General features: G+C 73.0%; 419 protein-coding genes and 7 tRNA genes (2 of these 426 running past the window's edge). 199 read left to right on the top strand and 227 right to left on the bottom strand.

What is annotated here, in order from left to right:
• Window positions 1–39, bottom strand: partial view of a zinc-binding alcohol dehydrogenase family protein gene (locus BKA05_RS18570; protein ID WP_281364591.1) — the 5' portion only. 1023 nt of this gene lie to the left of the window's left edge; the window shows 39 of its 1062 coding nt (coding positions 1–39); the start codon lies at window positions 37–39; its stop codon lies off the left edge, out of view.
• 71 nt (window positions 40–110) lie between these two features.
• On the opposite strand from BKA05_RS18570, the gene BKA05_RS18565 reads away from it, so the two are divergent.
• Complete coding sequence (locus BKA05_RS18565) at window positions 111–467, top strand: winged helix-turn-helix transcriptional regulator (RefSeq protein WP_179532748.1); 357 nt, start codon at window positions 111–113, stop codon at window positions 465–467.
• A gap of 41 nt (window positions 468–508) precedes the next feature.
• On the opposite strand, the gene BKA05_RS18560 is transcribed toward BKA05_RS18565, so the two are convergent.
• The gene (locus tag BKA05_RS18560; RefSeq protein ID WP_179532747.1) at window positions 509–970 is read right to left on the bottom strand and encodes a MarR family winged helix-turn-helix transcriptional regulator; all 462 of its coding nucleotides are present in this window, start codon (window positions 968–970) and stop codon (window positions 509–511) included.
• Between the two features lie 97 nt (window positions 971–1067).
• Between BKA05_RS18560 and BKA05_RS18555 the strand changes: the two genes are divergently transcribed.
• Window positions 1068–2018, top strand: coding sequence for an alpha/beta hydrolase (locus tag BKA05_RS18555; protein WP_179532746.1), 951 nt, complete (start codon window positions 1068–1070; stop codon window positions 2016–2018).
• Between the two features lie 122 nt (window positions 2019–2140).
• Here BKA05_RS18555 and BKA05_RS18550 read toward each other — a convergent pair whose 3' ends face one another.
• The 4 genes from BKA05_RS18550 to BKA05_RS18535 form a co-directional block, all read right to left on the bottom strand.
• Window positions 2141–2533 carry a hypothetical protein gene (locus BKA05_RS18550; protein ID WP_179532745.1) on the bottom strand — a complete coding sequence of 131 codons (393 nt, stop codon included), beginning with the start codon at window positions 2531–2533 and terminating at the stop codon, window positions 2141–2143.
• Between the two features lie 114 nt (window positions 2534–2647).
• Window positions 2648–3517: an ATP-binding protein gene (locus tag BKA05_RS18545; RefSeq protein ID WP_218842457.1), complete on the bottom strand. Its 870-nt coding sequence runs from the start codon at window positions 3515–3517 to the stop codon at window positions 2648–2650.
• 217 nt (window positions 3518–3734) lie between these two features.
• Complete coding sequence (locus tag BKA05_RS18540; RefSeq protein WP_179532743.1) at window positions 3735–4319, bottom strand: suppressor of fused domain protein; 585 nt, start codon at window positions 4317–4319, stop codon at window positions 3735–3737.
• Window positions 4320–4614: 295 nt separating this feature from the next.
• Window positions 4615–4687: transfer RNA gene (locus BKA05_RS18535), tRNA-Arg, on the bottom strand.
• A 320-nt stretch (window positions 4688–5007) separates the two neighbouring features.
• Here BKA05_RS18535 and BKA05_RS18530 point away from each other — a divergent pair.
• Window positions 5008–6828 (top strand): phosphoenolpyruvate carboxykinase (GTP), encoded by a 1821-nt coding sequence (locus tag BKA05_RS18530; RefSeq protein ID WP_179532742.1) that lies wholly within the window; start codon window positions 5008–5010, stop codon window positions 6826–6828.
• Window positions 6829–7047: 219 nt separating this feature from the next.
• Complete coding sequence (locus BKA05_RS18525) at window positions 7048–8070, top strand: LuxR family transcriptional regulator (RefSeq protein ID WP_343045757.1); 1023 nt, start codon at window positions 7048–7050, stop codon at window positions 8068–8070.
• Between the two features lie 35 nt (window positions 8071–8105).
• On the opposite strand, the gene BKA05_RS20130 is transcribed toward BKA05_RS18525, so the two are convergent.
• The 3 genes from BKA05_RS20130 to BKA05_RS18515 form a co-directional block, all read right to left on the bottom strand.
• Window positions 8106–8237 (bottom strand): hypothetical protein, encoded by a 132-nt coding sequence (locus BKA05_RS20130; protein ID WP_281364590.1) that lies wholly within the window; start codon window positions 8235–8237, stop codon window positions 8106–8108.
• A 194-nt stretch (window positions 8238–8431) separates the two neighbouring features.
• Window positions 8432–8522, bottom strand: a tRNA-Ser gene (locus tag BKA05_RS18520).
• 81 nt (window positions 8523–8603) lie between these two features.
• Window positions 8604–9071, bottom strand: coding sequence for a hypothetical protein (locus tag BKA05_RS18515; RefSeq protein WP_179532741.1), 468 nt, complete (start codon window positions 9069–9071; stop codon window positions 8604–8606).
• 70 nt (window positions 9072–9141) lie between these two features.
• Here BKA05_RS18515 and BKA05_RS18510 point away from each other — a divergent pair.
• Window positions 9142–9229: transfer RNA gene (locus BKA05_RS18510), tRNA-Ser, on the top strand.
• A gap of 38 nt (window positions 9230–9267) precedes the next feature.
• Here the strand turns inward: BKA05_RS18510 and BKA05_RS18505 are convergent.
• From BKA05_RS18505 to BKA05_RS18495, 3 genes are all read right to left on the bottom strand, one after another.
• Window positions 9268–9498 (bottom strand): biotin/lipoyl-binding carrier protein, encoded by a 231-nt coding sequence (locus tag BKA05_RS18505; protein ID WP_298756963.1) that lies wholly within the window; start codon window positions 9496–9498, stop codon window positions 9268–9270.
• Between the two features lie 65 nt (window positions 9499–9563).
• Window positions 9564–10910 (bottom strand): PT domain-containing protein, encoded by a 1347-nt coding sequence (locus tag BKA05_RS18500; protein WP_179532740.1) that lies wholly within the window; start codon window positions 10908–10910, stop codon window positions 9564–9566.
• 11 nt (window positions 10911–10921) lie between these two features.
• Window positions 10922–11692: a carbon-nitrogen hydrolase family protein gene (locus BKA05_RS18495; protein ID WP_179532739.1), complete on the bottom strand. Its 771-nt coding sequence runs from the start codon at window positions 11690–11692 to the stop codon at window positions 10922–10924.
• A 47-nt stretch (window positions 11693–11739) separates the two neighbouring features.
• Here BKA05_RS18495 and mobA point away from each other — a divergent pair, with 47 nt between their 5' ends.
• The 4 genes from mobA to BKA05_RS18475 all read left to right on the top strand — a co-directional run bounded on the left by mobA (window position 11740) and on the right by BKA05_RS18475 (window position 14428).
• Complete coding sequence (gene mobA, locus BKA05_RS18490; RefSeq protein WP_343045756.1) at window positions 11740–12321, top strand: molybdenum cofactor guanylyltransferase; 582 nt, start codon at window positions 11740–11742, stop codon at window positions 12319–12321.
• Window positions 12322–12373: 52 nt separating this feature from the next.
• Window positions 12374–12712 (top strand): DUF6457 domain-containing protein, encoded by a 339-nt coding sequence (locus BKA05_RS18485; RefSeq protein WP_179532738.1) that lies wholly within the window; start codon window positions 12374–12376, stop codon window positions 12710–12712.
• A gap of 80 nt (window positions 12713–12792) precedes the next feature.
• Window positions 12793–13770: an NAD(P)H-quinone oxidoreductase gene (locus BKA05_RS18480; RefSeq protein ID WP_179532737.1), complete on the top strand. Its 978-nt coding sequence runs from the start codon at window positions 12793–12795 to the stop codon at window positions 13768–13770.
• Window positions 13771–13798: 28 nt separating this feature from the next.
• Window positions 13799–14428 (top strand): bacterial proteasome activator family protein, encoded by a 630-nt coding sequence (locus BKA05_RS18475; protein WP_179532736.1) that lies wholly within the window; start codon window positions 13799–13801, stop codon window positions 14426–14428.
• A 32-nt stretch (window positions 14429–14460) separates the two neighbouring features.
• On the opposite strand, the gene BKA05_RS18470 is transcribed toward BKA05_RS18475, so the two are convergent.
• The 5 genes from BKA05_RS18470 to serS all read right to left on the bottom strand — a co-directional run bounded on the left by BKA05_RS18470 (window position 14461) and on the right by serS (window position 18707).
• A complete protein-coding gene (locus BKA05_RS18470; protein ID WP_179532735.1) occupies window positions 14461–15132 on the bottom strand; it encodes a hypothetical protein in 672 nt (223 codons plus the stop codon).
• A 17-nt stretch (window positions 15133–15149) separates the two neighbouring features.
• Entirely contained in the window at window positions 15150–16106 is a 957-nt protein-coding gene (locus BKA05_RS18465; protein WP_343045755.1) for an HAD family hydrolase, read from the bottom strand.
• On the bottom strand, window positions 16103–16540 hold the full coding sequence (locus BKA05_RS18460; RefSeq protein ID WP_343045754.1) for a GNAT family N-acetyltransferase: 438 nt from the start codon (window positions 16538–16540) through the stop codon (window positions 16103–16105). Before BKA05_RS18460 ends, BKA05_RS18465 begins: the two co-directional genes overlap by 4 nt.
• Before the next feature lie 62 nt (window positions 16541–16602).
• A complete protein-coding gene (locus BKA05_RS18455) occupies window positions 16603–17433 on the bottom strand; it encodes an HAD-IIB family hydrolase (RefSeq protein ID WP_179532734.1) in 831 nt (276 codons plus the stop codon).
• On the bottom strand, window positions 17430–18707 hold the full coding sequence (gene serS / locus BKA05_RS18450; RefSeq protein ID WP_179532733.1) for a serine--tRNA ligase: 1278 nt from the start codon (window positions 18705–18707) through the stop codon (window positions 17430–17432). The genes BKA05_RS18455 and serS overlap by 4 nt, the downstream gene beginning before the upstream one ends.
• A 74-nt stretch (window positions 18708–18781) precedes the next feature.
• On the opposite strand from serS, the gene BKA05_RS18445 reads away from it, so the two are divergent.
• Both BKA05_RS18445 and BKA05_RS18440 read left to right on the top strand, forming a co-directional pair.
• The gene (locus tag BKA05_RS18445; protein WP_343045753.1) at window positions 18782–20359 is read left to right on the top strand and encodes a bifunctional phosphatase PAP2/diacylglycerol kinase family protein; all 1578 of its coding nucleotides are present in this window, start codon (window positions 18782–18784) and stop codon (window positions 20357–20359) included.
• A 79-nt stretch (window positions 20360–20438) separates the two neighbouring features.
• Entirely contained in the window at window positions 20439–21179 is a 741-nt protein-coding gene (locus BKA05_RS18440; RefSeq protein ID WP_179532731.1) for a GIDE domain-containing protein, read from the top strand.
• A 28-nt stretch (window positions 21180–21207) separates the two neighbouring features.
• Here BKA05_RS18440 and BKA05_RS18435 read toward each other — a convergent pair whose 3' ends face one another.
• Window positions 21208–21606, bottom strand: coding sequence for a DUF4446 family protein (locus tag BKA05_RS18435; RefSeq protein ID WP_179532730.1), 399 nt, complete (start codon window positions 21604–21606; stop codon window positions 21208–21210).
• Window positions 21607–21629: 23 nt separating this feature from the next.
• Between BKA05_RS18435 and BKA05_RS18430 the strand changes: the two genes are divergently transcribed.
• A complete protein-coding gene (locus tag BKA05_RS18430) occupies window positions 21630–22472 on the top strand; it encodes a prephenate dehydratase (protein ID WP_179532729.1) in 843 nt (280 codons plus the stop codon).
• A 2-nt stretch (window positions 22473–22474) separates the two neighbouring features.
• Here BKA05_RS18430 and BKA05_RS18425 read toward each other — a convergent pair whose 3' ends face one another.
• Window positions 22475–22813, bottom strand: coding sequence for a hypothetical protein (locus BKA05_RS18425; RefSeq protein ID WP_179532728.1), 339 nt, complete (start codon window positions 22811–22813; stop codon window positions 22475–22477).
• A 173-nt stretch (window positions 22814–22986) separates the two neighbouring features.
• Between BKA05_RS18425 and BKA05_RS18420 the strand changes: the two genes are divergently transcribed.
• The 4 genes from BKA05_RS18420 (at window position 22987) to BKA05_RS18405 (ending at window position 27124) form a co-directional block, all read left to right on the top strand.
• Complete coding sequence (locus BKA05_RS18420; protein ID WP_179532727.1) at window positions 22987–24204, top strand: arginine deiminase; 1218 nt, start codon at window positions 22987–22989, stop codon at window positions 24202–24204.
• Between the two features lie 140 nt (window positions 24205–24344).
• A complete protein-coding gene (locus BKA05_RS18415) occupies window positions 24345–24722 on the top strand; it encodes a Crp/Fnr family transcriptional regulator (RefSeq protein ID WP_179532726.1) in 378 nt (125 codons plus the stop codon).
• Window positions 24723–24784: 62 nt separating this feature from the next.
• Entirely contained in the window at window positions 24785–25768 is a 984-nt protein-coding gene (locus BKA05_RS18410) for an adenylate/guanylate cyclase domain-containing protein (RefSeq protein ID WP_179532725.1), read from the top strand.
• Between the two features lie 60 nt (window positions 25769–25828).
• Window positions 25829–27124, top strand: coding sequence for an MFS transporter (locus BKA05_RS18405; protein ID WP_179532724.1), 1296 nt, complete (start codon window positions 25829–25831; stop codon window positions 27122–27124).
• A 66-nt stretch (window positions 27125–27190) separates the two neighbouring features.
• Here BKA05_RS18405 and BKA05_RS18400 read toward each other — a convergent pair whose 3' ends face one another.
• The 4 genes from BKA05_RS18400 to BKA05_RS18385 form a co-directional block, all read right to left on the bottom strand.
• The gene (locus tag BKA05_RS18400) at window positions 27191–28045 is read right to left on the bottom strand and encodes a DUF5926 family protein (protein WP_179532723.1); all 855 of its coding nucleotides are present in this window, start codon (window positions 28043–28045) and stop codon (window positions 27191–27193) included.
• 10 nt (window positions 28046–28055) lie between these two features.
• On the bottom strand, window positions 28056–28871 hold the full coding sequence (locus BKA05_RS18395) for a glycerophosphodiester phosphodiesterase family protein (protein WP_179532722.1): 816 nt from the start codon (window positions 28869–28871) through the stop codon (window positions 28056–28058).
• Window positions 28872–28911: 40 nt separating this feature from the next.
• Window positions 28912–29136 carry a hypothetical protein gene (locus tag BKA05_RS18390; RefSeq protein WP_179532721.1) on the bottom strand — a complete coding sequence of 75 codons (225 nt, stop codon included), beginning with the start codon at window positions 29134–29136 and terminating at the stop codon, window positions 28912–28914.
• A gap of 72 nt (window positions 29137–29208) precedes the next feature.
• On the bottom strand, window positions 29209–30399 hold the full coding sequence (locus BKA05_RS18385; RefSeq protein WP_179532720.1) for an ATP-binding protein: 1191 nt from the start codon (window positions 30397–30399) through the stop codon (window positions 29209–29211).
• Between the two features lie 89 nt (window positions 30400–30488).
• Here BKA05_RS18385 and BKA05_RS18380 point away from each other — a divergent pair, with 89 nt between their 5' ends.
• Both BKA05_RS18380 and BKA05_RS18375 read left to right on the top strand, forming a co-directional pair.
• Window positions 30489–30704: a hypothetical protein gene (locus tag BKA05_RS18380; RefSeq protein ID WP_179532719.1), complete on the top strand. Its 216-nt coding sequence runs from the start codon at window positions 30489–30491 to the stop codon at window positions 30702–30704.
• 9 nt (window positions 30705–30713) lie between these two features.
• Window positions 30714–31595, top strand: a complete 882-nt coding sequence (locus tag BKA05_RS18375) for an Fpg/Nei family DNA glycosylase (protein WP_179532718.1) — start codon at window positions 30714–30716, stop codon at window positions 31593–31595.
• A gap of 125 nt (window positions 31596–31720) precedes the next feature.
• On the opposite strand, the gene BKA05_RS18370 is transcribed toward BKA05_RS18375, so the two are convergent.
• The gene (locus tag BKA05_RS18370; RefSeq protein WP_246289831.1) at window positions 31721–32395 is read right to left on the bottom strand and encodes a DUF4396 domain-containing protein; all 675 of its coding nucleotides are present in this window, start codon (window positions 32393–32395) and stop codon (window positions 31721–31723) included.
• A gap of 293 nt (window positions 32396–32688) precedes the next feature.
• Between BKA05_RS18370 and BKA05_RS18365 the strand changes: the two genes are divergently transcribed.
• Together BKA05_RS18365 and BKA05_RS18360 are read left to right on the top strand one after the other, a co-directional pair.
• Window positions 32689–33018, top strand: coding sequence for a rhodanese-like domain-containing protein (locus BKA05_RS18365; protein WP_179532717.1), 330 nt, complete (start codon window positions 32689–32691; stop codon window positions 33016–33018).
• 7 nt (window positions 33019–33025) lie between these two features.
• Window positions 33026–33658: a DUF305 domain-containing protein gene (locus tag BKA05_RS18360; protein WP_179532716.1), complete on the top strand. Its 633-nt coding sequence runs from the start codon at window positions 33026–33028 to the stop codon at window positions 33656–33658.
• Window positions 33659–33680: 22 nt separating this feature from the next.
• Here the strand turns inward: BKA05_RS18360 and BKA05_RS18355 are convergent, their stop codons facing one another.
• Window positions 33681–34148: a hypothetical protein gene (locus BKA05_RS18355; protein ID WP_179532715.1), complete on the bottom strand. Its 468-nt coding sequence runs from the start codon at window positions 34146–34148 to the stop codon at window positions 33681–33683.
• A gap of 175 nt (window positions 34149–34323) precedes the next feature.
• On the bottom strand, window positions 34324–35004 hold the full coding sequence (gene aat / locus BKA05_RS18350; protein ID WP_179532714.1) for a leucyl/phenylalanyl-tRNA--protein transferase: 681 nt from the start codon (window positions 35002–35004) through the stop codon (window positions 34324–34326).
• A gap of 137 nt (window positions 35005–35141) precedes the next feature.
• Between aat and BKA05_RS18345 the strand changes: the two genes are divergently transcribed.
• The gene (locus BKA05_RS18345; RefSeq protein WP_343045752.1) at window positions 35142–35834 is read left to right on the top strand and encodes an EcsC family protein; all 693 of its coding nucleotides are present in this window, start codon (window positions 35142–35144) and stop codon (window positions 35832–35834) included.
• On the opposite strand, the gene BKA05_RS18340 is transcribed toward BKA05_RS18345, so the two are convergent.
• The 8 genes from BKA05_RS18340 to BKA05_RS18305 form a co-directional block, all read right to left on the bottom strand.
• On the bottom strand, window positions 35795–37009 hold the full coding sequence (locus BKA05_RS18340) for a hypothetical protein (protein ID WP_179532713.1): 1215 nt from the start codon (window positions 37007–37009) through the stop codon (window positions 35795–35797). The two genes, BKA05_RS18345 and BKA05_RS18340, sit on opposite strands and share 40 nt — an antisense overlap.
• Window positions 37006–38175, bottom strand: a complete 1170-nt coding sequence (locus BKA05_RS18335; RefSeq protein WP_179532712.1) for a hypothetical protein — start codon at window positions 38173–38175, stop codon at window positions 37006–37008. The genes BKA05_RS18340 and BKA05_RS18335 overlap by 4 nt, the downstream gene beginning before the upstream one ends.
• Before the next feature lie 32 nt (window positions 38176–38207).
• Window positions 38208–39305, bottom strand: coding sequence for a hypothetical protein (locus BKA05_RS18330; RefSeq protein WP_179532711.1), 1098 nt, complete (start codon window positions 39303–39305; stop codon window positions 38208–38210).
• Window positions 39302–40246 (bottom strand): hydroxymethylglutaryl-CoA lyase, encoded by a 945-nt coding sequence (locus BKA05_RS18325; protein WP_179532710.1) that lies wholly within the window; start codon window positions 40244–40246, stop codon window positions 39302–39304. Before BKA05_RS18325 ends, BKA05_RS18330 begins: the two co-directional genes overlap by 4 nt.
• A gap of 88 nt (window positions 40247–40334) precedes the next feature.
• Window positions 40335–42182, bottom strand: a complete 1848-nt coding sequence (locus BKA05_RS18320; RefSeq protein ID WP_179532709.1) for an ATP-binding protein — start codon at window positions 42180–42182, stop codon at window positions 40335–40337.
• 59 nt (window positions 42183–42241) lie between these two features.
• A complete protein-coding gene (locus tag BKA05_RS18315; protein WP_179533324.1) occupies window positions 42242–43786 on the bottom strand; it encodes a carboxyl transferase domain-containing protein in 1545 nt (514 codons plus the stop codon).
• Between the two features lie 101 nt (window positions 43787–43887).
• Window positions 43888–45150 carry a glycosyl hydrolase gene (locus tag BKA05_RS18310; protein ID WP_179532708.1) on the bottom strand — a complete coding sequence of 421 codons (1263 nt, stop codon included), beginning with the start codon at window positions 45148–45150 and terminating at the stop codon, window positions 43888–43890.
• Window positions 45151–45218: 68 nt separating this feature from the next.
• Complete coding sequence (locus BKA05_RS18305) at window positions 45219–45860, bottom strand: WHG domain-containing protein (protein WP_179532707.1); 642 nt, start codon at window positions 45858–45860, stop codon at window positions 45219–45221.
• Window positions 45861–45942: 82 nt separating this feature from the next.
• Here BKA05_RS18305 and BKA05_RS18300 point away from each other — a divergent pair, with 82 nt between their 5' ends.
• Window positions 45943–47535 carry an MFS transporter gene (locus BKA05_RS18300; RefSeq protein ID WP_179532706.1) on the top strand — a complete coding sequence of 531 codons (1593 nt, stop codon included), beginning with the start codon at window positions 45943–45945 and terminating at the stop codon, window positions 47533–47535.
• Window positions 47532–48107, top strand: coding sequence for an SACE_7040 family transcriptional regulator (locus BKA05_RS18295; RefSeq protein WP_179532705.1), 576 nt, complete (start codon window positions 47532–47534; stop codon window positions 48105–48107). The genes BKA05_RS18300 and BKA05_RS18295 overlap by 4 nt, the downstream gene beginning before the upstream one ends.
• Window positions 48108–48257: 150 nt before the next feature.
• Here the strand turns inward: BKA05_RS18295 and BKA05_RS18290 are convergent, their stop codons facing one another.
• From BKA05_RS18290 to BKA05_RS18270, 5 genes are all read right to left on the bottom strand, one after another.
• The gene (locus tag BKA05_RS18290; protein WP_179532704.1) at window positions 48258–49745 is read right to left on the bottom strand and encodes a protein adenylyltransferase SelO; all 1488 of its coding nucleotides are present in this window, start codon (window positions 49743–49745) and stop codon (window positions 48258–48260) included.
• A 20-nt stretch (window positions 49746–49765) separates the two neighbouring features.
• Entirely contained in the window at window positions 49766–50446 is a 681-nt protein-coding gene (locus BKA05_RS18285; protein WP_179532703.1) for an SWIM zinc finger family protein, read from the bottom strand.
• Window positions 50446–53286, bottom strand: a complete 2841-nt coding sequence (locus BKA05_RS18280) for an SNF2-related protein (RefSeq protein ID WP_179532702.1) — start codon at window positions 53284–53286, stop codon at window positions 50446–50448. The genes BKA05_RS18285 and BKA05_RS18280 overlap by 1 nt, the downstream gene beginning before the upstream one ends.
• A 176-nt stretch (window positions 53287–53462) precedes the next feature.
• Window positions 53463–54062, bottom strand: a complete 600-nt coding sequence (locus BKA05_RS18275; protein ID WP_179532701.1) for a GNAT family N-acetyltransferase — start codon at window positions 54060–54062, stop codon at window positions 53463–53465.
• A gap of 49 nt (window positions 54063–54111) precedes the next feature.
• On the bottom strand, window positions 54112–55386 hold the full coding sequence (locus BKA05_RS18270; RefSeq protein ID WP_218842456.1) for a nucleoside transporter C-terminal domain-containing protein: 1275 nt from the start codon (window positions 55384–55386) through the stop codon (window positions 54112–54114).
• A gap of 83 nt (window positions 55387–55469) precedes the next feature.
• Here BKA05_RS18270 and BKA05_RS18265 point away from each other — a divergent pair, with 83 nt between their 5' ends.
• Window positions 55470–55958, top strand: coding sequence for a glutathione peroxidase (locus BKA05_RS18265; RefSeq protein ID WP_179532700.1), 489 nt, complete (start codon window positions 55470–55472; stop codon window positions 55956–55958).
• Window positions 55959–55974: 16 nt separating this feature from the next.
• Here BKA05_RS18265 and BKA05_RS18260 read toward each other — a convergent pair whose 3' ends face one another.
• The gene (locus BKA05_RS18260) at window positions 55975–56637 is read right to left on the bottom strand and encodes a hypothetical protein (RefSeq protein ID WP_179532699.1); all 663 of its coding nucleotides are present in this window, start codon (window positions 56635–56637) and stop codon (window positions 55975–55977) included.
• A gap of 156 nt (window positions 56638–56793) precedes the next feature.
• Between BKA05_RS18260 and BKA05_RS18255 the strand changes: the two genes are divergently transcribed.
• Together BKA05_RS18255 and BKA05_RS18250 are read left to right on the top strand one after the other, a co-directional pair.
• Window positions 56794–58719, top strand: coding sequence for a glycosyltransferase family 2 protein (locus BKA05_RS18255; RefSeq protein WP_246290473.1), 1926 nt, complete (start codon window positions 56794–56796; stop codon window positions 58717–58719).
• On the top strand, window positions 58716–59951 hold the full coding sequence (locus tag BKA05_RS18250) for an acyltransferase family protein (protein ID WP_179532698.1): 1236 nt from the start codon (window positions 58716–58718) through the stop codon (window positions 59949–59951). The genes BKA05_RS18255 and BKA05_RS18250 overlap by 4 nt, the downstream gene beginning before the upstream one ends.
• Window positions 59952–60019: 68 nt before the next feature.
• Here the strand turns inward: BKA05_RS18250 and BKA05_RS18245 are convergent, their stop codons facing one another.
• On the bottom strand, window positions 60020–62164 hold the full coding sequence (locus BKA05_RS18245; protein ID WP_179532697.1) for a DEAD/DEAH box helicase: 2145 nt from the start codon (window positions 62162–62164) through the stop codon (window positions 60020–60022).
• Between the two features lie 132 nt (window positions 62165–62296).
• Between BKA05_RS18245 and BKA05_RS18240 the strand changes: the two genes are divergently transcribed.
• Window positions 62297–62707 (top strand): Crp/Fnr family transcriptional regulator, encoded by a 411-nt coding sequence (locus tag BKA05_RS18240; protein ID WP_179532696.1) that lies wholly within the window; start codon window positions 62297–62299, stop codon window positions 62705–62707.
• 82 nt (window positions 62708–62789) lie between these two features.
• Here BKA05_RS18240 and BKA05_RS18235 read toward each other — a convergent pair whose 3' ends face one another.
• From BKA05_RS18235 to BKA05_RS18225, 3 genes are all read right to left on the bottom strand, one after another.
• Window positions 62790–64775, bottom strand: coding sequence for a M13 family metallopeptidase (locus BKA05_RS18235; protein ID WP_343045751.1), 1986 nt, complete (start codon window positions 64773–64775; stop codon window positions 62790–62792).
• Between the two features lie 146 nt (window positions 64776–64921).
• A complete protein-coding gene (locus BKA05_RS18230; RefSeq protein WP_179532695.1) occupies window positions 64922–65278 on the bottom strand; it encodes a hypothetical protein in 357 nt (118 codons plus the stop codon).
• Entirely contained in the window at window positions 65278–66249 is a 972-nt protein-coding gene (locus BKA05_RS18225) for an NADPH:quinone oxidoreductase family protein (protein WP_179532694.1), read from the bottom strand. Before BKA05_RS18225 ends, BKA05_RS18230 begins: the two co-directional genes overlap by 1 nt.
• Window positions 66250–66289: 40 nt before the next feature.
• Here BKA05_RS18225 and BKA05_RS18220 point away from each other — a divergent pair, with 40 nt between their 5' ends.
• The gene (locus tag BKA05_RS18220; RefSeq protein WP_218842454.1) at window positions 66290–67147 is read left to right on the top strand and encodes an alpha/beta hydrolase fold domain-containing protein; all 858 of its coding nucleotides are present in this window, start codon (window positions 66290–66292) and stop codon (window positions 67145–67147) included.
• A 169-nt stretch (window positions 67148–67316) separates the two neighbouring features.
• Here BKA05_RS18220 and BKA05_RS18215 read toward each other — a convergent pair whose 3' ends face one another.
• Complete coding sequence (locus tag BKA05_RS18215) at window positions 67317–68528, bottom strand: M15 family metallopeptidase (RefSeq protein WP_343045750.1); 1212 nt, start codon at window positions 68526–68528, stop codon at window positions 67317–67319.
• A gap of 162 nt (window positions 68529–68690) precedes the next feature.
• Here BKA05_RS18215 and BKA05_RS18210 point away from each other — a divergent pair, with 162 nt between their 5' ends.
• Window positions 68691–69542, top strand: coding sequence for a GTP-binding protein LepA (locus BKA05_RS18210; protein ID WP_179532692.1), 852 nt, complete (start codon window positions 68691–68693; stop codon window positions 69540–69542).
• 129 nt (window positions 69543–69671) lie between these two features.
• Here the strand turns inward: BKA05_RS18210 and BKA05_RS18205 are convergent, their stop codons facing one another.
• The 4 genes from BKA05_RS18205 to BKA05_RS18190 form a co-directional block, all read right to left on the bottom strand.
• Window positions 69672–70241 (bottom strand): TetR/AcrR family transcriptional regulator, encoded by a 570-nt coding sequence (locus BKA05_RS18205; protein ID WP_343045749.1) that lies wholly within the window; start codon window positions 70239–70241, stop codon window positions 69672–69674.
• Window positions 70242–70348: 107 nt separating this feature from the next.
• Window positions 70349–70558, bottom strand: a complete 210-nt coding sequence (locus tag BKA05_RS18200) for a ferredoxin (RefSeq protein WP_179532691.1) — start codon at window positions 70556–70558, stop codon at window positions 70349–70351.
• A gap of 5 nt (window positions 70559–70563) precedes the next feature.
• The gene (locus tag BKA05_RS18195; RefSeq protein ID WP_179532690.1) at window positions 70564–72000 is read right to left on the bottom strand and encodes a fatty acid desaturase; all 1437 of its coding nucleotides are present in this window, start codon (window positions 71998–72000) and stop codon (window positions 70564–70566) included.
• A 94-nt stretch (window positions 72001–72094) separates the two neighbouring features.
• On the bottom strand, window positions 72095–72565 hold the full coding sequence (locus BKA05_RS18190; protein ID WP_179532689.1) for a hypothetical protein: 471 nt from the start codon (window positions 72563–72565) through the stop codon (window positions 72095–72097).
• Between the two features lie 179 nt (window positions 72566–72744).
• On the opposite strand from BKA05_RS18190, the gene ppgK reads away from it, so the two are divergent.
• Entirely contained in the window at window positions 72745–73482 is a 738-nt protein-coding gene (ppgK, locus tag BKA05_RS18185) for a polyphosphate--glucose phosphotransferase (protein ID WP_218842453.1), read from the top strand.
• 4 nt (window positions 73483–73486) lie between these two features.
• Window positions 73487–74185, top strand: a complete 699-nt coding sequence (locus BKA05_RS18180; protein ID WP_179532687.1) for a hypothetical protein — start codon at window positions 73487–73489, stop codon at window positions 74183–74185.
• A gap of 34 nt (window positions 74186–74219) precedes the next feature.
• Here the strand turns inward: BKA05_RS18180 and BKA05_RS18175 are convergent, their stop codons facing one another.
• Entirely contained in the window at window positions 74220–75560 is a 1341-nt protein-coding gene (locus tag BKA05_RS18175; protein WP_179533319.1) for an NAD-dependent malic enzyme, read from the bottom strand.
• A gap of 202 nt (window positions 75561–75762) precedes the next feature.
• On the opposite strand from BKA05_RS18175, the gene BKA05_RS18170 reads away from it, so the two are divergent.
• Window positions 75763–76395, top strand: a complete 633-nt coding sequence (locus tag BKA05_RS18170) for a TetR/AcrR family transcriptional regulator (RefSeq protein WP_179532686.1) — start codon at window positions 75763–75765, stop codon at window positions 76393–76395.
• A 48-nt stretch (window positions 76396–76443) separates the two neighbouring features.
• Window positions 76444–78813: an MMPL family transporter gene (locus tag BKA05_RS18165; protein ID WP_179532685.1), complete on the top strand. Its 2370-nt coding sequence runs from the start codon at window positions 76444–76446 to the stop codon at window positions 78811–78813.
• A gap of 202 nt (window positions 78814–79015) precedes the next feature.
• Here BKA05_RS18165 and BKA05_RS18160 read toward each other — a convergent pair whose 3' ends face one another.
• The 5 genes from BKA05_RS18160 to BKA05_RS18140 are packed head-to-tail and all read right to left on the bottom strand — an operon-like array spanning window position 79016 to window position 82477.
• On the bottom strand, window positions 79016–79489 hold the full coding sequence (locus BKA05_RS18160; RefSeq protein ID WP_179532684.1) for an SRPBCC family protein: 474 nt from the start codon (window positions 79487–79489) through the stop codon (window positions 79016–79018).
• A complete protein-coding gene (locus BKA05_RS18155; RefSeq protein WP_179532683.1) occupies window positions 79486–79968 on the bottom strand; it encodes a glutathione peroxidase in 483 nt (160 codons plus the stop codon). Before BKA05_RS18155 ends, BKA05_RS18160 begins: the two co-directional genes overlap by 4 nt.
• Before the next feature lie 58 nt (window positions 79969–80026).
• Window positions 80027–80671: a hypothetical protein gene (locus tag BKA05_RS18150; protein ID WP_179532682.1), complete on the bottom strand. Its 645-nt coding sequence runs from the start codon at window positions 80669–80671 to the stop codon at window positions 80027–80029.
• Between the two features lie 4 nt (window positions 80672–80675).
• Window positions 80676–81443 (bottom strand): DUF429 domain-containing protein, encoded by a 768-nt coding sequence (locus tag BKA05_RS18145; protein ID WP_179532681.1) that lies wholly within the window; start codon window positions 81441–81443, stop codon window positions 80676–80678.
• Between the two features lie 50 nt (window positions 81444–81493).
• Window positions 81494–82477: an SDR family NAD(P)-dependent oxidoreductase gene (locus BKA05_RS18140; RefSeq protein ID WP_179532680.1), complete on the bottom strand. Its 984-nt coding sequence runs from the start codon at window positions 82475–82477 to the stop codon at window positions 81494–81496.
• Window positions 82478–82656: 179 nt separating this feature from the next.
• Between BKA05_RS18140 and BKA05_RS18135 the strand changes: the two genes are divergently transcribed.
• Window positions 82657–84132, top strand: a complete 1476-nt coding sequence (locus tag BKA05_RS18135) for an MDR family MFS transporter (protein WP_179532679.1) — start codon at window positions 82657–82659, stop codon at window positions 84130–84132.
• A 37-nt stretch (window positions 84133–84169) separates the two neighbouring features.
• On the opposite strand, the gene sigJ is transcribed toward BKA05_RS18135, so the two are convergent.
• Window positions 84170–85051: an RNA polymerase sigma factor SigJ gene (gene sigJ / locus BKA05_RS18130; RefSeq protein ID WP_179532678.1), complete on the bottom strand. Its 882-nt coding sequence runs from the start codon at window positions 85049–85051 to the stop codon at window positions 84170–84172.
• Complete coding sequence (locus BKA05_RS18125; protein WP_179532677.1) at window positions 85035–85793, bottom strand: SDR family oxidoreductase; 759 nt, start codon at window positions 85791–85793, stop codon at window positions 85035–85037. The genes sigJ and BKA05_RS18125 overlap by 17 nt, the downstream gene beginning before the upstream one ends.
• Before the next feature lie 174 nt (window positions 85794–85967).
• Between BKA05_RS18125 and BKA05_RS18120 the strand changes: the two genes are divergently transcribed.
• Entirely contained in the window at window positions 85968–86756 is a 789-nt protein-coding gene (locus BKA05_RS18120; RefSeq protein ID WP_179532676.1) for a potassium channel family protein, read from the top strand.
• A gap of 22 nt (window positions 86757–86778) precedes the next feature.
• Here the strand turns inward: BKA05_RS18120 and BKA05_RS18115 are convergent, their stop codons facing one another.
• Window positions 86779–87615 (bottom strand): DUF3152 domain-containing protein, encoded by an 837-nt coding sequence (locus tag BKA05_RS18115; protein ID WP_218842452.1) that lies wholly within the window; start codon window positions 87613–87615, stop codon window positions 86779–86781.
• Between the two features lie 97 nt (window positions 87616–87712).
• The gene (locus tag BKA05_RS18110) at window positions 87713–88261 is read right to left on the bottom strand and encodes a DUF5994 family protein (RefSeq protein ID WP_179532675.1); all 549 of its coding nucleotides are present in this window, start codon (window positions 88259–88261) and stop codon (window positions 87713–87715) included.
• Window positions 88262–88454: 193 nt separating this feature from the next.
• Between BKA05_RS18110 and BKA05_RS18105 the strand changes: the two genes are divergently transcribed.
• On the top strand, window positions 88455–88841 hold the full coding sequence (locus BKA05_RS18105) for a DUF5994 family protein (RefSeq protein ID WP_179532674.1): 387 nt from the start codon (window positions 88455–88457) through the stop codon (window positions 88839–88841).
• A 98-nt stretch (window positions 88842–88939) separates the two neighbouring features.
• On the opposite strand, the gene BKA05_RS18100 is transcribed toward BKA05_RS18105, so the two are convergent.
• Window positions 88940–89023 (bottom strand) — tRNA-Leu (locus BKA05_RS18100).
• A 242-nt stretch (window positions 89024–89265) separates the two neighbouring features.
• Here BKA05_RS18100 and BKA05_RS18095 point away from each other — a divergent pair.
• From BKA05_RS18095 to pknB, 7 genes are read left to right on the top strand one after another with little or no spacing between them, the layout of a single operon-like run.
• Complete coding sequence (locus tag BKA05_RS18095) at window positions 89266–89973, top strand: FhaA domain-containing protein (protein ID WP_179532673.1); 708 nt, start codon at window positions 89266–89268, stop codon at window positions 89971–89973.
• A complete protein-coding gene (locus BKA05_RS18090; protein ID WP_179532672.1) occupies window positions 89966–90439 on the top strand; it encodes an FHA domain-containing protein FhaB/FipA in 474 nt (157 codons plus the stop codon). Before BKA05_RS18095 ends, BKA05_RS18090 begins: the two co-directional genes overlap by 8 nt.
• Entirely contained in the window at window positions 90436–91803 is a 1368-nt protein-coding gene (locus BKA05_RS18085; RefSeq protein WP_179532671.1) for a protein phosphatase 2C domain-containing protein, read from the top strand. The genes BKA05_RS18090 and BKA05_RS18085 overlap by 4 nt, the downstream gene beginning before the upstream one ends.
• A 5-nt stretch (window positions 91804–91808) precedes the next feature.
• Entirely contained in the window at window positions 91809–93206 is a 1398-nt protein-coding gene (locus tag BKA05_RS18080) for an FtsW/RodA/SpoVE family cell cycle protein (RefSeq protein ID WP_179533317.1), read from the top strand.
• Complete coding sequence (locus BKA05_RS18075; RefSeq protein ID WP_179532670.1) at window positions 93203–94705, top strand: peptidoglycan D,D-transpeptidase FtsI family protein; 1503 nt, start codon at window positions 93203–93205, stop codon at window positions 94703–94705. The genes BKA05_RS18080 and BKA05_RS18075 overlap by 4 nt, the downstream gene beginning before the upstream one ends.
• Complete coding sequence (locus BKA05_RS19885; protein ID WP_179532669.1) at window positions 94702–96270, top strand: protein kinase domain-containing protein; 1569 nt, start codon at window positions 94702–94704, stop codon at window positions 96268–96270. Before BKA05_RS18075 ends, BKA05_RS19885 begins: the two co-directional genes overlap by 4 nt.
• Entirely contained in the window at window positions 96267–98099 is a 1833-nt protein-coding gene (gene pknB / locus BKA05_RS18065; protein ID WP_179532668.1) for a Stk1 family PASTA domain-containing Ser/Thr kinase, read from the top strand. The genes BKA05_RS19885 and pknB overlap by 4 nt, the downstream gene beginning before the upstream one ends.
• Here pknB and BKA05_RS18060 read toward each other — a convergent pair.
• The gene (locus BKA05_RS18060) at window positions 98096–98941 is read right to left on the bottom strand and encodes a DUF881 domain-containing protein (protein WP_343045748.1); all 846 of its coding nucleotides are present in this window, start codon (window positions 98939–98941) and stop codon (window positions 98096–98098) included. The genes pknB and BKA05_RS18060 overlap by 4 nt on opposite strands.
• Window positions 98942–99022: 81 nt before the next feature.
• On the opposite strand from BKA05_RS18060, the gene BKA05_RS18055 reads away from it, so the two are divergent.
• Window positions 99023–99478 (top strand): cell division protein CrgA, encoded by a 456-nt coding sequence (locus BKA05_RS18055; RefSeq protein ID WP_343045747.1) that lies wholly within the window; start codon window positions 99023–99025, stop codon window positions 99476–99478.
• Window positions 99479–99901: 423 nt separating this feature from the next.
• Here the strand turns inward: BKA05_RS18055 and BKA05_RS18050 are convergent, their stop codons facing one another.
• Together BKA05_RS18050 and BKA05_RS18045 are read right to left on the bottom strand one after the other, a co-directional pair.
• Complete coding sequence (locus BKA05_RS18050) at window positions 99902–100813, bottom strand: rhomboid family intramembrane serine protease (RefSeq protein ID WP_179532667.1); 912 nt, start codon at window positions 100811–100813, stop codon at window positions 99902–99904.
• On the bottom strand, window positions 100810–101322 hold the full coding sequence (locus BKA05_RS18045) for a peptidylprolyl isomerase (RefSeq protein WP_179532666.1): 513 nt from the start codon (window positions 101320–101322) through the stop codon (window positions 100810–100812). Before BKA05_RS18045 ends, BKA05_RS18050 begins: the two co-directional genes overlap by 4 nt.
• Window positions 101323–101482: 160 nt before the next feature.
• Here BKA05_RS18045 and BKA05_RS18040 point away from each other — a divergent pair, with 160 nt between their 5' ends.
• Window positions 101483–102223, top strand: a complete 741-nt coding sequence (locus tag BKA05_RS18040; RefSeq protein ID WP_179532665.1) for a hypothetical protein — start codon at window positions 101483–101485, stop codon at window positions 102221–102223.
• Between the two features lie 30 nt (window positions 102224–102253).
• Here BKA05_RS18040 and BKA05_RS18035 read toward each other — a convergent pair whose 3' ends face one another.
• Genes BKA05_RS18035 through BKA05_RS18020 form a run of 4 tightly spaced genes read right to left on the bottom strand, consistent with a single transcriptional unit; the run spans window position 102254 to window position 105380 of the window.
• Window positions 102254–103300 carry a 1-acyl-sn-glycerol-3-phosphate acyltransferase gene (locus BKA05_RS18035; RefSeq protein ID WP_343045746.1) on the bottom strand — a complete coding sequence of 349 codons (1047 nt, stop codon included), beginning with the start codon at window positions 103298–103300 and terminating at the stop codon, window positions 102254–102256.
• 46 nt (window positions 103301–103346) lie between these two features.
• On the bottom strand, window positions 103347–104183 hold the full coding sequence (locus BKA05_RS18030) for a patatin-like phospholipase family protein (RefSeq protein ID WP_343045745.1): 837 nt from the start codon (window positions 104181–104183) through the stop codon (window positions 103347–103349).
• Window positions 104184–104202: 19 nt separating this feature from the next.
• Window positions 104203–104595 (bottom strand): DUF3817 domain-containing protein, encoded by a 393-nt coding sequence (locus BKA05_RS18025; RefSeq protein WP_218842450.1) that lies wholly within the window; start codon window positions 104593–104595, stop codon window positions 104203–104205.
• Complete coding sequence (locus BKA05_RS18020) at window positions 104592–105380, bottom strand: SURF1 family cytochrome oxidase biogenesis protein (RefSeq protein ID WP_179532663.1); 789 nt, start codon at window positions 105378–105380, stop codon at window positions 104592–104594. Before BKA05_RS18020 ends, BKA05_RS18025 begins: the two co-directional genes overlap by 4 nt.
• Window positions 105381–105479: 99 nt before the next feature.
• Between BKA05_RS18020 and BKA05_RS18015 the strand changes: the two genes are divergently transcribed.
• From BKA05_RS18015 to BKA05_RS18005, 3 genes are read left to right on the top strand one after another with little or no spacing between them, the layout of a single operon-like run.
• Window positions 105480–106229, top strand: coding sequence for a FadR/GntR family transcriptional regulator (locus BKA05_RS18015; RefSeq protein WP_179532662.1), 750 nt, complete (start codon window positions 105480–105482; stop codon window positions 106227–106229).
• A 1-nt stretch (window position 106230) separates the two neighbouring features.
• A complete protein-coding gene (locus BKA05_RS18010) occupies window positions 106231–106962 on the top strand; it encodes a sterol desaturase family protein (RefSeq protein WP_179532661.1) in 732 nt (243 codons plus the stop codon).
• Window positions 106963–106975: 13 nt separating this feature from the next.
• Window positions 106976–107782 (top strand): MBL fold metallo-hydrolase, encoded by an 807-nt coding sequence (locus BKA05_RS18005; RefSeq protein WP_179532660.1) that lies wholly within the window; start codon window positions 106976–106978, stop codon window positions 107780–107782.
• A 24-nt stretch (window positions 107783–107806) separates the two neighbouring features.
• Here the strand turns inward: BKA05_RS18005 and BKA05_RS18000 are convergent, their stop codons facing one another.
• The 13 genes from BKA05_RS18000 to dnaA all read right to left on the bottom strand — a co-directional run bounded on the left by BKA05_RS18000 (window position 107807) and on the right by dnaA (window position 122167).
• Window positions 107807–108703, bottom strand: a complete 897-nt coding sequence (locus BKA05_RS18000; protein ID WP_179532659.1) for a hypothetical protein — start codon at window positions 108701–108703, stop codon at window positions 107807–107809.
• 183 nt (window positions 108704–108886) lie between these two features.
• The gene (locus BKA05_RS17995) at window positions 108887–110059 is read right to left on the bottom strand and encodes a hydroxymethylglutaryl-CoA reductase (protein WP_179532658.1); all 1173 of its coding nucleotides are present in this window, start codon (window positions 110057–110059) and stop codon (window positions 108887–108889) included.
• Between the two features lie 137 nt (window positions 110060–110196).
• Window positions 110197–110269: transfer RNA gene (locus BKA05_RS17990), tRNA-Ala, on the bottom strand.
• 31 nt (window positions 110270–110300) lie between these two features.
• A complete protein-coding gene (locus tag BKA05_RS19405; protein ID WP_218842449.1) occupies window positions 110301–110423 on the bottom strand; it encodes a DLW-39 family protein in 123 nt (40 codons plus the stop codon).
• A gap of 57 nt (window positions 110424–110480) precedes the next feature.
• Window positions 110481–110554 (bottom strand) — tRNA-Ile (locus tag BKA05_RS17985).
• A gap of 134 nt (window positions 110555–110688) precedes the next feature.
• Window positions 110689–111213, bottom strand: a complete 525-nt coding sequence (locus tag BKA05_RS17980) for a DUF3566 domain-containing protein (RefSeq protein WP_179532657.1) — start codon at window positions 111211–111213, stop codon at window positions 110689–110691.
• Window positions 111213–113867, bottom strand: a complete 2655-nt coding sequence (gene gyrA, locus BKA05_RS17975) for a DNA gyrase subunit A (RefSeq protein WP_218843098.1) — start codon at window positions 113865–113867, stop codon at window positions 111213–111215. Before gyrA ends, BKA05_RS17980 begins: the two co-directional genes overlap by 1 nt.
• Window positions 113868–114005: 138 nt before the next feature.
• On the bottom strand, window positions 114006–116093 hold the full coding sequence (gene gyrB / locus BKA05_RS17970; RefSeq protein WP_415836699.1) for a DNA topoisomerase (ATP-hydrolyzing) subunit B: 2088 nt from the start codon (window positions 116091–116093) through the stop codon (window positions 114006–114008).
• A 239-nt stretch (window positions 116094–116332) separates the two neighbouring features.
• Window positions 116333–116935, bottom strand: coding sequence for a DciA family protein (locus BKA05_RS17965; protein WP_343045744.1), 603 nt, complete (start codon window positions 116933–116935; stop codon window positions 116333–116335).
• Entirely contained in the window at window positions 116925–118118 is a 1194-nt protein-coding gene (gene recF / locus BKA05_RS17960) for a DNA replication/repair protein RecF (RefSeq protein WP_179532654.1), read from the bottom strand. The genes BKA05_RS17965 and recF overlap by 11 nt, the downstream gene beginning before the upstream one ends.
• Window position 118119: 1 nt before the next feature.
• On the bottom strand, window positions 118120–119031 hold the full coding sequence (gene gnd / locus BKA05_RS17955) for a phosphogluconate dehydrogenase (NAD(+)-dependent, decarboxylating) (RefSeq protein WP_179532653.1): 912 nt from the start codon (window positions 119029–119031) through the stop codon (window positions 118120–118122).
• A 72-nt stretch (window positions 119032–119103) separates the two neighbouring features.
• Window positions 119104–120240: a DNA polymerase III subunit beta gene (gene dnaN, locus BKA05_RS17950; protein WP_179532652.1), complete on the bottom strand. Its 1137-nt coding sequence runs from the start codon at window positions 120238–120240 to the stop codon at window positions 119104–119106.
• 442 nt (window positions 120241–120682) lie between these two features.
• On the bottom strand, window positions 120683–122167 hold the full coding sequence (gene dnaA / locus BKA05_RS17945; RefSeq protein ID WP_179532651.1) for a chromosomal replication initiator protein DnaA: 1485 nt from the start codon (window positions 122165–122167) through the stop codon (window positions 120683–120685).
• A 654-nt stretch (window positions 122168–122821) separates the two neighbouring features.
• Here dnaA and rpmH point away from each other — a divergent pair.
• From rpmH to BKA05_RS17905, 8 genes are all read left to right on the top strand, one after another.
• Entirely contained in the window at window positions 122822–122959 is a 138-nt protein-coding gene (gene rpmH, locus BKA05_RS17940) for a 50S ribosomal protein L34 (RefSeq protein ID WP_179532650.1), read from the top strand.
• A 24-nt stretch (window positions 122960–122983) separates the two neighbouring features.
• On the top strand, window positions 122984–123325 hold the full coding sequence (rnpA, locus tag BKA05_RS17935; RefSeq protein WP_179532649.1) for a ribonuclease P protein component: 342 nt from the start codon (window positions 122984–122986) through the stop codon (window positions 123323–123325).
• The gene (gene yidD, locus BKA05_RS17930) at window positions 123322–123615 is read left to right on the top strand and encodes a membrane protein insertion efficiency factor YidD (RefSeq protein ID WP_179532648.1); all 294 of its coding nucleotides are present in this window, start codon (window positions 123322–123324) and stop codon (window positions 123613–123615) included. The genes rnpA and yidD overlap by 4 nt, the downstream gene beginning before the upstream one ends.
• 3 nt (window positions 123616–123618) lie before the next feature.
• Complete coding sequence (yidC, locus tag BKA05_RS17925; RefSeq protein ID WP_179532647.1) at window positions 123619–124623, top strand: membrane protein insertase YidC; 1005 nt, start codon at window positions 123619–123621, stop codon at window positions 124621–124623.
• Window positions 124620–125153, top strand: coding sequence for a Jag family protein (locus BKA05_RS17920; protein WP_179532646.1), 534 nt, complete (start codon window positions 124620–124622; stop codon window positions 125151–125153). The genes yidC and BKA05_RS17920 overlap by 4 nt, the downstream gene beginning before the upstream one ends.
• Before the next feature lie 61 nt (window positions 125154–125214).
• Entirely contained in the window at window positions 125215–125910 is a 696-nt protein-coding gene (rsmG, locus tag BKA05_RS17915; protein ID WP_343045743.1) for a 16S rRNA (guanine(527)-N(7))-methyltransferase RsmG, read from the top strand.
• Window positions 125911–126080: 170 nt separating this feature from the next.
• Window positions 126081–127019 carry a ParA family protein gene (locus tag BKA05_RS17910; RefSeq protein WP_343045742.1) on the top strand — a complete coding sequence of 313 codons (939 nt, stop codon included), beginning with the start codon at window positions 126081–126083 and terminating at the stop codon, window positions 127017–127019.
• Window positions 127016–128023 carry a ParB/RepB/Spo0J family partition protein gene (locus tag BKA05_RS17905; RefSeq protein WP_179532645.1) on the top strand — a complete coding sequence of 336 codons (1008 nt, stop codon included), beginning with the start codon at window positions 127016–127018 and terminating at the stop codon, window positions 128021–128023. The genes BKA05_RS17910 and BKA05_RS17905 overlap by 4 nt, the downstream gene beginning before the upstream one ends.
• A 67-nt stretch (window positions 128024–128090) precedes the next feature.
• Here the strand turns inward: BKA05_RS17905 and BKA05_RS17900 are convergent, their stop codons facing one another.
• Together BKA05_RS17900 and BKA05_RS17895 are read right to left on the bottom strand one after the other, a co-directional pair.
• A complete protein-coding gene (locus BKA05_RS17900) occupies window positions 128091–128855 on the bottom strand; it encodes a 1-acyl-sn-glycerol-3-phosphate acyltransferase (RefSeq protein WP_179532644.1) in 765 nt (254 codons plus the stop codon).
• Window positions 128856–128907: 52 nt separating this feature from the next.
• A complete protein-coding gene (locus BKA05_RS17895; protein ID WP_179532643.1) occupies window positions 128908–130233 on the bottom strand; it encodes an aminotransferase-like domain-containing protein in 1326 nt (441 codons plus the stop codon).
• A gap of 114 nt (window positions 130234–130347) precedes the next feature.
• On the opposite strand from BKA05_RS17895, the gene BKA05_RS17890 reads away from it, so the two are divergent.
• On the top strand, window positions 130348–131019 hold the full coding sequence (locus BKA05_RS17890) for a GNAT family N-acetyltransferase (RefSeq protein ID WP_179532642.1): 672 nt from the start codon (window positions 130348–130350) through the stop codon (window positions 131017–131019).
• Between the two features lie 108 nt (window positions 131020–131127).
• On the opposite strand, the gene trxA is transcribed toward BKA05_RS17890, so the two are convergent.
• The 7 genes from trxA to BKA05_RS20425 form a co-directional block, all read right to left on the bottom strand.
• The gene (trxA, locus tag BKA05_RS17885; protein ID WP_292605097.1) at window positions 131128–131454 is read right to left on the bottom strand and encodes a thioredoxin; all 327 of its coding nucleotides are present in this window, start codon (window positions 131452–131454) and stop codon (window positions 131128–131130) included.
• A 105-nt stretch (window positions 131455–131559) separates the two neighbouring features.
• Window positions 131560–132549: a thioredoxin-disulfide reductase gene (gene trxB / locus BKA05_RS17880; RefSeq protein WP_179532641.1), complete on the bottom strand. Its 990-nt coding sequence runs from the start codon at window positions 132547–132549 to the stop codon at window positions 131560–131562.
• Between the two features lie 169 nt (window positions 132550–132718).
• Window positions 132719–133540 (bottom strand): hypothetical protein, encoded by an 822-nt coding sequence (locus BKA05_RS17875; protein WP_179532640.1) that lies wholly within the window; start codon window positions 133538–133540, stop codon window positions 132719–132721.
• 41 nt (window positions 133541–133581) lie between these two features.
• Window positions 133582–134298: an RNA polymerase sigma factor SigM gene (gene sigM, locus BKA05_RS17870; RefSeq protein WP_179532639.1), complete on the bottom strand. Its 717-nt coding sequence runs from the start codon at window positions 134296–134298 to the stop codon at window positions 133582–133584.
• Window positions 134295–136166, bottom strand: coding sequence for a protein kinase family protein (locus BKA05_RS17865; RefSeq protein ID WP_179532638.1), 1872 nt, complete (start codon window positions 136164–136166; stop codon window positions 134295–134297). The genes sigM and BKA05_RS17865 overlap by 4 nt, the downstream gene beginning before the upstream one ends.
• A 110-nt stretch (window positions 136167–136276) precedes the next feature.
• Window positions 136277–137935 carry a murein biosynthesis integral membrane protein MurJ gene (gene murJ, locus BKA05_RS17860; RefSeq protein WP_179532637.1) on the bottom strand — a complete coding sequence of 553 codons (1659 nt, stop codon included), beginning with the start codon at window positions 137933–137935 and terminating at the stop codon, window positions 136277–136279.
• Window positions 137932–140223: a DUF6049 family protein gene (locus BKA05_RS20425; protein ID WP_179532636.1), complete on the bottom strand. Its 2292-nt coding sequence runs from the start codon at window positions 140221–140223 to the stop codon at window positions 137932–137934. The genes murJ and BKA05_RS20425 overlap by 4 nt, the downstream gene beginning before the upstream one ends.
• Before the next feature lie 76 nt (window positions 140224–140299).
• Here BKA05_RS20425 and BKA05_RS17850 point away from each other — a divergent pair, with 76 nt between their 5' ends.
• Complete coding sequence (locus BKA05_RS17850; protein ID WP_179532635.1) at window positions 140300–141748, top strand: CCA tRNA nucleotidyltransferase; 1449 nt, start codon at window positions 140300–140302, stop codon at window positions 141746–141748.
• A gap of 55 nt (window positions 141749–141803) precedes the next feature.
• Window positions 141804–142280 carry an SRPBCC family protein gene (locus BKA05_RS17845; protein WP_179532634.1) on the top strand — a complete coding sequence of 159 codons (477 nt, stop codon included), beginning with the start codon at window positions 141804–141806 and terminating at the stop codon, window positions 142278–142280.
• A 52-nt stretch (window positions 142281–142332) separates the two neighbouring features.
• Here BKA05_RS17845 and BKA05_RS17840 read toward each other — a convergent pair whose 3' ends face one another.
• The 4 genes from BKA05_RS17840 to BKA05_RS17825 form a co-directional block, all read right to left on the bottom strand.
• Window positions 142333–144222, bottom strand: a complete 1890-nt coding sequence (locus tag BKA05_RS17840) for an alkaline phosphatase D family protein (protein WP_179532633.1) — start codon at window positions 144220–144222, stop codon at window positions 142333–142335.
• Between the two features lie 107 nt (window positions 144223–144329).
• Entirely contained in the window at window positions 144330–147623 is a 3294-nt protein-coding gene (locus BKA05_RS17835) for an immune inhibitor A domain-containing protein (protein ID WP_179532632.1), read from the bottom strand.
• Window positions 147624–147937: 314 nt separating this feature from the next.
• On the bottom strand, window positions 147938–149023 hold the full coding sequence (locus BKA05_RS17830; RefSeq protein WP_179532631.1) for an inositol-3-phosphate synthase: 1086 nt from the start codon (window positions 149021–149023) through the stop codon (window positions 147938–147940).
• A gap of 89 nt (window positions 149024–149112) precedes the next feature.
• Window positions 149113–149700: a helix-turn-helix transcriptional regulator gene (locus tag BKA05_RS17825; protein WP_179532630.1), complete on the bottom strand. Its 588-nt coding sequence runs from the start codon at window positions 149698–149700 to the stop codon at window positions 149113–149115.
• A gap of 243 nt (window positions 149701–149943) precedes the next feature.
• On the opposite strand from BKA05_RS17825, the gene BKA05_RS17820 reads away from it, so the two are divergent.
• Window positions 149944–152199, top strand: coding sequence for a transglycosylase domain-containing protein (locus tag BKA05_RS17820; RefSeq protein ID WP_343045741.1), 2256 nt, complete (start codon window positions 149944–149946; stop codon window positions 152197–152199).
• Window positions 152196–153611: a glycosyltransferase 87 family protein gene (locus tag BKA05_RS17815; protein WP_179532628.1), complete on the top strand. Its 1416-nt coding sequence runs from the start codon at window positions 152196–152198 to the stop codon at window positions 153609–153611. The genes BKA05_RS17820 and BKA05_RS17815 overlap by 4 nt, the downstream gene beginning before the upstream one ends.
• Before the next feature lie 83 nt (window positions 153612–153694).
• On the opposite strand, the gene BKA05_RS17810 is transcribed toward BKA05_RS17815, so the two are convergent.
• The 4 genes from BKA05_RS17810 to BKA05_RS17795 form a co-directional block, all read right to left on the bottom strand.
• Window positions 153695–154789, bottom strand: a complete 1095-nt coding sequence (locus BKA05_RS17810; RefSeq protein WP_179532627.1) for an alanine racemase — start codon at window positions 154787–154789, stop codon at window positions 153695–153697.
• Between the two features lie 7 nt (window positions 154790–154796).
• Window positions 154797–155975 carry a lipid II:glycine glycyltransferase FemX gene (locus tag BKA05_RS17805; RefSeq protein ID WP_415836704.1) on the bottom strand — a complete coding sequence of 393 codons (1179 nt, stop codon included), beginning with the start codon at window positions 155973–155975 and terminating at the stop codon, window positions 154797–154799.
• 11 nt (window positions 155976–155986) lie between these two features.
• Entirely contained in the window at window positions 155987–156784 is a 798-nt protein-coding gene (locus BKA05_RS17800) for a deoxyribonuclease IV (RefSeq protein ID WP_179532625.1), read from the bottom strand.
• A 74-nt stretch (window positions 156785–156858) separates the two neighbouring features.
• Window positions 156859–157812 (bottom strand): serine/threonine-protein kinase, encoded by a 954-nt coding sequence (locus tag BKA05_RS17795; protein ID WP_179532624.1) that lies wholly within the window; start codon window positions 157810–157812, stop codon window positions 156859–156861.
• A gap of 246 nt (window positions 157813–158058) precedes the next feature.
• On the opposite strand from BKA05_RS17795, the gene rpsF reads away from it, so the two are divergent.
• The 4 genes from rpsF to rplI all read left to right on the top strand — a co-directional run bounded on the left by rpsF (window position 158059) and on the right by rplI (window position 159877).
• Complete coding sequence (rpsF, locus tag BKA05_RS17790) at window positions 158059–158349, top strand: 30S ribosomal protein S6 (RefSeq protein ID WP_179532623.1); 291 nt, start codon at window positions 158059–158061, stop codon at window positions 158347–158349.
• A 160-nt stretch (window positions 158350–158509) separates the two neighbouring features.
• Complete coding sequence (locus BKA05_RS17785) at window positions 158510–159079, top strand: single-stranded DNA-binding protein (RefSeq protein WP_179532622.1); 570 nt, start codon at window positions 158510–158512, stop codon at window positions 159077–159079.
• Between the two features lie 97 nt (window positions 159080–159176).
• Entirely contained in the window at window positions 159177–159413 is a 237-nt protein-coding gene (gene rpsR, locus BKA05_RS17780) for a 30S ribosomal protein S18 (RefSeq protein WP_179532621.1), read from the top strand.
• 17 nt (window positions 159414–159430) lie between these two features.
• Complete coding sequence (rplI, locus tag BKA05_RS17775; RefSeq protein ID WP_179532620.1) at window positions 159431–159877, top strand: 50S ribosomal protein L9; 447 nt, start codon at window positions 159431–159433, stop codon at window positions 159875–159877.
• Between the two features lie 408 nt (window positions 159878–160285).
• On the opposite strand, the gene BKA05_RS17770 is transcribed toward rplI, so the two are convergent.
• The 3 genes from BKA05_RS17770 to BKA05_RS17760 all read right to left on the bottom strand — a co-directional run bounded on the left by BKA05_RS17770 (window position 160286) and on the right by BKA05_RS17760 (window position 163549).
• The gene (locus BKA05_RS17770) at window positions 160286–161485 is read right to left on the bottom strand and encodes a hypothetical protein (RefSeq protein ID WP_179532619.1); all 1200 of its coding nucleotides are present in this window, start codon (window positions 161483–161485) and stop codon (window positions 160286–160288) included.
• A 168-nt stretch (window positions 161486–161653) separates the two neighbouring features.
• On the bottom strand, window positions 161654–162196 hold the full coding sequence (locus BKA05_RS17765; RefSeq protein WP_179532618.1) for a hypothetical protein: 543 nt from the start codon (window positions 162194–162196) through the stop codon (window positions 161654–161656).
• A 9-nt stretch (window positions 162197–162205) separates the two neighbouring features.
• A complete protein-coding gene (locus BKA05_RS17760; RefSeq protein ID WP_343045740.1) occupies window positions 162206–163549 on the bottom strand; it encodes an MATE family efflux transporter in 1344 nt (447 codons plus the stop codon).
• A 544-nt stretch (window positions 163550–164093) separates the two neighbouring features.
• On the opposite strand from BKA05_RS17760, the gene dnaB reads away from it, so the two are divergent.
• Both dnaB and BKA05_RS17750 read left to right on the top strand, forming a co-directional pair.
• On the top strand, window positions 164094–165512 hold the full coding sequence (gene dnaB, locus BKA05_RS17755) for a replicative DNA helicase (protein WP_179532617.1): 1419 nt from the start codon (window positions 164094–164096) through the stop codon (window positions 165510–165512).
• Window positions 165513–165635: 123 nt separating this feature from the next.
• Complete coding sequence (locus tag BKA05_RS17750) at window positions 165636–166040, top strand: hypothetical protein (protein ID WP_179532616.1); 405 nt, start codon at window positions 165636–165638, stop codon at window positions 166038–166040.
• A 127-nt stretch (window positions 166041–166167) separates the two neighbouring features.
• On the opposite strand, the gene BKA05_RS17745 is transcribed toward BKA05_RS17750, so the two are convergent.
• From BKA05_RS17745 to BKA05_RS17735, 3 genes are read right to left on the bottom strand one after another with little or no spacing between them, the layout of a single operon-like run.
• On the bottom strand, window positions 166168–167031 hold the full coding sequence (locus BKA05_RS17745) for a ThuA domain-containing protein (protein WP_179532615.1): 864 nt from the start codon (window positions 167029–167031) through the stop codon (window positions 166168–166170).
• A 10-nt stretch (window positions 167032–167041) separates the two neighbouring features.
• On the bottom strand, window positions 167042–168748 hold the full coding sequence (locus BKA05_RS20420; RefSeq protein WP_179532614.1) for an FAD-dependent oxidoreductase: 1707 nt from the start codon (window positions 168746–168748) through the stop codon (window positions 167042–167044).
• Entirely contained in the window at window positions 168745–169623 is an 879-nt protein-coding gene (locus BKA05_RS17735; protein ID WP_179532613.1) for a gluconate 2-dehydrogenase subunit 3 family protein, read from the bottom strand. Before BKA05_RS17735 ends, BKA05_RS20420 begins: the two co-directional genes overlap by 4 nt.
• 155 nt (window positions 169624–169778) lie before the next feature.
• On the opposite strand from BKA05_RS17735, the gene BKA05_RS17730 reads away from it, so the two are divergent.
• A complete protein-coding gene (locus BKA05_RS17730) occupies window positions 169779–170798 on the top strand; it encodes an LLM class flavin-dependent oxidoreductase (RefSeq protein ID WP_179532612.1) in 1020 nt (339 codons plus the stop codon).
• Between the two features lie 92 nt (window positions 170799–170890).
• Here BKA05_RS17730 and BKA05_RS17725 read toward each other — a convergent pair whose 3' ends face one another.
• Window positions 170891–171910, bottom strand: a complete 1020-nt coding sequence (locus BKA05_RS17725) for a succinylglutamate desuccinylase/aspartoacylase domain-containing protein (protein WP_179532611.1) — start codon at window positions 171908–171910, stop codon at window positions 170891–170893.
• Window positions 171911–171913: 3 nt separating this feature from the next.
• Window positions 171914–172411, bottom strand: coding sequence for a putative ATP-dependent zinc protease (locus BKA05_RS17720; RefSeq protein WP_179532610.1), 498 nt, complete (start codon window positions 172409–172411; stop codon window positions 171914–171916).
• A 78-nt stretch (window positions 172412–172489) separates the two neighbouring features.
• On the opposite strand from BKA05_RS17720, the gene BKA05_RS17715 reads away from it, so the two are divergent.
• A complete protein-coding gene (locus BKA05_RS17715) occupies window positions 172490–173680 on the top strand; it encodes a RimK family alpha-L-glutamate ligase (RefSeq protein ID WP_179532609.1) in 1191 nt (396 codons plus the stop codon).
• Between the two features lie 49 nt (window positions 173681–173729).
• On the opposite strand, the gene BKA05_RS17710 is transcribed toward BKA05_RS17715, so the two are convergent.
• Window positions 173730–174239 carry a pyridoxamine 5'-phosphate oxidase family protein gene (locus tag BKA05_RS17710; RefSeq protein WP_179532608.1) on the bottom strand — a complete coding sequence of 170 codons (510 nt, stop codon included), beginning with the start codon at window positions 174237–174239 and terminating at the stop codon, window positions 173730–173732.
• Between the two features lie 130 nt (window positions 174240–174369).
• On the opposite strand from BKA05_RS17710, the gene BKA05_RS17705 reads away from it, so the two are divergent.
• Window positions 174370–175581, top strand: coding sequence for a patatin-like phospholipase family protein (locus tag BKA05_RS17705; protein ID WP_179532607.1), 1212 nt, complete (start codon window positions 174370–174372; stop codon window positions 175579–175581).
• Window positions 175582–175616: 35 nt separating this feature from the next.
• On the opposite strand, the gene BKA05_RS17700 is transcribed toward BKA05_RS17705, so the two are convergent.
• On the bottom strand, window positions 175617–176459 hold the full coding sequence (locus BKA05_RS17700; RefSeq protein WP_179532606.1) for an ABC transporter permease: 843 nt from the start codon (window positions 176457–176459) through the stop codon (window positions 175617–175619).
• Window positions 176456–177451, bottom strand: coding sequence for an ATP-binding cassette domain-containing protein (locus BKA05_RS17695; protein WP_179532605.1), 996 nt, complete (start codon window positions 177449–177451; stop codon window positions 176456–176458). The genes BKA05_RS17700 and BKA05_RS17695 overlap by 4 nt, the downstream gene beginning before the upstream one ends.
• Window positions 177452–177614: 163 nt before the next feature.
• Between BKA05_RS17695 and BKA05_RS17690 the strand changes: the two genes are divergently transcribed.
• The 3 genes from BKA05_RS17690 to BKA05_RS17680 are packed head-to-tail and all read left to right on the top strand — an operon-like array spanning window position 177615 to window position 180636.
• The gene (locus BKA05_RS17690) at window positions 177615–178823 is read left to right on the top strand and encodes a cytochrome P450 (RefSeq protein WP_179532604.1); all 1209 of its coding nucleotides are present in this window, start codon (window positions 177615–177617) and stop codon (window positions 178821–178823) included.
• Window positions 178820–179716, top strand: coding sequence for a PfkB family carbohydrate kinase (locus BKA05_RS17685; RefSeq protein WP_179532603.1), 897 nt, complete (start codon window positions 178820–178822; stop codon window positions 179714–179716). Before BKA05_RS17690 ends, BKA05_RS17685 begins: the two co-directional genes overlap by 4 nt.
• Window positions 179713–180636 carry a pseudouridine-5'-phosphate glycosidase gene (locus tag BKA05_RS17680; RefSeq protein ID WP_179532602.1) on the top strand — a complete coding sequence of 308 codons (924 nt, stop codon included), beginning with the start codon at window positions 179713–179715 and terminating at the stop codon, window positions 180634–180636. Before BKA05_RS17685 ends, BKA05_RS17680 begins: the two co-directional genes overlap by 4 nt.
• A gap of 144 nt (window positions 180637–180780) precedes the next feature.
• Here the strand turns inward: BKA05_RS17680 and BKA05_RS17675 are convergent, their stop codons facing one another.
• Entirely contained in the window at window positions 180781–182082 is a 1302-nt protein-coding gene (locus BKA05_RS17675; RefSeq protein ID WP_179532601.1) for an MFS transporter, read from the bottom strand.
• Between the two features lie 130 nt (window positions 182083–182212).
• Between BKA05_RS17675 and BKA05_RS17670 the strand changes: the two genes are divergently transcribed.
• The 4 genes from BKA05_RS17670 to BKA05_RS17655 are packed head-to-tail and all read left to right on the top strand — an operon-like array spanning window position 182213 to window position 189385.
• Window positions 182213–183133, top strand: coding sequence for an ABC transporter ATP-binding protein (locus tag BKA05_RS17670; RefSeq protein ID WP_343045739.1), 921 nt, complete (start codon window positions 182213–182215; stop codon window positions 183131–183133).
• Window positions 183130–183978 (top strand): ATP-binding cassette domain-containing protein, encoded by an 849-nt coding sequence (locus BKA05_RS17665; RefSeq protein WP_179532599.1) that lies wholly within the window; start codon window positions 183130–183132, stop codon window positions 183976–183978. The genes BKA05_RS17670 and BKA05_RS17665 overlap by 4 nt, the downstream gene beginning before the upstream one ends.
• A complete protein-coding gene (locus BKA05_RS17660; protein WP_179532598.1) occupies window positions 183975–186293 on the top strand; it encodes an FtsX-like permease family protein in 2319 nt (772 codons plus the stop codon). Before BKA05_RS17665 ends, BKA05_RS17660 begins: the two co-directional genes overlap by 4 nt.
• A complete protein-coding gene (locus BKA05_RS17655) occupies window positions 186290–189385 on the top strand; it encodes an FtsX-like permease family protein (protein ID WP_179532597.1) in 3096 nt (1031 codons plus the stop codon). Before BKA05_RS17660 ends, BKA05_RS17655 begins: the two co-directional genes overlap by 4 nt.
• A gap of 127 nt (window positions 189386–189512) precedes the next feature.
• On the opposite strand, the gene zwf (BKA05_RS17650) is transcribed toward BKA05_RS17655, so the two are convergent.
• Window positions 189513–190931 carry a glucose-6-phosphate dehydrogenase gene (gene zwf / locus BKA05_RS17650; protein WP_343045738.1) on the bottom strand — a complete coding sequence of 473 codons (1419 nt, stop codon included), beginning with the start codon at window positions 190929–190931 and terminating at the stop codon, window positions 189513–189515.
• A gap of 114 nt (window positions 190932–191045) precedes the next feature.
• On the opposite strand from zwf (BKA05_RS17650), the gene BKA05_RS17645 reads away from it, so the two are divergent.
• A complete protein-coding gene (locus BKA05_RS17645) occupies window positions 191046–191237 on the top strand; it encodes a hypothetical protein (protein WP_179532596.1) in 192 nt (63 codons plus the stop codon).
• A gap of 43 nt (window positions 191238–191280) precedes the next feature.
• Here the strand turns inward: BKA05_RS17645 and BKA05_RS17640 are convergent, their stop codons facing one another.
• Window positions 191281–192897 carry a hypothetical protein gene (locus tag BKA05_RS17640; RefSeq protein WP_179532595.1) on the bottom strand — a complete coding sequence of 539 codons (1617 nt, stop codon included), beginning with the start codon at window positions 192895–192897 and terminating at the stop codon, window positions 191281–191283.
• A gap of 97 nt (window positions 192898–192994) precedes the next feature.
• Between BKA05_RS17640 and BKA05_RS17635 the strand changes: the two genes are divergently transcribed.
• Window positions 192995–193492 carry a DUF427 domain-containing protein gene (locus tag BKA05_RS17635; RefSeq protein ID WP_179532594.1) on the top strand — a complete coding sequence of 166 codons (498 nt, stop codon included), beginning with the start codon at window positions 192995–192997 and terminating at the stop codon, window positions 193490–193492.
• Here BKA05_RS17635 and BKA05_RS17630 read toward each other — a convergent pair whose 3' ends face one another.
• Genes BKA05_RS17630 through BKA05_RS17620 form a run of 3 tightly spaced genes read right to left on the bottom strand, consistent with a single transcriptional unit; the run spans window position 193493 to window position 195892 of the window.
• Window positions 193493–194566 carry a glycoside hydrolase family 6 protein gene (locus tag BKA05_RS17630; protein WP_179532593.1) on the bottom strand — a complete coding sequence of 358 codons (1074 nt, stop codon included), beginning with the start codon at window positions 194564–194566 and terminating at the stop codon, window positions 193493–193495. It abuts the gene before it with no gap.
• A 52-nt stretch (window positions 194567–194618) separates the two neighbouring features.
• Entirely contained in the window at window positions 194619–195023 is a 405-nt protein-coding gene (locus BKA05_RS17625) for a VOC family protein (protein WP_179532592.1), read from the bottom strand.
• Window positions 195020–195892 (bottom strand): SDR family oxidoreductase, encoded by an 873-nt coding sequence (locus tag BKA05_RS17620; protein ID WP_343045737.1) that lies wholly within the window; start codon window positions 195890–195892, stop codon window positions 195020–195022. Before BKA05_RS17620 ends, BKA05_RS17625 begins: the two co-directional genes overlap by 4 nt.
• Window positions 195893–195997: 105 nt before the next feature.
• Between BKA05_RS17620 and BKA05_RS17615 the strand changes: the two genes are divergently transcribed.
• The 3 genes from BKA05_RS17615 to BKA05_RS17605 all read left to right on the top strand — a co-directional run bounded on the left by BKA05_RS17615 (window position 195998) and on the right by BKA05_RS17605 (window position 198714).
• Window positions 195998–196627 carry a TetR/AcrR family transcriptional regulator gene (locus tag BKA05_RS17615; RefSeq protein ID WP_179532591.1) on the top strand — a complete coding sequence of 210 codons (630 nt, stop codon included), beginning with the start codon at window positions 195998–196000 and terminating at the stop codon, window positions 196625–196627.
• Between the two features lie 117 nt (window positions 196628–196744).
• The gene (locus tag BKA05_RS17610) at window positions 196745–197971 is read left to right on the top strand and encodes an acyl-CoA dehydrogenase family protein (protein WP_343045736.1); all 1227 of its coding nucleotides are present in this window, start codon (window positions 196745–196747) and stop codon (window positions 197969–197971) included.
• A 134-nt stretch (window positions 197972–198105) separates the two neighbouring features.
• Window positions 198106–198714 (top strand): hypothetical protein, encoded by a 609-nt coding sequence (locus tag BKA05_RS17605; RefSeq protein ID WP_179532590.1) that lies wholly within the window; start codon window positions 198106–198108, stop codon window positions 198712–198714.
• Between the two features lie 9 nt (window positions 198715–198723).
• On the opposite strand, the gene BKA05_RS17600 is transcribed toward BKA05_RS17605, so the two are convergent.
• The 5 genes from BKA05_RS17600 to BKA05_RS17580 form a co-directional block, all read right to left on the bottom strand.
• Window positions 198724–199704: an LLM class flavin-dependent oxidoreductase gene (locus BKA05_RS17600; RefSeq protein WP_179532589.1), complete on the bottom strand. Its 981-nt coding sequence runs from the start codon at window positions 199702–199704 to the stop codon at window positions 198724–198726.
• 20 nt (window positions 199705–199724) lie between these two features.
• Window positions 199725–200942, bottom strand: coding sequence for an MFS transporter (locus BKA05_RS17595; RefSeq protein ID WP_218842444.1), 1218 nt, complete (start codon window positions 200940–200942; stop codon window positions 199725–199727).
• A gap of 119 nt (window positions 200943–201061) precedes the next feature.
• Entirely contained in the window at window positions 201062–201982 is a 921-nt protein-coding gene (locus tag BKA05_RS17590) for a GNAT family N-acetyltransferase (protein WP_179532588.1), read from the bottom strand.
• A gap of 91 nt (window positions 201983–202073) precedes the next feature.
• Window positions 202074–202646: a YceI family protein gene (locus BKA05_RS17585; protein ID WP_179532587.1), complete on the bottom strand. Its 573-nt coding sequence runs from the start codon at window positions 202644–202646 to the stop codon at window positions 202074–202076.
• A gap of 225 nt (window positions 202647–202871) precedes the next feature.
• The gene (locus tag BKA05_RS17580) at window positions 202872–203009 is read right to left on the bottom strand and encodes a hypothetical protein (RefSeq protein WP_179532586.1); all 138 of its coding nucleotides are present in this window, start codon (window positions 203007–203009) and stop codon (window positions 202872–202874) included.
• A gap of 244 nt (window positions 203010–203253) precedes the next feature.
• Between BKA05_RS17580 and BKA05_RS17575 the strand changes: the two genes are divergently transcribed.
• Window positions 203254–205089: a DEAD/DEAH box helicase gene (locus BKA05_RS17575; RefSeq protein WP_179532585.1), complete on the top strand. Its 1836-nt coding sequence runs from the start codon at window positions 203254–203256 to the stop codon at window positions 205087–205089.
• A 169-nt stretch (window positions 205090–205258) separates the two neighbouring features.
• On the opposite strand, the gene BKA05_RS17570 is transcribed toward BKA05_RS17575, so the two are convergent.
• Window positions 205259–206164: an NAD(P)/FAD-dependent oxidoreductase gene (locus BKA05_RS17570; RefSeq protein WP_179532584.1), complete on the bottom strand. Its 906-nt coding sequence runs from the start codon at window positions 206162–206164 to the stop codon at window positions 205259–205261.
• Between the two features lie 61 nt (window positions 206165–206225).
• On the opposite strand from BKA05_RS17570, the gene BKA05_RS17565 reads away from it, so the two are divergent.
• From BKA05_RS17565 to BKA05_RS17550, 4 genes are all read left to right on the top strand, one after another.
• Window positions 206226–206654 carry a MerR family transcriptional regulator gene (locus BKA05_RS17565; RefSeq protein WP_179532583.1) on the top strand — a complete coding sequence of 143 codons (429 nt, stop codon included), beginning with the start codon at window positions 206226–206228 and terminating at the stop codon, window positions 206652–206654.
• A gap of 9 nt (window positions 206655–206663) precedes the next feature.
• A complete protein-coding gene (locus BKA05_RS17560) occupies window positions 206664–208559 on the top strand; it encodes a penicillin-binding transpeptidase domain-containing protein (protein WP_179532582.1) in 1896 nt (631 codons plus the stop codon).
• A 249-nt stretch (window positions 208560–208808) separates the two neighbouring features.
• Window positions 208809–210284, top strand: coding sequence for an NAD-dependent succinate-semialdehyde dehydrogenase (locus tag BKA05_RS17555; protein ID WP_179532581.1), 1476 nt, complete (start codon window positions 208809–208811; stop codon window positions 210282–210284).
• A gap of 10 nt (window positions 210285–210294) precedes the next feature.
• Window positions 210295–211278 carry a DUF2332 domain-containing protein gene (locus tag BKA05_RS17550; protein ID WP_179532580.1) on the top strand — a complete coding sequence of 328 codons (984 nt, stop codon included), beginning with the start codon at window positions 210295–210297 and terminating at the stop codon, window positions 211276–211278.
• A 4-nt stretch (window positions 211279–211282) separates the two neighbouring features.
• On the opposite strand, the gene BKA05_RS17545 is transcribed toward BKA05_RS17550, so the two are convergent.
• The 4 genes from BKA05_RS17545 to BKA05_RS17530 all read right to left on the bottom strand — a co-directional run bounded on the left by BKA05_RS17545 (window position 211283) and on the right by BKA05_RS17530 (window position 215374).
• Window positions 211283–211843, bottom strand: a complete 561-nt coding sequence (locus BKA05_RS17545) for a maleylpyruvate isomerase family mycothiol-dependent enzyme (RefSeq protein WP_179532579.1) — start codon at window positions 211841–211843, stop codon at window positions 211283–211285.
• Between the two features lie 7 nt (window positions 211844–211850).
• Window positions 211851–212879 (bottom strand): sigma-70 family RNA polymerase sigma factor, encoded by a 1029-nt coding sequence (locus BKA05_RS17540; RefSeq protein WP_179532578.1) that lies wholly within the window; start codon window positions 212877–212879, stop codon window positions 211851–211853.
• 195 nt (window positions 212880–213074) lie between these two features.
• Complete coding sequence (locus BKA05_RS20410; RefSeq protein WP_343045735.1) at window positions 213075–214781, bottom strand: glycerol-3-phosphate dehydrogenase/oxidase; 1707 nt, start codon at window positions 214779–214781, stop codon at window positions 213075–213077.
• Window positions 214778–215374: a TetR/AcrR family transcriptional regulator gene (locus BKA05_RS17530; RefSeq protein WP_179532577.1), complete on the bottom strand. Its 597-nt coding sequence runs from the start codon at window positions 215372–215374 to the stop codon at window positions 214778–214780. Before BKA05_RS17530 ends, BKA05_RS20410 begins: the two co-directional genes overlap by 4 nt.
• A 17-nt stretch (window positions 215375–215391) precedes the next feature.
• On the opposite strand from BKA05_RS17530, the gene BKA05_RS17525 reads away from it, so the two are divergent.
• From BKA05_RS17525 to BKA05_RS17515, 3 genes are all read left to right on the top strand, one after another.
• Entirely contained in the window at window positions 215392–216996 is a 1605-nt protein-coding gene (locus BKA05_RS17525; RefSeq protein ID WP_246289828.1) for an FAD-binding oxidoreductase, read from the top strand.
• The gene (locus BKA05_RS17520) at window positions 216993–217898 is read left to right on the top strand and encodes a diacylglycerol kinase family protein (RefSeq protein WP_179532576.1); all 906 of its coding nucleotides are present in this window, start codon (window positions 216993–216995) and stop codon (window positions 217896–217898) included. The genes BKA05_RS17525 and BKA05_RS17520 overlap by 4 nt, the downstream gene beginning before the upstream one ends.
• A gap of 156 nt (window positions 217899–218054) precedes the next feature.
• Window positions 218055–220943 carry a S8 family serine peptidase gene (locus BKA05_RS17515; RefSeq protein ID WP_179532575.1) on the top strand — a complete coding sequence of 963 codons (2889 nt, stop codon included), beginning with the start codon at window positions 218055–218057 and terminating at the stop codon, window positions 220941–220943.
• Between the two features lie 112 nt (window positions 220944–221055).
• Here the strand turns inward: BKA05_RS17515 and BKA05_RS17510 are convergent, their stop codons facing one another.
• Window positions 221056–221730: a pirin family protein gene (locus BKA05_RS17510; RefSeq protein ID WP_179532574.1), complete on the bottom strand. Its 675-nt coding sequence runs from the start codon at window positions 221728–221730 to the stop codon at window positions 221056–221058.
• 191 nt (window positions 221731–221921) lie between these two features.
• Between BKA05_RS17510 and BKA05_RS17505 the strand changes: the two genes are divergently transcribed.
• The 4 genes from BKA05_RS17505 (at window position 221922) to BKA05_RS17490 (ending at window position 226569) form a co-directional block, all read left to right on the top strand.
• On the top strand, window positions 221922–223067 hold the full coding sequence (locus BKA05_RS17505; RefSeq protein WP_179532573.1) for a PKD domain-containing protein: 1146 nt from the start codon (window positions 221922–221924) through the stop codon (window positions 223065–223067).
• 87 nt (window positions 223068–223154) lie between these two features.
• Window positions 223155–224498 (top strand): GH1 family beta-glucosidase, encoded by a 1344-nt coding sequence (locus BKA05_RS17500; RefSeq protein ID WP_179532572.1) that lies wholly within the window; start codon window positions 223155–223157, stop codon window positions 224496–224498.
• 71 nt (window positions 224499–224569) lie between these two features.
• Window positions 224570–225646, top strand: a complete 1077-nt coding sequence (locus BKA05_RS17495) for a sulfotransferase family protein (protein ID WP_179532571.1) — start codon at window positions 224570–224572, stop codon at window positions 225644–225646.
• Complete coding sequence (locus tag BKA05_RS17490) at window positions 225643–226569, top strand: glycosyltransferase family protein (protein ID WP_179532570.1); 927 nt, start codon at window positions 225643–225645, stop codon at window positions 226567–226569. The genes BKA05_RS17495 and BKA05_RS17490 overlap by 4 nt, the downstream gene beginning before the upstream one ends.
• Window positions 226570–226594: 25 nt before the next feature.
• On the opposite strand, the gene BKA05_RS17485 is transcribed toward BKA05_RS17490, so the two are convergent.
• The 5 genes from BKA05_RS17485 to BKA05_RS17465 all read right to left on the bottom strand — a co-directional run bounded on the left by BKA05_RS17485 (window position 226595) and on the right by BKA05_RS17465 (window position 232121).
• Window positions 226595–227728 carry an aminotransferase class I/II-fold pyridoxal phosphate-dependent enzyme gene (locus BKA05_RS17485; protein WP_179532569.1) on the bottom strand — a complete coding sequence of 378 codons (1134 nt, stop codon included), beginning with the start codon at window positions 227726–227728 and terminating at the stop codon, window positions 226595–226597.
• Between the two features lie 59 nt (window positions 227729–227787).
• Complete coding sequence (locus BKA05_RS17480; RefSeq protein WP_246289786.1) at window positions 227788–228984, bottom strand: IS30 family transposase; 1197 nt, start codon at window positions 228982–228984, stop codon at window positions 227788–227790.
• 92 nt (window positions 228985–229076) lie between these two features.
• Window positions 229077–229454, bottom strand: coding sequence for a hypothetical protein (locus BKA05_RS17475; protein WP_179532568.1), 378 nt, complete (start codon window positions 229452–229454; stop codon window positions 229077–229079).
• Window positions 229455–229578: 124 nt separating this feature from the next.
• Complete coding sequence (locus tag BKA05_RS17470; RefSeq protein WP_179532567.1) at window positions 229579–231591, bottom strand: NADPH-dependent 2,4-dienoyl-CoA reductase; 2013 nt, start codon at window positions 231589–231591, stop codon at window positions 229579–229581.
• Window positions 231588–232121 carry a PadR family transcriptional regulator gene (locus BKA05_RS17465; protein WP_179532566.1) on the bottom strand — a complete coding sequence of 178 codons (534 nt, stop codon included), beginning with the start codon at window positions 232119–232121 and terminating at the stop codon, window positions 231588–231590. The genes BKA05_RS17470 and BKA05_RS17465 overlap by 4 nt, the downstream gene beginning before the upstream one ends.
• Before the next feature lie 115 nt (window positions 232122–232236).
• On the opposite strand from BKA05_RS17465, the gene BKA05_RS19400 reads away from it, so the two are divergent.
• From BKA05_RS19400 to BKA05_RS17425, 9 genes are all read left to right on the top strand, one after another.
• Window positions 232237–233118, top strand: a complete 882-nt coding sequence (locus tag BKA05_RS19400; protein WP_218842442.1) for an ABC transporter substrate-binding protein — start codon at window positions 232237–232239, stop codon at window positions 233116–233118.
• Entirely contained in the window at window positions 233118–233975 is an 858-nt protein-coding gene (locus tag BKA05_RS19395) for an amino acid ABC transporter permease (RefSeq protein WP_343045734.1), read from the top strand. The genes BKA05_RS19400 and BKA05_RS19395 overlap by 1 nt, the downstream gene beginning before the upstream one ends.
• Entirely contained in the window at window positions 233972–234709 is a 738-nt protein-coding gene (locus BKA05_RS17455) for an amino acid ABC transporter ATP-binding protein (protein WP_179532565.1), read from the top strand. Before BKA05_RS19395 ends, BKA05_RS17455 begins: the two co-directional genes overlap by 4 nt.
• A 44-nt stretch (window positions 234710–234753) precedes the next feature.
• Window positions 234754–235911 (top strand): CaiB/BaiF CoA transferase family protein, encoded by a 1158-nt coding sequence (locus BKA05_RS17450; protein WP_179532564.1) that lies wholly within the window; start codon window positions 234754–234756, stop codon window positions 235909–235911.
• Window positions 235912–235933: 22 nt separating this feature from the next.
• The gene (locus BKA05_RS17445) at window positions 235934–236677 is read left to right on the top strand and encodes a glutamine amidotransferase (RefSeq protein WP_179532563.1); all 744 of its coding nucleotides are present in this window, start codon (window positions 235934–235936) and stop codon (window positions 236675–236677) included.
• 156 nt (window positions 236678–236833) lie between these two features.
• Entirely contained in the window at window positions 236834–238303 is a 1470-nt protein-coding gene (locus BKA05_RS17440; protein WP_179532562.1) for a flavin-containing monooxygenase, read from the top strand.
• Window positions 238304–238455: 152 nt separating this feature from the next.
• Complete coding sequence (locus tag BKA05_RS17435) at window positions 238456–238647, top strand: CsbD family protein (protein WP_179532561.1); 192 nt, start codon at window positions 238456–238458, stop codon at window positions 238645–238647.
• A 195-nt stretch (window positions 238648–238842) separates the two neighbouring features.
• Window positions 238843–240291 (top strand): DEAD/DEAH box helicase, encoded by a 1449-nt coding sequence (locus tag BKA05_RS17430; protein ID WP_343045733.1) that lies wholly within the window; start codon window positions 238843–238845, stop codon window positions 240289–240291.
• A 54-nt stretch (window positions 240292–240345) separates the two neighbouring features.
• Window positions 240346–241041: a type II CAAX endopeptidase family protein gene (locus BKA05_RS17425; protein WP_179532559.1), complete on the top strand. Its 696-nt coding sequence runs from the start codon at window positions 240346–240348 to the stop codon at window positions 241039–241041.
• Between the two features lie 14 nt (window positions 241042–241055).
• Here the strand turns inward: BKA05_RS17425 and BKA05_RS17420 are convergent, their stop codons facing one another.
• Window positions 241056–241421 (bottom strand): hypothetical protein, encoded by a 366-nt coding sequence (locus tag BKA05_RS17420; RefSeq protein ID WP_179532558.1) that lies wholly within the window; start codon window positions 241419–241421, stop codon window positions 241056–241058.
• Window positions 241422–241664: 243 nt separating this feature from the next.
• Between BKA05_RS17420 and BKA05_RS17415 the strand changes: the two genes are divergently transcribed.
• The gene (locus BKA05_RS17415; RefSeq protein WP_179532557.1) at window positions 241665–242066 is read left to right on the top strand and encodes a response regulator; all 402 of its coding nucleotides are present in this window, start codon (window positions 241665–241667) and stop codon (window positions 242064–242066) included.
• Between the two features lie 107 nt (window positions 242067–242173).
• Window positions 242174–243829, top strand: coding sequence for an ATP-binding protein (locus tag BKA05_RS20405; RefSeq protein WP_179532556.1), 1656 nt, complete (start codon window positions 242174–242176; stop codon window positions 243827–243829).
• Here BKA05_RS20405 and BKA05_RS17405 read toward each other — a convergent pair.
• Genes BKA05_RS17405 through BKA05_RS17385 form a run of 5 tightly spaced genes read right to left on the bottom strand, consistent with a single transcriptional unit; the run spans window position 243781 to window position 248442 of the window.
• Complete coding sequence (locus BKA05_RS17405; protein WP_179532555.1) at window positions 243781–244674, bottom strand: NAD(P)H-binding protein; 894 nt, start codon at window positions 244672–244674, stop codon at window positions 243781–243783. The genes BKA05_RS20405 and BKA05_RS17405 overlap by 49 nt on opposite strands.
• Window positions 244675–244722: 48 nt before the next feature.
• Entirely contained in the window at window positions 244723–245748 is a 1026-nt protein-coding gene (locus tag BKA05_RS17400; protein WP_179532554.1) for a sensor histidine kinase, read from the bottom strand.
• Between the two features lie 54 nt (window positions 245749–245802).
• The gene (kaiC, locus tag BKA05_RS17395) at window positions 245803–247317 is read right to left on the bottom strand and encodes a circadian clock protein KaiC (RefSeq protein WP_218842441.1); all 1515 of its coding nucleotides are present in this window, start codon (window positions 247315–247317) and stop codon (window positions 245803–245805) included.
• A complete protein-coding gene (locus BKA05_RS17390) occupies window positions 247314–247607 on the bottom strand; it encodes a circadian clock KaiB family protein (RefSeq protein ID WP_179532553.1) in 294 nt (97 codons plus the stop codon). The genes kaiC and BKA05_RS17390 overlap by 4 nt, the downstream gene beginning before the upstream one ends.
• A gap of 19 nt (window positions 247608–247626) precedes the next feature.
• A complete protein-coding gene (locus BKA05_RS17385) occupies window positions 247627–248442 on the bottom strand; it encodes a response regulator transcription factor (RefSeq protein ID WP_179532552.1) in 816 nt (271 codons plus the stop codon).
• Window positions 248443–248677: 235 nt separating this feature from the next.
• On the opposite strand from BKA05_RS17385, the gene BKA05_RS17380 reads away from it, so the two are divergent.
• Entirely contained in the window at window positions 248678–249043 is a 366-nt protein-coding gene (locus BKA05_RS17380) for a response regulator transcription factor (RefSeq protein WP_179532551.1), read from the top strand.
• Window positions 249040–250044, top strand: a complete 1005-nt coding sequence (locus BKA05_RS17375; RefSeq protein ID WP_179532550.1) for a response regulator — start codon at window positions 249040–249042, stop codon at window positions 250042–250044. The genes BKA05_RS17380 and BKA05_RS17375 overlap by 4 nt, the downstream gene beginning before the upstream one ends.
• Before the next feature lies 1 nt (window position 250045).
• On the opposite strand, the gene BKA05_RS17370 is transcribed toward BKA05_RS17375, so the two are convergent.
• Window positions 250046–250825, bottom strand: coding sequence for a MerR family transcriptional regulator (locus tag BKA05_RS17370; protein ID WP_179532549.1), 780 nt, complete (start codon window positions 250823–250825; stop codon window positions 250046–250048).
• Window positions 250826–250980: 155 nt separating this feature from the next.
• On the opposite strand from BKA05_RS17370, the gene BKA05_RS17365 reads away from it, so the two are divergent.
• The 9 genes from BKA05_RS17365 (at window position 250981) to BKA05_RS17325 (ending at window position 261978) form a co-directional block, all read left to right on the top strand.
• Window positions 250981–252192 carry an acetyl-CoA C-acetyltransferase gene (locus tag BKA05_RS17365; RefSeq protein ID WP_179532548.1) on the top strand — a complete coding sequence of 404 codons (1212 nt, stop codon included), beginning with the start codon at window positions 250981–250983 and terminating at the stop codon, window positions 252190–252192.
• Between the two features lie 38 nt (window positions 252193–252230).
• A complete protein-coding gene (locus BKA05_RS17360) occupies window positions 252231–254450 on the top strand; it encodes a 3-hydroxyacyl-CoA dehydrogenase NAD-binding domain-containing protein (RefSeq protein WP_179532547.1) in 2220 nt (739 codons plus the stop codon).
• A gap of 149 nt (window positions 254451–254599) precedes the next feature.
• Window positions 254600–255325, top strand: a complete 726-nt coding sequence (locus BKA05_RS17355; RefSeq protein WP_179532546.1) for an ATP-binding cassette domain-containing protein — start codon at window positions 254600–254602, stop codon at window positions 255323–255325.
• Window positions 255300–256835 (top strand): hypothetical protein, encoded by a 1536-nt coding sequence (locus tag BKA05_RS17350; protein WP_179532545.1) that lies wholly within the window; start codon window positions 255300–255302, stop codon window positions 256833–256835. Before BKA05_RS17355 ends, BKA05_RS17350 begins: the two co-directional genes overlap by 26 nt.
• A gap of 189 nt (window positions 256836–257024) precedes the next feature.
• Window positions 257025–258305 carry an acyl-CoA dehydrogenase family protein gene (locus tag BKA05_RS17345; protein WP_179532544.1) on the top strand — a complete coding sequence of 427 codons (1281 nt, stop codon included), beginning with the start codon at window positions 257025–257027 and terminating at the stop codon, window positions 258303–258305.
• Complete coding sequence (locus BKA05_RS17340; protein WP_179532543.1) at window positions 258302–259081, top strand: SDR family NAD(P)-dependent oxidoreductase; 780 nt, start codon at window positions 258302–258304, stop codon at window positions 259079–259081. The genes BKA05_RS17345 and BKA05_RS17340 overlap by 4 nt, the downstream gene beginning before the upstream one ends.
• Complete coding sequence (locus tag BKA05_RS17335; protein ID WP_179532542.1) at window positions 259074–260144, top strand: phosphotransferase family protein; 1071 nt, start codon at window positions 259074–259076, stop codon at window positions 260142–260144. The genes BKA05_RS17340 and BKA05_RS17335 overlap by 8 nt, the downstream gene beginning before the upstream one ends.
• Window positions 260144–260812, top strand: a complete 669-nt coding sequence (locus BKA05_RS17330) for a histidine phosphatase family protein (RefSeq protein ID WP_179532541.1) — start codon at window positions 260144–260146, stop codon at window positions 260810–260812. The genes BKA05_RS17335 and BKA05_RS17330 overlap by 1 nt, the downstream gene beginning before the upstream one ends.
• Before the next feature lie 56 nt (window positions 260813–260868).
• On the top strand, window positions 260869–261978 hold the full coding sequence (locus tag BKA05_RS17325; RefSeq protein ID WP_179532540.1) for a VanZ family protein: 1110 nt from the start codon (window positions 260869–260871) through the stop codon (window positions 261976–261978).
• A gap of 82 nt (window positions 261979–262060) precedes the next feature.
• On the opposite strand, the gene BKA05_RS17320 is transcribed toward BKA05_RS17325, so the two are convergent.
• Window positions 262061–262816: an SDR family oxidoreductase gene (locus BKA05_RS17320; protein ID WP_179532539.1), complete on the bottom strand. Its 756-nt coding sequence runs from the start codon at window positions 262814–262816 to the stop codon at window positions 262061–262063.
• Window positions 262817–262943: 127 nt separating this feature from the next.
• Here BKA05_RS17320 and BKA05_RS17315 point away from each other — a divergent pair, with 127 nt between their 5' ends.
• The 12 genes from BKA05_RS17315 (at window position 262944) to BKA05_RS17260 (ending at window position 276915) form a co-directional block, all read left to right on the top strand.
• Window positions 262944–263507, top strand: coding sequence for a PadR family transcriptional regulator (locus BKA05_RS17315; protein ID WP_179532538.1), 564 nt, complete (start codon window positions 262944–262946; stop codon window positions 263505–263507).
• Window positions 263504–263662: a hypothetical protein gene (locus tag BKA05_RS17310; RefSeq protein WP_179532537.1), complete on the top strand. Its 159-nt coding sequence runs from the start codon at window positions 263504–263506 to the stop codon at window positions 263660–263662. The genes BKA05_RS17315 and BKA05_RS17310 overlap by 4 nt, the downstream gene beginning before the upstream one ends.
• Window positions 263659–264381: an ABC transporter ATP-binding protein gene (locus BKA05_RS17305; RefSeq protein WP_179532536.1), complete on the top strand. Its 723-nt coding sequence runs from the start codon at window positions 263659–263661 to the stop codon at window positions 264379–264381. The genes BKA05_RS17310 and BKA05_RS17305 overlap by 4 nt, the downstream gene beginning before the upstream one ends.
• Window positions 264378–267008, top strand: a complete 2631-nt coding sequence (locus BKA05_RS17300; RefSeq protein WP_179532535.1) for an ABC transporter permease — start codon at window positions 264378–264380, stop codon at window positions 267006–267008. The genes BKA05_RS17305 and BKA05_RS17300 overlap by 4 nt, the downstream gene beginning before the upstream one ends.
• 173 nt (window positions 267009–267181) lie before the next feature.
• Window positions 267182–267814, top strand: coding sequence for a TetR/AcrR family transcriptional regulator (locus BKA05_RS17295; protein WP_343045732.1), 633 nt, complete (start codon window positions 267182–267184; stop codon window positions 267812–267814).
• The gene (locus tag BKA05_RS17290) at window positions 267811–268647 is read left to right on the top strand and encodes a TIGR03084 family metal-binding protein (RefSeq protein WP_179532534.1); all 837 of its coding nucleotides are present in this window, start codon (window positions 267811–267813) and stop codon (window positions 268645–268647) included. Before BKA05_RS17295 ends, BKA05_RS17290 begins: the two co-directional genes overlap by 4 nt.
• Entirely contained in the window at window positions 268644–270404 is a 1761-nt protein-coding gene (locus BKA05_RS17285; protein WP_179532533.1) for an acyclic terpene utilization AtuA family protein, read from the top strand. The genes BKA05_RS17290 and BKA05_RS17285 overlap by 4 nt, the downstream gene beginning before the upstream one ends.
• On the top strand, window positions 270401–271573 hold the full coding sequence (locus BKA05_RS17280; RefSeq protein WP_179532532.1) for an acyl-CoA dehydrogenase family protein: 1173 nt from the start codon (window positions 270401–270403) through the stop codon (window positions 271571–271573). The genes BKA05_RS17285 and BKA05_RS17280 overlap by 4 nt, the downstream gene beginning before the upstream one ends.
• 104 nt (window positions 271574–271677) lie before the next feature.
• Entirely contained in the window at window positions 271678–272163 is a 486-nt protein-coding gene (locus BKA05_RS17275) for an SRPBCC family protein (protein WP_179532531.1), read from the top strand.
• Between the two features lie 59 nt (window positions 272164–272222).
• Window positions 272223–273773, top strand: a complete 1551-nt coding sequence (locus tag BKA05_RS17270) for an acyl-CoA carboxylase subunit beta (RefSeq protein WP_179533298.1) — start codon at window positions 272223–272225, stop codon at window positions 273771–273773.
• Window positions 273770–275758 carry an acetyl/propionyl/methylcrotonyl-CoA carboxylase subunit alpha gene (locus BKA05_RS17265; protein WP_179532530.1) on the top strand — a complete coding sequence of 663 codons (1989 nt, stop codon included), beginning with the start codon at window positions 273770–273772 and terminating at the stop codon, window positions 275756–275758. The genes BKA05_RS17270 and BKA05_RS17265 overlap by 4 nt, the downstream gene beginning before the upstream one ends.
• Complete coding sequence (locus BKA05_RS17260) at window positions 275755–276915, top strand: acyl-CoA dehydrogenase family protein (RefSeq protein ID WP_179532529.1); 1161 nt, start codon at window positions 275755–275757, stop codon at window positions 276913–276915. Before BKA05_RS17265 ends, BKA05_RS17260 begins: the two co-directional genes overlap by 4 nt.
• Before the next feature lie 176 nt (window positions 276916–277091).
• Here the strand turns inward: BKA05_RS17260 and BKA05_RS17255 are convergent, their stop codons facing one another.
• Window positions 277092–278288, bottom strand: coding sequence for an IS30 family transposase (locus tag BKA05_RS17255; protein ID WP_246289786.1), 1197 nt, complete (start codon window positions 278286–278288; stop codon window positions 277092–277094).
• A gap of 322 nt (window positions 278289–278610) precedes the next feature.
• On the opposite strand from BKA05_RS17255, the gene BKA05_RS17250 reads away from it, so the two are divergent.
• From BKA05_RS17250 to BKA05_RS17225, 6 genes are all read left to right on the top strand, one after another.
• Entirely contained in the window at window positions 278611–279741 is a 1131-nt protein-coding gene (locus tag BKA05_RS17250) for an HNH endonuclease signature motif containing protein (protein WP_179532528.1), read from the top strand.
• Between the two features lie 228 nt (window positions 279742–279969).
• Window positions 279970–280473 (top strand): GNAT family N-acetyltransferase, encoded by a 504-nt coding sequence (locus tag BKA05_RS17245; RefSeq protein WP_179532527.1) that lies wholly within the window; start codon window positions 279970–279972, stop codon window positions 280471–280473.
• 10 nt (window positions 280474–280483) lie between these two features.
• Entirely contained in the window at window positions 280484–281089 is a 606-nt protein-coding gene (locus BKA05_RS17240; RefSeq protein WP_179532526.1) for a GyrI-like domain-containing protein, read from the top strand.
• Window positions 281090–281126: 37 nt separating this feature from the next.
• Complete coding sequence (locus BKA05_RS17235; RefSeq protein ID WP_179532525.1) at window positions 281127–282353, top strand: YhjD/YihY/BrkB family envelope integrity protein; 1227 nt, start codon at window positions 281127–281129, stop codon at window positions 282351–282353.
• Window positions 282353–283072 carry an SDR family NAD(P)-dependent oxidoreductase gene (locus BKA05_RS17230; protein ID WP_179532524.1) on the top strand — a complete coding sequence of 240 codons (720 nt, stop codon included), beginning with the start codon at window positions 282353–282355 and terminating at the stop codon, window positions 283070–283072. Before BKA05_RS17235 ends, BKA05_RS17230 begins: the two co-directional genes overlap by 1 nt.
• Window positions 283073–283077: 5 nt before the next feature.
• The gene (locus BKA05_RS17225; protein WP_179532523.1) at window positions 283078–283875 is read left to right on the top strand and encodes a GNAT family N-acetyltransferase; all 798 of its coding nucleotides are present in this window, start codon (window positions 283078–283080) and stop codon (window positions 283873–283875) included.
• Window positions 283876–283976: 101 nt separating this feature from the next.
• Here BKA05_RS17225 and BKA05_RS17220 read toward each other — a convergent pair whose 3' ends face one another.
• On the bottom strand, window positions 283977–284759 hold the full coding sequence (locus BKA05_RS17220) for a tyrosine-protein phosphatase (protein ID WP_179532522.1): 783 nt from the start codon (window positions 284757–284759) through the stop codon (window positions 283977–283979).
• A gap of 245 nt (window positions 284760–285004) precedes the next feature.
• Here BKA05_RS17220 and BKA05_RS17215 point away from each other — a divergent pair, with 245 nt between their 5' ends.
• Both BKA05_RS17215 and BKA05_RS17210 read left to right on the top strand, forming a co-directional pair.
• Window positions 285005–287941, top strand: a complete 2937-nt coding sequence (locus BKA05_RS17215; RefSeq protein ID WP_218842440.1) for a M14 family zinc carboxypeptidase — start codon at window positions 285005–285007, stop codon at window positions 287939–287941.
• Between the two features lie 109 nt (window positions 287942–288050).
• Window positions 288051–288413 (top strand): PLD nuclease N-terminal domain-containing protein, encoded by a 363-nt coding sequence (locus BKA05_RS17210; RefSeq protein WP_343045731.1) that lies wholly within the window; start codon window positions 288051–288053, stop codon window positions 288411–288413.
• A gap of 30 nt (window positions 288414–288443) precedes the next feature.
• On the opposite strand, the gene BKA05_RS17205 is transcribed toward BKA05_RS17210, so the two are convergent.
• Window positions 288444–288797 carry a hypothetical protein gene (locus BKA05_RS17205; protein ID WP_179532520.1) on the bottom strand — a complete coding sequence of 118 codons (354 nt, stop codon included), beginning with the start codon at window positions 288795–288797 and terminating at the stop codon, window positions 288444–288446.
• A 197-nt stretch (window positions 288798–288994) separates the two neighbouring features.
• Here BKA05_RS17205 and BKA05_RS17200 point away from each other — a divergent pair, with 197 nt between their 5' ends.
• Window positions 288995–289405, top strand: a complete 411-nt coding sequence (locus tag BKA05_RS17200; protein ID WP_179532519.1) for a VOC family protein — start codon at window positions 288995–288997, stop codon at window positions 289403–289405.
• A 28-nt stretch (window positions 289406–289433) separates the two neighbouring features.
• Here the strand turns inward: BKA05_RS17200 and BKA05_RS17195 are convergent, their stop codons facing one another.
• The 12 genes from BKA05_RS17195 to BKA05_RS17140 all read right to left on the bottom strand — a co-directional run bounded on the left by BKA05_RS17195 (window position 289434) and on the right by BKA05_RS17140 (window position 303247).
• Complete coding sequence (locus BKA05_RS17195) at window positions 289434–289808, bottom strand: Rieske 2Fe-2S domain-containing protein (RefSeq protein WP_179532518.1); 375 nt, start codon at window positions 289806–289808, stop codon at window positions 289434–289436.
• Window positions 289809–289818: 10 nt separating this feature from the next.
• Window positions 289819–290628, bottom strand: a complete 810-nt coding sequence (locus tag BKA05_RS17190; RefSeq protein ID WP_343045730.1) for a DUF1295 domain-containing protein — start codon at window positions 290626–290628, stop codon at window positions 289819–289821.
• A gap of 69 nt (window positions 290629–290697) precedes the next feature.
• Window positions 290698–292020 carry a hypothetical protein gene (locus tag BKA05_RS17185; protein WP_179532517.1) on the bottom strand — a complete coding sequence of 441 codons (1323 nt, stop codon included), beginning with the start codon at window positions 292018–292020 and terminating at the stop codon, window positions 290698–290700.
• A 64-nt stretch (window positions 292021–292084) separates the two neighbouring features.
• Window positions 292085–293410 carry a class I SAM-dependent methyltransferase gene (locus tag BKA05_RS17180; protein WP_179532516.1) on the bottom strand — a complete coding sequence of 442 codons (1326 nt, stop codon included), beginning with the start codon at window positions 293408–293410 and terminating at the stop codon, window positions 292085–292087.
• Window positions 293407–294744, bottom strand: coding sequence for a class I SAM-dependent methyltransferase (locus tag BKA05_RS17175; RefSeq protein ID WP_179532515.1), 1338 nt, complete (start codon window positions 294742–294744; stop codon window positions 293407–293409). The genes BKA05_RS17180 and BKA05_RS17175 overlap by 4 nt, the downstream gene beginning before the upstream one ends.
• Window positions 294741–296891, bottom strand: coding sequence for an FAD-dependent oxidoreductase (locus BKA05_RS17170; protein WP_179532514.1), 2151 nt, complete (start codon window positions 296889–296891; stop codon window positions 294741–294743). The genes BKA05_RS17175 and BKA05_RS17170 overlap by 4 nt, the downstream gene beginning before the upstream one ends.
• Window positions 296891–297595: an anti-sigma factor gene (locus BKA05_RS17165; protein ID WP_179532513.1), complete on the bottom strand. Its 705-nt coding sequence runs from the start codon at window positions 297593–297595 to the stop codon at window positions 296891–296893. Before BKA05_RS17165 ends, BKA05_RS17170 begins: the two co-directional genes overlap by 1 nt.
• Window positions 297592–298191 (bottom strand): sigma-70 family RNA polymerase sigma factor, encoded by a 600-nt coding sequence (locus tag BKA05_RS17160; RefSeq protein WP_179532512.1) that lies wholly within the window; start codon window positions 298189–298191, stop codon window positions 297592–297594. Before BKA05_RS17160 ends, BKA05_RS17165 begins: the two co-directional genes overlap by 4 nt.
• A gap of 45 nt (window positions 298192–298236) precedes the next feature.
• Window positions 298237–298869, bottom strand: coding sequence for a fasciclin domain-containing protein (locus tag BKA05_RS17155; protein ID WP_179532511.1), 633 nt, complete (start codon window positions 298867–298869; stop codon window positions 298237–298239).
• Between the two features lie 234 nt (window positions 298870–299103).
• Window positions 299104–300681 (bottom strand): molybdopterin-dependent oxidoreductase, encoded by a 1578-nt coding sequence (locus tag BKA05_RS17150; protein WP_179532510.1) that lies wholly within the window; start codon window positions 300679–300681, stop codon window positions 299104–299106.
• 184 nt (window positions 300682–300865) lie between these two features.
• A complete protein-coding gene (locus BKA05_RS17145; RefSeq protein ID WP_179532509.1) occupies window positions 300866–301624 on the bottom strand; it encodes an enoyl-CoA hydratase-related protein in 759 nt (252 codons plus the stop codon).
• Between the two features lie 33 nt (window positions 301625–301657).
• A complete protein-coding gene (locus tag BKA05_RS17140; protein ID WP_179532508.1) occupies window positions 301658–303247 on the bottom strand; it encodes a sulfatase family protein in 1590 nt (529 codons plus the stop codon).
• A 333-nt stretch (window positions 303248–303580) separates the two neighbouring features.
• Here BKA05_RS17140 and BKA05_RS17135 point away from each other — a divergent pair, with 333 nt between their 5' ends.
• Window positions 303581–305794, top strand: coding sequence for a HelD family protein (locus BKA05_RS17135; RefSeq protein WP_415836769.1), 2214 nt, complete (start codon window positions 303581–303583; stop codon window positions 305792–305794).
• On the opposite strand, the gene BKA05_RS17130 is transcribed toward BKA05_RS17135, so the two are convergent.
• From BKA05_RS17130 to BKA05_RS17120, 3 genes are all read right to left on the bottom strand, one after another.
• Complete coding sequence (locus BKA05_RS17130) at window positions 305787–306194, bottom strand: hypothetical protein (RefSeq protein WP_179532507.1); 408 nt, start codon at window positions 306192–306194, stop codon at window positions 305787–305789. The two genes, BKA05_RS17135 and BKA05_RS17130, sit on opposite strands and share 8 nt — an antisense overlap.
• A gap of 45 nt (window positions 306195–306239) precedes the next feature.
• Window positions 306240–308954, bottom strand: a complete 2715-nt coding sequence (locus tag BKA05_RS17125; protein WP_179532506.1) for a LuxR C-terminal-related transcriptional regulator — start codon at window positions 308952–308954, stop codon at window positions 306240–306242.
• Between the two features lie 135 nt (window positions 308955–309089).
• Window positions 309090–310190, bottom strand: a complete 1101-nt coding sequence (locus BKA05_RS17120; RefSeq protein WP_179532505.1) for a hypothetical protein — start codon at window positions 310188–310190, stop codon at window positions 309090–309092.
• Window positions 310191–310398: 208 nt separating this feature from the next.
• On the opposite strand from BKA05_RS17120, the gene BKA05_RS17115 reads away from it, so the two are divergent.
• From BKA05_RS17115 to zwf (BKA05_RS17100), 4 genes are read left to right on the top strand one after another with little or no spacing between them, the layout of a single operon-like run.
• Entirely contained in the window at window positions 310399–312330 is a 1932-nt protein-coding gene (locus BKA05_RS17115) for an anthranilate synthase family protein (RefSeq protein WP_179532504.1), read from the top strand.
• 14 nt (window positions 312331–312344) lie between these two features.
• Complete coding sequence (locus tag BKA05_RS17110) at window positions 312345–312929, top strand: anthranilate synthase component II (RefSeq protein ID WP_343045729.1); 585 nt, start codon at window positions 312345–312347, stop codon at window positions 312927–312929.
• Entirely contained in the window at window positions 312926–314296 is a 1371-nt protein-coding gene (locus BKA05_RS17105; RefSeq protein WP_179532502.1) for a chorismate-binding protein, read from the top strand. The genes BKA05_RS17110 and BKA05_RS17105 overlap by 4 nt, the downstream gene beginning before the upstream one ends.
• A gap of 46 nt (window positions 314297–314342) precedes the next feature.
• Window positions 314343–315806, top strand: coding sequence for a glucose-6-phosphate dehydrogenase (gene zwf / locus BKA05_RS17100; RefSeq protein ID WP_179532501.1), 1464 nt, complete (start codon window positions 314343–314345; stop codon window positions 315804–315806).
• 304 nt (window positions 315807–316110) lie between these two features.
• On the opposite strand, the gene BKA05_RS17090 is transcribed toward zwf (BKA05_RS17100), so the two are convergent.
• The 8 genes from BKA05_RS17090 to BKA05_RS17055 form a co-directional block, all read right to left on the bottom strand.
• The gene (locus tag BKA05_RS17090; RefSeq protein WP_179532500.1) at window positions 316111–316512 is read right to left on the bottom strand and encodes a rhodanese-like domain-containing protein; all 402 of its coding nucleotides are present in this window, start codon (window positions 316510–316512) and stop codon (window positions 316111–316113) included.
• Window positions 316513–316606: 94 nt separating this feature from the next.
• A complete protein-coding gene (locus BKA05_RS17085) occupies window positions 316607–317458 on the bottom strand; it encodes an acyl-CoA thioesterase domain-containing protein (RefSeq protein WP_343045728.1) in 852 nt (283 codons plus the stop codon).
• A 112-nt stretch (window positions 317459–317570) separates the two neighbouring features.
• The gene (locus tag BKA05_RS17080) at window positions 317571–318476 is read right to left on the bottom strand and encodes a sulfotransferase family protein (RefSeq protein ID WP_179532499.1); all 906 of its coding nucleotides are present in this window, start codon (window positions 318474–318476) and stop codon (window positions 317571–317573) included.
• A 21-nt stretch (window positions 318477–318497) separates the two neighbouring features.
• A complete protein-coding gene (locus BKA05_RS17075) occupies window positions 318498–319943 on the bottom strand; it encodes a sensor histidine kinase (RefSeq protein WP_179532498.1) in 1446 nt (481 codons plus the stop codon).
• Window positions 319940–320644 carry a response regulator gene (locus tag BKA05_RS17070; RefSeq protein ID WP_179532497.1) on the bottom strand — a complete coding sequence of 235 codons (705 nt, stop codon included), beginning with the start codon at window positions 320642–320644 and terminating at the stop codon, window positions 319940–319942. The genes BKA05_RS17075 and BKA05_RS17070 overlap by 4 nt, the downstream gene beginning before the upstream one ends.
• 43 nt (window positions 320645–320687) lie before the next feature.
• A complete protein-coding gene (locus BKA05_RS17065; RefSeq protein WP_179532496.1) occupies window positions 320688–321566 on the bottom strand; it encodes a fructosamine kinase family protein in 879 nt (292 codons plus the stop codon).
• Window positions 321563–322096: an arsenate reductase/protein-tyrosine-phosphatase family protein gene (locus BKA05_RS17060; protein ID WP_179532495.1), complete on the bottom strand. Its 534-nt coding sequence runs from the start codon at window positions 322094–322096 to the stop codon at window positions 321563–321565. Before BKA05_RS17060 ends, BKA05_RS17065 begins: the two co-directional genes overlap by 4 nt.
• A 2-nt stretch (window positions 322097–322098) precedes the next feature.
• Complete coding sequence (locus tag BKA05_RS17055) at window positions 322099–322479, bottom strand: phage holin family protein (RefSeq protein ID WP_179532494.1); 381 nt, start codon at window positions 322477–322479, stop codon at window positions 322099–322101.
• An 86-nt stretch (window positions 322480–322565) separates the two neighbouring features.
• Between BKA05_RS17055 and BKA05_RS17050 the strand changes: the two genes are divergently transcribed.
• The 8 genes from BKA05_RS17050 to BKA05_RS17015 all read left to right on the top strand — a co-directional run bounded on the left by BKA05_RS17050 (window position 322566) and on the right by BKA05_RS17015 (window position 334653).
• On the top strand, window positions 322566–323114 hold the full coding sequence (locus BKA05_RS17050) for a VanZ family protein (protein ID WP_179532493.1): 549 nt from the start codon (window positions 322566–322568) through the stop codon (window positions 323112–323114).
• Between the two features lie 61 nt (window positions 323115–323175).
• Window positions 323176–324555 (top strand): hypothetical protein, encoded by a 1380-nt coding sequence (locus tag BKA05_RS17045; protein ID WP_179532492.1) that lies wholly within the window; start codon window positions 323176–323178, stop codon window positions 324553–324555.
• A 22-nt stretch (window positions 324556–324577) separates the two neighbouring features.
• Window positions 324578–325654: a histidinol-phosphate transaminase gene (hisC, locus tag BKA05_RS17040; RefSeq protein ID WP_179532491.1), complete on the top strand. Its 1077-nt coding sequence runs from the start codon at window positions 324578–324580 to the stop codon at window positions 325652–325654.
• 81 nt (window positions 325655–325735) lie between these two features.
• A complete protein-coding gene (locus BKA05_RS17035) occupies window positions 325736–329017 on the top strand; it encodes a transglutaminase family protein (RefSeq protein ID WP_179532490.1) in 3282 nt (1093 codons plus the stop codon).
• Window positions 329018–329039: 22 nt separating this feature from the next.
• Complete coding sequence (locus tag BKA05_RS17030; RefSeq protein ID WP_179532489.1) at window positions 329040–331628, top strand: circularly permuted type 2 ATP-grasp protein; 2589 nt, start codon at window positions 329040–329042, stop codon at window positions 331626–331628.
• Window positions 331625–332512, top strand: coding sequence for a transglutaminase N-terminal domain-containing protein (locus tag BKA05_RS20400; protein ID WP_179532488.1), 888 nt, complete (start codon window positions 331625–331627; stop codon window positions 332510–332512). The genes BKA05_RS17030 and BKA05_RS20400 overlap by 4 nt, the downstream gene beginning before the upstream one ends.
• A gap of 12 nt (window positions 332513–332524) precedes the next feature.
• Entirely contained in the window at window positions 332525–333520 is a 996-nt protein-coding gene (locus BKA05_RS17020; protein WP_179532487.1) for a putative zinc-binding metallopeptidase, read from the top strand.
• 170 nt (window positions 333521–333690) lie between these two features.
• Window positions 333691–334653: a glutathione S-transferase family protein gene (locus tag BKA05_RS17015; RefSeq protein WP_179532486.1), complete on the top strand. Its 963-nt coding sequence runs from the start codon at window positions 333691–333693 to the stop codon at window positions 334651–334653.
• A gap of 56 nt (window positions 334654–334709) precedes the next feature.
• On the opposite strand, the gene BKA05_RS17010 is transcribed toward BKA05_RS17015, so the two are convergent.
• Complete coding sequence (locus tag BKA05_RS17010) at window positions 334710–334922, bottom strand: hypervirulence associated TUDOR domain-containing protein (protein WP_179532485.1); 213 nt, start codon at window positions 334920–334922, stop codon at window positions 334710–334712.
• Between the two features lie 202 nt (window positions 334923–335124).
• Between BKA05_RS17010 and pdhA the strand changes: the two genes are divergently transcribed.
• The 7 genes from pdhA (at window position 335125) to BKA05_RS16975 (ending at window position 341155) form a co-directional block, all read left to right on the top strand.
• On the top strand, window positions 335125–336291 hold the full coding sequence (gene pdhA, locus BKA05_RS17005) for a pyruvate dehydrogenase (acetyl-transferring) E1 component subunit alpha (RefSeq protein ID WP_179532484.1): 1167 nt from the start codon (window positions 335125–335127) through the stop codon (window positions 336289–336291).
• Entirely contained in the window at window positions 336288–337283 is a 996-nt protein-coding gene (locus BKA05_RS17000) for an alpha-ketoacid dehydrogenase subunit beta (protein WP_343045727.1), read from the top strand. The genes pdhA and BKA05_RS17000 overlap by 4 nt, the downstream gene beginning before the upstream one ends.
• A 13-nt stretch (window positions 337284–337296) precedes the next feature.
• Window positions 337297–338721, top strand: coding sequence for a dihydrolipoamide acetyltransferase family protein (locus BKA05_RS16995; protein WP_179532483.1), 1425 nt, complete (start codon window positions 337297–337299; stop codon window positions 338719–338721).
• A 164-nt stretch (window positions 338722–338885) separates the two neighbouring features.
• Complete coding sequence (locus tag BKA05_RS16990) at window positions 338886–339461, top strand: alternate-type signal peptide domain-containing protein (protein ID WP_179532482.1); 576 nt, start codon at window positions 338886–338888, stop codon at window positions 339459–339461.
• Between the two features lies 1 nt (window position 339462).
• Window positions 339463–340119 carry a signal peptidase I gene (locus tag BKA05_RS16985; protein ID WP_179532481.1) on the top strand — a complete coding sequence of 219 codons (657 nt, stop codon included), beginning with the start codon at window positions 339463–339465 and terminating at the stop codon, window positions 340117–340119.
• Window positions 340116–340724, top strand: coding sequence for a TasA family protein (locus BKA05_RS16980; RefSeq protein WP_179532480.1), 609 nt, complete (start codon window positions 340116–340118; stop codon window positions 340722–340724). Before BKA05_RS16985 ends, BKA05_RS16980 begins: the two co-directional genes overlap by 4 nt.
• Window positions 340721–341155 carry a hypothetical protein gene (locus tag BKA05_RS16975; protein WP_179532479.1) on the top strand — a complete coding sequence of 145 codons (435 nt, stop codon included), beginning with the start codon at window positions 340721–340723 and terminating at the stop codon, window positions 341153–341155. Before BKA05_RS16980 ends, BKA05_RS16975 begins: the two co-directional genes overlap by 4 nt.
• Before the next feature lie 7 nt (window positions 341156–341162).
• On the opposite strand, the gene BKA05_RS16970 is transcribed toward BKA05_RS16975, so the two are convergent.
• From BKA05_RS16970 to BKA05_RS16950, 5 genes are all read right to left on the bottom strand, one after another.
• Complete coding sequence (locus BKA05_RS16970) at window positions 341163–341990, bottom strand: SDR family oxidoreductase (RefSeq protein ID WP_179532478.1); 828 nt, start codon at window positions 341988–341990, stop codon at window positions 341163–341165.
• A 262-nt stretch (window positions 341991–342252) separates the two neighbouring features.
• Window positions 342253–343734, bottom strand: coding sequence for a carboxyl transferase domain-containing protein (locus tag BKA05_RS16965; protein ID WP_179532477.1), 1482 nt, complete (start codon window positions 343732–343734; stop codon window positions 342253–342255).
• A gap of 9 nt (window positions 343735–343743) precedes the next feature.
• Complete coding sequence (locus BKA05_RS16960) at window positions 343744–344727, bottom strand: NAD-dependent epimerase/dehydratase family protein (protein WP_179532476.1); 984 nt, start codon at window positions 344725–344727, stop codon at window positions 343744–343746.
• Between the two features lie 111 nt (window positions 344728–344838).
• Window positions 344839–346362 (bottom strand): M1 family metallopeptidase, encoded by a 1524-nt coding sequence (locus BKA05_RS16955; protein WP_179532475.1) that lies wholly within the window; start codon window positions 346360–346362, stop codon window positions 344839–344841.
• Window positions 346359–346937 carry a sigma-70 family RNA polymerase sigma factor gene (locus tag BKA05_RS16950; RefSeq protein ID WP_179532474.1) on the bottom strand — a complete coding sequence of 193 codons (579 nt, stop codon included), beginning with the start codon at window positions 346935–346937 and terminating at the stop codon, window positions 346359–346361. Before BKA05_RS16950 ends, BKA05_RS16955 begins: the two co-directional genes overlap by 4 nt.
• Window positions 346938–346966: 29 nt before the next feature.
• Here BKA05_RS16950 and BKA05_RS19390 point away from each other — a divergent pair, with 29 nt between their 5' ends.
• Window positions 346967–348553, top strand: coding sequence for a serine/threonine-protein kinase (locus BKA05_RS19390; RefSeq protein ID WP_343045726.1), 1587 nt, complete (start codon window positions 346967–346969; stop codon window positions 348551–348553).
• Between the two features lie 28 nt (window positions 348554–348581).
• On the opposite strand, the gene BKA05_RS16940 is transcribed toward BKA05_RS19390, so the two are convergent.
• Window positions 348582–350084 carry an amidohydrolase gene (locus tag BKA05_RS16940; RefSeq protein ID WP_179532473.1) on the bottom strand — a complete coding sequence of 501 codons (1503 nt, stop codon included), beginning with the start codon at window positions 350082–350084 and terminating at the stop codon, window positions 348582–348584.
• 66 nt (window positions 350085–350150) lie between these two features.
• Between BKA05_RS16940 and BKA05_RS16935 the strand changes: the two genes are divergently transcribed.
• Complete coding sequence (locus BKA05_RS16935) at window positions 350151–350804, top strand: hypothetical protein (RefSeq protein WP_179532472.1); 654 nt, start codon at window positions 350151–350153, stop codon at window positions 350802–350804.
• 43 nt (window positions 350805–350847) lie between these two features.
• Here the strand turns inward: BKA05_RS16935 and BKA05_RS16930 are convergent, their stop codons facing one another.
• The 5 genes from BKA05_RS16930 to BKA05_RS16915 all read right to left on the bottom strand — a co-directional run bounded on the left by BKA05_RS16930 (window position 350848) and on the right by BKA05_RS16915 (window position 355756).
• Window positions 350848–351807, bottom strand: a complete 960-nt coding sequence (locus BKA05_RS16930) for an SGNH/GDSL hydrolase family protein (protein ID WP_179532471.1) — start codon at window positions 351805–351807, stop codon at window positions 350848–350850.
• 7 nt (window positions 351808–351814) lie between these two features.
• On the bottom strand, window positions 351815–352162 hold the full coding sequence (locus BKA05_RS20395; RefSeq protein ID WP_343045725.1) for a helix-turn-helix domain-containing protein: 348 nt from the start codon (window positions 352160–352162) through the stop codon (window positions 351815–351817).
• A 6-nt stretch (window positions 352163–352168) separates the two neighbouring features.
• On the bottom strand, window positions 352169–352453 hold the full coding sequence (locus BKA05_RS19835) for a hypothetical protein (protein WP_246289827.1): 285 nt from the start codon (window positions 352451–352453) through the stop codon (window positions 352169–352171).
• Between the two features lie 627 nt (window positions 352454–353080).
• On the bottom strand, window positions 353081–354052 hold the full coding sequence (locus BKA05_RS16920) for a chymotrypsin family serine protease (RefSeq protein ID WP_179532470.1): 972 nt from the start codon (window positions 354050–354052) through the stop codon (window positions 353081–353083).
• Window positions 354053–354574: 522 nt separating this feature from the next.
• On the bottom strand, window positions 354575–355756 hold the full coding sequence (locus tag BKA05_RS16915) for a PucR-like N-terminal domain-containing protein (RefSeq protein ID WP_179532469.1): 1182 nt from the start codon (window positions 355754–355756) through the stop codon (window positions 354575–354577).
• A 99-nt stretch (window positions 355757–355855) separates the two neighbouring features.
• On the opposite strand from BKA05_RS16915, the gene BKA05_RS16910 reads away from it, so the two are divergent.
• Together BKA05_RS16910 and BKA05_RS16905 are read left to right on the top strand one after the other, a co-directional pair.
• Window positions 355856–356974, top strand: a complete 1119-nt coding sequence (locus BKA05_RS16910; protein WP_179532468.1) for a ferredoxin reductase — start codon at window positions 355856–355858, stop codon at window positions 356972–356974.
• 28 nt (window positions 356975–357002) lie between these two features.
• Entirely contained in the window at window positions 357003–358262 is a 1260-nt protein-coding gene (locus BKA05_RS16905; protein ID WP_179532467.1) for a fatty acid desaturase family protein, read from the top strand.
• 16 nt (window positions 358263–358278) lie between these two features.
• Here the strand turns inward: BKA05_RS16905 and BKA05_RS16900 are convergent, their stop codons facing one another.
• A complete protein-coding gene (locus tag BKA05_RS16900; RefSeq protein ID WP_179532466.1) occupies window positions 358279–359934 on the bottom strand; it encodes an AMP-binding protein in 1656 nt (551 codons plus the stop codon).
• 4 nt (window positions 359935–359938) lie between these two features.
• Complete coding sequence (locus BKA05_RS16895) at window positions 359939–360742, bottom strand: PIG-L deacetylase family protein (RefSeq protein ID WP_179532465.1); 804 nt, start codon at window positions 360740–360742, stop codon at window positions 359939–359941.
• A gap of 92 nt (window positions 360743–360834) precedes the next feature.
• Here BKA05_RS16895 and BKA05_RS16890 point away from each other — a divergent pair, with 92 nt between their 5' ends.
• On the top strand, window positions 360835–361464 hold the full coding sequence (locus BKA05_RS16890) for a PadR family transcriptional regulator (RefSeq protein ID WP_179532464.1): 630 nt from the start codon (window positions 360835–360837) through the stop codon (window positions 361462–361464).
• Between the two features lie 55 nt (window positions 361465–361519).
• On the opposite strand, the gene BKA05_RS16885 is transcribed toward BKA05_RS16890, so the two are convergent.
• From BKA05_RS16885 to BKA05_RS16865, 5 genes are read right to left on the bottom strand one after another with little or no spacing between them, the layout of a single operon-like run.
• The gene (locus BKA05_RS16885; protein WP_179532463.1) at window positions 361520–362512 is read right to left on the bottom strand and encodes an oligopeptide/dipeptide ABC transporter ATP-binding protein; all 993 of its coding nucleotides are present in this window, start codon (window positions 362510–362512) and stop codon (window positions 361520–361522) included.
• Entirely contained in the window at window positions 362505–363512 is a 1008-nt protein-coding gene (locus BKA05_RS16880; RefSeq protein ID WP_179532462.1) for an ABC transporter ATP-binding protein, read from the bottom strand. The genes BKA05_RS16885 and BKA05_RS16880 overlap by 8 nt, the downstream gene beginning before the upstream one ends.
• The gene (locus BKA05_RS16875) at window positions 363509–364399 is read right to left on the bottom strand and encodes an ABC transporter permease subunit (protein WP_179532461.1); all 891 of its coding nucleotides are present in this window, start codon (window positions 364397–364399) and stop codon (window positions 363509–363511) included. The genes BKA05_RS16880 and BKA05_RS16875 overlap by 4 nt, the downstream gene beginning before the upstream one ends.
• Entirely contained in the window at window positions 364396–365436 is a 1041-nt protein-coding gene (locus BKA05_RS16870) for an ABC transporter permease (RefSeq protein ID WP_343045724.1), read from the bottom strand. Before BKA05_RS16870 ends, BKA05_RS16875 begins: the two co-directional genes overlap by 4 nt.
• Window positions 365433–367256 carry an ABC transporter substrate-binding protein gene (locus BKA05_RS16865; protein ID WP_179532460.1) on the bottom strand — a complete coding sequence of 608 codons (1824 nt, stop codon included), beginning with the start codon at window positions 367254–367256 and terminating at the stop codon, window positions 365433–365435. The genes BKA05_RS16870 and BKA05_RS16865 overlap by 4 nt, the downstream gene beginning before the upstream one ends.
• Before the next feature lie 36 nt (window positions 367257–367292).
• Between BKA05_RS16865 and BKA05_RS20390 the strand changes: the two genes are divergently transcribed.
• Together BKA05_RS20390 and BKA05_RS16855 are read left to right on the top strand one after the other, a co-directional pair.
• Window positions 367293–369461 carry a prolyl oligopeptidase family serine peptidase gene (locus BKA05_RS20390; protein ID WP_179532459.1) on the top strand — a complete coding sequence of 723 codons (2169 nt, stop codon included), beginning with the start codon at window positions 367293–367295 and terminating at the stop codon, window positions 369459–369461.
• Window positions 369458–370789 carry a M20/M25/M40 family metallo-hydrolase gene (locus tag BKA05_RS16855; RefSeq protein ID WP_179532458.1) on the top strand — a complete coding sequence of 444 codons (1332 nt, stop codon included), beginning with the start codon at window positions 369458–369460 and terminating at the stop codon, window positions 370787–370789. The genes BKA05_RS20390 and BKA05_RS16855 overlap by 4 nt, the downstream gene beginning before the upstream one ends.
• Before the next feature lie 4 nt (window positions 370790–370793).
• On the opposite strand, the gene BKA05_RS16850 is transcribed toward BKA05_RS16855, so the two are convergent.
• The 3 genes from BKA05_RS16850 to pgm all read right to left on the bottom strand — a co-directional run bounded on the left by BKA05_RS16850 (window position 370794) and on the right by pgm (window position 374897).
• Window positions 370794–372026, bottom strand: a complete 1233-nt coding sequence (locus BKA05_RS16850; RefSeq protein ID WP_179532457.1) for an MFS transporter — start codon at window positions 372024–372026, stop codon at window positions 370794–370796.
• A gap of 257 nt (window positions 372027–372283) precedes the next feature.
• Complete coding sequence (locus tag BKA05_RS16845) at window positions 372284–373177, bottom strand: GNAT family N-acetyltransferase (protein ID WP_179532456.1); 894 nt, start codon at window positions 373175–373177, stop codon at window positions 372284–372286.
• 46 nt (window positions 373178–373223) lie between these two features.
• Complete coding sequence (gene pgm / locus BKA05_RS16840) at window positions 373224–374897, bottom strand: phosphoglucomutase (alpha-D-glucose-1,6-bisphosphate-dependent) (RefSeq protein WP_179532455.1); 1674 nt, start codon at window positions 374895–374897, stop codon at window positions 373224–373226.
• Window positions 374898–374949: 52 nt separating this feature from the next.
• Here pgm and BKA05_RS16835 point away from each other — a divergent pair, with 52 nt between their 5' ends.
• Together BKA05_RS16835 and BKA05_RS16830 are read left to right on the top strand one after the other, a co-directional pair.
• Window positions 374950–375771 carry a crotonase/enoyl-CoA hydratase family protein gene (locus BKA05_RS16835; RefSeq protein ID WP_179532454.1) on the top strand — a complete coding sequence of 274 codons (822 nt, stop codon included), beginning with the start codon at window positions 374950–374952 and terminating at the stop codon, window positions 375769–375771.
• Between the two features lie 5 nt (window positions 375772–375776).
• Window positions 375777–377282, top strand: coding sequence for a hypothetical protein (locus BKA05_RS16830; protein WP_179532453.1), 1506 nt, complete (start codon window positions 375777–375779; stop codon window positions 377280–377282).
• Between the two features lie 188 nt (window positions 377283–377470).
• Here the strand turns inward: BKA05_RS16830 and BKA05_RS16825 are convergent, their stop codons facing one another.
• The 4 genes from BKA05_RS16825 to BKA05_RS16810 all read right to left on the bottom strand — a co-directional run bounded on the left by BKA05_RS16825 (window position 377471) and on the right by BKA05_RS16810 (window position 382185).
• Complete coding sequence (locus BKA05_RS16825; RefSeq protein ID WP_179532377.1) at window positions 377471–378484, bottom strand: IS481 family transposase; 1014 nt, start codon at window positions 378482–378484, stop codon at window positions 377471–377473.
• 108 nt (window positions 378485–378592) lie between these two features.
• Complete coding sequence (locus BKA05_RS16820; RefSeq protein WP_179532452.1) at window positions 378593–379519, bottom strand: oxidoreductase; 927 nt, start codon at window positions 379517–379519, stop codon at window positions 378593–378595.
• A 36-nt stretch (window positions 379520–379555) separates the two neighbouring features.
• The gene (locus BKA05_RS16815) at window positions 379556–380374 is read right to left on the bottom strand and encodes a maleylpyruvate isomerase family mycothiol-dependent enzyme (protein WP_179532451.1); all 819 of its coding nucleotides are present in this window, start codon (window positions 380372–380374) and stop codon (window positions 379556–379558) included.
• A gap of 47 nt (window positions 380375–380421) precedes the next feature.
• Entirely contained in the window at window positions 380422–382185 is a 1764-nt protein-coding gene (locus BKA05_RS16810) for a GAF domain-containing SpoIIE family protein phosphatase (protein WP_179532450.1), read from the bottom strand.
• A 104-nt stretch (window positions 382186–382289) separates the two neighbouring features.
• Between BKA05_RS16810 and BKA05_RS16805 the strand changes: the two genes are divergently transcribed.
• Window positions 382290–384107, top strand: coding sequence for an NHL domain-containing thioredoxin family protein (locus tag BKA05_RS16805; RefSeq protein ID WP_343045723.1), 1818 nt, complete (start codon window positions 382290–382292; stop codon window positions 384105–384107).
• 103 nt (window positions 384108–384210) lie between these two features.
• On the opposite strand, the gene BKA05_RS16800 is transcribed toward BKA05_RS16805, so the two are convergent.
• A complete protein-coding gene (locus tag BKA05_RS16800; protein ID WP_179532449.1) occupies window positions 384211–384810 on the bottom strand; it encodes a LysE family transporter in 600 nt (199 codons plus the stop codon).
• A gap of 69 nt (window positions 384811–384879) precedes the next feature.
• Between BKA05_RS16800 and BKA05_RS16795 the strand changes: the two genes are divergently transcribed.
• Window positions 384880–385764: a LysR family transcriptional regulator ArgP gene (locus tag BKA05_RS16795; protein WP_179532448.1), complete on the top strand. Its 885-nt coding sequence runs from the start codon at window positions 384880–384882 to the stop codon at window positions 385762–385764.
• A 34-nt stretch (window positions 385765–385798) separates the two neighbouring features.
• Window positions 385799–387604 (top strand): serine/threonine-protein kinase, encoded by a 1806-nt coding sequence (locus tag BKA05_RS16790; RefSeq protein WP_179532447.1) that lies wholly within the window; start codon window positions 385799–385801, stop codon window positions 387602–387604.
• Between the two features lie 77 nt (window positions 387605–387681).
• Here the strand turns inward: BKA05_RS16790 and BKA05_RS16785 are convergent, their stop codons facing one another.
• Complete coding sequence (locus BKA05_RS16785; protein ID WP_179532446.1) at window positions 387682–389544, bottom strand: acyl-CoA dehydrogenase C-terminal domain-containing protein; 1863 nt, start codon at window positions 389542–389544, stop codon at window positions 387682–387684.
• A 248-nt stretch (window positions 389545–389792) separates the two neighbouring features.
• Between BKA05_RS16785 and BKA05_RS16780 the strand changes: the two genes are divergently transcribed.
• The gene (locus BKA05_RS16780) at window positions 389793–390251 is read left to right on the top strand and encodes an RrF2 family transcriptional regulator (RefSeq protein ID WP_179532445.1); all 459 of its coding nucleotides are present in this window, start codon (window positions 389793–389795) and stop codon (window positions 390249–390251) included.
• A gap of 211 nt (window positions 390252–390462) precedes the next feature.
• On the opposite strand, the gene BKA05_RS16775 is transcribed toward BKA05_RS16780, so the two are convergent.
• The 6 genes from BKA05_RS16775 to BKA05_RS16750 all read right to left on the bottom strand — a co-directional run bounded on the left by BKA05_RS16775 (window position 390463) and on the right by BKA05_RS16750 (window position 396524).
• On the bottom strand, window positions 390463–391575 hold the full coding sequence (locus tag BKA05_RS16775; RefSeq protein ID WP_179532444.1) for a hypothetical protein: 1113 nt from the start codon (window positions 391573–391575) through the stop codon (window positions 390463–390465).
• Between the two features lie 68 nt (window positions 391576–391643).
• A complete protein-coding gene (locus BKA05_RS16770; RefSeq protein ID WP_343045722.1) occupies window positions 391644–392126 on the bottom strand; it encodes a nuclear transport factor 2 family protein in 483 nt (160 codons plus the stop codon).
• Window positions 392127–392159: 33 nt separating this feature from the next.
• Window positions 392160–392810 (bottom strand): TIGR02453 family protein, encoded by a 651-nt coding sequence (locus BKA05_RS16765; protein WP_179532443.1) that lies wholly within the window; start codon window positions 392808–392810, stop codon window positions 392160–392162.
• 78 nt (window positions 392811–392888) lie between these two features.
• A tRNA-Gly gene (locus BKA05_RS16760) sits at window positions 392889–392964 on the bottom strand.
• 36 nt (window positions 392965–393000) lie between these two features.
• Window positions 393001–393777, bottom strand: coding sequence for a GDSL-type esterase/lipase family protein (locus BKA05_RS16755; protein ID WP_179532442.1), 777 nt, complete (start codon window positions 393775–393777; stop codon window positions 393001–393003).
• Window positions 393774–396524 (bottom strand): response regulator, encoded by a 2751-nt coding sequence (locus tag BKA05_RS16750; RefSeq protein ID WP_179532441.1) that lies wholly within the window; start codon window positions 396522–396524, stop codon window positions 393774–393776. Before BKA05_RS16750 ends, BKA05_RS16755 begins: the two co-directional genes overlap by 4 nt.
• A 95-nt stretch (window positions 396525–396619) precedes the next feature.
• On the opposite strand from BKA05_RS16750, the gene dcd reads away from it, so the two are divergent.
• Entirely contained in the window at window positions 396620–397195 is a 576-nt protein-coding gene (gene dcd, locus BKA05_RS16745; protein ID WP_179532440.1) for a dCTP deaminase, read from the top strand.
• Window positions 397196–397249: 54 nt separating this feature from the next.
• On the top strand, window positions 397250–398200 hold the full coding sequence (locus BKA05_RS16740; RefSeq protein ID WP_179532439.1) for a siderophore-interacting protein: 951 nt from the start codon (window positions 397250–397252) through the stop codon (window positions 398198–398200).
• An 85-nt stretch (window positions 398201–398285) separates the two neighbouring features.
• Here BKA05_RS16740 and BKA05_RS16735 read toward each other — a convergent pair whose 3' ends face one another.
• From BKA05_RS16735 to BKA05_RS16725, 3 genes are all read right to left on the bottom strand, one after another.
• Window positions 398286–398438, bottom strand: coding sequence for a hypothetical protein (locus BKA05_RS16735; RefSeq protein ID WP_179532438.1), 153 nt, complete (start codon window positions 398436–398438; stop codon window positions 398286–398288).
• 151 nt (window positions 398439–398589) lie between these two features.
• Window positions 398590–399411 (bottom strand): DUF4097 family beta strand repeat-containing protein, encoded by an 822-nt coding sequence (locus BKA05_RS16730; RefSeq protein WP_179532437.1) that lies wholly within the window; start codon window positions 399409–399411, stop codon window positions 398590–398592.
• A gap of 90 nt (window positions 399412–399501) precedes the next feature.
• Window positions 399502–400032: a toxin-antitoxin system HicB family antitoxin gene (locus BKA05_RS16725; protein WP_179532436.1), complete on the bottom strand. Its 531-nt coding sequence runs from the start codon at window positions 400030–400032 to the stop codon at window positions 399502–399504.
• Window positions 400033–400240: 208 nt separating this feature from the next.
• On the opposite strand from BKA05_RS16725, the gene BKA05_RS16720 reads away from it, so the two are divergent.
• Window positions 400241–401986 (top strand): sodium:solute symporter family protein, encoded by a 1746-nt coding sequence (locus tag BKA05_RS16720; protein WP_179532435.1) that lies wholly within the window; start codon window positions 400241–400243, stop codon window positions 401984–401986.
• A gap of 8 nt (window positions 401987–401994) precedes the next feature.
• Window positions 401995–402267, top strand: coding sequence for a hypothetical protein (locus BKA05_RS16715; RefSeq protein WP_179532434.1), 273 nt, complete (start codon window positions 401995–401997; stop codon window positions 402265–402267).
• On the opposite strand, the gene BKA05_RS16710 is transcribed toward BKA05_RS16715, so the two are convergent.
• Window positions 402248–404227, bottom strand: a complete 1980-nt coding sequence (locus tag BKA05_RS16710; protein ID WP_179532433.1) for a CocE/NonD family hydrolase — start codon at window positions 404225–404227, stop codon at window positions 402248–402250. The genes BKA05_RS16715 and BKA05_RS16710 overlap by 20 nt on opposite strands.
• Before the next feature lie 148 nt (window positions 404228–404375).
• Here BKA05_RS16710 and BKA05_RS16705 point away from each other — a divergent pair, with 148 nt between their 5' ends.
• The gene (locus BKA05_RS16705) at window positions 404376–405335 is read left to right on the top strand and encodes a type IV toxin-antitoxin system AbiEi family antitoxin domain-containing protein (RefSeq protein ID WP_179532432.1); all 960 of its coding nucleotides are present in this window, start codon (window positions 404376–404378) and stop codon (window positions 405333–405335) included.
• A 44-nt stretch (window positions 405336–405379) separates the two neighbouring features.
• Here BKA05_RS16705 and BKA05_RS16700 read toward each other — a convergent pair whose 3' ends face one another.
• Both BKA05_RS16700 and BKA05_RS16695 read right to left on the bottom strand, forming a co-directional pair.
• Window positions 405380–408937: a heterodisulfide reductase-related iron-sulfur binding cluster gene (locus tag BKA05_RS16700; protein ID WP_179532431.1), complete on the bottom strand. Its 3558-nt coding sequence runs from the start codon at window positions 408935–408937 to the stop codon at window positions 405380–405382.
• 184 nt (window positions 408938–409121) lie between these two features.
• Entirely contained in the window at window positions 409122–411614 is a 2493-nt protein-coding gene (locus BKA05_RS16695) for a hypothetical protein (RefSeq protein ID WP_179532430.1), read from the bottom strand.
• A 104-nt stretch (window positions 411615–411718) separates the two neighbouring features.
• Here BKA05_RS16695 and BKA05_RS16690 point away from each other — a divergent pair, with 104 nt between their 5' ends.
• Window positions 411719–413320, top strand: a complete 1602-nt coding sequence (locus BKA05_RS16690; protein ID WP_179532429.1) for a fibronectin type III domain-containing protein — start codon at window positions 411719–411721, stop codon at window positions 413318–413320.
• On the opposite strand, the gene BKA05_RS16685 is transcribed toward BKA05_RS16690, so the two are convergent.
• The 4 genes from BKA05_RS16685 to BKA05_RS16670 form a co-directional block, all read right to left on the bottom strand.
• A complete protein-coding gene (locus tag BKA05_RS16685; protein WP_179532428.1) occupies window positions 413266–414219 on the bottom strand; it encodes a DMT family transporter in 954 nt (317 codons plus the stop codon). The two genes, BKA05_RS16690 and BKA05_RS16685, sit on opposite strands and share 55 nt — an antisense overlap.
• On the bottom strand, window positions 414216–414986 hold the full coding sequence (locus BKA05_RS16680; protein WP_179532427.1) for an IclR family transcriptional regulator: 771 nt from the start codon (window positions 414984–414986) through the stop codon (window positions 414216–414218). The genes BKA05_RS16685 and BKA05_RS16680 overlap by 4 nt, the downstream gene beginning before the upstream one ends.
• Window positions 414987–415077: 91 nt before the next feature.
• Window positions 415078–416280 carry an MFS transporter gene (locus BKA05_RS16675; RefSeq protein WP_343045721.1) on the bottom strand — a complete coding sequence of 401 codons (1203 nt, stop codon included), beginning with the start codon at window positions 416278–416280 and terminating at the stop codon, window positions 415078–415080.
• 153 nt (window positions 416281–416433) lie between these two features.
• Window positions 416434–417747 (bottom strand): choice-of-anchor P family protein, encoded by a 1314-nt coding sequence (locus BKA05_RS16670; RefSeq protein WP_179532426.1) that lies wholly within the window; start codon window positions 417745–417747, stop codon window positions 416434–416436.
• A 254-nt stretch (window positions 417748–418001) separates the two neighbouring features.
• Between BKA05_RS16670 and hutH the strand changes: the two genes are divergently transcribed.
• The 4 genes from hutH (at window position 418002) to BKA05_RS16650 (ending at window position 422633) form a co-directional block, all read left to right on the top strand.
• Window positions 418002–419594 (top strand): histidine ammonia-lyase, encoded by a 1593-nt coding sequence (gene hutH, locus BKA05_RS16665; RefSeq protein WP_179532425.1) that lies wholly within the window; start codon window positions 418002–418004, stop codon window positions 419592–419594.
• Window positions 419591–421318, top strand: coding sequence for a urocanate hydratase (gene hutU, locus BKA05_RS16660; protein WP_179532424.1), 1728 nt, complete (start codon window positions 419591–419593; stop codon window positions 421316–421318). Before hutH ends, hutU begins: the two co-directional genes overlap by 4 nt.
• A 79-nt stretch (window positions 421319–421397) precedes the next feature.
• Window positions 421398–421895, top strand: a complete 498-nt coding sequence (locus BKA05_RS16655; RefSeq protein WP_179532423.1) for a TlpA family protein disulfide reductase — start codon at window positions 421398–421400, stop codon at window positions 421893–421895.
• A 3-nt stretch (window positions 421896–421898) separates the two neighbouring features.
• Window positions 421899–422633 (top strand): cytochrome c biogenesis protein CcdA, encoded by a 735-nt coding sequence (locus BKA05_RS16650; RefSeq protein WP_179532422.1) that lies wholly within the window; start codon window positions 421899–421901, stop codon window positions 422631–422633.
• Between the two features lie 22 nt (window positions 422634–422655).
• On the opposite strand, the gene BKA05_RS16645 is transcribed toward BKA05_RS16650, so the two are convergent.
• The 3 genes from BKA05_RS16645 to BKA05_RS16635 form a co-directional block, all read right to left on the bottom strand.
• On the bottom strand, window positions 422656–424551 hold the full coding sequence (locus tag BKA05_RS16645; protein ID WP_179532421.1) for a hypothetical protein: 1896 nt from the start codon (window positions 424549–424551) through the stop codon (window positions 422656–422658).
• A 72-nt stretch (window positions 424552–424623) separates the two neighbouring features.
• Window positions 424624–425061 carry a D-aminoacyl-tRNA deacylase gene (gene dtd, locus BKA05_RS16640; protein ID WP_179532420.1) on the bottom strand — a complete coding sequence of 146 codons (438 nt, stop codon included), beginning with the start codon at window positions 425059–425061 and terminating at the stop codon, window positions 424624–424626.
• Between the two features lie 49 nt (window positions 425062–425110).
• Window positions 425111–425254: a hypothetical protein gene (locus tag BKA05_RS16635; RefSeq protein WP_179532419.1), complete on the bottom strand. Its 144-nt coding sequence runs from the start codon at window positions 425252–425254 to the stop codon at window positions 425111–425113.
• A 97-nt stretch (window positions 425255–425351) separates the two neighbouring features.
• Here BKA05_RS16635 and BKA05_RS16630 point away from each other — a divergent pair, with 97 nt between their 5' ends.
• Window positions 425352–425762 carry an MmcQ/YjbR family DNA-binding protein gene (locus BKA05_RS16630; protein WP_218842435.1) on the top strand — a complete coding sequence of 137 codons (411 nt, stop codon included), beginning with the start codon at window positions 425352–425354 and terminating at the stop codon, window positions 425760–425762.
• A 68-nt stretch (window positions 425763–425830) separates the two neighbouring features.
• On the opposite strand, the gene BKA05_RS16625 is transcribed toward BKA05_RS16630, so the two are convergent.
• The 6 genes from BKA05_RS16625 to BKA05_RS16600 form a co-directional block, all read right to left on the bottom strand.
• Window positions 425831–426685: an HpcH/HpaI aldolase/citrate lyase family protein gene (locus BKA05_RS16625; RefSeq protein WP_179532418.1), complete on the bottom strand. Its 855-nt coding sequence runs from the start codon at window positions 426683–426685 to the stop codon at window positions 425831–425833.
• On the bottom strand, window positions 426685–427782 hold the full coding sequence (locus tag BKA05_RS16620) for an HpcH/HpaI aldolase/citrate lyase family protein (RefSeq protein ID WP_179532417.1): 1098 nt from the start codon (window positions 427780–427782) through the stop codon (window positions 426685–426687). Before BKA05_RS16620 ends, BKA05_RS16625 begins: the two co-directional genes overlap by 1 nt.
• A 149-nt stretch (window positions 427783–427931) precedes the next feature.
• Window positions 427932–428504 carry a DnaJ family domain-containing protein gene (locus BKA05_RS16615; RefSeq protein WP_179532416.1) on the bottom strand — a complete coding sequence of 191 codons (573 nt, stop codon included), beginning with the start codon at window positions 428502–428504 and terminating at the stop codon, window positions 427932–427934.
• A 46-nt stretch (window positions 428505–428550) separates the two neighbouring features.
• Window positions 428551–430032, bottom strand: a complete 1482-nt coding sequence (locus BKA05_RS16610) for an MFS transporter (protein WP_179532415.1) — start codon at window positions 430030–430032, stop codon at window positions 428551–428553.
• Complete coding sequence (locus BKA05_RS16605) at window positions 430029–431378, bottom strand: M20/M25/M40 family metallo-hydrolase (protein ID WP_343045720.1); 1350 nt, start codon at window positions 431376–431378, stop codon at window positions 430029–430031. Before BKA05_RS16605 ends, BKA05_RS16610 begins: the two co-directional genes overlap by 4 nt.
• Window positions 431379–431506: 128 nt before the next feature.
• Window positions 431507–432163, bottom strand: coding sequence for a nitroreductase family protein (locus BKA05_RS16600; protein ID WP_179532414.1), 657 nt, complete (start codon window positions 432161–432163; stop codon window positions 431507–431509).
• Window positions 432164–432185: 22 nt separating this feature from the next.
• On the opposite strand from BKA05_RS16600, the gene BKA05_RS16595 reads away from it, so the two are divergent.
• From BKA05_RS16595 to hutI, 3 genes are read left to right on the top strand one after another with little or no spacing between them, the layout of a single operon-like run.
• Window positions 432186–433457, top strand: a complete 1272-nt coding sequence (locus BKA05_RS16595) for an allantoate amidohydrolase (RefSeq protein ID WP_179532413.1) — start codon at window positions 432186–432188, stop codon at window positions 433455–433457.
• Entirely contained in the window at window positions 433454–434728 is a 1275-nt protein-coding gene (locus BKA05_RS16590) for a formimidoylglutamate deiminase (protein ID WP_179532412.1), read from the top strand. The genes BKA05_RS16595 and BKA05_RS16590 overlap by 4 nt, the downstream gene beginning before the upstream one ends.
• Window positions 434725–435900 carry an imidazolonepropionase gene (hutI, locus tag BKA05_RS16585; RefSeq protein ID WP_179532411.1) on the top strand — a complete coding sequence of 392 codons (1176 nt, stop codon included), beginning with the start codon at window positions 434725–434727 and terminating at the stop codon, window positions 435898–435900. The genes BKA05_RS16590 and hutI overlap by 4 nt, the downstream gene beginning before the upstream one ends.
• Window positions 435901–435970: 70 nt before the next feature.
• On the opposite strand, the gene BKA05_RS16580 is transcribed toward hutI, so the two are convergent.
• Window positions 435971–437590: a hypothetical protein gene (locus tag BKA05_RS16580; RefSeq protein WP_179532410.1), complete on the bottom strand. Its 1620-nt coding sequence runs from the start codon at window positions 437588–437590 to the stop codon at window positions 435971–435973.
• Between the two features lie 59 nt (window positions 437591–437649).
• Window positions 437650–438432: a class I SAM-dependent methyltransferase gene (locus BKA05_RS16575; RefSeq protein ID WP_179532409.1), complete on the bottom strand. Its 783-nt coding sequence runs from the start codon at window positions 438430–438432 to the stop codon at window positions 437650–437652.
• Window positions 438433–438594: 162 nt separating this feature from the next.
• On the opposite strand from BKA05_RS16575, the gene BKA05_RS16570 reads away from it, so the two are divergent.
• The 3 genes from BKA05_RS16570 (at window position 438595) to BKA05_RS16560 (ending at window position 442088) form a co-directional block, all read left to right on the top strand.
• Window positions 438595–440370 (top strand): leukotriene A4 hydrolase C-terminal domain-containing protein, encoded by a 1776-nt coding sequence (locus tag BKA05_RS16570; protein ID WP_218842434.1) that lies wholly within the window; start codon window positions 438595–438597, stop codon window positions 440368–440370.
• A 31-nt stretch (window positions 440371–440401) separates the two neighbouring features.
• Complete coding sequence (locus BKA05_RS16565) at window positions 440402–440803, top strand: VOC family protein (RefSeq protein WP_179532408.1); 402 nt, start codon at window positions 440402–440404, stop codon at window positions 440801–440803.
• A gap of 88 nt (window positions 440804–440891) precedes the next feature.
• Window positions 440892–442088, top strand: a complete 1197-nt coding sequence (locus tag BKA05_RS16560; protein WP_246289786.1) for an IS30 family transposase — start codon at window positions 440892–440894, stop codon at window positions 442086–442088.
• A 61-nt stretch (window positions 442089–442149) separates the two neighbouring features.
• On the opposite strand, the gene BKA05_RS16555 is transcribed toward BKA05_RS16560, so the two are convergent.
• Window positions 442150–443547: a M1 family aminopeptidase gene (locus BKA05_RS16555; RefSeq protein ID WP_179532407.1), complete on the bottom strand. Its 1398-nt coding sequence runs from the start codon at window positions 443545–443547 to the stop codon at window positions 442150–442152.
• Between the two features lie 71 nt (window positions 443548–443618).
• Between BKA05_RS16555 and BKA05_RS16550 the strand changes: the two genes are divergently transcribed.
• Entirely contained in the window at window positions 443619–445043 is a 1425-nt protein-coding gene (locus BKA05_RS16550; protein ID WP_343045719.1) for a cytochrome P450, read from the top strand.
• Between the two features lie 133 nt (window positions 445044–445176).
• Here the strand turns inward: BKA05_RS16550 and BKA05_RS16545 are convergent, their stop codons facing one another.
• Together BKA05_RS16545 and BKA05_RS16540 are read right to left on the bottom strand one after the other, a co-directional pair.
• Window positions 445177–446295 (bottom strand): glycerate kinase, encoded by a 1119-nt coding sequence (locus BKA05_RS16545; RefSeq protein WP_343045718.1) that lies wholly within the window; start codon window positions 446293–446295, stop codon window positions 445177–445179.
• A gap of 8 nt (window positions 446296–446303) precedes the next feature.
• Entirely contained in the window at window positions 446304–447335 is a 1032-nt protein-coding gene (locus tag BKA05_RS16540; RefSeq protein WP_179532405.1) for a LacI family DNA-binding transcriptional regulator, read from the bottom strand.
• A 122-nt stretch (window positions 447336–447457) separates the two neighbouring features.
• Here BKA05_RS16540 and BKA05_RS16535 point away from each other — a divergent pair, with 122 nt between their 5' ends.
• The 8 genes from BKA05_RS16535 to BKA05_RS16500 are packed head-to-tail and all read left to right on the top strand — an operon-like array spanning window position 447458 to window position 455381.
• Window positions 447458–448693: an amino acid ABC transporter substrate-binding protein gene (locus tag BKA05_RS16535; protein WP_179532404.1), complete on the top strand. Its 1236-nt coding sequence runs from the start codon at window positions 447458–447460 to the stop codon at window positions 448691–448693.
• Window positions 448694–448699: 6 nt separating this feature from the next.
• Window positions 448700–449584 carry an ABC transporter permease subunit gene (locus BKA05_RS16530; protein ID WP_179532403.1) on the top strand — a complete coding sequence of 295 codons (885 nt, stop codon included), beginning with the start codon at window positions 448700–448702 and terminating at the stop codon, window positions 449582–449584.
• Window positions 449568–450683: a branched-chain amino acid ABC transporter permease gene (locus BKA05_RS16525; protein WP_246289826.1), complete on the top strand. Its 1116-nt coding sequence runs from the start codon at window positions 449568–449570 to the stop codon at window positions 450681–450683. Before BKA05_RS16530 ends, BKA05_RS16525 begins: the two co-directional genes overlap by 17 nt.
• On the top strand, window positions 450680–451438 hold the full coding sequence (locus BKA05_RS16520) for an ABC transporter ATP-binding protein (RefSeq protein ID WP_179532402.1): 759 nt from the start codon (window positions 450680–450682) through the stop codon (window positions 451436–451438). The genes BKA05_RS16525 and BKA05_RS16520 overlap by 4 nt, the downstream gene beginning before the upstream one ends.
• Window positions 451428–452189 (top strand): ABC transporter ATP-binding protein, encoded by a 762-nt coding sequence (locus BKA05_RS16515; protein ID WP_179532401.1) that lies wholly within the window; start codon window positions 451428–451430, stop codon window positions 452187–452189. The genes BKA05_RS16520 and BKA05_RS16515 overlap by 11 nt, the downstream gene beginning before the upstream one ends.
• 29 nt (window positions 452190–452218) lie before the next feature.
• Window positions 452219–453367, top strand: a complete 1149-nt coding sequence (locus BKA05_RS16510; protein ID WP_179532400.1) for a Gfo/Idh/MocA family protein — start codon at window positions 452219–452221, stop codon at window positions 453365–453367.
• Complete coding sequence (locus BKA05_RS16505) at window positions 453364–454545, top strand: dihydrodipicolinate synthase family protein (protein WP_343045717.1); 1182 nt, start codon at window positions 453364–453366, stop codon at window positions 454543–454545. The genes BKA05_RS16510 and BKA05_RS16505 overlap by 4 nt, the downstream gene beginning before the upstream one ends.
• Window positions 454542–455381 carry a sugar phosphate isomerase/epimerase family protein gene (locus BKA05_RS16500; RefSeq protein WP_343045716.1) on the top strand — a complete coding sequence of 280 codons (840 nt, stop codon included), beginning with the start codon at window positions 454542–454544 and terminating at the stop codon, window positions 455379–455381. Before BKA05_RS16505 ends, BKA05_RS16500 begins: the two co-directional genes overlap by 4 nt.
• Window positions 455382–455435: 54 nt before the next feature.
• Here the strand turns inward: BKA05_RS16500 and BKA05_RS16495 are convergent, their stop codons facing one another.
• The 5 genes from BKA05_RS16495 to BKA05_RS16475 all read right to left on the bottom strand — a co-directional run bounded on the left by BKA05_RS16495 (window position 455436) and on the right by BKA05_RS16475 (window position 460211).
• Window positions 455436–456593, bottom strand: coding sequence for a sulfotransferase family protein (locus tag BKA05_RS16495; protein ID WP_246289825.1), 1158 nt, complete (start codon window positions 456591–456593; stop codon window positions 455436–455438).
• Window positions 456594–456657: 64 nt separating this feature from the next.
• The gene (locus BKA05_RS16490; RefSeq protein WP_343045715.1) at window positions 456658–457500 is read right to left on the bottom strand and encodes an SDR family oxidoreductase; all 843 of its coding nucleotides are present in this window, start codon (window positions 457498–457500) and stop codon (window positions 456658–456660) included.
• Window positions 457501–457638: 138 nt separating this feature from the next.
• Entirely contained in the window at window positions 457639–457842 is a 204-nt protein-coding gene (locus BKA05_RS16485; protein WP_179532399.1) for a cold-shock protein, read from the bottom strand.
• A gap of 252 nt (window positions 457843–458094) precedes the next feature.
• The gene (locus tag BKA05_RS16480; RefSeq protein WP_246289824.1) at window positions 458095–459315 is read right to left on the bottom strand and encodes a hypothetical protein; all 1221 of its coding nucleotides are present in this window, start codon (window positions 459313–459315) and stop codon (window positions 458095–458097) included.
• A 17-nt stretch (window positions 459316–459332) separates the two neighbouring features.
• The gene (locus BKA05_RS16475; RefSeq protein WP_179532398.1) at window positions 459333–460211 is read right to left on the bottom strand and encodes a TIGR03619 family F420-dependent LLM class oxidoreductase; all 879 of its coding nucleotides are present in this window, start codon (window positions 460209–460211) and stop codon (window positions 459333–459335) included.
• Between the two features lie 45 nt (window positions 460212–460256).
• Between BKA05_RS16475 and BKA05_RS16470 the strand changes: the two genes are divergently transcribed.
• The 3 genes from BKA05_RS16470 to BKA05_RS16460 all read left to right on the top strand — a co-directional run.
• Window positions 460257–460688, top strand: coding sequence for a nuclear transport factor 2 family protein (locus BKA05_RS16470; protein WP_179532397.1), 432 nt, complete (start codon window positions 460257–460259; stop codon window positions 460686–460688).
• Window positions 460688–461185, top strand: a complete 498-nt coding sequence (locus BKA05_RS16465) for a nitroreductase/quinone reductase family protein (RefSeq protein WP_179532396.1) — start codon at window positions 460688–460690, stop codon at window positions 461183–461185. Before BKA05_RS16470 ends, BKA05_RS16465 begins: the two co-directional genes overlap by 1 nt.
• Window positions 461186–461257: 72 nt before the next feature.
• On the top strand, window positions 461258–461373 hold the 5' end (the start) of the coding sequence (locus tag BKA05_RS16460) for a hypothetical protein (RefSeq protein WP_179532395.1). It continues 460 nt past the right edge of the window; the window shows 116 of its 576 coding nt (coding positions 1–116); the start codon lies at window positions 461258–461260; its stop codon lies off the right edge, out of view.

Raw genomic sequence — 461373 nt, 5'->3', positions numbered from 1 at the left:
CGGGTCGGACGGGGCAGTGGCGTGGATGTCAGTGGTCATGCCTCGAGCATGAGAGATGGGTACTAGTTACCGTCAAGGGCATCTGGTTCCCTAGGGGTACTATTGCGCTCATGAGCGCCTCCACCCATCTCCCCGACAGCTGCGGACCGGGCGACGTCTACACGGCGATGTGCCCGTGCCGCGACATGCTCGACCTGCTCGCCAACAAGTGGAGCGCGCTGGCGATCGGGGCGCTCGAGGACGGTCCGCAGCGCTTCGGCGAGCTGCGTCGCCAGCTCCAGGGCATCAGCCCCAAGGTGCTGTCCGCGAGCCTGAAGCGGCTCGAGGAGCACGACCTCGTGATCCGCACGGTCTACGCCGAGGTGCCGCCTCGCGTGGAGTACGCCCTGACCGACCTCGGCCGCAGCGCCGCCGTCCCCCTCGCCGCGCTGCGCGACTGGGTCGAGGACAACGTCACCACCCACTGAATCACTGAGGCACTGGGCCCCGCGGCAAGGAGGGGGGTCGCTCAGTCGGCCGCGCCTCCACGCGCCCTGGCCGTGACCCTGCGCAGCACCCGGTGCAGCTCCTCGGCCTGCCGCGCGGTCAGGCCCAGCGCCTCGGTGATGGCCGCACGGATGCGCGGGGCCTCCGCGCGCAGGCGGTCGCCGTCGTCGGTCAGCGCCACCTCGACCTGACGCTCGTCCTGAGCGCTGCGGACCCGGCGTACCAGGCCGTGGGACTCCAGCCGTTTCACCAGCGGGCTGATCGTGCCGTAGTCCATCTCGAGACGCTCCACGATCGCCCCGATGGGCTGGGGCCCGCGCTCCCAGAGGACCGTCAGCACGAGGTACTGCGGATAGGTGAGGCCCAGGGGCTCCAGCAGCGGTCGGTACACCGCGGTCATCGCCCGCGAGGCGGCGTGCAGGTCGAAGCAGACCATCTCCTCGAGCAGGTCCTGGGACACGGCATCCGACGGCTCCTCACCCATACCGGGAATCTATCGGGTCGACCCTGGGTTCACTATTCCATCGCGCACAATTCAAATGTGCTCGATGCTTCCTCACCCACCTCACCCAGGAGTCCCCATGAACCACGTGCTCGAGCCGGCCGCCCAGGCCTTCGCCGACGCCACCGCCCAGCCCCCGTTCCTCTACGAGATCGGTCCCGAGGCCGCCCGCGCCGTCCTCGACGACGTCCAGGCCCAGCCCATCGACCTGCCCGAGGTACACGAGGCGTGGACCACCGTCCCGGCCGAGGTCGGTGACGTCCGGGTCCGGATCGTCACCCCGCCGGCGGCCACCACCCCGCTGCCGGCGGTCCTCTACGTCCACGGCGGCGGCTGGGTGCTCGGCAACGCCGGCACCCACGACCGCCTCGTCCGCGAGCTCGCCCTCGGCGCCGAGGTCGCGGTCGTCTTCGTGGAGTACGACCGCTCCCCCGAGGCGCGCTACCCCGTCGCCGTCGAGCAGGCGTACGCCGCTGCCCGCTGGATCACCACCGACGGCGCCTCCTTCGGCATCGACCCCACCCGCATCGCCGTGGCCGGCGACTCCGTCGGCGGCAACATGGCCGCCGTCCTGACCCTGCTGGCCAAGGAGCGCGGGGACGTCACGTTCCGCCACCAGTCGCTCTACTACCCCGTCACCGACGCCGGGCAGGACACCGACAGCTATCGCGAGTTCGCCGACGGCCCGTTCCTCACCGCCAAGGCGATGGCGTGGTTCTGGGACTCCTACCTGCCTGAGGCCGACGCGCGGGACGACATCACCGTCTCCCCGCTGCGCGCCACGCTCGAGCAGCTCGCGGGGCTCCCCGAGGCGCTGGTGATCACCGACGAGCAGGACGTGCTGCGCGACGAGGGCGAGGCCTACGCCCGTAAGCTGCTCGCCGCCGGCGTGCCCACCACGAGCATCCGCTACAACGGCATCCTGCACGACTTCGTGATGCTCAACCCGCTACGCGACACCGCCGCCGCCACCGCCGCCATCGGCCAGGCGATCGGCTCCCTGCGGGCGGCCCTGCACTCCGCGGTCTGAACCCGCACCGCACGACGCCGCAGGTCGAGATCGGCCTGCGGCGTCGTCGTTCCGGTGGCAGTCAGCGCGTGGCTCCTCGCCTGAGCCGCCGGGCCCACCCGGACCCTCTCGCCGGACCCCGCTCACGACGACGTCCCCGCGACCCTCCGGCGACTCCACTTGAGCCACGCCAAGCTCAGGTTCAGCCCCACCATGGCGGAGAGCGGCAGCCAGCCGAACACGACGAGCAATTCCTCGGCCCCCGAGTCCCGGACCGCCAGCGGCAGGAGCAGCGCGGCGCCCACTGCCAGCGCCGCGACGGCGGGGGCCGGACGCGATCGCTCGTCCAGCTTCCGCCTGCCCCACAGGACACCGACGCCCACCCCCACGACGTGGAGCGGGACCAGGACGGGCAGCGAGTCGCGAAGGAGCTCGCGCACCGGCGGGTTGGCGAGGATCAGGAGGACGAAGAAGGCGTAGAGGGACAGCACCAGGAACACGCGTAGGACATGCCCTTGCCAGGAGACGTCCTGCACTTCGAACTCCTTCGTTGACGACCGGGGCTGGAAGGCCTGCCCCGCGGGGTGGTGGGCGCTTCCCGTGCGGGGCCACCGGACTGTGCCTATGACGGCGTAGCAGCGCGTGGCCCGTCAGGGGCCGAAGCATCCGATGGGGATCACGTGGACACCGTCGGGTCGGCGGCCGCCGGCACCTGTGGAGGTGATGACTCCGAGGCAGGCGGGTTCGTGGTGCCGGTCGGTGTCGACGTTGCTGGCGAACTTGAGCAGGGATGCGGCTCCCGCGTCCACGTCGCGTGGGTTGAGCTTGATCTCGAAGGCTGCCCACTTGTTGTCGCGAGCGGTCAGCACGGCGTCGACCTCGTTGCCGTTCTCGTCTCGCCAGGAGTCGACACGACCGCGATGGAGCTGTGCGTAGATGCGGAGGTCACGGATGGCGAGGGCCTCGAAGTGGAGACCCAGCGCCTGCGGGTCCGCCTTGAGCTCGGCGCTGCCGATGTTCAGTGCGGCCGGCCCGATCGAGGGATCCACGAAGTACCGCACCGGCGCGGTGCGCAGACGAGCTCGCGAGCGCATGTGGGGCCGCCAGGCCGCGGAGTCGTCGGTGAGCCAGAGGCGGGTGAGTGCACCGAGGTAGCCGGTGAGCGTCTCGTAGGCGATCGGCCTTCCCTCGCCGCCCACGTCCTTGGCCAGATCGTTCAGCTTGACCGGCTGCCCCACGCCGTGGGCGAGGGATTCGAGCAGGCGGCGCAGGTTGCCGGGGTTGCGGCGATGGCCCATCTCCGCGATGTCCACCTCCACGACGTGGCGCAGGTAGTCCGCAAGCCAGTCGCGAGCGAAGTCCTCATCGGCCCCGAGCAGCTCCGGCCAGCCGCCGGCGACGATGCGGCGCAACAGGTCCTCGAAGGTCAGGTGCGTGCCCAGACCCTTCTGTGACTCACCGTCCAACAGACTGGCCAGCGACATCTCCCCGGTCGAGTCGCCGGACTCGAACAGACTCATCGGGCGCATCTGCATGACCGAGAACCGTCCGGTTCCCGAGTGACGAGTCGCAGTTGCAAGTCGAACTTTTGCGGGGCATGAATTCGAAGATTCACGGAGCGAAGTGCCGCCCGGTCCCCGCAGCACGTGTCAGGTTCACCGACGGCGGCGACTCGGGACCCTTCGACCGACGGCGGCAGTGGCGGCCGATAGATCTCCGGCCCCTTTCGCCTCCTCCTCAGACAACTGATGGTCGAAACAGGTCGTAGTGTGCGACGCCACCAGACTCGAGCGCCCTCTCGAGTTCGAAGAACCCCTGGCGCCGAAGCAGGTCCCACTCTGAATCCGTGATCGGCACCCCTTGGAGCGGATGAAGGTCCTGAGCGACTCCTTCGACTGCGAGAGGTGTCAGTCCGTCGTAGTCGAACGGCTCCACCCACATGATGTGCTTGGTGCTCGCTGTCGGCAGGTAGTCGACGACGAGATGGGGAAAGACGACCCCCGGAGCGGCAAGCCATCCGTCCTTGGAGACGTTGAAGGCCGAAGTCGCGACCACGTTCCCTAGTTCGGGCACGTCACGAGGGCCGACGATCATCAACTCGACTCGTATGTCACGCCCGTCCAACCAATTCTCCACGGCGTGCAACGAGGCCGTCATGTAGGTCACCAGATCCGGGTGGGGGCTGCCCTCCGCCTCGACAATGGCGACTACGTTCTGTTCGTTGTCGCCGTAGTAGGCACGAACCTGGCTCTCGCCGCGGAGTCGGGCCTGCAGAGCCGTCGACACTGCACGACGCGTGGGTGGCAAGCTTGGCTTGATCAAGGACCTCTCCTTGATGCGAGCGGTTCGAAAGTGAGAGTTCTGGCCGGTAACGGCTCGGGTGGTTGGGTTCATCGAGGAACCGCCCTCTTCACGGGCCAGCTTCGAGCACCTTCCAGGCCCGATTCGGTACCCCTGGAGGCCGCCTCGGTGGCGCCCTCTTCGGGAGCAACTGTGCCCGTACTGTGCCCGCAACCGGGTCCGGGCACAGAGGTTGCGGATTCAACGGCAGGTTCCGGCGACCTCGGAAACGACAAAACCGCAGGTCGGCGGGCTGACCTGCGGCTTGATCGATCTGCGCGCCTGTAGGGATTCGAACCCCAAACCTTCTGATCCGTAGTCAGATGCTCTATCCGTTGAGCTACAGGCGCCCATCGTCCCGGGGTGGCCGCGACGACTGGTCGATACTAGCGAACGGGGGACGAGGAGCCGAATCGGCGGGTCGCGGGGACCGCTGGGGTGGGTGGTCTCGACGCTCGCTCGTCGCTGGCGCTCCTCGCTGCTCGACCACCGAGAGGTCGCGCGGCGTACGGGGCTGTGACCTGCCCCACGACCCTTGGCTCGATCCAATATGCGGACACCGATGTCCGGATTAGGGTCGCCGCACCGTGTGCGTGGCTGGCAACGACGCCTACTCCCCACGTCGTCCACCTTCTCAGGCAAGCATGCCGGCGAGACCCGAAGAGGCCCCATGACCCTCACGTCCATCGACCTCAGCACTGCCCCCACGACGCACGAGGGGATCCTCGCCTTCGTCCGCGAGGTCGCCGAGCTCACCCAGCCCGACGCCATCCACTGGTGCACCGGCTCCGACGAGGAGTGGACGATGCTGACCGAGGCCCTCGAGGGCACCGGCACGTTCACCCGCCTCGACCCGGCCAAGAAGCCGAACTCCTTCTACGCCGCCAGCGACCCGATCGACGTCGCGCGCGTCGAGGACCGCACCTACATCTGCTCGGTGGACGAGAAGGACTGCGGGCCCACCAACAACTGGATGGACCCCGAGCAGATGAAGGGGATCATGCGGGGCCTCTACGAGGGCTGCATGCGGGGCCGGACGATGTTCGTCATCCCGTTCGTCATGGGCCACCTCGAGGCCGAGCGCCCGATGTTCGGCGTCGAGCTCACCGACTCCGCCTACGTCACCGTCTCCATGCGCGTCATGGCCCGCATGGGCTCCGCGGTCCTGGACAAGATGACCGAGACCGACGCCGACTTCGTCCAGGCGATCCACTCCGTCGGCCACCCGCTGGCCGAGGGCGAGGCCGACGTCGCGTGGCCGTGCAACGACACCAAGTATATCGTGCAGTTCCCCGAGGAGCGGGCCATCTGGTCCTTCGGCTCCGGCTACGGCGGCAACGCCCTGCTCGGCAAGAAGTGCTACGCCCTGCGCATCGCCTCGGTCATGGCCCGCGACGAGGGCTGGCTCGCCGAGCACATGCTCATCCTCAAGCTCACCAGCCCGCAGGGCGTCGTGAAGTACGTCGCCGCCGCGTTCCCCTCCGCGTGCGGCAAGACCAACCTGGCGATGCTCAAGCCGACCATCCCCGGCTGGAAGGTCGAGTCCATCGGCGACGACATCGCCTGGATGCGCATCGGTGAGGACGGCCGCCTGTGGGCGGTCAACCCCGAGTACGGCTTCTTCGGTGTCGCCCCCGGCACCAACGAGCACACCAACCCGCACGCGATGGCCACCATCAACAAGGGCAACTCGGTGTTCACCAACGTCGCCCTCACCGAGGACGGCGACGTGTGGTGGGAGGGCCTGGAGAACCCGCCGGCCAAGGCGACCTCCTGGAAGGGCGAGCCCTGGACGCCGGAGTCCGAGGAGCTCTCCAGCCACCCCAACAGCCGCTACTGCACCCCGATCAAGCAGTGCGACATCCTCGCGCCGGAGTTCGACGACCCGCGCGGCGTCCCGATCGACGCGATCCTCTTCGGCGGCCGCCGCAAGACGACCGTCCCGCTGCTCTTCGAGGCCCGCGACTGGACCCACGGCACCTTCCTCGGCGCCACGCTCTCCTCGGAGACCACCGCCGCCGCGATCGGCGCCACCGGCGTCGTGCGCCGCGACCCGATGGCCATGCTGCCCTTCATCGGCTACAACGCCGGTGACTACTTCGGCCACTGGATCAACATCGGCAAGGACAACGACGAGTCCAAGCTGCCGAAGATCTTCTACGTCAACTGGTTCCGCCGCGACGAGGACGGCGGCTTCCTGTGGCCCGGCTTCGGCGAGAACAGCCGCGTCCTGAAGTGGGTCGTCGAGCGCCTCGACGGCCAGGCCGCCGCGGTCGAGACCCCCATCGGCCACGTGCCGGCCCCGGGCTCGCTGGACGTCGAGGGCCTCGACATGACCGACGAGGCGCTGGCCGCCGCGCTCCACGTGGACGTGGAGGAGTGGAAGGCCGAGATCCCGCAGATCCAGGAGTGGTTCGACAAGTTCGGCGACGACCTGCCCGCCGTCCTCTGGACCGAGCTCGACGGCCTCAAGGCGCGCCTGGGTCTCTGAGTTCCGCCTGATCATCGCGTCGAGCCCGTCCCGGTACGCCGGGGCGGGCTCGCTGCGTCGTACGGGGTGGTGGTCTCGACGCCCGCTCGCTGGCGCTCGCTGCTCGACCACCGACAGAGGCCTTGCTGCTCGACCACCGGAGGGCCAGAGGCGGTGCGACCGATTGCAGGAATGTGCAACGATCGGCCCCACTCGGGGCACGACGGAGGATCGGAGGGCGTGGTGGCGACGTACGGTCCCGACCAGCGCGCGCTGCTGGAGTCTGCCGGGGTGGAGCTGTTCGAGCGGGTGCTCGCCGAGGACGGGATCGCCGTCGACGACGAGCGCATCGCCGAGGACGGCGCCGACCGTGAGGCGTTCGACCTGCTCGTCGAGCTGGGCCTGCTGCTGCTCGACCCCGAGGCCGGCACCTGGCTGCCCGAGGACCCCGCCACCGCCCAGTCGCGCGTCGTCTCACCGCTGACCAGCGAGAGCGTGCGTCTGTTGCAGGAGTCCGGTGACTGGGCGCGCGCCTTCGGCAGCGTCACCGCCACCTGGCGCCGCGCGCCGCGCTCGGATGCTCGCGGCCCCTTCACCTACCTGCGCGACGAGGCGATCGGGAAGTTCCTCGCCGGCGTCGTCGCCGAGGTCGAGACCGAGATCCTCACCGCCCAGCCGCAGGCCGGGCGCGACGCCCAGACACTCGCCGCCGCCGCGCTGCGCGACGTCGCGGCCCTCGAGCGCGGCGTCAAGATCCGCACGCTCTACCAGCACTCGGCGCGACGCTCCTCGGTCACGCACAAGTACGTCGCCGACGTGACCGCGCGCGGTGCCGAGGTCCGCACGCTCGATGAGTTCTTCAACCGGATGATCATCGTCGACCGCCGGGTCGCGCTGATCCCCGGCGCCGAGGACCTCCGCGTCGCGGTGGCGGTGCGCGAGCCGTCGATCATCGCCTACCTCGTCGACGTCTTCGAGCGCGCGTGGGAGCGCGGACGACCGTTCGAGAACCGCGAGAGCTCGATGCTCAAGGACATCGCGGTCGAGCAGCGGGCGATGACGATCCGCATGCTCATCGAGGGGCACGCCGACCCGGTGTCGGCGAAGCGGCTGGGCGTCAGCCCCCGCACGTACGCCGGCTACGTCGCCGACCTCAAGGAGGAGTACGAGGCGGAGACCCGCTTCCAGCTGGGCTACACGATGGGGCGGATGGGCCTCACCGGGAACGAACGCCCCGGCGAGGGACCCACCTCCGCAGAGTGAGCCTGGCTGTGGGTGCCGGGCTCAGGGTGCCGGGCTCAGGGTGCCGGGCGGCAGAAGCCGCCGCAGCCCCAGCTGGTGTCGGCCTGGGCGGGAGCGGCCACCCCGAGGACGCCGACGGACATGATGGCGGAGGCCAGCACGACCGCGGCCCTACGCATGATCTTCATCAGTGAGAGTTCCCCTCATCGAGTGGGGGCCCACGCAATGGCCCCGTGGCTCATTGTGTGTCGCCACCGGGCCCGGCAAACACCGTGGCACTGCCTCACAAATCTGCATTGCAGGAACCTGCAGACCGGCGCGCGACCTCGCGGACCCGGGCAGACGTCTCGGCCCCCGTCCGGGGGACGGGGGCCGAGGCCGGCGGAGGCGGAGGGATTTGAACCCTCGATGGGGTTGTAGCCCCAAACCCGCTTAGCAGGCGGGCGCCATAGACCTGACTAGGCGACGCCTCCATGCAGCCCCGACAGGCTACAAGGAGCGGTGCGCGGGCGCCGAATCGCCCTCGCCCAGCGGGCAGGAGAGCCGCCGGGCGCTCAGGAGAGCGGCTTGAGCTTCTGGCCGGCCGCCAGCCGGCGCTGCATCTCGCGGACGAAGTCCTCGCGGTCCACGGCCAGCGCCTGGACCGGCAGCGTGGTGCGGGTGCCGTCCTTGAGGTGCAGCACGAAGCAGGGGATGCCGTTCGGGCTGGCGGTGGCGGCCTGGGAGACGTCGGTCCAGCGGGCGGCACGGGTGCCGGCGCCGCGGACCAGGCGGACGGCGTACCCGTCCTCGTCGACGCGCAGCACCCAGGCCCGGGCGCGCATCCACCAGCCGAGGGTGAGCACCGCGGCCAGTCCGACGGCGATGCCGAGCACCAGCAGGTCCGGCGGGAGACCGGCCGCGGCGACCAGCGCGGTCAGCCCCAGCACCAGCAGCGCGAGCAGCACCAGCGCCGGGCCCATCAGCCGCGCCGCCATCGTCGGGGCGAGGCGGTAGACGTGCGGGGTGGGGAGGCCGGACATGCCCCCATCCTCTCAACCCGGCCCCGTCGCCTACGATCGCACCCAGCCCTCGGCTGCGGTCGACGGCGATGGAGGGGTGCCGGAGTGGCCGATCGGAACCGCCTTGAAAGCGGTCGTAGCGAGAGCTACCGCGGGTTCGAATCCCGCCCCCTCTGCCAGGAGCCCCGCTGGATCCAGGCTGGACCCGGCATGGGTGTCAGACGGTGAGGGCGAGCAGCACGTCGCCCTCCTGCACCACGTCGCCGGTGGCGACCTTGACCGCGGTGACGGTGCCGGCGCGCTCGGCGATGACGGGGATCTCCATCTTCATCGACTCCAGCAGCGCGACCGTGTCGCCCACGGCCACGTGGTCGCCGGGGGCGACGGAGACGCTCATGACGTTGGCGACCATGTCGGCCACCACCTCGATCACCTGTTCGCGGGGCACGGATCGACCGTAGTCGTTACCGGTGCGTACCCCGAGTCGAGCGGGTCCGTGGGCTCGGGGACCCGCTACAGCAGGGCGGCGGTGCGCCGCGGCTCGGGGCGTACGGCGCTGGCCTGCTCGTCGCGGCGGGCGCGACGCCCACGGGAGCCGGTGAGCGCCAGGTCGACCCGGATCACCACGAGCCCGATCAGCAGCCCGATCAGCAGGCCGTAGCCCACCGACAGGCCGCTCTCGAGCAGCGCCACCGACGGGTCGACCAGCGCGTTGGCGATCGAGACGGTGCCGGCGGCGCCGAACGCGCAGACCCACCAGCCCTGGCGGCGCCGGGCACGCATGTGGCAGCCCCAGGCGAGGGCGGGGACCCCGAGGATCGTCTCGAGGGGGCGCGGGAAGGCGCCGAGGTTCTCCCGCGACCAGCGCACCCCGTCGAGCAGGGTGGTCACGACGTCGCCGGGGCCGTACTCGCGCAGCAGCTCGGCGTACCCGACGAAGACCAGCAGCACGACGCCACCGCCGATGGTGGCGATCAGGCCGCGGCGGCCCAGCCCGTGCAGGCCGGCGCCGAGGCGGTGGACGAGCAGGAACGCCCCGGCGAGCGCGAGGCCGAGGGTGGCGTACTGGAAGCGCACGACGGTCAGCGCCGGCTCGAAGCCCACCGTCGCGAACGCACCCACCGAGGCGATCACGACCGCCACGGCGCACTCGCGTGCCGCCTCCCGGAACCGCTTGGCCGGCACGGTCATCATCACCGCCAGCACCGCCGCGAGCGCGCAGGTCATCACCGCGGCCCCGGTGCGGCCGCGGTCGTCGTCGAGCAGCAGCACCGCCACGCCGACCAGCAGCGTCAGGGCACCGAAGACACCGGGGCGGCCGCCGGTGCGGGCGGCCAGCGCCCAGACGTAGGAGGTCGCCACCGCGACCGACCCGGCGCCGCCGAGCCAGGCGGGGCCGACCGGCACGACCCCGGCGACGAGCAGCCCGAGGCCGAGGCAGAACAGCACCCACCAGGACACGTGCGGCACCCTCGAGCCGCCCAGCGCCACCGCACGGGCGCGCCAGCGCTCGAGGCGGCCGGCGTCGGCCGACGCCCCGCTCGGCTCCTCGGCCGGGGTGGGCACGGCACCGTCGGGCGTGACCGTGACGGGCCGGCTGGCGGGCTGGTTGGCGGGCTGGCTGACGGGCTGGCCGGTGGGCTCCGCGGGGGGCTGCGTCGCGGGTCGGGTCAGGGGCCGCGCGGGGGACGGCGCGGGGATCTCCGCGCGGCCGGTGGCAGGTGCCTCGGTCGGCCCCTCTGTCGGCCTCTCGGTCGGCCCGGCGCCCGGCGTGGTCGCCGGCGTGGTGGTGCGCTCGGACCGCGGGCGACGGGACCGCCGCGGCTTCTCCGCGCGACGTCGGGGGGCGGCTCGGGACACGGCGCTCGAGCCTACAGCCGGCGGTTGGTCAGCGAGGGGTTGGTCCGGCGGGCCTCGAGCAGCCGCTCGCGGCTCACCACGGCCCGCACCGTCCCCGGCCCGTCACCGGCCTCCGCGAGCACGTCACCGAGGGGGTCGACGACCATCGAGTGCCCGCTGTAGCGGGGGCCGGGCTGGGCCGCGGCGGCGACGTGCACGGTGTTCTCGATGGCGCGGGCGCGCAGCAGCGTGCGCCAGTGGTCGACCTTGCGCTCGCCGGCCACCCACGCCGCCGGCACGACCAGCAGCTCGGCGCCGGCGTCGACCAGGGCCCGCGCCATCTCGGGGAAGCGCAGGTCGTAGCAGGTCATCAGTCCCACCGTGACCCCGCCGACGTCGACGGTCACCGGCTCCGGCGCACCCGGGCTGAGCCGGTCGGACTCGCGGTAGCCGAAGGAGTCGTAGAGGTGGATCTTGCGGTACGACGCCCGCGACCGCCCCCGCACCAGCAGCGTGTTGAACGGGCGACCCGGGTCGCCGCTGCGCTCGAAGGACCCGGCCACGACCGTGGTCCCGCGCAGCTCGGCCACCCGCGTCAGCTCGGTGTCGAAGGGCCCACCGACCTCCTCGGCGAACCCGCTGACGTCCTCCCCCGGCGACCCGAAGTCGCGGGCGAAGGCCTCCGGCAGCACCACGAGGTCGGCGTCGTCGGGCACCAGGTCGGCCAGCCGCGAGCGGTTGACGTCGGGGTCGAGGTCGGCGGCCTCCTGGACCAGCGCGAGCCGCAGCGTGACGTCACTCATGCCCTCCACCCTGCCACCTCGGGCCAGGACTCTGTGAGAGTGAGGACGTGGTCGACGCCCCTTCCTGCCCTCCCCTCGACGCGTTCGCCGCCGTGGTCCTCGCGGGTGGCACCGCCGCCCGGATGGGCGGCATCGACAAGGCCTCGGTCGAGCTGCACGGGCGCACCCTGCTGGCCCGCGCCCTGGAGGCCGTCATCGACGCCCGCGAGGTCGTGGTCGTCGGCGAGGAGGTCCCCACGGACCGACCGGTCACGTTCGTCCTGGAAGACCCGCGGCACGGCGGCCCCGTCGCCGGGCTGCTGACCGGCCTGGACTCGCTGCTGCGCCCGCCGCCGCTGCTGGCCGTCCTCGCCGTGGACATGCCCCTGGTCACCGCGGCGACCTTCGACCGGCTCCGTGCCGGCATCGGCGACACCGACGGCGCCCGCCTCGTGGACCCCGACGGCCGGCACCCGCTCGCGCTGGTGCTGCGGACCGACCGGCTCAGCGGCGTACGACCCGACCGGGAGGGGCAGCACGGGATGGCGCTGCGTGCGCTGCTCGCGCCGCTCACGCTGACCGAGGTGCCGACCGCGGGCGACGAGCACCGCGACGTCGACACCTGGGAGGACCTGCGGGACCTGTCCTGAGCCAGCCGCAGCGGGGTTGTCGCGGCGGGCGCACGCGCGGATAGTGGGCCTCGTGAACCTCCACGACTGGATCGACGAGCTCTGCGACGTGCTGGACCTCGACGCCGAGGTCGACGAGGGGCTGGTGCTGGACCTGGCGCGGGTGGCCGCGCACCAGGTGGTCCGCCCGGCCGCTCCCATCTCGACCTTCCTGCTCGGGCTGGCCGCGGGCCGTCAGGGCGCCGGGCCCGAGGAGGTCGAGGAGCTGGCGGCCCGCGCGCGGGCGCTCGCCGAGGCCTGGGACCGTCCGGCCGGCGCGCCGGACCCCGAGGCGGCCGGAGCCGAGGTCGAGGTGCCGGACGACCGGGGGGTCGACCACACCGCCGACCTGCGGGAGTTCGAGGACGCCTGAGTCCCGCGGGACGTCATACGTCCAGCGGCAGCGGACGTCCCCTCCGTATGACGTCCCACGGGCCGGGTAGCGTCGGCGCCATGCGTGCCGTCGTCGCCCAGGGGACCGGTGGTCCCGAGGTCCTGTCCGTCGCCGAGGTGCCCGACCCGCAGGCCGGGCCCGGGGAGGTCGTCGTGCGGGTCGCGGCCGCGGGCCTGAACCGTGCCGACCTGCTGCAGCGGATGGGCTTCTACCCGCCGCCGCCCGGCGCCTCGGACGTCATCGGGATGGAGTGCTCCGGCACCGTCGCCGAGGTCGGCGAGGGCGTGACGCAGTGGGCGGTCGGCGACGAGGTGTGCTGCCTGCTCGCCGGGGGTGGGTACGCCGAGCTCGTGGCCGTGCCCGCGGGGCAGGTCATGCCCGTGCCCGACGGGGTCGACCTGGTCACCGCCGCCGCGCTGCCGGAGGTCGCGGCGACCGTGTGGTCCAACGTCTTCATGGTCGCCGGCCTGCGCCCCGACGAGACCTTCCTGGTCCACGGCGGCGCCGGCGGCATCGGCACCTTCGCCATCCAGCTCGCCCACGCCCTCGGGGCGCGGGTGGCGACGACCGGCGGCACGGCGGAGAAGCTGGAGTTCTGCCGCTCGCTGGGTGCCGACGTCACCATCGACTACCGCGAGCAGGACTTCGTCGAGGTGCTGCGCGAGGCGACCGACGGCCACGGGGCCGACGTGATCCTCGACAACATGGGCGCGAAGTACCTCGCCCGCAACGTCGACGCGCTCGCCACCGAGGGCCGGCTCGTGGTCATCGGCATGCAGGGCGGCACCAAGGCCGAGCTCGACCTCGGGGCGCTGCTGAAGAAGCGCGGTGCGGTCGTCGCGACCTCGCTGCGCGCTCGGCCGGTCGAGGGCAAGTCGGCGATCTGCGCCGGGGTCGTCGAGCACGTGTGGCCGCTGGTCGCCGAGCAGAAGGTGCGCCCGATCGTCCACCAGGTCCTCGCCCTCGACGACGTCGCCGCCGCCCACGAGCTGATGGGCTCGGGTGCGCACACCGGCAAGATCCTGCTCACCCCGTGAGCGGCGTACCCCGTTCTAGGGTGGGCGCATGAGCGAGCAGCACTCCCCCACCGAGCAGCCCGGCCCGCAGGGCGAGCAGCAGGTCGTCGTGGTCGGCCCCGACGGCCGCCCGATCGGCACCATGCCAGCCGCGGCCGCGATGGCGATGGTCAGCCAGGGCGCCCCGTCCCCGGAGGGCACCACTGGCGACTCCGACGACGAGCGGCACCTCACCGAGCTCGTCGAGCAGCCGGCCAAGGTCATGCGCATCGGCGGGATGATCCGCCAGCTGCTCGAGGAGGTGAAGGCCGCTCCGCTCGACGAGGCCAGCCGCAACCGGCTGCGCGACATCCACGCCGCCTCGATCACCGAGCTCGAGGCCGGGCTGGCCCCCGAGCTGATCGAGGAGCTGCACCGGCTCAGCCTGCCCTTCACCGAGGACGTCACCCCCTCCGAGGGCGAGCTGCGCATCGCCCAGGCCCAGCTGGTCGGCTGGCTCGAGGGGCTCTTCCACGGGCTGCAGACGGCGATCTACGCCCAGCAGATGGCGGCGCGGGCGCAGTTCGAGCAGATGCGTCGTGGGCTGCCCGCCGGCCACGGCGGCCAGCCGGGCCAGCCCGGTGCCGGCGGCCAGGAGCCCGGCCCGACGCCCGGGGACTCCGGGGGGATGTACCTCTAGGTCCGCCGCCCGGCACGCTTCAGCGGCCGGGCTCAGCGCCGGCCGAGCCGCCCGACCACGAAGAGCCCCAGCACGCCGAGCACCGCCAGCGCGGCGCCCGGGGCCGCGGCACGACCCAGCGGGGTGGGCGGGTCCACGGGCAGCGCCTCGAACTCCGCGCCCGTCGGGCTCGCGGGCACCGGCGGCACGGGGTTGGGCAGGAGTCGGTCGAGCGCGTCGCGCAGGTCGCTGTCGGCCACGGCCGTGCCCGAGTCACCCGCGGCCAGGAAGACCACCGGGTCCGCGGGCTCGCCGTCGGTGGTCTCGGCCTTCACGAAGAAGACGACGTCCTCGCCCTCGGGCAGCCGCCCGAGGTTGCACTCGCCGCGCACGTTGCGGGTGGTGACCACCTCGAGCTCCGCGGCGACGCTGACCCGGGCGGCCTTGTAGACCTCCTGGACCTCGACCTGGTGGGTGATCCGCACGCCGCGCTGACCGTCGTCCAGCGCCGCTGCCTTCGCACCGACCACGGTGCCGGTGAAGACCGCCTGGGCCTGCCGGGTCTGCATGCTGACGCCCTGGTCGGTGCAGGAGGGGTCCTCCGCGGCGTACGCCGCCGGGCCGGTCGCCCCGAGCACCACCCCGCACGCCGCCACGAGCCCGAGCAGGGCCAGCACGAGGCCGGCCGCGAGCGCGGTCGCGGGGGGTCGGGTCGTCGTCGGCACGGGGAAATGAGAGCAGATCACAGGTCGAACACACCAGCCAGGACGCGCGCCACGCCGTCCTCCTCGTGCCCGGGCGCCACCTCGTGGGCCACCTCGACGACGCTGGGGTGCGCGTCGGCCATCGCCCACGAGCGGCCCGCCCACGCCAGCATCGGGATGTCGTTGGGCATGTCCCCGAAGGCGATCACCTCGTCGGGGCCGATACCGAGGTCGGCGCAGACCATCGCGAGCGTCGAGGCCTTGGTCACCTGCGCCGCGCTGATCTCCAGCAAGGTGGTGCTGGAGGACCAGGTGATCGTGAGCCGGCCACCGGTCGCGGCCTCGGCCCGGTCCCAGAACTCCTGCGGCCCCAGCTCCTCGTGCCGAGCCAGCAGCTTCCACGCCCCGGCGGTGAGCAGCTCGTCGACGTGCGCGCGGCGGGCCGCGTCGGGCACGGGGTAGCGCTCCATGAACTCGGGCTCCAGCTCGATGCCCGCACGGGTCTCGACGGCGTACGACGTCCCGGGCACCGCCTCGCGCAGCAGCCGGGCGAACTCGCGACCGACGCCCACCTCGATCGGCCGCTCGAGCCGGGCGCTGTCGGCGGCGACGTCCCACACGGCCGCGCCGTTCGAGATCACCGCCAGCCCGTGCGAGCCCACGTGGTCGAAGACGTCGCGGGCCCACCGCAGCGGCCGGCCGGTCACGAAGACCACCGGCACCCCCCGCCGCTCGACCTCGAGCAGCACCTCGCGCGTGTAGTCCGACACCGAGCCGTCGCTGCGCACCAGGGTGCCGTCGAGGTCGGTGGCGACCAGGCGGGGTGGTCTCGACGCCCGCTCCTCGCTGGCGCTCGTCGCTGCTCGACCACCCGGCACGGGACCCTCCTCGCTGGCGCTCGTCGCTGCTCGACCACCCGGCACGGGGCCCTCCTGGCTGGCGCTCGTCGCTGCTCGACCACCCGGCACGGGGCCCTCCTCGCTGGCGCTCGTCACGGGAGGGACCGCCCTTCGGGCACGGGCCGCACCATCACGAGGTTGCCGTCGTCGTCGGAGCCGCGCAGGCCGGTGAAGCCGTTCTTGGCCAGCACCTTCAGGCTGGTGGCGTTCTCGGGGCTGACGCTCGCGCGCACCCGGACGCCGTCGGCGTCGGCCGCCTCGAGCATCGCCGTGAGCGCCTCGGTCGCGAAGCCCCAGCCGCGTGCCTCGGGCACCAGCCCGTAGCCCACCTCGGTCTCGAGGACGCCGTCCTGCGCCGGTGCCGGCGGGCCGAAGAAACCGATGGAGCCGAGCACGGTCCGGCCACGGACGATGCTGCGGGGGCCCCAGGGGTCGCCCTCGACCCACAGGGTGGCGGCGTCGACGTCGTCGGTGCGGGGGAAGTCGGGGTGCCACTCGGGTCGTCGGCGGCCGCCGCGCAGGTCGGCCACGACGTCGGCCGACCACAGCGGCAGCTCGAGCCGTGCGGTGGCGAGGAGGGGGGACGGGGTGCTCAGAAGTACCGCCCCAGCTCGAGGGCGGCGCCGTCCTCGTCGACGGGAGCCGTCACGTCGTCGGCGGCGGCGCGGACCTCCTCGATCGCCTGGCCCATCGCCACGGACCGGCCGGCCCAGGCGAACATCTCCAGGTCGTTGCGGCCGTCGCCGATCGCCAGCGCGTCCGCCGCCGAGACGCCCAGGTCGTCGCAGACCTGCTGCAGCCCCGAGGCCTTGGAGACACCCACCGGCGAGAGGTCCATCCAGGCGGTCCAGCCCACGACGTAGTCGGTGCCGTGCAGCCCCAGCCGCCCCGCGAGGTCGACGAAGTCCTCCGCGGTCGCCTGCGGATCGCGGATGATCACGCGGCTCACCGGCTCGGCGACGATGTCCTCGACCGGGGTCTCGATCATGTCGCCGGACAGCTCACCGGCCGGGAACGGCCTGTTGACCCGGTAGCCGCGCCCGCGCTCCTCGACCCCGACCAGGGCGTCGGGGTGCTCCTCGAGCACGGCTATGACCGCGGGCCGGGCGTCGAAGGTGTGCTCGTGGACGATGTCCATCGGCGGGTAGCGGAAGACCACGCCGCCGTTGGAGGCCACCACCCACACCGGGTCCTCGGGGTCGTCGAGGCCGAGCATGTCCGCCACCGGGGTCATGCCGTGCGGGGAGCGGCCGCTGGCCAGCACCACGTGGGCCCCGGCCGCGCGCGCCCGGCGTACGGCGTCGGCGACCGCGTCGGAGACCTCGGCGTGGGTCTGGCCCGATCCCTCGACCCAGCGCAGCAGGGTGCCGTCGATGTCCAGGGCGACCAGCTTCGGCACCCAGCCGGGAGCCGGCACGCTCACGCGCCGACCGGCTTCAGGACCTCGAGCCCGCCCATGTGCGGCTGCAGGGCCTTCGGCACGCGCACCGACCCGTCGGCCTGCTGGTGGGTCTCGAGGATCGCCACGATCGTGCGGGTCATGGCGCACAGGGTGCCGTTGAGCGTGGCCAGGGGCTTGGTGCCGTCCTCGAACCGGCCGCGGATGTCGAGGCGGCGGGACTGGAACTCGGTGCAGTTGGAGGTCGAGGTGAGCTCGCGGTACTTGCCCTGGGTGGGGATCCACGCCTCGCAGTCGAACTTCCGGATCGCCGAGAGGCCCAGGTCGCCGGCCGCGACGTCGATGACGCGGTAGGCCAGCTCGAGCTTGCCGAGGAACTCCTTCTCCCACGCCAGCAACCGCTCGTGCTCGGCGTAGGACTCCTCGACGGTGGTGTAGACGAACATCTCGACCTTGTCGAACCAGTGGACCCGGATGATCCCCTTGGTGTCCTTGCCGTGCGAGCCGGCCTCCTTGCGGAAGCACGGGCTGAAGGCGGCGTAGCGCAGCGGCAGCGTGGCCGGGTCGAGGATCTCGTCGGAGTGGTAGGCGGCCATCGGCACCTCGGAGGTGCCGACGAGGTAGAGGTCCTCGCCCTCGATCCGGTAGACGTCGTCGGCGGCCTGGCCGAGGAAGCCGGTGCCGTCCATGGCCCGCGGGCGCACCAGCGACGGGGCGATGACCTGGGTGAAGCCGGCCTCCCGGGCCTGCTCCATCGCGAGGTTGACCAGCGCCAGCTCGAGCTGGGCGCCGACGCCGGTGAGGAAGTAGAACCGGCTGCCCGACACCTTGGCGCCGCGCTCGATGTCGATCGCGCCCAGGATCCTGCCGAGCTCGATGTGGTCGCGTGGCTCGAAGCCCTCGGCCTCGAAGTCACGGGGCGTGCCGACGTGCTCGAGCACGACGAAGTCGTCCTCGCCGCCCTCGGGCGCCTCGGGAGCCGCGAGGTTGGGGATCTCCTGCAGGGCGCGCTGCCAGGTCTCCTCGGCCTCGCCGCGGGCGGCCTCGGCGGCCTTGACCTCGGCGGCCAGCGCCTTGGTCTGCGCGAGCAGCTGCTGCTTCTCCTCGCCCTGGGCCTTCGGGATGAGGGCCCCGAGCTGCTTCTGCTGGGCGCGCTTCTCCTCGAACGCGGCGATCGCGGCGCGGCGGGAGGTGTCGGCCTCCAGGGAGCGTGAGACGACCTCGTCGGACAGGCCGCGCTTGGCCAGCGCGGCGCGGACGCGGTCGGGCTCGTCCCGCAGGACCTTGGGGTCGATCATGTCGTGAAGGCTATCCCTGGGGTGGGGCTGTCCTCACCCCGGTTGTGGGTGGGGGCTCTGCCATGCTGTGGCGCGTGCTCGACCGCTCCCGCTCCCTGCTGCTCGGCTGGGGTCTCGCCTGCCTCGCGACCCTCGCCCTGCTGGCGTTCGCGGTCACCGAGGGCTGGGGTCCGCTGGCCGACGTCGACGCCCGCGGTGGCGGCCCCGACGTGCCCTACGTCGAGGCCGGGACCCGCGCCTACGACCTGCTGCGCTGGATCGAGCTGACCTTCGGCACGACCGGCATGACGGTCCTCACCATCGCCACCGGGCTGGTGATGCTCCTGCGCGGGCACCGCCGCGCGGCGGTCGTGGCCCTCGTCGTCCCCGGCCTCACCGCGCTGGCCACGACCTGGCTGAAGGTGTGGATCGGCCGTGAGCGCCCGGACTGGCAGAACCCCGAGGCGCTGCTGGAGTCCAACGCCTTCCCCTCGGGCCACGCCTCGTCGGTCGCCGCGCTCGGGGGCGTGGTCTGCGTGCTGGTGCTGATGCTGGTGCGTCGCGCCACCGTGCGCCGCCTCGTGTACGCCGCGGTCGGGCTCGTCGTCGTGGGCGTGTGCCTGGACCGCGTGCTGCTCGGCCGGCACTTCCCCAGCGACGTCGTCGGTGGGGTGCTGCTCGGTGCGGGCATCCTGCTGGTGGTCCTGGCGGCGTACTCGCCGTTGCCGCGCAGCCACGCCCAGAAGGCCGAGCCGCTGCCGCAGGCGGTGCCCTCGACGCGTCGGCTGGCCGTCGTGCTCAACCCGATCAAGGTCGAGGACGTCGACGTCTTCAAGTCGACCGTCACCGGCATGGCCCGCGAGGCCGGGTGGGCCGACCCGACCTGGCACCTCACCACCGTCGAGGACCCCGGCACCGGCATGGCCGAGGAGGCCGCCGTGGCCGGCGCCGACCTCGTGCTCGTCTGCGGCGGCGACGGGACCGTGCGCGAGGTGTGCGCCGAGCTCGCCGGCACCGGCATCCCGGTCGGCATCGTGCCCGCCGGCACCGGCAACCTGCTGGCCCGCAACCTCGACATCCCGCTCTACCTGCGCGCCGCGATCGACGTGGGCCTCACCGGCCAGGACCGCGCCATCGACATGGTCGAGGTCTCCGGCGACGGGATCGAGGACTCGCACTTCATGGTGATGGCCGGCATGGGCTTCGACGCCGCGATCATGGAGGGCGTCAACGAGGACATCAAGAAGCGCGTGGGCTGGCTGGCCTACGTCCTCTCCGGGCTGAAGTCGCTGATGTTCCCCGCGGTGAAGGTGGAGATCTCCGTCGACGGCGGGGAGTTCACCAAGCACCGCGCCCGCACCGTCGTCGTCGGCAACGTCGGCTTCCTCCAGGCGGGCATGCCGCTGCTGCCCGACGCGGCCATCGACGACGGCCTGCTCGACGTGGTGATCCTGCACCCGAAGAACTTCTTCTCCTGGATCCCGCTGGCCTGGCGGGTGCTGCTGAAGCTGCGCCACACCGACGAGCTCGTCGACCGGCGCACCGGCTCCTCCGTCGTCGTCCGGGCCGCCTCGGAGACCCCGCGCCAGCTCGACGGGGACTCCATCGGCCCCGGACGCGAGCTGCGGATGCGCTGCGTCCACGGCCGGGTGCTGGTGCGCGTCCCGCGCTGAGCGGCACCACCCGCTCCCACCGTCGTACCGGTCCTGACCGCCCTTCCCGAGGCAGGCTGGTTCTGGGAGGGTCGGGGCCATGGGCTGGTTCCTCGTCGCTCTGCTCGCCGCCGTCGTCGCCGGCATCGCCTGGTGGACGGGGCGCTCCGCGACCCGGCGCCGTGGCCGGCTGCTCGCCACGGAGACCTCGACGGTCGCCACGCTGACCGAGGTCGCGGCCGCCGCGACCGGTGCGGCCGGGGCGGGCTCCTACCGCGAGGTGGTCGAGCTCAGCGGTGAGGCGCACCCCGGGCCCGGCGGGCGGCTGACCTCCCCCGAGACCGGCACGCCCTGCGTGTGGCACCGGCACACCGTGACCCGCCGCTACACGAAGGTCACCAAGGACTCCGAGGGCGAGAAGTCCACCTCCACCGCCGAGGAGACGGTCACCTCGCAGACCTCGACGACCCCGTTCGTGCTGCGCGACGGCACCGGCGAGGTGCTCGTCGAAGCCTCGGGCGGGGTGGACGGGGCGCGCAAGTCGCTCTCGGAGTTCCGCGAGGGCCGGCGGGGCGGGGGCCGCGACACGATCGGCTTCGAGCACGAGGAGTGGGTCCTCGAGCCCGGCACCCGGCTCTTCGTCGCCGGCGAGGTCAGCGACGACGGGGGCGTCCTCACCCTCCGCAAGCCGGCCAAGGGCGACCTGGTCGTCACCACCCGCTCCGAGGAGCAGCTGCTCGACTCCGCTGCCGGCTCGGCCCGCACCGCAAGCATCGTGGCCAAGGTCGCCGGCGCCGCCGCGGTCGTCCTCGCCCTGGTCGGTCTCGTCTCGCTGCTCTGACGCCGAGCGTGAGCGACGCTTCGGCGGGTCAGGGGCGGGCGGCCTCGATCGCCTCGGTCTCCTCGGGGGAGAGCTGCTGGTCGCAGCGCCAGGCGGACACGGACTTGGCGTAGGTCCGCGCCTCGGAGCGGCCGTGGATCGAGGTGAGCACCACGCCGTTGCCGCCATCGTCGAGCAGCGCGACCGACCAGGACAGGTGACCGCCCATGTCACCGAAGGCGTCGTAGCGCACCGCGGCGAGGTGGCGCAGCGCGTCGCGGCCCTCCGCCCGCAGCGCCGCGACCTCCTGGCGCAGCCCCAGGACGTCCTCGGGCAGCGCGTCCGGCCCCTCGCGGCGTACGCCGGCGCGCACCGTCCGGAGGGCGAGCACCGCGCACCCGAGGGCGGCGAGTGCGACCACGAGCGTGAACACGTCCAGGACCACCACGCAGGAAAACCTAGACTGCGCAGGTGCCGAACCCGCGACGCATCGCCTACCAGGGAGAGCCGGGCGCCAACTCCCACATCGTGTGCCAGGAGCACTACCCCGAGCTCGAGGCGCTGCCGTGCGCCTCGTTCGAGGACGTCTTCGCCGCGGTGACCTCCGGCGAGGCCGAGCTGGCGATGATCCCGATCGACAACTCGATCGCCGGCCGGGTCGCCGACATCCACCACTTCCTGCCCGGCAGCGGGCTGCACATCGTCGCCGAGCACTTCCTGCGGATCCGCTTCCACCTCATGGGTGTGCCGGGCGCGACGCTGGAGACCATCCGCACCGTGCACAGCCACGTGCACGCGCTGGGCCAGTGCCGCAGGATCATCCGCGAGCACGGCCTGACCCCGCTGATCTCCGGCGACACCGCGGGCGCCGCCCGCGAGGTCGCCGAGGCCGCCGACCCGAGCCAGGCCTCCATCAGCCCGCCCCTGGCCGCACAGATCTACGGCCTCGACGTGCTGGCGACCGACGTCGAGGACGAGGACCACAACACCACCCGCTTCGTGGTGCTCTCCCGCGACTTCGTGCAGGCCCCGGCCGGCAACGGCCCGGTCGTCACGACGTTCGTGTTCAACGTGCGCAACCTCCCGGCTGCGCTCTACAAGGCGCTGGGCGGCTTCGCGACCAACGGCGTCAACATGACCAAGCTCGAGAGCTACATGGTCGACGGGCAGTTCACCGCCACCCAGTTCCTCGCCGAGGTCGACGGTCACCCCGACGAGACACCGCTGCGCAACGCACTGGAGGAGCTGGCCTTCTTCACCACCGACGTCACGATCCTCGGCGTCTACCCGGCGGACCGCTTCCGCTGGGTCTGAGGTCAGCCGGCCAGGCTGGGCCGGGCCGTGGAGCTGGCGCGGCGCTCGCGCAGCCCGGTGAACGGGTCCTCGCCGACGCTGGCGTGGTGGCGGCACTTGCCGGCCATCTCGCGGATGGCGCGCTCGTGGGAGGGCTCGCGGGTGGCCGGGGCGAAGCTCGAGAGGAGCAGGATCTGCAGCCAGGTGCGCAGGTCGGCCTCGCTGATGTCGAGGAAGGCGACCACGCCGTCGGAGTCGCGGTAGGTCAGTCGAGCGGACTCGCGGTCCCACGCGAGCGCGCTAGCAGAGTGACGCTCGATCGCTACCTCGATGTCCCAATCCACGCCGAACAAGCCCCCCATGTCGGCCTCAGCCACAACGGCAGGGAGCGCACGAAGGGTTCATGCCCCCCTGACATATATGACCATAAGATCGCGGCCTTCCGTTGACAGCAATACCCCACCAGGTATTGGTCCGCCGGTGTGACGTGCACGTGCACCGCGGGCGGACCGCTTCGACGCCCTAGGGTGACCCCATGACCCAGAGCCCCGCCCACTACGCCGACAGCGAGGTCGGTCGCCTCCGGACGGTGATGCTGCACCGCCCCGGCCACGAGCTCAAGCGCCTCACCCCCAGGAACAACGACCGGCTGCTCTTCGACGGGATCCCGTGGGTGGCACGGGCCCAGGAGGAGCACGACGCGTTCGCGGAGGCCCTGCGCAGCCGCGACGTCGAGGTCCTCTACCTCACCGAGCTGCTGACCGAGACCCTGCAGGACGAGATCGCCCGCAACCACGCGATCACCGCCGCCCTCTCGGGGTTGCACCTCGGCGACACGCTGCGCGCCTACCTCGCGCACTTCCTCCACGACGCCTCCCCCGAGGAGCTCACGGCCTACCTCACCGCCGGCATCCGCAACGACGAGGTGCGTGGCGGGTTCGGCCTGGTGACCTCGCTGCTCTCGCCGTACGACTTCCTCGTCGACCCGCTGCCGAACCTGCTGTTCACCCGCGACTCCAGCGTGTGGGTGCGCGACCGGGTGGCCGTGACCTCGCTGGCGATGCCCGCGCGGGCACGCGAGACCCAGCTGACCGAGCTGATCTACACCGAGCACCCGCGCTTCCGCGGCACCCGCAAGATCCACGGCTGGCACTCCGAGCACGTGGAGGGCGGCGACGTCCTGCACCTCGCGCCCGGCGTCATCGCCGTGGGCGTCGGGGAGCGTACGACGCCCGCCGGTGTCGAGCGCTTCGCCCGCCAGGTCTTCCACGCCGGCCTGGCCCGCACCGTCCTGGCGGTGCCGATCGCCCAGGAGCGGGCGACCATGCACCTCGACACCATCTGCACGCTGGTCGACGTCGACAAGGTCGTGATGTACCCCAACGTCGCCGACCACCTCGTCGCCCACGCCGTGACCCTGGCCGAGGACGGCGACGAGGCGACGCTCAGGCTCGACGTCGCCCCGCCCGAGCCGTTCCTCCTGGCCGCGGCCAAGGCCATGGGCATCGACCAGCTGCACCGCATCGACACCGGCCTGGACCCGGTCACCGCCGAGCGCGAGCAGTGGGACGACGGCAACAACACCCTGGCCCTGGCCCCGCGGGTGGCGGTCGCCTACGAGCGCAACGACCAGACCAACGAGCGGCTCGAGGAGGCCGGGATCGAGGTCGTGCGCATCGCCGGCTCCGAGCTCGGCTCGGGCCGCGGCGGACCGCGCTGCATGAGCTGCCCGATCACCCGGGACCCGCTCTGACGCCGGGGCTGGCACCCGGGCCGACCTGCGGCCGACCCGCCGCTGACCTGCGGTGATCTGCAAGACCTCTGCTTTACACCGCTGACACACCTCGGCGAGGATGCGTCGCGGGAGGACCACCACGCTTCGGAAGGGAACCCATGTCGTTCTTCAGCTCGTTCAGCCCGGAGGAGATCGCCAAGATCAGCTCCGCGGGGACCCGCGTGACCCTGCCCGAGGGGTGGGCCCCGATCTCCGAGCGGACCGGAGCCGACAAGGCCTACATCATCCTCTCCGGCACCGTCTCGGTCCGCCAGCACGGCAAGGAGATCGCCCAGCTGGGCCCGGGCGACATCGTCGGCGAGGCGGCGATCCTCAACCACTCGTTGCGCACCGCGAGCATCGTGGCGCTCTCGCCCCTGGAGCTGATCCACTTCACCCCCGACCAGCTGCAGCGCCTGGCCGTGGAGATGCCGTCCTTCGGGGAGGCGCTGGAGAGCCTGGCCAAGGAGCGCTTCTCGGGCGGGTCCGACTCCTGAGCCGACCCCCCTCACCCGAGCAGACGCCCGACCCGGCCCCCGGCCCGGACGCGGCGCCGGCCGTGGCTCCGGACCAGCCGACCGGTCAGGACGGGGACGGCGTCGAGGCGCTGCTGCTCGGCGGTCGTCCGGGGCTGACCCGCGTCGAGGTCGCGGCGGCTGTCGGCGTACCCGTCGAGGTGGCGCAGGAGCTGTGGCGCCTGCTCGGCTTCCCCGCGACCGCCGACGACGACGTGGCGTTCACCGAGGCCGACGTCGAGGCGCTCCAGCTGGCCGTCGACCTCACCGGTCTCGGCATCCTCGACGACGACTCGCGCTCGGCGCTGGTCCGCACCTGGGGTCGCTCGTTCGCGCGGCTGGCGGAGTGGCAGACCACGTTGATGGCCCGGGTCGCGGCCGCCGATCCCGACGGCGACCCGACGGCTCAGATGGCGATGCTCACCGGCGAGGTGGTCCCGCGGGTCGAGCGGCTGCAGTCCTACGTGTGGCGGCGCCACCTCGCGGGCGCCGCGGGCAGGCTGCTGGCCGGCGCCGAGGCCACCGCCTCCGACACCACCCCGCTGGCCGTCGCGTTCGTCGACATCGTCGGCTTCACCTCGCAGTCGCGGTCCATGGCCGACGAGGAGCTGGTCCGCTGGATCGAGACCTTCGAGTCCCGCTCGACCGAGGTCGTGCTCGACCATGGCGGTCGGGTCATCAAGAACATCGGCGACGAGGTCCTGCTGGTCGCCGACACCCCGGCCGACGCGGCACGCATCGTGCACCTGCTGGTGTCCATGGGCGCCGACGACGAGGACCCGTTCCCCGCGGTCCGCGCGGGTGTCGCGTACGGCGACGTGGTGACGCGGCTGGGCGACGTGCTCGGCCCCACGGTCAACATCGCCGCCCGTCTGACCTCGCTCGCCCGACCGGGCACGGTGCTCGTCGACGACGGGATGCACGAGGCGCTCGAGGACGACCCGGGGCTGGCCTGGCGGCGGCTCCCCCGCGCCTCGGTGAAGGGGTACTCGCGGCTGCAGGCGTGGGCGCTGCGGCACCGCACGTGACGTTTACCTTGATGTAGAGTTTCTCGACGTCAAGAGAGTTTGCGTCCTCGGGAGGTCGGCGTGGGCCGGGTGCTGAGCAGGATCCTGTCCGACGACCCGTTGATCCGGGCGATGTCCTACCAGTCGGTGCTCTCCGCCTTCGGTGAGGGCGCGTTCCTCACCGGGTCGGCGTTCTACTTCACCCAGGTCGTGGGGCTCTCGGCCGCCCAGGTCGGGCTCGGGCTCACCATCGGTGGGCTGGCGGTCTTCGCCGGGTCCGTCCCGCTGGGTCGGCTCGCGGACCGGGTTGGCACCCGGCGTACCTGGATCCTGGGCAGCGCCCTCGAGGCGCTGCTCTTCGCCTCGTGGGTGCTGGTCGACGGGTTCGCCGGCTTCGTGGCCGTGACCATCGCGCTGGACCTGGCGCAGACGTGGGCGCGGGCCGGGCGCAACGCCTACCGGTTCGAGGTGTTCCCCCGCGAGACCCGGGTGCGGTCGCTGGCCTACATGCGGGCCTCGCGCAACGTCGGCTACACGCTGGGGGCGGGCGCCGGCGGCATGGCGCTCGCCGCGCCCGGCAACGGCCCGATCATGGCCATCCCGATCGTCACCGCCGCGATCCTGGCCGCCAACGCCGTCCTGGTGACGCGCCTGCCCCGCCTCTCCCGCGAGGACGAGGCCGCCGCGCCGACCGAGTCGCCGCTCGAGGGTGCGCTGGAGGCGGTCTCGGGCCGTCGCAAGGACCCGAGGGCGGCACTGCGCAACCGCGGCTTCCTGGTGATGTCGACCTTCGACGGCGTGCTCTCGACCCACCAGGTGCTGCTCAACGTCGTCATCCCGCTGTGGCTGGTGCAGGAGACCGACGCGCCGCGTGAGCTGCTGGCGCTGCTCTTCGGGACCAACACCGTGATGGCGGTGGCCCTGCAGGTGGCCGCCGCCCGGGGGGTCGCCGACGTGACCTCGTCCTTGCGCGCCCAGCGCCGCGGTGCGTTCTTCTTCGTGCTGTCCTGCGCGATCGTGCTGGTCACCCACGACACGGTCGGCTGGGTGACGATCCTGCTGGTGTGGCTGGGCCACGTGACGGTCACCGGCTCCGAGCTCTACCAGTCCGCCGGCCAGTGGGGGCTGCAGGCCGAGCTGTCCGACCCCGACCGGCGCGGGGAGTACCAGGGCGTCGCCAACCTCGGTTACACCATGGGCACCGTCTGGGCCCCCGCCGCGTTCACCTTCCTCGCCATGGAGGTCGGCACGATCGGCTGGCTCACGATCGCGGCGATCGTCGTCGTGGCCGTCGTCGGGCTCGCCCCGGCCGCCCGGTCCGCCGAGCGGCACCTGGCGCGGGTCACGGCGGTGGGTGGGGGCGCCGTCGCGGGATAGTTCGAATCAGATCTCACCCTTACTGCGCAGTAAGGGTGAGATGTGATGCGTCGTAACCCGGCTCCCTCAGCGCAGCGTGACCTGCCGGTTCGCCAGCCCGTTGCGGGCCGAGCGCTCCTCGGGGGTCAGGTCGGAGGTGTTGGCGAGGGCGGCCTCGAGGTCCTTCGCGAACGCGGCGGCGGGCTCCTCGAGCGCCTCCGCGCCGGTCCCGACCTCGAGGTCCCACACCGGGGCGAGGACGCCGTGGGTGCGGAACATGCCGACGAAGCGGGCGCCCGGCACCAGCACGTCCTTGCCGGCCACGTGCAGGCGGGCGAGTGCGGCGAGCAGGGCGTCCTCGGGCTGAGGCATCACCCAGCGCAGGTGCTCCTTGGTGCCGATGGAGGTCCAGTACGCCGCCTCGACGCTGCTCAGCCGCGAGGTCGGGATGGCCGCCTCGTTGGCCTGGTCGAGCGCGCCCGCCATGGCGTCGGAGTCCTCCACGTCGGAGAGCCAGAAGTCGAAGCCCTCGTGGACGGTCACGTCCAGCGAGTCACCGGTCACGAGGTCCTGCAGCCGCGCCCCCTCACCCGGAGGGTCGGTGAGGCCCACGATGCCGACCTCGCCGGCCTCGGCCTGGGCGATCGCCTTCTCGAGCACCGCCCCGAGGTCGCGCGCCGGGTCGCCGAAGTGGTGCTGGACCTGCAGGCCCAGCCAGATCGCGCCGGACTCGCGCACCATCGCGGGCGCCGCCATCGGCAGCAGCGAGCACAGCACGACCTCGCGGTCGGACCCGGCGAGGGTCAGCGGCGCCGTACCGGCCGGGACGAGCTCGCGCAGCGCGATCACGTCGCACTCCGAGGGCAGCCCCTCGAAGGGCCGCTTCACGAAGGCGGGGAGCGAGGTGCGGGCCTTGCCCTTGACGCGGTTCTTCTTACCCATGGCCGCGAAACTACCCGTCGGCCCCCGCCTGCTGCTCCAGCAGGTCCAGCAGGTACGCCGGACGGTCGGTGATCACGGCCCGCACACCGAGCTCCTGGCAGACCCGGAGGTCGTCGGGGGTGTTGACGGTCCACACGTGCATGTCGTGCCCCGCGCGGGTGATGCTCTCGCCCAGGCGGCGGCTCTCGTGCAGCAGCTTGACCCCCGGCCCGAGCAGCCAGTCCCTGCCCACGACCCGGCGCAGCACCGGCCAGTAGGGGATGTGCTCGATCAGCTGCACCAGCTGCACGTCCGGCGCGAGCCGCTCCATGCGCTGCAACGCCGTGTAGGAGAACGACATGACCCGGACCGGCCCGCCGGGGCGGTCCCAGCCGAAGTCGCGCAGCAGCTCGGCCACCCGACGCTCGACCAGCCCGCCGTAGCGGGTCGGGTGCTTGGTCTCGACCGCGATCTCGACCCGCCGGTCGAGGTCGGCGACGACCTCGAAGAGCTTGCGCAGCGTCAGCACGCGACCGTGCTCCTCCACCTGGTCGGGGCGTTCGTCGTCGAGCTCGGCCCAGGGGTGCTTCCAGGAGGAGAAGTCGAGCTGGTCGAGGTCGGCGAGGTCCATCGTCGAGACCAGGCCCCGGGTGGAGGCCGTGCGGCGCAGGTTGCGGTCGTGGACGCACACGAGGTGGCCGTCGGCGGTCAGCCTGACGTCGCACTCCAGGCCGTCGGCCCCCGCCTCCAGGGCGGCGAGGTAGGCCGCGAGCGTGTGCTCGGCGTACTCGTCGCTGGCGCCCCGGTGCGCGAGGACGAGCGGGCGATCGGGGGCGCGCGTGCTCACGGGGCCATTGTGGCCGAGCACAGGGGCCGGTGCCGGGCGATCAGCCCCGCGAGCCGTCCTCCCGCCTGCCCTCGGCGATCGCCTCGGCCGCCGCGCGCAGGTTGTGCTCGGGCACGTCGAGGTCGTCGGGCAGCTCGGCGTGCAGCCGCGCCAGCACGTCCTCGACCGATTCCCCGCGCAGCTCGTCCTCGACCAGGCGGATGGTCCGCTCCAGCACCACACGGGGCGCGTCCTGCTCCTCCGGGAGTCCGCTGAGGTGGCTCATGGGCACGACGCTGCCAGGCGCCGCGGCCGGGCGGCACCACCCGCCCGGTGGGTCGGCGCCGCGTGCAGCGCCTCAGGCGTGGTCGCGCAGGTAGCGCCCGAAGTGCGGCACGGTGAAGGCGATCCGGCCGCGCTCGCCGGAGTAGATCAAGCCCTTCTTCAGCAGCGCGTCGCGGGCGGGCGAGAGCGACTGGGGCTTCTTGCCCAGGACGGCCGCGACGTCGGCGGTGGCGACCGCGCCGACGGGGTCCTCGCCGGAGTCGGCGTCGGCCATCGCCCGCAGGTAGTCGCGCTCGGCGGGGGTGGCGCGTTCGTAGCGGGACCCGAAGAAGCCCACCGCCAGCTCGCGCTCGGCCTCGGGGGCCGCGACCGTCACGTCGTCGGCGGTGATCGGGCTGCGCGGGGCGAGGTCCCAGACGGTCTTGCCGTAGGCCTGGATGAAGTAGGGGTAGCCCCCGGTGGCGGCGTACATCGCCTCGAGGCCCTCGGGCGTGAACTCCGCCTCCTCCTCGGCGGCCGGGGCGGCCAGCGCCCGGTCGGCGGCGTCGCGGGAGAGCCGGTCGATGCGCTGGTAGGCGAAGAGGCGCTCGGAGTAGGACTTGCTGGCACTCAGCACCGCCGGCAGGTGCGGCAGCCCGGCGCCCACGACGATGACGGGCAGGCCGGACTGGCTGATCTCGTGGCAGGCGGCGCACAGGGCGGAGACGTCGGCGGGGCCGAGGTCCTGCATCTCGTCGAGGAAGACCGCCACGCCCTTGCCGAGGTCCTGGGCCAGCCCGCCGACCTCGGTGAGCAGCTCGACCAGGTCGATCTCGATGTCACCGGAGTCGGCGCGCCCGCGTGCGGCGGGTACGTCGATGCCGGGGCTCCACCGGTCGCGCAGCTTCGCGTCGCGACCCGCGTCGCGCTCGGCGAAGGCGCGCAGCACGCCGAGCACGTGGTCGCGCTGCTCCTCCTCGGGGTGCCCGAGCTCGCGGACCGCCTGGTGCAGCGCGCTGGAGAGCGGTCGGCGCAGGGGCAGGTCGGGTCGCGCCTCGAGCTTGCCGGTCCCCCAGCCGCGGCGTACGGCGGCCGAGCGCAGCGCGTTGAGCAGGACCGTCTTGCCGACCCCGCGCAGCCCGGTGAGGACCAGGCTGCGCTCGGCGCGGCCGCGGGCGACCCGCTCCAGCACCACGTCGAAGGCGGCCAGCTGCTCGTCGCGACCGGCCAGCTCCGGCGGGCGCTGACCCGCGCCGGGGGCGTAGGGGTTGCGGATCGGATCCATGATCGGACGATATCGGGGTCTCTAGCGGTTTCCCGAGATTGCGCTAGCGACACGCATCAACCGCCCCCGCGGCGGGCACCGTGGGGTGCATGGACACACTCGTCGCTGCCTGGTGGCTCGCCCTGCTCATCACCCTCGCGACCCTGCCGGTGGGGCTGTGGAGGACCGCCGCCTACCGCTCCGGCTCGATCGACCACACGCCGACGATGCGCACGGTCGCGATCGTGGCGATGACCCTCGGGCTCGGTGCGCTGGCGGCGTACGTCGTCCTCACGGGCGTGCTGGTGGTCCGCGCCGCCACCTAGGATGGCGGCGTGCCCGAGCTGCCGGAGGTCGAGGCGCTGGCGCTCGACCTGGGCGGCCGGCTGGACGGTCGCGCGATCGTGAAGGTCCACGTCCCGCAGTTCAGTGCGCTCAAGACCTTCGACCCGCCGATCTCGGCGCTCGAGGGGACGCTGGTCGACCGGGTCGGCCGCGTCGGGAAGTTCCTCGACATCGAGGCCTCCGGCACCCACCTGGTGCTGCACCTGGCCCGCGCCGGCTGGATCCGCTGGCGCGACGAGGTCCCGGCCATCCCGCCGAAGCCGAGCCCCAAGTCGACGCTGGCGCTGCGCGTCGTGCTCGACGACGACGGCACCAGCACCTCCCCGGGCCTCGACGTGACCGAGGCCGGCACCCGCAAGAGCCTGGCGGCCTACGTCGTGCGGGACCCGATGGACGTACCGGGCATCGCCTCGCTGGGGCCCGACCCGCTCACCGACGACTTCACCGAGGAGGTGCTCGGCGAGATCCTCCAGCGCGAGGGGCGCAAGCAGCTCAAGGGCGTGCTGCGCCACCAGGGCACCATCGCCGGCATCGGCAACGCCTACTCCGACGAGATCTTGCACGCCGCGAAGATGTCGCCGTTCAAGCCCGCCGGCACGCTGGAGGCCGAGGAGCTCACGACGTTGTACGCCGCCCTCCGCTCCACCCTCGGCGCGGCCGTCGACCGCTCCCGTGGACTGGCGGCCAGCGAGCTCAAGGGCGAGAAGAAGTCGAACCTCGCCGTGCACGGGCGCACCGGGCAGCCGTGCCCCGTGTGCGGCGACACCGTGCGTGAGGTGTCCTTCGCAGACTCCAGCCTGCAGTACTGCCCCACCTGCCAGACCGGCGGCAAGCCGCTGGCCGACCGGCGGATGTCGCGACTGCTGAAGTAGCGGTCGGTCGGGCAGCCGGAAGGTTCGACTGATGTCGGCTGGACCTTGCATGGTGCGGTCGAAGGTTCGACCGCACACCCGAAGGTCTGACTGACATCAGTCAGACCTTCCCGCTCGCGCAAGGCTCAGCCGGCCGCGGATCCCGTGCCGCCGGGGAGCGTCTCGTGCACGGCGTGGGAGTCGCCGGAGCCCTGTTGCAGGCCGAGCTCGTCGGCGAGCGAGACCACCAGGCCGCCGGCCATGAAGGCGGCGATCGCCGTGACCAGGATCGGCGTGGCCAGGTCGGGGATCCAGGCGCGCTGGGCCGCGGCCCCGTGGAACTCGTGGGTCAGGGCGTGACCCTTGCCGCGGGACAGCAGCCACTTGTTGACCGGGAGCGCCGCGAAGAACGCGACGGTGAGCGAGATCGGCATGCCGATCCAGAACACCGGGTTGACCAGGCCTGCCTCCATCGCGCCGGGGATGAGCGCCATCACGACGTTGTCGACGACCTCCATGGTCAGGATGGAGAGCGTGTCGGCGGCCAGCACGACGCCCAGCGCCGTACCGACCGCCGCTCCGGCGCGCAGCAGCGGCATGGTCGAGAGCGTGTAGCCGAAGAGGAAGGCCAGCGCGAAGGCCAGCGGGATCGTGGCGAGGGTGGACAGGCCCAGGGCCGTGCCGATCATCAGACCGGTGATCTCCCCGATCGCGCAGCCGGTGAGGCAGTGCAGCGTCGCGGAGACCGCCATCCGGTTGCTGGCCATGTCGTGCTCGGAGTGCTCGTCGTGGTGCTGGTGGGTGCTGGTGTCGTGGGCCATGGTGTCGTCAACGGGTACCCCACCGGGGTATATTCCCGCCGTGCTCTCCTCTCCCGTGGCGGCGTTGTGACGTGGTCTCGCTCCTCACCGTGACCCCCGATTCAGGGGCACGACACACCCCTCCGGTCCGCGCCGACACCGGCAGGGTGACCGTCGAGGCACGACCGCCTCGTGCGCCTCCGTCGCGGCGCGTACTCTCGGCGGCGCCGGGAACCCCCCGGAGAACGACCAGCGCGGCCGACCCGCGCGGGCCGGGGCACCCGGCTGCGCCTCGCCCCCGACCCGAGGAACCCATGATCCCCACCACCCGCGTCGACCTGCTGCCGGCCGACCTCCCGGAGGACGTCACCGTCCTCGACGTCCGCGAGCCCGAGGAGTGGGCCGCCGGGCACATCGAGGGCGCGCTGCACGTCCCGCTGGGCCTGCTGCCCCAGCGGGTCCACGAGGTGCCCGAGGGCCGCGTCCTCGTGGTCTGCAAGGTGGGCGGTCGCTCCGCCCAGGCCGCCATGTGGCTGGGTCAGCAGGGCCACGAGACCATCAACCTCGACGGCGGCATGCTCGACTGGGCGGCGGCCGGCCGCCCGATGGTCTCCGAGACCGGCGCCCAGCCGACGGTCCTCTGAGCGCGACGTGCGGGCCCTCCTCGTCGCGACGGTGCTGCCGTTGCTGCTCCTCACGACCCTGACCGCCTGCGGCGACGACGCCACCCCGCAGGTGCTCTCCGACACCGAGCACAGCGCCCAGGACGTGGCCTTCGCCGGCGAGATGCTGCAGCACCACGCCCAGGCGCTCGCCATGGTCGACCTGACCCTCGAGCGCCGGCTCGAGGCGGACGTCGCCGCGCTGGCCGAGCAGATCCGGGACGCGCAGGCGCCCGAGATCGAGCTGATGACCGACTGGCTGGTCGCGTGGGACGAGCCGGTGCCGGCCACGGTGCGCGATCACAGCCTCGCCGGGCACGGCGACCACTCCCCCTCCGAGGCGATGGCCGAGCTCGAGGGGAGGGACGGCCACGAGGGTCACGACACGGGCTCGATGCCCGGCATGCTCACCTCCGCACAGCTGGCCTCGCTGGAGGAGGCGTCGGACCAGGAGTTCACGGCGCTGTGGCTGGAGCTGATGATCGCCCACCACGAGGGCGCCGTGGAGATGGCGCAGGCCCAGCAGGCCACCGGCACGTTCCGCCCGGCCGTGGAGCTGGCCGAGGAGATCGAGCGGTCCCAGACCGTCGAGATCGAGACGATGCGGGGCCTGCTGGGCTGAGGGCGTCGCCAGGGGCGCGGGGCTACTCCTGCGGCGTCTCGCTCTCGGGCGTCTCGGAGTCCTGGCCGGCACCACCGGCACACGTGGTGGTCGCGTAGGCGACCATCGCGTCGACCTCGGCCTTCTCGGCCTTGGACAGGTCGGGGTCCTGCATGGTCTGCAGGTCCTTCGCGGTCGCGTCCTCGTCGACCTGGTCCAGCACGTCGAGGTAGACCTCGAGCCCGGCCTGCGCGTCCTCCCCGGCGCCCTCGGGCAGCCCGGCCTCCTCGAGGCTGTCGCGCAGGGCCGCCACGTCGGCGCCGTCCTGGACGGAGGCGGTGGCCATCAGCGCGGTGCAGAAGTCCTCGGACTTGGCGACCAGGCTGGTGCCCTCGGACTCCTGGGCCGAGGCGTCGCCGGCCTCGGAGGAGTCGTCGGAGCCGCAGGCGCTCAGCGACAGGCCGACGACCAGCGCGAGGGGGGTCAGACGGGCGAGGGGGGAGAGCTTCACGGGCAGCGTCACAGGGGGGCCTTTCGTCGGGACGGCTCACGGCCCCGCCATGCATCCCGGGGCCGGCCGCGACCCTGGCACGCCATCCCAAGAGGCCCCTGAACGCTCCCTCAGCCTCGGCTCAGCCTCGCTCGCCGGCACGCCCGGCCCGGGTCACCTGCCGCTCGCCAACCGGTCAGCAGCCGGCGAAGGCCGCGGGCAGCGGCAGCCCGGTGGCGACGCGCAGCCGCGCGAGGTACGTCGCCCGGTCGATCTCGACCACACCGAGCGTGGCCAGGTGGTCGGTGCGCCACTGCACGTCCAGCACCCGCTTGGCGGCGTGCTCGTCGCGCAGCATCTCCACCAGCGCCACGAGGCACACCTTGGAGGCGTCGGTCGCCCGGTGGAACATCGACTCGCCCGCGAAGAGGCCACCGATCGCCACGCCGTACAGGCCCCCGACCAGGCGGTCGCCCTGCCAGGCCTCGACCGAGTGCGCCCAGCCCAGCCGGTGCAGCTCGGTGTAGGCGGCCCGCACCTCGTCGTCGATCCAGCCCTGCGGCCGGCGCGGGTCGGCGCAGGCGGCCACGACCGCCTCGAACGCGGTGTCGACGCGGATCTCGAACTCGCGCAGCGAGCGGCGCAGCGACCGGGAGACGTGCAGGCCGTCCAGGGGCAGCACGCCGCGGTGGACCGGGCAGAACCAGTACGCCGGGTCACCGCGGTGGCCCGAGGGCATCGGGAACAACCCGCGCCGGTAGGCCGCCAGCAGGGTGCCCGGCCGCAGGTCGGCCCCGACACCGACCAGGTCGTCGAGCTCGTCGTAGCCACGGGGATCCCCGAAGGACCATGCCGTGGGCGGTGGCTCGATGGGCATTGGCGGCACGCTACGCGCCGGGTGTCCCACCCGGCAGACCCCGGTAGGTGGTGCGGTCCTCCGTACGATCAGGAGCGAGGGCCCCGCAGGCCGGAGGCCCTCGAACGACTCGTCAGCACCCCCGTGGAGGAGCACCCGTGAGCAGAAGCCGCAGCGTGGCCACGATGGTCGGCCGCCGACTCGCCCCGAAGGTCGCCGGTGCGGCCCCCGGGGTGACCGAGACCTTCGTCCGCGAGGCGCTGGAGCGGGCGATCCGCGGCGTCGGGCCGCTGCCGGGCGCCGCGGCGGCCGCGGAGGCCCAGCTGCGCGAGCAGGACGGCGACGTCGACCGGGCCGTGCACGAGGTCATCGAGAACCACGTCCGGTACGCCGGGGCGCAGGGGTTCCTCACCAACCTCGGCGGCGTGGTGACCGCCGCGGTGGCGATCCCCGCCAACATCACCGGGCTGGCGCTCGTGCAGTGCCGGATGATCGCCGGGATCGCCCACCTGCGCGGCTACGACCTCGACGACCCGCGGGTGCGCAACGCCGTGCTGGCCTGCCTGCTCGGCGCCGACCAGGTCGACGCGCTGCTGGACCGCGGCACCCTGCCCGCGCCCCCGATGGCGCTGGCCACCGCACCCGTGGCCGACCCGGCGCTGGACCGGCGGCTGGCCACCGAGGTCGGCTCGGACATCATCGCGCGGATGACCGGCAAGCGACTCGCCGTCGTCGTCGGGCGACGGGTGCCGGTCGTGGGCGGCGTCGTGGGCATGGGAGCCGACGGGTACGCCACCTGGCGCATCGGCCGCTACGCCGACCGCGAGCTCCTGCCGCGCGCCACGCGGTAGACCCGGTGCAGCCCGCGGCCCACCGCCGTGCGGCGGAGCCCGCGCAGCGCCTTCTCGCGCAGCTGGTACGACGGGCGAAGGAAGCTGCGGTCCAGGGCGACCCGGGCCTCGTGCAGCTCACGGCGCAGGCGCTCCTCCTCGGCGCGCATCCGGGCGTTCTCGACCAGCAGCGCGCGGATCGCCTCGACGGCCGCACCGGAGACCTGCGACTCGCGGGGTGAGTCGGGGTCGGCCCAGTGCTCCGGCGGCGGACCGGGCTCGAGGTCGGCGAGGTCCCCGACGACGTCGTACCCGCGGCGGCGCACCTCCGCGCTCCACCGCTCCCCCAGGTCGCGGGCCCACTCGTGCAGGTCGGGCGGGAGCGCCAGCCGGGGGGTGCGGGTGCGTCGAGACAGCGTCTGGTGGGCCAGCAGCTCGCGGACCAGCGGTCGGTAGTCGGGCGGGTCGAGGACCGGGTTGACCGCCTTGTTGATGCGGCGCACGAGCGCGGTCTCGGGGACGCCGAGGGAGGGGTTGGCACGCTCGGCCTCGAGTTCGAGGTCGATCCCGTCGAGACCGAGGACGCTGCTGAACCGCTTCCACAGCAGGTCCGGGGCCCCACCGGGCGGCGGCACGGTGACCAGGTGGATGCGCTCGGGCGGGATGTCGTGGCCCCACCGGTCGAGGATGTCGGGGATCTCCTGGACTCCCCAGAACCACGTGGCGATGCGGCCCTTGCGCTCGGGGTCGCGCAGCTGGGCGAGGAACTCCTCGTAGGTGATGGTGCTGCGGTGCTTGACGTTCTCCTGCCACTCCGCGGGGATCTGACGCACCAGGTCGCGCACCGAGAGCACCAGGTGCACCTCGGTCCCGTCGTCGGGGGCCAGCGACTGCATCGCCCGCCCGACCTGGCTGCGCGAGGCGGTGGCCAGGATCTCGTGGCTGATGATCGCGGTGCCGTCGTGGCGGCGTACCTGCTCGGCGAGCGCGTCCCAGCGCCCGATCGCCTCGGCCTGCAGGCCGCCCCAGGGCAGCGCCATGAGGTCCAGCGCGGCCAGGAAGTGCGCGTCGAAGCGGTCGGCCGGGTAGAGCAGGTCGTGCTGGCGCAGCCGGTCGCGGTTGCGGAAGAGCACGTCCTGGAGGTGGGACGTGCCGGTCTTGGGGGTGCCGACGTGCAGCAGGACCCGGGCGCTCACGTGCCTGCCTCCTGCGGTCCGGTGCGGTCCTGCGCACCGTCCGGTGCGAGGAGCAGGTCCACGGCCAGGGCCAGCACCCGCTCGTCCGCCGCCTCGCCGGAGAGGGTCTCCCCGGAGGCGGCCAGGGCGCGCGGGCGGCTCACCAGGCCGTCCACCTCGCCCAGGACAGGGTAGTCACCTGCGCGCACGGCGTCCCGGATCCGGACCGATCGGCGGTGGATCCACCGGTGGTGCTCGGGCGGCACCGCCAACGGGGCCCCCGGGTGGTCCAGCAGGCGCGGCAGCAGCCGCTCGCGCATGATGCGCCGGCCCGCGTCGGGGGTGACGCGCAGCCCGAGCGCCTTCGCGACCAGACGGGCCAGCTCGGCGGCCTCGGCCGGGACGGGCGGACGAGGGGTGAGGGCGGGGACGCCCAGGAGGGCGGGCAGCTGCCCGTCGTCGAGCACCACGCGCACCCGCTCGCGCCCGACCCGCTCGGCCCAGGTGGCGGCCACCAGCGCGGGGTCCGCGCCCCGGGCGATGCGCCGCGCGCCGGCCAGCGAGTCCAGCCACGGACCCCACGCCGGGACCGCGACCCCGGTGGAGAAGCACCGGTCGGTCCAGAGGTCGGCCAGCATCGTGGCCAGGTCGTCGGCCACGACGAGCACCAGGGCGCCGCGCCCACCGGGCGGGCGGCCGCGCTCGGTCAGGTCCCGGCGCAGCGCGTCGGCGCGCCAGGGGTCGCCCACCAGGCGGTACTTCGTGCGCCACGGCCGCAGCCACGGCCCCCGGCCGCTGCGGCGCATCCGCCGCGCGGCGTCACCGACCAGCCGCCCCAGGTCGTCGGGCTCCTGGTCGACGCAGCCCTCGGCGGCGAGGTCCTCGGCCAGCAGCAGGGCCACCACGCGCAGCAGCTCCTCGGCCGGCAGGGCGGCCGGGTCCACCGGGGGCGGCCCGAACTCCGAGGCCGGCCGGGCTCCCACGAGCTCGAGGTCGGGTCGGCCACGGCCGGCGGCGCTGGCGCTCAGCACGCGCTCGACGAGGGCCGGCGGGACGGGCCCGCGCTGGTTGACCCGGCGCAGCAGCTCCAGCTGCTGGGCTCCGGGCAGGAGCGGTGAGGCCGGGCCGTCCACGGTGCCGGTCCACGCGGCCCACGGGGTGGTGCCACCCTCCCGCAGGTGCGTCACCCAGGCGGCCGCTCGGGCCGGCCCCTCGACGGTCACGACTCCCGCAGGCGGCGTACGCCGGTGCGCAGCCGCTGCGCGAGCTGCTGCTCGGGGTCGTCGCGGCGGGCCGCCTCCTGCGTCATGACCGTGAGCGCGTCGAGCGCGGCGGCCAGCTGGGCCTTGGAGGTGACCTTGTCGGGGTTGACGTAGTCCCGGCGGCGGGTGGGCAGCGGGCGGAGGTCCTCGAGGTCGCCGATGACGTCGACGCCGCTCTGCTCGATCCACTCCACCCAGCGCGCGGACTCCGCCTCGGCCCAGTCGTGCATGCCCGGCGGCAGCAGCAGCTTCGCGCTCTCCCGGCCCGCGAGCTCCTGCTCGGCCAGCAGCCCCCGCACGAGGTCGTCGTACGTGGCGTCCCGGCGGACCCGGCGCCCCAGGCGCTTGTTGAGGCGGCGGATCAGCGCCGCCTCGGCCACCCCGAGCGAGGGGTTGGTGCGCCGCGACTCCTCCGGCGCCCAGGCCGGGTCGATGTCGACGGCACGGCAGAAGCGGTGCCACAGCTCGTGGGGGCCGGCGGTGCCGGACTGCGGGACGGTGACGACGTGGACGTTCTCCGGGGGCAGGCCGGCCGACCAGGTGCTGAGCACCGCGGGCACGTCGAAGGCGCGGTAGAACCACGGCTTTCCGCTGCGGGTCTTGCGCAGGAAGTTGCGGTAGGTCCACTTGCGACCCTGCTTGATGCTCTCCTGCCAGGCGGCGGGCAGCTGCCGGGCGAGGTCGCGCACGCCGTAGACGACGTGCAGGTCGTCGCCGGCGCCGAGCTCGGCCTTGGCCCGCGCGACGGCCTGGGCGGGCGCGGGGGCGAGGATCTCGTGGCTGACGATCACGGTGCCGCGGGAGCGGCGCACCCGGCGCACGAGCGCGTCCCAGCTGCCCTCGGCGTGTCCCTGCTCGCCGCCCCAGTCCTGGCCGAGCAGGTCCAGCGCGGCGCGGAAGTGGAACATCCCCGGGCTCACCAGCGGCGCGCGCGAGGGGAAGTGGACGCCGTGCTGGGCCAGGGTCTTGGCGTTGCGGCTGAGTCGGTCCTGCACGTAGGTGGTGCCGGTCTTCGGCGCACCGATGTGCAGGTAGACCCGACGCTGGGATGTCACGAGGTGGATTGTGCCAGCGCGCGCACGACGGCGGAGGGGCTGGGGCGCCCGAGCTGCTGCGCCATCCAGGCGCTGGTCGCCACGAGGGCCTCGAGGTCGACCCCGTGGTCGATGCCCAGGCCGTCGAGCAGCCACACGAGGTCCTCGGTCGCGAGGTTGCCGGTGGCGCTCTGCGCGTACGGGCACCCGCCGAGGCCGCCGGCGCTGGCGTCGTACGTCGTCACGCCGGCGCGCAGCCCGGCCTGGACGTTGGAGAGGGCCTGGCCGTAGGTGTCGTGGAAGTGCAGCGCGAGCCGGTCGACGTCGGTGCCCGCGGCGGTGAACGCCTCCACCAGCGCCGTGACGTGGCCCGCGGTGCCCACGCCGATGGTGTCGCCGAGGCTGAGCTCGGTGGCACCCATCGCCAGCAGCCGCTGCCCCACCTCGACGACCTGCTCGGGCGCGACCGGACCCTCCCACGGGTCGCCGAAGCACATCGAGACGTAGGCGCGGACGTCCATCCCCGCGGCGAGCGCACGCTCGACGGTCGGGGCGAACATCTCGAGCTGGGTCTCCAGCGTGCGGTTGAGGTTCTTGGCCGCGAAGGTCTCGGTCGCGCTGGCGAAGACGGCGACATGGCGCAGGCCGAGCTCGAGCGCCCGGTCGAGGCCGCGCTCGTTGGGGACCAGCACAGGACAGTCGCGGCCGTCGTCGCCCAGACGGCCCATCAGCTCGGCGGCGTCGGCCAGCTGCGGGACCCAGCGGGGGTGGACGAAGGAAGTGGCCTCGACGACGGGCAGCCCGGCGGCGAGCAGCCGCCGCACGAACTCCTCCTTGACCTCCACCGGGATCACGCCCTGCTCGTTCTGCAGGCCGTCGCGCGGGCCGACCTCGTAGATCCGCACCCGTCCGGGCAGCCCCGGCGAGGGCACCGGGGTGGCGCGGGTGATGACGCCGGTCATGCCTCGACCCACCGCGGGACGTCATACGCGCAGCGGTGGGGGACGTCCCGTCCGTATGACGTCCCCGCGGTCCCCGACAGCGATCCGGTCACTCCTGGCCCTCCTGACCCTGTGGTTCCACGTGGAACAGCACGTGCCCCAGGGGCACCTGGCGTCCCACGGTCGCGTCGACGACGGTCACGGTGCCGGCGTACGGCGCCTTGAGCGCGAGCTCCATCTTCATCGCCTCCAGCACGCCGAGCACCTGCCCCTCCTCCACGCTCGTGCCGGCCCCGACGCGGACGTCGAGGACGGTGCCGGGCATGGGGGCGACCAGGTCGCCGGTGTGCTCGTCGGCGTGGTCGGCGGCCAGGTCGCCGCGCTCGAAGCGGAAGCGCTGCCCGCGCAGCACGACCTCGACCGTGGCCGGGGTGACGTGGGCGGCGGGGTCGAGGCGGGGGCGGCGGCCGAGGACGACGTCCTCGTCGAGGGGCACCACGACCGGCGCGGGGGGCGCGCCCAGGCGGAAGCCGTCGGAGGCGAAGGGACCGGTGGGCTCGGACTCGGCGAGGTGGACGGCCCAGGCGGCGAGGTGCCGCGCCTCCTCGGGGCTGGGAGCGGGGACCTCGGCCGCGACGTCGACGCGGTCGAGCCAGGCGGTGTCGAGACCCCCCTCGTGCCCCACGTCGCGGAAGGCGGCGTGGTCGGCGAGCGCGCGCAGGAACCCGGTGTTGGTCGTCAGCCCGAGCACGACGGTCTCGTCGAGGGCGGCGACCAGACGGCGCCGAGCGTCCTCGCGATCGGTGCCGCCGGCGATAACCTTGCCCAGCATCGGGTCGTACGACGTCGAGACCTCCTGGCCGGAGACCAGCGAGTGGTCCACGCGGACCCGGTCGCCGGTCGGCCAGCGCACCTCCCCGGCGCGCCCGGCCTGCGGGAGGAACCCGCCGAAGGAGTCCTCGGCGTAGACCCGCGCCTCGATGGCGTGGCCCTCGAGCGTGACGTCGGCCTGGTCGATGCCCAGCGGCTCACCGGTCGCGACCCGCAGCTGCAGCTCGACGAGGTCGACCCGCTCGCCGCGGACCCGCACGACCTCCTCGGTGACGGGGTGCTCGACCTGGAGGCGGGTGTTCATCTCCAGGAAGTAGAACTCCCCGGTCGCGTTGTCCAGCAGGAACTCCACGGTGCCCGCGCCGGTGTAGCCGCACTGCGCGGCCAGCGCCACGGCCGAGCCGGTGATCGCCGCGCGCTGCTCGTCGGTGATCGCCGGGGCCGGCGCCTCCTCCAGGACCTTCTGGTGCCGGCGCTGGGTCGAGCAGTCGCGCTCGAAGAGGTGCACGACGTGGCCGTGGGTGTCCCCCATGACCTGCACCTCGATGTGGCGGCCGGACTCGACGTACTTCTCCACCAGGATGGTGTCGTCGCCGAACGCCGAGCGCGCCTCGCGCTGGGCGGCGGCGAAGCCCTCGGCGTAGTCGGCGGCGCTGCGCACGACACGCATGCCCTTGCCGCCGCCGCCGGCCGCGGCCTTGACCAGCACGGGGTAGGCGAAGGTCGCGGGGTCGTCGTCGAGGTCGTAGGACGGCACGACCGGCACGCCGGCGGCGACCGCGACCTCGCGGGCGGCGTCCTTGCGGCCCATCGCGTCCATGACCTCGGCGCTGGGGCCGACCAGGGTGATGCCGGCCTCGGCCAGCGCCCGGGCGAAGGGGGCCCGCTCGGAGAGGAAGCCGTAACCGGGGTGGACGAAGCCGGCGCCGGCCTCGCGGGCGGCAGCCACGACTTCGTCGACGTCGAGGTAGGACTCCACCCGCACGGCGTCGTCGGCCTCCCGCACGTGCAGCGCCTCGGCGTCGATGTCGGAGTGGATCGCGACCGTGCGCCAGCCCAGGCGGCGGGCGGTGCGGATCACGCGGCGGGCGATCTCGCCGCGGTTGGCGATGAGGAGGGTGTTCATCGGGGGCCTTCGTGTGGGTCGCTGGGTCTCGTGGCTCGCTTCGCTCGCACCTGGACCACCTACATGCGGAAAATGCCGTAGGAGGGGTCGGCCACCGGCGCGTTGGCCGCGGCCGAGAGCGCCATGCCGAGGACCCGGCGGGTGTCGGCGGGGTCGATGATCCCGTCGTCCCACAGCCGCGCCGAGGCGTAGTAGGGCGAGCCCTGCTCCTCGTACTGCGCGCGGATCGGCTCCTTGAACTCCTCGTCGTCGGGACGCCCGGCGACGGTGGCGAGCACCGAGGCGGCCTGCTCACCGCCCATCACCGAGATCCGGGCGTTGGGCCACATCCACAAGAACCGCGGGTCGTAGGCGCGCCCGCACATGCCGTAGTTGCCGGCGCCGTACGAGCCGCCGATCACGACGGTGAACTTGGGGACCACCGAGCAGGCGACCGCGGTGACCAGCTTGGCGCCGTCGCGGGCGATGCCGTTGTTCTCGTACTCCCGGCCGACCATGAAGCCGGAGATGTTCTGCAGGAAGACCAGCGGGATGCCGCGCTGGTTGCACAGCTCGATGAAGTGCGCGCCCTTGAGGGCGGACTCGCTGAACAGGATGCCGTTGTTGGCGACGATCCCGACCGGGTGGCCCCACACGTGCGCGAACCCGCAGACCAGCGTCTCGCCGTACAGCGCCTTGAACTCCTGCATCCGGGAGCCGTCGACGATGCGGCGGATCACGTCGCGGACGTCGTAGGGCGTGCGCACGTCGGCGGGGACGACGTCGTAGATCGACTCCGGCGACTCCAGCGGCTCCTCGGGCTCGCGAACCTCCCACGGAGCGCCACCGTTGGTCGAGCCCGTCGAGACCGGCCTGCTGAACGTGTCGACGATGCCGCGCACGATCGCCAGCGCATGGGCGTCGTCGTCGGCGAGGTGGTCGACCACGCCCGAGCGGCGTGCGTGCACCTCGCCGCCGCCGAGCTCCTCGGCGGTGACGACCTCGCCGGTCGCGGCCTTCACCAGCGGCGGGCCGCCGAGGAAGATCGTGCCCTGCTCCTTGACGATGACCGTCTCGTCGCTCATCGCCGGGACGTAGGCGCCGCCGGCGGTGCACGAGCCCATCACCGAGGCGATCTGCGGGATGCCGCGGGCCGACATGTTCGCCTGGTTGAAGAAGATCCGGCCGAAGTGCTCACGGTCGGGGAAGACCTCGTCCTGCATCGGCAGGAACGCGCCGCCGGAGTCGACGAGGTAGATGCACGGCAGGTTGTTCTCGGCCGCGATCGTCTGCGCGCGCAGGTGCTTCTTGACCGTCATCGGGTAGTAGGTGCCGCCCTTGACCGTGGCGTCGTTGGCCACGACGACGCACTCGCGGCCGTGGATGCGACCGATGCCGCCGACCACCCCGGCGCTCGGGACGGGGGTCTCCCCCGGCGCGCCGTACATCCCGTACGCCGCCAGCGGGCTCAGCTCCAGGAACGGGCTGCCCGGGTCGAGCAACCGGTCGACCCGGTCGCGCACCAGCAGCTTCCCGCGGTCGGTGTGCTTGGTCCTCGCGGCCTCGCTGCCGCCCTGTCGCACCGTCGCGAGGCGCTGGCGCAGCTCGTCGACGAGGTCGCGCATCTGGGTGCTCACCCGAGCAGGTTAGCGATCGTTAACCTGCGGCGCCACCGCCCGATGGCCCGCTTCCCGCCGAACCGGCGTATTGATACGCCGGCTCGGCTTCAGCCCGCGGCGCCCACCGGGCACAGCGCGTCAGGACACGACTGCAGCCAGGCCTGCCCGCCCTTGAGCGAGGAGACCTGCTTGCGCCCGAACGAGTCGTCGAACCACAGCAGCGCGTAGGCCGCGGGGAGGCCCTGCTCGGCCAGGGTGCGGGTGATGACCGCGGGGTCCCAGGTGCCGTCGGGCGAGTGGGCGGGGCCGACCTCGGTCAGCGCGGCACGAGGCGCGGCGGCGACCAGCTCGGCGTACCCGGTCAGGTCCACCTCGTCGCGCGCGAGCTCGTCGGCGTCGCGCCCGCCGCAGTCGGGGTGCGGGCTCTCGCAGTCGTAGGTGTCGAGGCCGACGAGGTCGACGCGGTCGGGCAGCAGCGAGAGCGGCTCGTCGACGCCCTCCCAGGTGCGCACCGCGGCACCGTAGGACCACAGCAGGTTGTGGACGCCGGCGTCGGCGGCCCGCTGCTGCAGGTGCGCGAAGAGCGCCCGGTAGGTGCTGGGGTCGGGTCGACCCCACCAGAACCAGCTGCCCCCGGCCTCGTGCAGCGGGCGCACCAGCACCGCGGCACCCTGCTCCTGCAGGCGGGCGAGGGCGTCGAGCACCTCCGCCCACTCCTCGTCGAAACGGCGGGCGGGCACGCTGTCCTGCTTCAGCAGGACGTCGAGCCGGTCGGCCCCGCTGCGGTCGAAGGAGTCGCCGCCGCTGAAGGGGTTGGGCGCGTGCCAGGAAGCGGTGAGGACGACCCCGTCGGCGGCCATCAGCGCGAGGTCCTCGGTCCAGTCGGTGCCGCGGCGGGCGGCGGCGACCAGCTCGTCGAGGTCGAAGCCGACGACCGCGGGCCGCTGCGGCTCCAGCCGCCACAGCGGCTCGTCCCAGGAGTCGCTGGAGATGTTGACCTGCTGGCCGACCGCGGTGACGCCGTCGGCCAGCCAGCGGTCGAGCGTCTCGGCCAGGCAGAGCGCCGCCGCATCGGCCTCGGGGTCGACCGGCTCCGTGCGCGGCCGGCAGGTGCGCACGGGCTCGGTGGGGGTCGGGTCGGCAGTGCTGGGCGGCGGGTCCAGCGGCAGCGCACCGGGGGTGGAGGGTGGGGTGGGCTGCGGTGTGGGGCCCGCGTCGGGACTGGCCTCGGCGGTGTCCCGGGTGCCGGCGAAGGCGCCGTCGAGGTCGGTGGTCACCAGCAGCATGTGGAAGGCGCCGGTGGCCACCAGGGCGACGGCCAGGGCGAAGGTCGCGGCCGCCCGCCGCGATCGCCTGCTCTCCCCCGTCATGCCCCCATCATCCGCGACGGCTGGTGAGGGACGCACCGGTTCGGGTCAGACCGGGGGTGCGGTCGGGCTCAGGCGGGTCCGAGGCCGCGCGAGACGTGCGCCAGCGCGAGGGCCAGGCTGTGCTCCCGCTCCTCGGGGGTCGCGTCGCGCAGAGGCCCGTCGAGGTGGAGCGTCGCGAACCCGTGGACCGTCGACCAGCACAGCACCTCGGCACCCGTCCGCCGCACCGGGTCGAGCCAGCCCACGTCGACCAGCTCGTCGAGGGCAGCGTTCAGGACGCCGAACGGATCGGCGGTCGGGTCCGGGGCCGGCTCGCCCTCGGCCCGGGAGTCCCAGGCCAGCGCCACCTCCGGCGGCGCGGCGAAGCAGACGCGGAACAGGCCGGGCTCGGCGAGGGCGAAGTCGACGTACCCCCGCCCGATCGCCTCCAGCCGCGCCACCGCCCGGACCACCGGGTCCGGCTCGGCGACGGCGTCCTGACGGACGACCATGCTGCGGGTGAGCGCGGCCATCGCGCGGGACGCGACCTCGGTGAGCAGTGCCTCGCGGTCGGCGAAGTGCCGGTACGCCGCGTTCGGGGAGACCCCGACCCGGCGGGTGACCGCGCGGAGCACCACCCCCTCGGGTCCCGAGGCGCCCGCGAGCTCGACGGCGGCGTCGACGAGGGCCTCCCGGAGGTTGCCGTGGTGGTAGCCGTCGCGAGGGGTCACGCCCGGAGCCTAACAATTTCCGCTCCGCATGTTGACACCGTCCACATGCGTGGGCCACGCTCCATGTTCACACCGTCCACATATGTCCGCCCACGACCGGGGAGCGCCCGTGCCACCCACCACCACCCGCAAGCCCCTGGTGCTGCTGACCGTCTGCGTCTCGGTGCTCGCGATCAACATCGACACCACGATCGTCAACGTCGCGCTCCCCACCCTGGGTCGCGAGCTCGATGCCACCACCCGCGACCTGCTGTGGATCGTCGACGGCTACAACCTCTCCTTCGCCGCCCTGGTGCTGGCCATGGGCAGCCTGTCGGACCGGTGGGGGCGTCGACCCGCGCTGCTGACCGGGCTCGGGGGGTTCGCCCTGGCCAGCGGGCTCGCGGCGCTGGTCGACTCCAGCGAGGCCCTGATCGCGCTGCGCTTCGTGATGGGCACCTGCGCCGCGCTGATCTTCCCCACCACGCTGTCGATCATCGCCAACGCCTTCCCCGAGCGCCGCGAGCGCGCGGCGGCCCTGGGCCTGTGGGGCGCCGCCGTCGGGGTCGGCGTGGCCGCCGGGCCGGTGTCGGGCGGCCTGCTCCTGGAGCACCTCACCTGGCACGCGGTGTTCTGGGCGATGGTGCCCGTCGCAGCGGTGGCGATGGGGCTCACGGTGGCCTTCGTGCCGGAGTCGCGCGACCCGTCGGTGCCGGCCCTGGACCGCACCGGCCTGGCCGTCTCCGTGGCGGCGCTCGGCCTGCTGACCTACACGATCATCGAGGCTCCCGAGCGGGGCTGGACCGCGACCCCGACGCTGGTCGGCTTCGCGGTCGTGGTGGCCCTGCTCGTGGGTTTCGTCCGGCACGAGCGACGTACCCCGCACCCGATGCTGGACGTGACGCTCTTCCGCGACCGCCGCTTCAGCGCGGCGGCGGTGGCGGTCACGATCAGCTTCTTCGCGCTGTTCGGCTTCATCTTCCTCATCACGCAGTACTTCCAGTTCGTGCGCGACCACTCCGCGCTCGGCACGGGCGTCCGCATCCTGCCGGTCGCCACGAGCATCGCGATCGCCTCGATCGTGGGCGGGCTGCTGGCGCCCCGGGTCGGCACCAAGGCCGTGGTCACGGTCGGCATGACCCTGCTGGGGTCGTCGTTCCTGTGGATCTCCACGGTGGCGGTCGACGCCTCCTACCCCACCGTGATCGTGCCGCAGATGCTGCTGATGGGCACCGGTCTGGGACTGATCAGCACGCCGGCCACGGAGTCGATCCTCCAGGTGCTGCCCCCCGCCCGCGCCGGTGTCGGGTCGGCGGTCAACGACGCGACCCGCGAGCTCGGCGGCACGCTGGGCGTCGCCGTGATCGGTTCGTTGTTCTCCTCGTTGTACGCCGACCGGCTGGTCGAGCGGCTCGGCCAGCTGCCCGGTGGGCCGGACGCGGCGGCGCTCGAGCAGGCATCGGAGGCAGTCGCGGTCGCCGACGCACTGGCCGCGGCGGACCCGCGCCTGGTCGACGGCGTCCACGAGGCCTTCCTCCTCGGCCTGCACACGGGCTGCCAGGTGATCGGCACGTTGTGCCTGCTGGGAGCAGTCTTCTCGCTGGTCGCGCTGCCGGGCCGGCGCTTCGCCCAGCAGGTCCAGGAGCCGGCCGAGGAGGACGCCGAGGAGTTAACGGCCGCTAACCTGCCGGGGTGACCACCCGCCGCGAGCAGATCCTCGGCACCGCCGCCGAGCTGTTCGCGGCCCGTGGCTTCCACGGCGTCTCGGTCGCCGACCTGGGCGCGGCCTGCGGCATCTCCGGCCCGGCGCTCTACAAGCACTTCGCCTCCAAGGACGCCGTGCTTGCCGAGATGCTGGTCTCGATCAGCCGCTGGCTGCTCGACGGCGGTCGTGCCTGCGTCGGCTCGGCCGGCTCGCCCTCGGCGGCGCTGGCTGCGCTGGTGGACCACCACGTCGGCTTCGCGCTCGAGCACCGCCCGCTCATCGTCGTCCAGGACCGCGACTGGTCCTCGCTGCCCGAGCAGGCCCGCGAGGAGGTGCGGGCCACCCAGCGCGCGTACGTCGACGTCTGGGCCGACCAGCTCCGCGCCCTCCACCCCGACCTCACCCTCGACGCCGCCCGCGCGATGGCGCACGCCGCCTTCGGCCTGATCAACTCCACCCCCCACTCCGGCCTGCTCCCCGACACCGAGATGCGCCGGGTGCTCTCCTCGATGGCGCTGGGGGCCCTGGGCGTCGGCGTCGGGGGTGCCGAACCGGCGTATTGATACGCCGGCTCGACCCGCCGTCCCTGCCGACCCGGCGTAGGTTCGCGCCGGGTCGACCCGCGGGGGGCTGGTGGTGCGGGCGGGGTAGTCCGCAGTCGAACGCACGCCGAGCGTGCGGTGAGCATTGATTCGAATGCGGACTATCTCGTGTCAGGTCCCGCAGTAGGTCACGAACGGGCCGCCGGCGGGGTCGGGCAGGGCGTACTCGGCCCATTCCGGGCGCTCGGTGAACGGGTGGGTGACGACCTCGAGCATCCGCTCGAACGGCGCGAGGTCGCCGGCGTCGGCGGCGTCGAGGGCGGCCTGGAGCAGGTGGTTGCGGGGGACGTACGCCGGGTTGACGGCGTCCATGGCGTCGGGGTCGGGCCCGAGGGCGCGCCACCGGGCCGCCCAGTCGTCGTAGGCGGGCAGGTCGAGCACGCGGTCGCGGGCGGGCGTGCCCTGGTCGCCACCGACCGCGCGCAGCTCCCGGGCCAGGTCGCGGAAGAAGCCGGTGTGGTCGGCGCGGGCGCCCTGCAGCAGGGCGAGCAGGTCGCCGACGAGCCCCGTGCGGAGCTGCGGGTCGAGGCCGGGCGGGAGGCCGAGCTTGGCGGCCACCCGGGCGGCGTACGCCTCGCCGTAGAGCGTCGGGAACGTCTCGAGGACGCCCACGCAGCGCTCGACCGCCCCGTCCTGGTCCACCCCGGCCTGCTCGGCGAGGAGGGCCAGCAGGGTCTCGGCCATCCGGGCGAGGTTCCACTGCGTGATCGCGGGCTGCTGACCGAAGGCGTAGCGGCCGCCGGTGTCGATGGAGCTGAAGACCGCGGCCGAGTCGAAGCCGTCGAGGAAGGCGCACGGGCCGTAGTCGATGGTCTCCCCCGAGAGCGTGACGTTGTCGGTGTTCATCACGCCGTGGACGAAGCCGACCGACATCCACGACGCGACCAGCTCGGCCTGGACCCGGGTGACCTCCTCGAGCAGCGCGAGCGCGGGGACGTCGGCCTCGAGCACCTGCGGGTGGTGCCGGGCGGCGGCGTGCTCGACGACCCGGCGCACCAGGTCGGTGCCGGGCTGCTGGTGGTCCAGCGCGGCGGCGTACTGCAGGGTGCCGACGCGCAGGTGGCTCGCGGCGACGCGGGCCAGGACGGCCCCGGGCAGCGGCTGCTCGCGCTGCACCGCGCGGCCGGTGGCGACGACCCCGAGCGACCGGGTCGTCGGGACGCCGAGGGCGTGCATGGCGGCGGAGACGAGGTGCTCGCGCAGCATCGGGCCGACCACGGCCAACCCGTCGCCGCCGCGCGACCACGGGGTGCGACCCGACCCCTTGAGGTGCAGGTCGCGCAGCCGGCCCTCGCGGTCGGTGAGCTCGCCGAGGAGGAGGGCACGGCCGTCGCCGAGGCGCGGGGAGTACCCGCCGAACTGGTGCCCGGCATACCCCTGCGCCACCGGCCGCGACCCGACCGGGGGGTGCTCGCCGGTCAGCAGGCGCAGTCCCTCGCCGCTGCGCAGCCACGCGGGGTCCAGGCCCAGCTCGGTGGCCAGCTGCTCGTCGAGGGCCAGCAGCATCGGGCCGGGGGCGGCCTCGGCCTGCCAGTCGACCGCCAGCTCGGGCAGCGCGTCGGCGAAGCGGTGCTCGAGGTGGAGGGTGGTCGTGCTCATGCCCCCACGCTACGGGCGGCTCACAGCAGGTGGTCGAGGTCGCCCGGCTCCCCGGACTCCAGTCGCTCCAGGAACCGGGCGGCCCGCGCGGCCGCGTCGTGAGCGGCGTCCAGGTCGGGATCGGCGTCGGTCACGTCGGCCACGGGGGCACGCTCGGCGTGCAGCCGGGCCAGCAGCTGCTCGCGCGGCAGGCCGCGCAGGTGCAGCAGCACGAACGGGTCGGCGTCGAGCAGCCAGCCGACCTGGTGCAGCAGCGCGAGGGCGTGCACGCACGGGTCGACCCACGCCGAGCAGGTGCAGGTGCCGGCCAGCTCACCGCCGTACGGGAGGAGCTCGACGCCGGCCTCCTCGGCGTGCTCGACCAGCTCGTGCGGCAGGTCGCCGGCCAGCAGCGCGGAGACCCGGCCGCTCACCGCGCCGACCGCCTCGACCAGCGCGTCGGCCTCCTCGGCGGGCAGCACGGGCACGTCCACGGCCGTCGCCCACAGCCCGTCGGGGTCCTCGACGGCTGCCGTGACGCGGCCCGGCTCGACCCGGATGCCCCCGATGCGCCCCGACCGGGCCAGCCGCCGGGAGGCCGTCAGCTCCTCCTCGGCGTACGCCGCCTCCTCGACGGCGCGGAGCCAGGCCCGGGCCCACCAGCCGCTCGGGCGGGCGGTGCTGCGGCGCTCGGCGAAGGCGGGGTGCGTGGTGCTGGCCATCACGCGGGGCGCAGGCTGACGAGGTCGCGCAGCTCGTCGTCGCTGAGCTCGGTGAGCGCGGCCTCCCCGCGCCCGAGGACGGCGTCGGCCAGGGAGCGCTTGCGCTCCAGCAGCAGGCCCACGCGCTCCTCGATGGTGCCGCGGGTGACCATCCGGTGCACCTGGACCGGCTTGGTCTGCCCGATCCGGTAGGCGCGGTCGGTGGCCTGGTCCTCGACGGCGGGGTTCCACCACCGGTCGAGGTGGATGACGTGGTCGGCGCGGGTGAGGTTGAGCCCGGTGCCGCCGGCCTTGAGGGAGAGCAGGAAGACCGGCACGCGGTCGGCGCCGTCGGACTGGAAGCGGCGCACCATCTCCTCGCGCTCGCGCACGGGGGTGCCGCCGTGGAGCAGCTGGTGCGGGATGCCGGCGGTGGCGAGGTGCCGGGAGACGAGCCGGGCCATCTCGACGTACTGGGTGAAGACCAGCGCCGCGCCGTCCTCGGCCAGCACGGTGCCGAGCAGCTCGTCGAGCAGGTCGATCTTCTCCGAGCGCCCGGCGACCCGGGCGCCGCCCTGCTTGAGGAAGTGGGCGGGGTGGTTGCAGATCTGCTTGCAGCCGGTGAGCAGCGAGAGCACGAGCCCGCGGCGGGTGTGCTCGTCGGCGCGCTCGATGTGCTCCATCGTGTCGCGGACGAACGCCTCGTAGAGCACCACCTGCTCGCGGGTGAGCGTCAGCGGGTGGTCGGTCTCGGTCTTGGGGGGCAGCTCGGGGGCGATGCCGGGGTCGGACTTGCGGCGCCGCAGCAGGAACGGACCGATCAGCTCGGCGAAGCGGGCCGTCACCGCGGGGTCGACGCCGGCCTCGATGGGCGCGGCCCACACGCGACGGAAGGCCTGGCGGCTGCCGAGCAGGCCGGGCGTCGCCCAGTCGAGGATCGACCAGAGCTCGGTGAGGTCGTTCTCGACGGGGGTGCCGGTCAGCGCCACCCGCGCCCCGGAGCCGATGCTGCGCAGGCCGCGGGCGGTGGTGGAGCGGGAGTTCTTGACGTGCTGGGCCTCGTCGGCGACCACCAGCCCCCAGGTCACCTCGCCGAGCTCGCTGGGGCGGTCCTTGGTGGTGGTGTCGACGCGCATCGTGCCGTAGGTCGTGAGCACGAAGCCGGGGTCGCCGTCGGGGGTCGGGTCCAGCAGCGTGGCGCCGGCCTCCTCCCCGGCCCCGGGGAGCCCGGCCAGCGAGCGGGTGCCGCCGTGGAAGCGGCGTACGGGGACGCCGGGCGCGAACCGCTGGATCTCGGCCTCCCAGTTGCCGAGCAGGCTGGTCGGGCAGACCACGAGCGTGGGCGCGAGTGCGCGGCCGACGGCGCGTGCCTGCTCGGCGCGGTGCAGGTGCAGGGAGATGAGGGTCAGCGTCTTGCCCAGGCCCATGTCGTCGGCCAGGCACGCTCCGAGGCCGAGACCGGTGAGCTCGGCCAGCCAGGTGAGGCCGTGGCGCTGGTAGTCGCGCAGGGTCGCCGCCAGCGCCGCCGGCGGCTCGACGGGCTCGCGGGTGGCGGCGGTGCGCAGCTGCTCGCGGACCTTCAGCAGCGAGGCGCCGACGACCACCTCGGCGGGCTGGTCCTCGCCGAGGGTGGCGACCCCGCTGAGCGCGGCGGCGACGGCCTCGGCGGGCTTCACCTCGCGCACCAGCCGCTTGCGGGCCTTGCGCGTGATCGAGGGGTCGACCACGCGCCAGGCGCCGCGCAGCTTGACCACCGGCGCGGCCGAGGCGGCCAGGGTCTCCATCTCCTCCGCGGTGAGCGGGTCGCCCTCGAGCGCGACCTGCCACTGGAAGGCGAACACCGAGTCGGGGGTGAGCAGACCGGTCTGCAGGGGCGCCTCGCGGGTGCCGCTGCGGCGGGGTGCGGTGTCGAGCACCGCCGAGGCGGTCAGGTCGCGCCCGAGGCTGCGCGGCCACAGGACGTCGACGCCGCGCTCGGCCAGCGCCGCGACGCCGTCCTCGAGCAGGCTGACGATCTCCTCGGCCTCCAGGGTGACCTGGTCGGGCACCCGCAGCGCGAGCAGCCGGTCGAGCACCGGCCAGGCCTCCGCCGCGGCGCGGAGCGCGATGGTGGCGTGGGTGCGCGCCCGGTCGCCGAAGCCGTGATCCTCGGGGTCGTCGAGCCACAGCGCCGAGGCGTCGGCCATGTGCAGCGGATCGCGCTCGTCGTGGACCTGCAGGACCAGTCGCACCGAGCCGGCGACCAGCTCCTCCTCGTCGGCCTCGACCCGCAGCGAGATGGTCACCAGGTGCGGGAGGTCGCTGCCGCGGCGGATCTTCGCGATGCGGCGCTGGAGTCGCTCCTGGAAGGCGTCGTCCGGGGCGGTGTTGACGGGTGCTGCTCCCCCCTCCGGCCCGCCCGCCCGCCGCGGGGGTCGCCGCCGCGGGGCGGGTCGCGCGCCTGCCACCGGCGCGCTGCGGGGTACGGCGTCGGCGACCGCGTCCAGCACGGCCCGCACCACCTGCTCGGCGTCGGCGGCGTCCTGCTCGCCCGCGGCGCGCGAGCGCGCGAGCATCCGCACGCGGTCCTCGTCGTCCTCGCTCAGCCCGCCGACCCGCCACGACGGGGGCCGGCCCGGCTCCTCGGGTGCGGGCTCGAACGCACCGGCCGCCACCAGGCGCATCCCCAGCAGCGCGGCGCCGCTGAGCAGCGCGACGCTGGGGTGGAGGTCCTCGCGGGCGTGGGCCTTGGTCAGCACGGGGATCGCCGCCCGCACCGGCAGCGCGACCGTGCGCCGCTCGTCGACGAACTCCACCACCGAGTCGCGCGGCGGCACGGCCGGCCGGAAGGTCGCCGTGCCGGTCACCGGGACGAACCCCACGCCGCACACCCCCTCGCCCACAGGCCTCGACCGGACGCGACGACGGTAGCCCGCCCCGCCGACAACACCGCCGCCCGGTCGGGCCGCCTCGCCGATCACGACGTCCTGCGGGCCGGGGGCGACATCTCCTGCAGAACGTCGTGCTCCGGCGTGACCCGGGGACGGACCGCGACCCGTCAGGCGGGCGCGAGGTCGTAGCGGACGACGCGGCGGCGCAGGGTGGGGGACGCCGCGACCTCGTAGCCGGCCTCGAGGAAGACCTGCAGCAGGCCGACGGAGGCCTCGTCCCAGATGACCGTCTTCCCGGGAGCGGGCTCCATCGGGTAGCCCTCCAGGACGCGAGCACCGACCTGGCGGCCGTACTCCACCGTGGCGCGCGCCAGCTCGTAGGTCAGCCCCTCCCCCCGGAAGCCCTTGCGGACCACGAAGCAGGTCACCGACCACACGCCGGGCAGGTCCGGGTCCATCCGCATCCAGGGCTGCTTGCGCGCCCAGATGCGCGGGTAGTTCTCCCGCGGCTCGACGGCGACCCAGCCGGCGGGCTCGCCGTCGGCGTACCCGATCAGGCCAGAGGTGGGTCCGTCGGTGCCGCAGGCGGTCTGCGCGACCAGGGCGGCCTCGCGCTCCTCCTGGGTGCTGTCGCGCCAGATCCAGCCCTCGACCTTCAGGCCCTGGCAGCGGCACTTCGCCGCGCCACCCGCACCCAGCACCGCCTCGACGTCCGCGTCGGTGGCCCGGTTGGCCGGGAGCCAGGTGAAGGCAGCGGGGTCAGCCATGGGCCGAGGCTAGACCCGCCCACCGACGACGGGCCACGGTCGAGCAGCGTCAGCCGATCAGGATGCCCGCGATGGCGGCGCTCATCAGGTTCGCGAGGGTGGCGGCGAGGATGGCGCGCAGGCCGAGCGAGGCGATGTCGGGTCGTCGCTCGGGGGCGATGCCGCCCAGCCCACCGAGCAGGATGCCCAGGGAGCCGATGTTGGCGAAGCCGGTGAGCGCGAAGGTGACGATCGCTGCGGTCTTGTCGGAGAACTCCCCGGCCACCGGACCGAACTCCGCGAACGCGACGAACTCGTTGAGCACGATCTTCTGCCCCACGAAGCTGCCCGCGTCGACCGCCTCGCCCCACGGGACGCCGATCAGCGACATGACGGGCGCGAAGAGGTAGCCCAGCAGCTGCTGGACGCTGAGGTCCTCGGCGCCGAACCAGCCGCCGACGCCGCCCACCAGCAGGTTGACCAGGGCGATGAGGGAGATGAAGGCCAGCAGCATCGCGCCGATCGTCGCGGCCAGCCGCAGGCCGTCGGCGGCCCCGGTGGCGGCGGCGTCGATGACGTTGCGGGCCCGCTCGGGCTCGGCCGGCGAGTCGTCCTCGCCTTCCTCGCCAGCACCGCCGGCACCGGCAGCACCGGAGCCCCCCTCGGCGGCTCCCTCGGGCTCCCGCGGCTCGGGGAGCATGATCTTGGCCATCAGCAGCGCGCCGGGGGCGGCCATGAAGCTGGCGGCGATGAGGTACTCCAGCCGCGCGCCGAGCAGCGAGTAACCCACCAGCACCGACCCCGCGACGGTCGACAGCCCGCCGACCATGACGGCGAAGAGCTGGGATCGGGTCAGCCCGGCCACGTACGGGCGGATCAGCAGCGGCGCCTCGGTCTGCCCCACGAAGATGTTGGCCGCCGCGTTGACCGACTCCTCGCGACCGGTGCCCAGCGCCCTCCCCAGCGCGCCGCCGACCACCTCGACGACACGCTGGAGCACGCCGAGGTGGTAGAGCACGGCGGTCAGCGAGGCGAAGAAGACGATCACCGGCAGCACCTGGAAGGCCACGACGGTGCCCTGGTCCTCGGCCGGCAGGACCGGCCCGAACAGGAAGCCGATGCCCTCGCGGGAGGAGTCGATGACCGCCTGCACGCCCGAGGATGCCGCCTCCAGCGCCCGGCTCCCGACCGACCACGACAGCACCAGGACGCCGAAGCCCACCTGCAGCGCGAGCGCACCCACGACGGTGCGCGGCCGGACCGCCCGCCGGTCCGACGAGCACAACCACGCGATCCCCATCAGGACCGCCATCCCGCCGGCGCCCCACAGCACGTCGATCAACACCTCGACCACCTCCAGCGGGTGACCCTGCCCCGTGCGGGCCCGGGTCACACCTGCGGGTGCGCGCGGCTGACTAGGCTCGCCCCATGAGCATCCTCGACCTCCCGCTCGCCCGCCTCGACGGCACCGCCGCCACCCTGGGCGAGATCACCGGCGGCCGGCCCGCACTGCTGGTCAACGTGGCCTCCAAGTGCGGCCTCACCCCGCAGTACACCGGTCTCGAGCAGCTGCAGGAGACCTACGGCGACCGGGGCTTCACCGTCGTCGGCCTGCCGTGCAACCAGTTCATGGGCCAGGAGCCCGGCACGGCCGAGGAGATCCAGGAGTTCTGCTCCGCGACCTACGGCGTGAGCTTCCCGATGACCGAGAAGATCGAGGTCAACGGCGAGGGCCGGCACCCGCTGTACGCCGAGCTGACCGGCACCCCCGACGAGAAGGGCGAGGCCGGCGACGTCACCTGGAACTTCGAGAAGTTCCTCGTCGCCGCCGACGGCACCGTCGTCTCCCGCTTCAGCCCCGGCGTCGAGCCGCAGGACCCCCGGCTGGTCACCGCCGTGGAGGAGATCGTCGGCTGACGTGCCCGCGCTGGGGTCAGCACCAGTCGGTGCTGTCCTCCGGCTCGGGTGAGCCGTTGCCCTGGCCGTACCAGTCGAGCCAGGGCCCGTCGCAGATCTCCTGCGCCCCTTCGACGTACGCCGCTGCGCTGGTGAACCCCACGCCCGGGTCGCTCACCACGCCCACCAGCGTCTCCGCGAGCGCGGCGACCTCCTCGCTGCGCTGCGCGGGGTCCTGCTCGATGAACGGTCCGTAGCCGTAGGCCCACACCGTCACGTCGTCGCGCTCCATCCAGGCGTAGGCGATGCCCGGGTCGGACTCGGGCGAGCCGTTCTCGAACACCAGCGTGGCCCCGTCCACCTCCTCGCACGGCCCGAGGGACTCGCACAGGTCGGCGAGCTCGGCGGCGGACACCCCGAACGGCGTGCCCCGCGTGACCGCCAGCAGCACGTGGGCGTTGTCGCCCACCTGGCGGTCCAGGCTGACCTCGACCGTCACGTCACCCTCGACGACGCCCTGGCTCCCCTCCGGCAGCTCGGCCGCCGCGCGGAGCGGGGCGTCGGTGTGGGCGGCGACCGCCGCGGCGAGCATCGGCGGCGTGGTCGTCGCGTCGTCCGCCGAGCCGGAGCAGCCCGAGCCGGCCAGGACCAGGGCCGTCACGGCTGCGGGCAGGGTGGTGCGCTGAGCCCGAGAGGTCACCGGCACACCCTACGTCCGAGCGCCCCGTGACCCGGGCCACGACGAGCGCGATGTTCCAAGACCCGTCTCACGGGCACGGTCACCTCCGTGGCGGCGTACCTCCCCCGGGCCCGCCACCCCGTCCGCACGTCCCGACAGGAGGTCTCCGTGACCGCGATGCTCCCCTCGCGCCCCCCGGGCGAGGACCACGCGTCCCCCGCCGGTGAGGTCGTCGACCCCGACACCGTGCTCACCCGGCCCGCCGTCGGGGCCGAGCCACGGGTCGTCAGCACCCTGCGCCTGCCGCAGCGCCGTCGCGGACGCGAGATCGTCGCCGTGCTCGACCCCGTCCGCGCCCGGCCGGGGACCGAGGCGCTCGTCCACGCGGACCAGCGGGTCGTCGAGGCCGCGGCGGAGCGGCTGACCGCCTACCTCCAGCCCGGCGAGCTCGTCGCCGCCACCAACGACGGACGCCTGCGGCTGCGGCTGCGCCGCGAGGACCGCGACGCCCGCCCGGAGCGGCTGCAGGCGATGGCGTACCACGCCCTGGAGGTGCTGGAGTCCCTGGACCACCGCGCCGACGACGGTCCCGCCGTCCTCGACCTCGGCGTCGGCTGGGCGCCGGTGACCCGCAGCCAGGACGCCCACCAGGCGCTCGCGCACGCGGCCTCGGCCGCGGCGGAGTCCGTGCGACAGCGCGACCTGCAGCCGCGCCAGGAGGGCCACCACCTGCGGGTACGCCGGCCCCGCATCGATCGGTGGTCCACCGGCAACCAGGTGCTGGTCGCCACCGTCGGCGCCGTCGTCGTCCCCTACCTGGCCCTGGTGGCGCTCTCCCTGGTCGGCCTGGACCTCTCGGGCGTCCTGTACTGGGCGATCGTCGGCTCGCTGGCGATGACGGCGGGGATGATCTGGGCCGAGACCTCCCACGCGCTGGACCCGCCCCGGCCCTCGGGCCGCGCCGGCGAGCGGCCCCGGGCGACCGCCGTGATCGCGGCGTACCTGCCCAACGAGGCCGACACGATCCTCGAGACCGTCGAGCACTTCCTCTCCCTGCCCGACCGCGACCGCGACGGGTCCGGCGGCCTGCAGGTGGTGCTGGCCTACAACACCCCGTTCCCGCTGGCCGTCGAGGACGAGCTGGCCCGCCTCGGGGAGCAGCACGAGGACCTCGTGGTGCTCAAGGTGCCCGACTCCACCTCCAAGGCCCAGAACGTCAACGCCGCCCTGCACGTCGCCGACGGCGAGCTGATCGGCATCTTCGACGCCGACCACCACCCGATGCCCGGCGCCTTCGACCGCGCCTGGCAGTGGCTCGGCGACCCCGACGACCCGGCCGACGTCGTCCAGGGGCACTGCGTGATCCGCAACGGCGAGACCGGCTGGCTGGCCCGCCTGGTCGCCGTGGAGTTCGAGCAGATCTACGCCGTAGCCCACCCCGGTCGGGCCGCGCTGTCGGGCTTCGGGATCTTCGGTGGCTCCAACGGCTTCTGGCGTGCCTCGGCGCTGGAGCGCATCCGCCTGCGCGGCTCCTTCCTCACCGAGGACATCGAGGCCTCGATGCGGGTGCTCGGCGCCGGCGGTCGGATCGTCAACGACCCGGGCCTGCTCAGTCGCGAGCTGGCGCCCGAGACCCCCGAGGCGCTGTGGAAGCAGCGGATGCGCTGGGCGCAGGGGTGGTTCCAGGTCTCCCTGCGCCACCTGGGCCCGATCCTGCGCTCCCCCCGGCTCAGCCTCCGGCAGAAGGTCGGCGCGACCTACCTGCTCGGCTGGCGCGAGGTGTACCCGTGGATGTCGATCCTCACCTGGCCGCTGCTCGGCTTCCTGGTGTGGCGCGACGGCGGGCTCGACCTCAGCTCGCCGCTGTTCCTGCTCATCACGCTCCTGGTGACGGTCTCCGGGCCGTTGCAGACGCTGGCGGCGTACCGGCTGGCGACGCCGGAGATCCGCCGGCACCGGCACTGGTTCCTGCGGGCGGCGCTGATGAACCTGCTCTTCTACACCGAGGCCAAGAACCTCGTGAACCGCGTCGCCCAGCTCAAGCAGCTGCGCGGTGAGCACCAGTGGGTGGTCACGCCCCGGACCGCCGGAGGCGACGCATGACCACCACGATGGACACGCCCCCGACCGCGCCCGCCCCGACGAGCACCCCGGTGCGTCGCTACCCGCTCGGGTGGCTGCGCGGGGTCGCCGCGCTCGTCGTGGTGGTCTTCCACGGCTACCAGCACCAGCGCTACGGCGACACCTACCAGTGGCCGCTGACCGGGACGATCCACGAGCTGTTCATGAGTGCCGACCTGTTCGTCGACCTCTTCTTCGTGCTCTCCGGGCTGGTGCTGTGGCTGCCGATCGCCCAGGCGGTGGTCGACGGTGCCACGACGCGTCCGGGCCGGGTGCTGCTCTACCGGCGGATGGCACGGCTGCTCCCGCTCTACCTGACGGTGGTGCTGCTGGTCTGGTCCCTGACCAACCCCTCGGCCCCCGGTCACTGGGTCGACCTGCTGACCCACCTGACCTTCACCCACGTCTACTCCGACACCTACATCTTCTGGACCAACGGCCCGGCCTGGACGCTCGCGATCGAGTTCCACTTCTACGTCCTCGTCGCGCTCTCGGTGCCGCTGCTCAACCGGCTGGTGCAGCGCACCGGCACGCGTGCCGGGCGGGTGGCGGTCGCCTCGGCCCTCCCGGTGGCACTGGTGGTCGTGGGAGCGGCGTACCTCGTCTGGGCGACGCTGCTGTCGGGGGCGGCGGCGGACAACTGGTCGGTGTGGTTCTCCCCGCTGGCCAAGGCCGCCGACTTCGGGGTCGGGATGCTGCTGGCCGTGGTGGCCGCCACCGGGGTGCGCCTCGCGTCGGCGCCGCGGTCGGCGCTGCTGGTCCTCGGGCTGGGCTCGACGGTGGCGCTGATGCTGACCCGTCCGGTCGGCACCCCCATCGCGGAGTGGTGGCACCCGATGTACGCCGTCGGCCTCACCGTCGCCCTCGCCCACGTCGTGCTCCACGACGGCCCGTGGGCGCGGTGGATGTCGTGGGGGCCGCTGGTGTGGCTGGGCGGCCTGGGCTACGGGATCTACCTCATCCACGAGCCGGTGCTGCGCCTCCTCGGCTCGCTGGGCCTCTACCCCGAGCCGGGGCCGGGCTGGGCCTGGCTGGTCGTCTCCGCGATGGTGGCCGTCCCGTCGGTCCTGCTGGCGTGGGTCAGCGCACGCACGGTCGAGGCGGCCGGGCTGCGACTGCTGGCCACGATGCGGCCCGACGGTTCCCCGCGCGACTACTACGACCACCTGGACCCCCGCGACCCCGCCCGCCGGGTGGAGTCGGACGGCTCCTAGCAGGCTCCACGGACGTCATGCGGACGGGACGTCCACTCCTCCCCGCCGGATGACGTCCCGGCGCCTGCTCAGGCGCGGACGGCGAGCACGAGCGGGGAGACCGACGAGGCGCCCGCGCGCAGGACGGCACGGGCGGCGAGCGTCGTGCTCCAGCCGGTGTCGACCAGGTCGTCGACGAGCAGCACCCGGCGCCCCTCGAGAGCACCGGGCTCGGCGTCGAGGCCGCTGCGCCGGGAGACCGCCGCCACCCGCTGGGCGGAGTTGGCAGCACCACGCCCCGGCGGCACGTCGGGGTCGAGGACCGCCCAGCGGCCGAGCAGCGGGACCCGGAGGTAGCGCGAGAGCCCGTCGGCCAGCGAGCCCACGAGCTCGGGCCGGGAGACCGACTCCATCTCGACGATCGCGTCGACCTCGGGGCGCCAGTCGCCGAGCACCTCGATGACCGCCTGCACCAGCGGGACGGGCACCGGACCGTCGGGGGTGCCCTCGCGGAACAGCTCGCGCAGCGCCTGGCCGTAACCGAGGTCGGTGAGCCGGGCGACGGCCCGACCCTCCCGGGCCTGCTCGGAGACCCGTCCGCGCAGGTCGATGCCGAGCCGGTCGAGCCCGGTGGGCCACATCTTGCGCGGCGGCAGGGGCACGCCGGGGCGGGCCAGCCGCTCCTGGGCCGAGGTGACCGCCTCCGCGGAGACCTCGGTGGGCAGGTCGAGCCCGCCGCAGTTGTCGCAGCGGCCGCACTCGGTGGCCTCGGGGTCGTCGAGCTGGTCGCGCAGGAACCACATCCGGCACCGGTCGGTGCGCAGGTAGTCGAGCATCGCCTGCTGCTCGCGCTCGCGCGCCGCGCGGACCCGCTCGTAGCGCTCGGCGTCGTAGCTCCACGGGCGGCCGGTCGACTCCCAACCACCCTTGACCCGGCGTACGGCGCCGTCGACGTCGAGCACCTTCAGCATCGTCTCCAGGCGGGTGCGGCTGAGCTCGACGCGGGTCTCGAGCGCTGCCGTGCTCAGCGGGCGACCCTCCTCGGCGAGCACGGACAGGGTCTCGCGCACCTGCTCCTCGCGCGGGAACCCGAGGGAGGAGAAGTAGGCCCAGATGTCGCGGTCCTCCGGGGCCGGAAGCAGCACCACGGTCGCGGACTCGCTGCGGGCATCGAGGCCACGACCGGCGCGGCCGACCTGCTGGTAGTAGGCCACCGGCGAGCTCGGGGAGCCGAGGTTGACGACGAACCCGAGGCTGGCGTCGAAGCCCATGCCCAGCGCGCTGGTCGCGACCAGCGCCTTGACCCGGCCGGCGGCGAGGTCGGCCTCGAGCGCCTGCCGCTCGGTCGTCTCGGTCTGGCCGGAGTAGGCCGCGACGTCGTGGCCACGGGAGCGCAGGTAGTCGGCGACCTCCTGGGTGGCGGCGACGGTGAGGCAGTAGACGATGCCGGAGCCGGGCTGCTCGGCGAGGTGGTCGGCCAGCCAGGCCAGTCGCTGGTCGGGGGTCTTGAGGTGGACCACGCCCAGGCGCAGCGACTCGCGGTCGAGGGTCCCGCGCAGGGTGAGGACGTCGCCGCGCTCGATCGAGCCGAGCTGCTGCGCGACGTCGTCGGTGACCCGGGCGTTGGCCGTCGCGGTGGTCGCCAGCACCGGGATGCCGTCGGGCAGGTCGTCGAGCAGGGTGCGGATGCGGCGGTAGTCGGGGCGGAAGTCGTGGCCCCAGTCGGAGATGCAGTGCGCCTCGTCGACGACCAGCAGGCCGCAGGTGGCCGCCAGCCGGGGCAGCACCTCGTCGCGGAAGCCGGGGTTGTTGAGACGCTCGGGGCTGACCAGCAGCACGTCGACCTCGCCGGCGGCGATCTGCTCGTGGATCGGCTCCCAGTCCTCGGCGTTGGTGGAGTTGATGGTCACCGCGCGGATGCCCGCGCGCTCGGCGGCGGCGATCTGGTTGCGCATCAGGGCCAGCAACGGGCTGACGATGACCGTGGGGCCGGCGCCCGCTCCGCGCAGCAGCAGCGTGGCGACGAAGTAGACCGCGGACTTGCCCCAGCCGGTGCGCTGGACGACCAGCGCGCGTCGGCGGTCGACCGCCAGCGCCTCGATCGCGCTCCACTGGTCCTCCCGCAGCCGGGCCTCGGCCTGCCCCTCCCCCCGGGGGCCGACCAGGGCCCGCAGGTGGGCCTCGGCGGCCTCGCGGGCGGCGGCACGATCGGTCAGCGCGACGGTGGGACTCATGCAGGGCTGTCTACCAGCCGCTGCCGACCGTCCGGTGATCTCCTCCACAGAGGTGTTGATCTTTCACATACCGGGGGTACGGTTTAGACGTACCGACGGTATGCCTCCCTTCCCCCACCCGAGGAGCCCACCATGGTCCGCACCACCGAGCACCTGCTGCGCAGCGTCCCCGCCCTGGCCGACTGCTCTCCCCGTGAGCTGCGCCGGATGGCCGCGCTGATGGACGTGGTCGCCCTGCGGCCCGGAGCCGCCCTCACCACCGAGGGCGAGTTCGAGAACCAGGCGTTCCTCCTGGTCGAGGGGCAGGTCGGCGTCCGCGTCGGCGACGACCTGGTCGCCGTCCTCGGCCCCGGCGAGCTGGTCGGCGAGCTCGGCGTGATCGACCGTCGCCTGCCGCGCACCGCCACCGTCACCGCGATGACCCCGGTCACCGCCTGCGTGCTGACCCCGCGCGGCTTCGACTCGCTGCGTCGCGGCTTCCCCGCGGTCGCCGCGCTCGTCGACCGCACCGTCGCCGCGCGCGAGGAGTCCCTCGCCGGCTGAGGCCCTGCGGCGTACGCCGGGGACGTCATACGTCGCGCGGAGACGGACCTCCCGTCCGCATGACGTCCCGGCGCGGCCCTCGTCACCAGATCCGGACGCGGTCCTCCGGGTCCAGCCACAGCCCGTCACCGGGGGCGGTCTCGAAGACCTCGTGGAACTCGTCGAGGTTGCGCACGATGTTGGCGCGGAACTCCGCCGGGCTGTGCGGGTCGATGGTGAGGAACTGACGCGCCTGCTCGGCGCGGCGCTTGGTGCGCCACACGTGGGCCCAGTTCAAGAACAGCTGGCGCCGCTCCTCGACGCTCGCCTGCCCGCCGGTGGAGATGACGTAGGCCTTGTGGGCGATGGTCAGCCCGCCGAGGTCGCCGATGTTCTCGCCGACGGTGAGCTGGCCGTTGACCCGCTCACCGGGCAGGTCGCGCGGCTCGAGCGCGTCGTACTGCGCGATGAGCTTCTTCGACTTCTCCTCGAAGGCCGCCTTGTCGTCCGGGGTCCACCAGTCGCGCAGGTTGCCCAGCGGGTCGAACTGCGCGCCCTGGTCGTCGAAGCCGTGACCGACCTCGTGGCCGATCACCGCGCCGATGCCGCCGTAGTTCTCGGCCGGGTGGGCGTCGGGGGAGAAGAACGGCGGCTGCAGGATGCCGGCGGGGAAGCAGATCTCGTTGGTGCCGGGGTTGTAGTAGGCGTTCACCGTCTGCGGGAGCATGTGCCACTCGTCGCGGTCGACCGGCGAGCCGATCTTGCCGAGCTGGCGGTCGGTCTCGAAGGCCGCCGCGGCCGCGACGTTGCCCATCAGGTCGTCGGGGCGCACCTGGAGCCCGGAGTAGTCGCGGAAGGTGTCGGGGTAGCCGATCTTGGGGTTGAAGGTCTCGAGCTTCTCGTAGGCCCGGGACTTGGTCTCCTCGGTCATCCAGTCCAGGGCGCCGATCGACTCGCGGTAGGCGGCCAGCAGGTTGGCGACCAGCTCCTCCATCATCGCCTTGGACTGCGGCGGGAAGTGGCGGGCGACGTACTGCTTGCCGACCGCCTCGCCCAGCGCCCCCTCGACGAGGGCGACGCCGCGCTTCCAGCGGGCGCGCAGCTCGGGGGTGCCGTTGAGGGTGCGGCCGTAGAAGTCGAAGTTGGTCTCGACCAGCTCGTCGGTGAGGTACGGCGCCGCCGACCGCAGCACGCGGACCAGCAGCCAGGGGCGCCACTGCTCCAGCGGCACCTCGGCGAGCACGCCGGCCAGGCCCTCGAAGAACGACGGCTGGCGGACGTTGACCTCGGCCAGCAGCTGCTCGGCGCTCTGGGAGCCGCCGGAGAGGTTGGTGACGTACACGTCGAGGTCGAAGGGGCCCACCAGCGTGCGCAGCTGCTCGAGGGTGTGCAGGTTGTAGGTCTTCTGGACGTCGCGGGTCTCCGCGCGCTCCCAGTGACCGGCCGCGATGCGGGTGTCGATGTCGAGGACCGTGCGGGCGGCCGCGGCGGGGTCGCCGAGCCAGTCGGCGCCGGTGCCGCCCAGCTCGAGGAGGCGGGTGAGGTAGGCGAGGTACTTCTCGCGGGTCTCGGCGTGCTTGTCCTCGCGGTAGTAGGACTCGTCGGGCAGGCCCAGGCCGCCCTGCACGAAGTTCACCAGGTAGCGCTCGGAGTCCTTGTCGTCGTTGTCGACGTAGGAGCCGAAGACGCCGTGGCCGCCGATGCGCTCGGACTCCCCGAGGAACGCCGCCAGGTCGCGCAGGTCGCGGAGCCCGCCGATCGCCTCGACCAGCGGCTGCACCGGGGTCAGGCCCAGCGCCGCGATCCGCTCGGTGTCCATGAAGGAGGTGTAGAGGTCGCCGATCTTGCGCGCCTCGTCCGCGGCGGAGGGGTCGGCGGCGTCGGTGGGGCCGCCGGCGGCCAGCTCCTCGATGATCTCGCGCACGTGCTGCTCGGCGGCGTCGCTCAGCGCGACGAAGGGGCCCCAGCTCGAGCGGTCCGAGGGGATCTCGGTCTCCGCGAGCCAGCGGCCGTTCACGTGGCCGAAGAGGTCGTCCTGCGGCCGGACGGACAGGTCCATGCCCTCGCGGGCGTCGTCGAGGATGCTCACGTCCGCGACCCTAGCCGGGCGGGGGTGGGGCCGGGTGGACCGGGAAGGTCTGACTGATGTCGGTCAGACCTTCGGGGTCGCGGTCGAACCTTCGACCGCGCAGCCGCAGGTTCGACTGATGTCAGTCAGACCTCACACACCCCCCGCTACCCCGCAGCCGCGTCCAGGGCCGCGCGGACCGACATCACGACCGCCTCCTCGTCGACGCCGTCACGGGCCGCGAGCTCGGCGACCAGGCGGCGTACGACGAGCATGACGCCGCCGATGAGCGGGGAGATGTCGAGCTCGAGCTCCTCGGTCTCCTCGTCCAGCAGCAGCTCGATGGCGTCGATCTCGAGCAGGTGCTCGAAGACCAGCTCCATCGCGGCCTGTGCCTTGTCGGGGTCGTCGCCCCCGACGTCGGCGGCGACCACGGCGTCGAGCACGACGTGCCCCGCGCGGCGGACCTTCTCCTCCTCGGGGAGCTCCGCCTCGTGGTCGTGGTGCTCGGCGTGCGGGTCCATCACCGCACCCGCACCACGGACTTGCCCAGGGTGCGCCGCTGGTCCATGTCGACCAGCGCCCTCCCCAGCTCGTCGAGGGAGTACGTCGCGCCGATCGGCGGCTTCACCGCACCTGCCTCGATCATCGGCAGCAGCGCCTCCCACTGCTGGTGGAGGTAGCCCGGGCGCATCATCCCGTAGCCGCCCCAGCCGACGCCGCGGACGTCGACGTTGTTGAGCAGCAGCCGGTTGACCTTGACCTCGGGGATGCCCTCGCCGGCGGCGAAGCCGACCACGAGGAGCCGCCCGAGCGTGGCCAGGCAGCGCAGGGAGTCGGTGAACACCGAGCCGCCGACCACGTCGACCACGACGTCGACGCCGCGACCCTCGGTCAGGGCCATGACGGAGTCCTTGAACCCCTCGAGCAGCACCGCCTCGTCGGCACCGGCGGCCTGGGCGTAGTCGCACTTCTCCTGCGTGGAGCAGACCGCGACGACCCGCGCGCCCATGCCCTTGGCGACCTGGATCGTGGCGGTCCCGACGCCACCGGCGGCGCCGTGGACCAGGACGGTCTCGCCCTCGCGCAGGCCGGCGCGCTCGTGCAGGGCGAACTCCGCGGTGAGGTAGTTCATCGGCAGCGCGGCGCCCTCGTCGAAGGACAGCGCGTCAGGGAGCCGGAACACCGAGTCGGTGCCGAACACCGCGAGCTCCGACGCCCCGCCGTACGGCGCGACCGCCGCGACCCGGTCGCCGGCCGCCAGCCCGGAGGACTCCGGCGCCGAGACGACGACCCCGGCGACGTCGACGCCGAGGCTGAAGGGCGGCTCCGGCTTGAGCTGGTACTCACCCCGGCTCAGCAGCAGGTCGGGGAAGGACACCCCGATGCTGTGCACCTCGACCAGGACCTGGTCGGCACCGGGCTGGGGCTCGGGGACTTCGCGCACCTGGAGGTGCTCGGGTCCGGTGGTCTCGACGACCTGCACGGCTCGCATGCCGCCCAACCTATCCAGGCCCTCGCTCCGAACAGCACAGGTGAGGATCTCCGACCGTGTCGCCGTCTCCCTGATGCACCACACGGCCCGGTGGAGCGTGCGGTACGGCGAGGGGCTGAGGTTCGCGGGGTCCGACCTGCCCCGCCCGACCCGGCTGCGGGTGCCCACCCGGCACGGACCGGTGACCGTGTGGTCCTACGAGCCGACCGGCCGGGACGGCTCCTCGCAGGCGGCCGGTCCCTCGCACGTGCACCTGCACGGCGGCGCGTGGCTCATGCGGCACCCCTTCATGGACGACTGGTGGTGCCGCTACCTGGCCGCCACGGCGGGGGTGCGGGTGCTCAACGTGGACTTCCGCACCGCGCCGTACGCCGTGTTCCCGCGCGCCCAGGAGGAGGCCCACGACGTGACCGCCTGGGCCGCGACGCGGGGGCCGGCGAGCGTGGGCGGCTTCTCCTCCGGCGGGGGCATGGCCGCCGCGGTGTGCCTGATGGCCCGCGACTCCGCCTCCTTCGTGCCGCGCCTGCAGGTGCTCGGGGTCCCGGCCCTGGACCTGGCCACCGACGTGCCGTCAGGGGCGGGCCAGATCTCGCCGTCGCTGCGGGCGCTGGTGCGTCGCGCCTACTTCCCCGACGTGGAGAGCCGCCGCTCGCCCTACGCCTCGCCGCTGCTGGCCCCCTCGCTCGAGGGCCTGCCGAGGGCGTTGGTCATGACCGCGGAGCGGGACACCCTGCGCCGCGACGGCGACGAGTACGCGGAGCGGCTGCGCGAGGCCGGCGTCGAGGTCTGGCACGACGTCACCCCACGCGCCGACCACTACTTCCTCACCGAGGACCCGGTCCGCGCGCGCACGACGATGGGCACCGTGGCCGTCGAGGTGGCCGCCGCGCTCGCCTGAGCGGCCCGTCCGGCGGTCGAACAGCGAGCGCCAGTGAGCGTCGTCGAGACCCCGCCGCCGTGGCTGGGGTCCGCGAGCACCTCACCGGGTCTCGACACGCGGGTCACGGCTTCGCAGGCTCAGCCGTGCCGCTCGCTCGACCACCGATGAGCTGATCCGCTGGCGCGTCTCAGCTCGGCCTGACGATCCGCGCCATCTCGAAGTGCATCGGGTCGGTGTAGCGCCAGTCGCCGCCCCAGGCGAAGCCCCACTTCTTGAAGATGGAGACCACGACGCGATCCATCTCACCGACCGTGCCGCGCAGGTTGCCCGGCACGTTGAGGTCCAGGGCGGTGCCGAAGGAGTGGTTGGACAGGCTCGTGGAACCGGCGATGAAGCGGGGGTAGTAGCAGCCGGCGTACTGCTCGCGCTTGATCTCGTCGGCCAGGCCGGCGGTCACGATCTCCTCCAGCGCGGCACGCAGCTGCGGGAACATGGCGTTGTTGCAGGTGACGTCGCCCAGGATCGGCACCGACTGGGTGCTGATGTGGGTGCGGACCCACGCGGGGTCCGGGGCGATCCGCCCGCCGCCGATGGGGCGGTAGGTGAACACGCCGATCGCGTCGGCCAGCGAACCCACGACCTGTGCGGTCTGCACCGCGTCGGGGTCGAGGCCGTAGCGGGCGACGGCGTCGAGGCGCTCGATCGAGCTGTCCTTCGGCAGCAGCTTCGTCAGCGGCTCGGCGACGACCTCGGGCGCGACGGTGAGCTCGCTCGAGACGAGCAGGGCGTTGCCCGGCGTCGCGCCGAGCGCCTCCCCCCACTTCTCGTTGACGACGGCGTCGACCGCGTTCTCGATCTGCGGCGCCATCACGCCGAGGTGGATGGGCGGGACCTCGCTGGTCAGCTCCAGGAAGTCGTCGTCGTCGAGCGGCAGCCGCTTCGCCACGGCCTTGCCGACCGCCAGCTCGCCGGCGGCGACGCGGTCCCAGATCTCCTGGTTCTGCGGGAGCTGGCCGGGCGCGTAGCGCCGGTAGGTGGCAGGGTCGACGGCCGCCACGTTGAGCACGCGGTTCTCGATCGACACCTGCAGCATGCTGAACTGCTCCACGGCGGCCACGCCGGGGATCTTCTCGATCTCGGCGAGGGTCTCCTCGTCGATCGTGTCCTGGGTCTGCACCAGGACGTCGGCCGTGCGGGGCAGGGCCTTGAAGCGGCCCGGGGGGTCGACGGCGTACGCCGGATCCAGCCCGGCCGGCGCCGTGCTCGACCCGCCGGGGCCCGACGTCCCGGCGGTCGCCTCGCCCGGTGCGCTGCCGGAGGTCACGTCCGGGTCGGGCTCCTCGGCGACCGTGGCGTCGCTGCTGCACCCGGCCAGCGCCGCCAGCACGGTGGCGGTCACGAGGGCAGCACCGATGCCCGCCGCCGGCCTCGGTGCCGTCGCGGCGGTGGATCGCGGTCGCCGCAGTCGCACGTGCCCTCCTCCCATCCAGGGTAGGCGGCGGCGACGAACCTCACAGGTGATCCCAGCACCTGCCCCTCCCCACGCACCTAGGCTGACCCGGTGAGCGCCACGACGACGACCCGCCTGGTCGAGCACGTCCAGCGGCTCGGCGAGGAGCACCCGCCGCTGCGCCTGGACGACGTCGACTTCACCGTGCGCGACCCGCGGACCCTCGAGCAGCGGTACGGCCACGTCCTGGACTACATGGCCCGCGTCGAGCTCGAGGTCGACCGCAACGTGCTCGAGCTGACCACGATGCTGCCCGACCCGCCCGAGGTCGACGTGTTCTTCTACCGCGACGTCTGGCAGCCGCAGGAGATCCAGCACGGCCGGATCCTCGACGAGCTGCAGGTGCGCCTGGGTCGCTCGAACGCCGACGCCGACCTCGACTCGGTGGGCGCCAAGCTCAAGGTCCTCGGCGCGCTGGCCCACCTCGGCGCCTTCCAGGACGTCGTGCGGATGCTCTACTACGTCACCGGCATGGCCACCGAGCGCTCCGCGGTCCTGGCCTACAACCTGCTCCACGACGGGGTGCGCGAGATGGGCGAGACCGCCATCGCCGACACCGTCATCGCCCCCATCAAGCGCCAGGAGCCCGGCCACTACGCCTTCTACCAGCTCTCCGCCCGCGGCCTGTGGGCCGAGCTGGCGCCCTGGCAGAAGTGGCTGGTGCGGCTGCTGCGCCGCATCTCCTTCTCCCCCGTCGGCGCCAACAACCCCGAGCAGCTCGCCGACTTCGGTGACGTCATGCGCACCCTGCACATCGACGAGGACTCCGACTTCGCCGCCCAGATCGCCCGGGTCGAGATGGAGCTGCTCTGGGCCCGCGACAAGGGCCTGCCCGTCCCGACGTACGTCACCGCCGCCTTCCGCGAGGCGCTCGAGCTCGCCCGGGCCCGGTCCGCCGCCTGAGACGGCGCGCGAGCGGTGAGGTTCAGCGGCCCCCGCTGGACCTCACGGCGCGGCGCTGAAGCTGCATCGGTGGACCGTCAGGTTCATCGGCGCCCCGATGAACCTCACCCGGCACCGCCGTCCGACGACCTACCTCAGCACCCTCGCGGCGATCCAGGCGATCGACTCCGCGGTCTCGGCCGGGTCGCCGGAGGGCTGCATGACGTGGGAGAGGACCACGCGGACCACCATGTCGATGGCGGCGTCGAGGTGCGGGCCCTCCAGGGCGACGTCGTACGGCGCGAGCCGCGCGGCGATCACCGCCTTGGCCGCGACGAGCAGCGACTCGGCGTGGGTGGTCAGCAGCGGCAGCAGCTCGGTGTCGGCGCCATGGGTGGCCGAGACGACCGCGTGCAGCAGGTCGTTGCCCTGAGCGTGCTCCAGGACGGTGCGGGCCGAGGCCCGGATCGCGGCGACGAGGTCGTCGGGGTGGGCGTCGAAGGCCCGGTCGACCACGCCGAGGAAGCGGTCGAGCTCGCTGAGGATCATCGCCTCGGCCAGGCCCGGCTTGGTGCCGACCTCGTTGTAGACGGTCTGCCGCGAGACCCCGACCTCCTCGGCCAGCCGCGCCATCGTCACCTGCGACCAGCCGACCTGGGCGGTCAGGCGCACGGCGGCGTCGACGACCCGCTCTCGGGTGCTGGGGACGGCGCTGCTCACGGGCCTGAGTCTAGTGAGCGCACCCCCACCGACCGGGGTGGGTCGCCGGACCGGGCCTCCGGGGGGTCGGCCCGGTCCGGCGGTCTGGGTGGTGCTCAAGGCCGTGGTCAGCCCCGCAGCGAGAGCGCCAGGACGGGACAGGCCTGGGTGGCGGCGTGCACGTGCCCGCGGTCGGCCTCCGGCGGGTGCTGGTCGATGACGTGCACCGACTCCTCCCCGTCGTCGTCCTCACGGACCTCGAAGTAGTCCGAGGCCATCGCCTCGCACATGCCCAGGCCCTCGCACTTGTCGCGGTCGATGACGATCTCGAGTCCCATGCCGATCACGCTGCCTCGGACGTCGCGAGGGGCACGAAGTCCACCTTCTCGCGCACGCCGCAGTCGGGGCAGCACCAGTCGTCGGGGATGTCGGCCCAGGCCGTGCCCGCGGCGAAGCCCTCGAGCTCGTTGCCCACGGCCACCTCGTAGGTGTAGCCGCAGCCGGGGCACCGGGCGGCGAGCACCTCCTCGGTGAAGGTGTGCGCGGCGTCGTCGACGGCCATGGCCGCCTCGTGGACGGGGACCGGGTGCTTGGCGAGGATCCGGTCGCGCTTGCGCGGGTGCAGGTTGGCGCGGCTCAGGTCGCCGTCGAAGTGCGCGATGACCCGCTTGTCCATGACCCGGCGCCAGATCGGCGGGAACAGCGCGAGCACGATCATGCCGGCGTACCCGGTGGGGAGCACGGGGCTCTCCTCGAAGTCGCGCAGCGTCTGGTACCGGCGGGTGGGGTTGGCGTGGTGGTCGCTGTGGCGCTGCAGGTGGTAGAGCAGCACGTTGGTCGCGATGTTGTTGGAGTTCCACGAGTGCGAGGGGTCCACGCGCTCGTAGCGCTGACGCTCCCCGGCGCCGACCTTCTGGCGCAGCATCCCGTAGTGCTCCATGTAGTTGACGACCTCGAGCAGCGAGAAGCCGACGATCGCCTGCACCACGAGGAAGGGCAGGATGCCCACGCCCTGCCAGGCCACGAGACCGCCCCAGAGCACGAGCGTCATCAGCCAGGCGTTGAGCACGTCGTTGCCGAGGTGGAAGGGGTGGGTCTTCTTGCGGGAGTAGCGCTTCTTCTCCAAGTGCCAGGCGCTCTTCAGCGAGCCGGCGACGGTGCGCGGCCAGAACTCGTAGAAGCTCTCGCCGAAGCGGCTGGAGGCAGGGTCCTCGGGAGTGGCGACACGGACGTGGTGGCCACGGTTGTGCTCGATGTAGAAGTGGCCGTAGAAGACCTGCGCCAGCGCGATCTTGGCCAGCCAGCGCTCGTTGGCCTCGCGCTTGTGGCCCAGCTCGTGGGCGGTGTTGATGCCGATGCCACCGATGCACCCGATCGAGATGGCCAGGCCCAGCTTGTCGAACGTGCCGAGCGGGTCGATCCCGAACGGGGTGCCCCCGCCGATGAGGTAGAAGGCACCGACGAAGCCGGCGTACTGGATCGGGAGGAAGAGGTAGGTGATCCAGCGGTAGTACTTGTCGTTCTCCAGGGCCTCGATCGCGTCGTCGGGCGGGTTGGAGCGGTCGAGGCCGGCGATCAGGTCGATGGCCGGCACGACGCCGAGGATGACGACCGGGCCGAGCCAGAGCCAGGCGCCCCAGCCGGTGACGGCGTACCCGCCGAAGGCGATGAACGCCAGGGACGGCACCACCAGGCCGATCAGCCACAGGTAGCGCTTCTTGTCCTTCCAGGCCTCGGTCGACCCGGCGGGGACCGTGCTGTTGGGGATGGTGCTGCTCATGGGGACCTCCTGCGGTGACGGGTGTCACCTCATCTGCTTGACACGACCATAAGGAATGTCAAGCAGATTGACAAGAGGTATCGATCTGTAAACCTCAGGCGGGTCCTGTGATCCGCGGCATGGACGTCGAGCCGGAGCGGGGACCGGCCGCCGGTCCGGAGCGGGTCGACGACCCGGCACGACCGCGCGGGGGGCGCGACGGGGCGTGCCGGGCCGCCTCGGCCAGGGCAGCGACCTGCTCGGCCAGCGCGGGAGCCCCCAGGCACCGCAGACGTCCGACGTGGCCGGGCGTGCGGAGCCCGACCGTGCGCTGCACGACGCCGGACCCGAGCTCGACCCCGGTCAGGTCCCCGAGGTCGAGCTTCAGCATCGCCGAGCCGCGCCCCACACGGTTGGGCATGAAAGTGAGGTGCAGTGCGGTCAGCGTGAGACGACCGGGGACCCAGGTGGCCCCCCACACGGTCTGGAAGCGGTCGAAGGCGGCGTCGCTCGGCGTCCTGCCGGCACCGGTGAGGGTCTCGACCAGGAGGTGGCCCGACTTGGACCCGACGACTCCGTACGACATGGATCCACCATGCTCCCCGGGGGTGGTCGCTTCCAGGGACCTTGGTCCCTTGCGTGTGATGGGGGCCACAGGCCTCCCGGCTTCCCCGCGTCGCTGACGCCCCCCGCCGCCGCCGACACCGCCCATCCTCCCCCCGGGGAGGCTTGTCAGCGCCTGCAGGAGCCGGTGGGATGTCCTCGATGAGTCTCCCCTTCGGCATCGACTTCGGCGGCACCGGCATCAAGGGTGCCCCCGTGGACCTGGACAGCGGCGACTTCGCCGCCGAGCGGGTCCGCGTCCCCACCCCACGACCCTCGACCCCCGAGGCGGTGGCGGAGGTCTTCGTCGAGGTGCTCTCGCACTTCCCCGAGGCCACGGGTCCGGTCGGGGTCACGGTGCCGGGCATCGTGCGGCACGGGGTCGTGCACTCCGCCGCCAACATCGACGACGCCTGGCTCGGGGTGGACGCCGACCGACTCTTCAGCGACGCCACCGGACGGGAGGTCCACGTCGTCAACGACGCCGACGCCGCCGGGCTGGCCGAGGTGAGGTACGGCGCCGCCGCCGGTCGCCGCGGGCTGGTCGTGCTCACGACGCTGGGCACCGGCATCGGGTCGGCGATGGTGCACGACGGGGTGCTGGTCCCGAACTCCGAGCTCGGCCACCTCGAGATCGACGGGGCGGTCGCCGAGCACCGCGCCTCCAACCGAGCACGCGAGTCCGAGGACCTCTCGATGGCCGAGTGGGCTGCCCGGCTGCAGACCTACTACCGACACCTCGAGCGACTCTTCTCCCCCGACCTCCTCGTCGTCGGCGGCGGGGTCAGCAAGCGCTCCGAGGAGTTCCTCCCGCTCCTGGACCTCGACACCGAGATCGTGCCCGCCCTCCTGCGCAACAAGGCCGGCGTCGTCGGCGCCGCGCTGCACGCGAACGGATGACCTGATGAGCACCACCACCGACCAGACCGGCCCGCCGCCCGCCGACGACGGCCCCGATCCCCTCGTGCCCGACGACGCCCCCCGGGCGGCCGACCGACCAGGGGCCCGGCGCACGGCACTGGTCGTGGTCCCCCTGCTGGTCGGCCTCGTGGCCGCCGCGGCGGTGGGCGGGCAGATGCTGTGGGCCGAGATCGAGGACACCGACGACGCCGCCGCGGAGGTCTTCTGCTGGAACGGCGAGGGCGCGGACAGCCGCTCGGAGTGCTCGAAGCCGCGGGGGACCGAGGGGCTGGCCTGGGTGCTGCCGTCCTTCCGTCCGGACCGCCTCGACTGCGTCGACGAGCTCGAGCTGCACCCGGAGTACAACCGTCCGGTGATGTGGACGTGCGAGCAGGCCGTGGACGGCCGCGCGGTCTCGGTCACCTACAGCCAGATCACCGGCCAGCGGGCCGCGCTGCGCTACTTCGACAAGCTGCACGGCGACAGCCGGGTGGTCACCCGCTCCGCCGACGGACGCTCCGAGGTCTTCCGCTGGGCCCCCTCGCAGTCCGCCGACGGCCAGTGGCAGGCGAGCCTGCTGCTGCGCGACGCGCCGTACGCCGTCACGGCCGTGGCGTCCTCGCGCGAGGACGCCGAGCTGGTGCTCGAGCGCCGGGTGCGCATCCGGCCACCCGACGCTCGGCGGGGCGTCCTGGTCTCCTGACCCTCGGCGCGTCCGCTCCCGGACCGGGGGTCGCTCAGCCCTCGCGGATCGCGGTGGCCACCGCGGTGGGCACGTCGGGGTGGAACACGCTCGGGATGATGAAGCTCGGGTTGAGCTGGTCGTCGGTGACCACGCCCGCGATCGCCTCGGCAGCCCGCAGCATCATCTCGACGGTGACGTCGGTGGCACGCGCGTCCAGCAGCCCCCGGAAGACCCCGGGGAAGGCCAGGACGTTGTTGATCTGGTTGGGGTAGTCCGAGCGACCGGACGCGACGACGGCGGCGTGCTTCGCGGCCTCGGCGGGGTCCACCTCCGGGTCGGGGTTGGCCAGGGCGAAGACGACCGGATCCTGCGCCATGTCGGGGATCCACGACGCGTCGAGGACCCCGGGCGCCGAGACCCCGATGAAGACGTCGGCGCCGTCCAGTGCCGCCCTCAGGTCGCCCCGGACGTCGCGCGGGTTGGTCCGCCCGGCCAGCTCGCGCTGCGCCGGAGGCAGGGTCTCGTCGTGGCGGGAGAGGCAGCCGAAGCGGTCGTAGACCACGACGTCCTCGACGCCGGCGGCCAGCATGAGGGTGACGATCGCACTGCCCGCGGCGCCGGCGCCCGAGACGACCGCGCGGATCGAGCCGAGGTCCTTGCCCACCACCCGCAGTGCGTTGGTCAGGGCGGCGAGGACCACGATGGCGGTCCCGTGCTGGTCGTCGTGGAAGACCGGGATGTCGAGGGTCTCGCGCAGCCGGCGCTCGATCTCGAAGCAGCGGGGCGCGGCGATGTCCTCGAGGTTGATCCCGCCGAAGCCGGGGGCGATCAGCTGGACGGCGCGGACGATCTCGTCGGTGTCCTGGGAGTCCAGGCAGATCGGCCAGGCGTCGATGTCGGCGAAGCGCTTGAACAGCGCCGCCTTGCCCTCCATCACCGGCAGGGCGGCGCCCGGACCGATGTTGCCCAGGCCCAGCACTGCCGAGCCGTCGGTGACCACCGCGACGGAGTTGCCCTTCACCGTCAGCCGTCGCACGTCCTCGGGATGCTCGGCCAGTGCCAGGCTGACCCGACCCACGCCGGGGGTGTAGGCCATCGAGAGGTCGTCGCGGTTGCGCAGGGGCACCTTGGAGGAGACCTCGATCTTGCCGCCGATGTGGAGCAGGAAGACACGATCACTGGTCTTGTGGACCGTGACGCCCGGGACCGCGGCGGCCGCCTCCTGGAGCCGCTCGGCGTGCTCGGCGTCCGCGGCCGAGCAGGTGACGTCGACGACGAGACGCTCGTGGGAGGACTCGGCGACGTCGATGCCGGTGACGATGCCGCCGACCTCGGAGATCGCGGTCGCCACGGCACCCACGACCCCGTGGTCGGGCGCCGTGTGCAGGCGCATGGTGATCGAGTACGACGAGGTGGTGGCGGCGCGGCCAGCGGTACGGGTCACCTCGCCACTCTCCGCCTGCCCGACGGCTACCGGCAAGTCACCTGCGCCTGCAGCACCGCGGCCCCACTACGGCCCCGGCACGGCACACCCGGAACGGGGTGACCGTCGTCACAACTTTGCACCCTTGAACGCATAGTGCAGAATGCACTCCATGGGTTTGAGTGCACTTCGCTCCGGTGGGCGGGCCGAGAAGCAGGCGCAGACGCGCGTGCGGATCGTCCGCTGCGCGCAGCGGCTGTGCCTCGACGCCGGCTTCGACGGCTTCACGATGGACGAGCTGGCCGAGGCCGCCGAGGTCTCGCGCCGCACCCTGTTCAACTACTTCCCCAGCAAGGTCGACGCGGTGCTCGGCGGTGCCGAGGCGCCCGACCTGGCCTCCGAGGACCTCGCCGACGTCGCCGGGACCTTCCGGGCCGGTGGTCCGCACGGTCGACTGGGCGACGACCTCGCCGAGCTCGCCCGGCACCTGCTCGCGACCCAGGTCATCGACCGCGAGTCGGCCCGGCTGCGGCGTACGGTCCTCACCTCCTCGCCGCGCCTGCTGACGGTGATCCACGAGCGGTTCGAGACCATCGCCGAGCAGATCGTCGGGCTCGTCCTCGAGCGTGAGGGACCCGACTTCGGCCCCGTGCGCGCCCGCCTCGCCGTCGGGGTGCTGGTGGCCGTCTTCGACTCCGCCATGGAGGCCTTCGCCCAGGGCGAGCCGGACGACCCCGAGCTCGCCGACCTCGTCACCGACCACCTCGGCCTGGTGGCCGAGCTGTTCGGCGACCGCACCACCTGACCAGACCCGCCTGCTGCACACCCCCACGCACCGACCCAGGAGACCTCGATGGCCACCCTGCTGCACCGACTCGGCACCACGGCGTTCCGCCACTGGCCGCGCTTCCTCGCGGGCTGGCTGGTGGTCCTGCTCGCGCTCGGCGCGTTCTCGGCCGCCTTCGCCAAGCCGCTGAGCGAGAACTTCACGATCCCCGGCATCCCGTCGGAGGAGGCCGCGGACCTGCAGGCGGAGCTGTTCCCCGGCTCCGAGAGCGCCTTCGACGCCGCCAACGTCAACGTGGTCGTCCAGGCGCCCGAGGGCGAGAGGCTCACCGACCGCCGGCAGGAGATCTCGGCGCTCGTCGCCGACCTCGCCGCGCTGCCCCAGATGCCCGAGGACCCGCAGATCGTCGGCCCGGTCAAGCAGGCCCAGGCGATCGAGGACCAGCTCGTCGGCGCGGCCGAGGCCGCGGGGGCCGACCGGGCCGCGGTGCGCGAGGCGAAGGCCGACGCCGCTGCCCTGTCCCCGCTCAGCGAGGACGGCCGCACCGGCATCATCACCTTCGAGTGGGACGTCGACTCCCCCACGGACATCGAGGAGACCTCGCTGGAGGCGCTCGAGGACGTGATGGCCGACGCCCGCGACGCCGGGCTCGAGGTCGAGGCCAACGGCCCCGGCGCCACCCTCATCTCCGAGCTGGGGCTCACCTCCGAGGCGATCGGCCTGGGCGTCGCGCTCATCGTGCTCGTGCTGACCTTCGGCTCCCTGGTCGCCGCCGGGATGCCGATCTTCAACGCCATCATCGGCGTCGCCATCGGACTCACCGGCGTCACGGCGATGACCGCCTTCATCGACGTCGACTCATCGGCCACGATCCTGGCCTCGATGATCGGCATCGCGGTCGGCATCGACTACACGCTGTTCATCCTGGCGCGCTACCGCACCGAGCTGCACCACACCGACGACCGCGAGGCCGCGGTGGGCGTGGCGGTCGGTACGGCGGGCTCGGCCGTGGTCTTCGCCGGCCTGACCGTCCTGATCGCGCTGTCGGCCCTGGCCGTGGTGCAGATCCCGTTCCTCACCACCATGGGTCTGGCGGCCGCCGCGACCGTCTTCGTGGCCGTGCTGGTCGCCCTGACCCTGCTGCCCGCGATCCTCGGCCTCTTCAAGTCCAAGACCTTCGCCGGCCGCGTGCGGAAGTACCGCCCGAACCACGACGAGGACGGCAAGGTCCTCAACAACGGCGTGCGCTGGGCCCGCTTCGTCGGCCGCCGACCCGCCGCACTGGTGGCCGTCGTGGTCCTCGGCCTCGGTGCCCTGGCCCTGCCGCTCGGTGGGCTGCAGCTGGCGTTCCCGACCGACTCGACCGCGCCCAGCGACAGCACCCAGCGCCAGGCCTCGGAGCTGGTCGCCGACGCCTTCGGGCCCGGCCGTGAGGCGCCGCTGCTCGTGGTCGTCGACGCCCGCGACGTACGCCCCAAGCAGCGCCAGGCCGCCTTCGGCGACGTGGCCGCCTGGGCCGGTGACCTCGACGGGGTGGTCAACGCCCAGGTCGTGGCCACCAACGCCGAGCGCGCCGAGGACGGCACCGTGACCACCCCGGCGACCGGTGCGTTGATCCAGGTCCTCCCCGAGTTCGGCCCGGCCGACGCCGGCGCGACCGACCTCCTGGAGGCGATGCGGGCCGGCGAGTCCGACGTCGAGGAGGCCACCGGCACCGACACCGGCGTCACCGGCCTCACCGCGATCACCACCGACGTCTCCGACCGCCTGGCCGACGCACTGCCGGTCTACCTCGCGATCGTCATCGGCCTGGCGTTCATCCTGCTGATGATCGTCTTCCGATCGATCCTGGTGCCGCTCACCGCCACCCTGGGCTTCCTGCTCTCGGTGCTGGCCACCCTGGGCGCGACCGTCGCGGTCTTCCAGGAGGGCGCGTTCGGCATCTTCGAGGGCCAGCCGATCGTCAGCTTCATGCCGATCTTCCTCATCGGCCTGGTCTTCGGCCTGGCGATGGACTACCAGGTCTTCCTGGTGACCCGGATGCGCGAGGCGCACGTGCACGGCATGAGCACCTCCGAGGCCGTGGTCGACGGCTTCCGCAACTCCGCCCGCGTCGTCACCGCCGCGGCCACGATCATGATCGCGGTCTTCGCCGCCTTCATGCTCCAGGAGGACGCGATCGTGAAGTCGATGGGCTTCGCGCTGGCCGCCGCCATCGTCTTCGACGCCTTCATCGTGCGCATGGTGCTGATCCCGGCGCTGCTGTTCCTGCTCGGCGAGAAGGCCTGGTGGATGCCGTCGTGGCTGGACCGCGTGCTCCCGCACGTCGACGTGGAGGGCGAGAAGCTCGACCGGCCGCACCTTCCGGCCGGCAAGCACGCGCTGTCCGAGACCGACCTCGACGAGCAGCCGGACGAGAGCGACATGTTCGTCTGAGTCAGCACGCGAGCTCGGCCGCCCCGGGGCGGTGGGTCGTCAACCATCTGCGGACCGCGGAGGGTTGAGGACTCACCGCCGCGCGGCGTACGGGGACGTGGAAGGTCTGACTGATGTCAGTCCGACCTTCGGGTTGGCGGTCGAAGGTTCGACCGCGACGTGCAAGGTCTGACTGACATCAGTCGAACCTTCCGCCGCGCGGTCAGACCTCCCGCGCCCCCAGCCGCTCGAGCAGGTTGGCGGAGAACCGGTCGCCCATCTTGGCGACGACGCCCTTCATCGTGGCGGTGACGGCCTTCGACGAGAGCTTGGGCAGCGGCAGGTCGAGGGTGATCTCGAGGCTGGTGCGCAGCTCGCAGCCCTGCTCGTGCTCGGAGAGGTCGTACCAGCCCTCCACGGCCGAGCGCTCCGTCTCGCCCTCGGGCGGGTCGTGGTGGAACTCGATGCGCTGGGGCTTGTCGAAGGTCATCTTCTCGGTGAACGTCGGCGACACCTTGACCCCGAGCACGTCGAGGCCGCTGAGGTCCCACGTCCAGTGCTCGCCGTCGGCGGTGATGCGGCGCACGAACGGCGTCATGTCCGCGATCGCGTCGGGGTCCTCGAGCAGGGCCCACACGTCCTCGCGGGAGGCCGTGATCACCGCCTGCGCCTGGGTGCCTGCGGTGAAGCGGGTCATGCCGCGAGCGCCTTCTCGATGTCGGCGGCGATCTTCTCCGGCTTGGTGGTCGGGGAGTAGCGGTCGATGACCCGGCCGTCCTTGCCGACCAGGAACTTGGTGAAGTTCCACTTGATCCGGTTGCCCAGCAGCCCGCCCTGCTCCGAGCGCAGCCACTGGAACAGCGGGTGCGCCCCGTCGCCGTTGACCTCGATCTTGGAGAACAGCGGGAACGTCACGCCGAAGTTGCGCTCGCAGAAGCTGTTGATCTCGGCGTCGTCACCGGGCTCCTGACCGCCGAACTGGTCGCACGGGAAGCCGAGCACCGCGAAGCCGCGGTCGGCGTAGGTGTCGTGCAGCTGCTGCAGCCCCTGGTACTGCGGGGTGAAGCCGCACTGCGAGGCGGTGTTGACCACGAGCACGACCTGACCGGCGTACGCCGACAGGTCGGTCTCGCTGCCGTCGATGGCGCGCGCGTTGAAGTCCTGGAGGGAGGTCATGGTCTCCAGCATGTCAGGGGTGCTGAAGCGCTCCCCTCACCCGATCCTCAGCAGAGCCTCACCCGATCATCGTGCCGCGCACCTCGACGCTCTGCTGGTACGACGCCGGGTTGGCGTGCCCGTCGAGCAGGACCCGCACCCGGCGGTCGGCCACCTGCAGCAGCAGCTCGTCGTCGGCGAGCTCCTCGATGTCCCCGCGCACGACGTAGTCGTTGCCCTGGACCCGCTCCAGCAGCGCGCCGGGCGGCACACGACGCACGTCGTCGGTGGCGACCATCCGCAGCTCGGGGCGGGTGCGCCCGCGCACGAGCAGGAAGAGCCCGACCACCAGCAGCAGCGCGGCGTTGGCCAGCAGCACGGTGGCCAGCGCCAGGCCGCCGCTGGCGCCCTCGACGCGGTAGGTGCCGGGGTCGTCGGGCAGGTAGGTGACCTCGACCTCCCCGGACGCGGTCGCGGCGTCGTACGCGTCGGGCTCCAGCACCGCCGGCTGCACCAGCAGCCCGCGGTCGCCGCCGAGCTCCTCGGCGACCGCCGCGGGCAGCGAGACCTGCACGGTCGTGGGGTCGACGCCGTCGGTGCTCGCCGGGACGGTCTCGGTCACACCGTCGCCGTCGAGGCGGTGGTCGCTCCAGGCCGCGTGGGCGGGCGGGAGGTTCACCACCACCAGGAGCAGCAGGACCAGCAGCAGGCGGGAGCGTCGCACCGGGTCAGTATCCCGGCGCCGTGGGGGCCGCGGGCCGTGGGGCGCGCGGGTGGGTCGGCGGCGGCGGTGCGACGACGGCGCCCTCCCCCGGCGTCCCGTAGACGTGCAGGGAGCCGGGGTCGTCGGACCAGCGCCACGCCAGGTGGGCGCAGAGCACGGCGTCGAGGCGGTCCTCGGCGCGCTCGAGGTGCACCGGCCGGGTGGCGGCGCGCACCGCGGCGGCCTGCTCCTCCCAGTCGGGGTGGCCGGGCAGCCCGAGCTCGGCCAACGACTCCAGCAGGGCCAGCAGCTGCGCGAAGGCGGCCTGCCGGGTCGCCAGGTCGCGGCCCGCCTTCGCCTTGTAGGGCAGCACCCGCCCGAGCCCGAACAGGCCGATGAGCGCGGCGTGCGGGTAGACCTCGATGGCGACCGGCCCACCGGCGTACGGGTCCAGCGACCAGCCGTGCCGCCGGGCGAGCGTCTCCCCGCGCGGTGGGTCGAACCACGGTCGCGAGCGGTTGGCGACGTGGCAGCCCAGGCCGTAGCGGCCGTACGCCGACGCGACGGCGCGCTCGCAGGCGCGGGTGCCCGTGGCGTTGCGCACCTCCAGCGGCGCGTCGACCGCCACCACCCCGACCGGGCCGGGCAGGTCGGCGAGCCAGGCGTCGACCTCGTCGTCGGTGACCACGGTGGTGGAGGCCACCAGCCGTCCGGTCGCGTCGACCGCCGCGAGACCGGTGCGCGCGGTGCTGCCCCACGCCAGGTCGATCCCGACGTGCACACGCCCGGTCACCCGCCGCTCACGCAGAGCGCCTCATACAGCGCCCCTCACGACAGCGCCCCTCACGACAGCGCCGCGCCGCCGGTCTGCTCGGCGACGTAGGTGAGCAGGCGGGCCCGCATGGCGGGGTCCTCCTCGCGCTGCCAGCCGACGGTGGTGGGTCGCTGGCGGCGGTCGTGCCAGAAGTGGTGGGGCCCGGAGGCCGGGCGGGTGGCGACCAGCCACACCGCGGTGTCGGCGCCGTCGGCAGGAGTGCGCTGGACGCGGCGGGTCAGCTTGTCGAACCGCGGCAGGCTCGAGGTCACCCCGGGCGTGGTCGCCCAGCCCGGGTGCATCGACTCCACGAGCACCCCGCTGCCGCGCAGCGTCTCGGCCCAGGCGTCGGCGAGCACCACCTGCATCCGCTTGGTGCGGGCGTAGGCCTGCACCCCGTCGTACTCACCGCGGCGGAACTCCAGGTCGTCGGCGTCCGCCGCGTGCAGCGAGGCGCCGTACATCCCGCCCGAGCTCATCCACACCACGCTCGCCGGGCCGGCCACCAGCAGGTCGCGCAGCAGCGAGGTCATCAGGTGCGGGCCGAGGACGTGGCAGGCCAGCGTCGTCTCGTGCCCCTGCGGGCTCTCGCTGCGCTCGGGCGGCATGGCGCCGGCGTTGTGCACCAGGCCGTGGAGCGCCGGGACCCGGCCGGCCAGGTCGGCGCACCAGGCCCGGACGGCGTCGAGGTCGGCGACGTCGCAGACCTCCTCGACGACGTCGGCGTTCGGGACCTGGGTGCGCAGCTCGCGGGCGTAGTCGGCGACCTTGTCGGGGTTGCGGCCCAGCAGGTGCACGGTGGCGCCGAGGTCGAGGAAGGAGCGGGCCATCGCCTCGCCGATGCCGGAGGTCGCGCCGGTGACCACCACCCGCCGGCCCGCCATCGACCCCGGGGCCGGGTCGGCGGGCCAGTGCGGCAGCCGACGTCGTACGCCGGAGCCGATCGAGGTGTAGCCGAGCACGACCGAGCGGTCGAGCGCGGCGTCGAGCAGGCGGGAGAGCGAGTGGGCCACCCCCCGACTCTAGGCAGGCCGCCTCCCACCCCTCCGGCGGCGGACCGGCGGCCACCGGAATATCCCGATGAGTCCGAGGGCTGTCTCAGGTCAGACTGTGCGTGGCCGTCACCGGCCCGACCTCACTCCCGGTGCAGCGCTGCGCCGCAGCACCCCTCGTCCCTGTCGTCTGGAGCCCCATGACCTCGCCCGCCGCCCCTGCACGCGCCGACGCCGCGCCCGCCGACTACGGCGTGCTGCGCTGGCTGGTGCTGGCGACGTTCATCGTGATCCTCAACGAGACGATCATGGTCAACGCGATCCCGCGGCTGATGGTGGAGTTCGACGTGACCGCCCGCTCGGCGCAGTGGCTCTCCACGGCCTTCATGCTCACGATGGCGACCGTCATCCCGATCACCGGCTGGTTCCTCATGCGGGTGACCACCCGGCAGGCGTTCACGCTGGCGATGGTCACCTTCTGCGCCGGCACCCTGATCGCGGGGCTCGCGCCGTTCTTCTGGATGCTGGTGGCCGGTCGCGTCGTCCAGGCTGCGGGCACCGCGGTGATGATGCCGCTGCTGATGACCACGATCATGAAGGTCGTCCCCGACCACGACCGCGGCCGTGTCATGGGCAACGTGACCCTGGCGATCTCGGTCGCCCCGGCGATGGGCCCGGCGGTCTCCGGCGGCATCCTCGCGATCACCAGCTGGCGCGGGCTCTTCTTCGTCGTGCTGCCCATCGCCGCCGCGATCGCCGTGGTCTCCCTGCGTCGGCTGCCGGACGTGGGCGAGCCGAGCGCCGGACGCGTCGACGTGCTCTCGGTCGTGCTCGCCGGCCTGGGCTTCGGCAGCCTGGTCTACGGGCTCAGCGGGCTCGGGGAGAGCTCGGGCGGGTCGGTCCCGGCCGAGCTCCCGGCCGTGCTCGGCCTCGTGGTGGTCGGGCTCTTCGTGTGGCGCCAGCTGCGGCTGCAGCGCACCGCCGAGCCGCTGCTGGACCTCCGCGTCCTGCAGGTGCGGACCTACACCGTCTCCATCGCGCTGATGGCGGTCGCCTTCATGGCGATGCTGGCCGCGATGATCCTGCTGCCGCTCTACCTGCAGGAGGTGCGCGGCCTCTCACCGCTGATGACCGGTCTGGTGGTGGCGCCCGGCGGGATCATGATGGGTCTGCTGGGCCCGCAGGTCGGCAAGGCGTTCGACCGCGTGGGCAGCCGCCCGCTGGTCGTCCCGGGTGCGGTCGGGATGGTCGTCGCGCTCGGTGGGCTGACCATGATCGGCGAGACCACGCCGGTCGCGGCCGTCGTCGGCATCCACGTGCTGCTGATGATCTCGCTGGCCGGCATCTTCACCCCGGTCTTCACCCTGGGCCTCGGCGCGCTGCCGATGCACCTGTACTCCCACGGCTCCTCCCTGCTCGGCACCACCCAGCAGGTCGCCGGCGCGATCGGCACCGCGGTCTCGATCACGATCCTCTCCAGCCGGGCGGCGACCCTGGCCGAGGGCGGCGCGAGCGAGGCCGCCGCGATGGTCGGTGGGCTGCAGTGGGCCTTCGGGCTCGGCGCCGTCATCGCCCTGGCCGTGGTCGGTCTCGCGCTCATGCTGCCCCGGCGCACCCCCGACACCGAGTCCACCGAGCAGGCCACGGACTCCGACGCCCCCGTCCCCGCCCCCTGACCGCCCAGAGGTCACTCACGCACGGCCGAGAGGTCGATCAGCCTCCGAGCTTGTCGGGCGCCAGCACCAGGTCGACCCGGGAGACGAGCCCGCCGTCGACCGTCAGCGACACCACCAGTCGCCGGCGTGCGCCGGAGCCGTCCTCGGCCGGGGCGAGGGCGACCAGTCCCAGCCGGCCGTTGACGAGGGCCGGCAGGAAGGTGTCCCCGCTGCGTCGCGCGGTGACGCCCACCAGGAAGCGCGCCACCCGGTCCGGGCCCAGCACCGGACGCCGGGCGGCGCTCACCACGCCGCCGCCGTCGCTGGTGAGGACCGCGTCGGGGTCCAGGAGCGCCACGAGGCCGGCCACGTCGCCCCCGGCGGCGGCCAGCAGGAACGCCGTGACCACGCTGTCGTGGGTCTGCGTGTCGACCTCCACGCGCGGCGTGCCGGCGGCGACGTGCCGGCGCGCCCGGCTGGCCAGCTGGCGCACCGCGACCGGGGTGCGGCCCACGGCCCGGGCGACCTCGTCGAAGGGCACCTGGAAGAGGTCGTGGAGCACCCAGGCGGTCCGCTCGGCCGGGGTCAGCTGCTCCAGCGCGACCAGCAGGGCGTAGCGGACGGTGTCGTCGAGGGTGACCTGCTCGGCCGGGTCCGGCACGTGCACGTCGGGCTCGGGCAGCCAGGGGCCGACGTACGCCTCCCGCCGCACGCGGGCCGAGCGCAGCACGTCGACCGCCGCGCGGGAGACCGCGACGGTGGCCCAGCCCAGCACGTCCCGGACGGGTTCGCGGCGGTCGGCCTCGACCAACCTGAACCACGTCTCGGCGACCACGTCCTCGGCCTCGCCTCGGCTGCCGAGGATCGCGTAGGCCACCCGGACCAGCCTCGGGCGGTGCTCCTGCAGCGCGGCCGCGAGCTCCTCAGCCCGCGCGTCCACCGGCGGCCAGCCACTCGGCGAACGTGGTGCGGCCCAGCACCGCCGCCGGGTCCCCGGCCGCCGTGAGCGAGCCGTCGCGCATGGCGCGGCCGGCGGCGCCGGGCAGCGGGAGGGGTACGACGCGGCGACCCAGGCCGCGGGCCCGCGAGACCTCCCGGGCCATCCGGTGCACCCGGTGCTGCTCGGGCCCGGCCAGGTCGGCCACCCGCCCCGAGGGGCCGGACTCGGCCAGCGCGACCAGCGCCTCGCCGACCTCGCGCGCGGCCACCGGCTGGGAGTGCATCACCGGCACCAGGGAGAACGGACCGATCCGCACGAAGCCCAACGCCTGCTCGGCGAACTCGTGGAACTGCGCGGCCCGCAGCACGCTCCACGGCTGGTCGCCCTCGGCGAGCAGCCGCTCCTGCAGCCGCTTGCCGCGGTAGTACCCCGACGGCACGTCGTCGATCCCGATGATGGACAGCGCCACGTGGTGGCCGACCCCGGCGACCCGCTCGGCGGCGGTCAACGTGCGGGTGACCGCCCCGAAGAACCCCTCGGCACCCCTCCTGCTCTGGGCACGCGTGCTGGTCACGTCGACCACCACGTCCACGCCCTCGAGCCGGGCGGCCAGCCCCTCCCCGGTCGTCAGGTCCACGCCGGCGGCGCGGGCGAGCGGCACCACCTCGTGCCCCCGCTCCGTGGCCACCGCCACCACGTGCCGGCCGACGGTGCCCGTCGCCCCTGCCACTGCGATCCGCATGCTGCTCATCCTCCCGGACTCTTCGACCGGAGCGGCCGCGCCGCTCCTGCAGGGTGGACGAGACGGGGACCCGTCGTGTGACACGCCCCCGGGACCTCGGCACACCCCGCCCGCTCCGCCGCCCGCTCGGCCGACCGCCCGGACGGGCGAGCGGCGGTGTGCCACGGTGGGGCGATGTCGTACGCCGAGGTCCTGCTGCCCCTGGCCGGGGTGCTCGTGGTCGGCCTGACCCTGCGCGACGTGTTCCACACCCTCTTCCACCCCGGGGGCCACGGAGGGCTGGCCGCGGTGCTGGGCCGCGGCACCTGGTCGGCGCTGCACGGGCTCGGCGGCCGGGCGGAGCAGGTCGCCGGACCCGGCGCGGTGCTGCTGACGATCGCGGTGTGGATGCTGCTGATCATCACCGGCTTCACCCTCGTGCTGCTGCCCCTGGTGCCCGACCAGGTCACCTACGGGTCGGGCTCGCCGCAGGGTCCCGCCCTCCTCGACGCCGCCTACGTCTCGGCGGTGACCGTCTCGACGCTGGGCTTCGGCGACGTGGTCCTGCAGGACCCCGCCCTGCGCTGGCTGGGGCCGCTGGAGGCGGTGCTCGGCTTCGGGGTGCTCACCGCCGCCATCACCTGGATCACCCAGATCTACCCGGTGCTCAGCCGGCGCCGCAGTCTCGCGGTCGACATCTGGTCGCGCACCGGCGGCGACGGGCCGGCCGAGGACGTCGACGCCGCCACCGCGGCCGCCTGGGCCACCCAGCTCGCCGCGGTCGACGTCGACCTGGTGCAGAACACCGAGACCTTCTGGTTCCGGGAGAGCGACCCGCGGCTCGCGCTGCTCCCGGCGCTGCGGCGCCTGGACGCCGTCGCCGAGCAGCACGCCGGCAGCGCCGAGGGGCGGCACCTGGCCCGGACCCTGGCGGCGCTGCGGGAGACGCTGCACGCGCAGTACGGCCGGCGCGGCGCCGGCTGAGCGGCGTACTCCCGGACGGGGCTCAGCGCTCGTCGGCGGGCCAGGGGTTGGGGGCGCAGCCGAGCAGCGTCTTGGTCTGCTGCACCATCACCGGGGCCGGCGCGCCCGGCTCGGGGCACCCCAGGTGGCCGTAGCCCAGCGCGTGGCCCGTCTCGTGGTTGACGAGGTACTCCCGGTAGCCCGTCAGGTCGTCGCCGTAGGTCTCCGCCCCGTGGTGCCAGCGCCACGCGTTGAGCACGACGTTGGCGCCGTTGCGGCACGACAGCCGGCCGCGGGTCAGCAGCGGCGCGCACAGGCGGTCGACGGTCGTGGGCGCGGCGAGGAGGATCCGCAGGTCCGCGGGCCCGTCCTCGCGCACCAGCAGGTGCCCCCGGGTGATCCACCCGCGCTCGTCGGACAGGATCCGCTCCACCTCGGCCGCGACCTCGTCGGCGTCGAAGGGCAGCCCGCCCTCCACCTCCACGCGGTACGACGTCAGGCGCGCCCCCTCGGCAGCGGGCCGACTCGTCGTGGGACCCCTCACCCCGGCCACCGCGAAGGTCCCCGACGCGGACTCGGGGACGGCGACCTCGGGTGCGGGCTCGCGCTCCAGCGTGCGGCCGGGCAGGACGGTCATGGCCGGGGCCTCGACCGCGCCGCCCGCCCCGGGGCCGGTGCCCTGCTGCGGGGCCCGACCGCCACTGGCGACATCGAGGTCCTGGCGCGAGCCGGGGTCGCCCGGCTCACCGAGCACCGGTGCCCCCAGCAGCATGGCGGCGGCCACGCCCGCGGTGAGCCCGGTCAGCAGGAACAGCGGGCGGCGCCCGGAGCGGGTCTGGGCACGGTGGCGCCCTGCCGCCGGCGTACCCCTGGTGACCACGGGTCGATGGTAGGGCTGCCGGCGCGGGCGGTCAGCGCACCGCCCCGGGCGCGACCGGGCGGGCGCGCTCGCCCGGCCCCCGGGTGCCGGCGGCCCGTCAGCGGCCGGACGACCCGGCGGTGCGGCGCTGCGCCCCGCCCTCGTCCTCCCAGTCGTCCTCACCCGTGGTGTCCACGGCGGGGGGCGGCACCTCCGACAGCGCGTCGGCCAGCAGCTCGCTCGCGGTCCGGGTGTTGCGCTCGTCCGCGGCCTCCAGAAGCAGCCGGTGCGCGGTCTCGGCCGGCACGTCGTGGGGGATGACCAGCAGGCGCAGGCGCTCGCGCGAGGACATGACGAGGACCATCTCGTGGGTGTCGTCCCCGGGGAAGGAGCCGACCTTGACCACACCGGAGGCCACGGGGAGGCGACGGGCGGGCGGCTCCCCGCCGTCCTCCCAGTCGGGGCGCGAGAAGAGCAGGCGGGAGGGTCGGCCCACGAGGTGGGGGAAGTGGTCGACCAGGTCGCGGCACTCGGTGGCGAGGTCGCGCGACTGCGGCCACCAGCCGCCGTCGAGCGGCCCGGACCGGTAGCCGTTGTCGAGCTGGATCCTCAGCGGCACCCGGGCACTGGCACGGAACGGCGAGGGATGGGCGGTGGACGTCGTCATGACGTCTCCTTGATCGCTGCCCTGGAGGCCCGACGGGCCAGGCGTTGCAGCGCGCTAGGTCCTCAGCCTACGCCCACCGCCGCCGTACGGCGACGGGTAGAGTCGAGGGGAACGGCGCGACGCGGTCCGGCAGGGTCCGTGGGTGCCCACGAGAGGTGGCCCCCGTGGCGGTCCCGAGCACAGGTGGTCCCCGGTGACGCGCCCCGCCCGCAGGCCCGACCCGGGTGATGGGTGGGACCCGCGCTCCCAGCCCTACCCCCACCGCCGACCCGCCTCGCTGGGTCCGCTGCGGCTCACGCTCTTCGCGCGGGTCAGTCGCACCTGGCACGGCACCTGGCTCCCCTACAGCCGGGACCTCACCCGCGAGGGCGCCGACCTCGTCGACGACTTCCCCACCACGCGCGGGCGCATCGACCGGCTCGCCTGCAGCCCCGAGGAGTGGGAGGGCGACGTCTCCTCGCTGTTCACGACCCACGGGCGCATCGCGGTCGGCAGGCTCGCCGCGCGAGACGGCCAGCGACTGGTCCTCGTGGGCCTGGTCGGCGGCGAGGTCCTGCGCCTGCGGGTCGCCTGGCCCTGAGCGCCCGGCCGCTGCTGCCCCCCCCCCCCCCCAACCCAGGCGATCGGGCGAGAGGACGACGAAGGCCCCGGGTCGATGACCCGGGGCCTTCGCTCACGTGCGCGAGGGGGGAGTTGAACCCCCACGTCCTTTCGGACACACGGACCTGAACCGTGCGCGTCTGCCTATTCCGCCACTCGCGCATGAAGCGTCCGCAGGCTATCCCAGTCCCGGGCCCGCACCCAAACCGGCGTCGTCGGGCGCCCCGCGACCCTCCGCGACCCGCGGGGTGGCGCCCCACCACACCCGCTTCGTTACGATCGGGCGCACCCGGCCGCTGTGCCGGGCGGTCGGCCTGCCTCGTCGGCCCCGACACCCATGCGCAGCACCGCAGACCAGCAGCCCCGCACAGCACCGCACGCACAGGACAGGGAAGGAGGCGGACGTGAGCAGCCTGCAGCGGTTCGAGCGACGACTCGAGCAGATGATCTCCGGCGCGTTCGCGCGCGCCTTCCGCTCCGCGGTGCAGCCGGTGGAGATCGCTGCGGCCCTCCAGCGCGAGTGCGACAACAACGCCCAGATCCTGTCCCGGCAGCGACGCCTGGTGCCCAACGACTTCCACGTGGAGCTCGCGCAGACCGACCTCGAGCGGCTCGCGCCGTACGACACCGCCATGGCGGCGGAGCTGGAGAAGCAGGTCACCGAGCACGCCCAGCAGAACGGCTACTCCTTCCCGGGGCCGGTCAGCATCGACTTCGAGGCCGCCGAGGACCTCACGACCGGTCGCTTCCGGGTGCGCAGCCGGGCGCAGGCCAAGGTCAGCAGCAACAGCACCCACACCCAGGTGGGCCGTGCCCGGGCGGTGCTCGAGGTCAACGGCACCCAGCACCCGTTGGCCCCGCCGGGCGTGGTCGTGGGCCGCGGCACCGACGCGGACGTCCGGATCAACGACCCCGGCGTGAGCCGCCAGCACGTGGAGTTCCGCGTCGAGGCGGCCGCCGACCGGCTGCACATCGACGTCCGCGACCTCGGCTCGACCAACGGGATGCTCGTCGACGGCCAGAAGATGACCCGCTCGGTGGCCGACGACGGCACCCAGGTCACCATCGGCAACACCGTGCTCACGGTCAAGGTGGTCCCCGAGGATGTCTGAGCTGACCCTGCTGCTGATCCGCATCGCCTACCTCGCGGTGCTGTGGATCTTCGTGCTCTCCGCCATCTCGGTGATCCGCTCGGACATGTTCGGCGCCCGCGTGCCCGAGACCGCGCGCACCCCCGAGCCGCGCGGCCGGGAGCCGAAGCAGAAGAAGCCGGCCCGACGCCGTGGCGCCCCCACCCACGTGCTGGTCACCGAGGGCTCCAACGCCGGTGAGCGCGCCGAGCTCGCCGACGCGCCCATCCTCATCGGCCGCGGCTCCGACGCCGCGATCCGTCTCGACGACGACTACGTCTCCACCCGGCACGCGCGCATCGCCGCCGCCGGCGACCAGTGGTTCGTCGAGGACCTCGGCTCCACCAACGGCACCTACATCGGCACCGTGCGGATCACCCAGCCGACCACGATCACGCTCGGCACGCAGGTCCGGATCGGCAAGACGATCCTGGAGCTGCGCAAGTGAGCGACGCCTCCGCGAGCCCCACCTCGGCCCCCGCCCCGACCCTGCGCCTGCACTGGTCGGGGATCTCCGACGTGGGTCGCGTCCGCAAGGACAACCAGGACTCCGGGTACGCCGGCCCCTGGCTGCTCACGGTCTGCGACGGCGTCGGCGGCGCCATGCGCGGCGACATCGCCTCCAGCGTGGCGCTGCAGCAGCTGCGCAAGCTCGACGAGGAGCCCCCCGGGGCGCTGGAGGCCGACGAGCTGCTCGGCCGCGTCGGTGGCGCCCTGCACCGCGCCCACGACCGCATCGGCGAGGTCGTCGACGAGGAGCCGGCGCTCAACGGCACCAGCACCACCGCGACCGTCCTGCACTTCGACGGCCGCCAGGTCGGCGTCGGCCACATCGGCGACAGCCGTGCCTACCTGCTGCGCGAGGGCGAGATCAGCCGCCTCACCAGCGACCACACCTTCGTCCAGAGCCTGATCGACGAGGGCCGCATCAGCGAGGCCGAGTCGCGCGTGCACCCGCACCGCAACCTCATCCTCAAGGCCGTCGACGGCATCCACGAGGCCGAGCCCGACCTGTTCGTCGTCGCGCTCCAGGCCGGCGACCGGCTGCTCGTCTGCTCCGACGGGGCCACGGCCTCCCTCGACGACGAGGACCTGCGCAGCATCCTCGGCGAGGGCACCCCCGACTTCGCCGCCGTCGAGCTGGTGCGTCGCTCGCTGGAGGCCGGCTCCAGCGACAACGTCACCTGCCTGGTCGCCGACGTCCTCGACGAGGCCGGCGCCGCCGAGCGCGCCGAGGCGCTGGCCGACCTCCAGCCGATGGTGGTCGGCGCGGCCACCGACGTACGCCGTCGGCCGCACCGCACCCCGCTCCCCGCCGGTCTGTTCCGCGGTCGGAGCGACACCGGCGAACAGCCGGCGGTCGAGGCTCCGCTCCCCGACGACCTGCCCGCCGACGCGCACGCGATCCCCAGCGACCCGATCGACCCGGAGACCGCGCGCTACGCACCACGGCCCCCGCGCCGCTTCGCCTGGTTGCGCCGGCTGCTGGCCGCCCTGGTGGTGGTCGGCCTGGGCTGGATCGGCGTCGCCGCCGCCTGGTCCTGGACCCAGGACCAGTACTACGTCGGCGAGGTCGACGGCACCGTCCACATCTTCCGGGGCATCGACTTCTCCCTGCCCGGCATGGAGCTCTCCGAGCCCTACGAGGCCACCAACGTGACCCTCGACCGGCTCCCGGGCTACGTCGCCGACGGCGTGCGCTCCGGCGTCGCCGCCGACGACCTCGCCGACGCACGCACCATCGTCGAGAACCTCGCCGAGCAGATGAGCTCGGGCCAGGCCGACGGGCCCTCCGACGGGCAGGGCGGGTGAGCGGGGTGTCCCAGACCAACCCCCTCCTCGGCTTCGTGCACCGTCGGCGCCGCGGCGCCGAGCTGTTCCTGCTCGTGCTGGCCCTCGCGGTCGGCATCGGTGCCTACGCCGCGGTCGGCGTCGGCGTCGAGGGGGCGGTCCCCGCCGACCTCCTCGGGTACGGCGGGTGGCTGGCCGCCCTGGTGGTCGTGGCCCACCTCGTGGTGCGGGCCACCGCCACCTACGCCGACCCGGTCCTGCTGCCGGTGGTGGCGGCTCTCAACGGTCTCGGGCTCGCGGTGATCCACCGCCTCGACCTGGCCAGGGACACCGGCTTCGCCGCCCAGCAGCTGGTGTGGATGACGATCGGCGTCGGCCTGTTCGTGCTGACCCTGCTCTTCCTGCGCGACCACCGCGTCCTGACCCGGTTCACCTACACCTCGGGCCTGGGCGCGATCGTGCTGCTGCTGCTGCCGATGCTGCCGCTCATCGGCAACGAGGTGCGCGGCGCCCGCATCTGGATCCGTCTCGGCCCGCTCGGCTTCCAGCCCGGCGAGGTCGCGAAGGTGCTGCTGGTGGTCGCGTTCGCGGGCTACCTCGTGCTGCACCGCGACGCCCTCGCGCTGGCCGGTCGCCGGCTGCTCTTCGTCGACCTGCCGCGCGGCCGCGACCTCGGGCCGATCCTCGGCATGTGGCTGATCAGCCTCGGCATCCTGGTCTTCCAGCGCGACCTCGGCTCGAGCCTGCTGTTCTTCGGGCTGTTCCTGTTCATGCTCTACGTCGCGACCGAGCGTGCCGGCTGGCTGGTCGTCGGAGGCGGGCTGTTCCTCGGCGGCGCGCTGGTCGCCTGGCAGCTGTTCAGCCACGTCCAGACCCGCGTCAACGTCTGGCTCGACCCGTTCGCCTACTACGGCCCCGGCACCAACGACACCGCCTTCCAGCCGGTCGAGGCGACCTTCGGGATGGCGTGGGGCGGGCTGCTGGGCCGGGGCTTCGGGGGCGGCGACCCGAGCCGGGTTCCGTTCGCGGAGTCCGACTTCATCATGGCCGCCATCGGCGAGGAGCTCGGCCTGACCGGGATGATGGCCGTGCTGCTGCTCTACGGCCTCATCGTGGAGCGCGCCCTGCGCGCGGCGCTGATCTCCCGTGACGGCTTCGGCAAGCTGCTGGCCGCCGGCCTGGCGGGCGTCTTCGCCCTGCAGGTCTTCGTGGTCATCGGTGGGGTCACCGGGCTGATCCCGCTGACCGGCCTCACCACGCCGTTCCTGTCCTACGGCGGCTCGTCGCTGGTGGCCAACTGGGTGATCATCGCCCTGCTGCTGCGGGTCTCCGACCTGGCGCGACGCCCGGTGCCCGAGCTGACCGGCGTCGACGAGGCCGGCGGCGACGACGACAGCACCCAGGTGATCCGGGTGGCGCGATGAACAAGCCGATCCGCACCCTCTCGGTCTTCTGCCTGTTGATGTTCCTGGCGCTGATGGCCAACGTGACCTACCTGCAGTACTGGCGCGCGGACTCCCTCAACGACGACGGCCGCAACCGCCGCGCGGTGGACGCGTCCTTCTCCCAGCCGCGTGGGGCGATCCTGGTGGGGCGGGAGCCGATCGCGTCCTCCGAGCCCTCCGACGACCGCTACGAGTACCAACGCACCTACTCCCAGCCGCTGGCCTACGCCCACGTCACCGGTTGGTACAACTACTTCAACGCCCAGTCCGGCGCCTGCAGCAGCTGCCAGCGGCGCGTCGAGCAGACCCAGGACGACCTGCTCAGCGGCGAGGACGACCGGCTCTTCGTGACCCGCCTGGTCGACCTGCTCTCCAACGAGGAGTCCGCCGGCGGCAACGTCGCCCTGACCCTCGACCCGGACGCCCAGCGCGCCGCCTTCGACGGCCTGCGTGAGGTCCTGGGCGCCGACGGCGAGGGCGCGGTGGTCGCCCTCGAGCCGCGCACGGGCAAGGTGCTGGCGATGGTCTCGCTGCCGACCTTCGACCCCAACCGGCTGGCCAGCCACGACCTCAGCGAGGTGACCGCGGCCGGCGACGAGCTCGAGGACGACCCGGGCCAGCCGCTGCTCAACCGTGCCATCCAGACCACGCTGCCCCCGGGGTCGACGTTCAAGGTCGTCACCGCGGCCGCCGCGATCGAGAACGGCCTGTACGAGGAGGGCGACGACGTCCCCGGCGGGCCGTCCTTCCAGCTCCCCCAGACCACCGGCGACACCGGCCTGATCGACAACGAGGGTCGCGACTGCGGCGCCGACCGCATCCCCTTCGCCCAGGCGATGGAGAACTCCTGCAACACCACCTTCGCCCGGATGGCCATCGAGGTCGGGGCGGACCGGATGCGCGAGCAGGCCGAGGCCTTCGGCTTCAACCAGCAGTACTTCGAGGACCTCCTCCCCCAGGCCAGCGCCCGCTTCCCCGAGGAGATGAACGACCCGCAGACCGGTCAGTCCGGCATCGGGCAGTTCGACGTCGCCGCCACCCCGCTGCAGATGGCGATGGTCGTCGCCGGGATCGCCAACGGCGGCACGGTCATGAAGCCCTACCTCGTCGACGAGGTGCAGAGCCCGGAGTTCGAGCAGATCGACCAGACCGACCCCGAGGCGCTCTCGGAGGCGATCAGCTCCTCGACCGCCTCCCAGCTCACGGACCTGCTGGTCTCCACGGTCGACAACGGCACCGCCAGCCCGGCACAGATCCCCGGGGTCCAGGTCGCCGGCAAGACCGGCACGGCCCAGAGCGGGAACCCCGACCTGCCGCCGTACGCGTGGTTCGTCTCCTTCGCCCCGGCCGACGACCCCGAGGTCGCCGTCGCGGTGATGATCCAGAAGGCCCCCGGCGTCGACCGCGGCGAGATCGCCGGCGGCCTCCTGGGCGGGCCGATCGCGAAGGCCATCATGGAAGCGGTGATCAAGAAGTGACCCCTCCCGAGACCCCCGGCGGCCCCGGCGCCCTGGGTGATGCCGGCGACTTCGCCGACGACGGGCGGCGCTACCGGCTCGAGTCGCGGATCGCCACCGGCGGCATGGGCGAGGTCTGGCGCGCCAGCGACACGACGCTGGGCCGCACGGTCGCGGTGAAGGTGCTCAAGCGCGAGTACGCCGACGACCCGTCCTTCCGCAGCCGTTTCGAGACCGAGGCCCGGCACGCGGCGTCGCTGCACCACCCCGGCATCGCGGCCGTCTTCGACTTCGGCGAGGCCGAGGCGGTCGACGGCTCCGGCGTGCCCCGCCCCTACCTGGTGATGGAGCTCGTCGAGGGCCAGCCGCTCTCCGCCCTGCTGCGCCCCGGCGCTCCGATGGACCCCGACGCCGCGACCGACCTGATGGCCCAGGCCGCCGACGCCATCGCGGCCGCGCACGCCGCCGGCATCGTGCACCGTGACGTGAAGCCGGCCAACCTCATCGTCACCCCGGACCGCAAGGTCAAGGTCACCGACTTCGGCATCGCCCGGGCCGCCGACAGCGTGGGCATCACCCAGACCGGCCAGGTCCTCGGCACCCCGCAGTACCTCTCCCCCGAGCAGGCGCGCGGCACCACCGCGACCGCCGCCTCCGACGTCTACTCGCTCGGGGTCGTGGCCTTCGAGTGCCTCGCCGGCCGCCGGCCCTTCGACGCCGGCTCGCCCGTCGCGACCGCGCTGGCGCACCTCAACCAGCCGGTCCCCGACCTCCCGGGCTCCGTCCCCGCCGACCTGGCCGCCGTCGTGCGACGCGCACTCGCCAAGGACCCCTCCGACCGGTACGCCGGAGCGGCCGAGCTCGCGGCCGCCCTGCGCTCCCCGGGGTCGGCCGCGGCCGCCGCGGGAGCCGTCGCGGGGCCGGTGGGCGCCGCGGACGCGGCCACTGCCGTCGTACCCCCTGTCGGCACGCCTGACGGCCCCCCTGACGCGGCAGGCGAGCCGGCGACCGCCGTCATGGGCGCGGTGCCGGCCGACCCCACCCCGACGCCCACCCCGACGCCTACGCCGGTGCCCCCGCAGGACCGCCCCCGGTCCTTCCCGTGGGCCACGCTCCTGCTCACCGTGGCGCTGGTGGCCGTGGTGGTGCTCGTGGTCGTGCTGCTGCTGACCGGCGACGACGGGGACGAGGAGCCGGCCGACGGGCCCAGCTCGACACCCCCCACCTCGCAGACCAGCGAGCCCACCACGGAGCCGGCGACGCCGACCGAGCCCGCGACGGTGGAGGTCGACGAGGCCGACTACGTGGGCCGTGACTACCGCGAGGTGCGTGAGCGGCTCGACGACCTGGGCCTGAGCCCGGTCCTCAACGAGCTCGACAACGACGGGACCCACGAGGCCGGGACCGTGGACGGGCTCAATCCGACCGGCTCGCTGTCCGAGGGCGACAGCATCACGATCTCCTACTGGGGCGAGGCTCCCGCCACGGAGGAGCCCACGCCCGAACCCACCCCGACCGAGACCCCGACGCCCAGCGAGAGCTCCTCGCCGCTCCTGGGCGCGCCCAGCGAGGAGGCGACACAGTGAGCGGCCCCAGCGGCACCGTCGGCGGACGATACGAGCTCGGCGAGCTCCTCGGTCGTGGAGGCATGGCCGAGGTGCGCAAGGGCACCGACAACCGGCTCGGACGCGTGGTGGCCGTCAAGCGGCTGCGCACCGACCTGGCCAGCGACGCGACGTTCCAGGCCCGCTTCCGCCGCGAGGCGCAGTCCTCCGCCTCGCTCAACCACCCCGCGATCGTCGCGGTCTACGACACCGGCGAGGAGCCGGCCGCCGACGGCAGCGGCGTCGCCCAGCCCTACATCGTCATGGAGTTCGTCGCCGGTCGCACGCTGCGCGACATCCTGCGCGAGGGTCGCAAGATCCTGCCCGAGCGGGCGCTGGAGATCACCAGCGGCGTGCTGTCGGCCCTCGACTACAGCCACCGCGCCGGGATCATCCACCGCGACATCAAGCCCGGCAACGTCATGCTCACCCCGAGCGGCGACGTGAAGGTGATGGACTTCGGCATCGCCCGCGCGATCTCCGACGCCTCCTCCACGATGACCCAGACCGCGGCCGTCGTCGGCACCGCGCAGTACCTCTCCCCCGAGCAGGCCCGCGGCGAGACCGTCGACTCCCGCTCCGACGTCTACTCCGCCGGCTGCCTGCTCTACGAGCTGCTCACCGGTCGGCCGCCCTTCGTCGGCGACTCCCCGGTGGCCGTCGCCTACCAGCACGTCCGCGAGCAGGCCCAGCCGCCCAGCGACCACGACACGGACCTCCCGCCCGAGGTCGACGCGATCGTGATGAAGGCGCTGGCCAAGCGGGTCGAGGACCGCTACCAGTCCGCCGCGGCCATGCGCGGCGACATCGAGCGCTACCTCGCCGGCCGGCCCGTCCAGGCCGCGGCGGTGCCGCCCCCGGTGCCGGGCCCGGCGACCGCCGCGACCGCGGTGGCGGCGCGTCCCGTCCCCGCCGCCGCCCCCGGGCCCGCCACCGGCACCCACACCGCCATCCCGTACGCCGAGGACGAGCGCCGCACCCCCGTCGGCTTCCTCGTGCTGCTCGGCCTGCTGGTGATCGCGCTGGTGGTCGCCGGTGCGCTGCTGTGGCCACGACTCTTCCCCGCCGCCCCCGACGAGGTGCGGGTCCCCGACGTGGTCGGGCGCGCCGAGAAGCAGGCCCGCACCACCCTCGGTGAGGCCGGCTTCGAGGTCGCCCCGACGCAGTTCGAGACCTCCGACCGGCCCGCCGGCAAGGTCATCGAGCAGGACCCGTCGGGCGACTCCTTCGTCGACCCCGGGTCGACGGTGACGATCACCGTGAGCAGCGGACCGCCCGAGGTGACCGTCCCCGACGTGGTCAACCAGCAGCGCGACCAGGCCACCGCCACCTTGGAGGCGGCCGGCTTCGAAGTCGACGTGACCCGTGGGGAGTCCGACGAGCCACGCAACGAGGTCCTCGCCCAGTCGCCCGAGGCCGGGATGGCCGTCGCCGAGGGCAGCACGATCCTGCTGACGCTCTCCGACGGCCCGGAGTCCATCCCCGACGTGGTCGGGCTGGACCAGGAGGAGGCCGAGAAGCGGATCCGCGATGCCGGCTTCAACCCGGTCGTGCGCGAGGACAACTCCTCCACCGAGCCCAAGGGCACCGTGGTCGACCAGAGCCCCAAGGGCGGCCAGAAGGTCCCGCAGCAGACCGACGTCAATCTCTTCGTCTCCACCTACGAGGAGCCGACCGAGGAGCCCTCGCCCACCGACGAGCCCTCGCCCACGGACCCGACCGAGAGCCCCACCGCCACCGACTCGCCCTCGGCGCTGCTCGGCGGCAACGGCCGGACGGTCCCCCGCGGGCGGCGCTCGCCGCGCGCCTAGACGGTCGGCTCGAGCGGCTCGGCGTAGGAGAGGTCCAGCAGGCCGTCGTACGCCGGTGCGTCGACCTCGTCCTCGACCATGTCCCACCCGATCTGGATGTCCTCCTGGATCGCCTGGGAGCGGTAGAACTGCAGGTAGGGGTCGGCGTCGACCGAGGCCGCCAGGGCGGTCGGGTCGCCGACGGCCTCGATCACGTACGGCGCCGGGTAGGGCACTCCCTGCAGCGTCACGGAGTTCGCCTCACACTTGATGCCCGTGGTCGACACGATCCGCTGGCCCTGGACCGTGACCGCGCTGGCGCCGCCACGCCACATCGCGTTGACCACCGCCTGGATGTCCTGCTGGTGGACGATCAGCCACTTGGTGGGCTGGTCGGTGTCGTCGGCCTCCAGCGGGGAGTCCGAGAGCGTGATGCGCAGCCCCTCGCCCTCCCGGGGGGTCAGGCCGGCCGGGTCGCGCAGCTCCTCGATCCGCTGCTGGACGCGCTTGACGTCGCGGCTGCCCACCTGCGCGCTCAGGTCGGTCACCTGGGTGGTCAGCTCGGCCACCCGGGCACGCAGCTCCTCGTAGGAGTCGGCCTCGGCCTGCACCAACGACGCGAGGTCGGTGTATCGGCCCGCACGCAGGTCGGTGCCCTCGCTGTTGACGGCGCTCACGGCGAACAGCGAGCCACTGAGCAGCACGACCACCGGCGTACCCACGCGCCAAGCGCCGCCGGTCGTGCGCCGCCGGGTGCGCACGCGGCGTCGCGCCAGCGCCAGCACCTGCTGGGCCCGGGCGCGACGGGACGGCCGGGGGGCCTCGTGACCCGCCGGTGGCCTCGCGTGGGAACCCGTGCTCACGACCACTAGGGTAGGCGCCTGGACCAGCCCGCACGGGCCGGCCGCACCCGCACCACCCGGACACCTCGAGGAGCACCAGCCGTGAAGGACATCGACCCCTTCGACGACCGACAGAGGGGCCCCGTGCTCTCGGCACGCTTCATCGTGGCCGTGGCGTTGATGGTGCTGGGCATCGCCTGGATCGTCTACTACTACGCCGCCGTGCGCGCCGACCCGACCGTCATCGACTCGGTCGCGGGCAAGCCGGCCTTCATGGCCGACCTGCTGCGCTGGAACTACGTGATCGGCTTCGGTGCGTTCTTCCTCGGCCTGGCGGTCTCCGCCCACCCCAGCACCCCGCTGGGTCGCGGCCGCGGCATCGTGACCGGCATGCTCGGCTGCTTCATCCTCGGCCTGATCTGGATCTGCACCTTCTACGTGCTGGCCAACGACCAGCTCGACTCCGTGCCGGTCATGAACGACCTGCGCCAGTCCAACCTCTTCGTCGGCATCGGCTTCATGGCCGTCGGCTTCACCTTCGCCACGCGCTGGGAGTGACGAGGACGCGCCAGCGGACTCGTCGTTGGTGGTCGAGCGAGCGGCGCGGCTGAGGAACGAAGCCGCGACCCGCGTGTCGAGACCCAGTCAGTCGCGCGGAGGCCTCGGCCGACGACTACCCGGACCGCCCGTCGTCCCCTGTGGACGGCGGGCGGTTCTGCACATCTGGGGACAGTCCTGTGGAGAATCACACGCGTGTAGTTATCCCCAGCCCGATCCACACCCTGTGCATGGATCCCTGCCCCAGCACGCCGAACCGGCGCATTGATACGCCGGCTCGGCGAGGACCGCGGGTCGAGCCGGCGCATTGATACGCCGGCTCGGCGAGGACCGCGGGTCGAGCCGGCGCATTGATACGCCGGCTCGGCGGGAACACGGGTCGAACCGGCGCATTGATACGCCGGCTCGGCGGGGAAGGGCGGGTCAGGCGGCGAGGCGCAGCGCCACGGCGGCCAGCAGGACCACGGCGATGAGCGCCAGGCCCCCCAGCTGGTACGCCGAGCGGCGCGGGCCCCGGGGGGCGTAGACCAGCAACGCGGCGACCGCGAGGCCGCCGGCGAAGCCGCCGAGGTGCCCCTGCCAGGAGATGTTGGGGACCGTGAAGGTGATCAGCAGGTTGACCGCGATCAGCGCCCCCAGCTGCCGCAGGTCACCACCCACCTTGCGCACGCACACGACGAGGGCGGCGAAGAGGCCGTAGATCGCCCCGGAGGCGCCCAGGGTCGCCTGGTACTCCGGGCTGAGCCACAGCACCGCGGCGGAGCCGGCCAGCAGCGAGAGCAGGTAGAGGGAGAGGAAGCGCGCGCGTCCGAAGAGCTGCTCGAGCTGCGGGCCGAGGATCCACAGGGCGAGCATGTTGAAGCCGATGTGCAGCAGGGAGACGTGGGCGAAGCCCGAGGTCAGGACCTGCCACCACGCCCCGTCGGCCACGTTGGGGACCCAGGCGCCCGGACAGGCCTGCTCGACGATGGCGGGCCGGTAGAAGCCGTCGAGGACGCACCCGCCGCGGAACTGCAGCGCCAGCAGGTCGACCAGCCGGCTCGCGGAGCCACCGGTCAGCATGATCGCCAGCCAGACGCCGACGTTGACCGCGATCAGCCCGATCGAGGTGGCCGTGGCGTCGGCACGGGGTGTGCCGCCGTACGTCGTGCGGGCCTGGCGGGTGCTGCGGGCACCCTCGGCCACGCAGTCGGGGCACTGGAAGCCGACCGCCGCGTCACGCATGCAGTCCGGGCAGATCGGCCGGTCGCAGCGCTGGCAGCGGATGTGGGACTCCCGGCCGGGGTGCCGGTAGCAGACCGGCACGCCCGGCTCGGGGGTCGGAGCCTGGCTCACGCCTCGCGGATCTCCACGGTCTCGATGACCACGGGCTCCACCGGGCGGTCGCCGGGGCCGGTCTGGGTGGTGGCGATCGCGTCGACGACGTCGCGCGAGGCCTGGTCGGCGACCTCACCGAAGATGGTGTGCTTGAAGTTCAGCCACGTGGTCGCGCCGACGGTGATGAAGAACTGCGAGCCGTTGGTGCCGGGGCCGGCGTTGGCCATCGCGAGCAGGTAGGGCTTGTCGAAGACCAGCTCGGGGTGGGGCTCGTCCTTGAAGGTGTAGCCCGGGCCACCGGTGCCGGTGCCGAGCGGGCAGCCGCCCTGGATCATGAAGCCGGAGATGACGCGGTGGAAGCCCAGGCCGTCGTAGAACGGGCCGCTGCGGCCGTTGCCGGCGTCGTAGTCCTTCTCACCGGTCGCGAGACCGGTGAAGTTGGCGACCGTCTCGGGCGCGTGGTTGGGGAAGAGGTTGAGGACGATGTCGCCTCGGTTGGTCTTGAGGACGGCCTGCGAGTCAGCCATGACTGCCTTTCACGCGATCGGGGTACACCAAGGACGACGAACAGCCGTCGTCCAGCCACGATCCTCGCACGCGCGACAAGGTGGCCCTCCGCGGGCACCTTCTCGGGTGAGCAGCGGGCGTGGTTCGATGGACGTGAACCGACGAGAGGAAGTGACGCGGATGCGTCTGCGGAAGAAGAAGTCCCTCATCGAGCAGGCCGGCGACTACGTGGAGTCGGTGGTGGAGACGGTGCGCCCGCAGGTCGAGGCCGCGATCTCCGAGGCCCGTGAGAAGGCCGGTCCCGCCATCGCCGATGCGCGCGAGAAGGCCACGCCCTACCTCCTCGAGGCCCGTGACCGGGCCGTCGAGCTCAGCGGCGAGGCGCGCGAGAAGGCCGCTCCGGCGATCGCCGACGCCCGCCGCAAGGCCGCGCCGTACGTCGCCTCCGGTGCCGCCTACGCCTCGGCGAAGGCCGGGGAGCTCGGCGAGCGCGCCAGCACCGGCCTCAGCGAGGCCAACACGGCCCTGGCCGGCACCGCCGCCGGTGGCGCGGTCGCCGCGAAGGTCGCCGAGCTCAAGGGCGAGGAGCCGAAGAAGAAGGGCTCCAAGCTCAAGAAGCTCGTGCTCATCGGCGGCCTGGCCGGTGCGGTCGCCGTCGTGGCGAAGAAGCTGCAGGGCGGCGGTCAGGATTCCGCGTCCTGGCAGTCCTCCTACGTGCCGTCCCCGCCGCCGCCGGCCTCCCCGGCACCGGCCTCCCCGGCGGCTCCGATGTCCGGCGCCGACACCGCCGCCGGCAGCGAGGCCGACGACACCGGCGGCTCCTCGCCCGACGAGGCGCTGGCCGACGGCGCCGAGGGCAAGCACGCCGCGACCACGCCCGACGACCCGGCCGAGGTCGTGGAGATCGACGAGGACAAGTAGGCCCGAGCGGGCGCTCGCAGTGCCCGCGCGTCACGAGCGGCCGGGGGAGTCCGCCCCCGGCCGTTCGTCGTCCCGCGGGCGTCCGTCGGCCACCACCCGGTGCTGCTCGACCCAGTCGTCGATGCGCTCCCACCAGCCGTAGAGCCAGTCGATGCGCGCGTCGCGGTCCGCGGGGATCTCCGCGCGCGGCACCTGCCACCACTTCATGGTGATCTGCTTGTCGATCGGGATCGCCCGCCACAGCTCGCGCAGCGTCACGACGTGGTCCAGCCCCGTGTGCGCCACGAGCACGACGTCGGCCTCCGGGGCGGCGTCCAGGGCGGCCAGCAGACCACCGGGCCGGGGCGCCAGGACGTGCACCATCTCCTCGGCACGCCGGGCCATCCCGTGCAGCCCGAGCCGCTCGAGCCGCTCGATGGCGCCGGAGCGACGGGCCTGGGTGAAGTTGCCGCCCTCGGGGAAGATCACGAAGGCGTCGTTCTCGTCCAGCCCGGTCGCCAGGGCCGCGATCTCGGTCTCCAGGTCCATGCCCCGGCCCGGTGTGATGAAGCGCGCCGGGATGCGGTGCAGCAGCGTGTCGATGACCGGGTCCCAGGCCAGCGTCGCCTTCAGCACGACCCGAGGCTCCCGGGAGTACCACGCCATCAACGTGTGGATCAGGGTGAAGGAGTCCCCGGGCCCTGCGTGCCGGCAGCACACCAGGATCGGCACGCCCGGGTGGGCGTCGGGCACGGAGCCCTGGCTGACCACCTCCAGGTGCAGCACGCGTCGGGCCTCGGCGAAGAGCACCGCCATCACGCCCTGCACCAGGTCGTAGTGGATCCCCTCGAAGTACGACGTGCGCAGCCTGCGCCCGCAGCCCGACGCCAGCCACAGCCCGAGCAGGATCGCGAGGAGGACCGCCTCCATCGTCAGGTAGACGACGACCATCCACAGCAGCCGCGGAGCACGCCACCGCCCCGGCAGGAACGGGGAGGCCGCGGCCGCGACGAGCAGCCACAGCGGCAACGTGGTCCACAGCAGCACGGTCAGCCCGAGCACCAGCGGCACGCTCACCAACCGTCTCAGGACCCGCACGGGGTCCATCACACCACCGCCGACCCGCGGACGCGGAGACGTGGGATCAGGAGAGATGGGCGTCGAGGTAGGCCGCCCCGGCCTCACGGCTGAGCCGGATCCGCTCCGGCACGTCGCTGAAGTCCCGGGTCGCCCACACCGAGTCGTCGCGGTCGGAGGTGCCCCCCGTGGGGAGCACGTGCGCCTCGACGTCGACGGGCAGCTCGTTCATCTCCCGGTGGAACCGGTGCCGACGGGCGATCTCGAAGGAGACCCGCGCGACGTCCCAGGGCCGCCGCGGCGGCGAGAGCGGGCGCTCGACCCGGCCGACCTGGAGCACGAAGATCCGGGTCGCGCCGAGCTGGTGGGCGCGTGCGACGGGCACGGAGTTCACGATCCCGCCGTCGAGGTAGTGCTGGCCGTCGATCCGCTTCGGCGGCAGCAGACCGGGTACGGCGGCGCTCGCGACCACGGCCTCGACCACGTCCCCGCTGTCGAACCAGTGCTCCGCGGCCCTCTCGATGTGGGCCGCGCAGACCTGCATCGGCACCGCGAGGTCGGCGAAGGTCACCTCGCCGAGCTCCTCGCGCAACCGGGTGGCCAGCGGCTTGGCCGACCACACGTGGGTCCCCGTGGCCACGGCCCGGCGCACCGCGCGCAGCGGGCTGTCGCCGTACACCTCGCGCGAGGAGGCCGCGACCCCCTGCCACAGCTCGGTGAGCCGGTCGACGACCCCGAGGGTCGGGTCCTGGGCGACGAAGGCGCCGTTGAGCGCGCCCACGCTGGTGCCGAGGACCAGGTCGGGGGTGATCCCCCGCTCGAGGAGCGCGCCGAGCATGCCGACCTCGACGGCCCCGAGCGCGCCGCCGCCGCCGAGGACGAAGGCGGTGCGGGGCTGGGTCACGGTGGGTCCTGGGGCGTCGTCAGGCGGGGAGCGGCTCGTGGACCTCGGTGCGCACCCGCTCGGTGGCGCGGTGCTCGGCCCAGAAGCTGAGCAGCGGGACGGTGCCGCAGACCAGCGTCACGGCGGTGAAGGGGATGTCCCAGTCGGCGCGACGGGAGAGCCAGAAGGCGCAGAAGAGAAAGATCATGTAGAGCCAGCCGTGCGCCACGCCGAGGTAGGCGGAGATGTCGGAGCCGAGCTGCCAGCCGCTCCCGGACCCCTCGGCCAGCCAGGCGGCGTCGGAGACGAGGTAGCCGTAGTGCAGCGGCAGGCCCACCAGGCACAGCACCACGAGGAGCAGCCCCACGACGGTGGCCATGAAGCGGTAGGCGCGCAGCGGCGTGCGCAGGTCCTCGGGCAGGTCGGTCGTCACGTGCCCGACGGTACCGGGGGTCCGGAGGCCGACTCCTGCTCGGCGGCCTCGCCCCGGCCCGCACGCGTGACGTCGCGCACGTAGCGCCACCACACGAAGGCGGCGAAGCCGCCGAAGACGACCCACTCCAGGGCGTAGAGCAGGTTGCGCAGGCCGGTCCCGCCGGCCGGCGGGGGCAGCTCCTCCAGGTCGGCCGGCACCAGGGTGTCGGCGCCGGGGACCACGGGGGAGCGGTCGTGGTCGAGGACGGCGTAGGCGCCGTACAGGTCCTGCTCGACGTGCTGGATCAGGTCGGCGGTGCGGACCTGGGGGATGACGTCGTCGGTGCGGTCGGTGTCGGTCTCGCCCGTGCCGTCAGTGGGCTGCAGCCAGCCGACGACCGCCCCGTCACCGCGCGGCGGTGCGGGGGCGCGGTCGGGGTCGGCGGTCCAGCCGAGCACCACGGGGAGGGCGGGTGCGTCGGCCCCGCCGACCGCCAGCGGCGTGACGAGCCAGTAGCCGTCGCGCCCCTCGTGGCGGCGGCCGGAGACCAGCACCGTGCCCGAGGGCACCCAGGTGCCCTCGACGGTGACCGGCTGCCCCACGCGGTCGCCGGGGTAGCGGTCGTCGGGACCCATCACGTCGGTGAGCGCGAGCGGGGTGGCCTGCGTCAGGTCGACGGCCTCGGCGGCGCGGCGCGCCTGGTAGGAGTCGTACTGCCACCAGCCCAGGCCGGCGGCCGCCGCGACCAGCACCAGCGCCAGCAGGTGGGCGCCCCAGTACCGGGGGGCGAGGACGGCGAGCACCCTCCCAGGGTACGGAGGCGTTCGACGGCCACCGTGCCCGGTCGAAGACAACTGGTCTGACCACTTGACCTCTGTCCGCAGGCTCTCTACGGTCGCCACATGGCCCTCCAGCGCGTCGCGCGCCGCTCCGTCCCCGACGAGGTCTTCGACCAGGTGCTGGCCGAGGTCGTCGACGGCGGCCTGGCCCCGGGCGAGCAGCTGCCCAGCGAGCGCCGGCTCGCCGAGGTCCTCGGCGTCTCCCGGCCCGCCGTGCGCGAGGCGCTGCAGCGGATGGCCGCCACCCGGCTGGTCGAGGTCCGCCAGGGCGAGGCGACCACGGTGCGTGACTTCAAGCGGTACGCCGGACTCGACCTGCTCCCGCGCCTGCTGGTGCGCGCCGGTGGGCTCGACACCGCCGTGGCGCGCAGCGTGCTGGAGGCGCGGCTCGCGGTGGGCCCCACGGTGGCCGCCCTCGCGGCCCAGCGCGGCGGCCCCACCCTGGCGGCCGCCCTGGGCGACGTGGTCGACGCCCTCGCGGTCACCGACGACGACGTGGAGCGACAGGTGCACGCCCTGGAGCTGTGGGACCAGGTGGTCGACGCCGCCGACTCGCTGGTGTTCCGGTTGATGTTCAACAGCCTGCGTGCCGCCTACGAGCCGGCGCTGGAGGCGCTGGCCCCCGTGATGGCGATCGAGGTCGGCCAGGTGGAGGCCTACCGGCTGCTCGTCTCCGCCATCGCCTCCGGCGACCCCGAGGTCGCCCGGGCGGCGGCCGACCGGGTGCTGCGGCCCGCGACCGACGCCATCCTCGGCGCCCTGAGCGAGCTGGGGGACGCCGCCACGACCGACCACCCGAGCACGGAGGACTGAGATGACCCGCGTCGACCCCCGGATCGAGGCCGCCGCGTCCCGGCGGCTGGCCGCCGACGAGGACCGCATCACCGGTCAGGCCAGGCGTCGCGAGAGCCTGCCGCTGCGCGGCGCCTGGCGGGAGTTCTGGCGGCACCCGAGCCCGCCGATGATCACCGCTGCGCTGGCCGTGGCGCTCACGGGGCGGGTGCTGGTCGAAACCGGGTCGGCGTGGGAGCTGCTCGTCCCGGCGACGCTGCTGGCACTGTTCCCCCTCATCGAGTGGGTCGTGCACGTGGTCGTCCTCCACTGGCGGCCCCGGCGTCTGGGCCCGCTGACCCTCGACTCCCACCTCGCCCGGGAGCACCGCGCCCACCACGCCGACCCGCGCGACCTGCCCCTGGTGTTCATCCCGTGGCGAGCCCTGCTGTGGTTGCTGCCGGCCTTCGCGCTGGCCGGCTTCGTGCTGGCCCCGACCGGGTCGTGGGCGTGGACCTTCCTGGTGTCGTCGTACGCGATCATGCTCGGCTACGAGTGGACCCACTACCTCGTGCACAGCGACTACCGGCCGCGCTCGCGGTGGTACCGCGCGGTCTGGCGCAACCACCGGCTGCACCACTACAAGAACGAGCACTACTGGTTCGCCGTGGTCACCGCCGGCACCGCCGACCGGGTGCTCGGGACCTACCCGGAGCCCGGCAGCGTGTCGTCCAGCCCGACGGTCAAGACGCTGCACGCGACCGAGCGGGCCTGACAGACTCCCCTCCGTGCGAGTCCACCACCTCAACGCGGCCACCATGCGTCCCGCCGGCACCCTCGGCGGCCGGCTCTCCCCGAGCGAGATGGTCGCCCACACCCTCGTGGTCGAGCGCCCCGAGGGCCTGCTCCTGGTCGACACCGGCTTCGGCCGCGACGACGTGGCCGCCCCGAAGCGCCTCGGGCAGCCGTTCCGGGCCATGGTGCGACCGGCGCTGGACCCGGCCGAGACCGTGCACGCCCAGCTGATCGGGTTGGGCCTCGACCCGGCCGACGTCACCGACATCGCGCTGACCCACCTCGACCTCGACCACGCGGGCGGGCTGTCGGACTTCCCCACCGCGCGGGTGCACGTGCACGAGGCGGAGCTGGCCGCCGCGACCGCGCCCACGCTGCGCGAGAAGGCGCGCTACCTGTCGGTCCAGTGGGCGCACGGCCCCCGGTGGGTGACCCACACGACGGCAGGGGAGTCCTGGATGGGGCTGTCCGCCGTTCGCGCCCTCACCGGCGCCGTGGGCTCGGAGGGGGAGGTGCTGCTGGTGCCCCTGCACGGCCACACGCGCGGTCACTGCGGGGTGGCGGTGCGCACGGCGTCCGGCTGGCTGCTGCACGCCGGCGACTCCTACTTCCACACCTCCGAGAAGCAGACGCCGCCCGAGCCGCCGGTCGGGCTGAGGGTCTACCAGCGGATCCTCGCCGCTGACGACCGGCTGCGCCGCGACAACCAGGAGCGGCTGCGCGAGATGTACGCCGCGCACGCCGGCGAGGTCACGGTCTTCTCCGCCCACGACGCCTCGGAGTACGCCGCCCTCACCTGAGCCGTCCGGTGGGGGCCGGGTGCGTCAGTCGGCGCAGGCGGCGAACGGCAGCGCTCGGCGCAGCGTCAGCTCGGCCGCGGCGACGGGGTCGGTGAGGCGGTACCCGATCCGTCCCGACCCGGGGTCGGCCACGCCCCCCTCGAACGCCTTGGTCACCTGCTCGTCCTCGGCCGCCAGCGCGATCCGGGCGAAGAGGTCCTGCCGGTCGGTGCCGAGGCGGACGGTGGCCAGCGTCCCCTCCAGCGCCACGGAGTACGCCGCCAGCGGCTCGAGCCCGCTGGCGCCGGCCGGGGCCGGGACGCACCCGCGCTCGACGTAGGTGCCGACCGCGTTGCCGGTCACGAGCATGCCGGTGGGGTCGTCGTCGCCCCACGGGTCGGTCGCGTCGACCGCGGCGCCCGAGAGCACCAGCCCGGCGTCGACGTCCACGACCGCGTCAGCCAGCGGACCCACCCCGGCGTCGACCGCCTTCTGCACCGCCCGCGGGTCGATGATCGTGTGCAGGCCGAGGATCCAGCCGACCTCCTGGCCCTGGTCGTCGAAGAGGCGGGCCTCCCAGCCGACGTCCTCCTGGGCGAAGGAGTGGTCGCGCAGCAGCTGCGGCCCGACGGGGCGCAGCAGTCCGTCGCTGAGGATCGCCGTCTGGCGTCGGGCGCGGTCCCAGAAGTCGTTGCGCTCGCGCTGCGGCAGGTCGCTGGAGAGCTCCTCCAGCCCCAGCTGCAGGGCGGCCCGGTCGAAGTCGGTGACGGTCACGGCCGTGACGTCGCCCGGGACGTGCGCCAGTGCTCGTTGGGCGGGGGTCGTGTCGTCGGGGCTGACGGTCAGGGTCGCCTGCGGCGCGGCCGGCTCCTGGCCCTGCGGGGCCGGGCTGGAGGAGGTGCACCCGGTCAGCGCGGCCGCTCCGATCAGCAGCCCCGCCACGCCTGCGAGGGTCCGGGACCCGAGGGTCCGCTCAGCTCCGGGTCGTGAGGCGCGCACCCGCAGAGTGTGCCATTCCCGACCGCCCCAGGTGGCCGAGACGGCACTCACGCACGGCCGAGAGGTCGCTCACGCACGGTCGCGGGGTCAGGGCCGGGGGTCAGGGCCGGGGGTCACGGCCGGGGGTCAGGGCCGGTTGCGGCCGAGGTCGTCGTGGGCCTGCACCCACTCCTCCGCCACGACGGCCGACCCCAGGGACAGCTCGCCGGCCAGCACGGTCGCCGCGATGATCTCGGCCAGCTTGAGGACACCCCCGCTCCCGTAGCAGCCGAGCAGCTCCAGGCACTCGCGCTGGGTGGCCAGGCCGGTGCCACCGCCGTACGTCGCGACGATGAGGGAGGGCAGCGTGACCGAGGCGTAGAGGTCACCGTTGGGCAGCAGCTCGGAGAAGCCGTAGAGCGCGGAGGACTCGGCGACGTTGGCGACGTCCTGCCCGGTGGCGATGAAGACCGCGGTGATGCCGTTGGCCGAGTGGTTGCCGTTGTTGTTGGTCACGCTCATGATCGAGCCGAGCTGGCCCTTCATCCGCGCGGCGTAGAGCTTGTCGGTCGAGACGTGCATCTGCTCCTCGACCAGCGCCGCGGGCAGGGTGATCTCGGCGACCACCCGCTTGCCGCGGGTGTGCAGCATGTTGACCACCGAGGTCTTCTTGTCGGTGGCGAACTGGCCCTCGAGCAGGAAGTGCAGCTCGCCGGGGTAGTGCTGCTTGATCCACGCGCACGCGGCGAAGGTCGCCTTGCCTGTGAGGTTCTGGCCGGCTGCGTCTCCGGTGGAGTAGTTGAAGCGCGTGTAGAGGTGCTTGGACGCCGCGAAGGTCTGGATGTCGAGCAGCCGTCCGGTGCTCGTGGTGGTCTGCGCAGCCGCGGCGATCTCGTCGAACCGCCCGTCGAGCCAGACCTTGAAGTCGCGCGCCTCGCGCGCGCTGGCGAAGGAGAAGACCGGGGCGCGCTGCATGCGGTCGTCGAGGACGGTGGTGGTGATGCCGCCGGCGGCGCGGCACAGCTTCATCCCCCGGCTGTAGGACGCGACCAGCGTGCCCTCGGTGGTCGCCATCGGCACCACGAACTCGCCCCGCGCGTGCTCACCGTCGACCAGCAGCGGACCGGCCAACCCGATCGGCACCTGGGCGACGCCGACGAAGTTCTCGATGTTCCCCGGCAGCGTGCCCGGCCCCAGCGAGTACGACGACACGTGCTCGAGCCGCGCGCCGGTCTGCTCCTCGGCGTACTCCCGGCGCGCCGCGATCGCTGCGGCGGAGTAGTCGTCGGCGGGGTCGCGGGGGATCTTCGGGAGAGTCACAGCGCGACCCTAGGGGTTCAGGCGGGTCGATCGGTGGAGCCCAGGGGACTCGAACCCCTCACCCCCTGCTTGCCAAGCCCAGGATGACGCAGCCGCTACCCATTGCGCCGCGCAACAGCGGACCGCGGGTCGATCGGTGGAGCCTAGGGGACTCGAACCCCTAACCCCCTGCTTGCAAAGCAGGTGCGCTACCAATTGCGCCAAGGCCCCGGTGCGCGGAGTCCGCGCGAGACAGGGTGGGTCAGCTGTTGACCGGGTCGGTCGCCTCTGCCCACAGGGCCTGCTCGGCCTTGGACTCCTCGAGCTTGCGCTTCGCGACCAGAGCACTGCCGACGGCGAGCAGGATCAGCACGATCTTCTTCACGAGGGTCTCCTCGGTTGGGTCGGGACCCGACCCGTGAAGGCCGAGGCCGGGGTGGAGTGGGCCTAACAGGACTTGAACCTGTGACCTCTTCCTTATCAGGGAAGCGCTCTAACCGTCTGAGCTATAGGCCCGCCGCCGGCAGTGCCGACAGTGGGTTCCGGCTGCTGCCGGGACCGAGGGGAGACACTACAACAGCGCTGCTCAGGCTCCCAAAACGCGGTGAGCGAGCGACCTCTCGGCCGTGCCCGAGCGACCTCTCGGCCGCTCAGTTGTCCTCGGCCAGGGTGACGTCCACGCCCCCGAGCAGGGCCGCGCTCATGTTGTAGAGGAACGCGGTGAGGGTTGCGACGGCGGTCAGCAGGACCACGTCGATGGCGGCGATGAGCATCGTGAAGCCCAGGACCCGGGAGGTGCCGAGGTAGTTCTCGATGTCGAAGTCCGAGGCCCCCTCCTCGCCGACCACGTCGCTGACGGTGGCGTTGATGGAGTCCCAGACCCCGGCCCCGCCGAGGACCGCCCAGACCATCGCGACGGAGACGACCGTCACGATGGCGAAGGCGATCGAGAGCAGGAACGAGGTCTTCATGACCGACCACGGGTCGACCCGGGTCAGCCGGAGCCGGGCCCGCCGCGGGGGACGCCCCGACGCAGGACGGGCGGCCGAGGAGTCCTCGGTGCGGGCCAGCCGCTGGGAGATCCGCTCGGCGAGCGGAGGTCGGGCGGGGGTCTCCGCCGGCTTGCGGGCGGGACCCGGTCGGGTCGTCCGCTGCTCGGTGGAACGGTCCGTCATCACTCGTCCTCGGTCTCGGCGCTGGTGGCGGGGTCGCTCTCGATTGTTGCACCCTCGGTCGAGGGCACCCCACCGTCGACCTGCTCGGCCGCTGCACCGTCGGCCGGGCCATCGGCCGGGGCCTCGCCCTCGATCGACTCCTCCTCGTCCTCGCGGGCCTCGACGGAGCGGGCGACCACCGCGACGGTGTCGTTCTTCTTCGGGCTGACGAACTTCACGCCCTGCGTGGAGCGACCGGTGGGCCTGAACGCCTCGTCGATGGGGCTGCGCACGACCTGACCGGAGGCGGTGATGGACAGGATCTCGTCACCGTCCTCGACGATGAAGGCGCCCACGAGGCCGCCGCGGTCGGCGTTGGTCAGCGCCATCGCCTTGATGCCCAGGCCACCGCGCGACTGCAGGCGGTACTCCGAGATCCGCGAGCGCTTGGCGAAGCCGCCGTCGGTGATGGTGAAGACGTACTGCGGCTTGACCTCCGCGACCTGCTCGGCGGTCGCCTCGACGTCCGCCGACTCCTCGTCGTGCTCGGCGAGCCCGGCGGCCTCCTCGGCCGCGACCTGGGTCGCCCGGATCACCGACATCGACAGCAGCGAGTCGCCCTCGCGGAACTTCATGCCGGTCACGCCGGAGGTCGCGCGCCCCATCGGCCGCAGCTGGGTGTCGTCGGCGCGGAACCGGATCGCCTGCCCCAGCCTCGAGACCAGCAGGACGTCGTCCTCGCCGTGCACCAGCTCGGCACCGATCAGCTCGTCGTCGTCCTCACGGAAGTTGATCGCGATCACGCCGGCCTGGCGCGGGGAGTTGTAGTCGGCCAGCCGGGTCTTCTTGACCAGGCCGTTGCGGGTCGCCAGCAGGAGGTACGGCGCCTGCTCGTAGTCACGGATCGCCAGCACCTGCGCGATCGACTCGTCGGGCTGGAAGGACAACAGCCCGGCGACGTGCCCGCCCTTGGCGTCCCGCGCGGCCTCGGGAAGGTTGTAGGCCTTGGTGCGGTAGACCCGCCCGGCGGTGGTGAAGAACAGCAGCCAGTGGTGGTTGGTGGTGGCGATGAAGTGCTCGACGACGTCGTCGCCGCGCAGGGTCGCGCCGCGCACGCCCTTCCCGCCGCGCTTCTGGGTGCGGTACTGGTGACGCTGGGTCCGCTTGGCGTAGCCGCCGCGGGTGATGGAGACGACCAGCTCCTCGTCGGGGATGAGGTCCTCCATGGACAGGTCCCCGTCGGCGGCGATGATCTGGGTACGCCGCTCGTTGCCGTACTTCTCCACGATCTCGGCCAGCTCGTCGATGATGATCCGGCGCTGCCGGCTCTCGCTCGCCAGGATGTCGAGGTAGTCGGCGATCTCGGCCTCGATCTTGGCCAGCTCGTCGACGATCTTCTGCCGCTCCAGGGCCGCCAGGCGACGCAGCTGCATGTCGAGGATGGCCGTGGCCTGGACCTCGTCGATGTCGAGCAGGTCCATCAACCCCTGCCGCGCGTCCTCGACGTCGGGGGAGCGGCGGATCAGCGCGATGACCTCGTCGAGGGCGTCGAGCGCCTTGACCAGGCCACGGTAGACGTGGGCCCGCTTCTCGGCCTCGCGCAGCAGGAAGCTGGTGCGCCGCACGATCACGTCGATCTGGTGGGTCACCCAGTTGCTGATGAAGGCGTCGATCGACAGCGTGCGGGGGACCCCGTCGACCAGGGCCAGCATGTTGGCGCTGAAGTTGGTCTGCAGCTCGGTGTGCTTGAGCAGGTTGTTGAGGACCACGCGGGCGACCGCGTCACGCTTGAGCACCACCACGAGCCGCTGACCGGTGCGGTCGGAGGTGTCGTCGCGGACGTCGGCGATGCCCTGCACCTTGCCGCTGTCGGCGAGCTCGGCGATCTTCAGCGCCAGGTTGTCGGGGTTGACCATGTAGGGCAGCTCGGTGATCACCAGGCAGGTGCGCCCCTTGGCGTCCTCGTCGACCTCGATCACCGCGCGCTGGGTGATCGAGCCGCGGCCGGTGCGGTAGGCCTGCTCGGTCCCGGTGTTGCCGACGATCAGCGCACCGTTGGGGAAGTCGGGGCCCTTGATCCGCTCGATGAGGGCGTCCTGCAGCTCCTCCTTGGTGGCGTCGGGGTGCTCCAGCGCCCACGTCGCGCCCGCGGCGACCTCGCGCAGGTTGTGCGGGGGGATGTTGGTGGCCATGCCGACCGCGATGCCCGCCGAGCCGTTGACCAGCAGGTTCGGGATCCGCGAGGGCAGGACCACCGGCTCCTGGGAGCGGCCGTCGTAGTTGGGCTGGAAGTCGACGGTCTCCTTCTCGATGTCGCGGACCATCTCCAGCGCCAGCGGCGCCATCCGGCACTCGGTGTACCGCATGGCCGCGGCGGAGTCGTTGCCCGGCGAGCCGAAGTTCCCCTGGCCCTGCACCAGCGGGGCGCGCATCACCCACGGCTGCGCCAGGCGCACGAGGGTGTCGTAGATCGCGGTGTCGCCGTGCGGGTGGTACTGACCCATGACGTCACCGACGACGCGGCTGCACTTGGAGAACCCGCGGTCGGGGCGGTAGCCGCCGTCGTACATCGCGTAGAGCACGCGGCGGTGCACCGGCTTGAGGCCGTCGCGGACGTCGGGGAGCGCGCGGCCGACGATGACCGCCATCGCGTAGTCGATGTAGGCGCGCTGCATGGAGGTCTGCAGCTCGACGGGCTCGATCCGGCCGCCGGGTCCGGGGGTCGGGGGAGTGGCGCCGCCGGTGGGGGTCTCAGTCACGTGTCTGGAGCTCTCTGATCTGGTCTACGGATGTCTAGGAACGGGGCTAGAGACCTAGATATCGAGGAATCGGACGTCCTTGGCGTTGCGCTGGATGAAGGAGCGGCGCTGGTCGACGTCCTCGCCCATGAGGATCGAGAAGATCTCGTCGGCGTGCGCGGCGTCGTCGAGGGTCACCTGGAGCATGAGCCGGTTGTCGGGGTCCATGGTGGTCTCCCACAGCTCCTTGGCGTTCATCTCACCCAGACCCTTGTAGCGCTGGACCGGGTTCTCCTTGGGCAGCTTCTTGCCCTCGGCCTGACCGTCGCGCAGCAGCGCGTCGCGCTCGGCGTCGGAGTAGACGAACTCGTGCTCGTGCGGCTTGTTCCACCGCAGCCGGTAGAGCGGGGGCTGGGCCATGTAGACGTGACCGTGCTCGATCAGCGGCTTCATGAAGCGGAAGAGCAGCGTCAGCAGCAGGGTGTTGATGTGGTGGCCGTCGACGTCGGCGTCGGCCATCAGCACGACCTTGTGGTAGCGCAGCTTGTCCAGGTCGAACTCGTCGGTGATGCCGGTGCCGAGCGCGGAGATGATCGACTGGACCTCGGTGTTGGCCAGCACCTTGTCGATGCGGGCCTTCTCGACGTTGAGGATCTTCCCGCGGATCGGCAGGATCGCCTGGATGCGCGGGTCGCGGCCCTGGCGGGCCGAGCCGCCGGCGGAGTCACCCTCGACGATGAAGACCTCGCACTCGGCGGGGTTGGTCGACTGGCAGTCCGAGAGCTTGCCGGGCAGTCCGGCGCGACCCAGCAGCCCCTTGCGGTCGCGGGCCAGGTCGCGCGCCTTGCGCGCGGCGTTGCGCGCCTGCGCCGCGGCCTGCGCCTTGCGGATGATCTCGCGGCCCTCGGCGGGGTTCTCCTCGAACCACGCCCCCAGCTTGTCGTTGACGATGCGCTGGGTGAAGCCGCGGGCCTCGGTGTTGCCGAGCTTGCCCTTGGTCTGCCCCTCGAACTGGGGCTCGGCGAGCTTGATCGAGATGATCGCGGTCAGACCCTCGCGGATGTCCTCGCCCTTGACGCGGTCCTCGGGCTTCTTGACCAGGCCCCAGTCCTCGCCCCAGCCGTTGACCAGCGAGGTCAGGGCCGCACGGAAGCCCTCCTCGTGGGTGCCGCCCTCGGCGGTGTTGATGGCGTTGGCGAAGGTGTGCACCGACTCGGTGTAGGTGTCGGTCCACTGCATCGCGATCTCGAGGCTCATGTGGTTCTCGACGTCGTCGGGGGACTCGGCCTCGAACGAGATGATCGTGGGGTTGGCCGCGTGCTTGGTGCGGTTGAGGTGGGTGACGAAGTCGACCAGGCCGTTGTCGTAGCGGAAGACCTGCTCCAGCGCTCCGCCGGAGCGCTGCGGGGCGTCGCTGCCCTCGGCGGAGGTGTCGACGGTGTCGTCCTCGACCGCCTCGGCGACGGCCTCGGCGCCCTCGCGCTCGTCGCGCACGACGATCTCGAGACCCTTGTTGAGGAAGGCCATCTCCCGGATCCGGGAGGTGATGGTCTCCAGGGAGTACGTCGTGGTCTCGAAGATGTCGGGGCTGGCCCACCAGGTGATCGTGGTGCCGGTGCGCTCGCCGTCGGTCATCGGCCGCACCTGCTCCAGCGGCCCGTCGGGCACGCCGAGGGAGAAGGTCTGGCGCCACAGGTGACCGCGGTTCTTGACCTCCGCCACGACGTGGGTCGACAGCGCGTTGACGACCGAGACGCCCACGCCGTGCAGACCGCCGGAGACCTTGTAGCCGCCACCGCCGAACTTGCCGCCCGCGTGCAGCACCGTGAGCGCCAGGGTCAGGGCGGGCAGCTCCTGCCCGGGGGCGGTGTCGGTGGGGATGCCGCGGCCGTTGTCCTCCACGCGCACCGCGCCGTCGGCGCACAGCGTGACGACGATCCGGTCGCAGTAGCCGGCCATCCGCTCGTCGACCGCGTTGTCCACGATCTCCCAGATCAGGTGGTGCAGACCCCGTTCACCGGTCGAGCCGATGTACATGCCGGGACGCTTGCGGACCGCCTCGAGCCCCTCGAGGACCTGGATGGCCGAGGCGTCGTACTCCACTCCGTTGGGAGGCTGGGGAGCGCTCGGCTGGGGGGTCTCGACCGGGTTCTCCTCGGACACACGCACCTCGTCGTCTCGTGGCTCGCGGGGAGCCGTGGCACACCACGGGTCGCCCACGGCGACCCGACGCCCATGATAGCCCCTCAGAGGCCTCCAGGCCGGTAGCCGGCCCTCCGGCTGGGGAGGACGGCACTCCCAGATGGGCCCTCAGCGGCCCGGGAAGGGGTCCAGGAGCCCCTGGCAGGGGGGCGGACAGGGGTCTGTACGGACGAACGCCCCTCAGATCGCCTCCTGCGCCGTCACCCGTAGGTGTCGCGCGGCCCGCGCCCGTCGCGGGTCGACCGCGGACCCTTGCGCCAGGTGGGCAGGTGCGGACCCACGACCTCGATGACGCTCACCGTGCCCGGGCCCAGGTCCTGGTTGAGCCGCGCCACCAGCTGCGGCGCCAGCAGCGTGAGCTGGGTCTTCCAGGCGGTGGAGTCGGTGCGCACGACCAGGCGTCCCTCGGCGAAGGTCTCCGGGGTCGTGTGGCTGGCGATCTCCGCGCCGACGAGCTCGGCCCACCGGGCGAAGACACCACGCACCTTCAGGTCCAGCGCCCAACCGTGGTCGGCGACCAGGCGCGCCAGGGTGTGGTCGAGCAGCTGGGGGTCCCGGTCGTCGGCGGCGGAGGGGCGGTCGGGGTCGCCGGTACGCCGCTTGCGCCGGGGACGCCGGGGGGCCAGCCCGGAGCCGGCGACCGAGCGGGCCATCCGCCGGGCGAGGTCCAGCCCGTCGTCGGCGTGGGGCTGGTCGTCGGGTCCAGCGGCCCCGTCCGCAGCGTCGCCCCCGGCGTCCGCAGGTCTCTCCGGGGAGCCGTCCGGGGGGCCGGGGTCCTCGGGCGGGTGCTGGTCACCGGTCACGGGTGACCTCCCCGCCCGCCACCAGGAACCGGGCACCGGCGAGCGCCTGCGGCACGTCCTCGGGGACGGCCGCCGTCACGAGCACCTGCTCCGCGCCGGCCACCAGGGCGGCGAGCTGGTCGCGCCGCTCGGCGTCGAGCTCGGCGAAGACGTCGTCGAGGACCAGGATGGGGTCGTCGCCCTCGGAGCGCAGCAGGTCGTAGGAGGCCAGCCGCAGCGCGAGCGCGAAGGACCACGACTCCCCGTGCGAGGCGTAGCCCTTCACCGGGAGCCGGGGCGGGACGTGCTGCACCCCCTCCTCCTCGCCGCCCTCCTCGCCGGGCCCGAGCGTGAGCAGGAGGTCGTCGCGGTGGGGGCCGACCAGGGAGATCCCCCGGTCGAGCTCGTCGCGGCGTCGGGCCTCCACCTCCACCAGGATCCGGTCGCCCAGCTCGTGCGCGTCCAGCTCGTGCGCGCGCTCGGGGAGCTCCAGGCTCGGGCGGTACTCCACGTCGGCGGCGTCGCGCCCGGCACCGCGCGCGACGGCGGCGTACGCCGTGGCGATGTGCGGCCGCAGCGCCTCGACGAGCCGGAGCCGCTCGGCGAGCAGCTCGCCACCGGTGCGGGCCAGGTGGGAGTCCCAGACCGACAAGGTGGCCAGGGCGCCCTCGCCCGAGGAGCTCCCCCGGCGTGCGGTGCCGGCGGTCTTGAGCAGCGAGTTGCGCTGGCGCAGGATCCGGTCGTAGTCGGAGCGGACCCCGGCCAGCCGGGGGGCCCGCAGGACCAGCAGGTCGTCGAGGAACCTGCGGCGGTCCGACGGGTCGCCCTTGACCAGGGTGAGGTCGTCGGGGGCGAAGACCACGGTGCGGACCAGGCCGATCAGCTCACGCGCCCGCGGCAGGGGCGAGCGGTTGACCTTCGCCCGGTTGCTCTTCCCGGGATTGATCTCCACCTCGAGCACCGCGGTGCGTCCGTCGCGCACCACCGCCGCCCGCACCACGGCCCGCTCCGCGCCGGCGCGCACGAGCGGCGCGTCGGAGGCGACGCGGTGCGAGCTGAGCCGGGAGAGGTAGTCCACGGCCTCGACGAGGTTGGTCTTCCCCTGGCCGTTGCGCCCCACGAACGCGGTGACACCCGGCTCGAGCGGGACCTCCGCGACCGGGTAGGAGCGGAAGTCGTGCAGGGTCAGGTGCGAGACGTGCACGTCATGCCAGGTCGGGGTCCGGTCCGGGCTCGCCCGCGGAGGCCGCACGGGTGGCGTGACCGCCGAACTGGTTGCGCATCGCGGCCACCGCCTTCATGGCGGGGGAGTCGTCCTGGCGGGAGACGAACCGCGCGTAGAGCGCGGCCGTGATGGCCGGCGTGGCCACCGCGTTCTCGATCCCGGCCTCGACGGTCCACCGTCCCTCGCCCGAGTCGTCGGCGTAGCCCCGGATGGAGGCCAGGTCGGGGTCGTCGTCGAGGGAGGCGACCAGCAGGTCCAGCAGCCAGGAGCGGATGACGGTGCCCTCGCGCCAGGACCGGAAGACCTCGGTGGTGTTGTCGACGACGTCGACGGCCTGCAGCAGCTCCCAGCCCTCGGCGTAGGACTGCATGACGGCGTACTCGATGCCGTTGTGGACCATCTTGGAGAAGTGGCCGGCGCCCACCTTGCCCGCGTGCACCGAGCCGAACTCGCCCGGCGGCTTGAGCGCGTCGAAGGCGGGCTGGACCTTCGCCACGTCCTCGGGGCTGCCGCCGTACATCAGCGCGTAGCCGTTCTCGCGTCCCCAGACCCCGCCGGAGACGCCGCAGTCCACGAAGCCGATGCCCTTCTCGGCGAGCGCCGCGGCATGGGCCTGGTCGTCGGTCCAGCGGGAGTTGCCGCCGTCGACCACCAGGTCGCCCTCGCCCAGCAGCTCGCCGAGGCGGTCGACGGTCTCGTGGGTGGGGGCGCCGGCCGGGACCATCACCCAGACCACCTTGGGGCTGGGCAGGGCGTCGACGAGCTCCTCGAGGGACCCGACGTCGGCCAGCTCGGGGTCCCGGTCGTAGCCCACGACGGTGTGTCCGGCGTCGCGGAGGCGATGGCGCATGTTGCCGCCCATCTTGCCGAGGCCGACGAGTCCGAGGTGCATGGGTGATCGCTCCTAGCGCGGTGTGGGGTCGCGGTGGGTGTGTGGGTCTGCTCCTCGACCGTACCTACCGCGTCAGGAGAGCAGGCGGCGCGGCATCAGCAGGTAGCGGAAGCCCGGGTCGGAGTCGTCGTCGGTGACGCCGGAGATCACCACGGGCTTCGAGGCCTGGGTGAAGGCCAGCTGCACCGTGCTCTGGTCGATGGCGGTCAATCCGTCGAGCAGGAACTGGGGGTTGAAGCCGGTGGTCAGGTCGTCACCGGTGACGACGGCCTCGACCGACTCCGAGGCCTGGGCCTCGTCGCCCGACCCGGCGTCGAGGGTCAGCACCCCGTCGGAGAACGCCAGCTGGACGGCGGTGTTGCGCTCGGCGACGAGCGCCACCCGCTTGACCGACTCCACCAGGGACGCCTTGTCGACGGTGGCCAGGGTGAGGTGCTCGGAGGGGAAGAGGCTGCGGACCTTGGGGAACTCGCCGTCCAGGAGGCGGGTCGTCGTACGTCGCATCCCGCCCGGCCCGGCGCCCTCGAACCCGATGAGTCCGTCGCCGGCGCCGCTGGCACTGAGGGCGATGCTGATCTCGGCGCCGGCGGTCAGGGCCTTCGCGGTGTCCGCCAGGACCTTGGCCGGCACCAGTGCCGCGAGGGTCTCGTCGGGGGTGCGCGGGTCCCAGGTGAGCTCACGCTGGGAGAGGCGGAACCGGTCGGTGGCCAGCAGCGAGATGGTGCTGCCGTCGATCTCGATGCGCACACCGGTGAGGACCGGCAGCATGTCGTCGCGCCCGGCGGCCGTCACGGCCTGCGCCACCGCGTGGCTGAACAGCTCGCTGGGGACGGTGCCGGTCGACTCCGGCATGGCCGGCAGGGTCGGGTACTCCTCGACCGGCATCGTCTGCAGGCTGAAGCGGGCCGAGCCGCAGGTGAGCGAGACCCGCGCGCCCTCCAGCACCATCTCGACGGGCTTGGCGGGCAGGCTGCGGCAGATGTCGGCCAGCAGCCGACCGCTGACCAGGGCGCGTCCCTTGTCGTGCACGTCGGCCTGGAGCGTCGCCCGCGCCGAGGTCTCGTAGTCGAAGCTCGACAGGACCAGGCCCTGGTCGTCGGCCTCGATGAGCAGACCGGCGAGGACGGGGACGCTGGGTCGCACCGGCAGGTTGCGCGCCGCCCAGGCGACGGCATCGGCCAGCACGTCTCGTTCGACGCGGAACTTCACGGTGGTCAGTCCTTCGGCAGGAGGGTCGGAGAGCCGGCGGGTCGGGTCGCGGTGTGCGCACGACAGGAGACCGGGGGAACCGGGAGACGAATCCTGCCACGCGGCGGCTGGCAGTGGGAGGACCGGTGGGTTTTCCCCAGGGTGAGGGTCGGGTGGAGTTCCACGGGGATCTGGGTCGGATAGGGATCCAGAGGAGTCATAGGAGCTGTGGACGCTGTGGACAACTCGGATCGTCGCAGGTCACTGCGCTCGATCGTCGTGCACAGGGGGTGTGGAGGGATGACCGGATCCGGGGCGCCTGGATGTGGACGACGCGACTCGGTGGGGAGTGGCCGGGATCCGCTCCACAGATCCTCCCCGTGTAGTTCGTAGGGATCCGGGTGCTCCTCCACAGGCCGACGACTCGGATCGGGACCACGCGGCAGGAGGCGGCGGGAGGCGGTCAGCCCTGGCGCGCCTGCATCTTCACGCGGTTCGTGAGCTCGCTGACCTGGTTGAAGACCGCCCGCCGCTCCGCGAGCAGCTGGTTGATCTTGCGGTCGGCGTACATCACGGTCGTGTGGTCCCTGTTGCCGAACTGGGCGCCGATCTTGGGCAGCGAGAGGTCGGTGAGCTCACGGCACAGGTACATCGCGATCTGGCGGGCCATGACGAGGTGACGGCCGCGGCTGGGGCCGGTGAGCTCGTCGATGGTCAGCCCGAAGTACGCCGCGGTCTGGCCGATGATGAGTCCGGCGGTGATCTCCGGCTCGCCGCCCTCGGGGATCAGGTCCTTGAGCACGATCTCGGCCAGGGTCATGTCGACCTCCTGGCGGTTGAGGTTGGCGAACGCCGTGACCCGGATGAGGGCACCCTCGAGCTCGCGGATGTTGGTCTGGATCTTGGAGGCGATGAACTCCAGCACGTCCGGCGGCGCGGTGAGCCGGTCCATGGCCGCCTTCTTGCGCAGGATCGCGATGCGCGTCTCGAGGTCCGGCGGCTGGACGTCGGTGATCAGCCCCCACTCGAAGCGGTTGCGGAGCCGGTCCTCGAGTGCCTCGAGCCGCTTGGGGGCGCGGTCGGAGGTGAGCACGATCTGCTTGTTGGCGTTGTGGAGGGTGTTGAAGGTGTGGAAGAACTCCTCCTGGGTCTGGGTCTTGCCCTCCAGGAACTGGATGTCGTCGATCAGCAGCACGTCGACGTCGCGGTAACGCCGCTTGAAGCGGTCCTGCCGGTCGTCGCGGATCGCGTTGATGAACTCGTTGGTGAACTCCTCGCTGGAGACGTAGCGCACCTTCGCGCCGTTGTAGAGCGAGCGGACGTAGTGACCGATGGCGTGCAGCAGGTGGGTCTTGCCGAGGCCGGAGTCGCCGTAGACGAGCAGCGGGTTGTAGGCCTTGCCCGGTGCCTCGGCCACCGCCACCGCGGCCGCGTGCGGGAAGCGGTTGGAGGAGCCGATCACGAAGGTCTCGAAGGTGTACTTCGGGTTCAGACGCGTCTCCAGGGCGCTGGGTCGGGTGCCGTGGTCGGGCAGCGGCGCTGCGTCCGGGGCCGGGGAGGACGGTGCGGCCTGGGGGACGACGGCGGCGGGCAGGGTGGGGCTGACCGGGTCGGGACCGAGGTCCGGGACCGACACGTCTGTCGATGAGTCGCTAGATACATATGTCGACATGTCGTCAGTGGCGATCGGTGCGTCCTCGAGCGCGGGGTTGACCGTGACGGCGATCCGGATCTCCTGGCCGAACCGGACCGACAGGGCGTCCTCGAGCTGCGCGCGCAGGCGCCCCTCCAGCTGGTGGCGGGTGAAGTCGTTGGGGACCGCGATGATCGCGGTGTGCCCGTGCAGCGTGATCGGCTCGCTGGCGCGCAGCCAGGCCCGCTGGTTGGGCTGCAGGTCGGCCACGACGCCGTGCCAGGCGGTCGCGAGGTCCGAGAGGGTGTCGTCCACGGTGAGTGCTCCGCCCTGGACCGGCTCGGGACGGGCCGGTCGTTGTGGTGGTCGTGCTGGTGGTGGTGCCGGTGGTGGTGCAAGTGGTGATGCCGGCTCCCTGCGTACGTGCTGCTGCGTGGTCCACAAGTTAATCCACAGGCTGTGAACCGGGTGCCGCGGTGGTGGCCGGCGGCGGCCGAGACCCACGACCAGGTGGAGCTGTGACACTGTCCTTGCAGGTCAGCCCCGGTATGACGACCGGAGCGGGGCGCGTCGGGGGGGACGGCCGGCTGTCGCTCGTGGGCCCGTGGACGGGAACCTCGGTGCCGAGGAACCTAACCCGGCACCCCGGGGGGCGCAACCGGTTCTCCACAGGGTCTGTGGATGGAGCTGGGGTGGGGGTCGCGAGGGTTTGACCCTCTGCTCCGCGCCCGCGTACCGTTGGCCGGTCATCCGAGGTGATCTGAGTGTCGACGGGTGCCGCATGTCCATGACCGGATCGAGCCCCACCAGGCTCGCCGGCGTGGGTGGGCGGTGCCGGCCGAAGGTCGCGTACCGGTGGTGCCTGACAGGTGCCCCGGTCGGCACAGCCGAACGCCCGGGTGGCCGACTCGCCACCCCGGTGGGTCGGACCCACACGTCCAGCGATTCTCCACTCGAAAGAGAGCCGTCGTGAGCAAGCGCACGTACCAGCCCAACAACCGTCGCCGTCACAAGGTGCACGGCTTCCGTCTCCGGATGCGCACCCGCGCCGGGCGCGCGATCCTCAGCCAGCGGCGCCGCAAGGGCCGCAAGAGCATCGCGGTCTGACACGGCCTCCCTCCGCGCGGTCCGGTGCTCCCCACCGAGCACAGACTCGCCGACGGTGAGCTGTTCCGCCTCGCGTCCCGTCGTGGTGCGCGGTGCGGGTCGTCGACCGTCGTGGCGCACCTGCTGCTCCGTGAGGGGCAGGGTCCCCCGACGGTCGGCTTCGTCGTCAGCCGCGCGGTGGGCAACGCCGTGGTCCGCAACCGCGTGAAGCGCCGTCTCCGTCACCTGGCCCGGGAGCACGTCTCGTCGCTCCCGGGCTCTTGCGTGCTCGTGGTGCGTGCGCTGCCCGCTGCCGGCTCGGCGCCGCAGCGGGTGCTGGCCGAGGACCTGTCCCACTGCCTGGGCCGGTTGACGGTGCGCGGATGAGGGACCCGCTCCGACTGCTGTTGATCGGCCTGCTGCGGGGCTATCGGTTGCTGATCAGCCCGCTGTACGGCCAGGTGTGCCGCTACCACCCGAGCTGTTCTGCCTACGCCCTGGAGGCGGTGACGGTGCACGGCAGCCTGCGCGGCACCTGGTTGGCAGGTCGGCGTGTGACACGGTGCCACCCGTGGGCGGCCGGGGGCTACGACCCGGTGCCCGCCGCGCGCGATGCGCGATCCGCCCGTCCCCGGCCCTCGGGGTCCGCCCGCTCCCATCCGACGCAAGGAGTCTGACCGGTGGGTTTCATCGGAGATATCTTCGGCTTCATCGCCACCCCGCTCTACTACGCCATCTCCGGCGTGCTGATCGCGTGGCACAAGCTCTTCACGGCCCTGGGTCTGGACCCGACGGGCGGTGCCTCCTGGGCGCTGTCGATCATCGGCCTGACGCTGGTGATCCGGGCCGCGCTGATCCCGCTGTTCGTGCGGCAGATCAAGGCCAGCCGGAACATGCAGCTGATCCAGCCGAAGGTCAAGGAGCTGCAGAAGAAGTACGGCCACGACCGGGAGCGTCTCGCGCAGGAGACGATGAAGCTCTACAAGGACTCGGGCACCAACCCGTTCGCGTCGTGCCTGCCGATCCTGCTGCAGATGCCGATCTTCTTCACCCTCTTCCACCTCCTCAACGAGGCGGCGCGCAAGGAGGAGGGCAAGGGATTCCTCACTGACGCCCTGGCCCAGGACTTCGGCGAGTCCAAGATCTTCGGCAAGGTCCCCCTGGCCGAGAGCTTCTGGGGCGCGGGCGTGTGGCGCGAGGGCGGCGGCGACGGCGGGGTCATGGTGCTGGCCCTGATCCTGGTGCTGGCGATGACGGCCACCACCTTCTTCACCCAGCGCCAGCTGATGAGCAAGAACATGCCGGCGGACGCGCTGAGCGGGCCCTACGCCCAGCAGCAGAAGCTCCTGCTCTACGTCCTGCCGGTGGCGTTCGGCCTCGGTGGCGTCGCGTTCCCGATCGGGGTGCTGCTCTACTGGACGACCTCGAACCTGTGGACGATGGGCCAGCAGTTCTACGTCATCCGCAACAACCCGGCGCCGGGTACGCCCGCCTTCAAGGCCAAGCAGGACCGCGACCGCGCCAAGGCCGCCAAGCGCGGCTCCGTGCTGGAGGTCGAGGAGACTCCCGTGCCGGAGGTCGAGCAGCGTCGGCCCGCCACCCGCCAGCAGCCGCAGCGCCAGTCGCGTGCGTCTCGCAAGAAGCCCCAGACCCAGAAGAACCAGAAGAAGGGAGGCGGCTCGTGAGCGAGTCGACCCAGACCCCCGAGGCCGAGGTCTCGGAGACTGACGAGGCACCCGCGGCGACCGCGGGCTCGCGTGTGCAGGCCCTCGAGAACGAGGGTGAGATCGCTGCCGACTACCTCGAGGAGCTCCTCGACATCGCCGACCTCGACGGCGACCTGGACATGGACGTGGAGGGTGACCGGGCGGCGGTCTCGATCGTGGGCGCAGAGCTCTCCCAGCTCGTCGGTCGCGACGGTGAGGTCCTGGAGGCGCTCCAGGAGCTGACGCGGCTGGCCGTCTACCGCGAGACCGGTGAGCGCTCGCGGCTGATGCTCGACATCTCCGGTTTCCGTGCCGACCGGCGCGCGGAGCTGGAGGAGATCGCCGGTACGGCGGTCGCGCAGTGCCGGGAGTCCGGTGAGCGGGTGTCCCTCGAGCCGATGTCGCCGTTCGAGCGCAAGGTGGTCCACGACGCCGTGGCCGCTGCCGGTCTGGTCTCGGAGTCCGAGGGCGTCGAGCCCCGTCGCTTCGTGGTGATCCTCCCTGAGTGACCAGGGCCCCGTTTCACGTGAAACACCCCCCACGCCGTCCGCGGCGCGGGGGGTTTTCCCTGTGGAGCGGGTGGCGCTGGCGGAGCGCTACGTCGCCTGGCTGGCCGATGCGGGCACGGTCCGGGGGCTGATCGGACCTCGGGAGGTGCCGCGTCTGTGGGAGCGGCACGTGCTGAACTCCGCAGTGGTGCAGGAGTGGATCCCCGAGGGGGCCCGCGTGGCCGATGTCGGGAGCGGAGCCGGCCTGCCGGGGATCCCCCTGGCGCTGGCTCGACCGGATCTCGCGGTCACGCTGATCGAGCCCCTGCTGCGGCGGGTGACCTTCCTCGAGGAGGTGGTGGCCGACCTGGGCCTCCCCATCGAGGTGGTGCGGGGGCGTGCCGATGAGCTGCACGGGTCGCGGTCGTTCGACGTCGTGACCTCCCGCGCGGTCGCTCCCCTGGACCGGCTCGCCTCCTGGTGCCTGCCCCTTGTGGGGGCCGGCGGCGCGATGGTCGCGCTCAAGGGTTCCAGCGTGCAGGAGGAGATCGAGGAGCACCAGGCGACCCTCACCCGACACGGTGCTGGTGCAGCGGTGGCCCGGGCGCTGGGCGAGGAGGTGCTGGAACGTCCCACCTGGGCGGTCCGGGTGGCCTGGGCGGACGAGCCGCGGGTATCTTGGCGTCCTGCCCGAGGCTCGCAGAAGCGAAGAGGGCCACGATCTGTCGGGGGACGCGCGGGTTCGCAGCGTTCGGGGCGTAGGAAGGGCACACGATGAGCATGGGTTCCCCAGCTCGGAACACCGAGGGCGGAACGTCCGGTCAGGAGTTTTCCACCGGCGATCCCACGCTCACAACGCCGGTTTCTCCACAGAGTGGGGACAGTTCTCCACAAGCTGCTGTTTCACGTGAAACCGACGCGACGCAGCCGCCGGCTCGCCCGTTCGCGGTGCGAACCGCCGCGGAGATGGCCGAGTTCGAGCCCGAGGTCGCCGACGACATGACGCCCCTGGCTCGGGCCACCGAGTTCAGCCTCTCGATGCGTGAGGGTGCCTCTCGACGCCCGCCGGCCCCCCGCCCGCGTGCCACCAGGGTGTTCGTCGTGGCGAACCAGAAGGGTGGCGTGGGCAAGACGACCTCGACGGTCAACATCGCCGCGGGGCTCTCCTCACTGGGCCAGCGGGTGCTGGTCATCGACCTCGACCCGCAGGGCAATGCGTCGACCGCGTTGAACGTCGAGCACCGACGTGGCGTGCCGTCGACCTACGACGCCCTCGTCGACGGAGTGGTCCTCGATGACGTCATCACCGCGTGCCCGGACCTGAAGAACCTGTGGGTCGTGCCCGCCACCATCGACCTGGCCGGCGCCGAGATCGAGCTGGTCTCCGTGGTGGCGCGAGAGGGACGGCTGCGCAAGGCGATCCACGGCCACCCCTGGGTGGGCGACGCGGAGTCGGCAGGGGAGGAGCGGTTCGACTACGTCCTGATCGACTGCCCGCCCTCGCTGGGTCTGCTGACGTTGAACGCGCTGGTGGCGGGCGAGGAGATGCTGATCCCCATCCAGGCCGAGTACTACGCCCTGGAGGGCCTGGGTCAGCTGCTGGAGACCGTGGACATGGTGCGTGCCCACCTCAATCCGACGCTGGCGGTGTCGACCATCCTGCTGACGATGTACGACGCGCGCACCCGCCTGGCCGCAGGCGTCGCGGAGGAGGTCCGTGAGCACTTCGGGGACCAGGTGCTGCGCACCGCCATCCCGCGCTCGGTCCGGGTCTCCGAGGCGCCGTCCTACGCCCAGACCGTGATGACCTACGACCCCGGATCCCCGGGCGCGCTGTCCTACCTCGAGGCCGCTCGTGAGATCGCCAGCCGAGGAGTGAGCCTGTGAACGCCCGACCCCCTCAGCGTCGAGGTCTCGGCCGTGGCCTCGGGTCCCTGATCCCCACCGCACCGGCTGAGACAGAGGACGCGCCGGCCTCGGCCCAGGGCTCCGCTGCCGGCGGGGAGGACGCCCCGGCGCCGCCCGCCACCCCCGCCCCGGGCACCGCACCCGGCGGCCCCGACCTGACCCCGGTGGACGGCGCCTGGTTCGCCGAGGTCCCGATCGACCAGATCGTGCCGAACGCCGTGCAGCCGCGCCACGTCTTCGACGAGGACGCGATGGCCGAGTTGGTGCACTCGATCCGCGAGGTGGGCCTGCTGCAGCCGGTCGTCGTGCGGCGTACGGGGCCGGAGTCCTACGAGCTGGTCATGGGCGAGCGGCGCTGGCGCGCCTCGCAGCAAGCGGGTCTCACCGAGATCCCCGCGATCGTGCGCCAGACCGAGGACACCGACATGCTCCGGGACGCGCTCCTGGAGAACCTGCACCGCTCCCAGCTCAACCCGCTGGAGGAGGCCTCGGCCTACGCCCAGCTGCTCGAGGACTTCGGCTGCACGCACGAGGAGCTGGCCCAGCGGATCGGTCGATCCCGGCCCCAGATCTCCAACACCCTGCGACTGCTGCGGCTCAGCCCCGCGGTGCAGCGGCGCGTCGCCGCCGGCGTCCTGTCCGCCGGGCACGCCCGGTCCCTGCTGGGGGTCGAGAACCCCGACCTGCAGGACCGGCTCGCGGCCCGCGTGGTCGCCGAGGGGATCAGCGTCCGCGGCCTGGAGGAGATCGTCGCCGTCGGGGACCACGGGGAGGGCGAGGGCCCCCGGGTCCCACGCCGCAAGCCGTCGGCCCCGGGGCTCGCGGAGATCGCGGACCGGCTCTCGGACCGACTGGAGACCAGGGTCAAGGTGGACCTGGGCAAGAGCAAGGGCAAGATCACCGTGGAGTTCGCCTCGCTGGAGGACCTGCGACGGATCATCGACGTGATCGACCCGCGCAACCGGAACGACCGCCCGATATGACCAGCCGACGGAAATAAGTCTGTAGAGCAATAAGTCGACAAAGCGTTAGATCGCTTTATCGCTCAGCTCACCTCTGCTGCCGGGCCCGCTTCGCCTCGGCGCGGCGCACCTTCTCCTCGGCATCGAGTCGCTCTGCCTCCTCGGGCGTGGGTGCCCCGCCTCCGAACCGGGCCGGCAGCCACCAGGAGCCGGGCGGCTGCTCGTCGACCGGGTAGGCGGCGATCGTCTCCTCCAGCAGGCGATCCATGCGCCCGCGCAGCTCGGCGGTCTCGGCCACAGGGTCCTGCGCGGTCGGGTGCATCGCCTCCCCGACCCGGATCGCGATGGTCTTGCCGCGCGAGAAGTCCTTGGGGTGGTCCTTGGTCAGGATCCGCTGGGTCCCCCACAAGATCACGGGCACGAGCGGCACCCCGGCCTCGGCGGCGATGCGCACGGCACCGGTCTTGAGCTCCTTGAGCTCCATGGAGCGCGAGATCGTGGCCTCGGGGAAGATGCCGACCGCCTCACCGCGACGCAGGTAGTCCACCGCGGTGTGGAAGGAGGCCAGTCCCTCGCCACGATCCACCTCGATGTGGTGCATGGATCGCATCACCGGCCCGGAGATCTTGTGGTCGAAGATCTCGCGCTTGGCCATGAACCGCACCTTGCGACCCGACGGGTTGGCGGCCAGCCCCCCGTAGATGAAGTCGAGGTAGCCCACGTGGTTGACCGCGAGGAGCACACCCCCGCGTCGCGGGACGTGCTCGGTGCCCGTCAGGTCGAAGCGTTGCCCCAGCAGCCGGAAGCCGGCCTTGGCGGTGAGGATGATCGGGGGATAGGTCAGGTCCAGCACGGGCCGATCCTGCCACGCCCCGAGGCCGGGGAGCGCTGCCGCCGAGGGTTGGTCAGTTGACGTCGGTGCCGGGGGCGTCGTACCCCGGCGGCAGGCCCCGGTCGACGTCGTCCCGGTCGAGGCTGGCCCCGAAGGTCGCCCGCAGCTCGATCTCGTCCTCGAGCACGCCGGCCAGGCGGCGTACGCCCTCGCGGATACGCTCGGCGGTGGGGTAGCAGAACGAAAGCCGCATGGCCCCGGAGCCGTAGCCGTCGGCGAAGAAGGCGGTGCCGGGGACGTAGGCCACCCGGGCGGTCACCGCACGCGGCAGCATCGCCTTGGCGTCGATGCCGGGCGGCAGGGTCAGCCACACGTAGAAGCCGCCGTCGGGGACGTTCCAGCTGCAGCCGGCGGGCATCAGGTCCTCGAGGGCGCCGACCATCGCGTCGCGACGCTCGCGGTACATCTCCCGGAACTGCTTGATCTGGCCCTGCCAGTCGTGGGTGGCGAGATAGGCCGAGACGGCCATCTGCGAGAACTGCGGCGGGCACAGCGTGGCCGACTCCTGGGCCAGCACCAGCTTCTCGCGCACGGGGTGCGGGGCCAGGGCCCAGCCGACCCGGAAACCGGGCGCGAAGGTCTTGGAGAAGGAGCCGAGGTAGATCACGTTGTCGGCCTCGTCGGCGCGCATCGCCCGCAGCGGCTCCCGGTCGAAGCCCAGCAGGCCGTAGGGGTTGTCCTCCAGGACGAGGACGCCCTCGCGGCGACAGATCTCCAGGACCCGCTGGCGACGCTCCGCCGACATCGTGACGCCGGCGGGGTTGTGGAAGTTGGGGATCGTGTAGAGGAACTTGATCGTGCGCCCGGCGCGCTTGACCGCTGCGATGGCCTGCTCGAGCGCCTCCGGCACCAGGCCGTGGGCGTCCATCTCGGCGTGCACGACCTCGGCCTGGTAGGCACGGAAGACACCCAGCGCCCCGACGTACGACGGCGCCTCGCAGATGACGACGTCGCCGGGGTCGCAGAAGATCCGGGTCACGAGGTCCACGGCCTGCTGGGAGCCGACGGTCACGACCACGTCGTCGGGGTGCGCCTCGATGCCCTCCAGGCGCATCACCTCGGTGATCTGCTCGCGCAGCTCGGGCACGCCCTGGCCGGAGCCGTACTGCATGGCCACCGGTCCGTGCTCGAGGACCAGCTGGTTGATGGCGCCGCCCACCACGTCGAGCGGCAACCCGCTGATGTTGGGCATGCCGCCGGCGAGCGAGACGACCTCGGGACGCGAGGCCACGGCGAACAGCGCTCGGATCTCCGAGGCCGTCATCCCTGCGGTGCGGGCGGCATACCGGTCGACGAAGGAGTCGAGGCTGGCGTGCGTGCGCGCGGGCGTGCTGTCCATGATCCCCCTAGCATGAACGATGAGTTCGTCGTACGCACGCGCGGGTCGAGACGTGGGCGGGTCGATCCACGACCCCGCCCCCGGCGCCCTGGGCGGGCGGGGAGGAGGGACAGCGTGGCCCGGCGCATCCAGCCGCTCACCCTCGACCTGCTCGAGCGCCTCCAGCAGCAGGACTGCCCGTGCCGGGGCTGCCTGACCTGGGCGCTGGACCCGGTGCACCGTGCCCGCGTCGGCGCCACCGCGGAACGGCGCGAGGAGGCCAAGGACGCCTGGGTCTCCGAGCTGCTGCGGGAGTGGGGTTCCTGCGGCCGGGTGCTGGTCGTCGACCAGGTGCCGCTCGCGGCCGTCCTCTACGCCCCTCCGGCGCTGGTGCCCGGCGCCGGCTCCGTGCCGACCGCGCCCGCCTCACCCGACGCGGTCCTGGTCACCGACATCTGGGTGCACCCGCGGCACCGCCGACGGGGCCTGGGACGGGTGCTGGTGCAGGCCACGGCGCGGGACCTGGTGGTCCGGGGCGGCATCCGCGCCGTGGAGGCGTTCGCCGCCGCGGGTCCGGGCGCCCCCGCGTGCACGGCGCCGGTCGACTTCTGGCTGCGCACCGGGTTCCGCACCCATCGTGGGCATCCCGTCGTCCCGAGGGTCCGCATGGACCTGCGCAGCACCGTCAGCTGGGTCGAGGAGGTCGAGGCTGCGCTGGAGCGGCTGGTCGGCGTCGTACGCCCGGGTCCAGTGCCGGCTCCGGAAGCACTGGTCCCCGCCGTCCGGGGGGACGACGGGGACCAGTGACCTGCTGTTGCCATCAGCGACCGGGTCTCGACACGCGGGTCGCGACGTCGTTCCTCAGTCGCGCCGCTCGCTCGACCACCGATCGAGGAGTCCGCTGGCGCGTCCGCCTCAGGCCGTGAAGTCGCTGAGCTCGTTGAGGAGCGTGGCCTTCGGGCGGGCGCCGACGATCGACTTCACGACCTCGCCGCCCTGGTAGACGTTGATCGTGGGGATGCCGGTGACCCGGTAGGAGGCCGGGGTGACGGGGTTCTCGTCGACGTTCATCTTCAAGAACGTGACCTTGTCACCATGGGTGGCGGCGATCTCCTCGAGGATCGGGGCGACCTGGCGGCACGGGCCGCACCACTCGGCCCAGAAGTCCACGAGGACGGGCTTGTCGGACTTGAGCACCTGCGCCTCGAACTCGGCGTCGGTGACCGCGGAGATGTTGCCCACGACAGGGGCTCCCTTCGTCTGGGATCGGTGATTGCTGCTGTGGTCAGTGAACACCGAGGCGCCGGGGGATGTTCCCCGACGCCCGGCGAACGGCGGGCGGACCGCTCAGGCGCCGACCTCGGCCTGGGCGCGCTCGTGCGCCTGCTCCGGGGACGACGTCACGTGCTCGAGCTCGGCCAGGTAGCGCTCGGCGTCCAGGGCCGCGGCACAGCCGGTGCCGGCGGCGGTGATGGCCTGGCGGTAGTGGTGGTCGACCAGGTCGCCGGCCGCGAAGACACCGGGCAGGTTGGTCGCGGTGGAGGGGTGGTTGACCAGCACGTAGCCGTCGTCGTCGAGGTCGACCTGCCCGGCCAACAGCTCCGAGCGCGGGTCGTGGCCGATGGCGATGAACAGGCCGGTGGCCTCCAGGTCGGAGCGCTCGCCGGTGACGGTGTCCTCGAGGACGACCTTCTCCAGACGGTCCTCCCCGACGATCTCGGCCACCTTGGAGTTCCAGATGATCTCGAGCTTGGGGTCGGCGAAGGCGCGCTCCTGCATGATCTTGGAGGCGCGCAGCTCGTCGCGCCGCACGATCATCGAGACCTTCGAGCCGAAGCGGGTGAGGAACGTCGCCTCCTCGACCGCCGAGTCCCCGCCGCCGACCACGGCGATGTGCTGGTCGCGGAAGAAGAAGCCGTCGCAGGTCGCGCACCAGGAGACACCGCGGCCCGAGAGGGCGTCCTCGCGGGGCAGGTCGAGCTTGCGGTAGCCCGAGCCCGTCGCCAGGATCACCGACCGGGCACGGAACTCACCGGTCGCCGTGCGCACGACCTTGACCTCGCCGGAGAGCTCGACCTCGACGACGTCGTCGGAGACCAGCTCGGCGCCGAAGCGCTCGGCCTGGGCGCGCATCTCGTCCATCAGGGCGGGGCCCATGATGCCGTCGCGGAAGCCCGGGAAGTTCTCGACCTCGGTGGTGTTCATCAGCGCCCCACCGGCGGTCACGGACCCCTCGAAGACCAGCGGCTCGAGGCTGGCGCGGGCGGCGTAGACGGCGGCGGTGTACCCGGACGGGCCGGATCCGATGATGATCACGTTGCGGATGCTGTCGGACATGGGTGTCCTGATCTCCTCGCCTCGGTGGCAGACGGTGGGCGACCGGTCGGCCGCACGGGGGTTGAACCGATCGTAGGCGAGGGGCATTCCGCGCCAGCCCGGAGTGCGGGACGGCTCACCCCACGTTCACCGGTCGGCTACCGGGGCGACGGGCCCCGCCGCCGGTGCGTCACCGGCCGGGGAGGGTGACCGAGCGCAGGATCTCGCCGGTGCCGCACTGGACCAGGTCGGCGACCTGGGCGTCGCCGGTGGCGGGTCGGAACACCAGCACGGCCGGGGAGCGCTCGTAGAGGACGGCCACCGGGGTGCCGGGACCCCAGTCGGCCGGCGCGCAGCCCTGCCAGGCCCGCTGGACCTTGGGCGCGGCGCGGCGCAGCGAGGAGGTGAGGCCGTCACGCGCCTTCGCCGAGCCGCCCAGCACCTGGCGCTGGATCCGGGCGGCGGCGCGGGTGAAGCGCTCCTCGCGCACGTCGGCCAGGCGGCCGCGCAGCACCACGAGGTCGGCCAGGCCGGCATCGAACTCCGTGACCGACCCGTCGGTGCTGAGCTCGGCTCCCGCCGCGTAGTCCTGCATCAGCTCGGAGGCGGACTCCTCGCCGCCGGCGGCGTCGAGGTCGTCACCGGAGGCCCGGCCCTCGGTGCGGTCCGCGGTCTCTGGCTCCTCCTCCACGGCGGACGCGTCGCCCCCGGCCGTGAGGGACTCCCCGCCGCCGGGGCTGCCCACGACCTGCTCGATCCCCACGCCCACGACGACGACCGCGGCCGCGGCCGCGAGCAGCGCGGCGGCCGTGCGACGCCGGCGCGCGGCCAGTGCGTAGACCTCGGCCTTGCGGGCCCGGGGGCCGGTGAGCTCGGGGTCCCCGGCCTCCAGCCGGGCCAGGACGTCGTCGAGCCGGGCGGCCACGTCCTCGGGGACCTGCTCGTCGTGGCGCGAGCGCGCGAGCAGCCGACGCAGGCGCGCCTCCTGCTCGGGGCTCAGGTGCTGTGCCACGACGGTTCCTTCCGGTCTGGGTGCTGGTGCGGGGTGCTGCCTCAGGGCTGCGGGGCGGGTGGCCCGCGGGCGTCCGTGGGTCCGACGTCCGGCTCCGGTGAGGGGTTCCGTCGCGCGAGGTGTCCCCGCTCACCCGCCTCCAGGTCGGCCAGCAGCGGGGCCAGCACGGTCGCCAGACGGGCGCGTCCGCGCGAGCACCGCGACTTCACGGTCCCGACGGCGCAGCCCAGGACGGCCGCGGCCTCGGCGACGGGGTAGCCCTCCATGTCGACCAGCACGAGCGCGGCCCGCTGGTCGGCGGGCAGGGTCGCCAGGGCGCCCAGCACCAGCCGCCGCTCGTCGGCACGGACCGCGGCGGCGTCGGGCTGCTCCGGGGAGCGGCCCTCCACCGGGCTGGCCGACCTGGCGCCGTACTCCTCGAGGTCCTCGGGCAGGGGCTGGGCCCGGCGCACGCGAGCGGCACGCAGGCGGTCGAGGCAGGCGTTGACCACGATGCGGTGCAGCCACGTGGTCACCGCGGCGTCGCCGCGGTAGGAGGCGGCACGACGGTACGCCGCGATCATGCCGTCCTGGAGCCCGTCGGCGGCGTCCTCGGGGTTGCCGGTCGTGCGCAGCGCCACCGCCCAGAGCCGGTCGCGGTGGCGACGGAAGAGTTCGGCGAACGCGCCGTCGTGCCCGTCGACGTGCGCGGCGAGGAGGTCCCGGTCCTCCTGCTCGGTCCAGTCCGTGGGGGCCAGCGGCCCGGTCGAGGTGCTCATCCGCGCGGGACCACCTCGGCCACCTCGGCACGGAAGCCGTCCGACACCGCCGGGAGCGAGGTGATCCAGACGACGAGGTAGCGGCCCTCGGCCGGCTCCTCCAGCGAGACCTGCTCCTGGTCGCCGGCCGAGACGGTCGCGGCCGGCGACAGCCCCTCCTCGGCGGGTACGCCGGTGGGCGGCTCGTCGACGACGTAGAGCTCGAGGTCCGTGGGCGAACCGACCAGGCGCAGCGCCACCTCGGCGACCTCGCGGGTCTCACCGAGGTCGAGGACCAGGCCGACCCCGTCCTTGAGGCCACCGGGCCCGAAGTCCTGCTTGTAGGTGGAGGTGCGCCACGTCGTGCTCGGGTCGCCGTCGACGACGAGCCCGGTGAGTTCGGGGTACTCCCCACCGTCGGAGCCCTGGGGGTCCAGGTCGGTGACCGAGGCGACCTCCAGGGGCCCGGTGGTGGCCTGCGCGCTGGCGGTGTCCGAGGGCGACTCGTCCTCGGGGACGGTGCCGAGCGGGGTGCGACCGCGACCGAGGTTGAAGGCGACGGTCACCGCGACCACGACCACGAGCGTCGCGAGCAGGATGGCGGCGACCCGGAAGGAGCTGCGCCCGGGCACCTCCTCCTCGACGACCGGGCCGGTGCCCGTCGGCCACCCCGTGTCGACCCAGCCGGCACCCGCGCCGCCGGTGCGGGCACCGGCCTCGGTGTCCCAGGGCCAGTACTGCTGGGAGTCCCGCCCGGGATGGGGGTGCCGGGCGCGGCGGACGGGCGCGCCCTCGGGTGGGTCGGGCGCGAAGAGCGGCCGGGCGGGCGGCTCCTCGAAGGGCGGGGGCGGCGTCGGGGCGCTGCTCTCGCCCTCGGCCACGAGGAAGCCCGGCAGCTCGGCCTGGGTGACCTCCCCGGTGGTCTCCTCGGCCCGCTCGGGGGCCGGCGAGGCGGCCGGCTCCGGCTGGGCCTCGGCGCCCTGGGGCTCGCTCCCGGCGGCGGCGGGGCCCTCGGCGGGTGCGCCGCGCACCAGGTCCTCGGCCTCGCGCACGGTGAACTCGGGGACCTGCGGCAGCACGACCGTCGCGTGGGCACCGCTGACCAGGCGGGAGGTCATCGACTCCTGCAGGCCGCTGGGGTCGCCGACGAACTCCTCCAGCACCGCGCGGAAGGCCTCGGCGGGCATGGCGCCGCAGCCGGGCTGGGGGTTGAGGACCTCGTCGCAGAGCGTGTCGAGGTCGCGGGGGATGCCGGCGCGGACCTGGCGCGGACGCAGCACCCTCCCGTGGTCGGTCGGGGCGGGAGGCACCGCCGAGCTGGAGGGTCCCGCCCACCGCCCGGTGAGCGCGGCGTACAGCAGCCCGGCGAGGTCGGCGACGTCGTCGGCGACCCGCCCGGTGGGGCGTCCGTGCAGCGCCGCGTCGACGCACCAGCCGATCACGCGGACCGCCCCGGAGGTGTCGATGAGGACGTTCTCGGGGTTGAGCCGCCCGTGCGGCACGTCGGCTGCGTGCGCCCGCGCGCAGGCGGCCGCGACCTCGCCGACGACCCAGGCGGCGCGGCGCGGGCTGAGCTCCCCGCCGGCGGCGAGCATGATGTCCAGCGAGGTCCCCGAGCCCCACTCGTTGACGACGTAGCAGAGCTGACCGCTGCGCTCGGCGTCGAGCACCCGCAGGATGTGCGGGTCCAAGATGGTGGCGGAGCGGCGGGCTGCAGCCAGCAGCCCCTCGGCCCGGTCGTCGTCGGCGGCGATGACGTGCAGCGCGACGTGCCGCTCGAGGATCCGGTCGTGGGCGCGCCAGAACCGGCCGTTACCGCTCTCGCTGAGCAGGTCGACCAGGCGGTAGCGGTCCGCGAGGACGTCTCCGGGCCGGATCGAGGCGGGCACGCGGCTCCTCACAGCTGCAGGTCGTGGGGTTCTGGCTGGCTGGGTGGGCACCCCGGACGGGTGCTCCCCTCATCGTAGGGCGGGCGGGCCGAGGAGCGGGGAGGGACCGCTCAGCCGCGTCGCGTGACCAGCGCCAGGACGGCGGTGACCTCGCGGATCCGCAGCACCCGGGCCAGCAGCAGGAACACGACCACGTCGGTCCCGGCCACCGCGGCGACCACCGCCGCCGACCACAGCCGGCCCGGCAGCGGCGGCCCCTCGCCGGCCCAGAGGTCCAACCCGGCGTGCACGCCCCAGGCGAGCGCGGTGGACACGGCGACGACCAGGCCGATCCGGACGCAGAAGCGCAGCAGCTCCCGGCCCTGCAGCCCGCCGACCCGACCCGAGAGCGTGCGGAAGGACAGCACCGCCCCGACGAGGTACGCGGAGCCGTAGGCCACCACCAGGCCGGGCGAGGTCCACGCGGCGTCGGTCCGCGTCACGACCGCCACCGCGACCGCGACGTTGGTGGCCGCGACGGCGCACTGGTTCCAGAAGACGGTGCGGGTCTGCTCCAGGGCGTAGAACCCGCGCAGCACGAGGTAGTGCGCGGTGAACAGCAGTACCGCGGGGCCGAAGAGCGCCAGGGTGGGGACGTAGTTGTCGACGGTGTCCGCCGCCGCGCCGTACCCCAGCAGCAGTCGCGCCAGCTCGGGGGCCAGCAGCGGCAGCAGCGCCGCGAAGGGCACCATCACCGCGAACGAGGTGCGCATCGTGCGCGCGAGGGTGGCGCCCAGCCGGGCCAGGTCGCCCTCGGCGGCCGCGCGGGAGAGGCGCGGCAGGATCGCGGTGGCCAAGGAGACCGTGATCACCGAGTGCGGCACCATCACGATGAGGAAGGCCGAGGAGTAGACGGTGTAGCCGGTGCCCTCGGGGTCGCCGGTCCCGGTGCCGGTCGAGGCCAGCCGCACGACGACGGTGTAGGCCAGCTGGTTGACGACGACGAACAGGACCGTCCACGTCCCCAGCCGCAGCGTGTGGCCGAGCCCGGTGTCACGGAAGTCGAAGCGGGGGCGGTAGCGGAACCCGGCCGCACGCAGGTAGGGCAGCAGGACCAGCAGCTGGACGGCGATGCCCAGCGTGGAGCCCAGGCCGAGCAGGAGCTCCTGGCCGCCGGTGTAGCCCGCGGTGCGCTCGTCGCCGTCGGCCGCCCCGAAGACGACCAGGTAGACGACCAGCGTCGCCACGGAGATGACGTTGTTGGCGATCGGGGCCCACATCATCGGCCCGAAGCTGCCGCGGCTGTTGAGGATCTGCCCGACCAGCACGAACATGCCGTAGAAGAAGACCTGCGGCAGGCACAGCCGCGCGAAGGCCACCGTGGACTCGATCGCGTCCGGCGGCCAGTCGTCGGAGGTGTAGAGGTCCACCACCCAGGGCGCGCCCAGGACCAGGGCGATCGTGACCACGCCGAGGAACAGCGCGGCGAGCGTGACGACCCGGTTCGTGTAGGCCTCCCCACCGTCGGGGTCGTTGCCCATCGCCCGCACCAGCTGCGGCACCAGCACGGCGTTGAAGACGCCGCCGGCCAGGAGGATGTAGAGCATGTTCGGGATCGTGTTGGCGATCGTGAACACGTCGGCGTGGACGAGGTTGCCCAGCGCCGCGGCCAGCAGCACCGAGCGGATGAAGCCCGAGAGCCGGGAGAAGGTGGTGCCGGCCGCCATCACCGCCGAGCTGCTCAGGACCGAGCGTTCCTCGGCCGCCTCACCCGTCGGCGTACCGCTCATGAGGGCGCCCCGGCACGGCGGGCCTCGCGCACCCGGCGGACCAGGCGCAGGCCGATCATGCCGAAGAGCAGCACCGCACCGCTGCCCATGATCAGCCAGATCACCCTGCTCACCTGGGCCGAGCGGATCGGGAGGTCGGCACGGCCACCGAGCGGCACGCCGTCCACGGAGGTGACCAGCAGGGAGACGTTGTGGATGCCCTGTCGCTGGGTCGTGGCCTCCAGCAGCACCCCGACGCGGCCCCCTGCCGGGACCTGGATGGAGTCGGGGACGCCCAGGGTCATCGGCAGGTCGGAGCGGGCGTCGAGCCGCACGGTCACCGGCTCCTCGAGGTCGTTGACGACGGTCGCGGGGAGCCGTCCGCTGGCGCTGGAGAGGGTGACGCCGGTGGGCGTGGTGACGCCGATGCGTGCGAGCAGGTCGCGCACCGAGCGGGTGCCGGAGGTGAGGCTCTCCCGGGCCCGCCGGCGCACCGGCCGGGTGGTGTACGACGCCGCGGCGAACGCCTCCCCGGCCACCACGTCGCCGACGCGGTCGTTGAGCGTCAGCACGTCCTGGAGGACCTCGCCGGCGGCGACCAGGTCGTCGACCGCGGCGACGGCGCCGGCGTCGAGCTCGGAGGCCTGCTGGGAGGCGGGGTAGCGCAGGTCGGTCGGCGCGACCACGGTGGGCTCCACGCCGGACACGGCGTCCTCGACGGTGTCGAGGTCGACCCAGGAGGTGTCGAGCTCGTCGATGACGGCCCCCGGGTCGTCGGGTGCCCAGCCGGGCGGGAGGACCACGACCAGCGGCTGCGGGTCGGGGTCGAGGGTGCGCAGGGCGGCCTCGCTGAGGATGCGTTGCCGCATGGACACCGCGCTGAGCCGGCGCCCGGGGCCCGGGCCGCCCTGGGCGGCACCGGAGGACGAGACGACGACCTCGCGACCGTCGACGGAGACCACGGTGGGGGCGCGGCCGTCGTCGTCGAGCCCGACCTCGAGGTCGGTCATCAGGATCGTCTCGGCGGGGTCGGCGATGCCGATCGCCTGGGCGTCGAGGTAGCCCAGCGGGGAGGACAGCCCCGGGTCGGTCTCGGAACCGACGCGCGGGAGGGTGCCCCCACTGAGCCGGCGGGCCTGGGCGTAGAGCCGGGGATCCTGCTGCGCGGCGCCGGCGACGTCGAGGTCCCCGAAGGGCAGCGCCAGCACCTGCTGGCTACCGCGCACGGCCTCGGCGAGGGAGTCCAGCCACCCCTGCGCCGCCCGGGCGAGCGAGCGCACGGCGGGGTCGAGGTCGTCGGCGTCGACCGGGTCCGGCGCCAGCGATCCGGTGGGGGACGGCGCGGCCGTGGGCCCCACGGACTCGTCGGGAGCCTCGGAGCCGTCGGCACCGGTGGCGGGGTCGGTCGGGGCGTCCGCGCCCGACGACGTCTCGGGGTCGGGCGTCTCGGCGTCGGGGTCAGGAGCGTCCGGGTCGAGCGTGGGGGCCAGGGACCGGCCCGGGTTGCCGGCGGCCAGGTGGGCGGCCGCGACGGTGAGGGCCGGGTCCACCAGCCAGGTGATCGGGGCCCCGTCGGCCTGGGCGCCCATGCTCACCAGCCGGCCCAGGGTGCCGTTGCTGCCGAGCTCCTCGGACCACACGTCGGTCTCCGACAGCGAGCCGTCGCCCGCGTGCAGGATGCGCCGCCGCAGGGGGACCACCAGCGCCACCGGGACCGGTGAGGTCACGTCGGCGCCGTCGGGGCGCCGACCGGCCGAGGACTGCTCGACCAGCGGCAGGAAGGTCCGCGCGCGGCCGTCGGCGACCGAGTCGCGACCCGCGGTGTCCTGACCCAGCGCGTGCACCCCGAACCAGTAGACGCCGCGCGCGCCGACGTCGAGCCGGGAGCGGGCCACCGTGAAGGAGTACGTCGCGCTCTGGCCCGGCTCCAGCCGGTCGATGACGGCGTACGGGCCCGGGCTGGTGACCCGGTCCCCGACGTAGGAGAGCGGGTCGGTGCGTCGCGCCTCGCGCAGCTGGGCCGGCGTGGTCATCGGCTCCCCGCCGACCAGCGGGTAGAGGTTGATGGTCGTCCAGGTCTCGTCGTCGACGTTGGTGACGGTGCCACCGACCTCGATCGTGCCCGAGGTCGGGATCTCCCCCGGCGTGAGCGTCTCGATCGTCACCTCGAGGGGCTCGACCGGCTCGGGCGGGACCGTCGCGCCCACGGACGGCGCGGCCGGCGCCAGCAGGCCGGAGAGCGTGGCCAGGGTCAGGGCCAGCAGCGTCGCCGACGCCCGGAGGGCAGGCGACGACGACCGGGGGACCACGCGGCGAGGATAGTTGCTGCACCGGTGGCACCCGGTCAGCCGGGCCGGGAGCCGCGGGTCTATAGACTGCTCGCCCGTGTCCCACGCAGAGCCGGCCCCCCTCAGCATCGTCGAGGTGCAGCGCGCGGTGGCCGCCGAGCTCGACCGGCTGGCCCCCGTGATCGACGAGCTCGGTCGTCGCTTCGCCGACGCCGGCCACGAGCTGGCCCTGGTGGGGGGTCCGGTGCGCGACGCGATGCTCGGCCGTGCCCACCACGACCTCGACTTCACCACCTCCGCGCGACCGTCCCAGACCGAGCGACTGCTGGCCGGGTGGGCCGACGCCGTGTGGGACGTCGGCCGCGAGTTCGGGACGATCGGCTGCCGCCGGGGGGAGTGGCAGGTCGAGATCACGACCTACCGCGCCGAGGCCTACGACCCGGCCTCCCGCAAGCCCGAGGTCTCCTACGGCGACGACCTGGGCGGCGACCTCGGGCGACGCGACTTCACCGTCAACGCGATGGCGGTGCGGTTGCCCGGCCGCGAGATCGAGGACCCGTACGGCGGTGTGGTCGACCTCGCCCACCGGGTGATCCGGACCCCGGGCACCCCCGAGGACTCCTTCTCCGACGACCCGCTGCGGATGATGCGGGCCGCGCGCTTCGCCGCGCAGCTCGGCTTCGAGGTCGACGAGGCCGTCGTCGAGGCGATGACGGCCATGGCCGAGCGGATCGACATCATCTCCGCTGAGCGGGTGCGCGACGAGCTGGTGAAGCTGGTCTGCGCCCCCTGGCCGCGGCGCGGGCTGACGCTGCTGGTGCGCACCGGGCTGGCCGAGCGGGTGCTGCCCGAGCTCCCGGCCCTCGCGCTGGAGCGCGACGAGCACCACCGGCACAAGGACGTCTACGAGCACACGCTGACCGTGCTGGAGCAGGCCATCGACCTCGAGCACCGGCTGGGTGGCGAGCCGGACTTCGTGAGCCGCTTCGCCGCGCTGATGCACGACGTCGGCAAGCCGCGGACCCGCCGCTTCCTCGACGACGGGACGGTCACCTTCCACCACCACGACGTCGTCGGCGCCAAGATCACCCGCAAGCGGATGAAGGCGCTGCGCTTCTCCAACGACCAGATCGACGCGGTCTGCACGCTGGTCGAGCTGCACCTGCGCTTCCACGGCTACGGCTCCGGGGAGTGGACCGACTCCGCGGTGCGCCGCTACGTCCGCGACGCGGGCGACCAGCTCGAGCGGCTGCACATCCTCACCCGCGCCGACTGCACGACCCGCAACCGGCGCAAGGCCGAGCGGCTGCGCCGCACCTACGACGACCTCGAGGAGCGGATCGAGCGGCTGGCCGAGCAGGAGGAGCTGGACTCCCTGCGCCCCGACCTGGACGGCAACCAGATCATGACGATCCTCGGCATCGGGCCCGGTCGCGAGGTCGGCGAGGCCTACCGGCACCTGCTCGAGCTGCGGATGGACCACGGCCCGCTCGGGGAGGAGCGCGCCACCGAGGAGCTGCACGCCTGGTGGGCAGCCCGCGGCTGACCGCTGCGCGACCACCGGTGACGACGCCGGCGTACCGGCGGTACGGTCCCGTCTCATGACGACCCCTCAGACCAGTTCCGACGAGCTCACCGCGAGCATCGAGATCGACGCCGCCCCCGCCCAGGTCTGGGCCCTCCTCGCCGACCTGCCGCGCATGAGCGAGTGGAGCGACCAGGTCGTGCGCACGTGGGTCGTCGGCGGCGAGGTCAAGCAGGGCGCCCGGATGATCAACCTCAACCAGCAGGGGTGGAAGCGCTGGCCCACCAACGCCAAGGTCGTGCGCTTCACCCCGCACAGCGACCTGGCCTTCCGGGTCACCGAGAACCGCACCATCTGGTCCTTCCAGCTCGAGCCGCTCGACGGCGGGGCGCGCACCAAGGTGACCCACCGCCGGGAGGCGCCCGACGGCATCTCCGGGCTCTCCAAGGGGCTGACCAAGGTCGCCCTCGGCGGCATGGACGCCTTCGCCCACGAGCTCACCACCGGGATGGGCAGGACCCTCGAGCGGGTGAAGGCCGCCGCGGAGGGCTGAGGAGCGATCGAGCCGGCGCGTCCTTCCGGAAGGATGCGCCGGCCCGGCACGTCTAGGCCCGCCGGGTGCGGGCTCGAGGTGCGCTGCGTCCCCTGCGCGGCCCGGCCACCGGGTCGGGCTGCAGGACCGGGGTCAGGTGGGGTGCCCCCCGGGGCGTGGTGAGCTGGGTCAGCAGCGTCTGCTCCGGGGAGACCGTGCGCTGCGGCGTGCTCCAGCACTCCACCACCGCCCGGTCGGGCTGCACCGAGACGATGGTGTGGCCGTAGTCGGCGCGCCAGTTGAAGTAGCGCAGGTGCGGGTTGGCCACTTGGGCCGCGGCCTCCAGCGCGAGCGTCGCCGCCAGCGCGGCCGGGCGGTAGCGGGCGTCGAACCCCTCGGCGTCGGCGAAGGCCGCTCCGCGGCTGCCGCCGACCACGGCGAAGTAGAGCTCCTCGGCGATGACGTCCTGCCCGCCGGGCCGGCCGGCGGTCGAGCCGACCATCTCGACGCCCACCGCGCCCAGCGTGCCGCCGCCCGTCAGCGGCTCGTACGCCGGGAGCTGGGGGTCCTCGACCAGGTCGTTGCCGAAGAACCCGTGGCTGTCGCCGGAGAGCACGACGTTGTCGAGGATCCCCTGCTCCCGCAGCCAGGCCAGCAGCCGGGTGCGCTCGGCCGGCTGACCGCCCCACGCCGTGGTGTAGATCTCGCCCTCCGGTGCGTTGGGGTCCACCCCGAAGGCCTGGGCGAACGCGGAGGCCGCCGGCAGGTTGAAGGCGCGCAGCTGGCCGAGGTTGACCTGGTTGACCACGACCCGGAAGGCCGCACGGTCGCGCGAGGCGAGCAGCGTCCGCTCCAGCCACGCCCACTGCCGGTCGCCGAGGACCTGGGAGGTCTCCCCGTCCCGACCGGCGAAGCGTCGTACGTCGAGCAGGACGACGTCGGCGAGGTCGCCGAACGGGAGCACCCGGTAGCTGAGCAGCGTGGCGTCGCCGCGTGGCACCGGCACCTGCTTGCGCGGGCCGGGGGAGGCGGGGAAGCGACCGCTGCCGTCGGGCAGCGGCGGACGGACCGGCGTCCACTCGAAGAAGACCCGACCGGCCTGCTCGGTCGACAGGGTCGTGACGCCGTCGGTCGTCGAGGGGTCGTAGTCGTGCTGGTCGGCCATGATCGCCCAGGGCGCGGCGTGGTGGGCGGCCATCAGCTGCGGGTCCGCGTAGTAGAGCGCGTAGCGCCGGCGCAGCTCGGCCGGGGTGCGGACGTCGGCGTTGTCCACGTCGCCGTCCCAGGACCACTGGTCGGCCCAGACCCGGGAGGCCGGGTGCCCGCCGGAGTTGTCGTAGACGTGGTCGCCCGCGTGGGTGATCAGGTCCAGGTCGTCGCGCTCGGCGACGCGGGCGAAGGAGTTGAACACGTCGTGCCACCACGACGTGCACGCGAAGTGCGCGATGGTCAGGCTGCCCACCTCGTCGCCGGGGGCGGGGGCCGTGCGGGTGCGCCCGACCGGCGAGCGCCAGCCCAGCGCCTCGAAGGCGTAGTAGAGCGTCGTGGCGGAGGGCAGCCGGTCGGCGTCGACCTTGACGGTCCAGTCGCGGCGGGCGCTGGTGGTGACCCGGCCCCGGCGCACGACGCGGCGCAGGCCGGGATCGCGGGCGATGACCCAGCGCACCGGCACCCGGCGGAACCCCTGCGGGTCGTGGACGGTGGTCGAGTCCCACCCGCGTGGGTCGGGGATGGTCAACCGGGTCCACAGGATGACCCGGTCGGCCAGGGGGTCACCGGACATCACGCCGTGGCCGAAGGGCAGCAGCTCCTCGGCGACGGGGTAGGTCCAGCCGTCCGGCAGCCTGCGCCGGTAGCGTCGGGCGGCGCGCGCCTCGGCGGCCGACGTCGCCACGACCGGGTTCACTCCCAGTCCCAGCGCGCCCACTGCGGTGCCCGAGCGCAGGAAGCCCCGGCGGTCCATCGGTGTCATCGTGTGTGCACCTCCGGACGTGGAACGACCGGCGCTCCCCGTGGTCACGGGTCGCGCCGGCCGTTCACCGGTTGTTCGGCTCCGGGTGGTGCCGCGGCTCAGTAGCCGTAGTCGTACCTCCCGCAGCCCTTGCCGAGGGTGAACGCGACCGTGCCGGTGAGGTCACCGTTCGACCGGGCGGGCCCGTCGCCGTTGCCGCTCATCTGCAGCACCTTGAACGACAGGCACCCGAAGTCGAAGAGCCAGTCGGTGGTGGCCTCGGCGTCCTTGGTCTGGCGGCTCGGGTCCTCGTAGTTGTCGATCCAGCCGGCCCCGAAGTCGGAGAAGGCGTTGCGACCGGACGCGGCGGTGAAGGCCGCGTCGTTGAGGTCCGGGGTGGCCGAGCCGGGCTCGGGCACCGAGTCCAGCGGGGACTGCGCCGGCGGGTCGTCGGTGCCGGCGTTGCCGTACCCGTGCGCCTCGTCGGTGTAGAGCAGCGAGAGCCCCGCCTCGAAGCCGATCGGCGTGCGGTCGATCTGGCCCTTGCCGTCCAGGTCGAAGCCCGAGCGGTCACGCATCTCCAGGTAGTAGGCGTGGTCGAAGTCGGCCTCGGCGCCGGCCTTGACGTACTGCCAGCCCAGCCCGCACTGACCGGGACCGTCGGCCTTGCAGCCACCGTTGAAGACCTGGGCGTCCTTCGGGCTGCCGGACTTCTCGAAGGTGCTGGAGAACAGCTTCTTGGTCGAGCCGTCGGGCAGGGTGGCGGTGATGACCAGGTCGTCGATGAACCAGCCGGGACGGGCCAGGCCCGGGTCGGTGGAGTAGGAGAACCGGACGACCGGCGCCTTGGTGCCGACCAGGTCGGACACGTCGTAGGCGTCGGAGATGAACACCGGCGCCGGCGTCTCCCCGAGCTTGCGGTCCAGCGCCTCGGTGCCCGCGGCGTAGGAGCCGGAGGTGCCCGTGATGCCGTTGTCGTACGTCGCCTGGCAGCCGTTCTGGTTCGGGTTGCCGGCCGTCGGGTCGAGGTTGCTGGTGGTGATGCCGTTCTCGGAGGCCTGGGAGGTCCAGGTCTTGCCGTCACCGGAGGTCAGCACGAAGCCGTAGTCGTAGTCCCACTCGATGTCGAAGTAGGACTTGAACTCCGCGCTGATGGAGGAGCCGGCGGGGAGCTTGGACGCCGCCGGGATGGCGATGTCGAGGTTGCGACCGCCGCCGGAGGAGGCACAGCCGAAGTCGTTGCCCGACCCGGAGAACCAGGCGTGCGTCGCGCTGGCGCCCTCACCGGTGGAGAAGACCTCCTTGTCGAGCAGCGTGCGCCCGGGGAGCTTGGCGACGTACATCTCGGAGTTGTGCACGATGCCGTCGCGGCCGTGCTTGAGGGTGTACTTCTTGCCCGACTTCGTCCGCCAGTGGATGACCCCGGTGTCCTGCTTGGAGTCCTTCCACTTCTTCACGGTCTTCTTCTTCTTGGGCTTGAGCACCTCGGGCACGACCCAGCCGAGCTCCTGGCGGCTGAAGCCGTCCATGTTCTGGCTCTTGTCGGTGGCCATCAGGTTCCAGTCGCCGTAGGTCTCGCGGCCGCCGGTGGAGTAGAAGTCGGGCAGGCCCAGGGAGTGGCCGTACTCGTGGGAGATCACCGACGCGGCGTCGATCGCGGTCTCGGGGTTCACGTTGTAGGGACCGACCCGGACGAAGACCTTGAAGTCGGTCTTCTTGGTGGTCATCTTCGTGCGCGACGCGTTGGTGTAGTACAGCGGCTTGCCCTCGAGGTCCTTGAGCTGGTCGTCGGTGGTGAAGCCGGCGAGCCCGGTCTCGGGGTCGGTGAAGGAGTACTCCAGCGAGGAGGAGTGCGGCCAGATGTTGTCGTAGGGCGCGAGGTCGCTGGGCGCGTCCGAGCAGGCGGCCAGCTGGCTGGCCCCGTTGCCACCACAGCCGGCGAAGACGGCCATGAAGAAGTCGACGATGCCGTCCTTGTCGGTGTCGTAGTCGGAGTAGTCGATCTCCGGGTCGGCCAGCGCCACCGCGTCGGCGACGAGCTTGCCGGTCGGGCCGCAGCCGCTGTCGATCTGCTGCAGTGCGGCGACACCGGCCAGCGAGCCGATGATGGCCGAGCCGTTGGCGTCGGCGCCGTAGTACTGCGTGGTGCCCGGCAGGTTGTAGACGCCGTTGGTGATCCGCTCGGGGTAGAGCGGGGTGCCCAGCGCGAGGTCGCCCAGGTCGGCGAAGGTGGCGCCGGTGCAGGTGTTCAGCGTGGCCGGGTCGGTCTGGTAGAGCGGGAAGCCCGGCTCGTAGTCGAAGTCAGCGGTGGCGATGCCGGCCGACGGCACGGTGCCGTTGGGGTAGAGCTGGCCCAGCGACATCTCCTGGAACAGGTTGAAGGTCGAGCCGGCGAACTTCGGGTCGTTGATGACCGTCTCGAGCTGCTCGCCGGTGTGGCCCTCGACGTAGGCGCGGTCGGTGTACTGCACCGGCACGACCGGGAACGGGCGGTCGCCGTAGCGCGCGGTGTCGAACCGCTCGGCCGGCGGGATCACCTTCGGGCCGTGGCTGGTCGAGGTGGAGGTGCGGCCGGCGGCCTTGAGCGTGGCCTTGGTGGACAGGTCGCGCCACACGATCGTGGGCAGCCCCTTGACCGAGGCGGCCTTGGACTCCACCACCAGGCGGGCGGTGCGACCGGCCTTGATGCTGGGGACCTTCCAGGTGATGGTCCGGGCGCTCGTGCGGTGCTTGCCGGGCCCGGAGCTCTTCTTGAACGCCGTGCCCTTCGGCGCCTTCACCGTGACCGTGCCGCCCTTGACCGTGCTCCCGGTCGGGTTGGCGACGGTGACGGTCGAGGGGTACCTCTCGCCCGGCTTGACCCAGCCGACCGAGGAGACGAAGGAGTTGTGCACGGTCAGGCCCGTGGCCTTCGAGGCGACCCGCACCGCGGTCGCGCCCGCGTCGGCAGCCGCGAAGCCGGCGTACGACGCGTCGACCGCGCGGACCGCGAGCTGCACCGCGCCGTCGGTGGCGTCGACCTCGGACAGCAGGGACGCGGGGACCGTCGTGGCGAACGAGCCGTCGGGCTCGGCCACGACGTCCTCGGTGGCCAGCACGGTGCCGGTCGCGTCGACCAGCTGCAGCGTGAAGGTGGCGGGGACGACGTCTCCGACCCGGCCGATGCGGGCCTGGGTGACCTTGGCGACCGTGCCGGTCACGGCGAGGTCCTCCCCGGGCACGACCTCGTCGAGCGAGTCGAAGGTGACGGTCAGCAGCTTCTGGTCGACCGTGCTGGCCAGGGAGTCGAGGCCATCGGCGGCGGTGGCCGGCGAGAGCGCGAGCGGTGCGGCGGCACCGGAGAGCACGGCCACGGCGAGGCCCGCCGTGACGACGCCGCGCAGCCGCCGAGATCTGATGGTGGTGGTGGACATGAGGACCTTCGTGTCGGGTGGGCCACCGTGGGTCGGGCGGCCGGCAGGGACCGCGCGGGTCCCGCTCGGTCCACATCGGCCAACGACACGAGCCCGTGAGGCGTTACGCCACCGAGGTCTCGAGACGAGAACATCTGCGTCACACGCACACCGCCCCGCCAGGATCTCTCCTGGCGGGGCGGTGTGGTGGGAGCAGTTGCCGTCGTTGCGGCGGCTTCCGCCTCACGGGGTCTCGACACGCCTGACGCGACTTCGTTCCTCAGCCGCGGGCTCGCTCGACCTGCGGGCGGCAGGAGCGACCTTCGTACCTCAGGTCACTCCTCGCCCTTGATGAAGGCCTCGACGCGACGGCGACCCTCGTCGTCGGGCAGCTGCACCGGCGGGGACTTCATGAGGTACGACGACGCCGAGATGATCGGGCCGCCGATGCCGCGGTCCTTGGCGATCTTGCAGGCGCGCAGGGCGTCGATGATGATGCCGGCGGAGTTCGGGGAGTCCCAGACCTCGAGCTTGTACTCGAGGTTGAGGGGGGCGTCACCGAAGGCGCGACCCTCGAGGCGGACGTAGGCCCACTTGCGGTCGTCGAGCCACTCGACGTGGTCCGAGGGACCGATGTGCACGTTGCGGTCGTGGACCTTGCCGGCCAGCTCGCCCTGCAGGTTGGAGGTGACGGCCTGGGTCTTGGAGACCTTCTTGGACTCCAGGCGCTCGCGCTCGAGCATGTTCTTGAAGTCCATGTTGCCGCCGACGTTGAGCTGGTAGGTGCGGTCCAGCGTCACGCCGCGGTCCTCGAAGAGGCGGGCCATCACGCGGTGGGTGATGGTGGCACCGACCTGCGACTTGATGTCGTCACCGACGATCGGGACGCCGGCGTCCTCGAACTTCTTGGCCCACTCGGGGTCGGAGGCGATGAAGACGGGCAGGGCGTTGACGAAGCCGACGCCGGCCTCGATCGCGCACTGGGCGTAGAACTTGTCGGCCTCCTCCGAACCCACCGGGAGGTAGGAGACCATCACGTCGACCTCGGCGTCCTTGAGCGCCTGGACGACGTCGACCGGCTCGGCGGCCGACTCGTCGATCGTCATCCGGTAGTACTTGCCCAGACCGTCGAGCGTCGGGCCGCGCTGGACCTCGACACCGAGGGTGGGGACGTCGGCGATCTTGATGGTGTTGTTCTGCGAGGCGTTGATGGCCTCGGAGAGGTCCTTGCCGACCTTCAGGTCGTCGACGTCGAACGCGGCGACGAACTCGACGTCGGAGACGTGGTACTCACCGAACGTGACGTGCATGAGACCCGGGACGGTGCCCTGGGGGTCGGCGTCCTTGTAGTACTCGACACCCTGCACGAGGGAGCTGGCGCAGTTGCCCACTCCGACGATTGCTACTCGAACCGAACCCATCGGGTCGTTCCCTTCCGTGTTGGCCTGTGCCCCGCAGGGGGCGGGGCTGTTGCTGGCTGGTTGATCGATCTGTGCTCGTGGGGCAGTCGTCAGGACTGACGGCTGCCGGTCTCGCTGGTGCTGCTCTCGGGAGCGGCGGCGTTGCCGCGCTCGGCGTTGATGAGGTCGGAGAGCCACCGGACCTCACGCTCGACGGACTCCACGCCGTGACGCTGGAGCTCGGCCGCGTAGCGGTCGACCTCCTTCTGCGTCATGGCGAGCTGCTGCTGGACGCGGTCGAGCCGCTCCTGCAGCCGGGTGCGCCGTCCCTCCAGCACCCGCAGCCTGATCTCCATGTCGGTGCGCCCGAAGAACGCGAACCGGATGTCGAAGTTGTCGTCCTCCCACGCGGTCGGGCCCACCTCCGACATCAGCCGCTCGAACTCCACGTGACCGGCCTCGGTCACCTGGTAGACGATGCGCGGCCGCTTGGTGACGGGGGTCGAGGAGACCGTGGCCTCTTCGATGAGGTTGCTGCGCAGCATCTTCTTCAGCGTCGGGTAGAGCGAGCCGTAGGAGAGCACCCGCCCCCAGCCCAGCATCAGGTTCAGGCGCTTGCGCAGCTCGTAGCCGTGCATGGGTCCCTCGTGCAGCAGTCCGAGGACTGCGAGCTCGATGGTCTCTCCGCGACGTGCCACGAGATGCATCGTAGCGATATATCCACGCAATGCGAACCGGCGTGCTATCGAGATGTACGCCACTGTTCACCCCGGCCCGGTGGCGGGCACCCTCCCGCGCAGCGACCGACGCCTCGTACGCCGGTTGCGTACCCTTCAGTGGCGGTCCACCCTTCTCGGGCTGCGACCACCCCCGGTCCCGACCCCCGAGCAGCAGTGGAGCGACGACACGTGACAGGCAAGCGCAGGGCAGCCGGGCCGCCCGTGAAGAAGACCGCGGCCTCCCGCACCAAGCAGCCCCGCACCTGGAAGCAGCGCAGTCTCTGGGCGCTGAAGTGGGCCACGGTCGCCGGCCTGGTGCTGGCCCTGGTCGCGGGCGCGGCCTTCTTCTACCTCTACCGCACCATCGACATCCCGCGGGCCAACGAGGACTTCAAGACCCAGACCTCGCGGATCTTCTACGCCGACGGCGAGACCGAGCTCGGCAGCTTCGCCACCCAGGACCGCACGATCATCTCCTACGACGAGATGCCGGACTCCATCAAGGACGCCGTCGTGGCGGCCGAGAACCAGACCTTCTGGACCGACTCGGGCATCGACGTGAAGGGCATCCTGCGCGCGGTGTTCAACAACGCCTCGGGCGGTGACCGCCAGGGCGCCTCCACGATCACCCAGCAGTACGTCAAGATCTTCTACCTCAGCCAGGAGCAGTCCTACAAGCGCAAGCTCAAGGAGGCGATCCTGGCGCTGAAGCTGCAGCGCCAGATCACCAAGACCGAGCTGCTGGCCAACTACCTCAACACCATCTACTTCGGCCGTGGCGCGTACGGCGTCGAGGCGGCCTCCAGGGCCTTCTTCGACAAGCCGGCCAAGCGGCTGAAGCTGCGCGAGGCCGCCGTGCTGGCCAGCGTGATCAACAACCCGACGCGCTTCGACCCGGCCAACGGCAAGGACGCGCGCAAGGCCCTCAAGGGCCGCTACACCTACGTCCTGAACTCCATGGCGACGCTCGGCTCGATCACCGCCGACGAGCGCGACAAGGCCCTCAAGCACCTGCCGAAGTTCCCCGAGGTGGAGTCGCAGTCGACCTACGGCGGGCAGAAGGGCCACATGCTGGCGCTGGTGCGCAAGGAGCTGAACCGGCTCGGCTACACCGACGACCAGATCGACGGCGGCGGGCTGCAGGTGACCACGACCCTCACCGAGGACGGCATGAGGGCCGCCGAGGAGGGCGTGCGCGAGGCCAAGCCCGAGGGCTTCGGCGACAAGCAGCTGCACGCGGCCTCGGCCAGCGTCGAGGTGGGCACCGGTCGGCTGCTCGGCTTCTACGGTGGCCAGGACTACCTGGACAGCCAGATCAACTGGGCGGTCTCGGGGGGCATGGTCGGCTCGACGATGAAGCCGTTCACCCTCGGCGCGGCCATCGAGGCCGGCTTCTCGCTCAAGGACACCTTCGAGGGCAACTCGCCGTTCGTCTTCCCCGACGGCCTCGAGGTCCGCAACGCCGGTGGCGGCGACGGCCAGGACTTCGGGTCGCGGGTCAACGCGATCTATGCGATGGAGAAGTCGATCAACACCGCGTTCGTCGACATGTCCTCGGCGATCCCCCAGGGGCCGGCGAAGATCCAGAAGCTGGCGATGAAGCTGGGCGTGCCGCCGATGGAGAGCGACCAGCGCTACCCCGGCATCCCGGCCACCAGCCGCGACTTCACCTCCGACGACACCCTCATCACCCTCGGCCGCGCCCGGGTCAGCCCGATCAACATGGCCAACGCCTACGCCTCCATCGCCAACGGTGGGCGCCGCGCCGAGGTGCACGTGATCGAGAAGGTCCAGCTCGCCGACGGCAGCACCGACTACGAGTTCGACGAGCCGACCGAGCGGGCCATGGACGAGGACATCGCCGCCGACGTCAGCTTCTCCCTCCAGGAGACCGTCTCCAACGGCTCCGGCGCGACGGTCCTCCCGCTGGGCCGGCCGGCCGCGGGGAAGACCGGCACGGCGACCAACAGCAAGGACGAGGTCTCCTCGGCGTGGTTCGTCGGCTACACCCCACAGGTCAGCACCGCGGTGATGTACGTCCGCGGCGACGGCGACGACCAGCTCGACGACTGGCTGCCGACGTACTTCGGGTCCGGGTACCCGGCCCAGACGTGGCTGGCGATCATGGAGCGGATGATGGACGGGATGCCGGTCGAGGACTTCCCCGACCCGGTGTACGTCGACGGCGAGGCGCCCAAGGACGGCTACGAGCCGACCACCGCACCTCCCTCGCCGACCAGGAAGCCCTCGCCGACCAAGAGCGAGGAGCCCACGGAGGAGCCCTCCGAGGAGCCCAGCGAGGAGCCGACCCCCACCGAGGAGCCCTCGTCGACCGACGGCCCCTGCGAGGGCCTGCTGTGCCCGTCGGAGAGCAGTGAGCCGAGCGGCTCGCCCTCGCCGTCGCAGAGCCCGAGCGGCAACCCGAGCAGCTCCTCATCGGCCAGCGCGGCGCCCGGACGACGGTCCTCCCGGTCGTGACCCCGGTCGGTGCCACCCGCGACGACGGGGTCCTCCGTGTCCTCAGCGAGGTCGCGGGCGGACCGGAGGGGGCCCACTCGCGGGGGCACCGGTGGTGGACGCCGGTCCGGGTGCTCCTGGCGCTGACCACCGTCGTCCTCGCGCTGGGGATGCTGCAGAAGACCAGCTGCTTCAACGACACCTGGAGCGACGGCGACACCCGCTTCACGCACATGTGCTACTCCGACCTGCCCTACCTCTACACCGGGCGGGGGCTGGCTGAGCTGGCCTGGCCGTACTCCGGCGACGCGGAGGTCCGCGAGCGGTACGACGAGGTGATGGAGTACCCCGTCGGCATCTCCTACTGGGCGTGGGGCACCGCCTGGGCGGCCCACCTGCTGGCCGATGCCCCGGACCTGGCCGAGCGCCGCCTGCAGTCGCCCGACACCTACTTCGGCGACCCCCAGGTCCAGCGCGAGATCCGCTCGTTCGTGGTCATCAACGCCGTCGGCTTCGCGCTGCTGGCCCTGCTGTCGACCTGGCTGCTGGCCGGCGTCGTGCCGCGACGGCCCTGGGACGCCGCTGCCTTCGCGGTGGCCCCGGTGCTGGCGCTGACCGCGCTGGTCAACTGGGACCTCCCGGCCGTGGCGCTCGTCGCGGGTGCGCTGTGGGCGTGGTCCCGGGACCGTCCCCTGCTCACGGGCGTGCTGATCGGGCTGGGCACCGCCACGAAGCTCTACCCGCTCTTCCTGCTGGGCGGGGTCCTGGTGATCGCGTGGCGGCGCCGTGACCTGCGCTCCTTCGCCCTGGCGACGGGCGCGGCCGCCCTCGCCTGGCTCGTGGTGAACCTGCCGGCGATGCTGGGCGGCCTGGCGCAGTGGAAGGTGTTCTGGACCTTCAACTCCGACCGCGGCCCCGACCTGGGCTCGGTGTGGCTGGTCGCCGCCCAGGCCTTCGACGCCACGATCAGTGCGCACACCGTCAACGTCGTGTCCCTGGCCTTCTTCGCAGCCTGGTGCCTCGCGGTCGCCGCCGTCGGGCTGCTCGCCCCTCGCACGCCGTCCCTGGCCCAGCTCGGGTTCCTCGTCGTCACCGGCTTCCTGCTGGTCAACAAGGTCTACTCACCGCAGTACGTCCTGTGGCTGCTGCCGCTGGCCGTGCTGGCGGTCCCCCGGTTCCGCCACCAGCTGGTGTGGCAGGGCACCGAGATCCTGTACTTCGCCAGCGTGTGGTGGTACCTCGGCGGGCAGCTCGCTCCCGGTGGCGGGGACGACGCCGGCTTCTACTGGCTGGCCATCTTGGCCCGGGTCGCCGGCGAGCTGTACCTCGTGGGGATCGTGCTGCGCGACATGTTCCGGCGTACGCCGGAGCCGGTGGTCGAGCCGGTCGACGAGGTGCGAGGCGCGCCGGCGCCGATCCTCCAGACCCGCTAGTCCGACACCCAGCGACCGGCCCCGGTGAGGTTCATCGGGGGCCGATGAACCTCACCGCGCTCGACCCGACCATCCGCCCCGGATCAGTCGACCAGGACCCGGTCGAACGTGGTGATGGTGAAGCGGACGCGGACGTCGATCTCCTCGCCGACCCGCGGCACGCGGGAGCCGCCGGGCAGGAAGAGCATCGAGGCCTGCATGTGGGGCGGCTCGGCGAAGAGCCGCTGCTTGCCGTCGATGGAGAACGGCGAGCGGACGAAGCCCAGCGCGTCGAGCCCGCCGCGCGCCAGGGTGCCGGCCCGGCCGCGCAGCCCCAGGTCGCCGGTGGGTGCCTCCAGGCCGATGCCGTGCGCCGTACCGCCGGAGACGACCAGCAGGTGGCCGGACTTCGGGGCGGTGCGGCCGCGGTAGCCGAACGCGTCGCCGCGCTCGACCGCGTGCACGTCCAAGACGGTCGCGTGGACCCGCAGCGCGTCGCGGTCACCGAGCCACAGGGAGGTGCCGATGCGGGGACGGAAGGTGAAGTCGGGCCAGCGGTGGCGCAGGGTGTCGAGCTCGGCGGCGCTGAGGTGGGAGACCCAGACCGTGCGGGCGCCGGGGCCCTCGGGCAGCCCGGCTCCGACGACGTCGTTGAGGAGGCGGTCGACCTCGGTGACGTGGGTGCCCTGCCCGAGGGGGAGGTGCAGGGCGACGCCCTCGAGGTGCGCGCCGCCACCGCGCAGGGACTCCGCGACCGCCCAGAGCTGGCGGGCGGTCAGGCCGTGGCGCTGCATGGAGGTGGCGCGCTCGAGCACGAAACGGGCCTCGGGTCGCCGCTCGAGGAGATCGGTGAGGTCCTCGGGCCGCGACACGGTGTGCACGAGCCGCCGGGCCAGGTGCGCGTCGGCGGTGGCGTCCAGCGCGGGGCCGAAGGGACGCCAGGGCGTGAGCACCAGCAGGGACCCGGCGTAGCGCTGGGCCACCTCAGGCAGCTCGGTGTAGGTGCCCACCGCCAGGGCGTCGGCGGTGGTGGGGGCCAGCTCCTGGTCGTGCAGCCACTGGGTACGCCGGGCGAGCCGGCCGAGGGTGAAGCCGTAGCCGTTGCCCTTGGCCACCGGGACCAGCCCGGGGAAGCGCTCGGCGGTGCCGCGCAGGTGGGTCCGCCAGCGTTCGCCGTCCACGCTCAGCGTGAGGCTCATCGGGTGCTCACCGCCGCGCCATGTAGAGCTCGAAGGCCTTGTAGAGCGGCCGGTTGAGGGGGAGGTCCCACTCCCCGGCGTACTCGACGGCCTCGCCGCCGGTGCCGACCTTGAACTGGATCAGCCCGACGTGGGAGTCCTCGGAGTCCAAGGTGTCGGTGATGCCGCGCAGGTCGTAGACCGCTGCCCCGGCGGCCAGCGCGTCGCGGATCATCTGCCACTGGACCGCGTTGGAGCCGCGGACCTCGCGCTTGTCGGTGGAGGAGGCGCCGTAGGAGTACCAGGCGTGCTCGCCGACGCGGATCGAGATCGTGGCCGCGACGAGGTCGCCCTCGTGCCGGGCCTCGTAGAGGCGGATCCGGTCGGTCTCCCCGACCGCCTCCCCGTCGGCGGCCAGCGCCTCGACCATGGTGCGGAAGTAGGGAAGCGGGCGCGGGGTGAAGTGGTCGCGCTCGGCGGTGTGGACGTAGAGGGCGTGGAAGTCCTCGAGCCGGGCGAGCGCGGCGTCGCGACCCTCGCTGGCGGTGACCTCGACCCCGAGCTTGGCGGCCTTCTTGATGTTGCGTCGCCACAGCTGGTTCATGCCCTTGAGCACGGCGTCCTCGTCGAGGGCCGTCCCGTCGGCGTCGCGCAGCGGCACCTGGAAGACGAACTGCGGCTGCCCGGCGGCGAACCCGCCCTCGGCGACCTGCGGCCGCCAGCCGAGCTCGCGCAGCTGGGTGACCACGCGGGCGCCGGCGGCGTCGCGCTCGGTGGGAGCGAGGTCGCCCAGACGGCGTACGTCGACGTCGGCGATGCCGTCCTTGACCTGCTGGGCGCTCCACCGCGCCGTCACGACCGGCGGCCCGATGCGGACGCCGAAGGCGCCGCGGGCCTTCACGTGGGCGGCCAGGGCGGGCAGCGCCGAGGCCAGGTCGGTCTCGGCCCAGTCGAGGACGGGGCCCTCGGGCACGTAGGCGAGGAACCGCTTGACCTTGGGCAGCTGGCGGTAGAGGACCAGGGCCACGCCCACCAGCCGGTCGCCGTCGAAGAAGCCGACCGACTCACGGCGCCACTCGGCCTTCACCCGGCCCCAGCCCGGCGTCTGCAGGAAGCTCGCCGAGAGGCGGGCCGCGAGGTGCTCGCGGTGGGTGGCCTCGTCGATCTCGCGGACCTGGAGGGGGACGGGTCGCGGGGAGGTCGGCACGGTCAGAGACGTTACAGCCGCGCGCGCAGCCATTCGAAGTCCGCCACGTGCGACTCCGCGGGACCGGGGGTCTCGCAGACCACCGGCGCGGCGGCGTCGCGGACGACCGCGGCGAGCAGGTCGGGGTCGATCCGGCCCGCGCCGAAGCTGGCGTGCCGGTCGGCGCCGGAGTCGAAGTCGTCACGGCTGTCGTTGGCGTGGACCAGGTCGATGCGCCCGGTGATGGCGCGCACCTTCTCCACCACCGTGGACAGGTCGTTGCCGCCGGCGTGGGCGTGGCAGGTGTCGAGGCAGAAACCGACCTGCTCGAAGCCCTCGGCCGCGGAGATGGCATCCCACACCCGGCCGATGCGGTCGAGGTAGCGGGTCATCGCGTTGTCGCCGCCGGCGGTGTTCTCGATCAGGAGGGGCAGCGTGAGGTCGGTCGCCTCGATCGCCTTGCGCCAGTTGTCGAAGCCCTTGTCGGGGTCGTCGGCCTTGTTGACGTGCCCGCCGTGGACGATCAACCCCTTCGCCCCGATCTCGGTGGCCGCGTCCACGTGCTGCTGGAGCAGCTTGCGGCTGGGGATGCGGATGCGGTTGTTGGTCGTGGCGACGTTGACGATGTAGGGAGCGTGGACGTAGAGGTCGACGCCCGCCGCCTCGGCGTCGGCGCGCAGCTTCTCCGCGCCCCCGGGGTAGCGCACCTCCGGGCCCTTGTAGCCCTGCGGGTCACCGAGGAAGAACTGCACCAGTGGCGCCTGGCGCGCCGCGGCCTCGGCCAGCGGGTCGTCCTGCTCGACGTGGGCTCCGATGCGGATCTCGCTCATGGCTCCCACCCTAGGAGGCGGCGCCGACGTCGCCGGTCGGGTGCCGGGTCGGTTCCGGGTTGGTGCCGGGGCGCTCAGCCGCGGACCAACAGCGCGAGCACGGAGAGGACCGTGGCCAGCGTCAGCACGAGGACTGGGAGCAGCACGGGACCCAGCACCGGACCCGGGAACCGGCTCGCGCGTCGCGATGGCGGGGTGAGCCGGTCCCGGACGTCGGGCACGGCGTGCTCACGGCTCCAGGGCGGCCCGGGCGGCAGGTGCAGGTCCCGCAGGGCGGCGCGAGCGGCCGTGGCGTCGGGCGGACGGGCGGCCGGGTCCGGGTGGCGCAGCGCGGTCAGGAGCGGGGCCATCGGGCCGGGCGGCACGGGCGCGGTCGGCCCGGCGCCGGTGAGCAGCTGGGTGCCCACCACGCCGGCGGCGTACAGGTCCTGGGAGGGGGTGGCAGGGCCACCGGCGGCGAGCTCGGGCGGCACGAAGCCCTCGGTGCCCACCGGGCCGGGCACCCGGGTCAACCGGCTGTCGCCGGCCACCACGGCGATGCCGAAGTCGGCCAGCAGCAGCCGGGGGCGACCCGTGCCGGTGGGTTCCAGCAGCAGGTTGGCCGGCTTGACGTCGCGGTGCACGACCCCGGCCCGGTGCACCGCGGCGAGGGCGTCGAGCAGCTGGTCGAGCAGGGCGGCGGCGTACGTCGTCGGGAGCGGGCCGTGCTCGGCGAGCAGGTCCTCGACCGTGCCTCCCCGGACCAGCCTGGTGGCCAGGGCGACCCGCTCGTCCTCGGCGACCCAGCCGACCGGCGCCAGCACGTGCGGGTGCCGCACGCGCACCGCCTGCTCACGCACGAACCGGACCAGCGCGGAGGAGCCGGGGTCGTGCTGCCCGAGGACCTTCAGCGCCACCTCCTCGCCACTGCGCCGGTCGGTCGCCCGCCACACCGAGCCCATGCCGCCGGTGCCGAGGTGCTCGCCCAGGAGGTAGCGCCCACCGACCAGGCGGTCGCGGGTCGCGCGGGGACGGTGACGGGGGATCATCGGGGCAGGTCCTACCCCGGGGCGGGGCTCCCCACGCGTCGGTCTCCCCGCGGGGTGGGCGCTGCGGGGTGGGGAGCGCTGCGGGTTGGGAGCGGCGGGCGCGGCGCTGGTAGCCTGCCCTGTCCCTCTCCGGCGGTCACCGATGGCCGACGGCGGTGGACACCGCCGGCGTCGTCCGGCGGGACGCAAGCCCTCCTGCCACGGAGAGACCGTGGCCGCTCTAGTCCAGAGGAGGTGGAGACCGCTTTGCGTGCATATGAAGTCATGGTCATCCTCGACCCGAGCCTCGAGGAGCGCACGATCGCTCCTTCGCTCGAGAAGTACCTGAACGTCGTGACCAAGGACGGCGGCTCTGTGGAGTCGGTCGACGTCTGGGGTCGTCGTCGTCTCGCGTACGAGATCAAGAAGAACGCCGAGGCCATCTACGCCGTCATCTCGCTCAACGCGGAGCCGGCCACGGTCAAGGAGCTCGACCGCCAGCTGACCCTCAACGAGGCGATCCTGCGCACCAAGGTCATCCGCCCCGACGCTCGCTGAGGACCCCCGGGCAGACCTCCGGTCGTGCCCGGTCCCTCGGTCGTCTGTGGATGACCCCTGTCCGTTGTCGGTCCCTCGCGAGAGGATCGCTGGGCAACGACATCGGACACACCGCGTCGGTCCCTCCCGGACCGCACACCAACACGTTGGGAGACACCCCATGGCAGGCGAGACCGTCATCACGGTGGTCGGCAACCTCGTTGACGATCCCGAGCTGCGCTTCACCCCCTCCGGGGCGGCTGTGGCCAACTTCCGGATCGCGTCGACGCCGCGGAACTTCAACCGGCAGACCAACGAGTGGGAGGACGGCGAAGCGCTGTTCCTGTCCTGCTCGATCTGGCGGCAGGCCGCGGAGAACGTCGCCGAGTCCCTCCAGAAGGGCATGCGCGTGGTCGTGCAGGGTCGGCTGAAGAGCCGCTCCTACGAGACCCGCGAGGGCGAGAAGCGCACCGTCATGGAGCTCGACGTGGAGGAGGTCGGTCCGTCGCTGAAGTACGCCACCGCCAAGGTCACCCGCACCACCCGCCAGGGTGGCGGGGGTGGCTTCAACGGTGGCGGCGGCGGTGGCGGCGGCTACTCCGGCGGCGGCCAGGCACCGGCCCAGGGCAACGACCCGTGGGCCACGGCTGGTCCCCAGGGAGGCGGCCGTCCCCAGGGCGGCGGCGGTGGCGGCCAGGGCGGACAGGACCCGTGGGGGGCGCCCGGCGTCTCCGACGAGCCGCCGTTCTGATCCCGGGCTCGACCGACGCGACCAACACTCGCAATCCGCTCAACCATTCCGACCCGGTAGCCACTCCGGGACGGGCTTCTAGAAGGGAAGCACCACAATGGCCAAGCCAGTCTTGCGCAAGCCGAAGAAGAAGGTTTGCCAGTTCTGCAAGGAGAAGGCGACCGGTGTCGACTACAAGGACACCACGCTGCTCCGCAAGTTCATCTCCGACCGCGGCAAGATCCGCGCGCGTCGGGTCACCGGCAACTGCGTCCAGCACCAGCGCGACGTGGCGATCGCCGTCAAGAACGCCCGTGAGGTGGCTCTGCTGCCCTACACCTCGACCGGTCGCTGAGAAGGGGGCTTGAGAAGATGAAGCTCATCCTGACCCAGGAGGTCACCGGCCTCGGTGGCCCCGGCGACGTCGTCGAGGTGAAGGACGGCTACGGCCGCAACTACCTCGTGCCCCAGGGCGTGGCGATCCGCTGGACCCGCGGCGGCGAGAAGACCGTCGAGTCCATCAAGACGGCGCGCAGCTCGCGTGCCGTCCGCGACCTCGGCCACGCCGAGGAGGTCAAGGCCAAGATCGAGGGCCAGACCGTCAACGTGTCGGTCAAGGCCGGCGAGACCGGTCGCCTCTTCGGCGCCGTGACCGTCGCCGAGATCGCCGCGGCGATCACCGAGGCCTCCGGCGAGGCCGTCGACAAGCGCACCATCGCCGTCGACCACGCCGTGCGCACCCTCGGTGCCCACCAGGTGACCGTGCGGCTGCACGAGGACGTGCTGGCCACCGTGGCCATCAACGTCGTCAAGGCCTGACGCACACCCAGCACCACCACACAGCCCCCGCCCGGATCTCCGGGCGGGGGCTGTGTCGTTGCTGGGCGGAAGCGGACTGACTCGGTTGTCCGGCTGGGTCTCGTCACGCCGGTCGCGGCTTCGTCCCTCAGCCGCGGCCCTGCTCGACCCGTTGAGCGTCGTGCGTCGGCGGAGCCGATGGCTGGCCTTGCCGCGTCCGACTGGTGTCTCGACACGGGCGTCGCGGCCTCGCAGGCTCGGCCGCGGCCCTCGCTCGACCCGCTGAGCGTCGTGCGTCGGCGGCGCCGATGGCTCGCGAACCGGTATCCGACTGGTGTCTCGTCACGGGCGTCGCGGCTTCGTCCCTCAGCCGCGGCCCTGCTCGACCCGTTGACCCACGGTGCCCGCGGCTGCGCCGCGGGCATCTGGTCAACGCATCATGATCGCGTCGACGGCCACGGGCTTGCCCCGCGACCAGGTCTTGAACTTCATCTTGCCGGTGAAGGACTTGCTGCTGGCGTTGCGCAGGACGACCACGGCTTGGCGCTCGATGGTCTTGCTCTTGAGCTTGGCCTTGGCCCAGTTGGGGTTGCCCGGGGTCTTGTACTTCAAGATGCCCACGTCAGGACGCGTGGTGCAGATGAGGCGCACCTCGCGGACGTTGGTGCCGCGCACCGAGAAGCGCGCGTTGAACTGCGTGGTCTCGATGTAGGAGCCCCCGAAGGCCTTGCGCGAGGTCGACTCCTTCCACTTGCGGCCCTTCGGCAGCTCGATGTCGGCCGGCACGGTGAACTCGGTGGTCGCCGGGTCCGGGTCGACGTTGCCCGCGGGGTCGGTGGTGCCGACGCTGAGCGTCTTGGTGCCGGCGGAGAGGTCGGGGAAGGTCGTGTTCCCGTTGGAGCAGGGGAAGACCTCGTCCTCGATCAGGCAGGTGTAGGACACGTTGCCCTCCGACGCCGCGAGCCGGAAGGTCGGGCTGTCGGTGGTGAGCATCGGCAGCTCAGGGGTCTCGGCGTCGTACGGGGTGTTGAAGATGTAGGACTGCGGGGCCCGGGTGTCGACCTTCACGACCGCGACCTCGGGGGTCTGCTGCACGTCGGGGAGGTCGGTGTCGGCGGGCGACCCGGGGATGAAGGGGTTGGTGCTCGGGTCGTCGGTGGCGTCGATCTGGCGGTCGGCGGCGTCGAAGGCGCGGACCTTGAAGGTGTAGGGCACCGAGGTGGTGTCGGCGAGGTCGTCGTAGGTGACCGGGCTGGTGCAGCTGGTCCACGACGTCGGCTCGGCGGCGGTGGAGTAGAACTGGCACTCGTAGCCGATGACGTCCTCGTCCTCGTCGAGGTGGGTGCCGCTGAAGGTGAACGTCAGCGAGTCGCTGGCGATGTAGCCGGCGGCGTTGGGGGCAGGGGTGATGCTCTCCAGCGTGGCCTCGGGCGGGACCTGGTCGTCGCAGCGTCCACCGGGCTGGAGGAACGGGATGGGTCCGGCTCCGGTCTCGACCTCGGTCAGGCAGCCGTTGGCGGCGACGGCGGCCGGTGCGAAGGTGACGGGCAGCAGGGCACCCAGCAACGCGGCGGCGGACACGGCGGCCGTGACGGTGGCCGGTCGGCGCAGGCGAGGGGTACGAGTCATGGTGGGGGGTCCTCGGGGGTCGGGTGCAGCGGTGCCGGCGGTGCGGGACCGCCTCTCTGCCAGGTCAACGGGGCAGGACCGTCCCAGGCTACGAAGACTGTCGCGATTTCGGGTCGGATTCGGTCGGCGTCCGCAGATCGGTCGCCTGGTGGACGCCCCCGGGGCGCCTCAGGTTCCCGGCAGGGCGCGCGGCCGACCGCCCGCCCAGGGCGCACGCGCCCACGCGAGCGTGAGGACCACGAGCAGGACGAGCGCGAGGGTGGCGCACAGGACGGCGGCGCCGGCGAGCCCCTCGGCTCCCACGCCGAACACCAGGACAGGGAGCACCGCGGCCGCAAGCACCAGCGCCTCCGCAGTGGCGAACCAGGCGGCCCGGGAGCCCTCCTGCGCGGTCCGCGCCGCCCTCCGCAGCCCGTCGGAGAGCAGCAGCAGGTAGGCCAGCTGCGGGAGGCTGAGGGCCCAGGAGAGCGACTCGTCGGTGTCCGCGACGCGTTCGGCGACCCCCGGGGGCCACACCACGGCGGCGACCACGAGCGCCGTTGCGGCGGCGACCACCATCGCGTCGCGGCGGTGGACGTCGCGGGGCAGCGCGAGGGTCCCGGCCAGCACGAGGCCCCAGCCCAGGGGATCGGGGAGGAGGTCCCAGCCGCCACCGTCGACGACGAGGGCGACGACCACCAGCCCGAGCGCGACCGGGTGCAGCGGGATCATGCGCGCACCCTACGGGCGGCCGGCGGGGGCGTCGCCCAGGACCAGCCAGCGATCCCCCCGCGCCCGGAGCACGAGGACCAGGCAGCGGGTACCGATGAAGACCGCCCCGAAGACCGCCCACACGACGACGAGCCCGGTACCGCTCCCGACCATCAGCAGGACGGGTGCGTAGGCGACGAGGACCAGCAGGCCGGCCCAGGCCAGGTAGACCCCGTCCCCGGCGCCGATGAGCACGCCGTCGAGCACGAACACCACGCCGGCGACCGGCTGGAACAGGGCAGCCGTGAGCAGCACCGGCAGCAGCAGGTCGTGGACGGCGGGGTCGGAGGTGAAGACCGGCCCGAGCACCGGTGCCGCGAGGGCCAGCCCGGCTCCGGTGACGACCCCGGACCACAGGCCCCACCACGTCATCCGGGTGGTGAGCCGTCGGGTCGTCGGTGCGTCGCCGGCACCCAGCGCCCGGCCGGTGAGCGCCTGGGCGGCGATCGCGACCGCGTCGAGGACGAAGGCGAGGAAGGTCCACAGCGTCATCGCGAGCTGGTGGGTGGCGATCCGGGTGGCCCCCGCCGGGTCGGCGCCGGCGCCGGTGGCCACGACGTAGGCGGTGAGCACGATGGCCGCGCGCAGCGTCAGCGTGCGGACGACCAGGGGGACCCCGGACCGGGCGGCGCGGGCGACACCGGCCGGCGAGGGGCGGAGCCGTGCGTCGTGGGCGCGGGCCCCGCGGACGAGCACGACGAGGAGACCCGCCGCCATGGCGCACTGGGCCACCACCGACCCGATCGCCGCCCCGGTCACGCCCCAGCCGACGCCGTGGACGAGCAGCACGTTGAGCGCGAGGTTGCCGAGGTTGCCCGCCACGGCCACGACCAGGGGCGTGCGGGTGTCCTGGAGCCCGCGCAGGACGCCGGTGACCGCGAGGACGACCAGCAGCGGGACCGTCCCGGCGAAGGAGACGGCGAGGTAGTCCACGGCGTACTCCTCGACGGGGCCGCGCACGTCGAAGAGGCCGACCAGCCAGGGCGCGAGCAGGACCCCGGCGACCGTGACGAGCGTGCCGATCAGCACAGCCAGCCAGGTGCCGTCGACCCCCAGCGCCAGCGCGCCGCGCTGGTCACCGGCCCCCAGTCGCCGGGCCACCCCGGCCGTCGTGCCGTAGGCCAGGAAGATGCACAGCCCCACCGCGGTCTGCAGCACCACGGAGGCCACCCCGACCCCGGCGAGCTCGGCCGTGCCGAGGTGTCCGACGACCGCGGCGTCGCCCAGCAGGAAGAGGGGCTCGGCGACCAGGGCCAGGAACGCCGGGACCGCCAGACGCAGGATCTCCCGATCGGTCTGGGACCGCAGTGCCACAGGCCCCTCCCGAGCAGCAATAGTCCGAACGGGCCAGCTGTCATGACCCCGGTGGAAAAGTCGCCGAAACTGTGGGAAACCTACCCGGGGGTCGCCCGTGTCGACATACCGACCGGCAACGCCCGGGTGACGAGAATGTGAACCAGGTCACCAGCAGAAAATCTTCTGTGCACAGCTGTGGGAACACGTTTGCCCAGGTCAGAGCACATGTCTCGACCCCATCAGCGTGGATTTCCACAGGCCTGTCCCCATCCTGTGCACATGGATCCACCGGTCCTCCACGGGCCTGGGCGGGTTATCCCCAGGGCCTGTGGACAAGGTGCTTCCCGAGACCCCCTGCCGGCACGTACGTTCGCGCGGTCGCCGGGGCTTCCTCCCCGCGTGCCGACACCCGGTGCGCGGCACGGCCGGAGCCGTTGTCGGTGCCCGGTCCTAGCCTCGACGCACACGGACCGAGACCGTCGACACCGCCGTCGAGACCAGATCGAGAAGTCAGCCGGGCAGCCCCACCACGGGTCGTGCGGCAGCCAGCCAGGGAGTGCGCGTGAGCATCACCGAGGACCAGCCCGGTCACCTCGACGAGCCGCCCTTCGAGGACTGGGGCGACGGGCCGGTCTCCTACGCGCCCGGTGAGCGGCCGACCAAGCCGAACGACCGCACGCCCCCGCAGGACATGGCCGCCGAGCAGTCGGTGCTCGGCTCGATGCTGATCAGCAAGGACGCCTGCGCCGAGGTCTCCGAGGTGCTGCGCGGCACCGACTACTACCGCCCGGCCCACGAGACGATCCACGACGCGATCATCGACCTCTACGGCCGCAGCGAGCCGGTCGACATGATCACCGTCGCCGCCGAGCTGCAGCGACGCGGCGAGCTCGAGCGCATCGGCGGCGCGCCGTACCTCCACACCCTCTCGGCCAACGTGCCGATCGCCGCCAACGCCGGCTACTACGCCGAGATCGTGCGCGAGAAGGCGATCCTGCGCCGCCTGGTCGACGCCGGCACGCGCATCGTGCAGATCGGCTACGCCGGCGAGGGCGAGGTCGACGACATCGTCGACCAGGCGCAGGCCGAGGTCTTCAAGATTGCCGACAAGCGCGGAGGCGAGGACTACGCCCCGCTCTCGGACATCATGGACGGCGTCCTCGACGAGATCGAGGCGATCGGCAACCGCGAGGCCGGCCTCTACGGCGTGCCCACCGGGTTCGCCGACCTCGACGAGCTGACCAACGGGCTGCACTCGGGTCAGATGATCATCGTCGCGGCGCGCCCGGCCATGGGGAAGTCGACGCTGGCCCTGGACTTCTGTCGTGCGGCGTCGATCCACAACAACCTGAGCAGCGTCTTCTTCAGCCTGGAGATGACGCGTTCGGAGATCACCATGCGCCTGCTCTCGGCGGAGGCGAAGGTGCCGCTGAACCACATCCGCAACGGCAACATGGGCGACGAGGACTGGACCAAGCTGGCGCGCAAGATGGGCGAGGTCTCCAGCGCGCCGATGTTCATCGACGACAGCCCGAACATGACGATGATGGAGATCCGGGCCAAGGCGCGCCGCCTCAAGCAGCGCCACGACCTGAAGCTCATCGTCATCGACTACCTCCAGCTGATGACCTCGGGCAAGAAGGTCGAGTCGCGCCAGCTGGAGGTCTCGGAGTTCTCCCGACAGATCAAGCTGCTCGCCAAGGAGCTCGAGGTCCCGATCATCGCGCTCTCCCAGCTCAACCGTGGACCCGAGCAGCGCGGTGACAAGCGGCCGATGATGAGCGACCTTCGCGAATCGGGCTCGATCGAGCAGGACGCCGACATGGTGATCCTGCTGCACCGCGACGACGTCTACGAGAAGGAGTCGACCCGCCCCGGCGAGGCCGACCTGATCGTGGCCAAGCACCGCAACGGCCCGACCCGCGACCTGACCGTGGCCTTCCAGGGCCACTACAGCCGCTTCGTCGACATGGCCCACTGACTGCAGTAACCGCACGGACCGAACGTCTGCTGCGTGGAGGACGGTGGGCGGGGCGGCTCGCCGGCGGGGTCGGTTCGGTCCGTCCGGCTCCGAGCGGGCGGGCCACGGTGCACACTGCGACGTGTGAGCCGTTTCGGACGCCGCGACGAGCCCGGTACGCCGCTGGGCGCGGGTCGCCTGGCCGACATCTCCGACCCCGCCGTACCCGACTCGCTGCGACGCATCGTCCGGCCGGCCGGTGGCCGGGCGCACCCGCACGTGCTGCGGATGGCCGGGGAGCACCCCCGGGTGCTGGTGGCGGCGCGTCCCGAGGCGCTGGTCCACGTCAGCTTCGCGGACCAGGGCGACGTCGAGGCCTCGGCGGCCTGGTCGGTGGCGTTCGTGCCGTGGGGGCAGGTCGAGGAGATCCGGGTGACCGGGGTGTCGATCACCTTCCGCTGGCCCGGGCACAGCGTCTCGGTGGAGATGACCACCCACGAGGAGGCGCTGCAGACGGTGCTGTTCTTCCTCGACGTGCCCCAGGGCTGAGGGCCGCTGGGGGCGTGGTCTCGACGCCCGCTCCTCGCTGGCGCTCGTCGCTGCTCGACCACCGGAGGACGCCCGCTCCTCGCTGGCGCTCGTCGCTGCTCGACCACCGCAGGGTGGCCCGCGGCTCTCAGCGTCGGTGCTTGCGCCCGTGCTTCAGCACGGTGACGAGCCCGCCGAGCAGGTGCTGGGTGAACCGGTCGTCGTAGTACATCGTGACCTCGTGGCCCAGCGCGGTGTACCAGGACCGCCCGCGTCCCACGCGGTGCGTCCAGGCCATCGGGTGGTCGCCCATGACGCCGCTGACCCCGGGGTAGGTCGGGAACGGGTTCTCCGGGCCGGTCGGCAGGTTCGAGGTGTTGGGGTCCTGCAGGTAGCTCGACTCGTCGATCGACAGCAGCACCGTCGAGCGGCCGCGCACGCTGGATGTGAAGGAGTAGAACTCCTCGATCGGGATCAGCCACTGTTCGGGCAGGTGCCGGGTCGAGCGGTGCGTGGCGCTCTCGGTCACCATCAGGCCCGGCTGCTCCAGCGGGTGCGCGAGGAACCGGCCGCCGGCCAGCAGCCGGGTGTAGAAGGGGTTGGAGTACTCCGTGTCCGCGGCTGAGTGCACCCCGGCCCAGCCGCCGCCGCGGCGTACGAACCGCTTCAGGGCGGTGCGCTGGGCGCCCTCGAGCACGTCGCCGGTGGTGTTGACGAACGCGATCGCGTCGTAGGCGTCCAGGCCGCGGTGGGTGAAGACCGTCGGGTCCTCGGTCGCGTCGACGTCGAAGCCGTGGGCGGCGCCGAGGTCGGTGATCGTGGAGACGGCGGTCTCGATGGACATGTGGCGAAAGCCGGTGGTCCGGCTGAACACCAGCAGCCGGGGGCGGTCGACACCGGCCCAGGTCGGTGCGGCCGACCAGACCAGCGGCGCGACCGGGGCGGCCAGGGCGGCGCCCAGCAGGGCTCTGCGTCCCGGGGACGGGGCGGAGCAGGTGGAGTCGGTGCACATGGGGGTCTCCTCAGACGGCCGAGCCGTCGGCGATGCCGCGGGCGATGCGGATCGAGTTGGCCATGATCGTCAGCGTCGGGTTGAAGCCGGGGAAGGTCGGGAACGTCGAGGCATCGGCGACGAACACGTTGTCGACGTCGTGGAGCCGCCCCGAGGACGCGCAGACCGACGTGCGTGGGTCGTCGCCCATGCGAGCGGTGCCGGCCAGGTGCGCGGTGTAGGTGATGCCCTGGTTGATCAGCGGGAAGGGCAGCACGATCGCGCCGATCGACTGCGGCGCCGCCTGGTGGGCGGCGAGCATCTGCGCGCCGAGGTAGGCCGCGGCCGCCTGCTCGTGCCGGTGCGGGGAGTAGGTGATCCGCGCCGCCGGGTTGCCGAGGAAGTCGGTGACGTCCGGGTCGAGGTCGACGCGGTTCTCGGCCTGCGGCAGGTCCTGGTGGACCAGCTGCGAGCCGGCCACCCCCGCGTGCGGGCCGACCCGCATCGCCGCCTTGTGGGCCGCGCCGTAGCCGGCGAAGCCCGCCATCAGCTGTGCCCCGTTGATCGGCGGCCCGCCCGACCCGAGCTGGATGATCCCGCCCACCAGGTAGGGCACCCCGAGCGCGCTCACCTCCGGCCCGGTGAACGGACCGACCAGGTCGTCGATCTGCAGCGTCGTGGACTGCGCCCGCAACGGGTGCACCGTGAAGGGGAAGAACGCGGCCGCGATCGTGAAGTTGTGGAACATCATGTTCCGCCCGACCTGGTCGGAGCGGTTGCCCAGCCCCGTGGGGTGCGCGCGATTGGCCGACATCAGCAGCAGCCGCGCGGTGTTGATCGGGCTGCCGGCCAGCACCACGGTCGAGGCCTGGATGCGGTGCACCTTCCCCCGCACGTCGCGGTAGCGCACCGCCCTCGCCCGCCGACCGTTGCCGGTGGTCTCCACGCGGTCGACGAAGGCCCGCTCGATGACGCGCACCCGACCGGTCCGCAGCGCCGGGTTCAGGAACGAGACGAGGGCGTCGCCGCGGGCGTTGATCGGGCAGCCGAAGCCGGAGCACATGCCGCACGAGTTGCACGCGGGCCGTCCCTTGCGGGGCTCGGAGTTGACCGCCGCCGGGTACGGGTAGGGCTCCATCCCGACCAGGCGCGCCCCCTCGGCGAGCAGCCCGGCGGCGTACCCCGTCGGGTTGGGGGGCATCGGGAAGTCGCGCCGCCGGGGGGACTGCTCCAGCGTGCGCGCGGGCATCGCGGAGCGGTCGCCCTGCACGCCGACCTGGCGCTCGACGAGGTCGTAGTACGGCGCGAGGTCGTCGTAGCCGATCGGCCAGTCGGCCACCTGGGCGCCGTCGATCGGCCCGTGGTCGGAGAGCAGCGAGAAGTCCTGCTTCCAGAAGCGCGGGGTCTTGGCGTTGTAGTGCAGGCTCGTGCCGCCGACCGCCGCGCCGAGCTGTCCGAGCGCACCCTGCGCGGACCGGGCCACGCCCGAGGACGCCTCGGCCTGGGTGCGCGTGGTGTAGGGCTCGAGCTCGGCGTCGGGGAAGCCGAAGCCGCGGTAGCCCTTGACCTCGTCGGAGCCGTACTCGGTGCCGAGACGTCCGCTCGGCCGCTGCCCCAGCCCCGGGCGCAGGTTGCGACCCCGCTCGAGCACCGTGACGTCCCAACCCCGGCGCGCCAGCTCCCAGGCCGCCGCCGACCCGGCCGCGCCGGACCCGACGACCACCGCCTCCCGGCTCACAGCAGGTCCTCCACGTCGGTGAGCAGCCCCCGCAGGCGCCGCGAGAGCACCCGGATGTCGCCCCCGGCCTCGGCGAGCGGCCCCATCGACGCCTCCGAGGTCGCCAGGGCCATTGCGGGCCCGTACGTCGCAAGCGCGCGGGTCACGTCGAGCAGCGGCAGCATCTCGATCTCGGGGTCGGTGACCTCCTCGTCGGTGTAGCCGCGCGGCTGCCGGTCACCGTCGAAGCCGATGCCCTCCCAGCCCACGCCGTCCCGGTTGCCGCCGTACTCCGGGGCTCCCCACGTGCCCTCGAAGGCGTGGGTGACCGCGACGCCCATCATCGCCGTCACGTCGGGGTCCTGCGCGGTCTGCAGGGCCAGGTCGCGCAGCGGGCCGGGCAGGTCGGCGAAGCCGGGGACAGTGGAGGCGAGCGCGTCCAGGCCGCGGGTGTAGACCTTCTGCAGACGTCGGACCCTGCGCCTCCAGGCCTTGCGCTCGTAGGCGTCCAGCGGCAGGAACCGCTCGAAGTCGTTGCGCCGCGCGCCGCCGCGGTCGGAGAACGGCCCGCCCGCGTAGATCCGCGGCGGGTCGGTGCGGAAGGCGCCCAGCAGGGCGTCGATGCTCTCGTGGGCACGGGCGGCCAGGGCCCCGGGCGCCCCGTCGTCGGCCGGCACGACGCGGTCGACCACCCCGGCCAGGGTGGCGAGCTGGTCCTCGTCGAGGTAGCGCGCGCGGTCGCGGCCCACCGGGACGGCCACCGCCGGCAGGCCGGGTACGGCGAGCAGCGCGACCGTCCCCGCGGCGCCGGCCAGGACGCCGCGCCGGGTCGGCTGCGCGGACCGAGCCGGTCGGGCGGGCCAGGGCAGGTCGATGGGGCCTGTGTCCGTCGTCACACCCGGACAACGCGCAGAACTGGAACTGGTTACACCTCGGGGCACGGGACCGGGGGGACGTCATCCGTCCAGCAGCAGCGGACGTCCCGTCCGCATGACGTCCCCGGCAGCGGCCACCGCGGGAAGATCAAGTCTTCAACCAGTGTTGTCGGGGCATGACCAAGAAGATCGGCTTCCTGTCCTTCGGGCACTGGACCCCCTCCCCGCACTCGGCGGCCCGCTCGGCCTCCGACGTGCTGCTCCAGTCGATCGACCTCGCGGTCGCGGCCGAGGAGCTCGGCGTGGACGGCGCCTACTTCCGGGTGCACCACTTCGCCCGGCAGCTGGCCTCGCCCTTCCCGCTGCTCGCGGCGGTCGGCGCGCGCACCAGCCGCATCGAGATCGGCACGGGTGTCATCGACATGCGCTACGAGAACCCGCTCTACATGGCCGAGGACGCCGGCGCCGCCGACCTCATCAGTGGCGGTCGGCTCCAGCTCGGCATCAGCCGCGGTTCACCGGAGCAGGTCGTCGACGGCTACCGCTACTTCGGCTACGAGCCGGTCGACGGCGACCACGCCGCGATGGCGCGCCAGCACACCTCGGTGCTGCTCGACGTGCTGACCGGCAAGGGGTTCGCCGAGCCGAGCCCACGGCCGATGTTCCCGAACCCACCCGGCCTGCTGCGCATCGAGCCGCACTCGGAGGGTCTGCGCGACCGGATCTGGTGGGGCGCCGGCTCGCGGTCGACCGGGGAGTGGGCCGCCGAGCAGGGCATGAACCTGATGAGCTCCACGCTGCTGACCGAGGACACCGGCGTACCGTTCCACGAGCTGCAGGCCGAGCAGATCGAGATGTTCCGCAAGGCCTGGGAGGCCGCCGGTCACCAGCGCACGCCGCGGGTCAGCGTGAGCCGCAGCATCTTCCCCCTCGTCGACGAGCGTGACCATGCCTACTTCGGCACCCAGTCGCAGAGCCGAGACCAGGTCGGGCACATCGACGGCGGCATCGCGCGCTTCGGCAAGACCTACGCCGGCGAGCCGGACCGCCTGGTCGAGGAGCTCGCCGCCGACGAGGCCGTCCGCGCGGCGGACACGTTGCTGCTCACCGTGCCCAACCAGCTCGGCGTGGACTACAACGCCCACGTGCTGGAGTCGGTGATGACCCACCTGGCACCGGCGCTCGGCTGGCGCTGAGCCCGGGCGTGGGGGGCCGGAGGTCTCGACGCCCGCTCGCTGGCGCTCGCTGCTCGACCACCGGCCCGGCTGCTCGACCACCGGTCAGGCGCTCAGGCCTCGTCGGTCTCCTCGACGGAGTCGGGGTGCGGCTCGGACTCGACGGCCTGGGCGGGTGACTCCAGCACCTCGGCGAGGTGGACCACCGCGTCGCCGGAGGACACCAGGGGCGCCTCGGTGCGGCCGACGACGATGCCGTCGCGGTCGGCGTGCACGAGCCGCACCCGCTTGCCGAAGGAGTCGAAGAGGCCACCCAGCCGCTCGCCCTTGGCGACCCGCTGGCCGAGCTCGGCCTCCAGGTGGAGCATGCCGGTGCCGCGGGCGCGGACCCAGCCCGAGCGCCACGACTCCAGCGTCGGGGCGGGCGGGTCCTCCTCGGGCGGGTCGATCATCCCGAGGTGGGCCAGCACGCGTCGTACGCCGCGGACGCCGGCGTCGACGGCCCAGCCGTCCATGCGCCAGGCCTCCCCGGCCTCGTAGAGCAGCACCTTGGCACCCGCCTCGCGGGCCGCGGCGCGCAGCGAGCCGTCGCGCAACCGGGCGTGCATCATCACCGGCGCGCCGAAGGCCAGCGACAGCTCGCGGGTGCGCTCGTCCTCGAGGTCGGCGCGGATCTGGGGCAGGTTGGTACGGCGGTCCGAGCCGGTGTGGAGATCGATGCCGACCTCGCACTTGGCGACCACCTCGGTCATCATCAGGTGCGCGATCCGGGCCGCCAGCGAGCCGCGGCGCGAGCCCGGGAAGGACCGGTTGAGGTCGCGGCGGTCGGGCAGGTAGCGGTCGCCGTTCATGAAGCCGAGCACGTTGACGATGGGCACCGCGATCAGCGTGCCGCGCAGCTTCTTGGCGTCGAGGTCGGCGAGCACCTGGCGCACCACCTCGACCCCGACGGCCTCGTCGCCGTGGATGGCGGCGTCGATCCACACCGTCGGACCCTCGTGGCGACCGTGCACGACGCGGATCGGCAGGTCGACGTCGGCGCCGGTCACCAGGCGCGTGATCGGCAGCGCCAGCGCCTGCTTGCGCCCGGCACGGACCCGCACCGGGCCGACCTCGAAGGAGTCGCGGGGCACCGCTCACCGCCCCCGGTTGCGACGACGTACGGCGAGGGGCGGGCGCGGCCCGAGGTAGGAGCGTCCCGGGTCGACGGCGAACCCCTGCCGCAGCGCCTCGCGCCCCACCAGCATGCGGAACCCCATCTCGTCTCGTCGCGACAACGTCATCTCAGCCGTCACCGTGCGCTCGAGCAGGGTGACCTCCATCGGCACCACGTACCGCTCCTCGGCGTGCCCCGACGACGAGCGCACCTCGCGCACGTCGACGACCGGGCAACGGGCCGTGACGGCGTCCTCGTCGGTGCCCTGCCAGGGATGGATGGAGAAGCTCACCCAGCGCTCTCCGTCGACCCGCTCCTCGACCAGGTCGAAGGCGTGGATCGCGCTGGTGCGCGCCCCGGTGTCGAGCTTGGCCTTCACCCACGGCACGCCGATCCCCGGCAGGCTCACCCACTCGCGCCAACCCGCGAGGGTGTAGGAAGGGACGGGGGGCTGGTCGCCCGTCGGCTCTGCTGGCACGCTGGCTCGTCCTCTCCGTCGCTCGGCACCGTCGGGCACATGGTGGTCCACACGTCCGGCACTCACACTCGGGTGGTCATGAAACTAGCGATCCTGTCCCGTGCGCCCCGCTCGTACAGTACGCAGCGCCTGCGCACCGCCGCCCTGGACCGGGGCCACACCGTCAAGGTGCTCAACACGCTGCGCTTCGGGATCGACCTCTCCGGGGACGAGCCCGACCTGCAGTTCCGCGGCAAGCAGCTCTCGCACTACGACGCGATCCTGCCGCGCATCGGCAACTCGATCACCTACTTCGGCACCGCCGTGGTGCGCCAGTTCGAGCAGATGGACGTCTACACGCCCAACACCTCGTGGGGGATCTCCAACAGCCGCGACAAGCTGCGGGCCACCCAGATCCTCTCCCGCCACCAGATCGGGATGCCGGCCACCACGTTCGTCCAGGGCCGCGGCGACGTGATCCCGGCGATCGAGCGGGTCGGTGGCGCCCCGGTGGTCATCAAGCTGCTGGAGGGCACCCAGGGCATCGGGGTGATCCTGGCGCCGGAGATCAAGGTCGCCGAGGCGATCATCGAGACGCTGCAGTCGACCAAGCAGAACGTCCTCATCCAGCGCTTCGTCAAGGAGTCCAAGGGCCGCGACATCCGGGCCCTCGTCGTGGGCGACCGCGTCGTCGCCGCGATGCGACGGGTCGCCAAGGGTGACGAGTTCCGCTCCAACGTGCACCGCGGCGGCTCGGTCGAGCCGGTGGAGCTCGACCCCGCCTTCGAGCGGGCGGCGGTGCGCTCCGCGCAGATCATGGGCCTGCGCGTCGCCGGCGTGGACATGCTCGAGGGTCTCGACGGCCCGCTGGTGATGGAGGTCAACTCCTCACCCGGTCTGGAGGGCATCGAGCGCGCCACCGACCTCGACGTGGCGGGCGCGATCATCGACTACATCGACAACCAGGTCGCCTTCCCCGAGATCGACGTGCGCCAACGGCTCACCGTCTCGACCGGGTACGGCGTGGCCGAGATCCTCGTTTTCGAGGCCTCCGAGATGGTCGGCAAGAGCCTGGGCGACTCCGGGCTGCGCGAGCGCGACATCACCGCGCTCACCCTGCACCGGGGCACCCAGGTCATCCCCAACCCCAACGCCCGCCACGTGCTCGAGGCGGGCGACCGGCTGCTGTGCTTCGGCAAGCTGGAGGAGATGCGCTCGATGATCCCCAACCGCCGCAAGCGGATGCGCAAGCCGAAGCGGCTGCCGGCCGAGCCCATCCACGACGCCTGAGACCCGCGTCGGGACGGTCGGCTCGGGTCGGCCGCGACCCGGGGGCGGCTCAGGCGGGCACGAGCTGGAAGCGGCGTCCGGTGACGGCCTCGGGCACGATCGCGACGACCTCCCACTTGGGCGTGGCCACCCACGGCACCAGCGGCAGGTCGTCGTAGCGGCGTGCCTCGTCCTCGCCGAGGACCCGCGCGTGGCCGCGCACCAGCACCGACCAGGCCACCCGTCGGGCGTCGGCGAGCGACTCGACGGAGTCGATCTCCAGCGCCACGTCGGACTCCAGCGCCGCGGCCAGCAGCTTGTTGCCGGCATCGGTGCGGATCAGCAGGGTGCGGTCGACGACCGCGTAGTTGACGGGAACCACGTGGACCTCGTCCACGAGGCGGTACCCGATACGCCCGAGCTCGTGGTCCTCGAGCAGCTCCCAGCACTCCTCCTCGGAGAGGAGCCGCACGAGGGTGTCCGGCGGGTCGACGCGGCCCGTGGAGGGTGCCGTGCCGGGGGTCGTCGCGCGGGACGTGTCGGCGGTCGTGTCACGGGTGTCGTGGTCGGTGGTGCTCATGTCCCCACGCTGCGCCGCCGTCCACCCGGGGGGTAGGGACGGAGGTCCCGCGGGCACGGGACCCCCGGCGGGTGGGTCCCCCACGGTCGGGTGAGCAGCCACGACCGACCACCTGGGCAGGGTCGAGGTCATGGCTGCCCCGAGAGACGAGTCCGTCGCCCTGGTCCTCGACGCCGGGGGCGCCCGATCGGCGTACCAGGTGGGCGCCCTGGAGGTGCTGCTCCCGGCCCTCGAGGAGCGCGGGCACCGGCCGCGGGTGCTGATCGGCACCAGTGCCGGCGCCCTGATCTGCGGTGGGCTCGCCGGGGTGGCCGACCGGCCGGCGGTGGAGCAGACCGCGGCGCTGCGCGACCTGCTGGGCCGGGTGACCAAGCCGGCGGTCATCACCCCGCTGTGGCGCCAGGTGCCGGAGGTGCTGGCGAGGTACGCCTCGGAGACCCTGGGCCTGAGCTGGTTCCGGCTGCGGGGGCTCTTCGGCACCGACCCGCTCCGCGACACCCTGGGCCGGGCCCTGGACTGGGAGGCCGTGCACCGCCACCTGCGGCAGGGCACCCTTGACGCGGTGGCGGTGACCGCGACGACCGTGCGCACCGGCCAGGTCACGATGTTCACCGAGGGGCGCGGCGCGCAGCTGCCGCGCCCGGAGCCGGGTCAGCACCGCCGCTACGTCGAGACCACCCTGGGCGTCGAGCACCTGCTGGCCTCCGCGGCGATCCCCGCGCTGTTCCCCTCCGTCGAGGTGCACGACCCCCAGGAGGCCGCCGGGTGGTACGTCGACGGGGCCACCCGCCGCCGGCACCCGTTGGTGCCCGCGCTGGAGCTCGGTGCCACCCACGTCGTCGCCGTCGGCACCGGCAGCCTGCGCGCCCCGGCCCCCGACCGTGCCGCGGACCGGGAGGCCGTCGACCTCGGGGACGGTGTCGCCACGTTGCTCGGAGCGGTCATGGACGACCCCATGCGCCACGACCTGCGGCGGTTGCAGCAGACCAACCGGCTGCTGCAGGAACCGGCGGTCGCCGAGGTGCTGCACCGGCTCCGCGCCGAGGAGGGCGGGCGCGAGCGGCGGGTGGTGCCGCACGTGGCGGTCGCCCCCGACCGCGGTGACGAGCTGGCGGCGGCGGCCATGGAGGTCTTCGACCGCAACCACCGGACCCTGCTCGGCACCGCCGCGGACCCCGACCTGCAGCTCGTCCACCGGCTGCTGGGCAGCGACAGCCCGCTGCAGGGCGAGCTGTTGTCCTACCTGCTCTTCGACCGCGACTTCTTCGACGCCGCCGCCGCGCTGGGGCACCGCGACGCCCGCCGATGGATCGAGGAGCACCCGGACCTCTGGGTCACCTGAGCCACCGGCGGGTCTCGCCGCAGCGACCGTGCGGACTACTTGACGCCGGCCGAGAGCCGGTAGCGACGCACCGAGAGCGGGACGAAGACGGCCAGGATGATCGCCACCCACAGCAGGGTGTAGAGCACCGGGTGCTGCATCGACCAGGCCTCGGGCACCGCGCCGCGCGGGTCGACGTTGCCGAACAGCTCGCGGCTGGCCTGGGTCAGCGCCGAGACCGGGTTCCACTCCACGAGCGTGCGCAGGAACCCGTCGAAGGACTCCAGCGGCACGAACGCGTTGGAGACGAAGGTCAACGGCATGATCACGATGAACGAGGCGTTGTTGATGACCTCCACGCTGGGCACCATCAGCCCGACCCACGCCATCACCCAGCTCACGGCGTAGGCGAAGAGCAGCAGCAGCGCGAAGCCGAGCACCGCGTCGAGGAACCCCTCGCGGATGCGCCAGCCCACCAGCAGCCCTGTCAGGGCCATGATCGCCAGGCTCAGCACGTTGTAGACGACGTCGGAGGTCGTGCGCCCGACCAGGACGGCCGCCTGCGACATCGGCAGCGAGCGGAAGCGGTCGATGATGCCCTTCTGCATGTCCTCGGCCAGGCCGGCGCCGGTGAACGTGGCCCCGAAGACCACCGTCTGGGCGAAGATGCCGGCGATCAGGAACTCGCGGTAGCCCACACCGCCGGTGTCGATCGCGCCACCGAAGACGAAGGCGAAGAGCAGCACGAACATGATCGGGCTGACGAGCACGAAGACGAGCACCTCGGGAACCCGCTTGATCTTGATCAGGTTGCGCCGGGCGACGACCCAGCCGTCGGTCAGCGCGCGGACCACGCCGGTCGGGCGGGACTGCTCCAGGGTCGGGACGGGCGTGCTCATCGGGTCACCTCGGCAGGGTCGGAGTCGGCGGTGGGGCTGTCGGGGTCGCCCGCCTCGGTGGCGTGGCCGGTCAGGCTGAGGAACACGTCGTCGAGGGTCGGGCGACGCAGCCCGATGTCGAGGACGGGGACGGCGTCGCGCTCGAGGACCTCCAGCACCCGGCGCAGGGAGCTGACGCCCCCGTCGACGGCGGCCGTGAGCTCGCGACCGTTCTCCCCGACGCCGACCTCCCCGGTGGCCACCTCGCCCAGCAGCGAGCGGACCCGGTCGCGGTCGCCGGGGTCGGCCAGCACGACCTCGACCCGCTCGCCCCCGGTCTGGGCCTTGAGCTGGTCGGCGGTGCCGCGTGCGATCGCCCGGCCGTGGTCGATGACCAGGATGTCGTCGGCGAGCCGGTCGGCCTCCTCGAGGTACTGCGTGGTGAGCAGCAGCGTGGCGCCCGAGGAGACCAGCTCACGGATGACGTCCCACATCTGCACCCGGCTGCGCGGGTCGAGACCGGTCGTGGGCTCGTCGAGCACCAGCACCGGCGGGGCCGCCACCAGCGCACCGGCCAGGTCCAGGCGCCGGCGCATGCCGCCGGAGTAGGTCTTGGAGGGCCGGTCGCCGGCGTCGGCGAGGTCGAATCGCTCCAGCAGCTCGCGTGCCCGCGCACGGGCACGGGTGCGGCCCATCCCGTAGAGCCGGCCGACCATCTCGAGGTTCTCGAAGCCGGTGAGGTGCTCGTCGACCGCGGCGTACTGGCCCGAGAGGCCGATCCGCGAGCGCACCCCGTCGGGGTCGGCCAGGATGTCGACGCCGGCCACGACGGCCGAGCCGGCGTCGGGCTTGAGCAGCGTCGTCAGGACCCGCACGGCCGTGGTCTTGCCGGCGCCGTTGGGGCCGAGCAGGGCCAACACCGTGCCCTCGGGCACGGAGAGGTCGAGCCCGGCCAGGGCCTCGACCTCCTTGTAGCGCTTCACCAGGCCGGTGGCCGTGATCATGTCGGTCATCGCGTCCTCAGGGGGTCGAGGGAAAGGGAGCGGAGCTGCGGCAGGGCATCGACGAGGATGCCGTCACGACGCTACTGACCGCCACCGACATCCGGACTCATCGCTGGTCCCGGCACGAGACCCGCACTGGACAGGGCCCGCGGGCTGGGTCAGCGTGACCGCCATGAGCATCGGGACGGTGACCTGGAGCCCTCGCGGAGCCGACACGTGGGCGGACCCGTGGGGCGAGTACGCCGCGCTGCGCGAGCACGACCCCGTCCACCACGTCGTGCCGGCCGAGCAGCCGCACCGGGACTTCTACGTCCTCTCCCGGCACGCCGACGTCCTCGCGGCAGCGGTGGACACGCAGACGTTCTCCTCGGCACAGGGCCTGACGACGGCGTACGGCGAGATCGAGGCCATCGGCCTGGCAGAGCCGCCGCTGGTGATGCAGGACCCGCCCGCGCACACGGCGTTCCGCAAGCTGGTCGCACGAGGCTTCACCCCGCGCCAGGTCGCCGACCTCGAGCCGGAGGTCCGCGCCTTCGTGCGCGAGCGGCTGCCCGCCCTGGCCGACGGCGGGGACGTCGTGGAGGCGGTGTTCAAGCCGCTGCCGAGCATGGTGGTCGCCCACTACCTCGGCGTGCCCGCCGAGGACCGGGTCGCCTTCGACGGGTGGACGGAGGCGATCGTCGCGGCCGGCGGCTCCGGCGACGCGCTGACCGCCGCCGACGCGGCCGGGGAGATGCTGGCCTACTTCGCCGCCCTCGTGGAGCGGCGGCGCCGTGAGCCGCCGGCCGACCCGGGTGCCGACACGGTGGCCCACCTCGTCGCCGCGGGCCGCGCCGACGACCAGGACGGCCTGGTGGCGGTCCTCGGCTACGTGTTCACGATGGTCACCGGCGGCAACGACACCACCACCGGCCTGCTCGGCGGGGCGGTGCAGCTGCTGGCGGCCGAGCCCACCCAACGCGCCCGGCTCACCTCCGGCGAGGTGCCGGTCGAGGTGGCGCTGGAGGAGCTGCTGCGGCTGACCTCCCCGGTCCAGGGGCTGGCCCGCACCACCACCCGCGACGTCGAGCTGCACGGCGTGACGATCCCGGCGGGCCGCAAGGTCCTCCTCCTGTACGCCGCCGGCAACCGCGACCCGCGCCGCTACGGCCCCGACGCCGGCTCGCTGGACGTCGGCCGGCGCCCGACCCAGATCCTCACCTTCTCCCAGGGCAGCCACCACTGCCTGGGGGCGGCCGCGGCCCGTCTCCAGGGCCGGGTGGCGCTGGAGGAGCTGCTCGCGGCGTACCCGGACTTCGAGGTCGACCCCGCCGGCGTCCGGTGGGCGCCCGGTCCCTACGTCCGGCGGCCGGCGACGGTGCCGTTCGTGGGGCGCCCGTGACGCGGCCACCCGCGCCCCCGGACGCCCGCGTGGTCGTCGTCGGCGGCATCAACGCCGACCTCAAGGCCCGCACCACCGCCCCGCTCGTGCCGGGCACCTCCAACCCGGGCACCGCCACGCTCACCCCCGGCGGCGTCGGACGCAACGTGGCCGAGAACCTCGCGCACCTGGGTCGCCCGGTGGCCCTGCTGGGGGTCGTCGGCGACGACGACCTGGGGCGGCTCGTGCTCGACGCGACGTCGGCGGCCGGCGTGGACGTGACGCACGTGCGGTGCCGCCCCGGTCCGACCGGCTCCTACACCGCGCTGCTCGACCACCACGGTGAGCTCGTGGCCGGGGTCGCCGACATGGCGGCGGCCGATGCCCTCACCCCCGAGGACGTGCGGGCCGCCGAGTCGGTGGTGGCCGGTGCCGGGATGCTCGTGCTCGACGGGAACCTGCCCGTCGAGACCTTCGCCGCCGCCCGGGACCTCGCGGCCGCCCACGGCGTGCCGGTGGTGGTGGACCCGGTGAGCGTGCCCAAGGCGGCGCGGCTCGCGGCGCAGGTGCGTGACCTGCTGGCCGTGACGCCGAGCCACGGGGAGCTGGCGGCGCTCGGCGGGGTCCCCGCGCTGCTCGCGCGCGGCGTCGGCCTCGTGTGGGAGAGGCGAGGGGCGTCGGGGTCGGTCCTGCACACGGCCGACGGCGCCGGGGCGGTCGAGCTCGCGGCCCCCGAGACCGCGGTCGTCGACGTCACCGGCGCCGGTGACGCCATGCTGGCGGCGTGGTGCCACGCGGTGCTGGCGGGACAGGGGCACGCCGAGGCTGCGGCGTACGCCCACGAAGCGGCGGCGCTGACCGTCGCCTCCCCGCTGACCGTCCGTCCCGACCTGGGGGAGATGCTGGCCCGATGACCGCCGCCCCGATCCACCCGATGCTGACCGTGACCGACGAGGTCGCCACCGCGCTGCGCGAGGGCCGACCGGTCGTCGCGCTGGAGTCGACGATCATCAGCCACGGCATGCCCTACCCCGACAACGTGGCCATGGCCCTGGAGGTCGAGTCGGTCGTGCGGGCCGGGGGCGCGGTCCCCGCGACCATCGCCGTGCTCGACGGCCGGCCGCGGGTGGGCCTGGGTGAGGACGACCTCGAGCTGCTCGCGAGCCACCCCGACGTGGTCAAGGCCAGCGTCCGCGACCTGCCGTACGTCGCCGCGCGCGGCCTGCACGGCGCGACCACCGTCGCCGCGACGATGCGGCTGGCGGCGATGGCCGGCATCGAGGTCTTCGTGACCGGCGGCCTGGGCGGCGTGCACCGGGGCGCGGAGACCTCCATGGACCTCTCGGCCGACCTCACCGAGCTCTCGCGCACCCCGGTCGCGGTCATCAGCGCCGGGGTGAAGTCGATCCTCGACATCGGGCTGACCCTGGAGGTGCTGGAGACCCTCGGGGTGCCGGTGCTGGTGGAGGGGGCCGACGAGTTCCCGTCGTTCTACTCGCGCAGCAGCGGGTTCGCGGCACCGATGCGTGTGGACGGCGCGGCCCAGGCGGCTGCGGTGGCGCGCGCGACGTGGGACCTCGGGCTCGACTGCGGCGTCGCGCTCGCCCACCCCGTGCCGGCCGAGGACGAGATCCCCGCCGAGGAGATCGGCGGCGTGATCGAGCAGGCCCTGGCCGACATGGACGCGCTGGGCATCACCGGCAAGGCGACCACGCCCTACCTGCTCGGACGCATCGTCGAGCTGACCGGCGGGTCGTCGCTGGCCACCAACATCGCGCTGGTGCGGGCCAACGCGGCGTACGGCGCGGCGGTGGCGGTCGCGCTCGCCGGCTGACGCCGGGGGGCGGTGAGTGGTCAACCTGTTCGGCCGGCCGCTCGGTTGAGGGCTCACCGCCGGGGGCGGGGCGCCGCCCGGGAGCGGTGAGTGGTCAACCGTCCCGCTCGGGGAACCGGTTGAGGGCTCACCGCCCACCACGCGTCAGCGGGTCGCGGCGGTGACCCGGTAGCGCACGAACGACGGCACCACCAGCGCCGCCACCACCACACCGACCACCACCAGCACGCCACCGCCGGCCGCGGCTGCGCCGGCACCGACCGCCGCCGCGGTCGCCCCGTGCGCCACGTCGGCGACTCGCGGGCCACCGGCGACCACGACGATGAAGACCCCCTGCAGCCGGCCCCGGACCTCGTCGGCCGCCGCGCTCTGCAGCATCGAGGACCGGAACGCCGCCGAGGCCATGTCGGCCGCACCGCCGACGACCAGCATCAGCAGCGCGGTCACCAGCATCGCCCGCTGCCAGCCGGCACCACCGGCGTCGGCCAGCAGCACCGCGACGCCGAACCCCGCCATCGCCACGCCCCACACCACGATGCACACGACGACGGCCAGGCCCTGCCGCACGATCCGCGAGACCCAGCCGCTGAGCACGCCGCCTACGACCGCGCCCGCCGGGATGCCGGCGAAGAGCAGCGCGAAGGTCAGCCCGCCCTCCGAGGGGCCGCCGAAGTCGAGGTGCGCGATCTCGGGGAACAGCGCGCGCGGCATCCCGAAGACCATCGCGATGATGTCGACGACGAAGGACATCAGCAGCACCGGCTGGTGGCGCAGGTAGGCGAAGCCGTCGACGACCGCCCGCACGCCGGGCACGACCGCGGCCACGCCCTCGATGCGCAGCGACGGCAGCCGCACCACCGCCCAGACCGTGGCCAGCAGCGAGACGGTGTCGAGCGCGTAGAGCCAGCCGAACCCGGTGAACGGGATGAGGATGCCGGCCACCAGCGGGCCGGCGATCGCACCGGCCTGCATGACGGTCATGTTCAGCGAGTTGGCCGCCGGGAGCAGCGCGGCGGGGACCAGCCGGGGCAGCAACGCGCTGCGGGTGGGTTGGTTGACCGCGAAGAACGCCTGCTGCACCGCGAACAGCGACAGCAGCAGCCAGACGTTCGTCGAGCCGGCGAACGCCTGTGCGGCGAACAGGCCGCTGGTCACGATCAGGCCGATGGTCGTGACCAGCAGGATCGTGCGGCGGTCGAACACGTCGGCCAGCGCACCGCCGTACAGGCCGAAGACGACGAGGGGCACCAGGCCGAAGACCCCGGTCAGCCCGACGTACGCCGAGGAGCCGGTGTCGGCGTAGATCTGGGCCGGCACCGCCACGACCGTCAGCTGGGCGCCGATGACGGTGATGATGTTGGCGGTCCACAACCGCCGGAAGTCGGGGACCTTCAGCGGCCGGGTGTCAGCGGCCAGCCCGCGCCACCGTCCGACCGCCCCCGTCACGGGCGAGAACCTACGCCTCGCGGTCACGGCCCCACCCGGCCAGGGTCACGAGCCCGCAACGAACCGGCGCCGACGGTTGCCCCGACCGCACCCTTTACTGTCTGCTGGCCCACGGACAGGAGGTCATCAGGTGACGGTCGTCGATGCCGACGTCGACTTCGGGGAGCTGGACAGGCAGGGCGGGCTGGGCGTGCGCTGCCTGGGTGTCGTGCACCTGTACCGCACCTTCGAGGGCCACGACGTCGTCGCGCTGCAGGGGGTCGACCTGTCGATCCGTCCCGGCGAGCGGGTGGCGTTCCTCGGCCCGTCGGGCTCGGGCAAGTCCACGCTGCTGACCCTGCTCGGCGGGATCCAGCGCCCCAGCGCGGGCCGGATCTTCCTCGGTGACTCCGAGATCTCGCGACTGCCGGAGCCCGAGCTGGCGCGGCTGCGCTCGCGGCGGGTCAGCACGATGCTGCAGGGCGCGACCCGCAACCTGCTGCCCTACGCCACCGCCCGGCAGAACATCGCCTTCGCCCGCCTCGCCCTCTCCGGCGCCGAGCGCAAGCAGGCGGTGCCCGAGCGGGAGCTGCTGGCCCGCGTCGGTCTGGCCTCGGTCGCCGACCAGGTCGTGAGCACGATGTCCGGTGGCCAGCGCCAGCGGCTCGCGCTCGCCTGCGCGGTCTCGACCGGCCCCCAGCTGCTGCTGGCCGACGAGCCCACCAGCCAGCTCTCCCACGAGGACCGCGACGCCGTCATCAGCCTGATCCACGAGCTCGGCGACGAGCTCGGCACCACGATCGTGGTCGTCACCCACCAGCCCGAGGTGGCCGCGACCTTCCCGCGCACGATCACGATGAAGGGCGGCCGGGTCGGCCTGGAGGGGCGCGACGGCGCGGAGTACGTCGTCATCGGCGCCGAGGGGGTCGTGCACCTGCCCACCCACCTGGCCGAGCAGTGGCCGCAGGGGACGCTGGTGCGCATCGAGCCCGAGGAGAGCGACCGGCTCGTGGTGTCCCGCTCGGCAGAAGCGGTCGGAGGGGCCGGCGAGGGAGAGGCTCGCACCGAGTGAGCGACCTGATCCTGAGCGGGGTGCGCTACGAGCTGTCCCGCACGCTGCTGCACGACCTCGACCTGACCTTCGCGGCCGGGCGGATGACCGCCCTGTCCGGCCCGTCGGGCTCGGGCAAGACGACCCTGCTCTCCATCGCGGGCGGGCTGCTGCGCCCCACCACCGGTGAGGCGACGTACGCCGGTGCGCCGATGTGGCGCGGCACCGGCGACCCGCGACCGGAGGTCTCGTTCGTCCTGCAGGTCTACGGCCTGGTGCCGATCCTGTCCGCGCGGGAGAACGTCTCGGTCGCCCTGCGCGCCCGCGGCGTGGACCCCGACGAGGCCGACGAGCGGGCGGCCGCCGCGCTGGCCCGCTTCCACATCGCCGACCTCGGTGACCGGCAGGTCGAGGAGCTCTCCGGCGGCCAGATGCAGCGGGTCGCCCTGGCGCGCGGGCTCTGCGTGGGCTCCGGCGTCCTGCTGGCCGACGAGCCGACCTCCGAGCTCGACGAGGGCAACCGCGGGCTGGTGCTGGCCGAGCTGCGGCGCGAGGCCGACCGCGGCGCGGTCGTCGTCGTCGCCACCCACGACCCTGCCGTCGTCGACGCCTGCGACGACCACCACGCGCTCGACGAGGGGCGCCTGGTCGACCACACCGAGCCGGTCCACCTCACCGGGTCCCGGGGCTCGTCGCCCTCGGACCTCGACCAGCGGGGCCCGGACCTCGACCAGCGGGGCCCGGTGGTCGAGCAGCGAGGAGCGCCAGCGACGAGCGGGCGTCGAGACCACCCGACGGTGGCGCCCGACCAGCAGGAGGACGACGACCCGTACGAGCTGTTCCGCCGACCCCCGGGGAGCCCGTGAGCGGCTCGCGGCCGCGGCTGCGGTCCCGCACCCTGCAGGGTGCGTGGGCGCGCCGGGGCACGCTGCTGCCCCTGCTCCTGCTGACCGTCGTGGTCGTCGGGGGCGTCGTGGCCGTGGTCGGCTTCGCCGCCGCGGCCGGCACCTCCCGCCTGCTCGCCGTGCCGCTGCTGCTGGTCGGCGCGGTCGCCGTGCCGGCGACGGGGCGCGAGCTCGCCTCCGCTCGGCGTACCGAGATCGCGCTGGCCCGCCTGCGCGGTCTCGAGGGTGGTGAGCTGTTCACCCTGCTGCTGGTCGAGCCGCTGCTGGTGCTCCTCGTCGGGGCCGCGGCCGGCACCGGCCTGGGGCTGGTCGTCGCCGACCTCGCCGCGCGTTCCTGGGTCGGAGACCCGATGGGCGCACCCGGAACCGACGTCGCCGCGGCCGTCGCGGTGGTGGTCGTGGTCGCCCTCGTCGCGGTGCTGCTCGGCATGGCCGCCGCGCTGCGCGAGCCCCTCGTCGCGCAGGTCCGTGGCGCCGCGCGGCCCCGCGCCTCCGGCATCGCCGCGGTCTTCGCGCAGGTGCTCGTGGTGGTCGGGGCCGTCGTCGCGGTCTACCGGGCGCGCGTCGTCGACGGCACCCAGTCCGACCTGCTCGTGCTCGCCGGGCCCGCCCTGGTCGGCCTGGCCGCCGGCCACGTCGCGCTGTGGGCGATGGGCGCCCTCGCCCGCGTCGGGGTACGCCGGACCGGCCGGCGTGGTCTGCCGGCCTACCTCGCCACCCGGCGACTGGCCCGCTCGGCCGATGCCGCAGCGCCCCTGCGGGTGCTGGTCGCGGCCGGCGTCGTGGCCGGGGTGGCGGTCACGGGTGCGGTCCAGGTGGCGGCCTGGGCCGACGAGACGGCGCGGCTGCAGGCCGGTGCGCCGCTGCGCTTCGACCTCGAGCGCGGCAACGGTGGCGACGCCGCCGCCGTGCTGGCGCTGACCGAGCGGCTCGACCCGCAGGGCCGGTGGCTGATGGGTGCGGTCGTGGTGCCGGGTGAGGGGTCGGTGGCGGCGCGGCGCGCGTTCGTCGACGTCGACCGCGCCGAGCGGGTGGTCGGCGAGTTCTACGAGGGCACCAGCGCCGCACGCATCGGCGAGCTGGCCGACCGGTTGGTCGACCCCGCCTCCGCCGCGAGCGTCGCGGCACCCGCGTCCCGGGTGCTGGTGGAGGTCGCCGGGGTCAGCCCCCGCGAGCAGGGGCGGCTCCGGCCGCAGGCGGAGCTCACCCTGCGTCGCGTCTCCGGCCAGGAGGTGCGCGTGCAGCTGGGCACGGAGCTGGACCTCGACGGGGCGGCCCGGACGGTCTCCGCCCCGGTCGACTGTCTCGACGGGTGCACCGTCGAGGCGATCACCCTGTCCCGCGTCGCGGGTGACCGGCCGCTGCCGTTCCTGCTGACCGACCTGCGGCTCGGCTCGACCCCGGTGCTCGACCGGCCCTGGTCGCCCGCCCGGGCACCCAGCGCCGCGGGCCCCGGCGGACCGGTCGAGGTCGCCGAGGGACTGCTGGCGCCCACCGCGGACGACCGGCTCACCGCCGTACCCTCCCGCGGCGAGGGAGCCGTCCCCGTCCTCGTCACCCGCACCGTCACCTGGGAGGGCGACCCGGTGCTGGAGTCGCCCGGCGGGGAGGACCTGCCGGCCCGGGTGGTGGCCCGCTTCCCCGCGCTGCCGCTGGTGGAGGCCGACGGCGTCTACGCCGACCTCCCGCGCGCCGCCGCCGGCGCGCCCCCCACGATCCCCGCCGCGGAGGTGATGGTGCTGGCCCGCGCCGACGCCCCCGCCGAGCTGCTCACCGCCCTGGCGGAGGAGACCGGCTCGCAGGCCCGCCCCCTGGAGCGGGTCACCGAGCAGGTGCGCGACGCCACGGGCGCGACCCAGGCCCAGGCCTACCTGATGACCGCGATCTGCTGCCTGCTCGTGGCGCTGCTGGTGCTGGTGACCGCCGTCGCCCGGCAGCGGGGCGCATGGGTGCGCGACGTGGCCGCCCTGCGGGCCCTGGGGATCACCCGCGCGACGCTGCGGCGCAGCACCGTCGTGGAGGCCGTGCTCCTGCTGGTGGCCACCGGCGTCGCCGTGGTCGGTGGTGTCTACCTCGCGGTCGCGCTGCTGCTGGGCCGCCTGGGCCTGGTCGTGGTGCCCGAGCACGCGGTCGCCCTGCGCACCGCCGTCGCCCCGCTGCCGCTCGTCGTGCCGGCGCTGCTGGCGTCGCTGATCGTCGTGGTGGTGCTGCTGCGCGGCCGCGACGTCGGCTCCCGCGAGTCCGCCCCGGCCGTGCTGCGCGAGGAGGCCCGATGAGGGGTCCCGCACTGCTGCCCACGGTCCTGCGCGGCCTGCGCTCCCGCCTGCTGCTGTCGATCGGCTCGGTGGTCCTGACCGCGCTGGCCGTGGGCTCGGCCGTGCTCGGGCCGGCCTTCCAGGGGGCCGTGACCAGCTCGTTCCTGGTCACCCGGCTCGCCGAGGCCCCGGACAACCTCACCGGCCTGTCCTGGGTGTGGACGCCCGACGCGGGCGTGGCCCCCGACCTCGAGGAGGTGCTGCGGGACGCCCGCGCTGCAGCTGGGCGCGCCACGGACGAGGCCGCTGAGGTGGCTGGTGGAGGGGCCGATCAGGGGGCCGGGCTCTACCTGGACCCGCAGGTCTTCGTGCGCACCCAGCAGACCGAGGGGCTCGGCGGGCTCGCGCGGCTGGGCTGGGCGCCGGACTACTGCGACCACCTCGTGATCGAGGGGCGCTGCCCCGAGGCGCCCGACGAGGTGCTGCTGCTGGCGCTGGACTCCACGATCACCGGGCTCTCGATCGGCGACACCTCCCCGGTCGCGGGTCTCGGCACCATCGAGGTGGTCGGCACCTACTCCGCGCCCGGGCCCGAGGAGGCCGACTACTGGTTCGAGTCCGGGCGGCTCAGCACCCGCCCGCCGACGCCCCCGCCGGCCAACATGCCCTACCAGCCGGCCCCCATGCTGGGCACCGCCGAGGCGGTCGAGCGCGCCGCCGCGGGCGTCGGCTACGAGGTGCTGGTCGACCGCCGGCTCGGTGTCCCCGCCGACCTGCAGGTCTCCGACCTCGAGCAGGTCGCCGTGGTCGCCCGCGCGCAGCAGGACTACAGCGCCGCCCTCGAGGGGGGCACCCTGGTCGAGCGCTCCATCAACGACATCGACGGCGTCGTGGCGGAGGTCCGCGACCAGCAGGCCACGGCCCGCGCCTCGGTGTCCCCGGCCGCGATCAGCCTCGTCCTGGTCGCGCTCGCCCTACTGCTGCGCCTGCTCACCGCGGCGGCCGACCTGCGGATGCCCGAGCTCGCGCTCGCCTCGCTGCGCGGCCTGCCGCGGCGCCGGATGTGGACGCTGGGGATGTCCGAGCCGCTCACCCTGCTCGCGCTCGCCGTGCCCGTCGGTGGGCTCGTCGGCGTCGGGACGGTGCTGCTGCTGATCGAGGCCTGGCTGGTGCCCGGCCTGCCGCTGCGGGTGCCGTGGACCTCGCTGGCGGCCGGCGGCCTGGTCGGGCTCGGCGCCGCCACGGTCGCCGTGGCCGCGGTCGGCCTCGTGGTGCGGATCCCCCTCGAGGACCAGCTCGGCGGCGTACGACGCCCGCGGCGTGCGCGCCGGGCCGCGGTCGTCGCCCAGCTGGCCCTGGTCGCCGCGGCGCTCGCGGTGCTGCTGAGCAAGCTGAGCTCCACCGAGCGCGGCCGCCCCGACGTGACCGACCTGGTCCTGCCGGTGCTGCTGGCCGTCGTCGCCGGCCTGGGTGCGAGCCGGCTGACCTCCTCGCTGGCGACGTGGTGGACCCGCGCGGTGCCGCACACCCGGTCGCTGGGCTCCTTCGTGGCCGTGCGCGCGCTGTCGCGCCGCCAGGAGGGGACGCTGGTGATCCTGCCGGTCACCGCGGCCATCGCGATCTGCGTCTTCGGTGCCGGGGTCTACGACTCCTCGTCGGCGTGGCGGGCCTCGGTGGCCGCGACCCGGGCCCCGGCCGCGGTGCTGTGGACCTCCGAGCAGAGCCTCGACGACACCGTGGGCCTGACCCGGGGCATCGACCCCGAGGGCCAGTGGCTGATGGCCGGCAGCACCATCGCCACCCCCCAGCCCGGCCCGGTCTTCTCCGTCCTGGACACCACCCGGCTCGCCCGGGTCGGGCTCTGGAACGACCAGTGGACCCCCGGCACCTCCGCCGCCGAGGTCGCCGACCTGCTCGCCACCGGCCCGGTCCCCGTCGTCACCGGTCGGCGCGTCGGGCTCGACCTCGACAACCGGCTGCGGACCGAGGAGCCCCTGGTCGTGCGGCTGCGCCTGGTGCCGCCCACCGACCGGCCGCGCACGATCTTCCTCGGCCCCGTCGCCGAGGGTCGGTCGGCGGTCTCGGCGGCGACGCCGTTCTGCCGGGACGGCTGCCGCCTCGAGCAGATCACCCTCGGCTCCGCCGCCGCCCTGCCCACCGCGATGGACGGCACGCTCACGCTGGAGTCGGTCACCGTCGACCGCCAGCCGGTCGCCACCGCGCTCTCCGAGGGCGGCTGGGCGCTGGTCCCCGGTGCCACCGGCAACGACGCGGTGGACTCCCTCGAGCGCGACGGCGCCGGCCTGGCCGTGGCGGTGTCGAGCCCCACGCCGGTGATCGTCCAGATCGGCGCGGGCGACCCGCCCGCCGAGCTGCCGGTCGTCGCGGGAGTCGACGCGCGCACCGAGACCTCCGCGGACACCTACAACGCCGGTACCCCGCTGAGCTTCGACGTCGACCCCGTGGTCGAGGCGGGCAGCGTGCCGCTCCTCGGCCCGCGCGGGCTGCTCATCGACTACGACACCTTCGCCACCGGCCGCAAGGTCTACGACCAGAACACCGACGTCTACGTCATGGCCCGCGCCGACACCCCGGCGTCGGTCGTGGGGCAGCTGCGCGACGCCGGGCTCACCGAGGAGACGACGTACGACGAGGTGAAGGCGGGGCTCGACGCGACGGCGTACGCCCTGGCCCTGCGGCTCTACGCCGTCGTCGCGGCCCTGGTGCTGCTGATGGCGGTCGCGTCGCTGGCGGTCAGCACCGCCGTCCAGCTGCCGGCCCGCCGCCGCGACGCCGCCGCGCTGCGGGTGGTGGGGGTCCCGCGGCGACAGGTGATGGGCTCGGTGCTTCGTGAGCTGGTGCTGGTGCTCGGCGGGACGGCGGTCGCCGGGCTCGCGGCCGGGTCACTGGCGCAGTACGTCGTCCTGCGCACCGTCACGCTCGGCTACGCCGAGACGCTGTCCACCCCGGCCCTCGTCGCGGCCATCGACCCGTGGCGGCTCGCGCTGCTCGCGCTGGTCACCGCCGCGCTGTTCGGTGCCGTGGCGCTGGTCTCCGCCACCCTGACCGTGCGCGGGGCGCGGGGGTCGACGCTGCGGGAGTCGGCGCGGTAGCTGCGAGGTTCGACTGATGTCAGTCAGACCTTGGGGATCGCGGTCGAACCTTCGACCGCCACGTGCAAGGTTGGACCGACATCAGTCAGACCTTCCGACGCCCCACCGGACCCGACCGCCACACGACTCACTCCCGGCACAACCGCCACCCGCCGGGCGGCAGGTCGAGGGCGGCGTCGGGGCCCCACGACCCCTGCGGGTAGGACTGCACGGGCGGCGGGGAGTCCAGCAGCGGCTGGCAGACCTGCCAGATCCGGTCCACCTCGTCGGCGCGGGTGAACAACGCCCGGTCGCCGCGCAGGACGTCGAGGATCAGCCGCTCGTAGGCCTCCAGCGGGTCGGCGTCGGGCACCGTGCCGAGGTCCAGGCACATGGTGGCACCGGTGAGCTCCATGTCGGGGCCGGGCAGCTTGCCCTGCAGATGCACGGTGACGACCGGGGAGTCGGTGAGCTCCAGCACCAGCTCGTTGCACGCGACGTTGCCCTCGAAGATGCCCGAGTGCGGCGTGCGGAAGCGGATCGTGACGGTACGCCGCGTCGCGGCCATCGCCTTCCCGGTGCGCAGCAGGAACGGCACCCCGCGCCAGCGGTCGGTGTCGACCCACGCCTCGAGCGCGACGAAGGTCTCGACGTCGGAGTCGGGATCGACGTCCTCCTCGTCGCGGTAGCCCTCGAACTGGCCGAACACGCTGCGCTCGGGGTCCAGCGGTCGCATCGCGCCGAAGACCGCCGCCTTCGCGTCACGCAGCGCCTCGGCGTCGAAGGAGCCGGGGTCCTCCAGCGCCACGAAGCCGAGGATCTGGGTCAGGTGGGTGGAGATCATGTCGCGCAGGGCACCGGTGGACTCGTAGAACGAGCCGCGCCCCTCCAGCCCGAGCTCCTCGGGTACGTCGATCTGCACCGACTCCACGGAACGGGCGTCCCACGCCGGCTCGAACAGGCCGTTGGCGAAGCGCAGCGCGAGGATGTTCTGCACCGCCTCCTTGCCCAGGAAGTGGTCGATGCGGAAGACCTGGTCCTCGTCGACGACGTCCTTGAGCGCGGCGTCCAGCGCGCGGGAGGACTCCAGGTCGAGGCCGAAGGGCTTCTCGACCACCAACCGGGCCCGGTCGATCAGCCCCTCCTTGCCCAGCATCGCGATCATCGGCTCCACCGCGCCCGGGGGGATGGAGAGGTAGAGCAGCCGGCGGACGTCGGAGGTGTCGGCCGACATCGACTCCTCCGCCTCGCGCACGGCCGCGGCGAGGTCGGAGCCGTCGTCGGCGTCGGAGGTCTGGAAGCGCAGCCGCGACAGCAGGTCGTCGGCGAGGGCGGCGTCGAGGTCCTCGACGCTCTCCTCCAGGGCGGAGCGGAGCCGGTCGCGGAACTCGTCGTCGGTGCCGGGCGAGTGCCGACCGGTGCCGATCACGGCGTACTCGTCGGGCAGCCGGCCGGCCGCCGCGAGGTGGTAGAGGCCGGGGAAGAGCTTGCGCGAGGCCAGGTCGCCGGTGGCGCCGAAGAGCACCAGGACGTGCGGGGGCAGGGTCGGTCCGTCGGAGTCGGTCACGCCTCGAGGCTGCCCGGCGCAGGTCGCCCGGACACCACCCGGCCGGTCGTCCCAGATGTGAAGACGCCGCAAGGATGACCCCGTCAGGGGTTCTGACCTGGCATATTGCCGCGCATGAGTCTCGACAACGACACCGCCACCCGGGCCATCGAGGCCTACTTCGGGAGCAGTGTCTTCTCCGAGGAACCGACGTGGTGCAGCGTCCTGCTGGACGAGGTCACCACCGCCTTCGACTCCCCGGACGACCTGCACACGGCCCTGGACCTGATGAACCTCCGCGTCGAGGTACCCGCGCCCAGCGCCTGACCGTACGGCGGGAGCACCGACGGTGCCAGGGTCCGCCAGCAGGTCAGCGGAAGCGGACCTGCTGCTTCTTCGTGCGCTCGGCCGCCCAGAAGCGGTCCTTCTGCGAGGTGGCCCGCACCCGCAGCTTCGCCCCCGCCAGGGACGGCTTCCATCGCAGCGTGGTCGAGACGTGCTTGCGGCGCGGGGGTTCGCAGTCGGACCGGTGGATCCGCTTCCAGCGGCCGCCGATCCGCTGGTCGACGTGCAGGCGCACGCACGCCGGCCGACCCTTGACCTCGACGGCGATCCGGGCGTTCGACCCGGCGGCGTACGTCGGTCGGCGCGTGCCCGTGGCCTTCGGGAACTCCAGGGTCAGGCGCGGGCGCACCCACAGGCTCACCGTGTCACGGTCGGACTCGGAGGTGTCCACCGCGTCGTAACCCACCAGCAGCGACGAGCGGCTCTTCAGGCGCACCGACACCGTGCCGGTGCCGTCCTCGGCCAGCTCCACCTCGGCGCCCGGCAGGTAGCTGCCGCCGTAGCTGGCGACCCACGTCTGGAGCGTCCGGCGCTCCGAGCGGGCGTCGAGCGTCACCGGGATGGTGGCGGTGGCACCGTAGGGGTAGGACTTCTGCGGACGGCCCAGCGACACGGTGGCGTCCTCGCCCGGGCTGAGCACGTCGAGACGGGGACCGCCCCGGCCGCGGCTGGCCACGTAGACGTCGGTCTCCCCGACGGCGAGGGCGGCGGCGTTGCGCCACCGGTTGAGCGGCTCGTCGAACAGGTCGTAGGAGCGCCCGGCGACCAGGGAGCCGGCGGGCACGGTCTGGACGGTCTCGACCGGGAAGATGGACCACGTCGTGAAGACCGTGCGTCCGTCAGGACCGAACGCGACGTCGAGGCCCTCGAAGTCGTTGTCGGGGTGGGAGAGCGGCAGCTGGTAGGGGGCGAGCTCCTCCAGCGTCACCGGCTCCAGGCGCACGCCGCGGGAGCCGACGAGCACCTCGCCGTCTGCCGACATCGCCAGCCGCTGGACGTCCATGTCGGTGCGAGCGCCGGCGGAGAACTCGACGGTCTCGGGGTCGACCTCGACCCGGTTGATCCGGCCGAAGTCGAAGGTCCAGAGCGAGCGGGCGAGCACCGAGTCCGCCGGCGCGTCCGCCGGGGGCCCGACGAGGCGGCGGCCGTGGACGCGGTTCTCACCGTGGACGGCACGGGTCGTCGGGTCGAGCACGCGGATGTACTCACCGCTGGAGTGGTTCTGGCAGTAGCTCGAGAACGCCACCCGTCCCCCCACCAGCGCGAGGTCGTCGGGGCAACCGGACTCCCAGACCGGCTCGACGCGGATGTCGAAGGTGTCCACGACCTCCAGGGTCTCCGCGTCGACGGCTGCGATGGCCTGCGACTCTCCGAGGGCCAACCAGTACCACCCGCGCTCCTCGTCGGTGATCGCGGAGACGGCGTCGCGCAGCTCGATGGTGCCGGTCGACGCACCGGTGAGGTCGGTGACCAGCACCTCCTCGCTCCCGGCGCCCGAGAGGACGAGGAGCCGATCGCGGCCCTCGTCGAGCAACAGGTCGACGACCTCGTCGACCGGTAGGTCGCTGCGCTCACCGGCGACGGCGGCCGGGGCGTGCACGAGGAGAGCGACGCCGAGCGAGGCTGCGGCGGCGAGGGACACGGCGCGCGCTGGGGCGCGGAGGTGACGGATCACGTGGGGCCTTCCCGGGACGACGTGAGCGGCCACCCTACGACCGGGCCCTGCCTACTCTTGCATCGTGCGACGACCGCGACCCGAGCGCCCCGGACCCGGCCAGGAGTCGGTGTGGGAGTACCCGCGCCCGCCCGCGCTGGAGGAGACCCACGAGCTGGTCGAGGTCGAGCTCGGCGGCGTGGTGGTCGCCCGCAGCACGCGCGGGTGGCGGGTGCTGGAGACCAGCCACCCGCCGACGTACTACCTGCCGCGCGAGGCGTTCGTCGACGGCGCACTCGTCCCCACGCAGGGCAGCTCGCACTGCGAGTGGAAGGGGCAGGCGGCGTACGCCGACCTCCACGGCGGTGGCCGCGTGGCACCCCGTGCCGCCTGGACCTACCCCGACCCGACGCCGGCCTTCGCCGCGCTCGCGGACGCCTGGGCCGTCATGCCGGGGCTGGTCGACGAGTGCCGGGTCGACGGCGAGGTCGTGCGAGCCCAGGACGGCGGGTTCTACGGCGGCTGGATCACCGACCGCGTGGTCGGGCCGTTCAAGGGGAGCCCGGGCTCCTGGGGTTGGTGATCAGTAGCAGGACTTCTGGGAGTCCTCGTCCCCGAGCAGCCGGTCGGCCAGCAGGTCGCACCACTGACCCGACGGCGGTCCGCCGTTGACGGTGCCGTCGGACTCCCCGGGGTGCTTGACCCACAGCGTCCCGTCGAAGGCCTTGTCGAAGCGCAGCCTGGGCTTCTGACCGATCCGGGCCCACGTGGGGTTGATGACGTCGCCGTCGACGGGCTTCTTGGCGCCGTTGCGCGAGGTGTCGACGACGTACTTCACGCCCTTGACCCCGAGCTTGCGCAGCTGGCGCACCATCCACTCGGCGTAGTGCTTCTCGTCCTTCATCCGGCGGAAGTTGGAGACGTTGGTGCTGAAGCCGCGGGCCCCGGCGACGCCGGCCTTCTTCAGCAGCTCGGCGCGACCGTCCCAGGGGGTGTCGTCCTTGGAGGTGTCGCCGGTGGTCCAGCCGGAGTGGCCGGCGTCGATGTAGACCCAGGCACCGGCCCTGGAGAGCTTGCGCACCGCCGAGCGCAGCGCCTTGATCCGGTTGTTCGCGTTGCCGCAGGTGCCCTCGTGGTAGAAGGGCAGCGCGTCCGGCTCGAGCACCAGCATCGGCTTGCTACTGCCGATCCCCTTGGCCACCTGGGTGACCCACTTCTTGTAGGCGTCGACGCCCGGGAGCCCGCCGGAGGAGTACTGCCCGCAGTCGCGGTCGGGGATGGAGTAGACCACCAGCATCGGGGTCTTGCCCGCCCGCTCGGCCAGACCCACGTAGGTCGACACGACGCCCGCGACCTGGTCGGTGGGGTAGTACTCCGCGCCCAGCCACAGCGCCTGCGCGCGCTTGGCGATCGCGGCGTACGCCGGCCCCTGCTGGTGCGCGGGCATGCGCGTGTCGACGTACAACCCACGGGTCTTGCGGGGGTCCTTGGCCTGGCGGGCCGCGGTGGTCGCCACGGTCGGGCTTCCCGTGCTCGTCGCGTGGACGCCGTCGGCCGCGCCGGAGGCGGGCGCGGTCAGCGCCGGGGCGGCGGCCACCAGGGCGAGCGCGGGCAGCGCGGCGAGAGCGCGGCGCAGCGACGTGGGAGCGAGGGGCACCCCACCAGGGTGCCGGACGGCTCCACGTCGTGTCCCGGCAACGCCGAGACCGTCACCCGCCCGCGGGCGCCCCGAGCGGGTCGGCGAACAGGCAGAAGGGGTGCCCGGCCGGGTCGAGCATGACCCGGACGTCGTCCTGGGGCTGCACGTCGGCCTGCACGGCACCGAGCTCCTCGGCCCGCGCGACCCCCGCCGCCAGGTCGGGTACGCCGATGTCGAGGTGCGCCTGCATCTGCTGGTCGTCGCCCGTGGCCGGCCAGCGCGGCGGCACGTGCTCGGCCTCGCGCTGGAAGGCCAGGCCGGTGGCGGCGCCCTGCCCGGTGCCGCGCGGCTTCAGCACCACCCAGTCCGGCTCGTCGTCGCGGGTCTCCCAGTCCAGCAGCGCCCGGTAGAAGGCCGCCAGGGCCCGGGGGTCCGGCGCGGCGAGCACCGTGCTGGAGAGCCGGAAGCCGCTCATCGCGAGGCGCGCCGCTCGTACTCCGCCCGTGCCTCGGCGTCGATCGCGGTCAGCGAGCTGTCGGCCTTCATGGCGTGGCTGATGGCGTCGCGGATCCGGCGGGGGAAGGTGTTGGAGCCGTAGAAGATGCCCTTGGCGTAGCCCGGCACCCAGGTCTCGAACTGGGGGCGGCGCACCGTCGACAGCACCGCGTCGGCGACCTCCTCGGGCTTGCAGGCGCGCATGCCGCGGGTGGCCGAGACACCGGCACCGAGCTCGGTGGCCACCACGGTCGGCAGCACGACGGAGACGTCGACGCCGGCCGGGCGCAGCTCGCCGGCCATCGCCTCGGAGAACCCGACGACGCCGAACTTGCTCGCGGAGTAGACCGCGCCACCGGCCATCCCGATCCGGCCGACGGCCGAGGCGACGTTGACGACGTGCCCGTGGCCGCGCGCGCTCATCGCCCGGGCGGCCAGCTGGGTGCCGGTGATGACGCCGCGCAGGTTGATGTCGAGGACCTTGTCGATGGAGGCATCGGACTGATCGACCAGGGGGGAGAGCGGCATGATCCCCGCGTTGTTGACGAGCACCTCGACGGGGCCGAGCGCCTCGGCACGGTCGAGGAAGGCGGCGAAGGACTCCCGGTCGGCCACGTCGACGACGTACCCCTCGGCGCCGCCGCCGACCTGCATGGCGGCCTTCGCGGCGACGTCGTCGTCGAGGTCGCCGATCACCACGATCGCCCCGGCGTCGGCGAACCGGGAGGCGGTGGCCAGGCCGATGCCCCGGCCGGCGCCGGTGATGGCCACGACCTTGCCGCGGACGTCGCGGTCGGGGGTCCGGCTGGGCAGGCGCTGGGGCAGGCGGAGTGCTGTGGCTCGGGTCACCCGGGGATCGTAAATTGACAGCGGTCCCTGTCACCAGGGTCCGTCCGCCGGCTGGTCCGGCCCGGCGTGATCCACACCATCGCCCACGGCGGGTAAAGAAGTGCCATGCTGGGGGCCGTGGCCGTCAAGCAGGGTGTCTACCGCGGGCAGAGCGCCCAGGAGCGCTCCGCGGAGCGGCGCGCCCGTCTGCTCGAGGCGACGCTGGAGGTCTGGGGCCGCGAGGAGGGTCCGCCGGTCACCATGACCCGGATCTGCCAGGAGGCGGGCCTGACCGAGCGCTACTTCTACGAGCAGTTCACGGGCCTGGAGGAGGCGCTGTCCTCGGTCCTGGAGACGATCTACGACGAGGTGCTCGACGTCACCGCCCGCGCGGTGGGGGAGACCCTCGGCGGCCCGGCCGAGCGTGCCCACGCCGCCGTGACGGCCTTCGTCCAGCTCTTCGTCGACGACCCGCGCAAGGGCCGCGCGGCGATGATCCTGGCACCGAGCCGCCCCACCCTGCGGGCGCGTCGGCAGGCGATGCTCAAGGGCCTCGCGGACTTCGCCGAGGTGGAGGCGCTCGAGCTGTACGGCGACGAGGCCGAGCCGGGCAGCGGCGGCGTGCTGGCGGCGATGCTCTTCGTCGGAGGTCTCTCCGAGCTCGTGGTCGCCTGGCTCGACGGCACCATCGACACCACGCCCGAGGAGATCGCCGACGCCGCGACCCGCGCGTTCACGCGTCTGGCGCACCGGTGAGCCGGAGGTAGTCCGCATCCCATCGCACCCTCGGCGTGCGCTGAGGGTGCGATTTCCTGCGGAGTACCCCGCCGGACCCCCTGACAGCGACATCGTGTCGCGGTTACTCTCCGGTACGTGACGGACGCACCCCTGCCGAGCTTCGGCCCCTCCCCCGACCACGTCGAGCTGCAGCAGTGGCTGCACACCTTCGCCGCCGAGGTCATCCGACCCGCGGCCGCGGAGTGGGACGAGAAGGAGGAGTTCCCCTGGCCGGTGGTCGAGGAGGCCGCCAAGGTCGGGATCTACTCCCTGGACTTCTTCGCCACCCAGTCCTTCGACCCGACCGGTCTGGGCATCCCGATCTTCATGGAGGAGGTGTTCTGGGGCGACGCCGGCATCGGCCTCTCGATCGTCGGCACCGCGCTGGCCGCGGCCGGCCTGGCCAGCAACGGCACCCCCGAGCAGCTGGCCGAGTGGGCGCCGGAGATGTTCGGCGAGCCGGGCGACCTCAAGATCGCGGCGTTCTGCTCCTCCGAGCCCGACGCCGGCTCGGACGTCGGCGCCATGCGCACCCGCGCGACGTACGACGAGGCGACCGACGAGTGGGTGCTCAACGGCACCAAGACCTGGGCCACCAACGGCGGCCTGGCCGACGTGCACCTGGTGACCGCGGTCGTCGACCCGGACCTGCGCACCCGCGGCCAGGCGTCCTTCATCGTGCCCCCGGGCACGAAGGGCCTCTCGCAGGGCCAGAAGTTCCACAAGCACGGCATCCGGGCCTCGCACACCGCCGAGGTCGTCCTCGACCAGGTGCGGGTGCCCGGCCGCTGCCTGCTCGGCGGCAAGGAGAAGCTCGACGCGCGGCTGGCCCGGGCCCGCGAGGGCGCCTCGACCGGCGGTGCCAACGCCAGCATGGCGACCTTCGAGCGGACCCGCCCGGCGGTGGGTGCCCAGGCGGTCGGCATCGCGCGGGCGGCGTACGAGACCGCGCTGGACTACGCCAAGACCCGTGAGCAGTTCGGCAAGCCGATCATCGAGAACCAGGGCGTGGCCTTCCAGCTCGCCGACATGGCCACCCAGATCGACGCCGCCCGGCTGCTGGTGTGGCGCGCCTCGTGGAAGGCCGCGACCGGCGGCTCCTTCGACAAGGCGGAGGGCTCGATGTCGAAGCTGTTCGCCGGGGAGACCGCGATCAAGGTGACCGGCCAGGCCATGCAGATCCTGGGAGGCAACGGCTTCACGCGGGAGTACCCCGTCGAGCGCTGGGCCCGCGACGCCCGCATCTACACGATCTTCGAGGGCACCTCGGAGATCCAGCGGCTCGTCATCGCCCGGACCGTGTCGGGGGCCCCGATCAGGTGAGCCCGCCGGCTCGGTGGCCGGTCACGATGGGCGGATGAAGATCCTCCTCGCGCTGGTGATCATCGTCGCCCTGGCCTACCTCGGCTACCGGATGTTCTTCGTCAACGCCCACAAGAAGTGAGGCCGCTGGGTCGGTGACGCGACAGCGCTTCGAGGGCGCCATCGCCGGGGTCGGCTCGACGTCGGGCGTGCGGGTGGTCGTCGGCCGCTGGGAGCGCAGCCCGCTGGGCGCGTTCGCCGACGCGATGGTCGCCACCGCCGAGGGGCGGCGGATCCTCCTCGCGCCCAGCCACGAGGTCGCGGACTTCGTCGCGTCGACGTACTCCTTCGACGAGGTGCGGATCGAGCCGGTCGAGGTGACCGGCGGCGTCACGGGGTGCTGGCGGGTGCGGACCGGGTCGCTGAGCCTGGACGTGGTGGTGGGCCGGCGCACCTGGCTGGGGCGGCTGCTGCGCCTGGTGCCGCGGCGGCTGGCCACCTCGCCGGCGTGGTGCACCGTCACCGACCCCGTCGCACGCCTGGTGCTGCGCGGGGTGCGCACCCGCGGGTCGGCCGGTCACGGGCGTCGCGAGTTCTACGCCGCCACCGACCACCACGCGGTCCGTTCGGCCACCGGCACCTTCGACGCGGCCGACCTCGGCGGGCTCGCTCCGGTGCGCCCCGAGCCCGGCTTCGGCTTCTCCTCGACCCCGGCCACGCCGTCGGTCACGAGCCTGGTGACGACCGTCGAGCTCCCGTCCTAGCCCGCGCCCTCAGGCGAGCGCCGGCATGACCCGCTCGCAGAGCAGCCGCACGTGCTCCCACGACGGCTCGCTGGGCAGGCCACCGCACCCGGGGTGGCTGGTCACCAGCCGGACCTCCCGCGACCGGCACCGCTCGACGAGCTCCTCCGGTGTCGTCACGAGGTAGACACCGGCCGCCCGCATCTCCTCGACGGTGCGCGAGGCGTCGAGGACGTACGACGCGTTCTCCCCGTGCCACTCCTGGTACGCCGTCGCGTCGGCCAGCAGGTGGTGGCCCCAGCGCTCCCAGAAGGCCTCGACGTCCTCGGTGAGGAACACGTTCGCCGGGCCGGGCGGCGCCAGCAGCACGAACCCCGGCTCGCGACCCGCCTCCCGGCAGGCGGCGTCGTAGGCCTCCTGCAGTGCGGGATCCCCGTGCTGCGGCTGGAAGCCGAGCCCCAGCCGAGCGGCGCGGCGCGCCGCGGCGACCGACCCGCCGCCGTACATCAGGAAGGGGTGGGGCCGCGAGAGCGGTGTCGGGGTGACGCGCACCGTGCGGCCCTCGTGCTCGAACGGCTCGCCGGTCCATGCGCGCAGCAGCACCTCAAGCCTCGCCTCGAGGTCGCGCCCGCGGGTCTCCCAGGGCAGGCCGAACAGGTCGTACTCCTCACGGCGGTAGCCCAGCCCCACCGTGCAGGAGACGCGCCCGCCGGAGAGGTGGTCGAGCACCGCGAGGTCCTCGGCCAGCCGGATCGGGTCGTAGAAGTTCACCAGCAGCGCCGAGATCGTGATCGGCAGGTCGGTGGTCACCGCCGCGAGGGCCGCGGCGAACGGGATCGGGCTGGGCAGGTAGCCGTCGTCGGCAGCGTGGTGCTCGCTGACCATGAGCGGCTGGCGCCCGCGCGCCTGGAGGTACGCCGCCTGCTCGATCGATCGGCGGTAGAGCTCGGAGCGCTCTCGCCCGGTGGCGCCGGGGGCACGCAGGTCGAAGCGGGTGACGAAGGTGGCCATGCGCGATTCTAGAACGTGTTCTACTTTCTGTCCCGGCCCACGAGGCGGAAACTGCGCATCGCCAGGGCGCCGAGGAGGGGGCCGGGGGCGAGCAGCCAGAAGGCGTACTGCCACCCCACGACCGCGGCCAGCGCCGGCAGCGCCTGGATGGTCAGCACCGTGAGAGTGAAGCCGACGGCGGTCTGGACCGTGAGCGCCGTGCCGACGAAGCGCTGGTCGGCGGTCTCGCTCAGCGCGGTCGAGAAGACGCCGGAGTCCGCGATCACCGAGGCGCCCCACACGGCGAGGAAGACCGCCAGCACCACGGCCGGGACGTCGAACACCAACGGCGAGAGCAGGCAGCAGGCGCCGCTGACGAGCATCGCACCGGACGCGGCCGGGGCGCGACCCCAGCGGTCGGCCGCCCATCCGCCGACGAGCGCGCCGACCAGGCCGGCGCCACCGACGGTCGCGAACGTCACCGCACTGACGCCGCCGGCGGAGAGGTCCCACCCGCGCTGCGCGACCAGGAACGCCGGCAACCAGGTCCACAGCGCGTAGAGCTCCCACATGTGCCCGAAGTACCCGAGGTTGGCCAGCCGCGGCGCCGGGTCGCGGAACCCCGCCCACGCGTGCCGCAGCTCGGGCCTGGCGCCGCGGGCCAGCAGTGGCCCCGGACGCACGGCCGTCAGGGCCGCGAGCCCCGCGAGCAGGGTCAGGGACGCCGCGGTGAGCATCACCGCCCGCCAGGGCAGCGGCCCCGCCGCGGCCACGAGGTGGGGCAGGGCGGAGCCGAGGGTGAGGCAGCCGATCAGCAGCCCGAAGGCGCGGCCGCGGTCGACCGGTCGCGCCCACGACGCGGTCAGCTTCATCCCCACCGGGTAGATCCCGGCCAGGAAGGCGCCGGTCAGGAACCGCAGGGGTACGGCGGAGCCCAGCCCGTCGGAGACCAGGGCGAGCGTCGCCGTGCACCCCGAGGCGCCGAGCGCGCAGGCGGCCGCGAGCCGGTGCGGCGGCACCCGGTCGGCCAGCGTCAGCAGCCCGGACACCACCGCCCCGGTGGCGAAACCGAGCTGGACCGAGGCGGTGAGCCACACCGCGGCCCCGGTGGAGAGCCCCCACTCGGCCCGCAGCGTCGGGGCGATCGCCGTGGCGGAGAACCACACCGCCAGGCCGAGCACCTGGACCAGCGCGACCAGCGCCAGCTGCCGACGAGCCCCCTCGATCGGCGCGAGCCGGCCGTCCTGCGTGCTGTCCACCGGCCCAAGTGTGCGTCAGGCCGGTGATGAGGGGTCGAGCCGGCGTATTGATACGCCGGTTCGGCGGGGATGGTGGGTCGAGCCGGCGTATTGATACGCCGGCTCGGCGGGAGAGAGGGTCAGACGGCGATGGCGCGGTTGACCCAGGTCTGGGTGACGACCATCCCGACCCTCTCGTAGAGACCCAGGGCGCCGGTGCGCGAGTCGGTCGAGAGCGAGCTGCCGACGGCACCGTGCTCGGCGGCGACGCCGAAGGCGTCGACCAGGAGCGCCTGGGCCAGACCGCGGCCACGCTGGTCGCCGCGCGTGGCCAGCCGGTCGACGTACGCCTCGAGCTGGCCGTCCTCGCGGGGGAACATCACCAGGAAGGCCATCGCCACCACGGCTGCGTCGGGGTCGACGACCACGCGCAGGTGCCAGGGCTCGAAGCCGGGTCGCAGGACGGTGCCGGCCTGCCACTCCTCGAAGCTGTCCCGCTCGCGGACCGACCACTCCAGGAACGCGTCCTCCTGTACGTCGTGGACCTGCGGGTACTCCTCCTCGGTGGCGGCTCGCAGCGAGTAGCCCTCCGGGAGCGGACGCTCGGGGACGACGGCGCCCTCGGGGAGCCGCAGCACCCAGGAGTGCCAGCGGACGTGGTAGCCCAGCTGCTCCATCAGGCGGTCGCCCGGGGAGCCCTCGGGCTGCGGCATGCCCACCTCGGCGACACCCTGCTCGCGGGCCTTGGCCTGCATCCAGTGGGCCAGCCAGGTGCCGATGCCGCGACCGCGGTGGTCGGGCAGGACCCCGGCGTCGCCGCGGCCGGCGGCCATCACCTCGGCGCAGGCGACGAGGCGCTCGCCGTCCAGGACGCCGACGCTGCTGGCGGCCAGGTCGTAGGAGGGGCGCTGCCAGTCGGCGACGATGTCGGCGACCTCGATCTCTGCGGTGCCGACGTCGGCGCGCTGCTGGGCGGCCATCACCTCGTAGACCGCCTGCGCGTCATCGAGGGTCAACGGGCGCGAGGTGAGGCCCTCGGGGAGCGGGTGGTCGTGGGTCATGGCGGCATCGTGCACCAGCACGTGCCGAGGGGGCCGCCCATTTTCGGGCGGCCCCCTCGGGCTCGTTCACGCCGGTCGTGCCGGCAGGGGATCAGGCGTTGCGGATCGCCGAGATGTCGAACTCGAGCTTGATCTTGTCGGAGACGAGGACGCCGCCGGTCTCGAGCGCGGCGTTCCAGGTGAGGCCCCAGTCCTTGCGGTTGATGGTTGTCGAGCCCTCGAAGCCGATGCGCAGGTTGCCGAAGGGGTCGCGCGCGGAGCCGGTCGACTCGAAGTCGATGGTGACCGGCTTGGAGACGCCCTTGATGGTCAGGTCGCCGGCGATGGTCCAGTCGTCGCCGTCGCGGCTGATGTCGGTCGAGACGAAGGTGATCTCGGGGTTGGCCTCGGCGTCGAAGAAGTCGGCGGAGACCAGGTGGCCGTTGCGGTCGGGGCTGCCGGTCTCGATCGAGGCGGTCTTGATGGTGAGCTCGACCTTCGAGGCGGCGGGGTTCGCGGTGTCGACGTGGGCGGTGCCGGACCAGTCGGCGAAGTGACCGCGGACCTTGGTGACCATCGCGTGGCGGGCGGTGAAGCCGAGACGGCTGTGGCTCACGTCGAGGGTGTAGTCACCGGCGATGTCGTCGAGGGCGGTGGTGGGGGTGTCGAAGTCGGAGATGCTCATGGGGTGCTCCTGCCGTAGTGGGTGAAGGTTCAACCACTCTAACCGGACCCGGGTCCGGATTCATTCCCCTGAGGGGTGGGAAATCCCGACGCGGTCTGGACAGGCCCTGGTCCGGGGCCTGTCCGCGGGAGCGGACATGACGAGAGCCCCGCCCGAGGGGCGAGGCTCTCGACAGCGGCGGTGCGGGGGAGCAGTGCTCCGGCGTACCGCCTGGTGGAGTGGGGGTCAGGCGGCGTGCGTGGCGTGCGCGGCTGCTGCCAGCTCCGCCGTCGTCCAGCGCGACTCCAGACGGGGGGACCCGTCGCGGTCGGTCACCGTGATCCACACCTGGACCAGGTCGCCGGTCATCTGCGTGCCCATCATGAGACACCTCCTGTTCACCTTCTGTTCACCAAGGTAGCACGGCCCCCACCGAGACCGCCAGATTCGGCAAAGAACGGGGTCGCACGCTCCACCACGACGCCCCCAGGGGCCGCGCAGCGGGCGCGCACCCTCCCCGGGATGGAGGAGGCGGTGCCGCTCGCCGGGCCGGCCCCGTCGCCCTCGTGACCGACCCCACCGCGCTGAGGAAACCGACTCCGCGTGCCCTTACCACTACCGTGGACGGGTGAGTGACTCAGCAGCACCCGACAGCACCGAGAGCAGCGACGCCGCCGGCGGTGCGGAGAAGACGGTCGAACCCGCCTCCTTCGCCGACCTCGGCCTCTCCGGACCCGTGCTCCGCGCGCTGTCCGACGTCGGCTACGAGTCGCCCTCGGCCATCCAGGCGGCGACCATCCCGACCCTGCTCTCCGGGCGCGACGTCGTGGGCCTCGCGCAGACGGGCACGGGCAAGACCGCGGCGTTCGCCCTGCCGATCCTCTCCAACCTCGACGTCTCGCAGAAGACGCCGCAGGCCCTCGTGCTGGCCCCGACCCGTGAGCTCGCGCTCCAGGTCTGCGAGGCCTTCGAGCGCTACGCGGCCCACCTCAAGGGCGTCCACGTGCTCCCGGTCTACGGCGGCCAGGGGTACGGCGTCCAGCTCTCGGCCCTGCGCCGGGGCGTCCACGTCGTGGTCGGCACCCCGGGTCGGATCATGGACCACCTCGAGAAGGGCACCCTCGACCTCTCCGAGCTGCGCTTCCTGGTGCTCGACGAGGCCGACGAGATGCTCAACATGGGCTTCGCCGAGGACGTCGAGACGATCCTGGCCGACACCCCCGAGACCAAGCAGGTCGCGCTCTTCTCCGCGACCATGCCGCCGCAGATCCGTCGGCTCTCGAAGTCCTACCTCTCCGACCCGGCCGAGATCACCGTCAAGAACAAGACGGCGACCGCCAGCAACATCACCCAGCGCTACCTGCTGGTGTCCTACCCCCAGAAGGTCGACGCGCTCACGCGCATCCTCGAGGTCGAGAACTTCGAGGGGATGATCGTCTTCGTCCGCACCAAGAGCGAGACCGAGCTGCTCGCCGAGAAGCTGCGGGCCCGGGGGTTCGCGGCCGCGGCCATCAACGGCGACGTGCCCCAGAACGTCAGGGAGCGGACCGTCCAGGCGCTCAAGGACGCCAAGCTCGACATCCTCGTCGCCACCGACGTGGCCGCCCGTGGCCTCGACGTCGAGCGGATCAGCCACGTCGTCAACTACGACATCCCCACCGACACCGAGTCCTACGTCCACCGCATCGGCCGCACCGGCCGCGCGGGGCGCAGCGGCGACGCGATCTCCTTCGTCACCCCGCGCGAGCGCTACCTGCTGCGCCACATCGAGAAGGCGACCAAGCAGCCGCTCACCGAGATGACGCTGCCCAGCGTCGAGGACGTCAACAGCACCCGGCTCACCCGGTTCGACGACGCCATCACCGAGGCGCTGACCCAGGCCGACCGCATCGAGGGCTTCCGCGACATCGTCGCCCACTACGTCCGCCACCACGACGTGCCGGAGATGGACGTCGCTGCCGCGCTGGCGGTCGTCGCCCAGGGCGAGACCCCGCTGCTGCTGGACCCGAACGCCGACCAGGTCCGCACGCCCAAGTCCCGCCCCGGCGACCGTGACGACCGGGACCGCCCGGTGCGCCCCGCCCGTGAGCGGCACGGCGACACCCCGATGGCGATGTACCGCATCTCGGTCGGCAAGCGGCACAAGGTCGAGCCGCGCCAGATCGTCGGTGCGCTGGCCAACGAGGGCGGGCTGAACCGCAAGGACTTCGGCAAGATCCTCATCAAGCCCGACTTCTCCCTCGTGGAGCTGCCCGCCGAGCTGCCCGCCGGGACGTTCGAGGCCCTCGAGCAGACCCGGATCTCCGGCAAGCTGATCGAGCTCTCCGCCGACTCCGGGCCGCCGGGACGCGGCTCGCGCTCGGGCCCCCGTGGACAGGGCGGCCCCCGTCGCGACGACCGGGGCGACCGGGGTGGCACGTCGTGGGACGACAAGCCGCGGAAGAAGCCCCGCCACAAGGGCTGATCGAGGACGCGCCAGCGGACTCGACGAAGGTGGTCGAGCGTCCGTCGAGACCGCGTAGGCCACAAGCGGAGCTCGTCCCGCGGCGGCTGTCCTCGGCCGCGGTCGTGGCGTGCCTCGCGCGGTCTCGACGACGGCTCGCTGGCGCTCGCCTGCTCGACCGGCGGGTCGGTCAGAGCAGGGCGGCCACCAGCGACCCGGCGGCCATGCCACCCGCGGCCGCGGCGGCGATGACCGAGGACATCGGCATCGGCAGGGCGGCGACGTGGGCCATGTCGCCCGCGGCGTGCACCCGCGGCAGCGAGGTGCGCCCCATGACGTCGACCTCGACCGCGCCGCTGGGCAGCACCGCCAGGCCGAGCTGCTCGGCGAACGGCGCCGCCTGCCGCAGCTGCGTGGTGACGTAGACGCCCGCGACCTCCACCGGCGGGCCGCCCGCCAGCTCCACGCGTACGCCGGAGCCCGACCGGACCAGCCCGACGACCGGTTCGGCGCGGACCGTGACCCCCTCCGGCACGACCGGCGCCTCCGCGCCGTCGGTGAGCACGGTGGTGCCGGCCACGACCGGCCCGAGGATGGCCGGGAGGTGTCCCGCGGACTGGGTGCCGAGCACCGCCACCTGCTGCCCGGCGAACTCGTGCCCGTGGCAGAACGGGCAGTGGACCACCAGGTCGCCCCACAGCTCGGCCACGCCGGGGACGTCCGGCAGCACGTCGCGCATCCCGGTCGCGAGCACCAGGCCGCGGGTGCGCAGCACGGTGCCGTCCGGGTCGTCGAGGACCACCGCGTAGCCGTCGTCCCGGGCGGCGACGGAGACCACGGTGTCCTCCCACACGGTGGCGGTGGGGTAGGCGGCCACCTGCTTGCGGGCGAGCGTGCGGAAGTCGGCGGGCGGGGTGCCGTCGTGGGTCACCACGTTGTGCATGTGGGTCGCGGCGTCGTTGCGGTAGCGCCCGGAGTCGAGCACGAGCACCCGGCGGTGCACGCGGGCGAGGGTGAGTGCGGCCTGGAGGCCGGCGGGGCCCCCGCCGATCACGACGGCGTCGTACGGCTGGGGCTGCTCGGAGGCGATGGTCATGACTGCTCCTGATCTGTGGTGATGGATTGCGCTGGTCAGAAGCGTGTGACTTCATGTTGACATGAAGTCAAGCGAACGCCGCTGGAGTGTCGGCGAGCTGGCCGCGACCTTCGGGCTGGCCACCCACGTGCTGCGGCACTGGGAGGACGTCGGGCTGCTGCGGCCGGAGCGTGACGCCGCCGGCCGCCGGGTGTACCGGGAGAAGGACCTCTACCGGGTGGCGGTCATCGTGCGCAGCAAGAGCGCCGGGATGACCCTGGAGCAGGTGGCCGTGCTGCTGGACGCCGAGGCGCCGGACCGGCACCGCGTGCTGGAGGCGCACATCGCCGACCTCGACCGACGGATGGCCGAGATGCGGCTGCACCGGGAGATGACCGAGCACGCGTTGCGCTGCAGGGCGCACGACATCGCGACCTGTCCGCGGTTCGCGGCAGCCGTGTCGGACCTGGTGAGCGGTGAGGTGACGAGCTTCGTCGGCGGCGACTGGTAGCAATGGCGCATGCGATCTCGGATCCTCGCCCTCGCCGGTGCGGTGCTGCTGCTCGCCGGCTGCACCGAGGTCAAGGACGCCGTCGCCGGGCCCGACCCGGAGCCGACGGCCAGCGCGTTCGTCGAGGCCCTGGCGGCCCAGGACCTCTCGGGGGCGCCCGTGGCCGACCCCGAAGCGGCCGAGCGCGAGCGCGCCGAGGTCGTGGACGGCATGGGCGGCGTCACCCCGCGGGTGGGGCTGCTGGACCTCGACCAGTCCGGCGACACCGCCACGGCGACCCTGCAGTGGAGCTGGCCGCTGGTGGGCTCGGGCGCTGGTGGTGAGTGGAGCTACGAGTCGCCGCTGCGCCTCGAGCGCGAGGGCGACGGGTGGGTGGCGGTGTGGGCGCCGTCGGTGGTCGAGCCGTCGCTGGTCGAGGGCGAGGCACTCGACCTCACCACCCTGACCCCGAGGCGCGGCGACATCGTCGGTGCGCGGGGTCTCGCGGTCGTCACCCAGCGCCCGGTCAACCGGATCGGGATCGACAAGACCCTCGTGGGAGCCGGGCGCGCGGTCAGCGACGCCCGGGCACTGGCCGAGGCCGTCGGGATCGACGCGGCCGGCTACGCGAAGCGGGTCAGGGCCGCCGGCGACGCGGCCTTCGTCGAGGCCATCGTGATGCGGACCGAGGACGTCGTGACGCCGATCAGCATGGCCCTGGCCCGCATCAAGGGGGCACGCCGGATCGCCGCCGAGATCCCTCTCGCACCCTCACGCGACTTCGCCGCACCCATCCTCGGCTCGGTCGGCCAGGTCACCGCGGAGATGGTCGAGGAGGCACCCGACACCTACCGTCCCGGCGACGTCGCCGGGCTCTCGGGGCTCCAGGGCAGGTACGACGACCAGCTGCGCGGCACCCCCGGCGCGAGCGTCGACGTGCTCCCGGCCGAGGGCTCCGACGGGGAGGTGCGGGAGGTGTTCCGCGCCGAGCCGGAGAAGGGCTCGACGCTCAGGATCAGCCTCGACGTCGACCTGCAGGCCGAGGCCGAGGCGGTGCTGCGGCGCACCGGCCCGGCCAGCGCCCTGGTCGCGATCGACCCCGGCACCGGCGCCGTGCTCGCGGCGGCGAACGGGCCCGGCGCCGGGGGCACCAACCTGGCGACGTACGGCCAGGCCGCGCCGGGCTCGACCTTCAAGACCGTCTCCTCGCTCGCGCTGCTGCGCGCCGGGCTCGACCCGACCTCGAGCGTGCAGTGCCCCGCGACCACGGTGGTCGACGGCAAGACCTTCGGCAACTACTCCGACTACCCCACCGGGGCGACCGGACGGATCACCCTGCGCCAGGCGGTCGCCAACTCCTGCAACACCGCCTTCATCACCAGCCGCGCCAAGGTCGAGGGCACCGGGCTCTACGACGCCGCCGCCTCGCTCGGCTTCGGCATCGACCACGACCTCGGCTTCCCGGCGTACTTCGGCCAGGTGCCGCAGCCCGAGACCGAGACCGAGGCGGCAGCCGCCCTCATCGGCCAGGGCAGGGTGCTGGCCAGCCCGATGGTGATGGCCACGGTCGTGGCCTCGGTGCAGGCCGGGGAGACCGTCGTCCCGTGGCTGGTCAAGGGCTACCGCGAGGCCCCGCCGGAGGGTGCGAAGCCGCTGACGGGGGCCGAGGCGTCGGCGCTGCGCTCGATGCTGCGTGCCGTCGTCACCGAGGGGAGTGGTCGCGGCCTGCTCGACGTGCCGGGGCCCGAGCTGATCGCCAAGACCGGCACCGCGGAGTTCGAGCGGGACGGCACGGTGCTCACCCATGCCTGGATGGTCGCGGCCGGCTCCGACCTGGCCGTGGCGGTCTACGTCGACGAGGGCGAGTCGGGCTCGCGCACCGCCGGGCCGCTGCTCGAGGCCTTCCTCAGGGCTGCCCGCCGCTGACCGACAGGCCAGACGTGGCCGGACGCAACGAAGGGCCCGGGTGCCCGGGCCCTTCGCGGCGGCGTCTGGCGGAGGGACGTGGGGACGTGCCGCCGGACGTAGATGAACCCCTCGCCGCATGGGGTCAGCAAGGGGTTCACAGCCGTCTTCTGAGTGCTCCCTCCGAAGTCGACAAGACCAATAGTGCCACGCCGTGCCCAGGTGTGGAGAGGATTGGAGGGAAGTCGTCGAAGTGCCAGGATTCACCTCATGACTGGTCCAGACGTTCACGCCCTGCTCGACCGCCTCCTGCCCGCCGAGCAGCGCCGCCTGTGGGTCGCCGGGGAGTGGCGCGACGCGGAGGGCGGTGACACCTTCGAGGTGGTCGATCCCGCCGACGGGCAGCTGCTGGCACGGGTGGCCGACGGGTCGGTCACCGACGCGGTCGAGGCCCTCGACGCAGCCGTCGCCGCCCAGGCAGGGTGGGCGGCCACCCCGCCCCGTGAGCGCGGGGAGATCCTCCGCTCGGCCTTCGAGCTCATCGGCGCGCGCGCCGACGACCTCGCGCTGCTGATGAGCCTGGAGATGGGCAAGGCGGTCGCGGAGGCCAAGGGCGAGGTCTCCTACGGCAACGAGTTCTTCCGCTGGTTCTCCGAGGAGGCCGTGCGCATCCACGGTCGGTGGATGCAGGCTCCGGCCGGCGGCTCGCGACTGCTGACGATCAAGAAGCCGGTCGGCCCGTGCTTCTTCGTCACCCCGTGGAACTTCCCGCTGGCCATGGGCACCCGCAAGATCGGTCCCGCGATCGCGGCCGGCTGCACGATGGTGGTCAAGCCCGCTCACCAGACGCCGCTGACGATGCTGGCGCTGGCCGGGCTGCTGACCGAGGCCGGGCTCCCCGACGGGGTCCTCAACGTCGTACCCACCACGCGGGCCAAGGAGATGAGCGAGGCGCTGCAGGGTGACGACCGGCTGCGCAAGGTCTCCTTCACCGGCTCGACCGGCGTCGGGCGCACCCTGGTGCGGCAGTCCGCCGACCAGCTGCAGCGAGTCAGCATGGAGCTGGGCGGCAACGCGCCGTTCGTCGTCTTCGAGGACGCCGACGTGGACGCGGCCGTCGACGGCGCGATGGTGGCCAAGATGCGCAACATGGGCGAGGCCTGCACCGCCGCGAACCGGTTCCTGGTGCACTCCTCCGTCGCGGAGGAGTTCGCCGAGAAGCTCGCCGCCCGGATGGGTGCGCTCACCGTGGGTCGGGGGCAGGACGACGGTGTCGACGTGGGCCCGCTCATCGAGGAGAAGGCGGTGGAGACCGTCTCGCAGCTGGTGACCGACGCTGTCCACGACGGCGCCCGGCTGCTGACCGGTGGCAGCGTCCCCGACGGTCCCGGGTTCTTCTACCCGCCGACCGTGCTGCTCGGTGTGCCCGCGGACTCCGCGATCAACGCCGAGGAGATCTTCGGCCCGGTCGCGCCCATCACCACCTTCGAGACCGAGGACGAGGCCGTCGCCCGCGCCAACGACACCGAGTACGGCCTGGCCTCCTACGTCTACACCCGGGACCTGTCGCGGACGATCCGGATGGCCGAGCGGCTGGAGTACGGCATGGTCGGCATCAACACCGGGCTGATCTCCAACCCGGCCGCGCCCTTCGGCGGGGTCAAGGCCTCCGGGTTCGGCCGCGAGGGCGGCTTCGAGGGCATCGAGGAGTACCTCGAGACGACCTACGTCGCGCTCCCGGTCTGACCGGGGCCCGATGGAGCTCTTCTCGGGGACCCGGCAGACCTACGCCGAGTTCGCGACCCAGGCCACGGACTCCCCGACGTTCGTGGCCTGGACCCGCGGCGTGGTCGAGGACCCCGAGGTGCTGGCCTGGCTCGGCACGCTGCCGCCGCTCAAGCAGCAGCCCAACCTGGTCTTCGCGGCGGCCCGCTGGCACGGGCTCCCCGACGACGCGACGTACGCCGACCTGCGCGAGGTCCTGCTGGGCGACGACGGGTCCGTCCGCGCGACGATCCTGTCCCGGGCGACCCAGACCAACGAGGCCGGGCGGATGGCGAACCTGCTCCCGCTGCTTCGGCAGGTCTCGGTGGAGGACGGACCGATCGCCCTGCTCGAGGTGGGCGCCAGCGGCGGGCTGACGCTCCACCCCGACCGGTGGTCCTACCGCTACCGCACGCCGCAGGGCGACCTGCGCGTCGGCGACCCGGCGGCGCCGGGGCTGGAGTGCCGGGCCGACGGGCCGGGGCCCTGGCCCACCGACCTGCCGCAGGTCGCCTGGCGCGGCGGGCTGGACCTCCACCCCCTCGACGTGAGCGACGACGACACCGCACGCTGGCTCGAGACGCTGGTCTGGCCCGAGCACGACGACCGGCGGCGGGTGCTGCGGCAGGCCATCGAGGTGGCGCGTCACGACCCGCCTCGGCTGGTCCGTGGTGACCTGCTGAGCGACCTCGACCCCCTGATCGACGAGGCGGCCCGTCACGGACGGGTCGTGGTGCAGCACTCGGCGGTGGTCGCCTACCTCGAGCGCGAGGACCGCGAGCGCTTCACCGACCAGATGCTCGCCCGGGTCGCCGCCGGTGCCTGCCGCTGGGTCAGCAACGAGGGTCCGCGGGTGCTGCCCCGGGTCTCGGCGACCGGACCGGCGGCGCCGGTGGACAGGTTCGTGCTGGCGCTGGACGGCCGTGCGGTCGCCTGGACCCACGGGCACGGGCGCTCGATCAGCTGGCTCGGCTGAGCGCTCACCCGGCCTCCCGACCCACCCACCCCAGCAGTCGTACGCCGCTGGGCGCGGCGGGGTCCGAGGCGACGGCCAGCGCCGGGGCGAACCGGCCGTGCCCGACCAGGCCCCGTGCCACCGGCAGCAGGTCGTCGGCCAGTGCCGGGGGGAGCGGGTGGTCCAGGCGCAGCGCCCGCGCCACGTCCCACCCGTGGACGGTGATCTCCAGGGCGGCGGCACGGACCAGCAGTCCCGGGTCCATGGCCATCCTGTCCACGGTGACGGGTCGCGGCGGGGCGCTGGTCCAGGCGCCGAGCAGGGTGCACGCCTTGGTGCACAGCCGGTCGGCGCCCCCGGGGCCGACCCGGGCCCCGGGGCTGGTCGGGGGCGAGACCGAGCCGCCCGCCGCCTCCAGGAACGCGTCGAGGGCGTCGTCCATGTGGGCGAGCAGGGCCGCGAGGTCCCACCGGCTGCAGGGGGTGGGACGGGTCAGGTCGGTCCGGTCCACCCGCGCCAGGGCGGTCCGCGTGTAGCCGAGGGCGCGCTCGAGCAGCTCGACACCCCCGTCGAGCTGGGAGGACACGAGGGCCTCAGGCCGGTGCGGGAGGAGCCGCGGCGAGAGGTGCCGCGGGACGAGCCGGGTCGGGCCGGAAGTCGCCGGGCAGGCTCATCGGCAGCCCGAACTTCTCGAAGAGCCGGGTGTCGAAGAACGCGTCGACCTGCGAGAGCTCGGGGTGGTCGGGGTCGCCGTCCCACTGGAGCACCTGCAGCTGGAACGGGACGAACCCGCCCTCCGGCGTACGCATGTAGAGGCCGAAGGCGGGCTGGCCGTTGGCGCGGGTCTCGATCATCGGCATGTCCTCCGAGCCGCCCGGGCACTCGTTGCCGATGAGCCAGGCGATGTTGGCCCGCCCCTTGAACCAGCTCGTGAACGGCGGCATCTCCCAGACCGCCTCGGCGGTCAGCATGGAGACGATCGTGTCGACGTCCTTGCGCCAGAACGCCTCGACGTAGCGCTCGAGCAGCTGGCGCTGGGCGGTCGTCAGCTCGTCGGCGACGGTGTCCTCGGTCAGCGCGCGGGTGCGCATCTGCGCGTGCGCGCGCTGGAGGGCGGAGTTCACCGCGGCGACGGTGGTGTCGAGCGCGTCGGCGACCTCGGCGGCGCTCCAGCGCAGCACGTCGCGCAGGATCAGCACGGCCCGCTGCTTGGCCGGCAGGTGCTGCAGGGCCGCCACGAACGCCAGCCGGATCGAGTCGCGCTCGGCCACGGTCACCGCCGCGTCGGGCACCGGCTCGAGCCAGGTGATCTCGTGGTCCTGCTCGAGGGCGTCCCCGGCCGGCTGGTCGGCGGTGCCGATGCCGGAGGGGAGCGGTCGCCGCGGCCGGCCCTCGAGGTTGGTGAGGCAGACGTTGGTGGCGATCCGGTAGAGCCAGGTCCGCACCGAGGAACGGCCCTGGAAGTCCGCGGAGGCCTTCCACGCACGCAGCAGGGTCTCCTGCACGAGGTCCTCGGCCTCGTGCACCGACCCGCTCATCCGGTAGCAGTGGGCCAGCAGCTCGCGCTGGTAGCGCTCGGTCAGCCGCGGGAAGTCCGCCAGCTCGTCGTCCGTCGTCGTCATCGTGGCGCCCTCCGCCGTACCCACCGCTCCCATGTCCTGCCTCCGCTCATCCTGCCCGCCCGCGGGCTCATCGGACAGTGCAGACCCCGCACCTACCCGAGACTCATCGCCGAGCCGGCGTATTGATACGCCGGTTCGGCGGGAGTGGTGGGTCGAGCCGGCGTATTGATACGCCGGCTCGGCGGGAGTGGTGGATCAGGAGGAGGGGCGGGCGAGGGCGAGGGCGCGGCGGGCAAGGGGCTCGGCGGTGGCGCGGTCCTCGGGGACGAGACCGACGCGGGTACGCCGGTCGAGCAGGTCGTCGACGTCGTGGGCCCCCTCGTGGGTGACGCCGAAGAGCAGCTCGGCCAGGGTCACCGGCACCGTGGCCGATACCGGGGCGAGCAGCTCCTCGTCCGTGAGCCCGGTGAGCTCGCGGGCGGAGGAGAGCACCAGCGCGGCGTCGGCGCCGTAGCGACGCACCAGCCGGGCGGGCTCCTCCAGCCGCGCCAGCTCGGCCCGGGGCAGGGCCCCGGCCAGCGGCAGCGACGCGGTGACGCAGGGCCCGGCGGTGAGGCCGTGGTGGGCGACGGCTGCGTCCACGGCGTCCTGCGCCATCCGCCGGTACGTCGTCAGCTTGCCGCCCACGACGGTCGTGACGCCCGACGGGCCGGTCACGACGGCGTGCCGACGCGACAGGTCCGCGGTGGAGCCGTCGCCGCCGTCCAGGAGCGGGCGCAGCCCCGCGAAGGCACCGACCACGTCGGAGCGGTGCAGCGGCCGCGCGAAGGCGGCGGAGACGACGTCGAGCAGGAAGCCGATCTCGGTCTCGGTCGGCTCGGGCACGTCCGGGACCGGCCCGGGGGCGGGTTCGTCGGTGAGGCCGACGTACACCGTCCCGTCGGGCTGGGGGAGCACCATCACGAAGCGGTTGGTCTCCCCGGGCACGGGTGCGAAGACGCTGGCGCCCAGGCCGGGCAGGGTCTCGGCGCGCAGCACCAGGTGGGTGCCGCGGCTCGGGCGCAGCCTGATGCCGTCGGTCCGGCTGCCCTCCTCGCCGAGCACCTGGTCGGCCCAGACGCCGGCGGCGTTGATGATGGCGCGGGCCCGCACCGTGTGCTCGGCGCCGGTGACCTCGTCACGCAGCACCGCCTCGCCACGGGCCGCGTGCAGGACCCGGGCGCGGGTGCGGACCTCGGCGCCGTGGTCGGCGGCGGTGCGGGCCATGGTCACGACCAGGCGGGCGTCGTCCTCGAGCTGACCGTCCCAGCCGAGCAGGCCGCCGCGCAGGCCGGAGGGCCGCAGCGCCGGGACCATGGCGAGGGTCTCGGTGGCCGACAGGTGCCGCGGGCGCGGGAGGGTCTCGGCGTCGGTGCGGGCGCCGCGGCGCAGCAGGTCACCGGCGCGCAGCCCGGCCCGCGCCAGCCCGCCCTGGACCCGCGACATGGAGGAGGTGACAGGGATGACCATCGCCATCGACCGGGTCAGGTGGGGGGCGGTGACCTCCATCAGGATGCCGCGCTCCACCGCGCTCTCGTGCGCCACGCCGACCTGTCCCTTGGCGAGGTAGCGCAGGCCGCCGTGCACCATCTTCGAGCTCCAGCGGGAGGTGCCGAAGGCGAGGTCGTGGGCGTCGACGGCCAGCACGGTCAGCCCGCGGGTCGCCGCGTCGAGGGCGACGCCGGCGCCGGTCACCCCGAGGCCGACCACGAGGACGTCGACGTCGGTGGGAGCGTCGGCGAGACCGGCGGTGAGGCGGGTGGCGGGGTGGTCTCGACGCCCGCTCGTCGCTGGCGCTCCTCGCTGCTCGACCACCGGGGGTGGCCCGCTCGTCGCTGGCGCTCCTCGCTGCTCGACCACCGGGGGTGGCCCGCTGGTCGCTGGCGCTCCTCGCTGCTCGACCACCGGGTCGCGGCGCGTCACGAGAGGCCCCGGGTCAGCAGCAGCCGCAGCTCGTCGTCCAGCGCGTCGGCACCGACGTCCCCGTCGACCATCGTGTGCGCGGAGAGCACGAAGCCGTGCGCGGTGAGCACCATCGCGCGCGCCATCGACACGGGGTCGCCGCTGCGGACCGAGCCGGCGACCTGGCCCTCGCGCAGTGCCTCGGTCAGCAGGCCGAGGATGAGGTCCTGGGAGCGGCCGCGACGGCTGAGCAGGTAGGGCAGCACCAGCTCGGGGTCGAGCTCGACGATGCGGACGAACAGCTCGTTCTCCCGCAGCGCACGGATCGTCGCGACGACGTCGTCGACGAGCCGGGTCAGCGGGTCCGCCGCGTCGGAGGTGCCGACGGTCGTGGAGACCAGGCCGGTCCACTCCCGGGTCATCAGGTCGCCGAGGAGCGTGGGCATGTCGGCCCAGGACCGGTAGATCGTCATCCGGCTGACGCCGGCTCGGCGGGCGACCTCGGTGAGCGTCGTGCGCCGCCAGCCGACGTCGAGGATGCAGGCCCGCGCCGCGTCGAGGTAGGCGTCTTGAGGACTCGCGGCGGATTCGCTGTTGTGACGAAGTGACGTCATGTGTCACACTGTAACACATGACGACGCACACGACCCCCGCTCCGCTGCCCGGTGGCCTCGGCGAGATGGACCCCCTGCGGTGGGGCAGCCCGGATGCTGCGACCGACCTCCCCCAAGGTGCCCGCGACCTCGTCGAGATGGCCTTCGGGCTGAGCACCACCCCGGCGCCGGAGCCCGCGCCGGTCCCCGCGTCCGCGCTGGCGGAGGAGCCGCTCGCGGCCCTGCGCGCCGCCGTGGGCGAGGAGCACGTCCTCCTCGACGACGAGGTACGCCGGCTGCGCACCCGTGGGAAGTCCACGCCCGACCTGCTGCGGGCCCGGGCCGGCGACCTGGCCGACGCGCCCGACGCGGTGGTCCGCCCCGGCAGCCACGACGACGTCGCTGCGGTCCTGGCCGTGGCCGTCGAGCACCACCTCGCGGTCGTCCCCTTCGGCGGCGGCACCTGTGTCACCGGCGGGCTCGCCGCGCGCCGCGACGGCTACGCCGGCCTGGTCTCCCTCGACCTGGTGCGGATGAAGCAGCTGCTGGCCGTCGACGAGGAGTCGATGACCGCCACCCTCGAGCCCGGCCTGCGCGGCCCGGAGGCCGAGGCGCTGCTGAACGAGCGCGGCCTGATGCTGGGTCACTTCCCCCAGTCCTTCCAGTTCGCCTCGATCGGCGGCTTCGCCGCCACCCGCTCCAGCGGGCAGTCCTCGGCCGGCTACGGCCGCTTCGACGCGATGGTCGTCGGGCTGCGGGTCGCCACCCCGCGCGGTGAGTGGGTCCTCGGCTCCTCCCCGGCCAACGCCGCCGGCCCCGACCTGCGCCAGCTCGTGCTCGGCTCCGAGGGCGCCTTCGGCGTCATCACCGCCGTCACCGTCCGCGTGCGTCGCCTCCCGGAGGTCAAGGTCTACGAGGGCTGGCGCTGGGCGTCGTTCTCCGAGGGCCGCGACGCGATGCGTCACCTGGCGCAGCACGGCCTGCTGCCCACGGTGCTGCGGCTCTCGGACGAGTCCGAGACCGCGATCAACCTGGCCCGCCCCGACGCCATCGGCGAGAGCGGGACCGACGGCGCCTGCCTGATGATCGTGGGCCACGAGGGCACCACCGCCCAGGTCGAGTCCCGGCGCGCGGCCGTGACCGAGGCGCTCACCGCGCTCGGCGGCCGACCCCAGGGCGAGGGACCGGGCGAGTCGTGGGCGCACGGCCGGTTCGACGCGCCGTACCTGCGCGACTCGCTGCTCGACGTCGGCGTCCTCGTCGAGACGCTGGAGACCGCGACGTTCTGGTCCAACGCCGAGGCGCTGTACGCCGGGGTGAAGCGGGCCCTGGAGTCGCACCTGGACGGCGCGCTGGTCCTCTGCCACGTGTCGCACGTCTACGAGACCGGCTGCTCGCTGTACTTCACCGTGGCCACCGCCCAGGGCGAGCAGCCGCTCGAGACCTGGCTGGCAGCCAAGTCCGCCGCCAACGACGCGATCGTCGCGGCGGGCGCGACCATCACCCACCACCACGCGGTCGGCACCGACCACAAGCCGTGGCTCTCGGCCGAGATCGGCGACCTGGGCGCCTCGGTGCTGCGTGCGGTCAAGGCCGACCTCGACCCCACCGGCGTCCTCAACCCGGGGGTGCTCGTTCCGTGAGGTCCTACTCCTTCCTGGTCAACCCCGCCTCCGGGGGCGGCGCTGCCCCCGACGCCGTCGTGCCGGTGGCGCGGCTGCTGCGCGAGGCGGGCGCGACCGTCGACGTGACCTACTCGCCGGGCCCGCGCGCCACCGACGACCTCGTCACCGCCGCCGTGGCCCGCGGGGACGTCGTGGTCAGCGTCGGCGGCGACGGGATGCTCTCCCACCTCGCCGGCGCGGTGTCGGAGGCCGGTGGCGTGCTGGGCGTCCTGCCCGCCGGTCGCGGCAACGACTTCGCCCGGATGCTCGGCCTGCCCGGCGAGCCCGAGGCGATCGCCCGGATCCTCCTCGAGACCCCCGAGCGGCCCGTCGACCTGCTGCGCCTCACCGCTCCGGGCCAGCCGTCGCGACTGGTCGCGGGCTCGGTCTACTCCGGGGTCGACGCGCGGGCGGCGGAGATCGTCGACGCGATGCGGTGGACGCCGAAGAAGCTGCAGTACCCCGTGGCCGCGGTCCGCGCGATCCTCACCTACTCCCCGGGTCGCTTCCGCGTCAGCGTCGACGGCGAGGGCCGGGAGTACGCCGCCGCCACCGTCGTCGTGGCCAACTCCGGCTACTACGGCAAGGGGATGCACGTCGCCCCCGACGCCGCGGTCGACGACGGGCTGCTCGACGTGGTGGTCGTGGAGGCCGCCTCGCGCTCGGCCCTGGTGCGCAGCTTCCCGAAGATCTACGACGGCTCCCACGTGGCGCTCGAGCAGGTGCACGTGCTGCGCGGCACCCGCGTCGAGGTCGCGGCCGACGGCGTACGACCGATCGCCGTGGGGGGCGACGGCGAGCCGCTGGGCACCCTGCCCGGCCTGGGCTCGGAGCCGTCGGTGGTCGAGCTGGTGCCCGGGGCGCTGCGCGTCATCGCCTGAGGGGGCGGCGGCGGGCGGTCACGGGGCCGTGGTCGAAACACGGCGGCAACACAGTGGTCGAGACCCGTCGGCGACGCAGGGTGACCCGGAAGGTAAAGCCGCGTTGAGGGGTTCGGTCCCACACCCGGGACCGGCCCCCCTGACAAGAGAGCTCCCATGACCCGCCGTCCCACCACGCGGCTGGTGATGAGCACCGCAGTCGCCGCCACCGCGGCCTGCACCGCGCTCGTCACGCTGCCCGCCTTCGCCCTGATCAGCCACACCGGCCCCAGCGTGACCAGCGCCGCCGCGGTCCAGGTCGTCGACCCCGGGCCGGTCCTGCGGCCCGAGCTGACCCGGCACCTGCGCCGCGTGAGCAGCCTCGACCCGGTCCGCGTGATGGTCCAGGCCGACGGCGACACCGCCGCCGCCCGCAGCGCCGTGCGTGGCGCTGGGATGACCGTCCAGACGGTGCTCGACCGGGTCGGCATCGTCGTCGCCGTCGGTACGCCGGCGCAGGTCCGCCTCCTCGAGGGCGCCGGCGCCTCCCGGGTCGACTGGGCCGACCGGGAGCTGACGACGTTCTCCAACACCTCGCACCGGGCCACCCGCGGCTACGACGTGCACGAGGGCGCCATCGACCTCGACGGCGACGGCGTGGGCGACGAGCTCCAGGGCGCCGGCGTCTCGGTCGCGATCGTCGACTCCGGCGTCGACGGCACCCACCCGATGTTCGACGACGGCGAGGGCGGCTCGCGCGTCAAGCGGAACATCAAGATGGTCTGCCACGACATCCTCGAGGGCTTCGCGACCGGCAGCGAGTGCGGCGTCGACAACACCCTGGTCAACGACACCGACACCACCGCGCTCGGCGGCCACGGCACCCACGTCGCCGGCATCGCCGCCGGTGGCATCGTCACCGACTCCGTGGGCCGCGAGCTGCGCGGTGCCGCGCCGCGGGCCGATGTCATCGGCATCAGCACCGGTGCCTCGCTGACCATCCTCTCGGGCACGCTGGGCATGTACTGGGTCCTGGAGAACCACGCGGACCCCTGCGCCACCCAGGCCGACCCGACCGGGTTCCTGCCCACCTCGTGCGCCCCCGTGGTCGTGGTCAACAACTCGTGGGGCTCCGCCGGCGGTTCGTTCAGCGCCAGCTCCCCCGATGCGATCGTGCAGCGCGCGCTGGTCGAGGAGGGCGTCACCGTCGTCTGGGCCGCCGGCAACGACGGCGGCGACGGGACGAGCAACGAGGTCAACCCGCCGACCCAGGACCCGACGCTGGGCGTCATCTCGGTCGCCAACTACGACGACGCCGGTGCCGGCAGCCGTGACAACGACCTGGACCCCTCGTCCTCGCGCGGGCTCCAGGCCAGCGTGACGACGTACCCGGACCTCTCGGCGCCGGGCGCGAACATCACCTCGGCGTGCCGCCCCTACCTCACCATCTGCGCCACCGGCCTGGACACCGCCGACCCGGACTACAACACGATCTCGGGCACCTCGATGGCCGCGCCGCACATCGCCGGCTACGTCGCGGTGCTGCAAAGCCTGGCCAAGGAGGTGACCGGCGACTTCATCACGCCGGCCCAGATGGAGCTGCTCCTGGTCGACACCGTCCACCAGTACGGCGCCTCCCGCCCCTACGTCGCCGACACCCGCAACACCGACGCCAGGACGACGACGTCCTTCGACGCCGGTCACGGCCTCGTCGACGTGGCGGCCGCCGCCTCGCTGCTCAGCGGCTCGCCGGCCAGCGTGACCGACCCGCTGTCCTGCCCCGTGGACGCGCGCTTCACCGACGCGGCGGGCGACGCCAGCGGGGGCTTCGGGCAGAGCACCGCGGAGCCGCTCAACGTGCCTGAGCTCGACATCCTCGAGGGCTGGGTCACCAGCAGCCCTGGCGGCGACGCCTTCACGCTGCACGTCCAGGTGGAGTCCCTGCCGGAGGAGCCGGGCGGCCTGTCGGGCGAGGGCGAGTACTTCGACCTCAACTTCTCCCTCGGTGGTGCCGGCTACTACGTGACCGCCGACCGCACGTTCAGCAACGGCGAGAGCTTCGTGCTCGGCAACTTCGGCGGCACGACCGGCGGACGACAGACCCTGGCCTCGGGCCTGGAGGGCACCTTCGACACCGAGACGGGCATCGTCTCGGCCACGGTGAAGGCCTCCGACGTGGCGTCGGTGCCGGCACTCGTCGGCGCCATCAGGACCGGTGCCTCCGTCAGCGGCCTGGAGTTCGTGTCCCGCCGTGAGCTGGTGCTCCTGGTCCCCGACGCCGACACCGCCAGCGGGCCGTGCGCCTACACGATCGGCGCCGAGCACCAGGGCGGCGGCACCGGTACTCCGACGCCGACCCCGACCGACACCGCGACCCCCACGGGGACCGCGACGCCGACCGGCACCCCGACCGGCACTGCCACGCCGACCGGGACGGCCTCGCCCACCCCGACGGTGACCGAGACCGTGACCGAGACGGCCACCGCGACCGCCACCGCCACCGCCACCGTGACCGAGACGGCCACCGCCACGGCCACCGCCACGGCGACGGAGACGGCGACCGAGACGGCGACGGCCACCGCGACCGCCACGGAGACCGCGGTCGTGGTCTCCACCGCGACGGCGACGGCCACCCAGACCGTCACCCAGACGGCGACGGAGACCGCCACGGCCACCGCGACGACCACCGCCACGGCGACCGCCACGGCGACCGCCACGGCGACGGCGACCGAGACCGTCACGGAGACCGCCGAGGCCGACGGCGCTCCCCGGGTCGAGGAGGTGTCGGTCTCCTCGCGCGGCAAGGCCCGGGCCAAGAAGCGCCTGGTGTTCTCCGCGGTGGCCAGCCACCCGGGCGGGGCCGACCTGACCTACACCTGGTCCTTCAGCGACGGGAAGGTCCGCGAGGGCGCCGACGTGGTGCACCGCTTCGGGTCCAAGGGCGAGTACCGCGTGGTGCTCACCGTCAGCGACGGCGAGCAGACCTCGCGCGTGCGCCTGCTGGTCGAGGTCAAGAAGGCGGCCAAGAAGGGCAAGAAGGGCAAGCGCTCGGGCACCCGGCGCTGACCCCCGCACCAGGCACCTGGGCTTGATCACCCCGGGACGAGGGGGACAGCCGCGACGGGCTGCGGGACCGGGGGGTCCCGCAGCCCGTCGCTGCGTCTGAGGCCCGGAGCCGCTACGGCAGCGTCCAGACCAGCAGCTCGGAGTCGACGGCGGGGGTGACCTCGTGCGCCGGTTCGCCGGTGAAGCAGAAGGCGTCCCCGGCCTCCAGCGGCTCGGCCAGCGAGGAGCGCAGCAGCGCGCCCCGCGCCACGTAGCAGTGCAGGCGCGGCGCCGGCGGCAGCGCGACGGGCCGGTGCGCGGGCACCCGCCCCACCAGCAGGCGAGCGCCCTCGACACCGGGCCGGAGCCCGCTGTCGACCAGCGCTCCCGCGCCCAGGCCGGGGACCGCGCGCTCGTACCGCGGCTGCGCACCGGGGTCGTCGGCGCTCAGCCAGACCTGCACGAACCGGGTGGGCCCCGCGCCCTCCACGGCGATCTCCGAGTGCTCGACCCCGGCGCCGGCCGAGAGCAGTGCTACCTCGCCGGCACGCAGCACGGTGTCGGTGCCCAGGGAGTCGCGGTGGTGGAGCGCACCGGAGACGACCCAGGTGAGGATCTCGACGCCCGCGTGCCGGTGGGTCTCGAAGCCCGTACCTCCACGCAGGTGGTGGTCGTCGTGGCAGACCATCGCGCCGAAGCCGGTGCGCTCGGGGTCGTAGTGCTCCCCGAAGGAGAACGCGTGCCGGGTCTGCCTCCCCGCCGCGCGGGTGGTGAACCGGGTGGAACTCCGACGGATCTCGACGCTCATGGGAGGCATCCTGCCGGGTCGCAGGTCGGGGCGAGGCACCCCGGGGAGGGGGGCGAGCCACCCCGAACCACGCCTGCCCGCACCGGGCCACCGAGCGCACCGTGACCTGCACCACGGTGCGCTCGTTGGAGAGAGGTAGCGCTGGTCGCTCGGGCGGCCGAGTCTCGTCCCCCGGAAGAAATGGCCCCACCATGAACACCTCCCCTCCCCGCCCCACCCGCCGTCCCCTGCGCGTCGCCGCGTTCTCCGCCGTCGCCGCCACCGGGCTCGCCGCCACCCTCGTCGGCGTCGTCGCGTCCAGCACCGTCTCCAGCGCCGCCGCGGAGTGCACCCGTGACGCGCGGTACGTCGACCCCGCCGGCGACGTCAACGACCTCGCCCTCGACCCGGTGCCGCTGCCGGGCGTCCCCGTGGACCCGGCCCTGGACCCCGACGGCCTCGACATCCGCGAGGGCTGGTTCAGCGTCAACGACGCGCTGGACACCATCACCTTCCACCTCAAGGTCACCGACCTCTCCGACCTCCAGGGCGGCCTGCGGGCCGTGGGCGAGGAGTACCAGATCGACTTCGCGCTCGACGGCACGTCGTACTCCATCCTCGCCGGCCGGTCGCTGACCGACCTGCTCTTCACCGAGGAGTACTTCGAGCTCTCGGACCTCGGTGGTCCCGACGGCGCGAGCCGCACGGTCAACAGCGCCCTCACCGGCGCCTTCGACCCGGCGCTCGACGTCATCACCGTCGACCTGAAGAAGTCCGACCTGTCCGGGGCGAGCCCGGCCGTGCCGGAGTTCACCGACGCCAGCGTCATCACCGGCGTCGAGGTGGTCACCCGTCGCAACCTGCTGCTGCTCTCGCCCGACGCCGACGTGGCCGTGGGTGGGTGCGCGTTCAAGGTCGTGCCCGACCCCGACCCCACGACGCCCCCGGTCACCGTGACCGCCACGGCCACCGCGACGACCACGGCCACGGCCACCGCGACCACCACCACGACCGCGACGGCCACGGCCACGGCGACCCGCACCGAGGAGATCACCCAGACCGCCGAGCCCAACCGCAAGCCGGTGATCCGCAAGTTCGCCGCCAAGCCGCTGCAGGGCCAGGGCAAGGCCCGGGTCGGCACGCCGATCCGGTTCAAGGCGATCGCGAAGGACCCCGACGGCGACAAGCTGCGCTACCGCTGGGACCTCGGTGACGGCACCAAGAAGAGCGGTCGCAAGGTGTTCCACACCTACACCGAGGAGGGTCAGTACCGCGTCTTCGTCCGCATCCGCGACGGTCGCGGCGGCAACCTCAAGGTCCGCGCCTTCCTGCGGCTCGGCCCCCGCAAGACCTCCTGACCGAGGGCCTGGGCAAACGTTTGCGAGCCTGAGGCGGCTCCTGCGCGAACTCCTGCGCGGGAGCCGCCTCGTCGGCATGATGGGCAGGTGCCCGACCGATCCCCCCTGGCGCTGCCGCCCGGTTTCCGCATCGGCACCGCCACGTCGTCCTTCCAGGTGGAGGGTGCGGCGGACTCCCGGGGGCCCTCGATCTGGGACACCTTCACGGCCACCCCCGGCGTGGTGCGCGACGGCACGTCGGGTGCGACGGCGTCCGGGCACCACGACCGCTACGTCGAGGACATCGCCCTGCTGGCCGACCTCGGTGTGCGCGACTACCGCTTCTCGATCTCCTGGCCGCGGGTGCAGCCGACCGGGCGCGGACCGGTCTCCACCGAGGGCCTGGACTTCTACGACCGTCTCGTCGACGAGCTCCTCGCGGCCGGGATCGACCCCATGGTCACGCTCTACCACTGGGACCTGCCACAGGCCCTCGAGGACGACGGCGGCTGGCTCAACCGTGGCACCGTCGACCACTTCGAGTCCTTCGCGGCGGTCGTCGCCGACCGGCTCGCGGACCGGGTGCGGCACTGGGTGCCGGTCAACGAGCCCAACGTCGCCACGATGTTCGGGTACGCCGTCGGGCTGCACGCGCCCGGGCGTCGGCTGATGTTCGACGCGTTGCACGTCTCCCACCACCTGCTGCTCGCCCACGGGCGCGGGGCGGTCGCCCTGCGGGCCGCGGGCGCGGAGAGCGTCGGCTGCGCCAACCACCACGCACCGATGTGGCCGGCGACCGAGGACGAGGCCGACGTCGGGGCGACCAAGCTCTTCGACGCCCTGTGGAACGGCATGTTCCTCGAGCCGATGCTGCTGGGTCGCTACCCGGCCGACCTGCAGCCCCTGGTCGAGGGCCTGGTGCGGGACGGCGACCTGGCCACGATCCGCCAGCCGCTGGACTTCTACGGCATCAACTACTTCATGCCGATGCGCGTGGGCGCTGCGCCCGAGGACTCCGACATGTTCTTCGCGCTCTACGACCTGGTCGGCTACCCCGAGACCGACTTCGGGTGGCCGGTCGTCCCGGACGCGCTGCGCGAGTGGCTGATCACCTTCCGGGCGCGCTACCGAGCGGCGCTGCCGCCGCTGGTGGTGACCGAGTGCGGCGCGGCCTACTCCGGGGAGCCCGACGCGGACGGGCGGGTCGAGGACCAGGCGCGCATCGACTACCTGCACGGCCACCTCGAAGCGGTCGCGGCCGCGTGCCGGCGCGGCGTGGACGTCCGGGCGCTGTACGTCTGGTCGCTCCTGGACACCTTCGAGTGGACCGAGGGCTACGCCCAGCGCTTCGGCCTGGTGCACGTGGACCCGGTCACCCAGCGGCGTACTCCCAAGGAGTCCTTCCACTGGCTTGCCGAGCTGATCGCTTCCCAGAGCCCGTCGGTGGGCTGAGGGGTCGGGCCACGGCGCCCGCGGCGACGGTGAGCGCCGACCCGCCCGGCTCTCTCGTTACGCTGTCGGGCATGGTCGACGCCCCCAGCCCCTCCGCGGGACCGGCTCAGCTCCTCGAGACCGCCGCGGGCCGTCGCATCGTCTTCGTCGTCGGCTCCGGCCGCAGCGGCACGAGCACGCTCTCCGGCTCCCTCCAGGCGCTGGGCATGCACGTGCCGCAGCCGGAGGTGGACGCCGACGAGACCAACCCCAAGGGCTTCGGTGAGCCGCAGTGGGTGGTCGACTTCCACGACGAGATGCTGCGCCGTGCCAACGTCGCGGTCTCCGACGCCCGCCCCTCGGCGTGGTTCGAGGCCGGCAAGATCAACAACCTCGAGCCGGTGCGTCGACGGCTGCACGAGTGGCTCGAGCAGCAGTTCGTCGAGGGTGGCCCCGAGCTGGTCGTGAAGGACCCGCGGCTGGCGTGGTTCATGGGCCTGTGGCGCGGTGCGGCCCTGCGCTGCGACGCGCGGCCCGGCTACGTCACGATGCTGCGCCCGGTCACCGAGGTCGTCGGCTCCAAGCAGCGCTACTACGACGCGAAGTTCGGCGAGGTCAACCGCACCGCCGCGTGGGTCAACATGATGCTGCACTGCGAGCGCGCGACCCGCGGGTCCGACCGCGCCTTCGTCCGCTACCACGACCTCCTCGACGACTGGACCGTCCCCGTCTTCGGCCTGGGTCAGCGCTTCGACCTCGACGCGGTGAAGTCGGCGGCGGCCAACGACATCCGCAAGGTGCACGCCTACATCGACCCCTCGCTGCGCCGCGTCCAGCTCACCTGGGACGACCTCGAGGTGCCCAAGCGGCTGCGCGAGATCGCGCAGGAGACCTGGGAGGCCCTCGACCGGCTGCCCGACGAGGGCGGTGACACCCCCGAGGTGCAGGCCACCCTCGACCAGCTGCGCGAGGCCTACGCCGACCTCTACGAGGAGGCGGCGGCGATCAGCCAGTCCACCGCGCTCGCCTCGCGGCGCGAGGGCTTCGGCGACGGCGTGCGGTCGACGCAGAAGCGTGGGATCGAGCGGATCCCGCACTGGGTCCGCGCGCTGGTCCCCGGCTTCCTGCGCCGCGGCGCCCGCAAGGTCGCCGGGAGGGAGCGGGCGTGAGCCCGGTCCGGGGCGCCGACATCCCCTGCCTGGAGCAGGATCCGGCGTACGACGTGCACTGGCCGTGGCGCGCGGGCCCGCTGCCCCAGGGCCTGACCTGCGTGTTCCGGGTCAAGAACGAGGCCCGCAACCTGCCCTGGGTCATTCCCCCGATGCTCGAGGCCGTCCAGCACGTCGTCCTGGTCGACAACCTCTCCGACGACGGCACCCCCGACGTCGCCCGTGAGGCCGCGGCGTCCATCGGTGCCGCCGAGCGCTTGGAGGTGCACTCCTACCCGCACCGCGTCTCGCGGGCCGGCACCGAGCACCTCGCCACCCGGCACGACTCGGTGCACTCGCTGACCCACTTCTACAACTGGTCCTTCTCCCACGTCCGCACCGCCTACTCGATGAAGTGGGACGGCGACATGGTGCTGACCACCGAGGGCGTCGGCGTGCTGCGCGACCTGTCCTGGCAGCTGCACGACTCCGGCGCGATCGTGGCGATCCCGCGGCACCCGCTGTCGATCGAGAGCGAGTCGGTGGCGTGGATCGACCTCGGGTTCCGGTTCCTGGAGCCGTGGATCTACCCCATGGGTCCGGAGTTCACGTTCGTGAAGGCCTTCGAGTGGGAGGTGCGGGAGTTCCCCGAGACCTCGCAGCGCATCATCGCCCCCGAGGGCCTGTGCGTGGAGCTGAAGTGGCTGGACCAGGACGAGTTCTCCCACTGGTCGGCGATGGACTTCGACGAGTCCCGCGCGCCGCGCAAGCGCCGCGAGTGGCAGGTCTACTCCGCGCTCATGGAGGGCCGTGGCGAGGAGGTCCAGGGCCTGCACCGCATCGAGGCGCCGCCCGGCGTGCACGTCATCGACTACGTCACCGACACCTGGCTGCCGCACGCCGAGCGCCCGCTGGTGCGGCGGGGCCGGCGGATCGAGAGCTGACCGCCGAACCGTCGCCCGCGCACGCTCAGGCGAGCGCCACCCCGAGCCGCCGCACGATCTCGGCGAGCCGGTCGGCGCTGGTGGCGATGTTGAGCCGCAGGTGGCCCTCCAGCCCCGGGTGGTAGTCGTGCCCGGCCGCAGCCATCACCCCGTGGTCGAGCCCGGCGGCTGCCGGGTCGGCGACGCCGTACGCGCGCAGGTCGAGCCAGGCGAGGTACGTCGCCTCGAGCGGCCGCATCCGGGCCTGCGGCAGGTGGGTGGCCAGCAGGTCGGCGAGGTCCTCGCGCAGCACGTCGAGACGCTGGCGCAGGGTCAGCAGCCACAGGTCGGAGTCGCGCCAGGCGGCGGCGCCGGCGACCATGCCGAGCCCGGTGTAGCCGTGGTTGGCCTCGAACGGGATCGACCGGATCGCCTCGGTGTCGTCGGGGCGCAGGGTGATGATCTGCGCGGCCTTGAGGCCGGGGGTGTTGAAGGACTTGGTGTGGCTGGTGACGACGATGCCGTCGGGGTCGACGCTGAGGTAGGGCACGAAGGTGCTGCCCGGCAGCACCAGCGGCGCGTGGATCTCGTCGGCCACCACGCGGGCCCCGAACTCCGCAGCAAGGTCGCGGACCGCCTCGAGCTCGGGGCGGGTGAGGACCCGGCCCCACGGGTTGTGCGGGCTGCACAGAAGCAGGGTGCGCGCGCCCGCCTCGAAGTGCGCCCGGACGGCCGCCAGGTCGAGGGTGGCGGTCTGGGCGTCCGGGTCGAGCTCGACGTACGCCGCCTCGCGCCCGGCCAGCGCCACGATCGTGCGGAACGGCGGGTAGCACGGCAGCGGCACGACGACCGGGCCCGGCGGGCACAGGTGCTCCAGCACCAGGCGCATCCCGGTGATGACGTCGCCGGTCAGGGTGGTCGACCCGGCCGGGACCTCCCAGCCCCAGTGCCGCTCGGCGAAGCCGCGGAACGCCTCCTCCAGCCCGCCGACCATCGGGTGGTCGAACGGCGGGTAGCCGAGCATCCCGCGACCGGCGGCGGCGTTGACCGCTGCCGAGATCGCGGGCGCCGGCGCGTAGTCCATCTCCGCGACCCACGCGGGGATCGTGCCCTCGGGGGCGCGGCCCCACTTCAGCGGCAGCGCCGCCCTGGCCTCGGCGTCGGTGAGGTCTCGGATCACCGGGCCGACGGTAGTACCCGGAGGAGCACGACGTTCTGCAGGTCCTGGGTGGGGCGAATTCAGCCGGTCGTCGCAACAGGTGGATCTGACGGTCCGGACAGTAGTGCTTCGAGTTCTTCCGCGGGAGTGCGCCACTTCAGTGTCTTGCGGGGGCGTGCGTTGAGCTGGGCTGCCACTTGGTCGAGCATCCCAGGCCCGTAGAAGGAGAGGTCTGTGCCCTTGGGCAGGTACTGACGCAGCAGACCGTTGGTGTTCTCGTTGCTCCCGCGCTGCCAAGGGGAGTGGGGGTCGCAGAAGTAGATGGAGAGTCCGGTCGCTTCGGCGATCTGGATGTGGTTGGCCATCTCTGAGCCCTGGTCCCAGGTCAGAGATCGACGCAACTGCTCGGGCAGCGTGGCCATCTTGGCCACCATCGCTTCTTGGACGATCTCGGCCGTGTGACCACCGGGTAGGTGCAGCAGCATCACGAACCTGGTGGTGCGCTCGACCAGCGTCCCGACCGCGGATCCGGACTCGGTCGAGCCAAGGATCAGATCGCCCTCCCAATGGCCCGGCACTGCCCGGTCCTCGACGTCTGCGGGTCGTTCGCTGATCATCACCATCCCGGCGAACCGCTGGCGACGTTGATCGGGTTGGCGATGGGGCTTACGCAGCGTGCGCCCGGTGCGCAGGTGGCGTGTCAGTTCCCGCTTCAGCCCGCCTCGGGACTGCACGTACAACGACTGGTAGATCGTCTCGTGCGACACCCGCATCTCCGCATCGTCAGGGAAGTCCTGCCTGAGCCGTCGCGCGATCTGCTCAGGGCTGTGGTCCTTGCGAAGTCGATCTTGCACCTCGTGCTGGAGTCGCTGGTTCGTGGCCAGCTTCGCGACTTTCGGGCGACAAGCCCGCTGATCAGCCTTGCTCTGTGCGTTGACCGCACCGTAGTTGCCCTTTGCCCCCCGAGCGGTGGCATTGCGGGTCAACTCCCGGGTGATCGTCGAGCGGTGTCGACCCAGCCGCCTGGCGATCTCTGCAGGTCGGACCTTCGCGGCGTGCAACGCCTCGATGCGACAGCGCTCCTCGTAGGTCAACGACCTCGTCGGCTGGGCCAGTCTTGGTTTCACTCCGCCAGATTCCTCGAGCCAGCGCCACACCACGCGAGTTGACACGCCCATCGCTTCGCCGGCGGCATACGGGGAGGGAAATTCCGCCACGAGGTCCCAAAACGCCCGCTCGACGCTGCGCCGCACCCGCGGTCTGCCTCCAACACCCATGCACCCTCCTGGGGCCTAGATGTTGCGACGACCGCGTGAACCCAAGTGGGGAATTCCTGCGAAACGTCGTGGACGACGACCGCCGACCCGGCTCAGGACGCTGCCAGGAGCCCCGCGCACACCGCGAGCACGAGGCAGGCCGGCACCATCGTCGCCCGCTCCGCGTGACTCCGGGAGGCGCCGTTGAGGACGACACCGAGTGCGAAGTACCCGGTCAGCACCCAGGTGGCGACATCGATCCAGCCGCCGGGACCGGGAGGGACGAGGTCGGCCCGGGCCAGGAGCAGGACGGCCATCAGGGCGTAGACGACCACCGAGACCGCCGAGCCGACCCGCAGGCCGGTGGGCAGGACGCGGTGCTGGCCGCCCCAGACGAGGTGACCGACGCGCGCACCGAGTGCGGCGGCGACCTGGAGCCCGGCGAGGGCGGCGAGCAGGGCGTTGGCCGCGAGCGCAGCGGTGACCTCCACGCGCAGCAGCCTAGGCCGCTAGGCCGGGGGTGTCAGGGCGGCGCACGTCAGAGGGCGCCCACGCCACGCCAGCACCCACGCCACGACCCGCGGGAGCACGGTCGGAGCGTGGGCACGGCCGTCGTCAGAGGGCGGCGGCGACCCGGGTGCCCTGCTCGATGGCCCGCTTGGCGTCCAGCTCGGCGGCGACGTCGGCGCCGCCGATCAGGTGCGCGGAGGGGTGGTCGAGCCCGTCGAAGACCGAGCGCACCGACTCCTGGCCGGCGCACACGACGACGTGGTCGACGACCAGCTCGTGGGCGACGTCGTCGACCGAGTAGTGCAGCACCACGCCGTCGGGGTGGTCGGCCACCGAGCGGTAGGCCACGCCCGCGACCTTCGTGACGCCCGCCTGCTTCAGCACCGCGCGGTGCGCCCAGCCGGAGGTCTTGCCGAGGTCCTTGCCGATGACCGAGGTCTTGCGCTGCAGCAGCGTCACCTCGCGGGCCGCCGTGCGCGGCTTGGGCTCGGTGAGCCCGCCGGGGTGGACCGCCGGGTCGCCGACGCCCCAGACCTCCATGAAGTCGTCGGCCCCGTCGTGGGTCAGCCAGTGCGACACGTCGACCCCGATGCCGCCGGCGCCGATGACGGCCACCCGGCGACCGGGCACGACGCGGCCGGCCAGCACGTCGGCGTACGACACGACGCGCTCGTGGTCGGCCCCCGGCAGGTCGAGCACGCGCGGCTCCACACCGGTCGCGACCACGACGTCGTCGAAGCCGGCCAGGTCGTCGGCAGCGGCGTACGTCGAGAGGCGCACGTCGACGCCGAGCACCTCGAGCCGCCGGCCGAAGTAGCGCAGCGTCTCGGCGAACTCCTCCTTGCCGGGCACGGCCATCGCCAGCCGGAACTGGCCGCCGAGCTCGGGGGAGGCCTCGAAGAGGGTCACCTCGTGGCCGCGCTCGGCGGCGCTGACCGCCGCCGAGAGCCCCGCGGGCCCGGCGCCGACGACGGCGACAGAGCGCCGGGTGCGCGTGGGGGAGAGGACCAGGGTGGTCTCGCGGCCGGCGCGCGGGTTGACCAGGCAGGACGCCTTCTGGTTCTTGAACACGTGGTCCAGGCAGGCCTGGTTGCAGGCGATGCAGGTGTTGATCTCGTCGGCGCGGCCCTCGGCGGCCTTGGCCACGAAGTGCGGGTCGGCCAGCAGCGGGCGCGCCATCGACACCAGGTCGGCCTGCCCGTCGGCGAGCACCTGCTCGGCGAGCTCGGGGGTGTTGATCCGGTTGGACGCGCAGACCGGCACCGACACCTCGGCCTTGAGGCGGGCGGTCGTCGAGAGCCAGGCGCCGCGCGGGACCTGGGTGATGATCGTGGGCACCCGCGCCTCGTGCCAGCCGATGCCGGTGTTGAGCACGGTCGCGCCGGCCTCGACGACGCGGTGCGCGAGCTCGAGCACCTCGTCCCAGGTCTGGCCGCCCTCGACGAGGTCGAGCAGCGAGATGCGGTACATGATCGGCAGGTCGGGGCCGACGAGCTCGCGGGTGCGGCGCACCACCTCGACCGGGAAGCGCATCCGCTTCTCCGCGCTGCCGCCCCAGGCGTCGGTGCGGTCGTTGGTGCGCTCGGCCAGGAACTGGTTGATCAGGTAGCCCTCGGAGCCCATGATCTCGATCGCGTCGTAGCCCGCACGCTGGGCCAGCGCGGCCGTGCGTGCGAAGGCGGTGGCCGTCTTGTCCACGCCCTTCGTGGACAGGGCCGACGGCTTGAAGGGCGTGATCGGGGACTTGCGGCTCGACGCCGACACCGAGATCGGGGTGTAGCCGTAGCGGCCCGCGTGCAGGACCTGCAGCGCGATGGCACCGCCGTGCTCGTGCACCGCTCCGGTGACGGCCTTGTGCCGCTCGGCCTGCAGGCGGGTGCGCAGCTCGGAGGCGAAGGGCTTCAACCAGCCGCGCCGGGTCGGCGCGTAGCCACCGGTCACGATCAGGCCGGTGCCGCCCTTGGCGCGCTCGCCGACGTACGCCGCCATCTTGGGGATGTCCCACGGGGCGTCCTCGAGGCCGGTGTGCATCGAGCCCATGACCACGCGGTTGCGCAGGGACAGGGACCCGAGCGTCAGCGGGCTGAGCAGGTGCGGGTAGTCGGTCGGTGCGTTCATGAGCCGTGTGCCTCCAGGTACTCGGTGAGCCAGGTGATCCAGGTCTGCTCCATCAGCACCCCGCCGCGCAGGACGAGGTACTGGTCGAGCTCCAACCCGGACAGGGTCGAGGGGTCGGGGTAGTCGCGCGCCACCAGCTGCTCGTAGTGGTCGAGCCGCAGGTGGTGGTCGGCGAGGTTCGCGCGCACGACCTCGAGGACGGCCTGCCGGTCGCCCCAGGACGCGGCGCGCATCTTCAGCGCCAGCTCCGAGCGCAGGTGCTCGGTGTCGGTCGGCTCGGCGAGCCAGTCGGCCAGCGTCGTACGACCCAGGTCGGTGACGGCGTAGACCTTCTTGTCGGGTCGCCCCTGCTGCGCGACCTCCTCGACCGTCACCCAGCCGTCGCCGTCCATCCGCCCGAGCACCCGGTAGATCTGCTGGTGCGTGGCGCTCCAGAAGAAGCCGATCGAGCGACCGAACCGCTTGGTCAGGTCGAGGCCGGAGGCCGGCTGCTCGCACAGGGCGACCAGCAGGGCGTGCTCGAGGGCCATGGGCAGCATGGTGCCGCACCTATGCAACGAGTTGCAACCACCGGGCGGTGTGGTGCCGGTCTCGCCGTGGCCGCGGCGCGGACGCCGGCGGGCCGCGAGACCCTACGATCGGCGCATGCGCCGCACCCTCGCCTCCGCCGCCGTCCTCGCACTCGGGGCGCTGGCCCTGACCGCCTGCGCCCCCATCGAGGAGGCGTCCGACCCGGCCGCCGCCCCCAGTGCGCCGGCCGACGACCTGGACCCCGCGGACTGCGTCACCGACGAGATGCTCCTGGAGCCCGGCGTGCTGACCGTCGGCACCGACTCCCCGGCGTACGACCCGTGGTTCGTGGGCAACGACCCCACCAACGGCGAGGGCTACGAGAGCGCGGTCGCCTACGAGGTCGCCGACCGCCTCGGCTTCTCCGAGGACCAGGTCACCTGGGTGAAGGTCCCCTTCAACACCTCCTACGCGCCCGGCGCGAAGGAGTTCGACCTGGACATCAACCAGATCTCGATCACCCCGAAGCGTGCCGAGGTCGTGGACTTCTCCGAGGGCTACTACCAGGCCGCGCAGGCCGTGATCGCCCTCGACGGGACCGCCGGCGCGGAGGCCACCAGCCTGGCCGACCTCGCCGACCTGCGCCTCGGCGCCCAGACGGGCACCACCTCGCTGACCGCGATCCGCGAGATCATCGCGCCCACGGAGGACCCGGCCGTCTTCGAGGACACCAACGCCGCCAAGCAGGCGCTGGTCAACGACCAGGTCGACGCGATCCTGGCCGACCTGCCCACCGCGTTCTACATCTCCGCCGTGGAGATCGAGGACAGCGTGATCGTCGGGCAGTTCCAGCCCGAGACCGGCGACCAGGAGGAGTTCGGGATGCTCTTCGAGAAGGGCTCCCCGCTGGTCCCCTGCGTGGACGCCGCCCTCCTCGCGATGCGCGAGGACGGCACGCTGGAGGCCATCGAGACCGAGTGGCTCTCCGACGTCGTCGACGTCCCCGAGCTCCAGTAGTGGGCCCTGCCGGGGGCTGGACCCCCAGCGAGCACGAGCTGGGCCGCCGCGAGGTCCGTCGCCGCCAGCGGCGGCGCTCCCTGCTGGTCTCCACCGGCACCACCGTCGTCGTCCTCGGGCTGCTGCTCCTCGGGCTCCTCACCGCGCCCGGGTGGCCTCGGGTCCAGGCACTGTTCTTCTCCTGGGAGGACGCTCGCGAGTCGTTCCCGGCGATCCTCGACGGGATCTGGCTCAACATCCGGCTCTTCGTGCTGTGCCAGCTGGCGATCCTGCCGCTGGCCCTGTTGATCGCCGTCTCGCGCGGCACTCGGTCGCCCTGGCTGGCGCCGGTGCGGGTCGTGGCCGTCGCCTACACCGACGTGGTGCGTGGCATCCCCACGATCCTGCTGGTGGTGCTGCTGGGGTTCGGGGTCCCGGCCCTGCAGCTGGAGGGGCTCACCAACGACCGGACCTTCTGGGCCGGGGTCGCCCTGGTGATCTCCTACTCCGCCTACGTCGCGGAGGTGTTCCGGGCCGGCATCGACTCCGTCCACCCCTCGCAGGTGGCCAGCGCCCAGGCCCTCGGCCTGGGGCACGTGCGCACGCTGCGCCACGTGGTGGTGCCGCAAGCGGTGCGTCGCGTCGTCCCGCCGCTGCTCAACGACTTCGTCTCGCTGCAGAAGGACACCGCGCTGGTCTCCGCGGTCGGGGTCTTCGACGCCGTCTACACCGCGCGTGACTACGGCGCCTACAACTTCAACTACACCCCGCTCGTGGTGGTCGCGGCGTTCTTCGTCGCGATGACGGTGCCGCTGGCACGGCTCACCGACTGGTTGCAGCGCCGCCTGGTCGAGCGCGAGAGGGCGGGGGCACGATGAGTGCGCTGCTGGAGGTCCGCGGCCTGCGCAAGGCGTACGGCGAGCGGCTGGTCCTCGACGACGTCTCCCTGAGCGTGGCCGCGGGCGACGTGGTGTGCCTGATCGGCTCCTCGGGGTCCGGCAAGTCCACGCTGCTGCGCTGCCTGGACCTGCTCGAGCCCGTCGACGACGGCACCATCCACCTCGACGGCGTGGAGATCACCGACCCCGAGGTGGACCTGCGCGCGGTGCGCCGCCGGATGGGCATGGTCTTCCAGGCCTACAACCTCTTCCCGCACCTGACGATCCTGGAGAACTGCACGCTCGCGCCGCGGCGGGCCCACGGTGTCGGTCGTCGCGAGGCCCGCGACCGGGCACTGGACCTGCTGGGTCGCTTCGGGCTCGCCGAGCACGTGGACAAGCACCCCGATCGACTCTCGGGTGGCCAGCAGCAGCGCGCTGCCGTCGTACGAGCCCTGTGCACGCAGCCGACCCTGCTGCTGCTCGACGAGATCACCGCGGCGCTCGACCCCGAGCTGGTGGGCGAGGTGCTCGACATCGTCCGCGACCTCGCCGCGGGCGGGACGACGATGGTGCTGGCCACCCACGAGATGGCCTTCGCCCGCGAGGTGGCCACCACCGTGTGCTTCCTGGAGGGCGGCCGGATCCTCGAGCAGGGCCCACCGGACCGGATCTTCACCCGTCCCGAGCAGGAGCGGACCCGCGCCTTCCTGCGCCGGGTGCTCCCATCCTGAACCACCCCTCGCACGGTGACAGTTTTGCTGTCATGATCCCGCCCATGAGCATCGAGCTGGGGCAGGGCACGGGCCCGCTGAAGGGCGTCAAGGTCGTCGAGATCGCCGGGATCGGCCCCGGGCCGCACGCCTGCATGCTGCTCGCCGACCTCGGCGCCGACGTCATCCGCGTCGACCGCCCCGGCGGCCAGGCGATGACCGGTGGGTCCCACGACCTGCTCAACCGCGGCCGCCCCAGCGTCGCTCTCAACCTCAAGGATCCCGAGGCCGTCGCCACGGTCCTGGACCTCGTCGAGGGTGCCGACGTGCTGATCGAGGGCATGCGCCCCGGTGTCGCGGAACGCCTCGGCTTCGGGCCCGAGCACTGCCACGAGCGCAATCCGCGGCTGGTCTACGGCCGGATGACCGGGTGGGGCCAGGACGGCCCCCTGGCCACCGCGGCCGGCCACGACATGAACTACATCGCCATCACCGGCACCCTCTTCGGCCTTGGTCAGGACAAGAGCCGCCCGCACTTCCCCGCCAACCTGGTCGGCGACTTCGGCGGCGGCTCGACGTACCTCGTGATCGGCATCCTCGCCGCGCTGCTCGAGGCCAGGGTCTCCGGCCAGGGCCAGGTGATCGACGCCGCGATCGTCGACGGCACCGCCAGCCTCAACGCCATGACCGCCGCCTTCCTGCACTCGGGTGCCTTCCGCGAGGAGCGCGCGGCCAACCTGCTCGACGGCGGGGCCCCCTTCTACGACGTCTACGAGACCTCCGACGGCCGGCACATGAGCGTCGGCGCGCTCGAGCCGCAGTTCTTCGCCGAGCTGGTGCGGCTGCTCGACCTCGGCGACCGGTGCCCGGGCCAGATGGAGTTCGACCGCTTCGACGAGATGCGTGCGCTGTTCGCCGAGACCTTCAAGCAGCGCACCCAGGCCGAGTGGGTCGCGCTCTTCGAGGGCACCGACGCCTGCGTGGCGGGCATCATCCCGATCAGCGAGGCCAAGGACCACCCGCACATGGCGGCCCGTGAGGTGTTCGTCGAGAAGGACGGCGTCGTGCAGCCGCAGCCGGCGCCGCGCTTCTCCCGCACCCCCGCCACCCTGGGTCTGCCGCCCTCGGAGAAGGCCGGCATCCACACCCGCGAGGCCCTGACGGCCTGGGGCGTCGGTGACGTCGACGGTCTCATCGAGCGGGGGGCCGCGGTCCAGGCCTGAGGATCCTTCCTAGGCTGGGCCGGTGCGGCCCTTCCTCTTCCTCGGCACCCGGGCCGAGGACGTCGCCGCCGACGGCGAGTACGACGCCGTCCTCCGCTTCTCCGGGCTCGAGGAGTCCCAGTGCCGGCGGGTGCGGCTGGAGCGGGACTCCCTGGCCGACGTGCTGGGCGAGGTGGACCTCGACGACTGGTCCGGGGTCATCCTCGGCGGCGGTCCGTTCAACGTCTCCGACCCCGAGGAGCGCAAGTCGCCCGCGCAGCTGCGGGCGGAGGCCGAGCTGCGCGCGCTGGCGTTGCAGGTCGTGGAGACCGACACCGCCTTCCTGGGCTGCTGCTACGGCATCGGGACGCTCGGCGGCCTGCTCGGGGGCATGGTCGACCGGACCTACGGGGAGCCGATCGGGGCGGTGCCGATCACCCTCACCGACCAGGGCGCCGAGGACCCGCTCCTCGGCGTGCTGCCGCCGACGTTCGACGCCTTCCTCGGCCACAAGGAGGCCGTCCACACGCTCCCGCGGGGCGCGGTGCTGCTCGCCTCCTCGGCGACCTGCCCGGTCCAGGCGTTCCGCCTCGGCTCGCGTGTCTACGCCACCCAGTTCCACCCCGAGCTCGACAACGACGGTCTCGTGACCCGGATCGAGGTCTACCGGCACTACGGGTACTTCGAGCCCGCCGGGGCCAGTGCGCTCATCGACTCCGCCCGCGCCGCCCGGGTCACCGAGCCGCCGCGCCTGCTGGCGCGCTTCGTGGAGCTCTTCGCACGCTGAGGAAGCTGGTCGAGCAGCGAGCGCCAGCGAGCGGGCGTCGAGACCACCGGTTGAGGGCGGTCTCGACGCCCGCTCGTCGCTGGCGCTCCTCGCTGCTCGACCAGCAACGCTAATGAACATCTGTCAATAGCCCCGGCTCTCGGCTACCGTCTCCCCATGAGCCAGACCCAGCCCGAGCACGTCGACGTCCTGGTGGTGGGGGCCGGCCTGTCCGGCATCGGTGCCGCCGCGCAGCTGCGCAGCCGCCACCCGGGCCGCAGCGTGGCGGTCCTGGAGGCCCGCGAGAGCCTCGGCGGCACGTGGGACCTCTTCCGCTACCCCGGCATCCGCTCGGACTCCGACATGTTCACCTTCGGCTACCGCTGGCGTCCCTGGCCCAGCGACACCTCGCTGGCCGACGGTCCGCTGATCCTCGACTACCTGCGCACCGTCGCGGAGGAGTACGGCGTCGACCGACTGATCCGCTACCGCCACAAGGTCGTTGCAGCGGCCTGGGACTCCGGCGACCAGCGCTGGACCGTGACCGTCGAGGTCTCGACAGGCTCGACCGGCGGCGAGCCGGAGACCCGGACGATCACCTGCGGCCTGCTGTGGGGCTGCTCGGGCTACTACGACTACGAGACCGGGCACGCACCGCAGTTCCCCGGTGCCGAGCGGTTCCAGGGGCAGGTCGTGCACCCGCAGTTCTGGCCCGAGGACCTCGACCACACCGGCAAGAAGGTCGTCGTCATCGGCTCGGGCGCCACCGCGATCACGCTGGTGCCCGCGATGGCGGGCGAGGCCGAGCACGTCACCATGCTGCAGCGCTCTCCGACGTACGTCCTCAACCGGCCGGCGCGCGACCCGCTGGCGCGCAAGCTCGCCAGGCTGCCGGAGAAGGTGCGCTACCCGGTGGTGCGGTGGGCCAACATCCTCACGCAGGTCGGCTCCTACCAGGCCTTCCAGAAGTGGCCGTCGTGGGCGCGGAAGTACATCCGCAGCCAGACGGTGAGGCTGGTGCCCGACCACGTCGACGTCGACACGCACTTCAACCCCAGCTACGACCCGTGGGACCAGCGCCTGTGCGTCGTCCCGAACGCCGACCTGTTCAAGGCGCTGCGCAGCGGCGAGGCGAGCATCGTCACCGACACCATCGAGACCTTCGACGAGACCGGCATCCGGCTCACGTCCGGCGAGCACCTCGAGGCCGACGTGATCGTCACCGCCACCGGGCTGAAGCTCAAGCCCTTCGGCGGCTTCGCGATGACCGTCGACGGCGCGGAGGTGAAGCTGCACGACACCATGGCCTACAAGGCCCTCATGCTCTCCGACGTGCCGAACTTCGTCTTCACCATCGGCTACACCAACGCCTCCTGGACCCTCAAGGCCGACCTGGTCAGCGACTTCGTGTGCCGGATGCTCGAGCACCTCGACCGCACCGGCACGCGCTCGTTCGTGCCGCGTCGCGACGAGGGCGTCGGCGAGAGGCCGTTCATGGACTTCCAGTCCGGGTACGTCCTCCGGGCGCTGGACGACCTGCCGGTGCAGGGGGACCGTGCGCCGTGGCTGCTGAAGCAGAACTACCTCGTCGACGTCCGCCACATCCGCCGCGGCGACCTCGACGACGGGGTGCTGGAGTTCGCCTGAGCCGACCGGTCCCCCAGAGGAGGGATCCTCACCGTCGTACGCCGGGCGCAAACCCACCCCCGTGGGCGGACCCGGCGGGGTGATCTGCGCGGGCCGAGCGCCGGGTTCCATGGGTGGCGTCACCGAACACCACACCACAACGGAGGTGCACCATGGGACTGGATGACAAGCTGTCCAACAAGGCCGAGGACCTCAAGGGCCAGGGCAAGGAGAGCGTCGGCAAGGCGACCGACGACCAGGAGCTCGAGAGCGAGGGCAAGGGCGACCAGGCCTCCGCTGCCGTGAAGGACGCCGGCGAGAAGGTGAAGGACGCCGGCAAGCGGCTCAAGGACGGGCTCACGTGAGCCGTGCCACTCCCGGCCTCGACGGTTAGGCCACGCGGGCTGCTCCCCGTACGCTGGGGAGCAGCCCGTTCCGGTCTCGCCCCGGGCTCGCGGCCCTCCGGCCGCTCCTCTCCCAGCATGGGAGACACGTCCGCCCCGCAGCACGCGGCGCCGCGGACGACCTGGTGGGACACACCTGCAGTGAGTAGAAACCCTGTGACGACCACGTCCTTCGCCGATCTCGGCGTCCCGTCCGACCTCGTCCGCGTCCTCGCGGGCCTCGACATCACCACCCCGACCCCCATCCAGGCAGCCACGCTGCCGGACTCCCTCGCCGGCCGAGACGTGCTCGGCCGCGGCCGCACGGGCTCGGGCAAGACCTTCGCCTTCCTCCTGCCCCTGGTGGCCCGCCTCTCCGGCGGCCGCCCGGCCGGCCCCTCTCGGCCCCGCGCGCTGGTCCTCGTGCCGACGCGCGAGCTGGCCCTCCAGGTCCAGGAGTCCCTGGCGCCGCTCGCGCAGGCGGCCGGCATCTCCAGCCGCACCGTCTTCGGCGGCGTGGGCCAGGGCCCGCAGGTCCAGGCGCTGCGCAAGGGCGTCGACGTCCTCATCGCCTGCCCCGGCCGCCTCGAGGACCTGATCGGCCAGGGCCACTGCCGCCTCGACGCCATCGAGGTCAGCGTGCTCGACGAGGCCGACCACATGGCCGACCTCGGCTTCCTGCCGGCCGTGCGCCGGCTGCTGAACGCGACCCCGAAGGGCGGTCAGCGACTGCTGTTCTCGGCGACCCTCGACCGGGCCGTCGACGTCCTGGTCAAGCAGTTCCTCGACCAGCCCGTCACCCACGAGGCCGACTCGCCGCAGTCGCCGGTGAAGTCGATGGACCACCACGTCCTCCGGCTGGCGCGCGAGCACCGCCTCCCCACCCTGGTCGACCTGACCAGCGCGCCGGGTCGCACGGTCGTGTTCACCCGCACCAAGCACGGCGCCAAGGCGCTGACCCGCCAGCTCAACAAGGCCGGCGTCCCCACCGTGGAGCTGCACGGCAACCTCGGCCAGGGCGCTCGCACCCGCAACATGGAGGCCTTCCACTCCGGCCAGGCCACGACGCTGGTCGCCACCGACATCGCCGCGCGCGGCATCCACGTCGACGACGTCTCGCTGGTCGTCCACGCCGACCCGCCGGCCGAGCACAAGGCCTACCTGCACCGCTCCGGTCGTACGGCGCGGGCCGGGTCGGCCGGCACGGTCGTCACCCTCAGCACCCCCGAGCAGGACCGCGACGTGCGCGACCTCGCTCGGGCTGCCGGCATCAAGCCGCGGATCACCGTCCTGGACGGCCCCGGCCACCCGGTGCTCTCCGAGCTCGCCCCCGGCGAGCGGGTGCTGGTCCCCGGCGGGCTGGTGCTCACCGTGCCGACCCAGCAGTCGGGACAGTCGGGCAGCGGCAAGAGCGCCGGTGCGCGGAGCAAGCCCCAGGGTGCAGGCGGCGGCCGTTCGCGGTCGCGCCGCGGGCGCGGCGGCTCGGGCTCGGGCCAGGGCGGCCAGCGCTCCAGCCAGGGCGGCCAGGGCGGCCAGCGCTCCGGTCAGGGGCGCCAGCGTTCCTCGGCCGCCGCGGGCTCGGGCTCTCGGCACAGCGCGGCCTCGTTCAGCTCCAAGGCTCGCTGAGGCAGCCGGGCACCCGACACGGGCACCCGACACGGACACCACGAGGAGGTCACCATGAGGGCGCAGGTGCGTCGCGCGCTGTGGGACATGGTCCCTCGCGATCACCGCGAGTCACCCCGGGCGCTGCGGCGCCGCCAGCTCGTGGTGATCGCCTTCGTCCTCGTGGGGGCCGTGGTGCTCGGCTTCTCGCTGCGCACCGAGCCGGGCTCGACCCAGTTCTACGTCTTCACCCTGGTGATGGCGGCCCTGTGGACCGTCGGGGCCTTCGCCTCGGGGCCGCTCCACCTGGGCCGCATCGCGCTGCGTGATGCCCACGTGCGCCCGGTCCTCACCCCGTTCGTGGTGGGGGCGGTGATCGTGGGCATCTTCGCCGCCGGCGGCCTGCTCGTGCGCTCGTTGGGCTTCCTGGACCCGCTCACCGAGCAGATCCGCGACGTGCTGGCCTACACCGACGAGAGCACGCTGTGGGCGCTGGCGCTGATCACGGCGGTCAACGGCATCGCCGAGGAGCTCTTCTTCCGCGGGGCGGCGTACGCCGCTGTCCCCAAGCACCCGGTCACGGTCACGACCATCGCCTACACCATCGCCACCATGGCGACCGGCAACCTGATGCTGAGCTTCGCCGCCGTGCTGCTGGGGGTCGTGGTCGGGCTGGAACGCCGGGCGTCCGGTGGCATCCTGGGCCCGATCATCACGCACCTGACCTGGTCGCTGTCGATGCTCGTGCTGCTGCCGCTGATCTTCCTCTGAGCCGCGGCCGCGGGTCAGCCCCTCGGCGGCCGCCGGCGCAGGCGGTCCGCGATCATCTGCCGGTCACGGCGGAAGGTGCGCAGCAACGAGGGGGTGGACTCCCATGCCGGCTCCACCTGGGGGTCGCGGTAGGCGCCCAGCGCGAGCGCCTCGCTCACCGTGAGGCGCAGGCGGATGCGGATCACGACGTCGATGCGTCCGTCAGCCGCGACGACCGGCTCGGCCTGCGCCAGGTGCAGGGCTCCGTCGAGGTCCTCGACGACGATCCTCGAGCCCAGCGCAGCGGTGGGGTCGCCGTAGGCGAGGTCCGCGGCAGGGATCGGCTCGCCCTCGTGGCCCACCAGCCACGCGGTGCTGCGTCGTACCTGCACCAGCTCCATCGTGAGACCTCCGTGAGTGAGCGTCCCTCGAGGGTGACAGACCGAGCTCGCCCGAGCGTGGAAGCTGCCGTGAGGAACGTGTGAAGACCCTGCGGAGCAAACGTTTGCGCGCTCCCGACCCGCCAAGAAGCCATGAAGATGGGACCCACACCTGGCCGGGGAGAGCCGGCCGGGTCACGCTGGTCCAGAGGACGGGCGTGGACCACCACGACGAGCCGGTGCAGAGACTGAGGGGACGCAGTGATGGGACGGAGCGCGGTGCTCGTCGTCGACGACGACGACGACTTCCGTGCCCTGGTACGCCTGCACCTGGTGGCGTCGGGCTTCGAGGTCGAGGAGGCCGACTCCGGTGAGGGAGCACTGGAGCTGGTCGAGACCTCCCCGCCCGCCCTCGTCCTCTCCGACCTGCGGATGGGCGGCATGGACGGCGCCGAGGTGCGCGAACGCCTGGCGCGCAGCCACCCGGACCTCCCGGTGTTCGTCTGGTCGGCGCTGCCCACGCGCGCCCCGTCGGTGATGCGCAAGGGGCTGCAGGCGCTCGAGAGCGTCATCGCCGAGCACCGCGAGACGCTGCTGGCCCAGAGGTCGGCCCAGAGGTCGGCCCAGAGTTCGGCCCAGCACTCCCGGCGCGCAGACACGGCCTGACCCGGCTCGCGGTCCCCGGGGCCGCACGCCCCCGGGGAGAGTCTCCTGGTCCGAGGAGCGGACGCCTGCGAGGATGGCGGCTGAGCTCAGGGGGTGCAGTGGGGTCCGTGCGACGTACGTCGGTGCTCGTGGGCGCCCTCGCACTGACGGTCGTCGGCCTGGGCGTGGTGGTCCTCGCAGGCTGGGCGTTGGACCAGGAGCGCCTGACCCGCGTGCTACCGGGCCTGGTCGCCATGCAGCCGGCGACCGCACTGGACTTCACCCTGCTGGGCATGTCCACGGCGATGCTGCACCTGGGATGGGCGCGGGCCAGGGTGCCCGAGGCGGTCCCGCTGCTCGCGGTCCTGAGCGTGGCCGCCATCGCCGCGACCGCCCTGGTCACGGAGGTCGCCGGGTGGCGCTACCCGATCACGGTGCTCGGCGACATGTCCCAGAACGAGGGACGCATGTCGGGCATCACCGCCGTCGCCCACCTCGTCATCTGCGTGTCCCTGCTGGCCGCCGTGTTCGGCCGACGCCTGGTGGCGCACGGGGCCGGCGTCCTCGCGCTCACCCTGGGTGTGGTGGGTCTGTCCGGCTACGCGTTCGGAGCCAGCGACCTCTACGACGTCGGCTACTTCCAGACCCTGGCCCTGCACACGGCGCTCGGCATCGCGCTGCTCGGCCTGGCCCTGGTCTCGGCCAGCGGGGAGGTCGGCCTGACCCGACTGGCCCGGTCGGGCACGATCGGTGGCCGGCTGGCTCGGACGCTGCTGCCGGCCGTCATCGTGATCCCCACGGTGCTGGGCTGGCTGAGCGTGTGGATGATGCGTCACGACTACGGGCCGGGCTTCGTCATGGCGCTCTACGCCACCTGCGTGGCGCTGCTCAGCGGTGGCCTGGTCTGGCTGGCGGGGGTGCGCCTGACCGACGCCGACGTACGCCGGAGCGAGGCCGAGGAGGCGCGGGCCGTGGCGGACCGAGCGCTGGCTGAGCTCGAGGTCGCCTCGCAGGAGCTGCGGCTGGCCAACCGTGACCTGAGCGACTTCACGGCGGCCGCCGCCCACGACCTGCGCGGCCCCCTGAGCGCGGTCGTCCTCGGCGTGCAGATGCTGCACACGGTGGGCGACGCGCGGTACGCCGATGTCGTCGACCGGGTCGAGGGTGCGGCCGAGCGCGGGATGACCCTGATCGACGACCTGCTCCAGTTCGGCCAGGTGGGGCAGGTGCCGGTCGAGCCCACCCGCCTGGACCTCGAGCCGCTCGTGGTCGAGGTCGTCGCCGCCGTGGAGGGCGCCACGGGGCGCTCGGTCCGGCTCGAGGCGGGCACGTGGTCGCCGGTCCGAGCCGACGAGAGCCTGGTCCGTCGTCTGCTGACCAACCTGATCGGCAACGCCGTGAAGTACACCGAGGGTGAGGGCGTCGTCGACGTCGGGGTGGCGGCCGAGCCGACCGGGGACGGCAGGGTCCTCGTCCGGGTCAGCGACCGCGGGCTCGCGCTGCCCGAGGCCGAGCGGGAGCTGGTCTTCGAGATCTTCAAGCGGGGTTCCGCGGGCGCCAGGCACTCGACCGGCACCGGTGTGGGCCTGGCCGTGTGCCGCCGCATCGTCGAGCGGCACGGCGGCACGATCGCCGTGGTGGACCGGCAGGGCTGGTCCAAGAGCTTCGAGCTGACGCTCCCGGCCGCGGAGGCGCCGCAGGCGGCCCGGCAGTCAGGCCCGGGCGATCGGCCGCCTCATGCCCGGTCGTCCTCGGCGAGGGCCCGCCGCACCGCCTCGGCGTAGGTCATCGGCTCCCCCGGGACCACGTCGCGGATGCTGTAGTCGGTCTGCAGCACCTCGGTGCCCATCGACTCGATGAGGTTGCCCGCGGTCGTCGCGTCCACCCCGGTGACCAGCTTGATCCACCACTCGCTCAGCATCGGCGTACCGACCGGGACCTGCAGGATCGGGACCCGCCGACCGTGCATGACCTCGCCGGCCTCCTGCAGCATGCCCTTGTAGGACAGCTGGTCGGCGCCGCCCACCTCGTAGACCTCCCCCTTCGCCTCGTCCCGCCCGGTGACGCCGACGAGGTAGCGGATGACGTCCTGGACGGCGATCGGCTGGGTCCGGGTGGAGGCCCATCGCGGGACCACCATCGCGGGGAGGTTCTTCACCAGCTCGCGGGTCATCTCCCAGGACACGCCGCCGGCACCCACCACGATGGCGGCGCGCAGCACGGTGACCGGGACCCCGGCCTCCCCGAGCAGCTTCTCGACCTCGCGGCGCGAGCGCAGGTGGGGGGAGAGGTCCTCGCCGTCCTTGCCGAGCCCGCCCAGGTAGATGATCTGCTGCACGCCCTGCACCGCGGCAGCGAGCCCGAAGGCGGTGGCGGCCTCGGCGTCCTTGCGCTCGAAGTCCTGGTCGTCGAGGGAGTGCACGAGGTAGATGGCGACGTCGACACCCTCGAGCGGCTCGGCCAGCGACCCCGGATCCCCGACGTCGCCGTGCACCGGTGTGCCGGGCCCGTCGTAGGACTCGGGGCGACGCGTCATCGCCCGCACCTCATGGCCCTCGGCCACCAGCGCGGGCACGAGGCGGCGCCCGATGAAGCCGGTGGCGCCGGTGACGAGTACGCGATAGCCCATGGCGCCAGGATAGGGACGCGAGGCCCCGCGGCGGGTCACCCGCGTGCGCTAGTCCTGAGGGGGCCGGACCGCGCGTGAGGGGAAGCTGCACACGAATCGGGTCCCACCGCCGAGCACGTTCTGGTGGTGCAGCGAGCCGCCGTACGCCTTGACCAGGGCCCGGGCCATCCACAGGCCGTTGCCCTGGACGGCCCGCTCGCCGGTCTCGCCGCGTTGGGCGAAGCCGATCTGCAGCCGCTGCTTGATCTCCTCGCCGATGCCCTCGCCGTGGTCGATGACCTCGATCACGGTGGCGTCGCCCCGGGAGTGCGCGGCCAGGACGACCGGCGGGCGGCCATGGGCGAAGGCGTTGTCGAGGAGCTCGCGCAGCACCGACCAGACGTGGCTGGACACGGCATGGACCATCTGGCCCGGCTCGATGACGACCTCGACCTCGCTCCCGCGGCCCGGCCAGGAGGCGAGCCCCTCGGTGACGACGTCGAAGAGGTCGACGGCGTCGAACTCCTCGGTGACCAGGGAGGCGCGGTCGCGCAGCAGGCCGCCGGTCCAGGACGTCAGCAGGTCGGAGAGCTGCTCGAGGCGGACCGAGAGCAGCCGGACCATGCCCTGACGCTCCCGATCTGTCATGTGGTCCCAGCCGGCCAGCAGCTCGTCGATGATGAGCAGCAGCGCCGTCGCGTTGTGGTTGGCGTCGTCGTAGACGACAGCGAGGATCTCGTCCTGCTCGTCGAGCCGGCGCTTGAGCTGCTGGTGCTGCTCGTCGTGGCGGGTGAGGTCGCGCAGGCTCACGACGAACGCCAGCCCATCGCCCATCGCCACCTCGTTGGCGATCATCTCCGCGGCGCGGAACTGTCCGTAGGAGTCGATCACCTCGATCCGCTGCGGGACCCCGGTCAGGATCGGGCGGCCCAGCGAACGACCCGCCAGCGGTCCCCCGCGGGGGGAGAAGACCTCGTGGGCGGCTCGGTTGGCCCAGACCACGACACCGTCGGCGTCGACGACCAGCATCCCGTCCGGTGCGGCGTCGAGCAGACCGACGACGTCGGTCTGCATCTCGCCTGGCTCGGCGGCCATGGGCCTGCCTCTCGCATCTGTGTCGCCGGTGGGTGGTGAGGTACCGGGAACCGGTCAGTCGCCATTGAACATGTACCGCATGTCATCGTACTCCTCCTCGAGCACGGCCACCCGCTGAGGTGAGCCGGCCAGGATACCGGTGACGTCGCGGAACGGGGCGCGGATACTCATCCCATTGCTGTCGATGACGAACTCGTGGATCTGCTTGTCGTGCGTCGATCCCCGCAGCTTGAGCACCATGAACCCCCGACGCACCGCGCCGCCGATCTCCACGTAGCGCAGCAGCATGATCATGTCGGTCAGGGTCGAGATGTGCGCGTCGGTGACCGAGGTGGCGCCGAGCAGGTTGCGCGCGCTCGAGGTCAGCAGGGCCGCGATCTGGCAGTGCTTGATGTAGGCGGTCAGTCCGATGAGGAACTCGCGGTAGCTGCGCTCGGGGGCGATGCGCTCCAGGGCGCTGAGGGAGTCGATGGCGATCCGGTGCGGCTGGTACTCCTCCACGACCCGTTTGATCCGGACCAGGTGGTCCTCCAGCGAGCTCATCTCGGGGTAGGCGGCCTCGACGCGGACGAGGCCCTGGGACTCCAGGTCGGCGAAGTCCATGCCCCAGCCGGCCGCGTTGCGGAACAGCTGGGAGCGGCTCTCCTCGAAGGAGAAGATCAGTGATCTCTCGCCCCGGCTGGCGCCACCGCGGGTGAACTCGCTGACCAGCAGCGTCTTGCCCGTGCCGGTCGCGCCGGACACGAGGTTGATCGAGTCGCGGAACATGCCCCCGTTGCACATGTCGTCCAGCTCGTCGAGCCCGGAGTGGATCCGCTCGTCGGCGCTGGGTGCGTTGAGTGCGGTGTTCTCCAGCGTGATGACCACGATGCCGGACTGCGGGACGATGGTGAACGGGAACTCGCCGGTCAGGTGGTCCACGCCGCGCATCTTCAGCACCTCGATGGTGCGGCGGCGCGTCTCCTGCTCCAGCGCGTTGCGCAGCACGAGGACGTTGTCGCAGACGAACTCCTCGACCCCGTGGCGGCCGATCTGGCCGTACTCCTCGGCGCGCTCGCTGGTGACGATGGCCGTCACCCCCAGCTCACGCAGCAGGTCGGTCACGCGCATCAGCTCTCGACGCACGACGGTGGCGTCCTGGTACCGGGTGAAGACGGCCCCGACGGAGTCGAGTGCCACGCGGGTGGCGCCCACGGACTCCACCGCGTGCCGCAGGCGCAGCAGGAGGGCGCCGAAGTCGAACGGCCCGACCTGCTGCTCGTCCCGGTCGGGGTGGTACGAGGCGTCCACGAAGGCCCAGGTGCCCTGCTCCTCCATTCCGGCGATGTCGAATCCCAGGGAGGCGGCATTGGCCCGCAGCTGCTCGGGCCGCTCCTCGAAGGTGAGGAAGACGCCCCGCTGGTCGTAGTCACGGACTCCGTCGTGCAGGAACTGCAGCGCCAGCACCGTCTTGCCGCTCCCGGCGGTGCCGCTGAGCAGGGTGCTGCGGCCGGTGGGGAAGCCGCCGGCCAGCACGTGGTCCAGGCCGGGGCACCCGGTCGGCATCCGCTGGATCTGGGTCAGGCTCACGGGGCATCTCCTTCGGAGTCGGCAGGATCGTCGAGGTCCAAGGCGGCCGCGAGGGCCACGGGGTCGCTGAGGTCGCCCACCACGCGGACCTGCGGGGTGGGATGCAGCCGGAGGAGGAGAGGTGTCGCGACGATGTCGTGCTCTTCGGCGAGGGCAGGATTCTCGAGCAGGTCGATGACCTCGATCCGCACCGGGCCTCGCAGGTGCCGGCAGGCCCGCCGCAGCTGCTGCTCGACGAGTGCCGCGCGGGCGTCGCGGCCGAGCACGAAGAGCTGGAGGTGTGTCTTCATGAGGGGTACCACGTCATGATCACGCCAACGCTCCATCGTCGGCCTCCCCAGACTCGCGGCGCGAGTAGAGCGCCTTGCTTCGGTAGCGGCCGGCGAGCCGGCCCATGGTCTCCACGAGTGCCAGTCGGGCATCGTGCACCAGCTGACGCTGCGCCGTGGCGCTGGTGTCCCGGCACAGGCTCCGCAGGGCCACGATGTGCACGTCGGTCAGGTCGCGTGGCCCCGCCTCCAGCTCCACGAGCACCGCGGAGATGGCCGCCAGGCCGTCGCGCCGAGGTCCCTTCATGCCCTCGGTGGCGGCTCCGCGTCGTAGATCGACCCGGGCCTGCACTTCCTGAGCGTAGCGGTGCACGAGCGTCCCGAACACCTCTGGGTTGGCGCGGGCCAGTGCACCGGTCGTGGCGCGACGCCCCCCTGGGACCGGTCGGGAGACCCGCAGGAGGTCCTGGACGGCCGAGAGCAGGGTGCTCGGGTAGTTCGGGTCCCCGGCGGAGGTGCGGACCACGGCGTGCGCGCCCGCCACCAGGCAGCGCGAGGCCAGGTCGGGATCCGTCCTGAGCACGATGACCAACACGGGCAGGTGAGGCGCGACCGTCACCGTGTCCAGCAGGACCTCGATCGGAGCCTCGTGTGGCTGTGTCAGATCGACGACGGCGAGGTCGACGAGGGCGAGCCGGTCGGGCTCCGGGCTGGTCCACACCTGTGTCTCGACGACGCGCCCGGCCAGGGCGCCGAGGGTCTCGAGCTGCTCACGCGTGGGTGCGTGCTCCTGCGAGCTCGGGTCGATCAGGGCGAGACGCCACGATCCGGCTACTGCGGGGTTCCGGTCGTCCACGGTCTCAGCTCCCTCCCGTGGTGATGGTCCCGGCCGAGGAGGCCGAGGTCAGCCGAGACATGTCGTCCCGGATGTCATCGAGTCTCACCCGGGCTGTGTGAAGGAGGCGGCCGGAAATGCTGTGGTGCCGTGAAGGATGTGTGAGGCCGAGAACGACGTCGGCGGGGATAGGGTCCTCGCAGGACGGTAGGCCCCGTCTCTTCAGGACCATTGACTCTGTGATCGGGAGGTGGAGATGGCGCGGATCGTGATGGTCGAGGACGACCGGGACGTGGCCCGGCTCCTCGCCACCCTGCTGGTCGACGCCGGGCACGAGGTGCATGCCGCGGTCGACGGCGAGGAGGGCATCGCGCTGATCCAGCAGGTGCGGCCCGACCTGGCCCTGGTGGACATGACCCTGCCGGGAGCGCTGGACGGTCTCGACGTCACGCGCGCGGTCCGTGCGACCGAGGGACTCGCCGACCTCCCCATCTGGGCGCTGACCGCACGCTCGCGGCCGGAGGACCGGCAACGGGGCGAGGAGGCCGGTGTCTCGGACTACCTGGTCAAGCCCGACGGCATCGTCGACCTGCTGCCCCGCATCGAGGCGGCGCTCCGATGAGCGTCACCGGCGGCAACGCCGCGGAGGTCGTCAAGGTGCTCGTCGTCGACGACGACGTGCAGCTGCAGGGGGCGCTGCGACAGATGCTGACGCGTGCGGGGATGCTGGTGCAGGTGGCCGGTGAGCGCGCCGAGGCGCTGTCCACCGTCGCCGTGTCGGTCCCGGACGTCGTGGTGCTCGACCTGTCGCTCCCCGACGGAGACGGGGTGCAGCTGCTGTCCGAGCTGCGCACCTGGTCGGACGTCCCCGTGCTCGTCCTGACCGGCGCGACCGACCCGCGCCGCATGCTGGCCGCGTTCGAGGCTGGTGCGGACGACTACCTCCGCAAGCCCTTCGGGCCCGACGAGCTCCTCGCGCGCCTTCGGGCCCTGCTGCGCCGCCCTCGTGGAGGCGAGGAGGAGTCGGCGCAGCGCACCTACGGCGGGCTCGCGGTCGACCTCGCCGCCCGGACGGTGAGCGTGAGCGGCGTCCCGGTGCACCTGACGCCGACGGAGTGGCGCATCCTCGGCGCGCTCCTGGCCAATCCCGGCAAGCTGCTGACGCACCGCTGGGTGCTGGCGGAGGTCTGGGACGGCAGCCACGGCGACGAGACACGTGCCGCGCTGCGCGCCCACCTGCGCACGCTCCGGTCCAAGATCGGCGACGACGCCAGCGCGCCGCGGTACATCGCCACCGAGAGCGGGGCCGGCTACCGCTGGATCGCGCTGGAGGGAGCCGAGGAACCCCCGGCCCCCGGCCCGGCTGCCGAGGCGGAGACGGTCACCGACGTCGCCGAGCTGGTGCACGACCTCAACAACGCCCTGACGGCGGCCCGGCTCGCGGTGGCCTTGGCGCGCTCGCGCGCCGCCCGGCTCGCCGACGGGGCCGGCGAGGACGGCGACCAGCCGGTCGGCCCGCCGCTCGACGACGCGGTGGAGCAGCTCGAGCGGGTCGGCCGTCTCGCGCTGCGCATCGAGGCGACCGTGCGGGGCGAGACCGACCTCCTCGACGACGAGGAGTGACCTACCGGGAGCCGCGCTCCGCGCGGGCGCGGATGCTCTCCCGTCGCGTCTCGTCCATCGCCTGCTCGTAGGCGCTGACGAGACTGGCGATGGAGAGCGGCTTGATCCGCTCGACCACCTCGCGGATCGTCTCCGCCGATGCGCCGGCCTCCTTGTACGCCGGCCAGACCTGGGTCCGGAAGAGGTCGTTGAGCTCCTCGGCGACCTCGCGGCCGTGCCGGGCGTAGACCTCGGCGGCCGCCACGGCGGTCTCGGTGGGGAAGCCGAGCTCGATGAGCCCGACCCCGACCGCGAGCTGCGTCGCGGTCACCGCCCAGGTGTCCTCGCCAAGACGACGCACGATGCCCAGGGCCCGCAGCAGCTGCAGGTCGTCGGGGGTGAGGGAGCGGCCGGCGCGGGCGTCGAGCTCGGCGCTGCTCAGCTCCACGACGGCCTCGGCCTGCCAGGGGGCGAGCATCGTGCGGTGCAGGGCGATCTGCTCGGGGGTGGCGTCCTCCGGCACGGCCGCGAGGTACTTCTCGATGGCGGAGAGCGTGAAGCCGTGGCTCTGCAGCTCGCGGACGAGCTCGAGCCGGGACACGTGGTCGGCGGTGTAGAAGCCCGACCGGCCCCGCCGGATCGGCGGTGGGACCAGGCCCTTGGAGGTGTAGAAGCGGATGTTCCGCACGCTCATGCCGACCCGGGTCGTGAGCTCCTCGAGGGTGAGCAGCTCCTCGTCCTTGCTCTCGGGCCTCCCGGGGGAGCCCGCGCTCGGGGCGGTGACGCTCGACGTGGTGTCCATCACACCCCCTTCCGTGGGGTCCGGTCCTTGACGACAGTGACAGTAATGGTGTCACAATCGATACCACAACGTACTGCCGTGGTCAGCGACGTCCGCCCGCCCCGTCCGGGGCCGGTCCTGGAGCGCCACCTGACCACCGAGAACCGAGGACGGTCATGGCTGAAGCATTCGTGTACGACCACATCCGTACGCCGCGAGGCAAGGGCAAGGCGGCGGGCTCGCTGCACGAGGTCAAGCCGGTGGACCTGGTGGTCGGCCTGCTCGACGAGCTCAGGACGCGCAACCCGGGCATGGACCCCGCCCGCGTCGACGACGTGGTGCTGGGCGTCGTGACCCCGGTCGGCGAGCAGGGTGGCGACATCGCCAAGACCGCGGCGCTGGCCGCCGGCTACCCCGACACCGTCGCCGGTGTGCAGCTCAACCGCTTCTGCGCCTCGGGCCTCGAGGCCGTCAACCAGGCCGCCGGCCGGATCCGCGGCGGCATGGAGGACCTCATCCTCGCCGGTGGCGTGGAGTCGATGTCCAACGCCCCGATGGGCTCCGACGGCGGCGCCTGGGCCTCGGACCCGGCCACCGCGCTCACCACCGGCTTCGTGCCCCAGGGCATCGGTGCCGACCTGATCGCCACCCTCGAGGGCTGGAGCCGTGAGGACGTCGACGCGTTCGCCGCCGAGTCCAACCACCGGGCCGCCAAGGCCTGGGCCAACGGCTACTTCGCCGACTCGGTGATCCCGGTCAAGGACCGCAACGGCCTGACCGTCCTCGACCACGACGAGCTGATCCGCCCCGACACCAGCGTCGAGGGCCTCGCCGGCCTCAAGGCGTCCTTCGCCCAGATCGGCGCCGACGCCGGCTTCGACGAGGTGGCGCTGGAGAAGTACCACTGGGTCGAGAAGATCAACCACGTCCACCACGCCGGCAACTCCTCCGGCATCGTCGACGGCGCCGCGCTGATGGCGATCGGCACCGAGCAGGTCGGCGCCGAGCTCGGCCTCACCCCGCGTGCGCGCATCGTGTCGATGGCCGTCTCGGGTGCCGACCCGACGATCATGCTCACCGGCCCCGCCCCCGCCGCCCGCAAGGCGCTGGCCAAGGCCGGTCTGGAGACCAAGGACATCGACCTGTTCGAGATCAACGAGGCCTTCGCCGCGGTCGCCATGCGCTTCATGCGCGACATGGGCATCACCGACGAGATCACCAACGTCAACGGCGGCGCCATCGCCATGGGCCACCCGCTGGGTGCCACCGGCGCGATGATCCTCGGCACCCTCATCGACGAGCTGCAGCGCCGCGACCAGAAGCGCGGCCTGGCCACGCTCTGCGTCGGTGGCGGCATGGGCATCGCCACCATCGTCGAGATCGTCTGACCCCCGTACGCACGGCTTCGAAGGAACCTACTCAAGACATGAGCACCACCGAGACCCAGACCGCCGTCCGCTACGAGAAGGACGCCGACGGCATCGTCACCCTCACCCTCGACGACCCCACGTCGTCGGCGAACACCATGAACGACCTGTACCGCGCGTCGATCAACGCCGCGATCGACCGCCTCTACGACGAGCTCGCCGCTGACGAGTCGTCGGTCAAGGGTGTGGTGATCGCCAGCGCGAAGAAGACCTTCTTCGCCGGCGGCAACCTCAAGGGCATGGTCACCGCCGGCCCTGAGGACGCCGAGGACGTCTTCCGGATGGCCGAGGACGTCAAGGCCGGCCTTCGCCGTCTGGAGAAGCTGCCCAAGCCGGTCGTCGCCGCCATCAACGGGGCGGCGCTGGGCGGCGGCCTCGAGATCACCCTGGCCTGCAACCGCCGCGTCTGCGTCGACGACCGCTCGGTCAAGCTCGGCCTCCCCGAGGTCAGCCTCGGCCTGCTGCCCGGCGGCGGCGGCGTGACCCGCATCGTGCGGATGTTCGGCCTGCAGGAGGGCCTGATGGGCTTCCTGCTCGAGGGCAAGCAGTTCAGCCCCGCCGAGGCCAAGGAGAAGGGCCTGGTCGACGAACTGGTCGCCACCCGCGAGGAGCTCGTCCCCGCCGCGAAGGCGTGGATCCTCGCCAACCCCGACGCCCACCAGAACCCTTGGGACGCGCCCGGCTACAAGATGCCCGGTGGCTCCCCGAAGTCCCCCGCGCTGGCCGGCTTCCTGCCCGCCTTCCCCGCCCTCCTGCGCAAGCAGACCAAGGGTGCGGTCTACCCCGCCGCCCGCGCGATCCTCTCCGCGGCCGTCGAGGGCGCCAACCGTGACTTCGACACCGCCTCGCGGATCGAGTCGCGCTACCTGACGAACCTCATCGTCAACCAGGGCTCGAAGAACATGATCCAGGCGTTCTTCTTCGACCTGCAGGCGATCAACGCCGGCAAGCTGCGCCCCCAGGGCATCGAGCCGTGGAAGGCCACCAAGGTCGCCGTCCTCGGCGCCGGCATGATGGGCGCCGGCATCGCCTACTCCTGCGCCCGCGCGGGCATGGAGGTCGTGCTCAAGGACGTCTCGGCCGAGGCCGCGGCCAAGGGCAAGGCCTACTCGGAGAAGATCAACGAGAAGGCCGTCTCCCGCGGCAAGCTCACGCAGGAGAAGTCCGAGGAGCTGCTCGGCCGGATCACCCCGACCGACGACTACGCCGACCTCGCCGGGTGCGACCTGGTGATCGAGGCCGTCTTCGAGGACCCCTCGCTCAAGCACCAGGTCTTCGCCGAGGCCGCCAAGCACGTCAACGCCGACGCGCTGCTGTGCTCCAACACCTCGACGCTGCCGATCACCGAGCTCGCCGAGGGCGTGGACCGCCCCGCCGACTTCATCGGCCTGCACTTCTTCAGCCCCGTGGACAAGATGCCGCTGGTCGAGATCATCAAGGGCAGGGCCACCTCCGACGAGGCGCTGGCCAAGGCCTACGACGTGGTGCAGCAGATCAAGAAGACCCCGATCGTCGTCAACGACAGCCGCGGCTTCTACACCTCGCGCGTCATCGGCACGATGGTCAACGAGGGCCTGGCGCTGCTGGCCGAGGGCTGCGCGCCGTACTCCGTCGAGCGGGCGGCCACCCAGGCCGGCTACCCCGTCGGCCCGCTGCAGCTGACCGACGAGCTCAACATGGAGCTGATGGCCAAGATCGCCAAGGCCACCAAGGACGCCGCCGAGCGCGACGGCGGCACCTACGAGCCGCACCCCGGCTCGCTGGTGGTGGAGAAGATGATCGAGCTCGGTCGCCCCTCGCGCCTCAAGGGCGCCGGCTTCTTCGAGTACGTCGACGGCAAGCGCGGCTCGATCTGGTCGGGCCTGGCCGAGGTCTACCCGGTCGCCGAGGAGCAGATCCCGTTCGTCGACATGAAGGAGCGGATGCTCTTCGCCGAGGCGATCGAGACCGCGAAGTGCTTCGAGGAGGGCGTCATCGAGTCGGCGGCCGCCGCGAACATCGGCTCGATCATGGGCATCGGCTTCCCGCCGATGACCGGTGGCGCCGCGCAGTTCATGACCGGCTACGAGGGCCCCGAGGGGACCGTCGCCGCCGGTGAGATCGGCCTCGCGGCGTTCGTGAAGCGCGCCGACGACCTGGCCGACAAGTACGGCGAGCGGTTCCGCGCGACGCAGTACCTGCGCGACCTGGTGGCCAAGGGCGAGTCCTTCCCCGCCTGATCCTGCGTCGCCGAGACGTCACTGACGCACGCTCGAGCCGTCACTCCCGCACGGGGGTGGCGGCTCGAGTGCGTGTGCGAGTGACGTCTCGGCCGTGCGGAAGTGACGCTTCGGCGGTGGGAAGCCCCCGGAACGGTCACCATGGTCCGGTGGGTGAGGGAGAGCCGGACCGGGCGCTGGTCGAGGTGCGCGACCTGCACGTGCGCTTCGGCGAGGTCGAGGCCGTGGGCGGCGTGCACCTGACGGCGTACGCCGGTCGCGCGACCGCGCTCCTGGGGCGCAACGGGGCCGGCAAGTCCACGACGATGCGGGTGCTCGCGGGGGTGGTGCCGCCCACGAGTGGCAGCGTCCTGGTCGCCGGGCACGACGTGCGACGGCACCCGATGGCGGCCAAGCGCGCGGTGGGCTACTGCCCCGACGTCGGCGGCCTGGTGCCGCGGGCGACCCCGTGGGAGCACCTGCAGCTGGCGGCACGCCTGCGCCGGCTGCCGACGGGCTGGGAGCCCCGGGCGCGGGACCTGCTGGAGCGCTTCGAGCTCGGCGACGTCGCCCACCGGGTGACGGCCGGCTTCTCGCACGGCATGGGCCGGCGGCTCTCCGTGGTGCTCGCGGCGCTGCACGAGCCGCAGGTGCTGCTGCTCGACGAGCCCTTCGACGGCGTGGACCCCCTGGGGGTCGAGGCCACCCTGGAGGTCGTCGCCGACGCCCGCTCGCGCGGTGCCGCGGTGCTCGTCTCCACCCACCTGCGCGAGCTGGCGATCGAGGCCTGCTCGACGGTCTCCGTCCTGCGCGGGGGTGCCCAGGTCGCCGAGATGAGCGCGCTCGACATGGCCGGCGAGGAGGGGGCGCGTGCCTACCGCTCGCTCCTGGACTGAGGGCCTGCTGCGCGAGCAGGGGAGAGCCGTCGCGGACGTCGGTACCCTGCTGCGCTTCCGCGCCGCGCACGTACGCCGCCCGCGGGCCTTCCGGGCCGGCCTGGTGCTCTTCGCGCTGGCGACGACCGCGATCGCCGTGGTGCCGGCCCACCTCCCGGGTGCGGGCGGCCCGGGACGGGCCCAGGACGTGCTGCTGCTGCTCCCCACCGCGCTCGCCGGCCTGGTGCTGATCGCCGTCGTGTCCGCGGTGGCCTCCGGGGGCGGGCGCGAGCTGCTGGCCCGCGACCCTGCGGCGGTGCACCCGATCAGCCCCACGACCGACCACCTCGGGGCGCTGGTCCTGGCGCCGCTCAACATCGCCTGGCTGCTGCAGGCCTGGACCCTGCTGGGTGCGGCCTCCTACGGCGCGGGGGCGGGCCCGCTGGTCGCCCTGCAGACCGCGATGCTGCTGTGGCTGGTCCTGGCGACCGCCGTCGGGCAGGTCGTGGCGTGGGGTGTCGAGGGGGTGCGCCGGCTGCGGTTCGGCGAGGTGGGGGTCCGCCTGCTCACGGTCGCGGCCGTCGTGGCCGTGCTGCTGCTCCAGCTCGACGACCGGCTGGTGCCGCTGCTGGACCAGGTGCCGACGGTGCGCGTGGTCGCCGTGTCCGTCGGCGGCGTCACGGCCGCCTGGTGGGGCGTGGTCGGCACCCTGGCGGGGCTGTCGGTGGCCGCGGTGGTCCTCGGTGCGCTGCCGGCCCACCTCGCGACCCGGCGGGTTCCCCACGACGAGCTGCGCGTGGAGAGCGAGTCGCACCGCGCCCGCCCGTTGCCGCGCAGCGACCTCACGGTGCTCCTGCGCACCGACCGCGGCTCGGTGTGGCGCGCGGTGCCGATGCGGCGCGGCCTGGCCGTCCTGGCGATCGGCCCGGGGGTCGTCGCGCTCGTCGGCGACCTGGACTGGGTGCAGCTGACGATCCTGCCGGGTCTGGTCGCCTCCGGCGGCGCCCTGCTGTTCGGGGTCAACGCCTGGTGCCTGGACGGGCGCGGCGGGCTGTGGCGCGAGAGCCTCCCGGTCGGTGCGGGGACTGTCTTCGCCGCCCGGGCCTGGGTGCTCGCGGAGTTCCTGGTCGCGGCCTCCCTGGTCACCGTGGCCCTGGGCGGGCTGCGCGCCGGCGTACCCACCGCCACCGAGGCCACCGCCCTGCTGGCCATGCTGGCCGTGGTGACCGTGCAGGTGGTCGGCGCGGCGATGCGCTGGTCGCTGGCCCACCCGTACGCCGTCGACCTGCGCTCGGCCCGCGCCACCCCGGCCCCGCCGCTGATGATGGTCGGCTACTCCAGCCGCCTCGCGCTCTCGACCACCATGACGGGGCTGGTCTTCTCCGGACTGGCCCGGCTCGAGGCACCCTGGCTGCCGCTGCTGCTGGCCGTGCCGTTCCTGTGCTGGTCCGGCGCCCGGCTCGTGCGTACCCACGAGCGGTGGACCGATCCCGTCCAGCGGGCGCGCGTGGTCGTCACCGCGGCCGCCTGAGCGGCGGTCGCCCGGGGCCGGTTTCACCACCCGGGTGGTGAAACCGGCGCTTGTCGACCGGAACTCCGTGCGACGAGCGGCAGCTTCGGTCGGCCAGTCGGCCCGGACCGGCCGCTGGCCGGGGCCGCACGACACCACGGCCGCGGCACCGCCCCCCCGACGGACCGAGCGCCCGGTAGGTTCGCAGCCATGGACTTCGCACCCTCACCCCGGGCCGCCGACCTCACCGAGCGGACCCGCGCGTTCATCCGCGACGTGGTCGAGCCGGTGGAGGGCGAGTACCTCCGCGACCTGGCCGAGCAGCGGCGTACCGGCGACCCGTGGCGGCCGCTGCCGGTCATCGAGGAGCTCAAGGCCGAGGCCCGGGCCCGCGGGCTGTGGAACCTCTGGCTGCCCAAGGAGCACGCGGGGGAGTACGCCGCCCGCTTCGGCACCGACGGGGGCGAGGGCCTCACCAACGTCGACTACGCCCCCATCGCGGAGGCCACCGGCGGCAGCCACCTCGCGCCGCTGGTGATGAACTGCAACGCCCCGGACACCGGCAACATGGAGGTGCTGCTGCGCTACGGCACCGACGAGCAGAAGGCGCAGTGGCTCGAGCCGCTGCTGGCCGGCGAGATCCGCTCGGCGTTCACGATGACCGAGCCCGACGTCGCCTCCTCCGACGCCACCAACATGGCCGCCACCGCGGTCGTCCACGGGGACGAGGTCGTCGTCAACGGGCGCAAGTGGTGGTCGACCGGCGTGGGCCACCCCGACTGCCGGATCGCGGTCTTCATGGGGCTGCGCGACACCCCGGAGAACCTCGAGGCCGACCCCGGCATCGACCGCCACCACCGGCACACGATGGTGCTCGTCCCCCTCGACTCGCCCGGGGTGAAGATCGAGCGGCTGCTGCCGACGATGGGGATGTACGACGAGCCCATCGGCCACGGGGAGGTGTCGTTCACCGACGTCCGCGTCCCCGTGGGCAACATCCTCTCCGGGCCGGGCGAGGCGTTCGCGATCGCGCAGGGCCGGCTCGGCCCCGGGCGCATCCACCACTGCATGCGACTGATCGGCCTGGCCGAGATGGCCCTGGAGCGCGCCTGCCGCCGGGGCCTGGACCGGGTCGCCTTCGGCAAGCCGCTGGCCAACCTCGGCGGCAACCGGGAGCGGATCGCCGACGCCCGCATCGCCATCGAGCAGGCGCGCCTGCTGGTCCTGCACGCGGCGTGGAAGCTCGACGTGGGGGGCCCGCTCAACGCCCTCTCGGAGGTCTCGCAGATCAAGGTCGCGGTGCCGCGGATGGCGCTGGAGGTCATCGACTTCGCCATGCAGATCCACGGCGGGGGCGGGCTCTCCGACGACCACCCGCTGGCCGGTGCGTGGACCAACGCCCGCGCCCTGCGGCTGGCCGACGGACCCGACGAGGTGCACCAGGGCGTCGTCGCGCGCCTGGAGCTCGGCAAGTACGGAGCGAAGCGATGAGCGCCGCGGACTCCCGCCGGGTCCTGGTCACCGGCGCCGCCTCCGGGCTCGGCGCCGCGCTCGCCGACGCCTTCGAGGCGCGCGGGGACCGGGTGCTGCGGACGGACCTGCGCGGAGCCGAGCTGCGGCTCGACATCACCTCCGACGAGGACTGGGCGGGCGCGCTGGCCCACGTCGAGGAGACCTGGGGCGGGCTCGACGTGCTGGTGAACAACGCCGGTGTCGCCGGCGGCGGCCGGCTCGACGTCGCCCAGCACGACGAGTGGCAGTGGATCTTCGACATCAACCTGTTCGGCATGGTGCGCGGGCTGCGCACCTTCGTGCCGCTGCTCAAGCGGCAGGGCGCGGGGCAGGTCGTCAACGTGGCGAGCCTCGCGGGCCTCGTGCACCCGGCCGGGATGGCCTCCTACAACGCGGTCAAGGCCGCGGTCGTGGCGCTCACCGAGACCACCGGCCACGAGCTCGCCGCGCACGGCGTCACCGCGCACGCGGTGTGCCCCGGCTTCTTCCGCACCAACCTGATGGACTCCCTGCGGGGTGCCGACGCGGCCCTGGGCCAGGTGATGTCCTCCCTCGTCGAGGACTCGCCGGTCAGCGCGCAGGACGTCGCGGCCGCGGTCCTCGCCGGGCTGGACGCCGGCGACGAGCTGATCCTGCCCGACGAGTCGGCACGGGCCGCCCTGCACCTCAAGCGCGCCGACCGGGCGTCGTACGACGCGGTGATGCGGGCCCAGGCCGCCAACCTCGAGCGGATCGCGGAGGCGGTCGATGAGTGACACCAGCCAGAACCTCGCCCGCGCCGTCCGCGAGGAGGACTCCTTCGACGTCGAGGCGCTCTCGGCGTGGCTGGAGCGGCACGGCGAGCGGCCGGTGGTCGAGGTGCAGCAGTTCCGGGGTGGGGCGTCGAACCTCACCTACCTGCTGAGGACCGGCGACCCGGCCGCCCCGCGCGACCTGATCCTGCGGCGTCCGCCGGCGGGGCGGAAGGCCGCCGGCGCCCACGACATGGGCCGTGAGCACGGGATCCAGGCCGCGCTCGCGCCGGTCTTCCCGCACGTCGCCACGATGATCGGCCACGAGGCCGACGAGTCCGTCCTGGGCTCGGAGTTCTACGTGATGGAGAAGGTGCCCGGGCGGATCCTGCGCCAGGACTTCCCCGAGCCGATCGCGCCCGAGGCCGCCGACGCGCTGTGCCAGCGGGTGCTCGACGTCCTCGTCGCGCTGCACTCGGTGGACGTCGCCGCCGTGCCCGGCCTGGCCGCGCTCGGCCGGGGCGAGGGGTACGTCGGTCGCCAGGTGCGCGGCTGGATCCGCAGGCTGGACGGCTCGCGCACCGACGACACGGGCGACTGGTCCGACGTGCTGGCGTGGATCGAGGCCCACCAGCCCACCGACACCGGCCAGGTGCTGATCCACAACGACTACCGGCTCGACAACCTCGTGCTCGACGACGACCTCGGCGTCCGTGCCGTGCTGGACTGGGAGCTGGCGACCGTCGGCGACCCGCTCATGGACCTCTCCTCGATGATCGCCTACTGGGTCGAGGCCGACGACGACGAGCTGTTCCAGCTGTTCCGGCGCCAGCCGTCCAACGCCCCCGGCATGTGGACCCGTCGCGAGTGGGTCGACCGCTACTGCGCCGCGACCGGCCACTCCCCGAGCGAGCGCGACCTGGTCTTCTACGAGGTCTTCGGGCTGTTCCGGCTGGCCGTGATCGCGCAGCAGATCTGGTACCGCTACGTGCACAAGCAGACCACCAACGAGTCCTACGCGCTGCTCGGCCAGGTGGTCTCCTACCTCGAGCAGCGCTGCCGTCGCCTGGTCGCCGAGAGCGCCTGATGGGCCAGCTGCTGCTGGTCCGGCACGGCCAGGCGTCCTTCGGGGCCGACGACTACGACGTGCTCTCGCCGACCGGCTGGGAGCAGGGACGCCGCCTCGGCGCGCACCTCGCGGCCGCAGGGGTCGCGCCGACCGCGCTGCTGCGCGGCACGATGCGCCGGCACCGCGAGACGCTCGAGGCGATGTGCGAGGGCGCGGGCTGGTCGACGCCGGTCGACGAGGACGGGCGGTGGGACGAGTTCGACCACCTCGGGGTCATCGCCCGCTTCCCGGACCTGCCCGCGGACCCGCACACCCTGGACCGCCGTACCTTCCAGGCACTCTTCGAGCGGGCCAGCGCCCGGTGGACGGGTGGTGGGTTCGACGGGGAGTACGACGAGAGCTTCCGCGACTTCGGCGCGCGGGCCTCCGCGGCGCTGGCCGACGCGGTCGCGCGCGCCGGGAGCGGGCAGACGGCCGTGGTCGTCACCTCCGGTGGCGTGGTCGGACTGGTGGCGGCCGGGCTGCTCGGCGCGGCCGGCGACGCGCTGCCGGAGACCTGGCAGCGGCTCAACACCGTCGCGGTGAACTCCGGGGTCACGCGGGTCCTCGTCGGTCCGCGGGGCACCCGGCTGCTGACCTTCAACGAGCACGAGCACCTCGGTGGCGAGCTGCTGACCTACCGGTGACCTCGGCGGACCCCGCGGGTGGGGTCGAGGTGGGTGCGCGCGGGTAGGTTGCGGCCGTGTCCGACCAGGCCCTCAACGCGCTGACCGCGGTCGCGCTCGGGGGCGTGGTGGCGGTGGTGCTGTTCATCCCGGTGGCGGCCTACGAGTACCGCCGCGACGGGCGGCTGGGTGCCGGCGACCTGACCACGCTCATCACCGGTGCGGTCTACGGGCTGTCGCTGTGGACCTACACGCTCCTGCCGCTGCCGGACCGCGGGGAGTTCCGGTGCCGGGTGCCCCAGTCGGACCTGCTCGGGACGATCGGGCTGATGGGCTTCCCCGACGACGGGGTGCGGGTCTTCCTGCGCGACCCGGCGGTCCAGCAGGTACTGCTCAACGTGCTGCTGTTCGTGCCGCTCGGCGTCTTCGTGCGCCTGGTGCTGCGCCGCGGGGTGGTGGTGGCGACGCTGACCGGCCTCGCGGTCTCCTTCGCGATCGAGATGACCCAGCGCACGGGGGTGTGGGGGTTCTACGACTGCGCCTACCGCAAGTTCGACGTCGACGACCTGCTGGTCAACACCCTCGGTGCGCTGGCGGGCGCCCTGCTCTCGTGGCCGGTGCTGCGACGGCGCTCCGACACCCCGGCGCCGCTGCCCACACGGGTCACGTGGGGCCGCCGGATGGCCGGGATGCTCAGCGACGCGCTGTTCGTGCTGATGCTCGGCGGGGCGGTCGCCGTCGCCTGGCGGGGGCTGATGTTCTACGTGCTCGACACCGGCCCGCACCGGGCCGAGCAGTGGCTGCTGCAGTGGTCGGTGCCCTTCGCCGTGGAGGCGCTGTGCGTGCTCGGTCTCGGGCGCACGGTCGGCGAGATCGTCGTGTCCGTACGCACGGAGTCACCGCGCCGGTGGTGGACGGGTCCGGGCCGGCTGCTCAAGCTGGCCCTCGGCATCGGCCCGGTCTTCTGGCTGGTGCTGGCGCCGATCCCCTACCGGGGGCAGCTGCTGGCGGCGTACCTCGTGCTGACCGTGGTCGCGACCTTCTGGACCCGGGAGCACCGGGGGCTCTCCCACGCGCTCGCCGGGCTCGAGCTGCGGGTGGCGGTGCCGCCGGGAGCGCAGCCGGAATCGGTGGCCCAGGATGCGGATCGACCGGCGGAGGGTTCGACTGATGTCAGTCGAACCTGATGGTTCGCGGTCGAAGGTTCGACCGCGACGTGCAAGGTCTGACTGACATCAGTCGAACCTTCCGCTCCGCGCGACCGACCCCTCAGATCAGCTTCTTCAGCACCGGCAGCGGGGCGTGCTTCATCACGACCGACATGGGGGCCCACGGCAGGGCGGGGACGCAGGCGGAGTCGACCTGCTTCTCGATGGCGGCGACCATCGCCTTGACGCCCTTCTCGGTGGAGGCCATCAGCGGGGTGGACTGCTGGACCTTCTCGTTCATCTCCGAGGCGATGTAGCCGGGGTAGAGCACGGTGACCTTGATCTTCTTGGCCAGCGGGGTGCCGTGCAGCTCGGTGCGGATGCCCTCGGCGAGGTGGGCGACGCCGGCCTTGGTGGCGGCGTAGGTCGTCATCGACTTCGGCATGCCGCGCATCGCCGACATCGACGAGACCATCACCAGGTGACCGTGGCCCTGGTCGCGGAACACCTCCATGGCCGCCTCGCACTGCGCGAGCGCCCCCAGGAAGTTGGTCACCGCGGTCTCGCGGTTGGCGTCGGCGCGGCCGGTGCCGATCGCCGCGCCCTTGCCGAGGCCGGCGTTGACGACGTAGCGGTCGAGGCCACCGAGCTCCGCGCGCAGCGCCTGCGTCACGGAGGTCACCGCCTCGTGGTCGGTCACGTCGAGTGCCGCGATCGCGACCCGCCGCGCGGGGTGGGCGGCGAGGATCTCGGCCCGCAGCTCCTCGAGGCGGTCGGTACGCCGCGCGCAGAGCGCGAGGTCCTCCCCGTGGGCGGCGAGCTGGCGGGCCATCTCCGCGCCGAGCCCGGAGCTGGCGCCGGTGATCAGGGTCGTCATGGGCCCATCCTCGCGCACGGGGCGTGGAACCGCGGCGGCCCGGGCGCTTGCATACCGAGTATGCAGCGGCGTACGGTGCTGCATACCGGGTAGGCATCCTGCCTCCCCACGCTCGGGAGGTGGGCCGATGTCGGTCAAGCACGCGCTGCTCTCACTGCTGGAGCAGGAGCCGATGTACGGCTACCAGCTGCGCCAGGAGTTCGAGACCCGCACCGGCGGCACCTGGCCGCTCAACGTCGGGCAGGTCTACACGACGCTGACCCGGCTCGAGCGCGACGGGCTCGTCGAGCCCGCCGGCCACGACGGGGCCTCGGGGCAGGAGGGGGACACCCAGACCCAGGTCCGGTACCGGCTGACCGACGCCGGCCGCGACGAGGTCGCCACGTGGTTCACCACGCCGGTCACCCGCACCCAGCCGGCCCGCGACGAGCTCGCGATCAAGCTGGCGCTGGCCGTCACCGTGCCCGGCGTCGACGTCGGCACGTTGATCCAGCGTCAGCGCAGCGCCTCGATGCAGGCGCTGCAGGACTACACCCGGCTCAAGCGGCGGGCCGGCGGCGAGCAGGAGCGCGCCGACCTCGCCTGGGGCCTGGTGCTCGACTCCCTGGTCTTCGCCGCCGAGGCCGAGATCCGCTGGCTCGACCACTGCGAGGCCCGGCTGCGCCGTGCCGCCCGCGAGGAGGTCCGATGACCCCCCGCGCGCTGCCCACGACGGCCGCCCGCGACCTCACCCGCACCGAGGACCGCTGGCTGCGCGCGAGCGCCGAGCGGCTGCGCCGCCGTGCCCTCGAGCGCCGGGTCGCCCGCACCACCCGGTCCGCGTCCGGTGAGGGGGACGGTCGATGAACGCCGCCGTCCTGCGTCTCAGCGACGTCCACCGCGTCCACGGCGACGGCGAGGCGGCCGTCCACGCCCTGCGCGGCGTCTCCTTCACGGCGTACGCCGGTGAGCTGGTCGCCGTGATGGGTCCCTCCGGCTCCGGCAAGTCGACCCTGCTCACCATCGCCGGGGGGCTCGACCAGCCCACGTCCGGCTCGGTCGAGGTCGAGGGCACCGACCTCGTGGGGCTGGGCCAGGCCGATCGTGCCCGGATGCGGCGCACCTCGGTGGGCTACGTCTTCCAGGGCTTCAACCTCGTGCCCGCGCTGACCGCCGCGGAGAACGTCGCTCTCCCGCGCGAGCTCGATGGCGTGCGCTCGGGGAAGGCGCGCCGCGACGCGCTCGCGGCCCTGGAGGAGGTCGGCATCGCCGACCTCGCCGACCGGTTCCCCGACGACATGTCGGGCGGCCAGCAGCAGCGCGTGGCGATCGCCCGCGCCATCGTCGGCGAGCGGCGGCTGGTGCTCGCCGACGAGCCGACCGGGGCGCTGGACACCGAGACCGGCGAGGAGATCCTGCGTCTGCTCCGGGCGCGCTGCGACGCGGGTGCAGCCGGGGTGCTGGTCACCCACGAGGCGCGGCACGCCGCCTGGGCCGACCGCGTGGTGTTCCTGCGCGACCGCGTGGTGGTCGACGAGTCCGGCAGCGCGCCGGTCGACGACCTGCTCGAGGCCGGGCACGCATGAGCCCTCGACCCTCGGGCCGTCGGGGAGGGTGGGCGCTCGCCCTGCGCCTGGCCCGGCGCGACGCCCTGCGCTCCAGGGGGCGCAGCCTCCTGACGCTGGTGATGATCACCCTGCCCGTGGCGGCGGTCTCGATCGCCGACACGGTCTACGCGACCGCCGACATCTCCGGCGTGGAGGTCGTCGAGCGCCGCCTGGGAGGTGCGCAGGCCCTCGTCGACGCCGGCTACGGGGGCGGCTCGACGGTCTACCAGATGCCCGACCCCGACGACGGGATGGCCGTCGAGAGCAGGTCGGGTCGCCGCGCGGAGACGGACGCGCTGACCCTCGGGGAGGTGGAGGGGGTCCTCGGGGGCCGGCCGGCGACGACCCTGGCCCAGGGGTCGGTGTCGTACGAGACCGAGATCGGCGTGGGCGACGCGCAGGTGCTCGAGACCGACCTGACCGGCCCGCTCGCCGCGGGGCTGGTGGAGCTGACCAGCGGCCGCTGGCCGACCAGCACCGACGAGGTGCTCGTCAACGCCGACCTGCTCGAGCGTGGGCCGGGAGAGGTCCTGACCCTGCGCGACGGCACCGAGCTGCAGGTCGTGGGGACCGCCGAGAGCGGGACGTACACCAGCTACGCCCGCGCGTTCGCCCTGCCCGGCACCTTCGGGCTCGGCGAGCCGAGGCAGTGGTTGGTCGGGGGCGACCCGGTCACCTGGGAGCAGGTGCTCGCCCTCAACCGGGTCGGCGCCTCCGTCGTCTCGCGCGCGGTCCTGGCCGACCCGCCCCCCGACAGTGAGCTCCCCGTCGAGGTGCAGTGGGGTCAGAGCCTGCTCTCGGGGCCGGCGCTGACGATCCTGCTCCTCATCGTGGTGATGGTGCTGATCGAGGTCGTGCTGCTGGCCGGCCCCGCCTTCGCGGTGGGCGCGCGCCGCCAGGCCCGCACCCTCGCCCTCGTCGCCGCGGCCGGCGGCACCCCCGCCCAGGCGCGACGGGTGGTGCTCGCCTCCGGCGTCGTCCTCGGGCTCGTGGCCGCGGCGCTGGGCGTCGTGGTCGGCCTGGTGCTGGCCGTGGCGCTCATGCCGGCGGCGCAGCACTTCTCCGGGCAACGCTTCGGCCCCTACGACGTGGTGCCGACCCACCTCGCTGCGGTGGCCGCCTTCGGCCTGGTGAGCGCGGTGCTGGCGGCCGCCGTGCCCGCCTGGCTGGCCTCCCGCCAGGACGTCGTGGCGGTGCTCGGTGGTCGCCGCGGGGACCCGAAGCCCTCCCGACGCAGCCCGCTGCTCGGCCTGGTGCTGATGGCGGCCGGCGTCGCGGGAGCGACGTACGGCGGGTCGCAGGGCACGTCGGGGGGCGGCGAGGTCCCGATCGCGGTCTCGGCCATCGTGTGCGTGCTCGCGATGATCCTGCTCGTGCCCGTGGTGGTCGCGGCGATCGCTCGGCTGTCGCGGCGCCTCCCGCTGCCGCTGCGCTTCGCGGCCCGCGACGCCGCCCGTCACCGGACGCGCACGGTGCCGGCCGTCGCGGCGGTGGCCGCCACGGTCGCCGGCGTGGTCGCGCTCGGGATCGCCGTCACCAGCGACGAGGCGCAGAATCGCGAGGGGTACACCGCCACGCTGCCCGAGGACGCCGGGAGCATCACCGACTACCGCCGGCGTCCCGACCTGGACGCGATGGCGGTGCGGGTGCGCGAGGTCGCGCCCGACGTCGTCGTCGAGCCGGTCCGGGGCATCCCCGACAGCGGGCGCGGCTGGAGCGAGATCACCTTCACCGGACCCGACGGCGAGCGCGTGCTGGGCGGCTGGAACAGCACGTTCGGCTCCTCCACGCTGGTGGCGGACTCGATGCCGGACGCGGTGACGGGGCTCGACCGGCAGCAGCGCGAGGACGCGGACGCGATCCTCGCCGCGGGTGGGGTCGTGGTCTTCGCCGACCGCGCCGTCGAGGCGGAGCAGACCCTGGTGCGACAGCGGGTGCGAGCGGGCGGCGAGCGGCGTACGACCCGGGTGACCGCGCCGGCGGTCTTCGTGGTGACCGACCAGACCTACCCCTCGGCGCAGGGCGTGATGTCGACGGCCGTCGCCGAGGAGCTCGGGGCCGAGGTCGCGGACGTGGGGCTCTACCTGCCCGGCCCGCTGTCCGGGGCCGACGCGCGCAGCATCGACGAGGCCGTCTCGGGGGAGTCGCAGGCCTCCAGCTTCTACGTCGAACGCGGCTACCAGACCGACGACGAGACGATGATCGCCCAGCTGGTGCTCGGCGGCCTCGGGGCGGTGCTGATGATCGGCGGCACCCTGACTGCGACGTTCCTCGCGCTCTCCGACGCCCGGCCCGACCTGGCGACGCTGTCGGCCGTGGGGGCGACCCCGCGCACCCGGCGCGCGGTCGCGGCGTCGTACGCGTTGGTGGTGGGCTTCGTGGGCGCGGTGCTCGGCGCGCTCGTCGGGGCGGTGCCGGGGATCGCGATCACCTACCCGCTGACCGGTCCCTACGACTACGGCGCGGGGCCGATCGGTCCGTCGCACTACCTCGACGTCCCGTGGCTGCTGGTCCTCGGCGTCGTCGTCGGCCTGCCGCTGCTCACCGCGACGCTCGTGGGGGCCACCGCTCGCTCGCGCCTGCCGCTCACCGCCCGGCTGGACTGAGCCGGGCCTGCCCCGCGCCTGTCTCGACCCTCACCCCACGCCGAGCCGGCGTATCAATACGCCGGTTCGACCCGCCGTCACCGCCGAGCCGGCGTATCAATACGCCGGTTGGGCGTCTCGATAAGAAAAAAGCAGGGTTGACTGTTTGTTACTTGTCGTGGTGGGCTGCGCGGGTGACGACGAGCCAGGGCGCGACCCGGGAGCAGGGCCGGGTGCCCCAGGAGGAGCGGACCCGTGCGATGCGGGCCCGGCTGCTCGAGGCGACCGTCGAGCTGCTGGTCGAGCGCGGGTTCTCCGGCACCTCCACCACCCTGGTCAGCGAGCGGGCCGGGGTGAGCCGCGGCGCGCAGCTGCACCACTTCCCGACCAAGAACGACCTGGTCGTCGCCGCCGTGGAGCACCTCACCCAGGTGCGGGGCGCCGAGCTCGCCGCTGCGGCGGCTCGACTGCCGGCGCCGCGCAGCACCCGCGCGGTCCTCGACCTGCTCGGCGACCACTTCACCTCACCGGTCTTCACCGCCGCGCTCGAGCTGTGGGTCGCCGCGCGCACCGACCCCGACCTGATGGCCGCCGTCGGCCCTCTGGAGCAGAAGGTCGGGCGCGAGGTGCACCGGCTGAGCGTCGAGCTGCTCGGCGTCGACGAGACCGCCCCTGGCGCCCGCGAGCTGGTGCAGGCGACGCTCGACCTCGTGCGCGGCCTCGGCCTCGCCAACACCATCACCGACGACCGGCGCCGGCGCGAGGCGATCCTCGACCGCTGGGCCCTGGTGCTCGACGCCACGCTGACCGGGAGGACCCGCGCATGACCAGCCGATCCCTGCTCGACGACCTGCTCGCGGACCTCACCGCCGAGGGCGACGCCCTGCGTGCGGTGGTGACCGGGCTGGAGCCCGACGACTGGGCCACCGCCACGCCGGCGCCCGGCTGGAGCGTCGCGCACCAGGTCGCCCACCTGGCCTGGACCGACGAGCAGGCCGTGCTCGCCGCCCGCACCACCGACCCCGAGCGCTGGCCCACGGGCAAGGCCGACTGGGACGCCGTGGTGACCGCCGCCCTCGCCGACGTCGACGGCTTCGTCGACGCCGGCGCCGAGGAGCTGGCCGCGCTCCCCGTCGAGGAGCTCGTCAGCCGCTGGGACGCCGGCCGCACGGCGCTCGGCGAGGCGCTGCGGGCGGTCCCCGACGGGGCGAAGATGCCGTGGTTCGGCCCGCCGATGTCGCCGGCCTCGATGGCCACCGCCCGCTACATGGAGACGTGGGCGCACGCGCTCGACGTGTACGACGCGGTCGCCAACCCGGCCGCGGAGGGCGGTCGCCCACTGCCCACCGACCGCATCAGGCACGTCGCGCACCTCGGCGTCCGCACCCGCGACTTCGCCTACTCCGTGCACCAGCAGGAGCCGCCGGCCGAGCCGTTCCGCATCGAGCTGACCGCGCCCTCGGGCGAGACCTGGACGTGGGGCCCCGAGGACGCCGAGCAGCGGGTCAGCGGGTCGGCGTACGACTTCTGCTGCCTGGTCACCCAGCGCGTCCACCGCGACGACACCGACCTGGTGGCCGTCGGCGACGACGCCGAGCACTGGCTCACGATCGCCCAGGCCTTCGCCGGCCCCGCGGGTGGCGGGCGGGACAAGCGATGAGCGCCCCCACTCGCGACCTCCTGGTCGGCAACTGCTCCGGCTTCTACGGCGACCGGCTCTCGGCGATGCGCGAGCTGGTCGAGGGCGCGCTGGAGGACGGCCGCCCGGTCGACGTGATCACCGGCGACTACCTCGCCGAGCTCACCATGCTGATCCTCGGCAAGGACACGATGAAGGACCCCTCGCTGGGGTACGCGCGGACCCACCTGCGCCAGCTCGAGGACTGCCTCGGCCTGGCGTTGGAGAAGGGGATCCGGATCGCCACCAACGCCGGCGGGCTCAACCCCGCCGGGCTCGCGGCGAAGGTGCGCGAGGTCGCGAGCGGCCTCGGGCTCGACGTGGCCGTCGCCCACGTCGAAGGCGACGACCTGCGTCCGCGGGCCGCGGAGCTCGGCCTCGACGGTGCACTGACGGCCAACGCCTACCTCGGCGGCTTCGGCATCGCCCGCGCGCTCGACGCGGGAGCCCAGGTCGTGGTCACGGGCCGCGTCACCGACGCCGCGCTGGTCGTCGGCGCCGGCGCCTCGCACTTCGGGTGGACCCCGGCCGACCACGACGCCCTCGCCGGTGCGGTCGTCGCCGGGCACGTCATCGAGTGCGGCACCCAGGCCACCGGCGGCAACTTCTCCGGCTTCCGCCAGCTGATGCAGGCCGGCATGGACCCGCGCCAGCCGCTCGGCTTCCCGGTCGCCGAGCTGCACGCCGACGGCTCCAGCGTCATCACCAAGCAGGCCGGCACCGGCGGGGCGGTCACCGTCGACACCGTCACCGCGCAGCTGGTCTACGAGATCCAGTCCACCCGCTACCTCAACCCCGACGTCACGACCCACCTGGACACCGTGCGGCTCGAGCAGCTCGGCCCCGACCGGGTCGGCGTCTCCGGCGTCGTCGGCGAGGCCCCGCCCTCGCGGCTCAAGGTCTGCGTCAACGAGCTGGGCGGCTGGCGCAACTCGATGGAGCTGGTGCTCACCGGCCTCGACGTCGAGGCCAAGGCCGACTGGGTCCGCGAGCAGGTCTCGCCTCGGCTCACCGCGACCGAGGTCGAGTGGAGCCGCGTGACGCTGCCGGAGACCGACGCCGACACCGAGGAGGCCGCCTCCACGCTGCTGCGCTGCACGGTCAAGGACCCCGAGCCCGGCCCCTGTGGCAAGGGCTTCACCGGCCCCCTGGTCGAGATCGCGCTGGGCTCCTACCCCGGGTTCACGATGACCACCCCGCCGAGCCAGCCCACGCCCTTCGGGGTCTACCGCCCGGCGTACGTCGAGCGGGCCGACGTCGAGCACGTCGTGGTGCTCCCCGACGGGACCCGCGAGGTCGTGCCGGACCCGCAGGACACCGCCGAGGCCGACCACACCCTCGGTCTGCGGCCCAGCCCCTACCCGGCGCCGGCCGACACCCTCAACCGCCGGCTGCCGCTGGGCACCTTCGTGCACGCGCGCTCCGGCGACAAGGGTGGTGACGCCAACATCGGTCTCTGGGTCGCCCACGACGGCTCGGAGAAGTACGACGCCCGCGTGACCTGGCTGGCCAAGCTGATGAGCCCGCGCAAGGTCCGGGAGCTGGTGCCCGAGGCGGCCGGCCTGCCCGACGACGCCATCGAGGTGCACTGCCTGCCCAACCTCGGCGCCGTCAACGTCGTCATCAAGGGTCTGCTCGGCGACGGGGTGGCCGCGTCCACCCGCTTCGACCCGCAGGCCAAGGGACTGGGCGAGTGGATCCGCTCGCGCTCCGTGCACGTCCAGGAGGAGCTGCTGTGACCACCACGATCACCAACGACAGCGACGTCTTCGCGTTGGGCGCGGAATTCGCCCGCCGCGAGGTCGCGCCGCACCTGCAGGAGTGGGAGGACGCCGGCACGCTGCCGCGCGAGCTGCACGCCGCCGCGGCCAAGCAGGGCCTGATCGGCCTCGGGTTCCCCGAGTCCGTCGGCGGCTCGGGCGGCGACCTGCTCGACACCGTCGACTGCCAGGAGGGGATCCTCTCCGAGGGTGGCTCCAGCGGCCTGCTGGCCGGGCTCTTCACCTCCGGGATCGCGCTGCCGCACATGGTCGCCGCCGCCGGGCGCGGCGAGGGCCACGAGGGCGGAGCGAGTCTCGTGGACCGCTTCGTCCGCCCGACCCTGGCCGGCGAGATGATCGGCTCGTTGGCGATCACCGAGCCCGGCGGCGGGTCCGACGTCGCGGGCATCCGCACCACCGCCGTACGCGACGGTGACCACTACGTCGTGAACGGCGCCAAGACCTTCATCACCTCCGGCACCCGCGCCGACTTCGTGACCACCGCGGTCCGCACCGGCGGGCCGGGGCACGCGGGCGTGAGCCTGCTGGTCGTCGAGAGGGGCACGCCCGGGTTCACCGTCGACCGGGCGCTGACCAAGATGGGCTGGCACTGCTCCGACACCGCCCAGTTGTCGTACGTCGACGTGCGGGTGCCGGTCGAGAACCTCGTCGGGGTGGAGAACGCCGGTTTCTACCAGATCGCCGAGCAGTTCGTCGTCGAGCGGATCGCGCTGGCCGTGCACGGCTACGGCATCGCCGCGCGGGCGCTCGACCTGACCGCGGCGTACTGCCAGGAGCGGGACACCTTCGGCAAGCCGCTCGTGGCCAACCAGGTGGTGCGGCACGCGCTGGTCGAGATGCGCCGCCAGGTCGAGGTGGCGCGCACGTACACCCGCGAGGTCTCCCGGCGCCACGTGGCAGGCGAGAACGTGATCGCCGAGGCCTGCCTGGCCAAGGAGACCGCCTGCAACACCGCGACGTTCGTGTGCGACAAGGCCGTGCAGCTGCACGGCGGCACCGGCTACATGCACGGCACCGAGGTGGAGCGGCACTACCGCGACGCCCGGCTGCTGCCCATCGGCGGCGGCGCCACCGAGGTCCTCACCGACCTCGCGGCCAAGCTGCTCGGCTACACCCCCGCCCGCTAGCCGTCCCCGGTGGTCGAGCAGGGAGGAGCGCCGGCGACGAGCGGGCGTCGAGACCACCACCACGAGCACCACCACCAGATCCCCAGCCCCCAGAAGGAGAACCGATGAGCATCGGACAGCCCACCGGATCGGTCACCGTGACCATCGCCGCCCCGCCCGAGCAGGTGTGGGACCTGGTCACCGACGTGACCCGGATCGGGGAGTTCTCCCCGGAGACCTTCGAGGGCAAGTGGACCCGCGGGTCGGCCGGCCCCGAGGTCGGCGCCCACTTCGCCGGGCACGTGAAGCGCAACGGCGTGGGGCCGACGTACTGGTCGCCGTGCAAGGTCACCGTCTGTGACCCGCCGGGAGGCGACGGTCCGGCGGTCTTCGAGTTCTCCGTCGGCACCGACTCGGTGCAGCTCAACAACTGGGGCTACCGGATCGAGCCCGACGGCTCCGGCGGCTCGAAGGTCACCGAGTACTTCCGGCTCGAGGCCGCGCTGCCGATGCGGATCTACTGGCTGGTGCTCGGCTGGGCGCGCGGCAGGACCAACGAGAAGGGCATGCGCACCACGCTGGAGAAGATGAAGGCGGTGCTGGAGAAGTGAGCGACACCGCCACCGAGGCGGCGGTCGAGGAGGCCGCTCCGCCCACCCACCGCGAGGCGATGCTGGAGAAGATCGCCGCGCTGCACGCCGAGCAGGCCAAGGCGATCGCCGGCGGCGGCGAGAAGTCCGTGGCCCGCCACCACGCCCGCGGCAAGCTGCTGCCCCGCGAGCGCATCGAGCTGCTCATCGACGAGGGCTCGGCCTTCCTCGAGCTGTCGCCGCTCGCCGCGTGGGGCTCGGACTTCCCCGTGGGCGCCAGCGTCGTCACCGGCATCGGCGTCGTCGAGGGCGTCGAGGTGATGATCAGCGCCAACGACCCGTCGGTGAAGGGCGGCGCCTCCAACCCCTGGACGGTGAAGAAGATCTTCCGGGCCGCCCAGATCGCCCAGGAGAACGGGCTCCCCACGGTCTCGCTGGTGGAGTCCGGCGGCGCGGACCTGCCGACGCAGAAGGAGATCTTCATCCCCGGCGGCAAGCTGTTCCGCGACCTGACCCGCGCCAGCGCCCGCAAGGAGCCGACGGTCGCGCTGGTCTTCGGCAACTCCACCGCCGGCGGTGCCTACGTGCCCGGCATGAGCGACTACACCGTGATGGTGAAGGAGCAGGCCAAGGTCTTCCTCGGCGGCCCGCCGCTGGTCAAGATGGCCACCGGTGAGGAGTCCGACGACGAGAGCCTCGGCGGCGCCGAGATGCACGCCCGGGTCTCCGGCCTGGCCGACTACCTCGCCGAGGACGAGCGCGACGCCATCCGGATCGGCCGGCGGATCATCGCCCGCCTCAACCGGGAGAAGTCGGACCGAGACCACGCGCCGTACGCCGAGCCCGACGCCGACCCGGAGGGCCTGCTCGACCTGATCCCCTCCGACCTCAAGGAGCCCTTCGACCCCCGCGAGGTCATCGCGCGGGTCGTGGACGGCATGAGCGCCCGCAACGGCGTCGCGTTCGACGAGTTCAAGCCGCTCTACGGCACCTCGCTGGTCACCGGCTGGGCGCGCATCCACGGCCAGCCCGTCGGCATCCTGGCCAACGCCCAGGGCGTGCTGTTCAGCGAGGAGGCCCAGAAGGCCACGCAGTTCGTGCAGCTGGCCAACCAGTCCGACACCCCGCTGCTGTTCCTGCACAACACGACCGGCTACATGGTCGGCAAGGAGTACGAGCAGGGCGGCATCATCAAGCACGGCGCGATGATGATCAACGCGATCTCCAACTCCACCGTGCCGCACCTGACGGTGATCATGGGCGCCTCCTACGGCGCCGGCAACTACGGCATGAACGGCCGCGCCTACGACCCGCGGTTCCTGTTCACCTGGCCCTCGGCCAAGTCCGCGGTCATGGGGCCGGCGCAGCTCGCCGGCGTGCTCGAGATCGTCGCGAAGCAGTCCGCGGAGTCCAAGGGCGAGGTGTTCGACGCCGAGGGCTTCGCCGGCATCAAGGCGATGGTGGAGGCCCAGGTCGAGGAGCAGTCGCTGCCGCACTTCCTCTCGGGGATGTTGTACGACGACGGCGTCATCGACCCGCGCGACACCCGCTCGATCCTCGGCATCTGCCTGTCCGTCATCGACAACTTGCCGATCGTCGGCACCGACCGATTCGGAGTCTTCAGGCCATGATCAACAGACTGCTGGTCGCCAACCGCGCCGAGATCGCCAGCCGCGTCTTCCGCACCTGCCGCCGGCTGGGCATCGAGACCGTCGCGATCCACTCCGACGCCGACGCGGGCCTGCCCTACGTGGCCGAGGCCGACACCGCCGTACGCCTGCCCGGCAACACGCCGGGCGAGACCTACCTGCGCGCCGACCTGGTCATCGAGGCCGCGAAGAAGGCGGGAGCCGACGCGATCCACCCCGGCTACGGCTTCCTCTCCGAGAACGCCGACTTCGCGCAGGCCGTCGTCGACGCCGGCCTGACGTGGGTCGGCCCCGACCCGTCGTCGATCACGTCGATGGGCTCGAAGATCGGCGCCAAGGCGCTGATGAAGGCCGCCGGCGTACCCATCCTGGAGGCGCCGGAGTCACCGACCGAGGCCGACCTGCCGCTGCTGGTGAAGGCGTCGGCGGGCGGCGGCGGTCGCGGTATGCGCATCGTCCGCGCGCTGGCCGACCTCGAGGGCGAGATCGGGAAGGCGCGCGAGGAGGCGGCGTCGGCGTTCGGCGACGGCACCGTCTTCGTCGAGCCGTACGTCGAGCGCGGCCGGCACGTCGAGGTCCAGGTCGTCGGCGACGGTGCTGGCGACGTGCTGGTGCTGGGGGAGCGCGACTGCTCGATCCAGCGCCGCCACCAGAAGGTCGTCGAGGAGGCGCCCGCCCCGGCGCTGCCGCAGGCCACCCGCGAGGCGCTGCACGAGGCCGCCCACGCAGCTGCTGCGGCGATCGACTACCGCGGCGCCGGCACGGTGGAGTTCCTCTACGACGAGGACGCCGACCGGTTCTTCTTCCTGGAGATGAACACCCGGCTCCAGGTCGAGCACCCGGTCACCGAGCTGGTGCACGGCGTGGACCTGGTCGAGATGCAGCTGGCCGTCGCCGAGGGCCGTGGTCTCCCGGCGGTCGAGCAGGGAGGAGCGCCAGCGACGACCGGGCGTCGAGACCCCGGCGCTCCCGACGGTCACGCGATCGAGGTCCGTCTCTACGCCGAGGACCCGGCGGCGGACTACCAGCCGCAGTCGGGCGTCCTGACGACGTTCGAGGTCCCCGACGAGCCGGGGGTCCGCGTCGACCGCGGGTTCGTCTCCGGCAGCGAGGTGTCGACGTTCTACGACGCGATGCTGGCCAAGGTGATGGTGCACGCGCCGACACGCGAGCAGGCCTGCCGCCAGCTGGCGGGGGTGCTGCGGCGTACCCGCATCCACGGCCTGGTCACCAACCGCGACCAGCTCGTCGCGATCCTCACCGACCCCGACTTCGTCGCGGGCCGCGTGAGCACGGCCTTCCTGTCGGGGTGGTCGAGCAGTGAGCGCCAGCGAACGGGCGTCGAGACCACCGACGCTCCACTCGCGGCCGCCATCGCGGTGGCCGAGACCCAGCGGCTCGCGCGCACGGTGCAGCACCGCATCCCGGTGGCGTTCCGCAACGTGCCGAGCCAGCCGCAGCGCACGGAGTTCGAGGCCGTGACGGGCTCGACCGACGACGTGCTCGCGGTGGAGTGGTGGGGCGGCCGGGACGGCTACACCGCCGAGGGCGTGCGCGTCCTGCGGGTCTCGACAGGCTCGAGCGACGGTGTGGAGGTCGTGCTCGAGCGGGACGGCCTGGCGACGACGTACGCCTGCCGCGTGACCGGCCTGCCGGGGCGCGAGACCGTCGACGTCGACGCGCCGTCCGGCTACCGCCGGCTGGTGCGGGTGCCCCGCTTCCTCGACCCGTCCGAGCAGGTCGCGAGCGGCTCGCTGCTCGCGCCGATGCCGGGCAGCGTGGTGAAGGTGCTCGTGGAGCAGGGCCAGCAGGTCGCCGCCGGCGACCCGGTGCTGGTGCTGGAGGCGATGAAGATGCAGCACACGGTGAGCGCGCCGACCGACGGCGTCGTCAGCCGACTTGAGGTAGCGCCCGGCACGCAGGTCGCGGCGGGCGAGGTCATGGCAGTGGTGGAGGAGCAGGGATGAGCACGTTCAGCGAGACCGAGGAGCGCCAGGAGCTGCGCAAGCAGGTCGCCAAGCTGGCCTCGAAGTACGGCCGCGACTACTTCGCGGGCAAGGCGCGGTCGGGGGAGAAGACCACCGAGCTGTGGCTCGAGCTCGGGCGCGCGGGCTACCTCGGCATCAACGTGCCCGAGGAGTACGGCGGTGGCGGCGGCGGGATCGGTGACATCGCCGCGGTCTGCGAGGAGCTCGCGGCGCAGGGCTGCCCGATGCTGCTGATGGTCGTCTCGCCGGCGATCTGCGGCACGGTGATCGCGAAGTACGGCTCCGAGGAGCAGAAGCAGAAGTGGCTGCCGGGCATCTGCGACGGCACCGGGACGATGGCGTTCGCCATCACCGAGCCCGACGCCGGCACCAACACCCACAACATCACCACCACCGCCCGCCGCGACGGTGACGGGTGGGTGCTCAAGGGCCGCAAGATCTGGATCTCCGGCGTCGACGAGGCCAGCAACGTGCTGGTGGTGGCGCGTGCCGAGGACGCGAAGACGGGCAAGGTGAAGCCGGTCCTGTTCGTGGTCCCGACCGACGCACCGGGCTTCGAGTTCAACGCGATCCCCATGGAGATCGTGAGCCCGGAGAAGCAGTTCCAGGTCTTCATCGACGACGTGCGGCTCCCCGCGGACGCGCTGGTCGGTGACGAGAACGGCGGCTTGGCGCAGCTCTTCGCCGGGCTCAACCCCGAGCGGATCATGGCGTCGTCGTTCAACACCGGCATCGCTCGCTTCGCCCTCGACCGGGCCGTCGCCTACGCCAAGGAGCGCGAGGTCTTCCAGGGCCCGATCGGTGGCCACCAGGCCATCGCGCACCCGCTGGCGCAGAGCCACATCGAGATCGAGATGGCCCGGCTGATGACGCAGAAGGCCGCCGCGCTCTACGACGAGGGCGACGAGTTCGCCGCCGGCGAGGCCGCCAACATGGCCAAGTACGCCTCGGCCGAGGCCGCCTGCGACGCCGCCGACCGCGCGGTGCAGACCCACGGCGGCTTCGGGGCCTCGCAGGAGTACGGCGTCGCCGGCCTGCTCGTCGCCACCCGCGTCGGCCGGATCGCCCCCGTGAGCCGCGAGATGATCCTCAACTTCGTCTCGATGCACTCCCTGGGACTGCCGAAGTCGTACTGATCCACCGCATCCGTCGGGGTCGTGCCCCTCAGCGGGCGCCAGAGCGCCCGCTGAGGGGCACGACTGTGGAAGGCGGCGCGGCAGATGAGCGCGCGCCGACGCGCACGCCAGGCGGCAGAAGACTGCCGTCCCCGCCGCCAGCGACCGACCTTTCGCACGCTCTCATCGGGGCGAATTCAGCCGGTCGTCGCAACAGGTGGATCTGACGGTCCGGACAGTAGTGCTTCGAGTTCTTCCGCGGGAGTGCGCCACTTCAGTGTCTTGCGGGGGCGTGCGTTGAGCTGGGCTGCCACTTGGTCGAGCATCCCAGGCCCGTAGAAGGAGAGGTCTGTGCCCTTGGGCAGGTACTGACGCAGCAGACCGTTGGTGTTCTCGTTGCTCCCGCGCTGCCAAGGGGAGTGGGGGTCGCAGAAGTAGATGGAGAGTCCGGTCGCTTCGGCGATCTGGATGTGGTTGGCCATCTCTGAGCCCTGGTCCCAGGTCAGAGATCGACGCAACTGCTCGGGCAGCGTGGCCATCTTGGCCACCATCGCTTCTTGGACGATCTCGGCCGTGTGACCACCGGGTAGGTGCAGCAGCATCACGAACCTGGTGGTGCGCTCGACCAGCGTCCCGACCGCGGATCCGGACTCGGTCGAGCCAAGGATCAGATCGCCCTCCCAATGGCCCGGCACTGCCCGGTCCTCGACGTCTGCGGGTCGTTCGCTGATCATCACCATCCCGGCGAACCGCTGGCGACGTTGATCGGGTTGGCGATGGGGCTTACGCAGCGTGCGCCCGGTGCGCAGGTGGCGTGTCAGTTCCCGCTTCAGCCCGCCTCGGGACTGCACGTACAACGACTGGTAGATCGTCTCGTGCGACACCCGCATCTCCGCATCGTCAGGGAAGTCCTGCCTGAGCCGTCGCGCGATCTGCTCAGGGCTGTGGTCCTTGCGAAGTCGATCTTGCACCTCGTGCTGGAGTCGCTGGTTCGTGGCCAGCTTCGCGACTTTCGGGCGACAAGCCCGCTGATCAGCCTTGCTCTGTGCGTTGACCGCACCGTAGTTGCCCTTTGCCCCCCGAGCGGTGGCATTGCGGGTCAACTCCCGGGTGATCGTCGAGCGGTGTCGACCCAGCCGCCTGGCGATCTCTGCAGGTCGGACCTTCGCGGCGTGCAACGCCTCGATGCGACAGCGCTCCTCGTAGGTCAACGACCTCGTCGGCTGGGCCAGTCTTGGTTTCACTCCGCCAGATTCCTCGAGCCAGCGCCACACCACGCGAGTTGACACGCCCATCGCTTCGCCGGCGGCATACGGGGAGGGAAATTCCGCCACGAGGTCCCAAAACGCCCGCTCGACGCTGCGCCGCACCCGCGGTCTGCCTCCAACACCCATGCACCCTCCTGGGGCCTAGATGTTGCGACGACCGCGTGAACCCAAGCGGCGTGTCGCGTGCGAAAGGTCGTGTGGAATGACCGCGCTGATCTCGTCAGATGAGTGCGCGGCCAGCGAGGATCGTCGTGCGCATGGGTCCTGACGCGCGCAGGTCACGGTTGGGTCACGACTCCCTGCGGGGGTGTGGATCGGCCGGTTGCCGGGGTCGGAATGTCGGTGGTCTGGTGTGTGCTGAGGTATGGCGGTTCTCGGGCAGCAGCACCCTCTCGACGAGGTGGTCGAGACGATCGACGCTGCGCTCGATGAGGGTCACCCTGCGTCGTTGATCGGGCTGGATCAGGCCGCGACCGCGAACCTGCTGCGCGGGCTGGCGCTGGTCGCCTCGCGGCTCGATGCGTTGACCGCGACGGTGCTGGCGCACGCGACGCAGGTGCGGGTGGAGGAGACCAACGGCGCGACCACGACCGCGACCTGGTGGGCCGATGCCACCAACAGGACGCGGGCGACGGCACACCGGGACGTGAAGCTCGCCGTCGCGCTGAGCAGGTTCACCGCGCTGGCCGAGGCGTTGACGGAGGGGCGGGTGAACACCGAGCAGGCCCATGCCATTGCCCGCGCCCTGGGTGACTTGGAGACCGACGGCCCAGAGGATTTGGACCCGGTCGTGGTCGAGCAGGCGGAGAAGCACCTGGTGGACTGCGCCGACGGGTTCGACGCCAAGCACCTGCGCGTACTGGGCCGCCACGTGCTGACCGTGGTCGCACCCGAGGTCGGTGAGGCGCACGAGGCGAAGCTGCTGGAGGACGAGGAGCGTCGCGCGGCAGAGCAGACGCGGCTGACGTTCGCCTCCGACGGGCATGGGATGGTGCACGGACGGTTCTCCATCCCCACGTTGCACGGTGCGATGCTGGCGAAGGCGATCCAGGCGCTGACGTGGGCGAGGCAGGACCCCGCCGAGGTCCGCCAGACCCGGCCCACGCCCGTGGCTGCCGGCGCGGCGTTCACCGAGCTGCTGGAGCGGATCGACGCCAAGGACCTACCGACCGTGGGTGGGGTCGGGGCCACGGTCGTGGTCACGATGACCATCGACTCGCTGATGGACGGCCTCGCGGCCGCGGCCCTGGACACCGGTGAGGTCATCTCCGCCAGCACGGCACGCCGGTTGGCGTGTGAGGCGGGGGTGATCCCGATGGTGCTCGGTGGCACGTCGGAGGTCCTCGACGTCGGGCGGCGGCGCAGGTTCCACAACAGGGCCCAGCGGCTTGCGATCGCGCAGCGCGACAAGACCTGCGTCGTCGGTGGCTGTGACGCCCCGCCGAGCAGGTGCCACGTCCATCACGTCGTGCCGTGGGCACAAGGTGGCTCGACCAGCGTGAAGGACGTGCGGCTCTACTGCTCGGCGCACCATGCGATGGTCCACGACCCCAAGCGGGCGGGTCGGCTACGGACGTAGATCGGCGTGGGTGGAGGTTGCTTGTCGTCTCACCGGGTCTCGACGACGCTCGTTGCTGGCGCTCCTCGCTGCTCGACCACCAGGGCTGCGGCGTGTGGTCTCGACGCCCGCTCGTCGCTGGCGCTCCTCGCTGCTCGACCACCGGGCTGCGCCGCCCTCGGCGCTGCTCGTGCACCCGTGGGGCGATCGGCGCTGGTGCCGGGTCGGACCTCGCAGCAGGATGGGCACATGAGCGAGGACGTGCCCACCGACGGGTCACGGGTGCGCGTGGCGGTGGAGCGGGACGCCGAGGTGCTGGCCGGCCTGCTGCGGGACTTCAACGCCGAGTTCGACACCCCGACCGACCCGGTGGCGCAGGTCGCGGCGCGGTTCGCGCGACTCATCGGGGGTCCGGCCGGGCTCGCGCTGGTGGCCGAGGAGGACGGGCCGGGCGGGCCGACGGCGTACGGCTTCGCGCTGGTCACCCTCCGCCCCAGCGTGTACGCCGACGGGTCGGTCGCGGTCCTTGACGAGCTCTACGTCCGACCCGACCGCCGCGGTGGCGGGACCGGCACGGCGCTGGTCGCCGCGATGCGCGCCGAGCTGTCCGCGCGCGACTGCGAGGAGATCCAGATCAACGTCGACTCGGTCGACACCGGGGCGCGACGGTTCTACGAGCGGCTCGGCTTCGTCAACGTCGAGCGCGCCGAGGACGGGCCGATGCTCTGCTACATCGGCCCGGCGACACCGTGAGCGCGGCGCGATGAAGGTCGACCCCAAGAAGGAGCTCGACTCCTACCGCGTCACCCGCGGCGCCTGGCGCGACCTGGTGGTGCCGCCGATGCGCTACCTGATGATCGACGGGCACGGCGACCCCAACACCGCGGCGTACGCGGACGCCCTAGCGGTGCTCTACCCCGTCGCCTACGCCACCAAGTTCGCCAGCAAGCAGCAGCTGGGGCGCGACTACGTGGTGCCGCCGCTGGAGGCGCTGTGGTGGGCCGAGGACATGAGCGCCTTCACGACCCGGCGGGACAAGTCGGCCTGGCACTGGACCGCGATGATCCTGGTCCCGGACTGGGTCCCCGCCGACCTGGTCGACGCCGCACGCGAGAGGGCGGCCGCGAAGGTGCCCGCAGAGCTGTTGGAGCGGCTGCGGCTCGAGACCCTCGACGAGGGTCGGTGCCTGCAGCGCCTGCACGTCGGCTCCTACGACGACGAGGGTCCGCTGCTGGCCGAGCTGCACGACGTCGAGGTCCCCGCCCGCGGTCTCTCGCTGACCGGCCGGCACCATGAGATCTACCTCAGCGACGCGCGCCGGGTGGAGCCGTCGAGGCTGCGCACGATCCTCCGCCAGCCGGTGTGCTGAGCGCTGAGCGGGGTCCCTAGCGATAGCGTCGACCCCCGTGGGACGGATCTCGAAGGGACTCGACGCCTTCCAGCGTCGCCACCCCACGCTGTCGGTGCCCATCGCGGTCTTCTACAAGTACGTCGACGACCAGGGGCCCTACCTCGCCGCGATCATCACCTACTACGGCTTCATCGCGATCTTCCCGCTGCTGCTGCTGGCGACCTCGATCCTCGGGTTCCTGCTCCAGGGCGACGCCGCGTTGCAGGACGCGGTGCTGACCTCCGCGCTCGGGCAGTTCCCCATCATCGGTGACGAGCTCGGCCGCCCCGAGGGCCTCACCGGGTCGCGCACCGCGGTCATCGTCGGTGCCGCAACCGCGCTCTACGGCTCGCTGGGCTTGGGCCAGGCCCTGCAGAACGCCCAGAACATCGCCTGGTCGGTGCCGCGCAACTCCCGTCCCAACCCGATCGTCCTGCGCCTGAAGAGCCTGGTCCTCCTGGTGTCGGCGGGGATGGCCGTCCTCGCCATGTCGGTCGCCTCCGCGATCGCGTCGGAAACAGACACCTTCGGCACCGGCGGCAACCTGCGCTGGAGCATCCGGATCGGCTCGGTGGTCGTCATCGGGCTGGTCCTGACCTACCTCTTCCGCCTCGCCGCCGCGCGCCGGCTGCGCTTCGGCCAGGCCGCGCCGGGTGCGTTCGCGCTGGCCCTGATGTTCCAGGGGCTGCAGTTCCTCGGCACGCTCTACGTCACCGCGGTGCTCAGCGAGACCGAGGGCATGGACGGCACCTTCGCGCTGGTGCTCGGGCTGATCGGCGTCATCTACATCGCGGCCTTCATGGGGGTGCTCGCGATGGAGATCAACGTCGTCCTCGCCCGCCGGCTCTACCCCCGCGCCCTGCTCACGCTGTTCACCGATCGCGTGGACCTCACCCCGGCCGACAAGCGCGCCTACACCTACTACGTGCGCTCGCAGCGCCACAAGGTCAACGAGGTCATCGACGTGCACTTCGCCGACCACGTCCCCGACCAGATCCCCTCGCCGCCGGAGCTCAAGGAGCTGCGACAGCAGCCGCCGACGACAGCCCTCCGCACCTCCGACGTCTCGGACGCGGCCGACCCCCCGAGCGCCGACCGGCGCAGCCGGCCGCGCGCCACGACCGAGAAGGCGCCGGACACGGCGCCGGACACGGCACTAGGCAGCACGCGGGACAAGGCGCCCGACACCACCACGGACACCACCACGGGCCGCACCCGGCCCCCCACCGAGGAGAACAGCTGATGACAGGTCGGTTCGAGGGGCGCCGCGCGATCGTGACGGGCGCCGCCGGAGGCGTGGGCCGCTCCACCGTGGAGCTGCTCGAGGAGGAGGGCGCCACGGTGGTGGGGCTCGACCTGGCCGCCGGAGACGGTGTGCTGGCCTGCGACGTCAGCGACGAGGCGTCGGTGCGAGCCGCCGTCGCCGAGGCCGCTGCGCGGATGGGTGGCATCGACGTCGTCGTCAACGTCGCCGGCATCGACCGGTTCCGCCGCTTCGAGGACCTCGACGTCGCCACCTGGCAGCAGCACCTCGGGGTGAACCTGACCGGCCCGATGCTGGTGACCCACGCGGCGCTGCCGCACCTGCGCGAGAGTCGCGGCAACGTCGTCACGATCTCCTCGATCGCCGGGCTGCGGGCGCAGCCCTACCAAGCGGCGTACTGCGCCTCGAAGGCCGGCGTCGTCATGCTGATGAAGTCGCTGGCGCTCGAGCTGGCCGCCGACGGCATCCGCGTCAACACCATCTGCCCCGGCGGGGTGCAGACCGACCTGCCCACCAACGCGGCCGCCGAGCACCCCGACACCGAGCTGGACTGGGGCCTGCTGATGGAGACAGCCGGCGCGCGCTACGGCTTCATGCCGCCCCGCGACATCGCCGACGCCGTCGCCTTCCTCGCCTCCGACGCCGCCGCCTCCGTCACGGGTGCGGTGCTCTCGGTCGACCGCGGCACCGCCTGCTGACGGCCGTGCACGACGCACAGGCGCTGTTGGCGGCGTACGACGCGCAGCTGCGGCTGGAGGCCGAGGTCGCCGACGCGACCGAGTGGCACCGGCACGGGCCGCTGGTGCGGGCGCGGTGGGGCGACTCGGGGTTCGTGTCCCACCGCGACCTGGCCGACCTCAGCAGTGCGGCCCTGGAGGGGCTCGTCACCGAGAGCCTCGCGTGGTTCCGTGACGAGACCCCGGTGACCGAGATCGAGTGGAAGACCCGCGGCCACGACCGCCCCGACCTGCCCGGCCTGCTGAGCCGGCACGGCTTCGTCGCCGACGAGGAGGAGACCGTCATGGTCGGCCGCGCCGACCTCCTGGACCGCCCGGTCGACCTGCCTGACGGCGTCGTCGTGCGCCGTGCCGGTGAGGGCGGCGACCTGCGCGAGGACGTGACGCGTGCGGGGCTGCTGCAGGCCGAGGTGTTCGGGCACGCGCCGCGGGAGCTGGAGGAGCGGCTGACCGGGTACGCCGAGGAGCCGGAGCGCACGGGGCTGTGGATCGCCGAGACGGTCGATGGCCAGGTGGTGAGCGCCGGACGCCTCGACGTCGTGCCCGGCACCGAGTTCGCCGGGCTCTGGGGCGGCGGCACCCACTCCGACTGGCGCGGCCGCGGGATCTACCGGGCCCTCGTCGCCGCCCGCGCCCGCGCGGCGATCGGCCTCGGGGTGGTCTACCTGCACAGCGACTGCACCCCCATGTCGCGCCCGATCCTCGAGCGCAGCGGGTTGCTCCCGATCACGACCACGACGCCGTACGTCTGGTCGCGGGACTGATCCAGGCGGGGTACTCCGCGTTCGATCGCACCCTCAGCGCGCGCTGAGGGTGCGATTTCCTGCGGAGTACCCGATCCGGACACCCCGAATGACCCCGGGCGTCAGGCCAGCAGCCGCCGCCGCAGCCCCGTGAGGACGTCGTCGCCCAGGTCGAGGCCGTCTCGCAGGTAGCCGGTGATGTCCCCGAAGTGCTCAGCGACGGCCGCGTCGCCCTCGGCGAGGTACGCCGCGTCGGCGACCATCACCGTCTCGTAGACCGCGACCTTGTCCTCGCCGAGGTGCTCGCGGACCATGGAGAGGTACTTCGAGCGGGTGCCGTCGAAGCGGTTGGTGAGCAGGTAGTCCTCCATCACCGTCGCCTCGGGGACGCCGGCGACGCGCAGCAGCAGCGCGCTGGCCCAGCCGGTGCGGTCCTTGCCGGCGGTGCAGTGGAAGAGCTGCGGGTGCTCGGCGTGCGCGAGCCGGGTGAGCAGCTCCCCGAACGCGCCGCGCGCACCGTCGTCCTCGACGAAGATGCGGTAGACCCGCTTCATCGTGGCCAGGCCCGCCTCGCGTGAGGTGAGGGTCGCGACGTCGTCCATCGGGATACCGGGCACCCGCACGTGGGTCCAGGTCGCGCCGGGCACGGGGACGTCGGGGTGCGCCTCGACCTCCTGGTGGTCGCGCAGGTCCAGCACGTCGCGGATGCCGAGCCCGGCCAGCGAGCCCGCGTCGGTGTCGGAGAGCTGCAGCTCGTTGGAGCGGAACAGCACGCCGGTGCGCAGCCGGCCGCCGTCGTACGTCGGGTACCCGGGACCGGCCACGTCGCGGAAGTTGTCGGCACTGGCCAGGCGGGTCAGCTCGTAGCCCTCGCGCTCCGGCCCATCGGTAAGAGGGTTGCTCACGCCGCCAGCATCGCAGGCCACGGGTCGCCCCGCGCGCCCCGGCCGGCGACATACACCCCGCGGGGCATCGGGGGACCGCGCCGCCCATCGCCTGAGACGATGTATTAATTGTACGTTTCAACGCTGTCCGAAAGAACGTCTTTCCGTCAGAGTGGCGCCACCGCGCAAGACAGTGCGGTCACGAGCGAGAGAAACGAGAAGACGTGCGATCAACACGGACGATGGCGGGACTTGCCAGTCTCGCGGTGGCAGCGACCTCCGTCCTCACCTTCACCGGTACGGCGGTGGCCGACCCGGCCTCCGCACCGGCCGGCGCCGCTGCCGACTCCGGGCGCGGCAAGGGAACCGTCTCCAGCGTCGACCCCCTGCGGACCGCCGAGCTGCTGTCCCCGCGGTCCGCCGCGGCGCGCTCGGTCGCCTCCGGCGACGTGCTGGAGATGCCGGAGTCCTACCCCTACCAGCCGCAGCTGCGGCTCTACCGGGACAACCCCGACGACGCCGCTGACACCCCCGGCCTGCTCACCCACCCCGACCTCGCGCCGCGGCTGATGGCGCTGATGGACTCCAGCGACCGGGTGAGCACCCAGGTCGTCGGCCAGTCGACCGAGGGACGTGACCTCTACCTGGTCACGGTCACCGCGCCCGAGCGTGCCGAGGACACCGCGCGCCAGACCGCGTGGCGGGAGAAGATCAAGAGCGACCCCGCTGCCGCGGCCCAGGACGCCGAGCTGCTCGCGCAGTACAAGACGCCGATCTGGATCTCCAACAACATCCACGGCAACGAGTGGGAGGGCACCGACGCGGCGATGGAGCTCATCGAGCACCTCGCCACGGCACCGCTCTCCGAGGTCGGCAGCACGCTGCGCAACAACCGCCTCTACTTCTCCCTCAGCCTCAACCCCGACGGTCGCACCAACGCCACCCGCGCCACCTCGCTGGGCCTGGACCCCAACCGCGACCTGATCACCAACCGCACGCCGGAGACGCAGTCCTACATCCGCACCGCCCAGGCGCTGCAGGCGGTCTACGCGGCCGACTTCCACGGCTACACGCGGGTCCTGCAGGTCGAGCCCTGCGGCCCGCCGCACGGCTCGAACTACGAGTACGACCTCTACCTCCCGCACAACTACGAGATGGCGCTCAAGATCGAGGAGGACGTCGTCGCCGCCGCGATCCCGGGCAACACCTACCGAAACATCGAGACCGGGGCCATCGTCGACGAGATCGGCTCCGAGGCCGACGCGCACATCAAGATCCCCTACCGCGACACCCCGTCGGGCTGGGACGACTTCCCGCCGATCTTCACCGCGCAGTACGCCGCGTTCTACGGCGCCATCACCTCGACCGTCGAGCTGCCGCTGACCCGCGGTGCCGGCGGCGGTCGTCAGAGCCCGGAGCGCGCCGAGGTCAACACCGCCGTGGCGTACCAGACGATGACGTCGATCGTGGAGTACATCAACGACACCACCAACGCCCGCGACATGATCGCGGGCCAGATCGAGGTGTTCCGCCGCGGCGCGGCCGGCGAGCCGAAGACAGCCCTGACCGAGGCCGACGTCGCCGCGGTGGAGGGCCCCGACTCGTGGAAGGAGCTGTGGGACGTCGCGGACGACCAGGAGGCGGTGGACCTTCCGCGCGCCTACGTCATCCCGGTCGGCGAGGACCAGCGCTCGGCCAGCGACGCCCGCTCCCTCGTGGAGCAGCTGCTGCTGCACGACATCGAGGTCGGCACGCTCGACGCCCCGGCGACCGTCGGCGGCACGACGTACCCCGCCGGCTCCTACGTCGTCGACATGCACCAGCCGCTGCGCGGCCTGGCCAACGTGCTCCTCGACCTCGGCGACGACATCTCCGACAAGGTGCCGTCGATGTACGACGTCTCCGCGTGGAGCTACTCCTACCTGTGGGGTGCCACGGTGGACAAGGTCGGCTCGGTGACCGACGCGTCGCTGGGCTCGACCACCCCGGTCACCGCGCCGAGCGCCGCGAGCGCGGCGCCGGCCGGACCGACGACCTTCGACGTCGCCGGGCTCGACGACCACCGGGCGCTCAACGCCCTGCTCGAGGACTCGGTGCCGGTCGCGCTGCTCGAGGACGGCTCGGTCGTCATCGGCGCCGACGACTACTCGGCGGCGAGTGCCGCCGCGGCGGAGTTCGGCGTCGACCTCGAGCCCGCCACGGGCGAGGACGTCGCGGCGGTCGCCGACGAGACGACCAAGTCGCTGACCGACCTCACCATCGGGTACGTCGGCAGCCAGGACGACAACCTGTCGCTGACCGACCTCGGCTTCGACGACCTCGTGCAGCTCTCCACGTCCTCCCTCGAGGCAGACCCGAGCCTGCTCGACGACGTCGACGTGCTGTGGATCGCCTCCCGGTTCGAGCCGGCCGCGGACTCGGCGGCCCGCGCCGCGGTCGAGTCCTTCCTCGCCGAGGGTGGGGCCCTGCTGGGCCGGACCAACAGCGCCTTCGACGCCGCGGTGTCCTTCGGGCTGATGTCCGGCACCGTGGTGAGCGGCAACCGCTCGGGCAACGGCATCGTCGCGGTCGACACCCCCGAGGGGTCGGTGCTCGAGCCGTTCGCCCAGGACAGCGCGTTCATCTACCCGGCCTACGCCTTCACCGACCTCGGCGAGGGCGTCAGCACCGAGCAGACCTACGACGCCGTCGACCCGTTCCTGGCCGGCCACTGGCGAGCCACCAGCGAGACCAACGGCCCCGACGGGGCCGCCGGGCTCGCCTCGGTCGTGTCGTCGGTCGACGAGGAGACCGGTGCGAAGGCGCTGGTCTTCGGGACCTCGGTCTTCTTCCGCACCCACCCCAAGGGCGGGCTGAGCCAGGCCGCCCAGGCCCTGCTGTGGGCCGGGCCCGAGGGCGAGCCGGTCGAGGTCGAGCAGCCGCTCGCGGAGTCCAGCACCAGCCTGAGCGCGACGGCGAAGAACAAGCGCAAGGCCGTGGTCACGGTCTCCGTCGACGTGGCCGGCGAGCCGGGCACCGGCACCGTGAAGGTCAAGGACAAGGGCCGGACCGTGGAGGTCCTCGAGGTCACCGCCGAGGACGACGGGACCCTCAAGGTCACCCTGAGGCTCGGCACCGGCCGCCACGCCCTCAAGGCGGTGCGCCTGGGTGACGACGCCGCCACCCGCAGCGTCTCGGAGAAGGTGGTGCTGCGACTCGGCTGAGCCGAGCACGTACGCCGCTGGACCCTCGCGCCGGGGCCGTCACCGTCAGGTGGCGGCCCCGGTCGCGCGTGCGCGTGACAACTCAGGCCGCGGGCAGGAGACTTCCTGCGTGGTCAAGGTGCAGCTGTTCCTCGGGGTCCTGTCCTTCGCGTTCGCGGTGTTCTGCCTCATCGACGCGATCGGCACCACCCAGCCGCGCAACCTGCCCAAGTGGGCGTGGATCGTGATGATCCTGCTCTTCCCGCTCCTGGGCTCGATCGCGTGGTTCCTGGCCGGCCGACCCCGGCCGACCCCGCCGCCGAGCGCCTTCCCGGAGTACGACCGCCCCGGGCGGATGTCCCCGGGCGACCCGAGCAAGGACGAGGCGTTCCTGCGCGACGTACGAGCGCGTGCGGAGGAGCAGCGGGCCCGCTACCAGGCCGAGCAGCGGCGCAAGCAGCAGGAGGGCGAGGAGGGGTCCGCCCCCGCCTGACCGCGGCGGGGCCGCACCGCGCTGGACGAGTCAGCGCGAGCGGCCGAGCACCGCGAGGTTGAGCAGGCCCCAGCCCCCGGCCGCGCCGACGGCCTTGGTGCGGGCGTCCCCGTCGAGGGTGAGCCCGAGCAGGGCGGCGTCGCCGAGGTCGAGGGCGGTGCGGATGGTGAGGGCCGCGCGGGCGGCGGTCGGCGAGCCGAGGACGCCCACCGCGCTCACGGCGAGGTCGCGGACCCCGAAGACCCGGGCGACGGTGTCCCACATCTCGTCGTCGGAGCCCAGCGCACGGCGCAGGTGCTCGGGCTTGACGAGGGAGTAGACGGCGTAGCCGGCGGTGGCGAGGCTGACGGCGCGGACGGCCTTGCTGGAGCTGGTGGAGGTCATGTCACCAGTGAGCCACGTCCGGGGCGCGCGGCACAGGTACCTGCGGGTGAGGCGCGGCACCCCGACGCCTCGGCGGCGTGCTCGTCCTCGCGACGACGTACGCCCTGGCGCCTCATCAGGCGCACCGGCCGCAATCCCGTTGCGCGTCGCGAGCGCGGGGTGCCACGGTGGCCCCTCTCGGACCCGGAGGTACCCCCGTGCACGTCACCCAGATCGCCAGCGCCTACGCGCATCCCCGTCCCAGCGACGCCGGCCGTTGGGTCGCCCGCTGGCTCGGCTTCGAGGTCCTCGTCGACCTCGGCTGGTACGTCAGCACCGCTCATCCTGCCGACCCGGTCCTGCGGCTGGACTTCGTGGCGCACGACCACGGCACCTGGCCGCACCCGACCGAGACGGTCGTCGGGGCGATGCTCGCCCTGGTCGTCGACGACGTGGACGCCCAGCACGCGCGGTGCGTCGCGGGTGGCGTCGAGGTCCTGATGGCGCCGCGCAGCGAGCCCTGGGGGCAGCGGCGTGTCCAGCTCGAGGGTCCGGCGGGCCTCGTCGTCGAGCTGGTGCAGCCGGTCGACCCGGACCCCGCGTGGCTCGCGGATCAGGGTCTCGAGTGACCCCGTTCCGGCTGCCGCGGTCCCGCTCTCACGCGAGGTAGAGGACGCCGTCCTCGATCACGAAGTCGACCGGCGGCAGGTCCTTGGTCGCCGGCCCGGCGAGGACGAACCCGTTCTTCGACGAGAACCGGCTGCCGTGGCAGGCGCAGCCGATCTCCTTGCGGTCCACCGAGCTGACCCGGCAGCCCTGGTGGGTGCAGGTGGCGGAGAAGACCCGGAAGGCGCCCTTCTTCGGCTGGGTGACGACCACGCCGCGCTTGGCGACCACCTTGCCCTTCTTCACCTTGCGGGCCTTGATGATCTTCTTGCCCTTCGCGTGGGCCGGAGCGGCCGCGAGCAGGGGAGCCGCTGCGGCCCCGGCCGGGAGGATGCAGACCAGGCAGCGTCGGGAGATCTCCTTCACCCGGTCATCCTCACGCGGATCGCGGCGGCCGGGGGAAGAACAGCGGGACCCGGGCGGCGTACTCGTCCCAGCCGGGGCGCTGCGACATGGTGCGCTCGAGCAGCTTGGCGCCGGTGACGTTGCGCAGGAAGACCGTCATCGCCACCGGGCACGCCACGGTCAGCAGGCCCGGCAGCCAGCCGGAGGCGAGGCCGGCGGCCAGCCACAGGCCCCACCACACGCAGGCGTCGCCGAAGTAGTTGGGGTGACGCGTCCAGGCCCACAGCCCCTGGTCCATCACCGGCGGGCGCTCCTCGCGCGGGCGGGACTTGTACGCCGCCAGCTGCCGGTCCCCGACGGACTCGAAGAACAGGCCGAGCGCCCACACCGCGACCCCGAGCCACACGACCCAGGCCCACTCGACGGTGAGCACCGCGCCGACGGCGAGCGGCACCGCGACGAACCACTGGGCCACGCCCTGCACGAGGAACACCCGGCGCACCGCGGCGGCCATGCCCACCTCGGGGAGCGGGCCTCCGAGCATCTCCTCGTAGCGCGGGTCCTCCTTGCCCCCGTGCTCGCCGACGGCGCGCGAGCGCACGTGCCAGCCGAGGCGTCCGCCCCACACGGCCACGAGGGCCAGGACCAGCCAGGCGCGCCATTCGGCGGTGCCGAGGGCGGCGCCGAGCAGCGTGGTGGCGAGCGCGACGACCACGAAGCCGAGGCCCCATGCGACGTCGACCACCGCGACGACACCGAGCTGGCGGGCGCGGAGGGCCGCCAGGGTCATGGAGGCGGTGACGCAGCCGAGGGCGAGGAGGAGGGAGGCGAGGACGTCCACGCTGCGATCCTGACAGGTGCAGCTGGGCCCGAACAGGTGGTCGGTGCCGGAGCGCGGCGCCCGAGCAGGTCAGCCGCGCCCGGTCCGCCGCCGCAGCAGCTGCTCGACGGCGGCGCGCACCCGCCCGGGGTAGTGGCTGCGCTGGTAGATCGCGGTGGCGGCGACCACCGTGAGCAGCACCAGCGCGGCGCGCCACCACGGGCCGGGCCGGGGCTCGTTGATGAGGTAGGTCGCGACGCCGGTGACGATGCTGACCAGCGTCAGCGTCGTCAGGAAGGTGATGGTCTGCTCGGTGCGGGTGGCGATCTGGTTGGCCAGCGACTCCCGCAGCTCCCGGTCCCTGTCCCGGACCGCGTCGAGCTTGAGGCGGATCTCGTCCTCGAGGTCGGCGAGCCGCCAGGTGTTGAGGTAGCCGCGCCACACGGCCACGTGCTCGGGGCTCATGGCGTTCAGGACGTCCTGGTGGTCGAAGACGGCGAGCTGGGCCCGCTCCCAGGTGGTGCCGACGGGGCCCTCGGACGGCGCGGTGAGCAGGGACAACGTCCTGAACTCCTCGGCCAGCTCGTCGTCGGAGCGGCACGCGACGCTGATCCAGTGCTCGTACTCCGTCAGCGCCCCCATGAGGCGAGAGGGCTGGTCGATCGCGTCGGGGCCGATCTCCAGGGAGATGCCGTTCCCCGCGTGCAGGAAGAGGTCGTCGCGGGCGCTGAGGTCGGTGAAGTCCTCGTGGCTGCCCACGATGGCGACCTCGGAGCGGGCCGACTCGATGAGGGCCGGTGTCGGGTGCGCGCCCACGCGGACGAGACGGTGCCGCCCGACGACGGCCACGGTCCCCAGGGAGGTGCAGTCCAGGGACTCCTCCCGCATCGCCCGCAGGAGCAGGTCGTCGAGCTCGGCCACCAGGAGCGTCGCGCGGTCCGAGGACACCTGGCGGGTGCCGAGGTCGCGCACGAGCCCCGCCACGTCCTCGGGGGCCCCGGCGCTACGGGTCCAGGAGGCGCGCACCACCGCGGTGCCGTCCCGGTAGAAGGTCACCACCCGGTGGCCCAGCGACCATCCCGAGCGCTCCTCCTCACAGGGCACGACGAAGCGGACGAGGCCGACCGGGTACCGGGTCACGCCGACCGACCGGTCCGACCAGGTCCTCAGCTGGACCCCCGGCTCCGTCCGGTCGTCGGTGGGCTGGTCGTCGTAGCTCTCGGGAGCCACCACCGTCGCGGGGGTGAGCGAGCGCAGCCGCTGCACCAGGGCTCCCTGCCGGCGACGGAAGTCGATGGGGGCGGCCGAGACCCGGCACCGCGCTGAGACGGTGAACCCGAAGACCTCGTCGACGGCGATCTCGAGCGGGAGACCGGTCGTGTCGGGGTCGGGGTCCAGCGCAGCGATGCTCACGCGTCGTGACCCTAGGTCCAGGCGACGGTGCGGTGCAGGAGAACGGTAAAGACCCGGTGAAGACCTAGAACCCTCGCACCGCCGGCAGGGTGTGCGCAGCACCCGGGCGGACCATGAGGATCTGGTCGACCCCCATCCGGCCGTCGCGGAAGGCCATCGCGCCACCGACGAGGTAGAGCTCCCAGACGCGGTAGACCTCCTCGCCCATCAGCGCCACGAGCTGCTCGCGGTGGGCGTGGAAGCGCTCGAGCCAGCCGGCCACGGTCAGCACGTAGTGCTCGCGCATCGCGTGGACGTCGCGCACCTCGAGCCCCCCAGACTCGAGGAGCGCGACGGTCTCCCCGACAGGCCGCATGTACATGTCGGGAGCGATGAAGGACTGGATGAACGGCCCGCCGCCGGGCCACTTGCCCGACCGCGACATCTGCTGCACCAGCACCCGGCCACCGGGCCGCACGGAGTCGTGCAGCACCCGGGCGTACGTCGGGTAGTTGCGCTGGCCGACGTGCTCACCCATCTCCAGGGAGCCGACGGCGTCGTACTCCTGGCCGGCGGGCGGCACCGCGTCGCGGTAGTCCTGCAGCCGGATCTCGACCCGGTCGGACAGACCGCGCTCGGCGATGCGGGCGTCGATGAAGCGCTTCTGCTCCGCGGCGATCGTCACCCCGGTGACCCGGGCGCCGAAGTGCTCGGCGGCGTGCAGCGAGAGCGAGCCCCAGCCGCAGCCGACGTCGAGCATCCGCATGCCGGGCTCGAGGCCGAGCTTGGTGCAGACCAGGTCGAGCTTGGCGCGCTGGGCGTCCTCGAGCGACTGCTCCGGCGAGGAGTGGTAGCCGCAGGAGTAGGCCATCTGCGGCTCGAGGATCAGCTCGTAGAACTCGTTGGAGAGGTCGTAGTGGAAGGAGATCGCCGACCGGTCGCGCAGCTTGCTGTGCAGCCGGCCCTTCACGTCGGCCTGGGTGGCGGGGTTCGCCGGGCGGCGGCCGAGGGCCCCGATCCCGACGGCGGTGCGGACCGCCTCGACGACGGCCGCGGGGCGCAGGCGGGCACCGGAGAGACCGCGCGCGGCGGCCACGGCGAAGGCGTGGGTCAGGGCCTTGTCGAGGTCCCACCCGTCGACCTCGGGGACGTCGAGCTCCCCGGTGACGTAGGCCTGGGCGGCGCCGAGCTCGCCCGGGTGCCACAGGAGCCGGCGTACGGCGTCGGGCGAGCGCAGCTCGACCACCGGCGAGGCCGCGGGGTCACCGGGCGGCACGAACTCCGAGCCGTCCCAGCAGCGCAGCCGGACGGGCAGCGGGCCACCGAGGAAGGGCTGGAGGACACCGGCCAGGCGCTGGGCGACGCCCTGGGTGGGCGCCGCGGTGCCGGAGGACTGCTGGGTCGTGGTCACGCGCGCTCCCAGAGCAGCTGGTAGTCGTCGATGTAGCCGGAGGCGAAGCCGGCGCGGGAGTACTCCAGGTAGAAGTGCCACATCCGCAGGAACACGTCGTCGAAGCCCAGCGCGACCACCTCGTCGGCGCGGGCCAGGAACGCCTCGTCCCACAGCCGCAGGGTCTCGGCGTAGTGCGAGCCGAACTGGAAGCGCTCGACCAGGCGCAGCGAGGTGTGCTCGCGGGTGACCTCGTCGACGGCCTCGACGGAGGGCAGCAGCCCGCCGGGGAAGATGTACTTGTGGATCCAGGTGTAGGTGTTCCTGGTCGCGAGCATCCGGTCGTGGGGCATGGTGATCGCCTGGATGGCGACCTTGCCGCCGGGGGCCAGCACCTTGTCGATGGTCTCGAAGTAGGTCCGCCAGTACTCGTGGCCGACGGCCTCGATCATCTCCACCGACACCACGGCGTCGTAGCCGGTCGCGCCGTGCGGGCCGACCGGTGCCTCCAGGTCGCGGTAGTCGCACAGGGCCACGGTCACCCGGTCGGCGTACCCCGCCTCGGCGATGCGCTCCTCGGCCAGCGCCAGCTGCTCCGAGGACAACGTGATCGAGTGGACCGTCGCGCCGCGGCGGGCGGCGCGGATGGCCAGCTCGCCCCAGCCGGTGCCGATCTCCAGCACGCTGGTGCCCTCGGTGACGCCGGCGGCGTCGAGCAGCCGCTCGATCTTGCGGCCCGACGCCTCGGCCAGCGAGTCGGTGGCGACCGTGCCCGGCGGCGCGGCCTGCAGCCGGGAGCCCGGGCGGCCGTTGAGGGTGTCGGGGACGGTGCTGACCGAGGTGTCCCACAGCGCGGCGGAGTAGCTCAGCGTCTCGTCCAGGAAGAGCCGGAACAGGTCGTTGGACAGGTCGTAGTGGTGCGCGATGTTGGAGCGTGAGTTCTGCTTGCTCGACCGCTGCCGCCGCGGCGGACGCTTCACGATCACCGAGCGCATCGACTGCAACGGCCGCGGCACCAGGTCGGAGATCTCCGCGGCCAGCACGGTGAGGAAGCCACCGAGGTCGGGGGCGTCCCACGCGCCGGTGAGGTAGGCCTCGCCGAAGCCGATGAGCTGGTGCCGGCCGACCCGGGCGAAGAACTCCTCGGGGTGGTGGATGGTCATCTCCGGGCCGCCCCGGCCCAGGGTGCGGCCCTCGAGGTGCACGGTGACGTCGAGCCGCTCGACGGCGCCGCAGAACAGCTTGCGCGCGACCGCGGCCGAGACCCGGGTGCGGGGGCCGGTGGCGGGGGCGTCGAGGCCCGGCCAGCGGGTGGTGTCGGGCGGGGTGGTGGGACGGGCGGGTGTCTCGGTCATCGTCGGGTGCCTGCCTCTGAGGTGTGGACGGCGGGTCGGTCTGCGGTGCGGCGGGTGGGCTGGACCGCGAGCTGGGCGTGGGTGGGGCGGGGTCGGACCGGCAGTCGGCGCAGCCACAGCCAGATCCCGTGCATCCGGATCAGGGCCGAGCCGCGCAGGGCCGCCGACGTCGAGCGCAGCGCGCCCGCATCGCTCCGGTGTCCCGCGAGGGACGCGCTGAACCTCGTCCCCTCGGCGTGCAGGGTGACGGCGACGTGCAGCCGCTCACCGGGCAGCGGCACCGCGAGCTCGTAGTGGCCGTCGGTGCCGTGGAACGGCGAGACGTACATCGCCTTGTCGGTGCGGGCCCGGCCCTGCTCGTCGGGGTCGACGAGGTAGGCGTGCCGGTCGCCGTAGGTGTTGTGCACCTCCACGACCGTCGCCTCGCGGCGGCCGAGGTGGTCCAGGCACCACCAGACGCTGATCGGGTTGAAGCAGTAGCTGAACGCCCGGGGCTGGGTGGCCAGCAGGATTCGCCCGGCGGGGTCCAGGGTGACGCCCTCGGTGGCGAGGAAGGCCTCGAGGTTCTGCCGCAGGCTCCGGTCCGGCGAGCCGAGGTGGTCGCGGGCCTCGAACGTGCCGCGGGCGAAGGCCAGCGGACGGTGGTCGGGCAGCTCGTCGACGTCGACCAGCCAGGTGTGGGAGCGGTGGGTGAACGTGCGCTCGAAGGGCTGGCGCCGGGTGTGGGTGATGGTGGTGCGGTAGAGCGCGGGGGTGCGGAGGTCTCGACGCCCGCTCGTCGCTGGCGCTCCTTGCTGCTCGACCACCGGCTCGGGCCAGGTGAGCCCCAGGCGCTCGACGGCCGCGAGGCCCGAGCGCGCGCCGTCCTCGTGGAAGCCCCAGCCGTGGTAGGCACCGGCGAAGGCGACCCGGTCGGTGTCGAGCTCGGGGAGTCGACGCTGGGCGGCCACCGACTCGGGGGTGTAGAGCGGGTGCTCGTACTCCATCCGGTCGATCACGGTGCTCGGGTCGACGAGGTGCTCCCCGCCGAGGGTCACCAGGTAGTGGGTGTCGGTGGGCAGCCGCTGCAGGCGGGTCAGGTCGTAGGTGACGACCACGCCGTCGCTGCCGTCGGGCCGCTCCTGGGCGGCGCCGGGCCGCATGAAGTTCCAGCTGGCCCAGGTCTGGGTCAGCCGGGGCATCAGCGAGGTGTCGGTGTGCAGCAGCGCGGTGTTGGGGGAGTACGGCATGGCGCCGAGCACCTCGCGGTGCGCGGCGGTCGGCTCGGCGAGCAGCGCCAGGGCCTGGTGGGGGTGCGTGGCGACCACGACGGCGTCGTACGTCGAGACCTCGCCGTTGCCGTCGGTGATCTCGACCCCGGTCGGGGTCTCGAGCAGCGAGGTCACCTTGGTGCCGAGGCGGACGGTGCCGCCGGAGGAGTCCAGGGCGGCCGCGATCCGCTCGACGTAGCGGTGCGAGCCGCCGGAGACGGTGCGCCAGGTCGGCGAGCCGAAGATGCTGAGCATCCCGTGGTGGGAGAGGAAGGAGAACAGGTAGCGCGCGGGGTACTCCAGCGCCACCTCGGGGTCGCACGACCACACCGCGGCGACCAGCGGCTCCATGAAGTGCCGCACGAAGTACGGCGAGAAGCCGTGCTCGTCGAGGAACTCCTGGAGGGTCTGGTCCGGGCCCCGGGTCTCGAGGCTCGTTGCGCTCGCACCTCGACCAGCGGACTGCTCCAGCAGCGCCTTGGCGCGGCGGTGGAAGCGGGGGATCTCCGCCAGCATCCGCAGGTACGCCGGGCGGCGCAGGTGCCCGCGGGTGGGGATGACTCCCTGACGACCCAGGGCGCCGGCCCACTCCAGGTCGGAGTCGTCGTCGCGGATCGACATCGACATCTCCGACTCCTGCGTGGCCACGCCGAGCTCGGCGAAGACCCGCAGCAGGGTCGGGTAGGTGCGTCGGTTGTGGACGATGAAGCCGGTGTCGATGCCCAGCCGGGTGCCGGTGGGGTCGACGACGTCGTGGGTGTCGGCGTGCCCGCCGAGCCGGTCGTCGGCCTCGTAGACCGTGACCGTCGCGGTGCGGGAGGCGACGTAGGCGGCCACCAGGCCGGCGACGCCGGAGCCCACGACCGCGACGGTGCGCGGCGGGTGCTGGGTCTCCATCAGGCGTCGAAGGCGAAGACGACGGCGGTCTCGAGGTTGGGCTCGTCGGAGCCGCCCTCGGGCTCGACGGTGATGCCCACGCCCTCGGCGGCCGCGGCGTCCCCGGAGAGCAGCACGGTGTTGTCCGGGCCCTTGGGCATGAACCCGGCGGCGACCATCTCGCCGTCGTGGTCGAGCCAGAGCTCGTAGACCTTGCCCTCGCCCGGGTCGGCCATGCCCTCGGTGACGATGACGGCCTGGCCGAGTGCCTTGGAGCGGTAGACGGTGGCCCTGGAGCCGTCGTCGAAGCGCTGGACGTACTTCTCGGTGTCGGCGGCGCGCAGCACCCGCTCGGTGGCGCTGACGTCGACCGACGGGGTGTCGGAGGAGAGCGCCTGGTAGGCGATCGGGGCGCCGACACCGAGCGTCACCACGGCAGCTGCAGCGGCGACCAGGGCTGGAAATCGACGGCGCCGGGGGCGCACCTCCACGACCTGGGGAGGGAGCGGCCGCACGGTGGCGACCTCGGCGAGGATGCGGTCGCGCAGCGCCGCCGGCGGGGCGACGGGCGCGACGTCCGCGAGCATCGCGGCGCCCTCGCGCAGCGAGTCGACCTCGGCGCGGCACTCGGCGCACTCGACGAGGTGTCGTTCGAACTGAGCGCGCTCGATGTCGTCGAGCGCGTCGACCGCGTAGGCGCCACTCAGGGCGTGCACGTCGTTCACTGGCCTACCCCCATGGCGTCTCGGAGTCTGATGAGTCCGTCGCGGATGCGTGTCTTCGCGGTCCCGACGGGGAGCTGGAGCATGGTGGCGACCTCGGTGTGGGTGTAACCCCCGAAGTACGCCAGCTCGACGGCCTCGCGCTGGACGGCGGTGAGGCTGGCGAGCGCCCCTCGGACCCGGCGCGCCTCGAGCGAGGCGTTGGCCTGCTCGGCAGTGACGTCGTGGTCGATGGGCTGGTTCTGCTGGTGGTACGTGGTGTCGCGGCGGGAGGCCGCCTCGGCCGACCGCACCCGGTCGACCGCCTTGCGGTGGGTCAGGGTCAGCAGCCAGCTCAGGGCGCTGCCCCGGGAGGGGTCGAACCGCGCTGCGGTCCGCCAGATCTCCAGGTAGGCCTCCTGGGTGACCTCCTCGGCCTGGGCCGGGTCACGGACGACCCGGAGGGCCATGCCGTGGACCCGTGCGGCCGTCGCGTCGTACAGCTGCGCGAAGGCCACCTGGTCCCCGCGCGCACTGGCACGGAGCAGGTCGGCGAGGTCCGGCCCTACCGGGGCCCCCGCTGAGGGGGCCCCGGTGGGCAGGGACGTCGGTTCACTCATGGTGGCGATTGTCCCTGTCAGTCGTACTGGTCCGGAAGGGTGGGATCAGGACGGCATGAGCACGGTGTCGATGACGTACACCGTGGCGTTGGCGGTCGGGATGTTGCCGCACAGGATGTTGGCGCCGTTGACGGTCATGCCGTCGGTGTCACCCTTGACGTTCACGGTGCCGCCCTGCAGGGTCTCCTGCTTGCCGACCACGGCCTCGGGGTCGAGCTGACCGCCCACGACGTGGTAGGTCAGGATCGAGGTGAGGGTGTCCTTGTCGGCCAGCACGGCGTTCAGGGTGTCCTCGGGGATGGCGCCGAAGGCGTCGTCGGTGGGCGCGAAGACCGTGAGGGCCTCGGCGTCGTTCAGGGTGTCGACCAGACCGGCCTCGCCCACGGCGGTCACCAGGGTGCCGAGCAGCGGGTTGTTCGAGGCGGCGGTGGCGACCGGGTCCTGGACCATGCCGTCGAAGGAGCCGGCGCCCGAGGTGGGGACCGCGTCACAGGCGGGGCCGAAGACCTGGTCACCAGCGGTGGCCTCGGTCTCGGTCTCGGTCTCGGAGGAGGTCGAGCTCGAGGTCCCGGTGTCCTCGGCGGAGGAGTCGTCCTCGGAGGAGCAGGCGGCCAGGCCCACGGTGAGGGCGAGAGCGGCGAGACCGGCGCCGGTGCGGCGGAGAGCAGTGCGCTTCATGAGAAGTGCCTTTCTGTCAGTGTTGCTGGGGGCTTGGCTTACATGAGTCATTCGGGGCAGTGGGGTGACCGGATTGGTCGATTTCGGTGACCCGGGTCACATCGACCGATCCGCCGTGCCGTGGGACGGGGCCCGGGCCGGCCCTGAGCGCGGATCGAGCCCGGATCCAGGGCGGATCCGGGCTCGACGCAGGGGCGCTGTGGTGATCAGTGCTCCCCAGAGCTGGTCAGGGCATCACTCGACGGTGACCATCAGCGACTGCACGCCCGAGGCGCCGTCGGGGAAGGGCTGGGCGCGCACGTCGGTCTGGGTGGTGCCGTCGCCGCTGATCGCGCGGGCGGCGATCGCGTGGGAGCCGGGCTCGGCGTCCCAGCGGAAGAACCACTGGCGCCAGTAGTCGTTGCTGACCGCAGGACCCAGCTCGGCGTCGCGCCAACCGCCGCCGTCCACCTGGACCTGGACCTTGTCGACGCCACCACGCTGCTGCGCCCACGCCACGCCACCGATCACGACCTCGCCCGCGGGCAGGCGGTCCAGCGCGTTGGGGGTGTCGATGCGGGTGGAGATCTTGATGGGGGCGTCCGTGGCCCAGCCGCGGTCGGTCCAGTAGGCCGTGCTGTCGGCGTACGTCGTCAGGGTGAGGCGGGTGACCCACTTGGTCGCGCTGATGAAGCCGTACAGGCCGGGGATCACCAGGCGGGCGGGGAACCCGTGCGCCCGCGGCAGGGCCTCGCCGTTCATGCCGATCGCGATCATCGCGTCGCGGCCGTCGGTCGCGAGGTCCAGCGGCGTGGAGATGGTCATGCCGTCGAAGTCGGTGGAGAGCATCTGGTCGGCGGTGGTGCCCACGCCGGCGAGCTCGAGCACGTCGGTGAGCCGCACGCCCAGCCAGCGGGCGCCGCCGACGAACTCGCCGCCGACGGAGTTGGAGACGCAGGTCAGCGTGATGTCGCGCTCGATGATCTCCATCTCGAGCAGGTCGTCGAAGGTGAGCGTGACCTCCCGGTCGACGTCGCCGTCGATGGTCAGCGTCCAGCTCTCGAGGTCGACCACCGGGGTGTCCAGCCGGGTGTCGACGCGGTAGAAGTCCTCGTTGGGCACCCGCAGGGGGCTGATGCCGTCGACCTGGTCGTCCAGGCCCTTCGGGAACGAGCCGGCCGGGTCGTCGGGGGTTGGGAGCGTGACGTCCTCGGGGCGGGCGCGGAACTTGCGGATGAGCTGTCCGGCGCCAGCCATGACCGTGGCTGCCAGGGCGATCACGCCCGCGGCGACCAGGACCCCGCGACGGCTGCTGCCGCCCGACTCGGCGTCCCCGCCCGCGCCGTCCCCGGTGGCGCCGTCCCCGGTGGCGCCGTCCTCGGCCGTGCCGGGCGTCGCCGAGGCCGCCCTGGCGAGCAGCACGAGCGTGCCGAGACCCACCACCGCGGTCGCGATTCCGGGGACCGCGTCGCCCGCGGTCGCGCCGGAGTTGGTCAGGGCGGCGGCGGTGGCCACGGCCACCAGCAGCCCCTGCAGGCCCAGTCCCAGGACCAGGCGGCGCCGGGCCAGCAGGCCGGCGACGGCGGCGAGGACCAGGACCCCGGCCAGCACGCTGCCGATGAGGATCGGCTTGTCGGCGGTGCCGAAGTTCCGGATCGCCCACTCCTTCACGGGGGTGGGGGTGGCGTCGATGACCGTCGAGCCCACGGCGAGCACCGGGGAGGAGTCGATCCTGTCCAGGCTGGCCACCAGGTGTCCCGCGGCCGTGCCGGCGAGGGTGGAGAGCAGGCCGAAGCCTGCCCAGGTCAGTCGTCGGCTCGGTCGTCCGTGCATGGGGGTGCTCATGGGGGTGGTTCGGAGCCGACCCGGATTCCGACGGGTGTGACGTCGAACCGGCGCGGCCTTTCCGGAAGTGTGCGCCGGTTCGGGCGGGCCGGGTGGGTCGAACCGGCGTATTGATACGCCGGCTCGGCGGGCTGGGTGGGTCGAACCGGCGTATTGATACGCCGGCTCGGCGTCAGCGCTTGCGGGAGAGGAAGGCGGTCATCGCCTCCTTGGCCTCCTCGCTGCCGAAGAGGCGGGCGGAGAGGGCGGCCACGTCGCGGCCGTGGGCGTCGAGGTGCTCCACGAGCGGGGCGTTGAGCAGCTTCTTGGTCTCCCGCAGCCCCTGGAGGGCGCCGGTGGCCAGCGAAGCGGTGACCGTCGCGAGGGCCGCGTCGAGCCCGTCGGCGGGCACGACCTCGGTCACCAGCCCGTCCGCCTGGGCCTGGGCGGCGCTGAACACCTCGCCGCCCAGTGCCCGCAGCGCCGCGGCCCGCGAGGTCATCCGCGGGAAGACGGTGAGCGAGATCGCCGCGGGCGCCAGGCCGAGCTTGACCTCGGTGAGCGCGAACGTGGCGGCCTCGGAGGCGACCACCACGTCGGCGGCCGCCACGATGCCGGTCCCGCCCGCGCGCACCGGCCCCTGGAGTCGGCACACGACCGGCTTCGGGTGCATGAGGATCACCCGCTGCAGCCGGACGATCTCGCGGGCGCCCTCCTCCATCGACCCGGCGGCCGCCTCGGAGAGGTCCGCGCCGGAGCAGAACACCGAGCCCGTGGCGGCGATGACCACCACGCGTGCCGAGTCGTCCTCAGCCGCCCGCTCGAGGGCCTCGGACAACCCGCCGACCAGCGCCCGGGAGAGCGCGTTGCGGTTGTGCGGGGAGTCGAGGGTGATCGTGGCGACGCCGTCGCTGACGTCGTACGTGACCTGGACCTGGGGCTGCTCGCTCATGCGAGCATCCTGCCGGACCCGCCTGCAACCCCGTCAGCGACCGAGGTGCGGGAGCGGCCCGAAGGTGCGGTTGCACGGCCCCGGGCCGGCGCAGTCCTGCAGCAGACGGGTGCGGCGGGCCAGCTCGGCCTGCAGGGCGCGGTAGCGCGGCTGGCCGGCGACCGAGCGGAGCTGGTCGGGGTCGCTGGCCCGGTCGTAGAGCTCCACGAACCCGTCGAAGTAGCGGACGTAGGTGTAGCGAGCGGTCCGCACGCCGCGGTAGAGCCAGCCGCGGGGACCGGTCTCGGGCTTGTAGGCACCGCCCTGGATGAGCACGCCGCCGGGGTGCAGGGCCTCGTCGGTCTCCCCGCGCCAGGTCGAGAGCAGCGAGACGCCGTCCAGGAGCCGGTCGGAGTCGGCGTCGGCGATGTCGAGGAAGGTCGGCACGAGGTCGACGATGGTGGCGATCGAGTCGGTGGTGGTGCCGGGAGCGATGCCGGGACCGCGCACGAGCATCGGCGTGCGCAGGTTCTCCTCGTAGGGCAGCGTCTTGCCGAACCACCGGTGCTCGCCGAGCTGGTAGCCGTTGTCGGTGATGAAGACGATGTAGGTGTTGTCGAGCTCCCCGTCCTCCTCGAGCTGCTCCACCAGCTGCGCGAGCGCGTCGTCGACCGACGCGAGCGCTCCCGCGCGCGCCTGCTGGGTGCGCACCACCTTGCGGGCCGCGGCGGGGGACTGCTTGCGGATGACGTGGGGCTTGTCGGAGACGTCGCGCTCGTTGAAGGACGGGCTCGAGACGATGTCGCGGGCCAGCTCGGCGGCCTGCGCCTCGTGGGGACGCTGGCCGGTGAGGCGGGTCATCGCCCGGTAGCCCGGCGACATCTTCGGCGGGCCGTTCTTGCACGAGGAGTCGTGGCAGCCCTCGCGCCCCTTGGCGGGGTGCGGACCGAAGTGGCTGACCCACATGAAGAAGGGGGCGTCGTAGCTGCTGAGCTGGTGGGCGTACTCGACGGCCTTCTCCGACAGGTAGTCGGTGTAGTAGCCCGGGATCCGGGCGACCTCGCCGTTGTCGTACTGCACGAACTTGTAGTAGTCGGCGTACCCGTGGCTGGTGGCGTTGAACAGCGTCCAGCCCGGGTCGCGGCCGTAGCTGTAGTGGTAGCCGTTGAGCGGCTTGCCGAGGAAGGCGGTGTTGTAGCCCGCCGCCGAGAGGTCGGTGCCGATGGTCGAGGTCGGGTCGAAGGCCTCGTAACCGCCCTGCGGCGGGAAGTTGGTGCGGACGCCGTTGTTCTGCGCCAGCTGGCCGGTCATCAGCTCGGCGCGGGCGGGACAGCACAGCGGGTGCGGGGTCAGCGCCTCGGTGAAGGTGAGGCCCGCCGCGCCGATGAGCTCGTTGGTCTTGGGCAGGAAGACCATCTCGTCGAGCCGCTGGTCGTCGGTGGAGAACAAGATGATGTTGGGCCGCTCGTCACCGGGGGACTCCACGGGCGCCTGCGCGGTGGCGCTCACGGTGAGGGGGTCCTCCGACGGCGCCGGGCTGCTCATCGTCGACGCGGCCAGGGCCAGGATCGTGACCACCGCCAGCAGGACGGCTGCCACGGGCAGGCTCCGGTGCAGGCGGGAGGGCGTGCTGGGCTGGCTCACGTCGGTCCTGGGTCCTCGCGGGGAAGCGTGGGGTGCGGGGGCGGGCAGGCCCGAGGCAGGGGGACGTCGCCGTCGACGTCGCACCCGGCGGGCCAGTGGCCGATGGTAGCCACCGCGGCCGCGGACCACCGCTTCGTGGACTGCGCCCGGCGGCGCCGGGAGCGTGGCCGGGCCCGGGTGAGAAGAGCCACACCCCCGCCGCGCCCCGACTGCGCACCTCCGGTCCCGCCCGGGGTGCGGGGACCGGTAAAGTCGGCTGCTTGCCGCCCGCGCTCCTCCCAGGGGTCCGGACGGCGCGAGCAGCAGGCGTGCGGCCGCCCCCGAGGCGGCCCGGTGGACAGGGAGCAGGACGCGGTGACCGAGGACCTCGCAGCAGCCGAGATCGCGCGCGAGCAGGAGTACGTCGACGGGGTGTACGTCCAGCTGGCCGCCTCCTCCGAGGCCGCCCAGCGGCTCGCCCGCGAGGGCCACGACCGCGGCCGGCTCGGCCACGAGGGTGGTCTCGTGGAGCGCGACGCGATGGTCTTCCAGGCCGCGCGCCGCATCGCCCAGCTCGACGCCGCCCACGAGGGCCTGGTCTTCGGCCGCCTCGACCTCAGCCCCGACGTCGACCCCGAGCCGCGGTACGTCGGGCGCATCGGGCTGCGCAACGCCGAGCGCGACAGCCTGCTCATCGACTGGCGGGCCCCGGCCGCGGCGGTGTTCTACCAGGCGACCGCCGCCACGCCGCACGACGTCGTACGACGTCGGGTGCTGCGCTGCACCGGCGCGACCGTCGTCGGTGTCGAGGACGAGCTGCTGGACGCCGAGGCGCTCGAAGTCCACGACCTCGACCTTCCGATCGTCGGTGAGGGCGCCCTGATGGCCCAGCTCTCCCGCGCCCGCGACCGCACCATGCACTCCATCGTCGCCACCATCCAGGCCGAGCAGGACCAGGCGATCCGCGCTCCCGCGAAGGGCGTCGTCGCCATCTCCGGCGGCCCGGGGGTCGGCAAGACGGTCGTGGCGCTGCACCGCGCGGCGTACCTGCTCTACACCGACCGACGGCGCTACGAGACCGGCGGCGTGCTGGTCGTCGGCCCGAGCGGTGTCTTCATGCGCTACATCGAGCGGGTGCTGCCCTCGCTCGGCGAGACCGCCGTCGCCCTGCGCTCCCTGGGCGAGGTCGTCGACGGGGTGCGCACCACCCGCCAGGACGAGCCGGCGGTCGCCGAGGTCAAGGGCTCGGCGCGGATGGCCGAGGTGCTGCGCCGCGCCGCGCGCCAGCAGGCACCCGGCAGCCCGACGGACTTCCGGGTCTTCTGGTACGACGACGTCCTGACCCTGGACCGCGGCAGCCTCGGCCGGGTCCGGCGCAACCTGATGTCACAGGGCCGCCGCAACCGGCAGCTGCCGCGGGTGCCGCAGGCGCTGCTGGACGTGATGTGGCGCCAGGTGCGCAGCGAGCGCGGTCGCGAGCGCGGCAAGGAGAAGATGGTCGACGACCTGCTCGACGACACCCGCTTCCTGCAGTTCGTGGCCGACTGGTGGCCGCCGCTGGAGGCCCGCGAGGTCCTCGGCTGGCTGCGCGAGCCGGACTTCCTGGGCCGGGTGGCCGAGGGGCTGCTGACCCCCGAGGAGCAGCGGCTGCTGGTGAAGTCCTGGTCCGGTGCGCCCGACCTGTCGATCCAGGACGTACCGCTGCTCGACGAGCTGCGCTACGCCGTGGGCGACGTCCCGCAGCGCACCGACGACGAGGCCTCGCTCGACGACACCGGCCTCCTCGAGGGCGGGCACGACGTCGCCGAGCTGATGACCGCCGCCGACCGCGAGTTCGCGCCGTCCGGCCGGGCCTGGCAGCCGCCGACGCACAGGATCGAGGACGACCCCTACGCCCACGTGCTGGTCGACGAGGCGCAGGACCTCACGCCCATGCAGTGGCGGATGGTCGGCCGCCGTGGCCGTACGGCGACGTGGACCATCGTCGGCGACCCGGCGCAGTCGTCGTGGCCGGTGCCGGCCGAGTCGGCGCAGGCGCGGGCCGAGGCGCTCGAGGGCAAGCCGGTCCACGAGTTCCACCTCTCGACCAACTACCGCAACTCCTCGGAGATCTACGCCTTCGCCGCCGACTACGCCCGTCGGGTCGGCCTCGACGCCGACCTCCCGACCGCCGTGCGCTCGACCGGCGTCGAGCCGGTGGTGCGCGAGGGCGTGACCGACCTCGAGGCGGCCACCCGCGAGGCGGTCGGCGAGATCGTCGAGCAGGTCGCCGGCACGGTCGCCGTCGTCGTACCCGCCGCGCGGCGCTCGGAGGTCAACGCCTGGCTGGCCTCCTGGCCCGAGCACGCCGAGCACGCCTCGGGGGCGCGCGCGGCCGTCGACTCCTCGGTCACGCCCTCGGGCGACGACCGGGTGGTGGTGCTGACCGGCCTGGACACCAAGGGGCTGGAGTTCGACGGCATCGTGGTCGTGCGTCCCCAGGAGATCGAGGACGAGTCCCAGACCGGCCGGGCCACGCTCTACGTCGTGCTCACCCGCGCCACGCAGCTGCTGACGACGCTCAGCTGACCTCGGAGCAGTCGACGTCCTCGGAGTCGTAGCGCAGCACCACGCTCGGGTCGTCGGTGAGGGCTCCGGCCGCTCCGAGGACGATCTGGCAGTTGCTGAGGGCGTTCTCCGAGCCGCCGTCGACCGTGACGTAGAGGGTGCCGTCCTCGATCTCGTAGCCGCTCGCGGCGGACAGGACGGTCACCACGGCCTGGCCGACGGCGTCGAGCACGGTGTCCTCGGGCAGCTCCTCGACCGTCTCCAGCGCCTCGTCGAAGCCCGCGGCGACGTCGGCGGCACCGGGGGTGGTCGTGGGGGGGTCGGCAGCGGAGGAGTCGTCCCCGCCGCAGGCCGTGAGGGCGAGCAGGGGCAGGACGGTGGCGGCGAGCAGGCGCCGGGCCGGGAGCGTGGAGGGAGTCATGCGGCCATCCTCGTGATTGCCCGCGCGGCCGGGTACGAGCAAGAACTACTCAGCGGCGACGGGACCGCGCGGTTCCTCGCGCTGGGGTTCTGGCCGGGGGTCTGGGGAGGGGTCGGCCCGGGGTCCCGTCACGGGGCCCTCCGGAGCGGCCGGCGGGCCGTCGACACCCGCAGCCACGACGTGGCCGACCACCGAGCCACCCAGGGCGGCCAGGGCGTCGGGGAGGTCGTCACGACCTCCCACTCCGAGCTTGCGGTAGACCCGGGCGAGGTGGTTGTCGACCGTGCGGACCGACAGCCCGCACCTCTCCGCGATCTCCCTGCTGCGCAGCCGTGCGGCGGCCAGCCGGGCCACCTCCAGCTCGCGCGGTGAGAGCAGCGCGGGTCGGTTGCGCGGCGGCCAGCTGACCGCGTCGTGGTCGGCCAGCACGGTCAGCTGACGCAGGTGGGCCCGACGCTCCGCCTCGCCCCGGCCGGCTCTCTCGAACAGCTCCCTGGCGGTCCCCAGGCAGGCCGCCGCCCGCCCGGGCAGGCCGACACGCTCCAGCTCCGAGGCCACCTCGGCCAGCTCCACGGCGTCGCCGCGGGCGATGGCACGCGTACGCCGGAGCAGCACGGCCCCCAGGGCCGCCTCGGGGTGCACGTGCTCGGCGAGCAGGGCGGAGCGGTCGGGGGCCGAGGCGGGGTCGGCCAGCACCGCGTCGTCGAGGGCGAGCAGCCCGAGGTGGCGGTGGGACTGCTCGATGGCCTGCAGGGCGACGGTGGCCAGCTCGGTGCCGGCGCCGGCAGGGTCGCCGTCCACCAGGTACCGCTGCGCGCGGACCCGCGCCAGGTGCAGCGCGACCTTCACGTCCGCGACCTGCTCGGGCGGGAGGCTCGCTGCGAGCGCCTCCGCGGCGTCCTGGTCCCCACGGCGGGCCAGCACGGCGGCGCGCAGGGCCGTGGCGCTGGGGCGCAGCCCGGTGAAGTCGCGCCAGGCCAGGTGGCGCACGGCGCGCTCCACGAGCACCTCCGCGTCGGTGAGCCGCCCTGCGTGCAGGGCGAGCTCGGCGGTGGCGTACTCCCACATGCCCAGGCTCGGGTCGGCCACCTGCGCGGCGCGACGTCGGTGCGCGTGGGCGACCTCCTCGGCGGCGGCGAGCCGGCCGTCGAAGGCGTCGGCGAGGTAGGCGGAGAGCCGCAGCAGGTGACCGACGTACGTCGGCACCGTGTCGGTCCGGGCCAGTGACTCCGTACCGGTCCTGACCAGCTCCCGGGCCTGGGCCGGGGCACCGTCCAGGGAGGCGATCATCGCCCCGATGACCGCCCCGTTGACGACCGCGGCGTGGTCGGTCTCGTCGGCGTGGGGCGACCCGGGCACCGACTCGACCGGCAGCCCGGCCATCAGCCGCCACTTGACCAGGTCACCGGCCAGGAGACGGCGGCGCGTCGGGTCGACGAGGGTGTCCAGCACGGCCTGCACCCGGGTCACCGCGTCCGCGGGGCGCTGCGCGCGGACGGCCAGCAGCAGGCCCAGCTCGTGGCCGGCGGCCAGCCGGGTGCGCTCGTCGTCGGTCGCCAGCGCCGCGACGAGCTCGGTCTCGGCCGCCGTCAGCTGCTCCTCGCTCGACAGGGCGGCCCCGCGCAGCAGCCGGGCAGCGGGGCGGAGCGTGGCGTCCGACGGCAGCCGGTCGAGCAGCTCGAGCGCCGCCGCCGCCCGCCCCCGGGCCAGGTCGCGGCCGGCGACCTCCAGGAGCCGCGCGGGGTCGACGTCGGCGGCCGTGCGGGTCAGGAGCCGGACCTCGACGTCGCCCCAGGCGGGGCGCCCGGCGAGCAGCGCAGCCCCCCTCCGCAACAGCTGCGTCCTGCGGTCGTGGTCCAGACCGTCCACGACCACCGCCGGGAGCAGCGGGTCCGCGACCCCCACCGCGTCGGGTGGGGCGTCGTCGTCGTGACCTAGGAGCCCCTCCTCCTCCAGGAGGGCGACGGCCTGCGGGTCCAGGGCCGTCCTCGGGAGGGGGCCGGTCACCGACAGCAGCTCGAGTGCCGTGTGGGCGGGGGCGTCGAGCCGCTCCAGGCGACGGGACACGAGGTCGGCGAGCCGCGGCGTCACCCGCAGTGGGCCCAGCTCGACGCCGCCCGGGCCGGTAGAGGGCCGGGCGCCGTGGTTCGCGACCAGCTCGCGGACGACGAAGGGGTTGCCGCCGGCGTGGCGGAGCACGGACGCGGCGGAGGGGGCGGAGAGCTGGTCGCCGAGCAGGTCGGCCGCCATGGCGAGCACCGCGTCGTCGGTGAGCGGACCGAGCTCCTCGACCAGCCACCCGCGGGGACCGCCGACGTCGTCGAGGACCGCGCGGGGGACGGTGTCGAGGTCGTGGGTCGTGGCGACGACCGCTGCGCCCGCGCGGGCGAGCTGGGCGAGCAGCACCTGGGAGGCCCGGGTGAGCAGCGGCAGGTCGTCCACCAGCACCGCCAGCCCGGAGGCCGCGACCCGTGGGGGCAGGCGCGTGTAGACCTCGATCGCCGACCGTTGGTCGTCGCCGCCGGGGTCCACCTGGAAGCGGGCCAGCAGCGGGGCGAACGCGACCAGGGGGATGCCGGCCTCGCCGTCGGAGCCGCGGACCAGCAGGTGCGGGACCTGCGCGACGTCCAGCTGGTTGCTCAGGTGGTGCAGCAGGTGGGTGCGGCCCGCGCCGGGGGCGCCGACGACGAGCACGGCGCGGCGCTCGAGGACGTGCGCGGTCAGCCGCTGCAGCTCCTCGGCACGGCCGTGCGTCCCCATGGGCCAGAACCTAGACCGCCCGGCCCTCCTGAGGGGCCGGGCGACCGGTTGTCCGGCAGACGGACCGAACTGGTCCGGACCGCCTGCCGGCCGGGTCGTACCCCGGGGGGTGTCGTCCCCGGCGTACCGACGGGGTCAGGAGACCTTGAAGCCCGCTCCCGCGGTACGGCCGCTGCTCGCACCCTTGGCGGCGACCTTCCACTTCCCCTTGGCCGCCTTCTTGAGCTTGACGGTCTTGGCGATGGAGCCGTCGGGGCCGGCGGTGACGCTGGTGCCGTAGGACTTCTTGGTGCCCTTCGGGGCCTTGCCCTTCTTCGTCAGCTTCAGCGTGACCTTCTCGCCCGGCTTGAACAGCGAGCCGCCGACCGAGAGGTTCTTGCCGGCCTTGACCGCCTTGGTGACGACCAGCTGCGCCTTCTTGGCGATGACCGTGATCAGCGCCGTGGCGGTCTCGCCCTGGTAGGTCGCCCGCACCTCCTGCTGGCCCGGGGGAGCGAACTCCGGCACCACGAGCTGGCCGTCGAAGAAGCCGATGTCGTCGACCGGGAACGTGTTGGCCGGCTCGCCGCCGACCGTCGGGGTGATGGTGCCGTTCGTGGTGCGGGCCGCGAAGTCCCGTCCGTCGATCCCGATGGACTGGCCCTGGGTGGCCTGGAAGGAGTCGAGGGTGATCGCCGCGTCTGCCTCGGGGTCGAAGACCCCGAACTCGACGATCGGCACCGCCTGGGCCGGCCGGTCGCAGCTGAAGACGTAGTCCTGGAGCTCGCCGGAGGCGTCGCGTCCGTACACCTCCACCTCGAGCTTCTTCAGGCCCAGCTCGTAGCGGCCGGAGTAGTAGTAGCGCACGTTGTCCACGTCCGGCGAGCCGAGCGCCAGCGGCTCGCTGGCGTCGAGGGTGCCGATCTCGGCCGTCGGGGGCGACAGGCTGAGGTCACCGCCCCGACCGTCCTCGAACTCGGCGTAGATGTAGAGCGCCGTGTCGGTGAGGTCCTCCGGGAAGGTGCCCGCCGGGACCGATCCGAGATCGAACCCCACCGTCTGCGAGCTGTACGCCGGCACCGGGGAGGGGTGGTCGATCCCGATCGTGGTCGTCCAGGTGCCGTCGTCGCTGATGACCTGGCTCGGGACGAGGACGACCTCGCAGTCGTCGAGCGTCACGGTCGCGGAGCCGATGACGGCCTGCGAGGGCAGCGTCGCGAGGGCGGGGAGCACGAGACCGGCGCCGAGGGAGGCCACGGCGAGACGGGTGCGGGGTCGAGGGCGGGGTCGAGGGCGGGGCATGGGAACTCCTGGCGTGCGACGGTGGGGAGGGACGACTGGCTGCTGGAGGCTAGGGAGCCGGGGGCCTGCCGGGGTATGAGTAGTGATTGCCTACGTCGCCCCGCCGGTCCCCTCCCGTGGAACCGGGAGGCAGCAGCGGGCGGCCGCCTCCTAGGCTTCACCCATGACCGAGCCCCGCCCTGATGCCCGTGCCGCGATCGACGCGCTGCAGGGGCACGAGGCCTGGGCGCTGATCCGGCGCTCGACCCGCGTGGGCGGCAAGGACACCGTCGGCCTGGTCGGCGGTCGCCGCTGGGTGGCCGAGTCGATCATGGACGTGCCGCTGGAGACCGGCCCGCCGGCACCGGGCCGGACCTGCGACCGGCTGGTGGCCGTGCCGTTCCGCCAGGTCGCCGAGCGCGGCTTCGAGGCCCACGACGACGGCACCCCGTTGGTGGTCGTCGACGTCGACGAGGAGCGGGAGTACTCCGTCGCGGAGGTCCTCGCCGCGATCCCCGACGGTGAGGTCGCGCTGGCCGATCGCGGCGGCTTCGACATCGACGACGACGACTACGCGAAGGTCGTCGAGCAGATCATCACCGACGAGATCGGCCAGGGCGAGGGCGCCAACCTCGTCGTCGGGCGCCGCTACCGCGCGGTCGTGGCCGACTGGAGCGCCGAGCGGGCGCTGACGGTCTTCCGTCGGCTGCTCGAGCGCGAGCACGGCGCCTACTGGACCTTCCTCTTCTTCACCGGCGACCGCTACCTCGTCGGGGCCAGCCCCGAGCGGCACGTCAGCGTGCACGGCGGCGAGGTGCGGATGAACCCCATCTCCGGCACCTTCCGCCTCCCGCGGCAGGTGGCGGCCCCCGACGGCGCCCCCGCGGCCGACCTCAAGCGCGACCTGCTCTCCTTCCTCGCCGACGAGAAGGAGATCTACGAGCTCTTCATGGTCGTCGACGAGGAGCTGAAGATGATGTGCGACATCTGCCACGAGGGGGGCCAGGTGCTCGGGCCGTTCCTCAAGCCGATGTCGCACCTGGTGCACACCGAGTACCTCCTGGCCGGGCGCACGCACAGCGACGTGCGCGAGGTCCTGCGCGACACGATGTACGCCGCCACGGTCACCGGCTCCCCGGTCGAGAACGCCTGCCGGCTGATCAAGGAGTACGAGCCGCACGGTCGCGGCTACTACGGCGCCGCGCTGGCGATCCTCGGGCGTGACCCCGAGGGCGAGCCGGTGCTCGACAGCCCCATCGTCATCCGCACCGCCGACGTCGACCCCGACGGCCGGCTCACGGTCACCGCCGGCGCCACGCTGGTGAGGGACTCGGATCCGGCGTACGAGGTGGCCGAGACGCACGCGAAGGCCGGCGGCATCCTCTCGGCGTTCGGGCTCGTCGACGCGCCGACCACCCGCCGCGAGGAGCTGCTCGGCCTGGTCAACGACGAGGACGTGCTGCTCGCCCTCAACGGCCGCAACCGGCGGCTGTCGACCTTCTGGCTCACCGACCAGGCCGACAGCGAGCCGGACCCGGCGCTGGCCGGGCGCCGCGTGGTCATCCTCGACGGCGAGGACGACTTCGTGAACATGCTCTGCCACGTGCTCGGGGTGCTCGGCCTGGAGAGCTCGGTGGTGCGGCACGAGGACTACACCGAGGGCTGCCTCGACGACGCCGACCTGGTGATCGTCGGCCCGGGCCCCGGCGACCCCCGCGACGACGCCGACGCCAAGATGGCGACCCTGCGGGCAGCCGTCGACCGGCTGCTCGAGCGCGAGCAGCCGTTCCTCGCGGTGTGCCTGGGCCACCAGGCGCTGTGCCACCGGCTCGGCCTGCCGCTGGCCTACAAGGACATCGTCTTCCAGGGCACGCAGTCGGCGCTGCGGGTCGACGGGCGCACCGAGCGGGTCGGCTTCTACAACACCTTCGTCGGGCGGGTCGGTGACGACACCGCGCTGCCCGAGGGCGTGAGCGTGGACGCCGACCCCGAGACCGGCGACGTGCACGTGCTGCGCGGCCCGCACTACACCGGCATCCAGTTCCACGCCGAGTCGATCCTGACCCAGCGCGGGGACGGTCTGCTGCACGAGATCGTCGCCCGGCTGCTGGGCTGAACGGCCCGGCCGACGTGACCGTGGCGGTCCCCGACGTCGTGGTGGTCGACCACCACGACTCCTACACCCAGAACCTCGTCCACCTCGTGGCCGCGGTGACCGGGCGGCTGCCGCGGGTCGTCCAGCACGACGAGACGTCCGCGGAGTCGGTGCTCGGGCACACCCACGTGGTCCTCTCACCCGGCCCCGGGCACCCCGACGAGCCCGCCGACTTCGGGGTGGGGCGCGAGGTGCTGCTGCGGGCCACCCGCCCCGTGCTGGGCGTGTGCCTGGGCATGCAGGGCCTGGTGACGGCGTACGGCGGTCGTGTGGAGCGCATCACCCCGGCCCACGGCCGGGTCAGCGAGGTCTGGCACACCGACGCCGGCGTGCTCGCGGGGCTGCCGCAGGGGTTCCGGGTGGTGCGCTACCACTCGCTCGCGGCGACCCACGTGCCCGACTGCCTCGAGGTCACCGCCACCTGCGCCGGGGAGCCGGGGGAACCGGACGTCGTGATGGCCGTGCGGCACCGCGACCTGCCGCTCGAGGGCGTGCAGTTCCACCCCGAGTCGGTGCTCTCCGAGCACGGCCGGCACGTCGTCGAGAGGTTCCTGTCGTGATCGATCCGGTGCTGGAGGCCTGGCAGCGCTCGACGGCGCCGCGCCGCTTCTGGCTCGACGGCGGCGGGGCCCGCGAGTGGTCGGGCCGGCGCTCGATCCTCGGGGTGCTCGAGCACGACGACGTCTCGCTGACCTACTCCGCCGCCCGGCGCGAGGTCACCCGGCACGCCTCGGGGAGCTCGGAGGTCGTCGGCGACGACGTGTTCGAGGTGCTCTCCCGCGAGCTGGAGCTGGGCGGTCCGCGCGACCAGTGGTTCGGCTACCTCGGGTACGCCTGCCGACCCGACCTGCCCGCCCGGCCCTCGCCCGACGTCCCCGACGGCGTGCCCGATGCCGTGTGGATGCGGCCGTCGCGGGTGCGGCTGGTGGAGCACGCAGGGCCGGATTCACCACCCGGGTGGCGAAACAGGCGCTTGTCGACCGAAGTTCCAGCAGGCAGGCGGCAGTTTCACCACCCGGGTGGTGAAACTGCCGCGGTCCCACCCGACTACCGCGCGGCCTTCGACCGGGTGCAGGAGCGGCTGCACGCCGGCGACACCTACGAGGTGAACCTGACCCACCGGCTGGAGGTGGCCAGCGACCTCGACCCGCTCGCGGCGTACCTGCGGCTGCGCGAGCTCAACCCCGCGCCGTACGCCGGGTTCCTCCAGCACGACGTCCCCGGCGCGCGGGCGTGGCTGCTGTCGAGCAGCCCGGAGCGCTACGCGACGGTCTCGACGGGCTCGACCACCGGGGAGGGGGGCTCGACCACCGGGGAGGGGGGCTCGACCACCGGGGAGGGGGGCAGGGTGCTGGAGACCAAGCCGATCAAGGGCACCACCCCGCGCAGCGAGGACCCCGCCGAGGACGACGAGCACCGCAGGCGGCTGGCGCAGGACGAGAAGTACCGCGCGGAGAACCTGATGATCGTCGACCTGCTGCGCCACGACGTGGCGTCGGTGTGCGAGCCGGGCAGCGTCGAGGTGCCGCAGCTGATGGAGGTGGAGTCCTACTCCTCGGTGCACCAGCTCGTCTCGACCGTGCGCGGGCGGCTGCGCGCGGACGTCGGCACCGTCGAGGCGCTGCGCGCGCTCTTCCCGGCCGGCTCGATGACCGGGGCGCCGAAGCTGCGCACGATGGAGGTCATCGACGAGGTGGAGGCCACGCCCCGCGGCGTGTACGCCGGCGCGTTCGGCTGGGTCTCGGGCGACGGGCGCGCCGACCTCGGGGTGGTCATCCGCTCGCTGGTCACCGCGGGGGACGGGCGCTACGTTCTGGGGACCGGCGGTGGCATCACCGTGCTGTCGGACCCGGTCGAGGAGCACGCCGAGGCGATGCTCAAGGCCGTCCGACTGCTGGAGGCGCTCGGCACGGACGGCGATTCGTAGACCGCCCGTCACCGCCCCGCAACAGGAGGTGGTTACTGTCGAGGACATGGAGAAGCCGACCGTCGTCGTGCTCTTCGGAGCGACCGGCGACCTGGCGCGGCGCAAGCTGCTGCCGGGTCTGCTGCACCTCTTCGAGGCCGACCTGCTCAAGGACGCCAGGATCGTGGGGACCTCGCTGGAGGGCCTCGACACCGAGCAGTTCGTGAAGCTGGCACGCCAGGCCTGCGAGGACTTCGCCGACGAGGACCTGACCGACGAGGTGTGGGCCGGGTTCTCGGCGATGCTGTCCTACGTCCCGCAGTCGGCGGGCACCGAGGCGCTGGCCGCGGAGGTCTACCGCGTGGAGACGCTGCTGCCCGGCGACATCCACGACAAGCGGCGGCTGCACTACCTCTCGGTGCCGCCGAAGGCCGCCCTCGCGGTGCTCGAGCAGCTGCAGGAGGGCAACCTCGTCGAGCGCGCGCGGATCATCATGGAGAAGCCGTTCGGCACCGACCTGGAGTCGGCCAAGAAGCTCAACGCGCGGGTGCACGAGGTCTTCGCGGAGTCCCAGGTCTTCCGCATCGACCACTTCCTGGGCAAGGAGGCCGCCCAGAACATCCTGGCCTTCCGCTTCGCCAACGGTCTCTTCGAGCCGATCTGGAACCGCAACTTCATCGACCACGTGCAGATCGACGTCCCCGAGACCCTCGGGCTGGAGGGGCGCACGAAGTTCTACGAGACCACCGGCGCCTACCGCGACATGGTCGTCACCCACCTGATGCAGGTGCTGGCGTTCACCGCGATGGAGCCGCCGACCTCCCTGGCCCCGGACCCGATCAGCGACGAGAAGCTCAAGGTGTTCCGCTCGATGAAGCCGATCGAGCCGCACCACGCCGTGCGCGGCCAGTACGCCGGCTACCGCGGCAAGGAGGAGGTCGCCGACGACTCCGACACCGAGACGTTCGTGGCGCTGCGGGTCGAGATCGACAACTGGCGCTGGGCCGGCGTGCCGTTCTACCTGCGCACCGGCAAGAAGCTCGCCGAGGGCGCGCGGATCATCTCCATCGCCTTCAAGGAGCCGCCGCTGACGATGTTCCCCAAGGGCTCCAACGTCGGCACCCAGGGCCCCGACCACCTCACCTTCGACCTCGCCGACCAGTCGAAGATGTCGCTCTCCTTCTACGGCAAGCGGCCCGGCCCGGGCATGAAGCTGGACAAGCTCTCGATGCAGTTCGCCACCCACGACACCGAGGCGTCGGGGCTGGTGCTGGAGGCCTACGAGCGGCTCATCCACGACGCCATGCGCGGCGACCACACGCTGTTCACCACCGCCGAGGGCATCGAGGAGCTGTGGGCCAAGTCGATGCCGCTGCTCGAGCACCCGCCGCCGGTGCGGTCCTACCAGCCCGGCTCGTGGGGCCCCAACGCCATCCACCAGCTCATCGCCCCGCACGCCTGGCGGCTGCCCTTCGAGCGGGGCTGGCGCAGCACCGGCACGGTCACCCGGGACTCCCCCGAGGACGACTGAGCACACCTCCCCCCGTGGCCCGGGGGGGGCGAGCCCGCCGAGCCGGCGTATCAATACGCCGGTTCGACCAGCCTGGTACGCCGAGCCGGCGTATCAATACGCCGGTTCGACCCGTCCGACCCGTCCGACCCGTCCGACCCGTCCGACCCGTCCGACCCGTCCGACCCGTCCGACCCGTCCGACCCGTCCGACCCGTCCGACCCGTCCGACCCGTCCGACCGTCCGACCCGCCCGACCCGTCCGACCCGTCCGACCCGTCCGACCCGTCCGACCCGTCCGACCCGTCCTGCTCGGGGGAGGGGGGTCAGCCCACCGGGTAGCCGGCGGCGGCCATGTCCTCGAGGGACCCGCCGTCCACGACGGTGAGCCCGGCCTCGCGCATCCGCTCGGCCGCGGCTGCCGACCGGTTGCCGGAGCGGCAGTAGACGACGTACGTCGTGTCGCGGTCGAGCTCGGCGACCCGGTCGTCGAAGTCGGTGGCCTGGACGTCGATGTTGGTGGCGCCCTCCACGTGGCCCTCGGCGTACTCCTCGGGCGTGCGGACGTCGACCACGGCCGCGCCCTCTGCCTTCGCCGACTCCACCGCCGCGGCCACGCTGGTGTCGGCGACCTCCGGGACGGTGCCGCTCTCGCCGTCGCCCCCGCAGGCGGTCAGCGTGAGGGCGAGCGCGAGGCAGAGGGTCAGGGAGCGCAGCAGGGTGGTCATGGCGCCACCCTAGGCACGCCGACCCCGCGGCCCGCTCCACCTGACCGGGTGCCCGGCCAGCGCCCGGTACGCCGTGGGGAGACCGGTCCGGCCCTCAGACGCCCGGCTCCGAGCGCGGGTCGTCCTCCCAGCGCTTGCCGCCCATGTCGATGCCGCGACGGGTGTTGGACATCGACGTGACCACGGTGGTGCCGATGGTCCCGTGCCGGTCGAAGACCGTGCAGCTGCTCACGGCCACGCCGTCGTGCTCGACCCGGTCCAGGGCGCGCAGGCCCACCGTCACCCCGACCGGCGGGCGGGCGAGCGTGAGCGTGACGTCGGCGTTGATGTGCTGCACCCCGGCCGTGCCCCAGTTGGTGGCCAGGCTCGTCCCGTCGGCCGACGCGGCGACCGCCTGGAACGGCGTCACCGGCTCGCCGAGCACGATGGAGGGCGCGGTGTTCCAGTAGGTCTTGCGCTCGGCGTCCTGGTGCTCGCGGAAGTCCTGGGACCAGCCGGCCCCGCTGTGGATGAACGGCACGTGCGGCTCGTCGGTCTCCGGCGCGACCTCCAGCGGCGGGGCCTCGGGCCGGTCCGGGTTGGACCAGGTCTCGCCGGGGGCGTCCTCGCTGGGGCGCAGCCACAGGGTGGAGGCGCGCGCGGTCGGCCCGGCCTCCTGGTGCAGCACCACGTCCACCAGCATGAGCCGGCCGCTCTCGCGCACCACCTCGGTCGTGGTCCACGCCGGAGCCATCCGGGTGGGGGTGAACAGGTCCACGGTCACGCGGGTCGGCACGAGCTCGGGACGCTGCCGGCGTACGACGGCCTCGGCGGCGCGGCCCAGTGCCCCGGCGACCGCCACCCCGTGCGCCTGCTCGTCGGACCAGCTGCTGCGGGCGAGCAGCAGCGGCTCGATCGCGTCGGGCTGCTCGTGGTCGGGGAGCGGGCGGAAGAAGGCGAGGTCCACGCAGCGGAGGCTACGAGGTCTCGACGCTCGGCGCTGGCGCGCCTCACACCTCGACCCACGCAGCGCCCGTGCGCGAGCGACGCCTCGGCCGTGCGCCAGCGACGCCTCGGCGTCAGATCAGGCCGGCCTTGAGCGCGAGCCGCTCGGCGAGCTCGGCGGGGTCGAGGTCGTCGCGCAGGATGCGGGCGGTGGACCAGGTGGAGGTGTCCAGGCCGGAGAGCCGGGTGAAGGTCGCGAGGTCGTCGGCGTAGGTGTCGGCCAGCAGCCGCAGGTCCTCCCCGGTGGGCGGGGCGGCGTCGAGGCGGCGGTCGTGGGAGTTGCGCGGGCGGGGGTCGATGTCGCGGCCGAAGCGGTGCAGACCGAGGAAGTCGGTCATGGTGTCCAACGCGCCGGCGGGGTCGCCGACGACGTCGTCGAAGCGCATCAGCAGCATCCGCTCACGCGGCAGGTGCTCGAGCGCCCGGCGCAGCTGGACGCCGTAGAGGCCGCGCGCGACGACGGAGTACTGCCGGGCGTCACGCTTGCTCCACCCCTCCGGCACCTCGCTCACCCCGGGCGTGCGCATGCGGATCAGCTCCCCGAAGGAGGGGTAGTCGCGCTTCCCGGCCAGCTTGTCGGTGAGCATCGTCCACTGCGAGAACGCCCGCTCGATCGGGTCGCGGAAGCACAGCACCACCTGCACCTGCGGCCCGCCGGTGGCGGCGAGGTGGGCGTCGTAGGCGGCGATCCGCTCCATCGCCCCCGGCCAGAAGAGGTACGACGGTGTGGAGTCGATCGCGCGGCGCGCCAGCCCCTGCTGGTCGGCCCGCGGGACGGTGCCGTAGTCGGAGTAGTCCGGCGTCGACCAGTCGCGCGAGTCGTCGTCGAAGAAGTGCCGCTCCTTCACCCCGTGCCGGGCGACGTGACGGTGCCGCACCAGCAGTGCGTGCAGCGTGCCGGAGGCGCCCTTCTGCACCCCGCCCAGGATGATGCTGACGGGGAGGAACGACTCGGCCTCGGCAGTCACGTCGGCAGTCATGGGGCCCGAGTGTAGGTGTGCTCAGGCGAGCGGGGCCGGGCCACCGGGCAGGGCGAGGACCAGCCGGGCCCCGCCGTACGGCGAACGCTCGGCGTGCACCCGGCCCGCGTGACGCTCCGCGGCCTGGGCGACGATCGAGAGGCCGAGCCCGGAGCCGGGCATCGCCCGGGACTCCTCGGAGCGGTAGAACCGGTCGAAGACGTGCGGGAGGTCCTGCTCGGCGATGCCGGGGCCCTCGTCGTCGACGGTGAGCACCCCGTCGGCCAGGGAGACCCGCACGGTGCCGCCCGGTGGACTCCACTTGGCGGCGTTGTCGAGCAGGTTGGTGACGGCCCGCTCGAGGGTGCCGGCCTCCCCGCGCACCACCCAGGGGGTCGCCTCGACCTCGAAGGCCACCGAGGGGGCGCGACGGCGCACCCGCTCCACGGCGTGGTCGACGGCCTCGGCCAGGTCGAGCGCCTCCACCACGGTCGGCAGCGGCTCGTCGCGGGCGAGCTCGACGAGGTCCCCGACGAGCTGGCTGAGCTCCTCGATCTGCGCGGCCACGTCGTCGAGCAGCTCCTCGCGGGCCCCCGGCGGCAGGTCGGCCCCGCCGCCGTCGGCCTGGCCGAGCAGCTCGATGTTGGTGCGCAGCGAGGTCAGCGGCGTGCGCAGCTCGTGGCCCGCGTCGGCGACGAGCTGGCGCTGACGGGCGCGGGAGTGGTCCAGCGCGAGGAGCATCTGGTTGAACGCGGTCGCCAGCCGGGCGACCTCGTCGTCGCCCTCGACCGCGATCGGCTCCAGCCGCTCGGTGCGGGCGATGGTCTCGACGGCGCCGGTGAGCCGGCGTACCGGTCGCAGGCCGTTGGTCGCGACCGCCCAGCCGGCCATGCCGGCGGTGATGATGCCGGCGACGCCGAAGAGGATGCTGACGAACCCCAGCTTGGCCAGCACCCGCTCCTGCGGCTCCAGCGACTGCGCGAGCACGAGCGCCTGGCGGTCCTGCCCGGCCGGCACGGCCACGACCCGGAAGCGCTCCGCCTCGGTCTCGACCGTGCGCAGGGAGTACGCCGTGGAGCGCAGCGCCACGGCCAGCTCCTCGTCACCCAGGGAGATCTTGGGGTCGTCGGCGCTGTCGGCCGAGAGCACCGGCGGGTTGTGGTCGAGGTCGATGAAGGCGATCCGGATGTCGCCGGCGCCCAGCGCCCACGGCGGGATGTCGGCGCGCACGCTGTTGGCCAGGGTGGCCTGGGTCGCGGCCTGCTGGGCGCGCTCGAGCAGCGAGGAGTCCAGCGAGCTCTGCAGCTGCACCCGGGTGGTGATGAAGGCGCCGAGCGCGACGAAGGCGACCGCGACACCGACCGCGATCGTGGTGAGCAGGGTGATCCGGCTGGCCAGCGAGCGGCGGTAGTGCCACCGGGGCGCCGGGCCGTCGGCCCCGGGACCGGTCGCCGCCACCGTCCCGGCGGGGGCGGCGGGCTCGCTCATGACTCCTTGAGCACGTAGCCGACGCCGCGCACGGTGTGCAGCAGTCGCGGCTCGCCCTCGGCCTCGGTCTTGCGCCGCAGGTAGCCGACGTAGACCTCCAGGGAGTTGGCGGTCGTGGGGAAGTCGTAGCCCCAGACCTCCTCGAGGATGAAGGAGCGCTCGAGCACCCGGCGCGGCCGGCGCAGGAACATCTCCAGCAGCGTGAACTCGGTGCGGGTCAGCTCGATGGCGCGCTGCCCGCGGTGGACCTCGCGGCTGGCGGTGTCCATGGTGAGGTCGGCGAAGGAGAGGACCTCGTCGTGGGCACCCTCGGCCGGGGTGACGCGGCGCAGCAGGGCGCGCAGCCGGGCCAGCAGCTCGGCCAGCGCGAAGGGCTTGGTGAGGTAGTCGTCGGCGCCGGCGTCGAGGCCCTCGACCCGGTCGCCCACGGCGTCGCGGGCGGTCAGGACGAGGACGGGCAGGTCGTGGCCGGCGGCCCGCAGCGCGCGGGTCGTCTCCAGGCCACCGAGGCGCGGCATCATCACGTCCATCACCACGACGTCAGGGCGGGCGGTGCCGATCGTGGCCAGGGCCTCGGCGCCGTCACTGGCCAGCACGACGTCGTACCCGTTGTACTCGAGGCTGCGGCGCAGCGACTCCCGCACGGCCTTGTCGTCGTCGACGACCAGGACGCGCTGTCGCGGGTCGGCCTGGGTGTTCACGCTGTCACTGTGCCAGGCACGGCTGAGGGGTGGCTGAGAGCACTCACGCGTAGTGGGCGGCGAGGTCGGCCGCGCGGGGACCGTAGCCGCCGCCGAAGAGGCAGGCGTGCACGAGCAGCGGGAAGAGCTGGTGCAGGGCGACGCGGTCCTGCCAGCCCTCGGCCAACGGGTGCACCGACTCGTAGGCCTCCAGGACCTGCGGCAGGTGCGGCAGCCCGAAGAGCGCGAGCATCGCCAGGTCCGCCTCGCGGTGCCCGCCGTACGCCGCCGGGTCGACCAGCCAGCCCTGCGCGGGCTCGCCCGGGGTGCCCACGCCCCACACCACGTTGCCGTTCCACAGGTCGCCGTGCAGGCGCGCGGGTGGCTCCTCGGGCAGCAGGCCGGGCAGTCGGCCCACGACGGACTCGATCGTGCGGGCCTGCTCCTCCTCGATCGCGCCGCGGTCCCGGGCGAGCTTGAGGTAGGGCAGGAGCCGGCGTACGGCGTAGAACTCCGCCCAGGTGGGGGCGGTGCGCTGGGGCAGCGGCAGTCGGCCGATGAAGCCGTCCCGCTCGGCACCGAAGGCGTCGGCGCCGGCGCGGTGGGTGTGCGCCAGGGCGCGCCCGAAGGCGACCGCGGAGTCGGGGGAGGGACGCGCCGGCTCGACCCAGCGCACCACGAGGCACTCCTCGTCGACGGCGAGGACGTCGGGGACGGGCGCGGCGTCCTGGCCGGCGGCGGCGAGCCAGCGCAGGCCGTCGGCCTCGGCGGTGAAGAAGCCGGCCGGCACGCGGGGGGCGGTCTTCATCAGCGCGGTGGTGCCGTCGGAGAGGCGCAGCTTGGTGGCACGGCAGGTGTCGCCGCCGGCGACCTCCGCGGTCGCGACGACGGCCGAGCCGAGCAGCTGCTCGGCGCGCTGGGCCACCCGAGGGGCGCGGGTCACGCCTGCTCCCGGTCCGATCGTTCGTGCTCGGACGACGGGGACAGGGCGGCGGGCAGCGCGGCCACCAGCGCCGCGCACGTGCGCTCCACCATCGACAGCACCTCCTCGAACCCGGAGTCCCCACCGTAGTAGGGGTCCGGTACCTCCCCACCGGTGCCGACGGGGTCGAGGTCGCGGAAGAGCCCGACCCGATCGGAGCGACCGCCGATGTCGGCGAGGTTGGCGCCGTCCATGGCCAGCAGCAGGTCGTGGTCGTCGAGCCAGGACGGATCGAACTGCTGCGCACGGTGGACCGGGTCGTAGCCGGCGGCGGTGAGCGTGGCGGCCGCCCGGCGGTCCATCGGGTCGCCGACGTGCCAGCCGCCGGTGCCGCAGGAGTCCACGGCGACCGAGGCCGACAGGCCGGCCTCGTCGACGCGGGTGCGCAGCACGACGTCGGCCATCGGGGAGCGGCAGATGTTGCCGAGGCAGACCAGTCCGATGCGGTAGCGGCCGGGCTCACGCGGCAGGGGCAGCGCGGGGGTGCTCACCGTCAGTCGTCGCGGCCGATGACGCCGTCGACGAGCCAGGTGACGACGGTGATGACGATCGCGCCGCCCACGGCCGGCCAGAAGCCGGTGACGCGGAACCCGATGTCGAGTGCGTCGGCGATCGCGTCGGTCAGCAGCAGCATGCCGGCGTTGATGACCAGCAGGAACAGCCCCAGCGTCAGCAGGATCAGCGGGAAGGAGAGCAGCTTCAGCACCGGCTTCACGAAGGCGGTGACGGCACCGAGGATCAGCGCCACCAGGATCAGCGGCACCACCTTCTCCGAGGTCGGCGCCGACTGCGGCGTGAAGCGGATGCCGTCGATCAGCCACGCGGCGGCGGCCAGCGCGACGGCGTTGGTGAAGAGCCAGGTGACGATGCGCACCCCTCGATCATGGCAGGTGGGGACGGCTCCGCGGGGCCGGGCGGGGGTCCCGACGCGGGGGCGGGGTCGGCACTACCCTCGGGGCGGTGTTCCCGGTCGGTGGTGTGGGCGTGATGCTGCTCGGCATCGCGCTGGCCGGTGTGCCGTGCCTGGCCCTGGTCGCGGTGCTGCGCCGGCGTACCGGCTCCAGGTGGGCGTGGTCGCTGGGCCTGCTGCTGTGGTCGCTGGCCACGATCGGCTTCCTCACCCTGATCCCGGCCGACGGCGCGCCGGGCGTGGTCTACGCCGACGAGCGCTACTACAACTCCTGCTCCTTCGACTACGGCGGGCCGGCGCCCGAGGGCTTCTGGATCGTCAGCGGCGGGCAGCGGCTGCTCAACGCCGTGGTCTTCGTGCCGTCGGGCGCCCTGCTCGTGCTGGTGCTCGCCCGGTGGCGCAGCGCCCGGTGGACGATCCCCGTCGGCCTGCTCGGCCTCGGCCTGGTCTCGGTCGCGATCGAGGCCACGCAGCAGGTGCTGGCCCGGCTCGACCGCTCCTGCGACGTCACCGACGTCGTCGACAACCTCTCCGGCGCCGCGATCGGGGTGCTGGTCGGTCTCGCGCTGCTGCCGGTGGTGCGCCCCTGGCGGCGGTGAGGGTCCCGCCCGCATCGCGCGGGGGAGCCGCGCCGGGTGGGGGTGTGCCACCCTGCGCCGCATGAGTCGTCCCGCCACGCTGTCGGTCCCGCTGGTGCTGACGCTCCTCCTCGCCGCAGCACCCGCAGCACCCGCAGCACCCGCGCCGCGGCCGAGCGCCGCCGAGCCGGTCCTCGTGGTCGCCCCGGTCGTGCCGGTGGGCGCGCCGGTGGAGCTCGTGGGCGGCTTCCCCGGGGCGGGCGAGGGCCGCCGCGTGGTCGTGCAGCACCGTCGGGGCGGGGACTGGTCGGCGGTCGCGCGCACCCGCACGTCGTCCGGAGGCGTCTTCGAGGTGAGCCTGGAGGAGTCGGAGCAGCGCGTGCACCGCTACCGCGCCGTCGTACGCCGCAGCGCCGACGGGCCCCGCGCCCGCACGCGCCCCGTGGTGACCCGGGTCGCCCCGCGGGTCGAGGAGATCACCGCCGGGCTGGTCGACTCCGACGCCTACGGCCACCACGCCGGCCTGGACGTCTCCGCGGACGGTCGCTTCGTGTCCTTCGACAGCCGGGGCGACGGCACCGACGTCTTCGTGTGGGACCGCACCCGGCAGCGACTGGCGCTCATCTCGCCGCGCACCAGCGAGCAGACCTGGGGCGGGAGCCTGTCGGCCGACGGCGCGGTGGCCGCCGTCTCGACGTACAACTCCACGATCCGCCCCGACCAGCCGGGCCGCACCGACTACCCCTTCCAGGGCCTCGTCGACCTCCGGGCCGGTCTGTTCGCGCCGCGGGTGACCGAGGACGGGCGGGTCGTCGAGGGGCTGGACCTGCAGCTGTCCGACGACGCGACCAGGCTGCTGGCGACGAGTCCGCGCGGCGGCTTCGCCCTGACCCAGCTGGTCCGGGACCGGACGTGGTGGATCCCCGACCGTGCCAGCGACGACCGGGCCGAGCAGCCGGTCCTGGCCGCCGGCGGGCGGCACGTCGCCTGGGTGCAGGGCGAGCAGGACCCCGTCACGTCGCAGCGGCGCGGGCGGCTGATGCTGTGGGAGCAGGGCTCCGGGCGACGTGAGCTCGAGGTCCCGGGTCGCACCACCCTCACGCCGATCGGTCTGTCCTCCGACGGGGGGCTCGTGCTCGTCATGGCCCCCCGGCCGGGCAGCGAGGGGCCGGCCGAGGTCACGGATCTGCTGCTGGTCTCCACCGACACCGGGCTCGTGCGCGAGCTCACCGCGGACCTGCCCCGCGGGGCGCGTGGGGGCGTCCTCGCCGACGACGGCACCCTGGTGCACGTGGGCACGGAGGAGGGGGCGCTGGTCTACGACACGGCGACCGGGACGAGGGTCCCCGTCAGCCCGGCGCCGCCCTTCCTCGACGAGCTGGACACGGGCTCGGGGGACGGCTCGGTCCTGGTCCACGTCGACGGGCCGACGATCACGACGTACATGCCCGTCCTGCCCTGACGGCGTCACTAGGGTGGGCGCCATGACCACCCCGTCGACCCCGCAGCCGCGCTCGCACATCCGCGAGATCCCGGCCTACGTCCCCGGGAAGCCGCCCACCCCGCGGCCGGACCTGGTGACCTACAAGCTCTCCAGCAACGAGAACCCCTACCCGCCGCTGCCCGGTGTCGTCGACGCCGCCCGCGGCGCGGTGGACCTGATGAACCGCTACCCCGACATGGGCAACGCGACGCTGTACGCCGGCCTGGCCGCGCGCCTCGGCGTACCCGTCGAGGACCTTGCGGCCGGCACCGGCTCGGTGGCGCTGATCTACCAGCTGCTCGCGGCGTTCTGCGACCCCGGCGACGAGGTCGTCTACGCATGGCGCTCCTTCGAGGCCTACCCGATCGCCGTCACCTCCGCCGGCGCCGTCTCCGTGCAGGTGCCGCTGACCGACGACGCCCGCCACGACCTCGACGCGATGGCCGCGGCGATCACCGACCGCACCAAGGTCGTCATCGTCTGCACCCCCAACAACCCCACCGGCCCGTCGGTGACGCAGACCGAGCTCGACGCGTTCCTCGCGACGGTGCCGCCGCACGTCGTGGTCGTCGTCGACGAGGCCTACCTCGAGTTCGTCCGGATGCCCGACGCCGTCGACGGGCTCGCGACCTATCGCGCGCACCCCAACGTGGTGCTCTTCCGCACCTTCTCCAAGGCCTACGGCCTGGCGGGGTTCCGGGTCGGGTACGCCGTCGCGCACTCCGAGATCGCCGCGGCCCTGCGCGCGGTGTCGCTGCCCTTCGGTGTCTCGGCGGTCGCCCAGGTCGCCGCGGTCGCCTCCCTGGAGGCCGAGTCGGCGCTGCTCGAGCGGGTCGACGCGCTGGTGGCCGAGCGCGACCGGGTCGGCGCGGCCCTGCGGGAGGTCGGCTGGGACGTCCCCGAGGCCCAGGGCAACTTCTTCTGGTTCGCCCTCGGCGAGCGCACCGCCGAGTTCGCCGCCGCCTGCGACGAGGCCGGCATCGTGGTCCGCCCCTTCGCCGGCGAGGGCTGCCGGGTCTCGGTCGGTGAGCCCGAGGCGAACGACCGGCTGGTGGAGGTCGCGGCCCGCTTCGCGTGAGGCTGGCGGCCTCGGTGCACTCCACGTCTCCCACCGCCCGGGGGTTACCCCGGGGCAACGTGCGCGGGGGATGCTGGGGTCATGTCGATCAAGGTCGCGCTGGAGCACCGCACCACCTACGACTTCGCCGAGCCCGTCTCGGTGTCGCCGCACGTGGTCCGCCTGCGACCCGCCCCCCACTGCCGGACCCCCATCGAGGCCTACAGCCTGGACGTGAAGCCAGCGGGCCACTTCGTGAACTGGCAGCAGGACCCGTTCGGCAACTGGCTGGCCCGCCTGGTCTTCCCTGAGAAGGTCACCACCCTCGACATCACCGTCGGCCTGGTCGCGGACCTGATGACGATCAACCCGTTCGACTTCTTCATCGAGGAGCACGCCGAGCGCTACCCGTTCGCCTACGAGCCGGCGTTGGCGGCCGACCTCGCGCCGTACCTGCGCCCCGTCGACGCCAGCGACGACCTCGCCGCGTGGCGCGAGCGGCTCCCGGCGCTGCCGGAGGACGGCGTCCCGACGGTCACGTTCCTGGCCGAGCTCAACGCCGCCGTGCACCGCGACGTCGCCTACAGCGTCCGGATGGAGCCCGGCGTGCAGGACCCGGACCGGACGCTCGCCCTGGGCATCGGCTCGTGCCGCGACTCGGCGTGGCTGCTGGTCAGCCTGCTGCGGATGTACGGCCTGGCGGCGCGGTTCGTCTCCGGCTACCTCGTCCAATTGGCCGCCGACCAGGAGGCGCTGGACGGCCCGAGCGGGCCGGCCGAGGACTTCACCGACCTGCACGCGTGGACCGAGGTCTTCATCCCCGGCGCCGGCTGGGTCGGCATGGACCCCACCTCCGCGCTGTTCGCGGGCGAGGGCCACATCCCGCTCTCCGCGACCCCGCACCCCAGCAGCGCCGCGCCCATCGAGGGGGCCACCGACCCCGTCGAGGTCACGTTCTCCTTCCACAACCAGGTCACCCGGGTCCACGAGGACCCGCGCGTCACCAAGCCCTACACCGACGCCCAGTGGGGCCGTATCGACGCGCTCGGGGAGGCCGTCGACCGGCGGCTCGAGGAGGGCGACGTCCGGCTCACGATGGGCGGCGAGCCGACCTTCGTCTCCCTCGACGACGCCACGACGGCGCAGTGGAGCACCGACGCCGACGGCCCCGAGAAGCGGCTGCTGGCCCGCGACCTGGCCGACCGCCTCCGTGAGGAGTACGCCGGTGGAGGGGTCGTGCACCGGGGCCAGGGCAAGTGGTACCCGGGCGAGCCGCTGCCCCGGTGGAACATCTCGCTCCAGTGGCGCACCGACGGGGTGCCGCTGTGGCAGGACCCTGCGCTGTTCGCCGAGCCCTGGGTCGAGGGCACGGCGAGCGACGACGACGCCCGCGCGCTGGCCGAGCGGGTCACCGCGGTGCTGGGCCTGCCCGCGGAGCAGCTGCGCCCGGCGTACGAGGACCCGTTCGCCGAGGTCGCGACCGAGGTGCGTCGCCCGCTCGGCTCCGCGACCGAGGAGCCGGGTCTCGACGACGCCCGCTGGCGCTCGCTGCTCGACCAGCAGGAGGAGCCGACCGGCTGGGTGCTGCCGCTGGCGACCGGCGAGGAGTGGACCAGCCCGCAGTGGACCTTCCGTCGCGGCCGTCTGGTGCTGACGCCGGGCACGAGCGCGGTGGGGCTGCGGCTCCCGCTGGACTCGATCTCGTGGGTCGACCCCGAGGCGACCGACCAGCCGTCGTACCTCGAGGCGGGACCGCCGCTGGACCCGAAGGTGCCGAGCGTGACGGTGGTCGACCCGGAGGGCGCCCCGACGACGGCGCTGGCCTTCGAGGTGCGCGACGGGCACGTGCACGTGTTCCTGCCGCCGACCGAGCGCCTGGAGGACTACGCCGACCTGCTCCGGCTGGTCGAGGTCGCCGCCCGCCGGGTGGGGCAGCCGGTCGTGCTCGAGGGCTACGGCCCGCCGCCCGACCCGCGCCTGACCAGCCTCAGCGTCACCCCCGACCCCGGCGTCATCGAGGTCAACGTGCAGCCGACCCGCTCCTGGGCGCAGCAGCGCGACCTGACCCACACGCTCTACGAGCACGCCCGCCAGGCCCGGCTGACGACCGAGAAGTTCGACCTCGACGGGCTGCACACCGGCACCGGCGGCGGCAACCACCTCACCCTCGGCGGGCACCAGCCGGTCGACAGCCCGCTGCTGCGCCGCCCGGACCTGCTGGTCAGCCTGCTGACCTACTGGCAGCGGCACCCCTCGCTGTCCTACCTCTTCTCCGGCCGCTTCATCGGCCCGACCAGCCAGGCGCCCCGCTTCGACGAGGGCCGCCCGGAGGCGGTCTACGAGATGGAGATCGCGATCGCGGAGGTGCACCGGATCACCGGGAACCTCGCCGAGGAGGGCCTCGAGCCGCGCCCCTGGCTGGTCGACCGGGCGCTGCGGCACCTGCTGACCGACCTGACCGGCAACACCCACCGCGCCGAGTTCTGCATCGACAAGCTCTACAGCCCCGACTCCTCGCGGGGTCGGCTCGGGCTGCTGGAGCTGCGCGGCTTCGAGATGCCGCCGCACCCGCAGATGGCGCTGGTCCAGGCGCTGCTGGTGCGCAGCCTGGTCGCGATGTTCTGGGACGAGCCGTGCGCCGACCCGCTGGTCCGCTGGGGCGCGGCCCTGCACGAGGACTTCCTGCTGCCGCAGGGCTGCATCCGCGACATCGCCGCCGTCGCCGCCGACCTCCGGGCGGCCGGCATCGCCTTCGAGGAGTCCTGGCTCGACCCGTTCACCGAGTTCCGCTTCCCCCGCATCGGCCAGACCGAGGTGCCGCTCGGCGCCGGCCTGCCGCCCGCCGAGATCGAGCTGCGCCAGGCGATCGAGCCGTGGATGGTGCTGGGCGAGGAGGCCGCCAGCGGCGGGACCGCGCGCTACGTCGACTCCTCGGTCGAGCGGCTCCAGGTCACGGTTCGGGGGATCGACCCCCACCGACACCTCGTCACGTGTCAGGGTGTGCCGGTGCCCCTGACCCCGACAGGACGCCCCGGTGAGCTGTACGCCGGTGTGCGCTACCGCGCCTGGCAGCCGTGGTCGGCCCTGCACCCCTCGATCGCCGTGCACGCCCCGCTGCACGTCGAGGTCGTCGACACCGCCGCCGAGGTCAGCCTGGGCGGCGCGACCTACCACGTGTCGCACCCGGGCGGCCGCAACTACGCCACGCCCCCGGTCAACGCCCAGGAGGCCGAGGCCCGCCGGGCGGTGCGCTTCGAGCCGCGCGGGCACACCGCCGGCCGGCTCGACGTCGGCGCGATGCGCGAGGCGGCGGCCCGTGCCGCCTCGCCGGAGACCCCCCACACCCTCGACCTGCGTCGCGTCCCGGGGCGGCTCCTGACGTGAGGGCAGTGCGAGGGAGGGCCGGATGACGGTCCTCCGCGACTACGCCGCCGCCACGAGCCAGCCCACCCTGGGCGACCTGGGCGACAGCGGCCCCGGTCGCTTCGACGAGGTGGTGGGCCCCGACGGGTCGCTGCGGCCGGCCTGGAAGGGGCTCGCCGAGCTCGCGGTCTCGCTGACCCCGGCCGACATGTACCGCGTCGACAGCGACATCGCCCGCTTCCTGGCCGACGACGGCGTCACCTACGCCCGCCCCGGCGACCGGCAGGGGCCGTGGCGTCTCGACCCGGTGCCGCTGGTCATCGACGCCCCCACCTGGACCCCGTTGGAGAAGGGACTGGCCCAGCGTGCGGAGCTGTTCAACGCCCTGCTCGTCGACCTGTACGGCGAGCAGCGGCTGCTCGCCGAGGGCGTCGTCCCGCCCGCGGTGGTGCTCGGCCACGCCGGCTTCACCCGCGCGGTCGCCCGCCGCTCGCTGGGCGGCGAGCCGATCGACCCCCGCCCGCTGGTCTTCTCAGCCGCGGACCTCGCGCGCGACGCCGCCGGGGAGTGGCGGGTCATCGGCGACCGGGCGCAGGCCCCCTCGGGGCTGGGCTACGCGATGGAGAACCGCCGCGTCATCTCCCGGGTCGTCCCCGAGCTCTACCGCCAGGCCGGCCTGCACCGCATGGAGCCCTACTTCTGGGCGCTGCGCTCGGCGCTGATCCAGTCCGCCAACGGCGACCTCGCCGACCCCCGGGTCGTGGTGCTCTCCCCGGGCACGCACTCCGAGACCGCCTACGACCAGGCCTTCGTCGCCTCCACGCTGGGCTTCCCGCTGGTGCAGGGCAGCGACCTGCTGGTCCGCGACGGCTGGGTCTACCTGCGCCAGGGGCACGGCCGCATGGAGCGCGTCGACGTCATCCTGCGACGGGTCGACGCCGCCTGGTCGGACCCCCTGGAGCTGCGCGGGGAGTCCCAGCTCGGCGTCGCCGGGCTGGTCGAGGCCGTGCGCCGCGGGCGCGTCCGGGTCGTCAACGGTCTCGGGGCCGGCGTGCTCGAGAACCCGGGGCTGGCGCCGTACCTCCCCGCGGCGTGCGAGGCGCTGCTCGGCGAGCCGCTGCTCCTGGCGGGCCTCACGACGCACTGGTGCGGGGACCCCGACGGGCTGGGCGCCGTGCTGGCCTCCCTGGAGAACCCCGCGCGCCCGCTGCACGTCCGCCCGATCGACGGGCCCTCCACCGAGCTCGAGCGGTTGCCCACGACCCGGGTGGTCGAGCGGATCCTCGACGAGCCGCACCGCTACGTCGGGCAGGAGCGGCTGCCCTTCTCGCAGGTCCCCACGTGGCGCAGCGGCGCCGCCCGGCCGCGACCGGTCACCCTGCGCACGTTCACCCTGCGCTACGGCGGCTCCTACCGCCCGCTCGTCGGCGGGCTGGCCAACGTCTACGACGACGGCGGCTTCCGCTCCTCGGCCAGCAAGGACGTCTGGGTCCTCAAGGCCGACCCCGCCGACGCCGACCAGGGCCTGGCCGAGGTGATGTCGATGACCGCGGCCCGCGCCGTGGCGGTCACCGTGCCCCGCGTGCTCGAGGACCTCTTCTGGGTCGGCCGGTACGCCGAGCGCGCCGAGGACATGCTGCGACTGCTCCTGGTCACCCACTCCATCTCCGAGGACTTCCGCACCCGTCCGGGCACCGTCGGCGGCACCAGCCTCTCGGTGCTGCTGGGGGTCGTCGGCCGGTTGGCGGGGCGGCAGTTCGACGACCTCGACGCGGAGTTCCGCTCGCTGCTCACCGACGCCGACCGGGTCGGGTCGGTCGCGCACTCCATCGAGTCGCTGCGCACGGCCCTCACCGACGTGCGCGACCAGCTCTCCGCGGACACCTGGCGCGCCTTCGGCGTGGTCGAGCGCGCGCACGAGGCGCTGCAGGAGAACCCGCACAGCCACCAGGTCGCCGACACCGCCGGCCGCATCCTCACCGGCGTGCTGTCGCTGCAGGGCGTCTTCGCGAGCATGATGCGCGACGACGGCTGGCACATGATCGGCGCCGGGCGCTCGCTGGAGCGCTCGGTGCAGCTGGTCCACCTGCTGCGCTCGACGACGACGGTCCGCCGCGGCATCGACGTCGACCGGACGGTGCTCAACTCGGTGCTGGAGTCGGCGGAGTCGTCGGTCACCCACCGCCGTCGCTACCGCGGCTACGTCCGCCCGGCCGGCGTGCTCGAGCTGCTGGTGCTCGACCCCGACAACCCGCGCTCGCTGGCCTTCAGCCTCGCCGAGGTCCGCGACCACCTCGCGGCGCTGCCGGCCTCCACGGGCTCGACCCGGCCCGAGCGGCTCGTGGAGAACCTGCTGGCCGAGGTGCAGGACCAGTCGGTCGCCGAGCTGGTCGCCATCGGCGGGGTCAACCGTCCCAACCTCGAGGCGTTCCTCGACGAGACGCTCGACCGGTTGGCCCGCCTCGGTGAGTCCGTCGAGGAGCTGCACCTGCGCTCCGGCCCGCCGCCCCGCTCCTTCGGTGCTCTCGCGATCGTCGACTCGCTGCCGGCCGAGCCGTCCACCGGCACCATCCCGGCGATCACCGCGCCGCTGGCCGAGGACCCGCCGCGCGGGAAGGGAGCCGGCGCGTGAGGTACCGCGTCTCCCACCGCACCGTCTACTCCTACGACGAGCCGGTCACCGACTCCTTTGGCCTGGCCTACCTCACGCCGCGCTCGCTGCCCTGGCAGGAGGTCGCCGACCACACGGTGACGATCGCCCCCGACGCCTCGGACGTGGCGCAGGAGGTGGACTACCACGGCAACCTGGCGACGTACTTCCAGGTGACCGAGCGGCACACCACGCTCGAGGTCGACGCCCTCTCCGAGGTCACCGTCACGACGCCCCTGCACACCGACGGCGCCCTGGGCGGTGCCTGGGAGCGGGCCCGACCGCTGCTCGAGCCGACGCTGCCCGGCGCCTGGCTGGCCACCGACTTCGCGCTGGCCTCCGCGTCGGCCGAGCAGACCGTCGAGGCCAGGGAGTACGCCGCGGAGTCACTGACCCCGGGGCGGCCCATCGGGGAGGCGGCGACGGAGCTGATGACCCGCATCCACCGCGACTTCGCCTACGACAAGACGGCGACCACGGTGACCTCGACGATCGACGACATCTTCGAGAAGCGGGCCGGCGTCTGCCAGGACTTCGCCCACCTCACCCTGGCCTGCCTGCGCGGTCACGGCCTGGCCGCGCGCTACGTCTCGGGCTACCTCGCGACCGAGCCGCCGCCGGGCAAGGAGCGGATCGTGGGGGCCGACGCCTCGCACGCCTGGGTCGAGGTCTGGCTGCCCGACCCCTCCGGTGGCGCGGGGGAGTGGCTGGCCATCGACCCCACCAACGACCAGTGGGCCGGCGACCGCTACGTCACCGTCGCCTGGGGCCGCGACTACGGCGACGTGCCGCCGGTCAAGGGTGTGATCTTCACCGAGGCCAAGAGATCCACCTTGCGGGTGGAGGTCGACGTCGCACCGCTCTGACACCATCCGGTGGTGAGGTCCTACCGCTGCCGGGTCTGCGACAACCCGCTCCACTTCGAGAACTCCGTGTGCGTCTCCTGCGGGACGGCGCTGGGCTTCTCCCGCGCCGAGCACGCGATCGTGCCGGTCGACGAGCAGGGGCGCTACGTCGACCCCGAGGGTCTGGTGTGGCACGTGTGCTGCAACCTCAACCTCTCCGGCTGCACCTGGCTGGCGACGACCGAGGGCGGGCAGTGCTCGGCCTGCGACCTCACCCGCACCCGTCCCGCGGACGACGACGAGGTCGGGATGGCCCTCTACCCGGCCGCCGAGAAGGCCAAGCGGCACCTGGTCGCCGAGCTCGACGGGCTCGGGTTCCGCGTGGTCGGCAAGGACCCCGCCCAGGGCGGCGACCCCCACGAGGGGCTCGCCTTCGACCTGCTCTCCTCGGTGCAGGAGAACGTCGTCATCGGTCACGAGGACGGCCTCATCACCATCGACCTCGCCGAGTCCGACGCGGCGTACCGCGAGAAGGTGCGTGCCCGCCTCGCCGAGCCCTACCGCACGATGCTGGGGCACTTCCGCCACGAGGTCGGCCACTACTACGAGTGGCAGCTGGTGCGCGGCGAGGAGCGGATGACGCGCTGCCGCGAGCTGTTCGGCGACGAGTCGGCCGACTACCAGGCCGAGATCGAGCGGCACTACTCCGAGGGCCCGCCGGCCGACTGGGAGCAGCGGTTCATCTCGACGTACGCCACGATGCACCCCTTCGAGGACTTCGCCGAGACCTTCGCGCACTACCTGCACATCTGCGACACCATCGAGACCGCCGGGGAGTACGGCCTGACCTCGGTCGCGCCGGTGTCGGCGTTCTCGTCCTTCCGCGACGTCGTGAGCGGCATCTGGGTCCCGCTGTCGATCGCGCTGAACATGATCAACCGGTCGATGGGCAAGGACGACCTCTACCCCTTCGTCATCCCCGACCCCGTGCTCGACAAGCTCGACTTCGTCGCCTCGCTGACCCGCTAGCACCTGCTGGATGGTCGAGCAGCGACGAGTGCCAGCGAGGAGCGGGCGTCGAGACCCGGCGAGGAGCGGGCCGTACCCGGTGGTCGAGCAGCGACGAGCGCCAGCGAGGAGCGGGCGTCGAGACCCACCGGGGTGAACGGACTGGTTGAACCCTCACCTAGTCTCGACCCATGAGTGACCAGACGCCGTCGTACGTCGAGAAGGGCGGATTCGAGCGGGACATGACCTACGTCCCGGACCGGATCACCCGCGGGGGTGCCCGGCCCGAGCACGGCCCGGTGAACGGCGAGCTGTGGCCGGTCGAGCCGGGGCGCTACCGCCTCGTCGCCGCGCGTGCGTGCCCGTGGGCCAACCGCGCCATCATCGTCCGCGAGCTGCTCGGTCTCCAGGACGTCATCTCCCTCGGCACGCCCGGCCCGACGCACGACAAGCGGTCGTGGACCTTCGACCTCGACGAGGGGGACAAGGACCCGGTGCTCGGCATCCACTGGCTGCGCGAGGCCTACGACAAGCGCTTCCCCGACTACCCGCGCGGCATCACCGTGCCCGCGATCGTCGACGTGCCGAGCGGTGAGCTGGTCACCAACGACTTCCCGTGGATCACCCACGACCTCTTCTTCGAGTGGCGCGACCACCACAAGCCCGACGCGCCCGACCTGTGGCCCGAGGACCTCCGCGAGGAGATGGAGGAGGTCATGCAGCGGGTCTTCACCGAGGTCAACAACGGTGTCTACCGCTGCGGCTTCGCCGGCGACCAGGACTCCTACGAGGCGGCGTACGACCGGCTCTTCGATGCACTGGACTGGCTGGAGGAGCGGCTGGCCGACCGGCGCTACCTGATGGGTCCGGCGATCACCGAGGCCGACGTACGCCTGTTCACCACGTTGGCCCGCTTCGACGCGGTCTACCACGGGCACTTCAAGTGCAACCGCAACAAGCTGGCCGAGATGCCGAACCTCTGGGGCTACGCCCGCGACCTGTTCCAGACCCCCGGCTTCGGCGACACCATCGCCTTCGACCAGATCAAGGCGCACTACTACGTCGTGCACTCCGACATCAATCCCACCGGGATCATCCCCAAGGGCCCCGACGAGACGCTCTGGCACACCCCGCACGGGCGCGAGCGGGTGTGAGGCGCGGGCCGGTTTCACCACCCGGGTGGTGAAACTGCCCCCCGGGCCCGCCCGCCTCAGGCCCGCTCGACCTCGCTCTTCAGCTTCAGCACCCGCGTCCCGTCGGACTGCTCGATGACGTACGCCGGGTCGTCCTGGGAGCCCTTGCGCTTGATCGTCTCGCCCTTGATCTGACGCTCGACGGTGTCGTGGTGGACCTCGGTGACCGTGCCGGTCGCCGAGCCGTTGCCCCACGACCAGCGGACCTCGGTGCCCTGGCGGATGCTCATGCCCCGACGGTAGGCAGGTACGCCCCCGCGTCCGCTCACCCGACAGGACCGCCCGGTTGGCGAACGCTGGGCGGGGACCGGTACGGTGACGGGACAGTGTGTCCCGGGTCACAGGTCACACCACCCCGTGACCACGACCCGGCACCACAGGCAGCAGGCGAGCGGAGACCCCGCACCGTCTCGTGACCGCAAAGGAGCGCGTGTGCCCGACAGCAACCCGAGTCCCGGATTCGGCCCGGACCTCGCCGAGGTCTTCGGCCCGGCCCACTCCGACGGCGGTCCCGAGCTGGTGCAGCTCCTGACGCCCGAAGGCGAGCGGGTCCACCACCCGGAGTTCGACCTCGACTTCTCCGCCGAGCAGATCCGCGGCTTCTACCGCGACATGGTGCTGACCCGGCGCATCGACACCGAGGCCACCGCGCTGCAGCGTCACGGCGAGCTCGGCATCTGGGCCCAGCTGCTGGGCCAGGAGGCCGCGCAGATCGGCGCCGGCCGCGCGCTGCGCACCCAGGACTACGTCTTCCCGACCTACCGCGAGCACGGCGTCGCCTGGTGCAAGGGCATCGACCCGCTCAAGCTGCTCGGGCTCTTCCGCGGCGTCGACCACGGCTCGTGGGACCCCCACGAGTTCAACTTCGGCCTCTACACGATCGTCATCGGCGCCCAGTGCCTGCACGCCACCGGCTACGCGATGGGCATGCAGCGCGACGGCGTCGTCGGCACCGGCGACCCCGACCGCGACGCCGCGGTCATCGCCCACTTCGGTGACGGTGCCTCCAGCCAGGGCGACGTGAACGAGTCCTTCATCTTCGCCGCGTCCTACAACGCCCCGGTCGTGTTCTTCTGCCAGAACAACCAGTGGGCGATCTCGGAGCCGATCGAGCGCCAGACCCGCATCCCGCTCTACCAGCGCGCGCTGGGCTTCGGCTTCCCGGGCATCCGCGTCGACGGCAACGACGTGCTGGCGACGTACGCCGTCACGCAGGCCGCCCTGCAGCGCGCCCGTGACGGGCAGGGTCCGACGTTCGTGGAGGCCTACACCTACCGGATGGGTGCCCACACGACCACCGACGACCCGACCCGCTACCGGCTCTCCGCCGACGTGGAGTCCTGGAAGCTCAAGGACCCGATCGCGCGGCTGGAGGTCTACCTGCGCCGCAACGGCCTGGTCGACGACGGCCTGGTCGAGAACGTCAAGGCCGAGGCCGACGAGCTCGGCGCCCACCTGCGCGAGGGCTGCAAGGCGATGCCCGACCCGCAGGCGATGGCGATGTTCGACCACGTCTACGCCGAGGTGCCCGAGGAGCTCGCCGCCCAGCGCGACGGCTTCGCCGACTACCTCGCGTCCTTCGAGGGGAGCCACTCGTGAGCGACCAGAAGACCAGCCAGAAGATCACCCTGGCCAAGGGCCTCAACATGGGCCTGCGCAAGGCCATGGAGGACGACCCGAAGGTCCTGCTGATGGGCGAGGACGTCGGCAAGCTCGGCGGCGTCTTCCGCATCACCGACGGCCTGCAGAAGGACTTCGGCGAGGACCGCGTCATCGACTCCCCCCTGGCGGAGTCCGGCATCGTCGGCACCGCGGTCGGCATGGCGCTGCGCGGCTACCGACCCGTCGTGGAGATCCAGTTCGACGGGTTCGTCTACCCGGCCTACGACCAGATCGTGTGCCAGGTCGCGAAGATGCGCTACCGCTCCAAGGGGCACAGCCCGATGCCGATGGTCATCCGCATCCCCTTCGGCGGCGGCATCGGCGCGGTCGAGCACCACAGCGAGTCGCCCGAGGCGCAGTTCGCCCACACCCCGGGGCTCAAGGTCGTCGCCTGCTCCAACCCCGTCGACGGCTACTGGATGATCCAGCAGGCCATCGCCTCCGACGACCCGGTGATCTTCCTCGAGCCCAAGCGGCAGTACCACGCCGACAAGATGGAGCTCGACACCTCCGCCACCCCGCCGCCGCTGTTCACCTCGCGCGTGGCCCGTCCGGGCACCGACGTCACCGTGCTGGCCTACGGCCCGACGGTGCGCACCGCGCTGACCGCGGCGGAGGCCGCCGCCGGCGAGGGTCGATCGCTGGAGGTCATCGACCTGCGCACGCTCAGCCCGCTCGACATGGGCCCGGTCCTGGACTCGGTGCGCCGCACCGGTCGGTGCGTGGTCGTGCACGAGGCACACGTCAACCTCGGCATGGGGGCCGAGCTGGCGGCCCGGGTCACCGAGGAGTGCTTCTACTCCCTGGAGGCCCCGGTGCTGCGGGTGGGCGGCTTCGACACGCCGTACCCCGCCTCGCGCATCGAGGAGGACTTCCTGCCCGACCTCGACCGGCTGCTCGACGCCGTCGACCGCACGTTCTCGTTCTGATCCGGGGGAAGAGATGCCTGAGTACAAGCTGCCCGACGTCGGTGAGGGCCTGACCGAGGCCGAGGTCGTCGCCTGGCGGGTCAAGGTCGGCGACGTCATCGAGGTCAACGAGATCGTCTGCGACATCGAGACCGCGAAGTCGATCGTCGAGCTGCCCTCGCCGTACGCCGGCGAGGTGACCGCGCTGCTGGTCCCCGAGGGCGAGACCGTCGCCGTCGGCACCCCGATCATCCGCATCGGCGCCGACGAGGGCGCCGCAGCCGGGGCCTCCCCGGCGACCCCCACCCCCGACGCGGAGATGGACATCGACCTGTCCAACCCCGCGGCCTCCGGTGGCGGCGAGGGCGAGAGCCTGGTCGGGCGCAACAAGGCCGACCGCGGCCCGACCCGTCGGGCGCGGCGCGCGCCGGGTGCCGAGGCCGCCAACAAGCAGGCCCAGGCCGCCTTCGACCCGGGCACCAGCCCGGCGCCGGAGCTCGAGGAGCTGCCCGAGGTCTCCCCGCCGCCCGCACAGACCACGCCGGCCGCGCCCTCCGACGTACGCGTCCTCGCCAAGCCCCCGGTCCGCAAGCTGGCCAAGGACCTCGGCGTCGACCTCGCCTCGCTGGCCGGCGAGGGCCCCCAGGGGTCGGTCACGCGCGAGCAGGTCCAGGCGGCCGCGGCCTCGCCGGTCGCTGGTCGAGCAGCGAGCGCCAGCGAGCGGGCGTCGAGACCACTCGCCACCGGCGAGCGCGAGACCCGCGAGCCGATCAAGGGCGTGCGCAAGATGATGGGGCAGGCGATGGTCGACTCGGCCTTCACCGCCCCGCACGTGACCGAGTGGGTCACCGTCGACGCGACCCGCACGATGGAGCTGGTGGAGCGGCTGAAGTCGCACCGGGAGTTCCGCGACGTCAAGGTCAGTCCGCTGCTGGTGCTGGCCAAGGCGTGCCTGCTGGCCATCCGGCGTACGCCGGAGATCAACTCCTTCTGGGACGAGGCCGCCCAGGAGGTCGTCCACAAGCACTACGTCAACCTCGGCATCGCCGCGGCCACGCCCCGCGGGCTGGTCGTGCCGAACGTCAAGGACGCCGACGCGATGACCCTGCGCGAGCTGGCCGAGGCGCTCGGGGGGCTGACCGCGACCGCGCGCGAGGGCAAGACGCAGCCGGCGGACATGAGCGGTGGGTCGTTCACGATCACCAACGTCGGCGTCTTCGGCGTCGACGCCGGCACCCCGATCATCAACCCGGGCGAGTCGGCGATCCTGTGCTTCGGCTCGATCACCCGCAAGCCGTGGGTGGTCGTCGAGGACGGTGAGGAGAGGATCGTCCCGCGCCACGTCACCACGCTGGCGCTCTCCTTCGACCACCGCCACGTCGACGGCGAGAAGGGCTCCCGCTTCCTCGCCGACGTCGCCGCGATCCTCGAGGACCCCGCCTCCGCGCTGCTGTTCTGAGTGCCTCGTGTGGCTCAGCGCGGTCCAGGGACCGCGCTGGGCCACCCGAGCCCGGGGCTGAGGTCTGGACAGGCTGTCCAGACCGTCTGCTTTACCTGCGCGGGCGGCCGATGGGACTCCTGGAGGGGCCTGCCCGTGCCTGGGTGCCCCCGAGGGAGGACGCCATGAGGAACTCGATCAAGGCCGCACTCGCGGCCACGGCCGGGGGTGCGCTGCTGCTGGGTGGCGCCGGATCACTGGCCTACTGGAGCGACGCGACCGAGGTGCAGCCGGACACCACGCTGACCTCGGGCACCCTGGACCTCGGAGCCCCGACGTGCGCGTCGTGGAAGCTGGACGACGGGTCCGACTTCACCACCGGCAGCGACACGATCGTGCCCGGGGACACCCTGACCCGGACCTGCCAGTTCCAGATCAGTGCCGTCGGTGACCACCTCACCGCCCAGCTCACGGCGAACCCGCCGACCATGCCGGACAGTGCCCTGGAGGACGAGCTGACCTTCAGCGCGGCCTACGAGATCGACACCGACGACACCGACGACGGCAGCGGGGAGACCGTGGTGGATCCGGACGCCGGGGCCGTGGCCTTCAGCGACACCGACGACGGGTCCTACCTGCGGGTGCTCTTCACCGTCGCGTTCCCGTTCGGTGTCGGCGTCGACAACGACTCCAACGGCGCGGTCACCGCACAGCTCGACGCGATCACCGTCACGGCGACCCAGACCAACACCGAGCACTGAGATGGGGCCGGGAGGCACCCGGCACGACCGTCCGGACCCCGGCGGCCGTCGCTGGCGGCTGCTCGTCCGGCTCCTCGCGTGGTGCACCTGCCTCGCGGCCACGGGGCTCGTCGGCGCAGCGGTGGTGGTGCCCCGGGTGGCCGGCGCGACGCCGTACACGGTGCTGACCGGCTCGATGGCCCCTGCCTACCCGCCGGGGACGCTCGTCGTCGTCCGGCCGGTCGATCCGTCGCAGGTGCGCATCGGCGACGTCGTGACCTACCAGCTGCGCTCGGGGGAACCCGCTGTGGCGACCCACCGGGTCGTCGGCGTGGGGTGGTCCGCGCAGGGCGAGCGCCTCCTGACCACCCGCGGCGACGCGAACCCGGTGCCCGACGCCGAGCCGGTGCGCGCGGTCCAGCTGCGGGGCCGGGTCTGGTACTCGCTGCCGTGGGTCGGCCACCTCAACGTGCTCCTGACGCCCGGGCAGCACCAGCGGCTGGTGCAGGTCAGCGCCCTGCTGCTCTTCCTGTACGCCGGCGGCGTGCTGTGGCGGGGGTGGCGCACCCGTCCTCGGGGTGCCCGCGCGGCCCTGCCCGGCCGGCCGCGGCCGCGGCCGGTGCCCTCACCCACCCAGGACCGCGGGGTCGGTGATCGGGAGCGGGAGGCCGTCGGATGACCGGTCGACACGCGGCCGCGCGGCGCACGCGCGGCGGCACGTGGCGGCCGGGGGTCCTCGCGCTCGTGGGGGCGCTCGGGCTCATGGGTGGCCTGGGGACGCAGGCGTACTGGAACGACCAGGCGACGGTGACGGGAACCGCCGTCACCTCTGGGACGCTCGACCTGCTGGTCGACGGGCAGCAGGGCAACCCGTCGACGTACGCCTGGTCCTCACTGTCGATGACCGACATGGCGCCGGGGGAGTCCAAGGCGGGGACGATCACGTTGAGCAACGCCGGTACGACGCCGTTCACCGTGTCGGCCACCGCTACGGCGAGCGGGAATCTCGACCCCCACGTGACCGCGCGGGTCGTGCTCGCCGGCTCGGCCACGACCGACACCACCTACCCGCGGCAGGAGACGTGCACCGGGGGGACGCAGACCTTCAACGACACCCTGGGCAACACGGGGAAGAGCGTCATCTCGTCGACCTCGACCATGGCCGCCGGCGCGAGCCTGGTGGTGTGCGTCTCGCTGACGCTGGCGACGAACGCACCGAACTCGATGCAGGGGAAGTCGTACACCCCGGTGTTCACGTTCACCGCGACCCAGGCTGCGTCGTGAGGCGCTGGTGCCTGCTGCTCCTGGTGATGGCGGTGCTCGGGCTGCTCTCGCCGGGTCGGTCCACGCTCGCGCCGTGGACCGATCCCACGCCACCGCAGGCGACGTCGTCGCTGGCGGCGGTCCAGCTGGTGACCCCGACGATCACGTGCACGCAGCTGGGACTGACCTCGGTGCGCCTGAGCTGGGCCCCGCAGACGAGCCCGGCAGTGGTGACCTGGACCGCCACGGCAGGCGGCCAGACGCTCCCGGGTCTCTCCGGGACCACCATCGACGTCTCCGGAGCGCTGCTGAGCTCGCTGGGGCTGCTCGGTGGCTCCCGGACGGTGACCGTCACCGGGTCGTTGCCCGGGACGACGTGGACCACGGTCACGCCCGGGACGATCGTGCTCTCGACCATCGTCCTGGGGCTGCTGGTGACCTGCCCGTCGTGACGTCGGCTCAGCCCAGGTCGACCGGGCCGACCTCCCAGCCCTCGGGCGCCATGGGGTGCAGCATCGCGTCGGTGCCGCCGTCGACGAACAGGCAGGCGCCGACGATGTTGGTGGCCCCCTCCGACAGCAGGAAGCAGATGGGTGCCGCGACCTCGTCGGGGCGGCCGGTGCGGCCGATCGCCGTCGGGTAGGCGTCGATGGCGCTGCCCAGCAGCGGGTCGGCACGCATCTGCTCGACCATCGCGGTCTCGGTGGCGCCGGGGGCCACGGAGTTCAGTCGGATGCCGGCGCCCGCCCACTCCGGCTTCACGCCCTCGCGACGCGCCCACCAGGCCAGCCCGGCCTTGGAGGAGGGGTAGACCATCACCGAGTCGACCGCCGCCGCCTCGCGACGTGCGGCCTCCTCGTCGTCGCGCAGGCACGCCTCGACGGTGGGCACGTTCCAGCCGGGCATGCCGGTGATGGAGTTGCTCGCCAGGAACACCACACCGGCGTCGCCGTCACGCTCCGCGGCGGCCGCGAGCTGCGGGTGCAGGCCCCGGACCAGCGCCACGGCGCCGAAGAAGTTCACGGAGACGACCAGGTCTCCGGGTACGCCGGTCCGCCCGGCCAGCCCCGCGGCCGGCACGAGCCCGTGGACCACGTCGGTCAGCTCCTGGACGCCCGCGACCGCGGCCGACCGGCCCTCCGGCGTACCCAGGTCCGCGGCGACGTCCACGCCCTCGCCCGGGCGCAGGTCGATCCCGATGACCCGGTGGCCCTGCTCGCGGAGCATCGCCGCCGTGGCAGCCCCGATCCCCGACGCGGCCCCGCTGACGACGTACGTGCGACTCATGCTCGGGACTGTAACGCGTTCTAGTTCTGGGGTGGGGAAGGTCTGACTGACGTCAGTCAGACCTTGCGCGTCGCGGTCGAACCTTCGACCGCCATCCGAAAGGTTGGACTGACATCAGTCGAACCTTCCGACCCGCCGACCCGCCGACCCGCCGACCCGCCGACCCGCCGACGCCCGCACCTCACGCCGCCCCGAAGCAGGTGCAGCGGGGGACAGTGAGGTTCATCGGGGCGCCGATGAACCTCACGCCAGCCGAGCGCGCTCAGCCGCCGAGGTAGCGCGCGGCCCGGTCGGCAGGGGCACCGGGGCCACGGGTGAGCAGGCCGGCGAGCTCGGCGGCGAGCACGGCCCCCATCCGGCGGCAGAACTCCTCGGGCTCGGTGGCGGCGTCGGGCTTCTCGGCGACCACGCGGTCGACGACGCCGAGCGCGTGCAGGTCCAGCGCCCGCACCCGCTGCGCGCGGGCCATCTCGGGGGCGTGGTCGATGTCGCGGTGCACGATCGCCGAGGCGCCCTCGGGCGGGAGCGGGGAGAGCCAGGCGTGCTGCGCGGCGACGACCCGGTCGGCCGGCAGCAGGGCGAGCGCGCCGCCGCCGTTGCCCTCGCCGAGCATCAGCGAGAGCGTCGGGGCGTCGAGGGTGACCAGGTCGCCGAGGCAGCGGGCGATCTCGCCGGCGAGGCCGCCGTTCTCGGCGTTGACCGACAGCGCGGCGCCGGCGGTGTCGATGACGGTGAGCAGCGGCAGCCCCAGCTCGGAGGCCAGCCGCATCCCGCGGCGCGCCTCGCGCAGCGCCTCCGGCCCGAGCGGGTGCGCGGCGGTCTGACCGCGGCGGTCCTGCCCGAGGAACACGCACGGCACGTCGCCGAAGCGCACCAGCGCGATCAGCAGACCGGGGTCGGACTCGCCCTGGCCGGTGCCGTTGAGCGGGACGACGTCGGTGGCGGCGTACTTCAGCAGCCGTCGTACGCCGGGTCGCTCGGGGTCCCGGGAGCGGGTGACCGCCTCCCAGGTGTCGACGTCGGGCACGGGGTCGTCGACCGGGTCCGGGACGGCGGCGAGCGCGCCGCGGTCGGGCAGCATGCAGGTCAGCGCACGGTCGAGGATGTCGGGGATGTCCTCGGGGGCGACGACGGCGTCGATGATGCCGCGGGCGTAGAGGTTCTCCGAGGTCTGCACGTCCTCGGGGAACGCCTCCCCGTAGAGCGCCTGGTAGACCCGCGGCCCCAGGAAGCCGACGAGCGCCCCCGGCTCCGCGACCGTCACGTGGCCGAGCGAGCCCCACGACGCCATCACGCCGCCGGTGGTGGGGTGGCGCAGGTAGACCAGGTACGGCAGCCCTGCCCGGCGGTGCGCCATCACCGCCTCGGCGATGCGCACCATCTGCACGAACGCCGGCGTGCCCTCCTGCATCCGGGTTCCGCCGGAGATCGGCGCGGCCAGCAGGGGCAGCCCCTCCTCGGTGGCGTGGGAGATCGCCGCGACCAGCCGGTCCGCGGTGGCCCGGCCGATCGACCCGGCCAGGAACCCGAACTCGCCCACCAGCACCGCCACCCGGCGCCCGCGCATCAGGCCCTCGCCGGTCAGCACCGACTCGTCGGTGCCGGCCTTCTCCCGCGCCGCGGCCAGCTCGGCGGCGTAGGACTCGCTGATGTCGCCGTAGGCGGGCGTTGAGTCCCAGCTGACCCAGGAGTCCTCGTCGAGCACGAGGTCGATCAGGTCACGGGCCGTGAGACGGGTCGGCATGGCGGCAGGTTAGGCCAGCGAGTCCAGCACCTCGCGCTCCTGCTCACGGGTCAGTCCGGTCACGACGGCGTCGGGGGTCGCGCGCAGCCACTCGAGCGTGTCGCGCCCGGTCTCCGCGATCGGCCGGGCGGCCAGCCCCGCGTCACGTGACGGGCTCCAGTCGTGGGCCAGCATCCCGTCGTACGCCGGGCGCGGGAGCCACAGCGGCAGCGACCGCGGGCCCATCCAGGGCGCGACGTCGTGGACCTCGAGAGCCGCGTCGGAGGCCCAGGTCCAGCGGGGCTCGACCCCCAGCCCCGCGGACGCCTCGGCCAGCAGGGCGCCCAGCGCCGTCGCGGGCCCGACGCCGTCGAGGTCGCCGGTGAGCCCGGTCTCCGCGGCGGTGACGATCCACGCCGCGAGGTCGCGGACGTCGATGACCTGCACGGTGTCGCTCGGGTCGCCGCCCGCGAGCACGGGCTCACCGGGCTCGACGTCCGCGAGCCTGGCGGGCCAGTAGGTGAAGCGGCCGGTCGGGTCACCCGGCCCCACGATGAGCCCCGGTCGCACGACGAAGGCACGCTCGGCGCCGTCGCGGACCAGCTGCTCGCAGGCGACCTTCATGGGCCCGTAGGCCTCCGGGTGCCGGCCCAGGTCGACGTCCTCGGGCTGGGCGTCGACCAGCGGCAGGGTCGCGGGGGTGCCGCCGGGGGTGGTCTCGTCGGCGTACACGTTGATCGTCGAGACGAAGGTCCAGTGCGCCCGCGGCCAGGCCGCCACCGCCCGCGCGACCCAGGACGGTGTGCGGGCCACGTCGACGACCGCGTCGAACTCCTGCGCCGCCAGGTCCGCGGGGATCTCCTCGGCGCGGTCCAGCACGACGTGGCGTACGCCGTCCGGCACCGGGCCCGAGGCCCCGCGCGCCGCCACGCTCACCTCGTGACCGCGCGCCGCCGCCTCGACCGCCACCGCCCGCGACAGGAAGACCGTCCCGCCCAGCACCAGGAACCTCATGGGGCTGAGTCTGTCCCTAGCGGGGTGACTGGTCGACCGAAACTGCCGCTTGTCGACCGGAGTTCCGGTCGACAAGCGCCGGTTTCACCACCCGGGTGGTGAAACCGCCCCTCACCGCGCCGGCGACACCTCGCCGCGCAGCCACGCGTCGAACACCGGCGACAGGTCGCGGCCGGACTCGCGCGACCACCAGCCGACGATGCCGGCGTAGTCCGAGGTGCCGTAGGGCAGCGAGCGGGGCCACTCGCGCACCAGCCGCCAGAACAGCTCGTCGCCGAGCAGTCCGCGGATCTCGTGCCACATCAGCGCACCGGAGTAGTAGGCGTTGCCCTCGCCGAAGGTCGCCGGGTCGTAGTCGGCGGCCGGGCCGGCGTCGGCGCGCATCTGCGGCTCGTCCTGGGCCCAGTAGTCCATCAGCTGCGGCAGCGTGTACGGCTCCTCGGAGGCCATCCAGGCGCCCTGGAGGTACATCGCCATGCCCTCGTTCATCCACAGGTCGCGCCAGGTGGTGGGGCCGATCAGGTCGCCCCACCAGTGGTGCGCCATCTCGTGGACCAGCACCGGGGTCGAGGTGGTGTACTCGGTCATCCCCAGCGTGATCATCGACTGGGTCTCCATGCCGGAGTCGGACTCCACGAACACGAAGCCCAGCGCGTCGAACGGGTAGGGCCCCAGCTTCTCCTCCAGCCAGGCCAGGCCGCGGTCGGCCTCGGCGAGCCCCGCGGCGGCGTCGACGCGGCCCTCGTCGCCGACCGGCACCCAGTACGACAGCGGCACCCCCGAGGAGGAGACGGCCTCGCTGAGGTCGTACTCGCCCGTCGCGACGGTCACGAGGTACGACGCCGCCGGCTGCGCCATCGACCAGCGCGTGGTCGTGACCCCGTCGGACTCGGTGCGTGAGAGCAGCTGACCGTTGGCCACGCCGACCCGCGGGGACGGCACGGAGACGGTGATGTCGTAGGTGGCCTTGTCGGAGGGCTGGTCGTCCACGGCGTACCAGCTGTAGGCGCCGGTCGGCTCCTGCATCGTCCAGGTGTCGCCGTCCTCGGTGACGGTCCAGCCGTTGGTGCTGAAGTCGCCGCGGGTGGTCGGCGCGGCGACCGGCTCGGGGCTGCCGGAGTAGCTGATCTGCAGGACGTGCCGGTCGTCCTTCGCCACGGGAGCCTCGACCCGCAGGTCCTGGCCGCGACGGTCGAAGGGCACCTCCTCGCCGTCGAGCCGGACGGTGCCGACCTCCAGCGCCGGGCTGAGGTCGAGCACCAGCCGGTCGCTGTCGCGGGCGGCCCGCAGCAGCAGGGTCTGCTCCGCGGTGAGCAGCCGCTCGTCGGGGTCCCAGGCCAGGTCGAGGTCGTAGTGCAGCGCGTCGAGGACGGGGTGGCCGACGCCGGGGTAGACCGGGTCGCGGCGCGGCCGGCTGACCGAGGCGTCCAGCGCCGGGTCGTCGAGCGCGGGCAGCTCGCCGAGGGACACCGGCGCCAGACCCGCGGACGCCGTCGAGCCGGGCTCGGCCAGTACCTCGACCTCGGTGTCCGGCCCGCCCGCCGAGCATGCGGTGAGCCCGAGCGACAGCGCGAGGACGGTGGTCGAGCAGCGCGCGCCGGCGAGCGGGCGTCGAGACCTCGGGACCCGCCTCATGCGTCGGCTGCCAGCAGCGGCCGGGTCAGCCTGCGTCCGTGGTGGATCTGCGCCTTGACGGTGCCGAGCGGCAGCTCCAGCAGCTGCGCGATCTCGTCGTAGGCCAGCCCGTGCACGTCGCGCAGCAGCAGCGGCTGCACGAGCTGGGGGTGGTCGCGCTCGATGACCTCCATCGCCTCCAGCAGGTCCAGGCGGGTGCCGGCGATGACCGAGGTGGTGCGCGGGTCGGGCCGCTCGAGGGGCCCGGCGGCGCTCAGCTCGGTGGGGTCGGCGGGGACGGCCTGCTTCTTCAGTCGGCGGTACGTCGACCGGGCGCTGTTGACGCACACCGCGTGCAGCCACGTGGTGAACCGGCCGCGGCCGTGCCACGAGCCGATCTTGCGGCTGACGTTGAGCAACGCCTCCTGGCAGGCGTCCTCGGCGTCGGCCAGGTGGGGCAGCACGCTGCGGCAGGCGGCCAGCGCACGGGGCTGCACCGCGCCGAGCAGCAGCTCGAGCGCGTCGGTGTCACCGGCCTGGGCGCGTCGCGCCAGGTCGTCGATCTCGTCTGGGTCCAGGGGCCCCGCACTGGTCACGCTTTACCTCCATGGCCCATCATGCCCGGGTGTCGGACACACCTGCTCGCCTGGGACGCTACGTCGTGCGTCGACGGTTGGGATCCGGCGCGTTCGCGACCGTGTGGCTGGCCTACGACGAGCAGTTGGACTCGCCGGTCGCGGTGAAGGTGCTCGCCGAGAACTGGGCCGACGACGGCCAGGTGCACCGCCGGTTCCTCGAGGAGGGCCGCTACCTGCGGCGGGTCGAGTCACCGTACGTCGTGCCCGTCTACGACGCCGGGGAACTGTCCGACGGCCGCCCCTACCTCGTGATGGCCTACGCCGACCAAGGCACGCTCGCGGCGCGCTACGACCCCTCGGCGCCGGGCGGCGGCACGCCCCCCACGCCCGGGCAGTCCCTCGCGGTGCTGCGCCAGGTCGGCGCCGGGCTGCAGGCCCTGCACGACCGGGGCGTGCTGCACCGCGACGTGAAGCCGGCCAACGTGCTGTTCCGCACCGTCGAGGGGTCCGGGGGCGTCCAGGTGCGGGCGATGCTCGGCGACCTGGGGCTCGGCAAGGCGCTGGACGCCTCCTCGCGGCTGACGATGATCGCCGGCACGCCGTCCTACGTCGCACCCGAGCAGGCCCAGGCGGAGTCCCCGGACGCACGTGCCGACCAGTACTCCCTCGGCGCGCTCGCCTACCTGCTGCTCTCCGGGCGCCCGGCCTTCCGGTTCACCAGCCTCCAGCAGGCGGCCGACCCCGCGCCGCCGGAGCCGATGCCGGGTCAGCCCGAGGCCGTCGACGCCGTGGTGCGGAGGGCGCTGGCCCGCGACCCCGACGACCGCTGGCCCGACGTCACGACCTTCGTCGAGGCCGTCAGCTCCGCGGTCGAGCAGTCCCTCGGCCCCGTCGACGACGGTCCCACGCTGCCCTGGCTGCCGCTGGACCCCGACGTCACGCACGCCGGCGCCGGCCCCACGTCGTCCGCCGGTCGAGGTGCGACCAGCGACGAGCGGGCCCCTGTCGGTGGTCGAGCAGCGAGGAGCGCCAGCGACGAGCGGGCCCCTGTCGGTGGTCGAGCAGCGAGGAGCGCCAGCGACGAGCGGGCGTCGAGACCACGCTCCTGGCCGTACGCCGCCGCCGCGCTCGTCCTGGGCGCGGTCGCGGCGACCGGCTCCTTCCTGGTCGCCCGTGACCTCGCGAGCGAGTCGGTGCCCGGCCTCGCGGTCGTGACCGACTCCTCGGGAACCCTGGAGGCGCAGGTCCCGGGCGAGTGGACCGCGGTGACGGGCGACGACGGCTGGCGGGCGCCCCAGGACGACACCGAGTACGCCGCGCTGTCGGTCGGCACCGCGCGGGACTGGACCGCGGAGGCCTCGACCGGCCACGGCGTGTTCCTCGCGCTCATGCCGGGCTCGGACCTGCCCGACCGGATGCCGGGTCACCCCGAGTGCGACACCAGCGCAGCGCCGTACTCCGAGGGCGGGAGCCAGCCCTCGCGCACCGTGGTCCACTCCGGTTGCCCCGGCGGCGTCACCGTCGAGCGGGTCGTCCAGGTCGCGGCCGACCGGCTGCTGTGGGTGCAGGTCCGCAGCCCCGACACCGCCACCGCCAACCGCGTCCTCGACTCCGTCACCACCCGCGGCATCTGACGCCGGTTCGACCGGCCCGGGCGTGGGGTCAGAGGGCGGAGTGGACCGGGCGGCCGGCCACCCAGGTGCCCGCCACCTCGACCTGTCGCAGGTGGGCGGCGGCGTCGGCGGGGGAGTCGGCAGCCTGCAGGGGGTCGTGGTCGAGCAGGGCCAGGTCGCCGAGCGAGCCGACCCGCACGCTGCCGGCGCCGTCCACCGAGGCCCGCAGCACCTCCAGCGGGGTGAGCGCGTGCTCGCCGTGCCACGCCTCGCGCTCGTCGCCGCTGCGGTGCACGGCGGCGGCCATCGCCAGCCATGGGTCCAGCGGGCTGACCGGCGCGTCGGAGCCGAGCACCAGGTCCACGCCGTCGTCGAGCATCCAGCGGAACGCGAAGCACCGCGCCGACCGCTCGCCCCAGATCCGCTCGGTGAGGTCGCGGTCGTCGAGCAGGTGCGCCGGCTGCACGCTGGCGCGGATGCCGAGCCGGGCCATCTCCTTCACGTCGCCGCGGTTGACCATCTGGGCGTGCTCGATCGAGCCGCGCGCACCCGTGTCGGCGTACGACGCCAGCGCCTCGGCCACGGCGGCGTCACCGATCGCGTGGGTGGCGACCTCCAGGCCGCTGGTGTGGGCGATCCGGAGCAGCTCGCGCAGCTCGGCGCCGGAGAGGTTCGGCTGGCCGGAGGGGTACTCCAGCTTGTAGGCGTCGCCGTAGGGCTCGCAGCACCACGCGGTGCGGGTGTTGAGCGAGCCGTCGCTGATGATCTTCAGCGGGCCCATCACCAGCCGGTCGTCGCCGGGGATGATCGGGTCGCCCGAGCGCAGGCCGCGCGAGAGGACGTCGTCGAGCCCCTCGGCGTACGTCGCCATCCGGACCCGCAGCAGGTCGCAGCCCTCGGCCCACTTCTCCTGCCACTCCGGCACGCCGCCGGAGAACTCGAAGTCCACCAGCCCGACCACGCCCATCGACGCGGCGTGGTCGAGGGTGCGGCGGTAGGCCTCGGAGCTGGTGCCGTCGTTGCCGACCAGCGAGGAGAGCCGGGAGTACGCCGCGAACCACTCGGCCTCGCGCACGACCGAGTCGCGCACGGGCATCGCCAGGTGCAGCAGCGCGACGGTGTTGAGCCAGGCGTGGTGGCCGTCGCCGGAGATCAGCACGACCGGCGTCTCGCCGGAGACGGCGTCGAGCTCGGAGACGGTGACCTCGCGCTCCCACCCGGCGGAGCGGTGGCCCCAGCCGATGACGGGGAGGTCGGGGTACTCCGCGACCCGCACCCGGACCTCGTGCAGGGCGTCCTCGGGGCTGCGGGCGCCGGCCAGGTCGAGGCGGCCCGACGTCAGCGTCCACTGCGCCAGGTGCACGTGCTGGTCCCACAGGCCGGGGATCAGCCAGCGCCCGTCCGCGCGTACCTCCTCGACGCCCTCGGGCCGGTGCAGCGTGGGCCCCACCTCGACGACCCGGCCGTCCTCGACCAGGACGTCCATGGGCTCGGTCGGGGTGGGCGAGTCCACCGGGACCAGGCGCGCGTCGCGCAGGATCAGGCTGTGCATGGCGCCGAGCGTAGGCAGAGACCGCGCTGGGACGTGAACCACGGTGCCGCGGCTACCGTGCTGCCCGTGGACGGACGACGGCTCGGGCTCGCGGCCCTGACGGTGGTGGCGATGGCCGCGACCGGCGCGGGCCTGGGGTACGCCGGTGCGGACGACGCCCCGGAGCCGCTGGTCGTCGACGCGGGGCCGGTCGCCGCCGCCGACCCGGACTACCCCCAGGACCGCGAGGTCCGGGTGCTCGAGGACCCGGAGTACCCGACCCTCGAGCCCGGACTCCCGGCGAGCCGGCGCCTGGTCGGCACCAGCCCCTTCGCGATCAGCCTGCCGGTGCCGCGCGGCTGGGTCCGCTCGGACTCGACGGCCGGCGAGGCCCGGTTCTACCCCGAGGCCTACTCCGAGGACATCAAGAACACCTACTTCGTGCGGGTGCGGCTGGTGGCCAACCAGTACCTCTCGGTGGCCGCCCAGCTCGACACCCGCATCCATGCCCTCTCGACCGCGTCGGGCATCGAGGGCTTCACGCTGGAGTCGCGCTCCTTCGACGCCCTGGTCGCGACCTACGTGTCCGAGGGCTACCGCCGGGTGGCGATGGAGCAGTACGTCGCACAGCCGGGTCAGGACACCGCCTTCGCCTACGTGGCGGTCATCGGCCGCGAGCAGGACCGCGACGGGCTCGCTGACCTGCTGGACCGGCTCGTCAGCGGACTGCGCTACCGGTAGCCGGCGCGGGGCCGTCGCTGGCGCCGGTGCTCGTGGAGCGACCTCAGTCGCGCAGGATGCGCAGGATCTCCTCGGCCACCGCCTGCTGCTCGGCGGCGAAGGGATGGAAGGCCAGCGCCTGCCCCGGCACCGTGTCACGACCGGCGATCCAGGGGTCGTCGCTGCAGATGTCGTGGCCGTCGGTGAGGGCGTAGACGTCGACGTACTCGACCTTCGCGCGGCGCGCCCCCTCCTCGACCGCCTCTGCGAGCCCCTCGTTGACCGTGCGCGCGAACGGCAGGTCCCCGGCGGCGATCGGCAGCGCGTCGCACGACTCCTTGCCCTGCGGGACGATCTGCGGGTAGCCGACGACCAGGATCCGCGCGTCGGGTGCTCGGTCGCGGATGCCCTCGACGACCGAGGCGACCCGCTGCTCGATCTTGGCCAGCACCTCGGTGGCCTCGCCCGCGCCGACGTCGGCGCACGGGCTGCCGTCGGGGTCGGTCTGCGCGAGCTGGGCGCAGCCGCCGACGAGCGCGGAGAAGAGGCCGAAGTCGTTGCCGCCGATGGAGAGCGTGACCAGGGAGGTGTCCTCGGTGACGGCGTCGAGCTGGGCCGGCTGGGCGGCCCCGTCGAAGGTGCGCTGCACCCCGATCAGCGAGGTGGTGTCGGCGCCGGAGCAGCTGACGTCGGCGAGCACGGTGCCCTCGAACGCCTCGGCCACGAGCGAGGGGTAGTTGCCGCTCGAGCGCAGGCAGCCGTCGCCGGCGTCGGTCTCGGGGACCAGCGGGGCGGCGGTGTAGGAGTCGCCGAGGGCGACGTAGCGGGGGTACTCGCCCGTGCCGACCGACGGCTCGGGAGACGGCGCGGACGTGGCGCCGGAGGGCCGGTCCGACGCGGGCTCGGCGCGGCCGTCGTCCGCGCACCCGGCCAGGGCGGGGGCGGCGAGTGCGAGCAACAGCACCGGCGCCAGCGAGCGGAGGCGGAGGGGGCGCGCGGCGGCGCGCAGGCGGTGGCGGCTCATGCGGTGACTATGCCAGCGCCACGGTGAGGGCCAGCACGGTCTCGGGGTCCTCCAGCCGGTCGCCGTACAGCTCGCGCAGCTGGCCCATGCGGTAGCGCACGGTCTGCGGGTGCACGAACAGCGCGGCGGCGACCTCCTCGCGCCGGCCGTGGTGGAGCAGCCAGGCGCGCAGCGTCTCGGTGAGCTTCTCGGCCTGGGCGGGCCGCAGGTCCGCGAGCGGGGCCAGCACCTGGGCCCGCAGGTCGGCGCGCGCCTCGGCGTCCGCGTCGAGCACGAGCGCCGGCAGGTGGGCCTCGGTGTCGGGGCCGAGCCCCGCGGCGTGCGCGCGCAGCACCCGGTCGTGCGACGCCCGCACCTCCAGTCACGGTCGCGCCGGTCCCACGACCGCCTCGCGGTCGCGCACCGCGCGCAGCAGCGCGGCCCGCGACCGGCCGTGGGCGTCGGGCACCAGCAGCAGGCTCAGCCCCTCCAGTCCCGGCGCGTCCCGCACCGCGATCGTCGCGCCCGAGACCGCGCCCAGGACCGGCCGCACCTGCGACTCCGGCACCAGCACGGCGCTCAGCGTCTCCGGCTCGGCCCACTCCGCGGACGCCGCCGCTTCCTGCACGGCCTCGGCGGAAGAGCCGTCGAGCAGGTGGCGGGTCACCTCTAGATTCACAGCGAGGTGTCCGGACTCAGGTCGCAGGGCGACCGGCCTGCTGAGGAGGCGCGGCCAACCGGCCCGCCGAGTCGAGTGGCAGACCGCTCGCTGTCATCTGATCAGCGGGACTGCTCTAGTCGAGGCCGCCCACGAAGACCGCTTCGGTGGAGCCCGTCCTCGTCAGGCAGGCTCGTAGCCCCGAGACCAACCGAAGGTCAGGATGCTGAGGGCTGTCGGTGATCGAAAAGTATGCCCCGGCGCCGTCCAACGGCTCCCCAACTCGCGCGACCATGCCGTCTGGCAGCTTGATCGCACCCTCTTTTTCCTCAAAGAGAGTCCCTTCCGGCCAGTAGGAAACGACCGAGTCTACGAGCAGGCATCCGGCCTGCAGGCGCAGTTCCCCCTGAACGCGGGCCATGGGTATGAACCGGGTCCCTAGATCTATCGTTAGCACTCGTGGGGAAACGCCGCGAGAACTTGTGGAATTTTCGGAGGGTGAGCCCTGGGGCTGATTCGTTGGCTGGGACTGGCGGTCCCCGCCGTTCGCACTGCAGGCTGTCGCCAGCGCCGCAACTGTGAAGATTGGGAAGAGCATTTTCACGCTGCTCGTCCATCGCCGACAACTGCGGGATTTCATGATGTAAAGACAACCGTGTCGAGGTCGCGCGTGTAATTCTGTGCCATGAACAATGCATCCCCAGGAAGCCCGATGATACCTGCCTGCATGAAGCCGTAGGCGTCGAAGTTGTAGAACCATGGGCCTCCACTGTCGCCCTTTTCGGATAGGTCGATGTTTGTGCTCAACGGCTCCACTTCAATAAAGGTGTAGGCCGCTCCGCTAAAGGCTCCTAGAGCGTTTTTACTGACAATCTCGCCACATCCATACTTGGTGACTTGTCCGTAGTGACAGACGATGTCGCCGATCGTCATGTTGTTTCGATTCACTCGTCCAGTAGCGGTTCGATTTCCGCTACCCGCAAAGAAGTTCGCGCTCCAAGTGATGTTCGATCCGTCGTACCACCGATAGTCCAGAGACCCATTTTCCTGTCCCCCTTGAAACTGAACCGGGTTACCTTGGTAAGACGATTCAGAGGGACAGTGATGGGCGGTCCCAATTCCGCGGTTTCCAGTGTTGTCCCCTTCGGCCACAACGAAGCCCGCGGTGCACTGACCGAAAGGCAGTCCGCCGCCGAGATGTTCGTCGAATACCTCTCCAACTTTCCACTCGACTGGCACGGGGCTAGCGGCTTGACGGACTGCCTGCAGTTTCGAGTCATCAGGACGAGTCCGGCTCGTCAGACTGATGACGCCCCGTCTCATGTCGAGGGTGCCTGAAATGCGATCGTCAGAGAGTAGGGGCATTACTCTTTCAGAGGCGGCGCGGACCTCTTGCTGATTGAAGCTCGCGTCGTGAACCCGAACGTACTCTGATAAGCCAGCTTTTTGGAAGGCATTACCGACGGATTCGTTGAGTCGTCCACCCACGGTGTAGTAGTCAATGTAAAAAGGATCGCGAACCAGATTTGCTATTTCGGCGAAACCGCCGTCGAGTTTTGCATAGTCAATGCCGTCGACCCGTTCGCGCAAGTCGTCGATGCGGAGCATGTACTCAAAGGGAAGGCCGAGTTCTTGGGCCGCTGCGGCTGTGTCTGGAGCCTCGGCAGCAAGACTCGACTGGACTGACCTAACCGCAGATGTGCTTGGTGCTGGTGACTGCTGGACCGGCGACGAAGTCGCCGACGCGGTCGCCCACGCCGGTAGGCAGGCACGACACGCAGCGAAGGAGAGAATTTGTGTAGTGCGGCGCAGATTCATTGCGGACCCCGAGAGGGAAGTTGTCGACTTCAGTTGAAGTCACGAGAGGATGACACAGCACCGTTACCACAGCACGCACTTCTCCGGACATCTAGACCAGCTGTGGATGGCCCGTTCACCTGGCGTGCTTTTTGTCCCGTGGATGTGCCGGGCGAAGGCTGACCAACTCCAACCCAGATAGTGAGGGCTCGGGTGGGGTTGGGGCAGGCGATGCCTTCCAACACGCCGCCAGGTGCCATCCCAGCAACAGGCCCAGAGTAGGTGGGTGACAGTGGTCGGGGCTGTGCGCTACCAAGGTGCAACCACGAAGGCTCAGGCAAGCGCGACTGTGAGGGCGAGCACGGTGGGGGGGTCCTCGAGGCGGTCGCCGTACAGCTCGCGCAGCTGGCCCATGCGGTAGCGCACGGTCTGCGGGTGCACGAAGAGCGCGGCGGCGACCTCCTCGCGCCGGCCGTGGTGGAGCAGCCAGGCGCGCAGCGTCTCGGTGAGCTTCTCGGCCTGGGCGGGCCTCAGGTCGGCGAGCGGCGCGAGCACCTGGGCGCGCAGGTCGGCGCGTGCCTCGGGGTCGGCGCCGAGCACGAGCGCGGGCAGGTCGGCCTCGGTGTCGGGGCCGAGGCCGGCTTCGCGGGCGCGCACGGCCCGGTCGTACGACGCCCGCACCTCCAGCCACGGTCGCGGCGGCCCCACGACCGCCTCGCGGCCCTCCACGGCGCGCAGCAGTCCGGCCCGACCCCGGCCGTGCGCATCGGGGACGAGCAGCAGTCCCGCCTCCTCGACCCCCGGGGCCTCGGGGAGGGCGAGAGTGGCCCCGCTGACGGCGGTGAGCACCGGGCGCAGCTGCGCCTGGGGGACCAGCACGGCGGTCAGGGTGGTCGGGTGCGGCCACTCCGCCACGGTCGCGGCGTCGCGCGCGGCCTCGGCGGAGACGCCGTCGAGCAGCTGCCCGGCCAGTCGTTCGAGGAGGCGCTGCCGCACCCGACCGGTGGTGGCCAGCTCGTCGGTGTGCCCCGCGGCCGAGGACGCCGACAGCTCGTCGATGAAGGCGAAGACCAGCTCGGCGAAGCGGGCCAGCGTCTCGGCGTCCATGCCGCTCTCGACCGCGCCGCGGGACAGCTCGCGCCAGGAGACCCGGGCGCCGATCCGGTAGGCCGAGAGCAGGGCGTCGGTGCTCCGGCCGCTGCGGGCCTCGCCGCGGCCGAGCTGGTAGGCGCCCTCGACGGCGGGGGCCGTCGGCGTGCGCGGGTCGACGCCGCGCCGGCCGCTGGCCAGGGAGAGGAAGCCGCCCAGCGCCAGCTGCACCGCGTTGCGGATGTTGTCGCCCATCGACCCGGACAGCGCGTCCTGGTAGGCGGGGACCTCGTCGGTGATGGCGGCGACGACCTGCTCGGCGACCGAGGGCAGGTCGCTGCGCAGGCGGGTCGCGGTGCGCGGCGGCAGCACCAGCCCGTGGCCGGCGGTCCGGCGGGAGGCCGCTCGGGGCTGGGAGCGAGGCACCGACACTTCTCCTTCTTTGTCTCGGGCGAACAAGAACTTAGCCCAGGTTCACGTCGCTGGCACAGGACTTTATCGTCCCTGGCCAGCACCATGGAAGACATGACGACGCTCCCCCTGCCCGCCCCGCGCCAGCGCGGTGCCGGTCGGCTGCTGCGCCAGCGTGCCCGGTCCCTGGCGCAGGCCGCGGTCACGCCGCTGGACCTCGACGACCTGCTCGACCACTTCCACCCGCTGCGCCGCGGTGCCGAGCTCTCCGGCCGCGTCGTGGAGGTCCGCCCCGAGACCGCCGCGTCCGCGACGCTGGTGATCAAGCCCGGCCGCGACTGGGCCGGTCACGTGCCGGGGCAGTACGTCCGCGTCGGCGTCGACGTCGACGGCGTGCGCCTGTGGCGCACCTACTCCCTGACCCACGGCCCGCGCCCCGACGGCTGCCTCTCGATCACGGTCAAGGCCATCGACGGCGGCGTGGTCTCCGGCCACCTGGTGCGCCGCACCCGCCCCGGCACGATGCTGCGCCTGGCCCAGGCGGCGGGCGACTTCGTGCTGCCGGACCCGCTGCCCGGCAAGCTGCTGCTGGTCACCGCCGGCTCCGGCATCACCCCGGTGATCGGGATGCTGCGCAACCTCTTCTCCCGTGCGGAGGTCCCGGCCACCGACATCGTGCTGATCCACTCGGCGCTCTCGCAGGCCGAGGTGATCTTCGCGACGGAGATCCGCTCGTACGCCGCCCGCGGGCTGCTCCGGCTGGTCGAGCTGCACACCGACACCCACGGCCTGCTCGACGTCGACTCCCTCAGCGAGCTGGTCCCGGACCTGGCCGAGCGCCCGACGTACGCCTGCGGGCCGGCGGGTCTGCTCGACGCTCTCGAGGCGCACCACGAGGCGCAGGGCCTGGTGCTGCACACCGAGCGGTTCCGCCCGGTCGTGCTGGCCGCCCCCGGCGAGGGCGGCACCGTCACCTTCGCCGACGGTCGCGAGGTGGCAGCCGACGGCGCCACCCCGATCCTCGACGCCGCCGAGCAGGCGGGGGTCCTCATGCCCAGCGGCTGCCGGATGGGCATCTGCATGGGCTGCGTGCTGCCGATGAAGGAGGGAGCCGTCCGCGACCTGCGCAACGGCGCCCTCACCGTCGCCGTCCCGGGGGAGACCGACCCGGCCGGCGTCCCGATCCAGACCTGCGTGAGCGCGCCCGCGGGCGCCTGCTCCGTCGACCACTGACCACTCCCACCCCGAGGAGAGACCTGCGATGACCACCATCACCCGCAAGCCCGAGAACCCCACCGCCCACCTCACCGAGGCAGACATCGAGCAGATCGGCATCGAGCTGGACGCCATCCGCCAGGACGTCATCGACTCCCGGGGCGAGAAGGACGCGGCCTACATCCGCCGCATCGTCGACGTGCAGCGCCGCCTCGAGCTCGGCTCGCGTGCGGTGCTGCTCGGCTCCGCGCTGCCGCCGCTGTGGGTGCTCGGCACCATCGGCCTGTCGGTCGCGAAGATCCTCGAGAACATGGAGATCGGGCACAACGTCATGCACGGCCAGTGGGACTGGATGCGTGACCCGAAGATCCACTCGACCACCTGGGAGTGGGACAACGCCTCGACCGCCGACGGCTGGAAGCACAGCCACAACCAGATCCACCACACGTACACGAACATCGTCGGCAAGGACAACGACCTCGGCTACGGCATCATGCGCGTCGACGAGGACCAGCGGTGGTACCCCGCCTACCTCGCGCAGCCGCTGTGGAACTTCATCAACGCCTGCTTCTTCGAGTACGGCATCGCTGCCTACGACCTCGAGCTCGGCAAGAACCTCAAGGTGCCGAAGGACAAGCGCAGCGAGGAGTTCAAGCAGAACCTCTCCAAGACGCTGAAGAAGATCCGCAAGCAGGCCACGAAGGACTACGTCGTGCACCCGCTCGTGGCGCTCCCGTTCGGCGGTGCCGTCGGGGCGCTGGCCGGCAACTTCGTCGCCAACGTGGTGCGCAACGTGTGGTCGCACTCGGTGATCATGTGCGGCCACTTCCCCGAGGGCGTGGAGACCTTCGAGAAGAAGGCGATCCCGGACGACGAGACCCGCGGCGAGTGGTACGTCCGCCAGATGCTCGGCTCGGCCAACATCTCCGGCGGCCGGTTCACGCACCTGATGACCGGCAACCTGTCGCACCAGATCGAGCACCACCTCTTCCCCGACCTGCCGTCCAACCGGTACGCCGAGGTCGCCCCCAAGGTGCAGGCGCTGTTCGAGAAGTACGACCTGAACTACCACCAGGCCCCCCTGCCGCAGCAGGTCTACTCGGCCTGGCACAAGGTCGTGCGGCTCTCGCTGCCCAACGACTGGCTGGCCACCACCACCCCGAAGAACCTCCCCGCCCAGCTCAAGACGCTGTGGGCGATGTCGACCAAGGGCCCCAAGGTCCGTCGCGCCGCCCAGGCCCGGCTGACCCAGCTCGCCCGGCGCCAGCAGGCCGAGCGCAGCGAGGCGGCAGCCGCCGCGGCCTGACCCGGGGCGCGTCGGCTCAGGCCAGCCCGAGCCGACGCGCGGACTCCTCGCGCATCTCGACCTTGCGGATCTTGCCGGTGACGGTCATCGGGAACTCCTCGACCACCAGCACGTAGCGCGGCACCTTGTAGTGCGCGAGCCGCCCGGCGCAGAACTCGCGGACGGCCGCGGCGTCCAGGGGCTCGGCTCCCTCGCGCAGCCGGACCCAGGCACAGAGCTCCTCGCCGTACCGCTCGTCGGGGACGCCGACGACCTGGACGTCCTCGACGTCGGGGTGGGAGTAGAGGAACTCCTCGATCTCGCGCGGGTAGATGTTCTCGCCGCCGCGGATGACCATGTCCTTGATGCGACCGACGATGTTGCAGTAGCCGTCCTCGCGCATGACGGCCAGGTCGCCGGTGTGCATCCAGCCCTCGTCGTCGATGGCCTCGGAGGTGCGGTCGGGGTCGTCCCAGTAGCCCAGCATCACCGAGTAGCCGCGGGTGCACAGCTCGCCGGTGGCGCCGCGCGGCAGCGTCTCCCCGGTGCCCGGGTCGACGACCTTGATCTCGACGTGCGGGTGGACCCGGCCGATGGTCTCGGTACGTCGCTCCAGGTCGTCGTCGGCGAGGGTCTGGCAGGACACGGGGCTGGTCTCGGTCATGCCGTAGGCGATGGAGGCCTGCTCCATGTGCATCTCGGAGACGCAGCGCTTCATCACCTCCACCGGGCAGATCGAGCCGGCCATGATGCCCGTGCGCAGCGAGGACAGGTCGCGCTCGGCGAAGCTCGGGTGGTGCTGCATCGCGATGAACATCGTCGGCACGCCGTAGACCGCCGTGCAGCGCTCCTCCTCGATGGTGCGCAGCGTGGTCTCGGGGTCGAAGCCGGGCGCGGGGATGACCATCGTGGCGCCGTGGGTGGTGCACCCGAGGTTGCCCATGACCATCCCGAAGCAGTGGTAGAAGGGCACCGGGATGCACAGTCGGTCGGCGTCGGTGAAGCCGATGGTCTCGGTCACGAAGAAGCCGTTGTTGAGGATGTTGCGGTGGCTGAGCGTGGCGCCCTTGGGGTAGCCGGTCGTGCCGGAGGTGTACTGGATGTTGATGGGGTCCTCCGGGCGCAGCGACGCCGCGCGCTCGGCCAGCTCCTCGTCGCCCACCGTCGTGCCCTGGGCGATCAGCTCGCCCCAGTCGTCGGTGTCGAGCAGGACCACCCGCTCGAGGGTCGGGCACTGGCCGCGGACCTCGGCGACCATCGCCCGGTAGTCGCTGGTCTTGAACGACGACGTCGCCACCAGCATCCGTAGGCCCGACTGGTTGACCGCGTAGGCCAGCTCGTGGGTGCGGTAGGCGGGGTTGACGTTGACCAGCACCACGCCGACCGTGGCGGTGGCGTACTGGGTGATGGTCCACTCCGCGCAGTTGGGCGCCCACACGCCCAGCCGGTCGCCGCGCTGGAGGCCGGCCGCCACCAGCCCTCGGGCCAGGGCGTCGACGTCGCGGGCCAGCTCCGCCCAGGTCCACCGCCGTCCGGTGGCGACCTCGACCAGCGCCTCGGCATCGGGCCGGGCGGCCACGGTCTGCTCGAAGTTCGCGCCGATCGTCTGCTCCAGGAGCGGGACGTCGGTGGGGCCGGCGGCGTAGGAGAGGGAGCCTGCTGGGGAGCCCGAGAGGGGTGTGGTCCGAGTCACGCCGTCACCGTACGACGGTCTCCACCCACCCGGGACGGCGGTGGTCCCACCAGCGACCGCGGGTGCCCCCAGAGCACGTGTCGCGGACGGTGCGCAGCCGGACGGTGTCGAGGAAGTCCGAGGCCAGCTCCTCCGGCAGCCCGTCGTAGGGCGAGTCCTGCGACGCGTGCTCGGCCATCGCCTCGGCCAGCCGGGCACGGTGGGCGGACACGTCGATCGTCGCGGTGACCAGGTCGTCGGGGGTGCCGAGCTCGACGTCCTCGACGGCCAGGTGCTCGCGGTCGGGATGCTCGGCGCGCTGGTGCTCGACCCAGCGGACCATCGAGGACCGGGCCAGGCAGACCAGGTGCACCCGCGGCACACCGGCGGCCGTCGCGGCGGCGACCGCCGCGTCCCGCATCACCTCGTGGTCGCGGTGCCCGTCGCTGGCGTCGAGCGTGACCACCACCTCCGGGCGGACTCGCGCGACGTGTGCCTCCAACTCGGCGGCGAGCGCGTCCGGGTCGAGCGCCGCCAGGGTGCCCGGCTCCGGCTCTCCGCTCATGCCGGAGTCGCGGTGCGCCAGCAGCGTCACCTCGCGTACGCCGAGAACGGCCGCCGCCCGGTGCAGCTCGCGCTCGCGGACGACCCCGAGAGGCTCGTCGCCGGTCCCGCCCTCGCCGGCCTCGCCGCGCGTGGCGCACACGACGTAGGTGTCGGTGCCGGTGGCGGCCGCGTGCAGCAGCAGTCCGCCGCAGCCGAAGGTCTCGTCGTCAGGGTGCGCGACCGCGACCAGCAGGCGGGTGGGGGCTCCGGGGGAGTGGCTCATCGACGGCTCCGATCGCTCCGATCTCGATGCTGCACTCCGCAGTATGCTCGGCCTGACGATGCTGCGCAACGCAGTATGTGTGAAGATGCGGCATGACCACGCGTGAGCCGGCCCGCCCCGTCACCGGCTACGCCGTCCTCGGGCTGCTCTCGCTACGGCCCTGGACGACCTACGAGCTGGCCCAGCAGGTGCGCCGCAGCCTGCACTGGTTCTGGACCCGGGCCGAGCGGCGGATCTACGAGGAGCCCAAGCGCCTGGTGGACCACGGCTGGGTCGAGGCGGTCGAGGGGTGGACGGGCAGGCGGCGGCACACGACCTACGCCATCACCGAGGCCGGGCGGGAGGCGCTGGCGGCCTGGCTCGGAACGCCGGCGCAGGTCCGCACTGTCGAGGACGAGGCGATGCTGCGGGTCTTCTTCGCCGACGGCGGGACGCTCGACCAGCTGCGGGCGCGACTCGACGAGCTGGCGGAGGTGACCCGGGAGCGGCTCGAGGAGCTGGCGACGATGACCGAGCAGCTGCTCGTCGACGGCGGGGCCTTCCCCGACCGGCTGCACCTGCAGGCGCTCGCCCTGCGCCGTCACGTCGACCAGGAGGTCGACACCCTGGCCTGGGCCACGTGGGCTCGTCGACAGACCGAGCGCTGGTCGTCGACGACCGACCCGGTCGGCTGGGACGCGCGCCGCGTGCTGCGCGAGGTGCTCACCGACGCGCGCGGCTGAGGCCGGCTACGGCCTGTCCGATCACGTTGTCCGAGGGTCCAGGCCGGACCCGCGGTCATCGCAGGTGGCAGGCCGCCAGGTGGCCGCGGTCGTCGGGCAGGACCGGCAGCGGGGTGCGGACGCAGTCGTCGGCGACCCCGGCCGCCTGCGCCGTACCGTCGGCGAGGGCGGGGCAGCGGGGGTGGAAACGGCAGCCCGTCGGGATCGCCGTCGGGTCCGGGACCTCCCCGCGCAGCACGACCGGCTCGAGGTTGCGCGACTCGGGCACCACCGAGAGCAGTGCGCGGGTGTAGGGGTGCCGGGGGTCCGCCAGGACCTCCTCGGTGGGACCGCACTCCACGACTCGGCCGAGGTACATCACCGCGATCCGGTCCGCGATGTTCCATGCCAGCCCGAGGTCGTGGGTGACGACCAGCACCCCGAGGCCGCGGCTCTCGCGCAGCCGCAGCAGCAGCGAGAGCACCTCGCCGCGGATCGAGGCGTCCAGCGCCGAGACCGGCTCGTCGGCGACCAGCAGCCGCGGCTGCAACGCCAGCGCGCCCGCGATGAGCACCCGCTGCCGCTGCCCGCCGGACAGCTCGTGCGGGTAGCGGAGGAACAGCTGCTCCGGCGGGCGCAGGCCGGCCGCGGCCAGCGCCTCGGCGACCAGCTCGTGCTCCGGGCGCCCGGCGGCCCGCGGCACGTCGTGCAGCCGCAGGCCCTCGGCGACCGAGTCGTAGACCGTGTGCCGGGGGTTCAACGCCCCGGCGGGGTCCTGCAGCACCATCTGCACCTCGCGACGCAGCGGACGCAGGGCCTTGGCCCCCCGTCCGATCGGCGTGCCGTCGAGCAGCACCTCCCCGCTGGTCGGCTGCTGCAGCCCGACCAACGTGCGTGCGAGCGTGGTCTTGCCCGACCCGGACTCGCCGACCAGCGCGAGGATCTCCCCGGAGCGCAGCGACAGGTCGGCACCGTCCAGCGCCACCGAGCGAGCCCCGGAGCGGCCCCCCGCGCGGGTGCGGAACTCCACGCTTACCCCCCGGGCCTCCAGGGTGCGGGACTCAGTCACGGGGCGCTCCTTCCAGCTTCAGGCAGGCGGCCAGGCGTCCCGGCCGGTGCTCGACGAGCCCGGGGTCCTGCGCCCGGCAGTCGTCGTCGGCCAACGGGCAGCGCGGCGCGAACGAGCAGCCCGGTGGCACGTCGCGTGGGTCCGGCGGGTCGCCGGGCAGACCCGCGGGCGCGTAGCGGGAGGCCGGGTCGCCGATCCGCGGGAACGCCGCGCACAGCGCGCGGGCGTAGGGGTGCAGCGCGGCCGCCACCACGTCGGCGGCGGGCCCCTGCTCGACGATGCGGCCGGCGTACATCACCGCGATCTCGTCGCACAGGTCGGCGAGCACCGAGAGGTCGTGGCTGATGACCACCATCCCGACGTCGAGGTCGCGGGTCAGCCGGCTCAGCAGGGCCAGCACCTGCGCCTGCACCATGACGTCCAGGGCGGTGGTGGGCTCGTCGGCCACCACCAGGTCGGGGCGGCAGGCCAGTGCCATCGCGATCATGACGCGCTGCCGCTGCCCGCCCGAGAGCTGGTGGGGGTACGCCGAGGCCCGCGAGGCCGGGAGGCCGACCTGCTCGAGCAGCTCGGCGACCCGCGCGCGCACCTCGGCCGCCGGGACCGAGGGCTCGTGCAGCGTGATCGGCTCGGCGATCTGGTCGCCGATGCGGTGCACCGGGTTGAGGGAGTGCAGGGCGCCCTGGAAGACGATGGAGGCCCCCGCCCAGCGCACCGCGCGCAGGTCGCCCCACCGCATGGTCAGCACGTCGCGCCCCTGCAGCAGCACTTCGCCCTCGACCACGGCGCTGGCCGGTTGCAGCCGCAGGACGGTGCTGGCGAGCGTCGACTTGCCGCAGCCGGACTCACCGGCGATGCCGAGGACCCGGCCGCGACGCACCTGAAGGTCGACCCCGCGCACGGCGCGGGCAGGAGCACCGCCCCCACCCGCGGGCCCGGTCGAGCGGTAGGTGACGTGCAGGTCGCGCAGCTGCAGCAGCGGCGTCTCGGGGGCGCTCATGGCTGCCTCAACCGGGGGTCGAGGACCGACTCGAGCGCCTGGCCCACCAGCGTGAACGCCAGCACGACCAGCGCCACGCACACCCCGGGCGGGACGATGAACCACCACGAGCCGGTCGTGATCGCGCCGACCCGGAAGGCGTCCTGGAGCATCGACCCCCAGCTGACCCGGGTCGGGTCGCCCAGCCCGAGGAAGGCCAGGGTCGTCTCGGCCAGGATCGCCAGCGCGACCGTCAGCGCCGTGTTGGCGAAGACCAGCGGGGCCACGTTGGGCAGCACGTGCCGGCGCAGCAGGTGGCCGTGACCGGCGCCCAGGCCGCGGGCCCGGTCCAGGAAGCCGCGCTCCTTGATCGACAGCGTCTGGCTGCGCACCAGCAGGGCGGTGCTGGTCCACGAGGTGACGCCGATGACCAGCGCGATGTTCAGCAGGGAGCGTCCCAGCACGCTGGCCAGCACGATCGCCAGCGGCAGGAACGGCAGCACCAGGAACCACTCGGTGAGGCGGAACAGGATGCCCCCCGGCCACCCCCCGAAGTAGCCCGACAGCAGACCGACCAGGGTGCCGATCACCATCGAGATGACCGTGGCCAGCAGCCCCACCAGCAGGCTCACCCGGGCGCCCCAGACCAGCAGGGTCAGGACCGAGCGCCCGTTGTCGTCGGTGCCGAGCCAGAACTCGCCCGACGGCGCCTCGAGCACGCCGCCCTGGGCGCGGGTCACCGAGAGCCCGTCGGCGTCGGCCAGCACCGGCGCGAGGAGGGCGATCAGCACGAAGCCGAGCAGGACGGCCGCACCGACCAGGCCCGCGCGCTGCTGGCGGAACTCCGCCCAGCCCGCCGACCACGCGGCCCGCCGGCGCTGCCGGGCCACGGCCACCGTGGCGCTCACGTGCGCACCCGCGGGTCCAGCACGCCGTAGAGCAGGTTGGCGGCGAGGTTGGCCAGGATCACGCAGGTCGCGGCGACCAGGAAGGTGCCCTGCAGGACCCAGAAGTCCGGGATCTCCAGGGCCTCGGTGGCCAGCAGGCCCAGCCCCGGGATCGAGAAGACCGTCTCGACGGTGATCGCCCCCGCGACCACGAAGCCGAAGTTGAGGGCCACGACGGTCGTCGTCGGCAGCAGCGCGTTGGGGACGGCGTGGCGGTCACGCACCGCGGCGTCGCGCAGGCCCTTGGCGCGTGCGGTGACCAGGTAGTCGCTGCGCACCTCCTCCAGCAACGAGCTGCGCATCACCAGGGCGTAGTCGGCGAGGTAGGCCAGCGTCAGCGTCAGCACCGGCAGGGCGAGGTGGTGGGCGGTGTCGGCGACCCCGGCCAGGCTCCACGGGTCCGCGTCGACCGAGTGCAGCCCGCCGGTGGGGAAGAGGCCGGGCAGGGGCCCGGGCCCGACCGCCAGGGTGGCGATGAGCAGCAGGCCCAGCCACCACTCCGGCATGGAGTAGAGCGTCAGCGAGGTGCTGGTGGAGAACCGGTCGAACGCCCTGCCGCGCGCCCAGGCGGCACGGACCCCGATCCAGATGCCGATGAGGGCCGCGAGCACCGTCGAGCTCCCCACCAGCAGCAGCGTCGGGCCGATCCGGTCGAGGATGAGCTCGGAGACGGGCACCCGGTAGCGCAGCGAGATGCCCAGGTCGCCCGAGAGCGTGGTGGTCAGGTAGGTCCAGAACTGCTGCGGCAGCGGCTGGTCGAGCCCGTAGGTGGCGTTGAAGTCCTCGACCTGCTCCGCGGTGGTGAAGCGGCCACGGCCCAGGGTCCGGGCGGGGTCGCCCGGGAGCACCCGGAAGAGGAAGAAGTTGACGACCAGCACGAACCCGAGGCTGGCCAGCGCGCCCAGCCCCTTCGTGGCGGCGTACCCGGCGTAGCCCCCGCCGAGGCGCCGCCGGGTGGGGGCGAGCGCGGCGACCTCGGGGCCGGCGGTCAGCGTCACTCCCGGTCCTCGACGCTGCCCCGCCGACGCAGTGCGACCACCACCCCGGCAGCGATGAGGACGACGAGCGCACCGCCGCCGACCAGCGCGCCGGTCCCGAGCCCCTCGGAGGTCTCGGCGTCGGCGGCGCGCGTGGCGGTGGTCCGTCCGTCGCAGTCGTCCGCCTCGGCGGCCGGTCGCAGGGAGCGGTAGGAGTGCGTGCCGAGCTGGAAGAGCCAGGCACCCGAGGGCGCGGGCTGGTTGAGCAGGCAGGCGAAGCGGTCGCTGCGCACGGCCTGGCCGGTGGTGTTGTAGGCGGTCACGATGTACGGCGCGTCCTCGAAGAGGATCTGCTGCATCTGCTGGATCTGCCCGGCGCGCGCCGCGGCGTCGAGCTCGGAGCCCTGCTGCTCGAAGAGGGCGTCGTACTCCTCGTCGCAGTACCAGGAGTCCGACCACCCGCCCCGCTGGTCGCAGGTCATGTAGCTGAGCATCGACGTCGGGTCCGCGTCGACGAACCAGCCCCACTCGAAGGCGTCGAACTCGCCGGCGAGGATCACGTCGGTGAGCTTGGAGGACTCCACGGTGGTGACCTCGGACACGATGCCCAGGTCGGCGAGCCACTCGGCGAAGTAGGCCATCACGTCGGTGGAGGTGGAGGAGTCGGCGCGGGCGAAGAGCCGCAGTGTGCCGAGCGGCGAGCCGTCGGGCAGGGTGCGCAGCCCGTCGGCCCCCACGGTGTAGCCCGCCTCGTCGAGCAGGGCCGCGGCGCGCTCGGGGTCGTGGGCGAGGTCCTCGGCCGGAGGCTCCCAGTGGAAGGTGGGGTAGCCCGGCGGGATGATGGTCGAGCCCGTGCGGCCGGCGCCCTGGTAGACGGTGTCGACGAGCTGCTGGCGGTCGACCGCGAGGCTGAGGGCGAAGCGGAACGCCGGGTCGAGCACCGCGGGGTTGGCATCGCCGATCGGCTCACCGGTGTCCAGGTCCACGGACCCTGCGTTGAACGAGATCTCGTCGAAGCCCGGGGTGTCGGCGTTCTGGGCCGTCACGCCGGCGCGCCCCTCCAGCGCCTTGACCTGCAGCGCCGAGATGCCCTCCACGTAGTCGACCTCGCCCTTGATGAGCGCCTGGACCGCCGGGTCCTCGCTCTTGAACACGCGGAAGACCAGCTCGTCGACGTGCGGGGCCCCCTTCCAGTAGTCGTCGTTGGCCTCGAAGCGGTACGTCGAGCCGCCCGCCGTGCCCTCGACCAGCCGGAAGGGACCGGAGCCCACCACCGGCCGGCCGTCGGCCGGCTCGGCCGCGAAGGAGCGCATCTCCTCGTCGGTGATGTCGCCCCACACGTGCTCGGGCAGGATCGGGATCGGCAGCATCGGGAGCACGCTGTTGGGCCGCTCCAGGGTCAGGACCACCGTGGTGGGGTCGGTGGCCTCGACCGCGGTCACGCCCGAGAGCCAGGAGCGCCAGGTGGCCGAGCCGGGACCCCGGTCGATGACCTCGCCGTAGGTGTAGGCGACGTCCTCGGCGTCCAGCACCTCGCCGTCGGACCAGGTGACGTCGTCGCGCAGGGTGAAGGTCCACTCCAGGCCGTCCTCGCTGGTCTCCCAGGAGGTGGCCAGGGCGGGGCCCACGCTGAGGTCGTCGACGTCGAAGTCGATGAGGTAGTCGTAGGTCAGCGCCCACATCTCGTAGGACTCGACCTCGATGCCGAGGAACGGGTTGAAGCTGTCGACCTCGTTGAGCATCGCGACGGTGAAGCGCACCGGGTCCTCGCCGCCGGCCGCGGCCGGTGTCGTGGCCAGCCCGGTGGCCAGCGGGGCCAGCAGGGCGGCGCCGCAGGCCACTCCCGCGAGGGCCCTGCGCGTCGTACCTTTCAGTCCGTGAGCCAGCCGACCGACGCCCCGCTCGCCCCGCCCACGGCGGCGGCGCGTGTCATCACCCGCACCGAGCACGGCGTCGTGAGGCCCGACCCGTACGCCTGGCTGGCGGAGACCGACTCCGAGGCCGTGCTGGCCCACCTGAGGGCCGAACGGGCCTACTACGACGCTGCGTCTGCGCATCTGCACTCCCTGGTGGAGGACCTGGCCTCCGAGATGACCTCGCGGGTGCCGGTGGAGGAACGGTCACCGGAGTGGAGCCGTCGACGGTTTTCCTACTACATCGAGCACCGTGCCGGTAGTGAGTACGGCGCGATTCGACGCAGAATCCGCGCCGAACAGCCATATTCTGAGACGATTTCCGTTGTAGATCCAGATTTTACCTACGGTTTACGCACAACGGGGCAGGCCGACAGCGGTCCGGCCCCCGACGAGACCGTGCTCGACCTGGACGCCCTCGACGCCGGCACCGGCCACCTCGAGGTCGGCCTGACGCTGGTCAGCCCCGACGAGGACCTGCTGGCCTACTCCGTCGACACCGACGGGGACGAGGTCTACGCCCTGGCCTTCCGCGACCTGCGCACCGGGCAGGACCTGCCCGAACGGGTCGCGCGCAGCTACTACGGCGGCGCCTGGAGCGCCGACTCGCGGCAGTTCTTCTACACCGTCCACGACGCCGCCTACCGGCCCCACCAGGTCTGGCGCCACGCCATCGGCACGCCCGTCGAGCAGGACGTCCTGGTGCTGGAGGAGCCCGACGAGTCCTTCGCCCTGCACCTGCGCGGCACCCGCAGCGGCGACCTGGTCGTGATCCTCGCCGAGAGCCGCAGCACCAGCGAGACCTGGGTCGTCGACGCGCACGACCCGCAGCAGCCGCCCCGCTCGGTCGGCGGGCGCCGGCACGGGGTGGGCTACCGCGTCGAGCACGCGCCCGGCCCGCACGGCGGTGAGCTGCTGGTGCTGACCGACGACGGCGCGCAGGAGCTGCGGCTGGTCCGGGCCCCGGTGCCCGGCCCCGAGGGCGCCGACCACACGACGTGGTCGCCCGTGCGCGAGGAGGACCCCGCCGAGCGGCTGGAGCGGCTCGACGTGGTCGGCGGGCACGCCGTGCTGAGCGTGCGTCGCGAGGCCGAGCACCGGCTGCGCGTCCTGCCCCTGGACGACCTCGCCGGCGAGGGCGTGCTGGTCTCCAGCCGCTTCCCCTGCGGAGCGGTGCACCTGGCACGCAGCACCGACCCCGACGCCGACCACGTGATCGTGGTCGACCGGGCGCACCTGCAGCCCGCGGTGTGGTCGAGGGTGGACCTGGCCACGGGCCGGCTCACCGACGTGCACCACCAGCACGCCCCGGGCCTCGACCCCACGGCCTACGTGACCGAGCGGCACCGGGTCACCTCGACCGGCGGGGCCTCGGTCCCGATCACCGTCGTACGCCGCCGGGAGACGCCGCTCGACGGCACCGCCCCGGCGCTGCTGTGGGCCTACGGCGCCTACGAGTACACCTTCGAGCCGGAGTTCGACCCGGCGCTGCCGAGCCTGCTGGACCGCGGGGTCGTCTTCGCGCACGTGCACGTGCGCGGCGGCGGGGAGGGCGGTCGACGCTGGTGGCTCGACGGGAGGCTGGAGCACAAGCAGCACACCTTCGACGACCTGCTGGCCGCGGCCGACGGGCTCGACGGGCTGGTCGACGGCACCCGGCTGGCGACCCGCGGCCTCAGCGCGGGCGGGCTGCTGCAGGGCGCGGTGCTCAGCCAGCGTCCCGAGCGGTGGCGGGCGGTCGTGGCCGAGGTGCCCTTCGTCGACGTCGTCACGACCATGCTCGACGCGAGCATCCCGTTGACCGTCAACGAGTGGGAGGAGTGGGGCGACCCGCGTCGGCCCGAGGAGCACGCCTGGATGCTGGCCTACTCGCCCTACGACAACCTGCCGGCGGCGGGCTCGCGCCCCGACCTCCTGGTCACCGGGGCCCTGCACGACCCCCGCGTGATGGTGCACGAGCCGGCCAAGTGGGTGGCAGCGCTGCGGGCCGGCGACCCGGAGTGGGGCGCGCGGTGCGTGTTCCGCTGCGAGACCGGCGCGGGGGCGCACAGCGGCCCGTCGGGCCGGCACGCGCACCTGCACTACGAGGCCGAGGTCCTCGCGTGGGTCCTGGACCGGGTGGGTGCCCGGTGAGCGGCCTGCTCGAGGAGGTGCTCGACCTGACCCGGGCCCTGATCCGGCTCGACACCAGCAACGCCCCCGAGGCGGCACTGGGCCGCTACCCCGGCCAGGAGACCCCCGCGGCCGAGCTGTTGCGCGACTACCTCACCGACCACGGCGTCGAGTGCGAGCTGGTCGCCCGCGACCCGCGCCGGGCCAACCTCGTGGCCCGCATCCCCGGCAGTGGGGAGGCCCCCTCGCTGGCCTTCGTCGGGCACACCGACGTGGTGCCCGCCGATCCCCGGGACTGGACCCACCCGCCCTTCGAGGCCCGCGTCGACGACGACGGCTGGCTGTGGGGTCGTGGCGCCGTCGACATGAAGGGCGAGGTCGCCGGCCGGGCCGTCGCCATGGCGCGGCTGGCCCGCGAGGGCTTCCGCCCGCGGGGTGACCTGTGGCTGCTGGCGGTCGCCGACGAGGAGGACGGGATGTACGACGTCGGGATGCGCTGGCTGCTCGAGCAGCGCCCCGACATCCGCCCGGCGTACGCCGTCAACGAGGGCGGCGGTGAGCGGATGCGCCTGGTCGACGGTCGTGAGGTGGTCGTCCTCGGCGTGGGCGAGAAGGGCACCTTCCCCGTGCGCGTCAGCGCCGTCGGCGAGGCCGGCCACGCCTCGACCCCCACCATCGGCGACAACGCCGTGCCGCACCTGGGAGAGGTGCTGCGACGCATCGGGAGGGGCATGCCGGCACCCGAGCGCTCACCCCTGGTCGACCGGACGCTGGAGGTCCTGCTCGGTGCGGTGCCCGAGGACCTGGTGGACGGCCTGGCCCGCGCCGCGCGGATGCAGCCGCTGCTGCACGACGTGCTGCCCGCGCTGGTCGGCACCACGATGGCGCCGACGATGGTCGGCGGCTCGAGCAAGCGCAACGTGATGCCCGCACGGGCCTGGGTCGAGCTCGACTGCCGGATCCTGCCCGGCACCACCGAGGCCGACGTGGAGCGGGCGGTGCGCGAGCGCCTGGGCAGCGACCTGCGCTACGAGCTCGACTTCCCCGAGCACCTCGTGGCGGGCAGCAGCTCCCCGGAGGTCTCGGCCCTGGTCGAGGCGATCGAGGCGGTGCAGCGCGAGCACGGGGAGACCGCCACGCTGCTGCCGCTGCTCGGCACCGGCTTCACCGACTCGGTCTACCTGCGGGCGGGCGCCGGCACCACGGCGTACGGCTTCAACCCCTACCGGGCGACGTCGGCGGAGGTCTATGCCGCCGGGTTCCACAACGCCGACGAGCGGATCCACGTCGACGACCTCGTGCACTCGGTGCGGTTCCACGAGGACCTCGCCCGGCAGATGCTGGGCTGACCGGTCAGGCCACGGCCGGCTCCCGCGCGGGGCCGGCCGGGGCGGCCAGCCGACGCTGCGAGAGCGCGAGAAGCGCGGTGGCGGCCACGGTGGTCGTCACCGTGACCGCGAAGGCGCCGGTGTGACTGCCGGTGGCGTCGGCCAGCCGGCCGGCGACCGAGGCGCCCAGCGCGTAGCCGATGCCGGTCGCGCTCGCGAGGACGGTCATCGCGGCGCCGACCCGGGTGGGCGGCACGACCCGCTCGCCGAGGGTGAAGACCGCGATCATGTACGGCGCGACCGCGCAGCCCAGCGCCAGCACCGCCAGCGTCACGGTGAGCAGCGAGCCGACCAGCAGCAGCGGCGTGGAGAGCACGAGCAGCGCGACGGCGGCGCCGAGGGCGCGGCGCTCGTACCCAATTCGCGCCGGCAGGTACGCCGTCGCCAGCCCGGCCACGGCGCTCCCGACGCCCAGCGTGGCGTGGACGAAGCCGGCCGCGCCCGGGTTTCCGGCCGCGGTGGCCAGGACCGTCGCCCCGGTCTGGGTCGCCCCGAAGAGCACCCCGATGCACAGCTGGGCCAGCGCCAGCACGACCAGCGCGGCCGAAAGCAGCCGCTCGGCACCGCCGAGGTGGGCGTGGGTGAGGGCGTAGGCGTGCGTGCGCACGGCGGAGTGGTCCAGGGCGAAGGCGGTGCCGAAGACCGCGAGCAGCCCGGCGGCCGCGAGCAGCGCGCCGCCGGGGTCGATGGCGACCGCGAGCAGGCCGACGAGCGCGGGACCGAGGGCGAAGGAGGCCTCGTCGGCGGCGCCCTCGTAGGCGAAGGCGGCGTCGACGAGCCGGGGCTGGTCCTCGCGGCCGTGGGTCAGCGGCCGCCAGCGCACCCGCGCCAGCGGGCCGACCTGGGGCATGGCCAGTCCCGCCAGCGCGGCGATGAGGACGGTGGTGGCCGTCGAGCCGCCGACCTGGGCGACGAGCGCGACCAGGCCGGTCGCGCCCAGCAGGGACTGCACGAGCACGACCGGCCGCTGGCCGACGCGGTCCGCGAGGGCGCCGGCGACCGGGGCGCCGAGGGCGTTGGCGACGGCGAGGGCGCCCGCGGCCAGGCCGCCGAGGCCGTAGCTGCCGGTGGCGGTGGAGACGAGCAGCAGCGCGCCGAGCTGGCTCATGGCCAGCGGCAGGCGGCCGAGGAAGGCGACGAGGACGTAGCCGGCGCCGGCGAGGTCGAAGAGTCGCTTGTAGGAGGCGAGGGGGCTCACAGGGGGTCCTTGGGTGCGGTCAGTGCCGCGCCGTACCCACCACCAAGTGCGCGTGTGACCCTGTGCTTCTTCGATTGTGCGGCCATGCTACGTGGGCCCCGGGCGTGCTGCCGCATCCCCGGGTTGCGACGTCCCGCCGGTCGAGGTGCGAGCGGCGCGAGCCTCGAGACCCTCGCGCCCCGGCGAGCGGAGGGTCTGTCGTGAACCCCTCTCACGGCACGCCCTCCGGTCCGGCCGTCCCGTGGTGGTCGCCCTTCTCAGACGTCCAGCCGCACCCGGTGGCTGCCGACCTGCCGTACGTAGCCGAGCTCCGCGTTGACCCTGCGGATGCCGTGGTTGTGCTCCTCGTTCTCGGTGCTCGCCTGCCGGGCGCCGGCGGCCGCGGCGACCGCGTGCGCCGTGCCCTTCACCGCGACGGCCAGGCCGCGGCCGCGGAACCTCGGGTCCACGCCGGTGTAGAAGACGTGGAACACGCCGTCGGCGACCAGCCCCGCGCAGAGAGCGGCAGGGGCGCCGTCGACCCGGGCGAGGAGCCCGATCGCCGCATCGCCGGACCCCATGCCGGAGGCCAGCTGCTCCAGGGTCCGCACCGAGCCACGCTTCGCCTCGGGGTTGGTCTGGCTGACCCGGAGCACCTCCTCCACGCAGTCCTGGTCGGCGAACCTGAGGCCGGGCGACTCCTCGAACGTGACACCGGCAAGCGCGGGCAGCGGCCTGAGGTCGGTCAGGTCGAGCACGGAGCGGATCGAGAGCTGCTCGGGCTCGAACCCCCAGCGGCGTACGGCGGGCAGCGCGTCGTCGCAGTCGTCGTCGCACTCCCCGCGCACCTGCGTCGTCCCGTCCGGCAGGGAGCTGGTCAGGGCCCGGTGCAGCGCCGTTCCCACTCCGCGACGTGCGTGCTCCGGGCGCACCGCGACGTGCTCGGTGGCCCATCCGACGGTGTTGCCGGTGCCCTGCCCGAGCCAGCCGACGCCGATGAGCCGGCCCTCCTCGCGCACCCCCAGGAGTCGCAGGCCCGGCCAGTAGTCCCGGTCGATCAGGTGCCACTCGACGTACGCCGGCTCCGCGTGCCGGGACCGCGAGGTGACGACGTCGACGACCTCGGCGCGCACGGCCGGGTCGTCCCGGTCCAGGCCCACCGGATGCCCCATCCGCTCAGCGTGGCACCGCGGCGCCCCTCGCGGAAGAGGGGCGGCCTCAGCCCAGCGCCGCCGAGACCACCGCGCGGGCCTCCTCCTGCACCTGCGCGAGGTGCTCGGGGCCGCGGAAGGACTCGGCGTAGATCTTGTAGACGTCCTCGGTGCCCGACGGGCGCGCGGCGAACCACGCCGACTGCGTGGTCACCTTCAGCCCGCCGATCGCGGCACCGTTGCCGGGGGCCTCGGTGAGGCGACCGGTGATCTCCTCGCCGGCGAGCGTCGTCGCGGTGACGGCCGACGGGGAGAGCGCCGCGAGCGCCGCCTTCTGCTCGCGGGTGGCGGGCGCGTCGACGCGGGCGTACGCCGGCTCCCCGTGCTCGGCCACCAGGTCGGCGTAGTGCTCCGACGGCGAGCGGCCGGTGCGGGCGATGATCTCGGAGGCCAGCAGGCACAGCAGCAGGCCGTCCTTGTCGGTCGTCCACGCGCTGCCGTCCATGCGCAGGAACGACGCGCCCGCCGACTCCTCGCCGCCGAACCCGAAGGACCCGTCCAGCAGCCCGGGCACGAACCACTTGAAGCCCACCGGCACCTCGACCAGCGGCTTCCCCAGCCCGGCCGCGACCCGGTCGATCATCGCGCTGGAGACCAGCGTCTTGCCGATGCGCGCGGTGTCCGGCCAGTCGGGGCGGGCACCGCCGAAGAGGTGCTGGATGGCGACGGCCAGGAAGTGGTTGGGGTTCATCAGGCCGGCGTCGGGGGTGACGATGCCGTGCCGGTCGGCGTCGGCGTCGTTGCCGGTCGCGACGTCGTAGGAGGACCCCCCGTCGGTCATGCGAGCGATCAGCGAGGCCATCGCCGAAGGCGACGAGCAGTCCATCCGGATCTTGCCGTCCCAGTCCAGCGTCATGAACCGCCACGTCGGGTCGACCAGCGGGTTGACCACGGTCAGGTCCAGCCCGTGCCGGTCGGCGATCTCGCCCCAGTAGTGCACCGCGGCGCCCCCCATCGGGTCGGCGCCGATCCGCACCCCGGCGTCACGGATCGCGGCGACGTCCACCACCGAGGGCAGGTCGTCGACGTACGCGCCGAGGAAGTCGTACGCCGACGCGGCCGCCCGCGCCCGCGCGAAGGGGACCCGGCGGACCCCGTCGAGTCCGGCGCGCAGCAGCTCGTTGGCGCGCGCGGCGATGACCTTGGTCGCGTCGGTGTCGGCGGGCCCGCCGTGGGGCGGGTTGTACTTGAAGCCGCCGTCGGAGGGCGGGTTGTGGGACGGGGTGACCACGATCCCGTCGGCCAGCCCGCCCTTCCCGCCGCTGGTCGAGCCTGTCGAGACCCGTGCCCCGTTGGCGCGCAGGATCGCGTGCGAGACCGCGGGGGTCGGGGTGTAGCCGTCGCGGGAGTCGACCAGCACGGTGACGTCGTTGGCGGCCAGCACCTCCAGCGCCGAGACCCAGGCCGGCTCGGAGAGCGCGTGGGTGTCGCGACCGAGGAAGAGCGGCCCGTCGTAGCCCTGGGCGGCGCGGTACTCGCAGATCGCCTGGGTCGTGGCCAGGATGTGCGCCTCGTTGAACGAGCGGTGCAGCGAGGAGCCGCGGTGGCCGCTGGTGCCGAAGGCGACCTGCTGGTCGACCTCGGCCGGGTCGGGCTCGTCGGCGAAGTAGGCCGTCACCAGGTGGGTGACGTCGACGAGGTCCCCGGGCTCCGCGGGCTGTCCGGCACGTGGGTGGCTCATGAGGCGATCATGCCGCGCCCGGGCGTCTCGTGGGGGTGGGACAATGCTGCGCATGTCCTCCCCGCTCGAGAGCCGCGACAACTCCCACGTGACCTGCACCGTCGTGGACGGCATCGCGCACGTGCGCCTGGCCCGCCCCGAGAAGCTCAACGCGCTGACCCTGCAGATCCTCGACGACCTGGCCGGCACCGCGCGCACCCTGCGCCGCGACCGGAGCCTGCGCGCCGTGGTGCTCTCCGGCGAGGGCGACGCGTTCTGCGCCGGGCTCGACTTCGCGCACGTGCTCAAGCAGCCGGCCCGCGTGGTCACCTCGTTCGTCCCGCGGCCCTGGCGGGGCACCAACACCTTCCAGGAGGCCTGCTGGGCCTGGCGCCGGCTCCCCGTGCCGGTGATCGCCGCCGTCCACGGCCACTGCCTGGGCGGCGGTCTGCAGATCGCCCTGGCCGCCGACTTCCGCGTCGCCACCCCCGACTCGCAGTGGTCGGTGCTCGAGGGCAAGTGGGGGATCATCCCCGACATGTCGGGAGTGCGCTCGCTCAAGGAGCTCGTCGGCATCGACGTCGCCAAGAAGCTCACGATGACCGCGGAGGTGGTCTCGGGTAAGGAGGCGCAGGACCTCGGCCTGGTCACCACCCTCGACTCCGACCCGGTCGCCGCCGCGATGGAGCTGGCCGAGCAGCTCAAGGGCCGCTCGCCCGACCAGCTCGCCGCCGCCAAGCGCCTCTTCGACGACACCTGGACCGCCGGGCCTCGCTACACCTTCTTCCGCGAGCGGGTCGAGCAGGCCTGGCTGCTGGCCGCCCGCAACACCGCGGTCGCCCGCAAGGCCGCCTTCGCCCGGGTCGTGCCCGAGTTCGGACCACGGGGGCGCTGACGCCGGTGCGCTGGACCCGAGCGGTCGCGTGGGTGGCGGTCGCGGCGCTGTGGCTGGCCTGTGGGCCGGTGGTGCTGCTCGCGGCGGTCGCCGCGATGGTGCACCCCCGGACCCGTGGCCGGCTGCGGGTCGACCGGCCGGACCGGCGTACGACGCTGGTGGGCGTGGCCGGGCTGGTGCTGCTCCTCGGGGCGGTGTGGTTCGTCCCCGACGGCCGGCTGCCCGTGCCGCCCGGCGGCGGCGCGTGGGTGACCCCCGGCTACACCGGCCGACCGGTCAGCCCCCAGCCGCTGCCCGGTGAGCCCGACCGCCCGGGGCCGCTGGGGCTCTCCGTCGAGGTCGACTCCGGCTGGTACGGCGCCGAGCACTGCGGCCACCTGCTGCCCGACACCCACGAGCGGCTCTTGGCGCTGTGCACCAGCCGCTCCGGTGCCCGGCTGAAGGTGCTGGACCCGCGCACCCTGCGACCGGTCGCCACCGCGTCCCTGCCCGACCCGTGCGCCGACGTGCCCCCGGCGACCGGGACGGGCGAGGAGGTCGTCGTCGCCACCGGCGACCGCCGGCTCCTGCACGTCACCACGACCGACGGGGCCGACGCGCCGGCCGTGGTCACCCAGCGCGCCGTCGACCTCGGCCGGGCCCTGCCGGCCGGTGCCTGCGTGGTGTCGGTGGCGGTGGACCCGGTCGGGCGCACCTGGTTCGTGACCCGGGCCGGGGAGGTCGGGGTGGTGGCCGCCGAGGGCGAGCCCTCCGTGCTGGCGCTGGGGGAGTCGGTGAGCCAGCCGCTGGCGGTCGACCGCGACGGTGCCTACGTGACCACGGCCGAGGCGGTCCACCGGGTCGTCACCCGGGCGGGCGCCCCCCTGGAGACCTGGCGGTCGGCGTACGAGACCGGGAGCGGCCGCAAGCCCGGCCAGCGCGACGCGGGCAGCGGCAGCGGCGTGACCCTGCTCGAGGGCGGGCTGCTCGCGCTGACCGACAACGCCAACCCGCGCATGCACGTGGTGGTGCTGCGCGCCGTGGACGGGTCGCAGGTGTGCCGACAGGAGGTCTTCGAGGACGACGCCTCCGCGACCGAGGCCGCGCTGACCGCGGTCGGCGGCACCGGGGTGGTCGTGACCAACGGCCACGGCTGGACCGGCGCGTGGCGCGGGGTGCTCGGGCGACGGCCCCCCGGCGGCGTCGCCCGCGTCGACGTGGTCGACGGCTCCTGCGCGACGACGTGGACCTCCGAGGAGGTCGCCCCCACCTCGGGGACGACGCTGTCGCGGGCGACCGGGCTGCTGTACGCCTGGACCAAGCGCCGCAGCTGGCTCGGCGTCGACGCGTGGTACCTCACGGCCCTCGACGCCCGCACCGGTCGCACCGCCTTCGCCGCCCGCGGCGGCACCGGTCCGTGGGCCGGCGACGCCGGCTCGTCGGTCACCATCGGCCCCGGCGGCACCGCCTTCGTCGGCACCCGGGCCGGGCTCGTCCGTGTCGTCGACGGCACCCGGGGCCTGCGCGACTGAGTCGCCGAGCCGGCGTATTGATACGCCGGTTCGGCGGGCGTGGTGGGTCGAGCCGGCGTATTGATGCGCCGGCTCGGCGGGCATGGTGGGTCGAGGCCCCGCACACCTCACCGGGTCTCGTCACGCCGGTCGCGACCTCGTCCCTGGCTCGCTCGACCACCATCAGCGAGTCCGCCGTCGCGTCCTCGCTAGGTGTTCTGCCCGGGGAGGTTGGGCACGCGGTCGATGGGTGACTTGCCTTTGAGGCTGGTGTGGCCGCGGTGGTGATTGTAGTGATGGAGCCACTCCGGGTAGGCGGACGCGCGGTCGGCTTCTGAGGTGTAGGCGCAGGCGTAGGCCCATTCCTCGAGCAGGGTGCGGTTGAAGCGTTCGACCTTGCCGTTGGTCTGGGGCCGGTAGGGGCGGGTGCGGCGGTGTTTGACGTCCTGGCCCAGGGTCGCGGCCCAGAGCCGTGATCGGTAGCAGGAGCCGTTGTCGGTCAAGACGGCGCTGACCGCGATGCCGTGCTCGGCGAAGTAGGCGCGGGCGCGTTGCCAGAACCCTGCGGCGGTCTCCTTGCGTTCGTCGGTGAGGATCTCGGAGTAGGCCAGCCGGGAGTGGTCGTCTACGGCGTGGTGGAGGTAGACGTAGCCGCGCGAGGGTGTGGCACCGGAGCGGGCGGCCCGGTCGCGTGTGGCGCCGGCGCTGCGGTCTTGGGCTGATCCGCGGCCGTGGACGCGCCAGCCGCCGCCGTCGGGGATCTTGCCGAGCTTCTTGATGTCGACGTGGACCAGATCGCCCGGTGCGGCGTGCTCGTAGCGTCGCTTGTCCCGCGAGGAGGTCTTGATCCGGGTGCCGGTGGCGGGGTCGGTCCACTTCAGCCGTGGGCAGCCGTAGCGGCGCAGGACCTGGTGGACGGTCGAGGGGTTCTGCCCGAGGTGGTAGGCGATCCGGGCCGGTCCCCAGCGCCGGGTGACTCGCAGGCTCACGATCCGACGCTCGGTTCGTCGGGGCAGCTGGTTTGGGCAGCGGTGCGGTCGTGAGGACCGGTCGACCATGCCGGCCCTGCCGGATTCGCGGTAACGCAGGGCCCAGCGGCGGGCGGTGGTGATGCTGACGGAGAACCGTTCGGCGGCACGGGCGTAGGTCCAGTCGTGGTCGACGACGAGCTGGGCCAGACGCAGTCGCCCGGCTGGGGTGAGGGTGGCGTTAGCGTGGGTCATGAAGACCTCCGTGGTGGATGTGGTTGCTGTGGTAGCTCCACACCTCACCCGGAGGTCTTCGTCATGGTCCAGCCGACCCGCCGTACCTAACGTCCGTGGTCAGAACAGCTAGGGGTAGCGGATGCCGGTGGTCTGCTCGGAGAGCTCCCACAGCCGGGCGGCGGCGGTCTCGTCGCGGGCCAGCCGGGTCATCAGGGTGACCTGGGGTCGGCCGGCGAACTCCGCGAGCCCGCTCGGCCCGCAGTAGGTGCCACCGGGCAGGTCGGCGGTGGCCGCCATCAGCGAGGGCTGGGCGCCGGCCGCGGCGGACTGCGACACCGCGCGGATCGTCGCGTCGAGGATGGAGGCGACCCCGCCGGACGAGCGGCCGTACTGCCCGTTCGCCGCCAGGTGGGTCCCGGCGAAGCCCGGGTGCGCGGCGAGCGCCTTGACCGGCACCTCGGCGGCACGGCAACGGCGGTCCAGCTCGAGGGTGAAGAGCAGGTTGGCCAGTTTCGAGCGGGCGTACGCCGCCCACGGACGGTGTCGACCGCCCGCGGCGCGCGGGTCCTCCAACGGGGCGCGGCGCGCCATCCGGTGGAAGTGCGAGGACACGGTGACCACGCGACCGGCGCCGCTCTGGATCAGCTGCGGCATCAGCAGGCCCGTCAGCAGGAACGGGCCGAAGTGGTTGGTGGCCATCGTCAGCTCGAGGCCGTCGAAGGTGCGCTGCTCGGCCACGCCCATCACCCCGGCGTTGTTGACCAGCACGTCGATGGGGCCCAACGCCTTCGCGCCCTCGCCGGCCGACCGGACCGAGGCCAGGTCGGAGAGGTCCACGACCAGCGGCGACACGTCGGCCCCGGGTACCTCGTCGGTGATCGCGACGGCGGTCTCGTCGAGCTTGCGCGGGGTGCGGCCGGCCAGCACGACGCGGGCGCCGCGGCGGGCCAGCTCGAGGGCGGTGTGGTGCCCGAGCCCCCCGAGGGTGGGGCCGGTGACGACGACCGTGCGGCCGGTCTGGTCGGGGATGTCGGCGGGCTGCCAGGTGTCCACGGCGTGCTCCTGGGAGGGGCGGGGTGGGCGGGAGGACTACGGGGTGGTGGCCATCGCGTCGACGACCCGTTGGCCGAGGGCCTCGTCGCCCTCGAGGCGCACGGCGCCGGGCGCCGGGCGTCGGCCGCCGGCGAGGCAGACGAAGCTCTCGCGGTCCATCGCCAGGCGTACGTCGGGCGCGGCCGGCACCTCGGGCAGGGCCTTGCCGCGGCGGTCCTCGCCGACCTCGAAGGCGAACGGGTCGCTGCCGGCCATCTCCAGCACCAGGGTGGTACCCGGCTCGGCGCCGACCTTCTTGGCCAGGACGAAGCCGAGGGACTCGGCGAGGTACTCGGCGGTGTGCTTGGCCGGGACGGTGTCCATGCCGCCGGGGCGGCCGACGGCGCGGCGCACGTCCTGCTCGTGCATCCACACGTCGAGGGGGCGGTTGCGCAGCAGCACCCGCCAGGTCCAGGGAACGCCCGCGAAGGTCCGCTCCGGCGTCGCGTCGGCGTCGGTGGGCGGGTCGGTGAGCAGGGCGGTACGCCGCGCGGTCGCCGCCTCCCGGATCTCGTTGATCAGCGCGTCGGGCGCGGCGTCGCGCCGGTTCACCACCCCGATCTCGGTGTAGTGCCCCATCAGGCCGGTGATGTGGGCCGGCACCGGGTCCCCGAGGTCGGCGGTCTCCTCCTCGCCGGTCGCCAGCACCCGCTCGAGGTGGGCGATGTGGGCGGCGACGGCGCGGACGTCCCACCCCGGGAGGTCGGTGGGCCGGTCCCAGTCCTCGGCGTCGAGGCTCTCCAGCAGCCCGGTGAAGTCGTCGATCGCCTGCCACCACACGTCGGCGTACCCCGCCAGCAGCTCCTGGTCGCTCATGCCCGGGACTCTAGCGATGCGGCCGAGAGGTCGCTCCCGCACGGGTCTCAGCCGAAGCGGACGGCCAGCACGGCGACGTCGTCGGCCAGCTCGCCGTCGTGGAGGTCGTGCAGCACCTGGTCGAGGAAGGCCTCGGAGGGCAGGGCGGCGTGCGCGGTGGCGCTGACCCGCAGGCGGGTGAGCCCCTGGTCGAGGTCCTCGCCGCGCCGCTCGACGAGCCCGTCGGTGTAGAGCAGCAGCAGCGAGCCGCGGGGGACGTCGGTGCGGTTGTCGGTGCGGTGGGCGTCGGGGAGGACGCCGAGCATCAGGTCGCCGGCCCGGTCCTCGAGGTAGCGCGCGGAGCCGTCGGGGTGGACCAGCAGCGGCGGCGGGTGGCCGGCGTTGGTCCAGCGCAGCACCCGGCTCCCGTCGATGCCGGGCTCCTCGATGCGGCCGTAGACGAGGGTCGCCATGCCCTCGACACCGAGGTCGAGCATCGCCTCCTCGAGGCGGAGCACCTGGCGCGACGGCGGGTCGTCGACGGCCCAGGCGAGGGCGCGCAGGGTGGTGCGCATCTGGCCCATGGTGGCGGCGGCACCGATGTCGTGGCCGACGACGTCGCCGATCATCAGGCTGGTGGCGCCCGAGGGCATCACCACCGCGTCGTACCAGTCGCCGCCGACCTGCCCGCGCGCCGCCGCCGGCCGGTAGCGGGCGGCCATCTCGAGCTCACCGGTGTCGGGCAGGCGCGGCAGCAGCGCGCTCTGCAGGACCACCAGCGCGTCGGACTGCTCCTGCAGCAGCAGCGCCCGGCTCAGCGCCTGGGAGGTGTACGACGCCAGCGCCGTGATCGTGGCCAGCTCGTCGCCGGTCAGCTCCTTGGGGTGGTCCCAGATCATCGCCATCGCGCCGAGGCTCTGCCCGGCGTACCCCAGCGGCAGGAAGGCGCGGGCCTCGCCGACCTGGGCGCGCAGGTCGAGGTGCCCGTAGACCTCGTTCTGCTCGGCGCGGTCGCGGAACCACACCGGACGGTTGCTCAGCAGCGCCTCGCCGAGGGGGTTGGAGTCGTCGGCGCGCAGCACCCGGTTGAGCTGGGCGGAGTGCCAGGAGTCGGAGATCTGCGGGATGTAGTTGAGGCGCCCGACCTCGAAGTCGCGCAGCGGCAGGTCCGCGGCGCGGCTGGGGGAGCCGTCGTCGGTCAGCCAGAGCCCGGCGCGCAGGCAGCCCAGGTGCTCGACGGCCACCTGCTCGACCGCGATCGCGACCTCGACCAGGCTGCGCGCCGTCGACAGGCTCTGCGAGAGCGCCAGCAGCACCGCCGAGCGCCGGCTCAGCGACTCCGCCTCCTGGGCCGTCCGGGTGGCGAGGGTGCGCATGCTGCGCTGGGCGATCTCCGTGGAGCAGGCCGCGGCGAGGTCGCCGAGCACCTGCAGGGAGGCCTCGTCCCACTCGCGCGGCTCGGTGTCGATGGCGCACAGCGAGCCGATGATGCGGCCGGTGTGGTCGCGCAGCGGGTGCCCGGCGTACGCGACGACCCCGAGGTCGGGGATCGCGAGGTTGTCGCGCAGCCGCTCGTCGAGGCGGGCGTCGCTGGTGACGACCGGGGCCTGGTCGTGGACGACCCACTGGCAGAAGGAGTGCGTCAACGGCGTCTGGCGCGCTTCCTGGAGCTCCGGCTCGAGGCCGACGGCCCCCACGAAGACCTGTCGGTCCCGCTCGACCAGGCTCACCAGTGCGACGGGCACGTCGAGCGCACGGCGCACGATACGGGCGTAGCGGTCGAACGACTCGTCGACCCCGACATCCCCGGCGCCGAGGTCCACCCTCAGCATGTGCGGCCCTCCGTCCGTCAGGCGCACGGTATCCCGCGGGTCCCCACCCGAACCCTGCCTTCGCAGATTGTCCGTCCTCTGGGGTGAGTGGGGAGAATCTGCGGGTGAGTCCCTCGGTGTCCGACCCCGCGTCCCAGCCCCCCGCCCAGCCCTCTGCCCAGCCCCCCGCCCCCCGGCGTCAGCCGGTCCGTGCCCCCGAGCTCGTCGGCCGCGGCTGGCTGAACACCGACGGCCCGCTGGCGATGGCCGACCTGCGCGGTCGCTTCGTGCTGCTGGACTTCTGGACCTTCTGCTGCGTCAACTGCCTGCACGTGCTCGACGAGCTGCGTCCGGTGGAGGCGGAGTACGCCGAGGAGCTGGTCGTGGTCGGCGTGCACTCCCCGAAGTTCGTCCACGAGGCCGACCCGGTCGCCCTCGCCGCGGCCGTCGAGCGCTACGGCGTGCACCACCCCGTGCTCGACGACCCCGAGCTGGTCACCTGGCAGGCCTACACCGCCCGCGCCTGGCCCACGCTGGTGCTGGTCGACCCCGAGGGCTACGTCGTCGCGCAGTACGCCGGGGAGGGGCACGCCCACGCGATCGCCGCCCTGCTCGCCGAGCTGGTGCCCGCCCACCGCGAGCGCGGCACCCTGCAGCCGGGCGACTCGCCCTACGTGCCGCCCGTGGTCGAGCCGACCGACCTGCGCTTCCCGGCCTCGGCGGTGCCGCTGCCCGGTGGTGGCGTGCTGGTCGCCGACGCCGGTCACGACGAGGTCGTCGAGCTCAGCGACGCCGGCGACGTGGTGCGCCGCATCGGCGGGTTCAGCGAGCCGAACGGGCTGTGCCTGCTGCCGGCCGACGTCGCCGTGGCGGTGGGGTACGACGTGGTCGTGGCCGACACCGTGGGCCACCGGGTCGCGGGGCTCTCGCTCGAGGACGGCTCGGTCCGCACGCTGGCCGGCGACGGTCGGCAGTGGATGCCCGGCGACGACACCTCGCGGCTCTCCTCCCCGTGGGACGTCGCCTGGTGGGGCGACCGCGTCTGGATCGCGATGGCCGGCACCCACCAGCTGTGGACGCTCGACCCGCTGACCGGCGCGGTCGGGGTCGCGGGCGGCACGACCAACGAGGGGCTGCTCGACGGCCCGCTCGACCAGGCGTGGTTCGCCCAGACCTCACGGCTGGCCCCGGCCGGGGACCGGCTGTGGCTGGCCGACCCCGAGACCTCGGCGCTGCGCTACGTCGAGGGCGGTGCGGTCACGACCGTGGTCGGCACGGGCTTGTTCGACTTCGGGTTCCGCGACGGTCCCGCCGCCGAGGCGCTGCTCCAGCACCCGCTCGGGGTCACCGCGCTGCCGGACGGCTCGGTGGCGGTCTGCGACACCTACAACGGCGCCGTGCGCCGCTACGACCCGGCGACCGGCCACGTGTCGACGATCGCCCAGGGGCTGGCCGAGCCGTCGTCGGCGTACCTCGAGGTCGGGGCGGACGACGAGCCGCTGCTGGTCGTGGTGGAGTCCACCGCGCACCGGCTCACCCGGGTGCCGCTGGCCGGCGTGGTGGCCGTGGACGGGTTCGCGCACTCCACGCAGCGCCCCGTCACGCCGGTGCCTGCCTCGGTCTCACTGGTGGTCACGTTCACGCCGCCCCCGGGGCAGAAGGTCGACGACCGGTTCGGCCCGCCCTCGCAGCTGGTCGTGGAGTCCACCCCGCCCGGCCTGATCCGCTCGGGCGGTGGTCGCGACACCGCGCTGACCCGGGTGCTCGAGCTCGACCCGCACGTGGGTGACGGGGTGCTCCACGTCGCCGCCCGGGCCGCCTCGTGCGACGCCGACGGCGGCGAGGGTGCTGCCTGCCGGATGCACCAGCAGGACTGGGGGATCCCCGTCCGGATCGAGGCCGGGGCGCCCGGGGAGCTGCGGCTGCCGCTGGGGGGTGTGTGAGGTCTGACTGATGTCAGTCCGACCTTCGGGTTCGCGGTCGAACCTTCGACCGCGACGTGCAAGGTCTGACTGACATCAGTCGAACCTTCCGGCCCGCCGACCGCTACCCCCGCGCCAGCTTCACCGCGATCAGCACCATCGTGATCCCGATCAGCACGTCGAGGACCTGCCAGGCGCGGGGCCGGGCGAACAGCGGCGAGGCCAGCCGGGCGCCGTACCCGAGCGCGGTGAACCACACCACCGACCCCAGCGCCGCGCCGACCGCGAACCACCACGGGTGCCCCGTGCCGTTGGCCAGCGAGCCGAGCAGCAGCACGGTGTCGAGGTAGACGTGCGGGTTGAGCCAGGTCAGCGCGACCGCGGTGGAGACCGCGGCGGCCGCCGAGCCGACCGGCCCGCCCGCCGCCGAGAGCTTCTCGCCCCCCTGCCAGGCGCGGCGGAAGGACAGCAGTGCGTACGCCGACAGGAACACCACCCCGGCCCAGCGCACCACGTCCAGCACGACCGGCGCGCGGGTCACGATGGTGCCGATCCCGGCCACCCCCGCGCTGATGAGCACCGCGTCGGACAGCGCGCACACCAGCACCACCGGCCCGACGTGGTGACGGGCCAGCCCGCAGCGCAGGACGAACGCGTTCTGGCTGCCGATGGCGACGATGAGCGTGAGGCCGGCGGCGAAGCCGGTCAGGGCGGTGGTGAGCACGCGACGACGCTAGGGCCGCGCCCACGAGAAGAGAAGCGAAAGAATCTGCAGGACCCTTAGCATCGCTTCATGGACCTGCCCGCGCCGCAGCTCGCCGCCCTCGTGGCGGTGGTCGACGCCGGGACCTTCGAGGCGGCCGCCCGAGCGCTGCACGTCACCCCCAGCGCGGTCAGCCAGCGGGTGCGGGCCCTGGAGTCGAGCGTCGGGCAGGTGCTGGTCCGCCGGGCCACCCCGTGCACCGCGACGCCCGCCGGCGACACCCTCGTCCGGCTCGGCCGGGCGCAGGCGCTGCTGCAGGCCGAGGCCCGCACCGCGCTGGAGCCCGCCGCCGGTCGCCGCAGCGAGCTGGGCCTGGCGGTCAACGCGGACTCGCTGGCCACCTGGTTCCGCGACGTCCTCGGCGAGGCCGCTGGGTGGGACGACGCCGTGCTGCGCCTCGAGGTCGAGGACCAGGCGCACTCCCACGAGCTGCTGCGGCGCGGTGAGGCCCTGGCGGCCGTGACCAGCGACCCCGAACCGGTGCAGGGCTGCTCGGTCGAGCGACTGGGCACCATGCGCTACCTGCCCGTCGCCGCGCCCGCGCTGCTCGCCCGCCACGGGGACCCCTCCGGTCGTCCGGACTGGAGCCGGATGCCGGTGGTGGTGTTCAACGCCAAGGACGCCCTCCAGCACGACCTGCTGGCGCAGGAGCTGGGGGAGCGGGTCGCGCCGCCGACCCACCGCGTGCCCACCTCGGCCGACTTCCTGGAGGCGCTGGCGCTGGGCCTGGGCTGGGGGATGGTGCCCGAGACCCAGCTGCTGCCGCTCGAGCGGGCCGGGCGGCTGGCGCGGCTCGCGCCCGGTCGGCACGTCGACGTACCCCTGCACTGGCAGCGCTGGCGTTTGGACTCCCCCCTCCTGGGCAGGGTCACCGAGGCGGTGCGACGGGCGGCCTCCGCCCACCTGCGTCGCTGAGCCACCGCCCGCCTCGGGAGCCCACGTGATCCGGATGCCCTCGGTCGGGGACCACCTCGGCCGCTACCGCCTGCTGCGCGTGCTGGGTCACGGCGGCATGGGGGTCGTGTACGCCGCGCTCGACACCGCCCTGGACCGCGAGGTCGCGCTCAAGATCATCACCCCCCAGCTCGCGGCCGACGAGGACTACCGCGCGCGCTTCCGCCGTGAGGCCCAGGCGCTCTCCCGCGTCGAGAGCCCCCACGTGGTGGCCGTGCACGACCACGGCGAGCTCGACGGCTGCCTCCACCTGGTCACCGCCCCGGTGCCCGACGGCGACCTGTTCGCGCGGGTGCGCGACGAGGGGGCGCCCGCCCCGCGGGTGGCGCTCGACCTGGTGGTGCAGGTCCTCGACGGCCTCGAGGACGCCCACCGCGCCGGGGTCGTGCACCGCGACGTCAAGCCCAGCAACGTGCTGCTGCGGCGACGGGGCGAGAGGCTCGAGGCGGTGCTGTGCGACTTCGGCATCGCCTCCCTCCCCGGCAGCGAGATCACCCGCACCGGCGGCCTGGTCGGCTCCTACCCCTACATGGCGCCCGAGCGGCACCAGGGGCAGCAGACCGGTGTCGCCGGGGACGTCTACTCCACCGGGTGCCTGCTCTGGCACGTGCTCACCGGCGCCGCGCCGTACTCCGGCACCGACGTCGAGGTCGCCCTGGCCCACCTCCAGGCGCCCGTGCCGCAGCTGCCCGAGGTCGACGACACCACCCGCGACCTCAACCGCGTGCTGGCGCGCGCGATGGCCAAGGACCCCGGCGCCCGCTACCCCTCGGCCCGCGCGATGCGGCGCGAGCTGGCCACCGTGCTCGAGCACGCCCCGGCGGCGCTGGCCCTGCCCGCGGCCACGTCGGTGCGGCACTCGGTGCTGCCCGCGGTGGCCGCTCTCGACACCGCCGCCCCCGCCGCGCGGCGCGGGCGGCGCGCCGCCGCCCTGGCCGGTACGGCGGTGGGTGCCGTGCTCGTGGCCGCGATCGGCGCCTACGCCGGCCTCAGCGCCGGCGAGGGCACGGTCCGCACCGTGGCCGGCCCGGACGGCCCCACCCTCACCACGACGGTGACCGCCCAGCCGGTGGCCGTGGCACCCGGGGCGACCCTGTCGACGCAGCAGCCGCCGCGCAGCCGCCCCACCCCGCGCAGCGGCACGCTGCTGCTGCCCGAGGAGCCCGGCGACCCGACGAGCGCGGCGCCGACCCGTTCCTCCGGGGGGCGCGGCGGCGCCGGCGGGGGTCGAGGGCTCGACACCCAGGCGGGGCCGATCGAAGGGCCGATCGACCCGACCGCCGGCCCGTCCGGCCGCCCGACGACCGAGGCCAGCCCGACCAAGGAGCCGGCCCCGAAGGCCGACTTCCACTGCTGGGACGGCAGCGAGGTCGTGGGCGGGGCCAGCGCCTGCCCCGACGGCCCGACCGGCGCGACCGGCCTGCGGTGGATGTTCGCCACGAACGCGTCCTGCACCTCCAAGGGCACGACCGCCGAGCAGGTCAGCGCCATGGACTGCACGATCTCGACCCCGCACGGCGCCGGGCGGCTGCGGATGATCCAGTGGGTCGACGTGCCCACCATGAAGAAGCAGCTCTCGGCGTACAACGGTGGCAAGAAGCCGTTCCGGTGGACCTACGGCCCGGCCTGGGCGCGGCAGACCAAGCAGCAGCCCACGACGCCGTACCTGCGCACCAACGCCTACGGCGACAAGCGGTTCAGCATCAACCTCTACGGCGCCACCGAGAAGGCCCGCACGTGGTTGATCGGCCACACCGGCTACCGGGTGCCGTCGCAGTACCGCGGGTACCCGCTCGACTGAGCTCCTTGCCGCCACCAACGCGAACGGCCCGCCGCTCGGGAGGAGCAGCGGGCCGTGCGTGGCTCAGAGGGCGCGGGTCAGAACGCGGCCTCGTCGATGTCCATCAGCGACAGGTCGGTCGCCTCGGCGATCGCGCGCTCGGCGGCGATCTTGGGCAGCACGTTCTGGGCGAAGAACTGCGCCGCAGCGACCTTGCCCTCGTAGAACGCCTTGTCCTTGCCGCCGCCCTCGGGGCCACCGAGCTTCTCCAGGGCCACCTCGGCGCCTCGGAGCAGCAGCCAGGCGCAGACCACGTCACCCAGCGTCATCAGCAGACGCGAGGTGTTCAGGCCGACCTTGTAGATGTTGCGGATCTCCTCCTGCGCCGACATCAGGTCGTTGATCAGGTGGCCGACCATGGCGTTGGCGTCGTCGAGGGCGGTGGCCAGCAGCGCCCGCTCGTTCTTCAGCCGACCGTTGCCGGCCTCGGAGTCGATGAAGGACTGGATCTCGCCGGCCAGGTGGCCCAGCGCCTTGCCCTGGTCCTTGACGATCTTGCGGAAGAAGAAGTCCTGGCCCTGGATCGCGGTGGTGCCCTCGTAGAGGGTGTCGATCTTGGCGTCGCGGACGTACTGCTCGATCGGGTACTCCTGCAGGAAGCCGGAGCCACCGAAGGTCTGCAGGGACTCGGTGCCGAGCAGGGTCCACGAGCGCTCGGAGCCGTAGCCCTTCACGATCGGGAGCAGCAGGTCGTTGACGGCCTCGGCGAGCTTGTCCGCCTCGCCGTTGTGCTCGGCGAGGGCCACCCGGTCCTGCCAGGAGGCGGTGTAGAGCACCAGCGAGCGCATCGCCTCGGCGTAGGCCTTCTGCGTCATCAGCGAGCGGCGCACGTCGGGGTGGTGGGTGATCGTGACGCGCGGCGCGGTCTTGTCGCCGGACTGGGTCAGGTCGGCACCCTGGACGCGGGACTTCGCGAACTCCAGCGCGTTGAGGTAGCCGGTCGACAGCGTGGCGATGGCCTTGGTGCCGACCATCATCCGGGCGTTCTCGATGACCTGGAACATCTGCGCGATGCCGTCGTGGACCTCGCCGAGGAGGAAGCCGCGGGCCGGCTCGCCGCCACCGACGGCCGGGTCGCCGAAGGTGACCTCGCAGGTGTTGGAGACCTTGATGCCCATCTTGTGCTCGACGTTGGTGACGTAGGCGCCGTTGCGCTCGCCCAGCTCGCCGGTCTCGAGGTCGAAGTGGAACTTCGGGACGATGAAGAGCGAGAGGCCCTTGGTGCCCGGGCCACCGGCACCCTCGACGCCGCTGGGGCGCGCGAGGACCAGGTGGATGACGTTGTCGGAGAGGTCGGACTCGGCGGAGGTGATGAACCGCTTGACGCCCTCGATGTTCCAGGTGCCGTCCTCGTTGGGGGTGGCCTTGGTGCGGCCCGCGCCCACGTCGGAGCCGGCGTCGGGCTCGGTGAGCACCATGGTGGCGACCCAGCCCTTGTCGATCATCATCTGCGCGATCTTCTTGTCACGCTCGATGCCGTTGCGGTGCAGCACGCCGGCGAACATCGGGCCGGCGCCGTACATCCAGATGGCGGGGTTGGCGCCGAGCACCAGTTCGCCGAGGCCCCACGAGATGCTCGGCGGCGCGGGGGTGCCGCCCAGCTCGGCGAAGGTCTGCAGGCGCCAGAACTCGGCGTCCATCCAGGCCTGGTAGCTCTTCTTGAACGACTCCGGGAGCGGAGCGGTGTTCGTGGCGGGGTCGAAGACCGGCGGGTTGCGGTCGGAGTCGACGAAGGACGCGGCGAGGTCCTCGCGGGAGAGGCGCTCGACCTCGGCCAGCACCTCACGGGCGGTCTCGCCGTCCACCTCGGCGAACGGACCGGTGCCGAGGACCTCGTCGCGGCCCAGCACCTCGAAGAGGTTGAACTCGATGTCGCGCAGGTTGCTCTTGTAGTGGCTCACGGGGGCCCACCTTCTGATCTCGGGATCCGGCATCGCATACAGGGCAGTACGTCGGCGTACTACTGGCCGGTAACATAATGATACGCGTGGGTAACTTAGCCTGCAACCACTTCCGGGTGGTCCGGATCCCCTACCTGGTCAAGCGTTCCGTCGTCCGGGCCCACGACGCGTCGGCAGAGGCCGCACGAAGAGCCGGCGAACACCACGAAGTCGAGTGACTCGATCGACTCGTCTGACACACTGGCCTCATGCGTGTGTCCGCGAAGTCCGACTACGCGCTGCGAGCCCTCATCGAGATGGCCACCCGCGCGGACAGCGCCGCGGTGAGCGCCGAGGAGCTCGGTCGGCTGCAGGACATCCCGCGCAACTTCCTGCAGGCGATCCTGGCCGACCTGCGCCGGGCGGGGATCGTCCTGAGCCAGCGCGGCCAGTCCGGCGGGTGGAAGCTCGCCCGCGTCGCGGGGGACGTGAGCGTGGCCGACGTCATCCGGGCCGTGGACGGTCCGCTGGTCTCGGTCTACGGGCTGCGGCCCGAGCAGGTCGAGTACAACGACCGGGCCGAGCCGCTGCAGCAGGTGTGGATCGCCGCGCGCCGCTCGCTGCGCGACGTCTTCGAGCACGTCTCGATCCAGCAGCTGGCCGACCAGCGGCTCCCGGACTGCGTGAGCCGGCGTACGGCGGACGAGGACGCCTGGGCGCCGCACTGATCCCGGTGCTGGTGGTCGAGCAGCGACGAGCGCCAGCGAGGAGCGGGCCCTGCCCGGTGGTCGAGCAGCGACGAGCGCCAGCGAGGAGCGGGCCCTGCCCGGTGGTCGAGCAGCGACGAGCGCCAGCGAGGAGCGGGCCCTGCCCGGTGGTCGAGCAGCGACGAGCGCCAGCGAGGAGCGGGCGTCGAGACCACCGTCCTGGGCTGGACCCTCAGCCCTCGGCGAGGGCCGCAGCCAGACGCGTGCGCAGCTTGGCCTTCTTCCGCTCCAGCTTCGCGTTGCGCTTCTCCAGCTCCTCGGCCCGCTCGCGGGTCCGGGCCAGCTCGACGAGCAGGTCGGCGAGGGCGTCGGTGGTGCCGGCCAGCCGCTCCTCGAGGGTCGGGTCGACCGGCGCGGCGGCGGGTGCGGCTGCCGGCAGCAGGTCGGCGGCGTCGCCGGTGACGGCGTAGCCGCCCTCGGCCAGCGCCTTGCCCCAGGCCTCGGCCAGCTCGGTGAGCTCCTCGTGCAGGTCGGCCGGCACGGCGGCCGGGGCGTCGGTGCTGCGGACCAGGTGGGCCTCGCTCAGCAGCCGCTGGGTACGCCGGTCCGCGCGGCCGTCGACGGAGGCGTTCACGTCGCGGAGCACGGCCAGCGAGGCGGCGTCGGGCGCGGAGGCGGTCGAGGTCACCGGCAGGGCGTCGGCGTCGGCCCCGACCAGGCGGGCGATCGTCGCCCAGGCGGCCCGGGCCGGGTCCGCGTCCGCGGTCGGGATGACGACGTGCACGCGGTCGGGACGGCGCAGCTCCCCGGCCCAGCGGTCCAGGATCACCGGCGCGTCCTGGTCGGCCCAGAAGGAGGCGGCCTCGTCGAGGCGACGGTCGGGGTCGAGGACCCGGCGGGCGTAGCGGCGCAGCTCCAGCTCGGAGCCGGCGCGGACCGCGTCGGTCCAGGCGGCCGCCAGCTGCTGCGCGGGATCGGCGAGCACCGCGACCACGTGCACCTCGAAGCCGGCCAGGCTGTCCAGCAGCAGGGCGATCTGCTCGGGGGTGGCGCCGGCGAGCAGGTCGTCGGAGACGACGACCGCGTCGTGGGACTTCGCGCCCTCCTTCCGGGCGCGCTTGCACAGCAGCGCCCAGGTGCCCTCGACCTCCTTGCGCTTGAAGCCGTAGGTGGCGTGCAGCCGTCGCAGCTCGAGCGCCGCCCGGCGGGCCTCGTCGGTGCTGCGCGCCGGCACCCGCACGCCGGCGTCCGCGAGGGGTGCTGCGTGGTCGGCGAGCGCACCCGCCAGGGAGCCTCCGCCGGCGTGGGGGAGGCCGATGTGGATCACGAACCTGCGCTTGGCCATGCCCGCAGGGTGGCCCGCGCAGGAGAGCGTCAGGTGAACGGCCGGTGGCGCCGCGGCCGTCGGGCGGCCTAAGCCTTGGTGAAGGTGGCCATGGTGCGCTCGGGCTCCCAGAAGGCCTTCATCGACGCGACCCGGCCGTCGTCGTGGACGACGTAGACCATGATCAGGTCGGTCGTGGTGTGCGAGCCGTCCGGGAACGACGTGCGGATCGAGCCGATGTTGGCGCAGGTGTTGCTGCCCGGGTTGGCGAAGGAGTCGGTGATCGTGAACTCGAAGGTCGCGATCGGTGCGATGGCCTGCTCCCAGAAGGCGCTGATGCCCTCGTGGCCGCGGTGGCCGCGACCCTCCGGGTCGAACATGGAGGGGCCGACGGGGTCCTCGAGCACCGCGTCCTCGGCGTACACCGTCAGCCACTCGGCCAGGTCGCCCTTGGCGACCGCGGAGTAGGAGCGCATGGAGGCCATCCGTGCCGGGTGCTCCTCGGTGGACGCGCGCCAGTCGATCGCGTCGGAGGTGAGGGCGGCCGGGCGGGTGTCGGGAGAGGTGCTCACCCGCGGGATCGTACGCCGGAACTGGAACGTGTTCTAGTGTTGCGCGTCGGCTCGGTCCTGCACGTGCCGCTGCACCCACTCGACGAACGGGCGCAGCGTGCGCCAGTCCTCGCGCACCAGGTCGAGGGCTTCGGGGGTGTGGATGACGGGCTCGAACCCGTGCTGCCTGCCGAGCGTCAGCGCCTTGTGCCGCAGCAGCGCGATGCGCGGGTGGTCGGCGTCGAAGCCACGGGGCTGGGTCTTGAGGGTGTCGCCACCGACCTCGAAGCCGGCCTGCTCGAGCTCGGCGACCAGGCGCTCGAGCTCGGGGCCGAAGGTGTCGTGGGCGACCGCCTCACGGAAGGCGGCCAGGCGGGTGCCGGACGCCTCGTAGAACCCGGCGCCGGTGCGCAGCCCCCGGGGGCTGATCTCGACGTACCACCCGGTGGCGGGGCCGACGCCCACGTAGGCGCCCTGGTGGGTCTTGTAGGGGGTCTTGTCCTTCGCGAACCGCACGTCGCGGTACGGCCGGAAGATCTTCGCCTTGCCGAACTCCGGCTCCAGTGCCGCGCACAGTGCGGTCATCGGTGCCTTCACCGACTCGGCGTACACGTGCTTGTGCGCCTCCCAGAACGACTTGGTGTTGTCCACCTCGAGGTCGTCGTAGAAGTCGAGCGCGGCGACGGGAAAGCCTTGGAACTCCACGCCTGCGAGCCTAGGGGGCTGGCGTGGGACGTCATACGTCCGGAGGGAGGGGACGTCCTGTCCGTATGACGTCCCGGGTGGAGCGGATGACGAGACTCGAACTCGCGACATCGACCTTGGGAAGGTCGCGCTCTACCAACTGAGCTACATCCGCACGGCCGGTGTGACCAGCCGCGCACATGCTAGACGATCAGGTCGCGCTGTGGTGCGGCGGCCGCGCGAGTGTGGGCCACCGGGGGTCCAGGCCGTCGCCGGAGGAGCGGCCGGTGAGGCGGCGGTGGACCCAGGGGGCGGCGGAGTCGCGGACCCAGGTGGCGTGCTGGCGCCACTGCTCGCGGCGGGCGACCTCGATGCTCTCGCGGGGCTCGGGGACGGGCAGGTCGTGGGGGACGCCGAGCGCGTCGAGCACCGCGACGGCCATCCGCTGGTGGCCGGCCGGGCCCATGTGCATCCGGTCCTCGTCCCAGTAGCCCCAGTCGCGGTACTCCCGCATCCGCCAGAAGTCGACGACGGTCGCGCCGTGGCGGTCGGCGGCCTCGCGGACCAGCTCGTTGTACAGCGCGAACCGCCCGCGCAGCAGCCGGTAGGTCGCGGACCCACCCGGGTCGAAGGCGGTGAAGACGACGAGCCGGGCACCGGTGGCGGCCAGCCGCGCCAGCCCGTCGTCGTACGCCGCGACGAGCATGTCGACGTCGACGCTGGGGCGCAGGATGTCGTTGGCGCCCGCGTAGATGCTCACCAGGTCCGGCTCGAGGGCGATCGCCGGCTCGAGCTGCTCGGCCAGGATCGGCAGCAGCTTGCGTCCGCGGATCGCGAGGTTGGCGTAGCCGAAGCCCGGGTCGCGCTCGGCGAGGACCTCGGCGACCCGGTCGGCCCACCCGCGTACGCCGTTGGGCCGGGTGGGGTCGGGGTCGCCGACGCCCTCGGTGAAGGAGTCGCCGAGGGCCACGTAGCGCTGGAAGGTCACGGCCCCATCGTGCCGGGGCCGTGCTGGTGCTCGAACGCCGAGGTCGCCGAGGTGACCTCGGCGGTGACGTCGGCGACCAGGGCGCCCAGCCGTGCCCGGTCCGCCGTGGCGGCCTCCGCCTCGAGCGCCGCGCAGGCGGCGGACAGGCGCATCGCGCCGACCGACGCCGAGGCGCTCTTCATGGCGTGCCCGATGCCGGCCGCGCTGGCACCGTCCCCTGCCCGGGCGACCTGTGCCAGCCGCTGGGCCGACTCGGTTGCGTCCCGGTGCCAGGCCGCCACCAGGCTCTCCCGCACCTGGGCGCCGGCCTCGCCCATGGCCGAGACCAGGGTGTCGAGGACGCCGGGGTCGAGCACCGGAGGGCCGGTCCGCGGCTCGGGAGGGCCGTCGGGCGCGGAGGCGGCGCCGTCCGCACTCGGCACCGTCGCCCCTGCCCGGACGAGCACCGCCACGAGCTCCTCGGTGCGCACCGGCTTCGCGAGGTGGTCGTCCATGCCGGCCTCGATCGACTGCGCCTGGTGCTCGACCAGGGCGTTGGCGGTCATCGCCACGATCCGCGGCTGGCGCTCGGGCGGGAGCTCGGCGCGGATCCGGCGGGTGGCCTCGAGGCCGTCCATCACCGGCATCTGCACGTCCATGAGCACCAGGTCGTAGGCGGTGCGGCGCACCGCCTCGAGGGCCTCCTGGCCGTTGGCGACGATGTCGGGGCGCTGGCCCAGGCGGCCGAGCATCAGGCCGGCCACCTTCCGGTTGACCTCGTTGTCCTCGGCGACCAGCAGCCGCAGGGGTGCGAGGTCGGCCTCCTCCGGCGGTCGGCCGTGACGCGAGGAGGTGGCGGCGCCGAGGGCCACGGCCAGCGCGTCACGCAGGGCCGCAGCCTTGACCGGCTTGGTCAGCTGCAGCATCCCCAGGGAGCGCACCTCCTCGACCTGCTCGCCGAGGGAGGTGAGCAGCACGAGAGGGACCCGCTCCCAGCCGTGCGCCCCCCGCAGGCCCCTGGCCAGGGCGGCGCCGTCCATGCCTGGCATGTGCATGTCGAGGACGGCGATGTCGGCGTCGAGCCCGTCGGTCAGGACCGCCAGCAGTGCCTCGCGCGGGTCGCCGTGGTCGACCACCTCCATCCCCCAGCCCTCGAGCTGGGCGCGCAGGATGCGCCGGTTGGTCTCGTTGTCGTCGACGACGAGCGCACGCGTGCCGGGCAGCTGGGCGGGCACCGGTGCCGGTTGCACCTGCTCGCTGCTGCGCCGCAGCCGCGCGGTGAAGGTGAAGGTCGCCCCGGCGCCCGGGGTGCTGTCGACGGTGATGTCGCCGCCCATCGCCTCCGCGAGTCGTCGGCTGATGGCGAGGCCGAGCCCGGTGCCGCCGTACATCCGGGTGGTGCTGGAGTCGACCTGGCTGAAGGACTGGAAGAGCCGGTCCTGGCGCTCGCGCGGGATGCCGATGCCGGTGTCGCGGACGGCCATAGAGATCAACGGCTGCTCGGGGTCGTCCTGCGCCACCCGGACCGAGACCTGCACCTCCCCGGTCGGGGTGAACTTCACGGCGTTGCCCACCAGGTTCACCAGGACCTGGCGCAGGCGGGTGACGTCACCCACCACCATCGTGGGCACGTCCGGGGCGAGGTCGACGACCAGGTCGAGGTCCTTGGCGCCGGCCACCGCCGCGAGCAGGTCCAGGGTCGTGTCGACGCAGTCGGGGAGCGAGAAGACCGCCTCCTCGAGGTCGAGCTGCCCGGACTCGATCTTCGAGAAGTCCAAGATGTCGTTGATGATCGAGAGCAGGGTGTCGCTGGAGGAGCGGATCGTCTCGGCGTAGTCGCGCTGCTCGGCGGTGAGGTCGCTGTCGAGCAGCAGCCCCGACATCCCGACCACCGCGTTCATCGGCGTACGGATCTCGTGGCTCATCGTGGCCAGGAACGCCGACTTGGCCGCGTTGGCCGACTCCGCCTCCCGACGGGCCTCGTCCAGGTGCTGCTCGCGCAGGGTCACCGCCTCGGCCAGCGAGTCCAGGCCCTCGCCGATCGAGCGCAGCTCGCGCGGCTGGGTCACCGCGCTGCGTGCGGTGAGGTCGCCCCGGCGCAGCCGGTCGATGGTCGCGAGGAGCGAGGCAACGGGCTGGACGACGAGGTCCTGCAGGCCCCGCCGTTGCCGCTGGACCAGCAGCAGCGCGAGCGTCAGCATCGCGGCCTCGAGGGCGAGGACCCCCCGCAGCAGGCGGCTCTGGGTCCGCTCGTCGGCGCTGATCTGGGCGTCCACGGCCTCGCGCAGCGCCTGCTGCTGCTCGCGGTAGTCGTCGAAGAGCTGCTTGCCCCGCAGCATGAAGGTCCTGGTCTCGTTCGCGGCCGGTCGGTTCGAGATCGTCGCCCCCAGCGACAGGGCCGTCCCGGCCCATCGCTGCCGCCACAGGTCGACGGCCTCCTGCGTGCTCTCCAGGGCCTCGCGGACCTCCGGCTGCTCCATCAGCGCGCGCGCCCTGGGCAGCTGCTCGCGGGTGGCGGCCGTGCCCTCGTGGTAGGGCTCGAGGAAGTCGTAGGAGCCGGTGACCAGGAAGGCCCGCAGGGAGGTCTCCTGGTCGAGCATGCCGCGGTGGGCGAGGCTGACTGCGCGGCTGCCGTCCTGCAGCTGCTGCTGGCGGGGCTCCAGCACGGTCGCGAGCGCCACCGCCAGCGCCACGTTGACCAGGACCACGATCGCCACGACGACCAGGCCGGTGCGCGACACCCTGCTGACGCGTTTGGCGAGACTCACCACGGCATGCTGGCATGCCGACGCGGACAGTGGCAGCATCCGGTCGGGCCGGGCGCGGGGTCCCGGTGCGGCTCCCGAGCGGTAGGTTGACCCCCGTGCTGCTCTCAGACCGGGACATCGTCGCCGAGATCGATGCCGGCCGCATCGTGCTCGACCCCTACGAGGCCGGGATGCTCCAGCCGTCGTCGATCGACGTGCGCCTGGACCGTTTCTTCCGGGTCTTCGACAACCACAAGTACCCCCACATCGACCCCGCCCAGGACCAGTCCGACCTCACCCGCCTGGTCGAGCCCGAGGGCGACGAGGCGTTCGTCCTGCACCCCGGCGAGTTCGTGCTCGGGTCGACGTACGAGGTCGTCACCCTGCCCGACGACATCGCGGCCCGCGTGGAGGGGAAGTCCTCCCTGGGGCGGCTGGGGCTGCTGACCCACGCCACGGCCGGCTTCGTCGACCCCGGCTTCAGCGGCCACGTGACGCTGGAGCTGGCGAACGTGGCCACGCTGCCGATCAAGCTCTACCCGGGGATGAAGATCGGGCAGTTCTGCTTCCTGCGGCTCTCCTCGCCCTCCGAGCACCCCTACGGCTCGTCGAAGTACGGCTCGCGCTACCAGGGGCAGCGCGGCCCCACCCCGTCGCGCTCGTTCCAGAGCTTCCACCGCACGTCGATCTGACCGCTCGACGACCGGGCCTGGTTTGGTGAGGCAACCCTAAGTTAGGGTTGCCTCATGACAATCACCCAGGCCGTGCGGCCGTTCGTGCTCTGCGAGACCGAGGTCGTGCACGTCGAGCGGCTCTCGCCCTCCTTCGTGCGCGTCCACCTCGCCGGCCCGGACCTCGCCGACTTCGGCACCGACGGACCCGGCTACGACCAGCGGATCAAGCTCGTCCTCCCCCACGACGGGGGGCCGCTGCCGGTCCTCGGTGGTGGCGAGGACTGGTACGCCGAATGGCTCGCGCTGCCCGAGGCCGAGCGGGGCCACATGCGCACCTACACCGTTCGCGACGTGCTGGGCTCGGGCACCGACACCCGCGTCGTCGTCGACCTGGTGACCCATGGGACCGACGGTCACGGCGAGGCCGGCCCCGGGTCGCGGTGGGCCGCGTCGGCGACGATCGGCTCCCGGGTGGTGCTGCTCGGGCCGCGCCGGGGCGTGGCCTACGGCGGCATCGAGTTCGCGGCCCCCGGGGGCGCCGAGCTGCTGCTCGTCGGCGACGAGACGGCGGTCCCCGCGATCGCCGCGGTGCTCTCCCAGCTCCCGGTCGACGCGTGCGGTGCGGCGTACCTCGAGGTGCCGGTGGCGGCCGACGTGCAGTCGGTGGTGCACCCGGCGGGGGTCCGTGTCGAGTGGCTGCCCCGCGACGGTCGGGCGGTGGGTGCCCGGCTGCACGAGGCGGTGCTGGAGCACCTCGGTGCCGGTGCGGCCACGGTCGAGGTGCCCGAGACCGAGGTGGAGCCCGGACTCTGGGAGACCCCGACGTACTCCTCCTCCGGGGAGGACGTGGGCGAGCATCGGGAGGCGGTGGGCCACGACCTGGCCGACCTCTACGCCTGGATCGCCGGCGAGTCCCGGATGGTCACCGGGCTGCGCCGCGCCCTGGTCCGCGACCTGGGGCTGGACCGCCGGCAGGTGGCCTTCATGGGCTACTGGCGCGAGGGCGTCTCGATGGGCGCCTGATCGGACGGGCACTCGGGGACGTCATACGTACGGCGGTGACGGACGTCCCGTCCGCATGACGTCCCGGCGCGGTCGGTCGCGCGGGTCAGTCGTCGAGGCGGTCCGCGACGCGGCGCAGGCCGCTGGCGAGCCGGTGACGGTGGGTGACGCGCGGCATCCGGGGCGCCTGGCTGCGGACGAGCCGGTCGGCGCGCCGTGCGCGGGCCTCGGCCTCGAGGACGCTGGGGTGGTCGAGCATGACGACTCCTTGCTGATGGCTGGTGGCTGGTGGCTGGTGGCTGGCGAGCGGCGGGTCGATTCGGGGCGAGCCGGCGTATTGATACGCCGGTTCGGCGGGGTTGGCGGGTCGAGTCGGCGTATTGATACGCCGGTTCGGCGTGGGGGGGGGGTCAGGCCTGGACGAGGGAGACGTTGCCGCTGACGGTGGTGGCGCGGACCTCCACGTGGTCCTGACCGTCGGTGGGCTGGCCCGCGCCGGTGAGCGTGGAGTGGATGCGGCCGGTGAGCGAGCTGATGTCGGTCCACACCGGGACACCGGCGGGCACGCCGACCCGGACGTCGCCGGAGGCCACCTTCGCCGAGATCCGGCCGCGTCGCGTCGTGGAGATGCCGAGGCTGCCCGAGCCGCTGGTGAACGCGACGTCGCCGCAGGTGGTGTCGACCTGCAGGTCGCCCGACCCGCTCTTGGTCAGCACGGCCGCCTCGGCCGAGGACACGTGCACGTCGCCGGAGCCCGAGGAGACCGAGAGCTCGGCGAGCGCCTCGCGCAGCTCGACGTCCCCGGAGCCGGTGCGCACCTTCAACGGGCCGGAGGTGCGCTCGACGCGCACGTCGCCGGAGCCGGTGTCGATGCTGCTGGCGGCGGTGATGCTCTCGACCCGGACCTCGCCCGACCCGGTCCGCAGGCGTACGCCGCCGGCCGGGCCGTCGACCACCACCTCGGCGCTGCCGAGCTTGGTGGCGACGTTGCTGTGCTCGGGCGCGGTGATGGAGACCTCGAGCGGGCTGTCGAAGGCCGACAGCAGGCCGCCCCGGGGGGCGAGGACCGAGATCTGGCCGTCCCGGTCGTGCACGTCGACCCGGTCGGCGTCGCGGCCGGTCACGGTGACGGTGGTGGTGCCGGTCCGCGTGCACCGGACGTGGACCTCGCCGCGGCCGATCTCGACGTACAGCGAGGCGGGGGCGGGGGAGTCGAACTCGAAGTGGGGCACGGCGGTCTCCAGTCGTGAGCAGGGTGCACGGGGCCGCGGGGCCGGCGAGGGCCGGTCCCGAGGAGGGTGTCGGTGGGTGGGGGAGGGTGGTCAGACCCAGCCGGTCATCCGGCGGTTGCCGCGCCGGCCCGGGTCGGAGCCGAAGAACGGCATGGAGGACAGGTCGATGTCGACGTGCACCGCGCCCTCGTGGGTCGCGGAGCGCACCGCCTGGACCAGCCAGGTGTTGAGCGAGGAGCCGGCGGCCGCGGCGGCGTCCTCGGCCTTCGTCTTGAGCGACTCGGGCAGACGCAGGGTGATGCGGGCGACGCTGGCGTCCTCCTCGGGCTCCTCCGCGCGGGGCGGGGCCGGCGGAGCGGGCGGCGCCGGGGGGACGGGCGGTGCGGCATCGACCACGAAGTCGAGGTCGCGGCCGTCGAGGCGTACGTCGACGCCGCCGGCCGACATCGCGGCGGTGATCTCCGCGGCCGCCTGGGACAGCGCCTCCATCAGGGCGAGCCGGGTGGCGGGCTCGAGGGCGTAGCCGAGGCGCTCGGCGGCCGCGGCGACCTCGGGGCCGCCGGCCTCGGCGGCGGCCAGGAGGTCGCGACGCAGGCTGTCGACGTACGGCGTGATGTCCATGCGCACCACGATGACACCACTATGACGTCACGTCAAGCACTGCTGACGTCATTCTGGTGTCGTGGTGACGTCACGGACACGGGGTGCCCGGGCCACCCCGTGCCCGGAGGGGTGGGGACGTCGCGGAGTCGGGGTCCTACCGTCGGCGGGTCGTGCCCGGCCCTGTGCCAGCCCCCCCCAGGTGCGACGCCTCTCGGAAAGGAAGCCCATGAGTCCGCTCGCGCCCGCACCACTCGCCAGCGACACGATCATCTCGGCGAGCTGGGTCGACTACCTGATCGTCGCGATCTACTTCGGCTTCGTCCTCGGCATCGGCCTGATGGCCCGGCGACACGTCTCGGACTCCGTGGACTTCTTCCTCTCGGGCCGCTCGCTGCCGGCCTGGGTCACCGGCCTGGCCTTCATCTCCGCCAACCTCGGCGCTGTCGAGATCATGGGCATGTCTGCCAGCGGTGCGGAGTTCGGGCTGCCGACGGTGCACTACTTCTGGGTCGGCGCGATCCCGGCGATGCTGTTCCTCGGCATCGTGATGATGCCCTTCTACTACGGCTCGGAGGTCCGCTCGGTCCCCGAGTTCATGTTCCGTCGCTTCGGCACCGGCGCCCACCTGGTCAACGCGGTGTCGTTCGCCGTGGCGCAGCTGCTCATCGCGGGGATCAACCTCTACCTGCTGGGCTCGATCATCCAGGCGCTGCTGGGCATCGACCTGCTCCTGGCCGTGGTCATCGCCGCCGTGATCGTGCTGTCCTACATCACCCTCGGCGGGCTGTCGGCGGCGATCTACAACGAGGTGCTGCAGTTCTTCGTCATCGTGGCCGCCCTGACCCCCCTCACCCTGCTCGGCCTGGACCGGGTGGGTGGCTGGCAGGGGCTCAAGGACGGCATCACCGAGACGGCCGGCCGGGGGGACGCCCCCAGCGCGGCCGCCCAGCTCAACAGCTGGCCGGGCAACGCGCTCACCGGCTTCGACTCCGACCTGCTCTCGGTCGTCGGCATCGTCTTCGGCCTCGGGTTCGTGCTGTCCTTCGGCTACTGGACGACCAACTTCGTCGAGGTCCAGCGGGCGATGGCCACCGACTCGATCTCCTCGGCGCGCAAGACCCCCATCATCGGGGCCTTCCCCAAGATGTTCGTCCCGTTCATCACCATCATCCCCGGCATGATCGCCGCGGTCCTGGTCGCGGAGATCGCCGAGGTCAAGGCCGGCGGCAGCGTCAGCGGTGGCGCAGAGGGCTCGGTGACCTACAACGACTCGCTGATCTACCTCATGCGCGACGTCCTGCCCAACGGCCTGCTCGGTGTTGCGATCGCGGGTCTGCTGGCGGCCTTCATGGCCGGCATGGCGGCCAACGTCTCGGCGTTCAACACCGTGCTCAGCTACGACCTGTGGGAGCGGTACGTCGTCAAGGACCGCTCCGACGGCTACTACCTGCGCGTCGGCCGGTGGGCCACCGTGGCGGCGGCCGTGATCGCGGTCTTCACCGCCCAGCTGGCCGCGAGCTTCTCGAACATCATGGACTACCTCCAGACGCTGTTCGGGTTCTTCAACGCCCCGCTCTTCGCGACCTTCATCCTCGGCATGTTCTGGAAGCGGATGACCCCGACCGCGGGCTGGGCCGGGCTGGTCTCGGGCACCCTCGCCGCGGTCTTCGTCGGGTTCCTCGCCGAGGGCACGCTCGGCTCGCTGAGCATCGGCGTGCTGCCGCTGTCGGGCCAGGGCGCGGCGTTCGTGGCGGCGGGCGTGGCCTTCGCCGTCGACATCGCCGTCTCCGTGGCGGTCTCCCTGGTCACCGAGCCCAAGCCCGCCGAGCAGCTGGTCGGCCTGGTCTACTCCGAGACCCCGAAGGAGGACCTGGTGGACGAGCAGGAGAAGACCTTCCCGTGGTACCAGCGCACCCTCCCGCTGGCCGGCCTCGCCGCCGTCCTCACCATCATCCTCAACCTGGCGTTCTAGGAGCCACCGTGACTGACCAGACGACCGGGTCCGGCGAGCGGACGCACCGCGCCGGGCTCCTCGACATCCGCAGCATCATCGCCGCCCTGATGGGCACCTACGGCGTCATCCTGGTGCTGATGGGGCTCTTCGCCGACCCCGAGACCGACAAGACCGGCGGCACCAACGCCAACCTGTGGGCCGGGCTGGCGATGCTCCTGGTGGCCGTCGCCTTCGCGGCCTGGGCCCGGCTGCGTCCGGTGAAGGTGCCGGCCGAGGACGCTAGCGCCGCTTCGTCCTGACCCACGGCACCGTCAGCTCCGACGGCGTCTCGGGGCCGGTGTGGATGGTGATGACCGACAGACTGCCCAGCAGCACCGGCAGCGTGGGCAGCAGGTGGGGCACGTCGAAGGCCTGGACGGCCACCCGCAGCCGGTGGCCCTTGGCGATCCTCGCCGCCGTCGGGAAGACCTCGACGTCGACCGGCTCGATCCCCTCCAGGCTCGCCTGGGACTCCTCGGTGAAGGGGTGCCAGGGCTGGATGATCTTGCCGTTCAGCCGGCGGCTGCGCCGCGGGTCGGTCTCGGCGAGCGAGAGCACCTGCCAGCCGCCGGTGAGCCGGCTGACCGTGCCGTCGGGCGCGACGTCCTCGACCGACACCGAGAGCATCCCGTCGCCGGCACCGGTCACCGAGGTGTAGAGGCGGGCGTTGATCGGGCCGCGGATCGAGGTGGCGCGCGTCATCGGCTCGGTCTCGAAGACCACGCCGCTCAGGTCGTTGAGGCGGGTGTCGTCGAAGCAGGGGTTGGGGAACGGGAACTGGCTCGCCCCCGCGTTGAGGATGCCCGCGGTCCACTGGTTGGCCGAGCGGGTGCAGGCCCCGGAGACGGGCAGCGGCAGCACGTCAGCGGTGCCTGCCTGCGGCGTACCGGTGGTGAGGGAGCCGTTGACCAGGGCGGTCGTGGAGCTGCCGGACAGGTGGTAGGAGCGGGCCCGCAGGTCGCGGTCGATCCACCGGTCGGACCTCGTCCAGCGGCCGCTGCCCTGCTCGTAGTAGGTGAGGTTCGCGATGTCCTTGTGCAGGCGCTTGTCGCGCTTGCCCTTGACGTAGTGGTCGAACCACCGCAGCTGCAGCTCCTCGAGCGTGCCGTAGCCGGCGTCGCCGATCTCGGCGGCCGAGGAGCCCTCGAGGTGGTCCCAGGGGCCGGTGATGAGCTTGGTGGGGACACCGTTCTCCTGCAGCGCCTCGAAGAGCAGCGGGGTGCCGCGCTGGAAGAGGTCGTACTCCCCGGAGACGAAGAACGCCGGGACCTCGACCTTGTCGATCACGTTGATGACCGAGCGCTGCTCGTAGAACTCCCCGTCGTACGCCGGCTCCTGGGCCAGCAGCGCTGCCGGGATCACCTGGGCGGTGAACCCGAACGCGCCCATGATGTGGTCGAGGTAGATGCCCAGCGTCGAGGGGCCGTTGGTCTGCGGGGGGATCAGCCCGGTCACGGTCACGAGGCCCAGCCACAGCGGGATGAAGCCGACGTCGATCGCCCCGCCGCTCGCGACGACGTCGCGGTAGACGTCGGCGCCCGGCACCTGCGGGAAGATCGCCTTGAGGCCCTTGGGCTGCGCGGCGGCCGCCCACAGCTGCGAGATGCCCATGTAGGACGGGCCGGTCATGGCGGTCCTGCCGTTGCTCCACTCCTGGGAGGCGGCCCACTCCATGATCTCGCCGGCGTCGGTGTTCTCCCGGGTGTCGAAGGCGTTCCACTGCCCGTTGCTCGAGCCGGTGCCGCGGGCGTCGACGGTGAGCTGTGCGTAACCGCGCTTGACCAGGTAGTCCCCGGTGCTGCCGCCGAGGCTGGTGCTGGCCAGCACCGACTTGTTGTACGCCGTGATCGTGACGACCACCGGCAGCGGCCTCTTCACCGCCCGGATCGTGCCGTCCGGCCGCAGCACGGCAGGCCGGGTCAGGTCGCCGCGCAGGATGGTGCCGTCGGACATGGGGATCTCGAGGTCCGGGGTGAAGACCGTGCCGCCGTACTGCTCCTCGCGGGGCGTCCAGGCCTTGGCGCCCTTGCCGTTGCCCCTGCTGTGGCCCGTGCCCTGGGCGGCGGCCGTCGGCGCGAGGCCGGTGGAGACGGTGGGGGCAGCGCTCGCGTGGGCGGTGGTGGCCGTGGCGACCCCGGCGACGGGGGTGGCGGTGAGGGCGAGGGCCAGCAGCCCGCCGAGCAGGCGGGTGGTGCGGCCGCGGGGCGGACGAGCGAGCACGGCGGGGGACCTCCGGAGTCGACGGTGCGTCACGGAGGCTAACGACCCGGCGTGAGCGTCGTCACGGGCGTCCACGGGTGCTCGGCGGTCCTCCACAGGTGGCGCCGGACGACGTGGCGTGGCGGCACCGCCCGGGAAGGGTGCCTGCATGGACGACCTCGCCCGGCTGCTGCGTGACCAGGACGGCGTGGTCGCACGCCGTCAGCTGCTCTCGCTCCCGGGCATGGACCGGACAACGGTCGCCCGTCTGGTCCGGCGGCGCGAGCTGGTGGAGGTGCAGCGCGGGGTGTACGTCGACCACACCGGCCCGCCCTCGTGGCAGCAACGCGCCTGGGCAGCCGTGCTCTGGGCCTGGCCGGCGGCGCTGGCCGACCAGTCCGCCTGGCGTGCCTTCGAGGGGCCCGGGCGACGTAGCAGGGACGTGGACCGGTTGCACGTCGTGGTCGACCGGGACCGCCGGCTCACCGCCCCTCCGGGCATCGTGCTCCACCGGCGGTCGGGCTTCGGCGACCGAGTCCTCTGGAACCTCGGCCCGCCCCGGGTGCGCCTGGAGGAGGCGGTCCTCGACGTGGCGCTGGGGGCGCCGGACGAGCTGGGCACCATCGCGGCCCTCGCGGACGCAGCCGGCGGGCGGCGTACGACGGCGGCCAGGTTGCGCGCCGCGCTCGACGGCCGCCCGTGGGTGCCGCGTCGCGCCCTGATCGGAGCGGTGCTCGACGACGTGGAGGCGGGCTCGTGCTCCGTGCTCGAGCGGGAGTACCTGGCCCGCGTCGAGCGGCCCCACGGGTTGCCGGTGGGACGGCGCCAGGCCCGGGCGGAGCACCGTGGTCGGACGATGTGGCAGGACGTCGCCTACGAGGAGTGGGGACTGGTCGTCGAGCTGGACGGTCGGTTCGACCACGTGGTCATGACCGACCGGGACCGCGACCTGGACCGTGACCTCGCCACCGCCGCCGCGGGCGGGCAGACGCTGCGGCTCGGGTACGGCCAGGTGCTGTCCCGCTCCTGCGCCACCGCGGACCGGGTGGCGCGGGTGCTGGCGTCCCGCGGCTGGAGTGGCGTGACGCAGCGGTGCGGAAAGTGTGGAGCCCCGGATCAACCAGGTTGATCCGGGGCTCCACACTTTCGTCCTTGCGTTGTTCTTGCGCCGACTCAGAGGTCGAAGAGCGACTCCGCGCCGTCGATGTCGGCGTCGGTGCGGGGCTGGTGGGCCTCGCCGCTCGACACCGGCTTGGGCTTCTCCTCGGCCGCGGGCTCGGGCTCCGCCGCCGGCTCGGCCTCGGCTGCCTCTGCCGGCTGGGACGCGTCATCGGCCGGCTGGTCGGCCTCGTCGCCGGCCGGGGCCTCGTCGCCGGACTGGTCCTCCTCGGTGGACCGGGCCGCGGACTCGGGCTCGGCTGCCTCTGCCGGCTCCTCGCTCGTCTGCTCGGCCGGGGCCTCGACCTGCTCCTGGGCTGCCGGGGTCTCCGGCGCCGCGGGAGTGGCCGGGGCCGGGGCGTTCTCCGGGGCGGCGAAGTCGAACAGCGAGCCGGCCGCGTCCAGGTCGACCGCGGGGGCCGCCGGCTTCTCGGCCGCCGGTGCCTTCTCCTCGGCCTTCTCCTCGGCCTTCTCCTCGGCCTTCTCCTCGGCCTCCGGCTCGGTCGGGGCCTCGGTCGCAGCCTCGGCCACGTCCTCGGCCGGGGCCTCGGTCGCCGTCGAGGAGGCCGGTGCCGGCTCGTCGGCGGGGATGTCGAAGAGCGAACCGCCGCCCGAGAGGTCCACCGACTCCTTCGGCTCCGACGCCTTGGTCGCCGGTGCCTCGGCCTCGGTCGTGGGCGCCGCAGCCTGGGGTGCCTCGGTCGCCTCGGCCTTCGGCGCCTCCCCGGCGGGAGCGGGCTCGTCGGCGGTCAGGTCGAACAGCGAGCCACCCGAGCCCAGGTCGGTCGACGGCTCGGGGTCGGCCTTCGCAGGCTTCGCCTCGGCGGGCTCGGCCTTCGCCTCGGTCGGCTTCTCGGCCGGCTTCTCGTCAGCGGGAGCGTCGTCGCCGCCAAGGTCGAAGAGGGAGCCGCCACCGGAGAGGCTCTCCTCGGCCGGAGCGGCCTGCTTCGCCTCGGGCTCGGCCGGCTCGTCGGCGGTCTTCTCGGCGGGCTCGTCGAACATCGACGACGCGTCGTCGAAGAGCGACCCGCCCTTCTCCTCTGCCTTGTCCTCGGTCTTCTCGGCCGGCGCTGCCTTGGCGGCGGGCTCGTCGTCGAGCATGGAGGAGGCGTCGTCGAAGAGCGAGGAGCCGCCGGAGGCCTTGGCGGCCGGGCCGGCGTCCGCGGTCTCGGTGACGGTGTCCTCGGTGATGGTCACGTCGCCGGCCTCGGGCTCGGCCTTGGTCGCCACGTCGGTGTCGCCGGCGGGCGCGGCCTTGGCGGGCGCGGCCTTGGCAGCCGGGGCAGCAGGAGCGCCCTGGCCGGGCGCCAGCTTGGTGGCCTGCTCGCCCTTGACCGAGGCGAGCAGCATCTGCGCGACGTCGAGGACCTCGACCTCCTCGCGGGCCTCGCCCTTGGACTGCTTCATCGTCAGCCCGTCGGAGAGCATGACGCGGCAGAAGGGGCAGCCGACGGCGATCTGGTCGGCACCGGTGCCGACGGCCTCGGTGGTGCGGTTGATGTTGATCCGCTCGCCGAGGTTCTCCTCCATCCACATGCGGGCACCACCGGCGCCGCAGCAGAAGGACCGCTCGGAGTTGCGCTCCATCTCGACGACCTCGGCACCCGGCAGCACCTGCAGCAGCTCGCGGGGCGGCGAGTAGACGCCGTTGTGGCGGCCGATGTAGCAGGGGTCGTGGTAGGTGATCGAGCGCTTGTGGGCGCCGGCGCCGTCCTTGACGGGGGTCAGCTTGCCCTCGCGCACCAGCCGGTTGAGCAGCTGGGTGTGGTGCACGACCTCGAGCTCGACGCCGAACTCCTTGTACTCGTTCTTGAGCGTGTTGAAGCAGTGGGCGCAGGTCGAGACGACCTTCTTGACCTTGTACTCCTTGAAGCTCTCGACGTTCTGCTGGGCCAGGCCCTGGAACACGAACTCGTTGCCTGCGCGGCGGGCGGGGTCACCGGTGCAGGTCTCGCCGTTGCCGAGCACCCCGAAGGTCACGCCCGCCATGTCGAGCAGCTCGGCGACGGCGCGCGTGGTCTTCTTCGCACGGTCCTCGTACGCCCCGGCGCAGCCGACCCAGAACAGCCAGTCGACGGAGTCGAGGTCCTCGATGTCGTCGCCGACGACCTTGACGTCGAAGGGCAGGTCCTTGGCCCAGTCCATCCGGGCCGAGCCCGACATGTTCCAGGGGTTGCCCTTGTTCTCCAGGCCCTTGAACAGGCCGTTGAGCTCGGCGGGGAAGTTCGACTCCACCAGGATCTGGTGGCGGCGCATGTCCATGATGTGGTCGACGTGCTCGATGTCGACGGGGCACTGCTGGACGCAGGCGCCGCAGGAGGTGCAGTTCCACAGCACCTCGGGGTCGATCACCGCGGCACCGTTGGCCGGGTTGTAGAACCACTCGCCGTCCTCGAGCCCGTCGAGGCGGCCGCCGGTCTCGCCGACCAGGGGCTTCTCGACCTCGGTGGCCAGGGCGGTGTTGCCCTCGAGCAGCGCCTCGCGCTCGCCCTCGGGCGCCTTGAGGTAGGGCGCCTTGGCGTAGGCGTGGTCGCGCATCGCGGTGATGAGCAGCTTGGGCGAGAGCGGCTTGTCGGTGTTCCACGCCGGGCACTGCGACTGGCAGCGACCGCACTCGGTGCAGGTCGAGAAGTCGAGGATGCCCTTCCAGGAGAAGTCCTCGATGGCGCCGACGCCGAGCGTGGCGTCCTCGTCGAGGTCGTCGATGTCGTCGAGGGTGACCGGCTTGCCGTTGTTCATCAGCGGCTTCATGCCGCCCAGCGCGGTGGTGGCGCCGTCGGTGTCGCGGCCGACCGACTCGCGCTTGAAGAAGATGTTGAACCACGCGGTGAAGCGGTGCCAGGCGATGCCCATCGTGAGGTTCGAGGAGATGACGATCAGCCAGACCATGGCCAGGACGACCTTGATCATCGCGATGACCACGATGGTGGTCTCCAGTGCGCCCTCGTTGCCCTCGACACCCGCGGGGAACAGCGCGTCGCCGACGAACCCGGAGATCGGGAAGTGGAAGCGGTCGAAGTCCTCGGGGTGGTCGGAGTCGAGCTGGCCGAGGTTGTACTCCGCGCCGCGGATGAAGAGGATCGCTGCGCTCTCGACGAGCACGAACGCCTCGACGAAGTAGGCCTGCCACTGGGTGGAGCCGAAGAACCGGCTCTTGCGGCCCTTGTCGCGCGGGTGGTTCAGCTGGCGGTAGACGGCCAGGAAGATGATGCCGATCGTGCCGAGCAGGCCGATGCCCTCACTGGCCCACTCGAAGAGGAAGAAGTGACCGATGAGCGGCAGCGCGAAGTCGGGCTTGAACAGCTGCACGTAGCCGGTGGCCACCGCGGTCGAGAGCAGCAGGAACGCGGCGTAGACGAACCAGTGCATCGCACCGATCCAGTGCCACTGCAGCATCCGGGTGTGGAGGAAGGACTCCTTGAGCAGCGTCACCGCCCGCTTGCCGGGGTTGTCGGAGCGTGAGGCCGGCTGCCCGAGACGCACGGTCCCGAGGATCTGCTGCACCGCGCGGGCCGTCATGACGACGGCGACGGCGGTGAAGGCCAGGGACACCACGATGGCGAAGGTCTGCATGGATCTCCTCGTCTCCCAGCACCCGCCCAGGGGGCGGCAGGTGCTCGCGTGAGCCTAGGGGGGCCTGACCATGCTCGTCAGGCCCGTCCGGGGTGAGGATGATCCTACCGGTAGGTAACTTCGAGCGGCGGTGTGTGGTCTCGACGCCCGCTCGCTGGCGCTCGTTGCTCGACCACCGGAAGGGTCAGGTGCGCTTGACCTTGCGGAGCTTGCCCTTGCCGTTGAACGTCGCGGTCAGCTCCACCTTCGTGCCCTTCCCGTCCTTGGCGCAGAAGCCGTAGCTCTTCCCCAGCCGGGTGTAGGGCTGGCCGACGACCTTCATCACCGAGGTGGTGCTCATCCCGGGGCGCAGCTTCTTCTGCACGGTGCCGACCGGCAGTCGGTTGCCGGGGTTGCGGCAGGAGTCGGGGGCCACGCCGTACGCGCGCTCCCACATCTGCAGGTAGGCCTCGGCGCCACGGGCCATGTCCTCGAGGATCTTCTCCCCGTCGCCCTTGCCGGAGGCCTCCGCCACCAGCGAGAGGTCCTGGACCCAGTCGGGGTAGAGGCCGTACTGCGCGACACCGTCGACGTTGAGGTCCCAGACCCGCTCGCCGGCGCGCTGCTTGTCCACGCGTACGCCGCCGAGGCCCCGGAACGGGTAGGTGACCGGGTTCGGGACGTCCGCCCCGCGCGGGCCGCCCTGGGCGCCGAGGCCGTTGATGTCGGCGCCGTACCCGATGCCGAAGTAGTAGCGCGGGTCGGCCCAGCCGAGGTGGCGGCGCCACTTGTCGACGAAGGAGGTGCTGCTGCCGGCGTAGGGGGTGATGAAGCCGCCGGCCTTGTAGACGCGGGGGTAGGCGTCCACGGTCGACCAGGAGTGGCTGGAGATCAGGCCGTGGTAGCCCATCTCCTCGATCTGGTCGAGCGCGGCGTTGCGGGCCTTCACGCTCATGTGGTCGGGGTCGAAGATGATCCTGCGCTTCGCGAGCTCGTTGATCGTGTACTCGCCCAGCGTCGTGAGGCCGCGGTTGTTGCAGTGCATCGGCGTGGGGTAGAGCGGCAGCGCCGGCAGTGCCAGCGGACCCGACAGCATCGCGATCGCCCCGAAGAGCGCGTCCTGCTGGCCCGCGGAGATGTCGGGGGCGGCGTACTGCGTCCTGTCGGCGCTCTCGCCGTCCTCCGGCTCGCAGTGCCGCATGTCCCAGAAGGTGCCGGTCTCGAGGAAGTTGGCGCTGTTGACCAGGACGCCGGTCTCGCCCGCGTCACCGGCGATGCCGGACAGGGCGTTGTCGAACTTGTTGACCAGCTCCATCTGTCGCACGCCGAGGTCGTGGACCTCGTCGAGCTGGGTGGCGATGGCCTCCTCGTCGCAGGCCGGCACGTCACCGACCAGCGGGACGTTCTTGAAGGTGCACCCGAACGGCACCGAGGTCTCGATGCCGAGGACCACGGCCATCTTGCCGCTGTTGATGACCTTGCGCGCCTCCCACGGCGTCTTCACGATCCGGTAGAACCCCTTGCCCGGGCCGCCGAACTGCGCGTCGACGTAGTCCTGGAAGGCGTAGGCGTCGGCTGCCTGCAGCCGGATGGAGTCCATGTCGTCGCAGGAGTTCCGCTTGAACGGGTAGAGCTGGCAGAGCTGGTTGTTCTCGACCAGCAGGTTGACGAACAACCGCTGCCCGCCGCGCCAGGAGCGCTCCATCCAGCGGTAGTAGGTGCCCTCGTGGGTCAACGAGTTCGGCGCGGGCCAGTCCACGAAGGTCGGCCAGCCGACCGGGTCGTGGCCCACCTCGCCGGACAGTGCGGACTCCAGCACCCCGCCGTACCCGCCGGTGTAGGTGTGGTCCTCGCAGTCGACCAGGGCGTACGGCGCGCCGTACTCGTCCCACGGCTTGCCGCAGTGGGCCTCGCCGCCGAGGAACTCGAAGGCCATGTGGTGGGTGTGCCCGTCGACGTAGCCGCGGACCTCCTGGAAGGCGGACACGCCACCGTGCGGGTTGCCGCTGACGTTGACCTCGGCCTCGGGGTACTCCGTGCAGCCGTCGGCGACGGTGGCGAGGAAGGCGGTGGTGCCGCCGACCTCGAGGGGCTGGTCGGCGTTGGTGAGCGTGAGCTTCCTGCCGCTCATCTCGGCGGTCCACACGGCGTCCTCCGACGGCTCGGCGGCGGTGCCGCCGGGCACCAGCAGCTGCGCGTCGGGGTCCTGGATGAGGTAGGTGCCCAGCGCGGTGGGCTTGAAGTAGAGCGGCGTGCCGCCGGGCACGAGGGTGTAGCAGCCGTTGGCGAGGGCGTAACGGTCCTGCGGGTGGTCCTTGCGGCGCGGGTAGGCCTTGACCTTGCGCAGCTTCGGGTCGCGCATCGCGCGTTCCCTGTCGACGTACGCCGCGGCCGCGCGCCGCTCGGCGGCGCTGGTCGGGTCGGTCGTCTCCGCGGCCGACTCGCCGGCGCGGGAGAGGGCCTCGTTGGTCGAGCTCTCGTGGGAGTGGTCCCCGCCGATCGTCACGGGGTTGCCGTGGACGTCGGTGAGCGTGATGCCCTCGCCGCTCGCGGCTCGGTGGTAGTCCTGCAGGCCCTGCGACCCGCCGGGGCGGTCGTGGTCGGGGAGCTCCACGACGGCGGCGACCCCGCCGACGACGGCGGCTGCGGTGCCGGTGGCCAGGAGCAGGCGCAGGGAGCGGCGGAACGGGACGGGCATGGGGGGACCTCCAGGACGAACGTCCCCAGAATCTGACACATGTTCACATATCTGTCGAGGGAAACCGGTGGACTGGTCACCCGCGCAGCGCAGGGTGCCGCCCCGTGCGCCCCCTCCACCGCCGCTCGCGGCTGCTGCCCCTGCTCCTCGTCCCCGCCCTCGCGCTGACCCCGCTGGCGACCCAGTCGGTCGTGCCCGGCCCCCGGTTGCTGGCCCCGGCGGGCGCCGAGACCGACGACCCGGCCACCGGCGTACCGGACCGGATCGTGCTGAACCCGACCGAGGACACCACGACCTCGGTGATGGTCACCTGGCGCACCGCCGCCGGGCTCGACGACCACCGGGCGCAGGTGCGCCGGCCGGACGAGCGGGCACTGGTCGGCGAGTACCCCTCGTGGAACGAGGAGTCGGCGATGTCGCAGCCCGAGGCCGAGCACCACAGTGCCCTCATGGATGGCCTGGCGCCGGGCACGGGCTACGAGTACCGCGTGGGCGGCGGGGCCGGCTGGAGCCGCTGGCGACCGGTGCGCACGGCCGCCGAGGGCAGTGAGCCGTTCACCTTCCTCTACTTCGGCGACGCCCAGAACGGGCTCACCGACCGGTGGCCGCCGGTGGTCCGTCGCGCGCTGAGGAGCGAGCCCGACGCCCGGCTGACCCTGCACGAGGGCGACCAGATCAACGAGGCCGACCACGACCCCGAGTGGGGCGACTGGTTCCGCGGGGCCGAGCGGCTGCTCACCTCGACGCTGACGCTGACCAGCCCCGGCAACCACGAGTACTCCGGCGACCAGCTCATCACCGGCTACCGCGCGCACTACGAGTACCCGCTCAACGGGCCGCTGCTGCTGCGGCACGAGGACGTCTACTACACCGACTACCAGGGCGTGCGGTTCATCGGCCTCAACGCCAACCAGCAGCTCGGTGCCCCCGACCAGGCGCTCTGGCTGCGCCGGGTCGCCCTCACCGAGAACCCGATGGACTGGACGGTCGTCTTCTTCCACCACCCGGTCTTCAGCGCCTCGGAGGGGCGCGACAACCCGCAGCTGCGTGCCTTCTGGCTGCCGACCTTCGAGGCGCTGGGGATCGACCTGGTGCTGCAGGGCCACGACCACGTCTACGCACGCGGTCACCTGACCGAGAACGAGACCGGGCCCGGCACGCACGTGGGGCCGACGTACGTCGTCTCCGTGGCCGGCTCGAAGTACTACGACCTCGCCCCGGCCGACGACAACGTGTGGACGCAGAACGACGCGACCCGGGTGCTCGCGCACGCGCAGACCTCCACCTACCAGGTGATCTCGGTGTCGCAGGACCGGCTCGTCTACCGCTCGGTGATCGGTGCCAAGGGCGGGGCCAGCACCACCGAGCGAAGGCGCGGCGACCTGCTCGACGCCTTCACCATCACCCGGGGCGGCGACGGCACGAAGGTCGTCGAGGACGGGCTGCCGACGCGGATCACGGTCCAGCGCACCCGCCTGAAGGGCAGGGCGGGGGTCGTGGTGGCGAGGCTCCTTGCGCCGCGCCACCGGCCGACCGGCCGCGTGACCGCGTGGGTCGGCGAGGAGAGGGTCGGCGCCGGCCGGCTGCGCCGCGGGCAGGTGCGGGTCGCGCTGCGGGGGGTGCCGAAGCGGGCCGTCGCCGTCGAGCTGCGCTACTCCGGGGACGGCCGGGCCCGGGCGGCGACCAGGGCCGTCCCGCTGGGCTGAACCAACGGGTCCTCACGACCCAGCCCGGCGACGGCCGCGAGCACGAGGGCGGTGCCGAGCAGGCCGAGCGGGCCGATCCGCTCGTCGAGCAGGGCGGCGGCCACAGCGGCCGCGGTGACGGGCTCCAGCAGGGTCGCCACGGTGGCGGCCGAGCCCGAGGTGGTGCGCAGGCCGGCGTACAGCAGGGCGTAGGCCAGCGCCATCGTCAGCACGCCGAGGTAGGCAAGCAGCGCGAGGGTCCCGGGGTCGCCGGTGAGCCGGGGGCCGCTCACGAGCAGCGCCAGCGGCACGAGGCCGACCGCGCCCACGGTGGTCGTCGCCGTGGTCAGTGCCAGCGGGGAGGTCTGCCGGGCCAGGACCTCGCCCTGCGCGGTGGCGAACGCGTACGCCGACCCCGAGGCGAGCGCCGCCAGCAACCCGAGGCCCGGGCTCGGCCCGGTGCCGCCGCCGTGCCCGGCGCCGACGCTCACGAGCACCAGGCCGGTCAGGGCGGCGACCAGGACCAGAGCGCGGGTGCGGCTCGGGCGCTGCCGGTGCCGCAGCGACTCCGCCGCGGTGAGCAGGACCGGTGCCAGGCCGAGGCTGACCACTGTCGCGACCGAGACCCCGACCAGGGTGACCGAGGCGAAGTAGAGCGCCTGGTAGGCCGCGGTGGCGCTGCCGACGACCACGGTGCGCCGCGGGTGCTCGCGCACCAGTCGCACCAGCGCAGGGCCGCCGCGGGTCGCGAGCACGGCGATGCCGAGGACGGCGGCGGCCAGCACCATCCGCCAGGCGCTGATCGTGACGACGTGCATCGGCACCCGCTCGCGCACCAGCTGGACGACGAGCCCGCCGGTGCCCCACAGGACCCCGGCGAGGCAGACCTGCAGCAGGCCGAGACGGGCGCGGGCGCTCATGGGCGATCTCCTGTCCTGCCGCCCAGGCGGCTGGTGAGCAGCTGCGCGGTGCGGCGTACGTCGGCGGCCAGCCGCGCGGGGTCGAGCTGCTGCTCGTCGACCGGGTAGGTCACCGCGACGCCCGCAGCGGGGTGGCCGGTGTGGTCGAGCACGGCGGCCGCGACGCTGGCCAGCCCGTCGGTGACCTCGCCGTCCTCGGTGGCGTGGCCGCGCTGGCGGGTCTCGGTGAGCAGCGTGCGCAGGGCGGAGGGGGTGCGGGGGCCACGACCGGTGCGGTCGACGAAGGCGTCGGCGTGCGGGTAGAGCGCGCGCACCTGGGCGGCCGGCAGCGCGGCGAGCAGCGCGCGACCGCTGGCGGTGAGGTGGGCCGGGAGGCGGACGCCGACGTCGGTGACGAGCGGGGGGCGACCCGGGGCGCGCTCCTCGACGACGTACAGCACGTCGCGCCCGTGCAGCACCGCGAGGTGCGCGCTGTGGCCGGTGCGGTCGACCAGCTGGGCCAGGGCACGACGGCTGATCCGCTGCAGCGGCTCCTGGCGGGTGTAGCCGCTGCCGACCTCGAACGCGGCGACGCCGAGGCCGTAGCGGTGCTCCTCGGGCAGGTGGGCCACGAAGCCCTCGGCGACCATCACGCCGAGCAGGTGGTAGGCCGTGGAGCGGGGCAGGTCGCAGGCGCGGGCGATCCGCTCGAGCGGCACCGGGTCGGGCTGGGAGGCCAGGAAGCGCAGCACCCGCAGCGTGCGGGTCGCGGCGGGGACCTGGCTCATGGGCAGAGTCTGCCGGGTGGGCACGGGCCGCCGGCCGCGGGGACGTCGTACGCGGTGCGGTGGGGGACGTCCCGTCCGTATGACGTCCCGCTCACCGCAGCGGGTGCTCCTGCTCTGCGGGGACGAGCGGGGCCGCGAGGAGCGGGCAGAGGGCGGCGAGCGCGAAGGCGGCGGCGAAGCCGATCCGGTCGACGACGACACCGGCGACGGGTGGGACGGCGGAGGCGGCGAGGTACTGCGCGGTGTTCTGGGCGCCGAGGGCGCGGCCGGACCAGAACGGGCCGGCCCGCTCGGCGACGGCGGTGAAGGCCAGGCCGTTGTCGGCGACGGTCAGGACGGTCGCCACCACGACCAGCGGGACGGCGATGGCGGCATCCAGCCCGGCTGCGACGCCGAGGGCGCCCATGCACACCGCCGCGGCCACGGCGACCCAGCGCAGCGGGCGCAGCCGGCTGGAGACCCGGTCGCTCAGCGCACCGGCCGCGATCCGGCCCAGGGCCCCGGCGACCTGGGCGAGCCCGACCAGGGATCCGGCGGCGGCCGCCGACCAGCCCCGGTCGGTGATCAGCCAGACCAGCGCGAAGGTCCACACCAGGAACTGCGGGACGACCAGCAGCACGGAGACCAGGTGGATGCGCGCGAGGTACCCGTCGCGCAGGTAGGGGTTCGGGGCGTCCCCCTCGACGCGGGCCGGCCTCGGGGGGTCGATGACGACGGCGATGACGACCAGCGCCCCGACCAGGGCCGCGAGCGTCGGCACCAGCAGCGCGCCGGCCACGCCGTGCCGCTCGGCGGTGACGGCGATCGAGACGGCGGCGACGCCGACGCCCACGGGCTGGGCCATCTGTCGGATGCCCATCGCCAGCCCGCGGCGCCGCGGGGGGAACCAGCCCACGACGACCCGTCCGCTGGCCGAGGCCGTGCTGGCCGCGGCGGCGCCGGCGACCAGCAGCGTGAGCCCCAGCATGGTCGGGTCCTGCGAGCGGGCGCCGAGGACGGCCAGGCCGCCCGCGCCGGTGGTGAGCAGCAGGCCGGTGACCAGCACGAGCCGCTCGCCGCGCCGGTCGGTGACCATGCCCCAGGCGACCAGGGCGAGCACCACGCCGAGGGTGGGCGCGGCGGCCACGAGCCCGGCCTGCGGCAGGCTCAGCCCGAGCTGGTCACGCAGCGAGGGGATCAGGAACGCCGGCCCGTGGATCGTCACCGCGGCCGCTGCCTGGGCCAGCGTCGAGGCGCCGAGCATCGCCCAGCGCCGGGTCCGGCCCGGGCTGCGCTGGTCGACGGTGACGCTCACCGCCCCATCAGAAACCCTCGGCCCCCTCGATCCGGCCCGCGTCTCGCCGTACGGCGTGTGAGAAATGCCGCCGAGAGTCCGTTCGCGCACGCCGACGACCGGTCACGCTCGCGCGGGGGGCGGTGCGCGGGTGACCGGTCGCCGGGGTCTGGGTCAGGACTCGGAGATCGACAGCTTCGAGGTGGCGAAGTCGAGGACCGCGCCGGTGCCGTCGAGCAGCGTGATCCGGACGCCGATCATCCGGATGCCGCCCCTGATCTTCTTCTTCAGCCCCGTCTGGATCTTGGCCAGGCCCGGGATCTCGAGCTCGCCGAGCTGGTCGAGGCTCTGCGGCTCGCCGCCGAGGGTGATGCTCCCGAAGCTGGCCTTGGCGTTGCGCTTGAGCTTGCCGTCGGCGCGGCGGGTGACGTTGACCTTGGACTCGAGCGCCTCGATCACCAGCTGGTCGGCGACGTCGATGCGGGCGACCTTGGAGGCCTCCATGCCGACAGCCTTGGCGCGCGTCTGCTTGCCCTTCTGGCGGGCACTGGCGCCCTCGACGACGATCTGGTCGGCCAGGTCGACGTCGGCGGCGTCCATCGGGTCGAGCTCGCCCTCGGTGCCGGTGCAGGGCATCACCTGGTTGATCACCTTGCCGACCTCGACCAGCTCGCCGAGGACCTTGGCCTTCGCGGGGACGCCGCTGCCGTGGAAGATGCCGGACTTGTAGCCCTTCTCCAGCTTCGAGACCGAGCGCGCGACCTTCACGGTCGTCTCGGTCGGGATGACCTTGATGACCAGGCCGACGGCGTAGGCGCGGGCGTCGTCCTTGGTCGCCTTCTCGATGGTCCGGCCCAGCGAGATCACTGCCACGCCGGGGATGGTCACCGACTGCCCGAGCGAGGGCAGGTCGACGCCCTGCGGCTCGCCACCGGGCGGGGTGAAGAAGATGCCGGCGAGGTCGGTCTGGGCGGTGGCGTGGAAGCCGTCGGCGTCGTGGAACGCGCTGGTGGTCGACTCGACGCCGTCGATCGTGAGGCTGCCGAGGGGGGTGTCGGCGAGCACGATCTCGGCGACCCGGTGGACCGAGGAGGAGGTCGTGACGCCCTTCTTCTGCGAGGTGCTGACGCGGGAGTAGACGCCGCGGACCGTGCCGAGGCCGGGGACCTCGCTCTCGGCGACGAAGTTGCGGTGCGCCTTGCCGGCATCGCTGGTGCACGAGATCGAGCTGAGCGCCGTGCGGTCGGAGCCGACCGGCACCATGCCGCCGGAGGCGGAGGTGCCGTAGCCGTTGGCGCGGAAGGCGAACTGGGTGCGGGTCAGCGTGGGCCGCTCGGCGCTCTGCGCGGCGCTCTCGGGTGCGGCAGCCGAGCCGGCCGAAGCCAGCGCGACCGTGGCGCTGAGCCCCATCGCGAGGGCCGCAACGGTGCCGGTGGCGGTGCGCAGCAGGGAGGGGAGGGACGGGTGGCGGGGGGTGGTGGGGGACATCGCGCTCCTCGGCCACGGGGTCCGAGGCCCCGTGCTCTGGTGGGGTGTGGGTGCCGGTGTGGGTTGCCGGGTGCGCCACGGGGGGCTGTGACGCACGTGACTCCAGGGTTTCCAGCGTGCGCCCGTTCAAACGTCCTGACAGCCCTAGGAGTTGTCCTATCCGCAGTGGTCCAGACCGCGCCGGTCTCGGATACGAGATGCCGAGTGGCTCGGGCTCGTGGCGTCCGACCGGCCGGCGGGCGTGCAATGGGGGCATGGAGAGCATCGAGGTCGGCGTCGGTCCCGTGACGCCGGAGCAGCTGGTCGCGGTCGCCCGGGACGGTGCCGGCGTGCGGCTGTCGCACGAGGCCGAGGCGGCGATCGACCGGGCCCGCGCGGTCGTGGAGGAGCTCGCGGCGGCCGACACCCCGGCGTACGGCGTCTCGACCGGGTTCGGCGCACTGGCCACCCGGCACATCCCGACCGAGATGCGCGCGCGGCTGCAGCGCTCCCTGGTGCGCTCGCACGCGGCGGGCTCGGGGCCGGAGGTCGAGCGGGAGGTGGTGCGCGCGCTGATGCTGCTGCGGCTCTCGACGCTGGCCACCGGTCGCACCGGGGTACGCCGCGAGACGGCCCGGCTCCTGGCCGACCTGCTCCACCACGGCATCACGCCGGTGGTGCGCGAGCACGGGTCGCTGGGCTGCTCGGGCGACCTGGCGCCGCTGTCGCACTGCGCGCTGGCGCTGATGGGGGAGGGCGAGGTGCGCGACGCCTCCGGGGCGCTGGTGCCCGCGGCCGACGCGCTCGCCGCCGCCGGACTCGAGCCCGTCGAGCTGGCCGCCAAGGAGGGGCTCGCCCTCATCAACGGCACCGACGGCATGCTCGGGATGCTGGTGCTGGCCCTGCACGACCTGCGGATGCTGCTGCGCACCGCCGACGTCGCGGCCGCGATGTCGGTGGAGGGGCTGCTCGGCACGGACCGGGTCTTCGCCCCCGAGCTGCAGGCCATCCGCCCGCACCCCGGCCAGGCCGACTCCGCTGCCAACCTGGTCCGGCTGCTGGCCGGCTCGGGTGTCGTCGCCTCGCACCAGGGTCCTCCCGGCAGCCCGGAGGAGTGCCACCGGGTGCAGGACGCCTACTCGTTGCGCTGCGCCCCGCAGGTGCACGGCGCCGCCCGCGACACCGCCGACCACGCGGCCCGTGTGGCGTCGTGGGAGCTCGCGTCGGCGGTGGACAACCCGGTCGTGGTCACCGACCCCGACGGCTCCGGCCGCGTCGAGTCCAACGGCAACTTCCACGGCGCGCCGGTCGCCTACGTGCTCGACTTCCTCGCGATCCCGGTCGCCGACGTGGCCTCGATGAGCGAGCGGCGTACCGACCGGTTCCTGGACAAGGCGCGCAACCACGGGCTGCCGCCGTTCCTCGCCGACGACCCCGGCGTGGACAGCGGCCTGATGATCGCGCAGTACACCCAGGCCGCGATCGTCTCCGAGCTCAAGCGGCTCGCGGTGCCCGCCTCGGTCGACTCGATCCCGTCCTCGGCGATGCAGGAGGACCACGTGTCGATGGGCTGGGGCGCCGCGCGCAAGCTGCGCCGCTCCGTCGACGGCCTGGCCCGCGTCGTGGCGATCGAGGTGATGACCGCGGCGCGTGCCCTGGACCTGCGGGTCTCGACGGGCTCGACCGAGGGGAAGCGGCTCGCCCCGTCGCCGGCCACCGGGGCGGTCGTCGACCTGCTGCGCTCCTCCGGCGTCGAGGGCCCGGGGCCCGACCGCCACCTGTCCCCCGAGATCGAGACCTGTGTCGACCTCGTCCGCAGCGGCGCCGTGCTGGCCGCCGCCACCTCTGTGATCGGAGACCTCGCATGACCTCCTCTCCCTTGTCCTCGAACCCCCGGCTGCCCATCCACGCCGCCACCGGCACCGGGCTCACCGCCCGCTCGTGGCAGACCGAGGCCCCGCTGCGGATGCTGATGAACAACCTCGACCCCGAGGTGGCCGAGGACCCCGACCACCTCGTCGTGTACGGCGGCACCGGCCGGGCCGCGCGGTCCTGGGAGGCCTACGACGCGATCGTCGCCTCGCTCACCGACCTCGCCGACGACGAGACCCTGCTCGTGCAGTCGGGCAAGCCGGTCGCCGTGATGCGCACCCACACCTGGGCGCCGCGCGTGCTGATCGCCAACTCCAACCTCGTCGGCGACTGGGCGAGCTGGGAGGAGTTCCGCCGGCTGGAGGACCTCGGGCTGACGATGTACGGCCAGATGACCGCCGGCTCGTGGATCTACATCGGCACCCAGGGCATCCTCCAGGGCACCTACGAGACCTTCGCCGCCGTGGCGGAGGTGCTCGCCGCGCGCCGGGGGGTCTCGACGAGCCCGACCACCGGGGGCTCGGCGACCCTCGCCGGCACCATCACCGTCACCGCCGGGCTGGGCGGGATGGGCGGCGCCCAGCCGCTCGCGGTGACGATGAACGACGGGGTCGCGATCTGCATCGAGTGCGACGACGCCCGCATCCAGCGACGCATCGACCACCGCTACCTCGACGTCCGCGCCGCCTCGCTGGAGGAGGCGGTCGAGCTGGCGGTCGCGGCACGCGACGAGCGGCGGCCGCTGTCGATCGGCGTGCTCGGCAACGCCGCCGAGATGCTGCCGCGGCTGCTGGAGATGGAGGCCCCGATCGACGTCGTGACCGACCAGACCTCCGCCCACGACCCGCTGGCCTACCTGCCGGTCGGGGTGCCGTTCGCGGAGTGGGAGGCCCGGCGCACCGCCGACCCCGCGGGGTTCACCAAGGAGGCTCGGGCCTCGATGGCCGCGCACGTGCGGGCGATGGTGGAGCTCCGGGACCGCGGCGCCGAGGTCTTCGACTACGGCAACTCGATCCGCGACGAGGCCCGCAAGGGCGGCTACGACCGGGCCTTCGAGTTCCCCGGGTTCGTGCCCGCCTACATCCGTCCGCAGTTCTGCGAGGGCCGCGGCCCCTTCCGGTGGGCGGCGCTGTCGGGCGACCCCGCCGACATCGCGGCCACCGACCGCGCGATCCTCGAGCTCTTCCCCGAGGACGAGCGGCTGCGCCGCTGGATCACCATGGCGGGCGAGCGCGTGCACTACCAGGGGCTGCCCGCCCGGATCTGCTGGCTCGGCTACGGCGAGCGCGCCCGGGCCGGGGCCCGCTTCAACGAGATGGTCGCCTCCGGGGAGCTCTCCGCGCCGGTCGTGATCGGCCGGGACCACCTCGACTGCGGGTCGGTCGCCTCGCCCTACCGCGAGACCGAGTCGATGCTCGACGGCTCCGACGCGATCGCCGACTGGGCGCTGCTCAACGCCCTGGTCAACACCGCCTCCGGAGCCACCTGGGTCTCCATCCACCACGGTGGCGGGGTCGGCATCGGACGCTCCATCCACGCCGGGCAGGTCGTCGTCGCCGACGGCACCGCCCTGGCCGCGGAGAAGATCGAGCGGGTGCTCACCAACGACCCCGGCATGGGCGTCGTGCGGCACGTGGACGCCGGCTACGACCGGGCCGACGAGGTGGCCCGCGAGCGCGGGGTGCGGGTCCCGATGGACTTCCGGTCGCGGGAGTCGTGAGCCGCCGAGGGGCGCACGCGTAAGGAGTTCGTCACCGCTGCCGCCCCCGGCCGGTCCGTGCCCGCGGCACGATGGGGACATGCGCCGCCGACTCCTGCCGCTCCTGATCGTGCCCGCCCTCGCGCTCACCGCGTGCTCCGGGACCTCGACCACCACCGCGACCGACGACCCTGCGCCCTCGGCCGCCCAGTCGGTCACCCCGGGCGCCAGCGTCGCGCCGTCGGAGAGCACGAAGGAGAAGGGGTCCTCCGAGCCCTCGGCCGCGCCGGCCGGCCGGTTGGTGCCGTACGACGAGTGGCAGGCCGACCCGGCGTCGTACGCCGACTCCGACGTGGTGCTCTACTTCGCCGCCAGCTGGTGCCACAACTGCCAGGACACCGACGCCTCGCTCGAGGCCGACGGGGTGCCGGCGGGGCTGACGCTGGTGAAGATCGACTACGACGAGCGGACCGACCTGCGCCAGGAGTACGGCGTGACCGTGCAGCACACCTTCGTGCTGGTCGACGAGGGCGGCACGCGCCAGGACATCTGGACCGGCACCACCACGGGTGCCGACATCGCGGCTCGCGCGGCCTGACCCGTGGTCGAGATCCTGGGGGCCCTCGTCGCGGGGGTCCTCACCACGCTGGCGCCCTGCGTCCTGCCGCTGCTGCCGGTGATCGTCGGTGGCTCGGTGGTCGGGGTGCCGGGAGCCTCCCGGGACGTGCGGCGCGCGCTGGTCATCACCGCCGGCCTGGTCGGCTCCGTGCTCGCCTTCACCCTCCTGCTGCGGGCCTCGACCGTGCTGCTGGGCATCGACCCGGCCGTGTGGCGCTGGGTCTCGGGCGGCATCCTGGTCGTCCTCGGCCTGGTGATGGCGCTGCCCAGCGTCTGGGACCGCGTGACGGTGCGCCTGGGCCTGCAGGCACGGGCCCAGCAGCGGCTCGCGTCGGCCTCGTCGGTCGGCGGTGACACCGGTGCCCTGCTCACCGGGGCCGCGCTGGGGCCGGTGTTCCTGTCGTGCAGCCCGCTCTACGCCTACGTCGTCGTCACGGTCGTGCCCGCCCGCCCCGCCTGGGGCACCCTGCTGCTGGCGGCGTACGCCGTCGGGCTGGGCGGCACCCTGCTGCTGGTCTCGCTCGCGGGGCAGCGGCTGGTGCGTCGGCTGGGCTGGCTGGCCGACCCCGACGGGTGGGTGCGGCGCGGGCTGGGGCTGGTGTTCGTGGCGGTCGGGCTGATGGTGCTGACCGGGCTGGACCGGGACCTGCAGGCCTGGATCCTCGAGCACTCGCCGATCGCACCGTGGGAGCTGGACTCCGGGTTCATCCCGGAGTGACCCGGGGCCGCGCGGCGCGCGCTCAGCCCCGGGGCACCGTGGTCACGTGGACCGCGCGCCGTAGGGTCCCGAGGCCGTCGCAGTCACCGTGGACGTAGTAGCCGACGTCGTAGGTGAACCGGTCGCCGGTGGCGGAGGGGCCGCCGTAGGCGCCGTACCAGCCGCCCGGTGCGCGGGGACAGGACCGGGACTCGCGCGGCACCGGGACCACGTCGAGGTCCTGCCGCGCGCCGCTGGCCACGTCGACCCAGAACGGGTCGCCGTCCAACGGCAGCACGAAGGCGGTCGACCCGTCGTCGCTGACGACGGCCGTCGTGAACCCACCGGGGTCTCGGGGGAGGTCCAGCGCCAACGCGACGACGCGTCCGGCGACGACGTCCCAGACGAACACGTCGGTGATGAAGTCGTCGTCGGAGGACCGGACGACCGCGATCGTGCCGTCGATGCTGGTCCCGGAGACCCCGAGCCAGGGGCGCGGGGCGTGACCGCTGCGGGAGATCGCCGTCGCGAGGTCGAGGTGCCCCAGGTCGCGGCCCTGCAGGTCTGTGTGGGTCAGTTGCGTGTGGGTGCCCGGACGGTACTCCATCACGAACCCGCTGCGGCCGTCCGGCGCGAGGTGCATCGGCGGGGTCTCCACGCGGGAGCCGTCGTGGCCCACCAGCAGCTGGGTGACGCGGCAGGAGCTCGAGCAGTCGTCGTTGCGCACGACCTTCACCAGGCCGTCGACGGTGGGCGCGAACGCGCTGGTGTGCCAGCACCCGCCGTCGACGGGGTCGACCACCCCCGAGCGGCTGACCTCGGTGCGCCGGCCGGTCGGCAGGTGCAGCACCGAGAAGATCTCGACGTGGTGGTACGTGAGGCCACCACAGGCCTGCTGACCGGTGCCCTGCCGCAGGGTCACCCACTCGCCGCCGGGTGAGACCCCCACGACGGACGTGTCGGCGGGGAGCGGGGCGGGGAGCACCATCTCCGGGGCGCGGACGCCGGTGGGGTCCACGGCGAAGAGCCCCGTGGCGGGCGGGGCGGTGCCGATCTCGTCGCCGGGCGGGGTGGTCCCCAGGCCGGTGCGGAAGGGGGACAGGAAGTCCACGGCCAGGACGCGGCCGTCGGCCAGCAGGGCCTGCTCGGCCGCCTGCAGGGTGACCAGCTCGTACGGGCTGCCGGTGCGGGTGGCGAGGAGGACCGGCGTCGGCTCGACGGCGACGTAGCGGGTGCCGTCCGGGCGCTCGGAGAGGACGCGCACCCAGCTGGTGCCGTAGGCGTACAGGCCCAGGGTGGCCTGCCGCCGGGAGCCCGGGTTCGTGCGCTCGGAGACCTTGCGCCACCCGGCGCTGTCGGCGACCTCGATCCGGATCCAGGGCGTGGTGCGCGGCATCGTGAGGACGTACGTCACGCTCGGGAACCTCTTGTCCTCCACCGCGGGGGAGAGCTCCAGGGTGAAGGCGGTGTCCTCGACGACCCTGAGCCGGGCCACCCGGCTGCGCCAGCCCTTCGCTCCTCGCGACGCCGGTGCGACCACACGCACCTCGATGTCGGCCAGCCCGCGGAAGGAATGCTTCAGCCGTCCCTTGCGGGTCACCCCCGACCACAGGGTGCGCCATCCCTTCGTGTCGGCAGGGCGGTACTGGACGGTGACGTCGCGACGCCGCGGCCCCGGCACGGACGCCGTGACCTTCACCCGCTCACCGCGGTCGACAACGTCGGGGACCAGGGTCGGGGCCCTCCGGGAGCCGCGAGCGACCGCGCCGTCGGAGTGGGTGGCCGCGGCGCTGGGGGTCGGCTCGGTCGTGGTGCGGGCGGCGCCGCCGGGCAGGGCGGGGCCGGCGAGGCTGGAGCCCCCCGTGGGGAGCACGGTGAGGGCGACGAGCAGGGAGCCCGCGGCGGCGACGACGGCACGCCGCACAGGAGAGGTCGGCATGGGGATCCGTCCGAGGAGGGGGTGGGGGGAGCCCCGTGAGCCTAGGGAGGTACGCCGTCCGGCGCAGGTGAATCAGGAAGGTCGCGGGCTCTCCAGGACCATCGTGATCGGCCCGTCGTTGACCGAGGCGACCTGCATGTCGGCGCCGAAGACGCCGCGCTGCACGGGGGCGCCCAGGCGCTCGAGCTCGGCGCAGACGGCGTCGTACAGGGGCTCGGAGACGGGGCCGGGCGCGGCGGCGGCCCACGTGGGGCGGCGGCCCTTGCGGGCGTCGCCGTAGAGCGTGAACTGGCTGACCACCAGCACGGGTGCGCCCACGTCGGAGGCGGAGCGCTCGTCGCGCAGCAGCCGCAGCTCCCAGATCTTGCGGGCGGTCCAGGTGACGTCGGCGGGGCCGTCGTCGTGGGTGACGCCGAGGTAGACGAGCAGCCCGGGCTCGGTGGTGGCGCCGACCACCTCGCCGCCGACGGTCACGCTGGCCGACAGGGTGCGTTGCACGACTGCTCGCATGGGGCCATCCTCCCCGGCGCCCGACCCCATCCGGGCGCCGGGGGAGGCGCTACCAGACCCGGCGGGTGTTGCCGCCCATCGGGACGAGGTTGAGCACCAGGCCGACGACCAGAAGGATCGCGCCGATCGTGGTGAGGATCGAGATCTTGGCGATGAGCCCGATGATGAGAAGGATCAGTCCGAGGACGACCATGGGGGTACCTCCTGTGGCGGGCCCGCCCTCGGTGGGCGGGCGTTGTCCCTACCGATTCCCCGTTGCCGGCCGGCCACGCATCCGAAAGGGTGAGGGGGTGGCCCACCCGCAGATGTTCGACGACGACGACCCAGTGCTCGCGCGGCTGCGCTCGGTGGCGCTGGAGCTGCCGGGGGCGGACTGGAAGGTCTCCCACGGGCGGCCCGCGTTCTTCACGCAGAAGGTCTTCGCCTACTACGGCGGCTCGCACAAGGTCGACGGCAGCTGGGTGGCGCACGACTGCGCGGTCATGGTCCAGCCCGACCCCGGTGACCGGCCCGCCCTGATGGAGGACCCGCGTGTGTGGGTGCCCGCCTACCTCGGCGGGGCCGGCTGGCTCGGCGTCGACCTCGACCCCGACCCGGCCGCGGTGGACTGGGTCGAGGTCGGCGAGCTGCTCGATGCGTCGTACCGGCTGACCGCGCCGGCGCGGTTGGTGCGGGAGCTGGAGGGGCGTCCGGCGGGGTAGTCCGAATGATTTCTCACCCTTACTGTGCAGTAAGGGTGAGAACGGATTCGGACTACCCCGATCCGAGCTCAGCCCAGCGCGGAGATCGCGTCGTGGATCGTGAGGGTCCGGCGGGCGGACTCGACGTGGAGGTTCTCGATCATCTTGTTCTTGTACGTCGCGACACCGGAGCCGGCGCTCTCGAAGGCCTCGATCAGCCCCCGGGCGTCCTCGACCGCCTCGGCGGAGGGGGCGAACTGCTCGTTGGCGGGCTCGACCTGGCCGGGGTGGATCAGGGTCTTGCCGTCGAAGCCCATCTGGCGGCCCTGCGCGCACTCGGCGAGGAAGCCCTCGGCGTCCTTCACGTCGTTGTAGACCCCGTCGAGGATCTGCACGCCGGCGGCGCGGGCGGCGAGCAGCGCCATCGACAGCGAGGTCAGCAGCGGGGCGCGGCCGGGCACGTGCTCGGCGTACAGCTCCTTGACCAGGTCGTTGGTGCCCATCACGATCACCGCGAGCCGGTCGGAGGCGGCCGCGATCTCGCGCGCGTTGAAGATCGCCTGTGGCGTCTCCACCATCGCCCACAGCCTGGTGTGCTCGGGCGCCCCGGCCCGCTCCATCGCCTCGACGAGGCCGAGGACCTCGGCGGCGCTGTTGACCTTGGGGACGACGATGCCGTCGGGGCCGGCCTTCGCCGCGGCGGCGAGGTCGGCGTCGTGCCACTCGGTGCCGAGGCTGTTGACGCGGATGGTGACGGTACGCCGGCCGTACTCACCACTGGACGCGGCCGCGCACACGGCCTCCCGGGCGGCGGGCTTGGCCTCGGGGGCGACGGAGTCCTCGAGGTCGAGGATCAGGCCGTCGCACGGGATCGACTTGGCCTTCTCCAGGGCCCGGTCGTTGGCGCCGGGCATGTAGAGGACCGAGCGGAGCACGGTGGTCATCAGTTCGCCTCGCTGTCGATCGAGATGGCGTCGTACTGCTTCTTCAGCTCGGGGTCGATCGCGGCAAGCTGCTCGGCCAGCTCCACCATCACCAGGCACTGCTTGAGGGAGGCGTCGTCCTCCATCTTGCCGTCGAGCATCACCGCGCCGGTGCCGTCGCCCATCGCGGCGACCACGCGGCGGGCGTGGGTGATGTCCTCCACCGAGGGGCTGAAGACCTTGTTGGCGATCGCGATCTGCTTGGGGTGCAGGCTCCAGGTGCCGACGCAGCCGAGCAGGAAGGCGTTGCGGAACTGGTCCTCGCAGGCCACCACGTCGGCGATGTCGCCGAAGGGGCCGTAGTAGGGGTAGATGCCGTGGGTCGCGCAGGCGTCGACCATGCGGGCGATCGTGTAGTGCCACAGGTCCTGCTGGAAGATCGCGCGGTGCGCGTCGGGCTGCTCGGCGACCGGGTCCTGGCGCACGAGGTAGCCGGGGTGGCCGCCGCCGACGCGGGTGGTCTTCATCCGGCGGTCGGCGGCGAGGTCGGCCGGGCCGAGGGAGAGGCCCTGCATGCGCGGGGAGGCGCCGCAGATCTCCTCGACGTTGGCGACGCCGCGGGCGGTCTCCAGGATCGCGTGGACCAGGATCGGGCGGTCGAGCCCGGCCTTGGCCTCGAGCTGGGCGAGCAGCCGGTCGACGTAGTGGATGTCCTCGGCGCCCTGGACCTTCGGCACCATGATGACGTCGAGCTTGTGGCCGATCGCCGGCACCAGGCGGGTCAGGTCGTCCAGGGCCCAGGGGCTGTCGAGGGAGTTGACCCGGGTCCACAGCTGGGTCTTCGCATCGGGGCCGCCGAGCCCGTCGGTCTCGGAGGCGATGGTCACCAGGCCCTCGCGCGCGGCCTCCTTGTTGTCGGCCTTGACGGCGTCCTCGAGGTTGCCGAGCAGCACGTCGACGGAGCCGACCATCTGCGGGATCTTCGCCGCCATCTTCTCGTTGCTGGGGTCGAAGAAGTGGATCGCGCGACTCGGCCGCGCCGGGATCTCGGTCGGCGGGGTCGGCGCCCCCACGGCGAGGGGGCGGAAGAAGTCCTTGGGGCTCTTGCTGCTGGGCATGGTGCGGAAACTAGCAGCGCGTCATTACCCGTCGGTATGACCGATCTGACAGCGGACTCCGAAGGTCTGACTGATGTCAGTCCCACCTTCGGGTTCGCGGTCGAAGGTTCGACCGCGATCCGCAAGGTCTGACTGACATCAGTCGAACCTCACACCTCGCCGGCACGCCGCCGGCGCCACCACCGACGCCGGGGAGCGGAGTTGGCGGCGGAGCGGGCGTTCGCGGCGCGTACGGCGGCGGCCCGCTCGGCCCGACGGGCGGCCCACGCGGCCACGGTCTGCTCGACGTCGCGGGGCATCGTGACCAGGGGCGGGCCGTCGACGGGGGTGTAGCGGGCACGGATGACCCGGGCGTTGAAGTCCTCCACCTCGCGGCGTACGTCGGACTCGACCGTGAAGGAGTCCAGTCGGGAGTCCAGGAGCGCGTCGTCCTTGCGCAGCTGCAGGCTCGGGGGCAGCACCCCGGTGACCTGCTCGCGCTCGATGAGCTTCTTCACCCACCAGTCCGGGTCGTGCTGCTCGCCCAGCCCCTCGATGGGCTTGCCCGCACCGGGCAGGTCGTCGAAGTCGCCGTTGGCCATGGCGATGCGGATCTGCTGGTCGACCCACTGGTGCTGGTAGGCGATCCGGGCCGCCGCCGCGGAGTCCTGGCTGCGCTTGCGTCGTTCCTGCTCGTCGCGGGCGCGCTGGACCTCGCTGGGTCGCGGCTCGGGCTCGGTCATCGCCCTCAGCGTACGGTCGCGATCCCACCCCCCGGAGGAGCGGCGATCAGGCCCCCAGGGTCTCCGGCCGCACGTCCTCGGGGGAGGGGGTGACACCGCCGGCGGAGGGGTGTCGCGGGGCGAGCAGCAGGCACACCGCGGCGACGACCGCGGCGACGGAGCAGACCGCCCACACGGTGAGGTAGCCCGACAGCGGGGCGTGCCCCTCGGCCGGCCCCTCGAGCGACCCGGTGGAGGCCAGGGTGATCGCGAAGACCGAGGAGGCGATGGCGCCGCCGACGGTCTTGGTCGCGTTCGTCATGCCGGTGGCGAAGCCCGTGCGATCCGCGGGCGCGGCGGCCGCGGCCGCCGCGGGCAGCGCGGCCACGAGGGCGCCGGAGCCCAGGCCCGCGATCGCCATGTTCGTCAGCGTCTGGGTGGTCGAGTCGTGGAAGGGCAGGAACAGCCCGTAGCCCAGCGCCACCAGCAGCGACGAGGCCACCAACGCCCCGCGCGGCCCGAGGAACCGGGCGGTGAGCGGCAGGGTGAACGCGCCGACCGCCAGGAACACGACGTACACGCCCACCAGCGTCGAGACGAAGGAGGCGTCCGCGCCGAGGCCGTAGCCGACGAGGTCGGGGTCGGTGCGGGCGAAGGTCGACAGCGGGATCTGTGCGCCGAGCACCGACATGCCGAAGAGGAAGGCCGTCAGCTGGATCGGCCACTGGTCGGGCCGCGCGAGCAGCCGCACGTCGACCATCGGGTCGGTCAGGGAGCGCTCCAGCCGCACGAAGGGCACCAGCGCGACGAGCCCGGCCAGCACCAGCAGCCACGGCAGCACCGCGCCGGGGCCCTGCAGGCGGATCGCGATCAGCCCGCCCATCACGAGGCCGAGCACGACGGTGATCATCCCGAGGCCCTGCCAGTCGTAGCCACCGGTCGCCTCGCCGGGCACGTCCTCGACGCCGAACCAGATCAGCACCAGCACGACGGTCGTCACGATCGCCGGCAGCATCAGCAGCGTGGTCATCGAGGTGGCCTCGACCAGCGCGCCGGAGGTGAGCGCCCCGATGATCACCGACAGCTCGAGCGCCCCCACCAGCACGGCGGCGGCGCGGCGGGTGAGCAGCTGCTGGCGGCCGGTGTCGCGGGTACGCCGGTGGATGATCGCGACCTCGAGCGGCAACCACACGACGTACGCGCCCTGGAGCGCCCACGCGACCAGGAAGGTGCCGAAGGACGGGGCGAACGCCACGCCCCACGACGCCAGCGCCGTGACCGCGGTGGAGAGCACCAGCACCTTCTTGTGACCGACCAGGTCGCCCAGCCGCGCCAGCGGCGGCACGCACAGCGCGGAGACGATCAGCTGCGCGGCCTCGAACCAGTTGACGTCGGCGTCGTCGATCCCGAGGTGGTCGGCGATGTCGCTGAAGATCGGCGTGTAGTAGCCCTGCAGCACCCCGCTGGCGACCTCGACGGCCACGAGCAGCCCGACGATCGCGAGCAGGCCCTGCCCGGGGGTGACGCCGGTGCGGGTGGGGGTGCTCATGCGGGGAGCCTCTCGATCAGGAGCCGGTACCAGGCCACGCCGTCGAGGAAGTCCTCCACGCCGAGGTGCTCGTCGTGGGAGTGGATGGCCTCGCGCTGGGCCTTGGTCATCCGGAAGGGGGCGAAGCGGTAGACCCGCTCGCAGATCTCGGTGAAGTGCCGCGAGTCGGTGCCGGCCATCATCACGTAGGGCGAGGGCACGGCGTCGGGGAAGACCTCGCCGATGGTGGCCTCGAGCAGGTCGAAGGCGAGGTCGGCGTGCTCGGCGGTGGAGTACGGCGACAGCGGGCTCGCCTCGCCCTCCTCGACGACCTCGATGTCGACCCCACGCCCCACGGCGCGGCGCACGTGCTCGAGCACCGACTCCACGGTGTCGCCGACCATCACGCGGATGTTGACGCCCGCGGTGGCGGACCCGGCGATGACGTTGAGCGCGGGGGAGCCCTCGAGCGTGGTGACCGCGAAGGTCGTGCGGACCATGGCCGCGGTCTCGGGGCCGGCCGCGAGCAGGGTGCGGGTGAGCAGGGCGGGCACGCGCGCGGCGGCGGCGACCACGGGGCGCAGCGGCAGCGGCAGGTGCGGGCCGAGGCGCCGGAACAGCTCGACCGTCGGCGCGGGCAGGGCCGGCGACATCGGGGAGGACTCCAACGCGGTGATCGCCTTGGCGATGCGGGCGGTCGGGCCGTTGCGGGCGGGCGTGGAGGCGTGGCCACCGCGGCCCTCGGCGCGCAGCAGCAGGGAGGTGACGCCCTTCTCGGTGACGCCGACGACGGCGACGGGGGCACTCACCCCGGGGAACGCGCCCCCGGCCACGGCGCCGCCCTCGTCGAGCACGAACCACGGCTCGACGCCGCGCCCCCGCAGCACCGCCACCGCCTCGGGGGCCGCCTGGCCGAAGACCTCCTCGTCGCAGCCGAAGGAGAGCCACACGTCCTGCGCGGGCTCGTGGCCGTCCTCGAGCAGCTCCTCGACGGCGGAGCAGATCGCCACGACGCAGCCCTTGTCGTCGAGGGTGCCGCGGCCCCAGATGACGCCGTCGACGACGGCGCCGGAGAAGGGCGGGTGCGTCCAGCGCGACTCGTCCTCGATCGGCACCACGTCGAGGTGGGCCATCAGCACGACCGGCTGCGCGTCGCTCGCCCCGGCCCAGCGGAACAGCAGACCGTGGGTGTGCACCCGGGTCAGCTCCAGCCGCTCGTGCAGCAGCGGGAAGCGGGCCTCCAGCTCGGCCAGCAGCGCGTCGAACACCTCGGTGTCCACCCCGTCGCGACGGCTCACCGTCGGGATCCGCACGGTCGCCTGCAACGCCTCCACGGCGCGCTCGCGCCGAGCCTCCCTCACGGTCACGGGGGGACCCTACGCCCGCGCACCGGTACGGGTGCGCGGATCGCCGGCTCCCCTCGTCTGGGATCCGAGACACCCCGTCCGCCGGGTTCGTTGACCCCGGTCCGGTGCGGCGATGGACTACAGGGGTGTCAGCCCTCCACGGACGCCTCGAGCGACGGCCACCTGCCGCCCCAGCGGCCGCGGTGCGTGACGTCCTCGACGGGCCGGCGCTGCCGGGTGCGCGGCGAGCCGCGGTTGCCGGTGTCCTGCGCGCGGTGGCCCAGGGTGATGGCGCCGATCGGGTCGACGTCGTCGGGCAGCCACAGCTCCTCGCGCAGCTCGATCTCCCGGTGCGGCGGCAGCCCGAAGAAGCAGGCGCCCAGCCCCTCGTCGACCGCGGTCTGCAGGATCAGCAGCGAGGCCATGGCGGCGTCCATGTGCCAGTACGGCACGTTCCACGGGTCGCCGGCCGGGCTGCCGTTGCGGCGCCGGGTGCCGGCCTTGTCCGGGGCGGCGTAGCGGTCGAGGTACGCCGAGCGGTTGCTGCAGGGCACGATCACGACCGGTGCCCGCATCATCCCCGCGAGCCACGGGTCCGGGTCGTCGACGTCGTCAGAGGCGGTCGTCCAGAAGCGGCGCACGTCCTCGGGGGTGTCGAGCACCACGAAGGCCCAGCCCTGGCTGAACCCGGCGCTCGGCGCGCGGGTCGCGTGGTCGAGGACCCGCTGCAGCACGGCCGGGTCGACCGGGGTCTCGGCGTAGTTGCGGACCATCCGGCGCCGGCGTACGACCTCGCGGAACTCCATGCCCCCGACGATAGGAGCAACCATGCCTGCTGACTTCGAGGCGATGTGGCGTGAGATCGCGCCGGTCGGGCGCAACGTCGCGACCGGCGGCTACCTGCGCCAGCCGTGGACCTCGCCGGAGGCCGAGCTGCGGGCGTGGTTCGTCGAGCAGTGCGAGGCCCGCGGGCTGTGCGTGGAGCGCGACGGCCTGGGCAACCTGGTGGGCTGGTGGGACGTCGACGCGGAGGTCGAGCAGGGAGGAGCGCCAGCGACGACCGGGCGTCGAGACCACCCGACCCGCCGGCGTAGCGACGCCGTCCTGACCGGCTCGCACCTCGACAGCGTCCTCGAGGGCGGTGCGTACGACGGACCTCTCGGTGTCGTCTCGGCGCTGGCGGCGATCGACCGGATGCGCGAGCACGCGGTCGTCCCGCGGCGACCCGTGGGGGTCGGGGTGTTCGTGGAGGAGGAGGGCTCGCGCTTCGGGCTGGCCTGCCTGGGGTCGCGGCTGCTGACCGGCGCGACGCCGTGGGCGACCGCGCGCGAGCTGCGCGACCGCGACGGGGTGTTCCTCGCCGACGCGTTGGAGGCGCAGGGGCTGCCGGGGATGGCTCCGGACCACGTCGACCTCCTGGCCGGGGTGACGACCTTCGTCGAGCTGCACGTCGAGCAGGGCCGGGCGCTGGTCGACCTCGGCCACGCGGTCGGGGTGGCGAGCGGCATCTGGCCGCACGGGCGCTACCGCTTCGACATCGAGGGCGTCGCCGACCACGCGGGCACGACCCGGATGGAGGACCGGCGCGACCCGATGCTGACCTACGCGCAGACCGTGCTGGCGGCGAACGAGGCGGCCCGGCTCGCAGGGGAGCGGGCGACCTTCGGGCGGGTCGAGGTCAACCCCAACGGCACCAACGCCGTCCCCTCTCGAGTGACCGGGTGGCTCGACGCCCGCGCGTCGTCGGTGGCCTCGCTGGAGGCGCTGGTCGAGCGGGTCTCCGCCCGGGCGCGGGAGCGCGCCGAGGGCGACGGCACCACGCTGACCGTGACCGCCGAGTCGGTCTCGGGCGAGGTCTCCTTCGACCCCGACCTGGCGGCGTCCCTGGCCGCCGGGCACGCGGGCGGCGACTGGCCGGTGCTGCCGACCCAGGCCGGCCACGACGCCGGCATCCTGTCCGCGGCCGGCATCCCCACGGCGATGCTCTTCGTCCGCAACCCGACCGGCGTCTCGCACTCACCCGACGAGCACGCCGAGGTGCCCGACTGCCTGGCGGGCGTGGACGCGCTGGCCGAGACGCTGACCCGGCTGGTCTCGTGAGCGCCTACTGGCTCGAGCGCGCCTGGGTCGACGGGGCCGTCCTCGACGCCGTGCTGGTCGAGGTCGCGGGCGGTCGGTTCACCCACGTGGCACCGGGCGTGGCCGCGGCCGAGGTGCCGCGCGCGACCCGGCTCGACGGGCTGACGCTGCCGGGCCTGGCCAACGCGCACAGCCACGCCTTCCACCGCGCGCTGCGCGGGCGCACCCAGCGGGAGCGGGGGACGTTCTGGACCTGGCGCGAGCAGATGTACGACGTCGCCGGCCGCCTCACGCCCGACTCCTACCGCGAGCTGGCCGCGGCGACGTTCCGCGAGATGCTGGCGGCCGGCTACACGTCGGTGGGCGAGTTCCACTACCTGCACCACCAGCCCGACGGCCGCCCGCACGACGAGCCGAACGCCATGCGCGACGCCCTGCGCGACGCCGCCGAGACCGCCGGCATCCGGCTGGTGCTGCTCGACGCGGCCTACCTCTCCAGCGGGTTCGGTGCACCGCCGCAGGGCGTGCAGGTGCGCTACTCCGACGGCTCCGCCGCGGCCTGGGCTGCCCGGGCCGGGAGCGGCCCGGCGGCGATCCACTCCGTGCGGGCGGTGCCGCGCGACGAGCTGCACCACTTCCGCGGCCGGCACCCGCTGCACGTGCACCTCTCGGAGCAGGTCGCGGAGAACGACGCCTGCCTGGCGGCGTACGGGCTGACGCCGACGGGCCTGCTGCACGCCGAGGGGCTGCTGGGGCCGGGCACGACCGTCGTGCACGCCACCCACCTCACCGACGAGGACGTCGAGCTGCTGGGCAGCACCCGGACCAACGTCTGCCTCACCCCCACCACCGAGCGCGACCTCGCCGACGGAATCGGGCCGGCGCGGCGGCTGGCCGACGCCGGCTGCCGGATCTCGGTCGGCAGCGACAGCCACGCGGTGGTCGACCCGCTCGAGGAGCTGCGCGGGCTGGAGATGCACGAGCGGCTGGCCACGCAGGCCCGTGGGCACTTCACCGCGACCGAGCTGCTCGACATCGCGACCGCGCACGACGTGCTGGGCCTGGGCGACGTGGGGCGGATCGAGGTGGGCGCCCGGGCCGACCTGGTCACCCTCGACACGACCTCGCCGCGCACCGCCGGCACGGGCGCCGACGAGCACACCGCGGTCTTCGCGGCCACCGCCGCCGACGTCACGCACGTCGTGGTGGACGGCCGGGTGGTCCACCGCCACGGCGACGAGCCGGCCGTGGGTGGCGCGCTGGCCGGGACGATCGGGAGGATCTGGTCATGACCTCGACGCTGCTGACCAACATCGGCGAGCTGGTCACCAACGACCCCGACCGCGCCGGCCCCCTCGGTGCCGTCGAGGACGCCGCCCTGGTGGTCGAGGGCGACCGCATCGCGTGGGTCGGGCACGCGGCCGACGCGCCGGCCGCGGACGCCGCCGTCGACGCGGGCGGCCGCGCGGTGCTGCCGGGCTTCGTGGACAGCCACAGCCACCTGGTCTTCGCCGGCGACCGGGCGCAGGAGTTCGCCGCACGCATGAGCGGGACGCCGTACGCCGCCGGGGGCATCCGCACCACCGTGGCCGCCACCCGGGCGGCGACCGACGAGCAGCTGCTCTCGCACGCGGCGCGTCTGGTGCAGGAGATGCTGCGCCAGGGCACGACCACCGTGGAGATCAAGTCCGGCTACGGGCTGTCGGTGCGCGACGAGGCGCGCAGCCTGGCGGTGGCGCGGCAGCTGACCGAGCAGACGACGTTCCTGGGTGCGCACGTCGTGCCGCCGGAGTACGCCGACGACCCGGCCGGCTACGTCGCGCTGGTGACCGGGCCGATGCTCGAGGCGTGCGCCCCGCACGCGCGGTGGATCGACGTCTTCTGCGAGACCGGTGCCTTCGACGCCGACCAGGCCCGCGCGGTGCTCGACGCCGGTGAGGCAGCCGGGTTGCGCGGGCGCCTGCACGCCAACCAGCTCGGTCCCGGCCCGGGTGTCCGGCTGGCCTGCGAGCGCGGCCTGCTCGCGGTGGACCACTGCACCTACCTCGACGACGCCGACGTCGACGCGCTGCGCGACTCCGGCACCATCGCGACGCTGCTGCCGGGCGTGGAGTTCTCCACCCGCCAGCCCTACCCCGACGCCCGTCGACTCCTCGACGCCGGCGTCCGCGTCGCGCTGGCGTCGGACTGCAACCCCGGGTCGTGCTTCACCAGCTCGATCCCCTTCTGCCTCGCGATGGCGGTGCGGGAGATGGGCATGACGCCCGCCGAGGCGGTCCACGCGGTCACCGCCACGGCCGCGGCGGCCCTCGACCTCGACGGCGCGGACGGCGTCGGCCGGCTCGTGCCCGGTCGCCGCGCCGACCTGGTCCTGCTCGACGCGCCCACCCACGTCCACCTGGCCTACCGGCCGGGCGTCCCGCTCGTCGCCGGCGTCTGGCAGGGCGGGCGCCCGGTGGTCTGACCCGCGCCGCTCGTGTGGTCCAGCGCGGTCCATGGAGCGCGCTGGGCCACACGAGGCGGGGAGGGGCGGCTCAGCGCTTGAACTTCAGGTACGACCAGGAGGTGATCGTCTTGGTGTGCACCTTGTCGCCCCGGAACTCCGCGCGCATCCGCAGTGGCATTCCGGCCAGCTGTCGGGAGCCGATGAGGTAGCCGCGGACCCGCGCGCGTCGGTCCGGGGTCAGGCACGAGGTCTTGGCGTCGTACCCCCACCGGCCGCGCGCGAAGTACTGCAACCGGAGGGTGACGCAGCGGTCCGGGAAGCCCTTGGGCAGGAGCTTCGCCTGCAGCGCGGCCCGCTGGCCGACGCGGTAGAGGTGGTAGCGACCGGCGGTGCCGCGCGGGCGGATCATCTTGGTGCGCAGGTCCGCCTTCACCTCGACGGTCTTGGTCTCGTCCTCGGCGGGGTCGAAGGTGTCGTCGCCGGCGTACGTCGCCGAGAACCAGGTGGGGCGAGTCACCTCGAAGGGGGTCACGAGGGCTCCGCCGGCGGGGACGTCGCCTCGCGCGATCAGTACCTTCTTCTCACCCTTGCGATGGGCGAAGACCTCGACCGCCCGGTTGGTGTCGCCGCCCTCGAGGGTCACGCTGACCATCGCCCTCTCGCCGTAGCCGAAGGTCCGTCCGCCGCTCCTGACCTCGAGTGCCGGCTCGAGCCGGGGCTCGATCACCGTCAGGAAGAGGTTGCCGAGCTCGAACGCGACGAGGTAGAGCCGCTTGTCGCCGAAGGTCGAGCCACGACTGGCCACGCTGGGCTCGTCCCCCAGGTCGTAGCGCCGCATCGGCGTCGTGGACCCCGTCTCGAACACCAGCACGTCGGGGCGGGTGTAGCCGTCGCCGCCCACAGCCAGCATCCCGTCGTCGCGGTACGTCACGGCGTACACCTGGGCGTCCGGCGCGAGCAGGTAGGTGTCGACGGGGGAGAAGTCCTCGGTGCTGAGCGCCAGGGCCTCGCGACTGGTGGATCCGGCGGTCGACACGAGCCGCGATCCGTCGGGGCTGATCGTGAAGTCGACGGGGTGGCGCCCCGGGCGCTCCAGCCGGGGGGTCAGGCTCGGGACCTCGCCGCCCTCGGCGGTGAACGAGTACAGCCCCGCGTCCGTCGCGGCGAACAGCTCGTCCGGGCGACCCGGGCTGCTGTCGATCACCATCGAGGCCCACCGGGCGGAGGAGATGGTCGAGAGGGCCGGGTGCACGCTCGCGTCGCTGGGATCCAGCGCGCCGATGCCCTCGGTCCTCCCGCAGCCCTGGGTGAACCACACCATGCCTGCGGTGAGCGCGAGGTCGCGGGGGCAGGTGTCGGCGCCGGTGTGGATGGTCTCCACCGCGAGCGTCGCGGTGTCGACGACGCCGACGGCATCGGCGCCGGCCGCCGCGACGTACAGGGTGGTGTCGTCGTCGGTCAGCACCATGCCGGAGGCAGCAGGGAGCCCCGTGACCACGTCGGCGGGGACGCCGTCCAGGTCGGTCACGACGATCGTGTCGGTGCCCTGGCTGATGAACACCCGTCCGTGGGTGTCATCGACGACGATGTCGCGGAACCCCTGCAGGCCGATGTCGCGGCCGGGGTCGGCAGCGGCGGCCGGCAGGGGCGCCAGGACGGTCGAGACCACGGCGGCGGACAGCAGGGCAAGGGCGGAACGGCGGAGCATGGGGCCTCTCGGACTCGGTCGACCGGGTCCGGGCGACCAGTCGCGTGACCGCGTGAATGCTACGTGTCGCGTCCGGCGCGGCGCCCCGGAACCCGGCAGGCCACCAGCCGCCCGGCGACCGAGCCGTCCCGGAGCAGGCGGATCATCCGGTCCTGGTTGCGCTGGGCCTCCTGGAACGACTCGCTGTCGCCGTGGTCGCGGCGTACGACGTCGTCGACCGCGTCGGCGGCGTCCTGCCAGTCCTGCGGGGGGCTGTCGAAGTCGCCGAGCCAGGCCCGGTCCACGACCTCCAGCCCGGCCTCGCGCACCAGCTCGTCGAGCTCCTCCGCGGTGATGAAGTGGTTGCCCTCGGGCGGGTCGGTGAGCTCCTCGACCGTGCGGACGAACACGAGGAACCCCACCGCCCCACCGTCCGCGACCACCCGCCGCAGCTCGGCGACCTGGGCGACCTTGTCCTCGACGGTGCACAGCACCCCGAGCGACCAGCCCGCGTCGTACCCACCGCTGTTCACCGGCAGCGCCGCCCCGTCGCCGACGAGCGTCCGGAGCCCGAAGAGCCGCTCCGCGGCCCGGCACGCGCCCTCCATCGGGTCCACCAGCGTCGGCTCGACCCCGTGCGTCCCCTGCACCAGCCGTGCCGGTCCGCCGACGCCGGCACCGCTGTCGAGCAGCCGCATGCCCGGCGCCAGCCCCATCCGGTCGGCCAGCCACTCCAGCGCGGCAGGGCTGCCGCTGCCCCGGCACGCCGCGGGCAGGGCGTGGTCGGCACCGAGCTCCTCGACCGCGTCGGCGGTCCAGGCGGCCACCGTGTCGAACTCCTCCGCCTGCGGCTCCTCGCTCATGCCGCGACGCTACCCACGTCGCAGGCACCGACCGGGCGAGCCGTGGTCCCGGACCAAGACAGGCCGAACGCCGGGAGGGGAGAACCGGCCGAGCCGGCGCATCCACCGGTCCGGCTCGTTGTGCCTGTCTTCGTACGGCGCGCCAGCGGATAGGTTGCGCCCGTGCCCCGCCTGACGCCCGACCCGCACTCCTACGCCCGCCCCCTCGAAGCCGTCGTACGCCGGATGGCGCTCGACCTCGACGTCGACCTCGACCAGCAGCGACTCAGCGGCTCGGTCACCCTCGACGTCGAGCGGGTCGACCCGGCTGCCAGGGAGCTGGTCCTCGACACCTGGCACCTCGACCTGGGCGCGGTCACCGACGGCGACGGCACCCCGCTCGAGCACCACCTCGGCGAGCACGACGAGATCCTCGGTGCTCCTCTGACGGTCCGGCTCGGCGACAGCGACCGGGTCGTCGTCCACTACGCCACCACCGACCGGGCCACCGCGCTGCAGTGGCTCGGCCCGGAGCAGACGTCCTCGGGCCGGCCGTTCCTCTTCACCCAGTCCCAGCCGATCCTGGCGCGCAGCTGGATCCCCTGCCAGGACAGCCCGGGCATCCGCGCGCCCTACGACGCCACCGTCCGCGTCCCCGTGCACCTGATGGCCGTGATGAGCGCGGAGAACCCCACCGAGCGCAGCACCGACGGGCACTACCGCTTCACCATGCCCGAGCCGGTGCCGACCTACCTCGTCGCCCTGGCCGTCGGCGACCTCCGCTTCCGCGAGCTCGGCGCCCGCAGCGGCGTCTACGCCGAGGAGGCCGTGGTCGAGGAGGCGGCGTGGGAGTTCGCCGACACCGAGGCGATGATCGAGGCCGCCGAGCGCCTCTACGGGCCCTACCGGTGGGGTCGCTACGACCTGCTGATCCTGCCGCCGAGCTTCCCCTACGGCGGCATGGAGAACCCCCGCCTCACCTTCGCCACGCCCACCGTCATCGCCGGCGACCGCTCCCTGGTCACCCTCGTCGCCCACGAGCTGGCGCACTCCTGGTCGGGCAACCTGGTCACCAACGCCACCTGGAACGACCTGTGGCTCAACGAGGGCTTCACGACGTACTTCGAGACCCGCATCGACGAGGAGATGTACGGCGCCGACTACACCTCCATGCTGCTCCGGCTCGGCCGGCAGGAGCTGGAGAAGACCCTCGCCGACGCCTCCCCTGAGCAGACCGTGCTGCACGCGGAGCTGGTCGACCCCGACGGGCACCTGCCCAAGCTGCCCTACGAGAAGGGCTCGCTGTTCCTGCGGATGCTCGAGGCCCGCGTGGGCCGCGAGACGTTCGACGCGTTCCTGCGCGACTACTTCGACCGCTTCGCGTTCGGCTCCATGGACACCCCGACCTTCCTCGCCCACCTCGAGGCCGAGCTGCTCGCCCCCGCCGGCCTCACGCCCGCGGACGTGCGGGTGGAGGAGTGGATCCACGGCCCCGGCGTGCCGGACGACGCCCCGGTCTTCTCCTCCGACGCGTTCACGCTCGTCGAGGCCCAGGTCGCCCGGCTGCTGGCCGGCACCCCGGCGGACGACCTCGACGTGGACGGCTGGGTCAGCCACCAGTGGGTGCACCTCGTCCGCTCGCTGCCCGTCGACGCCGACCAGGCTCTCCTCGACGACGTCGACGCCGCGTTCGGCTTCTCCACGACCGGCAACATCGAGGTCGCCACCGCCTGGTTCGAGCTGGTCGTCGGCGCCGGCTGGGTCTTCGAGCGGCCCGCCGCCGACGAGGCGCTGGCCGACCTGCTCACCCGGCACGGCCGGGCGCTCTACCTGCGCAAGGTCTACACCCGCCTCGCCGCCACCGAGCGGGGCCGGGAGCGGGCCCGGGAGATCTACGAGGTCGCGCGGCCGACGTACCACCCCGTCAGCCAGGGCGTCGTCGACCGCATCCTCGCCTGACAGCATCCGCGCGGGCTGGCACGATCGCGGCATGCTGCGCCTGACCGACGTCATCCTCGACTGCCCCGACGCGATGGCCCTGGCGGGCTTCTACGCCGACGTCACCGGTCTGCCCGTCAAGGAGAGCAGCACCCCGCAGTGGGCCGGCATCGACCTCGGCGGCCTCGAGCTCGCCTTCAACCCCGTCGAGGACTACCGCGCCCCGCAGTGGCCCGGCAGCGACCACCCCAAGCAGTTCCACCTCGACTTCGAGGTCGACGACCTCGAGGCGGAGGAGGCCCGGCTGCTCGCCCTCGGCGCGACGCTGCTCCACGACGACACCGACGAGGACGGCTACGGCTGGCGGGTCTACGCCGACCCCGTCGGCCACCCGTTCTGCCTGTGCCGCAACCGCGGCGTCACCTGGGCCGACGGGCGCCCGCACTGGCCCTGAGCCGCGCCCGCGCGGACCACGACGTTCTGCAGGTCTGGAGGCCTTGGGTTCACGCGGTCGTCGCAACATCTAGGCCCCAGGAGGGTGCATGGGTGTTGGAGGCAGACCGCGGGTGCGGCGCAGCGTCGAGCGGGCGTTTTGGGACCTCGTGGCGGAATTTCCCTCCCCGTATGCCGCCGGCGAAGCGATGGGCGTGTCAACTCGCGTGGTGTGGCGCTGGCTCGAGGAATCTGGCGGAGTGAAACCAAGACTGGCCCAGCCGACGAGGTCGTTGACCTACGAGGAGCGCTGTCGCATCGAGGCGTTGCACGCCGCGAAGGTCCGACCTGCAGAGATCGCCAGGCGGCTGGGTCGACACCGCTCGACGATCACCCGGGAGTTGACCCGCAATGCCACCGCTCGGGGGGCAAAGGGCAACTACGGTGCGGTCAACGCACAGAGCAAGGCTGATCAGCGGGCTTGTCGCCCGAAAGTCGCGAAGCTGGCCACGAACCAGCGACTCCAGCACGAGGTGCAAGATCGACTTCGCAAGGACCACAGCCCTGAGCAGATCGCGCGACGGCTCAGGCAGGACTTCCCTGACGATGCGGAGATGCGGGTGTCGCACGAGACGATCTACCAGTCGTTGTACGTGCAGTCCCGAGGCGGGCTGAAGCGGGAACTGACACGCCACCTGCGCACCGGGCGCACGCTGCGTAAGCCCCATCGCCAACCCGATCAACGTCGCCAGCGGTTCGCCGGGATGGTGATGATCAGCGAACGACCCGCAGACGTCGAGGACCGGGCAGTGCCGGGCCATTGGGAGGGCGATCTGATCCTTGGCTCGACCGAGTCCGGATCCGCGGTCGGGACGCTGGTCGAGCGCACCACCAGGTTCGTGATGCTGCTGCACCTACCCGGTGGTCACACGGCCGAGATCGTCCAAGAAGCGATGGTGGCCAAGATGGCCACGCTGCCCGAGCAGTTGCGTCGATCTCTGACCTGGGACCAGGGCTCAGAGATGGCCAACCACATCCAGATCGCCGAAGCGACCGGACTCTCCATCTACTTCTGCGACCCCCACTCCCCTTGGCAGCGCGGGAGCAACGAGAACACCAACGGTCTGCTGCGTCAGTACCTGCCCAAGGGCACAGACCTCTCCTTCTACGGGCCTGGGATGCTCGACCAAGTGGCAGCCCAGCTCAACGCACGCCCCCGCAAGACACTGAAGTGGCGCACTCCCGCGGAAGAACTCGAAGCACTACTGTCCGGACCGTCAGATCCACCTGTTGCGACGACCGGCTGAATTCGCCGGCCGGTTGGCCTGCAGAACGTCGTGAACGGTGGTCCGAGGCGGACCGTCGGCCTCAGTAACCCTTCGGCTTGCCGTCCAGGCGCAGCCAGTCGTCGAAGAGGTCGTCGAGACGCTCCCCGGAGACCTTCTCTGCCAGCCGCTCGAAGTCACGGGTGGTGACGTTGCCGTAGGCGTGCTTGGCGGCCCACTTCCGACCGAGCCTCCTGAAGTCGCGGCTGCCGATCTCGCGCCGCAGCACGACGAGGGTCATGGCGCCGCGGTGGTAGACCGGCTCGCCGAACAGGTCAGCGGGGTCGGTGAACTCCGTCGGCGCCGGGCTCCACAGGTCGTCGTCGGCGTCGCGGGCGTAGAGGGCGTCGAAGTGCTCGCGCGGGGTGCGGCCGTCGTGCGCGCCCGACCAGAGCCACTCGGCGTAGGTCGCCCACCCCTCGGCCAGCCAGATGTCGTGCCAGTCGGTGAGGGTGACGGAGTTGCCGAACCACTGGTGCGCGGTCTCGTGCACGACCGTCGACGTCGACGCCCCGCCCGGCGGGTAGAACGGCCGGGTCTGGGTCTCGAGCGCGTAGCCGACGTACGCGTCGTCGACGACGTGCCCGCCGGAGGAGAAGGGGTAGGCGCCGAAGAGCCTCTCGCAGAACGCGATGACCTCCGGCAGCACCTGGCGGGCGGTACGGGCGCCGCCGACGGCGGAGTCCTCGAAGAACCACAGCGGCAGCTCGCGCCCGTCGATCGAGGTGGTGCTGGACTCCGTGACGTCGTAGCGACCGATGCCGACCATCGCGAGGTACGTCGACATCGGCTCGTCCTGGCGCCAGGTCCACGTCGTGCCGGTGCCGTGCGGGGCGGTCTCGACGAGCTCGCCGTTGGCGACGACGGAGTAGCCCGCGGGGGCGCTGACGCGGAAGGTGAACCTGGCCTTGTCGCCCGGGGTGTTGTTGGAAGGCAACCAGGTCATCGCGCCGATCGGCTCGTTGACCGCGACCGCGCCGTCGGTGGTGCGGACCCAGCCCTCGGTGCTGCCGTCGGGGTCGGTGTGCTCGGGCGGCTCGCCGTCGTAGGACACCACCGCCGAGAACCGGCCCTTCTCCAGCGGCTCGGCCGGTGTCACGACGAGCTCGTCCCCGCGGCGTACGAAGCCCGCCGGCTGCTGGTCGACGACGACCGCGGTGACCTCGGGGCCGGAGAAGTCCAGGTGGAAGCGGTTCATCGCCTTGCGCGCGACGGCGCGGATGCGGACGGTGGCGATGGCGCGGTTGGTCAGCGGTTCGTAGTCGAGCGCGACGTCGTAGGAGCGCACCTGGTAGCCGCCGTTGCCCATCGACGGGAACAGCGTGTCCGGCTTGGCCGCCGCGGGCGGCGCGGTCAGCACCGACGCGGCGACGGCACCGGCCAGGGACGCGGTGAGCGAGGAGGCGAGCAGGGACGCCGTACGGCGCCGCAGGGAGGTCACCTGCTGACAGTAGGTGAGACAGCCGCTCCCGGTCCCCTCATCGCGCTGGACGCCGCTCCTAGGGTGTGGACGTGGCCACCGCGCAGGAGCTCCCCGACACCGCCGACCTGACCGCCGACCGCTTCCGCACCATGAGCGGCGCCTCGGTCGGCCCCCGCGACCTGCCGCCGCCGTCGGGCGCCGCGCTGCCTCCGGGGCCGCGCTGGCCGGTGCTGGTGCAGAGCGCGGCGCTGATGCGCTTCCGGCACTGGTTCCACCCCTACCTGCAGCGCCGGTACGGCGACGTGTTCACCGTCCGCCTCATCCCCGGCGGCCGGCCGCTGGTCTTCTTCACCCGACCCGAGCACGCGCGCGAGATCTTCGCCGGCGACCCGGAGGTCTTCCACGCCGGCAAGGGGAACGCGATCCTCGGACCGATCATGGGCCGGCACTCGCTGCTGCTGCAGGACTCCCTGGAGCACAAGCGGGCGCGCAAGCTGCTGATGCCGGCGTTCAACGGGCACGCGCTCAAGGGGTACCGCGACCTCGTCACCGAGCTGGCCGCCGACGAGGCCGAGCACTGGCCCGACGGGGCGACCTTCCGCTCGTTGGACCGCATGAACGCCCTGACCCTCGAGGTGATCCTTCGCGTGGTCTTCGGCGTCACCGACGCCGACCGGCTCGCGGCGATGCGGCCGCTGGTCAACGCCACCGTCGACATCAGCCCCGTGGTGCTGCTCGGCTGGGGCTACCCGCGGCTGCAGCGGATGGGGCCGTGGAAGCGGACGGTCGACACCCAGGCGGCCCTGGACCGGTTGATCCACGCGGAGATCCGCGAGCGTCGTACGGCGCCGGACCTGGCCGAGCGCACCGACGTGCTGTCCCGGCTGATCCGGGCCGGGGCCGACGAGTCCGGCGAGGAGCCGCTCACCGACACCGAGCTGCGCGACCAGCTCGTCACCCTGCTGCTCGCCGGGCACGAGACCACCGCGACGTCGCTGGCGTGGGCGCTGCGCGAGCTCGGCCAGCACCCCGACCTGCTGCGCCGCAGCCAGGAGGCCGCGGCCGGCACCGGGCCCGACGGGCCCACCGCCGAGGACGACGCGTGGCTCGAGGCGGTCGTGAAGGAGTCGATGCGGCTGCACCCGGTGATCCCGATGGTGGTGCGCACGCTGATGGAGCCCGTCACGATCGGCGGGGTCGACCTGCCGGCCGGCACGACCGTGGGGCCCTCGATCATCGTGGCCCACCAGCGCCCCGAGAACCATCCCGAGCCCGATGCGTTCCGCCCCGAGCGGTTCCTCGGTCAGAACCCGCCGACCAACACCTGGATCCCCTTCGGCGGCGGCGTACGACGCTGCATCGGTGCGGGGTTCGCGCAGATGGAGGGCGTGGCCGTGCTGCGCGAGGTGCTGACCCGTTGGGACGTCGCCGCCGTCGGCCCCGAGGACCCGAAGGTCCGCAACATCACCTCGGTGCCGAAGCGGGGCGCCCTGGTGCGGGTGACGCGGCGCTGAGGGTCGCCGGGGGGTGTGTGAGGTCTGACTGACGTCGGTCAGACCTTGCGTTGTGCGGTCGAAGGTTCGACCGCGAGGGCGAAGGTCTGACCGACATCGGTCAGACCTTCCCGACGCCCCGGCCCCCTGGTCGTCAGCGGGTGGGCGCGAGCTGGTGCAGGTGGTGGCCGAGGTCGGCCCCGACGGCGGTGAGCAGTCGTGCGGCATCGCGCATGGAGACGGCTGGGTCGGGCTCGTGGTCGGCGAGGGACCAGACGCGGCGGAAACCGGCTTCCGCGAGGGTGGCGGCGTCGAGCGTGGTCCGTCCACACACCCCCACCACGGGGATCCCCAGTCGCGTGGCGGCAGTGACCACGCCGATGGGGGCCTTGCCGCGCAGGCTCTGCTCGTCCAGGGAGCCCTCGCCGGTCACCACGAGGTCCGCGGACCGTACGACGTCGTCGAAGCCCACGAGGTCCAGGACCGTCCGGACCCCGGAGCACAGCTCGGCGCCGAGGAGCGCCAGGGCGGCGAAGCCGGCGCCGCCGGCGGCGCCCGCGCCGGGGGCGTCGCGCAGGTCCCGGCCGGTCACGCGCGCCACGAGGTCGGCCCAGCCCGCCAGTGCCGTCTCGAGCAGCGGCACGTCGTCGGGGCCGGCGCCTTTCTGGGGGCCGTAGACGGCGGCGGCGCCACCGGGTCCGAGGAGGGGGTTGTCGACGTCGCAGGCCAGGACGACGCTCACGCCCGCGAGCCGTGTGCGCAACGCGGTGAGGTCGAGGCGGTGGACGGCGCGGAGGCCGGTGGCGCCGGGGGCGATGGGCTCGCCGTCGGCGTCGAGGAGCTGAGCACCGAGTGCGGTGACGAGACCGGCGCCGCCGTCCGTGGAGCAGCTACCGCCGACACCGAGGACGACCTGCCTGCAGCCGTCCTCGATCGCGGTGGCGAGCACCTGGCCCGTGCCCGACGTGTCGGCGGCCCACGGCGCAGGTGGTCCGGGGAGACGCAGCAACCCCGAGGCGTCGGCGAGCTCGACCACGGCGGTGTCGCCGCGCCGGGCGTACGCCGTGTCGACGGGGTCGCCGGTGGGCCCCGCCACCGTGACCGGTCGCCGCTCGAACCCCGCGGACAGCGCCGCTTCGAGGGTCCCGTCCCCGCCGTCGGCCACCGGGACACGGACCACACGGGCCGTGGGTGCGGTGCGGGACACCCCCGCGCGCAGGGCGTCCGCGACCTCACGGGCGGTGAGGGAGCCCTTGAACTTGTCGGCGGCCACCACCACCTTCATGCGGGGGCCGGCCCGGTGGAGTCACGCACGACGAGCTCGGCCGGCACCCGAAGGCGCCGGGGGCGTTTGCCCGGCTCCTTGAGCGTGAGTCCGACCGCGCGCGCCCCCATCTCGACCATGGGCAGGCGTACCGTCGTGAGCGCCGGTGACAGGTCGCCTGCGACGGCCACGTCGTCGAACCCGGTCACCGAGATCTGGGTCGGCACCGTGACACCGGCGGTACGCAGCTCGGACAGGCAACCGATCGCCATGTCGTCGTTGAGTGCGATCACGGCGGTGGTGCGGGGGTGGGACTCCAGCACCCGACGCGCGCCGGCACGTCCCCCGGCACGCGTGAACGCCTCCTCGATGACCGGGACGTCGGCCACCGCGACACCGGCTGCGCCCAGAGCCTCCCGGATGCCGTCGAGCCGGTCGGCGACGGTGGTGAGACCGGTCGACCCGGTCAGGACGGCGATACGTCGGTGGCCCAGGCCGAGCACGTGCTCGGCGACCGCACGCCCCCCCTCGACGTTGGCGGGCAGCACGGCGTCGACCCCCAGGTGGTGGCGGCCGATGACCGCGACCCGGCCGCCCGCGTCGGAGAAGACCTCGAGCTCCCGGCGCGCGGGCAGCTCGATGCTGGGGTCGACGAAGCCGGACCCGGCCACCACGATCGCGCCGACGCGGCTGGCGACCATGCTCCTGATCTGTTGCAGCTCCACCTGTGGGTCGCGGCCGGTGTGGCAGATCTGGACGGTGCGTCCCTGGTCGGCGGCGATGCGCAGGACCCCACTGGCGATCTCGGAGAAGTAGGGGTCCCCGATCTCGTGCACGACCAGGCCGATCGTGGAGGTGGAGCCACTCGCGAGGGACCGCGCGTGCAGGTTGGCGGCGTACCCGAGCTCCGCGGCCGTCGCCCTGACCCGTTGGGCGAGGGACTCGCTGACACCGGGGGTGCCGGACAGTGCGCGCGAGGCGGTGGCGATGGAGACCCCGGCGGCGTCAGCGACGTCGATCAGGCGGGGACGGGTGGTCTGCGGCTTCATCGACGTCCTGTCGAAGATCGATGGAAAGGGATCGGCTGTGATGGTTGCCACAGCGTAGGGGATGTGTGTAGTTTCACGGTAACCGCTTACGTAAGCGCTTACAACAACTTGAGGAGCATCGGATGATCCGCAACCGGACGTCGCGACGCGGCGCCTTCGCCGCCACCGCCTGCCTGGCTCTGGCCACCACTCTCGGTGCCTGCGGGCTGGGCTCGGACACAGCGAGCGGCGAGGGCGACGACGAGATCGTCATCGGCGTCTCGCTGCCGCTCACCGGCGACTTCAGCGAGCCGGGCAAGGGCGTCCAGCGCGGCTACGAGGCCTGGGCCGCCTACGTCAACGAGAACGGGGGCCTCCTGGGCAAGCAGGTCAGGCTCGAGATCCTCGACGACCAGTCGAGCGCTGACCGGGTCGCCTCGGACTACGAGAAGCTGATCAACCAGGACGGCGTCGACCTCGTCTTCGGTCCGTTCTCCACCCGCCTCGTGGTGCCCGCCGCCCAGGTCGCCGAGGACTACGGATTCCTCTTCGTCGAGCCGGCCGGCGCAGCGGAGGAGGTCTTCACCCAGGGGTTCGAGAACCTCTTCTACGCAGCGCCGGCCATCGCCGACGACCACTACAACCTGCTCGCCGAGGCGATCATCGCGATGCCCGAGTCCGAGCGTCCTGAGACGGCCGCGTACGCCACGATGGACGACCCGTTCGCGCAGGGCACCGCCTACGGCCTCAAGGGGAAGCTCGAGGCGGCCGGCATCAAGACCGTCGCCGACGAGGTCTACCCGCCCAACACCACCGACTTCAGCTCCATCGCCGCCAAGATCGCCGACACCAAGGCCGACATCGTGGTCGGCGGCACGCAGTACCAGGACGCCGTGAACCTGATCGTCGCGCTGCAGCAGCTGGACTTCCAGCCCGAGATGGCGGCCTTCTCCACCGCGCCGACCAACCCGGAGTTCCCGAAGGCGATCGGCTCGAAGACCGAGGGCATCCTCTCGCCGACCGGCTACACGCCTGAGGCGTCGTACCCGGAGAACCAGGCGTTCGTGGAGTTCTACACCGACATGTTCGGGAACCCGCCGTCGGAGGACGAGGCCAACGCCTGGACCACCGGCGAGGTCGTGGCTGCTGCCGTGGAGGCGGTCGGGTGCGCCGACCCGTCGCAGGAGTGCCAGCAGCAGCTGATCGACCACCTGCGCGACGCCACCGTCGACACCGTCGTCGGGCCGCTGAGCTGGGACGCACAGGGCAGGCCGGAGAGCGCCCACCTGATCCAGCAGTACGTCGACGGCGAGATCCGGATCGTGCTGCCCGAGGACCAGGCCGAGGCGGAGCTCATCACCGTCAAGCCGGCCTGGTGACCTGAGGTGTCCGGTTCCCTCCTCCTGCAGAGCCTCATCCTGGGGGTGCTGCTCGGCGGTCTCTACGCACTGCTGGCCGCGGGCCTGACCCTGTACTTCGGGGTCATGCGGGTGGTGATGATCGCCCACTCGGCCTTCTTGATCCTTGCCGCCTACCTCGCCTGGTGGTTCCAGGGCGAGACGGGCATCGACCCGCTGGTCTCGCTGCTGGTCACCGTGCCGCTGTTCTTCGTGATCGGCTACGTCATGCAGCGGCTGCTGCTCTCGCGGCTGCGCCCGGCGTCGCTGACGATGATGTCGGTGCTCCTGACCTTCGCGATCGCGCTGGTCATCGAGGGTGGGCTGGGCTACGTCTTCTCCGGCACCCAGCGCCGCATCCAGCTCGACTACTCCAGCAGCAGCATCGAGGTCCTCGGCGCCAACATCGCCGTCGTGAAGCTGATCGCCTTCGCGCTGGCCGGCGTCGCCCTGGTCGGGTTGTGGGCGTTGATGAAGCTGACCCGCTTCGGCCAGGCCCTGCGAGCGACCATCCAGCACCCGGAGGCGGCGCGGCTGCTGGGGGTCAACACCGATCGGATCGCGGGCTTCGGCTTCGGCCTCGGCCTGGCCACGGCAGCGATCGGAGGCACGGCGCTCTCGCTCGACTCCACCATCTACCCGTCCCTGCACTGGCACTGGATCGGACCGCTCATGGCGATCATCGTCGTCGGCGGCCTGGGCAGCATCCCCGGCGCAGCGATCGCGGCGATGGTCCTGGGGATCTCCCAGAGCCTGCTGCAGATCCCCCTCGGCACCACGTGGGCGCAGACGGTCTTCTACGTCGCGCTGTTCGCCACCTTGATGGTCCGCCCCCAAGGATTCTTCGGAGGTCGTCTTGCCCAGCGCTTCTAGCACCCGCAGCGCGTTCGACACCGCGCTCCTCGGCGTCCGGGGTCTGATCCTGGTCGTCGCGGCCGTCCTGGTCCTCGCCTTCCCACGGATGGCACCCGACGCCTTCATCCTCTCGGTGGGCGTGGTCATCGCCAGCTACGCCGCACTCGCCGTCGGGTGGAACTTCGTCGGTGGGTTCACCGGCTACATCTCGCTCGGGCACGCGGCGTACTCGGGACTGGGTGGCTACGGCACCGCCCTGCTGATCATCGACGCCGGCTGGAACCCCTGGCTCGCGCTGGTGGGGGCAGCGGTCGCGGTCGCCCTGATCGCCGTCCCGATCGGCGTGGCCTCGTTGCGTGTGCGCGGCGCCTCGTTCGTGATCGTCTCGATCTCGCTGGTCCTCATCCTGCTGCTGGTCTCCCAGAGCTGGTCGGGGCTCACCGGTGGGTCGAACGGGCTCCGCGTCCCGCGCCCCTTCGCCGACGACGTGCTGCGTCCTGAGCAGCACGAGCGGTTCTTCTACCTCAACGTCGCGCTGGTCGTGGTCGCGCTGGCGGTGTGGTGGGCGATCGACCGGTCGCGCTTCGGCACCGGGCTCAAGGCCATCCGTGAGGACGAGGACAAGGCGCAGGCCCTGGGCGTGCCCACCTTCGCCTACAAGCTCGCGGTCTTCGTGATCTCCGCCTTCTTCACCGCGATGGCCGGCGGCCTGTACGCCCTGTGGTTCGGCTCGCTCGACCCCATCTTCCAGTTCTCCATCCTGATCGGCTCCTACATGGTGCTGATGTCACTGCTCGGCGGCATCCGCAGCCTGTTCGGGCCCGTGGTGGGTGCCGTGATCGTCGGCTACTCGCTGGAGTACTTCAAGGCCCAGTACGGCGACACGCAGTTCCACCTGGTGGCGCTCGGCCTCCTGCTGGCCCTCGTCGTCCTGTTCATGCCCGACGGCGTGCTGCCAGCGCTCGGCTCCCTGGTGGACAGGCTCCGGCCCGACCGGGCCACCTCGATCCGCGAGATGACGGCGGCCGAGCTGCTCGAGCACAACCGCGCGATCGAGAAGGACAGCGGCACAGACGGTGCCGCCGAGGACCGCGAGACCGAGGAGGTCGTCCGATGAGTGCCACCGCGGCACCGGCTGCCGTGCGTTCCCTGGAGACGGTGGAGCTGCGCAAGTCCTTCGGGGGCGTGCACGCCGTCGACGGCGCCAGCGTCACCTTCCGGCCCGGCAGGATCAACGCGCTGATCGGGCCGAACGGCTCGGGCAAGACCACGTTCTTCAACTGCGTGACCGGGATGATCAAGCCCGACTCCGGCACCGTGACCTATCGCGGCGACGACATCACCGGGCGTGCCCCGCACCGCATCGCCGCGGCCGGGGTCGGGCGCAGCTTCCAGCTGTGCCGGGTCTTCCCCCGGATGACGGTGCTGGAGAACATGCTCGTCGGGGTGCGCCCCGAGGGACTGGTCCACCGGCTGCGCGGGGCCAGGAACCCCGCCGACATCGCCAAGGCCCGCGAGCTCCTGCGGCGGGTGGGCATCGACCACCTGGAGGCCTCGGAGGCCCGGGACATCTCCTACGGGCAGCAGAAGCTGCTGGAGCTCGCCGGCGTGCTGATGACCGATCCCGAGACGATCATGCTCGACGAGCCCGCCGGCGGTGTGAACCCCGCGCTGATCGGCCGGATCGGGACGTTGGTGCGCGAGCTCAACGCCGAGGGCCGCACGTTCGTGATCGTCGAGCACAACATGGACATGGTGATGAGCCTGTCCGACCACGTCGTCGTCTTCGACCGTGGCCGACCGATCGCCGAAGGGACGCCTGCCGAGGTGCAGAGCGACCCGCGAGTCCTGGAGGCCTACCTTGGCATCTGACACCCCCGCACCCGAGTACCTCCTCGAGCTCACCGACATCGAGGCCGGCTACGGTCGCGCCGCTCTGGTCCTGCGCGGGCTCACGGTGAAGGTCCCGCCGTCGAGCATCGTGTGCCTGGTCGGCCCCAACGGAGCCGGCAAGTCCACCGTGCTCAAGGTGGCCAGCGGGATGCTCACGCCGCGTTCGGGCAGCATCCGCGTCGATGGCGTCGACGTCACCCGCAACGGGCCGCAGGACATGATCCGCTCGGGCCTCTCGCACGTCCTCCAGGGTCATTCGGTCTTCAAGGAGATGACGGTCGCCGAGAACGTCGGACTCGGCGCCTACACGGTGCGTGACAAGGCCCTAATCGCCGAGCGCGCCGACTTCGTCAAGACCCTGTTCCCCGTGGTGGCCGAGCGGTGGGGCACCCTTGCGGGCGCGCTGTCGGGCGGCCAGCAGAAGCAGGTCGAGTTCGCCCGGTCGCTGATGGTCAGCCCCAAGGTCGTGCTGCTGGACGAGCCCAGCATGGGCCTGGATCCCAAGACCACCACGAAGGTGTTCGAGCAGGTGGTGCGCATGCGCGACGCCGGCATCGCCGTCCTGCTGGTGGAGCAGAACGCCCGTCGGGCGCTTGAGACGGCCGACATCGGCTGCGTCCTCGACCTCGGAACCGTCCACATCACCGGCCCGGCTCCCGAGCTCCTCGCCGACCCCCAGCTCGCCGAGCTGTACCTCGGCGGCCGGCCCGCACCCGCCGCCACACCCTGACCCCTTTCGTCCGAGAAGAGAGCAGACCCATGAGCGTCCGCACCCAACGCATCATCATGAACGGCATCACCGGCCGGATGGGCTACCGCCAGCACCTCGTGCGCAGCATCCTGGCCATCCGCGACGAGGGCGGCATCGAGCTGCCCGACGGCAGCCGGCTCCAGGTCGAGCCGATCCTCGTGGGCCGCAACCACGACAAGCTGGCCGAGCTCGCGGCCCGCCACGACATCGCCGAGTTCACCACCGACCTCGACGGCGCGCTCGCAGACGACACCGCCTCGATCTACTTCGACGCCCAGGTCACCTCCGAGCGCAAGAAGGCGATCCTCAAGGCACTGGCCGCCGGCAAGCACGTCTACACCGAGAAGCCGCTCGCCGAGACCGTCGAGGAGGGCCTGGAGATCGCCGAGGCCGGCGCCGCCGCCGGCACCGTCAACGGCGTGGTCCACGACAAGATCTACCTGCCCGGACTGATCAAGCTCAAGCGACTGGTCGACAGCGGCTTCTTCGGCCGGATCCTCTCCGTCCGCGGCGAGTTCGGCTACTGGGTGTTCGAGGGCGACCTGATCCCCGCCCAGCGCCCGAGCTGGAACTACCGCGCGGCCGACGGTGGCGGGATGGTGCTCGACATGTTCTGCCACTGGAACTACGTCTTCGAGCACCTCTTCGGGCGGGTCGACTCGGTGATCGCCAAGGCCGTGACCCACATCCCGGAGCGCTGGGACGAGCGGGGTGAGCGCTACGACGCGACCGCCGACGACGCGGCGTACGCGATCTTCGAGATCGGCGACACGATCGTGCAGATGAACTCGTCGTGGGCGGTGCGCGTGGAGCGCAAGGAGCTCGTGGAGTTCCAGGTCGACGGCACCCACGGATCGGCCGTGGCCGGGCTGTTCGGATGCCGGGTCCAGCCGAGGGTGCGCACGCCGAAGCCGGTGTGGAACCCCGACCTGCCCACCGACCAGGACTTCCGCTCCCAGTGGGACGAGGTCCCCGACAACCAGGAGTTCGGCAACGGCTTCCGCGCGCAGTGGGAGGAGTACCTGCGCGACGTGGTCGCGGGTCGTCCGCACCCCTACGACTTCATGTCGGCGGTCCGTGGGCTCGAGCTCGTCGAGGCCGGCCTGCAGTCCTCCGCCGAGGGGCGCCGCGTCGAGGTGGAGACGCGAACCTCGTGAGCACCACGACGATCGCCGGGCACCTCGGGCTGCCCGGCGTGGACGGTGCCTGGCGCGAGGTCCGGCTCGCCGAGCCCGGTCCCTGGGTCGAGCACCCGCAGCCCTACGCGAGCCGAGTGGCCTTCGCCGCCGCGCACGTCGCCGCGGACCCGCTGGGTGACAACGTGCCCGGTGCTCCGGCCGTCGTCGACTGGGACGCGACCCTGGCCTTCCGTCGGGAGCTGTTCCGCTACGGCTTCGGCGTGGCCGAGGCCATGGACACCGCCCAGCGCAACATGGGTCTCGACTGGCCCGCGGTCCAGGAGCTGGTACGCCGCAGCGCCGACCAGGCGAAGGCCCACGGCGCCCGGATCGCCTCGGGCGCCGGCACCGACCAGGCAGCACCCGGGGCGCTGCGCACCCTCGACGAGGTGCTCGCTGCCTACACCGAGCAGGTCGCCTTCGTGGAGTCCACCGGCTCGCAGGTCATCCTGATGGCCTCGCGCCACCTGGCCCACGTCGCCGGGAGTGCCGAGGACTACCTCCGGGTCTACAGCCGGCTGCTCGAGCAGGTGCGCGAGCCCGTGGTCCTGCACTGGTTGGGCGAGGCGTTCGACCCGCAGCTGCGCGGCTACTGGGGCAGCACCGACGTGGACACCGCCACCGCCACCTTCCTCGACCTGGTGCGCGAGCACGCCGCCAAGGTCGACGGGGTGAAGGTCTCGCTGCTCTCCGCGGACCACGAGACCGGCCTCCGGGCCGCGCTGCCTGCTGGGGTGCGGCTCTACACCGGCGACGACTTCAACTACCCCGAGCTGATCCGCGGCGACGGCACCCACCACTCCGACGCGCTCCTCGGTGCCTTCGCGGCGATCGCGCCGGCCGCCTCGGCAGGGTTGGCTGCCCTCGACGAGGGCGATCTCGCGACGTACGACGCCGCGATGGCCCCGACGTTGCCGCTCTCGCGCCACGTCTTCGAGGCGCCGACCTTCCACTACAAGACCGGGATCGCCTTCCTCGCCTGGCTCAACGGGCACCAGCCAGGGTTCACCATGGTCGGAGGTCTGCAGTCAGCGCGTGGGGTCGTGCACCTGAGCCGGCTCTTCGAGCTGGCCAACGACGCCCGGCTCCTGCGCGACCCCGACCTGGCCGCCGCCCGGATGACCGACTGGCTGCGAGTGCAGGGGGTCCTCCGGTGACGGGCCGGCTCTCGCTCAACCAGCGCACCACCGCGGAGTGGTCCTTGCGTGAGGCCATCGATGGGTGCGTGCGGGCAGGACTGCCGGCGATCGGCGTGTGGCGCGAGCCGGTCGCCGAGGTGGGCCTCGACGTCGCCGTCGCCTGGGTGCGCGGTGCCGGGCTGCGCGTCTCGAGCGTGTGCCGGGGCGGGTTCTTCACCGGGGTGGACCCGGTGGCGCGCAGGCAGGCGCACGAGGAGAACCTCCGCGCCCTCGACGAGGCCGCTGCCCTGGGCGCGCCCACGCTCGTCCTGGTGCCCGGGGGGCTGCCCGAGGGCGATCGTGACCTGGGGGCGGCGCGGGAGCGGGCGGCCGAGGCGGTGGCGCTCCTGGCGCCGGAGGCGGCGGCACGCGGCGTACGGCTCGGGATCGAGCCGATGAACCCGATCTACGCCGCCGATCGCGGGGTCGTCTCCACCTTGGCGCAGGCACTCTCCATGGCAGAGCGGCTGCCCGTCGAGCAGGTCGGCGTGGTGGTCGACACCTTCCACCTGTGGTGGGAACCCGACGTCCACGAGACGGTACGCCGGGCCGGGGACCGGATCGTCTCCTACCAGCTCGCCGACTGGATCACCCCGCTGCCGCCCGACGCCCTGCTCAGTCGTGGCATGCCCGGCGACGGGCACATCGACTTCGCTGCCTTCACCCGGGCCGTGGCCGACGCGGGGTACACCGGCGACATCGAGGTCGAGATCTTCAACGCCGACATCTGGGCGGCCCCCGGTGACCGGACGGTCGCGACGCTGGCGCGTCGCTACGCCGACCTGGTGGAGCCGCACCTGACGCGCCCCCGCTGAAGGTGCAACGGTGGGGCGTGAGGTTCAGCGGCGCCCCGCTGAACCTCACGCCCCTCACCGGTCGAACGCCGCCTGCACCTGGGTCTCGGAGAGGCCGTAGTCCTTCAGCGAGTAGCGGTGCGAGGGCTTGGCGTGGCCGGTGCGGGCCTCCTCGTCGATGGCCTTGACGACCGCCTCGGCCTCGGCCGACAGGGTGAGCCCGAACGCGTCGTAGACCCCGCGCACGGTGCCCATCGGGTCGCCCTGCAGGTCGGCGAAGGAGACGTCGACGAACTGCGAGGAGTCGTAGCGCGGCCGGGCGTCGTGGAACGCGTGGTAGGCCCGCGACCACAGGTCGAGCTGGGTGTGGCCGATGACGCCGCCTACGTAGGTGTCGCTGTGACCGGCGGTCGTGGCTGCCGACAGCGAGCACGACGAGGCGATGCAGACCACCGGGTCGCGGTGGGTGTAGACGACGAGTGCGTCCGGGTAGACGGTCATGAGCGCATCGAGCGCCGTCATGTGCGAGGGGTTCTTCAGCACCCAGCGCTTCTCGGGGTCGTTGAGGCCGATGAGCTGGAGGTTCTCCCGGTGCCGCGCATAGGCGTCGGTCCAGTCCTGGCCCTTGAGCCACTCGGTGTAGCGCGGCAGGTTGGCCAACGACTCGTAGGAGTTGGACTTGCCGGTCTGCCGCAGCAGCCGCCAGCACTCCTCCTCCGAGGTGGCGTCCATGTAGTGGATCCCCATGAACTCCGGGTCCTCGACGTGGTGCGCGGCGAAGGCCTGCTGCATCGCGGCGAAGATCGGGTCGTCCTCCCAGGTCTCGCGCGGCGGGCGCGGCTGGGGGTACTGCGTCAGCCACATCTCCAGCCCCTGGTGCGCCGGGTCGGCGGCCAGCAGGCGGTGCAGCGCGGTGGTGCCGGTGCGCGGCAGGCCCATCACGAAGATCGGCCGCTCGACGGGTACGTCGCGGTGCTGGGGCAGCGCGTTGAACTGCGCCTGCGTGAGCAGCCGGCCGACCAGCGCGCTCTTGACCTCCGAGCGCTGGAAGTAGTTCCCGCGGCCGGTCAGACCGGCTTCGGGGGAGTTGAGGTCCTCGACCAGGACCCGCAGCCCCTCCTCGTGGGCGGTGCCGCCGAAGTCGTCCATCCCCACGGTGCGCACCGCCGCGGCCACGATGTCCTCGTAGCTCCCGACGTCGGCCCGCTCGCGGGTCATCACGTTGTCACTCATCGCTCATCCTCGGTCTCGACGCCCGCTCGTCGCTGGCGCTCCTCGCTGCTCGACCAGCGGGGTCTCAGTCGTGGAACTCGCCGCAGTCGACGGTGAGCATCTGGCCGGTCACGGCGGAGGCGAGGTCGGTGGCGAGGAACAGCGTCGCCCGGGCGACCTCCTCCGACGACGCGAGCCGCTTGAGGTCGGTGGGGGCGGCCTTCTCCGCGTACACCTCGTCGTGGGTCTTGCTCTCCACGGCCGCGAGGAAGTCGAAGTAGCCGCGGTTGACGTCCTCGTAGATGTAGGACGGCGCGACGCTGTTGACCCGGATGCCGCGCGGGCCCAGCTCGGTCGCGAGCGAGGAGGCGAGGTGCTCGAGGGCGCCCTTGGACAGCTTGTAGCCGGCGTACTCCGGCTGGCTGGAGAAGGCCACGCAGGAGTTGAGCATGATGATCGAGCCCTTGGACTCCGCGAGGGCGTCGGCGAAGAGCGCCGAGAGACGCAGCGGGGCGAAGACGTTGGTCTCGTTGACCTTCGCCAGCTTCTTGGGGTCGATCTGGGTGATCGGGTCCATCGGCGGGATCGCGAAGGCGTTGTTGATGACGCAGTCGACGCGGCCGAAGGCCTCCAGGGACCGGGCGACCAGGTTGGCGCGGGAGTCCTCGTCGGTGACGTCGGTGACGACCATCGCGACCTCGGCGCCGAGCTGCTCGACCTCGGCGGCGACCTCCTTGAGGCGCTCCTCGGTGCGGCTGGCGATGACCAGCTTCGCGCCCATCTTCGCGGCCTCGACGGCGAGCGAGCGCCCGAGACCGGGGCCGATGCCGGAGATGACGACCACCTTCCCGGCCAGGACGGGCGCGGGGGTGTAGCGGTCCTCGATGGAGGTGTCGTGTGCTGCTGCGTAGCCGAGGGTCTGGGTCACACCCCGGATACTAGAACGTGTTTCAGTTTTGGTCGAGGGGTGTGGTGTCCCGCTCGAGCACGGCCCCCGGGAGGGGGACCGAGAACGAGCTCGGCGGCGGCACCCGAGCGTGTCGGGTACCGCCGCCGAGGATCGGTGTCAGCGAGCGCGGACGTTCTCGGCCTGCGGACCCTTGGGGCCCTGCGTGACCTCGAACTCCACGAGCTGGGCCTCCTTCAGCGACTTGAAGCCGGTGCCGGCGATGGAGGTGTGGTGGACGAAGACGTCAGCGCCGCCGCCCTCCTGCGCGATGAAGCCGAAGCCCTTGTCGTCGTTGAACCACTTGACGGTGCCCTGTGCCATGTTCGTACTTTCGGTGATCGGGTGCGCGCCATCTGCGCGAACCGCGCTGAAGACATCTGTGCTCATACCTGATGTCCAGCGAAACCGAAGACCAAGAAAGGGTAAGGATGCGCCGCGACCGACGGTCGCGGGGAGACCAGCGGATGCATCTCCTTCAACAACCACGACCCTAGCACCCGCACGGCCGCGCGGCCCCTTCCTCGGCGGTCGCGGCCCGGCGCGGCCCGGCGCGCCCCCGGTGGGGGGCCGGCCTCAGCTGATCATCCGTCGCGCGACGTGGCGCTGGCGAGCGGCGATCCGCTCGGCGTACTGCTCCTCGGTCAGCGGCGCGAGGTGCGCCAGCAGCGACGGGACGTCGGCCAGCTTCACGACCTGCACGGTCGGCCCGTCCTCGGGGCCCAGGTCGCGCTCGAGGCGCTGCCAGCGCAGCATCATCGAGCCGGTGCGGTGACCGGTGGTCTCCAGCCAGTTCGCGAGGTACGGCGCAGCCGGGTCGCCCGAGGGCGGCCGCTCGCTGACCACGAACCGCATCACGCCGTCCGGGTCGGTCTCGGCCTGTGCCTTGGTCAGGGACGTCTGGTGGGTCTCGTAGTCGGTCGAGGCGTACCAGTCCGAGCCGATCTGGATGGCCTGGTAGGCGGCGTCGTCGCAGCGCGGCACCGAGACCACCATCGCCTCGTCCTCGCCCAGTGCGTAGTGGCCGATCGAGGAGCGCTGGGAGGCCAGCCCGCCGGGCGTGGAGACCGGGGTGGTGAGGGTGTTGACCTCCTCGGCGTACTGGAACCAGTGCGGGAAGGCGAACCAGGTGCGGATCGAGGAGGTGATCGAGCGGGCCGCCACCTCGTACTTCTTGGTCAGCAGCGCCCGGGACAGCGGCTTCGCGGCAGCGCCCAGGGTGTCGGTGCGCTCGATCGAGATCCAGCCCGGCTCCTCGGTGTCCCAGTCGCAGAAGACCTCCCGCACGATGAGCGTCTTGGCGCCCGGCTCGGCGGTGTAGGTGAACTCGAAGTTGCCCTCGGCGTCGCGCTCGAGCTCGCGGTCGTCGAAGGCCATCAGCGACGTGGCCGCGGAGTCGGCGGTGTAGGCGCCGCCCATCACCTGGAAGGACAGGTCGGCCGAGGTACCGCGGCGGCCGCGGACGACGTACTCGACGCCCTCGCGGAGGTAGGCGTTGAAGTACATCGCGTCGGGGTTGTCCAGGCCCTGCCGGGAGAACTGGTGGGTCGGCTGGACGAACAGCGGCCGGTCGAGGTCGTAGTCGAAGGCGGTCTGCATCGCCATCCGGATCCGCCCGGCGAGGTAGTCGTAGCCCTCGAGCAGGTCGGCCTCGGTGCGGATGAAGGGCGCGGCGGCGATCAGCCGCTCGCCCTCGGCGATGGCCTCGCGCAGGGGGGCGGTGAGGTCCCAGGACCCGTCGGTGCCCTCGACGTCGGGGTTGGCCAGCGGCTCGGTGCCGTGGGGTGCGTGCGACATCTCAGCTGCCCCCGGACTCAGCCGTTGACCTTGGCGATGACGTTCTCGGCGTACTGCTCGAGGTGCTTGATCTTGTCCTCGAGCGGCTCGGTGTCCGGGCCCTTGATGTAGGGCACGCGGAAGCCGACGATGCAGTCGGTGACGCCCTTGTCCTCCAGGCGCTTGATGCCGTCGACGGTGTAGGCGTCGTAGGAGATGACGTGCACCTCGAAGTCGTCGCGGTCATCGCCCTCCTCCGCGCGGATCTCGGCGAGGCGCTTGAGCAGCCGGTCGAGCTCCTCGCCGTCGCCGCCGGCGTGCATCCAGCCGTCGCCCTTGCGCACCGCACGGCGCAGCGCGGCGTCGACGTGGCCGCCGACCAGCAGCGGGATCGGCGAGGGGGCGCCGGGGCACTGCTTGAGCGACTCGATCTCGTAGAACTCCCCGGAGTAGGAGAAGAACTCGCCGGTGGTCAGGCCCTTGAGGATGTCCATGCACTCGTCCATCCGCTTGCCGCGCCGCTCCCACGGCACCCCGAGGGCGTCGAAGTCCTCGGGCCAGGGGGAGAGGCCGACGCCGAGACCCAGGCGGCCGCCGGAGAGGTGGGCCAGCGACGAGGCCTGCTTGGCGACCAGCACCGGCGGGCGGACCGGCAGCTTGAGCACGAACGGCGTCAACCGCAGCGTCGTCGTGTGCGCGAAGAGGTGGGCGCAGAGCACCATCGTCTCGATGAACTCCTTGCCGTCGAGGAACTCGCGGTCCCCGGTGTCGGTGTAGGGGTACTTCGAGTCCGAGCTCTCCGGGTAGATCAGGGAGTCCGCCACCGTCATCGACGTGTAGCCGGCGGCCTCGGCGGCCTGGGCCAGCGGGGCGTAGTAGCTGGCCTGCGTCATCGCCTCGGCGTAGGTGAACCTCATGACTGCACAGTAGAACGTGTTCTAGAAATCTGCCAGAGTGTCCCCGTGGACCTCCAGGAGATCAGCGACCGGCTCGAGATCGCCGACGTCGTCACCCGCTACACCCGCGCGATCGACACCGGCGACTGGGACCTGCTCGACACCGTCTTCACGCCCGATGCCGACATCGACTACGTCCAGTCCGGCGGCATCCACGACACCTTCGCGGTGGTGAAGCCCTGGCTCGCGGAGATGCTGCCCGCCTTCTTCCCGAAGCGGATGCACACCATCGGCCAGGTCGACGTCCCGTGGGTCGAGGGCGCCGACGAGCTGCAGTGCGTGGCCTACTTCGACAACCCGATGCCGATGGCCGACGGCCAGGGTGGTGAGAAGATCGTCGAGGTCGGTGGGCTCTACCACCACACGATGGTCCGCACCCCCGACGGCTGGCGCTCCCGCAAGCTCGTCGAAGAGGTCGTCTGGAAGAGGGGTCTGTGATGGGTCTCCCCGACGAGCGTCCCCCGGGCCTCGACAGCCCCTGGACCGCCCGGATCATCAAGTACGGCGCCAAGGCGCAGGTCAAGGTCTTCCGCCTGACCAACGGCCGCATCGGCAAGTACTGGCGCATCGGCGCCGGCTGGAAGAAGCCGGTCCCGACGCTGCTGCTGCACCACGTCGGCCGCAAGTCCGGCACCGTGTTCACCACGCCCCTGCTCTACCTGCGCGACGGGGAGGGCCCCGACGCCGACCTGGTGATCGTCGCCTCCCAGGGCGGGCTCCCGAAGAACCCGCAGTGGTTCCACAACCTGATGGCCGCCCCCGACTGCACGGTGAGCCTCCCCGGCCGCCGCGACGTCCCGGTGCACGCCCACCGGGCGAGCCCCGCGGAGAAGGAGCGGCTCTGGCCGCTGCTGGTCGACCTGTACGCCGACTTCGCGAAGTACGCCGTGTGGACCGACCGCGACATCCCCGTGGTCGTCCTCTCCCCGAGGTGACCTCGTCGGGAGCACGGCTCGTCGCCGGGGACCCGGCTTGGAAGGGCTGGACGTCTCCGCGATGATGGGCGCGTGATCGACAGGCTCCGGACCGAGGACCACCCCGTGCTCACGGGGCTGGTCGCCCTCGTGTCCGTCGGCCTGGTGGTCGGGCTCGTGCTCGGTGGCGTGGCGCTCGGCGCGACCCG

Origin of the sequence: Nocardioides marinus, from assembly GCF_013408145.1 — a bacterium.
GTDB lineage: Bacteria > Actinomycetota > Actinomycetes > Propionibacteriales > Nocardioidaceae > Nocardioides > Nocardioides marinus.
Note: the sequence above shows the minus strand (reverse complement) of the source record. Positions and strands in the feature narration are given on the sequence as shown.

Bases quoted from the DNA above. Each gene is read 5' to 3' on its own strand.
- BKA05_RS18565 (WP_179532748.1), top strand. From the start codon at position 111: ATGAGCGCCTCCACCCATCTCCCCGACAGCTGCGGACCGGGCGACGTC.
- BKA05_RS18560 (WP_179532747.1), bottom strand. From the start codon at position 970: ATGGGTGAGGAGCCGTCGGATGCCGTGTCCCAGGACCTGCTCGAGGAG.
- BKA05_RS18555 (WP_179532746.1), top strand. From the start codon at position 1,068: ATGAACCACGTGCTCGAGCCGGCCGCCCAGGCCTTCGCCGACGCCACC.
- BKA05_RS18545 (WP_218842457.1), bottom strand. From the start codon at position 3,517: ATGAGTCTGTTCGAGTCCGGCGACTCGACCGGGGAGATGTCGCTGGCC.
- BKA05_RS18530 (WP_179532742.1), top strand. From the start codon at position 5,008: ATGACCCTCACGTCCATCGACCTCAGCACTGCCCCCACGACGCACGAG.
- BKA05_RS20130 (WP_281364590.1), bottom strand. From the start codon at position 8,237: ATGAAGATCATGCGTAGGGCCGCGGTCGTGCTGGCCTCCGCCATCATG.
- BKA05_RS18515 (WP_179532741.1), bottom strand. From the start codon at position 9,071: ATGTCCGGCCTCCCCACCCCGCACGTCTACCGCCTCGCCCCGACGATG.
- BKA05_RS18495 (WP_179532739.1), bottom strand. From the start codon at position 11,692: ATGAGTGACGTCACGCTGCGGCTCGCGCTGGTCCAGGAGGCCGCCGAC.
- BKA05_RS18480 (WP_179532737.1), top strand. From the start codon at position 12,793: ATGCGTGCCGTCGTCGCCCAGGGGACCGGTGGTCCCGAGGTCCTGTCC.
- BKA05_RS18475 (WP_179532736.1), top strand. From the start codon at position 13,799: ATGAGCGAGCAGCACTCCCCCACCGAGCAGCCCGGCCCGCAGGGCGAG.
- serS (WP_179532733.1), bottom strand. From the start codon at position 18,707: ATGATCGACCCCAAGGTCCTGCGGGACGAGCCCGACCGCGTCCGCGCC.
- BKA05_RS18440 (WP_179532731.1), top strand. From the start codon at position 20,439: ATGGGCTGGTTCCTCGTCGCTCTGCTCGCCGCCGTCGTCGCCGGCATC.
- BKA05_RS18425 (WP_179532728.1), bottom strand. From the start codon at position 22,813: ATGGGGGGCTTGTTCGGCGTGGATTGGGACATCGAGGTAGCGATCGAG.
- BKA05_RS18420 (WP_179532727.1), top strand. From the start codon at position 22,987: ATGACCCAGAGCCCCGCCCACTACGCCGACAGCGAGGTCGGTCGCCTC.
- BKA05_RS18415 (WP_179532726.1), top strand. From the start codon at position 24,345: ATGTCGTTCTTCAGCTCGTTCAGCCCGGAGGAGATCGCCAAGATCAGC.
- BKA05_RS18400 (WP_179532723.1), bottom strand. From the start codon at position 28,045: ATGGGTAAGAAGAACCGCGTCAAGGGCAAGGCCCGCACCTCGCTCCCC.
- BKA05_RS18390 (WP_179532721.1), bottom strand. From the start codon at position 29,136: ATGAGCCACCTCAGCGGACTCCCGGAGGAGCAGGACGCGCCCCGTGTG.
- BKA05_RS18385 (WP_179532720.1), bottom strand. From the start codon at position 30,399: ATGGATCCGATCCGCAACCCCTACGCCCCCGGCGCGGGTCAGCGCCCG.
- BKA05_RS18380 (WP_179532719.1), top strand. From the start codon at position 30,489: ATGGACACACTCGTCGCTGCCTGGTGGCTCGCCCTGCTCATCACCCTC.
- BKA05_RS18370 (WP_246289831.1), bottom strand. From the start codon at position 32,395: ATGGCCCACGACACCAGCACCCACCAGCACCACGACGAGCACTCCGAG.
- BKA05_RS18365 (WP_179532717.1), top strand. From the start codon at position 32,689: ATGATCCCCACCACCCGCGTCGACCTGCTGCCGGCCGACCTCCCGGAG.
- aat (WP_179532714.1), bottom strand. From the start codon at position 35,004: ATGCCCATCGAGCCACCGCCCACGGCATGGTCCTTCGGGGATCCCCGT.
- BKA05_RS18325 (WP_179532710.1), bottom strand. From the start codon at position 40,246: ATGACCGGCGTCATCACCCGCGCCACCCCGGTGCCCTCGCCGGGGCTG.
- BKA05_RS18320 (WP_179532709.1), bottom strand. From the start codon at position 42,182: ATGAACACCCTCCTCATCGCCAACCGCGGCGAGATCGCCCGCCGCGTG.
- BKA05_RS18315 (WP_179533324.1), bottom strand. From the start codon at position 43,786: ATGCGCGACCTCGTCGACGAGCTGCGCCAGCGCCTCGCGACGGTGCGA.
- BKA05_RS18310 (WP_179532708.1), bottom strand. From the start codon at position 45,150: ATGACGGGGGAGAGCAGGCGATCGCGGCGGGCGGCCGCGACCTTCGCC.
- BKA05_RS18300 (WP_179532706.1), top strand. From the start codon at position 45,943: ATGTCCGCCCACGACCGGGGAGCGCCCGTGCCACCCACCACCACCCGC.
- BKA05_RS18290 (WP_179532704.1), bottom strand. From the start codon at position 49,745: ATGAGCACGACCACCCTCCACCTCGAGCACCGCTTCGCCGACGCGCTG.
- BKA05_RS18285 (WP_179532703.1), bottom strand. From the start codon at position 50,446: ATGGCCAGCACCACGCACCCCGCCTTCGCCGAGCGCCGCAGCACCGCC.
- BKA05_RS18275 (WP_179532701.1), bottom strand. From the start codon at position 54,062: ATGGCTGACCCCGCTGCCTTCACCTGGCTCCCGGCCAACCGGGCCACC.
- BKA05_RS18265 (WP_179532700.1), top strand. From the start codon at position 55,470: ATGAGCATCCTCGACCTCCCGCTCGCCCGCCTCGACGGCACCGCCGCC.
- BKA05_RS18255 (WP_246290473.1), top strand. From the start codon at position 56,794: ATGCTCCCCTCGCGCCCCCCGGGCGAGGACCACGCGTCCCCCGCCGGT.
- BKA05_RS18250 (WP_179532698.1), top strand. From the start codon at position 58,716: ATGACCACCACGATGGACACGCCCCCGACCGCGCCCGCCCCGACGAGC.
- BKA05_RS18245 (WP_179532697.1), bottom strand. From the start codon at position 62,164: ATGAGTCCCACCGTCGCGCTGACCGATCGTGCCGCCGCCCGCGAGGCC.
- BKA05_RS18240 (WP_179532696.1), top strand. From the start codon at position 62,297: ATGGTCCGCACCACCGAGCACCTGCTGCGCAGCGTCCCCGCCCTGGCC.
- BKA05_RS18230 (WP_179532695.1), bottom strand. From the start codon at position 65,278: ATGGACCCGCACGCCGAGCACCACGACCACGAGGCGGAGCTCCCCGAG.
- BKA05_RS18225 (WP_179532694.1), bottom strand. From the start codon at position 66,249: ATGCGAGCCGTGCAGGTCGTCGAGACCACCGGACCCGAGCACCTCCAG.
- BKA05_RS18200 (WP_179532691.1), bottom strand. From the start codon at position 70,558: ATGGGACTCGAGATCGTCATCGACCGCGACAAGTGCGAGGGCCTGGGC.
- BKA05_RS18195 (WP_179532690.1), bottom strand. From the start codon at position 72,000: ATGAGCAGCACCATCCCCAACAGCACGGTCCCCGCCGGGTCGACCGAG.
- BKA05_RS18190 (WP_179532689.1), bottom strand. From the start codon at position 72,565: ATGTCGTACGGAGTCGTCGGGTCCAAGTCGGGCCACCTCCTGGTCGAG.
- ppgK (WP_218842453.1), top strand. From the start codon at position 72,745: ATGAGTCTCCCCTTCGGCATCGACTTCGGCGGCACCGGCATCAAGGGT.
- BKA05_RS18180 (WP_179532687.1), top strand. From the start codon at position 73,487: ATGAGCACCACCACCGACCAGACCGGCCCGCCGCCCGCCGACGACGGC.
- BKA05_RS18175 (WP_179533319.1), bottom strand. From the start codon at position 75,560: ATGCGCCTGCACACGGCGCCCGACCACGGGGTCGTGGGTGCCGTGGCG.
- BKA05_RS18170 (WP_179532686.1), top strand. From the start codon at position 75,763: ATGGGTTTGAGTGCACTTCGCTCCGGTGGGCGGGCCGAGAAGCAGGCG.
- BKA05_RS18165 (WP_179532685.1), top strand. From the start codon at position 76,444: ATGGCCACCCTGCTGCACCGACTCGGCACCACGGCGTTCCGCCACTGG.
- BKA05_RS18160 (WP_179532684.1), bottom strand. From the start codon at position 79,489: ATGACCCGCTTCACCGCAGGCACCCAGGCGCAGGCGGTGATCACGGCC.
- BKA05_RS18155 (WP_179532683.1), bottom strand. From the start codon at position 79,968: ATGACCTCCCTCCAGGACTTCAACGCGCGCGCCATCGACGGCAGCGAG.
- BKA05_RS18135 (WP_179532679.1), top strand. From the start codon at position 82,657: ATGACCTCGCCCGCCGCCCCTGCACGCGCCGACGCCGCGCCCGCCGAC.
- BKA05_RS18125 (WP_179532677.1), bottom strand. From the start codon at position 85,793: ATGCGGATCGCAGTGGCAGGGGCGACGGGCACCGTCGGCCGGCACGTG.
- BKA05_RS18120 (WP_179532676.1), top strand. From the start codon at position 85,968: ATGTCGTACGCCGAGGTCCTGCTGCCCCTGGCCGGGGTGCTCGTGGTC.
- BKA05_RS18110 (WP_179532675.1), bottom strand. From the start codon at position 88,261: ATGACGACGTCCACCGCCCATCCCTCGCCGTTCCGTGCCAGTGCCCGG.
- BKA05_RS18090 (WP_179532672.1), top strand. From the start codon at position 89,966: ATGTCTGAGCTGACCCTGCTGCTGATCCGCATCGCCTACCTCGCGGTG.
- BKA05_RS18075 (WP_179532670.1), top strand. From the start codon at position 93,203: ATGAACAAGCCGATCCGCACCCTCTCGGTCTTCTGCCTGTTGATGTTC.
- BKA05_RS18045 (WP_179532666.1), bottom strand. From the start codon at position 101,322: ATGGCTGACTCGCAGGCCGTCCTCAAGACCAACCGAGGCGACATCGTC.
- BKA05_RS18040 (WP_179532665.1), top strand. From the start codon at position 101,483: ATGCGTCTGCGGAAGAAGAAGTCCCTCATCGAGCAGGCCGGCGACTAC.
- BKA05_RS18015 (WP_179532662.1), top strand. From the start codon at position 105,480: ATGGCCCTCCAGCGCGTCGCGCGCCGCTCCGTCCCCGACGAGGTCTTC.
- BKA05_RS18010 (WP_179532661.1), top strand. From the start codon at position 106,231: ATGACCCGCGTCGACCCCCGGATCGAGGCCGCCGCGTCCCGGCGGCTG.
- BKA05_RS17980 (WP_179532657.1), bottom strand. From the start codon at position 111,213: ATGACGGACCGTTCCACCGAGCAGCGGACGACCCGACCGGGTCCCGCC.
- gyrA (WP_218843098.1), bottom strand. From the start codon at position 113,867: ATGCAGCGCGCCTACATCGACTACGCGATGGCGGTCATCGTCGGCCGC.
- gnd (WP_179532653.1), bottom strand. From the start codon at position 119,031: ATGCACCTCGGACTCGTCGGCCTCGGCAAGATGGGCGGCAACATGCGC.
- yidD (WP_179532648.1), top strand. From the start codon at position 123,322: ATGAGGGACCCGCTCCGACTGCTGTTGATCGGCCTGCTGCGGGGCTAT.
- BKA05_RS17895 (WP_179532643.1), bottom strand. From the start codon at position 130,233: ATGGACAGCACGCCCGCGCGCACGCACGCCAGCCTCGACTCCTTCGTC.
- trxB (WP_179532641.1), bottom strand. From the start codon at position 132,549: ATGTCCGACAGCATCCGCAACGTGATCATCATCGGATCCGGCCCGTCC.
- sigM (WP_179532639.1), bottom strand. From the start codon at position 134,298: ATGAGCACCTCGACCGGGCCGCTGGCCCCCACGGACTGGACCGAGCAG.
- murJ (WP_179532637.1), bottom strand. From the start codon at position 137,935: ATGAGCGGTACGCCGACGGGTGAGGCGGCCGAGGAACGCTCGGTCCTG.
- BKA05_RS17845 (WP_179532634.1), top strand. From the start codon at position 141,804: ATGACGACCCCTCAGACCAGTTCCGACGAGCTCACCGCGAGCATCGAG.
- BKA05_RS17840 (WP_179532633.1), bottom strand. From the start codon at position 144,222: ATGGACCGCCGGGGCTTCCTGCGCTCGGGCACCGCAGTGGGCGCGCTG.
- BKA05_RS17835 (WP_179532632.1), bottom strand. From the start codon at position 147,623: ATGTCCACCACCACCATCAGATCTCGGCGGCTGCGCGGCGTCGTCACG.
- BKA05_RS17830 (WP_179532631.1), bottom strand. From the start codon at position 149,023: ATGGGTTCGGTTCGAGTAGCAATCGTCGGAGTGGGCAACTGCGCCAGC.
- BKA05_RS17810 (WP_179532627.1), bottom strand. From the start codon at position 154,789: ATGAGCCTCACGCTGAGCGTGGACGGCGAACGCTGGCGGACCCACCTG.
- BKA05_RS17800 (WP_179532625.1), bottom strand. From the start codon at position 156,784: ATGAGCGAGATCCGCATCGGAGCCCACGTCGAGCAGGACGACCCGCTG.
- BKA05_RS17795 (WP_179532624.1), bottom strand. From the start codon at position 157,812: ATGATCCCCCGTCACCGTCCCCGCGCGACCCGCGACCGCCTGGTCGGT.
- BKA05_RS17785 (WP_179532622.1), top strand. From the start codon at position 158,510: ATGGCAGGCGAGACCGTCATCACGGTGGTCGGCAACCTCGTTGACGAT.
- rpsR (WP_179532621.1), top strand. From the start codon at position 159,177: ATGGCCAAGCCAGTCTTGCGCAAGCCGAAGAAGAAGGTTTGCCAGTTC.
- rplI (WP_179532620.1), top strand. From the start codon at position 159,431: ATGAAGCTCATCCTGACCCAGGAGGTCACCGGCCTCGGTGGCCCCGGC.
- BKA05_RS17770 (WP_179532619.1), bottom strand. From the start codon at position 161,485: ATGACTCGTACCCCTCGCCTGCGCCGACCGGCCACCGTCACGGCCGCC.
- BKA05_RS17765 (WP_179532618.1), bottom strand. From the start codon at position 162,196: ATGATCCCGCTGCACCCGGTCGCGCTCGGGCTGGTGGTCGTCGCCCTC.
- BKA05_RS17745 (WP_179532615.1), bottom strand. From the start codon at position 167,031: ATGTGCACCGACTCCACCTGCTCCGCCCCGTCCCCGGGACGCAGAGCC.
- BKA05_RS17730 (WP_179532612.1), top strand. From the start codon at position 169,779: ATGACCAAGAAGATCGGCTTCCTGTCCTTCGGGCACTGGACCCCCTCC.
- BKA05_RS17715 (WP_179532609.1), top strand. From the start codon at position 172,490: ATGAAACTAGCGATCCTGTCCCGTGCGCCCCGCTCGTACAGTACGCAG.
- BKA05_RS17710 (WP_179532608.1), bottom strand. From the start codon at position 174,239: ATGAGCACCACCGACCACGACACCCGTGACACGACCGCCGACACGTCC.
- BKA05_RS17705 (WP_179532607.1), top strand. From the start codon at position 174,370: ATGGCTGCCCCGAGAGACGAGTCCGTCGCCCTGGTCCTCGACGCCGGG.
- BKA05_RS17700 (WP_179532606.1), bottom strand. From the start codon at position 176,459: ATGAGCACGCCCGTCCCGACCCTGGAGCAGTCCCGCCCGACCGGCGTG.
- BKA05_RS17695 (WP_179532605.1), bottom strand. From the start codon at position 177,451: ATGACCGACATGATCACGGCCACCGGCCTGGTGAAGCGCTACAAGGAG.
- BKA05_RS17690 (WP_179532604.1), top strand. From the start codon at position 177,615: ATGAGCATCGGGACGGTGACCTGGAGCCCTCGCGGAGCCGACACGTGG.
- BKA05_RS17680 (WP_179532602.1), top strand. From the start codon at position 179,713: ATGACCGCCGCCCCGATCCACCCGATGCTGACCGTGACCGACGAGGTC.
- BKA05_RS17655 (WP_179532597.1), top strand. From the start codon at position 186,290: ATGAGGGGTCCCGCACTGCTGCCCACGGTCCTGCGCGGCCTGCGCTCC.
- BKA05_RS17645 (WP_179532596.1), top strand. From the start codon at position 191,046: ATGAGTCTCGACAACGACACCGCCACCCGGGCCATCGAGGCCTACTTC.
- BKA05_RS17625 (WP_179532592.1), bottom strand. From the start codon at position 195,023: ATGAGCGGCTTCCGGCTCTCCAGCACGGTGCTCGCCGCGCCGGACCCC.
- BKA05_RS17615 (WP_179532591.1), top strand. From the start codon at position 195,998: ATGCTGGGGGCCGTGGCCGTCAAGCAGGGTGTCTACCGCGGGCAGAGC.
- BKA05_RS17600 (WP_179532589.1), bottom strand. From the start codon at position 199,704: ATGGCCACCTTCGTCACCCGCTTCGACCTGCGTGCCCCCGGCGCCACC.
- BKA05_RS17590 (WP_179532588.1), bottom strand. From the start codon at position 201,982: ATGACCCACGACCACCCGCTCCCCGAGGGCCTCACCTCGCGCCCGTTG.
- BKA05_RS17585 (WP_179532587.1), bottom strand. From the start codon at position 202,646: ATGAGCATCTCCGACTTCGACACCCCCACCACCGCCCTCGACGACATC.
- BKA05_RS17580 (WP_179532586.1), bottom strand. From the start codon at position 203,009: ATGATGGGCACGCAGATGACCGGCGACCTGGTCCAGGTGTGGATCACG.
- BKA05_RS17570 (WP_179532584.1), bottom strand. From the start codon at position 206,164: ATGACCATCGCCTCCGAGCAGCCCCAGCCGTACGACGCCGTCGTGATC.
- BKA05_RS17565 (WP_179532583.1), top strand. From the start codon at position 206,226: ATGAAGTCAAGCGAACGCCGCTGGAGTGTCGGCGAGCTGGCCGCGACC.
- BKA05_RS17560 (WP_179532582.1), top strand. From the start codon at position 206,664: ATGCGATCTCGGATCCTCGCCCTCGCCGGTGCGGTGCTGCTGCTCGCC.
- BKA05_RS17555 (WP_179532581.1), top strand. From the start codon at position 208,809: ATGACTGGTCCAGACGTTCACGCCCTGCTCGACCGCCTCCTGCCCGCC.
- BKA05_RS17550 (WP_179532580.1), top strand. From the start codon at position 210,295: ATGGAGCTCTTCTCGGGGACCCGGCAGACCTACGCCGAGTTCGCGACC.
- BKA05_RS17540 (WP_179532578.1), bottom strand. From the start codon at position 212,879: ATGACGACGACGGACGACGAGCTGGCGGACTTCCCGCGGCTGACCGAG.
- BKA05_RS17530 (WP_179532577.1), bottom strand. From the start codon at position 215,374: ATGACGTCACTTCGTCACAACAGCGAATCCGCCGCGAGTCCTCAAGAC.
- BKA05_RS17525 (WP_246289828.1), top strand. From the start codon at position 215,392: ATGACGACGCACACGACCCCCGCTCCGCTGCCCGGTGGCCTCGGCGAG.
- BKA05_RS17515 (WP_179532575.1), top strand. From the start codon at position 218,055: ATGACCCGCCGTCCCACCACGCGGCTGGTGATGAGCACCGCAGTCGCC.
- BKA05_RS17510 (WP_179532574.1), bottom strand. From the start codon at position 221,730: ATGAGCGTCGAGATCCGTCGGAGTTCCACCCGGTTCACCACCCGCGCG.
- BKA05_RS17505 (WP_179532573.1), top strand. From the start codon at position 221,922: ATGAACACCTCCCCTCCCCGCCCCACCCGCCGTCCCCTGCGCGTCGCC.
- BKA05_RS17495 (WP_179532571.1), top strand. From the start codon at position 224,570: ATGGTCGACGCCCCCAGCCCCTCCGCGGGACCGGCTCAGCTCCTCGAG.
- BKA05_RS17480 (WP_246289786.1), bottom strand. From the start codon at position 228,984: ATGGGTGTTGGAGGCAGACCGCGGGTGCGGCGCAGCGTCGAGCGGGCG.
- BKA05_RS17470 (WP_179532567.1), bottom strand. From the start codon at position 231,591: ATGAACGCACCGACCGACTACCCGCACCTGCTCAGCCCGCTGACGCTC.
- BKA05_RS17465 (WP_179532566.1), bottom strand. From the start codon at position 232,121: ATGGCCCTCGAGCACGCCCTGCTGGTCGCCCTGTGCGAGCAGCCGGCC.
- BKA05_RS19400 (WP_218842442.1), top strand. From the start codon at position 232,237: ATGCGCCGCACCCTCGCCTCCGCCGCCGTCCTCGCACTCGGGGCGCTG.
- BKA05_RS17455 (WP_179532565.1), top strand. From the start codon at position 233,972: ATGAGTGCGCTGCTGGAGGTCCGCGGCCTGCGCAAGGCGTACGGCGAG.
- BKA05_RS17450 (WP_179532564.1), top strand. From the start codon at position 234,754: ATGAGCATCGAGCTGGGGCAGGGCACGGGCCCGCTGAAGGGCGTCAAG.
- BKA05_RS17440 (WP_179532562.1), top strand. From the start codon at position 236,834: ATGAGCCAGACCCAGCCCGAGCACGTCGACGTCCTGGTGGTGGGGGCC.
- BKA05_RS17435 (WP_179532561.1), top strand. From the start codon at position 238,456: ATGGGACTGGATGACAAGCTGTCCAACAAGGCCGAGGACCTCAAGGGC.
- BKA05_RS17425 (WP_179532559.1), top strand. From the start codon at position 240,346: ATGAGGGCGCAGGTGCGTCGCGCGCTGTGGGACATGGTCCCTCGCGAT.
- BKA05_RS17420 (WP_179532558.1), bottom strand. From the start codon at position 241,421: ATGGAGCTGGTGCAGGTACGACGCAGCACCGCGTGGCTGGTGGGCCAC.
- BKA05_RS17415 (WP_179532557.1), top strand. From the start codon at position 241,665: ATGGGACGGAGCGCGGTGCTCGTCGTCGACGACGACGACGACTTCCGT.
- BKA05_RS17405 (WP_179532555.1), bottom strand. From the start codon at position 244,674: ATGGGCTATCGCGTACTCGTCACCGGCGCCACCGGCTTCATCGGGCGC.
- BKA05_RS17400 (WP_179532554.1), bottom strand. From the start codon at position 245,748: ATGGCCGCCGAGCCAGGCGAGATGCAGACCGACGTCGTCGGTCTGCTC.
- BKA05_RS17390 (WP_179532553.1), bottom strand. From the start codon at position 247,607: ATGAAGACACACCTCCAGCTCTTCGTGCTCGGCCGCGACGCCCGCGCG.
- BKA05_RS17380 (WP_179532551.1), top strand. From the start codon at position 248,678: ATGGCGCGGATCGTGATGGTCGAGGACGACCGGGACGTGGCCCGGCTC.
- BKA05_RS17375 (WP_179532550.1), top strand. From the start codon at position 249,040: ATGAGCGTCACCGGCGGCAACGCCGCGGAGGTCGTCAAGGTGCTCGTC.
- BKA05_RS17370 (WP_179532549.1), bottom strand. From the start codon at position 250,825: ATGGACACCACGTCGAGCGTCACCGCCCCGAGCGCGGGCTCCCCCGGG.
- BKA05_RS17365 (WP_179532548.1), top strand. From the start codon at position 250,981: ATGGCTGAAGCATTCGTGTACGACCACATCCGTACGCCGCGAGGCAAG.
- BKA05_RS17360 (WP_179532547.1), top strand. From the start codon at position 252,231: ATGAGCACCACCGAGACCCAGACCGCCGTCCGCTACGAGAAGGACGCC.
- BKA05_RS17345 (WP_179532544.1), top strand. From the start codon at position 257,025: ATGGACTTCGCACCCTCACCCCGGGCCGCCGACCTCACCGAGCGGACC.
- BKA05_RS17340 (WP_179532543.1), top strand. From the start codon at position 258,302: ATGAGCGCCGCGGACTCCCGCCGGGTCCTGGTCACCGGCGCCGCCTCC.
- BKA05_RS17335 (WP_179532542.1), top strand. From the start codon at position 259,074: ATGAGTGACACCAGCCAGAACCTCGCCCGCGCCGTCCGCGAGGAGGAC.
- BKA05_RS17330 (WP_179532541.1), top strand. From the start codon at position 260,144: ATGGGCCAGCTGCTGCTGGTCCGGCACGGCCAGGCGTCCTTCGGGGCC.
- BKA05_RS17320 (WP_179532539.1), bottom strand. From the start codon at position 262,816: ATGACGACCCTGATCACCGGCGCCAGCTCCGGGCTCGGCGCGGAGATG.
- BKA05_RS17315 (WP_179532538.1), top strand. From the start codon at position 262,944: ATGTCGGTCAAGCACGCGCTGCTCTCACTGCTGGAGCAGGAGCCGATG.
- BKA05_RS17310 (WP_179532537.1), top strand. From the start codon at position 263,504: ATGACCCCCCGCGCGCTGCCCACGACGGCCGCCCGCGACCTCACCCGC.
- BKA05_RS17305 (WP_179532536.1), top strand. From the start codon at position 263,659: ATGAACGCCGCCGTCCTGCGTCTCAGCGACGTCCACCGCGTCCACGGC.
- BKA05_RS17300 (WP_179532535.1), top strand. From the start codon at position 264,378: ATGAGCCCTCGACCCTCGGGCCGTCGGGGAGGGTGGGCGCTCGCCCTG.
- BKA05_RS17290 (WP_179532534.1), top strand. From the start codon at position 267,811: ATGACCAGCCGATCCCTGCTCGACGACCTGCTCGCGGACCTCACCGCC.
- BKA05_RS17285 (WP_179532533.1), top strand. From the start codon at position 268,644: ATGAGCGCCCCCACTCGCGACCTCCTGGTCGGCAACTGCTCCGGCTTC.
- BKA05_RS17275 (WP_179532531.1), top strand. From the start codon at position 271,678: ATGAGCATCGGACAGCCCACCGGATCGGTCACCGTGACCATCGCCGCC.
- BKA05_RS17270 (WP_179533298.1), top strand. From the start codon at position 272,223: ATGCTGGAGAAGATCGCCGCGCTGCACGCCGAGCAGGCCAAGGCGATC.
- BKA05_RS17265 (WP_179532530.1), top strand. From the start codon at position 273,770: ATGATCAACAGACTGCTGGTCGCCAACCGCGCCGAGATCGCCAGCCGC.
- BKA05_RS17260 (WP_179532529.1), top strand. From the start codon at position 275,755: ATGAGCACGTTCAGCGAGACCGAGGAGCGCCAGGAGCTGCGCAAGCAG.
- BKA05_RS17255 (WP_246289786.1), bottom strand. From the start codon at position 278,288: ATGGGTGTTGGAGGCAGACCGCGGGTGCGGCGCAGCGTCGAGCGGGCG.
- BKA05_RS17245 (WP_179532527.1), top strand. From the start codon at position 279,970: ATGAGCGAGGACGTGCCCACCGACGGGTCACGGGTGCGCGTGGCGGTG.
- BKA05_RS17240 (WP_179532526.1), top strand. From the start codon at position 280,484: ATGAAGGTCGACCCCAAGAAGGAGCTCGACTCCTACCGCGTCACCCGC.
- BKA05_RS17230 (WP_179532524.1), top strand. From the start codon at position 282,353: ATGACAGGTCGGTTCGAGGGGCGCCGCGCGATCGTGACGGGCGCCGCC.
- BKA05_RS17205 (WP_179532520.1), bottom strand. From the start codon at position 288,797: ATGACCTCCACCAGCTCCAGCAAGGCCGTCCGCGCCGTCAGCCTCGCC.
- BKA05_RS17175 (WP_179532515.1), bottom strand. From the start codon at position 294,744: ATGACCGAGACACCCGCCCGTCCCACCACCCCGCCCGACACCACCCGC.
- BKA05_RS17170 (WP_179532514.1), bottom strand. From the start codon at position 296,891: ATGGAGACCCAGCACCCGCCGCGCACCGTCGCGGTCGTGGGCTCCGGC.
- BKA05_RS17160 (WP_179532512.1), bottom strand. From the start codon at position 298,191: ATGAGTGAACCGACGTCCCTGCCCACCGGGGCCCCCTCAGCGGGGGCC.
- BKA05_RS17155 (WP_179532511.1), bottom strand. From the start codon at position 298,869: ATGAAGCGCACTGCTCTCCGCCGCACCGGCGCCGGTCTCGCCGCTCTC.
- BKA05_RS17150 (WP_179532510.1), bottom strand. From the start codon at position 300,681: ATGCACGGACGACCGAGCCGACGACTGACCTGGGCAGGCTTCGGCCTG.
- BKA05_RS17145 (WP_179532509.1), bottom strand. From the start codon at position 301,624: ATGAGCGAGCAGCCCCAGGTCCAGGTCACGTACGACGTCAGCGACGGC.
- BKA05_RS17130 (WP_179532507.1), bottom strand. From the start codon at position 306,194: ATGACTCCCTCCACGCTCCCGGCCCGGCGCCTGCTCGCCGCCACCGTC.
- BKA05_RS17125 (WP_179532506.1), bottom strand. From the start codon at position 308,954: ATGGGGACGCACGGCCGTGCCGAGGAGCTGCAGCGGCTGACCGCGCAC.
- BKA05_RS17115 (WP_179532504.1), top strand. From the start codon at position 310,399: ATGACCGAGCCCCGCCCTGATGCCCGTGCCGCGATCGACGCGCTGCAG.
- zwf (WP_179532501.1), top strand. From the start codon at position 314,343: ATGGAGAAGCCGACCGTCGTCGTGCTCTTCGGAGCGACCGGCGACCTG.
- BKA05_RS17090 (WP_179532500.1), bottom strand. From the start codon at position 316,512: ATGACCACCCTGCTGCGCTCCCTGACCCTCTGCCTCGCGCTCGCCCTC.
- BKA05_RS17080 (WP_179532499.1), bottom strand. From the start codon at position 318,476: ATGACTGCCGACGTGACTGCCGAGGCCGAGTCGTTCCTCCCCGTCAGC.
- BKA05_RS17075 (WP_179532498.1), bottom strand. From the start codon at position 319,943: ATGAGCGAGCCCGCCGCCCCCGCCGGGACGGTGGCGGCGACCGGTCCC.
- BKA05_RS17045 (WP_179532492.1), top strand. From the start codon at position 323,176: ATGAGTCGTCCCGCCACGCTGTCGGTCCCGCTGGTGCTGACGCTCCTC.
- hisC (WP_179532491.1), top strand. From the start codon at position 324,578: ATGACCACCCCGTCGACCCCGCAGCCGCGCTCGCACATCCGCGAGATC.
- BKA05_RS17035 (WP_179532490.1), top strand. From the start codon at position 325,736: ATGTCGATCAAGGTCGCGCTGGAGCACCGCACCACCTACGACTTCGCC.
- BKA05_RS17030 (WP_179532489.1), top strand. From the start codon at position 329,040: ATGACGGTCCTCCGCGACTACGCCGCCGCCACGAGCCAGCCCACCCTG.
- BKA05_RS17015 (WP_179532486.1), top strand. From the start codon at position 333,691: ATGAGTGACCAGACGCCGTCGTACGTCGAGAAGGGCGGATTCGAGCGG.
- BKA05_RS17010 (WP_179532485.1), bottom strand. From the start codon at position 334,922: ATGAGCATCCGCCAGGGCACCGAGGTCCGCTGGTCGTGGGGCAACGGC.
- BKA05_RS16995 (WP_179532483.1), top strand. From the start codon at position 337,297: ATGCCTGAGTACAAGCTGCCCGACGTCGGTGAGGGCCTGACCGAGGCC.
- BKA05_RS16990 (WP_179532482.1), top strand. From the start codon at position 338,886: ATGAGGAACTCGATCAAGGCCGCACTCGCGGCCACGGCCGGGGGTGCG.
- BKA05_RS16985 (WP_179532481.1), top strand. From the start codon at position 339,463: ATGGGGCCGGGAGGCACCCGGCACGACCGTCCGGACCCCGGCGGCCGT.
- BKA05_RS16980 (WP_179532480.1), top strand. From the start codon at position 340,116: ATGACCGGTCGACACGCGGCCGCGCGGCGCACGCGCGGCGGCACGTGG.
- BKA05_RS16970 (WP_179532478.1), bottom strand. From the start codon at position 341,990: ATGAGTCGCACGTACGTCGTCAGCGGGGCCGCGTCGGGGATCGGGGCT.
- BKA05_RS16965 (WP_179532477.1), bottom strand. From the start codon at position 343,734: ATGCCGACCCGTCTCACGGCCCGTGACCTGATCGACCTCGTGCTCGAC.
- BKA05_RS16960 (WP_179532476.1), bottom strand. From the start codon at position 344,727: ATGAGGTTCCTGGTGCTGGGCGGGACGGTCTTCCTGTCGCGGGCGGTG.
- BKA05_RS16955 (WP_179532475.1), bottom strand. From the start codon at position 346,362: ATGAGGCGGGTCCCGAGGTCTCGACGCCCGCTCGCCGGCGCGCGCTGC.
- BKA05_RS16940 (WP_179532473.1), bottom strand. From the start codon at position 350,084: ATGCACAGCCTGATCCTGCGCGACGCGCGCCTGGTCCCGGTGGACTCG.
- BKA05_RS16930 (WP_179532471.1), bottom strand. From the start codon at position 351,807: ATGAGCCGCCACCGCCTGCGCGCCGCCGCGCGCCCCCTCCGCCTCCGC.
- BKA05_RS16920 (WP_179532470.1), bottom strand. From the start codon at position 354,052: ATGCTCCGCATCGACGACTTGCGCGAACGGGTCGACGGCATTGACTAT.
- BKA05_RS16910 (WP_179532468.1), top strand. From the start codon at position 355,856: ATGACGACGCTCCCCCTGCCCGCCCCGCGCCAGCGCGGTGCCGGTCGG.
- BKA05_RS16905 (WP_179532467.1), top strand. From the start codon at position 357,003: ATGACCACCATCACCCGCAAGCCCGAGAACCCCACCGCCCACCTCACC.
- BKA05_RS16895 (WP_179532465.1), bottom strand. From the start codon at position 360,742: ATGAGCCACTCCCCCGGAGCCCCCACCCGCCTGCTGGTCGCGGTCGCG.
- BKA05_RS16890 (WP_179532464.1), top strand. From the start codon at position 360,835: ATGACCACGCGTGAGCCGGCCCGCCCCGTCACCGGCTACGCCGTCCTC.
- BKA05_RS16880 (WP_179532462.1), bottom strand. From the start codon at position 363,512: ATGAGCGCCCCCGAGACGCCGCTGCTGCAGCTGCGCGACCTGCACGTC.
- BKA05_RS16845 (WP_179532456.1), bottom strand. From the start codon at position 373,177: ATGGGGCATCCGGTGGGCCTGGACCGGGACGACCCGGCCGTGCGCGCC.
- pgm (WP_179532455.1), bottom strand. From the start codon at position 374,897: ATGAGCCACCCACGTGCCGGACAGCCCGCGGAGCCCGGGGACCTCGTC.
- BKA05_RS16835 (WP_179532454.1), top strand. From the start codon at position 374,950: ATGTCCTCCCCGCTCGAGAGCCGCGACAACTCCCACGTGACCTGCACC.
- BKA05_RS16825 (WP_179532377.1), bottom strand. From the start codon at position 378,484: ATGACCCACGCTAACGCCACCCTCACCCCAGCCGGGCGACTGCGTCTG.
- BKA05_RS16815 (WP_179532451.1), bottom strand. From the start codon at position 380,374: ATGAGCGACCAGGAGCTGCTGGCGGGGTACGCCGACGTGTGGTGGCAG.
- BKA05_RS16810 (WP_179532450.1), bottom strand. From the start codon at position 382,185: ATGCTGAGGGTGGACCTCGGCGCCGGGGATGTCGGGGTCGACGAGTCG.
- BKA05_RS16795 (WP_179532448.1), top strand. From the start codon at position 384,880: ATGGACCTGCCCGCGCCGCAGCTCGCCGCCCTCGTGGCGGTGGTCGAC.
- BKA05_RS16790 (WP_179532447.1), top strand. From the start codon at position 385,799: ATGCCCTCGGTCGGGGACCACCTCGGCCGCTACCGCCTGCTGCGCGTG.
- BKA05_RS16780 (WP_179532445.1), top strand. From the start codon at position 389,793: ATGCGTGTGTCCGCGAAGTCCGACTACGCGCTGCGAGCCCTCATCGAG.
- BKA05_RS16775 (WP_179532444.1), bottom strand. From the start codon at position 391,575: ATGGCCAAGCGCAGGTTCGTGATCCACATCGGCCTCCCCCACGCCGGC.
- BKA05_RS16740 (WP_179532439.1), top strand. From the start codon at position 397,250: ATGACAATCACCCAGGCCGTGCGGCCGTTCGTGCTCTGCGAGACCGAG.
- BKA05_RS16735 (WP_179532438.1), bottom strand. From the start codon at position 398,438: ATGCTCGACCACCCCAGCGTCCTCGAGGCCGAGGCCCGCGCACGGCGC.
- BKA05_RS16725 (WP_179532436.1), bottom strand. From the start codon at position 400,032: ATGGACATCACGCCGTACGTCGACAGCCTGCGTCGCGACCTCCTGGCC.
- BKA05_RS16720 (WP_179532435.1), top strand. From the start codon at position 400,241: ATGAGTCCGCTCGCGCCCGCACCACTCGCCAGCGACACGATCATCTCG.
- BKA05_RS16705 (WP_179532432.1), top strand. From the start codon at position 404,376: ATGGACGACCTCGCCCGGCTGCTGCGTGACCAGGACGGCGTGGTCGCA.
- BKA05_RS16700 (WP_179532431.1), bottom strand. From the start codon at position 408,937: ATGCAGACCTTCGCCATCGTGGTGTCCCTGGCCTTCACCGCCGTCGCC.
- BKA05_RS16695 (WP_179532430.1), bottom strand. From the start codon at position 411,614: ATGCCCGTCCCGTTCCGCCGCTCCCTGCGCCTGCTCCTGGCCACCGGC.
- BKA05_RS16685 (WP_179532428.1), bottom strand. From the start codon at position 414,219: ATGAGCGCCCGCGCCCGTCTCGGCCTGCTGCAGGTCTGCCTCGCCGGG.
- BKA05_RS16680 (WP_179532427.1), bottom strand. From the start codon at position 414,986: ATGAGCCAGGTCCCCGCCGCGACCCGCACGCTGCGGGTGCTGCGCTTC.
- BKA05_RS16670 (WP_179532426.1), bottom strand. From the start codon at position 417,747: ATGTCCCCCACCACCCCCCGCCACCCGTCCCTCCCCTCCCTGCTGCGC.
- hutH (WP_179532425.1), top strand. From the start codon at position 418,002: ATGGAGAGCATCGAGGTCGGCGTCGGTCCCGTGACGCCGGAGCAGCTG.
- hutU (WP_179532424.1), top strand. From the start codon at position 419,591: ATGACCTCCTCTCCCTTGTCCTCGAACCCCCGGCTGCCCATCCACGCC.
- BKA05_RS16655 (WP_179532423.1), top strand. From the start codon at position 421,398: ATGCGCCGCCGACTCCTGCCGCTCCTGATCGTGCCCGCCCTCGCGCTC.
- BKA05_RS16645 (WP_179532421.1), bottom strand. From the start codon at position 424,551: ATGCCGACCTCTCCTGTGCGGCGTGCCGTCGTCGCCGCCGCGGGCTCC.
- dtd (WP_179532420.1), bottom strand. From the start codon at position 425,061: ATGCGAGCAGTCGTGCAACGCACCCTGTCGGCCAGCGTGACCGTCGGC.
- BKA05_RS16635 (WP_179532419.1), bottom strand. From the start codon at position 425,254: ATGGTCGTCCTCGGACTGATCCTTCTCATCATCGGGCTCATCGCCAAG.
- BKA05_RS16625 (WP_179532418.1), bottom strand. From the start codon at position 426,685: ATGACCACCGTGCTCCGCTCGGTCCTCTACATGCCCGGCGCCAACGAC.
- BKA05_RS16620 (WP_179532417.1), bottom strand. From the start codon at position 427,782: ATGCCCAGCAGCAAGAGCCCCAAGGACTTCTTCCGCCCCCTCGCCGTG.
- BKA05_RS16615 (WP_179532416.1), bottom strand. From the start codon at position 428,504: ATGACCGAGCCCGAGCCGCGACCCAGCGAGGTCCAGCGCGCCCGCGAC.
- BKA05_RS16610 (WP_179532415.1), bottom strand. From the start codon at position 430,032: ATGAGCACCCCCACCCGCACCGGCGTCACCCCCGGGCAGGGCCTGCTC.
- BKA05_RS16600 (WP_179532414.1), bottom strand. From the start codon at position 432,163: ATGGAGTTCCGCGAGGTCGTACGCCGGCGCCGGATGGTCCGCAACTAC.
- BKA05_RS16595 (WP_179532413.1), top strand. From the start codon at position 432,186: ATGCCTGCTGACTTCGAGGCGATGTGGCGTGAGATCGCGCCGGTCGGG.
- hutI (WP_179532411.1), top strand. From the start codon at position 434,725: ATGACCTCGACGCTGCTGACCAACATCGGCGAGCTGGTCACCAACGAC.
- BKA05_RS16580 (WP_179532410.1), bottom strand. From the start codon at position 437,590: ATGCTCCGCCGTTCCGCCCTTGCCCTGCTGTCCGCCGCCGTGGTCTCG.
- BKA05_RS16575 (WP_179532409.1), bottom strand. From the start codon at position 438,432: ATGAGCGAGGAGCCGCAGGCGGAGGAGTTCGACACGGTGGCCGCCTGG.
- BKA05_RS16565 (WP_179532408.1), top strand. From the start codon at position 440,402: ATGCTGCGCCTGACCGACGTCATCCTCGACTGCCCCGACGCGATGGCC.
- BKA05_RS16560 (WP_246289786.1), top strand. From the start codon at position 440,892: ATGGGTGTTGGAGGCAGACCGCGGGTGCGGCGCAGCGTCGAGCGGGCG.
- BKA05_RS16540 (WP_179532405.1), bottom strand. From the start codon at position 447,335: ATGAAGCCGCAGACCACCCGTCCCCGCCTGATCGACGTCGCTGACGCC.
- BKA05_RS16535 (WP_179532404.1), top strand. From the start codon at position 447,458: ATGATCCGCAACCGGACGTCGCGACGCGGCGCCTTCGCCGCCACCGCC.
- BKA05_RS16520 (WP_179532402.1), top strand. From the start codon at position 450,680: ATGAGTGCCACCGCGGCACCGGCTGCCGTGCGTTCCCTGGAGACGGTG.
- BKA05_RS16510 (WP_179532400.1), top strand. From the start codon at position 452,219: ATGAGCGTCCGCACCCAACGCATCATCATGAACGGCATCACCGGCCGG.
- BKA05_RS16495 (WP_246289825.1), bottom strand. From the start codon at position 456,593: ATGAGTGACAACGTGATGACCCGCGAGCGGGCCGACGTCGGGAGCTAC.
- BKA05_RS16485 (WP_179532399.1), bottom strand. From the start codon at position 457,842: ATGGCACAGGGCACCGTCAAGTGGTTCAACGACGACAAGGGCTTCGGC.
- BKA05_RS16480 (WP_246289824.1), bottom strand. From the start codon at position 459,315: ATGTCGCACGCACCCCACGGCACCGAGCCGCTGGCCAACCCCGACGTC.
- BKA05_RS16475 (WP_179532398.1), bottom strand. From the start codon at position 460,211: ATGAGGTTCACCTACGCCGAGGCGATGACGCAGGCCAGCTACTACGCC.
- BKA05_RS16465 (WP_179532396.1), top strand. From the start codon at position 460,688: ATGGGTCTCCCCGACGAGCGTCCCCCGGGCCTCGACAGCCCCTGGACC.